Source organism: Streptomyces sp. NBC_00273, from assembly GCF_036178145.1.
GTDB lineage: Bacteria > Actinomycetota > Actinomycetes > Streptomycetales > Streptomycetaceae > Streptomyces.
On the sequence record NZ_CP108067.1, the window covers coordinates 461374 to 922746 of the forward strand.

Annotated in this window: 291 protein-coding genes and 20 pseudogenes (2 of these 311 cut by a window edge); 145 read left to right on the forward strand and 166 right to left on the reverse strand. The window is 71.6% G+C overall.

Translation table 11 applies throughout. The features are described from left to right. From OG386_RS02230 to OG386_RS02245, 4 genes are all read left to right on the forward strand, one after another. On the forward strand, positions 1–2129 hold the 3' portion of the coding sequence (locus tag OG386_RS02230; protein ID WP_328786483.1) for a helix-turn-helix transcriptional regulator. Its footprint begins 832 nt before the window's first position; 2129 of the gene's 2961 nt are visible here — the last part of the coding sequence; its start codon lies beyond the left edge, outside the window; it ends in the stop codon at positions 2127–2129. Beyond that, positions 2110–3033 carry a metallophosphoesterase family protein gene (locus tag OG386_RS02235; RefSeq protein WP_405790439.1) on the forward strand — a complete coding sequence of 308 codons (924 nt, stop codon included), beginning with the start codon at positions 2110–2112 and terminating at the stop codon, positions 3031–3033. Before OG386_RS02230 ends, OG386_RS02235 begins: the two co-directional genes overlap by 20 nt. Further along, on the forward strand, positions 3030–3725 hold the full coding sequence (locus tag OG386_RS02240) for a 4'-phosphopantetheinyl transferase family protein (RefSeq protein WP_327387935.1): 696 nt from the start codon (positions 3030–3032) through the stop codon (positions 3723–3725). The genes OG386_RS02235 and OG386_RS02240 overlap by 4 nt, the downstream gene beginning before the upstream one ends. A 216-nt stretch (positions 3726–3941) precedes the next feature. Beyond that, positions 3942–5603 (forward strand): flavin monoamine oxidase family protein, encoded by a 1662-nt coding sequence (locus OG386_RS02245; RefSeq protein ID WP_328786484.1) that lies wholly within the window; start codon positions 3942–3944, stop codon positions 5601–5603. Positions 5604–5700: 97 nt separating this feature from the next. Here the strand turns inward: OG386_RS02245 and OG386_RS02250 are convergent, their stop codons facing one another. The 3 genes from OG386_RS02250 to OG386_RS02260 all read right to left on the reverse strand — a co-directional run bounded on the left by OG386_RS02250 (position 5701) and on the right by OG386_RS02260 (position 8662). Beyond that, a complete protein-coding gene (locus OG386_RS02250) occupies positions 5701–7113 on the reverse strand; it encodes a class I adenylate-forming enzyme family protein (RefSeq protein WP_327387933.1) in 1413 nt (470 codons plus the stop codon). Positions 7114–7364: 251 nt separating this feature from the next. Next, on the reverse strand, positions 7365–8009 hold the full coding sequence (locus OG386_RS02255) for a thioesterase II family protein (RefSeq protein ID WP_327387932.1): 645 nt from the start codon (positions 8007–8009) through the stop codon (positions 7365–7367). Between the two features lie 80 nt (positions 8010–8089). Beyond that, positions 8090–8662, reverse strand: a complete 573-nt coding sequence (locus OG386_RS02260) for a sugar phosphate nucleotidyltransferase (protein WP_328786485.1) — start codon at positions 8660–8662, stop codon at positions 8090–8092. A 338-nt stretch (positions 8663–9000) separates the two neighbouring features. Between OG386_RS02260 and OG386_RS02265 the strand changes: the two genes are divergently transcribed. From OG386_RS02265 to OG386_RS02275, 3 genes are all read left to right on the forward strand, one after another. Continuing rightward, positions 9001–10032 carry an ABC transporter ATP-binding protein gene (locus OG386_RS02265; RefSeq protein ID WP_328786486.1) on the forward strand — a complete coding sequence of 344 codons (1032 nt, stop codon included), beginning with the start codon at positions 9001–9003 and terminating at the stop codon, positions 10030–10032. Next, positions 10029–10889 (forward strand): ABC transporter permease, encoded by an 861-nt coding sequence (locus OG386_RS02270; RefSeq protein WP_328786487.1) that lies wholly within the window; start codon positions 10029–10031, stop codon positions 10887–10889. The genes OG386_RS02265 and OG386_RS02270 overlap by 4 nt, the downstream gene beginning before the upstream one ends. Positions 10890–11118: 229 nt before the next feature. Beyond that, positions 11119–12078 carry an ACP S-malonyltransferase gene (locus OG386_RS02275; RefSeq protein ID WP_328786488.1) on the forward strand — a complete coding sequence of 320 codons (960 nt, stop codon included), beginning with the start codon at positions 11119–11121 and terminating at the stop codon, positions 12076–12078. Between the two features lie 77 nt (positions 12079–12155). Here the strand turns inward: OG386_RS02275 and OG386_RS02280 are convergent, their stop codons facing one another. The 12 genes and pseudogenes from OG386_RS02280 to OG386_RS02335 form a co-directional block, all read right to left on the reverse strand. Beyond that, complete coding sequence (locus tag OG386_RS02280) at positions 12156–28964, reverse strand: type I polyketide synthase (RefSeq protein WP_328786489.1); 16809 nt, start codon at positions 28962–28964, stop codon at positions 12156–12158. Positions 28965–29031: 67 nt separating this feature from the next. Beyond that, positions 29032–51498: an SDR family NAD(P)-dependent oxidoreductase gene (locus tag OG386_RS02285; RefSeq protein ID WP_328786490.1), complete on the reverse strand. Its 22467-nt coding sequence runs from the start codon at positions 51496–51498 to the stop codon at positions 29032–29034. A gap of 63 nt (positions 51499–51561) precedes the next feature. Continuing rightward, entirely contained in the window at positions 51562–61176 is a 9615-nt protein-coding gene (locus OG386_RS02290; protein ID WP_328786491.1) for a type I polyketide synthase, read from the reverse strand. Positions 61177–61269: 93 nt separating this feature from the next. Then, on the reverse strand, positions 61270–77529 hold the full coding sequence (locus OG386_RS02295) for a type I polyketide synthase (RefSeq protein ID WP_328786492.1): 16260 nt from the start codon (positions 77527–77529) through the stop codon (positions 61270–61272). Positions 77530–77587: 58 nt separating this feature from the next. Further along, positions 77588–93241, reverse strand: coding sequence for a type I polyketide synthase (locus OG386_RS02300; RefSeq protein WP_443053295.1), 15654 nt, complete (start codon positions 93239–93241; stop codon positions 77588–77590). 271 nt (positions 93242–93512) lie between these two features. Then, positions 93513–98480 (reverse strand): annotated as a pseudogene (locus tag OG386_RS02305) (type I polyketide synthase); the annotation flags it as partial. Between the two features lie 188 nt (positions 98481–98668). Next, positions 98669–118705, reverse strand: coding sequence for a type I polyketide synthase (locus OG386_RS02310; protein WP_443053066.1), 20037 nt, complete (start codon positions 118703–118705; stop codon positions 98669–98671). A 24-nt stretch (positions 118706–118729) separates the two neighbouring features. After that, complete coding sequence (locus tag OG386_RS02315) at positions 118730–129043, reverse strand: type I polyketide synthase (protein ID WP_328786494.1); 10314 nt, start codon at positions 129041–129043, stop codon at positions 118730–118732. Between the two features lie 90 nt (positions 129044–129133). After that, entirely contained in the window at positions 129134–163486 is a 34353-nt protein-coding gene (locus tag OG386_RS02320; RefSeq protein ID WP_328786495.1) for a type I polyketide synthase, read from the reverse strand. Between the two features lie 329 nt (positions 163487–163815). Continuing rightward, positions 163816–165366 (reverse strand): PH domain-containing protein, encoded by a 1551-nt coding sequence (locus OG386_RS02325; RefSeq protein ID WP_328786496.1) that lies wholly within the window; start codon positions 165364–165366, stop codon positions 163816–163818. Then, the gene (locus OG386_RS02330) at positions 165363–165863 is read right to left on the reverse strand and encodes a PH domain-containing protein (protein WP_328786497.1); all 501 of its coding nucleotides are present in this window, start codon (positions 165861–165863) and stop codon (positions 165363–165365) included. The genes OG386_RS02325 and OG386_RS02330 overlap by 4 nt, the downstream gene beginning before the upstream one ends. A gap of 53 nt (positions 165864–165916) precedes the next feature. After that, positions 165917–166432, reverse strand: a complete 516-nt coding sequence (locus OG386_RS02335; RefSeq protein WP_328786498.1) for a hypothetical protein — start codon at positions 166430–166432, stop codon at positions 165917–165919. Between the two features lie 167 nt (positions 166433–166599). On the opposite strand from OG386_RS02335, the gene OG386_RS02340 reads away from it, so the two are divergent. Further along, complete coding sequence (locus OG386_RS02340; RefSeq protein WP_328786499.1) at positions 166600–167898, forward strand: sensor histidine kinase; 1299 nt, start codon at positions 166600–166602, stop codon at positions 167896–167898. Then, positions 167891–168523, forward strand: coding sequence for a response regulator transcription factor (locus tag OG386_RS02345; RefSeq protein ID WP_328786500.1), 633 nt, complete (start codon positions 167891–167893; stop codon positions 168521–168523). The genes OG386_RS02340 and OG386_RS02345 overlap by 8 nt, the downstream gene beginning before the upstream one ends. A 52-nt stretch (positions 168524–168575) precedes the next feature. Here OG386_RS02345 and OG386_RS02350 read toward each other — a convergent pair whose 3' ends face one another. The 3 genes from OG386_RS02350 to OG386_RS02360 form a co-directional block, all read right to left on the reverse strand. Next, complete coding sequence (locus OG386_RS02350; RefSeq protein WP_328786501.1) at positions 168576–171479, reverse strand: helix-turn-helix transcriptional regulator; 2904 nt, start codon at positions 171477–171479, stop codon at positions 168576–168578. Between the two features lie 205 nt (positions 171480–171684). Continuing rightward, positions 171685–172449, reverse strand: a complete 765-nt coding sequence (locus OG386_RS02355) for a thioesterase II family protein (RefSeq protein ID WP_328786502.1) — start codon at positions 172447–172449, stop codon at positions 171685–171687. A 149-nt stretch (positions 172450–172598) separates the two neighbouring features. After that, positions 172599–172730, reverse strand: a complete 132-nt coding sequence (locus OG386_RS02360) for a hypothetical protein (RefSeq protein ID WP_328786503.1) — start codon at positions 172728–172730, stop codon at positions 172599–172601. Positions 172731–172910: 180 nt separating this feature from the next. On the opposite strand from OG386_RS02360, the pseudogene OG386_RS46800 reads away from it, so the two are divergent. Further along, positions 172911–173216: pseudogene (locus OG386_RS46800) on the forward strand (helix-turn-helix domain-containing protein); the annotation flags it as partial. Positions 173217–173544: 328 nt separating this feature from the next. Here the strand turns inward: OG386_RS46800 and OG386_RS02365 are convergent. From OG386_RS02365 to OG386_RS02395, 7 genes are all read right to left on the reverse strand, one after another. Next, complete coding sequence (locus tag OG386_RS02365; protein WP_328786504.1) at positions 173545–174333, reverse strand: hypothetical protein; 789 nt, start codon at positions 174331–174333, stop codon at positions 173545–173547. Beyond that, entirely contained in the window at positions 174317–175909 is a 1593-nt protein-coding gene (locus OG386_RS02370; RefSeq protein ID WP_328786505.1) for a VWA domain-containing protein, read from the reverse strand. Before OG386_RS02370 ends, OG386_RS02365 begins: the two co-directional genes overlap by 17 nt. Then, a complete protein-coding gene (locus OG386_RS02375) occupies positions 175906–177162 on the reverse strand; it encodes a hypothetical protein (protein WP_328786506.1) in 1257 nt (418 codons plus the stop codon). Before OG386_RS02375 ends, OG386_RS02370 begins: the two co-directional genes overlap by 4 nt. Positions 177163–177586: 424 nt before the next feature. Continuing rightward, positions 177587–178054 carry a hypothetical protein gene (locus OG386_RS02380; RefSeq protein WP_328786507.1) on the reverse strand — a complete coding sequence of 156 codons (468 nt, stop codon included), beginning with the start codon at positions 178052–178054 and terminating at the stop codon, positions 177587–177589. 193 nt (positions 178055–178247) lie between these two features. Further along, on the reverse strand, positions 178248–178820 hold the full coding sequence (locus tag OG386_RS02385) for a YceI family protein (RefSeq protein ID WP_328786508.1): 573 nt from the start codon (positions 178818–178820) through the stop codon (positions 178248–178250). Positions 178821–178913: 93 nt separating this feature from the next. Continuing rightward, positions 178914–179348 carry a MauE/DoxX family redox-associated membrane protein gene (locus OG386_RS02390; RefSeq protein WP_328786509.1) on the reverse strand — a complete coding sequence of 145 codons (435 nt, stop codon included), beginning with the start codon at positions 179346–179348 and terminating at the stop codon, positions 178914–178916. Positions 179349–179626: 278 nt separating this feature from the next. Then, complete coding sequence (locus tag OG386_RS02395; protein ID WP_328786510.1) at positions 179627–180397, reverse strand: MBL fold metallo-hydrolase; 771 nt, start codon at positions 180395–180397, stop codon at positions 179627–179629. A 518-nt stretch (positions 180398–180915) separates the two neighbouring features. On the opposite strand from OG386_RS02395, the gene OG386_RS02400 reads away from it, so the two are divergent. The 17 genes and pseudogenes from OG386_RS02400 to OG386_RS02475 all read left to right on the forward strand — a co-directional run bounded on the left by OG386_RS02400 (position 180916) and on the right by OG386_RS02475 (position 197273). After that, positions 180916–181119 (forward strand): hypothetical protein, encoded by a 204-nt coding sequence (locus OG386_RS02400; protein WP_328786511.1) that lies wholly within the window; start codon positions 180916–180918, stop codon positions 181117–181119. Further along, positions 181106–183133 (forward strand): hypothetical protein, encoded by a 2028-nt coding sequence (locus OG386_RS02405; RefSeq protein WP_328786512.1) that lies wholly within the window; start codon positions 181106–181108, stop codon positions 183131–183133. The genes OG386_RS02400 and OG386_RS02405 overlap by 14 nt, the downstream gene beginning before the upstream one ends. A gap of 786 nt (positions 183134–183919) precedes the next feature. Beyond that, the gene (locus OG386_RS02410; protein ID WP_443053069.1) at positions 183920–185935 is read left to right on the forward strand and encodes an ABC transporter ATP-binding protein; all 2016 of its coding nucleotides are present in this window, start codon (positions 183920–183922) and stop codon (positions 185933–185935) included. Positions 185936–186069: 134 nt separating this feature from the next. Then, positions 186070–186693, forward strand: a complete 624-nt coding sequence (locus OG386_RS02415; protein ID WP_328786513.1) for a 5'-3' exonuclease H3TH domain-containing protein — start codon at positions 186070–186072, stop codon at positions 186691–186693. After that, complete coding sequence (locus OG386_RS02420; RefSeq protein WP_328786514.1) at positions 186690–188039, forward strand: MFS transporter; 1350 nt, start codon at positions 186690–186692, stop codon at positions 188037–188039. The genes OG386_RS02415 and OG386_RS02420 overlap by 4 nt, the downstream gene beginning before the upstream one ends. A 196-nt stretch (positions 188040–188235) precedes the next feature. Then, positions 188236–189552: an NUDIX domain-containing protein gene (locus OG386_RS02425; RefSeq protein WP_328786515.1), complete on the forward strand. Its 1317-nt coding sequence runs from the start codon at positions 188236–188238 to the stop codon at positions 189550–189552. Between the two features lie 52 nt (positions 189553–189604). Further along, the gene (locus OG386_RS02430) at positions 189605–190540 is read left to right on the forward strand and encodes a protein-L-isoaspartate O-methyltransferase family protein (protein ID WP_328786516.1); all 936 of its coding nucleotides are present in this window, start codon (positions 189605–189607) and stop codon (positions 190538–190540) included. Positions 190541–190553: 13 nt separating this feature from the next. Then, positions 190554–191762, forward strand: a complete 1209-nt coding sequence (locus tag OG386_RS02435) for an IS701 family transposase (RefSeq protein ID WP_328786517.1) — start codon at positions 190554–190556, stop codon at positions 191760–191762. A 161-nt stretch (positions 191763–191923) separates the two neighbouring features. After that, positions 191924–192783 (forward strand): IS5 family transposase gene (locus tag OG386_RS02440; protein WP_328793139.1). Its coding sequence is split into 2 segments (ribosomal slippage): positions 191924–192272 and positions 192272–192783, totalling 861 coding nucleotides; the frame shifts between segments, so codons are not numbered across the junction. A gap of 47 nt (positions 192784–192830) precedes the next feature. After that, entirely contained in the window at positions 192831–193202 is a 372-nt protein-coding gene (locus OG386_RS02445; protein WP_328786518.1) for a hypothetical protein, read from the forward strand. Continuing rightward, complete coding sequence (locus tag OG386_RS02450; protein ID WP_328786519.1) at positions 193199–193606, forward strand: GFA family protein; 408 nt, start codon at positions 193199–193201, stop codon at positions 193604–193606. The genes OG386_RS02445 and OG386_RS02450 overlap by 4 nt, the downstream gene beginning before the upstream one ends. 32 nt (positions 193607–193638) lie before the next feature. Then, positions 193639–194136 (forward strand): class I SAM-dependent methyltransferase, encoded by a 498-nt coding sequence (locus tag OG386_RS02455; protein ID WP_328786520.1) that lies wholly within the window; start codon positions 193639–193641, stop codon positions 194134–194136. 21 nt (positions 194137–194157) lie between these two features. Beyond that, positions 194158–194862, forward strand: a pseudogene (locus OG386_RS02460) (phosphotransferase family protein); the annotation flags it as partial. A gap of 246 nt (positions 194863–195108) precedes the next feature. Further along, entirely contained in the window at positions 195109–195330 is a 222-nt protein-coding gene (locus tag OG386_RS46805) for a GNAT family N-acetyltransferase (protein WP_443053297.1), read from the forward strand. Then, positions 195327–195830, forward strand: coding sequence for an NUDIX hydrolase (locus OG386_RS02465; protein WP_328786521.1), 504 nt, complete (start codon positions 195327–195329; stop codon positions 195828–195830). The genes OG386_RS46805 and OG386_RS02465 overlap by 4 nt, the downstream gene beginning before the upstream one ends. Next, positions 195831–196496: a M15 family metallopeptidase gene (locus OG386_RS02470; protein ID WP_328786522.1), complete on the forward strand. Its 666-nt coding sequence runs from the start codon at positions 195831–195833 to the stop codon at positions 196494–196496. It abuts the gene before it with no gap. Between the two features lie 30 nt (positions 196497–196526). Continuing rightward, on the forward strand, positions 196527–197273 hold the full coding sequence (locus OG386_RS02475; protein WP_328786523.1) for a class I SAM-dependent methyltransferase: 747 nt from the start codon (positions 196527–196529) through the stop codon (positions 197271–197273). Positions 197274–197292: 19 nt separating this feature from the next. Here the strand turns inward: OG386_RS02475 and OG386_RS02480 are convergent, their stop codons facing one another. Continuing rightward, positions 197293–197604 carry a hypothetical protein gene (locus OG386_RS02480; RefSeq protein WP_328786524.1) on the reverse strand — a complete coding sequence of 104 codons (312 nt, stop codon included), beginning with the start codon at positions 197602–197604 and terminating at the stop codon, positions 197293–197295. A gap of 347 nt (positions 197605–197951) precedes the next feature. Here OG386_RS02480 and OG386_RS02485 point away from each other — a divergent pair, with 347 nt between their 5' ends. Next, entirely contained in the window at positions 197952–199163 is a 1212-nt protein-coding gene (locus OG386_RS02485; protein ID WP_328786525.1) for a hypothetical protein, read from the forward strand. Between the two features lie 130 nt (positions 199164–199293). On the opposite strand, the gene OG386_RS02490 is transcribed toward OG386_RS02485, so the two are convergent. After that, positions 199294–200097, reverse strand: a complete 804-nt coding sequence (locus OG386_RS02490; protein ID WP_328786526.1) for a hypothetical protein — start codon at positions 200095–200097, stop codon at positions 199294–199296. A gap of 164 nt (positions 200098–200261) precedes the next feature. Between OG386_RS02490 and fxlM the strand changes: the two genes are divergently transcribed. The 3 genes and pseudogenes from fxlM (at position 200262) to OG386_RS46815 (ending at position 203132) form a co-directional block, all read left to right on the forward strand. After that, complete coding sequence (gene fxlM / locus OG386_RS02495) at positions 200262–201962, forward strand: methyltransferase, FxLD system (protein ID WP_328786527.1); 1701 nt, start codon at positions 200262–200264, stop codon at positions 201960–201962. Between the two features lie 563 nt (positions 201963–202525). Beyond that, a pseudogene (locus OG386_RS46810) lies at positions 202526–202909 on the forward strand (hypothetical protein); the annotation flags it as partial. After that, positions 202881–203132 carry a hypothetical protein gene (locus OG386_RS46815; protein WP_443053298.1) on the forward strand — a complete coding sequence of 84 codons (252 nt, stop codon included), beginning with the start codon at positions 202881–202883 and terminating at the stop codon, positions 203130–203132. The pseudogene OG386_RS46810 and the gene OG386_RS46815, both read left to right, overlap by 29 nt. A 187-nt stretch (positions 203133–203319) precedes the next feature. Here OG386_RS46815 and OG386_RS02505 read toward each other — a convergent pair whose 3' ends face one another. Next, the gene (locus tag OG386_RS02505; RefSeq protein WP_328786529.1) at positions 203320–203853 is read right to left on the reverse strand and encodes a hypothetical protein; all 534 of its coding nucleotides are present in this window, start codon (positions 203851–203853) and stop codon (positions 203320–203322) included. Between the two features lie 910 nt (positions 203854–204763). Between OG386_RS02505 and OG386_RS46820 the strand changes: the two genes are divergently transcribed. Both OG386_RS46820 and OG386_RS46825 read left to right on the forward strand, forming a co-directional pair. Further along, positions 204764–205207, forward strand: coding sequence for a PIG-L deacetylase family protein (locus OG386_RS46820; protein WP_443053072.1), 444 nt, complete (start codon positions 204764–204766; stop codon positions 205205–205207). A gap of 105 nt (positions 205208–205312) precedes the next feature. After that, positions 205313–205525, forward strand: coding sequence for a hypothetical protein (locus OG386_RS46825; protein WP_443053073.1), 213 nt, complete (start codon positions 205313–205315; stop codon positions 205523–205525). Positions 205526–205713: 188 nt separating this feature from the next. Here OG386_RS46825 and OG386_RS02515 read toward each other — a convergent pair whose 3' ends face one another. Beyond that, positions 205714–206859 (reverse strand): hypothetical protein, encoded by a 1146-nt coding sequence (locus tag OG386_RS02515; RefSeq protein WP_328786530.1) that lies wholly within the window; start codon positions 206857–206859, stop codon positions 205714–205716. Positions 206860–207007: 148 nt separating this feature from the next. Between OG386_RS02515 and OG386_RS02520 the strand changes: the two genes are divergently transcribed. Then, entirely contained in the window at positions 207008–207358 is a 351-nt protein-coding gene (locus OG386_RS02520; protein ID WP_328786531.1) for a hypothetical protein, read from the forward strand. 849 nt (positions 207359–208207) lie between these two features. Here the strand turns inward: OG386_RS02520 and OG386_RS02525 are convergent. Further along, a complete protein-coding gene (locus OG386_RS02525; RefSeq protein WP_328786532.1) occupies positions 208208–211225 on the reverse strand; it encodes a tetratricopeptide repeat protein in 3018 nt (1005 codons plus the stop codon). After that, entirely contained in the window at positions 211222–211665 is a 444-nt protein-coding gene (locus tag OG386_RS02530) for a hypothetical protein (RefSeq protein WP_328786533.1), read from the reverse strand. Before OG386_RS02530 ends, OG386_RS02525 begins: the two co-directional genes overlap by 4 nt. 690 nt (positions 211666–212355) lie before the next feature. On the opposite strand from OG386_RS02530, the gene OG386_RS02535 reads away from it, so the two are divergent. The 3 genes from OG386_RS02535 (at position 212356) to OG386_RS02545 (ending at position 214748) form a co-directional block, all read left to right on the forward strand. Beyond that, a complete protein-coding gene (locus OG386_RS02535) occupies positions 212356–213570 on the forward strand; it encodes an IS110 family transposase (RefSeq protein ID WP_328786473.1) in 1215 nt (404 codons plus the stop codon). 98 nt (positions 213571–213668) lie between these two features. Continuing rightward, a complete protein-coding gene (locus tag OG386_RS02540) occupies positions 213669–214016 on the forward strand; it encodes a hypothetical protein (RefSeq protein ID WP_328786534.1) in 348 nt (115 codons plus the stop codon). 174 nt (positions 214017–214190) lie between these two features. Next, on the forward strand, positions 214191–214748 hold the full coding sequence (locus OG386_RS02545; protein WP_328793140.1) for a tetratricopeptide repeat protein: 558 nt from the start codon (positions 214191–214193) through the stop codon (positions 214746–214748). A gap of 918 nt (positions 214749–215666) precedes the next feature. On the opposite strand, the gene OG386_RS02550 is transcribed toward OG386_RS02545, so the two are convergent. From OG386_RS02550 to OG386_RS02565, 4 genes are all read right to left on the reverse strand, one after another. Then, positions 215667–215948 carry a hypothetical protein gene (locus OG386_RS02550; RefSeq protein ID WP_328786535.1) on the reverse strand — a complete coding sequence of 94 codons (282 nt, stop codon included), beginning with the start codon at positions 215946–215948 and terminating at the stop codon, positions 215667–215669. 43 nt (positions 215949–215991) lie between these two features. After that, positions 215992–216663, reverse strand: coding sequence for a trypsin-like serine peptidase (locus tag OG386_RS02555; RefSeq protein WP_328786536.1), 672 nt, complete (start codon positions 216661–216663; stop codon positions 215992–215994). 119 nt (positions 216664–216782) lie between these two features. After that, positions 216783–218111, reverse strand: coding sequence for a hypothetical protein (locus OG386_RS02560; protein ID WP_328786537.1), 1329 nt, complete (start codon positions 218109–218111; stop codon positions 216783–216785). Then, a complete protein-coding gene (locus OG386_RS02565; RefSeq protein ID WP_328786538.1) occupies positions 218108–218677 on the reverse strand; it encodes a hypothetical protein in 570 nt (189 codons plus the stop codon). The genes OG386_RS02560 and OG386_RS02565 overlap by 4 nt, the downstream gene beginning before the upstream one ends. A 1253-nt stretch (positions 218678–219930) precedes the next feature. On the opposite strand from OG386_RS02565, the gene OG386_RS02570 reads away from it, so the two are divergent. The 3 genes from OG386_RS02570 (at position 219931) to OG386_RS02580 (ending at position 223135) form a co-directional block, all read left to right on the forward strand. Further along, on the forward strand, positions 219931–220401 hold the full coding sequence (locus OG386_RS02570; RefSeq protein ID WP_328786539.1) for a hypothetical protein: 471 nt from the start codon (positions 219931–219933) through the stop codon (positions 220399–220401). Positions 220402–220742: 341 nt separating this feature from the next. After that, complete coding sequence (locus tag OG386_RS02575; RefSeq protein WP_328786540.1) at positions 220743–221462, forward strand: hypothetical protein; 720 nt, start codon at positions 220743–220745, stop codon at positions 221460–221462. Between the two features lie 398 nt (positions 221463–221860). Beyond that, the gene (locus tag OG386_RS02580) at positions 221861–223135 is read left to right on the forward strand and encodes a DUF1266 domain-containing protein (protein WP_328786541.1); all 1275 of its coding nucleotides are present in this window, start codon (positions 221861–221863) and stop codon (positions 223133–223135) included. A gap of 592 nt (positions 223136–223727) precedes the next feature. On the opposite strand, the pseudogene OG386_RS02585 reads toward OG386_RS02580, so the two are convergent. Next, positions 223728–223976, reverse strand: a pseudogene (locus tag OG386_RS02585) (DUF6247 family protein); the annotation flags it as partial. Positions 223977–224208: 232 nt separating this feature from the next. On the opposite strand from OG386_RS02585, the gene OG386_RS02590 reads away from it, so the two are divergent. Next, positions 224209–225216, forward strand: a complete 1008-nt coding sequence (locus OG386_RS02590; RefSeq protein WP_328786542.1) for a hypothetical protein — start codon at positions 224209–224211, stop codon at positions 225214–225216. Between the two features lie 877 nt (positions 225217–226093). On the opposite strand, the gene OG386_RS02595 is transcribed toward OG386_RS02590, so the two are convergent. Next, positions 226094–227134 (reverse strand): epoxide hydrolase family protein, encoded by a 1041-nt coding sequence (locus tag OG386_RS02595; RefSeq protein WP_328786543.1) that lies wholly within the window; start codon positions 227132–227134, stop codon positions 226094–226096. A 37-nt stretch (positions 227135–227171) separates the two neighbouring features. Between OG386_RS02595 and OG386_RS02600 the strand changes: the two genes are divergently transcribed. After that, positions 227172–227732, forward strand: coding sequence for a TetR family transcriptional regulator (locus tag OG386_RS02600; RefSeq protein ID WP_328786544.1), 561 nt, complete (start codon positions 227172–227174; stop codon positions 227730–227732). Positions 227733–228270: 538 nt separating this feature from the next. Here OG386_RS02600 and OG386_RS02605 read toward each other — a convergent pair. Continuing rightward, entirely contained in the window at positions 228271–228660 is a 390-nt protein-coding gene (locus OG386_RS02605; protein WP_328786545.1) for a winged helix-turn-helix transcriptional regulator, read from the reverse strand. Between the two features lie 122 nt (positions 228661–228782). On the opposite strand from OG386_RS02605, the gene OG386_RS02610 reads away from it, so the two are divergent. Beyond that, positions 228783–229616: an enoyl-CoA hydratase/isomerase family protein gene (locus OG386_RS02610; RefSeq protein WP_328793141.1), complete on the forward strand. Its 834-nt coding sequence runs from the start codon at positions 228783–228785 to the stop codon at positions 229614–229616. A 534-nt stretch (positions 229617–230150) separates the two neighbouring features. Here the strand turns inward: OG386_RS02610 and OG386_RS02615 are convergent. Beyond that, positions 230151–230846 (reverse strand): hypothetical protein, encoded by a 696-nt coding sequence (locus tag OG386_RS02615; RefSeq protein ID WP_328786546.1) that lies wholly within the window; start codon positions 230844–230846, stop codon positions 230151–230153. A 341-nt stretch (positions 230847–231187) separates the two neighbouring features. Between OG386_RS02615 and OG386_RS02620 the strand changes: the two are divergent. Together OG386_RS02620 and OG386_RS02625 are read left to right on the forward strand one after the other, a co-directional pair. Next, positions 231188–231280: pseudogene (locus tag OG386_RS02620) on the forward strand (DUF6192 family protein); the annotation flags it as partial. A 7-nt stretch (positions 231281–231287) separates the two neighbouring features. After that, positions 231288–231717 (forward strand): annotated as a pseudogene (locus OG386_RS02625) (RacP protein). Between the two features lie 124 nt (positions 231718–231841). Here the strand turns inward: OG386_RS02625 and OG386_RS02630 are convergent. The 3 genes and pseudogenes from OG386_RS02630 to OG386_RS02640 form a co-directional block, all read right to left on the reverse strand. Further along, positions 231842–232201: a hypothetical protein gene (locus tag OG386_RS02630; RefSeq protein WP_328793578.1), complete on the reverse strand. Its 360-nt coding sequence runs from the start codon at positions 232199–232201 to the stop codon at positions 231842–231844. A gap of 107 nt (positions 232202–232308) precedes the next feature. After that, positions 232309–232821 (reverse strand): annotated as a pseudogene (locus OG386_RS02635) (transposase); the annotation flags it as partial. Positions 232822–233199: 378 nt separating this feature from the next. Continuing rightward, positions 233200–234159: an alpha/beta hydrolase family protein gene (locus tag OG386_RS02640; RefSeq protein ID WP_328786548.1), complete on the reverse strand. Its 960-nt coding sequence runs from the start codon at positions 234157–234159 to the stop codon at positions 233200–233202. Between the two features lie 169 nt (positions 234160–234328). Between OG386_RS02640 and OG386_RS02645 the strand changes: the two genes are divergently transcribed. Beyond that, positions 234329–234925 (forward strand): TetR/AcrR family transcriptional regulator, encoded by a 597-nt coding sequence (locus OG386_RS02645; protein ID WP_328786549.1) that lies wholly within the window; start codon positions 234329–234331, stop codon positions 234923–234925. A 650-nt stretch (positions 234926–235575) separates the two neighbouring features. Here OG386_RS02645 and OG386_RS02650 read toward each other — a convergent pair. Beyond that, positions 235576–236547 carry a helix-turn-helix transcriptional regulator gene (locus tag OG386_RS02650; protein ID WP_328786550.1) on the reverse strand — a complete coding sequence of 324 codons (972 nt, stop codon included), beginning with the start codon at positions 236545–236547 and terminating at the stop codon, positions 235576–235578. 97 nt (positions 236548–236644) lie between these two features. Between OG386_RS02650 and OG386_RS02655 the strand changes: the two genes are divergently transcribed. Next, positions 236645–237280: a TIGR03086 family metal-binding protein gene (locus tag OG386_RS02655; protein ID WP_328786551.1), complete on the forward strand. Its 636-nt coding sequence runs from the start codon at positions 236645–236647 to the stop codon at positions 237278–237280. 43 nt (positions 237281–237323) lie between these two features. Here OG386_RS02655 and OG386_RS02660 read toward each other — a convergent pair. After that, positions 237324–238039: pseudogene (locus OG386_RS02660) on the reverse strand (IS5 family transposase). Positions 238040–238647: 608 nt separating this feature from the next. Between OG386_RS02660 and OG386_RS02665 the strand changes: the two are divergent. After that, complete coding sequence (locus OG386_RS02665; protein ID WP_328786552.1) at positions 238648–239667, forward strand: Lrp/AsnC family transcriptional regulator; 1020 nt, start codon at positions 238648–238650, stop codon at positions 239665–239667. Between the two features lie 92 nt (positions 239668–239759). On the opposite strand, the gene OG386_RS02670 is transcribed toward OG386_RS02665, so the two are convergent. Then, positions 239760–241214, reverse strand: a complete 1455-nt coding sequence (locus tag OG386_RS02670) for an MFS transporter (protein ID WP_328786553.1) — start codon at positions 241212–241214, stop codon at positions 239760–239762. Between the two features lie 582 nt (positions 241215–241796). Here OG386_RS02670 and OG386_RS02675 point away from each other — a divergent pair. Both OG386_RS02675 and OG386_RS02680 read left to right on the forward strand, forming a co-directional pair. After that, entirely contained in the window at positions 241797–241919 is a 123-nt protein-coding gene (locus OG386_RS02675) for a hypothetical protein (RefSeq protein ID WP_328786554.1), read from the forward strand. 766 nt (positions 241920–242685) lie between these two features. After that, positions 242686–243135, forward strand: a complete 450-nt coding sequence (locus OG386_RS02680; protein ID WP_328786555.1) for an Lrp/AsnC family transcriptional regulator — start codon at positions 242686–242688, stop codon at positions 243133–243135. Positions 243136–243655: 520 nt separating this feature from the next. On the opposite strand, the gene OG386_RS02685 is transcribed toward OG386_RS02680, so the two are convergent. Together OG386_RS02685 and OG386_RS02690 are read right to left on the reverse strand one after the other, a co-directional pair. After that, on the reverse strand, positions 243656–244744 hold the full coding sequence (locus OG386_RS02685; protein ID WP_328793142.1) for a sugar ABC transporter substrate-binding protein: 1089 nt from the start codon (positions 244742–244744) through the stop codon (positions 243656–243658). Between the two features lie 624 nt (positions 244745–245368). Beyond that, a pseudogene (locus tag OG386_RS02690) lies at positions 245369–245526 on the reverse strand (IS5/IS1182 family transposase); the annotation flags it as partial. Positions 245527–245634: 108 nt separating this feature from the next. Between OG386_RS02690 and OG386_RS02695 the strand changes: the two are divergent. The 4 genes from OG386_RS02695 (at position 245635) to OG386_RS02710 (ending at position 248811) form a co-directional block, all read left to right on the forward strand. Further along, a complete protein-coding gene (locus OG386_RS02695; protein ID WP_328786556.1) occupies positions 245635–246060 on the forward strand; it encodes a hypothetical protein in 426 nt (141 codons plus the stop codon). Between the two features lie 649 nt (positions 246061–246709). Further along, complete coding sequence (locus tag OG386_RS02700) at positions 246710–247342, forward strand: helix-turn-helix domain-containing protein (protein ID WP_328786557.1); 633 nt, start codon at positions 246710–246712, stop codon at positions 247340–247342. A 75-nt stretch (positions 247343–247417) separates the two neighbouring features. Then, positions 247418–247999 (forward strand): toxin-antitoxin system, toxin component, encoded by a 582-nt coding sequence (locus tag OG386_RS02705; protein ID WP_328786558.1) that lies wholly within the window; start codon positions 247418–247420, stop codon positions 247997–247999. After that, positions 247999–248811 (forward strand): hypothetical protein, encoded by an 813-nt coding sequence (locus OG386_RS02710; protein WP_328786559.1) that lies wholly within the window; start codon positions 247999–248001, stop codon positions 248809–248811. Before OG386_RS02705 ends, OG386_RS02710 begins: the two co-directional genes overlap by 1 nt. Here the strand turns inward: OG386_RS02710 and OG386_RS46830 are convergent. Then, positions 248736–249814, reverse strand: a protein-coding gene (locus OG386_RS46830; RefSeq protein WP_443053035.1) for an IS630 family transposase whose coding sequence is annotated in 2 segments (ribosomal slippage) — positions 248736–249313 and positions 249313–249814 — 1080 coding nt in all. Because the reading frame shifts where the segments join, the coding sequence is not laid out codon by codon here. The two genes, OG386_RS02710 and OG386_RS46830, sit on opposite strands and share 76 nt — an antisense overlap. A 65-nt stretch (positions 249815–249879) precedes the next feature. Between OG386_RS46830 and OG386_RS46835 the strand changes: the two genes are divergently transcribed. The 3 genes from OG386_RS46835 (at position 249880) to OG386_RS02730 (ending at position 253097) form a co-directional block, all read left to right on the forward strand. Further along, complete coding sequence (locus OG386_RS46835) at positions 249880–250332, forward strand: DUF6545 domain-containing protein (protein WP_443053299.1); 453 nt, start codon at positions 249880–249882, stop codon at positions 250330–250332. 129 nt (positions 250333–250461) lie between these two features. Next, positions 250462–251670: an MAB_1171c family putative transporter gene (locus OG386_RS02725; protein ID WP_328786560.1), complete on the forward strand. Its 1209-nt coding sequence runs from the start codon at positions 250462–250464 to the stop codon at positions 251668–251670. Next, positions 251667–253097 carry an FAD-dependent monooxygenase gene (locus OG386_RS02730; protein ID WP_328786561.1) on the forward strand — a complete coding sequence of 477 codons (1431 nt, stop codon included), beginning with the start codon at positions 251667–251669 and terminating at the stop codon, positions 253095–253097. The genes OG386_RS02725 and OG386_RS02730 overlap by 4 nt, the downstream gene beginning before the upstream one ends. 19 nt (positions 253098–253116) lie before the next feature. Here OG386_RS02730 and OG386_RS02735 read toward each other — a convergent pair whose 3' ends face one another. The 3 genes from OG386_RS02735 to OG386_RS02745 all read right to left on the reverse strand — a co-directional run bounded on the left by OG386_RS02735 (position 253117) and on the right by OG386_RS02745 (position 255942). Continuing rightward, positions 253117–253401 carry a hypothetical protein gene (locus tag OG386_RS02735; protein WP_328786562.1) on the reverse strand — a complete coding sequence of 95 codons (285 nt, stop codon included), beginning with the start codon at positions 253399–253401 and terminating at the stop codon, positions 253117–253119. Positions 253402–253941: 540 nt separating this feature from the next. Continuing rightward, a complete protein-coding gene (locus OG386_RS02740; RefSeq protein ID WP_328786563.1) occupies positions 253942–254238 on the reverse strand; it encodes a hypothetical protein in 297 nt (98 codons plus the stop codon). An 807-nt stretch (positions 254239–255045) separates the two neighbouring features. Next, positions 255046–255942, reverse strand: coding sequence for a LysR family transcriptional regulator (locus tag OG386_RS02745; protein WP_328786564.1), 897 nt, complete (start codon positions 255940–255942; stop codon positions 255046–255048). A 157-nt stretch (positions 255943–256099) separates the two neighbouring features. Between OG386_RS02745 and OG386_RS02750 the strand changes: the two genes are divergently transcribed. Continuing rightward, a complete protein-coding gene (locus OG386_RS02750; RefSeq protein WP_328786565.1) occupies positions 256100–256888 on the forward strand; it encodes an alpha/beta fold hydrolase in 789 nt (262 codons plus the stop codon). A 102-nt stretch (positions 256889–256990) separates the two neighbouring features. On the opposite strand, the pseudogene OG386_RS46840 reads toward OG386_RS02750, so the two are convergent. After that, positions 256991–257216, reverse strand: a pseudogene (locus OG386_RS46840) (hypothetical protein); the annotation flags it as partial. A 924-nt stretch (positions 257217–258140) separates the two neighbouring features. Between OG386_RS46840 and OG386_RS02755 the strand changes: the two are divergent. Both OG386_RS02755 and OG386_RS02760 read left to right on the forward strand, forming a co-directional pair. After that, complete coding sequence (locus tag OG386_RS02755) at positions 258141–259064, forward strand: aminoglycoside phosphotransferase family protein (RefSeq protein WP_328786566.1); 924 nt, start codon at positions 258141–258143, stop codon at positions 259062–259064. A 157-nt stretch (positions 259065–259221) separates the two neighbouring features. Continuing rightward, a complete protein-coding gene (locus OG386_RS02760) occupies positions 259222–260298 on the forward strand; it encodes a protein kinase family protein (RefSeq protein ID WP_328786567.1) in 1077 nt (358 codons plus the stop codon). A 13-nt stretch (positions 260299–260311) separates the two neighbouring features. Here OG386_RS02760 and OG386_RS02765 read toward each other — a convergent pair whose 3' ends face one another. From OG386_RS02765 to OG386_RS02775, 3 genes are all read right to left on the reverse strand, one after another. Beyond that, positions 260312–260497, reverse strand: coding sequence for a hypothetical protein (locus OG386_RS02765; protein ID WP_328786568.1), 186 nt, complete (start codon positions 260495–260497; stop codon positions 260312–260314). Between the two features lie 237 nt (positions 260498–260734). Continuing rightward, complete coding sequence (locus OG386_RS02770; protein ID WP_328786569.1) at positions 260735–260974, reverse strand: hypothetical protein; 240 nt, start codon at positions 260972–260974, stop codon at positions 260735–260737. 231 nt (positions 260975–261205) lie between these two features. Beyond that, positions 261206–261406: a hypothetical protein gene (locus OG386_RS02775; RefSeq protein WP_328786570.1), complete on the reverse strand. Its 201-nt coding sequence runs from the start codon at positions 261404–261406 to the stop codon at positions 261206–261208. 369 nt (positions 261407–261775) lie between these two features. On the opposite strand from OG386_RS02775, the gene OG386_RS02780 reads away from it, so the two are divergent. After that, positions 261776–262222: a hypothetical protein gene (locus OG386_RS02780; RefSeq protein WP_328786571.1), complete on the forward strand. Its 447-nt coding sequence runs from the start codon at positions 261776–261778 to the stop codon at positions 262220–262222. A gap of 24 nt (positions 262223–262246) precedes the next feature. Here OG386_RS02780 and istB read toward each other — a convergent pair whose 3' ends face one another. The 4 genes from istB to OG386_RS02800 form a co-directional block, all read right to left on the reverse strand. Continuing rightward, positions 262247–263065 (reverse strand): IS21-like element helper ATPase IstB, encoded by an 819-nt coding sequence (istB, locus tag OG386_RS02785; protein ID WP_328786572.1) that lies wholly within the window; start codon positions 263063–263065, stop codon positions 262247–262249. Beyond that, positions 263062–264321, reverse strand: a complete 1260-nt coding sequence (gene istA / locus OG386_RS02790) for an IS21 family transposase (RefSeq protein ID WP_328786574.1) — start codon at positions 264319–264321, stop codon at positions 263062–263064. Before istA ends, istB begins: the two co-directional genes overlap by 4 nt. Positions 264322–264889: 568 nt before the next feature. Further along, positions 264890–265426 carry a hypothetical protein gene (locus tag OG386_RS02795; RefSeq protein ID WP_328786575.1) on the reverse strand — a complete coding sequence of 179 codons (537 nt, stop codon included), beginning with the start codon at positions 265424–265426 and terminating at the stop codon, positions 264890–264892. A 546-nt stretch (positions 265427–265972) separates the two neighbouring features. Then, positions 265973–267184 (reverse strand): cytochrome P450 family protein, encoded by a 1212-nt coding sequence (locus tag OG386_RS02800; RefSeq protein WP_328786576.1) that lies wholly within the window; start codon positions 267182–267184, stop codon positions 265973–265975. Positions 267185–268129: 945 nt separating this feature from the next. On the opposite strand from OG386_RS02800, the gene OG386_RS02805 reads away from it, so the two are divergent. Together OG386_RS02805 and OG386_RS02810 are read left to right on the forward strand one after the other, a co-directional pair. Then, on the forward strand, positions 268130–268354 hold the full coding sequence (locus OG386_RS02805; RefSeq protein WP_328786577.1) for a hypothetical protein: 225 nt from the start codon (positions 268130–268132) through the stop codon (positions 268352–268354). A gap of 10 nt (positions 268355–268364) precedes the next feature. Next, positions 268365–269642, forward strand: a complete 1278-nt coding sequence (locus OG386_RS02810) for a cytochrome P450 family protein (protein ID WP_328793143.1) — start codon at positions 268365–268367, stop codon at positions 269640–269642. 279 nt (positions 269643–269921) lie between these two features. Here the strand turns inward: OG386_RS02810 and OG386_RS02815 are convergent, their stop codons facing one another. From OG386_RS02815 to OG386_RS02825, 3 genes and pseudogenes are all read right to left on the reverse strand, one after another. Next, positions 269922–270230, reverse strand: a complete 309-nt coding sequence (locus OG386_RS02815; protein WP_328786578.1) for a hypothetical protein — start codon at positions 270228–270230, stop codon at positions 269922–269924. 54 nt (positions 270231–270284) lie between these two features. After that, a pseudogene (locus OG386_RS02820) lies at positions 270285–270659 on the reverse strand (IS110 family transposase); the annotation flags it as partial. 42 nt (positions 270660–270701) lie between these two features. Continuing rightward, positions 270702–271005 (reverse strand): annotated as a pseudogene (locus OG386_RS02825) (helix-turn-helix domain-containing protein); the annotation flags it as partial. Here OG386_RS02825 and OG386_RS02830 point away from each other — a divergent pair. Further along, positions 271004–271204 carry a hypothetical protein gene (locus OG386_RS02830; protein WP_328786579.1) on the forward strand — a complete coding sequence of 67 codons (201 nt, stop codon included), beginning with the start codon at positions 271004–271006 and terminating at the stop codon, positions 271202–271204. The pseudogene OG386_RS02825 and the gene OG386_RS02830 overlap by 2 nt on opposite strands. 60 nt (positions 271205–271264) lie before the next feature. Here the strand turns inward: OG386_RS02830 and OG386_RS02835 are convergent, their stop codons facing one another. Beyond that, complete coding sequence (locus tag OG386_RS02835; protein ID WP_328793144.1) at positions 271265–272497, reverse strand: GNAT family N-acetyltransferase; 1233 nt, start codon at positions 272495–272497, stop codon at positions 271265–271267. Between the two features lie 553 nt (positions 272498–273050). Between OG386_RS02835 and OG386_RS02845 the strand changes: the two genes are divergently transcribed. From OG386_RS02845 to OG386_RS02855, 3 genes are all read left to right on the forward strand, one after another. Further along, positions 273051–273329: a hypothetical protein gene (locus tag OG386_RS02845; RefSeq protein WP_328786580.1), complete on the forward strand. Its 279-nt coding sequence runs from the start codon at positions 273051–273053 to the stop codon at positions 273327–273329. A 719-nt stretch (positions 273330–274048) separates the two neighbouring features. After that, positions 274049–274999 (forward strand): SDR family NAD(P)-dependent oxidoreductase, encoded by a 951-nt coding sequence (locus OG386_RS02850; protein ID WP_328793145.1) that lies wholly within the window; start codon positions 274049–274051, stop codon positions 274997–274999. Positions 275000–275360: 361 nt separating this feature from the next. After that, positions 275361–275702 (forward strand): HopJ type III effector protein, encoded by a 342-nt coding sequence (locus OG386_RS02855; protein ID WP_327387848.1) that lies wholly within the window; start codon positions 275361–275363, stop codon positions 275700–275702. 88 nt (positions 275703–275790) lie between these two features. Here the strand turns inward: OG386_RS02855 and OG386_RS02860 are convergent, their stop codons facing one another. After that, positions 275791–275994 (reverse strand): hypothetical protein, encoded by a 204-nt coding sequence (locus OG386_RS02860; RefSeq protein ID WP_328786581.1) that lies wholly within the window; start codon positions 275992–275994, stop codon positions 275791–275793. A 489-nt stretch (positions 275995–276483) separates the two neighbouring features. Between OG386_RS02860 and OG386_RS02865 the strand changes: the two genes are divergently transcribed. Further along, positions 276484–276726, forward strand: coding sequence for a hypothetical protein (locus OG386_RS02865; protein ID WP_328786582.1), 243 nt, complete (start codon positions 276484–276486; stop codon positions 276724–276726). 317 nt (positions 276727–277043) lie between these two features. Here the strand turns inward: OG386_RS02865 and OG386_RS02870 are convergent, their stop codons facing one another. After that, on the reverse strand, positions 277044–277220 hold the full coding sequence (locus OG386_RS02870) for a hypothetical protein (RefSeq protein ID WP_328786583.1): 177 nt from the start codon (positions 277218–277220) through the stop codon (positions 277044–277046). A gap of 712 nt (positions 277221–277932) precedes the next feature. Between OG386_RS02870 and OG386_RS02875 the strand changes: the two genes are divergently transcribed. Next, on the forward strand, positions 277933–278361 hold the full coding sequence (locus tag OG386_RS02875; protein WP_328786584.1) for a DUF5959 family protein: 429 nt from the start codon (positions 277933–277935) through the stop codon (positions 278359–278361). On the opposite strand, the pseudogene OG386_RS02880 reads toward OG386_RS02875, so the two are convergent. Continuing rightward, positions 278353–279085, reverse strand: a pseudogene (locus OG386_RS02880) (IS5 family transposase); the annotation flags it as partial. The gene OG386_RS02875 and the pseudogene OG386_RS02880 overlap by 9 nt on opposite strands. Before the next feature lie 42 nt (positions 279086–279127). Next, entirely contained in the window at positions 279128–279352 is a 225-nt protein-coding gene (locus OG386_RS02885; RefSeq protein ID WP_328786585.1) for a hypothetical protein, read from the reverse strand. Between the two features lie 611 nt (positions 279353–279963). On the opposite strand from OG386_RS02885, the gene OG386_RS02890 reads away from it, so the two are divergent. From OG386_RS02890 to OG386_RS02920, 7 genes and pseudogenes are all read left to right on the forward strand, one after another. Further along, the gene (locus OG386_RS02890; protein WP_328786586.1) at positions 279964–280329 is read left to right on the forward strand and encodes a hypothetical protein; all 366 of its coding nucleotides are present in this window, start codon (positions 279964–279966) and stop codon (positions 280327–280329) included. Beyond that, positions 280326–280988 (forward strand): annotated as a pseudogene (locus tag OG386_RS02895) (DUF6545 domain-containing protein); the annotation flags it as partial. The gene OG386_RS02890 and the pseudogene OG386_RS02895, both read left to right, overlap by 4 nt. 77 nt (positions 280989–281065) lie before the next feature. Beyond that, positions 281066–282244, forward strand: coding sequence for a cytochrome P450 family protein (locus tag OG386_RS02900; protein WP_328786587.1), 1179 nt, complete (start codon positions 281066–281068; stop codon positions 282242–282244). 178 nt (positions 282245–282422) lie between these two features. Further along, on the forward strand, positions 282423–283199 hold the full coding sequence (locus OG386_RS02905) for a hypothetical protein (RefSeq protein ID WP_328786588.1): 777 nt from the start codon (positions 282423–282425) through the stop codon (positions 283197–283199). A gap of 483 nt (positions 283200–283682) precedes the next feature. After that, positions 283683–284114: a hypothetical protein gene (locus OG386_RS02910; RefSeq protein WP_328786589.1), complete on the forward strand. Its 432-nt coding sequence runs from the start codon at positions 283683–283685 to the stop codon at positions 284112–284114. Positions 284115–285163: 1049 nt separating this feature from the next. Further along, complete coding sequence (locus OG386_RS02915; RefSeq protein ID WP_328786590.1) at positions 285164–286102, forward strand: LysR family transcriptional regulator; 939 nt, start codon at positions 285164–285166, stop codon at positions 286100–286102. 433 nt (positions 286103–286535) lie between these two features. Beyond that, positions 286536–286685, forward strand: a complete 150-nt coding sequence (locus OG386_RS02920) for a hypothetical protein (RefSeq protein WP_328786591.1) — start codon at positions 286536–286538, stop codon at positions 286683–286685. A 113-nt stretch (positions 286686–286798) separates the two neighbouring features. On the opposite strand, the gene OG386_RS02925 is transcribed toward OG386_RS02920, so the two are convergent. From OG386_RS02925 to OG386_RS02935, 3 genes are all read right to left on the reverse strand, one after another. Continuing rightward, positions 286799–287395, reverse strand: coding sequence for an alpha/beta fold hydrolase (locus OG386_RS02925; protein ID WP_328786592.1), 597 nt, complete (start codon positions 287393–287395; stop codon positions 286799–286801). A gap of 554 nt (positions 287396–287949) precedes the next feature. After that, entirely contained in the window at positions 287950–288855 is a 906-nt protein-coding gene (locus OG386_RS02930) for an NADP-dependent oxidoreductase (protein WP_328793146.1), read from the reverse strand. A 41-nt stretch (positions 288856–288896) separates the two neighbouring features. Next, positions 288897–289967 (reverse strand): alkene reductase, encoded by a 1071-nt coding sequence (locus OG386_RS02935; RefSeq protein ID WP_328786593.1) that lies wholly within the window; start codon positions 289965–289967, stop codon positions 288897–288899. Between the two features lie 241 nt (positions 289968–290208). Between OG386_RS02935 and OG386_RS02940 the strand changes: the two genes are divergently transcribed. Continuing rightward, the gene (locus tag OG386_RS02940) at positions 290209–290742 is read left to right on the forward strand and encodes a MarR family winged helix-turn-helix transcriptional regulator (protein ID WP_328786594.1); all 534 of its coding nucleotides are present in this window, start codon (positions 290209–290211) and stop codon (positions 290740–290742) included. Here the strand turns inward: OG386_RS02940 and OG386_RS02945 are convergent. From OG386_RS02945 to OG386_RS02960, 4 genes are all read right to left on the reverse strand, one after another. Beyond that, the gene (locus OG386_RS02945; protein WP_328786595.1) at positions 290739–291086 is read right to left on the reverse strand and encodes a hypothetical protein; all 348 of its coding nucleotides are present in this window, start codon (positions 291084–291086) and stop codon (positions 290739–290741) included. The genes OG386_RS02940 and OG386_RS02945 overlap by 4 nt on opposite strands. 372 nt (positions 291087–291458) lie before the next feature. Next, the gene (locus OG386_RS02950) at positions 291459–292619 is read right to left on the reverse strand and encodes a serine hydrolase domain-containing protein (protein WP_328786596.1); all 1161 of its coding nucleotides are present in this window, start codon (positions 292617–292619) and stop codon (positions 291459–291461) included. A 200-nt stretch (positions 292620–292819) separates the two neighbouring features. Further along, positions 292820–293296 (reverse strand): Clp protease N-terminal domain-containing protein, encoded by a 477-nt coding sequence (locus OG386_RS02955; RefSeq protein WP_328786597.1) that lies wholly within the window; start codon positions 293294–293296, stop codon positions 292820–292822. Continuing rightward, positions 293283–293528: a hypothetical protein gene (locus OG386_RS02960; RefSeq protein ID WP_328786598.1), complete on the reverse strand. Its 246-nt coding sequence runs from the start codon at positions 293526–293528 to the stop codon at positions 293283–293285. The genes OG386_RS02955 and OG386_RS02960 overlap by 14 nt, the downstream gene beginning before the upstream one ends. Before the next feature lie 944 nt (positions 293529–294472). Between OG386_RS02960 and OG386_RS02965 the strand changes: the two genes are divergently transcribed. Beyond that, entirely contained in the window at positions 294473–294970 is a 498-nt protein-coding gene (locus OG386_RS02965; protein ID WP_328786599.1) for a hypothetical protein, read from the forward strand. Between the two features lie 686 nt (positions 294971–295656). Then, positions 295657–296223: a CAP domain-containing protein gene (locus OG386_RS02970; RefSeq protein ID WP_328786600.1), complete on the forward strand. Its 567-nt coding sequence runs from the start codon at positions 295657–295659 to the stop codon at positions 296221–296223. Between the two features lie 1830 nt (positions 296224–298053). Here OG386_RS02970 and OG386_RS02975 read toward each other — a convergent pair. From OG386_RS02975 to OG386_RS02990, 4 genes are all read right to left on the reverse strand, one after another. Beyond that, positions 298054–298257: a cold-shock protein gene (locus tag OG386_RS02975; RefSeq protein ID WP_314247744.1), complete on the reverse strand. Its 204-nt coding sequence runs from the start codon at positions 298255–298257 to the stop codon at positions 298054–298056. 569 nt (positions 298258–298826) lie between these two features. Further along, complete coding sequence (locus OG386_RS02980) at positions 298827–298958, reverse strand: hypothetical protein (protein ID WP_328786601.1); 132 nt, start codon at positions 298956–298958, stop codon at positions 298827–298829. Positions 298959–299155: 197 nt separating this feature from the next. Continuing rightward, positions 299156–299836 carry a 2-phosphosulfolactate phosphatase gene (locus OG386_RS02985; protein ID WP_328786602.1) on the reverse strand — a complete coding sequence of 227 codons (681 nt, stop codon included), beginning with the start codon at positions 299834–299836 and terminating at the stop codon, positions 299156–299158. 41 nt (positions 299837–299877) lie between these two features. After that, the gene (locus OG386_RS02990) at positions 299878–300240 is read right to left on the reverse strand and encodes a hypothetical protein (protein ID WP_328786603.1); all 363 of its coding nucleotides are present in this window, start codon (positions 300238–300240) and stop codon (positions 299878–299880) included. Positions 300241–300604: 364 nt separating this feature from the next. Between OG386_RS02990 and OG386_RS02995 the strand changes: the two genes are divergently transcribed. Next, positions 300605–301123, forward strand: a complete 519-nt coding sequence (locus tag OG386_RS02995; protein ID WP_328786604.1) for a hypothetical protein — start codon at positions 300605–300607, stop codon at positions 301121–301123. Positions 301124–302179: 1056 nt separating this feature from the next. Next, on the forward strand, positions 302180–302314 hold the full coding sequence (locus OG386_RS03000) for a hypothetical protein (RefSeq protein ID WP_405790350.1): 135 nt from the start codon (positions 302180–302182) through the stop codon (positions 302312–302314). A gap of 167 nt (positions 302315–302481) precedes the next feature. Here OG386_RS03000 and OG386_RS03005 read toward each other — a convergent pair whose 3' ends face one another. From OG386_RS03005 to OG386_RS03060, 12 genes are all read right to left on the reverse strand, one after another. Then, positions 302482–303369, reverse strand: a complete 888-nt coding sequence (locus OG386_RS03005; RefSeq protein WP_328786605.1) for an SDR family oxidoreductase — start codon at positions 303367–303369, stop codon at positions 302482–302484. Positions 303370–303396: 27 nt separating this feature from the next. After that, positions 303397–303612 (reverse strand): hypothetical protein, encoded by a 216-nt coding sequence (locus tag OG386_RS03010; RefSeq protein WP_328786606.1) that lies wholly within the window; start codon positions 303610–303612, stop codon positions 303397–303399. A 66-nt stretch (positions 303613–303678) separates the two neighbouring features. Beyond that, the gene (locus tag OG386_RS03015) at positions 303679–304263 is read right to left on the reverse strand and encodes an outer membrane protein assembly factor BamB family protein (RefSeq protein ID WP_328793147.1); all 585 of its coding nucleotides are present in this window, start codon (positions 304261–304263) and stop codon (positions 303679–303681) included. Positions 304264–305128: 865 nt separating this feature from the next. Beyond that, positions 305129–305386 carry a hypothetical protein gene (locus tag OG386_RS03020; RefSeq protein WP_328786607.1) on the reverse strand — a complete coding sequence of 86 codons (258 nt, stop codon included), beginning with the start codon at positions 305384–305386 and terminating at the stop codon, positions 305129–305131. Next, positions 305383–305967: a hypothetical protein gene (locus tag OG386_RS03025; protein WP_328786608.1), complete on the reverse strand. Its 585-nt coding sequence runs from the start codon at positions 305965–305967 to the stop codon at positions 305383–305385. The genes OG386_RS03020 and OG386_RS03025 overlap by 4 nt, the downstream gene beginning before the upstream one ends. A gap of 58 nt (positions 305968–306025) precedes the next feature. Beyond that, entirely contained in the window at positions 306026–306898 is an 873-nt protein-coding gene (locus OG386_RS03030) for an IS3 family transposase (protein WP_328786315.1), read from the reverse strand. Beyond that, positions 306895–307203: an IS3 family transposase gene (locus OG386_RS03035; RefSeq protein ID WP_032759650.1), complete on the reverse strand. Its 309-nt coding sequence runs from the start codon at positions 307201–307203 to the stop codon at positions 306895–306897. Before OG386_RS03035 ends, OG386_RS03030 begins: the two co-directional genes overlap by 4 nt. Positions 307204–307257: 54 nt before the next feature. Further along, positions 307258–307923 (reverse strand): hypothetical protein, encoded by a 666-nt coding sequence (locus tag OG386_RS03040; RefSeq protein WP_328786609.1) that lies wholly within the window; start codon positions 307921–307923, stop codon positions 307258–307260. Next, positions 307920–308168, reverse strand: a complete 249-nt coding sequence (locus OG386_RS03045; RefSeq protein WP_328786610.1) for a hypothetical protein — start codon at positions 308166–308168, stop codon at positions 307920–307922. The genes OG386_RS03040 and OG386_RS03045 overlap by 4 nt, the downstream gene beginning before the upstream one ends. A 327-nt stretch (positions 308169–308495) precedes the next feature. After that, positions 308496–309389 carry a helix-turn-helix transcriptional regulator gene (locus tag OG386_RS03050; RefSeq protein ID WP_328786611.1) on the reverse strand — a complete coding sequence of 298 codons (894 nt, stop codon included), beginning with the start codon at positions 309387–309389 and terminating at the stop codon, positions 308496–308498. Between the two features lie 69 nt (positions 309390–309458). Beyond that, positions 309459–310136, reverse strand: coding sequence for an SDR family NAD(P)-dependent oxidoreductase (locus OG386_RS03055; protein ID WP_328793148.1), 678 nt, complete (start codon positions 310134–310136; stop codon positions 309459–309461). A 295-nt stretch (positions 310137–310431) separates the two neighbouring features. Continuing rightward, entirely contained in the window at positions 310432–311355 is a 924-nt protein-coding gene (locus OG386_RS03060) for a quinone oxidoreductase family protein (RefSeq protein ID WP_328786612.1), read from the reverse strand. A gap of 89 nt (positions 311356–311444) precedes the next feature. On the opposite strand from OG386_RS03060, the gene OG386_RS03065 reads away from it, so the two are divergent. Then, on the forward strand, positions 311445–311888 hold the full coding sequence (locus OG386_RS03065; protein WP_328786613.1) for a MarR family winged helix-turn-helix transcriptional regulator: 444 nt from the start codon (positions 311445–311447) through the stop codon (positions 311886–311888). Between the two features lie 288 nt (positions 311889–312176). Here OG386_RS03065 and OG386_RS03070 read toward each other — a convergent pair whose 3' ends face one another. Then, positions 312177–312641 carry a lamin tail domain-containing protein gene (locus tag OG386_RS03070; RefSeq protein WP_328786614.1) on the reverse strand — a complete coding sequence of 155 codons (465 nt, stop codon included), beginning with the start codon at positions 312639–312641 and terminating at the stop codon, positions 312177–312179. 813 nt (positions 312642–313454) lie between these two features. Next, positions 313455–313637, reverse strand: a complete 183-nt coding sequence (locus OG386_RS03075) for a hypothetical protein (RefSeq protein WP_328786615.1) — start codon at positions 313635–313637, stop codon at positions 313455–313457. Positions 313638–313829: 192 nt separating this feature from the next. On the opposite strand from OG386_RS03075, the gene OG386_RS03080 reads away from it, so the two are divergent. Continuing rightward, the gene (locus OG386_RS03080; RefSeq protein WP_328786616.1) at positions 313830–314171 is read left to right on the forward strand and encodes a hypothetical protein; all 342 of its coding nucleotides are present in this window, start codon (positions 313830–313832) and stop codon (positions 314169–314171) included. Beyond that, the gene (locus tag OG386_RS03085) at positions 314138–314473 is read left to right on the forward strand and encodes a hypothetical protein (RefSeq protein ID WP_328786617.1); all 336 of its coding nucleotides are present in this window, start codon (positions 314138–314140) and stop codon (positions 314471–314473) included. Before OG386_RS03080 ends, OG386_RS03085 begins: the two co-directional genes overlap by 34 nt. On the opposite strand, the gene OG386_RS03090 is transcribed toward OG386_RS03085, so the two are convergent. Further along, a complete protein-coding gene (locus OG386_RS03090) occupies positions 314454–315131 on the reverse strand; it encodes a GAP family protein (RefSeq protein WP_328786618.1) in 678 nt (225 codons plus the stop codon). The genes OG386_RS03085 and OG386_RS03090 overlap by 20 nt on opposite strands. Before the next feature lie 456 nt (positions 315132–315587). Between OG386_RS03090 and OG386_RS03095 the strand changes: the two genes are divergently transcribed. Then, a complete protein-coding gene (locus OG386_RS03095) occupies positions 315588–316049 on the forward strand; it encodes an ATP-binding protein (protein ID WP_328793149.1) in 462 nt (153 codons plus the stop codon). 41 nt (positions 316050–316090) lie between these two features. On the opposite strand, the pseudogene OG386_RS03100 reads toward OG386_RS03095, so the two are convergent. The 6 genes and pseudogenes from OG386_RS03100 to OG386_RS03120 form a co-directional block, all read right to left on the reverse strand. After that, positions 316091–316650: pseudogene (locus OG386_RS03100) on the reverse strand (phosphatase PAP2 family protein); the annotation flags it as partial. Positions 316651–317158: 508 nt separating this feature from the next. Continuing rightward, positions 317159–317329: a hypothetical protein gene (locus tag OG386_RS46845; protein ID WP_405790338.1), complete on the reverse strand. Its 171-nt coding sequence runs from the start codon at positions 317327–317329 to the stop codon at positions 317159–317161. Between the two features lie 21 nt (positions 317330–317350). Further along, positions 317351–317503, reverse strand: coding sequence for a hypothetical protein (locus tag OG386_RS46850; RefSeq protein ID WP_405790336.1), 153 nt, complete (start codon positions 317501–317503; stop codon positions 317351–317353). A 199-nt stretch (positions 317504–317702) separates the two neighbouring features. After that, positions 317703–318452: a restriction endonuclease gene (locus tag OG386_RS03110; protein ID WP_328786619.1), complete on the reverse strand. Its 750-nt coding sequence runs from the start codon at positions 318450–318452 to the stop codon at positions 317703–317705. A 4-nt stretch (positions 318453–318456) separates the two neighbouring features. Then, a complete protein-coding gene (locus OG386_RS03115) occupies positions 318457–318651 on the reverse strand; it encodes a hypothetical protein (protein ID WP_328786620.1) in 195 nt (64 codons plus the stop codon). A gap of 371 nt (positions 318652–319022) precedes the next feature. Next, a complete protein-coding gene (locus tag OG386_RS03120; protein ID WP_328786621.1) occupies positions 319023–319154 on the reverse strand; it encodes a hypothetical protein in 132 nt (43 codons plus the stop codon). Positions 319155–319712: 558 nt separating this feature from the next. Between OG386_RS03120 and OG386_RS03125 the strand changes: the two genes are divergently transcribed. Together OG386_RS03125 and OG386_RS03130 are read left to right on the forward strand one after the other, a co-directional pair. Beyond that, positions 319713–320021, forward strand: a complete 309-nt coding sequence (locus tag OG386_RS03125) for an IS3 family transposase (protein WP_032759650.1) — start codon at positions 319713–319715, stop codon at positions 320019–320021. Next, entirely contained in the window at positions 320018–320890 is an 873-nt protein-coding gene (locus tag OG386_RS03130) for an IS3 family transposase (protein WP_328786315.1), read from the forward strand. Before OG386_RS03125 ends, OG386_RS03130 begins: the two co-directional genes overlap by 4 nt. Before the next feature lie 312 nt (positions 320891–321202). On the opposite strand, the gene OG386_RS03135 is transcribed toward OG386_RS03130, so the two are convergent. Further along, positions 321203–322171 carry a HEAT repeat domain-containing protein gene (locus OG386_RS03135; RefSeq protein WP_328786622.1) on the reverse strand — a complete coding sequence of 323 codons (969 nt, stop codon included), beginning with the start codon at positions 322169–322171 and terminating at the stop codon, positions 321203–321205. A 127-nt stretch (positions 322172–322298) separates the two neighbouring features. Between OG386_RS03135 and OG386_RS03140 the strand changes: the two genes are divergently transcribed. Together OG386_RS03140 and OG386_RS03145 are read left to right on the forward strand one after the other, a co-directional pair. Then, on the forward strand, positions 322299–322589 hold the full coding sequence (locus OG386_RS03140) for a hypothetical protein (RefSeq protein WP_328786623.1): 291 nt from the start codon (positions 322299–322301) through the stop codon (positions 322587–322589). Between the two features lie 17 nt (positions 322590–322606). Continuing rightward, positions 322607–323095, forward strand: a complete 489-nt coding sequence (locus OG386_RS03145; protein ID WP_328786624.1) for a hypothetical protein — start codon at positions 322607–322609, stop codon at positions 323093–323095. 361 nt (positions 323096–323456) lie between these two features. Here OG386_RS03145 and OG386_RS03150 read toward each other — a convergent pair whose 3' ends face one another. The 7 genes from OG386_RS03150 to OG386_RS03180 form a co-directional block, all read right to left on the reverse strand. Then, the gene (locus OG386_RS03150) at positions 323457–324182 is read right to left on the reverse strand and encodes a hypothetical protein (RefSeq protein ID WP_328786625.1); all 726 of its coding nucleotides are present in this window, start codon (positions 324180–324182) and stop codon (positions 323457–323459) included. 912 nt (positions 324183–325094) lie between these two features. After that, positions 325095–325499, reverse strand: coding sequence for a transglycosylase SLT domain-containing protein (locus tag OG386_RS03155; RefSeq protein WP_405786054.1), 405 nt, complete (start codon positions 325497–325499; stop codon positions 325095–325097). A 906-nt stretch (positions 325500–326405) separates the two neighbouring features. Continuing rightward, entirely contained in the window at positions 326406–327008 is a 603-nt protein-coding gene (locus OG386_RS03160; RefSeq protein WP_328786627.1) for a PASTA domain-containing protein, read from the reverse strand. 436 nt (positions 327009–327444) lie between these two features. Next, entirely contained in the window at positions 327445–328413 is a 969-nt protein-coding gene (locus OG386_RS03165) for a hypothetical protein (protein WP_328786628.1), read from the reverse strand. Between the two features lie 847 nt (positions 328414–329260). Beyond that, positions 329261–329704 carry a hypothetical protein gene (locus tag OG386_RS03170; protein ID WP_328786629.1) on the reverse strand — a complete coding sequence of 148 codons (444 nt, stop codon included), beginning with the start codon at positions 329702–329704 and terminating at the stop codon, positions 329261–329263. 438 nt (positions 329705–330142) lie between these two features. Next, entirely contained in the window at positions 330143–331042 is a 900-nt protein-coding gene (locus OG386_RS03175) for a hypothetical protein (RefSeq protein WP_328786630.1), read from the reverse strand. After that, on the reverse strand, positions 331039–332052 hold the full coding sequence (locus OG386_RS03180) for an SPFH domain-containing protein (RefSeq protein WP_266608129.1): 1014 nt from the start codon (positions 332050–332052) through the stop codon (positions 331039–331041). The genes OG386_RS03175 and OG386_RS03180 overlap by 4 nt, the downstream gene beginning before the upstream one ends. Positions 332053–333604: 1552 nt before the next feature. On the opposite strand from OG386_RS03180, the gene OG386_RS03185 reads away from it, so the two are divergent. Both OG386_RS03185 and OG386_RS03190 read left to right on the forward strand, forming a co-directional pair. Further along, entirely contained in the window at positions 333605–334192 is a 588-nt protein-coding gene (locus tag OG386_RS03185) for a suppressor of fused domain protein (RefSeq protein WP_328786631.1), read from the forward strand. Between the two features lie 309 nt (positions 334193–334501). Then, entirely contained in the window at positions 334502–335110 is a 609-nt protein-coding gene (locus OG386_RS03190) for a hypothetical protein (protein ID WP_328786632.1), read from the forward strand. 17 nt (positions 335111–335127) lie between these two features. Here OG386_RS03190 and OG386_RS03195 read toward each other — a convergent pair whose 3' ends face one another. Further along, complete coding sequence (locus OG386_RS03195) at positions 335128–335436, reverse strand: ATP-binding protein (protein WP_328793150.1); 309 nt, start codon at positions 335434–335436, stop codon at positions 335128–335130. On the opposite strand from OG386_RS03195, the gene OG386_RS03200 reads away from it, so the two are divergent. Then, entirely contained in the window at positions 335427–336272 is an 846-nt protein-coding gene (locus OG386_RS03200; protein ID WP_328786633.1) for a ferritin-like domain-containing protein, read from the forward strand. The two genes, OG386_RS03195 and OG386_RS03200, sit on opposite strands and share 10 nt — an antisense overlap. Before the next feature lie 84 nt (positions 336273–336356). On the opposite strand, the gene OG386_RS03205 is transcribed toward OG386_RS03200, so the two are convergent. Then, positions 336357–336974 carry an ArsR/SmtB family transcription factor gene (locus OG386_RS03205; RefSeq protein ID WP_328786634.1) on the reverse strand — a complete coding sequence of 206 codons (618 nt, stop codon included), beginning with the start codon at positions 336972–336974 and terminating at the stop codon, positions 336357–336359. Between the two features lie 57 nt (positions 336975–337031). On the opposite strand from OG386_RS03205, the gene OG386_RS03210 reads away from it, so the two are divergent. From OG386_RS03210 to OG386_RS03225, 4 genes are all read left to right on the forward strand, one after another. After that, positions 337032–337943, forward strand: coding sequence for a S41 family peptidase (locus tag OG386_RS03210; RefSeq protein WP_328786635.1), 912 nt, complete (start codon positions 337032–337034; stop codon positions 337941–337943). 567 nt (positions 337944–338510) lie between these two features. After that, positions 338511–338786, forward strand: coding sequence for a hypothetical protein (locus OG386_RS03215; protein WP_328786636.1), 276 nt, complete (start codon positions 338511–338513; stop codon positions 338784–338786). A 124-nt stretch (positions 338787–338910) separates the two neighbouring features. Next, the gene (locus OG386_RS03220; protein WP_328786637.1) at positions 338911–339510 is read left to right on the forward strand and encodes an SMI1/KNR4 family protein; all 600 of its coding nucleotides are present in this window, start codon (positions 338911–338913) and stop codon (positions 339508–339510) included. Between the two features lie 295 nt (positions 339511–339805). Continuing rightward, the gene (locus OG386_RS03225; protein WP_328786638.1) at positions 339806–340858 is read left to right on the forward strand and encodes a serine hydrolase domain-containing protein; all 1053 of its coding nucleotides are present in this window, start codon (positions 339806–339808) and stop codon (positions 340856–340858) included. A gap of 534 nt (positions 340859–341392) precedes the next feature. Here OG386_RS03225 and OG386_RS03230 read toward each other — a convergent pair. After that, positions 341393–341917 (reverse strand): hypothetical protein, encoded by a 525-nt coding sequence (locus OG386_RS03230; RefSeq protein ID WP_328786639.1) that lies wholly within the window; start codon positions 341915–341917, stop codon positions 341393–341395. 276 nt (positions 341918–342193) lie between these two features. Then, positions 342194–343447: a group II intron reverse transcriptase/maturase gene (ltrA, locus tag OG386_RS03235; RefSeq protein ID WP_328786640.1), complete on the reverse strand. Its 1254-nt coding sequence runs from the start codon at positions 343445–343447 to the stop codon at positions 342194–342196. Positions 343448–344110: 663 nt separating this feature from the next. On the opposite strand from ltrA, the gene OG386_RS03240 reads away from it, so the two are divergent. Beyond that, positions 344111–344524, forward strand: coding sequence for a hypothetical protein (locus OG386_RS03240; RefSeq protein WP_328786307.1), 414 nt, complete (start codon positions 344111–344113; stop codon positions 344522–344524). On the opposite strand, the gene OG386_RS03245 is transcribed toward OG386_RS03240, so the two are convergent. The 3 genes from OG386_RS03245 to OG386_RS03255 form a co-directional block, all read right to left on the reverse strand. Further along, the gene (locus OG386_RS03245; protein WP_328786641.1) at positions 344413–346143 is read right to left on the reverse strand and encodes an ISL3 family transposase; all 1731 of its coding nucleotides are present in this window, start codon (positions 346141–346143) and stop codon (positions 344413–344415) included. The two genes, OG386_RS03240 and OG386_RS03245, sit on opposite strands and share 112 nt — an antisense overlap. A 239-nt stretch (positions 346144–346382) precedes the next feature. Further along, positions 346383–346679 carry a barstar family protein gene (locus OG386_RS03250; RefSeq protein ID WP_328786642.1) on the reverse strand — a complete coding sequence of 99 codons (297 nt, stop codon included), beginning with the start codon at positions 346677–346679 and terminating at the stop codon, positions 346383–346385. Positions 346680–347142: 463 nt separating this feature from the next. Beyond that, complete coding sequence (locus OG386_RS03255) at positions 347143–347310, reverse strand: hypothetical protein (RefSeq protein ID WP_328786643.1); 168 nt, start codon at positions 347308–347310, stop codon at positions 347143–347145. Positions 347311–348495: 1185 nt separating this feature from the next. Here OG386_RS03255 and OG386_RS03260 point away from each other — a divergent pair. Next, complete coding sequence (locus OG386_RS03260) at positions 348496–350139, forward strand: sigma-70 family RNA polymerase sigma factor (RefSeq protein WP_328786644.1); 1644 nt, start codon at positions 348496–348498, stop codon at positions 350137–350139. Positions 350140–350641: 502 nt separating this feature from the next. On the opposite strand, the gene OG386_RS03265 is transcribed toward OG386_RS03260, so the two are convergent. From OG386_RS03265 to OG386_RS03300, 8 genes are all read right to left on the reverse strand, one after another. Continuing rightward, positions 350642–351532, reverse strand: coding sequence for an ABC transporter permease (locus tag OG386_RS03265; protein WP_328786645.1), 891 nt, complete (start codon positions 351530–351532; stop codon positions 350642–350644). Further along, positions 351529–352641, reverse strand: coding sequence for an ATP-binding cassette domain-containing protein (locus tag OG386_RS03270; protein WP_328786646.1), 1113 nt, complete (start codon positions 352639–352641; stop codon positions 351529–351531). The genes OG386_RS03265 and OG386_RS03270 overlap by 4 nt, the downstream gene beginning before the upstream one ends. Positions 352642–352749: 108 nt before the next feature. Continuing rightward, positions 352750–352908 (reverse strand): VenA family class IV lanthipeptide, encoded by a 159-nt coding sequence (locus OG386_RS03275; RefSeq protein ID WP_327380823.1) that lies wholly within the window; start codon positions 352906–352908, stop codon positions 352750–352752. 45 nt (positions 352909–352953) lie between these two features. After that, the gene (gene lanL / locus OG386_RS03280) at positions 352954–355632 is read right to left on the reverse strand and encodes a class IV lanthionine synthetase LanL (RefSeq protein WP_328786647.1); all 2679 of its coding nucleotides are present in this window, start codon (positions 355630–355632) and stop codon (positions 352954–352956) included. 511 nt (positions 355633–356143) lie between these two features. Next, positions 356144–356329: a hypothetical protein gene (locus OG386_RS03285; protein WP_328786648.1), complete on the reverse strand. Its 186-nt coding sequence runs from the start codon at positions 356327–356329 to the stop codon at positions 356144–356146. Positions 356330–356598: 269 nt separating this feature from the next. Continuing rightward, positions 356599–357999 carry an MFS transporter gene (locus OG386_RS03290; RefSeq protein ID WP_328786649.1) on the reverse strand — a complete coding sequence of 467 codons (1401 nt, stop codon included), beginning with the start codon at positions 357997–357999 and terminating at the stop codon, positions 356599–356601. A 633-nt stretch (positions 358000–358632) separates the two neighbouring features. After that, positions 358633–359103: a hypothetical protein gene (locus OG386_RS03295; protein ID WP_328786650.1), complete on the reverse strand. Its 471-nt coding sequence runs from the start codon at positions 359101–359103 to the stop codon at positions 358633–358635. Positions 359104–359661: 558 nt separating this feature from the next. Then, entirely contained in the window at positions 359662–360537 is an 876-nt protein-coding gene (locus tag OG386_RS03300) for an alpha/beta fold hydrolase (RefSeq protein WP_328786651.1), read from the reverse strand. Between the two features lie 214 nt (positions 360538–360751). On the opposite strand from OG386_RS03300, the gene OG386_RS03305 reads away from it, so the two are divergent. The 5 genes and pseudogenes from OG386_RS03305 to OG386_RS03325 all read left to right on the forward strand — a co-directional run bounded on the left by OG386_RS03305 (position 360752) and on the right by OG386_RS03325 (position 363498). Further along, on the forward strand, positions 360752–360925 hold the full coding sequence (locus tag OG386_RS03305; RefSeq protein WP_328793579.1) for a hypothetical protein: 174 nt from the start codon (positions 360752–360754) through the stop codon (positions 360923–360925). Between the two features lie 73 nt (positions 360926–360998). After that, positions 360999–361313 (forward strand): annotated as a pseudogene (locus tag OG386_RS03310) (aldo/keto reductase); the annotation flags it as partial. A gap of 90 nt (positions 361314–361403) precedes the next feature. Beyond that, on the forward strand, positions 361404–362147 hold the full coding sequence (locus OG386_RS03315; RefSeq protein ID WP_328786652.1) for a GNAT family N-acetyltransferase: 744 nt from the start codon (positions 361404–361406) through the stop codon (positions 362145–362147). Between the two features lie 227 nt (positions 362148–362374). Then, positions 362375–362542, forward strand: a pseudogene (locus OG386_RS03320) (transposase family protein); the annotation flags it as partial. 293 nt (positions 362543–362835) lie between these two features. Continuing rightward, positions 362836–363498 carry a DUF4241 domain-containing protein gene (locus tag OG386_RS03325; protein WP_328786653.1) on the forward strand — a complete coding sequence of 221 codons (663 nt, stop codon included), beginning with the start codon at positions 362836–362838 and terminating at the stop codon, positions 363496–363498. A gap of 263 nt (positions 363499–363761) precedes the next feature. On the opposite strand, the gene OG386_RS03330 is transcribed toward OG386_RS03325, so the two are convergent. After that, complete coding sequence (locus OG386_RS03330) at positions 363762–364376, reverse strand: hypothetical protein (protein ID WP_328786654.1); 615 nt, start codon at positions 364374–364376, stop codon at positions 363762–363764. Positions 364377–365307: 931 nt separating this feature from the next. Between OG386_RS03330 and OG386_RS03335 the strand changes: the two genes are divergently transcribed. Next, positions 365308–366420, forward strand: a complete 1113-nt coding sequence (locus OG386_RS03335) for a hypothetical protein (RefSeq protein WP_328786655.1) — start codon at positions 365308–365310, stop codon at positions 366418–366420. A gap of 123 nt (positions 366421–366543) precedes the next feature. Here OG386_RS03335 and OG386_RS03340 read toward each other — a convergent pair whose 3' ends face one another. Next, complete coding sequence (locus OG386_RS03340) at positions 366544–366972, reverse strand: DUF4259 domain-containing protein (protein WP_328786656.1); 429 nt, start codon at positions 366970–366972, stop codon at positions 366544–366546. A gap of 150 nt (positions 366973–367122) precedes the next feature. Further along, the gene (locus OG386_RS03345) at positions 367123–367497 is read right to left on the reverse strand and encodes a hypothetical protein (protein WP_328786657.1); all 375 of its coding nucleotides are present in this window, start codon (positions 367495–367497) and stop codon (positions 367123–367125) included. Between the two features lie 208 nt (positions 367498–367705). Here OG386_RS03345 and OG386_RS03350 point away from each other — a divergent pair, with 208 nt between their 5' ends. After that, complete coding sequence (locus OG386_RS03350) at positions 367706–368509, forward strand: nuclear transport factor 2 family protein (protein WP_328793151.1); 804 nt, start codon at positions 367706–367708, stop codon at positions 368507–368509. 55 nt (positions 368510–368564) lie between these two features. Here the strand turns inward: OG386_RS03350 and OG386_RS03355 are convergent, their stop codons facing one another. Then, positions 368565–369944, reverse strand: a complete 1380-nt coding sequence (locus OG386_RS03355) for an AMP-binding protein (protein ID WP_328786658.1) — start codon at positions 369942–369944, stop codon at positions 368565–368567. Between the two features lie 367 nt (positions 369945–370311). Here OG386_RS03355 and OG386_RS03360 point away from each other — a divergent pair, with 367 nt between their 5' ends. After that, entirely contained in the window at positions 370312–370782 is a 471-nt protein-coding gene (locus OG386_RS03360) for an anthrone oxygenase family protein (RefSeq protein WP_328786659.1), read from the forward strand. Positions 370783–372002: 1220 nt separating this feature from the next. Here OG386_RS03360 and gdhA read toward each other — a convergent pair. The 3 genes from gdhA to OG386_RS03375 form a co-directional block, all read right to left on the reverse strand. Beyond that, the gene (gene gdhA, locus OG386_RS03365; RefSeq protein WP_328786660.1) at positions 372003–373358 is read right to left on the reverse strand and encodes an NADP-specific glutamate dehydrogenase; all 1356 of its coding nucleotides are present in this window, start codon (positions 373356–373358) and stop codon (positions 372003–372005) included. Positions 373359–373738: 380 nt separating this feature from the next. Beyond that, on the reverse strand, positions 373739–374254 hold the full coding sequence (locus OG386_RS03370) for a flavodoxin family protein (protein ID WP_328786661.1): 516 nt from the start codon (positions 374252–374254) through the stop codon (positions 373739–373741). A gap of 239 nt (positions 374255–374493) precedes the next feature. Beyond that, a complete protein-coding gene (locus tag OG386_RS03375) occupies positions 374494–374916 on the reverse strand; it encodes a hypothetical protein (protein ID WP_328786662.1) in 423 nt (140 codons plus the stop codon). Positions 374917–375172: 256 nt separating this feature from the next. On the opposite strand from OG386_RS03375, the gene OG386_RS03380 reads away from it, so the two are divergent. Beyond that, a complete protein-coding gene (locus tag OG386_RS03380) occupies positions 375173–375988 on the forward strand; it encodes a hypothetical protein (protein ID WP_328786663.1) in 816 nt (271 codons plus the stop codon). Positions 375989–376082: 94 nt separating this feature from the next. On the opposite strand, the pseudogene OG386_RS03385 reads toward OG386_RS03380, so the two are convergent. Together OG386_RS03385 and OG386_RS03390 are read right to left on the reverse strand one after the other, a co-directional pair. Next, positions 376083–376651 (reverse strand): annotated as a pseudogene (locus OG386_RS03385) (transposase); the annotation flags it as partial. 80 nt (positions 376652–376731) lie between these two features. Next, positions 376732–377862, reverse strand: coding sequence for an FAD-dependent oxidoreductase (locus tag OG386_RS03390; protein ID WP_328786664.1), 1131 nt, complete (start codon positions 377860–377862; stop codon positions 376732–376734). Positions 377863–378390: 528 nt separating this feature from the next. On the opposite strand from OG386_RS03390, the gene OG386_RS03395 reads away from it, so the two are divergent. The 3 genes from OG386_RS03395 (at position 378391) to OG386_RS03405 (ending at position 383263) form a co-directional block, all read left to right on the forward strand. Beyond that, positions 378391–381447 carry a LodA/GoxA family CTQ-dependent oxidase gene (locus tag OG386_RS03395; RefSeq protein WP_328786665.1) on the forward strand — a complete coding sequence of 1019 codons (3057 nt, stop codon included), beginning with the start codon at positions 378391–378393 and terminating at the stop codon, positions 381445–381447. Beyond that, on the forward strand, positions 381444–382589 hold the full coding sequence (locus tag OG386_RS03400; protein ID WP_328786666.1) for a tryptophan 7-halogenase: 1146 nt from the start codon (positions 381444–381446) through the stop codon (positions 382587–382589). Before OG386_RS03395 ends, OG386_RS03400 begins: the two co-directional genes overlap by 4 nt. A gap of 122 nt (positions 382590–382711) precedes the next feature. Continuing rightward, positions 382712–383263, forward strand: a complete 552-nt coding sequence (locus OG386_RS03405; RefSeq protein ID WP_328786667.1) for a 2'-5' RNA ligase family protein — start codon at positions 382712–382714, stop codon at positions 383261–383263. 97 nt (positions 383264–383360) lie between these two features. On the opposite strand, the gene OG386_RS03410 is transcribed toward OG386_RS03405, so the two are convergent. Then, positions 383361–384203, reverse strand: a complete 843-nt coding sequence (locus OG386_RS03410) for a hypothetical protein (protein WP_328786668.1) — start codon at positions 384201–384203, stop codon at positions 383361–383363. A 315-nt stretch (positions 384204–384518) separates the two neighbouring features. Between OG386_RS03410 and zwf the strand changes: the two genes are divergently transcribed. Next, positions 384519–386006 (forward strand): glucose-6-phosphate dehydrogenase, encoded by a 1488-nt coding sequence (gene zwf, locus OG386_RS03415; RefSeq protein ID WP_328786669.1) that lies wholly within the window; start codon positions 384519–384521, stop codon positions 386004–386006. Positions 386007–386091: 85 nt separating this feature from the next. On the opposite strand, the gene OG386_RS03420 is transcribed toward zwf, so the two are convergent. Both OG386_RS03420 and OG386_RS03425 read right to left on the reverse strand, forming a co-directional pair. Then, positions 386092–386475, reverse strand: a complete 384-nt coding sequence (locus tag OG386_RS03420) for a VOC family protein (protein ID WP_327380853.1) — start codon at positions 386473–386475, stop codon at positions 386092–386094. Positions 386476–386620: 145 nt separating this feature from the next. Further along, a complete protein-coding gene (locus OG386_RS03425; protein ID WP_328786670.1) occupies positions 386621–387523 on the reverse strand; it encodes a GNAT family N-acetyltransferase in 903 nt (300 codons plus the stop codon). Between the two features lie 301 nt (positions 387524–387824). Between OG386_RS03425 and OG386_RS03430 the strand changes: the two genes are divergently transcribed. The 4 genes from OG386_RS03430 (at position 387825) to OG386_RS03445 (ending at position 390734) form a co-directional block, all read left to right on the forward strand. After that, entirely contained in the window at positions 387825–388379 is a 555-nt protein-coding gene (locus OG386_RS03430; protein WP_328786671.1) for an SUKH-4 family immunity protein, read from the forward strand. Positions 388380–388568: 189 nt separating this feature from the next. Continuing rightward, complete coding sequence (locus OG386_RS03435; RefSeq protein WP_328786672.1) at positions 388569–389249, forward strand: alpha/beta fold hydrolase; 681 nt, start codon at positions 388569–388571, stop codon at positions 389247–389249. Between the two features lie 58 nt (positions 389250–389307). Beyond that, on the forward strand, positions 389308–390093 hold the full coding sequence (locus OG386_RS03440) for an alpha/beta fold hydrolase (protein ID WP_328786673.1): 786 nt from the start codon (positions 389308–389310) through the stop codon (positions 390091–390093). Positions 390094–390158: 65 nt separating this feature from the next. Then, entirely contained in the window at positions 390159–390734 is a 576-nt protein-coding gene (locus OG386_RS03445) for a hypothetical protein (protein WP_328786674.1), read from the forward strand. A gap of 34 nt (positions 390735–390768) precedes the next feature. Here the strand turns inward: OG386_RS03445 and OG386_RS03450 are convergent, their stop codons facing one another. Continuing rightward, positions 390769–391362: a TetR family transcriptional regulator gene (locus OG386_RS03450; RefSeq protein WP_328786675.1), complete on the reverse strand. Its 594-nt coding sequence runs from the start codon at positions 391360–391362 to the stop codon at positions 390769–390771. 102 nt (positions 391363–391464) lie between these two features. Here OG386_RS03450 and OG386_RS03455 point away from each other — a divergent pair, with 102 nt between their 5' ends. Further along, positions 391465–392448, forward strand: a complete 984-nt coding sequence (locus tag OG386_RS03455; RefSeq protein WP_328786676.1) for an aldo/keto reductase — start codon at positions 391465–391467, stop codon at positions 392446–392448. Positions 392449–392496: 48 nt separating this feature from the next. Here the strand turns inward: OG386_RS03455 and OG386_RS03460 are convergent, their stop codons facing one another. From OG386_RS03460 to OG386_RS03490, 7 genes are all read right to left on the reverse strand, one after another. After that, the gene (locus tag OG386_RS03460; RefSeq protein WP_328786677.1) at positions 392497–393915 is read right to left on the reverse strand and encodes an aminobutyraldehyde dehydrogenase; all 1419 of its coding nucleotides are present in this window, start codon (positions 393913–393915) and stop codon (positions 392497–392499) included. Next, positions 393908–395224 (reverse strand): flavin monoamine oxidase family protein, encoded by a 1317-nt coding sequence (locus tag OG386_RS03465; RefSeq protein ID WP_328786678.1) that lies wholly within the window; start codon positions 395222–395224, stop codon positions 393908–393910. The genes OG386_RS03460 and OG386_RS03465 overlap by 8 nt, the downstream gene beginning before the upstream one ends. Before the next feature lie 66 nt (positions 395225–395290). After that, the gene (locus OG386_RS03470) at positions 395291–396460 is read right to left on the reverse strand and encodes an ABC transporter ATP-binding protein (protein WP_405790314.1); all 1170 of its coding nucleotides are present in this window, start codon (positions 396458–396460) and stop codon (positions 395291–395293) included. 5 nt (positions 396461–396465) lie between these two features. Further along, complete coding sequence (locus OG386_RS03475; RefSeq protein WP_328786680.1) at positions 396466–397302, reverse strand: ABC transporter permease; 837 nt, start codon at positions 397300–397302, stop codon at positions 396466–396468. After that, entirely contained in the window at positions 397299–398270 is a 972-nt protein-coding gene (locus OG386_RS03480) for an ABC transporter permease (RefSeq protein ID WP_328786681.1), read from the reverse strand. Before OG386_RS03480 ends, OG386_RS03475 begins: the two co-directional genes overlap by 4 nt. A 1-nt stretch (position 398271) precedes the next feature. After that, a complete protein-coding gene (locus OG386_RS03485) occupies positions 398272–399402 on the reverse strand; it encodes a polyamine ABC transporter substrate-binding protein (protein ID WP_328786682.1) in 1131 nt (376 codons plus the stop codon). Between the two features lie 186 nt (positions 399403–399588). Further along, positions 399589–400884 (reverse strand): aromatic ring-hydroxylating oxygenase subunit alpha, encoded by a 1296-nt coding sequence (locus OG386_RS03490; RefSeq protein WP_328786683.1) that lies wholly within the window; start codon positions 400882–400884, stop codon positions 399589–399591. A gap of 429 nt (positions 400885–401313) precedes the next feature. Between OG386_RS03490 and OG386_RS03495 the strand changes: the two genes are divergently transcribed. The 8 genes from OG386_RS03495 (at position 401314) to OG386_RS03530 (ending at position 409489) form a co-directional block, all read left to right on the forward strand. Beyond that, a complete protein-coding gene (locus OG386_RS03495) occupies positions 401314–401730 on the forward strand; it encodes a hypothetical protein (protein ID WP_328786684.1) in 417 nt (138 codons plus the stop codon). After that, entirely contained in the window at positions 401727–403031 is a 1305-nt protein-coding gene (locus OG386_RS03500) for an NADH-ubiquinone oxidoreductase-F iron-sulfur binding region domain-containing protein (protein ID WP_328786685.1), read from the forward strand. Before OG386_RS03495 ends, OG386_RS03500 begins: the two co-directional genes overlap by 4 nt. Continuing rightward, positions 403028–403219, forward strand: a complete 192-nt coding sequence (locus tag OG386_RS03505; RefSeq protein WP_301363693.1) for a ferredoxin — start codon at positions 403028–403030, stop codon at positions 403217–403219. The genes OG386_RS03500 and OG386_RS03505 overlap by 4 nt, the downstream gene beginning before the upstream one ends. 1 nt (position 403220) lies before the next feature. Continuing rightward, on the forward strand, positions 403221–405296 hold the full coding sequence (locus OG386_RS03510) for an acetate--CoA ligase family protein (RefSeq protein ID WP_328786686.1): 2076 nt from the start codon (positions 403221–403223) through the stop codon (positions 405294–405296). A gap of 54 nt (positions 405297–405350) precedes the next feature. Then, on the forward strand, positions 405351–406571 hold the full coding sequence (locus OG386_RS03515) for an acyl-CoA dehydrogenase family protein (protein WP_328786687.1): 1221 nt from the start codon (positions 405351–405353) through the stop codon (positions 406569–406571). A 38-nt stretch (positions 406572–406609) separates the two neighbouring features. Next, entirely contained in the window at positions 406610–407782 is a 1173-nt protein-coding gene (locus tag OG386_RS03520; RefSeq protein WP_328786688.1) for an acyl-CoA dehydrogenase family protein, read from the forward strand. A gap of 136 nt (positions 407783–407918) precedes the next feature. Beyond that, the gene (locus tag OG386_RS03525; RefSeq protein WP_328786689.1) at positions 407919–408881 is read left to right on the forward strand and encodes a 3-hydroxybutyryl-CoA dehydrogenase; all 963 of its coding nucleotides are present in this window, start codon (positions 407919–407921) and stop codon (positions 408879–408881) included. Beyond that, positions 408878–409489 (forward strand): TetR/AcrR family transcriptional regulator, encoded by a 612-nt coding sequence (locus OG386_RS03530; RefSeq protein WP_328786690.1) that lies wholly within the window; start codon positions 408878–408880, stop codon positions 409487–409489. Before OG386_RS03525 ends, OG386_RS03530 begins: the two co-directional genes overlap by 4 nt. Before the next feature lie 24 nt (positions 409490–409513). On the opposite strand, the gene OG386_RS03535 is transcribed toward OG386_RS03530, so the two are convergent. The 3 genes from OG386_RS03535 to OG386_RS03545 form a co-directional block, all read right to left on the reverse strand. Beyond that, complete coding sequence (locus OG386_RS03535; protein WP_328786691.1) at positions 409514–409867, reverse strand: hypothetical protein; 354 nt, start codon at positions 409865–409867, stop codon at positions 409514–409516. Positions 409868–410202: 335 nt separating this feature from the next. Beyond that, positions 410203–410997, reverse strand: a complete 795-nt coding sequence (locus OG386_RS03540; protein ID WP_328786692.1) for an N-acyl homoserine lactonase family protein — start codon at positions 410995–410997, stop codon at positions 410203–410205. A gap of 49 nt (positions 410998–411046) precedes the next feature. After that, positions 411047–411676 carry a hypothetical protein gene (locus OG386_RS03545; protein WP_328786693.1) on the reverse strand — a complete coding sequence of 210 codons (630 nt, stop codon included), beginning with the start codon at positions 411674–411676 and terminating at the stop codon, positions 411047–411049. A gap of 201 nt (positions 411677–411877) precedes the next feature. Here OG386_RS03545 and OG386_RS03550 point away from each other — a divergent pair, with 201 nt between their 5' ends. The 6 genes from OG386_RS03550 (at position 411878) to OG386_RS03575 (ending at position 419600) form a co-directional block, all read left to right on the forward strand. Further along, entirely contained in the window at positions 411878–412966 is a 1089-nt protein-coding gene (locus OG386_RS03550; protein ID WP_328786694.1) for a DUF5954 family protein, read from the forward strand. A 130-nt stretch (positions 412967–413096) separates the two neighbouring features. After that, a complete protein-coding gene (locus tag OG386_RS03555; protein ID WP_328786695.1) occupies positions 413097–413528 on the forward strand; it encodes a VOC family protein in 432 nt (143 codons plus the stop codon). Positions 413529–413680: 152 nt separating this feature from the next. Then, positions 413681–415063: an LCP family protein gene (locus tag OG386_RS03560; protein ID WP_328786696.1), complete on the forward strand. Its 1383-nt coding sequence runs from the start codon at positions 413681–413683 to the stop codon at positions 415061–415063. A 151-nt stretch (positions 415064–415214) separates the two neighbouring features. Further along, entirely contained in the window at positions 415215–417302 is a 2088-nt protein-coding gene (locus OG386_RS03565; RefSeq protein WP_328786697.1) for a SpoIIE family protein phosphatase, read from the forward strand. 116 nt (positions 417303–417418) lie between these two features. After that, complete coding sequence (locus OG386_RS03570; RefSeq protein WP_328793152.1) at positions 417419–418777, forward strand: cytochrome P450; 1359 nt, start codon at positions 417419–417421, stop codon at positions 418775–418777. A 64-nt stretch (positions 418778–418841) separates the two neighbouring features. Next, positions 418842–419600, forward strand: coding sequence for a hypothetical protein (locus OG386_RS03575; RefSeq protein WP_328786698.1), 759 nt, complete (start codon positions 418842–418844; stop codon positions 419598–419600). A 9-nt stretch (positions 419601–419609) separates the two neighbouring features. Here OG386_RS03575 and OG386_RS03580 read toward each other — a convergent pair whose 3' ends face one another. From OG386_RS03580 to OG386_RS03590, 3 genes are all read right to left on the reverse strand, one after another. Continuing rightward, on the reverse strand, positions 419610–420989 hold the full coding sequence (locus OG386_RS03580) for a pyridoxal phosphate-dependent decarboxylase family protein (protein ID WP_328786699.1): 1380 nt from the start codon (positions 420987–420989) through the stop codon (positions 419610–419612). Between the two features lie 71 nt (positions 420990–421060). Next, entirely contained in the window at positions 421061–421411 is a 351-nt protein-coding gene (locus OG386_RS03585; protein ID WP_202197609.1) for a hypothetical protein, read from the reverse strand. Between the two features lie 164 nt (positions 421412–421575). Then, complete coding sequence (locus tag OG386_RS03590; RefSeq protein WP_328786700.1) at positions 421576–422232, reverse strand: DUF4232 domain-containing protein; 657 nt, start codon at positions 422230–422232, stop codon at positions 421576–421578. A 161-nt stretch (positions 422233–422393) separates the two neighbouring features. On the opposite strand from OG386_RS03590, the gene OG386_RS03595 reads away from it, so the two are divergent. Next, complete coding sequence (locus OG386_RS03595) at positions 422394–423248, forward strand: hypothetical protein (protein ID WP_328786701.1); 855 nt, start codon at positions 422394–422396, stop codon at positions 423246–423248. A 43-nt stretch (positions 423249–423291) separates the two neighbouring features. On the opposite strand, the gene OG386_RS03600 is transcribed toward OG386_RS03595, so the two are convergent. The 3 genes from OG386_RS03600 to OG386_RS03610 all read right to left on the reverse strand — a co-directional run bounded on the left by OG386_RS03600 (position 423292) and on the right by OG386_RS03610 (position 425231). Then, on the reverse strand, positions 423292–423525 hold the full coding sequence (locus OG386_RS03600) for a hypothetical protein (RefSeq protein ID WP_328786702.1): 234 nt from the start codon (positions 423523–423525) through the stop codon (positions 423292–423294). A gap of 138 nt (positions 423526–423663) precedes the next feature. After that, positions 423664–424164: a hypothetical protein gene (locus OG386_RS03605; protein ID WP_327380889.1), complete on the reverse strand. Its 501-nt coding sequence runs from the start codon at positions 424162–424164 to the stop codon at positions 423664–423666. Between the two features lie 65 nt (positions 424165–424229). Further along, positions 424230–425231: an RNA ligase family protein gene (locus OG386_RS03610; protein ID WP_328786703.1), complete on the reverse strand. Its 1002-nt coding sequence runs from the start codon at positions 425229–425231 to the stop codon at positions 424230–424232. Between the two features lie 128 nt (positions 425232–425359). Between OG386_RS03610 and OG386_RS03615 the strand changes: the two genes are divergently transcribed. Both OG386_RS03615 and OG386_RS03620 read left to right on the forward strand, forming a co-directional pair. Beyond that, a complete protein-coding gene (locus tag OG386_RS03615) occupies positions 425360–425698 on the forward strand; it encodes an antibiotic biosynthesis monooxygenase family protein (protein ID WP_328786704.1) in 339 nt (112 codons plus the stop codon). Between the two features lie 60 nt (positions 425699–425758). After that, entirely contained in the window at positions 425759–426145 is a 387-nt protein-coding gene (locus OG386_RS03620) for a hypothetical protein (RefSeq protein WP_328786705.1), read from the forward strand. Between the two features lie 92 nt (positions 426146–426237). On the opposite strand, the gene OG386_RS03625 is transcribed toward OG386_RS03620, so the two are convergent. The 4 genes from OG386_RS03625 to OG386_RS03640 all read right to left on the reverse strand — a co-directional run bounded on the left by OG386_RS03625 (position 426238) and on the right by OG386_RS03640 (position 434829). Beyond that, entirely contained in the window at positions 426238–428925 is a 2688-nt protein-coding gene (locus OG386_RS03625; RefSeq protein ID WP_405790304.1) for a SpoIIE family protein phosphatase, read from the reverse strand. Between the two features lie 122 nt (positions 428926–429047). Next, on the reverse strand, positions 429048–430964 hold the full coding sequence (locus tag OG386_RS03630; RefSeq protein WP_443053085.1) for a VanW family protein: 1917 nt from the start codon (positions 430962–430964) through the stop codon (positions 429048–429050). Between the two features lie 166 nt (positions 430965–431130). Then, the gene (locus tag OG386_RS03635) at positions 431131–432612 is read right to left on the reverse strand and encodes a lipase/acyltransferase domain-containing protein (RefSeq protein WP_328786708.1); all 1482 of its coding nucleotides are present in this window, start codon (positions 432610–432612) and stop codon (positions 431131–431133) included. A gap of 12 nt (positions 432613–432624) precedes the next feature. After that, the gene (locus OG386_RS03640) at positions 432625–434829 is read right to left on the reverse strand and encodes a CHAT domain-containing protein (RefSeq protein ID WP_328786709.1); all 2205 of its coding nucleotides are present in this window, start codon (positions 434827–434829) and stop codon (positions 432625–432627) included. A 303-nt stretch (positions 434830–435132) separates the two neighbouring features. Between OG386_RS03640 and OG386_RS03645 the strand changes: the two genes are divergently transcribed. Next, positions 435133–437004, forward strand: a complete 1872-nt coding sequence (locus OG386_RS03645; RefSeq protein WP_328793153.1) for a serine/threonine-protein kinase — start codon at positions 435133–435135, stop codon at positions 437002–437004. A gap of 119 nt (positions 437005–437123) precedes the next feature. Here the strand turns inward: OG386_RS03645 and OG386_RS03650 are convergent, their stop codons facing one another. Next, complete coding sequence (locus tag OG386_RS03650; protein WP_328786710.1) at positions 437124–438068, reverse strand: alpha/beta fold hydrolase; 945 nt, start codon at positions 438066–438068, stop codon at positions 437124–437126. An 89-nt stretch (positions 438069–438157) separates the two neighbouring features. Between OG386_RS03650 and OG386_RS03655 the strand changes: the two genes are divergently transcribed. From OG386_RS03655 to OG386_RS03665, 3 genes are all read left to right on the forward strand, one after another. Continuing rightward, positions 438158–438748: a TetR/AcrR family transcriptional regulator gene (locus OG386_RS03655; RefSeq protein WP_328786711.1), complete on the forward strand. Its 591-nt coding sequence runs from the start codon at positions 438158–438160 to the stop codon at positions 438746–438748. A 417-nt stretch (positions 438749–439165) separates the two neighbouring features. Beyond that, a complete protein-coding gene (locus tag OG386_RS03660) occupies positions 439166–439549 on the forward strand; it encodes a VOC family protein (protein WP_328786712.1) in 384 nt (127 codons plus the stop codon). A 132-nt stretch (positions 439550–439681) separates the two neighbouring features. Then, positions 439682–440158 carry a MarR family winged helix-turn-helix transcriptional regulator gene (locus OG386_RS03665; RefSeq protein ID WP_328786713.1) on the forward strand — a complete coding sequence of 159 codons (477 nt, stop codon included), beginning with the start codon at positions 439682–439684 and terminating at the stop codon, positions 440156–440158. A gap of 17 nt (positions 440159–440175) precedes the next feature. Here OG386_RS03665 and OG386_RS03670 read toward each other — a convergent pair whose 3' ends face one another. Further along, positions 440176–440532, reverse strand: coding sequence for a hypothetical protein (locus tag OG386_RS03670; RefSeq protein ID WP_328786714.1), 357 nt, complete (start codon positions 440530–440532; stop codon positions 440176–440178). 115 nt (positions 440533–440647) lie between these two features. Between OG386_RS03670 and OG386_RS03675 the strand changes: the two genes are divergently transcribed. After that, positions 440648–441841 (forward strand): sensor histidine kinase, encoded by a 1194-nt coding sequence (locus OG386_RS03675; protein WP_328786715.1) that lies wholly within the window; start codon positions 440648–440650, stop codon positions 441839–441841. Positions 441842–441893: 52 nt separating this feature from the next. Here the strand turns inward: OG386_RS03675 and OG386_RS03680 are convergent, their stop codons facing one another. Further along, positions 441894–442511: a CGNR zinc finger domain-containing protein gene (locus OG386_RS03680; RefSeq protein ID WP_328786716.1), complete on the reverse strand. Its 618-nt coding sequence runs from the start codon at positions 442509–442511 to the stop codon at positions 441894–441896. 171 nt (positions 442512–442682) lie between these two features. Between OG386_RS03680 and OG386_RS03685 the strand changes: the two genes are divergently transcribed. Both OG386_RS03685 and OG386_RS03690 read left to right on the forward strand, forming a co-directional pair. After that, on the forward strand, positions 442683–443423 hold the full coding sequence (locus tag OG386_RS03685) for a metallophosphoesterase (RefSeq protein WP_328786717.1): 741 nt from the start codon (positions 442683–442685) through the stop codon (positions 443421–443423). Positions 443424–443451: 28 nt separating this feature from the next. Next, positions 443452–444075, forward strand: coding sequence for a LysE family translocator (locus OG386_RS03690; RefSeq protein WP_328786718.1), 624 nt, complete (start codon positions 443452–443454; stop codon positions 444073–444075). A 36-nt stretch (positions 444076–444111) separates the two neighbouring features. On the opposite strand, the gene OG386_RS03695 is transcribed toward OG386_RS03690, so the two are convergent. Continuing rightward, positions 444112–445518, reverse strand: coding sequence for a M1 family metallopeptidase (locus OG386_RS03695; RefSeq protein WP_328786719.1), 1407 nt, complete (start codon positions 445516–445518; stop codon positions 444112–444114). Between the two features lie 106 nt (positions 445519–445624). After that, positions 445625–449545, reverse strand: coding sequence for a Pls/PosA family non-ribosomal peptide synthetase (locus OG386_RS03700; RefSeq protein ID WP_328786720.1), 3921 nt, complete (start codon positions 449543–449545; stop codon positions 445625–445627). 246 nt (positions 449546–449791) lie between these two features. Between OG386_RS03700 and OG386_RS03705 the strand changes: the two genes are divergently transcribed. Next, positions 449792–450103, forward strand: a complete 312-nt coding sequence (locus OG386_RS03705) for a hypothetical protein (RefSeq protein WP_328786721.1) — start codon at positions 449792–449794, stop codon at positions 450101–450103. 10 nt (positions 450104–450113) lie between these two features. Here the strand turns inward: OG386_RS03705 and OG386_RS03710 are convergent, their stop codons facing one another. After that, a complete protein-coding gene (locus OG386_RS03710; RefSeq protein WP_327380911.1) occupies positions 450114–450524 on the reverse strand; it encodes a Fur family transcriptional regulator in 411 nt (136 codons plus the stop codon). 401 nt (positions 450525–450925) lie between these two features. Between OG386_RS03710 and katG the strand changes: the two genes are divergently transcribed. Beyond that, positions 450926–453157 (forward strand): catalase/peroxidase HPI, encoded by a 2232-nt coding sequence (katG, locus tag OG386_RS03715; protein WP_328786722.1) that lies wholly within the window; start codon positions 450926–450928, stop codon positions 453155–453157. 86 nt (positions 453158–453243) lie between these two features. Here katG and OG386_RS03720 read toward each other — a convergent pair whose 3' ends face one another. Continuing rightward, positions 453244–454206, reverse strand: a complete 963-nt coding sequence (locus OG386_RS03720) for an alpha/beta fold hydrolase (RefSeq protein WP_328786723.1) — start codon at positions 454204–454206, stop codon at positions 453244–453246. 136 nt (positions 454207–454342) lie between these two features. Further along, the gene (locus tag OG386_RS03725) at positions 454343–454732 is read right to left on the reverse strand and encodes a hypothetical protein (RefSeq protein ID WP_328786724.1); all 390 of its coding nucleotides are present in this window, start codon (positions 454730–454732) and stop codon (positions 454343–454345) included. Between the two features lie 272 nt (positions 454733–455004). Between OG386_RS03725 and OG386_RS03730 the strand changes: the two are divergent. After that, positions 455005–455771 (forward strand): annotated as a pseudogene (locus tag OG386_RS03730) (IS5 family transposase). Positions 455772–455829: 58 nt separating this feature from the next. On the opposite strand, the gene OG386_RS03735 reads toward OG386_RS03730, so the two are convergent. Continuing rightward, positions 455830–456252 carry a secondary thiamine-phosphate synthase enzyme YjbQ gene (locus tag OG386_RS03735; RefSeq protein ID WP_327380915.1) on the reverse strand — a complete coding sequence of 141 codons (423 nt, stop codon included), beginning with the start codon at positions 456250–456252 and terminating at the stop codon, positions 455830–455832. A 198-nt stretch (positions 456253–456450) separates the two neighbouring features. Here OG386_RS03735 and OG386_RS03740 point away from each other — a divergent pair, with 198 nt between their 5' ends. Continuing rightward, positions 456451–457359, forward strand: coding sequence for a hypothetical protein (locus OG386_RS03740; protein ID WP_328786725.1), 909 nt, complete (start codon positions 456451–456453; stop codon positions 457357–457359). A gap of 49 nt (positions 457360–457408) precedes the next feature. Here OG386_RS03740 and OG386_RS03745 read toward each other — a convergent pair whose 3' ends face one another. Further along, a complete protein-coding gene (locus tag OG386_RS03745) occupies positions 457409–458236 on the reverse strand; it encodes a PaaX family transcriptional regulator (protein WP_328786726.1) in 828 nt (275 codons plus the stop codon). Between the two features lie 107 nt (positions 458237–458343). After that, positions 458344–459690 (reverse strand): phytase, encoded by a 1347-nt coding sequence (locus OG386_RS03750; protein ID WP_405790295.1) that lies wholly within the window; start codon positions 459688–459690, stop codon positions 458344–458346. 321 nt (positions 459691–460011) lie between these two features. Here OG386_RS03750 and OG386_RS03755 point away from each other — a divergent pair, with 321 nt between their 5' ends. Further along, positions 460012–461373: the 5' portion of an MFS transporter gene (locus OG386_RS03755; RefSeq protein WP_328793155.1), read on the forward strand. The gene runs 24 nt beyond the window's last position; only the first 1362 of its 1386 coding nucleotides appear in the window; the start codon lies at positions 460012–460014; its stop codon lies off the right edge, out of view.

A 461373-nucleotide genomic window follows, 5' to 3' on the forward strand; every position in this document is an offset into this window, starting at 1 on the left:
ACCGGTTCGTACGGGACGCGTTGATCTGCATCCACCGGACGGGCGCCGACGGCCTGCGGATCGCACAGGGCATCGCACTGCTCGGCAGCTCGGGTCCGCTGCCGTTACTGGCCCGGCTGGTGGAGGCCGAGGAGCGGACGGTGGAGGACGTGGTGGCCGCTCTCGGTGACGCGGGCATCCTCCAGGGCTCGCGCTTCTGGCACGGCGCGGTACGGACGGCGGTCCTGGAGAGCCTGGACGACGACGCCGTGGCCCGGCTGCGCCGGCGCGCCGCCCGGCTGCTGTACGGGGCCGGGGCGGCGCCGATGGCCGTCGCCGCGCACCTGCTGGGCCTCGGGCCGGGCGTTCCCGACGAGGAGTGGGTGCCAGGGGTGCTGAGCGACGCCGCGCACACGGCGCTGGCCTCGCAGCGCGTCGGATTCGCGGTGCGCTGCCTGCGGCTGGCCGAGGAGTGCTCCTCGGACCAGCGGGAGCGGATCCAGCTCCGGTCGAGCATGGCCAAGTTCATATGGCGGGTCAACCCCTCCGCCTGGGCGCGCGAACTGCGGCCGCTCAACGCGGCGTTGCACGAGGGTTCGCTCCCGGTCACGGAATCCCTGCGGCTGGTCGGCGACTTGCTGTGGAACGGCTGGATCGACGACGCGGCGACGGCGATCCAGCACGCTCTGGAGGGCTGGCCCGGGAACGCCGATCCCGCGATGACCGCCGAGCTGCGCAGCGTACGGCTGGTGCTGGCCTCCACGTACCCCACGCTGCTGGACCAGCTGGACGGCGCGCTCGGCCCCGCCTGGGACGGCGCGCTCGGCCCGGTCCGGGACGGGGCGGCGCATCCCGCGGGCGTCGCCGAGGACGGCATCCTGGCCGCGATGGAGGCGTTGCACGGCGTCCTGAGCGCGGCCACCGGCGCCCCGGCGGCCCCCGGCGGCACGGCCCCGGGCGTACGGGACCGGGCCGCGGCGGACGAACGGCTCACCGAGAACGCCGAGCGGATCCTTTCCGGGACCCGCCTCACGGAGGAGACGCACGTCACCGTGCGGGCGTGCCTGCTGGCCCTGATGTACGCGGAGCGGCTGGGCGCGGCGACCCTGTGGACGGACCGGCTGCTGGAGGAGGCCGCCGAGCGCGGCGCGCCCGGGTGGACCGCGGTCATGCAGGCGATGCGCGCGCACATGGCGCTGCGCCGCGGCGAGCCGGCACAGGCGCGCCGGCTGGCGGAGGAGGCCCTGGAGCAGCTCCCGCCGCACGGCTGGGGCGTGGGCATCGGCATGCCGCTGTCCGCGCTCATCGAGGCGCGGACAGCGATGGGCGACCACGAGGCGGCGGCGGCGCTGGTGGACCACCCGGTGCCCGAGCAGATGCTGCTGACCCGCTACGGCCTGCACTTCGTCTACGCGCGTGGTAGACACCAGCTCGCCACCGGACGGCACCACGCGGCGCTCACGGACTTCATGACCTGCGGGCGGCTGATGCGCGAGTGGAACATGGACCGGGCGGGCCTGGCGCCCTGGCGGGTCGGGGTCGCGGAGGCCTCGCTGGCCCTCGGCAACCGCGACCAGGCGGAGCGGTTCGCGCGGGAGCAGCTCGCCGAGGACCCCGGACCGCGGGTGCGCGGCCTGGCCCTGCGCGTCCTGGCGGGTACTCGGCCGCTGCCGGAACGGCCCGCCCTGCTGGACCGGGCCGTGGCCCTGCTCCAGGAGGAGGGGGACTCGTACGAGCTGGCCCGGGCGCTGACCGACCTCGGAACCGCCTACGAGCGGCTCGGTGACACGGCGCAGGGCAGGACCTACACCCGGCGGGCGGGGCGGATCGCCGAGGCGGGCGGGGCCCGGGACCTGTCCCAGCTCCACGCCGAGCAGCCCTCGCAGAGCGCGCCGCCGTGGCCCGCGGCCGCTCCGGCGCCGGGCCCCGTGCGGGCGCAGCCGGCCGCGGCGTCCATCCTGACGGACGCCGAGCGCCGGGTGGCGGCGCTCGCCGCGCACGGGTACACCAACCGGGAGATCGGCGCCAAGCTGTTCATCACGGTCAGCACCGTGGAGCAACATCTGACGCGGGTATACAGGAAGATCAATATCACTCGTCGTCAAGACCTCCCGGTCAGTTGGGACATCGATGTCGCGCATACTGCCTGATTCCGCCGCCCAGCCCGCGCCCGCCACCGCCGGAGCCGCGCCCGCCACCGCCGCGGCCGGTCCCCGGTTGCTCGCGGTGAGCGATCTGCACATCGGGATGGCCGACAACCGGCCCATCACCGAATCCCTCAAGCCCACCCACCCGGAGGACTGGCTGCTCGTCGCCGGCGACGTCGGCGAGCTGACCGAGGACATCGAGTGGGCGCTGCGCCTGCTGGCCGGGCGCTTCGCCAAGGTGGTGTGGGCTCCGGGCAACCACGAGCTGTGGTCCCCGCGCGAGGACGCGGTCCAGGCCCGCGGCGAGGAGCGCTACCGGCACCTGGTGGAGCTGTGCCGCGGGCTGGGCGTGGTCACGCCCGAGGACCCGTGGCCGGTGTGGCGGGGACCCGGCGGCCCGGTCGCCGTCGCCCCGCTGTTCCTGCTGTACGACTACACGTTCCGGGTGGCGGGCACCACGACCAAGGAGGAGTCGCTGGCCCGGGCGCACGAGGCCGGCGTCGTCTGCACGGACGAGTACCTCCTGCACCCCGACCCGTACCCGAGCCGGGACGCCTGGTGCCGGGCCCGGGTCGAGCTCACCCTGCGCCGGCTGGAGGCGCACGACCCGGCGGTGCCGCTGGTCCTGGTCAACCACTTCCCGCTGGTCCGCCAGCCCACCGACGTGCTGTGGCACCCGGAATTCGCCCAGTGGTGCGGCACCGTGCTCACCGCCGACTGGCACCGCAGGTTCCGTACGGCCGCCGTGGTCTACGGCCACCTGCACATCCCCCGGACCACCTGGTACGACGGGGTGCGGTTCGAGGAGGTGTCGATCGGCTACCCCCGCGAGTGGCGCAAGCGCGGCCACCCCAAGGGCCTGCTGCGGCAGATCCTGCCCTACACCGAGGAAGAGCCCCGCACGTGATAGAGACCCTGCTGCCCGAAGAGGTGCGCGCGAGCGAGGCCTTCGGGCCGGACGGCTCCGCGGTGCTCCACCCCGAGGAGGCCGTTCTGGTCGCCGCGGCGACGGAGGAGCGGCGCGAGGAGTTCACCACCGTACGCGGCTGCGCCCGCCGCGCGCTGGCGGCGCTCGGGCTGCCGCCGACGCCCGTCCTGCCGGGGAAGCGCAACGTGCCGCAGTGGCCCGCGGGCGTGGTGGGCAGCATGACCCACTGCGCCGGCTACCGGGCCGCCGTCCTCGCCCGGGACACCGATCTGGTGGCGGTCGGCATCGACGCCGAGCCCGACCTGCCGCTGCCCCGGGGAGTCCTGGAGTCGATCGCCCTCCCCCAGGAGCTCGTCTGGGCCCGCACCCCGGTGACCGGTGCGGCCCGGCTGTGCCGGGACCGGCTGCTGTTCAGCGCCAAGGAGGCCGTGTACAAGACCTGGTACCCCCTGGTGGGCACCGAGCTGGACTTCGACGACGCGGCCCTGTCCTTCCGTACGGACGAGCACCTCCCGGCCGGGGGTCCGCGGCGCGGCACGTTCCGGGCCCGCGTCCTGCGTCCGGGGACCGCTCCCGACGGGCGGCCGGTGACGGAGTTCACCGGCCGCTGGCTCGCGGAACGCGGCCTGGTCGTCACCGCGATCGCGGTGCCCGCCCGCCGGGCCGCGTAGGGCGCGGGGCGGGGTGGGTCACCCGGGTCGGTAGGGGTTGTCCGGTTCCGACGCCGCTGCGTAGCGTGCGAGGACCGGACCGACTGTGCACGGCGTACCAGGGCGCGTGGCTCTCCCCGCCCTCCGGGCCCGCTGCGTCGCCGCGTCGCCGGCCGCGCCCGGCTCGTCTCCGGTTCCCCTGGAAGCGATGTCGAACCGGCCCGAGAGGTACTCCAGATGACATCAGCAAGCCCGGCCCCGACCACCATGCTCGTGCCGGACTTCCCGTTCTCCTACGACGGCTGGCTGCGCCACCCGGCGGGCCTGGGCTCCCTGCCGCCCGGGCGCGCCGGGACGCCCGTGGCCGTGGTGGGCGGCGGGATGGCCGGACTGACCGCCGCCCACGAGCTGATGCGGCTGGGCCTGCGCCCGGTCGTGTACGAGGCGGACCAGCTGGGCGGCCGGATGCGCTCGGTACCGTTCCCGGGGCAGCCCGGCTGTGTGGCGGAGATGGGCGCGATGCGCTTCCCGGTGTCGGCCCGCGCGCTGTTCCACTACATCGACCTGCTGGGGCTTCGTACCGGCCCCTTCCCCAACCCGCTGGCGAAGCACACCCCGAGCACCGTCATCGACCTGGGCGGCGTACGCCACACCGCCCGCGCCGCGGATCAGCTGCCCGACATCTACCAGGAGGTGGCCGCGGCCTGGGAGAAGGCGCTCCAGGAGCGGGCGGAGCTGTCCACGATGCGCGACGCCGTCCGGCGGCGTGACGTGGAGACGCTCAAGCACGTCTGGAACCGGCTGGTCCGGGAGTTCGACGACCAGTCCTTCTACGGGTTCCTCGCCACCAGTGCGGCGTTCCGGTCCTTCCGGCACCGGGAGATCTTCGGGCAGGTGGGTTTCGGCACCGGCGGCTGGGACACCGATTTCCCCAACTCCCTGCTGGAGATCCTGCGCGTCGTCTACACCGAGGCCGACGACCACCAGGTCGCCATCCTCGGCGGCTCCCAGCAGGTGCCGCGCGGCCTGTGGGAACACCGGCCGGGGGACTGCGCGCACTGGCCGGCGGGTACCTCGCTGGCCTCCCTGCACGGCGGGGCCGCCCGGTCCGGGGTCCGCTCCGTGCGGCGCGACGGGGCGGAGTTCACCGTCACCGATGCCGACGGGCGGCGGGACCGGTTCGCCGCCGTGGTCTACACGCCGCACGTGTGGACGCTGCTGAACCGCGTGGAGACCGATCCGGAGCTGCTGAGCGCGCCGCTGTGGACGGCGGTGGAGCGGACCCACTACATGGGCGCGTCCAAGCTGTTCGTGCTGACGGACCGGCCGTTCTGGCGCGACGTCGATCCGGACACCGGGCTGCCGGTGATGAGCATGACGCTCACCGACCGGATGCCGCGCGGCGTCTACCTGTTCGACGACGGCCCGGACCGCCCGGGCGTGATGTGCCTGTCGTACACGTGGAACGACGACTCCCTGAAGATGGCGACGCTCAGCGCGCGGGAGCGGCTGGACGTCCTGCTGGGGAAGCTCGCGGACATCTATCCGGGGCTGGACATCCGCTCGCACGTGATCGGTGAGCCGCTGACCATCACCTGGGAGACCGAGCCGCACTTCATGGGCGCGTTCAAGTCGAACCTGCCGGGCCAGTACCGCTACCAGCGCAGGCTGTTCACACAGTTCATGCAGCGCGGGCTGCCGCAGGCACAGCGGGGCTTCTTCCTGTGCGGCGACGACGTGTCGTGGACCGCCGGTTTCGCGGAGGGCGCCGTCACGACGGCCCTGAACGCGGTGTGGGGCGTACTGGACCACCTGGGCGGGGCGACCCACCCGGACAACCCCGGCCCCGGTGACCAATTCGAGGAGCTGGCACCCGTCGAACTGCCCTACGACGACTGACCGTCGCTACTGGCACGGCGCGCACAACGCGCATGACGTGCGAAGGCGCCCCCGCCGCAGGGCGGGGGCGCCTTCACCGTGCCGTCGGGACGGCCGGTCAGGCCTGGTCGGCGGCGAGCGCCGTCAGCGCCTTCTTGTCGGGCTTGCCGTTGCGGTTGAGCGGGAACTGCTCCAGCACCACGACCTTGTTGGGCTGTTCGAAGGCGGGCAGCAGGGCGCACAGCCGCTCCCGCCAGTGCGCGGAGTCCCTCATCTCCTCGTCCTCGACGAAGAAGACCAGCTGTGAGCCGCGCAGTTCGTCGGGCAGGGGCACGATCCGGGTGGGGCAGCCCTGGGCGGCCACCTTCCGCTCGATGAGCTCGGGGTAGAGCGTGTAGCCCATGCGGTGCACGGCGAACTTCCGCCCCAGGACGTGCAGGTTGCCGTCGGCGTCGAGGTGGCCGAGGTCGCCGGTGGCCTGCCAGCCGGTGGCGTGGGCCGGCACGATGGCGCCGTCGTCGGACACCTGCCCTTCGAGGGCGTCGGGGGTGTCGACCTGGATCTCGCCCGTCTCCCCCGCAGGCAGCTCGCGGCCGTCCTCGTCGACGATGCGCAGCCGGATGCCCTCCATGGCGCGGCCGCAGGCGACCGGGTTGTCGAGGGTGGCGAAGGAGACGTTGCCGAGCTCCGTGGAGCCGTAGCTGTCGAGCAGCGGCAGCCCGAACTCGGCCACGTACTGCTCCACCAGCGGCGCGTCCAGGGGCGCGGCACCGACGCAGAACATGCGGGTGTCGGTGAGGTGGGCGCGCAGCGCGGCCTTGCGGGTGACCAGGCTGAGGATGCTGCGGTAGCTGGACGGGGTCGCGTCGATGACCGTGACCCCGGCGTCGCGGGCCATGCGCAGGGCGCGGTCGAGACGGCGGTAGGGGGCGATCACCAGGGAGCAGCGGGTGAGCCAGGCGATGAGCACCATCGACAGGCCGTACTGGTGGGCGAACGGCAGCAGCGGCATCAGGACGTCGTCGGCCCGGTGCCCGACCTGGTCGGCGTTGCGCTGGAGGTTGCGCAGGAACGAGGCACCGGACTTCACCACGCCCTTGGGGGATCCGGTGGAGCCGGAGGTCCACATGATGAGGCCGTCGGGAAGCTCGCCCCAGGCGTCGAAGGACAGGGCCGCTGCGGCGGGCTCGTGGTCCGCGACGGCGACCATGAGCTCGTAGAGGTGGATGGGGTCGGCGTCGGGGTAGATGGGGGTTTCGTCGTCGACGAAGGTGACCTTGACGCCGGTGCGCAGGGCGATCCGGCGGGTCTCCTCCGCGTGTTCCTGCTGGTCGACGAGGACGATCGAGGCTCCGACGTGCATGAGCGCGTACAGGACGCACACGTAGCTCGCCGAGTTGCCGGCCTTGAGCATGACCCGGTCGCCGAGGCCGACGCCGCGTTCGCGGATCGCCTCGGCCACCCGGAGGGCGTCCTGTTCGAACTGGTCGACGGGCCGTACCGAGTCGGCTGAAAATATCTTCGCGGTCATCGGTCGCACAATGTCCTTCCTCTGGGCCGTGACACGGCCGGGCGGCGTGCGGTGCGCCGGGTCGGCGGTGGTTCGGGGCCCGTTCAGGGGGGTGGATCGCGGGAATCGCGAGCTTCACAAGGGATGGGGATTCGGCCGGTGCCGCCCCGTTGGGTTCGTGCGGTGGGGCCGCCTCGGACACGGGTCTCCACCCCCGCACGCTAGGCAGCGGTCCGGAGGGCGGGTACCCCTGAACGACCCCTGGGGGCCCCTCAGTCGGGGTCCGGTTCACCGAGCGAGATCAGCTGGTCGTGGACGATGTTGACCACCTCCCGGCGGTGCGACTTCAGATACCCCTGGGCGCCGGGGAACACCTCCAGGTCGAAGCTGCCTGACGTGCACCGCCGCCAGCCGCGGACGCCCGCCAGCGCGGCGCGCTGGTCGTGCTGGGCGGTCAGCGCGACGACCCGGCAGCTGAGGGCGGGCGGGCCGAGGCTGCCGCGGTGTCCGGGTGCCGTTCGCCCGGAGACGAACAGGGTCAGCGGGGCGCCGTACGTCTCCCGCTCCAGCCTGCATCCCACCGCGTAAGCCAGTTCGGCGCCCATGCGGTGCCCGAAGAGGGCGAACGGGCGGTCGGTCCAGCCCCGTACCGCCTCGAAGACCTTGTCGGCCAGCAACTCGCATGCGGCCGGGTCGAGTTCCTCCTCCGCCGACAGGGAGGGGTACTGCACGATGAGCAGTTCCACGGTGGGCAGCAACAGCTCGGCCATGGCGAGGTAGCAGAGCGGGGAGTTGCGTGAGCTCGGGAAGCAGATCATGCGGTAGCTGCTCGGGAGCGCGGGCTGCCGGATCTGGATCAGGCCGACCTCGTCGGGGGTGGTCTCCCCGGCGGGGGGCCGGCCGTACGCATGGGTCATGCTCCCTGGAACTCCGCCTCGGGTGGCGCCTCTGACTCGTGGGTCGGGCGTGCGGCCGGCTCCTCCTGCGTGGAGGGCCTTCATGAACGGAACTGCGCCTCGTCGTGGCCGCCGGCGGTGCCGGAGACGACCTCCAGGCCCTGGCCGGCCAGCCACCGCAGGACGTCGGTGATCTCCAACTCGCCGCGGGCGGAGGCCTGGACGGCCTCGACGGCCCGGTGCACGGCGTCCGTGAAGAAGTACACCCCGGCCCGGCCGGGCACGGCCTGCGCCGCCGGGCGGCGGCTGCGGAACTCCTCCAGCTGCTCGCCGATCCCGCCGGGGACGAGGGTGTCGCCCGGGTACGTCACGAAGTCGTCGTCACCGAGCCAGTGACGCGCGGTGCGCAGAGCGTGGGCCAGGCCCGGCGGCCGGTGTTGGGGGAGGTAGGTGATGCTCACGCCGAAGCGCGCGCCGTCGCCGACGGCCGCGCGGACCTCGTCTGCGGTGTCACCGAGGACGATGCCGACATCGGTGATGCCCGCGTCGGCGACGCCCTCGATGGCGTGGAGGAGGGCGGGCTTGTCCGCCGAGTGGTGGAACCGCTCGGCGGAAGGGGCGGGCGGGGGGCGCAGACGGGTGCCGGATCCCCCCGACAGGACGAGTGCTTTCACGGGGTCTCCTCGCGAAATGGTGAGGCGAGCGGAGCTGATCCGGCGCGATCACCCGACGATGCTATGAGAATATTCGCCGGGACCGCAGTGCGTGATCACCCCTATTCCCCCCTCAAGCCCTTCCGCCTCCCCCTAGGTCCAGGGTCCGGCGGACCCCGGTGCAGTCCGGTGTGTTAGACATGGCGCAAGCACATCATTTCCGCGTCCCATTCAGTCGGCGCCCGACGCGCGGCCGGTCACGCGATATTCCCCCCGCGGACCCGCCGGACCGCCGTTGCCGCGTCCCACTTGATTCGCAGGCATAAATGAAATCTGAAAGACTCGTGGATTCCGCTGTCGTGGTCGATGGACTGGTCAAGAAGTACCGGGACCGTGACCGTCCGGCGGTGGACGGCTTGAGTTTCTCGGTCCGACGGGGTGAGGTGTTCGGCTTCCTGGGGCCCAACGGAGCCGGCAAGACGACAACCATCGGCATCCTCACCACCCGCGTGGCCCCCACCGCGGGGCGCGCCTTCGTGCAGGGCGTCGACGTCGTGGCCCACCCCGCGCAGGCCCGCCGGGCCTTCGCCGTCGTCCCCCAGCGCAACAACCTCGACCAGTCGCTCACGCTGCGGCAGAACCTGACCTTCCATGCCGGCTACCACGGCATGGGCCGTACCGAACGCCGCCGGCTCGCCGACGAGTGCCTGGAGTGGGTGGGGCTCGGCGACCGCGGCAAGGACCGCGGCGACCAGCTCTCCGGCGGCCAGGCCCAGCGCGTGATGATCGCCCGGGCCCTGATGCACCGGCCCGACGTGCTCTTCCTGGACGAGCCGGCCAACGGACTCGACCCCCAGGCACGCCTGTTCATCCACGAGCGGGTGGCCGAGCTGAGCGGGCGCGGTGTGACCACCGTGCTCACCACCCACGACATGGACGAGGCGGCCCGGCTCTGCGACCGCGTCGGGATCGTGGACCACGGGCGGCTGCTCGCCCTGGACACCCCGCAGGCGCTCATGCAGAGCCTGAGCGGCACCGCCCTGACCCTCACCGTGCGGCCGGCGGAATCCGGCGCCGTGGAGGTCATCCGCCTGCTGGAGAAGATCGAGGCGGTGACGCGGGTCGAACGGATCGAGCCCGGGCGCCCGGAAGGCCCGGGCGACTCGAGCGACTCGGGCGACTCCGCAGACGGCACGGCGCCGGACGCCGGGGACCCGGCCGCGGACGCGCCCGTACGGCTGCGCCTCTACAGCGACGCGCCGTCCGGTGCGGTGCTTCCGTCCGCCATCACCACCCTGACGGCGGCGAACTGCGACATCAAGGACATCAAAGTGGGCACCGCGACACTGGAGGACGTCTTCATCGCGCTGACCGGCCGGGAGCTGAGATGAGCACCGCCACCGCACCCGCCGTCGCACCCGACCCGGTCGCCGACTTCCCGCAGGAGCTGAAGCCCGCTCCGGCCGGCGTCCGCTCGGTGACCCGTACGTTCTTCTTCATCCTGTGGCGGGACATCTTCGTCACCGGCCGCGAACTGGGCACCTTCCTCGCCCAGATCCTCGTGGAACCGTTCTTCATCCTGTTCGTCTTCGGCAAGGTCCTCGGTGAACTCGGCTTCACCGGCGGCAGCTTCCAGGCGGTCCTGCTGCCCGGCGTGGTGGCGCTCAACGCCTTCCTGGTGAGCCTGCAGAACACGGCTCTGCCGCTGATCATCGACTTCTCCTGGAGCAAGGAGATCGAGGACCGGCTGCTGGCCCCGATCCCCACCACCCTGGTGGCGGTCGAGAAGCTGGTCTTCGGCATGCTGCGCGGCATCGTCGCGTCGCTGCTCATGATCCCGATGGGCTTCCTGGTCCTGGACAACGTGTCCTGGCCGATGGACCGGTTCCCGGCCACCTTGGGCGTGCTGCTGATGGGCGCGCTGGCCGGCAGCACGGTGGGCCTGACCATCGGCACCCTGGCCCCGGCGCGGCACATCAGCATCGTCTTCGCGGTGACGCTGACCCCGCTGATGTTCACGGGCTGCACCCAGTTCCCGTGGCACGGGCTGGCGGACATCCGCTGGTTCCAGGTGCTGTGCGCCTTCAACCCGCTGACCTACGTCAGCGAGGGGATCCGCGCCCTGCTGCTGCCGCCCGGCGGTCCCGGCTCGATCCCGCTGTGGGTGGACCTGATGGCGCTCACCGCGGCGATCCTGATCTTCGGCGCGATCGGCATCAAGGGCTTCCACCGCAGGGCCCAGGACTGACCCTGTTCCTCCGCTTCTCCTCCGGCCTCGTGCCCGGACCGGCGCACCCGCGCCCGGCCGGGTGCGGGGCCTTTTCTCGTCATCACCACCTCACGCACCCTTCACAGCATCTCCACCATCCCGTAAGCAAAGGTATTCACGGACCATGACTCATTCTGATGCGATTGTCGCGGCTCCTGCGGCAGACTCCTCCGATTCCCGGACCGGGACCGCGATCGTATTCCCCGGCATGGGCCCCGCGTCGTTTTCCGAAGTCGGCAAGTTCCTGATGCTGGACCCGTATGCGCGAGTCCGGCTGGCGGAGGCCGACGAGGTGCTCGGATATTCGGTGTTCGACCGTTTCCGTGATGCCGAGGAAGACTATTCCGTCGACTTCCAGATCGCCTTCCTGGTGAACTCCATGGCGCTGGCGGACCGGGCCGTGGACGTCCTCGGCGTCTCCCCCAGCGTCTGCGCGGGGCCGAGCTTCGGCCAGAAGGCGACCGCCGCCTTCAGCGGGTCGCTCTCCTTCCCCGACGTCGTCCGGCTGACCGCCGAACTGGCCCGCTGCGAGGAGGAGTACTTCTCCGGGGCGTACGAGGACGTGGTCACCCACTGCTTCGTACGCACCCCGCAGGAGCGCCTGGACGAGATCCTCGCGGAGTTCGACGACCGGGGCGCCTGGTACGACCTCTCGGGCCGCCTCGACGCCGGCTTCCACATGCTCTCCGTACGGGAGAAGGAGCTCGACGCCCTGAACGCCGGCATCAGCGCGGCGGGCGGCTACTCCATGTACTCGATGCGGCCGCCCGTGCACGCGGCGGCGTTCTCGGCGCTGCGGCGCAAGGCGGAGGAGGAGGTCTTCGGCGCGTACGAACTGGCCGACCCCGCCCTTCCGGTGGTCGTCGACCACGACGGCACGGTCGTGCGGGACGCCGCCGGGATGCGCGAGATGATGCTGGACACCTTCGACCGGCCGATCCACTGGCCCGCCATGGTGGAGTCCCTCAAGGGGCTCGGCGTCGGCACGCTGTACGTGACCGGCCCCGACAACCTGTTCCACCGGCTGGACGTCACGAAGCAGAACTTCGAGGTCGTCCCGGTGGGCCTGCCGAAGAAGCGGGCCCGCGAACGCGAGCGGGAGCAGGCGCTGGAACGGTCCCGGGCGACCCGGGCCCGGCGCGCCGCCCCGGGGCCCGTGACCGCCTGAGGAAGCGGACGCGGGCCGGGCCCCACCCCCTGAGGGGGTGGGGCCCGGCCCTTTTCACGTCACCGGACCGGCCGGCCTCACACCGTGGCGTCCAGCCACTCCTCGACGGCTCCCGCGGTCGTCGTGGCGTGCTGCTCCATCATGGTGAAGTGGTTGCCCGCCACGTCCACGGCCGTGTGCTCCAGGTCCCAGTACGAACGCCAGTCGCCGGTCGCCGACCGCTTCCAGTCGAAGAACTGCTCCTCCGCCCGGACCAGCAGCGTCGGCGCCTTCACGGCCTCCGGCTTCCAGCCGCCGAACAGCCGGAAGTACGCGCCCATCGCGAGCAGTCGGCTGTCGTCGACCGGGACGTAGCTGCCCTGCCGCTCGTCCACCCCTTCCGACAGCCCCGGCTGGATGCCGATGATGGCGTCGTCGTCGTGCGAGTAGATGTCGACGAGGACCACGGCCTCCGGGAAGACCCCGGCGCTCTCCAGCCGGCCGGCCACCGCGTGGGCGAGCATGCCGCCCGAGGAGTGCCCGAGCAGGACGAACGGCTCTCCCTCCGCGTGCCGCAGGACGGCCTCGGCCTGGGCCTCGATCACCGCTTCGGCGGTCGAGGGCAGCTGCTCCCCGCGCAGGAAGCCCGGCGCGGCCATCGCGTGGACGTCCCGCCGGCCGCGGAACGCGGAGGCGAACCGGGCGTACTGGTGCGGGCCCGAGATCGACAGGATCGAGGAGAAGCACACCAGTGCGGGCCGCGTCCCGCCGCGCGAGAGCCGCACCAGGCTCGGCGCCTTGCGCAGCTCGGCCGCCGAGGCGAACGACGGCCGGAACCGCGACGCCTGCATGAGCAGTTCCATGAACTGACCGGACGCACCCTGCGTCCCCGCCTCCTGGAGCATGGCTCCGAAGACTCCGGCGCCCTCCTCACCGTCCTGCCCCGCCGCGCCGTCGGGCCCGGCCGGGCCGCCCGGCGCCCCGGCGAGCTCGGCGCGCAGCCGGGCGGCGACGAGGAGCGGGGTCGGGTGGTCGAAGAGCAGGGTGGCCGGCAGTCGCAGGCCCGTCGCCGCGTTCAGCTGGTTGCGCAGCTCGACGGCGGTCAGCGAGTCCAGGCCGAGCTCCAGGAACTCCTGCGACTCCCCCACCGCGTCGGGCGAGGGATAGGCGAGCACCGCGGCGGCCGTGGCACGCACCACCTCCAGCAGCACCCGCTCCTGCTCCTCCTCCGGCAGTGCCGACAGGCCCGCGAGCCGTCGCGCCGCGGCGGACGCCGCCGAGTCGGCGACGCCGTGGGCGGCGGCCCTGCGCAGGCCCCCGCGCACCAGTCCCCGGAAGAGCGGCGGGAGGCCCCCGGCGTCCGCCTGGGCCCGCAGGGGTGCGGTATCCAGCCGCATGGCCACGAAGACGGTGCCGGTCCCGGTGCCGGTGCCGGTGCCGGTCAGATCGCTCGCCGTGTCGAAGAGGGCCAGGCCCTCCTCGGAGGAGAGCGGGGCCAGTCCGGCGCGCGCCATCCGCTGGACGTCGGCGTCCGTGAGGTCGCCGGTCATCTCGCTGCGCTGCTCCCACAGCCCCCAGGCCAGCGACACCGCGGGCAGTCCCGCCGCGCGCCGGCGCTGGGCCAGGGCGTCGAGGAACGCGTTCGCCGCCGCGTAGTTGGCCTGCCCGGGGCTGCCGAGCGTACCGGCCGCCGAGGAGAACAGGACGAATGCGGAGAGGTCCAGGTCCCGGGTCAGTTCGTGCAGGTGGAGGGCCGCGTCGACCTTGGGCCGCAGCACCGCGTCGATGCGCTCCGGGGTCAGGGACGGTACGAGCCCGTCGTCGAGGTGGCCCGCCGTGTGGACGACGGCGGTCAGCGGGTGCTCGGCCGGGATGCCGGCCAGCAGCGCGGCCAGCGCCTCCCGGTCGGAGGCGTCGCAGGCGACGACGGCCGCCTCGGCGCCCAGTGCGGCGAGTTCCGCGACGAGCTCCGCGGCGCCGGCGGCGGCGGGACCGCGCCGGCTGGTCAGCAGCAGGTGCCGGACACCGCGTTCGGTCACGAGGTGCCGGGCCAGCAGGCTGCCGAGCACTCCGGTGCCGCCGGTGATCAGGACGGTGCCGTCCGCGTCGAACGCGGTGGCGACCGGAGCCTGGGCCGCGGCGTCCGTCTCCGGGCGGGTCGCGGGGACCCGCGCCAGCCTGGCGGCGTGCAGGGTTCCGGCCCGGACGGCGAGCTGGGGTTCCCCGCTGGTCAGGGCGGCCGTGAGCAGCGGGGCGAGCTCCGCCGTGCCGTCGTCGTCGAGGTCGAGCAGCAGGAACCGGCCGGGGTTCTCCGACTGCGCGGACCGCAGCAGGCCCCACACCGACGCGTGGACCAGATCCGCCACGCCCTCGCCCGGCCGTGCCTCGACCGCGCCGCGGGTGACCACCGCCAGGCGGGCCCCGGCGAGGGTCTCGTCGGCCAGCCAGCTCTGGACGAGGCCCAGGGCGTCGTGGGCGGCCTGCCGGGTGGCTGCGGCGATGCCGGCCGCGGTGTCCGCCGTACGGTCCGTGTCGGTCGCGGCGTACGAGACGAGCACGGTGTCCGGCAGCGGCTTGCCGGCCGCCACCACGGCCGCGAGGACGTCCAGGTCCGTGTAGACGTCGACGGTGATGCCCGCACCCCGCAGCGTCGCTTCCAGCCCCGGGGTGTCGGTACCGACCACGGCCCAGCGCCCGCCCGCGGCGGCGGGGGTCACGGTCAGTGCGGGCCACTCCAGCCGGAAGAGCGACTCGTGGAAGCTCGGCAGGGCCGAACGCAGCCGGGTCGGGTCGAGCTCCCGCAACAGCAGGGACTCCACCGACACGACCGGCTCGCCCTGCTCGTCGAAGGCCGCGAGGGACACGGCTCCGGATCCCGCGGGGGCCAGACGCACGCGCAGCGCGCCCGCCCCGACCGCGTGCAGGCCGACGCCGGTGAAGGAGAACGGCAGCCGGATCCGGTCGCCGTCGCCCGGCGCGTCGTCCCCGGTGGCGAGGAAGGAGCCGAGCGCGAGGCCGTGCAGCCCCGCGTCGAGCAGCGCGGGGTGCACACCGAAGTGCTCGGCATCGGCCTGCGGGCCCTCGGACAGCGCGAGTTCGGCGAACAGTTCGTCGCCGCTGCGCCAAGCGGCCCGCAGGTTGCGGAAGGCCGGGCCGTACGCGTACCCGATGGCGGCGAACTGCTCGTACAGGTCGGCCACCTCGAGCGGTTCGGCTCCTGCGGGAGGCCAGACCTCGGGACCCGATACCCGAGGCGCGGCCAGCGCGTCCGCCGCGCCGAGCACACCGCCGGCGTGCCGCGTCCACGGCACCTCCTGGCGCCGCGCGACGTCGTCGTCGCCGGTCTCCGGTCGCGAGTGGACGTGCAGCGCGCGCCGCCCCGCCTCGTCGGGCGCGGCCACCGACAGGCGGAGCTGGAGCGCGCCCTGCTCGGGCAGCACCAGCGGAGCCTCCAGGGTCAGCTCTTCGACGTAGTCGGTGCCGGCCCGCCGGGCGGCGTGCAGCGCGAGCTCCACGAAGGCGGTACCGGGCAGCATGACGGTGTCCGCCGCCCGGTGGTCGGCCAGCCAGGGGTGGCTCTGGAGCGACAGGCGCCCCGTGAACAGGAAACCGTCCGAGTCGGGCAGTTCCACGGCCGCACCGAGCAGCGGGTGCCCGGCCGACCCGAGCCCGGCCGAGGCCACGTCGCCGACCTGGCCGGCCGGTACGTCGATCCAGTAGCGGTCGCGCTGGAAGGCGTAGGTGGGGAGGTCGACGCGCTGGGCGCCGGTACCGGCGAAGACGGCGTCCCAGTCGACGGTCACGCCGCGGACGTAGGCCTCGCCGAGGGAGAGCCAGAAGCGTTCCAGGCCGCCCTCGTTGCGGCGCAGGGAACCGAGCACGGCGGCCTCGCGGCCGGCGTCCTCGGCCGTCTCCTGCATGCCGACGGTCAGCACCGGGTGCGGGCTCGACTCGACGAACACGCCGAAGCCCTGGTCGAGGAGGGTGCGGGTGGCCTGCTCCAGCTCCACCGTCTGGCGCAGGTTGCGGAACCAGTAGCCGGCGTCCAGCTCCGGCCCCTCGACCCACCCACCGGTGACGGTCGACAGGAACGGAACTTCGGCGGTGCGCGGGGCGATCGGGGCGAGGAGCTCGGCCAGCTCGTCCCGCAGCAGTTCCACCTGCGCGGAGTGCGAGGCGTAGTCCACGGCGATCCGCTTGGCACGGATCCCGTCGGCCTCGCACGCGGCGAGCAGCTCGTCCAGCGCCTGGACCTCACCGGACACGACCACCGAGGAGGGGCCGTTGGCCGCGGCGACCGAGATCCGCTGCTCGCCCCAGGGGGCGATGCGGTCACGGACCGCGGCGGCCGGCAGGGGCACGGAGACCATGCCGCCCAGCCCCGCCAGCACACGGCCGATGGCCTGACTCCGCAGGGCCACGACCCGGGCCGCGTCCTCGAGGGAGAGGATCCCGGCGACGCAAGCGGCCGCGATCTCGCCCTGCGAGTGCCCGATCACCGCGGCCGGCCGCACGCCCGCCGCACGCCACACCTCGGCGAGGGACACCATCACCGCGAACAGCGCCGGCTGGACCACGTCCACCCGGTCGAGGGTGGGCGCGCCCTCGACGCCGCGCAGGACGTCGATCAGCGACCAGTCGGTGAACGGCTCCAGCGCCTTCGCGCACGCGTCGATCCGCGAGGCGAACGCCGGGGACGACTCCAGCAGGCCCACCGCCATGCCGAGCCACTGCGAGCCCTGACCGGGGAAGACGAACGCCGTCTTCCCGGTGCTCACGGCGCCGCGCGTCACTCCGGCGGCCGCGGCCCCGTCCTCCAGCGCGGTCAGACCGCGCAGCAGCTCCTGCCGGTCACCGGCCACGACCACCGCGCGGTGGTCGAAGACGGCCCGCGTCGTGGCCAGGGAGAGCGCCACATCGGCGGACCTGAGCCCGGCCGCGCCCTCCAGGTGCCGGCGCAGGCGGGCCGCCTGGCCGCGCACGGCATCCGCCGACTTCGCGGACAGCACGTACGGCAGCACCGGCACCGTACCGGTCTCGGCCTCGGTCACCACGGCCTCGTCCGGGGCCTGCTCGATGATCGTGTGCGCGTTGGTCCCGCCGATGCCGAACGACGACACGGCCGCGCGGCGCGGGCGCCCGGTCTCCGGCCAGGGGGTGGTCGATTCCAGGAGCGAGACCGCTCCCGCCGACCAGTCGACGTGCGGGGTGGGCTCGTCGACGTGCAGGGACTTCGGCAGGACGCCGTGGCGTATCGCCTGGACCATCTTGATGACGCCCGCGACACCGGCGGCGGCCTGGGTGTGGCCCACGTTGGACTTGATCGAGCCGAGCCACAGCGGCTGCTCGTCCGTGTGCTCCTGGCCGTAGGTGGCCAGCAGCGCCTGCGCCTCGATGGGGTCGCCGAGCGTGGTACCGGTGCCGTGGGCCTCGACGGCGTCCACCTCTGCGGCGGACAGACCGGCGTTGGCCAGGGCCTGGCGGATGACGCGCTGCTGGGAGGGGCCGTTCGGGGCCGTGAGGCCGTTGGAGGCGCCGTCCTGGTTGACCGCCGAGCCGCGGACCACGGCGAGGACCGGGTGGCCCTTGGCGCGGGCGTCCGAGAGCCGTTCCACGAGCAGCATGCCGACGCCCTCGCCCCACGCGGTGCCGTCGGCGGCGGCCGCGAACGGCTTGCAACGCCCGTCGGACGCCAGTCCCCGCTGGATGCTGAAGGCGATGAAGGTGCCGGGCGTGGCCATCACGGTCACGCCGCCGGCGAGCGCCATGTCGCATTCGCCGTTGCGCAGCGCCTGGACGGCGAGGTGGAGGGTGACGAGCGAGGAGGAGCAGGCCGTGTCGACCGTCACCGCCGGGCCCTCAAGGCCGAACGTGTACGAGACGCGGCCCGAGGCCACACTGCCCGAGCTGGACGTCCCCATGTAGCCCTCCAGGCCCTCCGGGGCCCGGTGGAGCAGCGTGCCGTAGTCGTTGTACATCACGCCCGCGAACACGCCGGTCCGGCTCCCGCGCATGGACGCCGGGTCGATGCCGGCCCGCTCGAAGGCCTCCCAGGAGGTCTCCAGCAGCAGTCGCTGCTGCGGGTCGGTGGCCAGGGCCTCGCGCGGCGAGATCCCGAAGAACGTCGGATCGAAGTGGTGCGCGTCGTGCAGGAACCCGCCGGTCGGGCTGTAGTCGGCGCCCGGCTGGCCGGGGTCGAGGATTCCGGCGAGGTCCCAGCCGCGGTCGTCCGGCATGGCGGAGATGGCGTCCCGGCCGTCCGCGACGAGCCGCCACAGGTCCTCGGGCGAGCGGACGTCACCGGGGAAGCGGCAGGCCATCGAAACGATGGCGATCGGCTCGTCGTCGTGCACGGAGGCCGCGACCGTGGCCACGTCCGCTCCCTGGCCGCCGAGCAGTTCGGCGTGCAGGTACTCCGCCAGGACCGCCGGATTCGGGTAGTCGAAGACGAGGGTGGCCGGCAGGCGCACGCCCGTCGCCGCCGCGAGGCGGTTGCGCAGCTCCACCGCGGTCAGCGAGTCGAAGCCGACCTCGCTGAACGACCGCGCCGGGTCCACCGCCTCCGGCCCCGCGAAGCCGAGTACCGCGGCCACCTGGCCCCGGACCAGCTCCAACAGGGCTCCCGGCCGATGGTCCTGCGGCAGGGCGGCGAGCTTGCGTGCAAAGGCACCGCCGGCGGCCGTGCTGCCCCGGGCCGCACGGCGCGAGGGCATGCGGACGAGACCGGAGAGCAGGGGCGGGAGCAGTCCACCGCGTGCGGCGGCGCGCAGCGCGGCCAGGTCCAGCCTGACCGGCACCAGCAGGGCCTGCCCGGAGGCGCACGCGCTGTCGAACAGAGCCACGCCTTCGGCGGCGGTCAGGGCGACCACGCCACTGCGGCCCATACGCGAGACGTCGCCGGCGTCCAGGGTGTCCCCCATGCCGCCCACCTCGTCCCACAGGCCCCAGGCGAGGGACGTGGCGGTCAGGCCCTGGGCCCGGCGGTGGGCCGCGAGGGCGTCCAGGAAGGTGTTGGCGGCGGCGTAGTTGGCCTGACCGGCACCACCGAAGACACCGGCGGCGGACGAGAACAGGACGAACGCGGCCAGGTCGAGGCCGGCCGTCAGCTCGTGCAGGTTCCACGCGGCGTCCACCTTCGGACGCAATACGGCCGACAGCCGTTCGGCGGTCAGGGAGCCGACGACACCGTCATCCAGGACACCGGCCGTGTGCACGACCGCCGTCAGCGGGTGCTCGGCGGGGATTGCGGCCAGGACGGCGGTCAGCGCGTCACGGTCGGCCACGTCACAAGCGGCCCACGACGCCTCGGCACCCAGCTCGGCGAGCTCCGCCGACAGGTCGGCGGCACCCTCGGCAGCGTCGCCACGCCGGCTGACCAGCAGCAGGCGCCGTACACCGTGCTCGATCACCAGGTGCCGGGCGAAGAGTCCGCCCAGCGAACCGCTCGCACCCGTCACCAGCACCGTGCCCCCGGCAGCCCACTCCGGATCGGAGCCGGCGACCGACGCGCGCGCCAGCCGCGGCACCAGCAGCATGCCCCCGCGCACCGCCACCTCGGACTCGCCCGAAGCCAGGGCCGCCGAGAGCGCGTGCTCCACGTCGCCGTCGGCGTCGACGTCCACCAGGACGATCCGGCCCGGGTTCTCCGACTGCGCCGAACGCACCAGGCCCCACACCGAGGCGTGCACCAGGTCCGCCGGACCGTCACCCGGGGCGACGGTCACGGCGCCGCGGGTCAGGAACGCCAGACGCGCATCGGCGAAGCGGTCGTCGGACAGCCACCTCTGGAGCAGCGTCAGCACCCGGCCCGCCTCGGCGTGCACCGCGTCGGCCACGTCCGTGCCGGCGGGCGCCCGGCACGACAGCACCAGCGCACCCGGAACCGCTTCGAGATCGTCGAGGACCTGCGCGTCGGCCTCGTCCCGCATGACCCAGTCGCCGAACAGCGCGTCCGACGGCATCAGTTCGCGCCACTCGACGCGGAACAGAGCGTCGCCGAGGCCACCGACCTGCCGGCCGAGCTGCTCGGGCGAGAAGGCGCGCAGGGCGAGGCTGTCCACCGAGGCGACGGGGACGCCCGCGGCATCGGCGATCTCCAGACGCACCGCTTCCCTGCCGGCCCGGGAGAGCCGTACGCGCAGGGTGTCCGCTCCCGTGGAGTGGACCGCGACCCCGGACCAGGAGAACGGCAGCCGCGGCTGGCCGGTGTCCTCCACGAGGGAGCCGAGCCCGATGGCGTGCAGAACGGAGTCGAGGAGCGCCGGGTGGATCGTGAACTGTTCGGCGTCCGGGCCCTGCTCGTCGCCGAGGCCGACCTCGGCGAACACCTCGTGGCCCTTCCGCCAGGCGGCCCGCAGGCCCTGGAACACCGGCCCGTAACCGAAGCCGGACTCCGCGAAGCCCTCGTACAGCTCCTCGACGTCGACGGGCTCCGCGCCGGCCGGCGGCCAGGCCGCGAGGTCGAACGCCGGGGGCTCCTGCGCACCCATCGCGAGGGTCGCGGTGGCGTTCCGGAGCCAGAGGGCGTTGTCCGCCGCCAGGCCGTCGCGCGAGTGGAAGGCGAGGGGCCGGCGGCCCGACTCGTCGAGCGCCCCGACGGCGATCTGGAGCTCGACGGCGCCGTCCTCGGAGAGGACGAGGGGGGCGGCCAGGGTCAACTCTTCCACCAGGTCGCAGCCGACCTGCTCGCCGGCGCGCAGCGCCAGCTCGACGAACGCCGTACCGGGCAGCGTCACCGCGCCCATGACGACGTGGTCCGCGAGCCACGGGTGGGTGGCGACGGACAGCCGCCCGGTCAGGAGCAGGCCGTCGGCGTCCGCCAGCATCACCGAGGCACCGAGCAGGGGGTGGTCGGCGGGCCGCAGGCCCGCGGCAGTCGCGTCGGCGGAGGACCCGACGGGGAGGTCGATCCAGTACCGCTCGTGCTGGAAGGCGTAGGTCGGCAGGTCGATGCTCCGGGCACCGGTGCCCGCGAAGTACGACTCCCAGTCGACGGGGGCCCCGTGGGCGTGGGCCTCGGCCACGGCTGCCGTGAGGGCGGCCGTCTCGGGACGCTCCTTGCGCAGGGCGGGGGCGAACGCCGCACCACGCGTGTCGTCGGTCAGGCAGGCCTGCGCCATGGCGCAGAGGACGCCGTCGGGCCCCAGTTCGAGGTACGTGGTCACCCCGGCCGCTTCGAGGGCGCGGACGCCGTCGAGGAAGCGGACCGCCTCGCGGGCGTGCCGGACCCAGAAGTCCGGCGAGCCCATCTCGTCGGTGACGAGGGCGCCGGTCAGGTTCGAGACGACCGGGATCCGCGGAGCGGCGAAGGTCAGCCCCTCCACGACCTCGCGGAAGGCGTCGAGCATGGCGTCCATGTGCGGCGAGTGGAACGCGTGGCTCACGGAGAGGCGCTTGGACTTGCGGTCCGGGAAGGCTTCCAGGACGGCGGTCGCCGCGTGCTCGTCACCGGCGACCACGACCGAGCGCGGACCGTTGATCGCGGCGATGCTCACCCGGTCGGTCAGCAGCGGCAGGACCTCGTCCTCGGAAGCTTCGAGTGCGATCATCACGCCGCCGCCCGGCAGCGCCTGCATCAGCCGGCCGCGGGCGGCCACCAGCGCGCACGCGTCGTCCAGGGTCAGCACCCCGGCGACGTGCGCGGCCGCGATCTCACCGATCGAGTGCCCGGACAGGAAGTCCGGCCGCACACCCCACGACTCCAGCAGCCGGAACAGCGCCACCTCCAGCGCGAACAGCGCCGGCTGCGTGAACTCCGTCCGGTCCAGCAGCTCCGCGTCCGTACCGAAGAGGGCCTTGCCGAGGGGCAGTTGGATGCGTTCGCACACCGCGTCCAGCGCGGCGGCGAACACCGGGTGGGCCTCGTACAGCTCACGCCCCATCCCGAGGCGCTGGCTGCCCTGGCCGGTGAACAGGAAGGCCAGCTTCCCGGCTCCGGCGGCGCCCACGGTGCCGCTCGTGATCCCGGCGGCGGACACGTCGCCGTCCGCCAGCGCGGCCAGCGCGCCGAGCAGCTCCTCCCGGGCCCCGGCGACGACCACCGCCCGGTGGGCGAAGGCCGCGCGACGGGTGGCCAACGAGTAGGCCATGTCGGCCGCTCCGGCCTCCGGCGTGTCCTCCAGGTGGGTCCGCAGCCGGGCCGCCTGGGCGCTCAGCGCGTCCGCCGACTTCGCCGACAGCACGTACGGCAGCACCGGCTCCGTACCCGTCTCGGCCGCGGCCACCGCGGCCTCGTCGGGGGCCTGCTCGATGATCGTGTGCGCGTTCGTGCCGCTGATGCCGAACGACGAGATGGCCGCTCGGCGCGGACGTCCGGTCTCCGGCCAGGCCACCGACTCCGTCAGCAGCTCGACGGCGCCCTCGGACCAGTCGACGTGCGGGGACGGCTCGTCCACGTGCAGCGTCTTCGGCACCGTCCCGTGCCGCATGGCCTGCACCATCTTGATGATGCCCGCAACACCGGCGGCGGCCTGCGTGTGACCCATGTTCGACTTGATGGAGCCGAGCAGGAGCGGCCGGTCCTCCGGCCGGTCCTGCCCGTACGTGGCCAGCAGCGCCTGGGCTTCGATCGGGTCGCCGAGGGTCGTGCCCGTGCCGTGCGCCTCGACCACGTCGACATCGGCCGAGGCCAGGCCCGCGTTGGCCAGGGCCTGGCGGATGACGCGCTGCTGCGAGGGGCCGTTCGGGGCGGTCAGCCCGTTGGAGGCGCCGTCCTGGTTGATCGCCGAGCCGCGGACCACGGCGAGCACCGGGTGCCCGTTGCGCCGCGCGTCCGAGAGCCGTTCCACGAGCAGCATGCCGACGCCCTCGCCCCACGCGGTGCCGTCGGCGGCGGCCGCGAACGGCTTGCAACGCCCGTCCGTCGCGAGGCCGCGCTGGCGGCTGAAGGCGATGAAGGTGCCGGGCGTGGCCATGACGGTCACGCCGCCGGCGAGCGCGAGGTCGCATTCGCCGTTGCGCAGCGCCTGGACGGCGAGGTGGAGGGTGACGAGCGAGGAGGAGCAGGCCGTGTCGACCGTCACCGCCGGGCCCTCAAGGCCGAACGTGTACGAGACGCGGCCCGAGGCCACACTGCCCGAGCTGGACGTCCCCATGTAGCCCTCCAGGCCCTCCGGGGCCCGGTGCAGGAGCGTGCCGTAGTCGTTGTACATCACGCCGGCGAACACGCCCGTGCGGCTGCCCCGCATGGACGCCGGGTCGATGCGGGCCCGCTCGAAGGCCTCCCAGGAGGTCTCCAGCAGCAACCGCTGCTGCGGGTCGGTGGCCAGGGCCTCGCGCGGCGAGATCCCGAAGAACGTCGGATCGAAGTGGTGCGCGTCGTGCAGGAACCCGCCGGCCGTGCTGTAGCTGGTGCCCTGCCGGTCCGGGTCGGCGTCGAAGAGTCCTTCGAGGTCCCAGCCCCGGTCGGCGGGCATGTCCGAGATCGCGTCCCGCCCGTCGCGGACGAGCCGCCACAGGTCCTCGGGCGAGCGGACGTCACCGGGGAAGCGGCAGGCCATCGAAACGATGGCGATCGGCTCGTCGTCGTGCACGGCGACGGCGGTCGGGGCCGCGTCCGCTTCCTGGCTGCCGAGCAGTTCGGCGTGCAGGTACTCCGCCAGGACGGTGGGCGTCGGGTAGTCGAAGACGAGGGTGGCGGGCAGCCGGACGCCGGTGGCGGCGCCGAGGCGGTTGCGCAGTTCCACGGCGGTCAGCGAGTCGAAGCCGACCTCGCTGAACGACCGCGCCGGGTCCACCGCCTCCGGCCCCGCGAAGCCGAGCACGGCCGCGACCTGGCCGCGGACCAGCCCGAGGACGGCGCCGGCCTGCTGGTCCTGCGGCAGCGCGGCGAGCTGCCGGGCGAACGCGCCGCCGGCTCCCCGGGCTGCCCGGCGGGCCGGCATCCGGACGAGGCCGGACAGCAGGGGCGGGAGCATGCCGCCGCTCGCCGCGGCGCGCAGGGCTGCCAGGTCCAGCTTCACCGGCACGAGCAGCGGCTGCTCGGCGGCGCAGGCCGCGTCGAACAGGGCGAGGCCGGCCTCCGGCGCGAGGGCGCCCACGCCGCCGCGGTTCATGCGGTCGCGGTCGCCGTCGGCCAGGTCACCGCCCATGCCGCCGATCTCGGCCCACAGGCCCCAGGCGAGGGACGTGGCGGTCAGGCCCTGGGCCCGGCGGTGCGCGGCCAGGGCGTCCAGGAAGGTGTTGCCGGCGGCGTAGTTGGCCTGACCGGCACCACCGAACACACCGGCGGCGGACGAGAACAGCACGAACGCGGAGAGGTCCAGGTCCCGGGTGAGTTCGTGGAGGTTCCAGGCCGCGTCCACCTTCGGCCGGAGCACGGCCGACAGACGCTCGGCGGTCAGCGAACCGACCACACCGTCGTCCAGGACACCGGCCGTGTGCACGACCGCCGTCAGCGGGTGCTCCGCGGGGATGTCAGCCAGTACGGCCGCCAGCGCCTCCCGGTCGGCCACATCACACGCCGCCCACGACACCTCGGCACCCAGACCCGCAAGCTCGGCGGACAGCTCAGCCGCCTCGCCACGGCGGCTCACCAGCAGCAGGCGCCGTACACCGTGCTCGGTGACCAGGTGACGGGCGAACAGCCCGCCGAGCGAGCCACTCGCACCGGTGACGAGCACCGTGCCCTCAGTGGCCCATCCCGCGGCCGCGGCCTCGGCGAGCGCCGCACGCGCCAGCTTCGGCGCCAGCAGCGCGCCGCCCCGTACCGCCAGCTCGGACTCGCCCGAGGCCAGCGCGGCCGACAGTCCGGCCTCGACGTCACCCTCGGCGTCGACGTCGACCAGGACGAACCGGCCCGGGTTCTCCGACTGCGCCGAACGCACCAGACCCCACACCGCGGCGTGCACCAGGTCCGACACACCCTCGCCCGGTACGGCCTCCACCGCGCCCCGCGTCAGGAACACCAGACGCGACCGCGCGAAACGCCTGTCGGACAGGCACTCCTTGAGCAGCGTCAGCACCTGGCCCGTCTGCGCGTGCACCGCGCCCACCAGGTCCTCGGCGGCCGCCTCCACGCACGGCACGACCAGCGCCGCCGGAATCTCACCGCCCTCGGCCACGGCCACGGCCAGCCCGGCGAGATCCGCGAACACCTGCGGACCCTCGCCCAGCATCAGCCAGTCAGCGGACGACTCGCCGGACGCCACCTCCGACCAGGCCACGTGGTACAGGGAGTCCCCGTGACCGCCGGCCTGCCGGCCGAGCTGCTCCGGCGAGAACGCGCGCAGCGCCAGACTGTCCACCGACGCGACGGGCACACCCTCCGCGTCGGCGATCTCCAGCCGCACCGCGTCCCGCCCGGCCCGCGAGAGCCGCACCCGCACGCTGTCCGCACCGACGGAGTGCACCGCCACACCGGACCACGAGAACGGCAGCCGGCCCTGACCGGTGTCCTCCACCAGCGCACCCAGCCCGATGCCGTGCAGAACCGCGTCCAGCAGCGCCGGGTGGATCGTGAACGACTCCGCACCCGGCTCGGTCTCACCGTCGAGGCTGACCTCGGCGAACACGTCCTCACCACGGCGCCAGGCGGCCCGCAGCCCCTGGAAGGCCGGCCCGTACCCGAAACCGGAGTCGGAGAGGCCCTCGTACAGGCCCTCCACGGGGACGGCTTCCGCCCCGGCCGGCGGCCACTCCGTGAGGTCGAAGCCGGGGGTGCCGCCCGCCCCTTCGGCCAGGAGCGCGGTCGCGTTCCGGATCCACGGCTCGTCGTAGGCCGCGCGGTCGTCGCGGGAGTGGAAGACGACCGACCGCCGGCCGGACGCGTCAGGTGCCGCGACGGAGATCTGGAGCTCGACGCCGCCCTCCTCGGGCAGCACCAGCGGAGCGGCGAGCGTGAGGTCGTCGACCAGGTCGCAGCCGACCTGCTCACCCGCCCGCAGGGCCAGCTCGACGAATGCGGTGCCCGGCAGCAGGACGGAGCCCATGACCCGGTGGTCGCCGAGCCAGGGGTGCGTCGTCAGCGACAGGCGCCCGGTGAGCAGCAGCCCGTCGGCGTCCGCCAGGGAGACCGAGGCGCCCAGCAGCGGGTGGTCGGCGGACCTGAGGCCCACGGTGGTCACGTCCCCGCCGAGGGATCCGGCATCGAGCCAGTAGTGCTCGCGCTGGAAGGCGTACGTGGGCAGGTCCACCTGCTCGGCGCCGGTGTCGGAGTGGAAGGCGTGCCAGTCGACGGCGGTGCCGCGTACGTGGACCTCGGCGAGGGCCGTGGTGATGGTCGCCGCCTCGGAGCGGCCCTTGCGCAGGGCCGGGACGAAGGCGACCGGGCCGGTGCCGTCGGTCAGGCAGGACTGCGCCATCGCGGACAGCACACCGGCGGGGCCGAGTTCGACGTACGTCGTGACTCCGGCGGCTTCCAGGGCGCGGACCCCGTCGAGGAAGCGGACCGCCTCGCGGACGTGGCGGACCCAGAACTCCGCCGAACCCATCTCGTCCGAGACGAGCGCACCGGTGAGGTTCGAGACGACCGGGATGCGCGGGGCCTCGAAGGTCAGCCCGGCGACCACCTGGCGGAAGGCGTCGAGCATGCCGTCCATGTGGGGCGAGTGGAACGCGTGGCTGACCGTCAGCCGCTTGGCCTTGCGGTCGGGGAGCGACTCCGCGACGGCGACCGCGGCGTCCTCGTCACCGGCGATGACCACCGAGCGCGGGCCGTTGACCGCCGCAATGCTCACCCGCTCGGTGAGCAGCGGCAGGACCTCGTCCTCCGAGGCCTGCACGGCGATCATCACGCCACCGGCGGGGAGGCCCTGCATCAGCCGACCGCGGGCCGCGACCAGCATGCACGCGTCCTCCAGCGAGAGGACGCCCGCGACGTGCGCGGCCGCGATCTCACCGATGGAGTGACCGGAGAGGAAGTCGGGCTTCACACCCCAGGACTCGACGAGGCGGAACAGTGCCACCTCTACGGCGAACAGCGCCGGCTGGGTGAACCGCGTCTCGTCCAGCAGCGCCGCGTCATCCCCGAACAGGACGTCCTTCAGCGGCAGTTCGAGGTGCGGGTCCAGCTGGGCGCACACCGCGTCCAGCGCGTCCGCGAACACCGGATAGGCCTCGTGCAGCTCGCGCCCCATCCCGAGGCGCTGGCTGCCCTGCCCCGTGAAGAGGAACGCCGTCTTGCCGCGCGCCCCGGCCACACCGCGTACGACCTGGGCCGTGGCGGTGTCGCCGGACGCGAGCGCGGCGAGGTGGGCGAGGGCCTGCTCCCGGTCGCCGGCCACGAGGACGGCGCGGTGTTCGAGCGCGGCGCGGCCGGTGGCCAGGGTGTGGCTGACGTCCTGCGCCCGCTGGTCGGGGTGGGCGCGCAGGTGGGTGAGCAGGCGCTCGGCCTGTGCCCGCAGGGCCTCTTCGGTACGGGCCGAGACGAGCCACGGCACGACGGGCGGCACGACGGTGCGGCGCCGCGCCGCCTGGCCCCCGGGCTCCTCGGTGGCGGTGTCAGTGGTGGTGTCGGTGGTGGTGTCGGTGGCGGAATCGGCGGGCTCGGTCGAATCGGCGGGCTCAGCGGACTCGGCGGGCGCCGCGACCGGGGCCTGCTCGATGATCGTGTGCGCGTTGGTGCCGCTGATGCCGAACGACGACACGGCGGCGCGGCGCGGGCGGCCGGTCTCCGGCCACTCCACGGTCCGGTCCAGCAGCGACACGGCGCCCGCGGACCAGTCGACCTTGGTCGACGGCGCGTCCACGTGCAGCGTCTTCGGGATCCGGCCGTTCCGGATCGCCATGACCATCTTGATGACGCCGGCGACGCCGGCGGCCGCCTGGGTGTGCCCGATGTTGGACTTGACCGAGCCGAGCCACAGCGGCCGGTCCTCGGTGTGCTCCCGGCCGTACGTCGCCAGCAGCGCCTGCGCCTCGATCGGGTCGCCCAGGGTCGTACCCGTGCCGTGCGCCTCGACGACGTCGATGTCGGCGGCGGTGAGCCGCGCGTCGGCCAGGGCCTGGCGGATGACGCGCTGCTGCGAGGGACCGTTCGGGGCGGTCAGACCGTTCGAGGCACCGTCCTGGTTGACGGCCGAACCACGGACGACGGCCAGTACGCGGTGACCGTTGCGCTCGGCGTCGGACAGCCGCTCCACGAGCAGCATGCCCGCGCCCTCGCCCCACCCGGTGCCGTCGGCGGCGTCCGCGAAGGACTTGCAGCGGCCGTCGAAGGACAGGCCTCGCTGCTTGCTGAACTCGGTGAAGGTGCCGGGGGTCGGCATGACGGTGACGCCACCCGCGAGGGCGAGCGAGCACTCGCCCTTGCGGAGGGCCTGCATGGCCAGGTGCAGCGTGACGAGGGAGGAGGAACAGGCCGTGTCGACGGTGAGCGCCGGACCTTCGAGACCGAAGGTGTACGAGACGCGGCCGGACGCGATGCTGCTGGAGCCGCCGGTGCCGAGGTAGCCCTCGACCTCCGGGGGTACGGCGCGCAGACGCGACGCGTAGTCGTGGTACATGACGCCCGTGAACACGCCGGTCCGGCTGCCGCGCACGGAGGTCGGGTCGATGCCGGCCCGCTCGAAGGCCTCCCAGGAGGTCTCCAGCAGCAGGCGCTGCTGCGGGTCCATCGCCACGGCCTCACGCGGCGAGATCCCGAAGAACTCCGGCTCGAACCGGTTGGCCGAGTGCAGGAAGCCGCCTTCCTGCACGTAGCTGGTGCCCCGCCCGTCCGGGTCCGCGTCGAAGAGCTGCCCCGTGTCCCAGCCCCGGTCCGTCGGGAACGGGGAGATCGCGTCGGTCTCCTCGGACACCAGCCGCCACAGGTCCTCGGGGGACTCGACGTCCCCCGGGTAGCGGCAGCTCATCCCGATGATCGCGATCGGCTCCTGCTCCTCCGACTCGACCTCCTGGAGCCGACGGCGCGTCTCGTGGAGATCGGCCGTCACCCGCTTCAGGAAATACCGGAGCTTTTCCTCGTTCATGCGTGCATCCCTTGTACAGAAGCCAGAAAGTCAGAGTCGTTGGAGGGGGCGGGGCAAAGTCGCCTCGTCATGAGATGCCGAACTCCTTGCCGATGAAGTCGAAGAGGTCGTCGTCAGTCGCGCTCTCCAGCGCCTCGGCCACGTCGGCGCCGTCGGAGTCCGAGGCGACCGCGGCCTGTTCACCGGCTTCGCTCCAGGCGGCCAGCAGCGCTTGCAGCCGCTCGGTGATGCGGTCGCGGCCGGCATCGTCGGGCGTCGAGGTGACGAGCGACCTCTGCAGTCGGTCCAGTTCGGCGAGCAGCGGAGGTACGGCCGCCGCGCCGTCCTGCCAGAGTTCGTCCTTCAGGAACTCCACCAGCGCCGTGGGCGTCGGGTAGTCGAAGACGAGGGTGGCGGGCAGCCGGACGCCGGTGGCGGCGCCGAGGCGGTTGCGCAGTTCCACGGCGGTCAGCGAGTCGAAGCCGACCTCGTTGAACGACCGTGCCGGGTCGACCGCTTCGGGTCCGGCGAAGCCGAGGACCCCGGCGACGTACGTGCAGACCAGCTCCAGCAGCGCCTCGTCCCGCGCGGCCGGAGAGAGCCCGGTGAGGCGCTCGCGCAGCTCGGCTCCACCGTCCGTACCGGGGGTGGTGGCGCCGGCGGTGCGGCGTGCGGGCGTACGGACCAGGCCCGACAGCAGCGGCGGGAGCATGCCGCTGCCCGCCTGGGCCCGCAGGGCGGCCAGGTCCAGCTTCACCGGCACGAGCAGCGGCTGCCCGGTGGCGGTGGCGGCGTCGAACAGCGCCACGCCCTCGGCGGCGGTGAGGGCGTTGACGCCACCACGGCCGAGCCGGGACACGTCCTCGGCATCCAGGGCACCACCCATACCGCCGGCCTCGGCCCACAGCCCCCAAGCCAGGGACGTCGCCACCAGACCCCGCGCCCGACGCTCGGCGGCCAGGGCATCCAGGAACACATTGCCGGCCGCGTAGTTGGCCTGCCCGGCACCACCGAACACACCGGCCGCCGACGAGAACAGCACGAACGCGGAGAGATCCAGATCCTGGGTGAGCTCGTGGAGGTTCCACGCCGCGTCGGCCTTCGGCCGCAGGACGGCCGACAGCCGCTCGGCGGTCAGCGAACCGACGACACCGTCGTCCAGGACACCGGCCGTGTGCACGACCGCCGTCAGCGGGTGCTCCGCGGGGATTGCGGCCAGTACCGCCGCCAGCGCTTCACGGTCGGCCACATCACACGCCGCCCACGACACCTCGGCACCCAGACCAGCCAACTCGGCCGACAACTCCGCAGCCTCGCCACGACGGCTCACCAGCAACAGGCGCCGCACACCGTGCTCGGTCACCAGGTGACGGGCGAACAGACCGCCCAGCGAACCACTCGCACCCGTCACCAGCACCGTGCCATCGGCATCCCACTCGACACCCGCGACAGCGGCGACCGCCGTACGAGCAAGCCTCGGCACCAGGACCGAACCGCCCCGCACCGCGACCTCGGACTCACCCGAGGCCACTACCGCAGGTAGCGCACGGAAGGAGGCGTCGCTGCCGTCGGTGTCGGCCAGGACGATCCGACCCGGATTCTCCGACTGCGCCGAACGCACCAGACCCCACACCGCAGCGTGCACCAGATCCGACACTCCCTCACCGGGTACGGCCTCCACCGCACCCTGGGTCAGGAACACCAAACGCGAATCCTCGAACCGCTCATCGGCCAGCCACTCCTGCACCAGCTCCAACACCCGACCCGTCTCCGCGTGCACCGCACCCGCCACGTCCTGCGGACCTGTGACCGGGGACAGCGGGACGCACACCAACGCCGGATCCGAGAGCATCGCGAGCCCACCGCTGTGCACCTCGTAGCGCACGCCCACCGCGTCCAGACCGGAGTGACCGTCCCCGAGCAGCGCCCAGGGGCGCTGCTCCGACGCGGACACCGGGGTGAGCGGCACGGCCGTCCACTCGACCTGGAACAGGGACTCCAGGCGACCACCACGTGCCGCCCCGATCTGCTCGGGCGAGACCGCCCGCAGCACGAGCGACTCGACCGAGGCGACCGGCGCACCCGCCGTGTCGGCGAGTTCCAGCGCGACGGCGTCGCGGCCGGCCGGGGTCAGGCGGACCCGTACCGACGAGGCGCCGGCCGCGTGCAGCCGTACGCCGCTCCAGGCGAACGGGAGCCGTCCCTGGCCGGTGTTCTCGACGAGCTCGCCGAGACCGGCCGCGTGGAGGGTGGCGTCCAGGAGTGCCGGGTGGAGACCGAACCAGTCGGCTGCCTCCGCGGTCTCCTCGTCCAGGCTCACCTCGGCGTACACGGCGTCGCCGTGGAGCCAGGCCGAGCGCAGGCCCTGGAAGGCGGGGCCGTAGTCGAATCCGGCCGCGGCGAGTCCTTCGTAGAGGCCGTCGATGTCCACCGGTTCGGCTCCGGCCGGCGGCCACGCCGTGAGGTCGGCCGCGGGGGCCGGGGCGTCGGCGGTGGTGAGGACGCCGGTGGCGTGCCGCGTCCACGGCTCGTCGGCGGGGCTGTCCTCGTCACGGGAGTACAGCGACAGGGAGCGTCGGCCGGACTCGTCGGCTCCGGCGACGGACAGCCGCAGCTGGACTCCGCCACGCTCGGGGAGGACGAGCGGGGCCTCCAGGGTCAGCTCTTCCAGGAGGTCACAGCCGACCTGGTCGCCGGCGCGTACCGCCAGTTCCACGAAGGCCGTGCCCGGCAGGAGGACCGAGCCGAGGACGGCGTGGTCAGCGAGCCACGGCTGGGTGGCCGACGAGAGCCGGCCGGTGAAGAGGTACCCGTCCGAGTCGGGCAGTTCGACGGCCGCGCCCAGCAGCGGGTGGTCCGTCGTGCCGAGGCCGAAGCCGGCAGCGTCGCCCGGGGTGTTCCGTGCGGTGGGTGCCGAGTCGAGCCAGTACCAGTCGCGCTGGAAGGCGTACGTGGGCAGCTCGACCTGGCGCGCGGCGCTCGGGGCGAAGTACGCCTCCCAGTCCACCGCCGCGCCGTGGGTGTGGGCGAGGGCGAGGGCGTTGCTCAGGGTTTCGGGCTCGGGGCGGCCGGTGCGCAGGGCGGGCGCGAACCGGGCCCCGTCCTCGGTCAGGCAGTCCTGGGCCATCGCGGAGAGCACGCCGTCCGGGCCGAGTTCGAGGTACGTCGTGACGCCCGCGGCTTCCAGGGCGCGGACGCCGTCGAGGAAGCGGACCGCCTCGCGGACGTGGCGGACCCAGAAGTCCGCCGAGCCCATCTCGTCGGTGACGAGGGCGCCGGTCAGGTTGGAGACGACCGGGATGCGCGGAGCGCCGTACGACAGTTCCTCGGCGACCTTGCGGAAGTCGGCGAGCATGCCGTCCATGTGGGGCGAGTGGAATGCGTGGCTGACGGTGAGGCGCTTGCTCTTGCGGTCCGGGAAGGCCTCGGCGACAGCGACCGCCGCGTCCTCGTCACCGGCGATGACCACCGAGCGCGGACCGTTGACGGCAGCGATGCTCACCCGGTCGGTCAGCAGCGGCAGGACCTCGTCCTCCGACGCCTGCACCGCGATCATCACGCCACCGGACGGCAGCGCCTGCATCAACCGGCCCCGGGCCGCGACCAGCCTGCAAGCGTCCTCCAGCGAGAACACCCCGGCCACGTGCGCGGCCGCGATCTCACCGATCGAGTGCCCGGACAGGAAGTCCGGCCGCAGACCCCAGCTCTCGACGAGGCGGAACAGCGCCACCTCGACCGCGAACAGCGCCGGCTGGGTGTACTCCGTACAGTCCAGGACAGCGGCGTCGTCGCCGAACAGGACGTCCTTCAGCGGCAGTTCCATCCGCTCGCACACCGCGTCCAGCGCGGCCGCGAACACCGGGAAGGCCGCGTACAGCTCACGCCCCATCCCGAGGCGCTGGCTCCCCTGCCCCGTGAACAGGAAGGCCAGCTTCCCGGCCCCGGCAGCGCTCACGGTGCCCCGTGCGACCCCGGCCGTGGCCAGGTCGTCGCTCTCCACGGCACCCAGACCGCGCAGCAGCTCCTCCCGGTCCGCCGCCACGACCACCGCACGGTGGTCGAAGGCGGCACGCCGGGTCGCCAGCGAGTACGCCACGTCCGTGGCCCTCAGCGCGGCCGAGTCCTCCAGGCGCGCCCGCAGACGGGCCGCCTGGCCGCGCAGCGCGTCCGCCGACCTCGCGGACAGCACGTACGGCAGCACCGGCACGCCATCACCCTCGGCGGCGGTCACGGCCGCCTCGTCCGGAGCCTGCTCGATGATCGTGTGCGCGTTGGTGCCACTGATGCCGAACGACGACACACCGGCCCGGCGCGGGCGGCCCGTCTCCGGCCACGGCATGTTCTCGGTGAGCAGCGTGACGGCGCCGTCCTCCCAATCCACGTGCGGGGTCGGCTCGTCGACGTGCAGCGTCTTGGGCAGGACCCCGTGCCGCATCGCCATGATCATCTTGATGATGCCCGCGACACCGGCGGCGGCCTGCGTGTGGCCCATGTTGGACTTGATCGAGCCGAGCCACAGCGGCTCGTCCGCCGCGCGCTCCCGGCCGTACGTCGCCAGCAACGCCTGCGCCTCGATCGGGTCGCCGAGGGTCGTACCGGTGCCGTGCGCCTCGACCACGTCGATCTGCTCGCTGGTCAGCCCGCCGGAGGCCAGCGCCTGGCGGATGACGCGCTGCTGGGAGGGGCCGTTCGGAGCGGTCAGGCCGTTCGAGGCGCCGTCCTGGTTGATCGCGGAGCCACGGACCACGGCGAGCACCGGGTGCCCGTTGCGGCGGGCGTCCGACAGGCGCTCGACGAGCAGCATGCCCGCGCCCTCGGCCCAGCTGGTGCCGTCGGCGGCCGCGGCGAAGGACTTGATGCGGCCGTCGGCGGCGAGCCCGCGCTGGCGGCTGAACTCGGTGAAGGTGCCCGGCGTCGACATGACGGTGACACCGCCGGCCAGGGCCATGGTGCACTCGCCGCCGCGCAGCGCCTGGATCGCCCAGTGCAGCGCGACGAGGGAGGAGGAGCAGGCCGTGTCGACCGTGACCGCCGGGCCCTCCAGGCCGAAGGCGTACGAAACGCGGCCCGAGGCGATGCTGCCGGAATTGCCGGTGCCGAGGTACCCCTCGACGCCGTCGGGCACGGAGGTGATCCGGGTGGCGTAGTCGTGGTACATCACGCCGGCGAAGACGCCGGTGCGGCTGCCGCGCAGGGTGGCCGGGTCGATGCCGGCCCGCTCGAAGGCCTCCCACGAGGTCTCCAGCAGCAGGCGCTGCTGCGGGTCCATCGCCACGGCCTCGCGCGGCGAGATCCCGAAGAACGCCGGGTCGAACCGGCCCGCGTCGTGGAGGAAGCCGCCGGAGCGGGTGTAGCTGGTGCCCTTGCCGTCCGGGTCCGGGTCGTACAGGGACTCCAGGTCCCAGCCGCGGCCCTGCGGGAACTCCGAGATGGCGTCGATGCCGCCCACCACCAGGCGCCACAGGTCCTCGGGGGTTTCGACCCCGCCGGGGTAGCGGCAGCTCATGCCGACGATCGCGATGGGGTCGTCGTGGAGCGCGGCGCCGAAGGACGCGGGAGCGGCGCCGGCCGCGGTGGCCGTCTCCTCGTCCGAGGTCAGGGACAGGCCCAGGACCTCGGTCCTCAGGTACGCGGCGAGCGCGCTCGGCGTGGGGTAGTCGAAGACGAGCGTCGCGGGCAGCCGTTCGCCGATGGCGGCGCCGAGGCGGTTGCGCAGTTCCACGGAGGTCAGGGAGTCGAAGCCGAGCTCCTTGAACGCCCGGTCGGCCGGCACCTCGTCGGTCGAGGCGTGGCCGAGTACGGCGGCCACCTCGGCCCGGACCGTCTCCAGCAGGGCCGCTTCCCGCTCCTCGGCGGGCAGCGCGGACAGCCGTGTGCGGAGCGCGGACCCGTCGGCCGTGGCCCCCTGGCCCGCCGCCCGGCGTGCCGGTACGCGGACCAGGCCGCGCAGCAGGTCGGGAACCAGGCCGGTGCGCGCCTGGGCGCGGAGGGCGGCCAGGTCGAGCGGGAGGGGCACGAGCAGCGGGTCGTCCGTGCGGCGGGCCGCGTCGAAGAGGGCGAGGCCGGTCTCCGGCGCGATGACGCCGATGCCGCCGCGGTTGATGCGCTCGCGGTCGCCGTCGGCCAGGTCACCGCCCATGCCGCCGACGCCGGTCCACAGGCCCCAGGCGAGGGAGGTGGCGGCCAGTCCCTGCGCCCTGCGGTGGGCGGCGAGGGCGTCCAGGAACGTGTTGGCGGCCGCGTAGTTGGCCTGGCCCGCGCCACCGAACACACCGGCGGCCGACGAGAACAACACGAACGCGTCGAGGTCCAGATCCTGGGTGAGCTCGTGCAGGTTCCACGCCGCGTCCACCTTCGGCCGCAATACGGCCGACAGACGCTCGGCGGTCAGCGAGCCGACGACACCGTCGTCCAGAACACCGGCCGTGTGCACGACCGCCGTCAGCGGGTGCTCGGCAGGAATGCCTGCCAGTACGGCCGCCAGCGCGTCACGGTCGGCCACATCACACGCGGCCCACGACACCTCGGCGCCCAGGGCGGCGAGCTCGGCCGACAACTCCGTGGCCTCGCCACGCCGGCTGACCAGCAGCAGACGCCGTACACCGTGCTCGGTCACCAGGTGACGGGCGAACAGACCGCCCAGCGAACCACTCGCACCCGTCACCAGCACCGTGCCATCGGCATCCCACTCGACACCCGCGACAGCGGCGACCGCCGTACGAGCAAGCCTCGGCACCAGGACCGAACCGCCCCGCACCGCGACCTCGGACTCACCCGAACCCAGCGCGGCCGACAGCCCGTCCGCCAGGTCGCTCGCGGCGTCGATGTCGACCAGGACGAGCCTGCCGGGGTTCTCCGACTGCGCCGAGCGCACCAGGCCCCACACCGGAGCGTGCGCCAGATCGGACACGCCCTCGCCCGGTACGGCGGCCACGGCGCCCCGCGTCAGGAACACCAGACGCGAGTCCGCCGACCGCTCGTCGGCCAGCCAGTCCTTCAGGAGCGCCAGTACCCGGGCGGTCTCCGCGTGCACCGTGCCGGTCACATCGCCGGCGGCCGGCTCCACGCACGGCACCACCAGCGCCGCGGGAGTGCCCTCCGCCTCGCCCAGCATCATCCAGTCGTCGAAGGATCCGCCCCCGGCCGCCGGCGCCCACTCCACGCGGAACAGGGCGTCACGCGTCAGGTCCGGAGCGGTGTCGAGCTGGTCGCGGCTGACGGACCGCAGGGCCAGGCCGGCGACCGAGGCTACGGGCGCCCCGGTGGCGTCGGCGATCGTGAGGGACACCTCGCCGTTGCGGACGGTGGTCAGGCGCACCCGGAGTGCGCGGGCGCCGACCGCGTGCAGGCTGACACCGGACCAGGAGAACGGGAGCCGTCCTTCGGTGCCGGCGGCGTCCTCGGTGCGCAGTCCGAGCGCGTGCAGGGCCGCGTCGAGGAGCGCGGGGTGCAGACCGAACCGTGCGGCGTCGTCCTCGGCTCCCTCGGGGAGCGCGACCTCGACGTAGTGGGCGTCGCCTTGGCGCCAGGCGGCCCGCAGGCCCTGGAACACCGGCCCGTACCCGAACCCGGAATCCGCGAGGCCCTCGTACAAGCCTTCGACGGGGACGGCCACCGCCCCGGCCGGCGGCCACTCGGTGAGGCCCTGCGGGGCCGCATCGGCCCCGGTGGCCAGCACACCGACGGCGTGCCGCGTCCACGGCGCGTCCGGGTCCACGCCCTCGTGGCGGGAGTGGAGGGTGAGGCCGCGGCGCCGGCCCGACGGGTCGACCGCCGTGACGGAGAGCCGCAGTTGCACGCCGCCGTGCTCGGGCAGCACGAGGGGCGCTTCCAGGGTGAGTTCGTCGACGAGATCGCATCCGACGTGCTCGCCGGCCCGGAGCGCGAGCTCGACGAAGGCCGTGCCGGGCAGGAGGGCGGAGCCCATGACCCGGTGGTCGCCGAGCCAGGGGTGGGTGGTCAGCGACAGCCGCCCGGTGAAGAGGTGGCCGTCGGAGTCGGGCAGTTGGACCTCGGCGCCGAGCAGCGGATGGTCGGCGGTGCCGAGTCCGGCCGCCGTGACGTCGCCGTCCGCGCGGCCGGCGTCGAGCCAGTAGACGCTGCGCTGGAAAGCGTACGTCGGCAGGTCGACGCGCCGGCCCCCGAGCGGGGCGTAGAACGCGGGCCAGTCGACGGCGGTCCCGCGCACGTACGCGGTGGACAGCGCCGAGAGCAGGGTCTCGGCCTCGGCGCGTCCAGCGCGCAGGGCGGGGGCGAAGGCCGCGGAGCCGGTGTCGTCGGTCAGGCAGGCCTGTGCCATCGCGGAGAGCACGCCGTCGGGGCCGAGCTCGACGTACGTCGTCACGCCGGCGGCTTCCAGGGCGCGGATGCCGTCGAGGAAACGGACGGCGTCGCGGACGTGCCGGACCCAGAACTCGGCCGAGGCCATCTCGTCGGTGACGAGGGCGCCGGTCAGGTTCGAGACGACCGGGATGCGCGGGGCCTCGAAGGACAGCCCCGCCACGACCTGGCGGAAGGCGTCGAGCATGCCGTCCATGTGCGGCGAGTGGAACGCGTGGCTCACGGTCAGGCGCTTGGACTTCCGGTCGGCGAACGACACCGCGACGGCGACCGCCGCGTCCTCGTCACCGGCGATGACCACCGAGCGCGGACCGTTGACCGCCGCGATGCTCACCCGCTCGGTCAGCAGCGGCACGACCTCGTCCTCCGAGGCCTCCAGCGCGATCATGACCCCGCCCGCGGGCAGTTCCTGCATCAGGCGGCCGCGGGCCGCCACCAGCGTGCACGCGTCCTCCAGCGAGAGGACGCCCGCGACGTGCGCGGCCGCGATCTCACCGATGGAGTGACCGGACACGAAGTCCGGCCGCAGACCCCAGGACTCGACGAGGCGGAACAGTGCCACCTCTACGGCGAACAGCGCCGGCTGGGTGTGTTCCGTACGGTCCAGGACGGCGGCGTCGTCCCCGAACAGGACGTCCTTCAGCGGCAGTTGCAGCCGCTCGCACACCGCGTCCAGCGCCGCCGCGAACACCGGGTGGGTCTCGTAGAGCTCACGGCCCATGCCGAGGCGCTGGCTGCCCTGTCCCGTGAACAGGAAGGCGACCTTCCCGGCCGTGGTCGAGCCCTGGACCAGGCCCGTCGCCGAGCGGCCCGCGGCGAGGGCGGCCAGGCCGGTACGGAAGCCGTCGAGGTCAGCGGCGACCACGGTCGCGCGGTGCTCGAACACGGCCCGGCCGGTCGCCAGCGAGTGGCCGATGTCGGCCAGCGGCGTGTGCGGGCGTGCCTCCAGGTGGGACAGGAGCCGCTCGCCCTGGGCCCGCAGGGCCTCGGGGGTGCGGGCGCTCAGGTGCCACGGAAGCGCCGCCGGGGCGACGGGGACGGCCGGGGCGGCCGCGGTGACGGGGCTCTCGGGGAGCTCGACGATGGCGTGCGCGTTCGTACCGCTCATGCCGAAGGAGGAGATGCCGGCGCGGCGCGGGCGGCCGGTCTCGGGCCACGGGCGCTGCTCGGTGAGCAGCGAGACCGCGCCCGCCGACCAGTCGACGTGCGGGGACGGCTCGTCCACGTGCAGGGTCTCGGGCAGGATGCCGTGGCGCATCGCCTGGACCATCTTGATGATGCCGGCGACGCCCGCCGCGGCCTGCGTGTGGCCGAAGTTGGACTTCACGGAGCCCAGCCACAGCGGCCGGTCCTCGGGGCGGTCCTGGCCGTAGGTGGCGAGCAGGGCCTGCGCCTCGATGGGGTCACCGAGCCGGGTGCCGGTGCCGTGGGCCTCGACGGCGTCGACGTCGGCGGAGGCCAGGCCGGCGTTGGCGAGGGCCTGGCGGATGACGCGCTGCTGGGACGGCCCGTTGGGCGCGGTCAGGCCGTTGCTCGCGCCGTCCTGGTTGACGGCGGTGCCGCGGACGACCGCCAGGACCTGGTGGCCGTTGCGGCGGGCGTCGGAGAGCCGCTCGACGAGCAGCATGCCGACGCCCTCGCCCCACGCGGTGCCGTCGGCGGCGGCCGCGAAGGGCTTGCAGCGGCCGTCGGCGGCGAGGCCGCGCTGGCGGCTGAACTCGGTGAACACGTCGGGGGTGGTGATGATGGTGACGCCGCCCGCCAGGGCGAGGGAGCACTCGCCGGCCCGCAGGGCCTGCGCCGCGAGGTGCAGGGCGACCAGCGAGGAGGAGCACGCGGTGTCGACGGTGACGGCCGGGCCCTCGAAGCCGAGGGTGTAGGAGACGCGGCCGGAGGCGATGCTGCTGGAGCCGCCGGTGCCGAGGTAGCCCTCGACGCCTTCGGGGACGGTGTTCAGGCGGGACACGTAGTCGTTGTGCATCTGGCCGACGAACACGCCGACCTGTGCGCCGCGCAGGCCCGTGGGGTCGATCCCGGCGCGCTCGAAGGCCTCCCAGGAGGTCTCCAGCAGCAGGCGCTGCTGCGGGTCCATGGCGAGGGCCTCGCGCGGGTTGATCCCGAAGAACGCCGGGTCGAAGTGGTGGGCGTCGTAGAAGAAGCCGCCTTCGCGGGCGTACGAGGTGCCGGGGTTGTCCGGGTCGGGGTCGTAGAGCGCCTCGGTGTCCCAGCCCCGGTCCGCGGGGAGGTGGGCGATGCCGTCGCGGCCTTCGGCGAGCAGCTCCCACAGGTCCTCGGGGCTGCGGACGCCGCCGGGGAAGCGGCAGCTCATGGCGACGATGGCGATGGGGTCGTCAGCCTCGGCGGCGGCCGACCGGACGGTGAGGGCGGCGGCAGCGGGCTCGGAGCCAAGGAGTTCGTCCTTGAGGTAGCCGGCGAGGACCGTGGGGGTGGGGTAGTCGAAGACGAGGGTGGCGGGCAGCCGGACCCCGGCGGTGGCGCCGAGGCGGTTGCGGAACTCGACGGCGGTCAGCGAGTCGAAGCCGAGGTCCTTGAAGGCGCGGCCGGGTTCGACGGCGTCGGGGGTGGCGTGGCCGAGGACGGCGGCCACCTGGTCGCGTACGAGGTCGAGCAGGAGCGCGTCGCGCTCGTTCTCGGGCAGGCGTACGAGCTGCTCCACCAGCGGGGTTCCGGTCCCGCCGGCGGCGGTCTGGGCGGCCCGGCGGGCGGGGGCGCGGACGAGGCCGCGCAGCAGCGCGGGCACCATGCTGGCGTCGGCCTGGCGCAGCGGCGCGAGGTCGAGCTGCATGGGGACGAGGTGGGCGTCGCCGGTGTGGTGGGCGGTGTCGAGGAGGGCGAGGCCCTCCTCGGAGGAGAGGCCGAGGACGCCGGAGCGCGTCATGCGGTCCTTGTCGGCGGTGTCGAGCTCGCCGGTCATGCCGCTCGCCTCGGCCCACAGGCCCCAGCCGAGGGAGGTGCCGGGCAGGCCGTGGGCCTGGCGGTGGCGGGCGAGGGCGTCGAGGAAGACGTTCGCGGCCGCGTAGTTGGCCTGGCCGGCGCCGCCGAAGGTGCCGGCGGCGGAGGAGAAGAGGACGAAGTCGGCCAGGTCGTGGTGGCGGGTCAGCTCGTGCAGGTGGAGGGCCGCGTCGGCCTTGGGCCGCAGGACGTGGTCGATCCGCTGCGGGGTGAGGGCCTCGGCGATGCCGTCGTCGAGGACGCCGGCGGTGTGGACGACGGCGGTCAGCGGGTGTTCGGCCGGTACGGAGGCCAGCAGCGCGGCGAGGGCCTCGCGGTCGGCGGCGTCGCAGGCGGCGACGGTGACGTCGGCGCCGAGGGCGCGCAGCTCCGCGGCGAGTTCGGCGGCGCCGGCGGCGGCCTCGCCGCGGCGGCTGGTCAGGATCAGGCGGCGGGCGCCGCGGACGGTGACGGCGTGGCGGGCGACGAGCGCGCCGAGGGTACCGGTGCCGCCTGTGATGAGGACGGTGCCGTCCGGGTTCCAGTCGGCGGGCACGGTGAGCACGATCTTGCCGACGTGGCGTGCCTGGCTGAGGTAGCGGAAGGCCTCGGGGGCCTGGCGCAGGTCCCAGGCGGAGACGGGCAGCGGGTGCAGGGAGCCGGACCGGAAGAGGCCGAGGAGCTCGGTGAGCATCTCCTGGATGCGGTCGAGGCCGGCCTCGGTGAGGTCGAACGCCTGGTAGCTGACGCCGGGGTGGGCGGCGGCGACGTCGCGGGGGTCGCGCACGTCGGTCTTGCCCATCTCGACGAAGCGTCCGCCGCGCGGCAGGAGCCGCAGGGAGGCGTCGACGAATTCGCGGGCGAGGGAGTCGAGGACGACGTCGACGCCGCGTCCGGCAGTGGCGGTGCGGAAGGTCTCCTCGAAGTCGAGGGTGCGGGAGGAGGCGATCCGGTCGTCGGTCAGGCCGAGTCCGCGCAGGGTGTCCCACTTGGCGGGGCTGGCGGTGGCGTAGACGTCGGCGCCCCAGTGGCGGGCCAGCTGGACGGCGGCCATGCCGACGCCGCCGGCGGCGGCGTGGACGAGGAGGGTTTCGCCCTCGCGCAGGCCGCCGAGGTCGCTGAGCGCGTAGTACGCCGTCATGAAGACGATCGGTACGGCGGCGGCCTCGGCGAACGCCCAGCCCTCGGGCATCGGGGCGATCATGCGGCGGTCGACGACGGCCAGCGGGCCGAAGGCGCCGGGGAGCATGCCCATGACGCGGTCGCCGGGGGCGAGGTCGGTGACGCCGGGGCCGGTCTCGACGACGGTGCCGGCGCCTTCGCTGCCCATGAGGCCGGGGTCGCCGGGGTACATGCCGAGGGCGTTGAGCACGTCGCGGAAGTTGAGGCCGGCGGCGCGTACGGCGACGCGGACCTGGCCGGGTTCCAGGGGTGCCTCGGACTCGGGGCTGGGCACCAGGGTGAGGTGGTCGAGGGTGCCCTTGTCCTCGATGTCCATGCGCCAGGCGGTGCCGTCCGCGGGCGGGGTCAGCGGCGTGGTGGCGGGGACCCGGGCGAGGCGGGGCGCGTGGACGGTGCCGCGGCGGATCGCGACCTGCGGTTCGCCGGTGGCGAGGGCGGCGGCGAGGATCTCGGCCGGGGTGTCGCCGTCGAGGTCGGCCAGGACGAACCGGTCGGGGTTCTCCGACTGCGCGGAGCGGACCAGGCCCCAGACGGGGGCGTGGACCGGGTCGGCGAGGTCCCAGTCGCTCTGGGTGGCGACGGCGCCGCGGGTGACGAACACCAGGCGGGAGCCGGCGAACCGGTCGTCGGCGAGCCAGCCCTGGACGAGGGCGAGGGCCCGGTGCGTGGCGGCGCGGACGGCGTCCGGGGTGAGCGCCTGCGCCGGGGCGGACGGGCAGGGGGCGAGGACGTACGCGGGGGCGGGGGCGCCCGCGTCGAGGGCCTCGCCGAGGGCGGCGAGGTCGGCGTGGACCGGGCCCGGCAGCGCGGCGGCGCCGGAGCCGGGGACGGGTCCCGTGCCGGAGGCCGGGCCGGCGTCGATGACGGCCCATGGGGTCGCGGGGGCGTCGGCGGCGCCGGGCGGGAGCGGGACGGTCGCCCATTCGATCCGGAACAGCGACTCGTGGTAAGCGGCGCGGGAGGCGCCGGCGAGCCGGTCGGCGGAGACGGGCCGGACGATCAGGTGGTCGACGGTGGCGACGGGCGCGCCGGTCGTGTCGGCCAGCTGGAGGCGGAGGGTGTCGTCGCCGTCCGCGGTGAGGCGGACGCGCAGCGCGGACGCGCCGACGGCGTGCAGGGACACGCCGCGCCAGGAGAAGGGCAGTCCGGCCTGCCGGTCGCCGTCGGCGGAGACGAACGTGGCGTGCAGGGCGGCGTCGAGGAGCGCCGGGTGCAGGCCGAAGCGGGCGGCCTCGGCGTGGCGGTCGTCGGGCAGGGCCACCTCGGCGTAGACGTCCCCGCCGAGGGTCCAGGCGGCCCGCAGGCCCTGGAAGACGGGCCCGTAGGCGAAGCCGCCCTGGCCGAGGTGCTCGTACAGGCCGTCGACGGCGACGGCCTCGGCGCCGGGCGGGGGCCAGGCGGTGAGGTCGAAGGCGGGGCGCGGCGCGCCGGAGGCGAGGACGCCCGCGGCGTGCCGGGTCCAGGGCTCGTCGTCGGCGGCGTCGGGGTCGCCGGAGTACAGGTCGAGGGTGCGCCGGCCGTCCTGGTCGGGGGCGCTGACCACGATCTGGAGGCGTACCGCGGAGTGCGGGGTGAGGACCAGCGGGGCTTCGAGGGTGAGTTCCTCCAGGACGTCGCAGCCGGCCTGGTCGCCGGCGCGGACGGCGAGTTCGACGAAGGCGGTGCCGGGCAGCAGGACCGTGCCCATGACGGCGTGGTCGGCGAGCCAGGGGTGGGTGTCGAGGGAGAGCCGGCCGGTGAACAGGAAGCCCTCGCCGTCGGCGAGCGGGACCGCGGCGCCGAGCAGCGGGTGGTGGGCGGCGCCCAGACCGGCCGATTCGACGTCCCCGATGTATCCGGCGGGGGCTTCGAGCCAGAACCGGCGGCGCTGGAAGGCGTACGTGGGCAGGTCGACGCGGCGGGCGCCGGTCGCGGCGAAGTACGCGGACCAGTCGAGGGGGACGGCGCGGGTGTGGAGGGCGGCCACGGCGGCGGCGATCGCCTCGGCCTCGCCGCGGTCGCGGCGCAGGGCCGGCACGAACACGGCGTCGGTGTCGCCGCTGCTGCCGCTGCCGCTCTCGCCGTCGGTCTCGGTGAGGCAGTCGCGGCCGAGGCCGGACAGTACGCCCTGCGGGCCGAGTTCGAGGTACGTGGTGACGTGCTCGGCGTCCAGGGTGCGGATGCCGTCGAGGAAGCGGACGGCCTCGCGGACGTGGGAGACCCAGTGCTCGGGGTCGCGCAGTTCGTCGCCCGCCACGGCGCCGGTGAGGTGGGTGACGACGGGGATGGCGGGGGCGTGGTAGGTGAGGGAGGCGGCGACGTCGCGGAAGGCGTCGAGCATGCCGTCCATCAGCGGGGAGTGGAAGGCGTGGCTGACGGTGAGCCGCTTGGTCCGGCGGCCGCGCCGCTCGAACTCGGCGGCGATCTCCAGCGCGAGGGTCTCGTCGCCGGAGATGACGACGGCGGAGGCGGAGTTGACGGCGGCGATGCCGATCCGGTCCTCGTGGCCGGCGAGCAGCGGCCGGACCTCGTCCTCGGTGGCGGTCAGCGCGATCATCGCGCCGCCCTGGGGCAGTTCCTCCATGAGGCGGCCGCGGGCGGCGACGAGGGCGGCCGCGTCGGGCAGCGAGAGGACGCCCGCGACGTGCGCGGCGGTGATCTCGCCGATGGAGTGGCCGGCGACGAAGTCGGGGCGCACGCCCCAGGTCTCGACGAGGCGGTAGAGCGCGGTCTCCAGCGCGAACAGGGCGGGCTGGGTGTGGCCGGTCCGGTTCAGGAGGGTGTCGTCCTCGTCGAACAGGACGTCCTTGAGGGGCTGTCCGAGGTGCGGATCCAGTGCGGCGCACACCTCGTCGAGGGCGGCGGCGAACGCGGGGTACGCGGCGTACAGTTCGCGTCCCATGCCGGGGCGCTGGCTGCCCTGTCCGGTGAAGAGGACGGCGAGGCGGCCGTCAGCGGCGTCGTGGCGGACGAGCCCGGCGCCGTCGCGGCCCTCGGCGAGGGCGGTGAGCGCGGTGAGCAGCCCGTCGCGGTCGGCGGCGACCACCGCGGCCCTGCGGTCCAGGGCGGTACGGGTGGTGGCCAGGGAGAGCGCCACGTCGGCCGGGGCCGCTCCGGGGCGCTGCGCGAGGTGTTCGGCGAGCCTTGCGGCCTGGGCGCGCAGCGCGTCGGGGGTGCGGCCGGAGAGGAGGAACGGCAGCGTGATGCCCTCGGGGACGCCGGCGGCGTCCGCCGGACCGGCGTCGGTGTGCGCGTCCGCGTCCTGATCGGCGGCCGGCGCTTCGATGATGACGTGCGCGTTGGTGCCGCTGACGCCGAAGGAGGAGATGCCCGCGCGGCGGGGGCGGCCCGTCTCGGGCCAGACGGCGGGCTCCGTCAGGAGTTCGACGGCGCCGGCGCTCCAGTCGATGTGCGGGGACGGCTCGCCGATGTGCAGCGACGCGGGCAGGACGCCGTGCTGCATGGCCTGGACCATCTTGATGATGCCGGCGGCGCCCGCGGCGGCCTGGGTGTGGCCGATGTTGGACTTGATGGAGCCCAGGCGCAGCGGCCGGTCCGCGGGCCGGTTCTGGCCGTAGGTGGCGAGCAGGGCCTGTGCCTCGATGGGGTCGCCGAGGGTGGTGCCGGTGCCGTGCGCCTCGACGGCGTCGACGTCGGCGGTGGTCAGGCCGGCGTGGGCGAGGGCCTCGCGGATGACGCGCTGCTGGGAGGGCCCGTTGGGGGCGGTGAGGCCGTTGGAGGCGCCGTCCTGGTTGACGGCGGTGCCGCGGACGACGGCCAGGACCGGGTGGCCGTTGCGGCGGGCGTCGGAGAGCCGCTCGACGAGGATCATGCCGGCGCCCTCGGCCCAGCCGGTGCCGTCGGCGTCGGCGGAGAAGGACTTGCAGCGGCCGTCGGTGGACAGGCCGCGCTGGCGGCTGAAGTCGATGAAGGTGTCCGGGGTGGACATGACGGTGACGCCGCCGGCGAGCGCCATGTCGCACTCGCCGCTGCGCAGGGCCTGCGCGGCGAGGTGCAGGGCGACGAGGGAGGAGGAGCAGGCCGTGTCGATGGTGACGGCCGGACCCTCGAGGCCGAAGGTGTAGGAGATGCGGCCGGAGGCGACGCTTCCGGCGGTGCCGGTGCCGAGGTAGCCCTCCAGGCCCTCGGGGACGGCCGGGAGCCGGGTCAGGTAGTCGTGGTACATGACACCGGCGAAGACGCCGGTGCGGCTGCCGCGCATCGCGGCGGGGTCGATGCCGGCGCGTTCGAAGGCCTCCCAGGAGGTCTCCAGCAGGAGCCGCTGGTGCGGGTCCATGGCGAGGGCCTCGCGCGGGTTGATGCCGAAGACGTCCGGGTCGAAGTCGGCGGCGTCGTGCAGGAAGCCGCCCTCGCGGGTGTACGAGGTGCCGGCGCGGCCGGGGTCGGAGTCGTAGAGCGCGTCGAGGTTCCAGCCGCGGTCGGTGGGGAACGGGGAGATCGCGTCGGCGGAGCCGGCGACGAGCTGCCACAGCTCCTCGGGGGTGCTGACGCCGCCGGGGTAGCGGCAGCTCATGGCGACGATGGCGATGGGCTCGTCGGCGACGGCCCGGGCGGTGGCGGCGGTGGTGGCGGCCGGGGCCTGGGCGGCCTGGTCGCCGAGGAGTTCGGTGCGCAGGAACGCGGCGAGCGCGTTCGGGGTGGGGTAGTCGAAGACGAGGGTGGCGGGCAGCCGGACGCCGGTGGCGGAGCCGAGGCGGTTGCGCAGTTCGACGGCCGTGAGCGAGTCGAAGCCGAGTTCCTTGAAGGCGCGGCCGGGGTCGACGGCGTCGGGGCCGGGGAAGCCGAGGACGGCGGCGACCTGGACGCGGACGGTGGCCAGCAGCAGCCGGTCGCGTTCGGCGGCGGTCAGCGGCAGCAGGCGCTCGGTGAGGCCGTCGGCGGGGGCTGCGCCCCGGGCGGCGGCGGCCCGGCGCGCGGCGGGCCGGACCAGGCCGCGCAGCAGCGGCGGGACCATGCTCGCGTCGGCCTGGCGCAGGGCGGCCAGGTCGAGGTGCATCGGGACGGCGGTGGCGTCGCCGGTGGCGCGGGCGGTGTCCATGAGGGCGAGGCCCTCGGCGGAGGACAGCGCGGCGACTCCGGCGCGGGAGATCCGCTCCAGGTCGGTGTCGGCGAGGTCGCCGGTCATGCCGCTGCGCTCGGCCCACAGGCCCCAGGCGAGCGCGGTGGCGGGCAGGCCTTCGGCTCGGCGGCGGTGGGCGAGGGCGTCGAGGAAGGTGTTGGCGGCGGCGTAGTTGGCCTGTCCGGCGGCGCCGAGGGTGCCTGCGGCGGCGGAGAACAGGACGAACGCCGCGAGGTCGGCGTCGCGGGTGAGTTCGTGCAGGTGGACGGCCGCGTCCACCTTGGCGGGCAGGACGTGGTCGAGCCGCTCGGGGGTGAGCGCTTCGAGGATGCCGTCGTCGAGGACGCCGGCGGTGTGGACGACGGCGGTCAGCGGGTGCTCGGCCGGTATGCCGTCCAGCAGCGCGGCGAGCGCCTCGCGGTCGGCGGCGTCGCAGGCGGCGAGGGTCACCTCGGCGCCCAGGGCGCGCAGTTGCGCGAGGAGTTCACCGGCTCCGGCGGCGGCCTCGCCGCGGCGGCTGGTCAGCAGCAGGCGGCTGACGCCGTGCTCGGTGACCAGATGGCGGGCGACGAGCCCGCCGAGGGTGCCGGTGGCGCCGGTGACGAGGGCGGTGCCGTCCGTGTCGAGCGGGCGGGTCTGCTGTCCCTCGGCGGCGGGGAGGGCGGGGACGCGGCCGAGCCGGGGGACGACGGCACGGCCCTCGCGCAGGGCGAGCTGCGGTTCGGCGGTGGCGAGCGCGGCGGGCAGGGCGCGCAGGGACTCCTCGCGGTCGTCCAGGTCGAGCAGGACGAACCGGTCGGGGTGCTCGGACTGCGCCGAGCGCAGCAGGCCCCACAGCGGGGCGTGCGCCAGGTCGGCCACGTCGGAGCCGGTGGCGGTGGCGACGGCGCCCTCGGTGACGAACACCAGCCGGGAGCCGTCGAAGCGGGCGTCGGCGAGCCAGGCTTGGGCCAGGTCCAGGGCGCGGTGCAGTGCGTTTTGGACGGCGCCGGACAGCGCGGCGTCGACGGTGGCCCGCGCGGGCCCGGCCGCGGCGGGGACGGGGACGACGACGGCCTGCGGTACGGGGCCGCCGGCCTCGATGGCGGCGGCGAGTGCGGCGAGGTCGCCGTGCGCGGCGGCGGTGGGCAGCACGGTGGTGAACCGGGGGCCGGCCCCGGCCTCGCCGAGCAGGGCCCACTGGCCGGGGGCGACGGTGGTGGCGGCCGGCAGGGCCAGCGGGCTCCACTCGACGCGGAACAGCGAGTCGTGGAAGGCGGTGCGGGCCGCCCGTACCTGGTCGGGGGTGACGGGGCGCAGCAGCAGGGATTCGACGGTGGCGACGGGCGCGCCGGACTCGTCGGCGAGGTCGACGCGGACGGTGTCCTGGCCGGCGGGCGCGAGGCGCACGCGCAGGGCGCGGGCGCCGACGGCGCGGAGGGTGACGCCGCTCCAGGAGAACGGCAGTCTGCCGTGCTCGGTGTCCTCCAGCAGGGAGCCCATGCCGACGGCGTGCAGGGCGGCGTCGAGCAGGGCGGGGTGCAGGCCGAACAGGGCGGCCTCGGCGTGCGCCTGCTCGGGCAGGCGGACTTCGGCGAAGACCTCGTCGGCGCGCTGCCAGGCGGCGGTGAGGCCCTGGAATACGGGTCCGTAGGCGAAGCCGGAGGCGGTGAGGTGCTCGTAGAGGCCCTCGACGGGGACGGCGGTGGCGCCCTGCGGCGGCCAGGTGGCGAGGTCGGAGCCGGGGTGCGGGGCGGGGCGTGCGGTGGCGGGGGTGAGGAAGCCGGTGGCGTGCCGGGTCCAGGCGCCTTCGCCCCAGGTGTCGTCGGCGGCGTCCTCGGGCCGGGAGTGCAGGGTCAGGGCGCGCCGTCCGTCGGGGTCGGGGGCGCCCACGGCGAGCTGGATCTGGACGCCACCGTGCGGGGGCAGGGCCAGGGGGGCCTGGAGGGTGAGCTCCTCGAGGAGTTCGCAACCGGTGTGCTCGCCGGCCTGGAGGGCGAGTTCGACGAAGGCGGTGCCGGGCAGCAGCACGGTGTCCATGACCGTGTGGTCGGCGAGCCAGGGGTGGGTGGCCAGGGAGAGCCGGCCGGTGAAGAGGTAGCCGTCGCCGTCGGCCAGGGCGATGGCGGCGCCGAGGAGGGGGTGGTCGGCGGAGCCGATGCCGGCGGCGGTGACGTCGCCGGTCCAGGCGGTGGACTGTTCGGGCCAGTAGTGGCCCCGCTGGAAGGCGTACGTGGGCAGGTCGACGCGGGTGGCGCCGCGCCCGGCGAAGACGGCGGACCAGTCGGCCCGGACGCCGTGCGCGTGGGCCTGGGCGACGGCGGCGGCGAACGCGGCCGGTTCGGGACGGTCGGCGCGCAGGGCGGGGACGAAGACGGCGTCGTCGCGGTCGTCCTCGCCGGCGAGGCAGTCCTGTGCGAGGGCGGTGAGGACCCCGCCGGGGCCGACCTCGACGAAGGTGGTGACGCCGAGCGCGGCCAGGCCGCGCACCCCGTCGTGGAAACGGACGGCCTCGCGGACGTGGCGGACCCAGTAGTCGGCGGTGCAGATCTCCTCGGCGGTGACGGAGGCGCCGGTGAGGTTGGAGACGATCGGGATGACGGGCGGCGCGTAGGAGACGGCCTCGGCGGCCTCCCGGAACGCGTCGAGCATGCCGTCCATGAGCGGCGAGTGGAAGGCGTGGCTGACGGTGAGCCGCTTGGTGCGGCGGCCGCGGGCGCGCAGGGCCTCGGCGACCTGTTCGGCGGCGTCCGCGTCGCCGGAGACGACCACCGAGCGGGGGCCGTTGACGGCGGCGATGGACACCCGGTCGGTGAGGAGCGGGGTGACCTCGTCCTCGGTGGCCTCGACGGCGATCATCGCGCCGCCGGCGGGCAGGGCCTGCATGAGGCGACCGCGGGCGGCCACGAGGGCGGCCGCGTCGGGGAGGGTGAGGACGCCGGAAACGTGGGCGGCGGCGAGTTCGCCGATGGAGTGGCCGATGAGGAAGTCGGCGGTGACGCCCCACTGTTCGAGCTGGCGGTAGAGGGCGACCTCGACGGCGAACAGGGCGGCCTGGGTGTAGGCGGTGGCGTCGAGGAGCGCCGCCTCGGGGGTGCCCTCGGCGGCGAACAACACCTCGTACAGGGGGCGTTCGAGGTGCCGGTCGAGTTCGTCGCGGACCGCGTCGAGGGCGCGGGCGAAGCCGGGGTGGGTGGCGTACAGCTCACGGCCCATGCCGGGGCGCTGGCTGCCCTGGCCGGTGAAGAGGAAGGCGGTGTTGCCGTTGCCGGGGGCGCCGAGGACGGCGGTCGCGGGCTGCTCGCCCGCGGCGAGCGCGTCGAGGTCGGCGAGCAGCTGCTCGCGGTCGGCGGCGAACAGGACGGCGCGGCGGTCGAGGGCGGAGCGGCTGGTGGCGAGGGAGAAACCGAGATCGGTCAGGGACGCGGGGTCCGCCGCGAGTGCGGGGTCGGCCCGCAGGTGGGCGGCGAGGCGGGCGGCCTGGGCGCGCAGGGCGTCGTCGCCCTTGCCGGAGACCGGCAGCGGTACGGGCCCGGTAGCGCCTTCCGCGGCGGCTTCGGCGTCGTTGCCGCTGCCGCTGCCGCTGCCGCTGGCCGTGGTGCCCGTGCCGTCGGTCTTCGCGTCCGCGCCGGGTACCTCGGCGGGCGGGGCCTGCTCGATGACGGTGTGGGCGTTGGTGCCGCTGACGCCGAAGGAGGAGATGCCGGCGCGGCGCGGCTGGCCGGTCTCGGGCCATGGCACGGCCCGCGTGAGCAGTTCGACGTCGCCGGTGCTCCAGTCGACGGCGCTGGAGGGCTGGTCGATGTGGAGCGACTCGGGCAGCACGCCGTGCCGCATCGCCTCGACCATCTTGATGATGCCCGCGACACCGGCGGCGGCCTGGGTGTGTCCGATGTTGGACTTGATGGAGCCCAGCCACAGCGGCCGGCCCTCGGGCCGGTTCTGGCCGTACGTGGCCAGGATGGCCTGCGCCTCGATGGGGTCGCCGAGGGTGGTGCCGGTGCCGTGCGCCTCGATGACGTCGACCTGCGCCGGGGTGAGCCCGGCGTTGGTCAGCGCCTGGCGGATGACGCGCTGCTGCGCGGGGCCGTTGGGCGCCGTCAGACCGTTGCTCGCGCCGTCCTGGTTGATCGCGGAGCCGCGGACCACGGCGAGTACGGGGTGCCCGAGGCGGCGGGCGTCGGAGAGCTTCTCGACGAGGAGCATGCCGACGCCCTCGCCCCAGCCGGTGCCGTCGGCGCCGTCGGCGAACGGCTTGCACCGGCCGTCGGGGGCGAGTCCGCGCTGCCGGCTGAACTGTACGAAGGCGCGCGGGCTGGACATGACCGTGACACCGCCCGCCAGCGCGAGGGAGCACTCCCCGCCCCGCAGCGCCTGCACCGCGAGGTGGAGGGCGACGAGCGAGGCCGAGCAGGCGGTGTCGACGGTGACGGCGGGGCCTTCGAGGCCGAAGGTGTAGGAGAGGCGGCCGGAGACGACGCTGGCCGCGTTCCCGGTGAGGAGGTACTGCTCGACGCCCTGGGGGACGCCGTCGCGGAGCAGGTCGGGGTAGTCCTGGCCGTTGGTGCCGATGAACACGCCGGCCTTGCTGCCGCGCAGCGTCGCCGGGTCGATCCCGGCGCGCTCGAAGGTCTCCCAGGACGTTTCGAGCAGCAGGCGCTGCTGCGGGTCCATGCCGAGGGTCTCGCGCGGGCTGATCCCGAAGAACGCGGCGTCGAACTCGCCGACCCCGTTCAGGAAACCGCCCTCACGGGTGTACGAGGTGCCCCGCTGGTCGGGGTCGGCGTCGTACAGGGACTCGATGTCCCAGCCGCGGTCGGTGGGGAAGTCGGTGATGGCGTCCCGGCCACCCGCGACCAGGTCCCACAGGTCCTCCGGCGACTGGATGCCGCCGGGGAACCTGCAGGCCATGCCGACGATGGCGATCGGCTCCGGCTCTTGGGCCTCGACCTCGCGCAGGCGCTGCCGTGTCTGGTGCAGATCGGCCGTCACCCGCTTCAAGTAGCCGATGATCTTGTCCTGATCCGCTACCTGATCCGCCATTGGAACCTCACCCATGTTCGTCACAAACCCTTGCGCTGCTACTGCCTGCTGTCCGCTGTGCTGCTAGATACCGAGCTCGTTCTCGATGAAGTCGAAGAGCTCGTCGGTCGTGGCTTCCTGGAGCTTCTCGGCCACGGCCCCGCTGCTCGAAGGGGCTTGCGGTTCACCCCATTTCGCGAGGAGGGCCTGCAGGCGCGAGGCGATGTCGGCCCGCGTCTCCCCGTCCGGTTCGAGGACGGACAGCGTGGATTCGAGCTTTTCCAGTTCCGCGATGCCGGGCGCGGCCGCGGTGCTGCCGTCCTGGACGATCTCGGCGCGCAGGAACTCGGCCAGGACCGCGGGGGTCGGGTGGTCGAAGACCAGCGTCGCCGGGAGCTTCAGCCCGGTGGCCGCGTTCAGGCGGTTGCGGAGCTCCAGCGCGATCAGGGAGTCGAAGCCGAGCTCCTTGAACGCGCGGCCCGCGCCCACCTCGTCGGTGGTGGGGTGCCCGAGCGCGGTCGCCGCGTGCGAGCGAACCAGTTCCAGTACGGCCAGGGCCTGTTCGGCCTGCGGCATCACCGACAGCCGTCGGCGCAGCGCCTCGGCCGGGGAACCCTCGCCGCCCGCCTCACCGGCGGCCGGGGCGGCCTGCGCGAGCCGCCGCACCTCGGGCAGGTCCGCGAGGAACGGGCTGGGCCGTACCGCGGTGTAGCCCGGCGTGAACCGCTCCCACTGGATGTCGGCGACGGCTACGGCCGGCTCGGCGTGGTCGAGGGCCTGCTGGAGCGCCCGGATCGCGGCGCGCGGCGCCATGGCCGGCACGCCGCCGCGGTCGAGCCGCTCCCCGATGGCGCCGCCCGCGGCCAGTCCGCTGTCACCCCACCGGCCCCAGGCCACCGAGGTCGCGGGCAGGCCGTCGGCGTGCCGCTGTTCGGCGAGGGCGTCCAGGTAGGAGTTGGCGGCCGCGTAGTTGCCCTGCCCGGCGTCGCCGAGGGTGCCGGCGACTCCGGAGAAGAGCACGAACGCGGACAGGTCGAGGTCGCGGGTCAGTTCGTGGAGGGTGAGCGCCGCGTCCGCCTTGGGGGCGAGCACGGTCGCGAACCGCTCGGGGGTCAGCCCGTCGATGACCCCGTCGTCGAGGACACCGGCGGTGTGCACGACGGCGGTCAGCGGCCGGTCGGCGGGGACGGAGGCCAGGAGGGCCGCTACCGCGTCCCGGTCGGCCATGTCGCAGGCGGCGAGCGTGACCTGGGCGCCAAGGGCCGTCAGTTCGTCGCGCAGCCCGTCCGCGCCGGGCGCGTCGGCCCCGCGGCGGCTGGTCAGGATCAGGTGCTCGGCACCGCTCGAAGCGAGCCAGCGGGCCACGTGCGCGCCGAGCGCGCCCGTGCCGCCGGTCACCAACGTGGTCCCGGCCGGACGCCACTCGGGCGCGGCCGGCGCGTCGGCGAGCGGGGCGTGCACCAGCCGCCGGCCGAACAGACCGGAGGCGCGGAGCGCCACCTGGTCCTCGGAGCCGTCACCGGCCAGTACGCCCACGAGCCGTTCGAGGGTCCGGTCGTCGGCCTGCGCGGGCAGGTCGAGCAGACCCCCCCAGCGGTCGGGGAATTCCAGCGCGGCGGTGCGGCCGAAGCCCCACAGGAGGGCCTGCGCCGGATCCTGGAGCCGCTCGGAGCGGGAGACGGACACGGCGCCGCGGGTGACGCACCACAAGGGCGCGGCGACGTCGGCGTCCCCGAGGGCCTGGACGAGCGCGGCGGTGCCGAGGAGCCCGCCGTGCGTGCGCAGCGCGGCCCCTTGGTCGCCGAGGGCGAGGAGGGACAGCACCCCGGCGGGGGCGGTCGCCCCGTCCGTGGCGGCCTTCAGGGCGGCGGTCAGCGCGTCCCGGCCGGCCGCGTCGGCGGCCACGGTGACGGTACGGACCTCCGCGCCGCGGCCGGCGAGCGTACGAAGGACAGCGGCGGCCGTGTCACCGGCCGGGCCGGAGACCGCCTCGGGCGCGACGACCAGCCAGGTGCCGGAGAGCCGGGTGCTGGCGGCTTCGGCGAGGGCCTTCCAGGTGACCCGGTAGCGCCAGCCGTCGACCGTGGACTGCTCGCGGCTCTGCCTCCGCCACGAGGAGAGCGCGGGGAGCAGGGCGGTCAGGGGCTGGTCGCCCTCGATCCGCAGTTCGGCGGTGAGCGCGGCGAGGTCCTCGCGTTCGACGGCGTCCCAGAAGCGGGCGTCGATCACGCTCTCGCCGGTCAGCTCACCGGCTTCGACCGGCGCGGCCTCGGGCCAGAACCGCTGCGCCTGGAAAGCGTAGGTGGGGAGGTCCACGCGCTGAGCGCCGGTGCCCGCGAAGACGGCGTCCCAGTCCACGGCCACGCCACGGACGTAGGCCTCGCCGAGGGAGAGCCAGAAACGCTCCAGGCCGCCTTCATTGCGGCGCAGGGAGCCCAGGATCGCGGCTTCGCGGCCGGCGTCCTCGACGGTCTCCTGCATGCCGACCGTCAACACCGGATGCGGACTCGACTCGATAAACACACCGAAGCCCTGCTCGAGGAGGGTGCGGGTGGCCTGCTCCAGCTCGACGGTCTGACGCAGGTTGCGGAACCAGTAACCGGCATCCAGCTCGGTACCACTAACCCACTCCCCGGTGACCGTGGAGAGGAACGGAACCTCCGCGGCCTGGGGGACGATCGGGGCGAGGAGAGTGTCGAGCTCCTCGCGGAGGAGCTCCACCTGGGCGGAGTGGGAGGCGTAGTCCACGGCAATCCGCTTGGCACGAACACCATCCGCCTCACAAGAGGCCAGAAGCTCCTCCAGGGCCTGGACCTCACCCGACACCACGACCGAGGAGGGACCGTTGACGGCCGCGACGGAGATCCGCTCCTCACCCCACGGTGCGATCCGCTCACGCACCTCCTTCGCCGGCAGCGGAACGGACACCATGCCGCCCAGACCCGCCAGCACACGGCCGATCGCCTGACTCCGCAGAGCCACCACACGCGCCGCATCCTCCAGGGACAGGATCCCGGCCACACACGCCGCCGCGATCTCACCCTGCGAATGCCCGATCACCGCACCTGGACGCACACCCGCCGCACGCCACACCTCGGCGAGGGACACCATCACCGCGAACAGCGCGGGCTGTACGACATCCACCCGGTCGAGCGAGGGCGCGCCATCGGCGCCCCGGAGCACATCCACCAACGACCAGTCGGTAAAGGGCTCCAGCGCCTTCGCACACTCATCCACCCGGGCAGCAAACACGGGTGAAGCGTCCAACAGCGCCACCGCCATGCCCACCCATTGCGACCCCTGTCCGGGGAACACGAACGCGGTCTTGCCCCCGATGACCGACCCCTGGACGAGCTGGGGTGCGGTGCCTCCGGCGGCCAGGGCGGCCAGGCCCACGAGGTGTTCCTCGGGTTCCCGGCCGATCAGTACCGCGCGCCGGTCGTGCGCCGTACGGGTGGTGGCCAGCGAGTGGCCGACATCGACGCTTCGCAGGTCGGGGCGGGTGGAGAGGTGGTTCAGCAGGCGTTCCGCCTGGCCGCGCAGCGCCTTCTCGGTCTTGGCCGTCAGCGGCCATGGCAGCGGGGTCCGCCGGTCGGAACCGGGGTCCTGCGGGGTCGTCGCGGTCAGTAGGGGGTGGGGGGTCGACGACGCAGGGGTCCCCGGCTCGTCGGACCCCTGTTCCGCGGGGGCCTGCTCGATGATGGCATGGGCGTTGGTCCCGCTGAACCCGAACGACGACACTCCCGCGCGCCAGGGCCGGCCACCGGTCTCGGGCCAGGCCCGTTGTTCGGTCAGCAGGGCGACCTCGCCCGCGCTCCAGTCCACGTGCGGGGTCGGCTCGGCGATGTGGATGCTCTGCGGCAGCACGCCGTGCTGCATGGCCAGCACCATCTTCATCACACCGGCGACACCGGCGGCAGCCTGGGCGTGGCCGATGTTGGACTTGACGGAGCCGAGCAGCAGCGGCCGGTCCGCCGGGCGGTCCTGGCCGTAGGTCGCCAGCAGCGCCTGCGCCTCGATCGGGTCGCCCAGGGTCGTACCCGTGCCGTGCGCCTCCACGACGTCCACCTCGGCCGTCGTCAGACGGGCGTTGGCCAGGGCCTGGCGGATCACGCGCTGCTGGGAGGGGCCGTTCGGCGCGGTCAGGCCGTTGCTCGCACCGTCTTGGTTGATCGCCGTACCCCGGACCACGGCCAGCACCGGGTGGCCGTTGCGCCGCGCGTCCGACAGCCGCTCCACGAGCAGCATGCCGACGCCCTCGGCCGGGCTGAAGCCGTCCGCGTCGGCGGAGAACGCCTTGCAGCGGCCGTCGGTGGACAGTCCGCGCTGGCGACTGAACTCGATGAAGGTGCCAGGCGTGGACATGACCGTCACACCGCCGGCCAGGGCCATGGAGCACTCGCCGCTGCGCAGCGCCTGCACCGCGAGGTGCAGGGCGACCAGCGAGGCCGAGCAAGCCGTGTCGACGGTGACCGCCGGGCCCTCCAGGCCGAAGGTGTACGAGAGCCGGCCGGAGACGACACTGCCGGCGCTGCCGGTGGCCAGGTGGCCTTCGAGGCCGTCAGCGGCGCCCCGTACGAGGTGGGAGTAGTCGGAGCCGTTGGTTCCGACGAACACGCCGGACTGGCTGCCGCGGAGGGTCTGCGGGTCGATCCCGGCCCGCTCGAAGACCTCCCACGTGGTCTCCAGCAGCAGCCGCTGCTGCGGGTCCATGGCGAGCGCCTCGCGCGGGGAGATCCCGAAGAACGCCGGGTCGAACGCGGCCGCGTCGGAGAGGAACCCGCCCTCGCGGGTGTAGGACGTGCCCTGCGCGTTGGGGTCGGGGTCGTACAGCGCCTCGACGTCCCAGCCGCGGTCGGCGGGGAACTGCGAAAGGGCGTCACCGCCGGAGGCGAGCAGCTGCCACAGCTCCTCGGGGCTTCGGACGCCGCCGGGGAAGCGGCAGCTCATCGCGACGACGGCGATCGGCTCGGCGTCGGACACGGAGGCGGAGGCCGCCGGTACGGGCGTGGCGCCGGCCGCGCCCTGCCCGGCGAGCTCGGCCCGCAGGTGGCGGGCGAGGACGGTGGGCGTCGGGTAGTCGAAGACGAGGGTGGGCGGCAGCTTGAGGCCGGCGGCGGCGTTCAGGCGGTTGCGCAGCTCGACGGAGGTGAGGGAGTCGAAGCCCAGCTCCTTGAACGCCCGGCCGGCCTCGACGGCGTCGGGCCCGGCGTAGCCGAGGACGGCGGCGACGGCCGTACGGACCAGCTCCAGCAGCAGCCGTTCCTGCTCGGCCTCGGGCTGCCCGGCGAGCTGCCGGGTGAGCACGGCGGCGCTGCCGCTGTCCTCGGACGCGTCGGTACGGGCGTGCTCCATGGCCTGTAGCGCCTCGGGCAGGTCGTGCAGCAGCGGCCGGGCGCGGCCTGAGGTGAAGGCCAGGACGAACCGCTTCCACTCCATGTCCGCGACGGTCAGGGTGGTCTCGTCGCGGTCCAGGGCGTGCTGGAGCGCGCTGACGGCCCGCTCGGGGGCCATCTCGATGACGCCGTGGCGGCGCATCCGGTCGCCGACGGCGCCTTCGGCCATGCCTCCGTCACCCCACGGGCCCCAGGCGAGGGAGGTGGCGGGCAGCCCGGCGGCGCGCCGGTACTCGGCGAAGGCGTCGAGGAACGCGTTGCCCGGCGCGTAGTTGCCCTGGCCGGGGGCGCCGAACGTGGCGGCGAAGGAGGAGAAGAGGACGAACGCGGACAGGTCGAGGTCGCGGGTCAGCTCGTGCAGGTGCAGCGTGGCATCGACCTTGACCCGCAGGACCCGCTCGACCTGCTCGGGCGTGAGCGCCTCGATGACGCCGTCGTCGAGGACGGCGGCCGTGTGCACGACGGCGGTGAGCGGCTGGTCGGCGGGGACGGAGGCGAGGAGGTCGGCGAGGGCGTCGCGGTCGCTGACGTCGCAGGCGGCGAGCGTGACCCGGGCGCCGAGGGCCGTCAGTTCGTCGCGCAGCCCGTCTGCGCCGGGCGCGTCGGCCCCGCGGCGGCTGGTCAGGATCAGGTGCTCGGCGCCGTTCGAAGCGAGCCAGCGGGCCACGTGCGCGCCGAGCGCGCCCGTACCGCCGGTCACCAGCGTCGTCCCGGCCGGACGCCACTCGCGCACCGCCGGGGTCTCGGCGAGCCCGGCTCGCACGAGACGTCGTACGAACAGGCCCGACGACCGGACAGCCACCTGGTCCTCGGCGGCGTCCCCGGCCAGCACGCCGACGAGTCGTCCGAGCGCGCGGGCGTCGGCCTGCGCGGGCAGGTCGACGAGACCGCCCCAGCGCTCGCCGTGCTCCAGGGCCGTGACGCGGCCGAGTCCCCAGATCGGGGCCTGCGCGGGATCGGCCTGCTGCTCGGAACGGCCCACGGAGACCGCCCCACGGGTGACGCACCAGAGCGGGGCGGCGACGTCGGCGTCACCGAGGGCCTGGACGAGGGAGAGGGTGGCGATGACCCCGGCGGGCGCGGCCGAGCCGATCGGCTCCGCTTCGTCCCCGGCGGGGGTCAGGAGGGACAGCACACCCGATGCGGCGGGTCCGTCGGCGAGCGCCTCACGGATCCGCTCGACCAGTTCGGCACGTGCGTCGTGGGTACGGGGAACCGCGATCCGCCGTACGTCGGCGCCGTGTTCGGCGAGCGCGCGCACGACGGCGTCGGCCCCCTCACCGGCCTCGGGGACCGCGACGAGCCAGGTGCCGGTGAGACGGGTGGCGGCGGGCTCGGGAGCCGGCTTCCAGGTGATCCGGTAGCGCCAGCCGTCGACCGTGGAGCGCTCCTGCCGCCGGCGCCGCCAGGAGGACAGCGCGGGCAGGAGGGCGGTGAGCGTCTCGTCCCCTGAGATGGCCAGCTCGGCGGTGAGGGCGGCCACGTCCTGGCGCTCCACGGCTTCCCAGAAGTGGGCGTCGGCGGCGTCGGACGAGGACATGGCGGGCCCGGCGTCCGGGGCGGTACCGGACTCCAGCCAGAAGTGCTCCTGTTGGAAGGCGTAGGTGGGGAGGTCGAGGCGCTGAGCGCCGGTGTCGGCGAAGACGGCGTCCCAGTCCACGGCCACACCACGGACATACGCCTCCCCCAGGGAGAGCCAGAAACGCTCCAGGCCACCTTCGTTACGCCGCAGGGAACCCAGGATCGCGGCCTCACGGCCCGCGTCCTCGACAGTCTCCTGCATGCCGACCGTCAACACCGGATGCGGACTCGACTCGATAAACACACCGAAGCCCTGCTCGAGGAGGGTGCGGGTGGCCTGCTCCAGCTCGACGGTCTGACGCAGGTTGCGGAACCAGTAACCGGCATCCAGCTCGGTACCGCTGACCCACTCCCCCGTCACCGTCGACAAGAACGGAACCTCAGCCGCCCGCGGGACGATCGGGGCGAGGAGAGTGTCGAGCTCCTCACGGAGCAGCTCCACCTGAGCGGAGTGCGAGGCATAGTCCACGGCAATCCGCTTGGCACGAACACCATCCGCCTCACAGGAAGCAAGCAGCTCGTCCAGGGCCTGGACCTCACCCGACACCACGACCGAGGAGGGACCGTTGACGGCCGCGACGGAGATCCGCTCCTCACCCCACGACGCGATCCGCTCACGCACCTCCTTCGCCGGCAGCGGCACCGACACCATGCCGCCCAGACCCGCCAGCACACGGCCGATCACCTGACTCCGCAGAGCCACCACACGCGCCGCATCCTCCAGAGACAGGATCCCGGCCACACACGCCGCCGCGATCTCACCCTGCGAATGCCCGATCACCGCACCCGGACGCACACCCGCCGCACGCCACACCTCCGCCAACGACACCATCACCGCGAACAGCGCCGGCTGCACCACATCCACCCGATCAAGGGAAGGCGCACCCTCGACACCACGCAGAACGTCGGTCAACGACCAGTCGGTGAAAGGCTCCAGCGCCTTCGCACACTCCCCCACCCGGGCAGCAAACACCGGCGACGACTCCAGCAGGCCCACCGCCATGCCCAGCCACTGCGAGCCCTGACCCGGGAACACGAACGCCGTCTTGCCACCGACGACCGACCCCGACACCACACCAGCCGCCATCGAACCCGACGCCACCGCCGCCACACCAGCCGCGTGATCACCCAGCACCACCGCCCGGTGATCCAACCCCGCACGCGTCGACGCCAACGACCAACCCACATCCACCGGATCCACACCCGGCACACCCGCCAGCCAACCAACGAGCCGCTCCGCCTGCCCCCGCAATGCCCCCGCACTCTTACCCGACAGCACCCACGGCACCACCGGCATCCCATGGCGAACGTCGGCCTCAGCCGCATCCGCGACCGCCTCCGGCGCCTGCTCCACGATCACATGCGCGTTCGTCCCGCTGAACCCGAACGACGACACACCCGCACGACGCGGGGCACCGGTTCGCGGCCAGGGCAGGTTCTCGCCGATCAGGGAGACGGCGCCCGCCTCCCAGTCCACGTGCGGGGTCGGCTCGTCGAGGTGGAGGGTCTTCGGTACGACGCCGTGCCGCATCGCCTCGACCATCTTGATGATGCTCGCGACACCGGCGGCGGCTTGCGTGTGGCCGATGTTGGACTTGATGGAGCCGAGCAGCAGCGGCCGGTCCGCCGGCCGGTCCTGCCCGTAGGTGGCCAGGAGCGCCTGCGCCTCGATCGGGTCGCCCAGGGTCGTACCCGTGCCGTGCGCCTCCACGACGTCCACCTCGGCCGTCGTCAGACGGGCGTTGGTGAGCGCCTGGTGGATGACGCGCTGCTGGGACGGCCCGTTGGGTGCGGTCAGGCCGTTGCTCGCGCCGTCCTGGTTGATCGCGGACCCGCGGATCACTGCCAGCACCGGGTGCCCGTTGCGCTGGGCGTCCGACAGCCGCTCCACCAGGAGCATGCCGACGCCCTCGCCCCAGCCGGTGCCGTCGGCGGCTGCGGCGAAGGGCTTGCAGCGGCCGTCGGCGGCGAGCCCGCGCTGGCGGCTGAACTCGGTGAAGGTGGCCGGGGTCGCCATCACGGTGACACCGCCGGCGAGGGCCATGGTGCACTCCCCCGCCCGCAGGGCCTGCACGGCCAGGTGCAGGGTGACCAGGGAGGAGGAGCAGGCGGTGTCGACGGTGACGGCCGGGCCTTCGAGGCCGAAGGTGTACGCGACGCGGCCGGAGGCGATGCTGCCGGAGCTGCCGGTGCCGAGGAAGCCCTCGACGCCCTCGGGGACCGAGTCCAGGCGGGCGGTGTAGTCGTGGTACATCACGCCGGCGAAGACGGCGGTCCGGCTGCCGCGCAGGGACGTCGGGTCGATGCCGGCCCGCTCGAACGCCTCCCAGGAGGTCTCCAGCAGGAGCCGCTGGTGCGGGTCCATGGCCAGGGCCTCGCGCGGGGAGATCCCGAAGGGGGCGGGGTCGAAGCGGGCGGCGTCGTAGAGGAATCCGCCCTCGCTGACGTAGCTGGATCCGGCGCTGTCGGGGTCGGCGTCGTAGAGCGACTCCACGTCCCAGCCGCGGTCGACGGGGAACCCGGAGATGGCGTCGTCGCCGTCGGCGACGAGCCGCCACAGGTCCTCGGGGGTGCGGACGCCGCCGGGGTAGCGGCAGCTCATCGCGACGATCGCGACGGGTTCCTGGTTCTGCTCCTCTACCTCGCGCAACCGCCTGCGGGCCTGGCGCAGATCGGCGGTCGCCCGCTTGAGGTAGTCGCGAAGCTTGTCCTCGTTCACCATGTGCGTGGGCTCCATGCCAGAGAGGCGGTCGTACGGGTCTGTCCGTGGGGTGTTCGGGTTGCCGGGCGGGGCGGGGTGCCCCGCCCGGCGTGCTCAGGCGCCGAGTTCGTCGTCGAGCAGGTCGAAGAGCTCGTCGTCGGTCACCGCGTCGAGGTCGTCGTCGGTGTCCTCGTCGGCGCCGGTGTGCCGTCCGGTGTCCTGGCCGGCGTTCCACTTGGCCATGAGGGCCTGGAGTCGCATCGTGATCCGCGAGCGGGTGACGGTGTCCGCCTCCGTCGCGTCCACCGCGCCCAGGGCGGTCTCCAGCCGGTCGAGTTCGCCGAAGACGGTGGGTCCGTCGGCGCCGAGGGGCAGGGCGGAGCGCAGGTATCCGCTGAGCTGCTCGGGGGTCGGGTAGTCGAAGATGAGCGTGGCCGGGAGCCGGAGTCCGGTGGCCGCGCCGAGCCGGTTGCGCAGTTCGACCGCGGTGAGCGAGTCGAAGCCCAGCTCCTTGAACGCGCTGCCCGGTTCGATGGCGGCCGCGCCGTTGTGGCCCAGTACCTGGGCGACGTGGGTGCAGACCGTGTCGAGCAGCACCCGGTCCCGTTCGGCGGGCGGGAGTTGGGCCAGCCGCTCCGCGAGCGTCCCCGGGGCGTCCGCCGGGGCGCCGCCGCTCGTCCTGCGCCGTACGGGCGTACGGAGCAGGCCGCGCAGCAGCGGGGCGACGGTGTCGCCCACCTGGGCCTGGAGGGCGGCCAGGTCGATCCGGGCGGGCACGAGCAGGCTCGCGGCCCCCGGTTCCCCGGCATCGGCGGCGGCGGCCGTCCCCGCCCGCACGGCGGCGTCGAAGAGGGCCAGCCCGTCGCCCGCCGACAGCGCGTTCATGCTGCCGCGGTCGAGGCGCCGCCGGTCCTGCTCGTCGAGGGTGGCGGCCATGCCGGCCTCGTCGTCCCACAGGCCCCAGGCGAGCGAGAGGCCCGCCAGGCCCTGTGCCCGGCGGTGCTGGGCGAGCGCGTCGAGGAAGGTGTTGCCGGCCGCGTAGTTGGCCTGGCCGGCGTTGCCGAACACGCCGGCCGCCGAGGAGAACAGGACGAACGCCGCCAGGTCGAGGTCCCGGGTCAGCTCGTGCAGGTTCCATGCCGCGTCGGCCTTGGGCCGCAGCACCTTCGCGATCCGCTCGGGCGTCAGCGAGGTGACGGTGCCGTCGTCGAGCACACCCGCGGTGTGCACGACGGCCGTCAGCGGGTGCTGCGCCGGGATGGCCTTGAGTACGGCGGCCAGCGCGTCCCGGTCGGCCGCGTCACAGGCCGCCCAGGTGACCTGGGCGCCCGACGCGGTCAGCTCGTCGGCGAGTTCGGGGGCACCGTCGGCCGCCGCGCCGCGACGGCTGGTGAGCAGCAGGTGCCGTACGCCGTGCTCGGCGACGAGGTGCCGGGCGAGCAGGCCGCCCAGGCTGCCGGTGGCCCCGGTGATCAGGACCGTGCCGCCGGGACCGACGGTGCGGGTGGCGTCCTCGGACGGGGCCGCGGACGCGGTGAGGGCGGCGCGGGCCAGGCGGGGCGCGCGTACGGTTCCCCCGCGCAGGGCGAGCTGGGTCTCGTCGGTGGCGAGCGCGGCGGGCAGGGCCCCGTAGGAGGGGTCCTCGCCGTCGAGGTCGACCAGGACGAACCGACCGGGGTGCTCGGCCTGCGCGGAGCGCACCAGGCCCCACACCGCGGCGTGCGCGAGGTCGGTAACGTCCTCGTCGGGGTCGGCGGCGATGGCGCCGCGGGTGACGACCACGAGCCGGGACGCCGCGAACCGCTCGTCCGCCAGCCACCCCTGGACGAGGTCCAGGGCGTGCGCGGTCGCGGCGTGTGCGGCCGGGGCGGGGGCCGGCGCGGTGAGGTCGGACGCCAGGGAGAGGAGGACCGTCTCCGGTGCCGGCTCCCCCAGCGCCTCGGCCATGTCGAAGGCCTCGCCCAGGGCGTTCAGGTCCGGGTACGCCGATCCGTGCGGGTCTTCGAGGAATCCGGCCCGTTCCAGACCGGCGCCGGTCCCCAGCGGGTCCGCGCCGAGCAGTGCCACCCGGTCGTCGCCGGAGCCCGGCGGCAGCTCGGGCAGCGCCAGCGCCGTCCAGTCGACCTGGAACAGCGCCTCGCGGACGGGGCCGGTGCCGGAACCGGCGGCGGCGATGCCGTCGGCGGCGAAGGGGCGCAGCACGAGCGAGTCGACGGTCAGGACCGGGGCTCCGGTCCCGTCCCACAGGGTCAGCTTCACCGCGTCCCGGCCGGCCGGTGCCATCCGTACGCGCAGCGCGGCGGCGCCGGCGGCGTGCAGCCGTACGCCGTCCCAGGAGAACGGCAGCCGGGCGCCCTGCGGGCCCTCGGGGAAGAACTCCCCGAGCCCGACGGCGTGCAGGGCGGCGTCGAGCAGCGCCGGGTGGAGTCCGTACGGGGCGGCTTCCGGGAGGCGGTCCTCGTCGAGGGCGACCTCGGCGAACACCTCGTCGCCGAGCCGGTGGGCCCGGCGCAGGTTCCGGAAGGCGGGGCCGTAGCCGAGTCCGATGGCGTCGAAGCCCGGGTACAGGTCGTCGACGGGGCAGGCGACGGCTCCGGCCGGCGGCCACTCCCCCAGGGCCTGGACGCCGGTGTACCGGGGGTCCGTGGCGTCGGGGTCGTCCGGGGCGTCGGGGGCCAGGACGCCCTCGGCGTGACGGGTCCACGGCTCGTCGGGGGTGATCTGCTCGGGGCGCGAGTAGACCTGGAAGGCCCGGCGGCCCCGCGCGTCCGGCTCGGCCACGGCGAGCCGCAGCTGCGTCCCGCCCGTCTCCGTCAGCACCAGCGGCGCCTCCAGCGTGAGCTCGTCCAGGCGGCCGCACCCGGCGTGGTCGCCCGCGCGGACGGCCAGTTCGACCAGCGCGGCGCCCGGCAGCAGGACGGTGCCCGCGACGCGGTGGTCGGCCAGCCAGGGGTGGGTGCGCAGGGAGAGGCGCCCGGTGAAGAGGAAACCGTCCGAGTCGGGCAGGTCGACCGCCGCCCCGAGGAGCGGGTGCGCGGTCGGGCCGAGCCCGGCGGAGGCGACGTCGCCCGTGAGGGCGTGGGCGGGCGCCTCCAGCCAGTAGCGCTGCCGCTGGAAGGCGTAGGTGGGCAGGTCCGCCCTGCGGGCGCCGGTGCCCGTGTAGTACGCGTCCCAGTCGACGGCGATGCCCCGCAGGTGCGCCTGGGCGAGGGCCGCACCGAGGGTGGCTTCCTCGGGACGGTCCGCGCGCAGGACGGGGAGGAAGGCCGCGCCGTCGCGCGTGAGGCAGTCCTGAGCGAGTGCGGAGAGTACGCCTTCGGGGCCGAGTTCGACGTACGTCGTCGCCCCGGCGGCTTCCAGTGCCCGGATGCCGTCGAGGAAGCGGACCGCCTCGCGGACGTGCCGGACCCAGAACTCGGCGGAGGCCATCTCGTCGGTGACGAGGGCACCGGTCAGGTTGGAGACGACCGGGATGCGCGGGGCGCCGTACGTCAGCCCTTCCACGACCTGGCGGAAGGCGTCGAGCATGCCGTCCATGTGCGGCGAGTGGAACGCGTGGCTGACGGCGAGCCGCTTCGTCTTGCGGTCGGGGAACGCCTCGGCGATCGCCGCCGCGGCGTCCTCGTCACCCGCGACGACCACCGACTGAGGGCCGTTAACCGCCGCGATGCTCACCCGGTCCGTCAGCAGCGGCAGGACCTCGTCCTCCGACGCCTGGACCGCGATCATCACACCGCCGGCCGGCAGCGCCTGCATCAACCGCCCGCGAGCCGCGACCAGCACGCACGCGTCGTCCAGGGAGAGCACCCCGGCGACGTGCGCGGCGGCGATTTCACCGATCGAGTGACCTGACAGGAAGTCCGGCCGCAGACCCCACGACTCCAGCAGCCGGAACAGCGCCACCTCGACCGCGAACAGCGCGGGCTGGGTGTACTCCGTACGGTCCAGCAGCGCCGCGTCCGTCCCGAACAGGACGTCCTTCAAAGGCAGTTCGAGATCCAGCCGCTCGTCCACCGCGTCCAGCGCGGCCGCGAACACCGGGTGGGCCGCGTACAGCTCACGGCCCGTTCCCAGGCGCTGGCTGCCTTGCCCGGTGAACAGGAAGGCCAGCTTCCCGGCGGTCGGCGAGCCTTCCAGCAGGCCGGCCGTCCAGTCGCCGTCGGCGAGCGCGGCGAGACCGGCGAGGAAGCCCTCACGGTCCTCCGCGACCACCGCGGCCCGCCGGTCGAGGGCGGTCCTGCTCGTGGCCAGGGCGTAACCGACGTCCACGGGGGACAGCCCGGGGTGCTCGGCCACGTGCGCGGCCAGGCGCGCGGCCTGCTCGCGCAGGGCCTGCGGGTCCTTCGCCGAGAGGAGCCACGGCAGGCTGCCGGGCACGCGGGCCGGCTCGGGCCGCGCCTCGGGCTCCGCCGGCCCGGGGGCCTGCTCGATGACGGCGTGGGCGTTGGTGCCGCTGAAGCCGAAGGAGGAGACGGCGGCCCGGCGCGGGCGACCCGTCTCCGGCCAGTCCGTGGCCGACTCGAGGAGGGTCACCGCTCCCGCCGCCCAGTCGACGTGCGGGGTCGGCTGGTCCACGTACAGGGTCTTGGGCAGCATTCCGTGCCGCATCGCCATGACCATCTTGATGATCCCGGCGACACCGGCGGCTGCCTGCGTGTGGCCCATGTTGGACTTGATGGAGCCGAGCAGCAGCGGCCGGTCCGCCGGCCGGTCCTGGCCGTACGTGGCCAAGAGCGCCTGCGCCTCGATCGGGTCACCCAGGGTCGTACCCGTGCCGTGCGCCTCCACGGCGTCCACCTCGGCGGCGGACAGACCGGCGTTGGAGAGCGCCTGGCGGATGACGCGCTGCTGGGAGGGCCCGTTGGGCGCGGTCAGGCCGTTGCTCGCACCGTCCTGGTTGATCGCCGTACCCCGGACCACGGCCAGCACCGGGTGCCCGTTGCGGCGGGCGTCGGAGAGCCGCTCCACCAGGAGCACACCGGCGCCCTCGGACCAGCCCGTCCCGTCGGCGTCGGCGGAGAACGCCTTGCAGCGGCCGTCGGCCGCCAGGCCCCGCTGCCTGCTGAACTCCACGAAGGCCGCGGGTGTCGCCATCACGGTCACGCCGCCCGCCAGGGCGAGCGAGCACTCCCCGCTGCGCAGGGCCTGCACCGCGAGGTGCAGGGCCACCAGGGAGGAGGAGCAGGCGGTGTCGACGGTGACCGCCGGGCCTTCCAGGCCGAAGGTGTACGAGAGGCGGCCGGAGATGACGCTGGCCGCGTTGCCCGTGCCGAGGAAGCCCTCGACCCCCTCGGGCAGCGCCGCGAGGCGGGAGGCGTAGTCGTGGTACATGACGCCCGCGAACACGCCGGTCCGGCTGCCGCGCAGGGTCCGCGGGTCGATGCCGGCCCGCTCGAAGGCCTCCCAGGAGGTCTCCAGCAGCAGGCGCTGCTGCGGATCCATCGCCACGGCCTCGCGCGGCGAGATCCCGAAGAACGCCGGGTCGAAGGCGGAGGCGTCGGAGAGGAAGCCGCCCTCGCGGGCATAGCTCGTACCCTCGCGGCCGGCGTCGGTGTCGAAGAGGCCGTCGACGTCCCAGCCGCGGTCGTCGGGGAAGCCGGAGATGACGTCCCGGCCTTCCAGGACGAGCCGCCACAGCGCTTCCGGGCTCTCGACGCCTCCGGGGTACCGACAGCCCAGACCCACGATCGCGATCGGCTCGTCGTCGCGGACGGCGACGGCGACCGGTGCGGACGGCGCGGCGGGTACCGCTCCGAGCAGCTCGGCCCGCAGGTGGTCGGCCAGGACCGTGGAGGTCGGGTAGTCGAAGACGAGGGTGGCGGGCAGGCGCAGCCCGGTGGCGGCGCCGATCAGGTTGCGCAGCTCGACGGCGGTCAGGGAGTCGAAGCCGAGCTCGCGGAAGGAACGGTCGGCCTCGACCGCCTCGGGCCCGGCGTAGCCGAGCACCGCGGCGACCTGGGTGCGTACCAAGTCCAGTACGAGGAGCTGCTGTTCGGCGTCCGTCCGGCCGATGAGGCGTGCCGCCGGTCCGGATGCGTCGGGGGTGGTGGCGCCGGCGGCGCGGCGTGCGGGCGTACGGACCAGGCCCGATAGCAGCGGCGGGAGCATGCCGCTGCCCGCCTGGGCCCGCAGGGCGGCCAGGTCCAGCTTCACCGGCACGAGCAGCGGCTGCCCGGTGGCGGTGGCGGCGTCGAACAGCGCCACGCCCTCGGCGGCGGTGAGGGCGTTGACGCCACCACGGCCGAGCCGGGACACGTCCTCGGCATCCAGGGCACCACCCATGCCGCCGGCCTCGGCCCACAGCCCCCAAGCCAGGGACGTCGCCACCAGACCCCGCGCCCGACGCTCGGCGGCCAGGGCATCCAGGAACACATTGCCGGCCGCGTAGTTGGCCTGCCCGGCACCACCGAACACACCGGCCGCCGACGAGAACAACACGAACGCGGAAAGGCCCAGATCCTGGGTGAGCTCGTGCAGGTTCCACGCCGCGTCGACCTTCGGCCGCAGCACCGCCGACAGCCGCTCGGCGGTCAGCGAACCGACCACACCGTCATCCAGAACACCGGCCGTGTGGACGACCGCCGTCAGCGGGTGCTCCGCGGGAACGGCCTTGATCACGGTGGCGAGCGCTTCACGGTCGGCCACATCACACGCGGCCCACGACACCTCGGCACCCAGAGCGGCGAGCTCGGCAGACAACTCCGCAGCCTCGCCACGGCGGCTGACGAGCAGCAGACGCCGTACACCGTGCTCGGTCACCAGGTGGCGGGCGAACAGACCGCCGAGCGAACCACTCGCACCCGTCACCAGCACCGTGCCATCGGCATCCCACTCGACCGTCGACTCACCGGTCACAAGGGCGCGCGCCAGCCTCGGCACGAACACAGCACCGTCGCGCACCGCGACCTCGGACTCACCCGAAGCCAGTACGCCGGGCAGCGCACGGTAGGACGCGTCCGTGCCGTCCGTGTCGGCCAGGACGATCCGCCCCGGATTCTCCGACTGCGCCGAACGCACCAGACCCCACACCGCAGCGTGCACCAGATCCGACACACCCTCGCCCGGTACGGCCTCCACCGCACCCCGCGTCAGGAACACCAGACGCACATCAGCGAACCGCTCATCAGCCAGCCACTCCTGCACCAGCGCCAGCACCCGACCCGTCGCCGCATGCACCGCACCCGACACATCCCCCGCATCAGCCACCAGGGGCAGTGGGACACACACCAACGCCGGGTCCGAGAGCGCCGCGAGACCGCCCTCATGGGCCACATACCGCACACCCACCGCGTCCAGACCGGAGTGCCCCTCCCCGAGCAGCACCCAAGGACGCTGCCCGGCTGCCGGCACCGGGGCGAGCGGCACGGCCGTCCACTCGACCTCGAACAGCGACTCCAGACGACCACCGCGCGCCGCCCCGATCTGCTCGGGCGAGACCGCCCGCAAGGCCAGCGAGTCCACCGAGGCGATCGGCTGACCGGCGGAGTCGGCGAGCTCCAGTGACACCGCGCCGTGTCCGGCCGGAGCCAGACGGACGCGCGCCGCCGAGGCACCGGCCGCGTGCAGCCGTACGCCGTTCCACGCGAAGGGCAGTCGGGCGCCTTCGGCGGTGTCGGCCTCCGGGCCTGCCGTCAGGGCGCCGTCGAGCGCCAGGGTGTGCAGCGCGGAGTCGAGCAGGGCGGGGTGGAGCCCGAACGCGTCGGCGTCCGCCTGGGCGCGCCCGGTCAGGTCGATTTCGGCGAACAGCGCGCCGTCGTGCCGCCAGGCCGCCCGCAGGCCCCGGAACAGGGGCCCGTAGCGGAGTCCGGAGGCGTCGAGCAGCTCGTACACGTCGTCCACGGGGACGGGAACCGCTCCCGTGGGCGGCCAGACGCCGAGGTCGGTGGTGGCGGCACGGACGTCCTCCACCAGCAGTCCGGAGGCGTGCCGGCGCCACGGTTCGTCGTCGACGTCCGAGTCGGCGTCGGTGTCGGCCGCGCGGGAGTACACGGCTACCGCACGGCGGCCCGAGGCGTCCGGTGCTCCGACCGTGACCTGTACCTGGACGGCGTCGCCCGCGTCCGACAGGACCAGCGGTGCCTGGAGCGTCAGCTCGTCGAGGGCCGGGGCGCCGACCCGTTCGCCCGCGTGCAGGGCCAGCTCGACGAAGGCCGTCCCCGGGACGAGGACGGAGCCCATGACGGCGTGGTCCGCCAGCCAGGGGTGGGTGCGCAGCGAGAGCCGACCCGTGAGGACGCACCCGTCGGCGTCCGCGAGGGACACCGCCGCGCCCAGCAGCGGGTGGCCGGCTGCCGCGAGGCCGAGGCCGGTGGCGTCGCCGGGCAGCGGGGTGCCGGTCTCCGGCCAGAAGCGCTCGCGCTGGAAGGGATAGGTGGGGAGGTCGACGCGTCGCGCGCCCGTCCCGGCGAACCAGGCGTGCCAGTCGGCTTCGACGCCGCGCACGTGTGCCCGGGCGAAGGCGGTGGCGACGGTCTCCGCTTCGGAGCGGTCCGCGCGCAGCGTCGGGGCGAAGTCGGCGCCGGTCGCGTCGGTGGCGCAGTCCTGGGCAAGGGCGGACAGGGTGCCGTCGGGGCCGAGCTCGACGTAGGTCGTCACCCCGGCGGCTTCCAGGGCGCGTATGCCATCGAGGAACCGGACGGCCTCGCGGACGTGCCGCACCCAGAACTCGGCGGAGCCCATCTCGTCGGTGACGAGGGCGCCGGTCAGGTTGGACACGATCGGAATGTGGGGGGCCTCGAAGGACAGCCCCGCCACGACCTGGCGGAAGGCGTCGAGCATGCCGTCCATGTGCGGCGAGTGGAACGCGTGGCTCACCGTCAGGCGCTTCGTCTTGCGGTCGGCGAACGCCTCCACAACGGCCGTCGCGGCGTCTTCATCACCGGCGATGACCACCGAGCGCGGCCCGTTGACGGCCGCGATGCTCACCCGGTCCGTCAGCAGCGGCAGGACCTCGTCCTCCGACGCCTGCACCGCGATCATCACACCGCCCGACGGCAGCGCCTGCATCAGCCGGCCCCGGGCCGCCACCAGCGTGCAGGCGTCCTCCAGCGAGAACACCCCGGCCACGTGCGCGGCGGCGATCTCACCGATGGAGTGACCGGACAGGAAGTCCGGCCGCACACCCCACGACTCGAGGAGGCGGAACAGTGCCACCTCGACCGCGAACAGCGCCGGCTGGGTGAACCGCGTCTCGTCCAGCAGCGCCGCGTCGTCCCCGAACAGGACGTCCTTCAGCGGCAGTTCCAGCTTCGCGCACACCGCGTCCAGCGCGGCCGCGAACACCGGGAAGGCCTCGTACAGCTCACGCCCCATCCCGAGGCGCTGGCTCCCCTGCCCCGTGAACAGGAACGCGGTGCGGCCGCCCTTGGCGACCGTGCCCCGGACCAGACCGGGCACCGTCCGCCCGTCGGCGAGTGCGGCCAGGGCGGTGACGGCCTCGGTGCGGTCCCGGGCCACGACCACGGCGCGGTGGTCGAACCCGGCGCGGGTCGTGGCCAGGGAGTACGCGAGGTCCGTGAGCGCGAGCTCCGGGTGGGTCTCCAGGTGGGCGCCCAGGGTACGGGCCTGCGCGGACACGGCGTCCGCGCTGCGGCCCGAAAGGCGCAGCGCGAGCACGGTGGGCGTGCTGACGCCCTCCGTTTCGGCCGGGGCGGCCTCGGCCGGCGGCTGCTCGACGATCGTGTGGGCGTTGGTGCCGCTGATGCCGAAGGACGACACACCGGCCCGGCGCGGCCGGCCCGTCTCCGGCCACGGAACCGGCGCCGTCAGCAGGCTGACGGCTCCTTCCGTCCAGTCCACGTGCGGCGACGGTTGCTCCGCGTGCAGGGTGCGGGGCAGTACGCCGTGCTGCATGGCGAGCACCATCTTGATGACGCCCGCGACACCGGCCGCGGCCTGGGTGTGACCGAGGTTGGACTTGATGGAGCCCAGCAGCAACGGCTGGTCGGCCGGGCGGTGCTGGCCGTAGGTGGCCAGCAGGGCCTGCGCCTCGATGGGGTCACCGAGGGTCGTGCCCGTGCCGTGCGCCTCGACCGCGTCGACCTCGGCGGCCGACAGCCCGGCGCTCGCGAGGGCGGCCCGGATCACCCGCTGCTGGGAGGGGCCGTTGGGCGCGGTCAGGCCGTTGCTCGCACCGTCCTGGTTGACGGCGGAGCCACGCACCAGGGCCAGCACCGGATGACCGTTGCGCTGCGCGTCCGACAGCCGCTCCACGAGCAGCATGCCGACGCCCTCACCCCAACCCGTACCGTCCGCGTCGGCCGAGAAGGCGCGGCAGCGGCCGTCTGCGGAGAGGCCGCGCTGGCGGCTGAAGCCGACGAACGTGCCCGGGGTGGCCATGACGGTGACACCGCCGGCGAGGGCCAGGTCGCACTCGCGGGTGCGCAGGGCCTGGATCGCCATGTGCAGGGCGACCAGCGAGGAGGAGCACGCGGTGTCGATGGTGACGGCGGGGCCTTCGAGCCCGAAGGTGTACGAGACGCGTCCCGAGGCGATGCTGCCCGTGCTGCCGGAGCCGAGCGAGCCGTCCGCGCCGTCGGCCGAACGCTCCAGCAGGGCGGCGTAGTCGTGGTACATCACGCCGGCGAAGACGCCGGTGCGGCTGCCGCGCACGTCGGCCGGGTCGATGCCGGCGCGTTCGAAGGCCTCCCAGGTGGTCTCCAGCAGCAGCCGCTGCTGCGGGTCGGTGCCGACCGCCTCGCGCGGGCTGATCCCGAAGAACGTCGGGTCGAATCCGGCGGCGTCGTGCAGGAAGCCGCCGTGGCGGGTGTAGGAGGTGCCCGGGTGGTCGGGGTCGGGGTGGTACAGCGACTCGACGTCCCAGCCGCGGTCGGCCGGGAAGCCGGTGATGGCGTCGCCGCCGCTCTCCAGCAGCCGCCACAGCTCCTCCGGGGTGGTCACTCCACCCGGGTAGCGGCAGCTCATCGCCACGATCGCGATCGGATCGTCGTCAGCGCCGGTGACGCCGGAGCCGGGCCCGGCGGCCGCGTCCTGGCCCGCGGGGCGGTCCCCGCCGAGTTCGGCGGAGAGGTGACGGGCCAGGGTGAGCGAGGTCGGGTAGTCGAAGACCAGGGTGGCGGGCAGCCGACGGCCGACGGCCGCGCCGAGCCGGTTGCGCAGTTCGACGGCCGTGAGGGAGTCGAAGCCCAGCTCGTTGAAGGCGTGTCCGGGTTCGATGGCGTCCGGGGTGCCGTGGCCGAGCACGTCGGCGACGTGGCCGCGGACGAGGTCGAGCAGCAGCCGCTCCCGTCCGGGGGCGTCGAGGCCGAGGAGGCTCCGTTCCAGGGCGGACTGCTGCGTCCCGGCCCGCCCGCCGCCGGTCCCGGTCGCGGCGGTGCGCCGTACGGGGGTGCGGACCAGCCCGCGCAGCAGCGGAGCCACGCCCGCCCCGGCGGAGGGCAGCGTGAGCCGCATCGGCACGAGCAGGGCCTGACCGGCACCGTCCGAGCCGGCCTCGGAGCCGGCCGCGGAGCCCGCCGCGGCCAGGGCGTCGGCCAGGTCGAGGAGGGCCAGGCCGTCGGCCGCGGTGAGGCCGTGCACGCCGCCGCGCTTCATCCGGTCGAGGTCGGCCTGGTCCAGCGCGCCGGCCATCCCGTCGGCGTCCTCCCACAGGCCCCAGGCCAGGGAGACGGCCGGAAGGCCCCGGGCCCGGCGGTGCTGGGCGAGGGCGTCCAGGAAGGAGTTGGCGGCGGCGTAGTTGCCCTGGCCGGGGGCGCCGAACACACCGGCGGCCGAGGAGAACAGGACGAACGCAGACAGGCCGAGGTCGCGGGTCAGGTCGTGGAGGTGGAGGGCGGCGTCGGCCTTGGGCCGCAGGACGGCGTCGAGGCGTTCGGGCGTGAGCGAGTCGATGACGCCGTCGTCGAGGACACCGGCGGTGTGGACGACCGCGCGCAGCGGACGCGCGGCGGGTATCGCCGCCAGGGCGGCGCCGAGCGCCTCCCGGTCCGCCGCGTCACACGCGGTCCAGGTCACGTCGGCGCCGAGCTCGTTGAGCTCGCGCGTCAGCTCGGCCGCGCCGGGCGCCGTGTCGCCACGTCGACTCAGCAGCAGCAGGTGGCGTACGCCGCGTTCGGCGACGAGGTGCCGTGCGACGAGCCGGCCGAGGGTGCCGGCGGCCCCGGTGACGAGGACGGTGCCTTCGGGGTCGTACGAGGGGGCCTCGGTCGGAGTGCCGGAGGCGACCCTGGCCAGCCGGGGAGCGTACGCGGCGCCCTCGCGCAGGGCGAGCTGCAGCTCCTGCGCGGCGAGGACGGCGTCGAGCTCGGCCCCGGATACCTCGGCGGGCGGTACGTCGGTGTCGACGAGGACGAAGCGGCCCGGGTGCTCGGACTGCGCGGAGCGCACCAGGCCCCAGACGGCCGCGTGAACGGGGTCGGGTACTCGGTCGCCGGTGCGGACGGCGACCGAGCCCCGGGTCAGGAGGACGAGCCGGCTGTCGGTGAGCCGGTCGTCGGCGAGCCAGCGCCGCAGCAGGCGGAGCGTGCCGTGCGTGGCCGTGTGGACGGCTTCGGGGGTGAGTTCCGGCGCGGCGGGCAGGCGTACGAGGACGGTGCCCGGGACGGGCGCCCCGGTGTCGAGGGCCGCATCCAGCGCGTCGGCGGCGGACGGCCCGTCAAGGACCAGCCGCTGCTCGTCGGCCCTGCCCGGGGCATCGGCGGGGGCGGGGAGGGGCAGCGGGACCCACTCCACCTGGAACAGGGAGTCGTGGGGGCCGCCCACCCCGGTGTCGAGCTGTCCGGCCGACACGGTGCGCAGCGTGAGCGCATCGATGTCCGCGACGGGCGCTCCGGTGCCGTCGGCGAGCGCGAGCGACACCGTGTCCGGTCCGGCCTTGGACAGCCGGACGCGCAGCGTGGAGGCGCCGACGGCGTGCAGGGACACCCCGGTCCAGGAGAACGGCAGCCGGCCGCGGCCGGTGTCCTCGACGAGTCCGGCGATGCCGATGGTGTGCAGGGCGGCGTCGAGGAGGGCGGGGTGCAGCCCGAACAGGGAGGCGTCGGCGCGCTGTTCGTCCGAGATGTCGATCTCCACATAGGCCGCTTCCCCGGTCACCCAGGCGGCGCGGACGCCCTGGAAGGCGGGGCCGTAGTGGAGTCCGGCCTCCGCGAGCCCGGAGTAGAGCTCCTCGACGGGCAGCGGCGTGGCGCCGGCCGGGGGCCAGGTCTCGGGGGCGAACGACGGCTGCGGGGCGCCGACGGCGAGGACACCGTCGGCGTGCCGGGTCCACGGCCGTTCGGCCGCGTCGTCGTCGGCTGCGGGCGCGTCACCCGACGGCTCAAGGCGGGAGTGCACGCCGAGGGGGCGGCGGCCCGTGGCGTCGGGCGCGCCGACCCACAGCTGGAGCTGGACGCCGCCGTCCTGGGGCAGGACGAGCGGGGCGTGCAGGGTGAGTTCCTCCAGGAGGTCGCAGCCGACCTGGTCGCCGGCCCGGATGGCCAGCTCCACGAAGGCGCTGCCGGGCAGCACGACCGAACCCATGACGGTGTGGTCCGCGAGCCAGGCGTGGGTGTCCAGCGAGAGCCGGCCGGTGTAGAGGAAGCCGTCGAGGTCCGCGAGGGCGACGGCGGCGCCGAGCAGCGGATGGCCGGCGGTTCCCAGACCGGCCGCGGAGACGTCCCCAGGGGGGCGTCCGGCGTCGAGCCAGAAGGGCTCGCGCTGGAAGGCGTACGTGGGCAGGTCGACGCGCTCCACGCCGGTTCCGGCGTAGTAGGCGGCCCAGTCGACGGCGGTGCCGCGGACGTGCAGGCGGGCGAGGGCGCCGGTCAGGGTACCGCTCTCGGGGCGGCCGGAACGCAGTACGGGTACGAAGACGGCCGTGTCGGCGTCGTCGGCCAGGCAGTCCTGGGCGAGGGCCGAGAGGACGGCGTCGGGGCCGATCTCGACGAAGTGGACGACGTTGCGGGCGGCGAGCGCGCGGATGCCGTCGAGGAAGCGGACGGCGTCGCGGACGTGCCGGACCCAGAAGTCGGCGGAGCCCATCTCGTCGGTGACGAGGGCGCCGGTCAGGTTGGAGACGATCGGAATGCGGGGGGCCTCGAAGGACAACCCCGCCACGACCTGGCGGAAGGCGTCGAGCATGCCGTCCATGTGCGGCGAGTGGAACGCGTGGCTGACCGTCAGGCGCTTGGTCTTGCGGTCGGGGAACGCCTCGGCGATCGCCGTCGCGGCGTCCTCGTCACCGGCGATGACCACCGAGCGCGGGCCGTTGACCGCCGCGATGCTCACCCGCTCGGTGAGCATCGGCAGGACCTCGTCCTCCGCCGCCTCCAGCGCGATCATGACCCCGCCCGCGGGCAGTTCCTGCATCAGGCGGCCACGGGCCGCGACCAACGTGCACGCATCGTCCAGGGACAGCACCCCGGCGACGTGCGCGGCCGCGATCTCACCGATCGAGTGACCGGACAGGAAGTCCGGCCGCACACCCCACGACTCCAGCAGCCGGAACAGCGCCACCTCGACCGCGAACAGCGCCGGCTGCGCGTACTCCGTCCGGTCCAGCACAGCCGCGTCGTCCCCGAACAGGACGTCCTTCAACGGCAGTTCGAGATCCAGCCGCTCGTCCACCGCGTCCAGCGCGGCCGCGAACACCGGGAAGGCCGCATACAGCTCACGCCCCATGCCCAGGCGCTGGCTGCCCTGCCCGGTGAACAGGAAGGCAGCCTTCCCGCCGACCGGGCGGCCGAGGGTGACGCCCGGGGCCGATCCGTCCGGGTCGAGGGCGGCGAGGGATTCCAGTGCGCGGACGAGACCGGGCTCGTCGGCGGCGGTGAGGACCGCACGGTGCTCGAAGTCGGTGCGCCCGCTCGCGAGCGAGTGCGCGACGTCCCCGGCGCGCAGGCCGGGGTGGGTGGTCAGGTGCGCGTGCAGCTTCGCGGCCTGGGCGCGCAGGGCGGCCGGTGACTTGGCGGAGAGGTTCCACAGTGGCGGTACGGGGGCCACGGCGGCGGGCGGCTCGGGCGCGACCGCCTGCTCAGGCGCGGGGGCCGGCTCGGGGGCCTGCTCGACGACGGTGTGGGCGTTGGTGCCGCTGATGCCGAACGAGGAGACGCCCGCGCGGCGGGGCGCGCCGGTCTCGGGCCACGGTACGGACTCGGTGAGCAGCCGGACGGCGCCCTCCGACCAGTCGACGTTCGGTGTGGGCTCGTCGACGTGCAGGGTCTTGGGCAGCACGCCGTGCCGCATCGCCATGACCATCTTGATGATCCCGGCGACGCCGGCGGCGGCCTGGGTGTGCCCGATGTTGGACTTGATCGAGCCGAGCAGCAGCGGCCGGTCGTCCGGCCGGTCCTGCCCGTACGTGGCCAGGAGCGCCTGCGCCTCGATCGGGTCGCCGAGGGTCGTGCCGGTGCCGTGGGCTTCCACGGCGTCGATCTGGGCGGGCGAGAGCCGGGCACCGGCGAGCGCCTCGCGGATGACCCGCTGCTGGGAGGGCCCGTTGGGGGCGGTCAGGCCGCTGCTGGCGCCGTCCTGGTTGACGGCTGTCCCGCGGATCACGGCGAGGACGGGGTGGCCGTTCTCGCGGGCGACGGAGAGCCGTTCGAGGACGAGCATGCCGGCGCCCTCGCCCCAGCCGGTGCCGTCGGCGGCGGCGGCGAAGGACTTGCAGCGGCCGTCGCCGGCCAGTCCGCGGTGGCGGCTGAACTCGGTGAAGGTGCCGGGCGTCGACATGACGGTGACGCCGCCCGCGAGGGCGAGGGTGCACTCGCCACTGCGCAGGGCCTGGGCGGCGAGGTGGACGGCGACGAGCGAGGAGGAGCACGCGGTGTCGACGGTGACGGCCGGGCCCTCCAGGCCGAGCGTGTAGGCGATGCGGCCGGAGGCGATGCTGCCGGAGCTGCCGTTGCCGAGGAAGCCCTCGATCTCCTCGGGGACGCTGAACAGCCGGGCGGCGTAGTCGTGGTACATCAGGCCCGCGAAGACGCCGGTACGGCTGCCGCGCAGCGTGGCCGGGTCGATGCCGGCGCGTTCGAAGGCCTCCCAGGAGGTCTCCAGCAGGAGCCGCTGCTGCGGGTCCATGGCGAGGGCCTCGCGCGGGGAGATCCCGAAGAACGCCGGGTCGAAGTGGTGGGCGTCGTGGAGGAATCCGCCGACCTGCTCGTAGGCCTCGATGCCGCTGTCGGGGTCGGGGTCGAAGAGGACCTCGGCGGGCCATCCCCGGTCGGCGGGGTACGGCGAGACGGCGTCGGCGCCGTCGGCGACGAGCTCCCACAGCCGTTCGGGGGTGTCGATGCCTCCGGGGTAGCGGCAGCTCATCGCGACGACCGCGATCGGCTCCTGGTCCCGCTCCTCCACCTCGCGCAGCTTGCGTCGCGCCTCGCGGAGGTCGGCCGTCGCCCGCTTGAGGTAATCGAGGTACTTCTCCTCGTTCACCATTGTTTACGCCATCCCCGTCGTCGAAGTGGTCAAGGTCGTCTCGGTCGTCCGGGTCATCTCAGGAGAGACCGAGTTCGTCATCGAGGAGGTCGAAGAGCTCGTCGGCCGTGGCGGCCTGGATGTCCCGCTTTTCGGCGGCGTTGTCCTGTGCACCGTGCGTGTCGTTCCACTTCGCCAGTAGGTCTCGCAGCCGGGCGGTGATGCCCGCGCGTTCGGCGTCGTCGGGGGCGACCGCCGAGAGGATCGATTCGAGCTTGTCGAGTTCCGCGTGGACGGGCTTGCGGGCGGTGTCGTCCCGGCCCAGCTTCTCCCCGATGTACGTGGCGAGCGCCGCGGGTGACGGGTAGTCGAAGATCAGCGTGACGGGCAGCCGCAGCCCGGAGGCGGCGGTGAGCCGGTTGCGCAGGTCGACGGCGGTCAGCGAGTCGAAGCCCAGGTCGAGGAAGCCGCGGGCGGCGTCGACGTCGTCGGCCGTGCCGTGGCCGAGTACGGCGGCCACCTGGGTACGGACCAGGTCCCGCAGTGCCTGGTCCCGTTCGGCGGGCGACAGGCCCGTCAGCCGCTCCTGGAGGGTGCCCGCCGGTTCGGCGGCGGAGCGGGAGCCGGAGGCGGTCCGGGGCGCGGGGGCGGCGGCCCGGCGCGCGGGGGTGCGTACGAGTCCGCGCAGGAGCGGCGGCAGGGTGCCGTCGGCGGCCTGGGCGCGCAGTACGGCCGGTTCGATCCGCATGGGGACGAGGACGGCGTCGTCCAGGGTCCGGGAGGTGTCGAACAGGGCCAACCCCTCCTCGGGGAGGAGCGCGCCGACGCCCGAGCGGGCCATCCGGGTCAGGTCGGCCTCGTCGAGGGCGCCCGCCATGCCGTCCGCGGCCGCCCACAGGCCCCAGGCCAGCGAGCTCGCGGCCAGGCCGCGGGCCGCGCGGTGCTGGGCGAGGGCGTCCAGAAAGGCGTTCGCCGCGGCGTAGTTGGCCTGCCCGGCGGCGCCGAAGCAGCCGGCGACGGAGGAGAAGAGCACGAACGCGGAGAGCTGGTGGCCCTCGGTGAGCTCGTGCAGGTTCCAGGCCGCGTCGACCTTGGGGCGCAGGACGGTGTCGAGGCGTTCGGGCGTGAGGGAGTCGATGATCCCGTCGTCCAGGACGCCGGCCGTGTGGACGACCGCGGTCAGCGGCCGGTCGGCGGGGACCGCGGACAGTACGGCGGCCAGCGCGTCCCGGTCGGCCGCGTCGCAGGCCGCCCAGGTGACAGTCGCGCCCAGCTCGGTCAGCTCGCTCGTCAGGTCCGCCGCGCCGGGCGCCGCGTCGCCGCGCCGGCTGAGCAGCAGCAGGTTCCGTACGCCGTGGGCGTCGGCGAGGTGGCGGGCGAAGAGCCTGCCGAGGGTGCCGCTGGCGCCGGTGACGAGGACGGTGCCGGCGGTGTCGATCTCCAGCGGGCCGGTCTCCAGCAGGCCGGCCTCGGCGGCGGTCCGGGCGATGCGGCTCAGCCGGAAGGCGTACGCCTCGCCCGCCCGCAGGGCGAGCTGCGGTTCGTCGCCCGCCAGCGCGGCGGCCAGCGCCCCGAGGGAGGCGTCGGAGCCGTCGGTGTCGGCGAGGACGAACCGGCCGGGGTTCTCCGACTGCGCCGACCGCACCAGGCCCCACACCGGGGCGTGGGCGAGGTCGGTGACGTGTTCGCCCGGTACGGCGGCCACCGCGCCCGAGGTGAGCAGTACCAGCCGGGAGCCGTCGAGGCGTTCCTCGGCCAGCCACTCCTTGACGAGGGCGAGCGCGTGGTGCGCGGCGTCGCGGGCGGCGGGCGCCCGGCCGGCGGAGTCCGCGGCGGACAGCGGGACGACCACCACGTCGGGTGTCGGGGCGCCGGAGGCGAGTGCCTGGCGCAGCGCGGTGAGGCCGGGGTGCCGCTCGAGCGGTTCGCCGCCGACGCGGAAGTCGGCGCGCTCCTCGCCCAGTACGGCCCACCGTTCCCCGGCGGGGACCGTGCCGGCGGTGAGGGGCAGCTTGGCCCACTCCACGCCGAACAGGGACTCGTGGTGCGCTGCGCGGTCGCCGCCGAGCTGGGCGGCGGACACCGGGCGCAGGATCAGGGAGTCGACCGAGGCCACCGGGGCGCCGGTGGAGTCGGCGGCGTCCAGGGTCACGCCACCGGAGGCTCCGGCGGTGATCCGGACCCGGAGTGCGGCCGCGCCGGTCGCGTAGAGGCGTGCGCCGGTCCAGGCGAAGGGCAGTCGGGCGCCTTCGGCGGAGTCGTCGGAGGCGGAGCCGGGCACCCCGAGGCCGATGGCCTGCAGGGCGGCGTCGAGGAGCGCGGGGTGCACGCCGTAGGCGTCCGCGTCACTCTCGTACGCCTCGTCGAGCGCGACCTCGGCGAACAGTTCGCCGTCGCGGCGCCAGGCGGCGCGCAGCCCCTGGAACACGGGCCCGTATCCGAGGCCGGCCGCCGCCGCTGCCGGGTAGAAGCCGTCGGTGGGGACGGGTTCGGCGCCGGCCGGCGGCCACTGGGCCAGGTCGAAGGCGCGGGCCGGTGCGGCCGGGGCGAGTACGCCCGTGACGTGGCGCGTCCACGGCTCCCCCGCCGGGGCGTCGGCCGGGCGGGAGTGCAGCGTCAGGGTGCGCCGGCCCTCCTCGTCGGCCGCGTCCACGGCCAGCTGGAGCTGTACGGCGCCCTGGTCGCCGAGGGTGAGCGGGGCCTCGATGGCCAGCTCCTCGACGGTGTCGCAGCCGGTCTCCGCGCCGGCCCGCAGGGCCAGTTCGACGAAGGCGGTGCCGGGCAGCAGGACGGTGTCCATGACCGTGTGGTCGCTCAGCCAGGGGTGGGTGGAGAGGGCGAGGCGGCCGGTGAGGACCAGCCCGTCGGAGGCGGGCAGCGGGAGGGTGGCGCCGAGCAGTGGGTGTCCGGCGGTGTCGAGGCCGGCCGCGAGGACGTCCTCGACGGAGACGCCGACGTCGAGCCAGTAGCGCTTGCGCTGGAAGGCGTACGTGGGCAGCTCCACGCGGCGGGCGCCGGTGCCGGCGAAGTAGGCCGTCCAGTCGACGGTGACGCCGTGCGTGTGGGCTTGGGCGAGGGCGGCGGCGAGGGCCTCGACCTCGGGGCGGCCCTTGCGCAGCACGGGCAGGCAGACGGCGGCCGCGGCGGGCTCGGGAGCCTCGGCGGTGTCGGTCAGGCAGTCCTGGACGAGCGCCGACAGGGTCCCGTCGGGGCCGAGTTCGACGTACGTCGTCACCCCGGCCGCGGCCAGGGCGCGGACGCCGTCGAGGAAGCGGACGCCCTCGCGGACGTGCCGGACCCAGAACTCCGCCGAGGCCATCTCGTCGGTGACGAGGGCGCCGGTCAGGTTGGAGACGACCGGGATGCGGGGGGCGCCGTACACCAGGCCCTCGGCGACCTTGCGGAAGTCGGCGAGCATGGCGTCCATGTGCGGCGAGTGGAAGGCGTGGCTGACGGTGAGCCGCTTGGTCTTGCGGCCCATGGCCTCGAAGACGTCGGCGACATCGGTGGCCGCGTCCTCGTCACCGGCCACGACGACGGCCTGCGGGCCGTTGACCGCGGCGATGCTCACGCCGTCGGTCAGGAACGGCAGGACCTCGTCCTCCGCCGCCCGGACGGCGATCATCACGCCGCCGGCGGGCAGCTCCTGCATCAACCGGCCCCGGGCGGCGACCAGTTCGGCCGCGTCCTGGAGGGAGAGCACACCCGCGACATGTGCGGCGGCGATCTCGCCGATGGAGTGGCCCGACAGCACGTCGGGCCGCACTCCCCACGCGTCCAGCAGCCGGAACAGCGCCACTTCGACCGCGAAGAGGGCGGGCTGGGTGTACGCGGTCCGGTCCAGGAGGGCCGCGTCCGATCCGAACAGCACGTTCTTCAGGGGCAGTTCGAGGTGCCGGTCGAGTTCGGCGCAGATTTCGTCCAGCGCGGCCGCGAAGACGGGGTACGCGTCGTGGAGTTCGCGTCCCATGCCGAGGCGCTGGCTGCCCTGTCCGGTGAACAGGAACGCCACCTGGCCCTCCCGCGCAGCTCCCCGTACGAGTGCGGCCGCGCTCTCGCCGCGGGCCAGCGCGTCCAGGCCGCGCAGCAGCTCCGCGCGGTCCGCCGTGACGAGGGCGGCGCGCTGCTCCAGGGCCGAGCGGGTGGTTGCCAGGGACAGGGCGAGGTCGGCGGGCCGCAGGCCCTCGTCGCCGTGGACGCGGGTGTGGAGCCGGCGGGCCTGGGCGCGCAGCGCGTCCTCGCCGCGGGCCGACAGCACCACGGGCACGAACGGCGTACGGGTCGCCTCCGGCTCCGGCGCGGCCCCGGGGGCCGGCTGGGGTGCGGGATCCGGCTGCGGGGCCTGCTCGATGATGGCGTGCGCGTTCGTCCCGCTGATGCCGAAGGAGGAGACGCCCGCGCGGCGCGGGCGGCCGGTGTCGGGCCAGGCCACCTGGTCGGTGAGGAGGGACACCGCGCCCGCCGTCCAGTCCACGTGCGGGGTCGGCTCGTCCACGTGGAGGGTCTTGGGCAGGACGCCGTGGCGCATCGCCATGACCATCTTGATGACGCCGGCGACACCGGCGGCGGCCTGCGTGTGCCCGAGGTTCGACTTCACCGAGCCGAGCAGCAGCGGCTGTTCGTCGGTGTGCTCGCGGCCGTAGGTGGCCAGCAGGGCCTGCGCCTCGATCGGGTCGCCGAGGGTCGTACCGGTGCCGTGCGCCTCGACGGCGTCGACCTCGGCGGCGCTCAGGCGGGCGCTGGCGAGGGCCTGGCGGATGACCCGCTGCTGCGAGGGGCCGTTGGGGGCGGTGAGCCCGTTGCTGGCGCCGTCCTGGTTGACGGCGGAGCCGCGGACCAGCGCGAGGACCTGGTGGCCGTTGCGGCGGGCGTCGGAGAGCCGCTCCAGCAGGAGCATGCCCGCGCCCTCGCCCCAGCCGGTGCCGTCGGCGGCGGCCGCGAAGGACTTGCAGCGGCCGTCGGCGGCGAGCCCGCGCTGGCGGCTGAACTCGATGAAGGTGCCCGGCGTGAACATCACGGTGACACCGCCCGCCAGGGCGAGGGAGCACTCGCCGTTGCGCAGTGCCTGCGCGGCGAGGTGCAGGGCGACCAGCGAGGAGGAGCAGGCCGTGTCGACGGTGACCGCCGGGCCCTCCAGGCCGAACGTGTAGGCGACGCGGCCCGAGACGATGCTGCTGGAGCTGCCCGTGCCGAGGTAGCCCTCGACGCCGTCGGGCACGGCGTGCAGGCGCGCCCCGTAGTCGTGGTACATGACGCCCGCGAAGACGCCCGTACGGCTGCCGCGCACCGAGGACGGGGCGATCCCGGCCCGTTCGAAGGCCTCCCAGGTGGTCTCCAGGAGCAGGCGCTGCTGGGGGTCCATGGCGAGGGCCTCGCGCGGCGAGATCCCGAAGAAGGAGGCGTCGAACTCCGCGGCGTCGTGCAGGAATCCGCCCTCGCGGGCGTACGAGGTGCCCGGGTGCTCGGGGTCGGGGTGGTAGAGGGCCTCGGTGTCCCAGCCGCGGTTCTCGGGGAGGCGGGTGACGCCGTCCTCGCCGGCCGTCAGGAGCTGCCAGAGGTCCTCGGGGGTGCGGACGTCACCGGGGTAGCGGCAGCTCATGGCGACGATGGCGATGGGCTCGTCGTCGGCCGCCGCGGTGGCCGCGGGCGTCGCGGACCCGGCGGCGAGGGCCTCGGCGGTGTCCAGGTCCGTGTCGTCGATCAGCTCGCTGCGCAGGTGGCGGGCCAGGACGGTCGGGTCCGGGTAGTCGAAGACGAGGGTGGCGGGCAGGCGCAGGGCGGTGGCCTGGTTCAGCCGGTTGCGGAGCTCCACCGCGGTGAGCGAGTCGAAGCCCAGCTCCTTGAAGGCCCGCCCGGACTCGACGGCGGCGGGGCCGGCGTGTCCGAGTACGGCCGCGACCTGTGTACGGACCAGGTCCAGCAGCGCGCGGTCCTGTTCGGCGGCGGACAGCCCGGCCAGGCGGGCCCGCAGCTCCGGCTCGGAACCGGCGGCCGCGGAGGCCACCGACCGGCGGGCGACGCCCCGTACCAGGCCGCGCAGCAGCGGCGCGAGGGTGCCGGCGGCCGCGAGCGGACGCAGCGCGTCTGTGTCCACGCGCATCAGGGCCACGGCGGCGTCGTCGAGGCGGACGGCGGTGTCGAACAGCCCGAGGCCGTCGGCGGTCGTCAGCGGCGGCAGTCCGGCGCGGCGCATGCGGTTGACGTCGGCGGCGTCCAGGGCGCCGGCCATGCCGTCGGCCACGGACCACAGGCCCCAGGCCAGCGCGGACGCCGGGAGGCCCTGGGCGCGGCGGTGCCGGGCGAGGGCGTCCAGGAAGGAGTTGGCGGCGGCGTAGTTGCCCTGGCCGGGGCCGCCGAACACGCCGGAGGTGGAGGAGAAGAGCACGAACGCGGAGAGCTTCAGGTCCCGGGTCAGCTCGTGCAGGTTCCAGGCCGCGTCCACCTTGGGGCGCAGCACCGCCGACAGCCGGTCGGGGGTCAGCGAGGTGAGGATCCCGTCGTCGAGGACGCCGGCGGTATGGACGACCGCGGTGAGCGGGTGGTCGGCGGGGATCTCCGCGAGCAGCGCGGCGAGGGCGTCCCGGTCGGCCACGTCGCAGGCCGCCCAGGTGGCGGTGGCACCCGACTCGGCGAGTTCCCGGGCGAGCTCGGCCGCGCCCGGCGCGTCGGCGCCGCGCCGGCCCACGAGGAGCAGGCGGCGCACCCCGTGCGCGGTGGCCAGGTGCCGGGCGACGAGGCCGCCCAGCGCGCCGGTGGCGCCGGTGATCAGTACCGTGCCGTCGGGGCCGAAGGCCGGGGTGCGGCCGCCGTCCTCCCCGCCGGTCTCGACGCGGGCGAGGCGGGGGACGAGCACGGCGTCCGCGCGCAGGGCGAAGCGCTCCTCGTCGGAGGCGAGCGCGGCGCGCAGGGCGCCGTGGCCTCCGTCCGCGGCGGTTTCCGCGGCGGTGTCTGCAGCGGCGTCTGCGGCGGCGTCGACGAGCGCGAACCTGCCGGGGTTCTCCGTCTGCGCGGACCGCAGCAGGCCCCACACGGTGGCGGCGGCCAGGTCGGTCACGTCCTCGTCCGGGGTCGCGGCCACCGCGCCGCGGGTGACGAACACCAGCCGGGCGGCGGCGAACCGGTCGTCCGCGAGCCAGGCCTGGGCGAGGGCCAGCGCGGCGTGCGCGGCGTCGTGCACGGCGGGCGCGGACGGGGCGGCGGGCGCCGGGGCGAGGTGGACGACCACCTCGTCCGGGGCGGCCGCTCCCGCGTCGACGGCGGCGGCCAGCGCCGCCAGATCGGCGTAGTGGGCGGCGTAGCGGTCCGGGTCCTGCGGGGTCCCCGCCGCCGCGGCGCCGAGCAGGGCGTACCGGACCGTGGCGGCCGCGTCCGGGGCGGCGGGGCCGCCGAGTTCGGTCCACTGCTGGCGGAACACCGACTCGTGGTACGAGGTGCGCGCGGCGTGCAGCTGGCCGGCGGTCACCGGCCGCAGCCCGAGCGAGCCGACGGCCGCGACGGGGGCGCCGGACGCGTCGGCGATCTCCAGCCGGACGCCCTCGGCTCCGGCCGGGGTGAGGCGGACGCGCAGTGCGCTCGCCCCTCCGGCGTACAGCGACACCCCGGACCAGGCGAAGGGCAGCCGGCCCTGGCCGTCGTCGGCTCCGATGCCGTCCAGCCCGATGGCGTGCAGCGCGGCGTCGAGCAGCGCGGGGTGCAGGCCGAAGCGGCCCGCCTGGTCCTCGGCGCCCTCGGGCAGCGCGACCTCGGCGTACACCGCGCCGTCGAGCTGCCATGCCGTGCGCAGGCCGCGGAAGGTGGGGCCGTAGGCGAAGCCGATGGTGTCGAGCGCGTCGTAGCGGCCGTCGAGCGGCAGCTCCGTGGCACCGGCCGGGGGCCAGGCCGTCAGGTCGAAGTCGGCGGCGGGGCGGGCCTCTTCGGCCAGGACACCGGCGGCGTGCCGCGTCCAGGGTTCCTCGGCCGCCAGGCCCTCGGCACGGGAGTGCAGGGCGAACGGCCTGCGGCCCGCCTCGTCGGCGGCGCCGACCCAGACGCGCAGCCGGACGCCGCCGCGCTCGGGCAGCACGAGGGGCGCTTCGAGGGTGAGCTCTTCGAGGTGGTCGCAGCCGAGCTGGTCACCGGCGCGGGTCGCGAGCTCCACGAAGGCCGTTCCGGGCAGCAGGACGCTGCCCAGGATGGCGTGGTCGGCCAGCCAGGGGTGGGTGGACAGGGCGAGGCGCCCGGCGAACACCATGCCGTCCGACTCGGGCAGGGCGACGCCGGCGCTCAGGAGCGGGTGGGCCGTGTCGTCGAGGCCGATCGCCTCGACGTCCCCGAGGTAGAGGGAGGAGATGGCCGGCCAGTAGCGCTGCCGCTGGAAGGGGTAGGTGGGCAGGTCGACGCGCCGGGCGCCGGTGCCCGCGAAGTACGCCGTCCAGTCGACGGTGACGCCGTGGGCGTGGGCCTGCGCGAGGGCCGTGGTGACGGCCTCGGCCTCGGCGCGGCCCTTGCGGAGGGCGGGGACGAAGACGGCGTCCTGCGTGACGCAGTCCTGGGCGAGGGCGGACAGCACCCCGTCGGGCCCGAGCTCGACGTACGTCGTGACTCCGGCGGCCTCCAGCGCACGGATGCCGTCGAGGAAACGGACCGCCTCACGGACGTGCCGCACCCAGAACTCGGCGGAGGCCATCTCGTCGGTGACGAGGGCACCGGTCAGGTTGGACACGACCGGGATGCGGGGCTCACCGAACGACAACCCTTCCACCACCTGGCGGAAGGCGTCGAGCATGCCGTCCATGTGGGGCGAGTGGAACGCGTGGCTGACGGCGAGGCGCTTGCTCTTCCGGTCGGGGAAGGCGGCCACGACGGCCGTGGCGGCGTCCTCGTCACCGGCGATGACCACCGACTGAGGGCCGTTGATGGCCGCGATGCTCACGCGATCGGTCAGCAGCGGCAGGACCTCGTCCTCCGACGCCTGCACCGCGATCATCACGCCACCACCCGGCAGCGCCTGCATCAGACGACCACGGGCGGCGACCATTGCGCAGGCGTCGTCCAGGGACAGCACCCCGGCGACGTGCGCGGCAGCGATCTCACCGATCGAGTGACCGGAGAGGAAGTCCGGCCGCAGGCCCCACGACTCCAGCAGCCGGAACAGCGCCACCTCGACCGCGAACAGCGCGGGCTGGGTGAACCGCGTCTCGTCCAGCAGCGCCGCGTCCGCCCCGAACAGCACGTCCCTCAACGGGAGTTCGAGGTCGATCCGGGCGCAGACCTCGTCCAGGGCATCCGCGAACACCGGTTGGGTCCCGTACAGTTCACGCCCCATCCCGATCCGCTGGCTGCCCTGTCCCGTGAACAGGAACGCGAGCTTGCCCGCGGCGGGTGAGCCCGTCACGAGCCCGGCGGCGTGGTCTCCCCCGGCCAGCGTCTCCAGTCCCGAGAGCAGCGCGGCGCGGTCCGTGGCCACCACGGCGGCGCGGTGCTCGAACGCGGACCGGCCGAGGGCCAGGGAGAGTCCGAGGTCGGCGGGGCGCAGGTCGGGGTGGCTCGTGGCGTGGGCGTGCAGGCGGCGGGCCTGGTCGCGCAGGGCGTCCTGGCTCTTGCCGGAGAGGATCCAGGGCAGCGGGGCGTCGGCCGGGAGCGGCACCGGAGTCTGCGGCGCGGAGTCGGCTGCCTCCGGGGCCTGTTCGATGATCGTGTGGGCGTTGGTGCCGCTGATGCCGAACGAGGAGACACCCGCACGGCGCGGGCGCCCGGTCTCGGGCCACTGCCTCGGTTCGGTCAGCAGGGCGACGTCACCCGCCGTCCAGTCGACGTGCGGGGTGGGCTCGTCCACGTGCAGGGTCGGGGGCAGCACGCCGTGCCGCATGGCGAGGACCATCTTCATCACACCGGCGACACCTGCGGCTGCCTGGGTGTGTCCGAGGTTGGACTTGATGGAGCCGAGCAGCAGCGGCCGGCCCTCGGGGCGGTCCTGCCCGTACGTGGCCAGCAGGGCCTGCGCCTCGATCGGGTCGCCGAGCCGGGTGCCCGTGCCGTGCGCCTCGACCGCGTCCACGTCGGTGGCCGCCAGGCCCGCGCTGGCGAGGGCCTGGCGGATGACGCGCTGCTGCGAGGGGCCGTTGGGGGCGGTGAGCCCGTTGCTGGCGCCGTCCTGGTTGACGGCCGAGCCGCGGACCAGGGCCAGCACCGGGTGGCCGTTGCGGCGGGCGTCGGAGAGCCGCTCGACGAGCAGCATGCCGAGGCCCTCGCCCCAGCCGGTGCCGTCGGCGGCGGCGGCGAAGGCCTTGATGCGGCCGTCGGCGGCGAGGCCGCGCTGGCGGCTGAAGTCGATGAAGGAGGCGGGCGTCGACATGACGGTCACGCCGCCCGCGAGCGCCATGGTGCACTCGTCCTGCCGCAGTGCCTGGATCGCCCAGTGCAGGGCGACCAGCGACGACGAGCACGCCGTGTCGACGGTGACGGCCGGGCCTTCCAGGCCGAGGACGTAGCTGACGCGGCCGGAGACGACGCTCGCCGCGTTGCCGGTGCCGAGGAATCCCTCGCTGCCGTCGGGGGCGGCGAGGATGACGTCGAGGTAGTCCTGCCCGTTGGTGCCGGTGAAGACGCCGATCCGCTCGCCGCGCACGGTGGCGGGGTCGATGCCGGCCCGTTCGAAGGCCTCCCAGGAGGTCTCCAGGAGCAGGCGCTGCTGCGGGTCCATGGCGAGGGCCTCGCGCGGCGAGATCCCGAAGAAACCGGGGTCGAACTCGGTGGCGTCTGCGAGGAACCCGCCGTCGCGGACGTAGGTGGTGTTCTCGGTGACGGACTCCGGGTCGTACAGCCCGTCGAGGTCCCAGCCGCGGTCCGTCGGGAAGCCTGCGATCGCGTCGCGGCCGGTCACGAGCAGCTGCCAGAGCTCCTCGGGGGTGCTCACCCCGCCGGGGAAGCGGCAGCTCATGGCGACGATCGCGATGGGGTCGTCGTCGGTGGCGCCACGGGAGCCCGGGCCGGCGCCCGTACCCGTGTCCGGGGCCCGGCCGGCGGAGGGCTGTGCGCCGAGGAGTTCGCCCTGGAGGAACACGGCCAGGGAGAGGGAGTTGGGGTAGTCGAAGATCAGGGTCGCGGGCAGGCGCAGCCCGGTCCGGGAGGCGAGGAGGTTGCGGATCTCCACGGCGGTCAGGGAGTCGAAGCCGAGGTCCCGGAACGCGATGGCCGGGTCCACGGATCCGGGGCCCGGGTAGCCGAGTACGGCGGCGACCTGGGTACGGACGAACTCCAGGGCGAGCGCGTCGCGCTCGGCCGGCGGGGCTTGGGCGAGCTGCCGGGCGAACGTGTCGGCCCTCTCGGCGCCCGCGTCGGGCGTATCGGCGGTGGCGAGGGCGTGCGCCGCCTCGGGGAGGTCGGCGATCAGCGGGCAGGGGCGTACGGCGGTGAGGCCGGGCGCCAGGCGGTCCCAGTCGATGTCCGCGACGAGCGAGGCGGTCTCGTCCAGGGTGAGCGCCATGTGCATGGCCGACAGGGCCAGTTCGGGGTCGAGGCCCGGGAGTCCGGCGAGGCGCAGGCGCTCGGCGACGAGCTCGTCGGTGGCCATGCCCGCCTCGGCCCAGGCGCCCCAGGAGATCACGGTGGCGGGCAGGCCGTCGGCGCGGCGCTGCTCGGCGAGGGCGTCGAGGGGGGCGTTCGCGGCGGCGTAGTTGGCCTGTCCGGCGGCGCCGAAGGCGGCGGCGAGGGAGGAGAAGAGGACGAACGCGTCGAGGTCCAGGCCGCGGGTCAGCTCGTGCAGGACCTGCGCCGCGTGGGCCTTGGGGCGCATGACGTCCGCCAGGCGCCTCGGCGTCTGCGCGTCGAGGACACCGTCGTCGAGCACGCCGGCGGCGTGGACGACGGTGGTCAGGGGGAAGGCCGCCGGGACGGTGGCGAGGAGCTCGGCCACGGCGTTGCGGTCGGCCACGTCGCAGGCCGCGAGGGTGACCTGGGTGCCCAGTTCGCGCAGTTCCGCGGCGAGTTCCGGCGCGCCGTCGGCGTCGGGGCCGCGCCGGCTCACCAGCAGCAGGTGCTCGGCGCCGCTACGGGCGAGCCAGCGGGCCACGTGGCGGCCGAGCGCACCGGTGCCGCCGGTGACGAGAGCGGTCCCGGAGGTGGACCACTCGGTGGCGGGGGCCTGCTCCTGGGGGGCCCGGGTCAGCCTGCGGACGAACACGCCGGTGGACCGTACGGCGAGGTGGTCCTCGGTGCCGAGGCCGCCCAGGACGTCGGCGAGCCGGCCCGCGGCGCGCTCGTCGGGGGTCGCGGGCAGGTCGACCAAGCCGCCCCAGCGAGCGGGCAGTTCGAGGGAGGCGGTACGGCCGAGGCCCCAGAGCGGTGCCTGGGCGAGGCCGGTGAGCCGGTCGGAACGGCCCGTGGACACCGCGCCGCGGGTGGCGGCCCACAGGGGGGCGTCCACGTCCGCGTCGCCCAGTGCCTGGACGAGGGCGAGGGTGGCGGCGAGCCCGGCGGGCAGCGCCGCGTCCTCGGGGTGCGGCCGCTCGTCGAAGGCGAGCAGCGACAGCACGCCGGCGGGGGCACCGGCTTCCGCGGCGCCGGTGACGGCCTCGGTGATCCTGCGGGCGAGGGCGGCCCGATCGTCGGCCGTCGCGTCGACGGTCACGCTGCTGACGGTGACACCGCGTGCGGCCAGGATCTGGGCGGCGGCGACGGCCCACGGGTCGTCGGTGTGACCGGCGGGCACCACGAGGAGCCAGTGCCCGGCCGGCGGGGCGGGCGCGGTGTCGGTGAGCGGCTTCCAGGTGACGCGGTAGCGCCAGCCGCCCACGGTGTCGCGGTCGCGGTTGCGGCGGTGCCAGGCGGAGAGCGCGGGCAGCACGCCGCTGAGCGGTTCGTCGCCGTCGACGCCGAGGGTCTCGGCGAGGGCGGCCAGGTCCTCGCTGTCGACGACCTCCCAGAACTTGGCGTCGGTGAGGCCGAGTTCGCGGCCGTCGGCGGGCTCGCTCAGGTCGGTGAAGGGGTCGCGGGGCCAGTAGAGGTCGCGCTGGAAGGCGTACGTCGGCAGCTCGGCGCGGCGCGCGCCGGTCCCGGCGAAGCGGGTGGCCCAGTCCGGGGAGAGCCCGCGGACGTGGGCGCCGGCGACGGCGGCGGTCAGGGAGCGCGCTTCGGGGCGTCCGGTGCGCAGCGCGGGCAGGAAGGCGGCGGTGCGGGGGCCGGTCGCGGTCTGGCAGTCCTGGCCGAGGGCGGACAGGACGCCGCCGGGGCCGATCTCGACGTAGGCGGTGACCCCGCGGCTCTCCAGCCAGCGGATGCCGTCGAGGAAGCGGACGGCCTCGCGGACGTGCCGGACCCAGAACTCGGCGGAACCCATCTCGTCGGTGACGAGGGCACCGGTCAGGTTGGACACGATCGGAATGCGCGGGGCGCCGTACGTCAGCCCCTCCACGACCTTGCGGAAGGCGTCGAGCATGCCGTCCATGTGCGGCGAGTGGAACGCGTGGCTCACCGTCAGCCGCTTGGTCTTCCGGTCGGGGAACGCCTCGGCGATCGCCATCGCGGCGCCCACGTCACCCGCGACGACCACCGAGCGCGGGCCGTTGACCGCCGCGATGCTCACCCGGTCGGTCAGCAGCGGCAGGACCTCGTCCTCCGACGCCTCCAGCGCGATCATCACACCGCCCGCGGGCAGTTCCTGCATCAACCGCCCGCGAGCCGCGACCAGCGCACACGCGTCGTCCAGCGAGAACACCCCGGCGACGTGCGCGGCAGCGATCTCACCGATCGAGTGACCGGACAGGAAGTCCGGCTTCAGACCCCAGCTCTCGACGAGCCGGAACAGCGCCACCTCGACGGCGAACAGCGCCGGCTGCGTGTACTCCGTCCGATCCAGGACAGCGGCGTCGTCCCCGAACAGGACGTCCTTCAGGGGCAGTTCGAGCTGCATGTCGAAGCGCGCGCACACGGCGTCCAGGGCCTGCGCGAACACCGGGTGGGTCTCGTACAGTTCGCGCCCCATGCCGAGGCGCTGGCTGCCCTGTCCCGTGAACAAGAACGCCAGCTTGCCCTCGGTGGCGCTCCCCTCGACCACGTCGGCGGACTGGCGGCCCTCGGCGAGCGCCGCGAGCCCGGCCAGCAGTTCGTCCCGGTCCTGGGCGACGACCGCCGCACGGCGGTCCAGGGCGGCCCGGGTGAGCGCCTGCCCGCAGGCGACGTCCTCGACACGGAGGCCGGGCCGGGTCGTGAGGTGGGCGTGCAGTGCGGCCGCCTGCGCCCGCAGCGCGGGCTCGGTCTTGCCGGACAGGACGACGGGCAGGACGGGCGGCAGGGCGGCCGGAAGGCCGGCCGGCTCGGTGCCGGGGAGGACGCCGTCGGCGGCGTCGGCGTCGGCGTCGGCCAGCCGGTCTTCAGCGGCTTCGGCGGGTTCCTCGGCGCCCTCCAGGATGATGTGCGCGTTGGTGCCGCTCATGCCGAACGACGAGACGCCGATCCGGCGCGGCCCGCCGTGCTGCGGCCAGGGGCGCGCCTCGGTGAGCAGCGACACCTCGCCCGACGACCAGTCGACGTGCGGGGTCGGCTCGCTCACGTGCAGGGTGCGCGGCAGTACGCCGCTGCGCATCGCCATGACGCTCTTGATGACTCCGGCGACGCCTGCGGCGGCCTGCGCGTGGCCGATGTTGGTCTTGAGGGAGCCCAGCCACAGCGGCCGGCCCTCGGGGCGGTCCTGGCCGTACGTGGCGATGATGGCCTGCGCCTCGATGGGGTCTCCGAGGCCGGTTCCGGTGCCGTGTGCCTCGACGGCGTCCACGTCGGCGGGCGTGAGCCGGGCATTGGAGAGCGCCTGGAGGATGACGCGCTGCTGCGAGGGGCCGTTGGGCGCGGTCAGGCCGTTGCTGGCGCCGTCCTGGTTGACGGCCGAGCCGCGAATGACGGCCAGGACGTGGTGGCCCTTGCGGCGGGCGTCGGAGAGCCGCTCCACGAGCAGGACGCCGACGCCTTCGGCGAGGCTGAAGCCGTCGGCGTCCGGCGAGAACGCCTTGCAGCGGCCGTCGGTGGCCAGGCCGCGCTGCTTGCTGTAGTCGATGAACGTGCCGGGCGCGGACATCAGGGTGGCGCCGCCAGCGAGGGCGAGCGAGCACTCGCCGTTGCGCAGCGCCTGCACCGCGAGGTGCAGGGCGACGAGCGAGGAGGAGCAGGCGGTGTCGACGGTGACGGCCGGGCCTTCGAGGCCGAAGGTGTACGAGAGCCGGCCCGAGGCGACGCTCGCCGCGTTGCCGGTTCCCAGGTAGCCCTCGACGTTCTCGGAGGAGCTCAGCAGGGCCGTCAGGTAGTCGTGGTTGCTCGTGCCGACGAACACGCCGACCTGCTTGCCGCGCATCGAGGTCGGGTCGATGCCCGCGCGCTCGAAGGCCTCCCACGAGGTTTCCAGGAGGAGCCGCTGCTGCGGGTCCATGGCGAGGGCCTCGCGCGGCGAGATCCCGAAGAGCGAGGGGTCGAACCGGGCGAAGTCCTGGACGAAGCCGCCCTGGTTGGCGTAACTGGTGCCCGGGTGCTCAGGGTCGGGGTGGTAGACGGTCTCCATGTCCCAGCCGCGCTCGACGGGGAAGCCGGTGATGGCGTCGACGCCGTCGACGACCAGCTGCCACAGCTCCTCCGGCGAGGTCGCGCCTCCGGGATAGCGGCAGCCCATGCCGACGATGGCGATGGGGTCCTGGTTCCGGGCCTCGATCTCGCGCAGCCGCTGACGCGTCTGCTGAAGATCCGCTGTCGCCAGCTTCAGGTAGTCCCGCAGCGTCTCTTCATTCGCCATTTAACGCAACCACCCATTTGCAGCAGACGGCATCAGAAAACTGAGTGCAGAGCCGAGAATGACATCGGAAATGCGGCCGCTTCACTTTGTCGAGGGAAGCGACTGCTCGGTGGCAGGCTATTTCCGGTTCAATCTCCCCTACAACCCCTAACTGCCCCCTACGCACCCCTGGGTGGAGGAGTACATAGGGGGCAGTTAACCCCCGGTCAATTAATCAGGGGACGGGCCATCTTCACCAATAATCGGCAAGCCGTCAATAACGTCCGAGGCCCTCGTTGATGAACGCGAAAAGCTCCTCGTCGCTGGCGTCCTGGAGCTGCTCCGCCTCGTCGCGGGCGGCGTCCGGTGCGCCGGCCGCGCCGTCGGAGCCGATGCCGGTTGCGGGGCCGTCCGCGGCGGTCGTGCCGGAGAGCCGCCCGGCCGGGTCGTCACTGTCGTTCCACTTGGCCAGCAGCGATTGGAGCCGCATCGTCACCCGGGCCCGTACGACGTTGTCGGCGGTGCCGCGTTCGAGTACGGCCTCCAGCTTGTCGAGCTCCAACAGCAGCGGGGCCCCTCCCGCCACGGCGTCGGGCACGATCCCGGCGCGCAGGAATGCGGCGACGGCGGCGGGGGTGGGGTGGTCGAAGACCAGGCTGGCCGGCAGCTTCAGGCCGCTCACCGCGCCCAGGCGGTTGCGCAGCTCGACGGAGGTGAGGGAGTCGAAGCCCAGCTCCTTGAAGGCCCGGCCGGCCTCGACGGCCGTGAGGTCGGCGTGCCCGAGGACGGCTGCCACGGCCGTACGGACCAGGTCGAGCAGCAGGCGCTCCTGCTCGACGTCGGGCAGCCCGGCGAGCTGCGTGCTGAGCGGCACTCCCCCGGCCAGGTCCTCTGTGGACTCCCGTTCCGCGCTCTCGATGACCAGCCGGGCCTCGGGGAGCTCCAGGAGCAGCGGCCGCGGCCGGTCGGCGGTGAAGGCGAGCGTGAACCGCTTCCAGTCCATGTCGACCAGGGTCAGCGTGGTCTCGTCGCGGTCCAGGGCGTGCCGCAGCGATGCCAGCGTCCGCTCGGGCGCCATCGAGATGATGCCGTGGCGGCGCATCCGATCGCCCGCCGCGCTGTCGTCCCCGGCCGCGCTGCCCCAGGGGCCCCAGGCGAGGGAGGTGGCGGGCAGCCCGGCGGCGCGCCGGTACTCGGCGAAGGCGTCGAGGAACGCGTTGCCGGGTGCCTGGTTGCCCTGGCCGGGGGCGCCGAAGGTGGCGGCGAAGGAGGAGAAGAGGACGAACGCGGACAGGTCGAGGTCGCGGGTCAGCTCGTGCAGGTGCCGCGTCGCGTCCACCTTGACCCGCAGCACGGCGGCCACCTGCTCGGGCTCGAGCGTCTCGATGACCCCGTCGTCGACGACCGCCGCGGCGTGGATCACCGCGGTGAGCGGCTGGTCGGCGGGGACGGAGGCGAGGAGGTCGGCGAGGGCGTCGCGGTCGCTGACGTCGCAGGCGGCGAGCGTGACCCGGGCGCCGAGGGCCGTCAGTTCGTCGCGCAGCCCGTCCGCGCCGGGCGCGTCGGCCCCGCGACGGCTGGCGAGCAGCAGGTGCTCGGCGCCGTTCTCGGCCAGCCAGCGCGCCACCTGCGCGCCGACGACGCCCGTACCACCTGTGACCAGCGTCGTCCCGGCCGGACGCCACTCACGCACCGCCGGGGTCTCGGCCAGCCGGGCCCGCACGAGACGTCGTACGAGGAGCCCCGAGGCCCGCAGGGCCACCTGGTCCTCGGCGGCATCCCCGGCGAGGACGCCGGCCAGCCGGTCGAGGGTCCGGTCGTCCACGTCGTGTTCGGTGCCGGGCAGGTCGATCAGGCCGCCCCAACGGCCCCCCTGCTCCATGGAGGCGACGCGGCCGAGGCCCCAGATGAGCGCCTGGTCCGGGTCCGCGATCCGGTCGGTCCGCCCGGCGGCGACCGCGCCCCGGGTGACGCACCACAGCGGCGCGGCCACCTCGGCGTCGCCGAGGGCCTGGGAGAGCGCGAGCCCGGCGGCAAAGGCGCCGTCGTCGCCGAGGGCGAGGAGGGACAGCACCCCGGCGGGGGCGGGAACCCCGTCCGTGACGGCCTTCAGGGCAGCGGTCAGCGCGTCCCGGCCGGCCGCATCGGCGGCCACGGTGACGGTACGGACCTCCGCGCCACGGTCGGCGAGCGTACGAAGGACAGCGGCGGCCGTGTCACCCGCCCCGGCCTCGGGCACGACCACGAGCCAGGACCCCGAGAGCGGGGGCTTGGACGCGACATCGGCCTGCGGCTTCCACGTGACCCGGTAGCGCCAGCCGTCGACCGTGGACTGCTCACGGCTCTGCCTCCGCCAGGAGGACAGGCCGGGCAGGACCGTGCCCAGCGAATGGATGGCGTCGGGGGTGTCGAAAGCCAGGGCCTCGGCCAGGGCCGTGACGTCCTCACGTTCGACGGCGTCCCAGAAGCGGGCGTCGATCACGCTCCCGCCGGTCAGCTCACCGGCTTCGACCGGTGCCGCCTCGGGCCAGAACCGCTGCGCCTGGAAAGCGTAGGTGGGGAGGTCCACGCGCTGAGCGCCGGTGCCCGCGAAGACGGCGTCCCAGTCCACGGCCACGCCACGGACATAGGCCTCGCCGAGGGAGAGCCAGAAACGCTCCAGGCCGCCTTCGTTGCGCCGCAGGGAGCCCAGGATCGCAGCTTCGCGGCCGGCGTCCTCGACAGTCTCCTGCATGCCGACCGTCAACACCGGATGCGGACTCGACTCGATAAACACACCGAAACCCTGCTCGAGGAGGGTGCGGGTGGCCTGCTCCAGCTCGACGGTCTGACGCAGGTTGCGGAACCAGTAACCGGCATCCAGCTCGGTACCGCTGACCCACTCCCCGGTGACCGTGGAGAGGAACGGAACCTCCGCGGCCTGCGGGACGATCGGGGCGAGGAGAGTGTCGAGCTCCTCGCGGAGGAGCTCCACCTGGGCGGAGTGGGAGGCGTAGTCCACGGCGATCCGCTTGGCACGAACACCATCCGCCTCACAAGAGGCCAGAAGCTCGTCCAGGGCCTGGACCTCACCGGAAACCACGACCGAGGAGGGGCCGTTGACGGCAGCGACGGAGATCCGCTCCTCACCCCACGGCGCGATCCGCTCACGCACCTCCTTCGCCGGCAGCGGAACGGACACCATGCCGCCCAGACCCGCCAGCACACGGCCGATCGCCTGACTCCGCAGAGCCACCACACGCGCCGCATCCTCCAGAGACAGGATCCCGGCCACACACGCCGCCGCGATCTCACCCTGCGAATGCCCGATCACCGCACCCGGACGCACACCCGCCGCACGCCACACCTCCGCCAACGACACCATCACCGCGAACAGCGCCGGCTGCACCACATCCACCCGATCAAGGGAAGGCGCACCCTCGACACCACGCAGAACGTCGGTCAACGACCAGTCGGTGAAAGGCTCCAGCGCCTTCGCACACTCCCCCACCCGCGCGGCGAACACGGGTGAGGCATCAAGCAACCCCGCCGCCATGCCCAGCCACTGCGAGCCCTGTCCGGGGAACACGAACGCCGTCTTGCCACCGACCACCGACCCCGACACCACACCAGCCGCCAGCGAACCCGACGCCACCGCCGCCACACCAGCCGCGTGATCACCCAGCACCACCGCCCGGTGATCCAACCCCGCACGCGTCGACGCCAACGACCAACCCACATCCACCGGATCCACACCCGGCACACCCGCCAGCCAACCAGCGAGCCGCTCCGCCTGCCCCCGCAACGCCCCCGCACTCTTACCCGACAGCACCCACGGCACCACCGGCATCCCAGAGCCCGCAACCGGCCCAGCCGCATCCGCGACCGCCTCCGGCGCCTGCTCCACGATCACATGCGCGTTCGTCCCACTGAACCCGAACGACGACACACCCGCACGACGCGGGTGCGTCGTCTCGGGCCATGCCGTCTGCTCCGTGAGCAGCGCGACCGTGCCGGACTCCCAGTCCACGTGGGGCGACGGCTCGTCGATGTGGAGGCTCTGCGGGAGCACCCCGTGCCGCATGGCCAGCACCATCTTGATCACACCGGCCACGCCGGCCGCAGCCTGCGTGTGACCGATGTTCGACTTCACCGACCCCAGCAGCAGCGGCTGCTCCGCCGGGCGGTCCTGCCCGTAGGTGGCCAGCAGCGCCTGCGCCTCGATCGGGTCGCCCAGCGACGTGCCCGTGCCGTGGGCCTCCACCACGTCCACCTGATCGGCGGACAGCCGGGCGTTGGCCAGGGCCTGGCGGATCACGCGCTGCTGGGAGGGGCCGTTCGGCGCGGTCAGGCCGTTGCTCGCACCGTCCTGGTTGATCGCGGAGCCCCGGACCACGGCCAGCACCGGACGCCCGTTCTTGCGCGCGTCGGAGAGCCGCTCCAGCAGCAGGACGCCCACGCCCTCGGCCGGGCCGAAGCCGTCGGCTCCCGCCGCGAACGCCTTGCAGCGGCCGTCCGAGGACAGTCCGCGCTGCTTGCTGAACTCCACGAAGAGCCCGGGGGTGGACATCACGTGCACGCCGCCCGCGACGGCCAGCGAGCATTCCCCGGCCCGCAGCGCCTGCACCGCGAGGTGGAGGGCGACGAGCGAGGCCGAGCAGGCGGTGTCGACGGTGACGGCGGGGCCTTCGAGGCCGAAGGTGTAGGAGAGCCGCCCGGACAGCACGCTGGAGGCGTTGCCGGTGCCGAGGTGGCCGGCGTAGTCCTCGGCCGCCTCCAGGAGCGGGGTGAGGTAGTCCGAGCCGTTCATGCCGACGAACACGCCGCACTGGCTGCCGCGCAACAGGTTCGGGTCGATGCCGGCCCGCTCGAACGCCTCCCAGGAGGTCTCCAGCAGCAGCCGCTGCTGCGGGTCCATAGCCATGGCCTCGCGCGGGGAGATCCCGAAGAAGTGGGCGTCGAACGCGGAGGCGGCGCTGAGGAACCCGCCCTCGCGGGTGGTCGAGGTGCCCTGGTCGTCGGGGTCGTCGGAGAAGAGGTGGTCCAGGTCCCAGCCGCGGTCCGTGGGGAATTCGGTGAGGGCGTCGCCGCCGGTGGCCAGCAGGTCCCACAGTTCTTCGGGGGAGCTCACGCCTCCGGGGAAACGGCAACTCATGGCCGTGATGGCGATGGGCTCGTGTGCCTGGCTCTCGATGTCCCGAAGACGTCCGTACGCCTCATCGAGATCCGTCGTGACCTTCTTGAGGTATTCGCGGAGCTTTGCTTCGTTCGCCACTGGCGCTTCACCTATTCGCGTGATCGAGACCGTGGAGGACTCAAGAGAATTCAGGGGAGTTCAGGGGAGTTCAGGGGAGTCAGGGGAACCCGAGGATATTTGAGGAAATTCGGGAAGCCGGTGGCCGTACCGCCGGAACAGGGGTTCCGGCGGTACGGCCTGGGGGTGGCTGGGGTTCAGCCCTGGCCGAACTTCTTGTCGATGAGGGCGAACAGTTCGTCGTCGCTCGCGTCCTCGATCGCGTCGGCCCCGCTGTCGCCTTCCGTCCGGCGGGCGTCGTTCCACTGCGCCAGCAGCGTCTGCAGGCGCACCGCGACGCGTGCGTGGGCCGCGTCGTCGCCGGCCGCGTCGGACAGTTCCGTCGGGTCGAGCGAGGCGAAGGTGCTCTCCAGGCGGTCGAGTTCCTCCAGTACGGAGAGCTTGCGCCCGCCCGTGCCCTCGGGGGCGACCTCGCTCAGCAACTGCCGGGCGAGGGCGGCCGGGTTCGGGTAGTCGTAGACGAGGGTGGCCGGCAGTCGGAGCCCGGCGGCCGCGCCGAGTCGGTTGCGCAGTTCGACCGCGGTCAGCGAGTCGAAGCCCAGCTCCTTGAACGCCTGCTCCTCGCCGACGTGTTCCGCCGACTTGTACCCGAGGACGGCGGCCACCTGGCCCCGTACCAGGTTCAGTACGGTCCGCTCCCGTTCGGCGGCCGACAGCTCGGCCAGCCGCTGCGCCAGTGTCAGCTCGCCCGCCCCGGTGGCCGCGGCGGCCTCCTCGGCACGGTGCGCGCCGGGTGCCGTGGCCGCCGCCCGCCGCTGCCGCACCGGGGTCCGGACCAGACCGCGGAACATCGGCAGGATGCCGCCGTCCGCGGCCCGGGCCCGCAGGGTCGGCAGGTCGATCCCGACCGGCAGCAGGACCGGCTCGTCGTCCGCCGCGAGGGCCAGGTCGAAGAGCGCCAGGCCCTCCCGCGCCGACAGCGGTGCGACACCGCCGCGCGCGGCGCGTGCCCGCTCCGCCTCGGTGAGCCGGCCCGCCATGCCGCGTTCCTCGGCCCACATGCCCCACACCAGGGACAGCGCGGTGAGGCCGTGGGCCCGCCGGTGCCGGGCGAGGGCGTCGAGGAAGACGTTCGCCGCCGCGTAGTTGGCCTGACCCGCGCCGCCGAGGGTACCGGCGGCGGCGGAGAAGAGGACGAACGCCGACAGGTCGAGGTGCCGCGTCAGCTCGTGCAGGTGGAGCGCTCCGTCGACCTTGGGCCGCAGGACCCGGTCCACCCGCTCGGGGGTGAGCAGGTCCACGACGCCGTCGTCCAGGACGGCCGCGGTGTGCACGACCGCCGTCAGCGGACGCTCGGCCGGTACGGAGGCCAGCAGCGCGGCCAGCGCGTCCCGGTCGGCGACGTCGCACGCCGCCCACGTGACCTGGGCACCCAGCGCGCCGAGCTGCGCGGTGAGTTCGGCGGCGGTGTCGGTGTCGGCGCCCCTGCGGCCCGTGAGCAGCAGGTGCCGTACCCCGTGTTCGGCGACCAGGTGGCGGGCGAGGAGACCGGCGAGTCCGCCGCCCGCCCCGGTGACCAGGACGGTACCGCGCGTGTCGATACGGGACACGGCGTCGCCGTCGGCCGGCGCCTGGGCGCCGACCCGGGCGAGACGGGGTGCGTACAGCGCCCCGCCCCGTACGGCCAGTTCGGGTTCGTCGGACGCGAGGGCGCCCGCGAGGGCCCGGCCGGAGACGTCCGCGTCATCGAGGTCGACGAGGACGAACCGGTCGGGGTGCTCGGTCTGCGCGGCTCGCAGCAGGCCCCACACCGGGGCGTGGGCGAGGTCGCCGGCCTCGGTGTCGGTGTGGGCGGCCACGGCGCCCCTGGTGACGAAGGCCAGGCGCGCGCCGGCGAACCGGCCGTTGTCCAGCCAGCCCTGCACGGTCGCGAGCGCCCGGTGCGTCACGTCGCGCACCTCCTGCGCGAGGAGGGCGCCGGCCTGCTCGGCCGTGGTGCCGGTGGCCGTCATGAACGGCACGACCACGGTGTCGGGCACCGACTGCCGGCCGGCCGTGACGGCCTCGTCGAGCGCGGCGAGGTCCTCGTACGTCGCGACGGGAACGCCCGCGCCCCCGAGGGCGGCGGCGAGGAGCGACTTGCCGGCGGCGGCGCCACCGTCGGCGTCGCCGATGACCACCAGGGTCGCGGCGGCCGGCCGGCCCGGCACCGGCGTACGGACCCAGTCCAGCCGGAACAGCGCGTCGTGCGCGCCTTCCGGAGCGACCGTGAACCGCTCGACGTCGATGTCCCGGGTCACCAGGGCCTCGACCGACGCGACGGGCGCGCCCTGCTCGTCGGCCAGCTCGACGGACACGGTGTCCGTGCCGTCGGGGGTGATCCGCAGGCGCAGCGCGTCCGCTCCGGCCGCGTGCAGCCGTACTCCGTGCCAGGCCAGCGGCTCGCGGCCGGCGGCGCCCGCCGCCGCCAGCGCCTGCACGGCGGTGTCGAGCAGCGCCGGGTGAAGGGCGAACCCGCCCGCCGGGGCGTGCGGTTCACCGGACAGCCGTGCCTGCGCGAAGACCTCCTCGCCCCGCACCCAGACCCGGGTCAGGGTCTTCAGAGCGGGCCCGTGGTGGAGCCCGGACGCCGTGAGCCGGTCGTAGACCGCCTCGGCGGAGACCTCCTCGGCGCCGGTGGGCGGCCACGGCCCGGTGGCGTCGGCGGCGGCCGTTTCACCGGTCGCCGTGAGGAACCCGGTGGCGTGCCGTGACCAGGCCGCGCCGCCCGGGCCGTCGCCGTCGGTCGCCTCCGGACGGCTGTGCACCTGCACGGAGCGGCGTCCGTCGTCGTCCGCGCCGCCCACGGTGAGCCGGAGCTGTACGGCCCCGTCCTCGGGGAGCACGAGCGGCGCCTCCAGGGCCAGCTCCCGCACCTGCCCGCATCCGGCCTCGTCCCCGGCCCGCAGGGCCAGTTCGACGAAGGCCGCGCCGGGCACGACCACCGAGTCGGCCACGACGTGATCGGCCAGCCACGGGTGCGTACGGCGGGAGAGCCGGCCGGTGAACAGGAACCCGCCCGTGTCCGGCAGCTCGACCGCCGCGCCGAGTAGGGGGTGCCCGGCCGACTCGACACCGAGCGAAAGGGCGTCCTCCGGCGCGACGAACGAGTCGACCCAGTAGCGCTCGTGCTGGAAGGCGTACGTGGGCAGGTCGACGCGCCGGGCGCCGGAACCGGAGTAGAAGGCCGGCCAGTCGACGCTGACGCCGTGGACGTGGGCCCGCCCGAGGGCGGTGACGAGCGTCTCGGCTTCGGCCCGGCCCTTGCGGAGCAGGGGTACGAACGTGGCGTCCGCCGTCACGCAGTCCTGGGCGAGGGCGGAGAGCACCCCGTCGGGGCCGATCTCGACGTACGTCGTGACCCCGGCGGCTTCGAGGGCGCGGATGCCGTCGAGGAAGCGGACCGCGTCGCGGACGTGGCGGACCCAGAAGTCGGCGGAGGCCATCTCGTCGGTGACGAGGGCGCCGGTCAGGTTGGAGACGACCGGGATGCGGGGGCTGTCGTACGTGATCCCCTCGGCCACCTTGCGGAAGTCGGCCAGCATGCCGTCCATGTGCGGCGAGTGGAACGCGTGGCTCACGGTGAGCCGCTTGGACTTGCGGTCGGGGAAGGCGGCCGCGACCGCGGTCGCCGCATCCTCGTCACCGGCCACCACGACCGACTGCGGACCGTTGACCGCCGCGATGCTCACCCGGTCCGTCAGCAGCGGCAGGACCTCGTCCTCCGAGGCCTGGACGGCGATCATCACGCCGCCACCCGGCAGTTCCTGCATCAGACGGCCCCGGGCCGCGACCAGCGTGCAGGCGTCCTCCAGCGAGAACACCCCGGCGACGTGCGCGGCGGCGATCTCACCGATCGAGTGCCCGGACAGGAAGTCCGGCCGCAGACCCCAGCTCTCCACGAGCCGGAACAGCGCCACCTCGACCGCGAACAGGGCCGGCTGGGTGTACTCCGTCCGGTCCAGCAGCTCCGCTTCCGCGTCGAACAGCGCGTGCTTCAGCGGCAGTTCGAGGTGCGCGTCCATGTGGGCGCAGATCGCGTCCAGCACGTCCGCGAACACCGGGTAGGCGTCGTGCAGTTCGCGGCCCATCCCGAGCCGCTGGCTGCCCTGCCCGGTGAACAGGAACGCCACCTGCTGTTCGGCGCTCGCCACGCCACGGGTGAGTGCGGCGGCGGAGTCGCCCGCAGCCAGCGCGGTCAGCGCCTCGCGGTACTCCTCCCACTCCCCCGCCACGAGCACGGCCCGGTGGTCGAACAGCGCCCGGCCGGTCGCGAGCGAGTGGCCGACGTCCACCGGACGCGGCTCGCCGTCCCCGGCGAGGCGGGCCAGGAGTCGGGCCGCCTGGTCACGCAGGGCGGCTCCGGTCCTGCCCGACAGGGTCCACGGCCATGTGCCGGGGCTCGCGGCCTCCACCGTCTCGGGGACCTCCGGCGCCTGCTCCAGGATCGTGTGCGCGTTCGTACCGCTCACGCCGAAGGAGGAGATGCCGGCCCGGCGCGGACGGCCGGTCTCGGGCCATGCGCGCTGCTCGGTCAGGAGGGCGACATCGCCCGCCGTCCAGTCGACGTGCGGGGTGGGCCCGTCCACGTGCAGGGTCTGCGGGAGCACCCCGTGCTGCATCGCGAGCACCATCTTGATGACGCCCGCCACACCGGCGGCGGCCTGCGTGTGACCGATGTTGGACTTGATGGAGCCGAGCAGGAGCGGCTGGTCGTCCGGCCGGTCCTGGCCGTACGTTGCCAGCAATGCCTGGGCCTCGATCGGGTCGCCGAGACGGGTACCCGTCCCGTGTGCCTCCACCGCGTCGACCTCGGCGGCCGACAGACCCGCGCTCGCGAGCGCCTGGCGGATGACGCGCTGCTGGGAGGGGCCGTTGGGGGCGGTCAGGCCGTTGCTCGCACCGTCCTGGTTGACGGCGGAGCCACGGACCACGGCCAGGACCGGGTGCCCGTTGCGCCGGGCGTCCGACAGCCGCTCCACGAGCAGCATGCCGACACCTTCACCCCAGCCCGTACCGTCCGCCGCCGCCGCGAATGCCTTGATACGGCCGTCGGCGGCGAGCCCGCCCTGCCGGCTGAACTCGACGAACGCGCCCGGCGTGGACATCACGGTGACACCGCCGGCGAGAGCGATCGAGCACTCGCCGCTCCGGAGCGCCTGCACCGCGAGGTGCAGGGCCACGAGCGACGCCGAGCACGCGGTGTCGACAGTGACGGCCGGGCCTTCGAGACCGAACACGTAGGAGAGCCGCCCGGAGACGACGCTCGCGGAGTTGCCGGTGCTCATGAACCCGTCGCCGCCGTCGGCTGAGTTGAGCACGAGCGACAGGTAGTCCTGGCCGTTCGTCCCGACGAACACGCCGGCCTGCGCACCGCGCATCGACGACGGGTCGATGCCCGCCCGCTCGAAGGCCTCCCAGGAGGTCTCCAGGAGGAGCCGCTGCTGCGGGTCCATGGCAAGGGCCTCGCGCGGCGAGATCCCGAAGAAACCGGGGTCGAACTGCGCGACGTCGTAGAGGAAGCCACCCTCACGGGCGTACGAGGTGTCCTGCTCGGACCGCGGCCCGAACAGTGACTCGGCGTCCCAGCCGCGGTCGGCCGGGAACTCGCCGATGGCGTCGCCGCCGGTGGCCAGCAGCTGCCAGAGGTCCTCGGGGGTGCGGACACCGCCGGGGAAGCGGCAGCTCATCGCGACGATCGCGATTGGGTCGTCGTCCACGGCCATCGCCACCGGGGCGAGGCCGGCCACCTCGGCCTCCGTGCCGAGCAGTTCGCCGAGCAGGTGCTCCGCCAGGTCGGCGGAGGTCGGGTAGTCGTAGATCAGCGTGGCCGGGAGCCGGAGCCCGGTGGCCGCACCCAGGCGGTTGCGCAGCTCGACAGCCGTTAGGGAGTCGAAACCGAGCTCCTTGAACGCCCGTCCCGCGCCGACGCTCTCCGCGCCGGCGTGGCCGAGGACCGCGGCGACCTCCTTGCGCACGAGATCGAGCAGCGCCCGGTCCCGCTCGGCGGCGGAGAGGCCCGCCAGCCGCTGTACGAGGGAGTGGCGGCCATCGGGCGTCCTGTCGCCGGTCCGGCCTTCGTCGCCGTCGCCCGCGCGCGGGGCGAGGGCGTTGCGGGCCTCGGGCAGCTCGGCAAGGAGCCTGCTGGGGCGCACGGCGGTGAAGCCGGGGGCGAATCGGCCCCAGTCCACGTCCACGACGGTGACGACGGTGTCGTTCGCGCCGAGTGCCCGGTGAAGGGCCTCGATGGCCGACTCGGCGTTCATGGGCGGCACGCCACCCCGCCGCATCCGGGCGTCCAGCGCACCGTCGGCGGCCATACCGCCTTCGGCCCAAGGACCCCAGGCGATCGAGGTAGCGGCCAGCCCTGCAGCACGACGCTGCTCAGCGAGGGCGTCGAGGTAGGCGTTCGCGGCGGCGTAGTTGGCCTGGCCGGCGGTACCGATGGTGCCGGTCATGGAGGAGAACAGCACGAATGCAGAGAGCTCGATACCGAGCTCGACGGTCAACTCGTGCAGATTGAGCGCCGACGTCGCCTTCGCCCGCAGCACACTCTCGAAACGCTCGGGGGTGAGGGCGTCGAGGACTCCGTCATCGAGGATCCCGGCCGTGTGCACGACCGCGGTCAGCGTGTCGGCCTCGGCCTCAAGGAGCGCGCGCAGGGCGTCACGGTCGGAGGCGTCACACGCCACGACCGACACCTCAACACCCAACTCCGCCACCAGTTCGGCGGCACCCGGAGCGTCAAGGCCCCGACGGCTGGTCAGCACCAGACGTTCGGCACCCGCACCGGCCAGCCAACGCGCGACCCGGCCACCCAGAGCACCCGTACCGCCCGTGACCAGAACGGTCCCGGAAGGCGTCCAGGAGTCCGTGTTGCCGCTCGCGGCGCGGACCAGACGACGCCCGAACACACCGGAAGACCGCACCGCGACCTGGTCCTCACCAGCACCGCCCAGCACGCCCACCAGACGGGACATGGCCCGCTCGTCACACACCTCAGGCAGGTCAACCAGACCACCCCAACGCCCCGGAATCTCCAGAGCGGCCACACGCCCGAGACCCCACACCTGAGCCTGGACGGCCGACACCAGCCGATCCGAACGACCCACACTGACCGCACCACGGGTCAGGCACCACAGCGGCGCCTCCACCCCGGCATCACCCAACGCCTGCACCAAACCAGCAGACGCGACGACCCCGGCCGACTCGTCCAGCGCGAGCAGCGACACCACACCAGCAACAGAACCCGCACCGGACAACAGCCCAGCCAAAGCAGCACGATCGGCGTCAGCCTCAACGACAACCCGGCGGACCTCAGCCCCAGCGCCGGCCAACGCATCCACCACACCAGCGGCCAAGGACTCGTCCTCGCGCGCAACGACGAGCCACTCGCCGCCCAGCGTCCCGCCCGACACGGTCAGCGGCTTCCACGACACCCGGTAACGCCAGCCGTCGATGTCCGACCGAGTGCTCACGTCACCGCGTCGCACGAGAGCCGTCTCCGGCCAGTACCGCCGGCGCTGGAAGGCGTACGTCGGCAGGTCGACCCGGACGGCGCCCGTTCCGTAGACCGCCTGCCAGTCGACGGGGACCCCACGGACATGGCTCTGAGCCAGAGCGGCCATCGCCGTCTCGGTCTCAGGACGGCCCTTCCGTACGACGGGAGCGAACGCCGCCCCGCCGACGCTGAGGCACTCCTGGCCGAGAGCCGAGAGAACACCGTCGGGGCCGAGCTCAACATACGTCGTCACGCCCGCGCCCTCCAGGGCGCGGATGCCGTCGAGGAAGCGGACCGCCTCGCGGACGTGCCGGACCCAGAACTCCGCCGATGCCATCTCGCCGGTGACCAGTGCACCAGTCAGGTTGGAGACGACCGGGATGCGGGGGGCACCGAAGGACAGCCCTTCGACGACCTCGCGGAAGGCGTCGAGCATGCCGTCCATGTGGGGCGAGTGGAACGCGTGGCTGACGGTCAGCCGCTTGGACTTGCGGTCGGCGAACGACTCCGCGATCGCGACCGCCGCGTCCTCATCACCTGCGATCACAACGGCCCGCGGGCCGTTGACCGCCGCGATGCTCACCCGGTCGGTGAGCAGCGGCAGGACCTCGTCCTCCGATGCCTGGAGGGCGATCATCGCCCCACCAGCGGGCAGTGCCTGCATCAGGCGGCCACGGGCCGCCACCAGCGTGCACGCGTCGTCCAGAGAGAAGACACCCGCGACGTGCGCGGCCGCGATCTCGCCGATCGAGTGGCCGGACAGGAAGTCCGGCTTCAGGCCCCAGCTCTCCACGAGCCGGAACAACGCCACCTCGATGGCGAACAGCGCGGGCTGCGTGTACTGCGTACGGTCCAGCACAGCCGCGTCGTCCCCGAACAGGACGTCCTTCAGGGGCAGTTCGAGGTCGAACCGCGCACACACCGCGTCCAGCGCGGCCGCGAAGGCCGGGTGGGCGTCGTACAGCTCACGCCCCATCCCGAGGCGCTGGCTGCCCTGCCCCGTGAACAGGAAGGCGACCTTCCCACCGGCCGGCGAGCCCTTCACCACGCCCGCCGGCGTGTCGCCCGCCGCCAGCGCCGCGAGGCCGGCCAGCAGACCCTCACGGTCCGCGGCCACCACCGCCGCGCGCTCGCCGAACGCCGAACGTCCGGTCGCCAGCGTCCTGCCGACGTCAGCCGGACGGAAAGCGGGGTCCGCGAGCAGCCACTCGCGCAGGCTGTCGGCCTGGGCCCGGAGTCCTGCGTCGCTCTTCGCCGAGATCACCAGCGGCAGGGGCCGGACGCCCGGATCCACCGACCCGGCGTCCTCGGGCTCTTCCTCCGTCTGCGGCAGCGGCGCCTGCTCGATGATCGTGTGGGCGTTGGTGCCGCTGAAGCCGAACGACGAGACACCGGCCCGGCGCGGACGCCCGGTCTCGGGCCACGCGCGCTGCTCGGTGAGCAGGGCGATGTCGCCCGCCTCCCAATCCACCTGCGGCGACGGCTCGTCGATGTGGAGGCTCTGCGGCAGCACCCCGTGCTGCATGGCCAACACCATCTTGATGACACCCGCGACACCGGCCGCGGCCTGGGTGTGCCCGATGTTGGACTTGATGGAGCCCAGCAGCAGCGGCTGGTCGGCCGGGCGGTCCTGGCCGTACGTGGCCAGCAGGGCCTGCGCCTCGATGGGGTCACCGAGGGTCGTGCCAGTGCCGTGCGCCTCGACCGCGTCGACCTCGGCGGCCGACAGACCCGCGCTCGCGAGGGCCTGTCGGATGACGCGCTGCTGGGAGGGGCCGTTGGGGGCGGTCAGGCCGTTGCTCGCACCGTCCTGGTTGATCGCCGAACCCCGGACCACCGCGAGCACCGGGTGCCCGTTGCGGCGCGCGTCCGACAGCCGCTCCACGAGCAGCATGCCGACACCCTCACCCCAGCCCGTACCGTCCGCCGCCGCCGCGAACGCCTTGATACGACCGTCTGCGGCCAGACCGCGCTGGCGGCTGAACTCGATGAACGTGCCGGGCGTCGACATGACGGTGACGCCACCGGCCAGGGCCAGCGAGCACTCGCCGTTGCGCAGGGCCTGGATCGCCCAGTGAAGGGAAACCAGCGACGACGAACACGCCGTGTCTATCGTCACCGCCGGGCCTTCGAGCCCGAACACGTACGACAGTCGGCCGGACACGACACTCGCGGCGTTGCCCGTGCCCAAGTGCCCTTCAAGGCCCTCCGGTTCCTCCAGGAGGACGGAGAGGTAGTCCTGGCCGTTGGTGCCGACGAAAACGCCGGCCTGGCTGCCGCGCAGCGTCTCGGGGTCGATCCCGGCCCGCTCGAAGGCCTCCCAGGAGGTCTCCAGGAGGAGCCGCTGCTGCGGGTCCATGGCGAGGGCCTCGCGCGGCGAGATCCCGAAGAAGTCGGCGTCGAAGTCGGCGGCGTCGTAGAGGAAGCCGCCTTGACGGGCGTACGAGGTGCCCTGCGCGCCCGGGTCGGCGTCGTACAGGGCGTCGAGGTCCCAACCGCGGTCGAGGGGAAGGTCGGAGATCGCGTCGGAGCCAGATGCCAGCAGCTGCCAGAGGTCTTCGGGGTTGCGCACCCCGCCGGGGAAACGGCAGCTCATCGCGACGATCGCGATGGGGTCGTCGTCGGTCGCCGTGGCCACCGGGCCGGTCGCCTCGACCTGTGTGCCGAGGAGTTCGGAGAGCAGGTTGGCGGCGAGTGCGGCCGGGGTCGGGTAGTCGTAGACGAGCGTGGCCGACAGCCGCAGCTCGGTGGCCGCGCCGAGGCGGTTGCGGAGTTCGACGGCGGTGAGCGAGTCGAATCCGATCTCTCGGAAGGCCCGTCCCGGCTCGACGTCGTGGGCACCGGAGTGCCCGAGGACCTCGGCGACCTGCGTGCGCACGAGGTCGAGGAGGAACGGCTCGCGGTCGCCGTCCGACATGCTCTGGAGGTGCGCGGCGAGCGACGAACCCGAACGCTCGGTGCGGGCGCCCGTGGGCTCGGAAGCGCGGATGACGGCTTCGGCCTCCGGTAGATCGGTGAGCAGCCTGCCGGCGCGTACCGCCGTGAACCCGGGCACGAACTTCGCCCAGTCGAAGTCGACGATCGTCAGCGCCGCATCCTCGGAGCCGACGGCCTGCCGGAGCGCGGTGATCGCAAGATCGGCGTTCATGGGCGGGACACCGCCCCGGCGCATCCGGGCCTCAAGGGCCTCGTCGGCGGCCATACCGCTGTCGGCCCAGGGACCCCAGGCGAGCGAGGTAGCGGCCAGCCCGGCCGCACGACGCTGCTCGGCGAGGGCGTCCAGGTAGGCGTTCGCGGCAGCGTAGTTCGCCTGACCGGCCGCGCCGATCGTGCCGCTCATCGAGGAGAACAGCACGAACGCGGAGAGCTCGATACCGAGCTCGACGGTCAGCTCGTGCAGATTGAGCGCCGAGGTCGCCTTCGCCCGCAGCACACTCTCGAAACGCTCGGGGGTGAGGGCGTCGAGGACACCGTCATCCAGCACACCAGCCGTGTGCACGACCGCCGTCAGCGTGTCGGCCTCGGCCTCCAGCAGCGCACGCAGAGCATCCCGGTCCGAAGCGTCACACGCCACGACCGACACCTCAACACCCAGCCCGGACAGCTCAGCCGCCAACTCAGCAGCACCCGGAGCCTCAAGACCACGACGGCTGGTCAGCACCAGACGCTCGACACCCGCACCGGCCAGCCAACGCGCAACCCGGCCACCCAGAGCACCCGTACCACCAGTCACCAGAACAGTCTCGGAAGGCGCCCAGGAGTCCGCGCCACCGCTCGCGGCACGAACCAGCCGACGCCCGAAGACCCCGGACGACCGCACCGCGACCTGGTCCTCACCAGCACCGCCCAGCACACCCACCAAGCGGGACATGGCCCGCTCGTCCCACACCTCAGGCAGGTCAACCAGACCGCCCCAGCGCCCGGGAACCTCAAGGGCAGCCACACGGCCCAGACCCCAGACCTGAGCCTGAACCGCCGATACCAGACGATCCGACCTGCCAACGCTGACCGCACCACGAGTCAGGCACCACAGCGGCGCCTCCACCCCAGCATCACCCAACGCCTGCACCAAACCAGCAGACGTCACAACGCCCGCAGCCTCATCCAGAGCCAGCAGCGACACCACACCGGCGACGGCACCCACATCGGACAGCAGCCCGGCCAGACCAGCACGATCGGCGTCAGCCTCAACGACAACCCGGCGGACCTCAGCACCGCGCCCGGCCAGCGCACCCACCACAGCCGCGTCATCCACGCCATCGGAAGGAACCACCACCAGCCACAGCCCGGACAGTCGCGCACCAGCGCCCACGGCATCCGTCAGCGGCTTCCACGACACCCGGTAACGCCAGCCATCGATCTCGGACTGCTCCTGGCCCTGCCGACGCCATGCCGACAGCGCGGGAACGAGGTCGCTGAAGCGTGCGTCGCCGTCCACCTCCAGTTCGGACGCCAGCGAGGTGAGATCGCCGCGCTCCACGGCGTCCCAGAACCTGCTGTCCACCGCGTCCACGGCAGGCGCGGCGGCCACGACGGCACCGGACAGGATCGTTTCCGGCCAGTAGCGCTGCCGCTGGAAGGCGTACGTCGGGAGGTTCACGCGCTCCGCGCCCGTACCGGCGAAGAAGGCGGACCAGTCTACCTCCACGCCCCGCACATGAGCCTGCGCCACGCCGGTGACCACCGTCTCCGCCTCGCCACGCCCTGCGCGCAGGACCGGGACGAAGGCGACGTCCGCGTCACCGGTCAGGCAGTCCTGGGCGAGCGCGGACAGCACGCCGTCCGGGCCCAGCTCCACGAACGTCGTCACGCCGGCCGCTTCCAAAACCCGGACACCATCGAGGAAGCGGACCGCCTCACGGACGTGCCTGATCCAGAACTCGGCGGAGCCCATCTCATCCGAGACAAGGGCACCAGTCAGGTTGGACACGACCTGAATACGCGGGGCCTCGAACGACAACCCCTCCACCACCCGGCGGAAGTCCTCCAACATGCCGTCCATGTGCGGCGAGTGGAACGCATGACTGACCGTCAGCCGCTTGGACTTGCGGCCCTGCGCCTCGAACGCCTCCGCGATCGCGACCGCCACGTCCTCATCACCCGCGACCACAACGGCCTGCGGGCCGTTGACCGCCGCGATGCTCACCCGGTCGCTCAGCAGCGGCAGGACCTCGTCCTCCGACGCTTGGACCGCGATCATCACACCGCCGGCCGGCAGCGCCTGCATCAGACGACCACGCGCCGCCACCAACACACACGCGTCCTCCAACGAGAACACCCCGGCCACATGCGCGGCAGCGATCTCACCGATCGAATGCCCGGACAGGAAGTCCGGCCGCAGACCCCACGACTCAACGAGCCGGAACAACGCCACCTCGACCGCAAACAGCGCCGGCTGCGCGTACTCCGTACGATCCAGCACAGCCGCGTCGCCACCGAACAGGACTTCCTTCAGAGGCAGTTCAAGCTGCGCGTCGAACCGCTCGCACACCTCGTCCAGCGCCGCCGCGAACACCGGGAAGGCGTCGTACAGCTCACGCCCCATCCCGAGGCGCTGGCTCCCCTGCCCCGTGAACAGGAAGGCCAGTCCCCCACCCGACACCGCGCCCCGAACCAGCCCCGGCACCTGCTCGCCGGCGGCCAAGGCCGCCAGGCGCCCGAGGAGGCTCTCGCCGTCCGACGGTGCGCCGATGAGGACCGCGCGGTGTTCCAGCGCGGCGCGGTGCGTGGCGAGCGAGAGGCCGAGGTCGAGTGCGCCCCGGGCGCCGGACTCCGCCAGTGCGTCGGCCGCGGCCGGGTGCAGGCGTTCCGCCTGGGCCCGCAGGGCGGACGCGGTGCGGCCGGAGACGAGCCACGGCAGCACCGGGAGTCCCGGCCCGGCCGGGGTCTCGGGCGCCGGTTCGCCCGTGTGCTGCGGTGCCTGCTCGATGACGGCGTGGGCGTTGGTGCCGCTGTAGCCGAAGGACGAGATGCCCGCCCGGCGCGGGCGCCCGGTCTCGGGCCACGCGCGCTGCGCGGTGAGGAGCTCGATGTCTCCGGCCGACCAGTCCACGTAGGGGGTCGGCTCGTCAATGTGGAGCGTCTGCGGGAGTATGCCGTTCCGCATCGCCATGACCATCTTGATCACACCGGCGACACCGGCCACGGCCTGCGTGTGCCCGATGTTCGACTTCACGGAGCCGAGCAGCAGCGGCCGGTCCGCCGGCCGGTCCTGCCCGTACGTGGCCAGCAGCGCCTGCGCCTCGATCGGGTCGCCGAGCCGGGTACCCGTGCCGTGCGCCTCGACGGCGTCCACGTCCCCGGCGGTCAGACCGGCGTCGGCGAGGGCTTCGCGGATGACGCGCTGCTGCGAGGGGCCGTTGGGGGCGGTGAGTCCGTTGCTGGCGCCGTCCTGGTTGACCGCCGTACCGCGGACGACCGCGAGGACGGGGTGGCCGTTGCGGCGGGCGTCCGAGAGCCGCTCCAGGAGCAGGAGGCCGACGCCCTCGGACCAGATCGTGCCGTCGGCGGCCGCGGCGAACGCCTTGATGCGGCCGTCCGAGGCGAGCCCGCGCTGGCGGCTGAACTCGGTGAACGCGCCCGGCGTGGACATGATGGTGACGGCGCCCGCGAGGGCCATCGCGCACTCGCCCCTGCGAAGCGACTGGGCCGCGAGGTGCAGGGTGACGAGCGAGGAGGAGCAGGCCGTGTCGAGGGTGACCGCCGGGCCCTCCAGGCCGAAGGAGTAGGAGATGCGGCCGGAGACGACGCTGGCCGCGTTGCCGGTGCCGAGGTGGCCTTCGAGGCCGTCGCCGTCGTTCAGCCAGAGCTGGAGGTAGTCCTGGGCGTTCGAGCCGATGAACACGCCCGTGCGGCTGCCGCGCAGGCCGGTGGGGTCGATGCCGGCGCGCTCGAAGGTCTCCCAGGTGGTCTCCAGGAGGAGCCGCTGCTGCGGGTCCATGGCGAGGGCCTCGCGCGGGGAGATCCCGAAGAAGGCGGCGTCGAAGTCGGCGGCCTCGTGGAGGAAGCCGCCCTCGCGGACGTAGCTGGTGCCCTCGCGGTCGGGGTCGTCGCTGTAGAGGGTGTCGAGGTCCCAGCCGCGGTCGGCGGGGAAGGCGGTGATGCCGTCGCGGCCTTCGGCGAGCAGGCGCCACAGGTCCTCGGGGGAGGTGATGCCCCCGGGGAAGCGGCAGCTCATCGCGACGACGGCGATCGGGTCGTCGTCGTCCGCGGCGCGCGCGGTCGCGGCGGCAGGGCGGCGGGCCGGGAGGCCGCCCCGGCCGGCGTCGGCGCCCGCGTCGGCCGCGAGGTCGCCGATCAGCTCCTCGCGGAGGTACTGCGCGAGGGCGGTCGCCGTCGGGTAGTCGAAGACGAGGGTGGCGGGCAGCCGGCGGCCGGTGGCCTCGCCGAGCAGGTTGCGCAGTTCGACGGCGGTGAGCGAGTCGAAGCCCAGCTCCTTGAAGGACCGGCCCGGCTCGACGGCGGCGGCGCCCGGGTAGCCCAGGGCCGCGGCGACCTGCTTGCGTACCAGGTCGAGCAGCGTACGGTCCTGCTCGGCAGCGGGAAGCCCCGCCAGGCGCTGCCGCAGACCGGACGCGCCGGCCACGGCGGACGCGCCGCCCGCGTGCCGGCGGGTGGGCACCCGTACGAGTCCGCGCAGCAGCGGGGAAAGGGTGCCGGCCTGGGCCTGCGGGCGCAGCCCGGCGAGGTCGACGCGCATCAGGACGGGGGCGGCCTCGTCGAGCCGGTGCGCGAGGTCGAAGAGGTCGAGGCCCTCTGCAGAGGTGAGCGGGGGCAGTCCGCCGCGGGTCATACGGCTGATGTCGGCGTCGGTGAGGCTGCCGGCCATGCCCGCGCCGTCGGCCCACAGGGCCCAGGCCAGGGAGGTGGCGGGGAGCCCCAGGGACCGGCGGTGCTGGGCGAGCGCGTCGAGGAACACGTTGGCGGCCGCGTAGTTGCCCTGACCGGCGCCGCCGAAGACGCCGCCGATGGACGAGAACAGCACGAAGGCGGAGAGGTCGAGGTCGCGGGTCAGTTCGTGGAGGTTGACGGCCGCGTCGGCCTTGGGCCGCAGGACGGCCGACAGGCGCTCGGGGGTGAGGGAGGTGATCACGCCGTCGTCGAGCACACCGGCGGTGTGGATGACGGCGCCGAGCGGGTGCTCGGCGGGTATCGCCGCCAGTACGGCCGCCAGCGCGTCCCGGTCCGCGACGTCGCAGGCGGCCCAGGTCACCGAAGCGCCCTCCGCGGCGAGTTCGGCGCCGAGCCGCTGTGCCTCGGGAGTGGATCCGCCGCGGCGGCCGACGAGGAGCAGGTGCCGTACGCCGTGCTCGGCGACGAGCCGGTGGGCGATCAGGCCGCCGAGGAGGCCGCCGGCGCCGGTGATCAGCACGGTCGACTCCGGCGCGTACGCCGGGCCGGAGCCGGCCGCGCTCGGCTGGTCGGGGGTCTCCCGGGCCACGCGGGCGAGGCGAAGCGCGTGGAGGGTGCCGGCGCGTACGGCGAGCTGCGGCTCGCCCGCGGCGAGGGCGGCGGGCAGGGCGCGTACGGAGTCCTCCGCGCCGTCGGTGTCGATCACCAGCAGCCGGTCGGGGTGCTCGGACTGCGCGGAGCGCAGCAGGCCCCGGACGGCCGCGTGGACCGGGTCGCAGACCCTTCCGGCGTCGGCGCCGGCCGCGACGGCGCCCCGGGTGAGGACGACGAGGCGGGTACCGGCGAACCGGTCGCCGGTGAAGGGCTCGTCACCGAGCCAGGTGCGGGCGAGGGCGAGGGCCTGGTGCGTGGCCCGGTGCACGGCCTCGGCGGAGAGTTCCGGGGTGGCCGGGCCGTCGGCGTCCGCGTCGGCGGCGGCGCCCTGGCCGAAGCCGACGAACACGGCCTCCGGTACGGGCGCTCCGGCCTCGACGGCCGCCGCCAGCTCGGCCAGGTCGGCGTAGCCGGGGATCGCGTCGGCAGTGGGGAGGAGGCCGGCCGGGAGGAGGGCGGCGGGGGCCGTGGGGCCCAGAGCGGCCCACCGGCCGTCGGCCGGCGTACCGGGGACGTCCGCGGCGGCGGGCAGTGCCGTCCACTCGGCGCAAAACACCGACTCGTGGTAGGAGGTGCGCGCCGCCTGGACCTGCTCGGCCGACACGGCCCGCAGGACGAGCGAGTCGACGGTCGCGACGGGCCCGCCCGTGGAGTCCGCGATCTCCAGGCGGACGCCGTCGGTCCCCCGGGGCGTGAGGCGCACGCGCAGGGCGTCGGCCCCGGTGGCGTGGAGGGTCACGCCGCTCCACGCGAACGGGAGCCGGCCCTCGCCCTCGGTGCCGCCCAGGACGCCGAGGCCCAGCGTGTGGAGCGCGGCGTCCAGCAGGGCGGGGTGGAGGCCGAAGTTCCGTGCCGCGGAGGCGGTTTCCTCGGGCAGGGTGACTTCGGCGTAGACGCTGTCGCCCTGCCGCCAGGCCGCGGTGAGGCCGCGGAACGCCGGGCCGTAGCCCATCCCGACCTCGGCGAGGTCGGCGTAGAGGCCGTCCGTGGCGAGGGGCTCGGCGCCGGCCGGGGGCCACTGGCCGGGCGCGAAGCGCGGCGGGGCCGAGGCGGGCGCGTGGGCCAGTACGCCGCCGGCGTGGCGCGTCCAGGGCTCGTCGGCCGCGCTGTCCTTCGGGCGGGAGGAGAGGCCGAAGGCGCGTCGGCCCGTGCCGTCGGCGTCGGGCGCGCTCACGTACATCTGGAGCTGGACGCCGCCGCGTTCGGGCAGGATCAGCGGCGCTTCGAGGGTCAGCTCCTCGACGACGTCGCAGCCGACCTGGTCCCCGGCCCAGATCGCCAGGTCGACGAAGGCCGTGCCGGGCAGCAGGACGCTGCCCATGACCTGGTGGTCCACCAGCCAGGGGTGGGTGGTGGGCGAGAGCAGGGCGGTGAAGACGAAGCCCTCGGAGTCGGCGAGCGCGACGGTCGCGCCGAGCAGCGGGTGCGCGGCCTCGTCGAGCCCGGCCGCGCCCACGTCACCGGCCCGGGTGCCCGGCTCGATCCAGTAGCGCTGCCGCTGGAAGGCGTAGGTGGGCAGGTCGTCGACGCGCTGGGCGTCGGCGGCGGAGAAGAAGGCCTGCCAGTCGACCCGGGTCCCGTGGGCGTGGGCCCGGGCGAGTGCGGTGACGAGGCTCTCCGCCTCGGGGCGGCCCTTGCGGAGCGCGGGGACGAAGACGGCGTCCTGCGTGACGCAGTCCTGGGCGAGGGCAGACAGCACGCCGTCGGGCCCGAGTTCGACGTACGTCGTGACTCCGGCGGCCTCCAGCGCACGGATGCCGTCGAGGAATCGGACCGCCTCGCGGACGTGCCGCACCCAGAACTCGGCGGAACCCATCTCGTCGGTGACGAGGGCGCCGGTCAGATTCGAGACGACCGGGATGCGGGGGGCCTCGAAGGACAACCCCGCCACGACCTGACGGAACGCGTCGAGCATGCCGTCCATGTGGGGCGAGTGGAACGCGTGGCTGACGGTGAGGCGCTTGCTCTTCCGGTCGGGGAAGGCGGCCACGACGGCCGTGGCGGCGTCCTCGTCACCGGCGATGACCACCGACTGAGGGCCGTTGATGGCCGCGATGCTGACGCGGTCCGTCAGCAGCGGCAGGACCTCGTCCTCCGACGCCTGCACCGCGATCATCACGCCACCACCCGGCAGCGCCTGCATCAGACGACCGCGGGCGGCGACCATTGCGCAGGCGTCGTCCAGGGAGAGCACCCCGGCGACGTGCACGGCAGCGATCTCACCGATCGAGTGACCGGACAGGAAGTCCGGCTTCACCCCCCACGACTCCAGCAGCCGGAACAGCGCCACCTCGACCGCGAACAGGGCCGGCTGCGCGTACTCCGTCCGGTCCAGCAGCGCCGCGTCGTCCCCGAACAGGACGTCCTTCAGCGGCAGTCCCATCCGCTCGCACACCGCGTCGAGGGCCGCCGCGAAGGCCGGGTGGGCCTCGTACAGCTCACGCCCCATGCTCAGGCGCTGGCTGCCCTGCCCGGTGAACAGGTAGGCGGCCTTCCCGCCGCCCGGCGAGGCCTTCACCACGCCCGCCGGAGCCTCGCCCGCCGCCAGCGCCGCGAGGCCGGCCAGCAGACCCTCACGGTCCGCGGCCACGACCGCCGCGCGGTCCTCGAAGGCGGTCCTGCCGACCGCCAGCGACCGGCCGACGTCGACCGGGCTCAGCCCGGGGTGCTCCCCGGCGTGGGCCAGCAGGCGCTCCGCCTGCTCGCGCAGGGCGTCCTGGCCCTTGGCCGACAGGAGCCAGGGCACGACCTTCGGCTCCGGTCCCGCGTCGCCGTCGGTCCGCTCCGGGGCCCGGTCGGCCTCCGACGCCTGCTCGATGATCGTGTGCACGTTGGTGCCGCTGACGCCGAACGCGGAGACGCCGGCCCGGTACGGGCGGCCGGTCTGCGGCCACGCCCGCTGCTCGGTGAGCAGCGAGACCGCGCCCGCCGACCAGTCGACGTGCGAGGTCGGCCGGTCCACGTGCAGGGTCTTGGGCAGCACGCCGTGCCGCATCGCCATGACCATCTTGATGATGCCCGCGATGCCGGCGGTGTTCTGGGTGTGTCCGAGGTTCGACTTCAGGGAGCCCAGCCACAGCGGCCGGTCGGCCGGGCGGTCCTGGCCGTACGTGGCCAGCAGCGCCTGCGCCTCGATCGGGTCGCCCAGCGTCGTTCCGGTGCCGTGCGCCTCGACGGCGTCGACGTCGGCGGGGGTCAGTCGGGCGCTTTCGAGGGCTTGGCGGATGACGCGCTGCTGGGCGGGGCCGTTGGGCGCGGTCAGTCCGTTGGAGGCGCCGTCCTGGTTGACGGCCGAACCCCGTACGACGGCCAGGACGCGGTGTCCGTTGCGGCGGGCGTCGGAGAGGCGCTCCACCAGCAGGACGCCGACCCCCTCCGACCAGCCGGTGCCGTCGGCCGCCTCGGCGAAGGACTTGCAGCGGCCGTCGGCCGACAGTCCGCGCTGGCGGCTGAACTCGACGAAGACCTCCGGGCCGGCGAGGACGGTGACGCCGGCGGCGAGGGCCAGCGAGCACTCCCCCTGACGCAGGGCCTGGACGGCCATGTGCAGGGCGACGGAAGAGGACGAGCAGGCCGTGTCGACGGTGGCGGCGGGACCCTCCAGACCGAAGACGTAGGCGAGCCGGCCGGAGACGACGCTGGAGGCGGTACCGGTGAGGAGGTGCCCCTCGACCCCGTCGGGCAGCTCGTCCGAGCCGGCGCCGTAGGCGTTGGCGGACGCGCCGACGAAGACGCCGGCGCGGCTGCCGCGCAGGGTCGCCGGGTCGATGCCGGCCCGTTCGAAGACCTCCCAGGTGGTCTCCAGCAGCAGGCGCTGCTGGGGGTCCATGGCGAGGGCCTCGCGCGGGGAGATCCCGAAGAAGGAGGCGTCGAACTCGGGGGCCTCGTACAGGAATCCGCCGTGGCGGGCGTAGGTCGTGCCGGGGTGATCGGGGTCCGGATCGTACAGCGACTCGACGTCCCAGCCGCGGTCGGCGGGGAAGCCCGATATGGCGTCACCGCCGCTCTCGACGAGCTTCCACAGGTCCTCGGGCGAGCTGATTCCGCCGGGGAACCGGCAGCTCATGCCGACGATGGCGATCGGTTCGCGGGAGGCGTCGGTGAGCTCCTGGTTCCGGCGGCGCAGCCGCTCGGTTTCCTTGAGGGAGGCCCGCAGCGCTTCAACGACTTTTTCGTTCGGGGTGGTCATCACTTACTCCGCACTTCGGGCACGTCAGAAGTTGCTGTTGCTGGTGGTGTTGCCGGGGGTGTCCTCGTCGAGGCCGCCACCGCCGTCGAGGGCGAGGTCGAGGAGGTCCTGGAGGTCCATCTCGTCGATGGACCCGCCCGGGTCGGCGGCGGCGCCCGCACCGGTGTCGGTGCCGGGGGCGTCGGGTCCGGCGAGCCGCAGGAGGGTGTCGAGGAGTCCCGCTTCGCGGATCCGGCCCATCGGAATGGTGGCCAGGGTCCGGCGCAGTTCCACGTCCTGCGGGTCGGTGTCGATTTCCATGCCGGCTGCGCCGGCCGTACCGCCGCCGCCCTCGGGGAAGAGTGTGCGCAGCAGGTGGCGGGTCAGGGCCTCGGGGTTGGGGTAGTCGAAGACGAGGCTGGACGGCAGCCGCAGGCCGCACGCGGCGCCCAGGCGGTTGCGCAGCTCGACCGCCGTGAGGGAGTCGAAGCCGAGGTCCTTGAAGGCCCGGTCGGCTGCGACGGCGTCCGCGGACGGGTGGCCGAGTGCTGCCGCCGCGTGCTCGCGCACGAGGTCGAGGAGCGCCGCGCCGCGGTCGTCCCCGGACAGTTCGGTGAGCTCGCGGAGTACGGCCGCCGACGGGTCGGCGGTCGCGGACGTGGCCGCGCCGGGGGCCTGCTCGCGCAGGGCGGCGCGTACCTCGGGCAGGTCGCCGACGAGCGGGCGGGGCCGTGCGGCGGCGAACACCGGGGCGAACCGCTCCCAGTCGACGGAGGCCACGGTCACCGCCGCGTCCCGGCCGGCGAGGGCGCGTTCCAGGGCCAGCAGGTTCGTCCGCGGGTCCACGGGCGGCAGTCCGCGGCGGCTGAGCTGCTCCTCCGCGTCGCCTTCGGTGGCCATGCCCGCCTCGGCCCACGGTCCCCAGGCGATCGCCGTGGCGGCGAGCCCGCGGGCCGCGCGGCGTTCGGCGAGCGCGTCGAGGAAGGTGTTGGCGGCCGCGTACGCCCCTTGGCCGCCGCTGCCCCAGACGCCGGCGATGGAGGAGAACAGGACGAACGCGTCGAGGGAGTCCGGTGCGTCGAACAGCGCGTCGAGGTGGACGGCGCCGGCGGTCTTGGCGGTGACGACCCGGGCGAACCCGGGCAGGTCGGTGCCCGTGCCGGGCGGCTGGGAGACACCTGCGGCGTGCACGACCGCGCGGACGGGGGTGCCGTCGGCCGCCAGGCCCGCGACGAGTGCTTCGAGCGCGTCCCGGTCGGTGACGTCACAGGCCGCCAGGGTCACGGCCGCGCCGAGCGCTTCGAGTTCCGCGCGGGTCTCGCCCGCGCCGGGGGCGTCGGCGCCGCCGCGGCTGACGAGGACGAGCCGCTGCGCGCCGCGTTCGGCGAGGCGGCGTGCCACGTGCCGGCCGAGCGCGCCGGTGCCGCCGGTGATGAGCACGGTGCCGGCCGGGGTCCACCGCGGCGCGGGGCCGACGCCGGTCGACGGGGCGTGGGCGAGGCGTCGTACGAACGGGCCCGCGGCGCGGAGGGCGAGCTGGTCCTCGTCGCCCGCACCGGTGAGTACGGCCGAGAGCCGGGACAGGGCGCGCTCGTCGCTCGCCTCGGGCAGGTCCACGAGTCCGCCCCAGCGGTCGGGGTGCTCCAGTGCGACGACCCGGCCCAGGCCCCAGACCTGGGACTGGGCGGCGCCGCCGAGCGTGTCGCCGGGGACGGCGGCGACGGCGTCACGGGTGACGCACCACAGGGGCGCGTCAGCGCAGCTGGCCGGCCCGTCGGGGCCGGTGAGTACCGAGACGAGGGCGGCCGTGACGGCCAGGCCGACGGGGACCGCCGGGTGCTCGGGGTGCGGGCGCTCGTCCAGTGCCAGCAGCGACAGGACGCCGGTGACGGGTCCGCCGGCGGCGGCCGCCGCGTCGCGCAGCGCCTCGTCCAGGTGCGTGCGCAGCACCGCCGGGTCGCTGTCTGCGACGTCGAGCGGGAGCGGCAGGATCCGGGCCCCGTCGCCGCTGATGCGGTCGGTCAGCGCGCGGACCCACGGGTCCGCGGCCTGCGCGGCGGGTACGGGGAGCAGCCAGGTGCCGTCGACGGTCGCGGGGGTGCCCCGGTCCGCGCCGGACCACGGCTGCCAGGTGACGCGGTACAGGAGGGAGTCGGCCCGCTCCTGCGCCCGCTGCTCGCGCCGCCAAGCGGAGAGGGCGGGCAGTACGGCGCTGAGCGGCTGGTCGCCGTCGATGGCGAGCTCGTCGGCGAGGGCGGTCAGGTCGGCCCGCTCGACGACGTCCCAGAACCGGGCGTCGGTCTCGCTCCCGGCGGAGCCGTCCTGGGCGGGGCCGGTGCGCGCGGTGGCGGGCTCGGGCCAGTGGCGGCGGGACTGGAAGGGGTAGGTGGGCAGGTCGACGCGCCGGGCTCCGGCCGCGGTGGCGGCGAAGTACGCGCGCCAGTCGAGGGGGATGCCCCGGGTGTACGCGTGGGCGAGGGCGGTGGTGGCGGTCTCGGCTTCGGCGTCGGGGCGCGCGGCGCGCAGGACCGGCACGAACGTGGCGTCCTGCGTGACGCAGTCCTGGGCGAGGGCGGAGAGCACGCCGTCGGGTCCGAGTTCGAGGTACGTGGTGACTCCGGCGGCCTCGAGGGCGCGGATGCCGTCGAGGAAGCGGACGGCGTCGCGGACGTGCCGCACCCAGAAGTCGGCGGAGGCCATCTCGTCGGTGACGAGGGCGCCGGTCAGGTTCGATACGACCGGGATGCGGGGGCTGCCGTATGTGATCTCCTCGGCCACCTTGCGGAAGTCGGCCAGCATGCCGTCCATGTGCGGCGAGTGGAACGCATGGCTGACGGTGAGCCGCTTGGACTTGCGGTCGGGGAACGCGGCCGCGATCGCGGTCGCCGCATCCTCGTCACCAGCCACCACGACCGACAGCGGACCGTTGATCGCCGCGATACTCACCCGGTCGGTCAGCAGCGGCAGCACCTCGGCCTCCGACGCCTGCACCGCGATCATCACACCGCCCGACGGCAGCGCCTGCATCAGACGCCCACGGGCGGCGACCAGCCCGCACGCGTCCTCCAGAGACAGCACGCCCGCCACATGGGCAGCGGTGATCTCACCGATGGAGTGACCGGAGAGGAAGTCCGGCCGCAGACCCCACGATTCGAGGAGCCGGAACAGCGCCACCTCGACCGCGAACAGGGCCGGCTGGGCGTACTCCGTACGGTCCAGCACAGCGGCGTCCGACCCGAACAAAACGTCCTTCAGCGACAGTTCCAGCTTGTCGCACACCGCTTCCAGCGCGGCGGCGAACACCGGGTGGGTCTCGTACAGTTCACGGCCCATGCCGACCCGCTGGCTGCCCTGTCCGGTGAACAGGAACGCCAGCCCGCCCCCGGAGAGCGTCCCGCGGGTCAGCCCCGGCGTCTGCTCGTCGGCCGCGAGGGCTGCGAGGGCGCGCAGCAGGCCCGTACGGTCGCCCGCGGCGAACGCCGCCCGGTGTTCGAGGCCCGCGCGGCCGGTGGCCAGGGAGAAGGCCAGGTCCGGGAGGCCGGAGCCGTCCTCGGCAACGGCCTCCTCGGCGACGGTCAGCAGCCGGGCCGCCTGGGCGCGGAGCGCCTGCGGGCTCCTGGCCGACAGGACGTACGGAACCGGTCCGGCGGCCGAAGTCGGCGCCGTCGGGCGGTCCGTGGGCTCGGGGGCCTGCTCGATGATCGTGTGGGCGTTGGTGCCGCTGATGCCGAACGAGGACACCGCCGCCCGCCGCGGCCGACGGGTCTCGGGCCACGCCGTGGTCTGCGTCAGCAGGGCGATGTCACCGGCCGTCCAGTCGACGTGCGGGGTGGGCTCGTCCACGTGGAGGGTCTGTGGGAGCACCCCGTGGCGCATGGCCAGCACCATCTTGATCACGCCCGCCACGCCTGCGGCGGCCTGCGTGTGACCGATGTTCGACTTGATGGAGCCCAGCAGAAGCGGCTGGTCGGCCGGGCGGTCCTGGCCGTACGTGGCCAGCAGCGCCTGCGCCTCGATCGGGTCACCGAGCCGGGTACCCGTACCGTGCGCCTCGACCGCGTCCACGTCGGCGGCCGACAGACCCGCGCTCGCGAGCGCGGCGCGGATCACCCGCTGCTGCGACGGACCGTTCGGGGCCGTCAGACCGTTGCTGGCGCCGTCCTGGTTGACGGCCGAGCCGCGCACGACGGCCAGTACCGGGTGGCCGTGGCGCTGGGCGTCCGACAGCCGCTCCACGAGCAGCATGCCGACGCCCTCGCCCCAGCCCGTACCGTCGGCCGCCGCCGCGAACGCCTTGCAGCGGCCGTCGGGGGCGAGCCCGCCCTGGTGGCTGAACTCGCTGAACGTTCCGGGCGTCGACATCACCGTCACCCCGCCCGCGAGCGCGAGGGTGCATTCACCGCCCCGCAGTGCCTGGATCGCCCAGTGCAGGGCGACCAGCGACGAGGAGCAGGCGGTGTCGACGGTGACGGCGGGGCCCTCCAGGCCGAGGGCGTAGGAGACGCGGCCGGACATGACGCTGCCCGCGTTGCCGGTCATCACGTGGCCGAGGACGCCGTCCGGGTCGTCGGAGCGCTCCAGCTGGGCGTCGTAGCCGCCGTACGAGGCGCCGACGAACACGCCGGCCCGGGTCCCGCGCAGCGACGACGGGTCGATGCCCGCCCGCTCGATGGCCTCCCAGGAGGTTTCGAGGAGCAGGCGCTGCTGCGGGTCCATGGCGAGGGCCTCGCGCGGCGAGATGCCGAAGAAGTCCGCGTCGAAGGAGTCCGCGTCGTGGACGAATCCGCCCGCGAAGGTGTGGCGGTCGTCCTGTCCGGCGTACAGCTCGGCGGTGTCCCAGCCCCGGTTGCCGGGGAGTCCGGCGATCGCGTCGCCGCCGGTCTCGACGAGGTGCCACAGCTCCTCGGGGCTGCGGACGCCCCCGGGGTAGCGGCAGCTCATGGCGACGATCGCGATGGGGTCGTCGGCGAGGGCCGCGGCAGCGCCGGGCGTGGCGTCCGCGTCTGCGTCCAGGTCTGCGTCGTCGGTGTCTCCGAGGAGTTCGGCGCGCAGCTGGCGGGCGAGGGCGGTGGGCGTGGGGTGGTCGAAGACGAGCGTGGTGGCCAGGCGCAGTCCGGTGGCCGCGCCGAGACGGTTGCGCAGTTCGACGGCGGTCAGCGAGTCGAAGCCGAGGTCCTTGAACGCCTTGGCGGGCTCGACCTGTTCGGCCGAGGCGTGGCCGAGTACGGAGGCGACCTGCGCCCTCACCAGGTCCAGCAGGGCGCGGTCCTGTTCGGGGCGGGTGAGGCCGGTCAGCCGTTCGGCGAGCGGGGTGCCCGCGTCGGTACGGGTGCGCGCGGTACGGCGCCCGGCCGCGCCGAGGAGTTCGCGGAACACGGGGGCGACGGGGCCGGGTGCGGCGGCGTCGCGCAGTGCGGCGGGGTTGAGGCGGGCGGGGACGAGGACGGGCCGGCCGCAGGCCAGCGCCGCGTCCAGCAGGGCCATGCCGTCGGCGGCGGTCAGGGCGCCCATGCCGTGCTGCTCCATGCGTCGCAGCTGCGTCTCGTCGAGGCCGGCGGTCATGCCGCTGGCGTCGGCCCACAGGCCCCAGGCGAGGGCGGTGGCCGACAGGCCCTGGTGGTGGCGGTGCTGGGCGAGGGCGTCCAGGAAAACGTTGGCGCAGGCGTAGTTGGCCTGGCCCGCGCTGCCGAGGGTGCCGGCGATGGCGGAGTAGAGGACGAACGCCGTCACCGGCAGGTCGCGCGTGAGTTCGTGCAGGTGGAGGGCGGCGACGGCCTTCGGCCGCAGGACGGTGTCCAGGCGCTCGGGGGTGAGGGATCCGAGCACGCCGTCGTCGAGGACGCCCGCCGTGTGGATCACGGTGGTGAGCGGGTGCTCGGCGGGGATGCCGGCCAGGACGGCGGCGAGGGCGTCTCGGTCGGCGGCGTCGCACGCCGCCCAGGTGACCTCGGCGCCCAGCGCGGCCAGTTCCGCGGTGCGTGCGGCGGCGCCGGGCGCGTCGGCGCCGCGGCGGCTGAGCAGCAGCAGGTGGCGTACGCCGTGGGCGGTGACGAGGTGCCGGGCGACGATCCCGGCGAGGGTGCCGGAGCCGCCGGTTATCAGGGCGGTGCCGTCCGGGTCGATGACGACGGCGTCGGCCGCCGGGGCGGCGGCGGGCGGGGTGCGGCGCAGCCTCGGTACGTGGACGGCCCCGTCGCGCAGCAGCAGCTCGGGCTCGCCGGAGGCGAGGGCCGCGGCGAGGAGTGCGCTCTCGTCCGGGTCGGCGGGGCCGGCCAGGTCGCGGACGTCGGCGAGGAGGAAGCGGCCGGGGTTCTCGGTCTCCGCCGAACGCAGCAGCCCCCGGACGGCGGCGTGCGGGAGGTCCTCGCCGCCTTCGCCGGGCCCGGCGACCGCGCCGCCGGTCACGACGACCAGGCGGGACGCCTCGAACCGGGTGTCGGCGGACCAGGCGCGCACGAGGGCGAGCGCCCGGTGCGCGGCCTCGCGCAGGGTGTCCTCCGCGAGGGGGCCGCTCTGGCGGGGGAAGGGTGCCAGGACGTACGCCGGTACGGGCAGGCCCGCGTCGACCGCCGCGCCCAGCTCGGCCAGGTCGGCGTAGCGGGTGGCCCGGCCGAAGCCGGTGGGGCCGAGGACGGCCCAGCCGCCGGCGGGCTCGGCCGCGACGACGTCCGGCCGGAGCGGCAGCGGCGCCCAGTCGAGCTGGAACAGCGCCTCGCGCAGGACGGCCGGTACCTGCAGCGGGGCGCCGGTCGTCCCGGTGGTCCCGTCCGTGAACGGCCGCGGGGCCAGTCGGCCGATGGTCGCGACCGGGTCGCCGAGGTCGTCGGCGAGGTCCAGGGCGAACGCGCCGTCGGCGGCCGGCCGGATACGGACGCGCAGGGCTCCCGCGCCCTGCGCGTGCAGGGTCACGTCCGACCAGGCACTGCCCGGCCCGACGCCCGGGCCCGGGCGGTCGGCGTACGGGAGTGCCAGGGCGAGCGCGGTGTGCGCGGCGGCGTCCAGCAGCGCCGGGTGCAGGCCGAAGTCGGCCGCGTGCGGGCGCACCTGCGGGTCGCTCTCGGGCAGGCGCACCTGGGCGAAGTACGCGCCGTCGAGGTGCCAGGCCGCCTCGACGGTGGCGTGGAGGTCGTCGGTGGCGACAGCTTCCGCGCCGGCGGGAGGCCACGCGGCCAGGTCGAAGGCCGTGGCCCGCGCGGCGGGCGCGAGGGCGCCGTGGGCGTGGCGCGTCCACCTGGTGTCGGCGGTGGCGTCGTCCTCCGGCCGGGCGGACACGGTGAAGGTACGGCGGCCCTGCTCGTCGGGGCTCTCGACGAGCACCTGGACGCGGACGCCGCCGTCGGCGGGCAGCGCGAGCGGCGCGTCGAGCACCAGCTCCTCGACGTGCCCGCAGCCGGCCTGGTCGCCCGCGCGTACGGCGAGTTCGACGAACGCGGCGCCGGACAGGACGGCCGTGCCGGCCACGGTGTGGCCGGCGAGCCACGGCTGGGTGCGGAGCGAGAGCCGGCCGGTGCACAGCACCTGCTCGGAGCCGGCCAGGGTGACGGCCGCGCCGAGCAGCGGGTGCGCGGCCGGGTCGAGTCCGGCGACGCTGACGTCGCCGGCGGGCGCGGCACCGGGCTCCAGCCAGTAGCGCTCGTGCTGGAAGGCGTAGGTGGGCAGGTCGATGCGCTGGGCGCCGGTGCCTGCGAAGTACGCCTGCCAGTCGACGGTGGCGCCGTGGGCGTGGGCGCGGGCGAGGGCGGCGAGGGCCGTCTCGGGTTCGGGCCGGCCGGCGCGCAGTGCGGGGACGAAGGCCGCGTTCTCGCCGGTGACGCAGTCCTGGGCGAGCGCGGACAGCACGCCGTCGGGGCCGAGTTCGACGTACGTGGTGACTCCGGCGGCCTCCAGGGCGCGGACGCCGTCGAGGAAGCGGACGCCCTCGCGGACGTGACGGACCCAGAACTCGGCGGAGGCCATCTCGTCGGTGACGAGGGCGCCGGTCAGGTTGGAGACGACCGGGATGCGGGGGCTTTCGTACGTCAGCCCCGCCACGACCTGGCGGAAGGCGTCGAGCATGCCGTCCATGTGCGGCGAGTGGAACGCGTGGCTGACGGCGAGCCGCTTCGTCTTCCGGTCGGGGAACTCCTCGGCGATCGCCGCCGCGGCGCCCTCGTCACCAGCGACGACCACCGACTGAGGGCCGTTGACCGCCGCGATGCCCACCCGGTCGGTGAGCAGCGGCAGGACCTCGTCCTCGGAGGCCTGGACGGCGATCATGGCGCCGCCGGCGGGCAGCGCCTGCATGAGGCGTCCCCGCGCGGCGACCAGGGTGCACGCGTCGTCCAGGGAGAACACGCCGGCGACGTGCGCGGCGGCGATCTCGCCGATGGAGTGGCCGGAGACGAAGTCCGGCCGCAGACCCCAGGATTCGAGGAGCCGGAACAGCGCCACCTCGACGGCGAACAGCGCGGGCTGGGCGCACCCCGTACGGTCCAGCACGGCGGCGTCGGACCCGAACAGGACGTCCTTCAGCGGGAGTTCCAGCCGTGCGCACACCGCGTCGAGGGCGTCCGCGAACACCGGGTGGGTCTCGTACAGTTCGCGGCCCATGCCGGGGCGCTGGCTGCCCTGGCCCGTGAACAGGAACGCGGTGCGGCCCTCGGTGACGCTGTCCGTGACCAGGCCCGCGGCCTCCTGGCCGGCGGCGAGCGCGGCGAGGGCGGCGGCGAGGTCCTCGTCCGTACGGCCGAGGAGCACCGCGCGGTGTTCGAGGGCGCCGCGCGTGGTGGCGAGGGAGTAGCCGAGGTCGAGGGCCGGGGTAGCGCCGTCCTGGGCGCGGGCGGCGATCAGGCGGGCGGCCTGGGCGCGCAGGGCTGCGGCGCTGCGGGCCGACAGCGTCCAGGGGAGCACGGCGGGCCCGGCGGCGGTCGGGACGGGGGCCCGGGAGGGCGTCTCACCCTCCGGGGCCTCACCCTCCGGTCGCTCCTCCTGCGGGGCCTGCTCGATGATGGTGTGCGCGTTGGTGCCGCTCACACCGAAGGCGGAGACGGCCGCCCTGCGCGGGGCCCCGGTCTCGGGCCACGCCATGGACTCGGTCAGCAGCGACACCGCTCCGCTCGACCAGTCGACGTCGGGGGTCGGCTCGTCGACGTGCAGGGTCCGCGGCAGCACCCCGTGGCGGATCGCCATGACCGTCTTGATGATGCCGGCGACACCGGCGGCGGCCTGCGTGTGGCCGATGTTGGACTTGAGGGAGCCCAGGCGCAGCGGCCGGCCCTGCGGGCGGTCCTGGCCGTATGTGGCCAGCAGGGCCTGCGCCTCGATGGGGTCCCCGAGCCGGGTGCCCGTGCCGTGGGCCTCGACGGCGTCGACCTCGGCGGCCGACAGCCGGGCGTTCTCCAGGGCCTGGCGGATGACGCGCTGCTGGGAGGGGCCGTTGGGGGCGGTCAGGCCGTTGCTGGCGCCGTCCTGGTTGACGGCTGAGCCACGGACCACGGCGAGCACGGGGTGCCCGTTGCGGCGGGCATCGGAGAGGCGCTCCACCAGGAGGACGCCGACGCCCTCGGACCAGCCGGTGCCGTCGGCGGCCGCCGCGAACGACTTGCAGCGCCCGTCGGCGGCGAGGCCGCGCTGACGGCTGAACTCGACGAACACGTCGGGGGTGGGCATCACGCAGACGCCGCCGACCAGGGCGAGCGTGCACTCGCGCTGGCGCAGGGCCTGCCCGGCCAGGTGCAGGGCCACGAGGGAGGAGGAGCAGGCCGTGTCGATGGTCGCGGCGGGCCCCTCCAGGCCGAGGACGTAGCTGACCCGGCCCGACAGCACGCTCGTCGCGCCACCCGTCAGGAGCAGCCCTTCTAGCCCCTCCGGGACCTCCCGCAGGTCGGCCCCGTACCCCATGGCGCCCGCGCCGATGTAGACGCCGGTACGGCTGCCGCGCACGGACGCCGGATCGATTCCGGCCCGCTCGAACACCTCCCAGGAGGCTTCCAGGATCTGGCGCTGCTGCGGGTCCATGGCGAGGGCCTCGCGCGGCGATATGCCGAAGAATCCGGGGTCGAACACGGTGGCGTCGGTGAGGAATCCGCCGCCGGTGTTGTAGAAGGTGCCCTTGCGGTCGGGGTCGGGGTCGGCGAGGGAGGCGATGTCCCAGCCGCGGTCCCCGGGAAATCCGGTGATGGCGTCACCGCCCTCGGCGACCAGCCGCCACAGGTCCTCCGGGGAGCCCACTCCGCCCGGGAAGCGGCAGCTCATCGCGACGATGGCGAGGGGCTCGTGGGCGTCCTGCTCGACCTCCTGGAGACGGCGGCGGGCCCGCCGCAGCTCCGTGGTCATCCACTTCAGGTTTTCGAGAAGCTTTTCTTCGTTCGCGCCGGCCACTGGAACGTCACCTCCTGGAGAAATGCGGAATGCATACGGGATTCGGAATCGGCTGGGAAAGCCGATCGGGCATCGGATCGGGCATCAGGTTCAGGCTTTTCCGAATTCGTTGTTGATGATGTCGAAGAGGTCCTCGGCGGACGCCGAATCGATGGCGTCCTCCTCGTCCTCCAGGGCGTGGGCCGCGGCCCGGTCCGTCCCGTTCCAGTTCGCCAGGAGCGCTTCGAGGCGCGCCGTCACGCGGGCGCGTTCGGCGGCGTCGTCCTCGGGGACCGACGTCAGGAGGAACTCCAGCTTGTCGATCTCCGCGAGCGCCGGGAGCGCGGGCGCCGTGTCCCCGCCGAGGAGTTCCGCGCGCAGGTGCGCGGCCAGGGCGGCGGGCGTCGGGTGGTCGAAGACGAGGCTGGCGGGCAGCCGCAGTCCGGTGGCGGAGCCGAGGCGGGTGCGCAGTTCGACCGCGGTGAGCGAGTCGAAGCCGAGCTCCTTGAAGGCGCGGCCCGCTTCGACCGAAGCGGCCCCGTCGTGCCCGAGGACCGCGGCGACGTGCGTACGGACGAGGCCGAGCAGGCTCCGTTCGGCCTCGTCGGCGCCCATGCCCCGCATCTCGGCCACCAACCGGGCCGGTTCACCGGCGCCGTCGCCCGCGGCATCGGCGCCGAGGCCGGTGCCGACGGCGTGCTGCTCCGCCGCGAGTACGCGGCGTACCTCGGGGAGGCCGGCGATGAGCGGGCGCGGCCGGGCCGCCGTGAAGGCCGGGACGAACAGCTCCCAGTCGACGTCGGCGACGGTCACGGTCGTGTCGTCCGCGTCCAGCGCCTGCTGGAGGGCGGCGATCGACAGCTCCGGGGCCATCACCGGCAGGCCGCGGCGCCGCAGTTGCAGGGCGGCCTCGTCGTCGGCGACCAGCCCGCCCTCGCCCCACGGACCCCAGGCCACGGCGGTGGCCGTCAGCCCGCGGTCCCGGCGCCGCTGCGCCAGGGCATCGAGGTGGGCGTTGGCGGCCGCGTAGGCGGCCTGACCACCGCTGCCCCAGACGCCGGCGATGGAGGAGAACAGGACGAAGGCGTCCAGCTCCGTGTCTCCGAGCAGCTCGTCGAGGTGCTCGGCCCCACCGACCTTCGCGGAGAAGACGGCCGCGACATCGCCCGCGCCGGTCTCGGCGAGCGGCGTGAACTGGCCGACGCCCGCCGTGTGGAAGACGGCCGTCAGGCCGGGGCCGGAGGTGTCGTCGCGGAGGGCGGCGAGCAGCTCTGCGACGGACTCCCGGTCGGCCACGTCGCACGCGACGGCCGTGGCCCGCGCACCGAGCGCGGAGACCTCCGCGACCAGGGCCTCGACCCCGGGCGCGTCGGCCCCGCGGCGGCCGGCCAACACCAGGTGCTCCGCGCCGTGCGCGGCGAGCCAGCGAGCCACGTGTGCGCCGAGGGCGCCCGTACCGCCGGTGACCAGGACGGTGCCGCGGGGCCGCCAGGGCGCCCGCTCCACCGCTCCGCCGCCACTGCCGACGGCCGCCGGGGCGGCGTGCCCGATGCGGCGTGCGAGGAGACCCGCGGACCGTACGGCGAGCTGGTCCTCGTACGCGTCCTTCCCGCCGGCGAGTACGGCGAGCAGCCGGTCCAGCGCCCGCGCGTCCGGGCTGCCGGGCAGGTCCACCAGACCGCCCCAGCGCTCGGGGTGCTCCAGGGCGACCACCCGGCCGAAGCCCCAGGTCTGCGCCTGCGTGGCGCTCCGGACCCGGTCCGACGGGCCGGTCGCAACGGCCCCGGTGGTCACGCACCACAGCGGGGCGTCGACCTCGGCGTCACCGAGGGCCTGTACGAGCGCCCCGGCCAGCAGCAGCCCGGCCGGCGCTGCCGGATGGGCCGGGTGCGGGGCCTCGGCGAGCGCCAACAGGGACAGCACCCCGTCGGCACGGTTCCCTGCGAGAGCCGTACGCAGCCGGTCGGCCACGGCGGCCCGGTCGGTGGTGGCCACGTCCAGCGCGACCTCCCGTACGTCCGCGCCGCGCGCCCGGAGGGCGTCCGCGATCCCGGGGAGCGCGGGACCGGCGCCGGTCGCCGCGGTGACGACCAGCCAGGTGCCGGCGGGGCGAGCGGTGGCATCCGGATCGCCGAGCGGCTTCCAGGTGACCCCGTAGCGCCAGCCGTCGACGAGCGACCGCTCCGCGCTCTGGCGCCGCCAGGCGGACAGCGCCGGCAGCAGCGCGCTCAGCGGCTGGTCGGCATCGATCTCAAGGGTGGCCGTGAGGGCGGCGAGGTCCGCGTTGTCGACGGCCTCCCAGAACGCGGCGTCCACCGCACCACCGGCCGTCCCGGCACCGGACTCGACCGCCGCGGGGCGGGGAGCCTCCTCCAGCCAGTAGCGCTTGCGCTGGAAGGGGTAGGTGGGCAGATCGACGCGGCGGGCGCCGGCCGCGGTGGCGGCGAAGTACGCCCGCCAGTCGACGGTGACGCCGTGGGCGTGGGCCTGCGCGAGGGCCGTGGTGACGGCCTCGGCCTCGGCGCGGCCCTTGCGGAGCGCGGGGACGAAGACGGCGTCCTGCGTGACGCAGTCCTGGGCGAGGGCGGAGAGCACCCCGTCGGGCCCGAGTTCGAGGTACGTGGTGACTCCGGCGGCCTCGAGGGCGCGGATGCCGTCGAGGAAGCGGACGGCGTCGCGGACGTGCCGCACCCAGAAGTCGGCGGAGGCCATCTCGTCGGTGACGAGGGCGCCGGTCAGGTTCGATACGACCGGGATGCGGGGGCTGCCGTATGTGATCTCCTCGGCCACCTTGCGGAAGTCGGCCAGCATGCCGTCCATGTGCGGCGAGTGGAACGCATGGCTGACGGTGAGCCGCTTGGACTTGCGGTCGGGGAACGCGGCCGCGATCGCGGTCGCCGCATCCTCGTCACCAGCCACCACGACCGACAGCGGACCGTTGATCGCCGCGATACTCACCCGGTCCGTCAGCAGCGGCAGGACCTCGGCCTCCGAGGCCTGCATCGCGATCATCACACCGCCGGACGGCAGCGCCTGCATCAGGCGACCGCGGGCCGCGACCAGCGCGCACGCATCGTCGAGCGAGAGGACACCGGCGACGTGCGCGGCGGTGATCTCACCGATGGAGTGCCCGGAGAGGAAGTCCGGCCGCAGACCCCACGATTCGAGAAGCCGGAACAGCGCCACCTCGACCGCGAACAGGGCCGGCTGGGTATACGCGGTCTCATCCAGAACGACGGAGTCCGACCCGAACAGGACGTCCCTCAACGGCAGTTCGAGGTGGGCGTCCATGCGGGCGCAGATCGCGTCCAGGGCGTCCGCGAAGGCCGGGTGGGTGTCGTAGAGCTCTCGGCCCATGCCCAGTCGCTGGCTGCCCTGGCCGGTGAACAGGAAGGCCGTGTTACCGGGGGCGGCCGCCGTTCCGCGCACTAGGCCGGCTGCCTGCTCGCCGGCGGTCAGGGCGCGCAGCGCGGCGAGGAACTCTTCCCGCTCCTCCGCTACGACGACGGCCCGGCGCTCGAGGGCCGACCTCGATGTCGCCAACGCGTAGGCCACATCGGCGGATTCGAGCAGCTCATCCGACGCGAGCAGCGCCTCAAGGCGCTCGGCCTGGACCCGCAGGGCCGCCTCACTCTTTGCAGACAGCACCCACGGAACGGAGCCGGGACGCTGCTGCGCGTCGGCGTGCGCCGACTGCTCGACGTCCGGTGCCTGCTCGATGATCGTGTGGGCGTTGGTGCCGCTGAAGCCGAAGGAGGAGATGCCGGCCCGGCGCGGACGCCCGGTGTCCGGCCACGCGCGCTGCTCGGTGAGCAGGGCGATGTCGCCCGCCGTCCAGTCGACGTGCGGGGTGGGCTCGTCCACGTGCAGGGTCTGCGGGAGCACACCGTGCTGCATCGCGAGCACCATCTTGATGACACCCGCCACGCCGGCGGCGGCCTGCGTGTGACCGATGTTCGACTTGATGGAGCCCAGCAGAAGCGGCTGGTCGCCCGGGCGGTCCTGGCCGTAGGTGGCCAGCAGCGCCTGCGCCTCGATCGGGTCACCGAGCCGCGTACCCGTACCGTGCGCCTCCACCGCGTCCACCTCGGCGGCCGACAGACCGGCGCTGGCCAGGGCCTGACGGATCACTCGCTGCTGCGACGGACCGTTCGGGGCCGTCAGGCCGTTGCTCGCACCGTCCTGGTTGATCGCCGAACCCCGCACCACCGCGAGAACCGGGTGCCCGTTGCGCTGCGCGTCCGACAGCCGCTCCACGAGCAGCATGCCGACACCCTCGCCCCAGCCCGTACCGTCCGCGTCAGCGGCGAACGCCTTGATGCGGCCGTCCTCCGCCAGGCCCCGCTGACGGCTGAAGTCGATGTAGGCGCCCGGCGAGGACATGACGGTCACACCACCGGCCAGCGCCAGCGAGCACTCACCGCTGCGCAGCGCCTGGATCGCCCAGTGCAGGGCCACCAGAGAAGCCGAGCACGCCGTATCCACCGTGACCGCCGGGCCCTCCAGACCGAAGGCGTACGAGAGGCGACCGGAGACGACGCTCGCCGCGTTACCTGTACCGAGGAAACCCTCGATGCCGTCCGGAACGGTGTTCAACGTCGTTCCGTAGTCCTGCCCGTTGGTCCCGATGAACACGCCGGCCTGGCTGCCGCGCACCGAGGACGGAGCGATACCGGCCCGTTCGAAGGTCTCCCAGGTGGTCTCCAGCAGCAGCCGCTGCTGGGGGTCCATGGCGAGGGCCTCGCGCGGCGAGATCCCGAAGAAGTCGGCGTCGAAGTCGGCCACGTCGTAGAGGAAACCGCCCTCACGGGCATAGAACGTGCCCTGCTGGTCCGCATCGGGGCTGTAGAGGCGATCCAGGTCCCAGCCACGGTCGGCCGGGAACTCGCCGATGGCATCGCCACCGGTCGACAGCAGCTGCCAGAGGTCCTCGGGGGTGCGGACACCGCCCGGGAAGCGGCAGCTCATCGCGACGATCGCGATCGGATCGTCGTCCACGGCCTTGACCGTCGGTGTCACCGGACCACTGATCCGTGCCTCGGTCCCCAGGAGTTCGTCCCGGAGGAATCCCATGAGGGCGGAGGCAGTCGGGTAGTCGAAGATCAGCGTGGCCGGCAGGCTCACACCCGTGGCCGCCCCGAGGCGGTTGCGCAGCTCGACCGCGGTGAGCGAGTCGAAGCCGAGCTCCTTGAAGGCGCGTTCGGCGCCGACGGCGTCAACGCCGTCGTGCCCCAGGACCGCCGCGACGTGCGTACGGACCAGACCGAGCAGCTCCCGCTCCAGCTCCGCCGCGCCCAGACCGGCGAGCCGGTCGACCGGCGATGCGGTGTCGCCTGCGGCACGAGCGGTGGGCCCGGCCGGCCGGATATCGGACAGCTCGGCGAAGAGGGAGCTGGGACGCACGACGCTGAAGGCGGGTGCGAAGCGCTCCCAGTCCACGTCCGCGACCAGCAAGGCCGCGTCGGCGGATGAGGCAACGCTTTGTCGCAGCACGGCCATCGCCGTATCCGGGGCCATCGGCGGCAGACCCTCACGCCGCATCCGCGCATCCATGGACTCATCAGCTGCCATACCACCCTCGGCCCACGGACCCCACGCGAGCGAGGTCGCGGCCAGCCCGGCCGCACGACGCTGCTCAGCGAGAGCATCCAGGTAGGCATTGGCGGCAGCGTAGTTCGCCTGACCAGCAGCACCGGTCACGCCGCTCATAGAAGAGAACAAGACGAACGCGGAGAGCTCGATACCGAGCTCAACGGTCAGCTCGTGCAGATTGAGCGCCGAGGTCGCCTTCGCCCGCAACACACTCTCAATGCGGTCGGGGGTAAGGGCGTCAAGGACACCGTCATCGAGAATCCCGGCGGTGTGCACGACCGCCGTCAGCGTGTCGGCCTCGGCCTCCAGGAGCGCACGCAGAGCGTCACGGTCGGAGGCGTCACACGCCACGACCGACACCTCAACACCCAGCCCGGACAGCTCCGCCGCCAACTCGGCAGCACCCGGGGCATCAGCACCACGGCGGCTGGTCAGCACCAGACGCTCCGCGCCGGCCCCGGCCATCCAACGAGCCAGCCGGCCGCCCAGAGCGCCCGTACCACCCGTCACTAGAACGGTGCCGGACGGCGTCCATGACGTGGACGCAGCACCACCGGTCGCCCGAACGAGCCGGCGCCCGAAGACCCCGGACGAACGCACCGCAACCTGGTCCTCACCAGCAGAAGCCAGCACACCCACCAGACGGGACATCGCCCGCTCATCCCACACCTCAGGCAGGTCAACCAGACCACCCCAACGCCCGGGAACCTCCAGAGCAGCCACACGCCCCAGACCCCACACCTGAGCCTGAACCGCCGACACCAGACGATCCGAACGGCCAATACTGACCGCACCACGGGTCAGGCACCACAGCGGCGCCTCCACCCCCACATCACCCAACGCCTGCACCAAACCAGCAGACGCAACAACCCCAGCAGCCTCATCCAGAGCCAGAAGCGACACCACACCAGCAACAGAACCCGCGCCGGACAACAGCCCAGCCAAACCGGCACGATCCGTACCCGGCTCGACAACAACCCGCCGGACCTCGACACCACGCGCGGCCAGCGCATCCACCACAGCCGCGTCATCCACGCCCGCAGCAGCAACGACCAGCCACAGCCCCGACAACGGCGCACCGGTCCCGGCATCCGTCAACGGCTTCCACGACACCCGGTAACGCCAGCGGTCCACTTCGGACTGGGCCCGCAGGCCACGTCGCCAGGCCGAGAGGGTCGGCAGAGCCGGCAGGACCTTGTCCCAGGCGTTCTCGCCATCCATGTCCAGCGTGGCGGCGAGCGACTCCAGGTCCTCGCGCTCCACGGCGTCCCAGAAGCGGGAGTCCACCTCGTCGGCAGCGCCGCTCCGCACCGTCCCCGCCATCGGCAGCCAGTAGCGCTGCCGCTGGAAGGCGTACGTCGGCAGATCAACGTACCGGGCACCCGAACCGGTGAAGAGCGCCTGCCAGTTCACCTCAAGGCCCCGAGTATGTGCCTGCGCCACTGCCGCGACCGTCGTCTCGGTCTCGGGACGTCCTGCGCGCAGGACCGGCACGAAGGCAGCACCCTCGCCGGCTACGCACTCCTGGCCCATGGCCGAGAGCACACCACCCGGACCGAGTTCGAGGTACGTCGTGACCCCCGCTTCCTCCAGTACGCGGATGCCGTCGAGGAAGCGGACCGCCTCGCGGACGTGCCGCACCCAGAACTCCACCGAGCCCATCTCGTCGGTGACGAGGGCGCCGGTCAGGTTGGACACGACCGGGATGCGGGGGGCCTCGAAGGACAGCCCCGCCACGACATGGCGGAAGGCATCGAGCATGCCGTCCATGTGCGGCGAGTGGAACGCGTGGCTGACCGTCAACCGCTTCGTCTTGCGGTCGGCGAACGACTCCGCGACGGCGACCGCCGCGTCCTCGTCACCGGCGACGACCACCGACTGCGGGCCGTTGACGGCCGCGATGCTCACCCGGTCCGTCAGCAGCGGCAGGACCTCGTCCTCCGACGCCTGCACCGCGATCATCACACCACCACCCGGCAGCGCCTGCATCAGACGACCGCGGGCGGCGACCAGCGTGCACGCGTCGTCCAGCGAGAACACGCCGGCGACGTGCGCGGCGGCGATCTCGCCGATGGAGTGACCGGACAGGAAGTCCGGCTTCACCCCCCAGGACTCGACGAGGCGGAACAGGGCCACCTCGACGGCGAACAGGGCCGGCTGGGTGTACTCGGTCCGGTCCAGCAGCGCCGCGTCGTCCCCGAACAGGACGTCCTTCAGCGGCAGTTCCAGCCGCTCGCACACCGCGTCCAGCGCCGCCGCGAACACCGGGTGGGTCTCGTAGAGCTCACGCCCCATGCCGAGGCGCTGGCTGCCCTGCCCGGTGAACAGGAAGGCGACCTTCCCGCCGACCGGCGAACCGTTCACCACGGCTGCGGTCGGGCGGCCCTCGGCCAGCGCCTCCAGTGCGGCCAGCAGGCCCTCACGGTCCGCGGCCACCACCGCCGCGCGGTCCTCGAACGAGGCCCTGTTGGCCGCCAGCGACCACGCGACGTCGACCGGGCGCACATCCGGCGCGGCCAGTACGTGGGCCTGGAGCTGACGCGCCTGCGCCCGAAGGGCGTTTTCACCCTTCGCCGAGAGCACCCAGGGCACGACCGGCAGCGGCGTGGCGTCGGCAGGTGCCTCCGCCGGCTCCGTGGCGGCCGGGGGCTGTTCGATGATGGTGTGGGCGTTGGTACCGCTGATACCGAAGGACGAGATGCCCGCGCGGCGCGGCCGACCGGTCTCGGGCCAGTCCGTCGCGTCGGTCAGCAGGCTGACGTCACCGTCCTCCCAGTCCACCTGGGGCGACGGCGCGTCCACGTGCAGCGTCTGCGGGAGCACGCCGTGCCGCATCGCCATGACCATCTTGATCACGCCGGCGACACCGGCGGCGGCCTGGGTGTGACCGATGTTGGACTTGATCGAGCCCAGCAGCAGCGGCCGCCCCTCGGGGCGGTCCTGACCGTACGTGGCCAGCAGCGCCTGCGCCTCGATCGGGTCACCGAGACGGGTACCCGTACCGTGCGCCTCGACCGCGTCCACGTCGGCGGCGGACAGACCCGCGCTGGCGAGGGCCTCGCGGATCACTCGCTGCTGCGACGGACCGTTCGGGGCCGTCAGGCCGTTGCTCGCACCGTCCTGGTTGATCGCGGAGCCACGCACCACGGCCAGGATCGGGTGCCCGTTGCGGAGGGCGTCCGACTGCCGCTCGACGAGCAGCATGCCCGCACCCTCGGCCCATCCCGTACCGTCCGCGGCCGCGGCGAAGGACTTGCAGCGGCCATCGGCCGACAGACCGCGCTGACGGCTGAAGTCGACGAAGGTCTCCGGAGTCGCCATGATCGCCACGCCACCCGCGAGAGCCATGTCGCACTCGCCCTGCCGCAGCGCCTGGATCGCCCAGTGCAGGGCCACCAGCGACGACGAACACGCCGTGTCCACCGTCACCGCCGGGCCCTCGAGACCGAACGCGTACGAGACGCGGCCCGAGGCGATGCTGCCCGAGTTTCCGGTACCGAGGTAGCCCTCGACGCCCTCCGGCAGCTCCTCGCCGTTTCCGTAACCCGTCGCGTAGTCGTGGTACATGACGCCGGCGAAGACGCCCGTACGGCTGCCACGCAGGGTGGCCGGGTCGATGCCGGCCCGCTCGAAGGCCTCCCACGAGGTTTCCAGGAGGAGCCGCTGCTGGGGGTCCATGGCGAGGGCCTCGCGCGGCGAGATCCCGAAGAACGCCGGGTCGAACTCGGCCGCGTCGTGCAGGAAGCCGCCTTCGCGGGTGTACGAGGTGCCCACGTGGTCGGGATCGGGGTGGTAGAGCGCCTCCACGTCCCAGCCGCGATCGGACGGGAACGCGGTGATGCCGTCGCCACCCGTGGCGACGAGCTGCCACAGCTCCTCGGGGGTCCGCACGCCGCCGGGGAAACGGCAGCCCATGCCGACGATCACGATCGGGTCGTCGGTCAGGCCCACAGCGGCCCGAACGGGCGTCGACAGCCCGCGTACTCCGGCTGCCTCAGCGGAACCATCGGTCACCGCGAGCTCGGAGAGCAGGTGCCGGGCCAGCGCGGCGGGCGTCGGGTAGTCGAAGATCAGCGTCGGAGGCAGCCGCAGTCCGGTCTCCGTCTTGAGTACGTTGCGCAGTTCCACGGCTGTGAGGGAGTCGAAGCCGAGGTCCCGGAAGGCCCGTTCGGCGTCGACCGCCTCGGCACCGGTGTGGCCCAGGACTGCGGCCACACGCCCGCAGACCAGGTCCAGCAGCACGCCCTCGTGCTCCGCGACCGGCAACGCCAGCAGACGGGCCACCAGGGGCGAACCGGTCTCCGAGTCGCCGCCTCGCCGCTCCACGGTGCGCCGCACGGGCACTCGTACCAGGGCACGGAGCAGGGCCGGCGTCGAACCCGCCGAGACGGCCTGCGCCCGCAGCACCGCGAGATCGAGGCGGATCGGCAGGAGCACCGCCGAATCCACCGCCATCGCCGTGTCGAAGAGGGCGAGCCCCTCGTCGGCAGCCAGTCCGTCTACGCCGTCGCGGGCGATGCGGCGCAGGTTGGCGTCGTCAAGGCTCGCCGCCATGCCACCGCCACTGCCCGCCTGCGGGGCCCACAGACCCCAGGCCAGCGCGGTGGCCGCCAGGCCCTCAGACCGTCGCTGCTCGGCCAGGGCCTCCAGGAACGCGTTCGCCGCAGCGTAATTCGCCTGCCCCGCCGCACCGAACACGGCCGCCGCACCCGAGAAGAGAACAAACGCAGACAGGTCCAGATCCCGCGTCAACTCATGCAGGTTCCAGGCCGCGTCCACCTTCGGCCGCAGCACAGTCGCGACCCGCTCCGGCGTCAGCGCCGACACAACACCGTCATCCAGAACACCCGCGGTGTGCACTACGGCCGTCAGCGGGTGCTCAGCCGGAACCGACGCCAGCAGCGCGGCCACCGCATCCCGATCCGCGAGATCACAGGCAGCAAGCTCCGCCCGAGCACCCAACTCCGCCAGCTCCGCGACCAGTTCCTCGGCACCCTCGGCAGCAGAACCCCGCCGACTAACCAGCAGCAGACGCCGCGCCCCGTGCGCGCTCACCAGGTGCCGGGCGAACAGCCGCCCGAGACCACCCGTGGCACCGGTCACGAGAACCGTCCCGGACGGGTCACCGAGCACCACCGGCGCCTCGGCCACACTGTCCGCCGACGGCACGCGCACCAGACGGGGCACACTCACCACACCCGCGCGGACCGCCAACTCCGGCTCACCAGCCGCCAGCGCGGCGGGAATCGCCGCCACCGACGCCGAGTCCGGCTCCACGTCCAGGTCGAGCATCACGAGCTGACCGGGGTTCTCCGACTGCGCCGAGCGCAGCAGACCACGCACCGCGCTGCCCGGCAGATCCCGGACACCCGAACCGGCCCCAACAGCCACCGCACCCGACGTCACCCACACCAGCCGAGAACCCGCGAACCGGTCATCCGCCAGCCACTCCTGCACGGACGCCAGCGCGCCATTCACCGCGCCGTGCACCGACCCGACGGTGTCCCCGTCCACGTCGACCGCGGACGGCAGGACGAACACCGCATCCGGAGCGGGCTCACCCGCCGCCAGCGCCGAACCGAACGCCGCCACATCGGCGTACTCGGTCACCTGAGCACCCGTGCCGGCCAGACCGATCTCGTCCCGGCCCAGCACCACCCACCGCAGACCAGCGGACGTCACCGAACCGATCGCGGCCGGCTCCCACTCCACGCGGAACAACGACTCCAGATGGCCGGCGCCCGCCCCGTTGACCTGGTCAGCGGAGGCCGGGCGAAGCGTCAGCGACTCCACAGCCGCCACCGGCCGCCCCGTCTCATCCGCGATCAACAGGCCCAGCGTGTGCCGGTCGTCCGGCGAGTGCGGGGTCAGGCGCATGCGCAGCGAGGACGCGCCCACGGCGTACAGCGAGACACCGACCCAAGAGAAGGGCAGCATCGCGCCGGCGCCTTCCGCGACGGGGTCGCCGTGGCCGATGGCGTGCAGACCCGCGTCGAGCAGCGCCGGGTGCAGCCCGAACCGCGCCGCGTCCCCGCGCCCGTCCTCCGGCAGCACCACCTCGGTGAACAGCTCGCCACCACGCCGCCAGGCTGCCTTCAGCCCCTGGAACAGCGGCCCGTAGGCCATTCCGTCTCCGAGCAGTTCCGCGTACAGCCCGTCGACGTCCACGGGCTGGGCGCCCGACGGCGGCCACACCGCCAGTTCACCGAACTCCTGCGCGGCCTCCGGACGGGCACCAGACGCCAGCACACCCGACCCGTGACGCGTCCACGGTTCCTCCGCCAGTGCGTCCTGACGTCGGGAGTACACGCTGAACGCCCGACGCCCAGGCGCCATGGGCGCCTCGATCACGAGCTGAAGCTGCACGCCGCCCCGCTCGGGCAGGACGAGCGGCGCCTCCAGCGTCAGCTCCTCCACCACATCGCAGCCGACCTGGTCACCGGCACGGATCGCCAGGTCGACGAACGCCGTGCCCGGCAGCAGGACGCCGCCGTGGATCGTGTGATCGGCGAGCCAGGGGTGGGTGTCGAGAGACAGCCGACCAGCAAGGAGCACTCCCTCGGAATCGGCGAGCGTCACCGCCGCACCCAGCAGCGGGTGCCCGGCGTCACCGAGACCGATCGCCTCCGGGTCCCCGGCCGCGAACACGGCCGCGCTGGGCCAGAACCGCTGACGCTGGAACGCGTACGTCGGCAGATCAACCCGCCGCGCACCCGTACCGGCGAAATACGCCGCCCAGTCGACGGTGACGCCGTGGGCGTGGGCCTGGGCGAGGGCCGTGGTGACGGCCTCGGCCTCGGGGCGGCCCTTGCGGAGGGCGGGGACGAAGACGGCGTCCTGCGTGAAGCAGTCCTGGGCGAGTGCGGAGAGCACACCGTCGGGCCCGAGCTCGACGTACGTCGTGACTCCGGCGGCCTCGAGGGCGCGGATGCCGTCGAGGAATCGGACCGCCTCACGGACGTGCCGCACCCAGAACTCCGCCGAGCCCATCTCGTCCGAGACGACCGAGCCGGTCAGGTTCGAGACGACCGGGATGCGGGGGGCCTCGAAGGACAACCCCGCCACGACCTGACGGAACGCGTCGAGCATGCCGTCCATGTGGGGCGAGTGGAACGCGTGACTGACGGTGAGGCGCTTGCTCTTCCGGTCGGGGAAGGCGGCCACGACGGCCGTCGCTGCGTCCTCGTCACCGGCGATGACCACCGACTGCGGTCCGTTGACGGCCGCGATGCTCACCCGGTCGGTCAGCAGCGGCAGGACCTCGTCCTCCGACGCCTGCACCGCGATCATCACGCCACCACCCGGCAGCGCCTGCATCAGACGACCACGCGCCGCGACCAGCGCGCACGCGTCCTCCAACGAGAACACCCCGGCCACATGCGCGGCAGCGATCTCGCCGATCGAGTGCCCGGACAGGAAGTCCGGCTTCACACCCCAGGACTCGACGAGCCGGAACAGCGCCACCTCGACCGCAAACAGGGCCGGCTGCGTGTACTCCGTACGGTCCAGCACAGCCGCGGCGTCCCCGAACAGGACGTCCTTCAGCGGCAGTTCGAGGTGGGCGTCCATGCGGGCGCAGATCGCGTCCAGGGCGTCCGCGAAGACCGGGTGGGTGTCGTAGAGCTCGTGGCCCATGCCCACTCGCTGGCTGCCCTGGCCGGTGAACAGGAACGCCGTGTTACCGAGGGCGGCTGCCGTTCCGCGCACCAGGCCGGCTGCCTGCTCGCCTGCGGCGAGGGCGCGCAGCGCGGCGAGGAACTCTTCCCGCTCCTCCGCGACGACGACGGCCCGGCGCTCGAGGGCCGACCTCGATGTCGCCAACGCGTAGGCCACATCGGCGGATTCGAGCAGCTCATCCGACGCGAGCAGCGCCTCAAGGCGCTCGGCCTGGACCCGCAGGGCCGCCTCACTCTTTGCAGACAGCACCCACGGCATGACGCCACCGGGCCGCTCCTGCGGCTGCGCGGACACCTCGGCGTCGGGCGCGTCCGGTGCCTGCTCGATGATCGTGTGGGCGTTGGTGCCGCTGAAGCCGAAGGAGGAGATGCCGGCCCGGCGCGGACGCCCGGTCTCCGGCCACGCGCGCTGCTCGGTGAGCAGGGCGATGTCGCCCGCCGTCCAGTCGACGTGCGGGGTGGGCTCGTTGACGTGCAGGGTCTGCGGGAGTACCCCGTGCTGCATGGCGAGCACCATCTTGATGACACCCGCCACGCCGGCGGCGGCCTGCGTGTGACCGATGTTCGACTTGATGGAGCCCAGCAGAAGCGGCTGGTCGCCCGGGCGGTCCTGGCCGTAGGTGGCCAGCAGCGCCTGCGCCTCGATCGGGTCACCGAGCCGCGTACCCGTACCGTGCGCCTCAACCGCGTCCACCTCGGCGGCCGACAGCCCGGCGCTCGCGAGAGCGGCGCGGATCACGCGCTGCTGCGACGGACCGTTCGGGGCCGTCAGGCCGTTGCTCGCACCGTCCTGGTTGATCGCCGAACCCCGCACCACCGCCAGGACCGGGTGACCGTTCCGGCGCGCGTCCGACAGCCGCTCCACGAGCAGCATGCCGACACCCTCACCCCAACCCGTACCGTCCGCGTCAGCGGCGAACGCCTTGATGCGGCCGTCCGCCGCCAGGCCACGCTGACGGCTGAAGTCGATGTAGGCGCCCGGCGAGGACATGACGGTCACACCACCGGCCAGCGCCAGCGAGCACTCACCGCTGCGCAGCGCCTGGATCGCCCAGTGCAGGGCCACCAGAGAAGCCGAGCACGCCGTATCCACCGTGACCGCCGGGCCCTCGAGACCGAAGGCGTATGAGAGGCGACCGGAGACGACGCTCGCCGCGTTACCCGTACCGAGGAAACCCTCGATGCCCTCAGGAATGGAACGGAACGTCCCGTCGTAGTCCTGGCCGTTGGTTCCGATGAACACGCCGGCCTGGCTGCCGCGTACGGCGGCGGGATCGATGCCCGCCCGTTCGAAGGTCTCCCAGGTGGCCTCCAGCAGCAGCCGCTGCTGGGGGTCCATGGCGAGGGCCTCGCGCGGCGAGATCCCGAAGAAGTCGGCGTCGAAGTCGGCCACGTCGTAGAGGAAGCCGCCCTCACGGGCGTAGAACGTGCCCTGCTGGTCCGGGTCCGGGCTGTAGAGGCGGTCCAGGTCCCAGCCACGGTCGACCGGGAACTCGCCGATGGCATCGCCGCCGGTGGCCAGCAGCTGCCAAAGGTCCTCGGGGGTACGGACACCGCCCGGGAAGCGGCAGCTCATCGCGACGATCGCGATCGGATCGTCGTCCACCACCGTGGCGGCCGGACCGGTGATCAGAGCCTGAGTGCCCAGCAGTTCATCGCGAAGGTACGCCATGAGGGCGGAGGCGGTCGGGTAGTCGAAGATCAGCGTGGCCGGCAGGCTCACACCCGTGGCCGCACCGAGCCGGTTGCGCAGCTCGACCGCCGTGAGCGAGTCGAAGCCCAGCTCCTTGAAGGCGCGCTCCGCACCCACCGCGTCCGCACCGTCGTGCCCGAGGACGGCCGCGACGTGCGTCCGGACCAGACCGAGCAGCTCCCGCTCCAGCTCCACCGCGCCCAGACCGGCAAGCCGGTCGACCGGCGATTCGGAGTCACGTGAGGCGGGGGCGGCGGAGCGAGTCTCCGCCAGCTCCGCGAAGAGCGTGCTGGGGCGTGACACGGCAAATGCGGGCCCGAAGCGCTTCCAGTCCACGTCCGCGACCAGCAGGGCCGCATCCCCAGAGACAGCGCTCTGTCGCAGCACGGCCATCGCCGTATCCGGAGCCATCGGCGGCAGACCCTCACGCCGCATCCGCGCGTCCATGGCCTCATCAGCTGCCATACCGCCCTCGGCCCACGGACCCCACGCGAGGGAGGTAGCGGCCAGCCCGGCCGCACGACGCTGCTCAGCGAGAGCGTCCAGGTAGGCGTTCGCGGCAGCGTAGTTCGCCTGACCAGCAGCACCGATCGTGCCGCTCATCGAGGAGAACAGCACGAATGCGGAGAGCTCGATACCGAGCTCGACGGTCAGCTCGTGCAGATTGAGCGCCGACGTCGCCTTCGCCCGCAGCACACTCTCGAAACGCTCGGGGGTGAGGGCGTCGAGGACACCGTCATCGAGAATCCCGGCGGTGTGCACGACCGCGGTCAGCGTGTCGGCCTCGGCCTCCAGCAGCGCACGCAGAGCGTCACGGTCGGAGGCGTCACACGCCACGACCGACACCTCAACACCCAGCCCGGACAGCTCCGCCACCAGCTCAGCAGCACCCGGGGCATCAGCACCACGGCGGCTGGTCAGCACCAGACGTTCGGCACCCGCACCGGCCAGCCAACGAGCAACCCGACCGCCCAGAGCACCCGTACCACCCGTGACCAGGACAGTCCCGGAAGGCGTCCAGGAGTCCGTGCTGCCGCTCGCGGCACGGACCAGCCGACGCCCGAAGACTCCGGACGACCGCACCGCGACCTGGTCCTCACCAGCACCGCCCAGCACACCCACCAGACGGGACATCGCCCGCTCATCCCACACCTCAGGCAGGTCAACCAGACCACCCCAACGCCCGGGAACCTCCAGAGCGGCTACACGCCCGAGACCCCAGACCTGAGCCTGAACCGCCGATACCAGACGATCCGACCTGCCAACGCTGACCGCACCGCGAGTCAGGCACCACAGCGGCGCCTCCACCCCGGCATCACCCAACGCCTGCACCAAACCAGCCGTCGCGATGACCCCGGCCGACTCGTCCAGCGCGAGCAGCGACACCACACCGACGACAGAACCCGCGCCGGACAGCAGCTCAGCCAAAGCGGCACGATCGGCATCAGCCTCGACAACAACCCGGCGGACCTCAGCCCCAGCGCCGGCCAACGCATCCACCACACCAGCGGCCAAGGACTCGTCCTCGCCCGCGACGACGAGCCACTCGCCGCCCAGCGTCCCGCCCGACACAGTCAGTGGCTTCCACGACACCCGGTAACGCCAGCCATCCACCTCCGACTGCGTCCGCAGGCCACGACGCCAGGCCGACAGGGCCGGCAGGACCGTGCCCCAGGCGTTCTCGTCGTCCATGTCCAGCGTGCCGGCGAGCGACGCGAGATCCTCGCGCTCCACCGCGTCCCAGAAACGGGAGTCCACGTCGTAGCCGGAGGCGTTCCGCGCCGCGCCCGTGACCTGCAGCCAGTAGCGCTGTCGCTGGAAGGCGTACGTCGGGAGCTCCGCCCGCCTGGCACCCGTACCGGCGAAGAAGGCGGACCAGTCCACCTCCACACCCCGCACATGAGCCTGCGCCACGCCGGTGACAGCCGTCTCCGCCTCGCCACGCCCTGCGCGCAGGACCGGGACGAAGGCGACGTCAGCGTCGCCGGTCAGGCAGTCCTGGGCGAGCGCGGACAACACGCCGTCCGGGCCGATCTCGACGTACGTCGTCACGCCCGCGCCCTCCAGTGCGCGGATGCCGTCGAGGAAGCGGACCGCCTCACGGACGTGCCTGATCCAGAACTCGGCGGAGCCCATCTCGTCCGAGACAAGCGCGCCGGTGAGGTTCGAGACGACCTGGATACGCGGGGCCTCGAACGACAGTCCCTCCACCACCAGGCGGAAGTCCTCCAACATGCCGTCCATGTGCGGCGAGTGGAACGCATGACTGACCGTCAGTCGCTTGGACTTGCGGCCCTGTGCCTCGAACGCCTCCGCGATCGCGACGGCCATGTCCTCATCACCCGCGACCACAACGGCCTGCGGGCCGTTGACCGCCGCGATGCTCACCCGGTCGCTCAGCAGCGGCAGGACCTCGTCCTCCGACGCCTGCACCGCGATCATCACACCACCGGACGGCAGCGCCTGCATCAGACGACCACGCGCCGCCACCAACACACACGCGTCCTCCAACGAGAACACCCCGGCCACATGCGCGGCAGCGATCTCACCGATCGAATGCCCGGACAGGAAGTCCGGCCGCAGACCCCACGACTCAACGAGCCGGAACAACGCCACCTCTACCGCGAACAGCGCGGGCTGCGTGAACTCCGTACGATCCAGCACAGCCGCGTCATAGCCGAACAGGACGTCCTTCAGAGGCAGTTCGAGCTGGGAGTCGAAGCGCGCGCACACCTCGTCCAGCGCGTCCGCGAACACCGGGAAGGCGTCGTACAGCTCACGCCCCATCCCCAGCCGCTGGCTCCCCTGCCCCGTGAACAGGAAGGCGAGCTTCCCGGGGACGGGCGAGCCCTCGATCAGCGCGGCCGTCGAGCGGCCCTCGGCCAGCGCCTCCAGTGCGGCCAGCAGGCCCTCACGGTCCGCGGCCACCACCGCCGCGCGGTCCTCGAACGACGCCTTGCCGACCGCCAGCGACCACGCAACGTCGACCGGGCGCACATCCGGCACGGCCAGGACGTGGGACCGGAGCTCACGCGCCTGCGCCCGAACCGCGTCCTCGCCCTTCGCCGAGAGCACCCAGGGCACCGCCGGAAGCAGCACGGCCGCTTCAGGTTCCGCCGGCTCCGTTGCGGCCGGGGGCTGTTCGATGATGGTGTGGGCGTTGGTACCGCTGATACCGAAGGACGAGATGCCCGCGCGGCGCGGACGGCCGGTCTCCGGCCACTCCACCGCCTCCGTCAGCAGGCTGACGTCACCGTCCTCCCAGTCCACCTGGGCCGACGGCGCGTCCACGTGCAGCGTCTCCGGGAGCACGCCGTGCCGCATCGCCATGACCATCTTGATGACACCGGCGACACCGGCCGCAGCCTGGGTGTGACCGATGTTGGACTTGATCGAGCCCAGCAGCAGCGGCCGGCCCTCGGGGCGGTCCTGGCCGTACGTCGCCAGCAGCGCCTGCGCCTCGATCGGGTCACCGAGCCGCGTACCCGTACCGTGCGCCTCCACCGCATCCACATCCGCGGCCGACAGACCCGCACTCGCCAGAGCCTCGCGGATCACCCGCTGCTGCGACGGACCGTTCGGCGCCGTCAGGCCATTGCTCGCACCGTCCTGGTTCACCGCCGAACCGCGCACCACGGCCAGGATCGGGTGCCCGTTGCGCACCGCATCCGACTGCCGCTCGACGAGCAGCATGCCCGCACCCTCGGCCCAGCCCGTACCGTCCGCGGCCGCAGCAAAGGACTTGCAGCGGCCATCGGCCGCCAGCCCCCGCTGACGGCTGAAGTCGATGAAGGTCTCCGGAGTCGCCATGATCGCCACGCCACCGGCCAGTGCCATGTCGCACTCGCCGTTACGGAGCGCCTGGATCGCCCAGTGCAGGGCCACCAGCGACGACGAACACGCCGTGTCGACCGTCACCGCCGGGCCTTCGAGACCGAAGGTGTAAGCAATCCGGCCGGAGGCGATGCTGCCGGCGTTGCCGGTGCCGAGGTAGCCCTCGACGCCCTCCGGCAGCTCGTCCCCGCTACCGGCACCGTCCCCGATGCCGACGCCCGTGACGTAGTCGTGGTACATGACGCCGGCGAAGACGCCGGTACGGCTGCCGTGCACGGACGCGGGGTCGATTCCGGCTCGCTCGAAGGCCTCCCAGGAGGTCTCCAGGAGCAGGCGCTGCTGGGGGTCCATGGCGAGGGCCTCGCGCGGCGAGATCCCGAAGAACGCCGGGTCGAACTCGGCCGCGTCGTGCAGGAAGCCGCCCTCACGCGTGTACGACGTACCGGCGTGGTCCGGGTCGGGGTGGTAGAGCGCCTCCACGTTCCAGCCGCGGTCGGACGGGAAGGCGGTGATGCCGTCGCCGCCCGTGGCGACGAGCTGCCACAGCTCGTCGGGGGTCCGCACGCCGCCGGGGAAACGGCAGCCCATGCCGACGATCACGATCGGGTCGTCCGTGACGTCCGGGGCGGACCGTACGGGCGTCAGCCGCCCGCGCACACCGCCCTGCTCGGCGGACTCGGCGGTCACCGCGAGCTCCGCCAGCAGGTGCCGGGCCAGTGCCACCGGTGTCGGGTAGTCGAACACCAGCGTCGGCGACAGTCGAAGACCGGTCTCGGCCTTCAGTACGTTGCGCAGTTCCACGGCTGTGAGGGAGTCGAAGCCGAGGTCCCGGAAGGCCCGTTCTGCGTCGACCGCCTCGGCGCCCGTATGGCCCAGGACCGCGGCCACACGCCCGCAGACCAGGTCCAGCAGCACGCCCTCGTGCTCCGCGACCGGCAACGCCAGCAGACGGGCCACCAGGGGCGAACCGGCGTCCGCGCGGCCGTCCCGGCGCTCCACGGTGCGCCGCACGGGCACTCGCACCAGGGCACGGAGCAGGGCCGGCGTCGAACCCGCCGAGACCGCCTGCGCCCGCAGCACCGCGAGATCGAGGCGGATCGGCAGGAGCACCGCCGAATCCACCGCCATCGCCGTGTCGAAGAGGGCGAGCCCCTCGTCGGCAGCCAGCGCGCCGACGCCGTCGCGGGCGATGCGGCGCAGGTTGGCGTCATCAAGACCCGCCGCCATGCCACCGTCACTGCCACCGCCGCTACCCGTCTGCGGGGCCCACAGACCCCAGGCCAGCGCGGTGGCCGCCAGGCCCTCGGCCCGTCGCTGCTCGGCCAGGGCCTCCAGGAACGCGTTCGCCGCAGCATAGTTCGCCTGCCCCGCCGCACCGAACGCAGCCGCCGCACCCGAGAACAGAACGAACGCAGACAGGTCCAGATCCCGCGTCAACTCATGCAGGTTCCAGGCCGCGTCCACCTTCGGCCGCAACACAGTCGCGACCCGCTCCGACGTCAGCGCCGACACAACACCGTCATCCAGAACACCCGCGGTGTGCACCACGGCCGTCAGCGGGTGCTCAGCCGGAACCGACGCCAGCAGCGCGGCCACCGCATCCCGATCCGCGAGATCACAGGCAGCAAGCTCCGCCCGAGCACCCAACTCCGCCAGCTCCGCGACCAGTTCCTCGGCACCCTCGGCAGCAGAACCCCGCCGACTCACCAGCAGCAGACGCTCAACACCATACGAAGTCACCAGGTGCCGGGCGAACAGCCGCCCGAGGCTGCCGGTGGCGCCCGTGACCAGCACCGTGCCCGACGGGTCACCCACCACGACAGGTGACTCGGCGGCACCATCCGAAGAGGGCACGCGCACCAGACGCGGCACACTCACCACACCCGCGCGGACCGCCAACTCCGGCTCACCAGCCGCCAGCGCGGCAGGAATCGCCGCCACCGACGCCGAGTCCGGCTCCACGTCCAGGTCGAGCATCACGAGCTGACCGGGGTTCTCCGACTGCGCCGAGCGCAGCAGACCACGCACCGCGCTGCCCGGCAGATTCCGGACACCCGAACCGGCCCCAACAGCCACCGCACCCGACGTCACCCACACCAGCCGCGTACCCGCGAACCGGTCATCCGACAGCCACTCCTGAACGGACGCCAGCGCGCCATTCACCGCCGTGTGAACGGAGCCCGCGGCGTCGTCGGCACCCAGCACGTCAGCGGACGGCAGGACGAACACCGCATCCGGAGCGGGCTCACCCGCCGCCAGCGCCGAACCGAACGCCGCCACATCGGCGTACTCGGTCACCTGAGCACCCGTGCCGGCCAGACCGATCTCGTCCCGGCCCAGCACCACCCACCGCAGACCAGCAGGAGCGGCAGGCGTGAGCGTCGCGGACACCCATTCCACGCGGAACAGCGACTCCAGATGACCGGCGCCCGCCGCGTGCACCTGATCCGCAGAAGCCGGGCGAAGCGTCAGCGACTCCACGGCCGCCACCGGCCGCCCCGTCTCATCCGCGATCAACAGGCCCAGCGTGTGAGGATCGTTCGCGGAGTGCGGGGTCAGGCGCATGCGCAGCGAGGACGCGCCCACGGCGTACAGCGAGACACCTGCCCAGGCGAACGGCAACAGCGCACCGGAAGCGGCATGCTCGCCGGACTCGCCGTGGCCGATGGCGTGCAGACCCGCGTCGAGCAGCGCCGGGTGCAGCCCGAACCGCGCCGCGTCCCTCTGGTCGCCCTGCGGCAGGGCCACCTCGGTGAACAGCTCCGCACCGCGTCGCCAGGCTGCCTTCAGGCCCTGGAACAGCGGCCCGTAGGAGACACCCTCCCGAGCCAGGTCCGCGTACAGCCCGTCGACGTCCACGGGCTGGGCGCCCGACGGCGGCCACACCGCCAGATCACCGAACTCCTGCGCGGCCTCCGGACGGGCACCAGCCGCAAGCACACCCGACCCGTGACGCGTCCAGGACTCCTCGGCGAGGGCGTCACGGCGACGCGAGTACACGCCGAACGGACGACGGCCGGGCTCGATGGGCGCCTCGACGACCAGCTGAAGCTGCACGCCGCCCCGCTCGGGCAGAACGAGCGGCGCCTCCAGCGTCAGCTCCTCCACCACATCGCAGCCGACCTCGTCGCCGGCACGGATCGCCAGCTCCACGAAGGCCGTGCCCGGAAGCAGCACACTGCCCAGAATCGTGTGGTCCACGAGCCACGGGTGGGTTTCCACCGACAGCCGACCGGCGAGGAGGACGCCTTCCGAATCGGCGAGCGTCACCGCCGCACCCAGCAGCGGGTGCCCGGCGTCACCGAGACCGATCGCCTCCGGGTCCCCGGCCGCGAACACGGCCGCGCTGGGCCAGAACCGCTGGCGCTGGAACGCGTACGTCGGCAGATCAACGCGTCGGGCGCCGGTGCCCGCGAAGGAAGCGGTCCAGTCGACGGTGACGCCGTGAACGTGAGCCTGCGCGAGGGCGGTGACGAGGGTCTCGGCCTCGGGACGGCCGCTCCGGAGGACCGGGACGAAGACGGCGTGACCGGTCTCGGCCAGGCAGTCCTGGGCGAGGGCGGACAGCACACCGTCGGGGCCGAGCTCGACATACGTTGTAACCCCGTCGGCCTCCAGTGCGCGGATGCCGTCGAGGAAGCGGACCGCCTCACGGACGTGCCGCACCCAGAACTCCGCCGAGCCCATCTCGTCCGAGACGACCGAGCCGGTCAGGTTCGAGACGACCTGGATACGCGGGGCCTCGAACGACAGCCCCTCCACCACCCGGCGGAAGTCCTCCAGCATGCCGTCCATGTGCGGCGAGTGGAACGCGTGGCTCACCGTCAGCCGCTTGGACTTGCGGTCAGGGAAGGCGGTCACGACGGCCGTGGCGGCGTCCTCGTCACCGGCGATGACCACCGACCGAGGGCCGTTGACCGCCGCGATGCTCACGCGATCGGTCAGCAGCGGCAGGACCTCGTCCTCCGACGCCTGCACAGCGATCATCACGCCACCACCCGGCAGCGCCTGCATCAGACGACCACGCGCCGCCACCAGCGCGCACGCGTCCTCCAACGAGAACACCCCGGCCACATGCGCGGCAGCGATCTCACCGATCGAATGCCCGGACAGGAGGTCGGGCTTCACACCCCACGACTCGACGAGCCGGAACAGCGCCACCTCGACCGCGAACAGAGCGGGCTGCGTGTACTCCGTACGGTCCAGCACAGCCGCGTCGCCACCGAACAGGACGTCCTTCAGCGGCCTGTCGAGCACCGCGTCCATCTGTGCGCAGACGGCGTCCAGCGCGTCCGCGAACACCGGGAAGACGTCGTACAGCTCACGCCCCATCCCCAGCCGCTGGCTCCCCTGCCCCGTGAACAGGAAAGCGGTACGGCCGTCGCCGGCCGTTCCCGTGGTGATCCGGGGCGCGGACTCGCCGGTGGCGAGTCGTCCGAGTGCGTCCCGCAGGTCCTGGGCGTGTTCGGCGGGCAGGACGAAGGCGGCGCGCTGGTCGAGGTGCGCGCGGCTCGCGGCGAGGGAGTACGCCAGGTCCACCGCGTCCACGCCGTTGTCCTCAGCGGCGTCCAGGTACGCGGTGAGAACCGCCGCCTGCGCCCGGAGGGCGTCCTTGGTCTTGCCGGAGAGGAGGTACGGCAGGACACGGCCCGGTCGTACGGTCGGCTGCGCGTCGGCGCGCGCCGGCTCCTCGGCGTCGGGCGCCTGCTCGATGATGGTGTGGGCGTTGGTGCCGCTGATGCCGAAGGAGGAGATGCCGGCCCGGCGCGGACGCCCGGTCTCGGGCCATGCGCGCTGCTCGGTCAGGAGCTCTATGTCGCCCGCCGTCCAGTCGACGTGCGGGGTGGGCGCGTCCACGTGCAGGGTCTGCGGGAGCACACCGTGCTGCATCGCGAGCACCATCTTGATGATGCCCGCGACACCAGCGGCGGCCTGCGTGTGACCGATGTTCGACTTGATGGAGCCCAGCAGAAGCGGCCGTCCGTCGGCACGCTCCTGGCCGTACGTGGAAAGGAGGGCCTGCGCCTCGATCGGGTCGCCAAGACGGGTACCCGTGCCATGCGCCTCAACCGCGTCCACGTCGGCGGCCGACAGACCCGCGCTCGCGAGGGCTTGGCGGATGACCCGCTGCTGGGAGGGGCCGTTGGGCGCGGTCAGGCCGTTGCTCGCACCGTCCTGGTTGATCGCCGAGCCACGCACCACCGCCAGGACCGGGTGACCGTTGCGCTGCGCGTCCGACAACCGCTCCACGAGCAGCATGCCGACACCCTCACCCCAGCCCGTGCCATCGGCGGCCGCGGCGAACGCCTTGATCCGGCCGTCCGCCGCCAGCCCCCGCTGACGGCTGAAGTCGATGAAGTTCTCGGGCGTCGACATGACGGTGACGCCACCGGCCAGCGCCAGCGAGCACTCACCGCTGCGCAGCGCCTGGATCGCCCAGTGCAGGGCGACCAGCGACGACGAACACGCCGTGTCGACCGTCACCGCCGGGCCTTCGAGTCCGAACACGTACGAGACGCGGCCGGACATGACGCTGCCCGCATTGCCCGTGCCGACGTGGCCCTCCAGGCCGTCCTGTTCGCGGGCGACGAGCGAGAGGTAGTCCTGGCCGTTGGTGCCGACGAACACACCGGCGCGGCTGCCGCGCAGCGACGACGGGTCGATGCCCGCGCGCTCGAAGGCCTCCCACGAGGTCTCCAGCAGCAGGCGCTGCTGCGGGTCCATGGCGAGGGCCTCGCGCGGCGAAATCCCGAAGAAGCCGGCGTCGAACTCCGCCGCTCCAGCGACGAAACCACCCTCGCGGGTGTACGAGGTCCCCGGCTGGTCCGGGTCGGCGCTGTAGAGGCGGTCGAGGTTCCAGCCGCGGTCCGCCGGGAACTCGGCGACCGCATCCGTACCGTGCGCGAGCAGCTCCCACAGGTCCTCGGGGGACGCGATGCCACCGGGGAACCGGCAGCTCATGGCCACGATCGCGATCGGGTCGCCGTCGACGGCCGCGGCGACGGGCAGCAGGGCGCCGGAGACGGGGACGCTGCCGACGAGTTCGTCACGGAGGTGGTCGGCCAGCGCGGCGGACGTCGGGTAGTCGTAGATGAGCGTGACCGGCAGCCGCAGCTCGGTGGCCGCGCCGAGGCGGTTGCGCAGCTCGACAGCGGTCAGGGAGTCGAACCCGAGCTCCTTGAAGGCGCGGTCGGCGACGACGGCGTCCGCACCGCCGTGTCCGAGGACCGCCGCCACGTGCGTACGGACGAGGTCGAGCAGCTCCCGCACCTGCTCGGCGGGGGCGAGCGCGGCGAGTCGCCCGGAGAGGGTGCCCGGCCCGTCCGCGTGAGCGGTCGCCTGAGCACGTGCCTCGGTGCCCGCGCGAGCGGCGCGTACCTCGCTCAGCTCGCTGAACAGTTCACTGCGGCGTACGGCCGTGTGGCCGGAGAGATACCGCTCCCACTCGACGTCGGCCACCGTGATCGAGGCGTCCTCGGCAGCAACTGCCTGCCGGAGCACACGGATCGCCGACTGAGCGTTCATGGGGGGCACGCCGTCCCGGCGCATCCGGGCCTCAAGGGCCTCGTCGGCGGCCATGCCGCTGTCGGCCCAGGGACCCCAGGCGATCGAGGTAGCGGCCAACCCGGCCGCACGACGCTGCTCGGCGAGGGCGTCGAGGTAGGCATTGGCGGCGGCGTAGTTCGCCTGACCGGCGGTACCGATGGTGCCGGTCATGGACGAGAACAGCACGAACGCGGAGAGCTCGATACCGAGCTCGACGGTCAGCTCGTGCAGATTGAGCGCCGAGGTCGCCTTGGCGCGCAGTACGCTCTCGAAACGCTCGGGGGTGAGGGCGTCGAGGACACCGTCATCCAGCACACCAGCCGTGTGCACGACCGCCGTGAGCGTGTCGGCCTCAGCCTCAAGCAGCGCGCGCAGGGCGTCACGGTCGGAGGCGTCACACGCCACGACCGACACCTCAACACCCAACTCCGACAGCTCAGCCACCAACTCGGCAGCACCCGGAGCCTCAAGGCCCCGACGGCTGGTCAGCACCAGACGCTCGGCACCCGCACCGGCCAGCCAACGCGCAACCCGGCCACCCAGAGCACCCGTACCACCCGTGACCAGAACGGTCCCGGAAGGCGTCCAGGAGTCCGTGCTGCCGCTCGCGGCACGGACCAGCCGACGCCCGAACACACCGGAAGACCGCACCGCAACCTGGTCCTCACCAGCACCGCCCAGCACACCCACCAGACGGGACATCGCCCGCTCATCCCACACCTCAGGCAGGTCAACCAGACCACCCCAACGCCCCGGAATCTCCAGAGCGGCCACACGCCCGAGACCCCAGACCTGAGCCTGAACCGCCGACACCAGCCGATCCGAACGACCCACGCTCACCGCACCGCGAGTCAGGCACCACAGCGGCGCCTCCACCCCAGCATCACCCAACGCCTGCACCAAACCAGCCGTCGCGATGACCCCGGCCGACTCGTCCAGCGCGAGCAGCGACACCACACCAGCAACAGAACCCGCACCGGACAACAGCCCAGCCAAAGCAGCACGATCGGCATCAGCCTCAACGACAACCCGGCGGACCTCAGCCCCAGCGCCGGCCAACGCATCCACCACACCAGCGGCCAAGGACTCGTCCTCGCGCGCAACGACGAGCCACTCGCCGCCCAGCGTCCCGCCCGACACAGTCAGCGGCTTCCACGACACCCGATAACGCCAGCCATCCACCTGCGCCTGCTCCTGGTGCTGCCGGCGCCATGCCGACAGGGCAGGGACGAGTTCGCTGAGGCTCGTATCGTCGTTCACCTCCAGTTCCGCCAGCAGAGAGGGGAGATCGCCCCGCTCCACCGCGTCCCAGAACCGGGCATCCACCGCGTCGGTAGCCGGCTCGGAGGCTACGGCGCCGGACAGAATCGTCTCCGGCCAGTAGCGCTGCCGCTGGAAGGCGTACGTCGGGAGGTCCACGCGCTCCGCACCCGTACCGGCGAAGAAGGCGGACCAGTCCACCTCCACACCCCGCACATGAGCCTGCGCCACGCCGGTGACCACCGTCTCCGGCTCACCACGCCCCGAACGCAGCACCGGGACGAAAGCGACGTCCGCGTCACCGTTCAGGCAGTCCTGGGCCAGGGCGGACAGCACACCATCGGGACCGATCTCGACGTACGTCGTCACGCCCGCGCCCTCCAGGGCGCGGATGCCGTCGAGGAAGCGGACCGCCTCACGGACGTGCCGCACCCAGAACTCCACCGAGCCCATCTCATCCGAGACAAGCGCGCCGGTCAGGTTCGACACGACCTGAATACGCGGGGCCTCGAACGACACCCCCTCCACCACCCGGCGGAAGTCCTCCAACATGCCGTCCATGTGCGGCGAGTGGAACGCGTGGCTCACCGTCAGGCGCTTGGTCTTGCGGTCAGGGAAGGCGGCCACGACGGCCGTGGCGGCGTCCTCGTCACCGGCGATGACCACCGAGCGCGGGCCGTTGACCGCCGCGATGCTCACCCGGTCGCTCAGCAGCGGCAGGACCTCGTCCTCCGACGCCTGCACCGCGATCATCACGCCACCACCCGGCAGCGCCTGCATCAGACGACCACGCGCCGCCACCAACACACACGCGTCCTCCAACGAGAACACCCCGGCCACGTGCGCGGCAGCGATCTCACCGATCGAATGCCCGGACAGGAAGTCCGGCCGCAGACCCCACGACTCAACGAGCCGGAACAACGCCACCTCGACCGCAAACAGCGCCGGCTGCGCGTACTCCGTACGGTCCAGCAGCGCCCCGTCGCCACCGAACAGGACTTCCTTCAAGGGGAGTTCAAGCTGCGAGTCGAAGCGCGCGCACACCTCGTCCAGCGCGTCCGCGAACACCGGGAAGGCGTCGTACAGCTCACGCCCCATCCCCAGCCGCTGGCTCCCCTGCCCGGTGAACAGGAACGCCAGTCCGCCACCCGACACCGTGCCCTGCACCAGCCCCGGCACCTGCTCGCCGGCGGCCAATGCCGCCAGGCCCGCCGCCAGGGATTCACGGCTCGCGGCGTCCGCGACCAGGACCGCGCGCGACTCGAACGTGGAGCGTCCGGCCGCGAGCGAGTACGCGATGTCGACGGTAGCGGCCTGCGGGTTCTCGGCCAGCCACGACGCGAGCTGCTGCGCCTGGGCGCGCAGCCCGGCGGGGTTCTTGCCCGTGACGGCGAACGGCAGCACCGGGAGGGCCGAGCCGGCACCGGCACCCGTGCCGTGACCGGGAGCGGCCGCTTCCTCCTCCGCCGTCGGCGCCTCTTCGATGATCGTGTGCGCGTTCGTACCGCTCAGGCCGAAGGACGAGACGCCGGCCCGGCGCGGGCGCCCGGTCTCGGGCCATTCCACCTGCTCGGTCAGGAGCGCGACCTCGCCCGCCGTCCAGTCGACGTGCGGGGTGGGCTCGTCCACGTGCAGGGTCTGCGGGAGCACGCCGTGCCGCATGGCCAGCACCATCTTGATGATGCCCGCGACACCCGCCGCGGCCTGCGTGTGCCCGATGTTCGACTTCACCGAACCCAGCAGCAGCGGCCGTCCATCGGCACGCTCCTGACCGTACGTCGCCAGCAGCGCCTGCGCCTCGATCGGGTCACCGAGCCGCGTACCCGTACCGTGCGCCTCCACCGCGTCCACGTCGGCGGCCGACAGACCCGCGCTGGCCAGGGCCTGACGGATCACCCGCTGCTGCGAGGGGCCGTTCGGGGCCGTAAGACCGTTGCTCGCACCGTCCTGGTTGATCGCGGAACCCCGCACCACCGCCAGGACCGGGTGACCGTTGCGCCGCGCGTCCGACAGCCGCTCCACGAGCAGCATGCCGACACCCTCACCCCAGCCCGTGCCATCGGCGGCCGCAGCGAACGCCTTGATGCGGCCGTCCTCCGCCAGCCCCCGCTGACGACTGAAGTCGACGAAGGCATCAGGGGTGGACATCACGGTCACACCACCGGCGAGCGCCATGGTGCACTCGCCCTGCCGCAGGGCCTGAACGGCCAGGTGCAGGGCGACGAGCGACGACGAGCAGGCCGTGTCGACCGTGATCGCGGGGCCTTCGAGGCCGAACACGTACGAGAGGCGGCCAGATACGACACTCGCCGCGTTGCCCGTGCCGACGTGGCCCTCCAGGCCGTCGGCTTCGCCCGCGACCAGGGAGAGATAGTCCTGGCCGTTGGTCCCGACGAACACGCCGGCCCGGCTGCCCTTCAGTACGGCGGGGTCGATGCCGGCCCGCTCGAAGGCCTCCCACGAGGTCTCCAGCAGCAGGCGCTGCTGCGGGTCCATGGCGAGGGCCTCGCGCGGCGAGATCCCGAAGAAGTCGGCGTCGAACTCGGCGGCGTCGTAGAGGAAGCCGCCTTCGCGCGTGTACGAGGTCCCCGGCTGGTCCGGGTCCGCGTCGTAGAGGCGGTCCAGATCCCAGCCACGGTCAGCCGGGAAGTCGGCGACCGCGTCCGTGCCCTGGGCGAGAAGCCGCCACAGGTCTTCCGGAGTCCGTACCCCGCCGGGGAAACGGCAGCTCATCGCCACGATCGCGATCGGATCGTCGTCGGCCGCCACGGAGACGCCCTGGGGGGCGTCGGCCTTCGGCGCGCTGCCCACCAGCTCCCCGCGCAGGTACTCCGCGAGGGCCGCGGAGGTCGGGTAGTCGTACACGAGGGTGGTGGGGAGCCGCAGCGCGGTGGCCGCGCCCAGCCGGTTGCGCAGGTCTACGGCGGTCAGGGAGTCGAACCCGAGCTCCTTGAAGGCGCGTTCGGCCCCGACGGCGTCCGAGCCGTCGTGCCCGAGGACGGCGGCGACGTGGATACGGACCAGGCTGAGCAGCTCCCGCTCCTGCTCGGCGCGAGGCAGCTCGGCCAGCTTCGCGAACGCGGCACCGGCGACGTCGGCACCTGTGACGACGGTCCCCTGTCCGGTGGCGGCGGTGGTGCCTTCCGGGCCGCCGGTGACGAAGTCGCCGACCAGCGGGTTGGGGCGGACTCCCGCCACGATCGCGGAGAAACGGTCCCAGGCGATGTCCGCGACGGTCAGGGCGGCCTCGTCGGCACCAACGGCCTGAGCCAGCGCGGCGATCGCGGCTTCGGGGGCCATCGGCGGCAGACCCTCACGCCGCATCCGCGCGTCCATGGCCTCATCAGCGGCCATACCACCCTCGGCCCACGGACCCCACGCGATCGAGGTAGCGGCCAGCCCGGCCGCCCGCCGCTGCTCAGCGAGAGCGTCCAGATAGGCATTGGCGGCAGCGTAGTTCGCCTGACCAGCAGCACCGATGGTGCCGCTCATCGAGGAGAACAGCACGAACGCGGAGAGCTCAATGCCAAGCTCAACGGTCAACTCGTGCAGATTGAGCGCCGCGGTCGCCTTCGCCCGCAGCACACTCTCGAAACGCTCGGGGGTGAGGGCGTCGAGGACACCGTCATCCAGCACACCAGCCGTGTGCACGACCGCCGTTAGCGTGTCGGCCTCGGCCTCCAGGAGCACACGCAGAGCGTCACGGTCGGAGGCGTCACACGCCACGACCGACACCTCAACACCCAACTCCGACAGCTCCGCCACCAACTCGGCAGCACCCGGAGCCTCAAGACCACGACGGCTCGTCAGCACCAGACGCTCGGCACCCGCACCGGCCAGCCAACGAGCCAGCCGGCCACCCAGAGCACCCGTACCACCAGTCACCAGAACAGTCCCGGAAGGCGTCCAGGAGTCCGTGTTGCCGCTCGCGGCACGGACAAGACGACGCCCGAAGACCCCAGAGGACCGCACCGCGACCTGGTCCTCACCAGCAGAAGCCAGCACACCCACCAGGCGGGACATGGCCCGCTCATCCCACACCTCGGGCAGGTCAACCAGACCGCCCCAACGCCCGGGAACCTCAAGGGCAGCTACACGGCCCAGGCCCCACACCTGAGCCTGAACCGCCGACATCAGACGATCCGAACGGCCCACACTGACCGCACCACGAGTCAGGCACCACAGCGGCGCCTCCACCCCCACATCACCCAACGCCTGCACCAAACCAGCAGACGCAACAACCCCAGCAGCCTCATCCAGAGCCAGAAGCGACACCACACCAGCAACAGAACCCACACCCGCACCAGACAGCAGCTCAGCCAAAGCGGCACGATCCGTACCCGGCTCGACAACAACCCGCCGGACCTCAGCCCCACCCCCGGCCAGCGCATCCACCACACCAGCGGCCAAGGACTCGTCCTCGCGCGCGACAACGATCCACTCGCCGCCCAACACTGCCCCGCCCGACACGGTCAGCGGCTTCCACGACACCCGGTAACGCCAGCCATCCACCTCCGACTGCGTCCGCACCCGCCGGCGCCATGCCGACAGGGCCGGGACGACCTCGCTCAGCGGCTGTTCACCGTCCGCGTCCAGTTCGAGCGCGGCGGCGAGCGCAGCCACGTCCTCGTGCTCGACCGCGTCCCAGAAGGCGCTGTCAGCCGGGTCGGCCCGATGCGCGGGCGCCGTCTCCGACTCGGCGGCGGGGGTGCGGGCGTTCATCCAGTAGCGCTGCCGCTGGAACGCGTACGTCGGCAGGTCCACGCGCTCCGCGCCCGTACCGGCGAAGCAGGCGGCCCAGTCGACCTCCGCGCCCCGGACGAACATGCGGGCGACCGCGTCGAGCAGGGTGGCGTTCTCGGGGCGGCCGACGCGCAGCGCGGCGGCGAAGGCGGGGTTGGCGGTGTCCTGCGGGTCGGTGACCAGGCAGTCCTGGGCCATGGCGGTGAGGACGGGGTCGGGTCCGAGTTCCAGGAAGGAGTCGGCGCCGCGCGCCTTGAGGGTACGTACGCCGTCGAGGAAGCGGACGGCGTCGCGGACGTGCCGGACCCAGTGTTCGGGGTTGGCCAGTTCGGCGGCGGTGGCGGTGGTCCCAGTGAGGAGGGAGACGACGGGCAGGGTGGGCGTGCCGTAGGCCAGGACCTGCGCCACCCGGCGGAACTCGTCGAGCATGCCGTCCATGTGCGGCGAGTGGAACGCGTGGCTGACCGTCAGGCGCTTGGTCTTGCGGCCCTGTGCCTCGAACGCCTCCGCGATCGCGACCGCCACGTCCTCGTCACCCGCGACCACAACGGCCTGCGGGCCGTTGACCGCCGCGATGCTCACCCGGTCGCTCAGCAGCGGCAGGACCTCGTCCTCCGACGCCTGCACCGCGATCATCACACCACCGGACGGCAGCGCCTGCATCAGACGACCACGCGCCGCCACCAACACACACGCGTCCTCCAGCGAGAACACCCCGGCCACATGCGCGGCAGCGATCTCACCCACCGAGTGACCGGCAACGAACGCCGGCTTCACACCCCACGACTCCACCAGCCGGAACAGCGCCACCTCGACCGCGAACAGCGCCGGCTGCGTGTAGGCGGTCTGATGGAGAAGGGCGGCCTCGGGGGTGTCCTCCTCGGCGAACAGGACGTCGAGGAGCGGGTGTTCGAGCTGTTCGTCGAGGTACCAGGCGGCGTCGTCGAGGGCGTCGGCGAACACCGGGTGGGTCTCGTACAGTTCGCGGCCCATGGCCAGTCGCTGGCTGCCCTGGCCGGTGAACAGGACGGCGAGGCGTCCCGCGGCGGGCGCTCCCTGGACGACGGAGGGGGCGTCGGATCCGTCGGCGAGGGTGTGCAGGCCGCGCTGGAGGGCGGTGCGGTCGTCGCCGAGGACGACGGCACGGTGTTCGAAGCGGCCGCGGGTGGCGGCGAGGGAGTGACCGATGTCGAGGGGTGTGGCGTCCGGGTGGGCGTCGAGCCAGTCGCCGAGGCGCCGGGCCGTGTGGCGCAGGGCTTCGGGGGTCTTGGCGGACAGTGCCCAGGGCAGCGGGCCGGACAGCGAGCCGGACAGCGGGCCGGCCGCGTCCTGTGCGTCGTCCTCCGTACCGTCCTCGGACGGCGGCTCCTCGATGATGGCGTGGGCGTTGGTGCCGCTCATACCGAAAGAGGAGACGCCCGCGCGGCGCGGGGCGTCGGATGTCGGCCAGTCGACGGCCTCGGTGAGGAGGGAGACGGCTCCGGCCTGCCAGTCGACGTGCGGGGTCGGTGCGTCGACGTGCAGGGTCTTGGGCAGGACGCCGTGGCGCATCGCCATGACCATCTTGATGACGCCGGCGACGCCGGCGGCGGCCTGGGTGTGGCCGATGTTCGACTTCAGGGAGCCGAGCCACAGCGGCCGGTCGGCCGGGCGGTCCTGGCCGTACGTGGCCAGCAGCGCCTGCGCCTCGATCGGGTCACCGAGCCGCGTACCCGTACCGTGCGCCTCGACCACGTGCACGTCGGCGGACGTCAGGCGGGCGTTGGCCAGGGCCTGGCGGATGACGCGCTGTTGGGCGGGGCCGCTGGGCGCAGTCAGGCCGTTGCTGGCGCCGTCCTGGTTGATGGCGGTGCCGCGGACGACGGCGAGGACGTGGTGGCCGTTGGCGCGCGCGTCGGAGAGGCGTTCCACGAGCAGCATGCCGGCGCCCTCGCCCCACGCCGTTCCGTCGGCGCCCGCCGCGAAGGGCTTGCAGCGGCCGTCGGGGGCGAGGCCGCGCTGGCGGCTGAAGGAGACGAACGAGCCGGGGCTGGCCATGATCGCGACGCCGCCGGCGAGCGCGAGCGAGCACTCGCCGCTGCGCAGGGCCTGGACGGCGAGGTGCAGGGCGGCGAGCGAGGAGGAGCAGGCGGTGTCGACGGTGACGGTGGGACCTTCGAAGCCGAAGGTGTAGGCGATGCGGCCGGAGGCGACGCTCGCGGCGTTGCCGGTGACGAGGTAGCCCTCGAATCCGTCGGCGGCGTCTTCGAGCCGGGGGCCGTACTCCTGGGTCTCCGCGCCGACGAACACGCCGACCTGGCCGCCGCGGAGTCCGGCGGGGTCGAGGCCGGCGCGGTCGAACGCCTCCCAGGAGGTTTCGAGGAGCAGGCGCTGCTGGGGGTCCATGGCGAGCGCTTCGCGCGGGGATATCCCGAAGAACGAGGCGTCGAATTCGTCGGCGTCGTGGAGGAATCCGCCTTCGCGGGCGTACGTGGTGCCAGCCCGGTCGGGGTCCGGGTCGTAGAGCGAATCGAGGTTCCAGCCGCGCCCGGTGGGGAATTCGGAAATGGCGTCGGTGCCGGTGGCGACGAGTTCCCAGAGCGCTTCGGGGGAATGTACGTCGCCGGGGAAGCGGCAGCCGATACCGACGATGGCGATCGGTTCGTCGCTGCTGACGGCGGCGGTGACGGGTGCCTCGGCGGGGGTGGTCAGGCCCAGGAGCAGGGCGTGGATCCGGCGGGCGAGGTGGGCGGGGGTGGGGTGGTCGAAGGCCAGGGTGACGGGCAGGCGCAGGCCCGTGCCGGCGACGAGGCGGGCGTGCAGGTCGACGGCGGCGAGCGAGTCGAAGCCGAGGTCGAGGAAGGAGCGGTGCGGGTCGAGGGTGGCGGGTGCGGTGTCCCGCAGGGAGGCGGTGACCAGGGAGGACACCCAGTCGAGCAGCGCGGTGTGCTGTTCGTCCCCGGTGAGCCCGGCGAGGCGCTCGCGCCACTGGTCGCCGTTGGCCGAGGCGTTGGCCGAGGTGTCGCCCGCGATGCCGTCCGCAGCACTGTCGGCGCTGCCGGATTCGGATTCGCCCTGGGTTTCGCCGGCCTCGGAGGCGCCGCCGATTTCGGCAGCGAAATCCTGGGAATCGTTCAACATCGCGCGCTCCATCACTCCGTGCAGAGAAACCTAAGACCAGAGTTGACCTTGGCACGGGAGAGCTTCCGCAGAAACCCCTAACGCTCCCCTAGAGACCCCTATGAGGTGGCCCTGTGGAAGGCGTCGTCATTCTGCGAGCGCGATCAATCATAATGCCCTCGACATACGGGCAATTGCAAGGATTCTGTTGTCGTTTGAATCCGGCAGGGCGTCACCCGGCCGGGCGGGCCACACGTACCAGGACGGACCCTGCATACGAAGACGGAGGGGCGGTCGTCAGGACCGCCCCTCCGCCTCCTGGGGGGAGGCGCGCCAGTTGGTTCTTGGGGTCAGTGGCCGGCGGGCACCCGTTCGATGAACGGGGCGAGCAGGCCGGGCACCGTCTCCTCGGCGAAGGCGAGGCCGTCACCGACGCGTACGTCGCGGACCTTGTAGACGCCGTTGCCGACGGCGGTGGCGGCTCCCAGGGTGAGCAGGCCGGCGCGGCGCTGGAAGACCGAGCGCGTGATGGACCAGCCGATGATCCCGTCCCGCTGGACGGCGACGGTGCGGCGGGTGAAGGTGCCCGCCCGGGTGACCAGGTAGGGGCCGTGGACGGCGTGGCCGAGGTTTCGGTAGGCGTCGAAGGCGAAGGCCACTCCGGCGGCGAACAGCACGACCGCGGTGATCCAGCCGGTGTGCACGAGGACCGGGGTGAGCCACAGGCCGAGGCCGACGAAGGGCGCGGCGAGCAGGACGGACCAGATCAGGGCGCGGTTGATCCTGCGCCGCAGGGCGGCGCGGGGGTGCGGCGCGAGCTGCGCCGCCGTCGTCGGGGAGACGCTCTCGCCGAGGACGTCGGCGGCGATCCGGCGGGCCAGGGCCAGGGGTACGGGCGGGGTGAGCCGGCTGCGGCTGCTGTTCTCGTCCTCGTCGCCGAGGCCGCTGGCGACGGCCTTCAGGCGGGCTCCTCCGGCCCAGCGCAGCAGCAGGGGTTCGGCCACTTCGGCGCCGCGCAGCCGCTGTTCCTCGATGCTGACGGAGCGGGTGATGAGCAGGCCGCGGCGGACGCGGAGCAGGCCGGTCTCCGGGCGGTCGAGGCGGTAGCCGCCCCAGCCCTCTATGAAGGTGGCGGTCGATCCGGCGACGCCGATCACGACGATGACGAGGAGGGTCACGAGGATTCCGTACCAGAGCGGTACGGAGCCGAAGCGGTCCTCGATGTCCTTGACGATGCCGAGTTCCAGGGGGTCGATCTTCATCTCGTGCAGCGTGCGGTAGACGCTTCCGACGGCGATGAAGACACCGCCGACGCCCCAGAGGGTCAGCGGCGCGTACCGCAGCCACGCCCAGTCGAGTTCGGCGAGGGTGGCGTCGGTGTCGGGGTCGGCGGTCGCCAGGCCCTGGCGGGCGTGGCGCAGTTCGCTCAGCTGCCTGCGCAGCGCTTCGGCGTCGCGGGTGCTGAGGCCGTCCAGGGACAGGCCGCCGCCGGAGGAGGCCTGGTCACCGGTGGTGACCTTCAGGGAGGTGAGGCCGAAGAGCCGGTGGAGGGGGTTGGCGGTCAGGTCGACGCTGCGGATGCGGTCGACGGGGATCGAGCGCTCGCTGCGGAAGAACCATCCCTTGTGGAGCTCCACCCGGTCGTCGGTGACGCGGTACCGGGTGGTGAGGAGGCGCATCGTGCTGATGCCGGAGATGACGAGGCAGGTGATGAGGAACGAGGCGAAGGTGATCAGGACCTGGAGGTTGATCTCGCCGCCGGTGATGACGGTGGTGGCGCCGAAGGTGGCCAGCGGTGTGGCCACCACGCTCAGGTTGACGAGGAACAGGCGCGGGTTGAGCCGTCCCCACACGTCGTGGTCGGCGTGGTCCTGGTGTCGGACCGTGGTGTCCGGTGTCACGTGGCGTCTCCCGGTACGGCCTGGGTGGACCGGGTCAGCTGCTCCACGAGTTCGGTGGCGGTCCGGTGGTCCAGTCCCTTGATCTTCACGGCGCCGGCGGAGGACGCGCTGGTGACGGTGATCCCGGAGAGGCTGAACAGCTGCTGGAGCGGGCCGCGGAGCATGTCGACGGTCTGGACGCGGGACAGGGGGACGACCCGCCACCGCTGCCAGAGCCATCCCGAAGCGGCGTAGACGGCCTCGTCGGTCATCTCCCAGCGGTGCACCCGGTAGCGCCAGATGGGCATGACGCCCATGTAGAGGAGTCCGGGGACGAGCGCGACGAGGAAGAGGGGGCCAAAGACGAAGCGCGCCGGCGAGATGGTGAGCCAGAGCACGCCGAACACGAGCGGGAGCGGCAGGGCGAAGAGGGACGACTGGAGGGTCCACCAGCCGATGGCGCGGCTTTCGACGCGGTGGCGAGGCGGACGGAGCCTCAGTTCTTGGTTGTCTAGCACTGCTTCACCCTGGTTCCTGAAGGATCTTGAATCGTCGCGGAGTCATCGTGGGGTCATCGTGTGATCGTCGCGGTCCGTACGGCACGCAGCCGGGACAGGAGGACGGCTACCCGGGCCGTCACCATGGACAGGGACATCAGGGCGAGCGAGCTCACGAGGACCTCGCCGCCGCTGAGTTGGTAGTCGGTGGTGAAGCGGTTGATGCGCGCGCCGAACCAGTGCTCGCAGCCGTAGGCGAAGAGGATCTGGGCCCCGAAGAGGAAGACCCAGACCGCCGCCTGGCCGAACCCGCCGGTGGTGCGGATGTCGCCCGCGGGGTCCCGGTGGGCGGTGAGCGGGGAGCTCGCGACGAGTCCGCAGATGACCCCTACACCTATGGCGGCGAGGTGCAGCGACGTGTCGTTGCCCGCCGTCGGAAAGGAGTGTACGCACGCGCCGGTGACGATGACGGCCACCAGTGTGGGGCCGGCGATCCTCACGGCGGTGATGCGCCGGTTGCCGAAGTCGGTCGCGAGGATGACGGCCAGGATCGTCCCGCAGGTGATGAGTGCCGTCGTGAACTGCCCCACGTGACCGAACCCGCCCTTTCCGCACTGCCTCGAAATCCGTTGTCGCGGTTCTCCTTCCGCTGGTTCCAACGTAGGCGGGGCGGGCCCGGCCGGGGGACGACCGATCGGTGGGACCGGCTGTCAACCGATCGACGGACACCGGCTGCGCTCGTGGTAGGACTGGTTCCGTGCACATAGAAACTCAGCCGGAGGTCCCGCGGACGGCCGCGAACTACGGTCCCGACTCGGGAAGCCGCTGGTTCGGTCTGTGGGACGGCTATTTCGCCGTCTCCTACCTCGTCACCGTCATTCTGCTGTTCACCTCGGTGGAGAGCCAGACCCACCGGGCCCTCGCCGTCGGTGCGCTGACGCTGATCGTGCCCTGGTACGCGGGGCTCGGCCGGAGGCTGATGGTCCACCGGACGTCGGGCCGGCGGAACATCGTCTTCTCCGCCGGGCTCCTGCTGTTGTTCGCCTCGTCCACCATGCTCGATCTCGCGGGTTCCTTCGCGCTGTTCGCGGTGGTCCCCATGCTCATGATGAGCCTGTCGGTGCCGCCCGCGATCGTGCTGGTCGTGCTGGCCAATCTGTGGCCGATGACGGTGGTCTGGCTACGGGGCGGGGAGTTCGATCCGCACATCCTGTCGGTGCTGCCCATATCGCTGCTCGGCATCGGTGTGTCGGTCCTGCTCGGCCTGTGGATCACCCGGGTGGTGCGGCAGAGCGCCGACCGGGGCGAGCTGATCAACGAGTTGCGGCGCAGCCGGGAGCGGGAGGCCCGGCTGTCGCACCAGGCCGGCATCTCGGCCGAGCGGGAGCGGCTGGCCCGGGAGATCCACGACACCCTGGCGCAGAGCCTGACCAGCATCATCAGCCTGGTGCAGGCGGCCGAGTCGGAGGTGGTGGACAACCCCGAGCGGGCGCGGTCCCGGCTCGGGCTGGCCGGCCGGGTCGCGCAGGACAGCCTGGCCGAGGCCCGCGGTTTCGTCTCCGCGCTGACCCCGCCGTCGCTGCGGGAGAGCTCGCTGGTGCAGGCCGTACGCCGGCAGGCCGACCTGCTGATGGAGGAGACGGGGCTGGCGGTGCGGTGCACGGCCCGCGGCGAAGAGCAGGCGCTGCCGATGGCGGTCAGCGTGGTGTTGCTGCGCTCGGCGCAGGAGGCGTTCGCCAACGTGCGCAAGCACGCGACGGACGCCCGTAGGGTGGACGTCCTGGTGGCGTACGCGCCGGAGGCGGTGCGGCTCGTGGTACGTGACGACGGCGCGGGCTTCCGGACCGACGACGGGCCGCGGGACGAGGAGCCGGCGGACGGCGCGCCGGAGCGCGTGCCGGACGGCGGGCGGAACGGTTTCGGGCTGCGCGGGATGCGCGCCCGGGTGGAGGAGATCGGCGGAATGGCACAGTTCAGCAGCAGCCCGGGGGCGGGCACGGTCATCGAGGTGACGGTGCCGCTCGCCCCGGTGGAGCGGGGGTCGGCCGATGAGTGAGCGCGAACCGATCGGGGTGCTGCTCGCCGATGACCACCCGGTGGTCCGGGAGGGCCTGAGCGCCATGCTGGAGCTGGACGAGGGCATCCGGGTGGTGGGACAGGCCGGTTCCGGTGAGGAGGCGGTGCTGCAGGCCGCACGGCTGAAGCCGGACATCGTCCTGCTCGACCTGCGGATGGGCGCGATGGACGGGGTGGCCGCGACCGGGCACATCCTGCGGGAGTCGCCGCGCAGCCGGGTGGTCATCGTGACCACGTACGAGGACGACGCGGACATCCTGCGCGCGGTGGAGGCGGGCGCCGCGGGCTACCTGCTCAAGGGCAGCTCCCGCGAGGAGCTGGTGCAGGCGGTGAAGGCGGCGGCGCGCGGTGAGACGGTGCTGACGCCGTCGCTGGCGCCGAAGCTGTTCCGGGCCCGGGTGGTGGAGGCGCCGGTGCTGTCCGAGCGGGAGCGCGAAGTGCTCCAGTTGGTCAGGCAGGGCATGACCAACGCGGACATCGGGCGCCGGCTGTTCATCAGCGAGGCAACGGTCAAGACGCACCTGCTGCGGTCGTTCAAGAAGCTGTCGGTGTCGGACCGCACGGCGGCGGTGATGGCGGCCCTGGAACGGGGCCTGCTGTCCTGAGGGGTGGGCCGCCCCCGGCCGCCCCCGGGCCTGCCCGGGGGCGGCCCACCCCTCAGGCGATGCCGGGCAGGCTCAGGTCCCACAGCCGGGCGGGCAGGTCCCGACGCCGCTTGACCTTCAACTTGCGGTAGATCCGGGTCAGGTGCTGCTCGACCGTCGAGACGGTCACGTACAGCTTGGTGGCGATCTCCCGGTTGGTGTGGCCGCGCGCCGCGAGCAGCGCCACCCGTGCCTCGGCCTCCGAGAGCGACTCGGACAGGGTCTCGGCTTCCCGGGCGGGTTCGGCCTCGCGTCCGGCCGGCGCGGCGACCGCCTCGCCGTCGCCCTGCCCGGGGGTGAACTCCTGGCACAGCGGCTGCGCCCCGCAGGACTTGGCGACGTGCCAGGCCTTGCGTACGAGCATCCGGGCCCGGTTGAAGTCCCCGGCGGCGCGGTAGCCGCTGCTCAGCTCCCCCAGTGCCCTGGCGAGCTGGAGCCGGTCCTCGCCCTGCTCCAGGGCCTCCACGGCCTCGGTGAGGCGCTTGAGACGGTACGTGAGGTCGCCGCTGGTACGGGCGAGCGCGTACAGCAGGGCGCCGCGCGGCCGGCTGCCGGCCGGGCCCGCTTCGCGCTGGCGCTGCTGCTCCACGTACTCGCGGGCACGCGGCATGTTGCCGATGGCCAGCCACGCCTCGGCGGCGTCCAGGCGCCAGGGCGCCAGTTCCACGGCGTCCATGCCCCAGGCCTTCATCAGTTCCCCGCAGGTGAGGAAGTCGCGCAGGGCGGCGTGGTAGCGGCCGGTGGCGAGGTGGCAGCGGCCGCGTGCCCGCAGGTAGTGGAGGCCGAACTGGGTCTCCAGCATCATCTCGGGCACCGGCTGTTCGAGCAGGCTCATCGCCTCGTCGAGGTTGCCCATCTGGGTCTCGGCGTCGATGAGGACGGCCAGCGGCAGCGCGATGCCGACGCCCCAGCACTGCACGGATATCAGGGACATGGCCTGGCGGGCCTGGGCGGCCGCGCCCGGCAGGTCGCCCTGGCGCAGGGCGACCTCGGCCCGGACCACGCCGAGCGCCGCCTGCCAGGTCGGCGTGTTGCGGGCGGAGCACTCGCCGAGGAGCCGGTCGGTCCAGGTGAGCGCGAGGTCGAGGCGGCCGGCATAGACGAGGGTCAGCGCGGCGATGACGAGGGGCGTGAGGGTGCGGTCGCTGAGGTGGTAGCGCTGGAGCACCCGGGTGGCCTCGGCGACGGCCGCCTCGCCCTGGCCGCCGCGCAGCGCGGTGCGCATGGCCTCGACGGCCGGGACGTGGGCGTCGTCGGGCATGTCGTAGGAGGCCGCGCCCGGCGCCGTGGCGGTGGCGGGCGCACCCGGGTCACCGGGCCGGGAGGGGTGCGCGGGCCCGGCGGTCGCGAACACCTCGCGGACCGGGGGGCTGACGAGCGAGAGCCAGCTCTGCGCGGCGGCGAGGGTGTCCGGCTCGTACGCGAAGGGCTGCCCGGCGTCCAGGGCCTTCTGGGCGGCGCTCTGCAGGCGGCGGACGGCTTCGCCCGCCTGCCGGGCCTCGCCCATCCACGCCAGGCAGGTCACGGCGTGGAGGAGGTCGCGGTCGGTGAGCCGGCCGGCGAGGAACTCCCGGGACAGCTGGCGCAGGTGGCCTTCGGCGGCGACGGGGCTGCTGCGCCAGACGATGCTGACCAGGCGGGATTTCAGAGCGGTGCGGCTGGGGCCCTCGGGACTGGAGTCGACGGCCAGTTCCCCGCAGCGCAGTGCGAGTTCGGGGTCGTCCTCGACGAGGGCGTATTCGGCAGCCTCCTGGAGGACGGGGATCGCCCACTCCTCCACCTGCTTGCGGGCGGCGAGCAGGTGGCGGGCGACGTCGAGGGCGGCGGCCCCCTCCTGGTGGAGCAGTCGCGCGGCGCGCTGATGGAGCACGGACAGCGCCCCGGGCGGGGTCGCGGCCAGCACCGCGGCACGGGTCGCGCTCTCACGGAAGGCGTCGCCGCGCAGGATTCCGCAACGGCCCAGGTCCTGGACGGCCAGTTCGGCGGTCTTGACGTGGACGTCGGTGATGCGGCTGAGCAAGGGGGGCGGGCAGGCGTCGCCGAGGACGGCGATGCCGCGGGCGACGGCCAGCATCTCGGGGTCGCCCCGGTGGAGGCAGTCCAGCACGGCGCGCTCGAAGGTCTCGGCGGGGACGAGCGGCTGGAAGGGCTCGCTGTCGCCCAGGGCCGCGACGCCGTCCTCCAGCAGTGCCTTGATGAGTAACGGGTTTCCGCCGGTGGTCTCCTGGCAGTCGGCGGTGACCCGCTGGGCGGCGGCAGTGGAGAAGTGGCCGGCCAGCATGCGTCCGGTTCCGTCCGCGCTGAGCAGGGGCAGCCGGATGCTGGTGCAGTTGGGCTGGCGCTGGAGTTCGGCGTGGAAGGCAAGCTGGGCGGGCAGCAGCCGTACGGCCTCGGTGAGGACGATGAGGACGCCGGCCTGCCGGACCCTTCGGGCGAGGCACAGCAGGAACGCGCGGGAGAGTTCGTCGCCGTGGTGGACGTCGTCGACGGCGATGACGACGGTGCGGTCGCGGGCGATCCGCAGGAGCGAAGCGCAGACGTACGGGAGGATCCGCATCCCGGTCTCGACGCCGCCGGCGGTTCCGGCTGCCAGGTCCTGGGTGTCCGTCGCCGAGGCGCCGAGGCTGTCGAGCAGGGCGGTGGACTCGGCGTGGACGCCGGGCTCCAGGGGGGCGATGCTGTCGAGGATGCGGGTCAGGATACCGAAGGGGAGGTAGCGCTCCGCGCGGGAGCCGGCGGCCTCCAGGACCAAAGCACCGTCCGCGATGGCCTGTTCGGTGAAGTGTTCCAGCAAGGTCGTCTTGCCGGCGGCGATGGGCCCGCTGATGACGGCGACGCGTCCGCGGCCCCGCCGGGCGCTGGCGAGCAGGTCGTTCAGTGTCTCCCACTGCTTCTCGCGCTCGGCGAGCCTTGCCACCACTGCGTTCCCTTCCCCCGAGGTGTCTGAACTTGCCCTGCACTGCACTGCGTCGCGCCTCCTTGGGCCCCCGCCTCTCGGGCGGGGATGGGTCCGGGGCGGGGTCGGCTCCTCCAGTGCGGGGAGGGCTCTTCGACCCTGCCTCGGGCCCCTCTCGTGCGTTCGCTACCGGGTCGACCGCCGGTCGTGCGGCGTCCCGGCGGGCTCAGCCCTTTCGGGTGGCCGCTGCGAGCTCCTTAGAAACGATCTTCAGGATCTGCGCCTGATGCTGGGCGAGGAAGAAGTGGCCTCCGGAGAAACGGTGGATGTCGAATCCGCCGAGGGTATGCCCTTCCCAGGCTTCCGCTTCCTCTCCGCTGGTGCGGGGGTCGGACTCGCCGGTCAGCACGGTGATCGGGGTCTTCACCGTGTCCTGCGGTGTGGCGCGGTAGTTCTCGATCGCGGTGTAGTCGCTGCGAATGGCGGGGAGCACCATGCGCAGGATCTCTTCGCTGCCGAGAATCGCGGCCTCGGTTCCGCTGAGTTCCCGCATTTCGGCCACGATGCCGTCGTCATCGCGCAGATGCACGGTTTCGGGGCGGAAACTCGACGGTGAACGGCGGCCGGAGGCGAAGACACGGACGGGGGTGATGCCGTGGTCGCGTTCCAACCTGCGCGTCACCTCGAAGGCGAGGACGGCGCCCATGCTGTGGCCGAAAAGGGCCAGCGGGCGGTCCACCCAGGGAAGAAGTGCGCTGGTCAGGGCGTCGGCGTAGACGCCGATGTCGGTGATCCCCGGCTCGTGCCGGCGGTCCTGGCGTCCGGGGTACTGGACGGAGAGGACGTCCACCGCCGGGGCCAGCGCCTGGGACATGGGGAAATAGAAAGAGGCGGATCCGCCGGCGTGCGGCAGGCAGACCAGTCGGATCGGGCTTTCGTTCGCGGCATGGTAGCGACGGATCCAGCCATCGGCATTCTGCTTGTCGATCAAGGGGATGAAGACTCCCTGTTCCGGTGCGGAAGTGGCGTGCGGGTTCGAGGGCCCGAACTCTTTCGCTACTTCCGTACGCGCGTGTTCCGTTGTCCCCATGTCTAGCAGAGCGTCAATGCCGCCAGAACCCCTACCTTCAACCCCTAGCCTTACCGTTTCACGTGGGCGGCCCGGCAGCGGGCGACCAGCGCGTGTCCCCGGCCGGTGGCGTGGGCGGTGAACACTCCGGTCACGTTCGTCCCGGCCTGGAACGACCCCGACGCCCCGGTGCATCGCGGCATCAGCCCGCTCCTGGTCCTCTTGGACCGATCCGGCATCGGCATCCCTCCGACCCGCGACCGCACCGGCGATGACGACAACGATCGGTCGCAACTCAAGCCTTGCTCGGAGGGGCCGTGTTGAACGTCTCGCGGTACACGCGCGGCGGTACTCCGACATGGGCTTTGAACGCGGTCCGGAAGTTGGCCGGCGTGCCCAGGCCGCAGCGTCGTGCGACCGCCTCGACCCGCGCGAAGGATCTGCGGGTGAGCGTGCGGTCGGTGGAACGCTGGCGCCAGGCCTGGCGCGAGGGCGGCGTGGAGGCCTTGCGCTCCGCGGGCCCGGCGAACTACCCGGCCATCACCGATGCCGAGTTCGCCGCGCTGGAGGAAGAACTCGGCAAGGGCCCCTCAGCGCAGGGCTTCGACGATGAGCGGTGGACGCTTGCCCGGGTCCGGACGGTGATCCGCCGTCGGCTGCAAGTGAGTCTGTCGGCGCCGACGGTGTGGCTGGTAGCCGACGCCGACGCCAACGCCAACGCCAACGCCGACAAGGCCATTCCACCGGCCCTCCAGCGCTACTTCTACCAGCCGGCACGTGCCCGCCAGGTCGTCGAGGCACGGGGTGCGTCCCACGCCGCCGTGATCAGCCACCCGCGCGCCACGGCCCGCAGCATCGAGCAGGCCGCCCACGCCACCGGCCGACCTCTCCCCCACCGCCCCGACTCGCACCCTGACGAGCCGGGGCGGAGCCCCCTGCAAGGGGCATGGAGCCCTACGGCGAGGGGGCCGGCCAGGAGGGCCGAGGCCACGAACCGACACGGCCCGGCACCCCCGCTCAGCGGAAGATCGCCATGGCCTGCACCTCCAGCACCGCCTCCTCCGCGTTCCAGTCCTGTACCTTGCCCAGACAGCGCGCGGAGAAGGGGCCCCTCGGCACCTCGTTGCGCAACCCCTCCGTGGCACAGGTGACCCGTACCCGAGGCCCGCGAGCGGGGTCCTCGGGGTCTCCGTACGGGGCGAGGAAGACCGTGCCCTCCGGGGTGTCGCCGATCTTGCGGAACCGGCCCCGGATGAGCACGAAGTCCTCGATGTCCCGCAGCCGTATGTCCCGGTGCGCCGGGCCGGGACGTGCGGGCCGGACCTCGGGCGCGGCGGCGAGCGCCTTCGTCAGGGCCTTGTTGCGCAGGACCGTCTGGTTGACGAGATCGACGTGGACGATCACGTCCTTCTCCTCCAGCACGTCCATGACCAGGCCGATCACCGATATGGGCTCGGCGACTTCCAGGTACCTGCTGACGACCTCGCGGTTCTCCCGCCGGCCCGCGTCCGCCCCGACCCCGAAGACCTTGGTCCGGATCGTCCCGTCCTTGCTGTCGCTGGTCCGCTGCTCGACCTCCCGGCGCAGCGCGGCCGCGTATCCGCGCATCTGGTAGTGGTCCATGACGGACTTCTCGTGCAGGTAGAAGCAGATGCTGTACGTGAGGTTCTGCCCGGCGGAGCGGCCTACGCCGGTGAACCAGGACGCGGCGAGCACCACGAGCGTGAGCACGCCTCCCGCCGTCAGCAGCCACACGAGCATCCAGGGCCACCAGACGCCCCACCACTCCTCACTCAGTACAGCCACGGGTCTCCTTGAAGGCGTTCAGCAGTGACTGGGCGGTGGCGTCGACCATCCGTCCTCCAGTGGCTCGCGCCGCGCGGTCGAGTTCCCGGGGATGGGCGTCGCCGTAGCGAACGGTGTACGTGTGGACGGCCCGTGCTGCCGGTGGCAGCGCACGGTACCGGTCGAGGAAGGCGTCGAGCCCGGTCCCGGCGTTGTTCTCGCCGTCCGTCATGAGGACGATCGAGGCGCTCTGCCCGGGGAAGTCCCGTACCAAATCGGCCGCTCGGCTGTAGGCGTGGTCGAGTGCGGACCACACCGCGGTGTCCTCTGCGAAGTCGTCGGAGGCGACGGCCTGCCGCAGTAGATCCAGATCGGCCTGCGTGCGGTAGGTGATGGTGCGTTCGTCCAGTACCCGGCCGGCGAAGCGGATCACCGTGAACGACTCGCCCCGGTGGAACCTGAGGAACTTGCCCGATCGGGAGTCGTCCGCGCCGCTGAGCCCGGCGAACGTGGCGCGGAGCGCGGCGATGCGCTCGCCCGCCATCGACGTGGAGAAGTCGAGGACGAAGAACACCCGCGCGGGCGGCGCGCCCTCGGCCTTTCCGTAGTCGGCGAGCAGCCGGTCGAGCACTTCCTGCCGGTCGGGGAAGTACAGGGCGTTGCCGATGGGCGGGCGAAGGGACTCGATGCGGGGGACGGCGGGGTCGACGGGCCGACGCAGCGTCCGTTCCATGATCTTCTTCTGGACCGGTCCGCTCTTCAGCCAGGCCACGAGCCGGTCGTACGCGGCTCGCTTCGCCGGGTCGAGGAGCAGCAGGGGGTAGTCGGCGAGCACCATGCCGTCCTCGGGGTGGACGATCTCCAGCGGCTCGTGCAGCCGCCCGCCGGCGTTGAGCGCCAGGAGCTCGGACTCGTAGGTGACGAGTGCGTCCAGCTCGCCCTGGCGCCGTACGAACCCGTCCGCGAGGGCGGCCGGGGAGTTCTCGGTGAGGAGGCGCCCGGTGAAGAATCCCCGGAGCCGTTCACAGGAGACGTCCTCGGGTCGCAGGGCGGATCCCGTCCCCGCGGCGGCCGTCGCGACGCCGACGAGCGCGGCCAGGCCGCTGTCGGTGTGCCGGGGGTCGGCCATCCCGAAGGTCAAGGAGCCGTCGGCGGAGGCGTCGGCCACGTCGGCCCAGGAGATCCGGCCGTCGGGTGTGCGCAGCCGCAGCCGGTCCGCGGCGGCCCGCTTGAGGCCGATCGCCACCGGGGACCGCATGATGCTGGTGGCGAGCGGGCTCTCGGTGTGGACTCCGGCGGCCTTCAGCCTCAGTTGGAGGGGACGGTCGGAGGAGAGCCAGGCGAGGTCGTGCTCGTGGTGAGTGCCGGCGAGCGCACGGGCCACGTCGTCCGTGCCCCGGTGGTCCATCTCGAGCGTGATCCCGGTATCGCGCCGTAGCTCGTCCAACAGGGGCTTCATGTCCTGGAGTTCCGAATCGGCCAGCACTCGCAAGGTGACGGGCCGGTCCCCGCGCGCCGTGCAGGCCGTGCCGGCGAACAGCCAGAGGAGGCAAAGGCACAGCGCGAGCAGTCCGGTCGTTCGGCTGCGGCCGCTCACGCGGGCGGCCCACCCGCCACGTCGGCGGCCGGGCAGTCGCCGATCCGGGAGATCATCCGCTCCAGGTAGCGCATGCGGGGCATCGGGGAGCGGGTGTCGTTGCCGGCCACCGAGGGCACGGGGATGTGGCGGTCCTCCAGGAACCGGGTGAGCTGGTCGCCCGCCACCTTGCCCGCCGGGTCGAGGATCCGGAAGCCCAGCTCCATCGCGCGGCGCCGCAGCCCGGGGTCGTGGGTGAGCAGTTCACCGAGCCGGTCGCCGTCCCGGTTCAGCGCGATGAACTCCGGCTGGGTGACGAACTGGGTAGAGGGGTAGAGCAGCACCCGTTGCGTGTCCAGCCGCTTCGACTCGGCCCGGACCTGCGCCTGGTAGGTGAGGTACTGGTGCTCGTACGCCACGACGAGCGGGGCGATCCCCTTGCCCTCCGGGGAGATGTACGTACGGAACACGTCGGACGCCGGCAGCCCCTGCTGCATGAGGGGCGCGATGGCGTCGGCGCGGGCGTCGGCCTCCTGGTCGGTCGAGGGGACCTCGCCGCCGTTGCCGCGCCAGGTGTAGGAGACCAGCGCGAGGTAGGTGCCGGCGGAGTTGGACTCGCAGACGTCCGGGGACTGGACCACGATCCGGTTGGCGTTCGCGATCCCGTGTCCCTGGATGCCCAGGTCGTTCCAGCGCTTCCCCTCGTTGATGCCGGAGAGGAACTTGTCCATGTCCAGGACGTAGTAGAGCGGTTGGTCCGGGTCGCCGCCGGCAGTGGCGCCTGGCTGCGGGGTGGCGATCCCGGCGTCGCGCAGCGTCTCGGCGTACTCCCGGTAGGTGGCGAGCACGATCGGGCTGACGAAGGGGCGGTGCACCTTGGCGTACTTGTTCTCCGCGGCGAGCCGGGTCGTGATCAGGTCGCCTGCGGGCTGGCCGGAGGGGAAGACGAAGTCGTACCCGGACAGGTCACGGACGGCGACCTCCCGCGATCCGGCGCTGGTGATGTGCAGCCGTATGTGGTGCCGCAGGAGGATGCGCTGGACTTCGGGGTCCTCGAAGTAGTCCCGCTTGGAGGCCATCCTGCCCTCCAGGGTGACGATGCGCTCGGCCGGCAGGGCCGCGTTCCCCGACTCGGCCAGCAGCGCGCCACCGATGAGCACGACCGCCAGTGCGGGTGCCAGGACGGTCGCGAGCCGGCGTCTGGGCCAGCGTGAGGACACCGGCCGCCCGACGACCAGACGCGGTTCCTCAACGACCCGTAACTCCCCACCCACCGGTACGCTCCCCCCTCGGCGCTTCTCCGCCGCACCGCCGGGAGCGTACCCGCGCGTTCGGGTGTCCGATGCGCAGTTCACCGAGAATTCGCTTGAACGATCGACGGGCCGCCTCGGATCGCTCCGAAGAGGGCCCTTCGGCGCGTGGCCGCGACCGGAGGACCCGATGTCAGTCCGCGAGGCGGGCCGTGCAGTCGCCCGCGCCGTCCACCGCGGCGACGAGAGTCGCACCGCCGGCGTGCGCACCCTCGTCCAAGCGGAAGGTACTGCGTCCGTCCGGTGCGCGTGTCCCTGGTGGCCGTGCGGACTCCGGGGAGATCCTTCGGGTTCGTCGTCGATGAGCAAGGCCGCTGCTGGTGCAGTGCATGCCTTCGATGAAGAGCCCCACCGACTGGCCGGTGTCGGCTAGAGCCTGTCCCTTTGGTTATCGGAGGGCTCGGGGGAGGTCGGTGGGCGAGGTGGAGCGCGACGTGGTGGGCGATGGCGGGCTTGTCGCGGCTCCTGCGTCGCCGTACGGCCCTGGCGGTGATCTGGGATCCGCCTGCTGGGCCAGTTCCTGCCTGGCGGCCGCCTCGCCGACGAGCATGGCCACCACAGCTGGGGTGTCGTCGGAGTGAGCGGGCCGGGGCGGCGCCTGGCGCGCCGTGACCTCCTCGAACTCCTCCGCCGGCACGACATCGCACCTGCCGTAGCGTTCCAGCACCAGCTGCGCGGCTCGGCGCGCATCGGCCGGATCGCCCAGATCCACCGGGATGTCGCCCGTGCGGTCGAGTATGACCACGGTGTGATCGACCGCGAGCCGCGCGGCGATCGCACCGCCCTTCGCACCAGCGCCGCCGGTCACGACCGCGACCCGCCGGCGCCCAACGGTCTCAGAAGACGCGGTGGACACTACTCAGCGCTCCTCTCCCTGCCGAACCCATCGGCAAGCGGGGCTGCCAGACTCGGCAACCAGCCACGACAGAGAACCCGTGCGCTTGAACAAGGCCAGCCTCTTCGCGCACCGTCGTCCAAGACCGGCCACCGGCTTCGGCGATAGCCGCCCGCTATCCAGCTGTTCGGCTCACAGCCCGGGCTGGTCGTGCTCAGGCGGCCGGTTCGCTGGGTTCGAGGACGGCCTCGACGTCAACCGTGACATCGACCATGGGGCTGACGACCACTCCCCCGCGGTCGACCACGTCGTTCCAACTCACGCCGAATTCATGCCGGTTGATACGAGTCGTGGCAGTGAATCCGATGCGGCGCCTGGGACCGAGGTCCCGCCCTTCCTCCCACCAGGGAGTGTCCCACTGCCCCAGGTAAGTGACGTCGAAGGTTACGGGGCGCGTTACGCCACGTACCGTGAGATCTCCGGTGACCTCGAACTCGGTTCCGCTCGCCTGGTGAATGCGCGAACCGACGAACGTCCAGGTCGGGTGGTGCTCGACGTCGAAGAAGTCGGCGCTGCGGAGGTGTGCGTCGCGCTGGGGCTGACCGGTGTACACCTGGGTCGCGTCGACCGTCGCCTCGACGTGCGCCTTCTCCGGCTCGTCGGGATCGACCTCCAGAAGGCCGTGCACGTTCTTGAGCTGCCCCCGGACGTAGGTGACCATCATGTGCCTGGCGCGGAACTCCGCCGCGGTATGGCCGGGCTCGAAGAACCATTTGGTCATGGCCATGTGCACCCCTGACCTACTCCGTGTACCGGGACGGGTCCAATGGCGGTGGCGGGCGCGTACGGCAGCCGTGGGGGCCGATCTGCTCGTGGTGCGTCACCGGTGTTCGTTCAGGCCCTCGGCGATGAGGGAGATGCCGATGCCGAGCGTCCAGACGTCCTTCGCCAGCACGATTCCCTGCTCGGTCGGGCGCAGGCTGCCTTCCTGCCGCATCCCCGGTGTACGCAGGTAGAGCCCGATCGTGCCGACGGAGAACGCGGTGAGCGCAACCCCGGCGACAGCGGCTGGAACGACCGGCAGGAGCAGCGTGGCGGCAATCGCGAGCTCCCCGGCAGAGAGCAGCCGCACGAACTTCTGGGCGTCGTGCTTGCCCAGGAACGGGTAGGTCGTGGCGGCGAACTGCTGCAGCCCCTCGGCGGTGGCCTCGTCCGCGTCGAGTTTCGAGAGCCCGGAGTTCAGGAAGAACGCGCCAACCGTCAGCCTGAGCGGAAGTTGACGTGCTGCGGAACATCGTGCCCAACCGGATGCCATGCCGAGCCTCCCAACATTGGCCCCGAGTACCACCCTGCCATCCGCTCGAGCCATGTCAAACGGGGGCCGATTCTCCCCACCCGCCGGCCCCGGGCTCCGGACCAGGTCGGTGCAGGTGAAGCTGCCAATCCTGCCCCGGATCGTGTCCTGCCGTGGTGTAAGGGATCAAGGCGGCGAGCCTGGGCCGGTGTGCCCTGAAAAAGCAACGGCCATCGTCCAATGCCCCGGGCTCCGCGACCCGGGCTCCGCGACCTCATCAAAGAGCCATCAGACATGCCCTAGCCGATCGAGAAGGTGACGCCGGGCGCGGCATGGTCGACGGGACCGTTGAACCGGGCCGAGGCGCGTGCCACCGCCTCGTGCGGGGTGAGGAAACGGCCGACGTGGGTGACGATCAACCGGCCTGTCCGGGCCGCGCTGGCCGTGTCGCCGGCGTCTTCGGGCGTGTGGTGAACCTGGTCGCCCTCGGCCGGCGCGTGGGTGCTCTCGGCCTCGCACAGCAGTACATCGCACCCGTGGGCCAACTGCGTGAGGTTCGCGCACGGTGCGGTGTCCCCGGAGTAGACCAGCGATTGGCCCTCGGCCTCGATGCGCACCGCGAAGGCCGGGATGCCGTGCTCTACTGCACAGCTGGTCAAAGTGAGGGCGCCGACGCGCGCTTGGTGCCCGTCATGCAGCTCATGGACGGCAAAGGCGGATTCGACCGGGCTGCGCGTCGAGCTGTTGGTCAGGAAGTGGGCCAGCCGGTCAGCGATGCCCGGCGGCCCGTACAGGGGGATGGGCGCGGCAAGCTGAATGTCAGCGAAGAGCGCCGCGTAATAGGCAGTGAGCAGGTCCGCGCTGTGATCGGCATGCAGGTGCGAGATCCAGATCGCGTCCACCTCGTCAAGGCGCACGTGCCGCTGCAGCTGCGCCAACGTCCCGCTGCCCGCGTCCACCCAGACCCGAGTCTCGCCGCTGGACACCAGATAGCCGGAGCACGGGTTGTCCACGTCCGCATAGGGCGTCGCACACCCCAGGACGGTGAGGCGGAGAAGATCGCTGGTCATCCGGCGAGCGTATAACGCGTGATCCACAGGTTTTGGCAGTTTCTCGGAGCATCGAGGTACTTCTGCCCGCTCTCCCGGCTCTGGGCGTGGAGGTCAGCGCCTTCGATGATCAGGCCTCTCAGATCCCGGGCGCATCGGTCGAAGTCCTTCACAAGTGTCAGCACTGACTGGGGGCCGGAACCGCCGGCTCGTACCGCGCGGCGTAGCAGGCTGCGTACCCAGCGCATGCCCGGTGCCCCCGCTCCTCTCCGGTTAGCGCGCGTCTCTTTGATGGGTTGGTCAGTTGATCGGATGTGTCGGCCCGATTAGTGATCACTGTTGCGATGTGGGGCCGGTTCGAGCCGCTGATGTCGCCGATCCGGTCCGTGGCCGGCCGATCACCGTAGAACTCTCAAGGATTGCCTGGCCTTCCACCCTGCATCCGTGGTCTTCTTGATCCGTTGAGGATCAAGAAGATGAGCCCTGGTGGCGCGGTGAGAAGGTTCCGCTGACCTGCCTGGTCTGCACGACACCGGTGAATGCTGCTGCGGCAGTTCAGCCAGAAGGCGTCGTTCGTCTCCTTGGCGGCAGCATTGACTTCTGGCAGGACTCCCATTCTGCAGTCCACCGGCTTGCCGACCACGACTGCTTCCGTTCTCCGGGCCGAGCTGTGCCTCGTGCGCGAGACGGAGCGGATTTCGAGCGACAGGACGGCGGATTTCCTGGACGATGACGGCCGGTGATGAGCAGGCCGGCGTGCTGGCGGACGGGATGGCGATGGTGGGAATGTCCCTGGAAGCGCTGGACGCAGTGGTGTGGGACGGGCTAGGTACGTCTCACTCGAGCCAGCCGGTCGAGGACGTGCCGCGTGCGCTGCGTCGGATCGCTCTTGCGGGCCCGGCCGCGACAGAGGACGACTGCGATCCGCTCTACTCCCTCATCACGAGGCAGGGGTGTGAGACACCGTCCGCAGCGGCTGTTGCCTTGCCGTTCGTCGTCGCGCTCGCCGCCGACCCAGACATCGGGGCACGGGTCACCCTCACCGGGCTGCTGGCGGCCATGCATGCACCGGCCCTGACAGACGAGGACTGGACGGGAGCATGGGCCCTGCTCACGGACCCGGACCCGGCGGTACGGCGGGCAGCGATTTGGCTCGCACGCGGCTGCGCCGGGCTGCTGGAGCGATGGCGGATCGAGACGGATCAGGCGGTGCAGCTGCCGATCCTGATCGCTCTCGGCGATGCCGCAGCCGACCCAGATGTGGACCAGGACGCCGCCGGCATGGCCCGGGCGGTGCTGGATCAGGTCTTGGGCGGTGACGATCCGGTGCTGTGGGTCGCGGCCGTGTACGCCTCGGCCAACCTGGACCGGGACCTGCCGGTGCGTCAGCTGGACCGACTGGTGGACGTGTTCTCCGACCTCGCGGTGCGGCCACGGTTCGAGGAGGCGTGGTACCAAACAGACTTCGAGTTTCCCTCCAGCCGCGAGGACGTGCTCTGGTGGATCTCCAGGCGGCTGGAGCACAACTGCGAGGCGCAACTGTCCTTCGCCGTCCGGCTGATCGAGGCGGCCGGCCGGACCGGGGACACCCCGCTGTGCCGGGGGGCCCTGGACCTGGCGTGGCACCAGCTGGTCCGACGGCGTTCCGTGGCAACCGCGCTGCTGGCGCTGGCGGGTGCTCTGCTGGACGCCCCGGACGGACCGATCCGGCTGCGAGCGGCGAACATCCTCGCGGCGATCGGTCCGACGGCAGCTCCGTACGCCGACCGGCTCGCCGAACTGCTCGACGACGCCGAGGCCGACGAGGGCCTGGACGGAACGGTGGGCGAGATCGCCCGCTGGGCCCTGGCCCGGACCGGCGACCCGCGCGCCCTGCCGGGCCTGATCGAGCAACTCCGCGCACAGGAGGAGGAAAGCCGCGGCTACAACCTCGAGGAACCGAGACGGCCGGACATCGCCCACGTGCTGATCCCGCTACGGGCGAACGCGCACGTCCTGCTTCCCGCGATGCGCCGGGCGATCCGCGACGGCGGCCCCCCATGCGGTGCGACCCACGGCTTCCTCGCAGTGCTGGAGGCATGGGGCGAGGATGCCTTGCCCGCCCTGCCCGATCTCCTGCCGCTGCTCGCCGACACCCGGACCTCTGTCGACGTACTCGGGGTGCTGCGAGCGATGGGGCCGGCCGCCGCCTCGGCCGAACCAGCCCTGAGTACCTGCCAGCTGCTCGACCACTTGGGCAACCACTGGTCGGTGACCTGGACCGCAGCGTGCATCCGGGGGGACCGTGCCGCGGCGCTGCGACTGGTCGGCGACGCGGTCATGACGGCAGAGGTACCAGAGCACGGGCCGTTCTCCTCCCTGGCCGAGTTCGGTCGCGACGCCGCGCCGTACGCCGAGCGGGTCCGGTCCATCCACGAGAACAGCACGCGGTGGTGGGCCCGGCTCACCACAGCCGTCACACTGTGGTCGATCACCGGCCAAGCGGATCCGGCCGTGCAGGTCCTGGAGGAGTACGTCCTACCGGTCGCCGACGGCGACGACGGCTTCGGCTCCTTCCGCGAGGCGCTCAAGGGCCTGATCCGGATCGGCGAAATCAGCCCCGTGATCCGGGACGCACTGCTGACCGTGCGGGAGTCGGAGCGCCGTCTGTCCCAGCGCGACGGCTACGAGGCGATCCTCCAGGACGAGGAGCTGCGCCGGCTGATCGAGCAGGTACTCGCGTGCACCCATGCCTCACCGAGCGAGACGTGCCGGTGAGGTACTTGGCCGTCGATGGATGAGTGGAGGACACCCTCCGGGTCACCAGGTGCGCCTGTGTCAGGATCCTGCCTGCCGGTGAGCGCGCGGCCACCTACGACTCGGCGTGCGGATCAGGTGCAACAGCTGGTTGCAGGGGCTGCCGTCGGCGACGCCGGACGCGACACCGTCACGCGCTACGCGTCAGCCCGCGGGCAGTCCCCCCTGGCGCCATGGCGTGCGGCCGCACAGCTCCAGGCCGCCCGGCAGCGCCTGCGCGGTGAGCCGACCGAGACCTGTGGTCGTCCGAGGCTGACGATCAGGCGCGGGGCCGGGTCGAACTCGAGTCGCCAGTACAGCTCGATGCCCGCCTCGGCGTAGAGCATGGGCTTGAACTTGCAGCGACACACCCCGCCGCTGCCCTCCCCGTCATGCCCGCAGGTGCCCGAGCCCGGCGCCCGTGCCGAGGCCCGCAATCCCCCGACGGAGTGACAGGAACCTGTTCGAGTGAGTTTCAAGGCCACCACGCCAGGCCCGCCAAGCCCACCAGGCCAGCCCAGAACATCAGTTCACCATTCGCACCCGATTCAGCCGTGACGCACTCGATCGGGAGCCGTTCTTAGAGCACCAGTACCAGACATGCGCCCATCCGGAGGACCCCGTGCATCCCGTGCCGAACCGCCTCGACACCCCCGACACAATCGAACATCCCCGACCTGTGCCGTGTCCGAGCCCGGTCTGCGGGCGCCGCGTTGACGCCTCGTCCTCCCATGGCCGCGCCTCGCGACCGGATACCAGGAGGGTCGCGTGAGCAAGAACTCGACGACCGGCTCCGGCACCACGGGGGTGTCGGAGTCCGAGCGGCTCCTCTTCGGTGGTGAGCTCGCCTACGACATCGGCTGGGACCGGCACGAGGGTGCCTGGCTCAAGCTCGGGCTGTGGACGATGGCGCGGGAACTGCCACGCCTGGTGGGTACCGGGCTGCGGCTCGCTCGCCTGGCTGACGCCGGGGCCCTGCGTGTGGTCCTTGCTTCCGAGGCCGGTCGTGGCATCGCCCAGGCGGTCGGCCTGGTCGCGGTGAACAGCGTGCTTGGGCACATCCTCACGGGCGGCAGCACGAACGAGCGCCTCGTCCAGGCGGTCCCCGCGCTCACGGTCGTGGCGGTCACGGCGTTCCTCAGCTCGCTGCTGCGTTCGGCTTCAACGGCGGCCACAGGGGCGCTGGAGCCGAAGGTGCAGCGGGTGGCCACCGAGCAGTACCTGGGGCTCGTGCACCGCACCGAGCTCGCGGCGATCGAGGACGACGAGTTCCACCGGCTCCTCGACGCGGCCCGGTACGGGGCGGACTCGGCCCGGCGCATGATCCGCTACTGCACCAACACCCTGAACGCGGGAGTGTCCTTAGTCGCCGCGGCCGGCGTGCTGACGGTCCTGCACCCGGTGCTGCTGCCGCTGCTGACCCTGATGACCCTGCCGAGCGCGTGGAGCTCGCTGATGATCTCCCGGCAGAAGTACGTCTCCTTCCACGCCTTCGTCCAGCACGCCCGGGCCGGACACCTCCTCGGCCAGTTGTTGACCCAGAAGGAAGCGGCGGCGGAGGTCCGCGTCCACGAGGTCGGGCCGTTCCTGCTCGGGCACTTCCGGACCATGGCCGAGACCAGCGAGCGGGAGCAGACCCGGCTGGCTCGCCGGGCCGCGCGGATCGGGCTCGTCGCCGATGGCGCCGGCGGCATCGCCACCCTCCTGACCTATGGCGCGCTGGGCGCGCTGCTGTGGGGCGGGGCCATGGATCTGGCAGTCGCGGGCACAGCCGTGCTGGCCATCCGTACCGGCGCCGCGAGCCTGGACACCCTCGTACTGCAGATCACCGAGTTGCACCAGGAGTCGCTGTTCGTGGCCGACTTCGAGCGGCTGTGCCGGGAGGCGAAGGAACGGGCGATCCCCGTGGGCGGAGACCCGCTGCCCGAGCGGCTACGGGAGGTCCGATTCGAGAAGGTCACCTTCACGTACCCCGCCAGCGGCAGCACTGGCGTAGAGCCGGAGCCGACCCTGCGCGAGGTGAGCCTGTCGTTCCCGGCCGGGAAGATCATCGCGCTGGTCGGTGAGAACGGCTCCGGCAAGACCACGCTCGTCAGGCTGCTGGCCGGCCTGTACCTGCCGGACGAGGGCGGCGGCACGGTCTGGTGGGACGACGTCGATGCCCGCACCGCCGACCGCGACCAGGTCTTCAGTCGCGTCGCGCTGATGTCGCAGGACTTCTACCACTGGCCGTTCACCTTCCGGGTGAACGTCGGCATCGGCCGGCCCGGCCGGGACATCGACGATCGGGCGGTCGAAGAGGCCGCCGGCTTCTCCGGAGCCGACAGGGTTCTCGACGACCTGCCGAGCGGGCTCGGCACGCTGCTGGCCCGCGGCTACCGCGGTGGCCACCAGATCTCCGGCGGGCAGTGGCAGCGCGTCGGCATCGCACGCGCCAAGTACAGGCGGGCCGAGATCCTCATCGTCGACGAACCCACCAGCGCCCTCGACGCCGTCGCGGAACAGCGGGTCTTCGACCAGATCCGGGCCCTGGCCGCGACCACCGGCCAGACGATCGTGCTCATCACCCACCGTCTCCACTCCGTACGCCACGCGGACCTCATCCACGTCCTCAAGGACGGCCGGGTCGCCGAGTCGGGCACCTTCGAGGAACTGATGGACACGGCCACGGGCACCGGGGACTTCCGCGACGCCTACCTCGTCCAGGCCGCCGCCTTCGATGCCACGATCCCCACCCAATCCGGCGGCGACCACGACACCCTGCGTGCCGAGGACCGCTCATGACCGTGGCTTCCGCATCCGGAGCTGCCGGGGTGAACGACCGCGTGCCAGCGGGTTTCAATGGAACGCGATCGCCCGCCGACCAGCAGGCCGGCCCGCCACCAGGGTCCGCCGAGTCCGGGGCTCCGTTGATGCTCGTGGATGGTCGTCTTCTCCTCTACCGGGCCCCTTTCGGCTTTCCCCGGCGGGTGACCGCGGCTGGCGGGGAGGACCTGACGGGCCTGTTCGGGTTCGTCGCGCTGCTGTGCAAGGCCCACCGGGAGCACTGTCCGGAGCATGAGGTGTTCGTGGTCTTCGACGCCGACGACGGCTTTGCGGGCCGTGCCGAGAGCGTGCCCGGCTACGAGGCGGCCCGGTCCGGCGCCGACCACAGCCCTGTCGTCCACCTGCCCGCCGTCAACCAAGCCTTGGCCGCGGCCGTGGTCGACCGCTTCGGTGTCCGCCCGGTGCGATGGCCGGACTTCCGGGCGCTGACCGGGGACGCATCAGACGGCGTCCGCGGGGTCGCCGGCGTGGGCCCGGTGACCGCCGGGCAACTCCTCGTCCGCGGACGCCGCCTGGAGAACCTGCCCGAGTCCGCTTCCGGGCGTGCCGGGACGGGGCCGGCCCGAGCCCGCGCGCAGTGGCAGGAGGTATGGGCCTGGCGGGAAGCGATCCGTCTGAATGCACACGTCCCGATCCCTGATGAACTGCTCACCAACCGAGCCACCCCAGAGCTGCTGCCCGCAGGCCGACTGCTGACGGAGGCGGGCCTGTGGTGACGCTGCCCCGCCCCCGCCCCCGGCCCTCCGCCGGCGAGAAGGTGCCGAGACTCGGTCCGGGCTTCCGGTGGTACCTGAGCGGGGAGTCCGCCGGGTTGGTGGGGACATCGGTGCACCTCGTGGCGCTGCCCACGCTGGCCGTCCTCGAACTGGACGCGACGGCCGGGCAGGCCGCGCTGCTCGCCTCCCTGGCCCATCTGCCCACGTTCCTGCTGGCCCTCCCGGCCGGCGGCATCGTCGACCGGTACGCCAAGCGGGCTCTACTGGTGGGAACGGACCTGGCGGGCACCGCCGTCGTCATGGTGGTTCCCGTGGCGGCGCTGGCCGGGATGCTGTCGATGCCCGTGCTGTATGCGGTTGCGCTGGTCTTGGGCGCAGTCACCGTGCTGCACCAAGCGGCGGCGATCGCGATCGTGCCGCAGCTGGTCGAACCCGCCCTGCTGCACCGGGCCAACGCCCGGGTGGGTGCCGCGTTCGGGGCCGCGGACACAGCCGGCACGTACCTGGGCACCGCGGTCGTCGCAGTCGTCGGCGCGTCGAGGGCCTTCTGGCTGGACGCCCTGTCGTACCTGGTGTCCGCCTGCTGCGCCACCAGGCTTCCGGAGCCGGGTCGTCCGGTACGGGGCAAGGGAAGGTCCGGGCGGCGACTGGCCGGGGAGATCGGGGAGGGGCTCGCCTACACGGCGCGGACTCCGCTGGTGCGGGACCTCGTCCTCGCGCTGACCCTGACCGGTGTGGGAGTCGGTGTGACCGGCGCGCTGTTCGCGTACTACGTGTTGACCGCGCTGGAGGCGGGCCCGACCGGACTGGGCATCGTCATGGGCGTCTCCGGCGTGGGCGCGCTCGTCGGCGCCCTGGCAGCGCCGCGAATCGTGGCCCGCTTCGGCCCCGGCCCCACCCTGCTCGCCGGATTCGCCACCTGCCCGGTGGCGGGCGTGCCCCTGCTGGTCGCCGGGCCCGGTCCCGTCTGGCTGGTCGTCCTGGCCGCAGCGGGTGGACTCCAGCTCGCCGCTGCGGCGGTGGCGGGCACCACCCAAAGGTCAGTGCGCCAGCAGATCTGCCCGCCCGGGTTGCAGGCGCGGGCGCAGCAGACCTCGACCTGGCTGGTCTCCGGGAGCAAGCCGTTCGCTGCCCTGGCCGGCGGTGCTGTGGCCACCGCGTACGGAGCGCGTGCCGCGCTGGCCGTCGGGACGTTGGTGCTGGTCTTGCCGGTGGTCGTGCTCTGGCGTTCACCAGTCAGCCGCCTGACCGCGATGCCCGTGCCCGCGCCTCCCGCTGACGGCTCCGTTCTCGTCGGGCCTGACCGTCCGCCGGCCGACACGGACGGAGCAGACCCGCACCCGTGAGCGTCGCCGGACATCTTCCTTTCGCCCTTCTCGCCGAACTGTGAGGCCCCTCTTGCCGCCCACCCGCTCACACATCCGCGATCTCGTCACCGCATATCTGGAACGGAACCCAGCTGAAGCGCCGCTGCTGGCACCCCTGTTGCAAGTGCTGACCGACGGTGACGAGCCCACGAGCCGCTCCACCCTGCCCGGACACGTGACGTGCAGCGCAGTCGTCGTCGACCGGCACCGCCGCGTCCTGCACGTCCGCCACAACGCCACCGGCCTGCTGCTCGCGCCCGGCGGGCACGTCGAGGCCCTTGACCGTTCCCTTCTCGAAGCTGCGCTGCGCGAGGTCCACGAGGAAGCCGGCATCCCACCCAGCGCGCTGTGCGCCACCGCCGCCTACGGTCGTCTGCCCTTCGACATCGACGTCCACGACATCGACGCCAACCCGGCCAAGGGCGAAGGCGCGCACCAGCACTGGGACTTCCGCTTCGTCCTCCAGCTCGTGCACGGGCACGTCGAAGTCTCGGTGCAGCCGGAGGAGGTCTCCGCCGCCGCGTGGCTCGCCTTCGACGAGGTCACGTCCCCGACCCTGCGGGCGAAGCTCTGCGCCTCCGGCCTCGATGGCCGCATCGAGCCGGTCAACGCCTCGGCCTTGATCCACGACGGGCAGGGCCGCTACCTGCTCCACCTGCGCGACAACGTGCCCGGCATCTGGGAACCGGGAGCCTGGTCCCTGCTCGGCGGAAGCCGCGAGCCGGACGACACCTCGATCGAAGACACCCTCCGCCGTGAGCTGCGAGAGGAAGCCGGACTCGAGCCAGACGCTCTGGAGCCGTTCGCCGTCGAGCACGCCACCGGCACCGACGGCCTCACCGTCCCCATCCAGATCTTCACCACCCAGTGGACCGGCGACCCCGCCAGCCTTCCGCTCACCGAGGGCGTGATGCTCGCCTGGATTCACCCCGAGACCATGCCCCGCCTGCGGCTGAGCCCCTCCACCCTGGACCTCGTACACCGGCACGCCGAGCACTGCGCCCGCGACCAGGCGGCGGCCCGGCCTGAAGCCGCGGGCCCGAAGGCAGGCGGCACCAGCGTTCCGCACATCGTCGGCGTCCACCTCTATCTGGAACGCGACGGCAAGGTGCTGCTCGGGCTGCGGCACCCCGGCTCCGTGTACGCCGGCGGGGCCCATCACTTCCTCGCCGGGCACTGCGAGCAGGAATCCGCCGTGGCCTGCCTGGTGCGGGAAGCGAGAGAGGAAGCCGGCCTGCTCATCGACCCGCAGGACGTCGAGCTGGCACACGTGGTGCACATGGTGGACAAGCCCGGCGCGCAGCCCCGCATCGGGTTCGTCTTCCGCGCGCGGCACTGGACGGGGACGCCCGAGGTCTTGGAGCCGGACCGGTGCGTCTCCTGGGACTGGTGGCCCGCCGACGCCCTCCCCGAGCCGATCGTCCCCTACACCCGCGCCGCGATCGAAGGCATCCGTGCCGGCCGCCCCTACACCGAACTCGGCTGGACCTGACCACCCCGCCGACCACCCCGCCGTCCCGAACCCCGGCCCAAGGAGTTCGTACGTGCTCGATCCCGTCGTACCGCCCACCCACACCGAAGCCTCCCCCGACGCGGGAACGAACGCCGCGCGAGCCGAGTTGGTCGCCGGGCTGGAGGCCGCCGGCCACCTCCGGCCAGGCCCGGTCCGGGATGCCTTCCTGGCGGTGCGGCGGGAGGTTCTGATGCCGCAGGCGTACGTGCGGCGCACCGAGCCGGACGAAACCCCGCCGCGCTGGGACATGCTCGATTGGGGCGTGCCCGCAGACCGGGAGGAACTGCTCGGGCTGCTCTACGGCGGGGAAAGCGTCCTGATCCAGCACGAAGGCGAGCCGATTCTGGCCCGGCTGCCGGGCCCTCGATCGGGCGGGTCGATGACGGCGATGTCCAGCACGGTCGGCATGACCGCCGCCCTCCTCCAACGCCTCGACCTGCGCCCGGGCCAGCGGGTGCTCGATATCGGGACCGGGGCGGCGGTGACCGCGGCCGTCGCTTGCCGAATCGCGGGAGATGCCGGGGTGGTCACCGTGGACCTGGACGAGCACATCACCGCCGCCGCCCGCGCGCGGCTCGCTGAGCTCGGCCACCGGCCGACGGTCGTGACCGGGGACGGTGAGGACGGCTGGCCCGCGGGGGCCGGCTACGACCGGATCTTCGCGTCCTACGGCGCCACCCGGGTGCCGGAGGCCTGGCCGCAGCAGCTCGCGGCCGGTGGGCTCGCGCTGGCGACCCTGTCGACGTCCTCACCGTCCTGGCCGGGCCTGGCCGTCATCACCAAGACCGCCACCGGGCACACCCGCGCCCGCTTGGAGGCATTGGAGCTCGGGCACCGTGCTGGCCGCGGCTGGAAGCAGATCTTTCTCAACGCCCGCTTCCGGGAACGGATCGCTGTCGTGGACGGCGGCAGCACCCGCACTAGTAGTGCTTTGTTAGCTGGTCTTGTCACGTTGGGTGTCTGGTAGTTCGCTGGTTGGTATGAGGGTTGGGGAGCTTGCTGCGGTTCGGGTCCGGTTGGAGGAGTTCGTCTCCGAGGTGTTTGCGCCGCTGGTGCGGCGGGACCAGCGTGAGAAGGGCTTGCTGTATGTGCGGGGGCTGTTGCTGGACGGCCGGCGGAAGTCGATGCAGCCGATGGCCGAACGCCTCGGTATCGATCACCAGCGGTTGCAGCAGTTCATGACGTCCTCGAGCTGGCCGGTCGAGGACGTGAGAGCCCGGCTCGAATGGCGGGCCGTGGCCGCGGTGCAGCCCGAGGTCTGGGTCGTGGACGACACCGGGTTCCCCAAGGACGGCACCGCCTCGCCCGGGGTGGCCCGCCAGTACTCGGGCACCCTGGGCAAGGTCGGCAACTGTCAGATCGGCGTCAGTGTCCACGCCGCCACGGACACGGCCTCCTGCCCGCTGTCCTGGCGCCTGTTCCTACCTGCGAGCTGGGACAGCCCGGAAGCCGAGGCCCGCAGGCGAGCCTGCAAGATTCCCGATACCGAGCACCACCGCCCCAAGTGGCAGCTCGCGCTGGACATGCTCGATGAACTCGACGGCATCGGTCTGCGGCCCGCCGCACTGGTTGCGGACTCCGGCTACGGCGCGAACGCGGACTTCCGCCACGGCCTCGAAGACCGGGGACTGGCCTACGTCCTGCAGGTGAAAGCGGAGATGACCGCCCACGGCGAGGAGGCCGAACCACACCAGCCCGCATACGGCGGGCTGGGGCCCAGGCCGCTGCCCCGCTACCGCACCCGGCCCCTCTCCTTACGCGACCACGTGCTGGCCGCCGGCCGACGGGCGGGACGCACGCTGACCTGGCGCAAGGGATCGAAAGCGGCAATGAGCTCGCACTTCGTGCTCCTGCGAGTCCGCCTCGCGGGCCGTCGGCCCAAACCCGCCGCCGACGGAACGATCCCCCTCGCCTGGTTGATCGCCCAGTGGCCCGACGGCGAAGCGGAGCCGGTGAAGTACTGGATCTCGAACCTGCCCGCCGACATCCCGGCCAAGGACCTTGTCCGCCTGGCGAAGTCACGCTGGCGGATCGAGCACGACTACCGCGAGCTCAAGACCGCTCTGGGCCTGGACCACTTCGAGGGCCGCTCGTTCACCGGCTGGCACCACCACGTCACCCTCGTCACCGCCGCCCACCTGTTCCTCACCGAACAGCGGACCTGCCCAAAAGCCCCTGCCAGGGCCTGACCCTCTACCAGGCCCTGGACCTCCTCCAACACCTCATCGCCACCTGGACCGGCACATGCCCCACCTGCCGACAACCCACCCCATGGCAGCCCTACGACACCACCTAACAAAGCCCTACTAGGCCGTGTCTTCAAATGGTTCTGATGGGGGATCATGTCGGCATGGTGCGTCGTCATGAGCTGACGGATGTGGAGTGGGAAGCGCTGTCCGGGCTGTTGCCGCGGTCGTCCTCGGGGCGGCCGCGGTTGGACGACCGGCGGGTCCTGAACGGGATCGTGTGGAAGCTGCGGACGGGGTCGGCGTGGCGTGATGTGCCGGCACGGTACGGGCCCTGGAGGACTCTGTACACGCGTTTTCGCAGGTGGGCGCTGGACGGGACGTTCACGCGGATGCTGGCCGCGGTCCAGGCGGAGAAGGACGCGACCGGTGACATCGATTGGCTGGTGTCGGTCGACTCCACGGTCACGCGGGCCCATCAGCATGCTGCGGGCGCCCGCAAAAAGGGGCAGGGGAGGGGGACGAAATATGTGATCACGCCCTCGGACGATCCCGAGGCGGACTGACCACGAAAATCCACCTGGCCTGCGACGGCCGCGGCCGGCCGCTCGGCTTCGTCCTCACCGGCGGCAACGCCGCCGACTGCACCCGCTTCGAAGAGGTCATGGACACCATCAAGGTCCGCCGGGCCGGGCCCGGGCGGCCCCGAACCCGCCCGGACCACGTCCTGGGCGACAAGGGCTACAGCTCCCGCAAGATACGCGCCTACCTGTGTAAACGCGGGATCGGCCACACCATCCCCGAACGCCGGGACCAGCGGGCCAACCGATCCCGCCGCGGCCGCGACGGAGGCAGACCACCTGCCTTCGACAAACAGCTCTACAAGAAACGCAACGTCGTCGAACGCTGCTTCAACCGCCTCAAGCAGTACCGCGCGATCGCCACTCGCTATGACAAAACCCGCGAGTCCTACCAGGCAGCCGTCACCATCGCGTCCCTGTTCCTCTGGCTCAGACCCCTTTGAAGACACCGCCTAGCCGCACGGGGCCGCCGTCCGACGAGGCGCGGGGGATGTGGCTAGCGCTGGACCACCTGTATCCCGGCCTCGTGCGGAACTGGGCCGCCGACCACCTGGTCATCGGGGCACCCGACTGCGGCTCCTGGGTCACCGCGCGCCCGAACGACACCGGCCAGTGGGCGGTCACGGTCTGCGGGCCCCGCGACATCTGGACGGAGATCCAGGACACCGCCACCCGCTGGCAGGACGCCGGATCCCCCGCCTCCTACCGGCTGCACCTCGAACCGGACGGAACCCAGTGGGTCAATGCCGGAACCGGACCGACCGAGCTGTCCTGGCCCCTGCCCGCCGCCCCGAACCCGGAGACGACCGTGCCGCCGCAAGCCCCCGAACCCTGCCTGTCACCGAAGGAGAAGAGCCGATGACCTCGCCGACCCCTACTGCCACCACGCCTCGGTCCGGCAGCTGCCAGTGCGGCACGATCCAGTTCACGGTCGCCGGAGAGCCCGACTACCCCCACACCTGTAGTTGCCGGGACTGCCAAAGCCTTTCGGGGGCACCGATGATGTCGTGGGTCTCCTTCCCCCTCGACGGGCTGGTGTGGTCCGGCAACGAGCCGTCGTGGCACTACACGTGGCCCGACTCCAAGCGCGGCTTCTGCCCGAACTGCGGCAGCCAGGTCTGCGCCCTCGACGACGACGCCGCCGGCATCGCGGTCACCCTCCCCGCGCTCGGCAACCCGCCCGACCTGGTCCCGGTCAATCAGAGCTTCCGCGAGACCGCCGTGCCCTGGCTGCCCCAGGTCCCCGACACCCGCGCCCGCAGCTGACCACCACACCTGCACCATCCGATGGGAGACCCATGTCCCCGTTCGACTCGGTCGACCACCACTACGCCCGCTACCGCCCCCGACTGCCCGACCAGGTGGTCCGGCTCCTGGCTCATGAGACGGCCGGGGCAGAGGCGCCCCGGCTGCTGGACCTCGGCGCCGGCACCGGCCAGGTCGCCCTGTCCGTGCTCCCCGTCGTACTTCCTACCGCCCGCCTGGACCTCGTGGACCAGGACCAGGACATGCTCCGCACCGCGCTCGACGAGCTCCGCCCCCACCTGGGCGAACGCACTGCCACCGTGCACGCCGTCGAGTACGGCCCGGACGATGTCGACCGCGCCCGGCTCCTGGCCGGGCCACCCGTCGGCGAGGTGGAGCTGCCGTACCGGCTGCGGGTGTTCGCCGAGCGGGCCATCGGCCGGATCGCGCAGGCATCGGAGGTGTCCTGGGTCCGGACCGGCAGCCGGGTATGGAAGCTCACCGGGCCCGGCGGCGGCGAGGGTAGTGGCATCGGATATCAGTGGCCCTAGCAGGAGGGCGCGAGCACCTGGTACCTGAAGCGGCACCGCGGGGCGAAGTTCCACAGCCGGGAGATGGCCGCGTACCAGTCGTGGGTGCCGGAGCTGGGGCCGCGGGCTCCCCGCCTCGTCGCAGCCGACACCGAGGCTCGGGCTGTCGTCGTCACCGCGCTGTCCGGGCGCCCGCTGCACGGTATGGTCCTCGACCCGGCCGCCGAGGCGCGCATCCAGCACGGCCTGGGCCGTCGCGCCAGCGCCCTGCACCGCAGCGCACCCGAGCGCCCCGCCGACTCCGCGACGGCTGCCGGCAAGATCAAGCGCCACGTGCAGGGCGCCCGCCCGTACCGGTCGGACGGGGACGAGGACCTGGTGCTCGCCCTCGCCGGCACCTATGCAAGGCTGCCGCTGCCTTCGTTCGTTCCCACGCACGGGGACCTGCAGTACCGCAACGTCCTGCTCGACGACGATGGCGAACCGCTGCTGTTCGACTTCGAGCGCTCCGAGTACAACACCCCAACGCGGGACATGGTGCGGCTGAGCGATACCTGGACCGGCCACCCGAACCTGCGCGGCGCATTCCTCGACGGCTACGGCCGGCCCCTCACTTCCGACGAGGAACTCCGTCTGGACTGCGAATCCGCCTTCGACGCCGTCTACGGCACCGGCCACGGCGACCCCGAGGTCACCGAACGCAGCCACCGCACCCTGCGCCGCCTTCACACCATCCGCCACCCCTGAACCCGGCCACCACCAGTCTCACCGTCCCTCTTCGAGGAAGGAACCCCGTGCCCGAACCTCAGCGAACCCCTCGACGAAACCTGGCTCGCCACGTGCGCCGACGAGCTCGCCTTACGCCTCCGAGACGGCGGCGACGCCCGCGCGTACGTCGTCGACTCCCCCGCCGGCGGGCTCGCCACCTGCGCCCTGGGCCTGGTCCACGCCGTTCTGCCGGCCCCGAAGTACCCCAAGGGACTGGCCGTACGGATCCACGCCGTCGCCACCGACCCCGCCCACCGGCGCAACGGCTACGCCAAGGCCGCGCTCACCGCGCTCCTCAACCACCTGGAAGGCGACGGCGTCACCCTCTACGAGCTGTACGCCAGCGAAGGGTCCGCGCCGCTGTGCGAGCAGCTCGGCTTTGCCGCCGCCCCGGCGCTGATGCGCATGACCCGCTTCCCTGCCCCGGACGGCGGGAGCGGATCGTGAGCAAGAAGTGGCTCCCTCCCGAGGCGTTCGCCGCCACGCTGCCGCACGCCACGGTCTTCGGGGATGCGTTCTTCACCGACGAGGACGACCGGCCCGTCCAGCTGCGCGCCACATACTCCAGCGCCCACCCGTGGCAGTGGCCGGGCGGCCTCGCCGAGCCAGGCGAGCGCCCTTGGGAGACCGCTGTGCGTGAATGCCGGGAGGAGACCGGAATCCACCTGGCGGGACCGACGAAGCTCCTGACCACGGTGTTCGGGCTGCCGGGCAAGGGCTGGCCACTGGCCACGGTCGGCCTCGTTTTCGGCGAAGGACGGCTCGCTCCCGGGCAGCTGACCGGGAGCGTGCTGGACCCGGACGAGCACGACCAAGTCCGTGCCCTGACCGTCCCCGAGTGGCAGGGGTTGATGCCGGGACGGGACCACACCCGGCTCGAGGCCGTGATGGCCGCCCGCCACGCCGGGGTCCCCGCTCACTTCGACACCTGGGAGGGGGAGGCCTGAATGAGCGTCGTCCTGATGTCCGACCCGCGGATTGCCGCGATCCCGGTCGTGGAGAACGGCGAGCCCCTGGCCGATGCCCGCGCCGGCGGCCACCTCCTCCTCGATGACCGCCGCTCCGATCCCGCGTGCGCCTTCGCGCACCTCCGCTCTGGTGTCCTCCACAGGCTTCTGCACGCCGAGTCCCTGCTGCCCGACGGCCTGCGCCTCCTCGTCGTCGAAGGTTTCCGACCTCCCACGCTGCAGCAGCGGTACTTCGAGGAGTACGCGGCCGAACTGCGTGCCGCCCGTGCCGACTGGTCCACGGAGGAGCTGCGGGCGAAGACGAGCCGGTACGTGTCACCGCCAGAGATCGCCCCGCACAGCGCCGGTGCGGCCGTCGACCTGACCCTCGTCACCGTGGACGGCACCGAACTGGACATGGGCACCCGCGTCAACGCCAGCCCGGAAGAGAGCGCGGGCGCCTGCTACACCCTGGCCGATGGTCTCTCCCATCAGGCCCGGCTGCACCGCGCCACCCTCAGCCGCGCACTCTCGGCCGCGGGCTTCGCGAACTACCCGACCGAGTGGTGGCACTGGTCGTTCGGCGACCGCTACTGGGCCCTGATGACCGGCGAACCCGCAGCCCTGTACGGACCCGCCTCCCAGCACCCGACCGACCGTTCCTGAGTCACTCGCCCCAGAAGGAGCACGCACGGCATGAGCGCCACTCACACCGCACAGGACTGGCACGCCCACTACGAGGCCGGCCGCGACTTCCGCCCGATGACCGATATCGAGAAGAGCATCCTCGCCGAGCACCTGGCTCTGCCGGAGGGCACTCAGGGGGCCCGGGCCTTGGAGGTGGCCTGCGGGACCGGGGAGCTCGCCCGGTTCCTCGCCGCGGCCGGGTACCGTGTCGATGCCGTGGACTGGGCCCCGTCCGCCGTCGCACGAGCCTCCGAGTCCTCGACCGACGGGGTCGTCTATCACCAGCTCGACATCACCGACGGGGACCTTTCCACCCTCGTCCCGGCCGGGACCGGCGGCTACCGACTGATCACCATGCGCCGGGCTCTGGCCCACCTGCCCGACCGCACCCGCACGGTCGCCGAACTCGCCGACCTCCTCGACGAGGGCGGCACCCTGTGCGTGATCACCCCGCACGCCGACCGGCACCCAGAAGAGCTGCGCGGGATCTGCCTGGACGACGCCGAGATCGACCTCCTGGCCGACGGCTGGCAGCACACCGAGCGCGTCGAGGCCGGCGACGCCACCGCCCTGCTGCTGCGTGGGCCCAAGACCGGCCCCGTCATCTACAGCGAGAAGCGGACCCCGAAGCCTGCCGCCATGGCCGGTGTCGCCGTCGTCGTCACCAACGAGCACGGGCAGGTCCTCCTCGGCTGGAACCCCTCCCGCGCCGTGTGGGAGCCAACTGGAGTACGAGCGGGTTCCTACGAGGGCTGAAGTGGCACTTCGTTGCATCTCAGCTGATAGGGGGCCTGGGTTCCCCGCGCCCTATCGATTGTTGGAGCACCACGCTGCCTTGCTCCGCGAGCGGTTCCGGTGCGATCTGGAACGACTCAAACCGCTGGTCAACGAAGTACAGGCCGAGCACCGCCTGAGCCCCACCTGGCGCGTCAGTGCCAGGAACGCCTTGATTCTTGCACTGGCGGCCCGCGACGCCGCAGGCCAGGACCTGGTCGACGCCGCCATCCTTGATGCACTGCCTCACCAGCTCGTCGGAGTCACTACGATCCTGAACAAGGCCGGGTTGCTGGCCCGTGACCTCGACCACGGGGTGGCGGTGCTGCCGCACGGCCAGCGGGCCCGCCCCCAACCTCAGCCACGAAGCTGCGATCACTGCCTTTCGTGGGGCCGAAACCAGTGGTGCCGCGCATGCAGGCACTGGCGTCGCAAATACGCTGATCAGCAGGGATGCTGCGGACGGTGTGGCGCCGGGCCGCTTCCCCTGCAGAACGGTCGATGCCGCGACTGCAACAGCCTTCGCCGACGGCTGGGACCGACACCGAGGCCAGCACTTGGCGACAGCTACGGTTCGCCGGACCGTCCCTCCCGGCGGCCGTCAGCGCAGGCTGCCCAGAACTCCACCGAGCAGATCGACTGGTACTCGGCCCACCGGTCATGCAACACGCGGGCCAGTTGGCGATCTTCGAGGCGGATCGGGATTGGCGCCCGCTGCTCAGCGCAGTGCTGCCTTCCCCGCCGCCGTCGGTGACGGCCATCCTGGAGGATTTCGCCCAATATGCCACCGAGCACCGTTGGAGCCACCAGTCCCAGGAGGCCAGCGCTCGGGTTCTACGGATGGCCGCCACCTGGCTGGGCGCCGACACCACCTTCCATGAGAAGGATTTGCGGGCGCTGAACCGCGCGTGCGCCAGCGGTGGCCGCATCGGCGGTCTGGTCGCCTTCCTGAAACAACGCGAACAGCTCCTGTCCTCGCCCCCGCGCCGCAACCGCAACGAGGCATTCGTCCAGCGCACCATCGCCGCCTTTCCACCCCGAATCGGCGACGAACTCGAGACCTGGGTAGGGGTCCTTCGCGGATCCACCCGCTCCCACCACCTCGCCACCGACTACAGCACCATCCGCCGCTACCTCGTCTACCTGGCCACGGCACTGGCCGGCTGGACCAGCTGCTACACCACCTTGCGTCAAGTGACCACGACCGACGTCACCACGGCTGTCACCGCGGTCAAAGGCCCGCGCTCCCAAGAGCGGGCGGTGGCCCTGCGCTCGCTCTTCCGCGCCCTGAAGCACGCCAAGCTCGTCTTCGCCGACCCCACCCGCGGCCTGCATGTCACCCGCCAGGAACTGTTGCCCACGGCTCTGGCCCCCGACCGGCTGGCCGGACTCCTGGAGACCAGCACCAACCCTGCTACCCGCCTGGTCCTGGCCCTGGTCGCCCTTCACGCAACCAGCGGCACCGCCCTGCCTGACATCACCCTCTCCGATGTTCTGCTCACCCGCCGGCAGCTCCTGATCCGTCGGCCTCACGGCCGCCACATCGTCCACATCGACGACACCACAGCCGCCCTGCTGCACACCTGGCTCCGCTACCGCCACCGACGCTGGCCCCGCACCGCCAACCCCCACCTCCTCGTCACCCAGCAGACGGCCAGCACCACCGACCCCGTCTGCACGGACTACATCTACCAGCGCTTTGACCCCGCGGGTGTGACCCTGCGTGCTGTTCGCGCCGACAGAATCCTGGACGAAGCCCGCGAGACCGAAGACCCCGTCCACCTCGTTCGTGTCTTCGGAATCTCCGTCACCACGGCCATGAAGTACATCCACGCGGCCCATCCCCACGGCGCAGGCCCGCCCCCTCGCTGACAGCAGAGGACCTGGGGCGGAAGTCGGCGAGGGACATCACAGCAATGACCGACTACTCGCCCGGACCCGTCGTGACGGGGACCTTCGGAAGCGGCTCTGCCCAGATCTCCGCGAGATCGCAGGAAGACTTCTAGGTCTGCAACGTAGGGCTGCCGGCCTTCGGGTCGCCGACGGGATGCTCGAAGAACTCGTCGAGCAATCTGAACAGTCCACCCACAGCGTGCTGGTCGTCCTCGTGCGACCACGGCTCCGCGGGGCGGCCCTCAGGAAAGACCAGTTCTGCGACCAAAGCCCACCACACTAGGTTCCAGCCGGATACCAGTCTGGCAGCGAGCCACTCCCGAAACCCATTCAGCAGGGCTCCTTCAGCGGCGACATCGTAGCCAGTGAGGAACCCGGTCACCGTCTCAAAGCTCACACGGACGACGAACATGCCCGGACGCTTCTTGAAGTTCTCCCAGAATTCCTGGCACGACCACACTGGCTTTCCCCGGCCACGTCCCCAGGCAGCAGGTACATGAGACAGATCGGTGCCGGCCCCCCAAGTGGAGTACGAAACCGCCTCCGGCCCTACTTCGAGAGCCGCGAGGAGACCGCCCAGGCGCCTGGCCGGATCGACCGGCCCACCCTTCCGGGTCCAGACATGCGTTCCCGGAGCATCGCCCTCGTGGTGGGTTACGACGAAATCCGTTCCATCCAGCACGAAGAACGCCGCCCGGACAGTGCCGTGTCCGTCCCATGAGGTCTCGAGGGTCAGCCTCAGCCGCCGAGCCACCGCGTCCAAATCCACCGAGAGCAAGGCCAGCGAACTCAGCGGCCAGGCTGCACTTTGGAACATCGAGGCCTGCCAGGCCGGATTGCGCCCGCCTTCCTGGGGTTCTGTCGCAGGCTCCCAGTCGCCCTCGGCATCCGGTACGTAGATCAGTTCAGTCACAGCGGACAGTCAACCAGTACAGCTCGACCTCGATGCGGCTGGCTGCCTCGCAGCACGCCCGACCAGCTGTTGACGAAACTCTCGCCAGAGCCAGATTCAGATGTCTCCATCAGCCAGGAACCCGCCATAGTCAAAGCGTCGATGACGCACCCACGCGCGGGTTCGTGCGACTCCCGGTCCAGAAATCAGCGAACCCGCCCGCTTCCCCCGCCGGCAAGGTCGAGCCGGGCGAGGCCTTCGAGGCCACCGCAGTCCGCGAACTTGCCGAGGAGGCAGGCCTGCGCTCCCTCCCAGAGTCGGTGCTCCTCGTGGGCACGTTGTGCGACTCCACGCACGGATTCACCCGGGTCACCGAGATCGCCCGCCTCACCGATTACACGGGCGAGCCGACCGTCCGGGAACCGGAATTGATCACCCGGTGGGAGTGGCATACTCCTTCCGCCCTCCGATGCCTGCCCCAGCCGCTGTTCACGGCGTCCGCTCAGGCACTGAACACGGTCTGGCCCGGGCTCCTGCCCGACGTCCCGCCCGCACACCACACGCCCCGGCCCGCCGGCGACGTGGCGCTGACCTTCACCGAGTCGGCCACGACAGTGCGGCTACGCGAGCAGTTGGTCCGCCACCTCACAGAAACCGGATGGACCGACACCCCGGAACTGCAAAGGGCGTTCAATGCCGTGCCCCGGCACGCCTTCCTGCCCGAGCAGCCGCACGCTCGCACGTACGCCAACGAGGCGGTGGCCACCGTCTTCGACGAGACCACCGGGCGGTCGATGAGCTCGGTGTCCCAGCCCGAGATGCAGGCGATCATGCTGAGCCGAGCAGGCCTCCGGCCGGGCGACAACGTCCTGGAGATCGGAGGCGGCTACAACGCGTCCCTGATCGCCGAACTCGTCGGCGAATCCGGTTCGGTGGTGTGCGTGGAGATCGACCCCTACGTCCACGCCCGTACCGAACGCTTCCTGGCCGAGACCGGGTACGCGGACCGGGTCCGGGCAGTCCTCGGCGACGGCACCCACGGCGCCCCCGGGCACCTGATCCCGGAGAAGGGCTTCGACGCCATCATCGTGACGGTCGCCGCAAACGACGTGCCCCAGAGGTGGACCGGCCAGCTCGCGGAGGGCGGGCACTTGGTGGTGCCGCTGCGGATCGGCGGGTTCACCCGTGCCGTCAGGCTACGCAGGGAGGGCTCGGTGCTGGTGTCCACGGCGATCAGCGCGTGCGGTTTCGTCCCCATGCAGGGTGCCGGCCGGTGGGACGAGAGCCCGATCCTGATCGGGGACACCGGCTACGGCATCCGCTGGGAGGACACCTCGCCCGTCCCGCTCGACGGCCTCGACAGCGCCCTGGCCGCAGGCGGGGTAGCACTGTGGACCGGGGTGACGGTGCGCAGCGGAGAGACGTTCGAAGACCTTCAGCTGTGGCTGGCCACGTCCCTGAGCCAGTTCTGCCGGATGGAAGGTGATCCTGACCGCCCGGGCCCGGTACGGCTGCCAAAGCGGTCGAGCGCCGAGGCCATCGTCCTCGGTCGCTCGCTGGCTTGTCTGATGACGGAGCGGCGTGAACACGACGAGGCGGAGAGCACGTCCTTGTGGGAGTTTGGGGTCCAGGGCTTCGGGCCGGACGGCAAGGCTGCCGCCGACACCCTGGCCGCCGCCGTCCGCGCCTGGGACCGGGAACTGCGGAACCGGGCCACGCCCCGGCTGACGGTGATGCCCGCGGGCACCCCCGACTCCGCGCTCCCCGCCGGGCACGTCGTGGAGAAGCCCGACCGCCGCATCGTGGTCAGCTGGCCCGGCCGTGACGAGGCCGCCGGCCTCGCCGTTGGACGGAACACGACACAAGAGGGGTTGGACGAGCAGTGATCATCTGGGTCAACGGGGCCTTCATAGCGGGAAGAGCACCCTGGCGGCTGGCCTTCACCAGCAACTGCCCGGTTCGGTGGTCGCCGACCCGGAGAACATCGGCGACCTGCTGCGCCGCACCCTCAGTAAGCACCCCGGTAAGCTCCGTAACTACCAGGACTACCCAGCCTGGCGGCACCTGACCGCGGCCTATATCGGCGAGATCGCTGCCCAGACGGGCGGCCACGTCATCGTGTCCGTGACCGTACTCAATCCCGCCTACGCCGCCGAGATGTTTGCACCCCTGCGCGCCTCGACCGGCCTCATCCATCTCGTTCTCCACGCCGATCCGAAGGAGCTGGGCGCCCGGATCGGCTCGAGTGAGAAGTTCCCCTGTGACGAGGCCGGCAGCGAGGCCGTCCGCGTGTACCGGCGGCGCCGGGCACCCGACTACGCGGCTGCTGCCGCTGCGTGGATGCACGCCGACGGCCACGCCATCGACACCAACGCCCCGCCGGCCTTGGCGGTCCTGCAGGCCGCGATTGCCCACCTCACCACCGTCGACGGAGCACGACCCGACCCTGATGACCAGCGCCACGACCCTCACCAGCCTCCGGCTGGGAACCCGGCCCAGCCCCATGGCCATGGAACAGACCGGCCGCTTCGCCGACGCCTTCCGGACCCGGTACCCGCAGGCGGTCCTCGACATCGTCGAGATCGTCTCCGAGGGCGACCGGCACCACGGTCCGCTCTCGGCCATCGGCGGCAAAGGGGCCTTCACCCCCAACGCCGACCGGTACCTCCTGGACGGACGCGTCCAGGCCACCATCGCCTGCGCCAAGGACGTACCCGGCCCGCACGACCGCGTCCCCGGCATCACCGTCGGAGCGGTCTTGCCTCGGGAGGACATCCGCGACGCCCTCGTCCTCCCCACCAGCCATCCACCGGCCACCCTCGCCGAACTGCAGCCCGGCATCCGGGTGGGGGACCAGCGCACCCCGCCGTGCGGCCCTCCTCCAAGCCCTCCACCCGACGCTCGTACCAGTACCGATCCGCGGCAACGCCGACAGCTGGCTCCGCGCCCTCGACGAGGGAACGCTCGGCGCGGACGTCATGATCGCCGCCCTGGCCGGCCTGCGCCGCCTCGGCCTGGAGCACCCGGCCGCCGAGATCCTCGACCCCGCCGTCTAGCTGCCCGCGGCGAGCGCGGGCACCTTGATCATCGAGCACCCTGCCGACGACCCCGACACCGGGGAACTGCTCGCCCCGCTCGCACACGCCCCCACCCGCATCCTGCTCGACGACGAAGGGGCCGCACTCGCCTTCCCTGTCAAGTCAGCCCGTCGAGACCTGGCTGGCCCCTGTGGCGGGACGGTTGTTACGTCTGGACGCGCCGGCGGCGGTAGTAGGAGATTGCGACCGCTGCCACCAACGGGCCCCAGGCCAACAGCGGTGCGTAGCAGACAACCAGCAACCAGTCCTTGGCTGGCGAGCCCATGGAGGGGTTGGAGCCGAAGATGGCAACGAGTCCGCCGTAGGTCGTGATTGCGATCAAGGCTGCCGCACCGAGCAGCGCCGGTATGACAGCTGCCAATGGGGCGACCCGCCGTCCGCCCAGCAGCGGGATCCAGCGGGGCACGGTCTCGCCCCACGGCTGGATGAGACCGAGCGTCAGCAGCGCGATGCCTTCAGAGACTAGGGTCAGCGAGGTGATGTACACCGGTTCCCACCAGAGAAGGGGGCCGTTGCTGTCCACCGGGAGCCCCGCGACCAGAGCGACCCGCCACAGCCCGGAAGGCAGCGTGATGAGGGGCACAAGATGGGCCGAAATTCGCGCCCACCGCGGCACATTCGGCAGCGTCCTGGTAGGCACTCGTTTCCGCTCCCGGATTTCGGAGCCCTGCTTCGGCATGCGACGTCCTTCGCCTTCCCGGGAATTGCGCTGTCATCCAGGGACAACGACTCCCAACAAGCCCGCACTGCCACCGATGGTCGGAGCAGTCCTGTACTGGGACACAAGTTCATATTGCCTGAAGCCTCGTGACGCAGAGTCATCAATGGGAACTATGCGGGTCCACCTCAGGGGTGACGTTCCGTGGTCCAAGTCGTCCAGCTTCAGGCAGTCGGCGGCATCGCCCGCAATGGCAGTTTGCTGCGTCGGCAGGCACGTTCTTCTCCTGCCGACCCTCCAGACAGGCGGACCCGTCCCGCGGACCGAGGCGGAACTGCCGGACACGTGGTGGAGCGACCTGCTGGCCGCGCTGAAAACCACCGCCGCCGTACCGACCGGCAGGCAGGCCGTGCGGCAGCAGTGGATCGACCGCAACTTCACCCGCTTCTTCGGCATCCCATGCCCCGGGGCCGTCGCGTGGACCACCGGCCACGGCGATCTGCACTGGAGCAACCTGATGGCAGCGCCCCTGGTGATGCTCGACTGGGAGGGCTGGGGTCTGGTCCCCACGGGATTCGCCGTAGGCCTCCTCCATGCCTGCTCACTCCACGCACCCGCCACGGCCGCCAGGATCCGACACACGTTCCGCCATCTCCTCGGCACTCCGGAAGGCAGGGTCGGGGAGCTCGTCGCCCTCGCCCAACTCCCTCCAGGTCACCGCCCGCGGCGGACACCCCGACCTCGCACCCCACCTCACCCGGCACGCCTAGCACCTCACCGGCAGAACCGTCCCGCACCACACACCCCAGCCGGACGACACGAAGCACGGAGGGTGAAGTCCTCGCCGGCACCCTGCACAGCCCCGCTCCCCCAACCCGATCGGGGCCACAGCGCCGCAGCACCGGCCCCGTACTCACAGAACGGAGTCCCCGTGTCCGCTCCCAGCATCCTCGCGGTCTACGCCCACCCCGACGACGAGTCCCTCGTCGCCGGGGGCGTCCTCGCCAAGCACGCGGCGGCCGGTGCCCGGACCGCCGTCGTCACGGCCACCTGGGCCACCGACAGCCACCGCGCGGCCGAACTCGCCGACGCCCTGACGCACCTCGGCGCGGGAAAGCCCCGCATGCTCGGATACGCCGACCTCCGCGTCCCCGAATCCGCCCCCGGGCGGCCCCCGTTCCGAGACACCCCACTGGACGAGACCGTGGAGAGCCTGGTGGCCCACGTGCGCGAGTTCCGGCCGGACCTGGTCGTCACCCACGACGCCCACGGTTCCTCCGGGCACCCCGACCACATCCACACCCACCGTGTCACCCTGCTCGCCGCGCACGCGGCTGGCGTCCCCGGCGCCTTCCCCGAGGCCGGGCCCGCGTGACAGCCCACCGCTCTGTACCTCTCGGCACACCCGAAGTCCGCCAGCTCCGGCCTGGCCGATCTGGTCTCTAGGGTCGGCAAGCGCCTGCACATGGTGCCGGACGCGATGGTCACCGCAGCAGTGGACGTCCGTCCCTGGGTGGACCTCAAGTGGGCCGCCATCCGCGCACACCGCTCGGAGACAGCCCGATCCCGCTCGCTCCCGGCCCTGCTGAGCGGGCTATCGGCACAGGATCGGGAAGAGATCCTCGGCACCGAGTACTTCATCCGCCACGACCTCGTCTCGACACACCCCTGCGTCCGCGAACTATCGGCCTGAAGGGCTCGGTGACGTCTACGACCGTGCCCCGCGGACTTTCCACGCAGCTCGGAGGGATCCCCGGGGAGGCAGGGAAGGCGCATTCACCGCTGAGCCGTGTCCAGGCGCCAACGCGCAGCAGACCAGTCACAATGATCGAACTCATGTGACTGGCCTGCTGGAAGGCGTGTGGGAGATGGTTCTTAGGACTACTCCACCAGCTCTGCGCTGATCCGGTCCCAGCTCGGTCGGGGGCCGTCGATCGGGCGTACGGCTGTGAGCAGGCGCCCATCCAGGAACGTATCGAGCCGATCTCCTCTCAAGGTGGCCAGTCGCTCGCGTTGAGCACGGCGATCCACCTCGACCCGCTCGCCGAGAACTCCAAGAAGTACCTCGTGACGCGCATCCCCGAGCGCGTCGCCGCGGATCCACCGTCCTCGGACCGGTACGCCGGCGAGCGTGCCGAGTTGATGCTCCTCGCGGCTGAAGGCCCTGTCCATCGCTTCCTCGGCCGCCGGCCCCACTCGGCGGATTGCCGCCCGGGTGGCAGCCTGACCGCTGACGTCAGGGACCTGAACGGCTCGAAGCAGCGGAGAGTCGCCTTCTGGGGCTGGCTCGCTCACGCGTTGTCGGTCGGGCCGGGGGACGCGGAAGTACCAGGGGGCGGGGTCACCGGGTGCGTCGATCCATCCGGTCTTGAGGCTCGTCAGGGCGTCGGATCCGTCGGGCAGGAAGATGTCGACGTAGACGCCGCCTGGGCCGAGCCAGACCCAGCTCATGAAGTAGGCGTGATCGCCGTGGTCTACAGACCACTGTGCGAGTTTCTCCAGGCGCTTCCTCTGTTCCGGGGTGCCCTTGCCCGCTGGGAACATCTGCTTGGCCCGTCGTCGTCGGCCCCGCGCTTCTCCGGCGACCGGCCCCGCAGCCAGGTTGTACAGAAGATCTGGCCTCACTCCCGTGTTCGCGTACACCCCTCGGAGTTTCCCTGGCAGTACGTCGAAGCTGCTGAGACCGCCGTTGCCGGAGGTCCAGTCGAACAGGGCCTCGCTGACGGCGGTCATCACGCCGAGCCCGGTGCACTCGCTGACGAACCGCTGGATGTGGCCGGCGCTGGAGTCGAGGGCGGAGCACTCGACTCCGAGCGGTCCCTTGCCCTGGTCGCCGATGACGTAACTGAGCAGCAGGCTGATCTCGTGATCGCGCACGCGCTGGTCGATCGTCTTGCGCAGGTCGCAGGCGAGGGCGTTGACATTCACCATGGCGGCCAAGGAGACCGGTAGCGGGCCCTGGCCTATCTCGACGGCCTGGATGGCCTCTGCGCCGGCCTTCCCCTTCTCGATCGTGAAGCGCCACACCCGGGCGCGTACTGTGCTCATAGGAGAAGCCTAGGGTCCTCCTTCCGTAGCAACTCGCGCGTTAGAGCAGAGGGCCCGGGCCGGGATCCAGATCGCCGTCCAGGAGGGCCTGGATGATTCTTTGGGTGCGGTCCCGTATCTCGGGTCCGTGGCCGGCAAGATTGTCGTCGACTTCGTGCTGCGGCATGTCGAGCACCCGCTTCATCTCGCCGGCCAATGCGGGCCATTGCGCCAGAGATTCAGTCAGGTCCTCCACGTTGCTGCTCTGCCAGGTCGAGTGCGACTTCTACGCCGCCTCACCACTCGCCTTCAAGGGAACACGCTGGCCAAGGAGGATCACCGGACCCGGCTCGGACGGGCGCCGGCCGAACGCCCTGGTTCGGATCGTGGCGCGGCCAGCCACACCGTCCGAGCCCGGCCAGCCGTCCTCGGCATCGGCATCGGCATCGGCATCGGCATCGGGCAACGGGCAACGGGCAACGGCATCGGGCAACGGTGACGCCGGCAGCGCGCCGGCACTGTTCCTGGACCTCTTCACCCCGCCGAGCAGCCTTCTGGCGATCACGCCCGAGGACGCGTTGCTCGCCAGGGTCAGATCAACCCCCCACCGTGCGGTCGTAGGACCCCTTTGAACGCCTAGCTGGGCGTTCTCGCGTGCGGTTCAGCGGACGTTCAGAGGGGTTGTCAGTGCGCCGGTGCCAGCGGGCAGCATTCGAGTGAGGGGGCCATTTGGGGTCCTGGCTGGAAGAAGAGGCCGCGAGCCGGAAGGCTCGACTGAAGCAGAACCCTGGAACGGCATAGTCCGGTGCCACTATCGAGCAGCTCCGTAGCCGGACAGCGGTACCCAGGAGGTGCTCGGCGCTGTCGGCACCGCTGGCATGAACGTAAGCCGACCGACGACACCGGAAGGCGAGGTGCCTTGGCCTTCGCGTATCCACCGATCATGCCCGTACCGGGCGGTGCGGTGCGGGCGTACGGGTCGGCCGCTCCGGCGAGCGGGTGGGCTGCTCCGTATCGTGGGTGGGAAAGTCGCGTCCGGCAAGTGAGGATCAACCGACCAGGCGCAGTGCGATGCCCATTGGCGCGGACATGGGACGTGCTTCAAGGACCCGGGCGGCGATGCAATCTCGGCGTGCCGCCGCGGAACGTGCCCTGCTGATCCGCCTGCATCCCGGAAGAGTTGCAGCCGACCCGGCTTGAGGTCCTGGTGAGGTTGACGCCTCGGCCACACTACGGCGATCCGTGCAGCGGGCAGGCCGGACTCCTGGGCCAGGTCCTCACGGTCATGGCGCAGGGCAGGCCACTCGTCAGCGGCCCGGCGCACCTGGTCGGAAGTGCCTCCCTGGTGTCAGAGCTGGTGGACGGGGCCCTCGGGTACGGGGTGCCGGGCCAGCCAGTCGCGGACGGTCGCCGCGTCATCGGGCCGGTCGAGGGCGTCCAGTACGTCCGCCTGCAGGCTGAGTGCTCCGTGCAGTTGGGGGAACAGGGCCGGGTTCTCCTGGATGTGGCGCCGGTAGACGGCGACCGCTTCGCCTGTCGCTTCGAGCGCGTTGTCCAGGGAGCCGAGCTGCGCGCTGACCACGGCCGCGATGGAGAGGGTGTTGGCGAGTACGGGCTCGTACACGGTGGGGTTCCCGGACTTGGGATCGGCCAGGCGGCGGTGGATCTGCTCGGCCCTGATCAGGACCCACACGGCCTCCCTGAGCCGGCCGGTGCCCGACAGGTAGATCCCGAGATTGGAGAGCGAGCTCGCGAGGCCGGGTTCGTGCGCGGCGGGGTTTCCGGTGCCGGGGTCGGCCAGTCGGAGCCTGATCCGGAGGGCTTCGTTCTCCACGTCCAGGGCTTCCTCCCTGCGGCCCGCCGGCCACAGTTGGTTGGCCAGGGCGGAGAGGGCCCCGGCGAAGTCGGGTTCGTGGGCGACGGGATCCCCGGCGTCGGGGTCAGCCAGCTGACGGAAGATCTCCACCGCCTCGGAGGCGGCCGCCAACGCCGCCACCCGCTGGCCGACCGCCGAGGAGTGGAGGCCGAGGTTGGCGAGGGAGCCGGCGAGGCCGGGTTCGAAGGCTGCTGGATTTCCGGTGTCGGGATCGGCCAGCCGTCGGAAGAGGTCGACGGCCCGGGTGGTGCTGTGCAGGGCGGCCGCCAACTGCCCGGCCTCCCAGAGCCGGGTGCCGAGGTTGACGAGCGAGATGGCCAGGTCAGGATCGTGGGTGGCCGGGCTCCCCGTGCCGGGGCTGGCCAGCCGTAGACGGATGGCCGTTGCGGTGCGCTCCGCTGCCAGGGCCTCCTCCTTTCGGCCTGCCGCAGAGAGCTGCAGGCCAAGGTTGGAGAGGGCTGACGCGTAGTCGGATTCGTGAGCGACGGGATCCCCGGCGTAGGGGTCAGCCAGCTGACGGAAGATCTCCACCGCCTCGGACAAGGTCTCCAGGGCCTCGCCCGGCCGGCCGACCTCGACGAGGAAGGTGCCGATGTTGGCGAGGGCGGAGGCGATGGCGGGTCGGTAGGCGGCCGGATCTCCGGTGTCGGGATCGGCCAGTCGCCGGTACACGTCGAGAGCCTCGGCCGCGGCGGCCAGGGCCTCCTCCCAGCGGCCGGCTTCTCCAAGGTAGGCGCTGACGTTGGCCAGCGAGCCCGCGAGGTTGGGCTCAAGCAGGGGCGTGCCATCCTCGACGACGCTCCGCCAGAGCGCACCGGCGTTGCGCGCGGCGACGAGGGCCGGCTCCCGCATGCCCGCGCGGTGCAGGCGCAGGGCGAGCCGGTCGTAGGTGTTGGCGTGAACGACCGGATCCGGTGTGGTCAGGAGACGGACGGACAGGGCGACCGCGACGGCGGCCATGCCGGTGTCGAGATCGGTGTGCCGCTCTTCGGGGAAATGGGCTTCGACCGCCTCCAGGACGTCGAGCTCGAGACCCTCGAGGGTGACCAGCGCTGCGAGTGCGCTTCCGCCTGCCTGAAGGGCGAGGTGGGGGTGCTGCCGGAGCAGGGGAAACAGCTGGCCAGTCGCGATGTGCGGCCAGCGTTGCGCGGTCTCGATCAGTACGGCCAGGACGTTGCGGGTCCAGGGCAGGGGGAGGTCGCCGTCGTCGGCGGCGACCAGGAGGCGCTGGACGAGGTGCCCCGCCGCGTCGTCGGACACGGCCTCGGGCGCCGGGTGTGCGGCGCCCTCCGCGGCCGGGGTGCTCAGGGCAATGAAGTCCTCGCCCAAGCGGTCGGGGTGCAGCGGTTCCAGGACGGTGTCGGAACGGGCCGGGGGGTAGCAGAACTGATGGTCGTTCAGGAGGGTCTCCGTCGCCGCCGCTGCGTCGGCCGGTCTCGCCCGGCGCAGGGCATCACGCCCGTGCGGGCCACGGGGCAGCGGGCCCGTGAAGGTCGCGGTGAGCACCGCCTGCCCCATCGTCCTGGCCTCGGTGGTCAGGACCCCACGTCGGTGCAGCTCGCCCCAGTGCTGGCGTTCGCGGCTGAGCAGGTACGCGGTGGCGCGGGCCGGAGAGTCCGGTGCGACGGCGTCGCGGAGCGCGGAGTCGACGGCCGCCAGTGCGGCGATATGGAGCGTCAGGACCTGGGCGTACTCGTCCTGTTCCAGACCGGGGGGCGGAGCGATTCGGTCGGCTCGGTCCGGGGGCAGGCCGAGGTGGCCGGCGAAGCTGTCCCTGGCCCGGACGAACAGCTCGGTGCGGGCCGAGGCGCTTGCTGCCAACGGCGGCAACGGATGGGCCTCCGCGAGCGCACCGAGCTGGTCGCCGCACCAGGTGGCCAGGCCGTCCCACCAGTACCCGCTCGGCCGGGCCAGCAGCAGGACCCGGACGGGAGCCGTCCCGCGGCGCAGCAGCGGATCCCGGAGCAGCCGCCGCAGGTCGAGGACCGGCCAGCGTTCGGCGTAGTCGACCACCAGCAGCGTGCCGGGCCCGCCGTCCGGGGCCACGGGAACGGGGCTCGGACCGTACTCGGCCTGATCGCTGACGCCCTGCCACATCGTCCACCCGGCCGCGTGGCTGAGTTCGGCGAAACGGGTGGCCAGCCGGGTCTTGCCCTGGCCACCGGGGCCGTGGAGGAGCCGGACGGCCAGCGGGGCGGCCGGAGCGTCGCGCCAGCGCGTCAGCGCGTCGAGGTCTCCCTCACGACCGGTGAAGGGCACCACCCCGTACCAGGCCCGCAGCAGCCGTGACGGCTGGGCGGCCGCTGCCCAGCCCGGGATCACCGTCGGTGCGGCCGGGAGCTCCTCGATTCGGTAAGGAGGTTGAGAGTCGGAAGTGAAGTGGACATGCTGCTCGCCGCCGATCTGGAAGGCGGCGGGGCCGTTGAACGTGTTGCCGGACACTTCGGTGCCGCGCCCGGCGGCTCCGCTCCCGTCCACGGGGCCGGTCACGGCTCGCGGTGGAAGTGAACGTTCTGAGTCCCGCTGACCTGGAAGGCGGTGGGGCCGTTGAACGTATTGCCGGACACTTCGGTGCCGCCGGCGTCCGCGGGGCCGGGCTGCGGGCGGGCCTGGGCCAGGAGTTCGCTGAGCTCCGCCACCGCCTGGTCACGCTCGAGCCCGTCCAGGTCCTCCAGTAGGGTCTCGATCCGGCTCTGCCAGACGGCCTCCTGCCGCACCCGGAGCCGCTCCACCTCGTCCTGGCCGGCCGCCGACAGCTCGGATGCACTGCGGTCCAACCGCTCCAGCTCACGGCTCTCCCGCACCGCGTCCCCGCGCCCGAACCACTCGGCGACCCGGCCCCGAAAACCGTCCCACAGGTCAGTCCCCGCGGCCTGGACCACTGCGGATCCGCCCGTCGCCGCTGCCGCCAATGCCAACTCGTCCAGCACCCTGCCCCCTCCAACTGCCCTGCCTCTTCAGGCATTACGACCCTAGCGCGCGAAGGGCGCCCGCGGAGGGAACTCGCACCTGGTCGGTGCCCGGCAGGTCGACGCCCTCGATGGCGTGAGCCGCTCCGACTGCGTCGACCGTCGAAGACCCTGCTCTCCCCCACCCGGCGGGGCCGTTGAACGACGGGCTCAGACCGCCGGGTAGGTGATCGAGCCGAGCAGCGGGCAGGACAGCACGGCGTGCGAGACGTCGGGCCGCTCGACGAAGGCGCGGAGTTCGCCCGCCTGGAGACGGTGGGACTCGAGGCCGTCGGCGTACCGGGCGTCGCGCCGGGCCCGGCCGTAGTCCCAGGAGGCGTCGCTCGGGCACCTTCCCCTCGCCCTGGAACAGGCCGCCGCCTACATCTCCCGGAACTCCCTGCTCCCCCCCGTTATGTTTTTCGCGGTCCTGCAATGGGGCTGCTGGCCTCCGGGCCCGGTATGACTGTGTCCCCTCTGTCGAACGGATGACCTGGGGGGTGGTGTCGCCGGGCTCGTGGGGTGCCGTCGGAGACGCTGATGAGAGGTCCGGCCACCGCCCGGTCCGGCGTAATGCCGGGCAGTTCGCGGGCGGCAGGTCTGCATAACGTGGATGCGCGAGCACGGTGCCACTGCCGAGGCCGGCACGTTCAACGAGCTGGAGAGGGTGCGATGTTCGACACCGAAGGCATAGGCGTCTTCCTCGGGTTGGACGTCGGCAAGACCGCCCACCACGGCCACGGGCTCACCCCGGCCGGGAAGAAGGTCTTCGACAAGCCGATGCCCAACAGCGAACCGAAGCTGCGGGCCGTCTTCGATAAACTCAAGGCCAAGTTCGGCACTGTCCTGGTGATCGTGGACCAGCCCGCCTCGATCGGCGCCCTGCCCCTGACCGTCGCCCGCGATGCGGGCTGCGAGGTCGCCTACCTGCCCGGACTGGCCATGCGACGGATCGCCGACCTCTATCCGGGAGAGGCGAAAACCGACGCGAAGGACGCGGCGGTGATCGCGGACGCGGCCCGGACGATGCCTCACACTCTGCGGTCGCTGGAGCTGACCGACGAGATCACCGCCGAGCTCACGGTGCTGACTGGCTTCGACCAGGACCTCGCGGCCGAGGCCACCCGCACCTCCAACCGGATCCGCGGGCTGCTGACCCAGTTCCACCCCAGTCTCGAGCGGGTGCTGGGCCCGCGCCTGGACCACGCCGCCGTCACCTGGCTCCTCGAGCGCTACGGATCCCCGGCCGCACTACGGAAGGCCGGCCGTCGCAGACTCGTCGAGGTGATCCGGCCCAAGGCCCCGCGCATGGCCGCCCGGCTGATCGACGACGTCTTCGACGCCCTCGACGAGCAGACCGTAGTGGTCCCGGGAACCGGCACCCTCGACGTGGTTATCCCGTCGCTGGCCCGCTCGCTGGCCGCGGTCCACGACCAGCGCCGGGCCCTGGAAGCCCAGATCAACAGCCTGCTGGAGGCCCACCCTCTTCACCAGGTCCTGACTTCGATGCCGGGAGTCGGAGTCAGGACCGCCGCCGTCCTGCTGGTCACCGTCGGCGACGGCACTGGCTTCGCCAGTGCCGCCCACCTCGCCTCCTACGCCGGCCTCGCCCCCACGACCAGGTCGTCGGGAACCTCGATTCATGGTGAGCACGCACCACGAGGCGGAAATCGGCAGCTCAAACGCGCAATGTTCCTCTCCGCCTTCGCCTGCATGAACGCCGACCCGGCATCCCGCGCCTACTACGACCGGCAAAGAGCCCGCGGCAAAACCCACACCCAGGCCCTCCTCCGACTCGCCCGCCAACGCATCAGCGTCCTGTTCGCCATGCTCCGCGACGGCACCTTCTACGAATCCCGGACCCCCGACGTCACTCTCGCCGCATGACCACCCCAAACACCCGCATACCAGGCACCACGTCCTTGACGAAGGACATAGAGACACCCCCCCCGACTCCCTCCGCCTCCTGGCCGAATACCCGGCCGATGTTCGAGGACGGCGGCGCCGAAGTCACCGTCCCCGATGCCACGATCGCTCGCGTCTGGCGCGGGACCCTGAACTGCAGCGCCGAACAGCAGCCCCTGTCCACCCAGCTCCTGCGCGTCCTCGCCTGGTACGCCTCGGACCACATCCCCGCCACGTTCCTCGACGGCGCGGGCTCCCTACCCGCGATCCACCGCGCGGTCGGCCTGCTCACCACTTACAGCCCGGTCACCGCCGTCCCGTTGACCGGCACCGTGTCCGTTCACCGCCTCGTCCAGGCCCTCGCCCGCACCCCCGACACCTCCCGCCCGGACCCGGCCGGCCGTCACGGACCAGACCCCCCACCGTGAGCCCCGCCTGATCGACCAGGCTCGAGACGATGCGACGGCCCTCTTGAGAGCAGCCGTGCCCTCCAGGGGGAGGATCCCGCGGACTGGCCCGCGTGGGGTGCCCTGCTCCCCCACGCTGACGCCCTCGCCAGTGGCATACTTCCCGCCCACGACACGGCCAACGCCATCGGCACCCTGAACCGGACTGGGCTGTTCTTACGCGGACAAAGCCTCGGCGCGCGTGCCATCCAGCACTTCAGCCGCGTGGCGGACAGCGGCCGGCGGGTATTCGGCGACGAGCACCCCGACACCCTGGCCTTTCGCAACAACCTCGCATGCGCCTACCGGGACGTGGGGGATCTGGGGCGGGCGATCCCGCTGTGCCAACAGAACCTCGCCGACTCCGTGCAGATACTAGGCGGCGACCATCCCGAGACCCTGATCTCCCGCAACAGCCTCGCGCTCGCATTCGTTCGTGCCGGGGATCCGAGGCAGGCGATCGCCCTGTACGACTATCCGGTTCTCGCGCAGCTCTTGGGGAATGTCGCGAAGTGTTACTGGAGAAGGATCATCTTGCTGTGGGAGCCCGGTGGCCCGGGTGCGCCAAAGTGGTCGGAAGCGCCGCTGGACCCTGCCCTTGATGATCGCCGTCGGCGCTGCCTTCGGAGCCGGCGCCCGCAGCCGTCGCAGCCTCTGCGCCTGTCGCGGCGGCCCCCGAGCAGGAGAAGCCGCCGGCACGCCCCCGGCAGGTGACGCGGCCGGTGCAGCAGGACGACCGCCCGGAAGCCCGGCTGCGAGTCGAACGGAAGAGAACATCGTCGGCGAAGCCCAAGCGACCGCGGTTGACGGTTGGCGTTCCGCAGGCCAAACCGAGGGCGATGAAGGTGCGGCCGTCGGCGCCATCGGCTCCTCAGTGGTCGCAGCCAGGCCGGGTGCCCGGGAAGTTGGACATGGCCGAACTCTGCCGGGCCTCTCAGGGCGTCACGAGCCACGCGATCACGCAGCTCTGCAGGTCATCGCTCGGGTAGCAGAACCTCTCGCCGTCACGGCGGATCAGTGCAGGTCGTGCAGCAGCTCCTCATCTCATGGCCGATGTGCGACCGGGTCCGTTCGTGGGACTGCGCAACTCAGCGACTCAGCGCGGCTCCGCAGCCCGCCGTGGAAAGGCAAATGAGCCCGCCGAACCTCCGTCGCTTTTGATCGGTGTCAGCGGCCAGCGCGGAATACCCACGTACGGCCAGTTGTGATGTCACTCTTTGCTACGGCCCGGGCTCGACCTCTGATGCGACCAACCGTGTGCGGATGGACGCGACCGGCTGTCGGTCCACATCGGTGCCGGGCGCGGGAAGCTCAGTATGATCGCCGCGCATGGGTGGTGCCTCAACCCGGCGTCCTGCAGAAGGACATCCATGTCGGGCGACTCCAGCGCGCCCGCCGTGCAGAGCGGCACGAGCATGTCGGGGGCCCTGGCGTACTTCTGGCGCCAGGCCGCGCCGGCATCCCCCAGCGTCTCGGTGAATGCCACGGTGTCGCTGCTCCTCCTCGTGCACCCACGGTGGCGAAGACCACGGTCGGCGGCCGGTCGCGTTCTGGCCAGGGTGGAGAGGCCGAGCCCACGGGGCCGGCTTCTCCACTCGTGGCTTTCCCGTGCTCCCGTGGCGCTCCCCTGACTCAGGGATCCATCGGCATGTCCGGAACACCGCTCTCGATGACGCAGTCCCGGTGCGGATCCGCGGAATGGGTCTGACTGTCCCCGGGGGAACCGGTACCCGGTTGCCTGGCGGTCGGGCTGCCGGGCGGTGCGGAGCCGGAAGAGGAGGGCGGGCAGGACCTCTTGGGGCGGGTGCTGTCACCGGGAGTGGCCGGCGCATCGCCGCCGCCCGCGCACGCGACGAGCGCGCACAGCAGCACTGCGGTGACGACACCGAGCGTGCCGTGTGCGTAGCGAGTCATGGGGTGTCCGCCTTCCGGAACTGGCCTCGGCCACGTGCCAACGTCAGTATGTCGAGTACTTGTTGAAGGCGTCGCCCACCCACGTCGCGAAGTACGGCGACCGCATCTCCGTCGGGTTGTTCTTGTCGTTGACGTTGCTGTTCACGCCGTTGACCCAACCGCTGTAGTAGACGCCGTCGTCCTTGCCGTAGATCCAGGGACCACCGCTCGATCCGCCGGTCATGTTGCACGGCATCTTGATCTGGTCGGTGGTGAAGATGCTGCGCTGGGAGGTGGTGGCGGCGCAGTAGTACTGCCACTGCCCGTCGAAGGGCGGGGCCTGCGGGTAACCCATGGCCGTCATGTAGCGGTCCTTGGGGTAGTTCCACTGGATGCCCAAGCCGCCCACGGCGTTGACCAGCTCACCGCCGGAGCTCGGGGAGGTGATGACGATGCCCAGGTCGTACCCCAAGTTTGCGCTGCCGGTCCAGCCGTTGAAGGCGACGAGCGTCTCGGCCCACCAGGTTCCGTAGGGGCGGCTGCCGTGGTTGTAGTACGGCACGAACTGCCAGTTCGAAGACCACGACTTGCCGGGGCCGCCGTGGACGCAGTGGCCTGCGGTGAACACCATGTTCTTGTTGGTGCTGTTGACGGCCGCGCCGGAGCAGACGTAGTCGACGCCGTCCGATCCGGTGTAGAAGACCTTGCCCACGACCTGGGTAGCGGTGACCGCCACCGGCACCCGACGAACCTGCAGGTCGCGCGGCCCCAACAACCAGCCGCTACACCCCAACGGCGGCCATCCCCGCACACCACGCCACGCCGCGGTCGTGCGTACCGGTTCGGGCAGGTGGGTCAGGTGCGCTGCACCAGGTGGTCGACCGAGAAGAGGAGGTGGTCCTCGCCGTAGTGGAAACGGCTGGCGAGGGCCTCGTAGCGGGTGTACTGCTCCTCGGTGAGCGGTAGCTGGAGGACCTCCACTGTGCGCAGGAGCAGACGGAACCCGAGGTCGGGGTCGACCTGGGTGGCGATCTGTTCCAGGGCTTCCATGACCGTGGTGCCTTCAAGGGGGTGGAAGTCGGGGCTGACCGCCGTGCTCGCGGCGAGGGGGGACATGCCGCGGATCTCGCGCAGGACCTCGTCGCCGGCACCGGTGGCCGGCGGCGGGGCCGCCGGGACGTAGCCGGGTGCGACCTCGGTCAGGCGCTCCTCGCACACTTCGGCGACCTGCTCCAGCCACTCCCGGCCGCTGACGCCGAACCGGTCGATGCTGTAGCCACGGTTGGTTGCCGCCAGCCACAACACGGTGATCGCGTCATCGGACAGGCCGGTGTCGAGCACCCGGCGTGTGTCCTCCAGGAGTACGGCTGCCTCCGAGCCCGGAGGGCGCTCGTAGCCGTCGGCCTTCACGGCAGCCGCGACTGCCTCGCGGGGCGTGCGGTAGTGCCAGCCCGCCGTGAACTGCCTGGCGAGTCGGGAGAGCCCGAAGTCCCCGTTGACGCCCTCCCGCGAGGCGGTGCTGACCGGCGGCCAGATGATCGCGAGGTCGTCGTGAACGGCGCCCGGGGGGAAGCCGAACTTCCAGCCGAGGGCCACCAGGCGGCGGTACTGCCCGTACGGGACGGGCACGGAGTGCGCCTTGAGCGCGCGGAGAAACAGGCGCATGCCGAGATCGGCGTCGGCGCCGGTCACCACTTGCTCCAGGCAGTCGACGAGCTTCGGCAGCGGAGAAGCGTCCACCAGGGCCGGGGCCGTGACGCGGAGTTCCGCCACGACCGCCTGGCACAGCTGCGCGTCCCGTACCGGCCGCACCGGCGGCGGCGTGCAGGACGCCTTGTTCTGCCGGAGCCGTGCCGTGGACACCTCCGAGATCCGCTCCAGCCAGTCACGGCAGGTCATGCCGTGGCCGGTCGGGTCGAAGGCGTTCCCGGTGGAGGCCAGCCACACCGTGTGAAGGACCCGTTCCGGGAGCTCGGACGCCAGCAGGCGGCGGGCGTCCTCCCCCAGCTCGACGGCCTCCTCGCCCTCTGACCGGTCGGCCAGCTCCTCCGCGAACCCAAGCGCGGCGGCCGGGCCGGGGGCGGGGCCGGGACGGCTGAGGCGTTCGGTCAGGGCGGTCAGGGCGGTCAGACCGAAGTCCTCGCCGTAGCCGAGTTCGTAGTACGCAGGACGTTCCCGGGTCATGGAGCCACCCCTGTGGGGACTGCGGTCATGATGGCGTAGATGCGGCGGCCTTCGGCGAGCAGTGCGCGTGCGGTGGGGTGGTCGCCGCGGGGGGCGGCTGTGTGGGCCTTGCCGAGGAGGGCGTTCAGCAGGCCGAAGGAGGGTCTGTTGTTGCTGAGGGCGATGGACGTCTTCGCGTACGGGGTCATCAGCCGGGTGCCGTACGTCGCCAGCTTCGCCTCCCACGCCTCCGTTGTGGGGCCGCCGGTCAGGTGTGCGGCGAATCCTGCGGTGAAGAGGTCGGAGGCCACCAGCGAGGGCATGACGGCGCCGGCCGCGTCGTTGAGGAACTCACGTCGCTCCACTTGCCCCTTCAACACGGCCATGGGCACGTCCAAAACCGCGGACAGGCACCGCAGGTAGTAGGCGCCCGGCGTCACCGCGCGGCGTTCCCGCCGGGAGATGTACTCGCGTGTCAGGGCTGTGCCGTACCGCGTGTTGATCCGGTCGGACAGCCTGCCTCGCGACCGTCCTCGCGGGGTGGGCAGGTCTCTGATCAAGTCCCCCAGGTCGGTCCATCGCCCCATTTTGCCCCTACCACTGCCCCTGGTGAGGGGACATCAGATCACCGACGGTATCAGTGCGGGGAATGGCGGCGGCCAGGGCAGCGGGTGCACGTGACGCCCCGGCCCGAACCCGCCCCCGCCCCCGAACCCGCCCCCAGGCCGTCCGCAGTGCGCGGGCGCAGCGGTACGGCGTGCCGTGTGTCGGCAGGTGGGGGTCTTGTCCGGGGTATCGGACCGCAACGTGGTCGTCCGCCGCCACCCCCACGCCTGACCGGGGGCAGCAGACGATTGACCAGACGGACATCGGGGGGTCGCGTCCAAGACGTGTCCGGCAGGTCGGGATCCTGCGGGACATCGACCCCTCGTGGGAAGACCCTTCCGACCCGCCCGGCGGCCACCGCCGGCAGGTGGTGGCGTTCATCTCGCCGGAGCGTGGCGGGTCTGAGTGGCACGCCGACCCCACCACCGTCACCCGAATGTTGGAGCCGGCTCGCGCCGGCCTTCGCGGGGCGGAGTCGGGACACGAACCGATCGGCGGCCGGTGATGTTCGGGGGGCGGCGCGGTAGTACTGCCGCCGCCAGAGCGCTCTGGGCACCGGGTCTCACCCACGCACGCCGAATCGGCGCGGGCCCGGGCACGACCCTAAGCGCCACCCACACCAGTCGAAACGCAGCCCAGAGAACTGGTACTGACACCTGACGCTGCCACCACCACGAACGGCGACACCCTCCCCCCGACGACAGCAACAAGAAACGGAAGACGTCAGGCCCCGGGCCCCGGGCCCCACCCCGGGCAGGCCGAGGAGAACCGCAGGGCGTGCCCGGGACAGCGTGCGACCCAGGACCTTCAACGACCCGCCACCGGTTCCGCCCGGCTGCCAGGTCGTTAACCTCGCGGTTCTCCGTGGCGAGGACGGGTCAGGACACGCTCCTGTGTGCTCAGCGTGTCGTACGGCGGCTGACGATGCGGCCGATGCCGTCGGGGTTCGGGCGGATGCGGTAGCCGAATGTCAGTCAGGACAGCTGCGAGCGCGATGTTCATGGCCTCGCAGACCGCCTCGAAACGGGTGGCGGCGCCGCCTACGACCCTGGCCCCAACCGGCGTTGGGGCTTCGGCACGTCCTCACACAGCCTCGCCGACCATGTGAGACCAAGCACTTTCCAGGGGACTCCGGGACCTACCCGTGCTTCTCCACGTCTGGATCACGAAGAGGCAAGAACGCAGGGGGCGGTCGGTCATCGGACCGAGGCACCCGTTGGAAGAAGGGGTCTCAGTGACCAAGCTGCCACGAAGGTTCTACTGGTACTTGATTGCCGCCGCCGGGCTGGCTATCGCAGCAGCACTGATCGGATTCCTCTGGATTCTGACCAAGGACCAGAGACCTCCGCTCACTCCCACCGACGTCCAGGGAACCTGGACGGCTTGGTCGTCCGCCGGCGGCGACGGACGCCTGACCGTCCGGCCGGACGGCACCGCAGACCTGCAGCAGGTGAAACCGGAACCTGGCTGCGGAATGCCCTCCGAGCCCGTTCCCTCCGGCACCTACAGCGGCCCGGCAACCTGGGTGTTCGACACCTTCCCGGACGAGTGGCCGGGCATCAGGTTCGACTACACGTCCCCGCTCAACGGGAAGACATGCAAGATCTACCTCCCCATCATGATCTCCGAGCAACACGGCCCCCTGGGATTCTTCATCCACGATTCCCGCTCCCAGTACAAGCGCGACACCGCACACCCGAGCTGACACCGAGCCAACCCTGGACGCACGATCCGGGGCCGCGCAACAGCCAGGTCCCCGATGGCCGGGTGTGGCCAAGCCAGAGACACCCTGGGTCATCTTCGGGCCTCGCGAGGCGGTTGAGTTCAAAGAGCAGGCGGCAGCTCTGAGTACGAGTGGCCGGGTATTCGAAGAGCATGGTCGCGTTCCGATGGATGAGGCCGGTGTACTTGACGCCTTTGCCCGGGCGGTCGGAGTCCCTGGCTAGCGGCGTCCTGCGGGGCGTTCACGACCCGCATCGCCAGCGGTCCCACCCACTCTGGGGCTGCCACCCGGGTGCCCCGTACGCTCTTTCCGACCCGCCCCCGATGAAGAGAGTCTTCGTGCACACCGCTCACCGTCTGATCGGCGCCGCCGCCCTCACTGGTACCGCGGCCTTCGGGCTCACCGGATGCCTGCCGTCCGAACCGTTCCCCGGCCAGTCGGGCTCCCGCGTGCTCAACGACTCCGTGACCGCGCTGCGCGGCGCGTCCACGTTCACCGTCAGCGGGACAGCGTCCAGCCAGGGCGTATCCACGCAGGTGAACCTGTCGATCAGCGGGACCGGCGAATGCAAGGGCACCCTCTCGGCCCAGAGCGGCGGCAACATCGAAGTGGTCCGCACCCGGGATCACACCTTCCTCCGGGGCGACGAGGCCTTCGTCCTCGCCCGGACGCAGGGCATGCCGGAGGATCAAGCGGTCCAGGCCCGCGCGGAGATGTCGGGCCGCTGGATGCGCATGGAGGCCTCGGACCCCTCCATGAAGGGCCTGACCAGCCTGTGCGACCGCGACGGCCTGCTCAGGGAGATGTACAGCGTCCCGGGTGCGGAGAAGGGCGCTCTGACCAAGATCGACGGCAAGGAGGCGGTCGCGGTCAACACGACTCAAGGGGTCTTCCTCGTGGCCGCCAAGGGCGAACCGTTTCTGCTCAAGGCGACCACCAGCGGCTCGAACGCGGTCGACCTCGCCTTCACCGGCATCAACAACCCCGTGCAGGTGGACGTCCCGGCCGACAAGGACGTCTACGACCCGGACGACAACGGCTGACGCCCCGTCGGGCACCGCCCGGTGTCGGAGTCCGGGTCGATGTCGACGAACCGTACTGCCATCACAGTCTCCTGCATCGCTCAGCTCGCGGGATGTTGCGTCATCCAGGCGGAGCAGGAAGCGGGTGCCGGCGGCCAGAAGACAGCGGATCGCCTTCCGCGATCGACGTTCCGCGCAGTCTCGCAGTCCCGGCCGACGGCCCGTCAGCCGGGACTGTGAGACTGCCCTCGTGACGGCGGACGTGCCGCTTCGCGCAGCGCGTCGCCCGGACCGGTCGGCTATGGGACGTGCAGTCTGTCGGCGGCGGTGATCCGGCGCCTCGACGACCTCGCCCCGGTCGACCCCGCCCGGCGGGACCGGCACGCCGACCGCACTGGACCAGCCCTTAGGGTTTACCCATGAGCTTGACAGCAGGTCACGAGGAAGGAGCCCCGCCCGGTCCGACGGCATCGGCGCGGGGCTGGCAGGCGCCGAGCGCGGTCGAGCGGGGGCTGTACGAGGCGAAGGCGCGCGGCGACTGGCCCGCGTACTACGACCTCGTCGCACGGGCCGACCTGTACATGATGCAGTCGCGGGCGTACGTCGACGCGACCGCGGGCAACACCCGCTTCCACCCCTACTGGAACCCGCAGACCCGGACCATGTGCCTGGCCGTCTACACCGGCGGCATGCTGCCGCCGCCCGTCGCCGACCCGGTCTACAACTGCTACGACCTGGGCTGGTTCGCGGAAGTCTGGAACCAGGACGACCCGCCCTACCTCGTCGTCAACCCCGGCAGCCCCTGCGAGGGCGTCCTGCCGGCCGGGCCGGAGGGCCGCGCCCTGTGGCAGCGTCACTCCGCCCCGGTCGAACGGCCCGGGCTGGCCCAGGACGTCGTCCACACGCTGGAGGTAGGCGGCCCCCGCACCGGCCCCGTCGCCTTCGGTCTCGCGGTCGGCGCGCACATCAACGTGCGCAACGGGCGCTACTGGAACTCGATGGCCTACCACGGCTGTGGCTACCGCAACGAGAAGCGCACGCTGGAACGCTGGTGGGGCGTCACCACCCGGAGGGACTGGCAGGACTCGCAGGAACAGCTGCTGCGCGCCGGAATGGTCAGCGGGGTCTGGGAGTCCGTCCTGCAGCTTCGCCGTGCCATGGCCCTGGACTTCGCGGGCCCCGTCGACGTCGACCACTGGCGCCAGGCCGCGGGGAACGTGGTGCGCCGGCGCGCCGAGGCCGCCGCCGGCCCCCGTCTGACCGCGGAAGGCGTCACCCCGGGCCGCGCCGTCACCGATGCGGAGCTGGAGGGCCAAGTGACCGGCGTTCAGCGGCTGATCGGCCGCATCGCCCGCTACGAGGCGCGGTTCCGCGCCGACGGCCTGCTGCCCGAGGGGGGCTTCGTCCGGAGCGTCGAAGCCTGGGACTACGGCCGGGCCTCCGGCATGGCCCGGTGGGGACTCGCCGCCCGCTTGTGCTCCCTGCAGGAGGCGGAGGCGGCCGTGGTCCGGGCTGGCCGTCTCGTTCAGCTCAACTATCGCTCGTGGGAGGACTTCTCGGCCGCGTACGTCCTGGGCCGGTGCCTCCACTTCGACGAGGAGGAGTTCGGCGAGTGGTACGAGACGGTCCTCGCGACCCACCGTGCCCTGACCGCGGACCCGGCCAGCCCGTGGCGCACGCTTCAATGGGCCTGAGGCGCCTGCCGGTGCGCGGCCGGTGTGGAGCGGGGCCGGGCGGCTACTTCTGGTTGGTGGCCTTCAGCGGCCAGGAGACCGTCGCCAGGTCCACTTCCATCATTGCGCCGTCGTAGGACTTGGGTCCGCTCGTCTTCCGTTCCTTGCCGTGCGGGGGGGGACTGCGGTCGCCGCCACGATCACCTGGGTGGAGAACCAACGGCCCGGTCCGTACCGACGCCCAAGTGGATCTTCTCCTCCGGGAGGAACCCGCGGCCCTTGACCGTCCATGTCCGGGAGCAGGTGACGCGGGCGTGCTGCGCATCCTCCTTGGCGTTGATGAAGCTGCCAGGTTCTAGCCGAGCCAGACGATGTCCAAGACGGACAAGTGCCGCGGCGGCCGGTTGGCGAAGTAGATGACCGACAGGCGGCCGGCGGACGCGATCCGGACGCCTTCGCCTTCGGGGTCCGTCCGGGTCCCACTGCTGGAAGCCCCACGGGTCGGCCGCGGCCGCGTCGAGCAGGTCCCAGGCCGTCTCTTCGGCGTGCTCGGGGAGTGCGGCGAGGACCTTCGCGGCCGGTGTCGAGAGGCGGACCGCGTACGGGGGCAGGCTCACCGGCGCCGCCGGCCGCGGAGCTCGGCCATGTCCACGAACCCGGTCTCGTCGAACCCCGAGGCGACGAACGCGTCGACCGCGGGGGCGGAGCCGAGTCGGGCCTGCCAGACGTGGACGACCTCGTACAGGGTGGTCAGCGAGAACGACCGGCGCGACTCCTCCAACGCCTGCGCCCACTCCTCCCCGAACGCAGGCACCCACCGCTCCGCACGGTGATCGGTGCGCAGCTGGGCGAGGAGTTCGGCCGGCGCGCCGGGTGCGGGCGCGTACGCGGCGGCGAGTGCTGGTGTGTGGTCGGGTTGGCGTCACTGTCGTGGCAACCATCAGGTCGCTGAACCTGCGCTACTGACACTCCGATGACGGTGTTCGGCTGACGCTCCCCCGCGGACCGTCAGCTGGGCGGCCACTGTCAGTGAGGGGTGCGATGCTGTCGTCGATGGGCGGCATCAGGCCGCCGGAACCGGGAGGGGCAGGAACGTGGCGGGGCGGGAAGACCATCTGGCCTACCCGGAGATCGTTCTGGCGGCGTTGGACGGTGACTGGCAGGAGTACCAGGGAGGGCCCTTCGACGTACGCGCTGTGATGGCGTCCCTGCCTCAACGGGCCAAGGACGCCTACGCGTATGACCAGGTTCCCTGGGAGCGGTTCTCGTCCGGCCCCGTGGTCAGGGCGGACCTGGAGCAGCTGCGGAACGATGACGCCGAGACAGCTCGCCACGCACTCCGCGGGCTGTGGGGAGTGCTGGCCAACAGCTCACGGTCGGCATGCGCGTTGACGGTCCCGTTCCTGCTGCGCATCGGGGCTGACGCACGCGCCCATTTCAGGGTCGACGTTCTGGGCATGGCGGCGAAGATCGCCCGCCAGACGACGGGCCCCGGCCTGTGTACTCGGGCGGAGCTGCTACGTGTGGCCTACGCTGACAATGAATGGATCTTCGAACCGAGCGGGTACCCGGGGCACTGGTCGATCCAGGCCGCCCGCGACGCGATCACGGCGGATGCCGACCTCGTCATCGCACTGCTCGCCGACCCGGATCCGAACGTGCGCGTTGCAGCCGCCTACACGCTGGTCTCCGCGTCGGGGCGCGCGGACGACATCAGGGGTGCCCTGCATGCGCGCCTGAGCGTCGAGGAGGACCCGGCGGCGCGCGCCGGCCTGGTCCTCGCCATCGCGCAGGTGGCCCGCGAACACGGCGACACCGACGGTGAGAGGTGGACCCGGATGCTGTGGTCCGATATCGAAGCGCCGCCCGAGATGCGGGTGAGTGCCGGGCTGGGGTGGCTCTGCCTGACCGATGCCGCCGTGCCGAGCGAATTGCGTGCCGTCGTGGACGAGTGCGCCAGCGCCGCCACGGCACAGCTGATGGGGCCGCTGCCCTGGATGCGCGCGGTCGAGTACGAAGGTGACGCAGGTCTGCAACGCTGCATCCGAACCCTGATTCACCTCCAACCTGACGCTCCTGATCGGGATGGCCCTCCGTGCTGACCTGGCTTCTCGGCGTGCCCCAAGAGGTTGAGCCGCAGTACGTCGCAGTACGTCCGTGGAGCACGTCAACAGCTCGCTGCCCAACGGAATCTCCCTGGTCTTCCCTGGCTCGGGGTTTGAGCCGCCGTGGATGCCGGGCTGGCGTAGCCCGGGCGTTCTGCACCGCGTCCGTAACCGGGGACCAGGGCCTGTCCCGCACACTCCGTTCCGGCACGGGCACGATGGAGCCCAGCCCGTCGCGGAGCCGCGGTTCACAGAATTTCCCCACGACGTCGGGCGTGAGCGTCGAGGTGCTAGGCGCTGGCAGACGGGTTGGATGCTGCCGACCGGGGCGGTGCCGGCGACGTGTGACGGCTGCCGGTCCTGCCCGCGGTCGACAGCGCCACGGGGCTGGGAGCAGCACGTCCGAGGGTGGCTCCGCAGTGGTCGCCATTGCACCCTTGGCCGCGTGAGGCCAGGTGTTGCCGCGCGGGGTGAGGGGTGAGCCCCACCCGGACAGAGTCCTCTCCCCGGCCGATGGGGCTTCGCTCCACAGCCGAGGAGCCGCGGCGCCCTCGCGGCGAGGGCAGGCCGGATCTGCTCGCACAGCGCGTCGATGCCCGTGTGATGGCCGTGTGATGGCCGTGGGGCGCAGTCTTGGCGCTCATGGCCTCATGGCCTCATGATCCCCGCCCCCGCCGACAGCAGGAGCGGGCCGCTGTCTCGCTCGTACCGAGCGCGGTTGCGACCGCGGCCGGATGGTGTGGCGCGGCCTCGCCCGCCGATGATGACGCGCTCGAGCGAGGCGGCGTCTCACCCGGGCAGAGTGCTCTCCCCGGGTGTGGCGCTGCCGGGTGCGGCTCACGGAAGCGTTCAGAAGGCATCCGCAAGCTCCGTTTCAGCCGCCCAGCTTGACCGCACGGTGTACGTCGTCGGCGTAGGCCTCGGGCTGTTCCCAGGCTGCGAAGTGGCCGCCGACCCGGTGTTCCACATAGTCGCAAACGTTCAGGAACGCCTCGGCGTAGCTTCGCGGCTCCGGTTTGATGTCGCGCGGGAACACGGAGAGCACGGTCGGCGTGTCGATCCGGTCAGGGAGGGTGGCCGGTTCGACATAGGTGGTGAACGAGGTACCGATCGTACCGGTGACCCAGTAGGCAGTGACCCAGGTGAGAAGCTCGTCCGGAGTGAACGCCGACTCGTCGGACCAGGACTCCAGTTTCTCGATGATCCACGCCGCGAGGCCGGCGGGTGAGTCGCCGAGGGCGACGGCGAGCGTATTCGGCCGCGTCGACTGCTCCGCGATGTACCCGCCCTCGGTCCGGAACCACTGCGCTGACCGGTCGAGGTAGGCCACCGCATCGGGCGCGAGCTTCGCCGGGTCCGCCGTGAGTGCATGCTGCGGGGCAAGGTTCGTGAGGTGCAGGGCAGCCACCCGGTCCGGGTATTGGGCCGCAAGGAGTTCCGCGACGGTGCCACCCACGTCTCCGCCGGACACCGTGTACCGCGCGTAGCCGAGCTCATCCAGGGCGTCCGCCACGATCCCGGCGATCCGGTTGACCGACATGCCGGGAGCGGTGAGCGGGGCCGCGAACGGGAAGCCCGGCAGCGCGGGAACCACCACGTGCATGTCCGCGAGCAAAGGCAGGACGCGCTCGAACCGCAACACCGAGTCCGGCCAGCCATGGAGCAGCACCACAACCGGAGCACCGGGGTCCGCGGACCGCTGGTGGATCAGACGCAGGTCGGTGTCGCCTGCTCGGACCGTCGCCCAAGGGAACGCGTCGATGCGGCGCACGTGCACTCCCCAGTCGTATCTGTTCGCCCAGTGTTCGAGCAGTTCGTCGAGGTGGGTACCGCTGATGCCGCGCGCCCCGTCATCACTCCACGGGGTCGTGACACGCCGCGTCCGCCGGAGTCGTTCCCGCATCTCATCGCTCATGTGTATGACCGTACACATGATGTGTATGCTCGTACACATGAATTCGCGCGATGCGGCCGCTACGAGGCGGCGGATCCTGGAACACGCCCAACGCCAGTTCGCCCAGCACGGGTACGCGGCGGTGACGGTCAAGGGCGTGGCCGACGCGGCCAGCGTGTCGCCCAACCTCATCACGCGCTACTTCGGCGGCAAGGACGGTCTTTTCCTGGCGGCAACCCAGGTGAACATCCCGGTCTCGAACTCGTTCGACGGCGACCGTTCCGCACTGGGTTCGCGCCTCGCGGCGCACATCGTCCAGCGCTGGTTCGGTGCTCCCGGAGAGGATCCGCTGCTCGTACTGCAACGCGCCTCCGGCGAACGCCCGCAGGCGGCGGAGGCGCTGGCCGCCTTCCTCGACACGAACTCGCTGGAGCCGCTGCACCGCTACCTGTGCGACAGCGGACTGGACGACGCGGACGCCCGCAGCCGAGCCGCAGCGATCGACGCCTTCGTGCTCGGCGTCTCGACCCGCCGCCGGATCCTGCGTTCCGAACTCGGCGACCCGGCTGAGCTCCAGGCCTGGCTAAGTGCCACCATCCAACGCCTCGCCGACGGGTGATGCACGACAGCAAGAAGCACTGAACCTCCGCTTCCGGTCGGCAACTGCGGTCCAGCCAGCGACATCTGCCCGACCATCGCGATCACGACACTGGCGGAACGGCGTCCGGCAGTCCCGCGGCTGCTACAGCGCGGGCGACGAGCTTGCGGATGCTCCACCGAGTGAACGGCCGCCCAGCGCTTCGGGGCGGGCCCTGGCCGTCGTGACAATGAGCTGCTCGTCGTCGCTACTGATCTGACCCAGAGCAAGTCCTACAGCCGGTAGCCGCCGGAGGTCTCCGCGTCCGAAGGGGTGGCGCACGACCTCGAAGCAGATCGTGGCCTTTCCGGGACCTCGACCAGCACTTTGGAACTTGGCGCGCCGCGGTCCCCGACCGCCGAAGGGTCAGCTCTGCCTCGTACCGTCCGGGCCGAGGTGCCCACTGCTCGGCAACGAACACCATGAGGGCTGCTGGGGTCTATCCGAGGCCGGACTCGGAGCCGGAAGCGGTGCCCGGAGCAAGTCAGCTCAGGACGACGGCGTTCTCAGACACACCTCCTCAGTTGTGACCGCGTTGGTCGTAGGCCATTTGGTGCGCCCGGATCTCGTCCGCGTTGGCGACCGTCCAGTCGTACAACTGGCCGAACGGCTCCCGCAGGGATTCACCGAGAGGGGTGAGGGAGTACTCGACCCCGACCGGCGAGGTTGGCAGCACGCGGCGCACGATCATCCCGTTGCGCTCCAGGCGGCGCAGGGTCTGGGTCAAGACCCGTTGGGTCACGCCTTCGAGGCGGCGCTTGATTTCGTTGAACCGAGTGGGCTTGTCGAGGACAGCCATCACCATCATCGACCACTTGTCAGCGATCTGGTCGAGGATCGGGCGGCTGGGGCAGTCGGACCGGTAGACGGTGTCGATGCCAGCGCCGACGCCGGTTTCAGAGGTGGTCATCTCGGTATCCTTCGCGATCCTTGCGATGCCGGAAGTGCGTTATTGACGGCCGTCGCCCATGATCGCACGCTAGGTATGCATCAGGAACTTAGATGCGTACCAGGTACCGATGGGAGATCGCCATGAACTACGACGTCTACACGACCTTGCAGGTGAGTTGCGAGGACGGCACCGCCCGCGTCACGCTCGACAACCCGCCCGTCAACGTCCTGGACGTCGCCCTGATGGCCGACCTCCGGCACTTGCTGACCGCGCTGAAGGACGACGACTCGGTTCGCGTGATCGTGTTCGACAGCGCCAACCCGGAATTCTTCATAGCCCACGTCGACATGTCGCTCGTCGACGCGCCAGACGCCTTCGACAAACTCGCGGCCGACCTTCCGGACGGCGTCAACGTCTTCCAGGCCCTGGGAGAGCTACTTCGGCACCAGCCCCAGGTGACCATCGTCAAGCTTGCCGGGGTGGCGCGCGGAGGAGGGGCGGAGTTCGTCACGGCAGCGGACATGGCGTTCGCGGCGATCGATCGCGCCGGGATCGGACAGGTCGAAGCCCTCATGGGCATCGTCCCCGGTGGAGGTGGCACTCAGTACCTCGCCAACCGGATCGGCCGCAATCGCGCACTGGAGGCGGTGCTGGGTGCCGACCTGTACGACGCCGAAACCGCAGAGCGCTACGGCTGGGTGAACCGGGCCGTCCCGGCTGACGAACTCGACGACATCGTCGACCGCCTCGCCCGCAACATCGCAGCCCTGCCCGAGGGTGTGATCGCGGCGGCCAAACGCGCGATCGCCCCGGAGGACCTGGCCGAGGGTCTCCTGCGGGAGCACGACGCCTGGGCGGGCCAGATCGTTCGCCCGGCGGCCGAGCGTCTGATCCGCGGCGGACTGGCCCACGGCGCCCAGACCCACGACGGCGAGCGTGATCTCGAGGACCTGCTCCGGGGGCTGGCCGGATAGAACCCGGACCGGGGCCCCACCGCCGCGATGGTCACGCCGGATCGCGGCGCACGGCCAGGTCGCGAAGGGCACTCACCACGCTGCCGGTCGTCGAGGAACTCGGCGCCATCAACGATGCCCCGCGCGGCCCAGCGTCTCGGCGTTTCAACCGGGCTACCGTCACCGGACCAAGGTGCCGTGTTCCTTCCGTGAGCTCTGCGAGGTCCCGCCCGAACGCGCGACCAGCGTGGTCGAGCGGCGGCCGGTGAAGCCGGCCAGTGACGCGGTGCCGGCCTGCGGGACCGAAGTCGCCTTCGCCCGTGGCCCACGCGATGCACTTCGCACCCGGAACACCCCAGACCGCTTCTTGACCCACGCCTCGACTGGGCATCGGCATCTGCTCGCGCCGCGTGACCGGCTGGTGCATCGCCGAACGCATGCAGACGGGGCTCGTCACCGCGCCGTCCCGTCGAGCCCGAATGGGCAAGCAGCGTCCTGCGCCCGGGAGAGTCCTCTCCCGGGCAGGCGGTGCCCGTACGGGGCCCGCTCTGAGTATCAATGGGAGGTGCCGCGGCGGCGCCGGAACAGGACATAGGCGCCCACACCTGCGACGGACAGAGCGGCGGCCAGAGCAGCGGCGGTACCGACGGGCCAGGCCGCCCTTCCCGCGGGCTGACCGCCCGCCGGCTTGGCTTCCTGGTCCCGACACGCCTGGCGGGCCACCTCGTCGATCGGCGCTACGCGGTAGCGGGCCCAGACCTCGTCCCTACCCGCCCAGCGGACCTCGAACAGGCCGGGCTGGGCGTCACAGCGGACCACCGCCGTCGCCCTCAGGACGGCCTTGGCCCCGCTCATGACGGCCTCCTCGGTGAAGCCCGCCGAGGTGAGGGTGTCGCCGTACCCCAGGTCCGCGTCCGAGCCCGTGGGCGTCACCTTCTCGCCCGGCCGGAAAGTCCGTACGTCCCAAGGCGACTGCGGCCAGGAGTCACCCGCGGGCCAACGTTCCTCCGACTGCTCCGGGGGAAGGGCCGCCACCTTCCCGGGGCACGCCGTGCGTTCGCTCTCGCCGATGTCCGCGACCTTTACGGTCACCCAAATATCGCCCTTGGCACCCTTGGCGGGCCCGCCCGGTCCCGTCCGCTCGACCGAGTAGACCCCTGGCTGGGTGTCACATGCCACGGTGGCCACGGCACTGATGACCGGATCGTTCATCCTCAGCGTCCCGTGCTCAATGAAGATCTCAGAACTCACCCAGTTTCCGTTCATCCCCGGCAGGTACGAGCCCACCGTGAACGTGAGCCTCTCACCGGGGCGGGCCGACAACTGCGCTCCCACGGGCGGTGAAGGAGCCGGCGGATCCGCGGTGTGCACTGCTAAGGCAACTCCCACGGGCGACATCAACATCAACATCAACGCCAACGCGGTAGCCCCACCGATCCACATCCCCATTGCACGCATTTGCCCTCCCCTCATATCCGTTGAAGATCTTCCGCACCCTACAAAGGGTGCCCTTCATCGAACCGGCGCGCCATTACCGCTCTTCATTCCGAATTCTCAACTCGCCCAGGAAGTGCTCCGGGAGAACTGCGCGACGCGTGCGGGCGACGCTCGACTGGATCGAGACAGCCGTGGACACCGGGAAGGTCGACGTCGACGGCGAACCGGCCCGCCTGCTGCAGGGCGAGCAGTGGGATGCCGCGCGGGTCACAGCACCGGTCCCCCGCGGCCCAGCGGCATGCCGACACCGTCCGGTTCGCGCACTTCGAGGCACGGCCCGCCGGCCTGGCCTTCAAGCAGCTGGTCCGGTCCAGCGAACTCTCACCCCATCAAGCCCGTGCGGGCCTGGCCTGCCGGTGCGGCACCATCGCCGAACGGGAATGGCCGCCCCTGATCTGGACGAAGGCGGACGGCTACAGGTTCTGCTCCGACCCCACCGAGCACCAGGCCTACGAGGTCGCGGTCATCCGCGAGGAGCCCACCGAGATCCGCCGGTTTCATCACCGGCGTCGCCGCCCCGCACCCAGCCCTACAACCCAATAGCCGGTGGATCCGACACCTGAACACCCAGCTCAACTCCGCCGAATCCCCCCTCGATGTGATCGCCGACCACATCGACGCATGATCCCGGCGAGGGAGGGGGCGTCGCCCGGCCTTCGGCCGGTCCGGCGGGCCCGCGGCAGGAGGGACGGGTCAGGATCCACCCGGCAACTGTCCTGGGCGATGGTGGCCGACCCTCCGGCGCTGCATCACGGAAGGGACGAAGACAAGCCCGGACGGCCCCCGTATCCACCGACGCATCCGTGGCCCTGGATCTCCTTCCAGAGGGTCCATGCATTCGTGCAGCCCTCGGCCCACCGCTCGTGCAAGTACGCCTTGAAGTCGTCGAGTTTCGTCCTGCGGTTCTGCCACTGTCCTTGAAAGAGGTCTTCCGGTATTGCTGCGTCGTCCAGGCGCTGCACGGTTCGGGAGGTCATCTGGAGTTCGCGGGCGACCGCCCGACGGCTGTGGCCTTGGCTGAGCACTTCGTGGACGATGGCGTGCTTCTCGCGGGTTCGGTCGGCGAACCGGTGACCAGTCGGCCAGGGCGACGCGCCGACGTCGGCCATCTGTGGCGCAGTGAGGCTCCCGGAGCCAGGCACGCGAATGGCACTCGCAGACAAGACCTATGCCGCGACATACACCGTTCGGCGGCCTCACCGAGGTCACGCCAGAGCTGGAAGCGGTCTGCGACCTGCACCGCGGTGGGTGCTCCGGTGCCTGCGCCTTCGGCGAAGAAGGGGGCACGGTCGCGGCAGACCACCTCACCCCCGGGATGCTCGGCAAGCCAGGCGGCGACGGTGGCCGCCTCACGAGAGGGAAGCAGATCCACGGGCTTGCGGGTTTCGATGTCGACCAGCACAGTCCCGTAGACACGGCCCTTGCACATCGTGCACTCGTCAACGCCTACCACCCTCGGTGACGACGGTTGAGGGTCAGGCATTGCGTCGACCAGCCGAAGTACCGTGCTGCGGCTTACGGAGATGCCGAACACGCCCGCAAGACGGGCGCCGGCTCGGCCGGCCAAAGCGAGACCCACCTCGGCCAAGGCCGATCGCAGTCGCTCGGTTCGCTGAGCATGACGGCGGGTCAGTCCGGGGATCTGTTCAACGACGGTACGCCGTCCGCAGGAGGTGTCCGTGCAGCTGAACCGGCGGACTTGCAGGCGCAGCACCACACGTCTTCCCACGCCGGGAAGGTCAGCGGGGACGCATATAGGACCCGTCAATGCGGCTCGGCCGCCCTCCGCCGCCCGGACACTCAGCGCCGGTCGACTTACGCGTGACGCCGATCCGGATCGCCTCGCCGTCGTCCTCCGCCGATACCATCGCCGCCTCAGGGTCCGATAGGAACAGGAGCCCTTCCAGTCGGAGCAGCACTTCGTCCACGGCTCCGGATGCGCCCCTTCCGAGGCGCGGCAGAGGGTCCTTGCCGCGCCTCCAGGCTTCTTGCGTCTCTCCGGGCCCTGGGTTTCAGCGCGTTCGTCGCCGCGCGGGGACGGCGATCGCTCGGCGGCGAGCCCAGCGACGACGGCCGGGCCGTCCGAGGCGGGACGTGGCTGTGGGGGCTACTTGGATTCGACTTGTCCTATCGGGTCGAGTCCGGCCGTCAGTGCCTCGCAGGCGATCTGCCAGGTAGCGGCGCCGGGGTGGAGCTGGGCGTGGAGGTAGGCCGCGGCGAGCTGGGCAAGGGTGGCGACCCGCTCGGGGTTCTCGTCGGTGGTCTCGGCGGCGTCGTATCCGGCGATCCCGCCGAGCCCGTGCTCCGCGCCGAACAGAGTGAGCAGGGCCTTGGGGCCGGGGGCGAGGGTGTAGGGGTCGGCGTGCCAGTCCGGCCCCATGTCCGTGAAGTGCCGGGGGTCGTCCTTGTCGCCGGCGACGACCAGCGCGGGTGCGGTCATGGTGGAGAAGTCGACGGCCCCGATGATCGGCCACTGCTCGGCCATGGGCCCGTTGAGGACGTCGCCACCCCTGCCGGGCGCGGCGAGCAGTACGCCCGCCTTGATCCGGGGCTCGACGAGGTGCACCACGTCCCCGGTTTCGGGGTCGGTGAGCCCCGCGCCCAGCAGGAGGGCGGCGGTGAAGCCTCCGAGCGAGTGTCCCGCGAGGGCGATCTTGGTGTGGTCGATCCGTCCGGCGAGCTGCGGCACGGCGTTCTCGATGACGTCGAGCCGGTCGAGGATGTGGGTCATGTCCTCGGCGCGGGAGCGCCAGAAGTCGGGTGCGCCGGGGGCGTCGGCGACCAGGTGGGTCAGTGTGCGGGAGGTGAGGTGGGTGGGTTGGACGACGACGAATCCGTGTGCCGCCCAGAAGTCGGCGAGCGGCGCGTAGCCGTTGAGTGAGGAGAGGTTGTTCGATGGGCCGTGGCCGTGGGAGAAGAGGATGACGGGGAGGCTGGTTCCGGTCGCGGGAGCCGAGACGCGCACGTGGAGGTCCACGGGACGTCCGGGCACGGACAGGACCACGGGGCTGAAGGACAGGACCGGGACGGCCGTGCCCAAGGCGTCGGCGGTGGTGGCTGTGCTCACGGTGCGTATTCCCTTTCGGTGGCGCCTGTCGCCCGCCGGCCTCTTGCAGCCGGCGGGCGGACATGGCGGTCAGGCGCGGCCCGTTTCGGCTAGACTGAAACGGAACGCTGCTCCATTTAGTATCCGGAGCGCCGCTCCGTTTTGTCAATCGGTGTCGAAGGAGAATGTGATGGCCACCGAGGGTCCTGCAGGGGATTCGCCGTCCCGAAGCAAGCGGGCCGACGCTCAGCGCAACCGGGAGACGGTGCTCACGGCCGCAGCCGAGGTGTTCGTCACCTCCGGCGTCGACGCACCGATCCGCCAGATCGCGGCCCGGGCGGGCGTCGGGATGGCCACGATCTACCGTCACTTCCCGACCCGGGCGGACCTCGTCACCGCCGTGTACCAGCACCAGATCGAGGCATGCGCCGAAGCCGGCCCGAACCTGCTGGCCATTGCCGCCTCCCCGCTCGACGCACTGCGCCAATGGATCGACCTCTTCGTCGACTTCCTCGTCACCAAACACGGCCTCGCCGACGCCCTGCAGTCAGACAACGACCGCTTTGCCGCGCTGCACGCCTACTTCCTCGACCGCCTACTGCCGGTCTGCGCGCAACTGCTCGACGCCGCGGTCGAGGCCGACGAAATCAGGCCCGGCACACAGCCGTACGAGCTGATGCGCGGCATCGGCAACCTCTGCATCGGACGCGACAACGACCCCCGCTACGACCCCCGACGCCTGATCGCCCTCCTCCTCCAGGGACTCCAGCAACCACAGAAGTCCTGATGCCGACGAGCAACATCGCGACCAGGCTCTCCCCGACTTCCACACGATCGGAACGACCATCGGCCAATAGCCGGAGACACCGGCAAGCAACAGCGTCCTGAGCCGGTGCTGCCACTTCTCATGAACGTCGAACACGGCATCGTCAGGACTCATCGCGCACCAGGCCCTCCGGCATCGCCGTCTCCAGGAGGCCGGCCCACCGGTCGGTTGCCCTCCGCCTTGATCCGCGCCGCGTTCGCAGTGAAGGCCTGATGGACCCCGGCGGGTCATCCGGCCCACCTACGACAGGAACACCCTCAGGTCGACACCGGCCTGCTGCAACCCGACGAGCTGCCTCGCCCTGGCCGTCCAGCACCACCATCCCGGCCAGCAGCAGACTCAGGAACAGGCCGACGGTCTCGTGCCCGGACCTGTCAACCCGCCAGCCGCACGCGGCCAGCACCATTCCCGCCAGCACGCCCGCGCCGGTACAGCGCTGCCCGCATCGCGGTCACACCCCCCGTCCAGTTGATACGGCCACCCCCGGCCGGGCCCTGAGTCCGGGTTCCGTGACCCGTGACCCGCGACCCGCGACCGGACACATCGGGCACGGCCGGCGCCTGCAGCCCGGCAAGGGACAAGATCACACCCCGAGACCGGTTCGCCCTCGACTACTGGCCGTGGGGTGCCTGCGGTTCCTCCCCCGCGTACATCCCGGTGAGTTCGGCGGCGATCCGGGCCAGCCACTGTCGTACCTCCGGCGGCTCCAGTACCTCGACCCGTGCTCCCAGCCCGGCCAGATGTCCTGCCAGGGCCTTGGCGGCCGGGCCATCGACCCACACCTCGGTCCAGCCGTCGGGCAGCGGACCGCCGACGCGCACGCGGCCGCCGAGGAACCGTTGCAGCAGGGCCAGCGCGTCGGGGTGGACGCGGGCCCGGGCGGTCACCGCGTACATGCCGTCCTGGAAGGCGCCGGACAGCGTCCGCCAAGCCGTGGCGAGGTCGAAGTCGCGGGGCCGGGTCACCGGTTCGCCGGTCGGCTCGACGGAGGTGACCCGGCTGAGCCGGAAGGTACGCAGGCCCTTGTCCGTACCGGCGACCAGGTAGTCCACCCCTGCCTTGGCCACGAGCCCGAGGGGGTCGACGGTGCGTTCACCGATTGGTTTGCCGATGCCCGCGTACCCGAGGCGGACACGGATCCCGTCCACGACGGCGCTCTGGAGCGCGGAGCGGTGGGTGGCATCGGCGGTGACGGCGTTGCGGGACCAGTCCGTGGCGTCTACGACCCCCGCGCGGGTCGCGGCTTGGGCTTGCGCGCGCATGGTCGGCGGCAAGGCCCGGACCAGCTTGCGCAGCGCGGTGCGCAGTTCGGGGGTGGCAGACAGGGGACCGGTCACGAGGAAGAGCGCCCGGGTTTCGTCGGCGGTCAGTCCGGTGAGGTTGGTACGGGCCCCGCCGACGAGGGACCAGCCGCCGCCGCGGCCGCGCTGCGAGTAGACGGGGATGCCGGCTGCGGCCAAGGCCTCCAGGTCTCGGCGCGAGGTGCGCTCGGACACCTCCAGTTCGGCGGCCACTTCGGGGACGGTGACGCGGCCGCGTTCTTGGAGGAAGAGCAGGGTCGCCACCAGCCGGTCGGCTCTCATGTGCCCTTTTCCTCCTTCGTGGGTGCCGCGTCGTCTCCTTTCATTCTCTTCGGAAAACAGGCCAGAAGGTGGCCACTTTTGCTTACAGGATGAACCCATGAACAAGACCGAGCAGCTCATCGAGATCCCGTCCGACTCCACCGGCACCGTCGCCGACCCGCTCTCCTTCGATCCGCGGACCGACCTCGCCGCGGCCGTCGAGCTGGCCGGACGTACGCTGGCCGCCGTCCGGCCCGAGCAGTTTGACGCCCCGACCCCCTGCGAGGAGTTCGATGTACGGCGACTGTCGAGCCACCTCGTCGCCGTCGTCCGCCGGATCTCTGTGATCGGGCGCGGCGAGGACCCGTTCAGCGTCCCGTCCTTCGCCGACGAGATCGCCGACGGCGCATGGGCGGCGGCCTGGGTGCCGGGCGCCCGCGAGGTCGCGGAGGTGTGGGCGGATCCGGGCATCCTCGGCCGGCAGCTGCGCCTGCCGATGGGCGTCCTGCCGGGCGCGGCCGCCGCGGCCGTCTACACCCACGAACTCACGGTGCACACGTGGGACCTGGCCAGGGCTACCGGACAGGACCCGGACTGGGACCCGGCTCTCATCGAGCGTGTGATCGGCGTCGTACGTCGCGCGCTGCCGGCCGAAACCCGCGGCGGGCGGATCCCCTTCGGAGAAGTGGTGGCCTTGGACCCCGAGGCCCCGGCCATCGACCGGCTCGTGGCCTGGGCCGGACGCCGGCCCTGAGAGCCCCGGCGCGGGGCACAGCCTCCTAGGCAGTTCCTTCGGATCACCTCGTCGACCAGATGAAGACGGCGGCGAGGTGGAGTCCGGCCAGGTGGATGGTGGCGGTCTTGTCGTAGCGAGTGGCCAGGCCGCGCCGTTGCTTGAGCTTGTTGATGCACCGCTCGATGGTGTTCCGCTGCTTGTAGGCCTCGAGGTCGAAGGCAGGCGGGCAGCCACCACGCGTGATTCTGGGCCGGCCGATCCGTCGGGGCACCCGAAAGCGGGTCACGACCTGCCCGAATGGGGGTGCGTCACCCGGCCTGGCCGGGCGTGATGACGAACGCAAGCCGTCTACAGCAACTGTCGGCGGCGAGGCGGATCTTGGTGGTCAGTCCGCCGCGGGAACGTCTACGGGCATGGTCGGCAGGCTCGCCGGCCGGGGCCCCTTCTGGCGGGCCCCGGCCGCGTGCTGATGGGCTCGCACGATCGTGGAATCGACCGCGACGCCCCGGTCCAGGTCGCCTGCGGCGTCGGCCTGCGCGAGCAGAGCGGTGAAGACCTCTCCCAAGTGCCGTCCGCGCCCCACCTCCGCAGTCGGTTGTGGGCGCCCTTCCACGACCCGAAGTGCTCGGGCAGGTCCATCCACGGAGTCCCGGTGCGGTACTTGAACGCGATCGCGTCGATCACCTGTCGGTGATCACTCCACCGTCCACCCCGCTTCGGCGTCGGATCCGGCAGCAACGGCTCGATGCGGGCCCACTGGACGTCAGTCGACGACACACCAGACCAACCATCCGATGATCTGAAGGAAACGGCATAAGGGTGTGGCAGCAAACCTACGCCGAACTCGCGCAGGCCTTCGTCACGAGACGTGGGGATGTTTGGTGACTGCCCTGCCCGAGGCGGGGTACGGCGACAAGCTCCCATCCGAAGAGACCAAGGCGCAGGCGAAGGTCTGACACCTCGGAGTCACAGAAGGGGCCCGTCCGTGAAGATGGGCCCCTTCCTCGTACCTACCCAGGCCGGGCATCAGGAGTGCATCATCCCCCGGGCCGGGGGACGGTGGGACATCCGGGTAACGATCTGCAACATGGTGCGTTCCTCGGACATCTGCTGCGGCAAGCGGATCCCGGAACAGCGCATCCGGACGGTCACTTTCCCATTGCCGCAACCATACGACGAACAGTTCGGCCTGCCCGCCCCCTATCGAGGACGTCTTAGATTCAGCCACCAATCCCCAAGTCGAGTTGAGATCTGCACGCAAGGACGAACTCGCGCCGGCGTGCGTCGACGCCTGAAGACGCCCGCCATAAAGGCTGGACTGTTTCCCTGGTGGACGGGACTTGAAAGCCATTCCACGGAGCGGGCCCCTACTGAAGGATGAGTGCATGCTCGACACCCTGGACCGTGCCCTGATCCACGCGCTGCACATAGACGGCCGCGCACCGTTCAGCAGGATCGCCACCGCCCTCGACGTCTCCCCCCAGACCATCGCCCGCCGCTATCGACGACTGCGTGACGAGGCGTCGTTACGGGTCGTCGGGCTCGCCGATCCCCACCGAGCCGGCCAGACCCAGTGGCTCGTCAGACTCACCGCCGCAGCGAGCTCCGCACAGGACCTCGCCCACGCCCTGGCCCGGCGGCCGGACACGTCGTGGGTCAAACTCGCCTCCGGCGGCACCGAGATCGTGGCGGTCATCCACACGCCCACCGACGCCGCCGGCGGCAACTCCCTGCTGCTGCGCGACATCCCGCGCACGAACTACATCACCGCCGTGTCAGCCCACTGTCTGCTGCACATGTACCTCGGGGGCCCCACCACCTGGCGCCGGAGTGCCGACACCCTGACCGAGGAACAGCAGCGCATCGTCCGCTCGCACGATGCCACCGGCACGGCGTACGTAGCTGTGCCCCGTCAGCTGAGCGACTCGGACGCGGACCTGCTGGTCGCCCTGCAGAAGGACGGGCGCGCCAGTCACGCGGAACTCGCCCAGGCGACCGGCTGGTCCCCCGTCACCGTTGCGCGCCGCCTGGCCGACCTCCAGGCGGGCGGAGCCGTCTTCTTCGACGTGGAGGTCGACACCGGGCCGCTCGGCGCCAACACCCGGGCACTGCTCTGGATGTCGGTGCGCCCCGCAGAACAGGAGAACGTGGCGACGACCCTGGCGGGCCACGACGAACTCGCCTTCGTCGCTGCGACCACAGGCCCCACCAACCTGGTAGCCCAGGCGCTGTGCAAGGACCCGGCCGACCTGCACCGCTACCTCGCCCATCGGCTCGGCTCCCTCGACGCGATCCACACCCTCGAGACCAGCCCTGTACTGCAGAACGTCAAGGCGGCGAGCCCGATGATGACGGACCTCGCCCGCAGCCGGCGGTCCGCCCCGACCCCGCGCGCGCGGTCATGACGTCCGTCGTCCCGTTACGGGCCGACGCGGCCGGACATGCCGATGCGGCGGCCGTGAGGCCGCCGCATGGACCGCTCGGGCCGGTGGCCCGGTCAGCGCTGCGCCCCGGTGCTGTCCGGAGCTTCCTTCTCGACCATCAGCCGGCTGCTGACGAAGCCGACCACCACCAGCGCCACGGCAACCCCGAACGCGACCTCGATCGCGTGCAGCGAGGCCGAGGGGCCACCGGACGCCGCGCTGCTGAGGTAGATGCTGCCCAGGACGGCGACACCCAGCGTGGCGCCCAACTGCTGCACCGCGTTCAGCAGCCCGGCGGCCGTCCCGATCTCCTGAGGCTTCAACGGGTGCAGGGAGATGCTGAAGAAGGCGGGGCTGAAGAGGCCGGCGCCGGCGCCGATGACGCCCAGCGCGACCAGCAGCAGCGAAGGGTACGCCGCGGGGTCGGCCGAGTGGTACACCGCGATGGCGGCCAGCGCCCCGGCCAGGAACACGGCGAGACCGAGGTACATCGTGCGGTGGCCGAGGCGCGGGATCATACGGGCGCCGGCCACCCACGAGGCGACGGCCAGACCGAGCGACCACGGCGCGAGCGTGAGACCCGCGTCGAGCACGTCGATGCCGAGCCCCAGCTGAAGCTGCAGCACGATGACCATCATCAGACCGTTCGTCACCGCGAAGAAGGCGGTCGAGGTCACCAGGGCGGCCGGGAAGCTGCGGCGCGTGAACAGGCTAGGCTCCACCAGCGGGCTACGGCCACTCGCGGCCACCCGACGCTGGTGCAGCGCGAACACGACCATCACGACCAGACCGACCACGATGGCCGTCCAAACCCATCCTGAGAGCGGGGCGATATCGCCGGCGATGAGCGGGTAGACGACGAGCCCGATACCGAGCACGGCCAGGAACGTGCCGGTCAGGTCGAGGGTGGGGCGGTTCGGCGCACGGTCCTCCAGCATCTTGGGGGCGATGGCCAGGACGACCACGGAGAGGGGGACGTTGACCAAGAAGACCGCGCGCCACGACGAGCCGAACAGGTCGGCATGGGTCAGAACGCCGCCGAGCACCGGGCCGCAGACGGCGGCCAAGCCCATCGCGGGGCCGATGCTGCCCAGGGCCTTGGCCATCTCGCCGCCGGAGAACATGGTCTTGATCAGGCCGATGGTCTGAGGAATGATCACGGCCGCCGCGGCGCCCTGCACCACGCGGAAGGCGATCAGCAGGCCCACCGTCGGTGCCAGGGCGCATGCGGCGGAGGCCAGCATGAATCCGGTGATTCCGACGACGAACATGCGCCGCCGGCCGGCGATGTCACCCAGCCGGCCACCGGTGATCAGCAGGACCGCGAACGGGAGGGTGTAGGCCGTCGTGAACCACTGGACATCGGACACCGACCCTCCCAGGTCAGTGTGAATCGCGGGCGCAGCAACCTGAACGATGGTCGCGTCCAGCAGGTTCATGGCCTCACCGAGCAACAAGGCGGTGAGCGCCAGCCATCGCCATCGGTACGCCGCCGTGGGAGTCGGTGCGAGCACACGCTCGGCAGTCATCGGAGTCCTCTCCATCATCGCCGGTACATCGACCCGACTCCCGCGGGGACAGGGCTTCGAGTTCGACCACGAGCCACAGTGGAGGCGCGGATCCGGCGACTCCAGTCAGAGCGTGGAGATGGAGGATTCCTTCCATCGAAGGAATGCGTGGTGGTGAAATCCAACGCGCCGATCACGGTGCTTGCCCGCGCTCGTCGATGCCGCACTGTCGGTGATGAGACCGACGTACGGTGTGCGCTTCCTTCAGGCAGCCGCCTGGGATGGAGAAGTGCTCCAGTTCGACGCTTCCTGCCCAACGACCTGGAGCGGGACGCCGCGATCCGGATCGAGCCCTCGCCGGTCACATCGACGACGCGGTGGCGGACGTCGCCCCGGTCGAGACCTTCGAGGACGAGGCCGTGATCGAGGGGTCTACTGATGGCGGAGCCCGCACCGATCTCCTGCAGCTCGACGCCCTGGGAGCGCAGGGCGCGTACAGGGCCCGCAACCGCATGACCGTGTACGACGTCGCGGGCGGGGAGGTCACCGAACTGAGCCTGGCGCCCCCGCTGTTCGCCGAGCGCACGATGAAGCCCCTGCACCGTGCCTCCGGTCCCGCACTGGATGACCGGATCGGGCATGATCGGCCGTGCCGCCGAGCTCTTCTCAACCGCCCGCCTGGACGGCCAGTCGGTCGAGGAGTACGAGTACCGGGTGACCGGCTGAGGAAGGTCCACTACAGCGTGGAGCACGCCAGGCCGGCCGAATCGGTGACGCGGCGGGACGACCCGCTGGCCCGCACGGGCCGTGCGGTGTGGGCCCGGCCCGAGCCCTTCACCCCGCACCGACTGATCACGGCACTGCGCGACGCCGGTTTCAGCTACGACCACGTGGTGCTGCTGCCGACCGCGCCGCCGCGGAGGCCGTGCTGCGCGGCGCCGATCTGGGCATGGTCTACGGAGGCGAGGACGTGGTACGCAGGTACGTCACGGACGCCTCGATCCTCCCCCAGGGCCCGAGCCGCTCGAAGATCCTGCTGACCGCGGAGGTGGACTGGCGGAACCACCTCGACACCATCGTCGACTGCGCAAGCGGGCATGGCGGCACCGGTTGCGTCAGCACCACCGCCCTGTTCGTGGAGGGCGACCCGGCCCCGCTCTGCGAGGCGCTGGCCGAACGTCTCTCCCCGGTGCCCGGTCTGCCGCACGAGGATCCCGGGGCGGTTTACCCCGTGCAGCCCGCTCGCCAAGGCATGGCTGGGCGGCGACGGCAGCGCCGTCCTCCGGCCCGCGGTCCATCAGCTCGCCCGACCCGATGCGTCGCAGGCCTCCGTCGAGCTCCCACCCGGCGTCGGGCTCACTGCCGTCTCCGTGCATCAGCTGCTGCACGCCTACATCGGTTGGCGCACTCCGTGGAGCATGAGCGCCAACGCCCTACCCCTCGCCCTCGCCCCGCGACAGCCACGCCTACTGAGAGGCACGAGGCCCATGGGATGCGTCGACTCCCCGTCACCGGACGAGACGGCCACACCAACGTCGGTGACCTCGCGTCCACCACGGGCTGGTCGCCGGCGACGGTGTCGCTCCGGCTGGACGGCCTCCGCGAATGGGGAGCAATCTTCTTCGACGTGGAGCTCGACCCCGCCTTTCTGGAGGGCAGCGCCAAGGTCCTGCTGCGGATGGCGGTCGCTCCGGCGCATCTCGAAGAGGCGGCCACGACATCGACCCGCCATGACGAACCCGCCTTCGTGGCCCGTACGACCGGCCCCACCAACCTCGTGGCTCACGTCCTGTGCAAGGACACCGCGGCTTTGTACCGCTACCTCACCCACGGCCTGGCCTCGGTGACGGCAATCCGCACCCTGGAGACGGCCCTGTCCTGCGGCCCCTCAAGGCGGTGGGAACGGTCGCGTCCGGGCCGTCGTCATACCGCCACGGTTTAGAAGGCGCCGAGGCGCTGGCAATGCCCGGGCGCTGATGGTGCGCGGGGCCCCGGTCGCCGTCCTGCGCGGCATCTCCTACGAGGCCGGCGATGCTCCATCACCTCGGCGTACGTCGCGTGGCTGCACGCCACCTGGCACGCCGCGGACCCCGTCCACGCGTGGGCGGTCACGGCTCCGGCGACCGGCAGCAGTAGCCAGGGGCCTCCTGAGCCTGCACCCCTGCTCCAGGGAGGAGCCCGCCGTCGCAGCCGGCCCCTCCCCCGAACCGCGGCACATCTCCCACGCCACGCGCGACCGCTTGAACCCGAGCGGGCGCCGGAAGATCCCGCCCCGGTCCGCCGCGTGGTCCGCACGCGCCCCCGCCACCCTCTGCGGGCAGCACGTCCAGGACGTCGTGGCGGCGGTCGTCCTCGCCGAGAATGACCAGCATGTCCGCCGGCCGGCCCGCGGGATCGGCGGCCTTCTCCGGAGACGCGCCCGCCTGCCGCCCTCCCTATTCCCTATTCCAGGCCGATATTCCCTATTCCAGGCCGATCCCCTCGCACGCGGCCTTGAGGGCCTCGGTGCAGATCTCCTCGACGGTGTAGACGTTGTCGACGACCAGGGTGCTCCTGATGTTGTCGCGGGTCACGGACACGCCGAGGATGAGGACGGCGGGGACTCGCTTGGTGGTGGGGCTGCTGACCACCTGGTTGATGATCCCGTCGATCTTCTCGCCCTGGGCGAGGAGGACGGCGAGTTCGGCTGCGGACTCGGCCTCGCGGGAGTATGGCTTGTACACGCTCATGAACTGCTCGCCCGCCACTATTCGCTGCACGGCGGGGAGTTCGGTGTCCTGACCGGTGACCGGTGGCAGGGGCGAGACTCCGGCGGCCTTGAGGGCGGAGATGATGCCGCCGGCCATGCCGTCGTTGGCGGAGTAGACGCCAACGATCTTGTCCTTGCCGAGTGCGGACATCGCCGCCGTCATGTTGGCGCTCGCGTTCTCCCGCTTCCATTCGGCGGTGTCGTACTCCTTGCCGATGTTCACCTTGCCGTCGAGGACGGTGCGGGCGCCGGCCTTGTAGCGGGCGGCGTTGGGGTCGGTGAGGGCGCCGTGCATCATGACTATCTTCCCGTTCCTGGCTCGGTCGCCCAGGGAATCCAGCAGGGTCTTGCCCTGGAGGCGGCCGATGTCCTCGTTGTCGAAGGAGACGTACGCGTCGACCGGGCCCTCGGCCAGGCGGTCGTAGGCGACGACCGGGATGCCCGCCGCCTTGGCCTTCGTCACTGCGCCCGCGATCGCCTTGGAGTCCACCGCGTCGACGACCAGGACATCGACTTTGCTCTCGATCATCGCGTCGGCCTGGGCGTTCTGCTTGGCCGCGTCCCCCGTCGCGTTGGCGTAGACCACCTTGCCCTTGCCGAGGGTCAGCAGGGCGACCTTCTTCTCCATCAGCGGCTTGTCGAACTTTTCGTACCGCGCGGTCTCGTTCTCGGGGAGCAGCAGGCCGATCCTGACGCTGTTGCTACCGCTCGACTTGCCCTCCTCGGTGGTGCCGCAGGCGGCGAGGGTGGCGGTGAGCGCCAGCGCGGTCAAAGCAGTGGGGGTGCGCAGATACGGGTTCATGCGGTGGAACCTCCCTGACATGGCCGAAATCGTACGGCCGAGGTGGCGCGGAATACCCTGCCTTTTCCGCTGCGCCGGAGGGTACCCCCTGCGGGGGCGTAGACGGCGCGGCGTCCACGCAGGCCGCCGAGGCCTTCATCGATGTGGGTCAGACGCGACGCGGCTTCGCGGAGAGCGTCCAGTCGCCGAAGCCGTGGTGGGCGAGGAGAACCTGCTGGTGGAGGAGTTCGTGATCTTGGTGAGCGGCCCAGAGCGCGCTGGCGTAGCGAGCGGCGGGCGGACAGCTGGTAGGCAACGTCGGCGACGGCCGAGACCACCTCCTGGACGACCAGCTCGGCCCAGGGGTAGCGCTAGGCCCTGTCGTGACCGGAAAGGTGTGCCGGGTTGTGGCGTCCGGTGCGGTGCATCGGAAGGCGGCGGACCGCGGCCCGCACCGGACGTACGTGCGTGGTCCGACAACGCGGCGAGGTGCCGGGCCGGGCATCGCGGCCCGGTGAACCTCGTCGGTCACAGCACTGGGCGGCGCCTTTCGGACCACCTCGCCGACCTGATGAAGAGACGGCAAGGTGGAGTCCGGCGCGGGAGAGGGCGACGGTCACGCCGTAGCGGGTGGCCCGGCCGCGCACGGCCGCCGGGCAGACCGAGCCGCTTGCGGTCGACGGCCTGGGCTGCAGGCTGCGGGATCACCGCACGGATCCTGCACCGACGCAGGTGGTGCAGGATCGCCCGGGACGAGTACGCCCTGTCGGCCGGACCCCATCCGGCGTGCCCCTGGGACGGCCGATCCTGGGCAGCGCCACCGCCACCGCACGTGCCCGGACATCCAACGCGGACGACGCCGCAGCCATGACATCCTCGCGGACACTCGCCTTCCTCGGCTCGGTGGCTCGGTGGCGCGCGCCGCAGAGTCGCTGCGCACCCGGTTTCCCTGCGTGGGCCACTCGATCGGCACGGAGCTGACCATCTTCGTGTCCGGCCTGGTGCCGGGAAGGGACTACGCGGAGCGCGGTCAGGCGCTGGGGTGCCCGGAGTCGGCCGGCTACCAGGAGCTGCTGAACGCCTTCTCGGGCCGGGCGGTCGGGACGGTCCGGCCGCTGTTCCACGGGCCGGTCACCTACGGCTCCGGCGGCTGGGAGCAGATCGACCGGCACGGCTTCAGCGTCGTCGGCGCCAACCTGTACCGCAACGGCGACAACATGACCAGTTGCACCCGCGCGCTGCGCGCCCTGCAGCGTCACGGCAAACCGGTCGTCATCACCGAGTTCGGCTACTGCACCTTCACGGGGCCGGGGAGCGGGGCGGTTGGGGCTGCATAGGAAGGTGACCTTCCGGACGCCCCCGGGCTGCTTCTACGTACGCCGACGCTGTGCTCACGTATCCCCCCTGTGTGCCGACGCCTGCGGCACCAGGAAAGATCTGACGAGGACCACCCTGTTGTGCGACATGCCCATGCCCCTACTGCCGACCTCTTCAGCTATCCCTCCCCACCCGGGCGGCGAGACAGCTCTCCTACATAGCCATCGGCCTCCGCCAGCGACTGCCGCTGGCGCCGCGGACGCAACGCAGTGAGCCCGCCTCGGATCTCGACCACGCTCCAGCCACGAACGCGGCTGTGCTGCGGCTTCATCACGAACGTATGGATGCAACGATCGATTCGCAGTGTCCCAACGATCGTTTCACTGGCTGGACGGGGTGCGATCGTTCGCCCCCGAACGAGCGAGCACGCCGAACCGGGGAAGCAGGCCCCAGAACAGGCCCCAGAGCAGGCCCAGAAAAGGATGCTGTCGGTACGTCACATCTTGCACGCCGCGGTTCCACCGGTCGGCTGGAGCAGCAGGGCTCCAACGATCGCAGCGGTTGTGGAAACGATCGTTGATCTGGTTCAGTATCCATGCACGCTAGGCACCAGCCTCCAGCAATCGCAATCAGACCTACCAGACCGAAATCCGACTGCCGGGAGCGTTCGTGACCGACGAGGCCAGCCCTCATCTGAAGAGTCTGGCGCGCCTTCAAGACCTCATCGTGAAGGCCGACCTCGACTGGGCCGTAGTCCTCGACCCAGGACCCCTGGCATTGAGCACCGGGCTTCCGCTATCGGTGGTCACGATGGGGCTGCACGGTCGAGAGATGCCGCCGATGGACCTGCACAAGCAGGTCCATCAGCGCCTCGCGTTCCTTCGAAGTCACCGGCCCCGTCCGGACGGCAAGCCCTACTCTCAGAAGGAGATCGGGGCCGGGGCCGGACTGACGTCTCAGTGGAGCGGCCAGCTCCTGAACGGCGGAAAGAAGCCCAGCCTCGAGCATGCGGCCAGGATCGAAGACTTCTTCGGGGTGCCCCGGGGATTCCTGACGGCGACCCCTTCCCAAGCGCTCGACCGCGCCCTCGGCGAGAAGCTGGCCGAGTTGCAGGACGCACAGGTGGCCGCGCTTCAGCACGCCAATGAGAGATTGAAGGCGGAGCGGGACCGGCAGGAAGCGCTGCTCCAGCAGGGCGAGCGGAACCGGGTGAAGTCCGTCTCCTTTCGCGGTTCTTCGTCGCAAGTGAAGCGCGAGGTCCTAGAGGAGCTGCTCGCCTCCATCGTTGACGAAGAGGCGTGATGGTGGCGGTTGCCACCATCACATCGCCAGTACGTCTGACATCGCGCCGAACTGCGCGGAGGCAAGGAGGCACGGGTGGGGAACGTTAGGAGCCGGCGCGAACAGCAGCGTCTGCAAGACGAAATGGCCGCGCTGTGCGCGGAGTTGGCCAACGGCCTGGGCGATCCGGCACCTTCGAACACGGATCAGTTGTTCGATCGGATCGCCGCGCACCTCACGGTACGGCGGGGACGACCGGTGCGGATCGTACGTAGGGACTTACCGCGCGAGTTCGGCACCGTGTCGGGCCTGTGGCTGGATCGTGAGACGGATGACGTCATCGTCGTCGTCAGGAACACGAGCCCGCTGCACTCTCTGGTCATCCTGGGGCACGAAATATGGCACATGATGCGGGGGCACTGCGGCAGTCATGTGCTGGGTGTACAGGTGACCACCCGACTGCTGCGCGACGAGCTCAGCTCTGCTGACCTTAGCCAGGCCGTCCTCAGCGTTGCCGCTCGGACTCACTCTGTGCCTGGTGACGAGGCAGAGGCGGAGGATTTTGGTCGTCGGCTCGGTAGTTCGCTTCGCCGCTACGTTGAGCACGACCCGAGCGCCCGCGTCCTCAAGGGGACTGCCAGACGCATACAGTCGTCCCTCGGTGCGTCGGAGGGTTGATGGAGGGGTCTGACTACTACATACCGGCAGCGATCCTCATAGGCGCGTTCTTGCTCAAGGGCCCTGTTCTGGTCCGCCGGTGGCGCGATCCCATGGTCCGGGCCGTGTCAGGTTTGCTGTTCCTTGGAGGGGCTGGGTTCGCTCTTGCCGCGCCACCGACCATCCTTGTGGTCAACAAGGCTGCTGGAGTGCCCAACCTCTCAGCTCCGCTGGTCTATGCCACCTTGTCCGGCTTCAGTACCTGGTGCCTCGTGCTGCTGGCCTACTGGAGGGAGGGCCCCGGTGCTGCGGCACAGCGCCAGGTCCGGTGGTGGTCGTGGGTCTGTGCGGCCGTGGTGACCGCGATCGGCGCATGCTTCGCTCTTGGCGATGCGCCTGTCGAGCGGTTGCAGGATCTGGATACGTACTACGCATCCACGCCGTACATCCGCGAGATGATCACCGTGTACCTCGCGTGGCACTTCGTGGCGGCTGCCGTCATGGCGGTGACTTGCCTGAGATGGAGCAAGGATGTCGACGGGTGGCTGCGCGCCGGCCTTCGCACGCTGGTAGGAGCCTTCGCGCTCGACGCTCTTTTCGCTGTCTTGAAAGGCACTGCCGTGGGTACCCGGTGGGCTGGGGGCAATCTCGACGGCTGGAGTACCGACCTCGCGCCGGGCGTGGCGGGCGCAGGTGCCCTCTTGACTGCCATCGGCTTTCTGCTACCCCAGGGGGAGCGGATACTGACCTCGGCTCATCAGGGTGAGGCCGGGTTGTCGAGGGTGAGGCCGGTGCCGGCTATGAAGCCGTCGAGGGTGTGGGGCCGGTATTGAAGGCGTTTGAGGCGGTTGCGGACAAGGGCTTCGAGGCGGTCGAGGGCCATGACGGCGAGGTTGGCGAGGCTTCGTTTGACGTGTGCCCATACCCACTCGACCGGGTTGAGATCGGGTGAGTAGGCGGGCAGCAGGAACACGGTCAGCCACTCCCGCTCGGCGACGAAGCCCTGCATCCTGCGGGAAACGTGGGTGTTGAGGCGGTCCCAGACCAGCACGATCGGGGCCTTGACCAGCTGGTGGACTCCGTCGAGGAGTGCGATGAAGTCCTGCTCGCCCATGCTGCGACGTGCACCCTTGGCTGCCGGGTGGGTCCGCAAGCGGTGACACAGCCGGGTCCTCGAGCCTGGTCGCATCGCGATCAGGCCGGCCACCGAGAGCCGGCCCGAGCGTCGTCCGCTGACCGTCACGACCGGGGTGATCCCTCGCCGGCCCCAGGTCCGTCCCCGGGGCGGCCTGCGGGTGAAGCCGGCCTCGTCCTCGAAGCAGACATAGCCCCCGCAGGCCGCCCTCGCCCTTTTACCTCCGCCCAGGTCGCCTCCTTCCACACGGCGACGGCCTGCTCGTCGCGTTCGGCAACCCGCCGGGCGGGGACCTGCGGACTGAAGCCCAGCCGGTGCATCAAGCGCGTGGCCCCCGAGACGCTGTAGGTGATGTGGAACTTCCGGCCGATCAGCGTGGCCACCCTCGAGGCAGTCCACACCTGGTCCTCCACCCAACCGTGCGCGGCCGGCCCTTCCTCCAGATACGCGGCCAGCTTCTCCAGAGACCGCGGAGACAGACGGCAACGCGACCCGCTCGGACCACGAGAGGCCAGGGCCTGGACACCACCATCCCGCCACAGCTGGTGCCACTGGTAGGCCGACTTCACACTCACCCGCAGCCGCCCCGCAACCTCCGACGGCTTGATCTGCTGTTCAAACAGTTCCGCCGCCTGCATCCGTACTGACTCCCGACGCCGGCGCCCCGTCGAAGTCAGCCCGCCCCCATCCGCATATCTCACACACCCACGGATACAGCCACCCGCCCACACCCGTCAGCGACTTCACACAGATTCACCCCGACGAGCTGAAGTCAGTAAGCGCTCTCTGGTCTGTCTGGCGAACCTACCGCTTGCTGGGCCCACTGTGGCGCCGCCTTCGTGCAGTGGCTCAACCAGAGAGCGTGCTGGGCACCCCTCAATGGTGGAGAGCTGCAGATGAGGCTCTTGTCCACAGGGAAACCGACCTGCAGGACTGGCTCCACGGGTTGGCCCCCTACTGCACGCGGACCATCATGACGGACACGATCGAACGGGCCTCTCGAACCGGGATGTCTACGCAGCATGCTTGGGCCCTCGGCGCCGCTACCATGATTCATCACGCTATCGAGTCAGCTCGGAAAGCGCAGCACAGCCACCCCACCACAACGCTGGGCACCGGCATCGAAGCCCTGGCCCCGATCCTCGGGGCCGGCTCGCACGGCATGGCTCGTGTCGCACATCAATACAGCGTCCTCGCCCGCCACTCCACGGCCGCGTGATCAGGAAGAAGCCGACATGAATACCCTCCGGCCCTTTCACGGCCGAACGCGCCGCCGCGTCGCGACTATCACTGGCCAGTCTCAGCAGCTGCTCTCCGGCCTGCTCCGTCCTTCGGCTGGTGAGCAGCAGTGACCACTCCTAGCGGTCTCAACTTCTACATACCAGGGGCTCTCCTCTTCCTGGTGGCATGCGCAAAGCTGCCTGCCCTTCTCCGAAACCCGCGCGACGAACTCCTTCGTTCCGTGTGGGTGTTGCTCGTGGTCTCCACCGCGGTCTTCTGGTGCTGCGCCGTACCGTCCATCGCTGCCTTCAACCGCCTGACAGGCGTCCCCAATGCGGCAGCACCGTTGGTCTACACCCTCCTCACGGTGTTCTCCGGCTCCAACATCAGCCTCATCATCCGATGGAGCAGCGGACCGGAGGATGCCCAGAGGGCTGACCGGTGGTCCAAACGCTGTTACATCGCCACGGCCGTGGTCATCATTGCGATCAATGTGCTCTTCCTCCTCGGCGATGCAAGCGTTGAGAGATTGCGGGACCTGGATACGTACTACGCCTCCACTCCGTTCATCCGCGAAATGATCTTGCTCTATCTCGCCGCGCACACCATCGCAGCCGTCACCATGACGATCCTGTGCTGGCGGTGGGCACGAGAGGTGCATGGAGAGCTCCGGGTCGGACTGTTGCTGATCGTCGGCGGATACCTGCTCAACTTGGCATACGACGCATTGAAGTTCGCGGCCATTGGCGCCCACTGGACGGGTCGGAACTGGGACGTTCTAAGCGTTACGTACGCCGCTTCGCTCGCCTCGTTCTCGGCGCTTCTCATTGGGGCCGGCTTCATCCTGCCGCTGTTGTCCCAGCGTTTCATGCACTTCTGGACCCCGTGGCGCCGCTACTACCAGTTGCGCCCACTGTGGCGTGAGCTGCGCGAAGCATCCCAGCATTCCATGGGCATCGGATCCTCGGTCCGAACGCCCATAGAGATCCGACTGGTTCGGGTCGAGGCCGACATTCACGACGGCATCCTCACCGTGAGTCCGCACATCGACGCACGTATCCGTTCACAGGCTCTGCACGCCGCATCAAAGTCCTCCCGTTCCGACGACGAGGCGGCCGCCACCGCAGACGCAGCAGCGCTTGCGCACGCCGTGTCCGCGTGGAGGCAGCACCAGGCGGCTGCGACCGACCCGGAGGAACGCGTAAACGATCACAATGAAACGCTCGGCTCCGCTCATACCCCCATTGGTCTCGTTCGAATGTCCATTGCGTTGTCGTCCGACGTCGTCCAGCGATTTCGCCACCAGGCCGCCGTCGCAGAGAGCAGTACCCAATGACTCACCCCCTCTCGTCAAGTGCCACTCGTGCCGTCGTGCTCGGCGGTGGTCTGTCCGGCACGCTTGCAGCCGCCGCCCTGGCTTCCCATGTGGACGAGGTATTGATCCTTGACCACGATGTACTGCCCGACGAGCCGAAGGCGCGGCGGAGGCTTCCTCACGGCGACCACGCCCACATGCTGTGGGCAGGTGGGGCCGATGCAATGGATCAGCTGCTTCCGGGCGTAATCCAGGAGTGTCTGGACGCGGGAGCACATCGCATTCCTGTCCCCACGGGGATGGTCAGCTACGCGCCGGCCGGCTGGTTCCGTCGGAGCTGGGAGCCCACGCACTATCTCATTGGCGCCTTGCGTCAGGAGCTCGACCTGGTCGTGCGCAGGCGTGTTCTTGCTCTGCCAACAGTGTCCGTACGTTCCGGGGTCAAGGCCATCGGCCTGGTGGGCAATGCAGCGAAGGTCCGCGGGGTGCGCGTACGTAATGAGGATCAGGAGCCGGAGACGATTTCGGCGGACCTTGTTGTAGATGCGACGGGGAGGGGGTCGAAGTCTCCGATCTGGCTTGAGGAGATAGGCGGTCCTCGCATTCGCGAGATCACGGTCGATGCCGGGGTCCGCTATGCGAGCCGTCTCTACAAAGCGCCAGCAGGAGCCGATAAGGACTGGCCCGTGATCCACATCCAGGCCGACCCGAGAGATGGCACGCCCGGCCGAGTAGCTTCGATCATTTCCGTTGGCGGCGGCCGATGGCACGTGAGCCTGTCCGGAACCCGTGGAGGTGAGCCCACAGCCCAAGAGGATCAGTTCGAGCTCTTCGCACGAAATGCACGCCACCCCCTAGTGGCCGATGTACTCGCTCGGGCGGAGCCCATCAGCAGCGTCGCCGTCTACGGCCGGACTGCCAATCGGCGTCGTTTCTACGATCGGGCACGGCTGCCAGCCGGGTTCGTGGTCCTTGGTGATGCCGCAACCAGCCTCAACCCTGTCTACGGACACGGCATGTCAGCCTCAGCCCTGGGTGCTCTCGCCCTGCGGGCAGTTGCTGATTCGACGTCCGTTCTCTCTCCCAAGTTTGGGCTGAACGCCCAGCGCCGGATCGCCCGCCCGGCGGCAGACGCATGGTTGCTGGCAGTCGGTCAGGATCGCTTCTATCCCGGCTCCATAGGCGCAAAGCCGAGCATCGTCGACCGAATTGCGGCCCGATACATTGGGCGTCTCACGTACACGGCAACTGACAGTGCCGTCGTGGTCAAGAGCCTGACGGACGTGATGACGATGCAGAAGCGCGCTGGGGTGCTCTTCGGGTTGCGCGTTCTGGTGGCAGCCGCCCGGGGCCCGCGCCGGCCTGTTCTCGACGCGCCGCCGCTGACGCCCTTCGAGCTGGAAATCCTGAAGCGGGCGCCTGCCGAACGGCCAGCAGCCAAGCACTGATTCCGTAGTCGGCCCTTTCCTACAAGGGTGGTGTCGTTGACGTGGTGGATCTCGTCGCGGCCGTGGGCTTGCTTCTCCTCCACCAGGAAGCGGGCATGGTCAGTTTGTGAGTGCAGGGCGTCAAGGTGACCACGACGTCGGTCAGGTCGAGTGGGGCGAGCATCGGCCGGAAGACGGCGATCCCGTTGGTCTTGCCGCCCACCTCGTGCTGGGCGGTGACCCGTCCGGTGCCGGTCATCGCGGCGAGCAGGTGGACCTGGGTGCCGTCAGCACGACGGGCGCCGCGCACGGTCTTGCCGTCCACGGCCAGAGAGTGACGGGGTTGCCCGGCTCGGTCCTGCCACGGCCGCGGGTGGCCGGGGCGCGGGTGACCGTGGGCGCGGGTGACCGTGGGCGCGGGGCAGCGAGCCAGGTGCCGATCGCCGTCTCCAGGCGTCGCCGTCCATGCGCTGCAGGAGCCGGCGCACGGTGGCCTCGACTGGAGGGTGGGCCCGGATGGTTCGCGACCCGGGCAGCCGAGAGCGGCGAGTACGGCGGGTGATAAGTCAGCGGCCCACCCGTGACCGCGGCGAGGGATTTCGCACCGGCCAACACCGCGCCCGCGGCAAGCGCAGGGATGAAGGCGAGGGGATGACGCCGCCCCTCCGCCCGTCAGGTATTCGGCACCGCTGCACTCGTGTGTGTGGGCGCGACTCTTCCGCGGCCAGAAGCCGGTGCACCTCGTCCGCAGACAACGTCAGGGCCGGCACGTCGATAAGCCAGCGGCTCAAGGGGAAGTCGCGTTCCTGGCGGATGTCGAGGAGGCGGACGTGTTTAGCCGTGCTGTCGCGGCTCGACGGTTGAATCAGCCGTTCAAGGCGTTGGACAGCAATCCTGCGACAACCAGGAAGACGACGGCCGCTGCGAGACCGACCCCTAGCATGGCTGCCACCTTGCCGGCAGTCGGCAGCTGCGTTTTGGCAATCTTCACGTTGGCGACCATGCCCAGAGCGCCCAGCCCGCCGCCGATCGCACCGCCTATGAAGAGCAGCCCCAGCGGGAGCAAGGAGAGGACCACCTGCCACGGGGCGAGTCCGTCAAAGAGCTTCTTCTTGTTCTTGGTGAGCGGCGTAAGGGGGTCGGCCTGCGGCGACTTTGACATGGCTGGTCCTTCCGATGCGCCAAACGTGCGCGGTCGATTCAAAGTGGGCGGGCGCGAGATGGTGCGCCCGAGCAGAGGGTGCCCGTATGGCGTATCGCACGGGTGCTCGTGATCCTATCGACCTGATGCCGTGGGGGTATGCGTCGCGCCGGCATCCATTCGGGCACGATCTGCGCACCCCCGGCCGATCTGGTGCTTGAACCGCCATCAATCCGGACGCAACCGTTGAACGACGTCGCTCGGGCATTGCCCGCTCCAGCTTCTACTACTGGTACGTGACGACTGCGGGCCGCGGCTGCCCGCCAGGCCCCCAGGCCGCCGACGCCCGGCTCGCCACCCGGATACGGGCCGTACACCAGGAACCGGACGGACGGTACCTACGGGGCCCGCTACCACTACCACGCCGCGCTCGCCCCGGTGCATCTGGAGGCCACCGAGCGCCACGTCATCCGTTCCCGCCGGTGCAGGCGCGCGCCGTGGATCGAGGACATCGAACTCAGCCACGACGCGCACCGCTTCGAGCTGTCCTGCCGGTGGCAGGAAGCAAGGTGGACAAGGCCGTCACGGTGGTGGAAGCCTCGATGCTCGTGCGGGAGTTCGTCGGCCAGGCGCTCGCAACTGCGCAGCCGAACGCCGTGGTGCCGGCCCCACGCACAGCATCAGATACGCCCTCCCCTGCGTGACCGCGGGAAACCGAGCGAGCCCAGGCTGAGGTCGACGGCCCCGTCCGTCGTCGGGCGGATCAGCGGCGCCACGTTCACGTCAATGGCCGACGCTGAACATCCTGGGCAAGCGGCGAGCCAGGCCCTACGCCCGGGCTCCCTCGTCTGCCTCGTAGCACGCTTCGATGAGGGCACGCAGCGCGGTCCGGGGCGGACCGCTCCGCACCGCAAGGTAGGTCTGCATGACAGGCGCCGGGTCGCTCAGGGGGCGGAACACCACGCCGGAAACGTGGAGCTGATCGGCATGCGCGGCGTAGAAGACCGTCCAGGACGGTTTGCCGTAGCCGATGGCGGCGAGGGTGTCCTGGTCGTTGGTGAAGTCCGGACCCAGGAGGGGTGTGTAGCCGGCGGCCCGGCAGGAGCGCATCACCAGGTCGTGAAGTGCTGGGTTACGAGAGCGGGGGCAGAGCCGTAGCGGTAGTTCCGCGAGCCTGGCCAGTGCTACGGTCTCGCGCGCGGCAAGCTCGTGGCCCGCGGGTAGCGCCGCCATCAGCGCGTCCCGCCACAGCGGCAGGAACTCCAGCCCAGGGTAGGTCCGTTCACCGTGCAGCAGGGCCGCATCCAGGTCACCGGCCCGCACTTGCGCCAGACGTTCCTCGGTACTGCCGGTGACGAGTTCCAACTGGTCCTGTGCAGTACGTCGGGTGAACGCGGTGAGGACGGCGTCCAGCCAGGCACCCAGCCCGGAGCTGGTGCCGAGGCGCACCGTCGCAGCCTGCTCGGCGCGCAGTTCGTCGATGGCTTCCCGGGCGCGTACCTGGAGGGCGAGCATCTCCCTTGCGTACGGGAGGAGCCGGTTGCCGGCCTCGGTGAGTCGGACAACGCGGGTGGAGCGGGCGAACAGCTCGGTACCCAGCTCGCGTTCAAGCCGGCGGAGCTGCTGGCTGACCGCGGACTGCACGATGTGCAACCTCTCGGCGGCACGTCCGAAGTGCAGTTCTTCCGCCACGGTGAGGAAGTAGTGCAGCTGACGCAGCTCCATGGGCCTCCGGTCTCTCTGTCCACCGTGACCAGCATTGATCACTGTTCGCGATCAGTGTAGGCGCGGATCGCTCATTGGCCGGCGACGGTGATCGCGGTTCGCTGGGGGGCATCACGAACCGCTCGGCCCGCAAGGACCCACGAGGCAGAGGAGAAACATGCCCGGCTTGGACATCAACGACACCACGCTCCACTACGAGGACGAGGGGGCCGGTCCGGCGCTGCTGTTCCTGCACGGCTGGGGCACCAGCGGCCGGACCTGGGGCGCCCAGCTGCCCCATTTCACCCGGGACCACCGGGTCGTCACGGTCGACTGGCGGGGCTGCGGGCGGTCGGCTCGCCCTGTCCGGGGCAACACCACCGCCGGGGTGGTCAGCGACCTGGTGGCGCTGATCGGCGCGCTGCGGCTGGACCGGCCGGTGGTCATTGGCTCGTCGATCGGCGGATCCTTCGCCACTGAACTGGCTTGTCAGCGACCCGAGTTGATTGCAGGCGTGGTCCCGGTGGGTGCGCCGGGGTACTGGCCGTCGGCGAAGGCTCAGGCAGAGCTCGTGGCCGCTCTGCGCCGCGACCGGGCCGGTACGGTCGCCGGCTGGGTGCCGGGGTGGTACGCGCCGGGCACCGCGCCCGCGCTCATCGACTGGACGGTCCGCCAGATCCTGGACTCCGGCGTCTACGTCGACGAGCACCAGGCCACCGCCAGCGGCTACGACCCCCGCCCGACACTGCCGGGGCTGCAGGTGCCGATCCACTACATCCACGGCGAGCTGGACACCGCGATCCCCCTTGAGGTGGCCCGGACCTGCGCCGCCCTCACCCCCGGAGCCGAGGTGAGCGTGATCGCCGCCGCCGCTCACATGCCACACCAGGAGCTTCCCGACCGGTTCAACACCGCGCTGCGCGCCGCGCTCGCCCGGATGGCCCAGGCCGGCCGCGCCACCGCATGACCCGCCCCGACGAGCCCATCGAGACCGTCCCGGTCAGGACACGTGACTGCGACCGGATGCGGCACCACGGCGCCACCGGCGGCGCCCTCGGCGACATACTCGCTACGCCGCCGATGGTTGGGATTGAGGGGTCAGGCTGCTCGACCAGAAGTCATCCATCCGGAAGAGTTGCACGTGCTGGCCAACTGCAGTCCTCACTTCCTCGAGGGAGCCGGCGCGGCGGCCGACCGCCGTCCTGGAAGTAGACCTCGTTGAGGGCCTCGGCGGCGAGCTGGCGCAGGGTGTCGTCGCTGGCTTCCTGCTGCTGGGCGTCGACCCGCTGCGCTGCAACGGTCCGGACCGATGTTGAGCGGAACGGTGGCAGTCATGGAGGTGGCCGGCGGGCCGCCGGCGGGCCGTCGCTGCTCACCGTACCGTCGCTCGGGGCTGCCGCAGATGGGGCCGCCATGCCTCACGGTGCGGCAGCTCGTGCTGGGGACGTTCACCAGCGACTCACCGGGGGAACGTGCACGGCGCACCACCCTGTACGCCGCTCTCGTCGGAGCACCGTGGACGCCCTTTCACTTGCCAGTGCGGTCGTCAGCACTGGACTCGACCACAGGTACCCGGTGCTCGCCATCTTGGGAGCTGCGGTACCCATCGTGCTCACATGGGTCGGCTTCGGCTTCCTGTACGGCTACTTCTTCCCCCTGCTGCGCGGGAGAACGGGGCTGGAGAAGGGGCTGCGGATGTACGGCGTGATGGTTGTCCCGGCGGCCGTCCAGGTACTCGCCTCACGCGGGGCGGCCCACTGGTTCTCGTGGGACAGGGCCGTCGGTCTACGACGCCCTGCAGGTGCTCTCCTTCGCCACGCCACTCGGACCGCTGGCGGACGCTGCCGTGCTTTCCCGTCCACCGCATGCGCCCGGGTCGCCTCACCGACATCCACAATCTCGGCTCCGTCACAGCCTGGTGGTCACCCGCTGCCGTCGCCATCGCGTCGGGGGTGGTGATGGTGGTGATCGCCGGTGCGCAGCCCTTTCTCCGCGGCGTCCTCCCGAAGCCCCAGACCGCGCGGCGGCCCACAGCCGAGCCGAACAGCATCCCCGGCCCATGGGCAAACCCCTGACAGTCCTCCCCTAAATGATCAGGATCGTCTCCGTTCCCGGCCGGCGCCAGCGGGGGGCAATGCTGGGGGGAAATGGTGGGGGCGGCCAGGATCGCGGCCTACCTTTGGTCGCGACGGCCAACTCACTCCCCGAAAGGACACCCGATGGGTTTACCAGAGGGCATCAAGGTTCCTGACGCCCTGCTCGCGTCGTACACGAGGAACGGCATTGAAGAGGAACGGGCCTGGATCGCTCGGCTGCCCGTACTGGTGGTGGAGCTGCTCGACCGATGGGGGCTGGAGCGCGACGGCGGCATCGCTTCCGGCGAGGCCTCGCTGGTGGTGCCGGTGCGCCGCACCGACGGCACGCCCGCCGCGCTCAAACTCCAGATGCCCCGCGAGGAGACGACGGCCGCACTGATCGGGCTGCGGGCGTGGAACGGCGACGGCATCGTACGGCTACTCGACCACGACCCGGAGAGCGGCGCGATGCTGCTGGAGCGCCTGGACCCCTCACGTACCTTGGCTTCCGTCGAGGACGACGACCTGGCCATGGCCACCTTGGGCGCAATCATGGGCCGGTTGCACTCCGTCCCTGCGCCCGAGGGCCTGCGCTGCCTCGGCGACGTCGCGAGCGACATGCTGGCGGCCGTGCCGGCAGCTGCCGCCGCACTGACGGACCCCGTCGACCGGCGTCGGCTGCGCAACTGGGCCTCGGCCGTCACCGAGCTGGTCGGCGAGCCCGGCGACCGGATGCTGCACTGGGACCTGCACTTCGGCAACGTACTCGCCGCCGAGCGCGAGCCGTGGCTGGCCATCGACCCCGAACCCCTCGTCGGCGACCCGGGCTTCGACCTGTGGCCGGCGCTGGACACCGGTTGGAAGAAGCTCCACGCCGCGGGTAACGCCCCCCGGGTGCTGCGACGCCGCTTCGACCTGTTGACCGAGGCACTCGGGCTGGACCGGCTGCGCGCGGCCGGCTGGACCCTGGCCCGGCTACTGCAGAACACACTGTGGGACATCGAGGACGGACGGACCACCATCGGCGTCTCCCAGACCATCGTGGCCGAGGCGCTACCCCGCCACTGAACACTTCGCCGACGAACGCGGCACATGCCCAGCCTCACCAGACCTCTCCAGATCCCCTGAACGATCCATAAGGAGAGCCGCGTTGACCTCGGCGGATAGAGTCGATCACGTTCCTGTGATCGCTGACGCCCTCGTTCTGGGCACCGAGGAGCCGTCGATGCGCCAACCCGACTCCGCCCACGCGGCGCGTCTCGTTGCCTACGGGACCGTGGCCACCGGTCTCTCCCTGCTGAGCGACAGGCGGCTCGGCGATGTCGTGGCGTCCGCTTCCGTGCTCGGGGCCGGCATCGGCGGCAGGTCCGCCGAACTGGACATCGACGGGACACGGGTCTTCGTCAAGAAGGTGCCGCTGACGGACGTAGAGGCCCGGCCAGAGAACGTCCGGTCCACGGCGAACCTCTTCGGGCTGCCCCTGTTCTACCAGTACGGAGTGGGCTCGGCCGGGTTCGGCGCTTGGCGGGAACTGGCCGTGCACGCCATGACCACCAACTGGGTCCTGGGGAGGGAGCACGAGAGCTTTCCCCTGATGTACCACTGGCGTGTCCTGCCCGATTCCCCTCCCGAGGGCTTCATGGACGAGTTCGGGGGTATCGACGGAGCAGTCGCCCATTGGGAAGGCTCTCAGGCCGTACGCGAGCGACTGGAGGCCATCGGCCGGTCCTCCCGCAGCCTGGTGCTCTTCCTTGAGCATGTGCCCCAGACACTCGGGTCGTGGTTGTACGAGCACCGGGAGAGCACGGCGCCGGCCGGCGCCGGTTCCCCCTACTTGTGGGTGGAGGACGCCTTGGCGCGGGGAGCGGCGTTCATGAGCTCTCGCGGACTCGTGCACTTCGACGCCCATTTCAACAACGTCCTGACCGACGGCCGGCTGGTCTACTTCGCGGACTTCGGACTGGCCATGAGCTCAGGCTTCGAGCTCTCAGCGGCCGAGGCGCAGTTCCTGTCGGACCATCTTGCGTACGACCTCCACTACACCGCGAGCCATCTGCTGCACCACCACCTCGTCGACCGCCTTCGGGGCGAAAAGGGGACAGACGTGTTCCTGCAGGAGTGGATTGCGGGCCGAAAGCCCGACGGTGTTCCGCCGGACGTCGCGGCGATCATCGAACGGCATGCCCGGACCGCCGTCGTCCTCGGCGACTTCCACCGCCAGTTGCTGACGGAGAGCAAGCAGACTCGCTTTCCGTCCGTGGCCCTCAACCGCGTCGCAGCCGCTGAGGCTCCACACCGTTGAGGAACGCGGCTGCCTACCTCTCCTCGTTCTCCGGGCCGAGCTTGGTGAAGCCGACATCGAAGTGCGGCTCGTACGCCTCCGGCGACAGGTCGAGCTCGTGAGTGCAGTACCCGCCGAACCGCGTGATCTTCTCGGCCCCGTGTGGTCCATCGCACTCGACATCGACTCGGAAGACCCAGTGGACTCGATCACGCTCCACATCCGCGGCTCCGGCGACGACGCGCTGACGCCCGTCCTCCGGCTTGCCGAAGCCCCGCGGTGCAAGGCACTCGACTGCGGCGAAGGAAGCCTGATCAGTCCGGGGCAGATGTCGGGCTGGCAGGCCTTCCAGGAGTTCCGCGATCGAGTCGTCGGTACCTCGCCGTCAGTGGCCGTGCGAGGTCCTGGGAGTCCTCAGGGGGTGTCTAGGAGTGGCGGCGCTGAACTGCTGCCTTCGTCAGGGAAGGACCGTTCCGTCCGGTCCGATCCGCAGCGGTCCACCGGGCCGGCCGCGTTCCCCGTTTCGGAAGGCGTCCGCCAGCTCCTCGGGCGACATGAATCCGGGGGCGCCGGCTGGGGCCTGCTGGTGTTCGACGACCGGCGGCGGTGACCCGGCGGTGCCGGTCAGCGAGACGATGCCGGCCACGGCCAGCCCGACAGCCGCCGCCAGCGCTCGTGCGGGTTTCGTGAGGGCCATCAACGTCTCCGGGTTCAGGCGGGGATGCGTGGGGGCCGCCGGCACAGCACCCCCGACACGGCCCGGTCAGCGTACGGCCTTGTAGACCGCCACAGAACAGCCGGTTGTCCAGCCATCTTCCGCTGCTGTCGGTGTACCGGTGGCTGTTCACGCCGACTATCTGCGCGCTTCCGGTGAAGTTTTGATCATTGGGCCGCCCGAAGCCCCGCCACCCATGTCACAGCTCACGCATCAACGGTGGCACCGGTGCAGTAGCCGCATCATGTCGTCCGCGAAGTCCGAGTCGGGCCGGTTGTAGCGGTTGGCCGGGTAGCCAAGAGAGAAGACGGAATCGTTCTCCGGGGAGTTGCTCCGGAACTCGTAGCCGTAGTCGCCCACGACGTCCTGGATCCTGGCGCCGTTGGCGGCCGGCTTCAGGGTGATCGCCGGCATGTCGGAGTAGCGGAAGTCGGTGTCCTTGATCCATGCCGTGGGGACGTAGGAAGCCGCCTTCTCCTAGATGCCGTACGGGGTGTTCGCGCCGTCGAAGCTGGGCACCAGGACCGCGTTCTTGTGGTAGCCGTTGCCCGTTTTGCCTGTGTGGAGGCAGTGTGCCGCAGTCCAGATCGGGACGGGGTCCGGAACTCGGTCGCCTCGCCCGTCCTGGACTTGGAGTGTTCCACCGGGACGGTGTCAACGGTCTCTGAAAATTGACCCCGTGTGGATCTCCGAAAATTGACCCCATTGTGGTCGGCGACTCGGGTCTGCTGACCTTGCTCTGGACGAGCCGGGCTGTCGGCCATGGATGCGAGACTCGTCGCCATGACGTTGTGCGATTACTTCTCTGCTGCTGACGACCAAGCAGCGTTGGCGGTGGCCGAGCAGGCCGGAGGACCGGCCGAGGCCGCGCTCGACGTGGTCTTCCTCAAGAACATCGATCCGGTCGTCGCCATCGCCCAGCTCGAAGCCATCCTCACGGACGGCACCTACGAGGAAGCCAGCCGACGCCCGCGGGCCGGGCAGCTGCTGTCCTCTCCGGAGGACGAAGGCCGCCTCATCATCAGCGTGTCAGACACCCTGGCCGAGGCCCTCGCCGAGGCGACACGAGCCGATCTGGAACGCGTCGCCGAGCCGTGGTCGATGACCGCCGAACTGCAGCAGAGCAAGGTCGACACCTCCAACGCGCTCGATGTCCTTGAGGCCCTGGCGGGGCTCGCCCAGCGTGCCCGGTCATCCGACATGCACCTGTATTGCTGGTGGTCGCTCTGAACCGGACCGGCTGTCCGCGGCGGCTCAGTCGCGGCCGGCGCGGTTCTCCTTCGCAAGAAGTTCGCGCCGCTGGCGGGTGCGGTAGGAGTCACCGGTGAGCGTGAGGACCTCGGCGTGGTGGACCAGACGGTCGATCATCGCGGCGGCCACCACGTCGTCGGAGAAGGTCTCTCCCCACCGCCCGAAAGGCAGGTTCGAGGTGACCATCACCGAGCCCTGTTCGTAGCGGGACGCGATGAGCTGGAAGAACAGGTTCGCGGCATCCTGGTCGAAGGGGATGTAGCCCACCTCGTCAATAATGATCAACTTGTAGCGGCGGATCTTCTTCAACTCGGCGTCTAGACGCCCGGCCTGGTGAGCCGCCTGGAGCCGGGCGATCCAGTTGCTGGCGGTGTCGAACAGCACCGAATAGCCGGCATGGGCGGCCTTCACCCCGAGCCCGATCGCCAGGTGGGTCTTGCCGATCCCGGGCGGGCCGAGCAGGATCACGTTCTCCGCCTTCGCGACGAACGTGCCGGTCGCCAGGTGCGCGAGGACGTCGCGCCGCAGCGACGGCAGGTGGTCGAGGTTGAAGTCCTCCAGCGTCTTGACCTGCGGGAAGTGGGCGGTGCGGATCCGCATCACGGTGCCCTTGGACTCCCGGTCGGCGACCTGCCGCTGCAGCAGAGCTGCCAGGTACTCCTCGTGGGACCAGTTCTCGTCCCGTGCCTGCTCGGCGAGCTCCTCCCAGAACGCTCCGATCGTCGGGGTCTTCAGGACCCGGGTCAGGTAGGCGAGCATGGACGGAAGCCCGTCCTTCGCCGCCGTGCCAGTACCGGCCTTCGCCTTGGTGGCAGTGGTCATTCGTTGCTCGCTCTCGTGCTCGCAGGGTCGAAGTCGACGCCGAACAGGGCGTCGTAGTCGGGCAAGGCCCGCAGCGCGACGGCATGTCCGTCGGCGTGGTGCCTGGTCGAGGCCTGGCGCTTCTGCCGGTCCAGAGCCAAAGCCTGGCGCATCCGCTGGGCGGTCGCGGCATGGACGGGGTCGGTGACCACGATCTGCTTCGCCCAGGACCGCTGGTGCTGAGCGACGACCTGGCCGTCGCAGAACACCTTCACCTCCTGCAGGGAGGCAGTGATGTCGACGAACCTGCCGATGGCCTGCGGGTCCACCGAGTAGTCGACGGTGTCGACGCGGACGTAGTAGTCCCGGCCGAGCCGGACCCGCTGGTTGAGTCCCATCGGCGGGTTGAGGGGCGGCAGCGGGATCATCGACAGGTAGTCGGTCTCCAGCAGGTCGACCGGCCGGCCCTGGATCGAGCGGACGGTGCGGGCGTTGGCCCGGTCCAGCCACTCGGCCAACTGCAGGTTGAAGTCCGCCGGGGAGGCGAACGTCCGACCCGGCAGGAACGATGTCTCCAGGTACTGGTTGTTCCGCTCGACCATGCCCTTGTATTCGGGGTCGCGGGGCGGTGCGAGCTTGATCCTGGTGGCCAGGGTCCCGGCGAACGCCGCCGTTGGCGCGGTCACCCGCCCGGTTCCGCCGATTGCTGCCTCGCGGTCCCAGACCAGCGTCTTGGTGACCCGGCCGATGCCGCTGATCAGGTCCCACATTCCCGACAGGATGTCGCCGCCCTGCCGTGAGGGAATCATCACCGCGGTCATGAACCGGGAGAAGCCGAGCGTCATCACCAGCACCTGCAGCACCCGCTCCTGCCCTGGTGCGACCGGCACCTTCGGTTCCGGGAACCACAGGTCGCACTGGGCGATCTCGCCTGGCTCGTAGGTGACCCGGTCGACCGGGTCGATGCCCACGTACTCGGGCCGGATCTGCGCCAGCTTCCGCTTCAGCGGCGACAGCGAATGCGGCCAGCCGATCCGCTCGGCGACCACCGGCGCCGGCATCGTGGGCCACTCGTTCAGCAGAAACCGGATCTGCGGCTCGAAGGCATCCGCCACCGACCCGCGTGGCGCCCGCTCGTACTTCGGCGGCCGGTCCGAGTTCAACGCGGCCCTCACCGTGTTCCGGGCCACCCCCAGCCGCCGCGAGATCTCCTTGATGGGCACGCCCTCCGCTCGATGCAGCCGACGTATCTCTGCCCAGTCCTCCACTTTCAGCACCCTCCAAGACTCAGGAGGGGTCAATATTCGGAGACCGCCTGGGGGTCAGTTTTCAAGAAGCGGCGACAGACGGCCGGGAGGGCCCTGGTGGAGGGTGCCGGAACGGAGGCTTGCGCCGCACCGCAGGCCACGAACGCCGCGAGTGTCGCCAAGGAGAACGTGACTGCCGCAGCCACCTTGATCCGAACGGAAACTCGCATACCGGCAGGGGATCACTCCTGTCCGCCTGCTCACCCCCTCGCCCTCTGCGCGGCATGTCTGATTCCGCCCGGCTTCTTGTCGCACAGGGCGCTGGGGTTGGACGCGGCCGACACCGCTGCCGACCGCATCGGACGGTTTCACATGCGGGACTCCCGTCAGGCCGCCCGCGCCGAAGCAGCACCGCACGGCCACAGTCGCTCGACGTCGCGGGCGGCTCACCCGGCCAGAACGGTGGGACCGTCCCTGCGATCGGTGCCCCGCGGGCGGGTGGGTCCCGCACCGGCGACAGCAGGTGCAGCGCCTTCAGGGCTGCCACAACTCGTCCGGATTCCCGACGGATACTCAGCCGGCGTCCCAAGGACGCAGCTCAGTCGTCCTCGTCGTCCTCGTCGTCTACCGGTTCGGGTTCGCGGACGTACCAGAGGTCGAGGGTGTACTGCTCAGGTTGCGGATTGTCGTCCCACAACTGCCGGATCCGTGCAGCGCTCCAGTCACCTTCGATCTGGCGGAGCGTGTGCTCGTAGTATTCGGCGGCGGCGACCCGGCCGGCCCATGAAACGTTTCCCTCATAGACACCCGGCCTCGGAAGCGACATCTCCGCCGCAGGCCCGAACGTGAACTGACCGATCACCAGGAGCCCGGTCTCCGACTCGAGGCTGACGGCCATAGAACCCTCTACCTCGGCAGGTGGAGGCTGCGGTCCGTCCCACACCCGAACTATGACTTCCACCTTCAGGTCGGACTGCAGGCTGCGCATGTAGAGGTGGTAGCCGTTGCCGCCGACGACGTTGCGTTGCGCGGCGGCGATGGCCGTCTCGTCGGTGAGGCAGGCGTCCGAGTCGTAGACCTCGACCAGGCGATAGGACGGACGGGCGAGGGTCGTGCTTTGGGTGAGTAGCGTCATGATTCAGTGCCTGCCATTCAAGGGGTGATCCTGACATGGAACGCATCGTTTCGACTCGGCGGGATGCATCGCAGGAGAATCCCGGAATCCAGACGCCGAACCAGAGCTCATCTCTGATCCGTTGCCTTTCACCCTTCCGCTTCAGGTAGGCGGAACGGAGGGCGCATCTGTCGAAGCGATTCGTGATCCAGTCCTTCGGAGTGTTCGCGTCTACGCCGCTGGCGCACTCGGTACGCAAGTCACCTTCATTCAGGGCGACATCGGCATTCCGTAAAAATTTACGCACTCGCTTCACGGAGTCGGCAACCAGTTCGATAGATGCTCTGACCGAAACCGCCCGCCCATCGCGAGGACGGCCCTCGAAGTCGAGTTCACCGGCATCGACTACATCGGCGCCTCCTCCTGAAGAGCACGATCACAACAGCCCGGCTCGGAGAACCCGGTGGGGGCGGCCCTACAGGGCCGCCCCCACACACGTCCCGTCGGCCCGACGGTCAGGTGCCTCGCTCCGTACGCCCGAGGCCCCGCTGCCTCACCGTGCCGTTCTCACGGGAGCGGACGTGCGGCGCGTACGGCGTGTACGGCCGCCTTGTACTCCACGGGAAGCGCCACAAGGCCGCGGGCCCGCAGAGAGGTTCGCCACTGGGGTTCGGTCTCGGTCAGGGCCAGGCTGCTGAAGCGCTCGAGGAGTGCGGCGAGTGCGATCTCGGTCTCGGCGCGGGCCAGTGGGGCGCCCAGGCAGTAGTGGATGCCGTGGCCCAGTGCAAGGTGTCCGGAGGTGTCACGGTCGACGTCGAGCTGCTCGGGGTGGGGGAAGCGGGCGGGATCGCGGTTGGCCGCGGACAGCGACAACAGGACGGTTTCTCCTGCAGGAATGGTTACTTCGCCGATGGTCACGTCCTGAATGGGGAAGCGGCGGATCGCCAGCAGCGCGGGGCCTTCGTACCGTGCCAGTTCCTCGACTGCATCAGGGAGCTTCGACGGGTCCAGGCGAAGGCGTGCCAGGAGCTCGGGATGGGTCAGGAGGGCATGGACGGCGTTGCCGATGAGCTGGACGGTGTTCTCGTAGCCGGCGCCGAGGATCAGGAAGGCGAGCGAGGTCAGTTCGTCTTCGCTGAGGCGGTCGCCGTCGGTGTCGCGGACCGTGATCAGGTCGGAGAGCAGGTCGTTGGCGGGGTGCTGGCGCTTGTGCGCGATGAGCTCGGTGAAGAAGGCGAGCATGGCGCCGATCGCCTGCTTGGCCGCCTGGGGGCGGCTGGGGTCCGGCGCGATCAGCTCGTTGGTCCAGCCGCGGAAGTCCGTGCGATGACCGTCCGGGACTCCGAGGAGGTCGCAGATGACGGTGATCGGCAGGGGCGCCGCGTATGCCGCGATCAGGTCGGTCCTACCGTGCGTGCCGAGGGCGTCAAGCAAGTCGTCCGCGGTGCGTCGGATCGGGGTCCGGAGCTCTTCCACGCGGCGAGGCGTGAACGCGCGGCCTACGAGCTTGCGCAGGCGGGTGTGGTCGGGGGGATCCATGTTCAAGAGGTTGGCGTCCAGGGCCGGCGGTAGCGACAGGCCGCGGTACGCGCCCTCCGCTGCATTGGTCTTGTCCAGGGACAGCCGTGGATCCGCGAGGGCTGAGCGGACGTCGTCGTACCGCGTGACGAGCCATGCGGGCTCGCCGCTGGGCCCGACGATGCGCTGAACTGGCGCAGTGTCGCGTAAGCGCTGGTACGCGGTGTAGGGGTGGGTGACGAGCTCGCCTTGAAGATCCATGAGCACACCCTAATTCGTCGCCACGGCCGGACATCGGGCCCGTCGCAGGAAGGGCGATCCGGCCCGGCCGTGTCCGCGGCCCGCCGTCTGAGCACCGTTCGGCATGCACGGTCCACCACCGCTTCGTACCGATCCCGGTGCGGACCCCAGCTGTGCGGGGTCTGACCCGCCCTGCGATGCCCGCGCGAGCAGTTCGCCGTGTACGACCGGTGCTGCGAGGCCCCTTCGATTCATGTGGCGGCCACCGGTGCACCGTCGCCGGGAGGCCGGCCCGCGTCCATCCGCACAAGACCGGCCCGCAGCCCGACCGGACCTCGGCCAGACGTGCCCGCGCCTGCCGACGCCACGCCGTCTCCGGCTCCTCGCTCGCGGTGGCGGTGGCGGTGGCGGGCTCCAGATGCGGGCCGCCGGGACCATGCCACTCAGTCTCCTGGCAATGGCCATGTTTGGGCGTACCGGTCTCGAGGCGACATGCCATGGAGGTTGGGCTCCGCTGCGCCCCGGTCAGCAGCGCTACAGCCCAGCGGCTCACGCGGCGGCACCGCGCCCGGCCAGCTGCATCCTCTCCCGGAACTGCCGCTTGGGCGGCCGAGACCATCGCTCAGGCTCGGCGAGCACTCATCGCCTCCGGAGGGCGGCCAGGACCGGCTCGGTCCGCCGCCGCTCCGCGGACGGCAACCGTGCGGGCACATCGACGGCTTGGCCGGAGGCGCGGGCGCCGTACCGCTCTGCTCACGATGCCGAGATGGCACGCCAGCGCGTCACGCTGTACGGCACGGGCATCGAGCCGCTGGCCAACTCCTGAGTCCCCTATCCGCCCCGGCCCGTCGACATCGACGGGGTCGTGCTGCCCGCCCGTCAACCGATCGTCATCTCCATGACCGCGTGCAGCAACGACCCCGCGCTCGGCGGGACGGGCGGCTCCGGAAACCGGGCCCACCTGTCGTGGAGCACCGGCCCGCACGCCTGCCCCGCACCCCGGCCCCGCACCCCGGCCCCGTACGCTCGCACGCCTCTCGCATCGCCGAGACGACCGTCACCCACCTGCTCGATGCACTGTCCGAGATGGGCCTCGCCTGCCCGCCCGATGCCCTAGCGTGGCGCCCGGGCCCGTTCCACCGCGCCCTGGCCCACCTTCCGGTCCTCTTCCCCGCCCCCATCGCAGCCTGAAGGAGTCATGATGGCACCGCAGTCCACCGCTCCGATCGTCCTCGACCCCACCGGCGCCGACCACCACGGCGAGCACGAGCAACTGCGCGGCCACGGATCCGCTGTCCGCGTCGACGTCCTCGGCGTGTCCGCCTGGTCCGTCACTGACCCGGCCCTGCTGAAGAACCTGCTGACCAGCCCCGACGTGTCCAAGGACGCCCGTGCCCACTGGCCGGCGTTCGGCGAGGTCATACAGACATGGCCGCTTGCCCTGTGGGTCGGCGTGAGCAACATGTTCACCGCGTACGGCTCCGACCACCGGCGGCTGCGCCGGATGATCGCCCCGGCCTTCTCCGCACGCCGCATCGCCGGCCTCACCGGCGTCGTCGAGACCGTCGTCACGGCCATCCTCGACGGCCTCGACGCCCTGCCCGCAGGGAAGACCGCCGAGCTGCGCGAACACCTCGCCTACCCGCTCCCGATCGCCGTCATCGGCCACCTCATGGGCGTGCCCGCAGACCAGCGCACCGTCTTCCGCACCCTCGTCGACGGCGTCTTCGACACCACGTTGAACTCGGACGAACAGGCCGCCAACACCGCCCGCCTCTACGACGCCCTGGACGGGCTCATCGCCGCCAAGCGCGCCGAGCCCGGCGACGACATGACCTCGCTCCTCATCGCCGCCCGCGATGACGACGGGGAGGGGGGCGGGGACGGGCGCGGCCTGTCCGACGCGGAACTCCGCGACACCCTCCTGTTGATGATCAGCGCCGGATACGAGACCACCGCCAACGTCATCGACCAGGCCATCAGCCTGCTGCTGACCCACCCCGAGCAACTCGGCCGCATCCGCGCCGGCCACGCCGACTGGAACGACGTCGTCGAGGAGACCCTGCGCCTGGAGCCCGCCGTCAAGCACCTCCCGATGCGCTTCGCCGTCACCGACATCGCGTTGCCCGACGGACAGACCATCGCCCGGGGAGAGGCGATCCTCGCCTCGTACGGCGCCGCCAACCGCCATCCGGACTGGCACGGCGAGACCGCCGACACCTTCGACATCAACCGCGTCAGCAAGGACCACCTGGCGTTCGGGCACGGTGTCCACTTCTGCCTCGGTGCGCCGCTCGCCCGCCTGGAGGTCGCCGTGAGCCTGCGGCTGCTCTTCGGCCGCTTCCCGCACCTCGAACTCGCGGTCCCCGCCGATCAGCTCCGGCCGCTGGGCTCACTGATCAGCAACGGCCACCAGGTCCTACCCGTCCGACTCCGGCCGGCCACGGCCCGGACGACACCTGCCGATCAGGAATCCTGATGGCCAACAGCACCGCGATCACCCCCGAGCCGGCACCCTCCGGATCCATCTGGAGCCGTGCCACCCTTCTCGAGACGCAGACGTCTGGCACCAACCGGTCGCCCGACGGGCGGGGCGGGGGTGGAGTCGCGGTCAGGGGGTCAGACGAGCGAGAACGTAGGGCGCGGGCTTCGGTGGCCTCTCGTCCTGGCCTCCAGCCGGGTGGTGAGCCGCTTCTCTTCTCCACGGCTACTGCGTGGAGGAGGCACCTCATACAGTTGACGGTCAAGTTGGCCTTGGTCAGCCTGCTGCAAAGGCGGCCAGCAGGGTGTCCGCTCGAACTTCCAGTTCGGGCGTCAGAGCCCCCTTCACAGCCAGCCTGACCTCATCGCCGCCGATCGCGCGTGCCAGCCGAATCTCGACCTGTCGATGCTCGCCGACCAAGGGGTACGAGTACCAGCCGTCGGCTCGCTCGTCGTCGGTCGCCTCGAGCGCCAGTGCCACCGCCTCCCAGTCCGTGGCATCGAAGCAGTAGCCCACGTAGTGCGCCAGCAACTCCAGGAACGACCGCAGGTTGCGTTCCCAGATCCATCCACCGACCTCTGCCATGGCTCCCCCTCAGTGCGCAGGAGGACAGCCTGTCATGAGCCGACACCTCAGTGATCAGCCAGCTGCGGCGGGAGGAGGGAAGTCGGTGGACACGTCGAAGGTCACCCGGTTCTGGAGGCACTGGTGGAGCTGTCCAAGCATGCGGTTGAACGGGTCACAGGGCTTGGGCATGCCAGTCTCCGGCCTCGCGCCTGCGCCTGTAGCGGGCGTTGGCGCCAGGTGGGTGGCTGAGCGTGGCCAAGGCTCGCGGGCAGCCGGCGTAGTTGAGCCGGTTGTTCTTCACGAACCGGCGGCCGACGCGGTGGCGAAGCGGATGCGGTCGTCACCGATCTCGACCAGGAGTCCGGCGCCGGCTCCGGGCCCGACGCCGGGAAAGCTCAGCATGATCGGGGCAGCGGGATGGGTGCGGAAGCGGTCCTGCCCCGCCTGGTCACCAAACCCGGCAGACGTCCTGCTGCTGGACGAACCCCGGCCGTGGCGGACCAGGATGCGGTGCACGGTCGAGGCGTACAGGCCCAGGACCGGTCCGATGCGGGCCGGCCCGAGTTCGCGGCCGGTCCGTAGGCGGGATACCTCGGCCTCGACCGTTGCGGATGTGCGAGGCGGGGCGCGGGGTGGGGTGCGGACGGGGCGGCTGGACCGGTCGTGCCGTCCCGCGTCGCCCTCGGTCCGAAACCGGCGGACCCGCTCGTGGGCAGTGGGAAACGGTATGCCCATCTCCGCCGCCACGTGAGAGACCGGCCGGCCGACCAGCCAGGGCACGTCCGACCAGGATGCGCCTGCCGGAACGGTCAGCCGGGCACTACACCCGCGGTTCCATCTGCGATCTGCACTTCACGCCGACCGAGCCCGCCCAGAAGGAGCTCAAGCCTGGAGGCCACTGCTCGGTCCAGGAACTCGAACGCGACATCCGAGCCCGGCTCGCCCGACTGGAACGAGCACCCACGGCGCTCCGTCTGGACGAAGACAACTGACGGGATCCTCGACGAAGTCGTCGCCGCCGCCTACTGCCACCGAACCTCTGACTCAGGTCACTAGTACGGGAGGTAGTAGCTGAGTACGTCGGCAGTGAGTGGCGGGAAGAGCACCTGGAACAGCTCCTCGTCCGCGGAGTAGACGTCGGGGCGGATCCGGGTCAGCCCCTCGATTCCGTGCGGGCCGAACAGCAGGGCGGCCAGATGGTCGGGCGCCACACCGGCGCCTTTCACGGCTCCCGGCGACTGTATCGGTCCGCCGGTGACGACCTCGCCGAGCCCGTTGGCGAGAACCGGAATCCGGTAGTGGGCGCCGAAGGTCGAGATGACGATGTCTCGGCCGGTGCGGTCGATCCCGGCCGCGGTGAGGCGCTGCCAGAGCAGCGGACGCAGCCTGTCGAGCAGTGCCGCGGCATCCGGGATGCGGATGTAGTACTGCTCTGCGTTCCCGCGCGGTTCGTGGTCGATGAACTCCTGCCACGCGTTGCCCGTCACGGTGCCTGCCCGATGGACGATCCGTAGTGGGTCGTCGCCGGATGCCAGAGCGGCGACGCCGCTCAGGAGGTCGCGTGCCGCCGCCTCGTCGCGTGCCGCGGCCTCGGCCAGGAGCATCTCCTCACCGGGAGGCGTGGTGCGCGCGGTGGCAATGACCGTGTCAGCTTGCTCGAGAACCCAGAGGTTGCTCGACTCGTGGTCCAGGAGCCATCGCCAGCACGCCTCCGAGTGCGGCATGGTCACATCGAACCCGCTCTGGGCCGAGGCTTGCAGGGCAGCCATGGAGGGGATGTCGGAGGGCCGGGCGGCACGGAGCGTGGCCGTTCCATCGCCGGGCGGCACGGCGTTCACGTTAAGCACCTGCGGTATGTCGATGGCGTACTCATAGCCGAACAGCCGGTAGAAGTACGGGATGCCGATCATCGCCTGGACGAGGTGGCCACGGGCAGCAGAGCGCTCGTGAGCCCAGTGCATGAGCGCCCTTACGAGCCCGCGCCCCTCGTATTCGCTCTCGGTGGCGACCAGTTCCACCTGGCCGGCGGGCAGGCGGACGCCTCCGATGCACACCTCCTCGTCGAGGAGCGTCGCGGTGGACACGACCCGTTCGCCATCGACGACCACGGCACAGGCGGACAAGCCCGCGTCGGGGTCGGTGACCACCAGCCGGTGGTCGATCGCGTCGTCCGGCTCACCGCGCTCGGACAGGAGCGCGCCGATCTGGTCAAGATCCGAGGGCCTCGCCTCTCGCAGGGCGAGGCCGTCGGGCAACGAAACAGGTACGGAATAACCGCTGGTCATGGTCACAGCCAGACTGTGGCATCGCCCAGCCATCCCGGCCAACCGGTTTTCGCGGCTCTCTGTCAGCGCCGCCGTGCACGGGGTGGTCAACCACGCCGGCTCACGTCTGCTCGCGGATCCGGCCGACGCCACCACGCTGAGCAGCGCTTTCAGTAGCGCTCTGCACCGACTGCGGTCGCCCCGACCGCCTGGCGAGTACTGGCCGACATCGACACCGTAGCCCTGAACGCACTGCGGGCAGCCAGGGCCGGGACCCGCAAGGTCACGCCTGGGGGAAACCGGTCGAGCCGAGCCGAACAGACTCACACCCGCCCGTGTACTGCGAAGGTTCAGGAACCTGTGCACGAACACCGGCTCCCCAGCCGGTGAACCAAAACCATCCCGGGCTAGGGCAACCGCCAGGGTCAAAGAACCGCTGCCCGGCCGCCCCGTCTCGACGCGGGACGCGTTGTCGCCACCGGCCAGGCATATAACCGTCGCACCCATCACAGAGTCGGCACCAAGCCCCGCAGAGCAGGCTGACAAACCACGTGCGGGTCAGCACACTGGGCGCATGCGATATGAGGAAAGGACGAAGTTGACCGTCGTGAGGGCCCTGGTCCCGGTGGCCATCCTCATCTCCTCACCGGTACTTCTGCTCGCTGGGACACCGATCCTCCACAAATACCTCCGCTACGTCTACCGGGATGAGGCCCCACAGATCCTGGACAAAGAGGGGGGCCGGGTCAGCGTCCACTACTTCGTGATCACCAGCCGCCTCCTCGAATGGCCCTGCTGGCCCACAAAGTCACTTGCCCGGCTCACCGCACGCCGGAGTCACGAGCCCAGTTGAGGGTCTGTTCCCGATCTCGGACCCAGTGAGAGGCGGGGCTCACCTGGTGTTTGAGGTGCGGGCATGGCCGTCCCCGCGACATCGCGATCCAGCGTTCCAACTCACCTTTGACAGTGCGGTCTTCGGCCTCATCACGGAGTGCCATGCCGAGGATGAGGACGGCGAGTACGACACCTGACAGACGAGCGGTCAGCTGAGTCGGGAGGTCAGGGGCTTTGTCACCAAAGTGACGGCTGCCCCGGTGATGAGGGTTACGCCGTGCTGGACGAGTCACTCGTAGTGTCGCGGGCGTGGTGGCGTCCGTGCATGAGCCATCCCCGTGTGCGTACGGCGCCCCATCTGCGGGACAGGACGAGAACCCAGAGGCGCTCTCGGGCCGACTGACGGTCTTGATCGTAAGCCGAAGGTTCTCGCCCGGTGTCACGGGTGGGAGGACGGGAGGACAAAAGGGCAGGTGGGCAGGAGGGCGGGCTCTCCGCTTGTTCTGTGGCGTCGGGTAGCCGAGTGTCCCAGTGGCCTTCGAGTGCTCCGGGCGGACGACGCAACGCTCACCCGTACAGCGCAGCGACGGGCCGGCACCCTGTGGGCGGGATGTCGGCCGCCTGGCGGGCTTGTCGGTGCTCCATGGGCGATGTGTCGGTGGCCGATGGAACCGTCGGTATCGAGTTGCCGACGGAACGGTCGCAGCCGCCCTCACCCGCAAGGGAGCCCCCGTGGCCATGTCGTCCGACTTCTCCACCCCGCCTTGGAATGTCCAACGGCTGCCGCGTGCCGATGGCAGCGTCTTCCTGGTCACCGGCGGCAACGCCGGCATCGGGTACTTCGCCGCGGAGCAGCTGTCGGCAACCGGAGCCACCGTCGTACTCGGCAGCCGGAATCCCGCCAGGGCCGAAGCCGCCACGGACTCGATCCGTGCACGCGTCCCCGGCGCACGGGTGCGGACCGTACGGCTGGACCTCGCCGACCTTTCGTCGCTCGAAACAACGGTGGAATCAGTAGGGGTGGAACGCCTCGACGCGGTAGTGCACAACGCCGGAGTCGCGCTCGACGACCCGCCGCGCAGGGAGACCGAGGACGGCCACGAGCTCATGTTCGGCACGAACCACCTCGGGCACTTCGCCTTGACCCGGTGGCTGATGCCGCTGCTGTTGGCTGCGCCGGCGGCCCGCGTCGTGACCACGGGCAGCTTCGCGGCGAAGTCCGAGCGGCTCGACCTGGACGACCTGCAGTCCCTGAAGGCCTACCAGCCCAAGCGCTCCTACGGACGCTCCAAATTGGCGCAGATGTACTTCGGCGTCGAACTCGACCGACGGCTGCGCGCTGCCGGCAGCACGGTGACGAGCGTGGTGGTCCATCCCGGCGGCGCGCTGGACTCGCTCACCCCGTCACGGCCGCCGGTTCATGTGCGAACCACCGGCGCCCGGCTGAGGGCGGCACCTGCGGCCGTCCTCGTGCAAGGCAAGCATGCCGGCGCGTGGCCCGCGGTCCGGGCGGTGCTCGACCCGGCTGTGCGTGGAGGCCAGCTGTGGGGACCGCGCGTCTTCGGCCTGCGGGGTGAGCCGCGACGCGAACGGGTGTGGGACCACCTTGCCGACTCCTCCTTCGCGGCGCGGCTATGGGACACGAGCTGCGACCTGACCGGTGTAGACCCCACTGCCATCTCTGGATAGCCGGGCCCAGGCGAGCCGCCCCACCGAGCACGGCCGGGTACGGCCGGGTACGGCCGGGTACGGCCGGGTACGGCCGGGTACGGCCGGGTACGGCCGGGTACGGCCGGGTACGGCCACCGCAGCTCCGTCGCCGAGGACCGTCCAGAGGTATCACCACGCGTACGACGATCAGCACCGCCCTCGAAACCGATCGCCCGGACCGAAACCGCCTCTCGGCGGGGCACACGGACGCACGTCGTGACCTGCGGCGACACCAATCGTTCCGGCATGTGGCCCGATTCCTACCGGATGGCCTGAAGGGGCTATTGTCCCCCGGTCACGGACGGCAACCGGCTCGTCCGTTCAACCCAGGGGAACCAACATGACTACTCTGAACTCGCTGCGGGCAAGCCTTGCGTCAGGTGAGCACGAGTTCGCCGACACCTTGGCCTTCATCACCGCGCACTACGAGTACGAGCCGCAGGCGTTCCGCAACGGGGAACTGGAGAATGCCGCAGGTGAGAACGAGGGCTCCTGCAAGACGCTGGGACTGGCCCTGTTGGAAGGGCTGAGCGACCAAGAGGCGCTGCTTGCATTCGGTGAGCACTATCGCAGTGTGCTGGCGACGCCGAACGACACTGACCACGGCAACATTCGCAACCTCATGGCCCATGGCCTGGAAGGGGTGAGCTTCGCCGGGCAACCGTTGGCCCGAAAGAGCTGAACCGCGAAGTCCGGGCGAGCACCAACGGTCACGACCACCAACCCGCCTTGAAGGCCTCGCCTCGTGCTCCGGTCGCCGGCAGCACTGCCTACAACGGCAGCGCCGGTTCGGGCCGGGGCTTGCCGAGGCCGGCGCCGCGCACGGCCAGCACGTGCTCGCAGCGCCCTGCCCGCGGGGTGAAGGCGGCGTCGGTGCACGTCTTCATGGAGCTGAAGAACCGCTTCCCGTCGTGTGACTGAGGGGTGGTTCCCCAGGTGGAGGTCTCGTAGGCGCGCATCGCCCACAGTGTCATGTGGGCTGCGTAGCCTTGCCTTCCCGGAGGTCGGTGACGCGGATCTTGGCGATGAGCCCCTACTCGCAGAAGGAGCAAGTCGCCCAGGTCAGCTGTGCGATGAACCAGAGCGGAGAAAGGCCTCGCACTGACCGACTCCCGAGCGGTAGCCGACCGGACCGGCATCGGCATGACCCAGTGAGAACCTGGCGCACCGTGAGCCGGGTGACCTGACGGGGGCGCCGGTCGGAGGAGCGCCCTTGAGGGACCGGCACGACGCGGAAGTCCACCCCATGACCGAATCCAGCGCCGCGCCCGGGAACGCACACGATGCCCTGTCGGCAGGGCGCGGCTGGCTGCGGGACGCCCTCGCCCCGGCGGCGACCGGCGGCGTCGATGCCTGGACCGGCCCGCCCCGGGAGCCCTCCCCGCCAGCCTGCGCGAGCGCGCGGCCGAACTGGGCGGCCGTGTCCCCCGGCCGTCGCCGGCCCCCGCCCCGACGACGAGCGGATGTTCCTGGAGAAGGCCGCCGCGCTGCGCGCCGAGGCCGACCTGCTGGAGCAGAACGTGAAGGTTGCAGCCGCAGTGGCCGACGGGCCCGAGGCGCTGCAGAAGCGGATCGATCGGGCCGTCGCCTTCATCGGCACCCGCCTGGGCGAGAACGACGCCGTCCCCGGTTCCGCCGCTCCCTCGGCTGAGCCCTGGGCTACGCCGAAGCCTGCCCAGACCATGGCCAACTCAACGGCGTTGTAGAGCAGTTGCCCTGCATCTGCTCCGAGGCCGAGGCACGGCAAGCACCCCGGCTACTTCAAGGAGGCGGACACTTCGACACGGAGCCGCCCAAGGGGTTAGGCGCGCGGCGAACGCGCCCGTGATCCCGTCCTCCGTCGCCAGCAGCCGGCGGCCCGCCGGTACAGCGGTCACCAACGGGCGCAGCGCCACCATCGCGGCCGCCTGGACCGGTACGAGCCACAGGAACCGTGAGCGTCTCGCGTCCGTGCCGCTTCGCGTAGTCATGGCACCCTGCCGCACTAGTCCCCAAACCTGACCAGAACCTTTGGGGCTGGAGGCTAGTGAACGAACACTGCCACGGCTGTCACAGCCGCAATGGGTGTGATCACCACCAGCCATCCGCTCGGGCGAACGCCGTCGCCCGCGAAGGCCGCGACGAGCAGCAACAGGGCCACGGGGATGAACAGGAACATCCCGACGGCGGCGCCGATCACGGCCCAGGCCAGCAAACCCATCCCGACCACGAGGCAAGCGCCGGCAAACACCTTCGGCCGATGGACTGCCGCGCGCGTTGATGGGGGTCGCGATCTGCCGCCGACTCCGAGCCCCTTCCCCCGACAGAGCCTCCCGCCGCCGAGGCGGGCAGCGCGGCGGTTGCCGGGCTCGCGGCCGTGGAGCGGTGAGCGCCCTGGCGGTGGAGGCCGCCTGCGCGCGCCGCGCCTGCCCCGTGCCGTACTGGTCCAAGAGAGGGGAATAGGGATTTCCAGATGGGAAGGGGTCGACGCTGGTGAGCGCCGTCCTTTCCATGACCGCTTCACGGGTTGTGGCGCCAACTGCTTGTGGACACCGGCCCGTGAATGCCACTAATGCGGGACCATTCGCGCCCGCGTGCGGCAGTGTCCCCCGTGCGCCCCGTGGAGGCATCGTTCCGCGACGCCTTGACTCCCGCGCCCGGTTTGAGGGGCACAGCCACGCCCCGCCCGCGCCGCCGGGCCCGCCGTTCGACAAGGCCGCCTGACCGGGCGCAGCAACGGTGGTGGAGGTGGGCCGGGAACGAGCCGCGACCTGGGAGACCAAACAGCCGGTACGCGGGCGCGGGCGGCACCGACGGCGGTGTTGCCGGAGAGCGGAAGGTCGCCCCCTCCTATAACCCCTAACGAAATGGGATGGCGGATGTGCCCCGGCCAGGGCGAGGATCTCTCGGTACTCGCCGATGAAGGAGCAGCTGTGAACGACATTGTTCCGAGAGAGCTCATCTCTCTCGCAGATGACGAGGGGAACAGCGTCACCGTCAACGTTCTGGGGCGTGATCCCAGGTGGTCCGCCGGGCTGGAAGCCGAGATCGTGGTCGAGACGCCTTTCGTGTCCGGCCGTGTTGACTTGGCGCTGTACACCTTGCGACTGGAGAGCTGGGCGGATGCGCTGAACCGGCTCGATGCTGGCGAGGATGTCGCCTGGATGGAGATGAGCCGTGGCCCGTCGATCTTCATCCAACTCACCGGCGAGCGTGATTGCCCCGAGGTGATCGTGGAGGACGAGTCGGGGTCCATGGTCACCGTTCGAGTGCCGCTCGTGCCGCCGGACGGGTGGATTGCTGACCACAAGGAGCGCCTGCAGCAGGTGATGAAGTACTGGGTTCCGCTGTTGTCAGTCTAGAGAGACAAGCCTCCGCCAGCAGATGAGCGCGCATCCAAGGGTAAGGGAGGCTTCATGGACGTCGTCGCGAATCTCCCAGCGGATCCGCAGGCGACGGAACCAGTGCAGGTGGGCGAATGCGCGCTCCACGACCCAGCGGCGGGTGCCGAACCCGGAACCGTGCTCGGTCCCGCGGCGGGCGATCACCGGTTTCACCCCAAGCTCCCACACGAGACGGTGGTACTTGTCGTGGTCGTACCCGCGGTCCCCGAGCACGACGTCCGGGCGACGCCGGGGCCGGCCGCGCCGCGTTTGCCCCGCACTGACGGAACGGCTTCGAGCAGCGGAACGATCTGGGTCACGTCATTGCGGTTGCCGCCGGTCAAGGTCACAGCGAGCGGGATGCCGGTGGCCTCGGTGATCAAGTGGTGCTTGCTGCCCGTTCTAGCCCGGTCAACAGGCCTTCGTCCGGTCTTGGAGCCCGCTTTGACGCCCGGATGTGAGAGCCGTCGACGGCTGCCCAGGAGAAGTCCAGCGCGTTCACGCTGCGGAGCTCGGCGAGGAGGACCGCGTGCAGCCTGGGCCGCACACCGGCCTCCGTCCACTCGGCCAGGCGGCGCCAACGCGTCATGCCCGAGCCGAAGCCGAGTTCCTGCGGCAGGTGTTCCCAGGCAATTGCGGTATGCAGCACGAACAGGACGCCCTGGAACACCAGCCGGTCAGTATGCCGCTTGCGCCCCGGATGACTGCTTTCCGAGAGGACCAAGCGGACGCCGGCCCGGCGGCGTCAGCTGTCGCCGGTCCACACCTCGGGGCCGCCACCCTCCCACCGGACCGGCCCGTCCTCGGACAGATCCACATCCTCCAGCCCGACCCGCCGCAGGAACTCCGACACATCCGCGGGCGTGAACGCCCGGCCGAGGTCCGCGTCCACGCCGAGCGCGTGGACGGTGACCTTGCGCCCGCCCTGCGGCGACACGGGATGGATCACGATCTCCGTCTGGTCCGCCATACATCCACAGTGCGGCGGGCCGGCCCACACGGCATCCGGAGTCCACCCCCGTCGCGGCGTTCGCGGGTCGCGAGGGCACAACAGACCTTGACGTCCCCTCAGAACTTTTGGAGGGACAGCGTTTGAAGGAAGGCAGCCGGGACAGACGCGTGGACCCCGGCGCCGGCGCTCAGACCGCCGCCCCCGGGCAACGGACCCGACGGCAGCGACCCGCATGATCAACATCGATGAGTTCGGCGGTCACAGGCCGCGACCACGACTACCTGCCAGTGCCCGCCAGGTGGCCCAGGGCAGGTGGTCAGCGCAACGGACCCGCCTCCAGGGTGCTGCTCCATCGCGGGTGCGGCACTCCCGTGCTCCGGCACTGGGCCACCGGGGCGATACCCCGTAATCGTGCCGCCTGCACCCGCATCCTCCCCGGGGCCGGCGTACGTAATCCCGTCCTCAACCCGGGCGAGGCGGTGCCGCGCAGTCGGGCGGGCCTGACCACCGACACCCTCAGCGGCCCGTCCGGGACGGGCCACGAGCGGCTCGATCACCGCAAACGGTGTGCCGAACCGGGCCCGCGTCTGCGGTACCGGGGACCAGCGGGACGCGGGATAATCAGGTACATGACCATGTCCCCCTCCCGCAACGCGGCGCAGTCGGCAGCCAAGGTGCTCGACGCCCGGTACACGAGCCGGCTTCCCGCTTCACCGGAGAAGCTCGCAGGTCTGCGGCATGAAGTGGTCGAGCTGCCCCTGCACGTGGCCCGGCCCGGGCTGCGAGCCTACGAACTCGACCCGCCCCGCCTGCGCATGGGCCTGTACCGGACCATCCTGGCCGAGGGGCAACACGAGGACCTTGTGACCCTGCGGAACTGCGACCTCCCCTTGGCCGAGTGGCCCGTTCTGCGCACTCCGGTCAGCAGACACGTGCAACAGGTCCGGGAGGAAGCCTTCCCCGACCTCGCGGGCGCGGGGTCTGTCGCCGCGTGAAACTGAGCGACCTGCACCGCCGGCTCCTGGCCGCTGTCATCGACATCGGTACGCCGTATCCCCTCGTGATCGCTGGCGGATACGTGATCCAGGCCCACGGACTCGTCGAGCGTTTCCATCAGGACCTCGACGTCGCCACGGCGAACCCGGCACCCATGTCGGCCGACGTCGCCGCTGCCGCCTTCTCCGTTGAATTCCCGGTGCCCGCATGGGGTGTCGGCGTCAGCAGGGTCCGGGAGTTCGTCGCGGACTACCGTGCCTACCGGCAGCTCCATCCACTGTGGCGGGACATGACCCAGGCGTTCCCGGAGAGGGTGTTCCTCCCGACCGACCCCCGGCAGGCTCGTTGGTCAATGCGCACTCTGCCTCGTCTCGTCGGCCGCCAAGTGGCCGAGATCCGCGACGGGCAGCTGGCGCGCCGGCAGTACTACAACGGCAAAGCGGCAGAGACCGCGCACTCGCTCGGCGAGGGACCGGGGCTCACCAGAGACGACCTGGAGGCAGTGATCGAACCATCCCAGCTCGCCGCCGCCCTCCGTACTCGCGCTACCGGAGCCGGATCCGGCACCGGCACCGACCAGGGGATTCCACAGCCGCTACTCCCCCACGACCCAGCGGCCGGCGCCATCATGTGCGAAGCCGACTGGCTCACCCGCGTGGCGGAGGCGTACGGCACGTCACAGGTGGCGGCCGCGCCCCTCTCGGACACTCGGCTCGCCGACGACGCGGTGATCGCGTGACCATCCCCATCTTCGACGACGCTCTGATGACCGACCCGCATGGCCGATACGCGCAGCTGCGCGGCGCCGGGCCGATCCACGAGACGACGACGCCCGACGGGGAAGCCGTCTGGGTCATCACCAGCTATGCCGAAGCCCGCGCAGCTCTGGCCGACCCTCGGCTGTCCCTCAACAAAGCGAACGCTCGTACCCGCAACTCCTACCAGTCCTCCATGCCGCCGGAGCTCGACGCCCACCTGCTCAACATGGATCCACCCGACCACACACGTCTGCGGCGACTGGTGTCCAAGGCATTCACCCCCCGCCGCATGGCCGACCTTCGCCCGCGCATCGAAACCCTGGCCGACGAACTCCTCGACGCGGCCCCGGCAGGCCCGAACATCGACCTGATGGACGTACTCGCGAACCCGCTCCCGATGAACGTCATCTGCGAGCTGCTCGGCATTCCGGCCGACACACGGCGCGACTTCCGTGAGTGGACCAACACCCTGCTCTCGCCCGCCCCAGGAGCCGCCACGGACTCTCGGACGGCCATGCGCAGCATGTACCGCTACCTCGTCGAGATCATCCATGCCAAGCGGGAGGAGCCCACGGACGACCTTCTCTCCGCCATGATCCAAGCGCGCGACGAACACGACAGCCTGACCGAGTCCGAGCTCGTCTCCATCACTTTCCTCATCCTCTTCGCCGGCTACGACAACGCCGTCCACCTCATCGGCAACACCATCACGGCCCTGCTTCTCCACCCCGAGCAGCTCGATGCCGTCCGCCATGGCACGCTCGCGATCCGCGACGTCATCGAAGAGACGCTACGCGCGAATCCGCCGTTCCCCTTGGGCGTCCGCCGGTTCGCGCTCGAGGACCTCACCATCGCCGGGACTGTCGTCCCGGCAGGCGGGCGAATCTGGATTTCCATCATCTCTGCCAACAGCGACGAGGCCCAGTTCCCGTCCCCCCGCACATTCGACCCGACGCGTACGCCCACCCACCTGGCCTTCGGACACGGCATTCACTACTGCCTCGGCGCCCCGCTAGCCCGCCTTGAAGCAGAAATCGCCGTTGAGACCCTGCTGCGGCGTAGCCCCGAGCTCAGGATGACAGTGGCCTGCGAGGACGTTCAATGGTGGCCCTCGTTTCACAAGCGCGGGCTCCGGTCCCTCCCCGTATCGAGGTGACCCTGCCGCCGCTGCATGCTCCGTGAGCAGCAGGCCCCTGAGGCACTGGCCCCGCCTCGCGCGGAGGGGTCGCCCAAGGCCGGCTGACTGCTGCCGGTGCCTGCCCGCCTGTCTGCCTGTCTGCCTGCCTGTCTGTCTGCCTCGACCGGCTCAAGTGCTCCAGTAGGCTGCGCTGGTCATGGACACGCCCGCCACACCCGAACTGCCCCAGCACGAAGCGATCGCTTGTGGTCCGCCGATCCGGCAGCTCTTCCGAAACGTCATCGCCGACCGCTTGCCGAACGGCATGCCCCTCCAAGCAGCGATGCTGTTCGACTCAGAGACCGATCCCGCCTGGGACGACCGGACCTTCCTCTCCGAGTTCTACAACGAGATCCTCCACCAGGACACCTGTCAGCCCTCCACCGCCGACGGCCTCGCCCTCCTCGCGGCCCTGGCCGTCGACGACCGGATTCCCGCCCGCCACCGGTTCCAAGCCGTCCACCTGCTGTTCAGCGCCGCCACCGTCGCTGAGCGCCACCTCGCCGAGACCTGGCCGGCCACCCCGCAACATGCCGATCCCGACAGCGAGGCCCGGGCCTGCAACGCAGTCCAGTTGCACACCCCGAATCTACTGGCCCGCTGGCAAGGCGAATGCCCCGCAGTTCGGCTTGCACTCGCCGGCCTCGCCGTCGTCTTCCCCACGGACCGCACCCTGCCCGCCCTGACAGCGCGCCTGAACAGCGTCATGAACCAGCACCCCCAGGGCACCGACATCGGTGACTACGTGCGGTTCGTCCTCGTGCTGGCCGCCCAAGACGACAGCCAGACCCTCGCGGTGACCGAGAACCTCACCGAGGCCTACTGGACGGGCACAGCGCGCGGAGTGCCGGCACGGGCACGAGCGCTTCACCTCCTCGGCCAAATGCTGACCAAGGTCGGAGCTGGACTCACCCGGCCACGCGCCGGGCAGTGACGCCCGGCGAGCGCTGCCATTTTCCGGGTTCTGGCACAGGTTCTGCGGTTTGGCCACGTCGAGTGGCTACGGGGCCAGCGGGAGGGATCTGGGAGGTTGCCCGAACATGACTGTCCGTTCAGATGGTTGGACCGACAGTTCGATGCGGTGGAGACCTTCTTCACAGCGCAGCGTTGCAGCTCAACTCCTACCGCGTAGTCCAGATGAGCAGGCCGTTTGTACGCCCGGCCATGTGGTTCGCGTAGTCGTCGCCGCCTTCGCCATGGTGTCGTTTCAAGATCAAAAGGATGACCGGGAGGCCCCCGTTGCGGGGGCGGGCTGGCTGCCTGTGGAGGCTCGGCCCAACCGGACGGGTCAGCCCCGGATGCAGGAGTGACGCCAGGCACGTCCGCCACGATGAGCCAGCCGTCCTCCCCGTCAATCGATGGGTTCGAGGCCCAGGGGCCTGTGCTGTCTGTGGAGGCAGGGCAGTATCCCCACTCGGTGCAGATCGTGGACGCCCTGCTCAGACCCGACGCACCCCAGTCCCCGGCACCGCAGGGCCTGACGCACATCCAGCTCCTCCTGAAGGTCACCGGCGCTCCAGGGCGCCCCATCAAAAAGCCCCGCACCCCCAGGCTTACGAGGGTGGTCCAGTACGACGGCTGCAAGGCGGCCCAGAGGACCGAGACCAAGATCAGCTGCAGCAGCATGGCCGACGGGGGTGAGTACTTCACCGCGGAGCAGATGCGCGCCCAGGACTACAGCACCGGCGTATACAAGCAGATCGGCGACGTGAAGGCTGACACTCCGTACTGGATCGGCGCCTGGCAGCCGGTACCGGAGAAGGCCGGCCTGTCTTGGGGCCCAGCTGTGCCAGGGAGTGCGCAACGGGGCCCCGGGCGCCCGCATTCCGCTCGGGGCCGTACGCCATGACGGCGCGGCGAGCCCTGCAGCCGAGTGAACCGGAGTCGGTCGGGCTGCGACACCCCAGGGCACCCCGCGGAGACGAGCACGTAGCCGTGTACCCGCCTGAGCACATTCGGGTGTACGCCGACACCCTCCACGTCACGGCGGCCGTTGGCGCGTCCGCTGGTTCGATTGTGAGGGCCGAGTTGGTCGGGAGTCGGTCAGGGATGCCGACGGGCGGCAGTGGCGGCCGGGGTGCGGATTCCGATGAAATGACCGAAGTCTCGTATCTGCTCGTCAGCAACATCGCCCTGGGGAATCACCGTGCACCAGCACCGCCGTCCCGCCCACTCCTTACGTGCGGAAGCGGCTTTCCGTGCCCGCCTTGCCGAAGCCGGCGCGCAGCTCCTCGAACCGGCCTGGCTCGGCAACTCCACCCCTCACCGTGTCCGCTGCCCAGCCGGTCACCTGTGTACCCCACGCCCGTCCAACATCCAGCAGGGTCAGGGCCTGTGCCGAACCTGCGCGCGCAAGGACCCGGCCGCCTCGTCGGCCGCCTTCCTGGAACGCCTATCGAACGCCGGCGCGGTCCTCCTCGAGCCCGGCTGGCTCGGTGTCCACGCCCCGCACCTCATTCGCTGCGCCACGGGACACGTCAGCCTCCGACGGCCGTCGGCCCTGCGACGCAGCGGGCGGGTCTGCCGACTGTGCCCCGAAAGCTGACTCCGCACGCCCGGGAATCGACCCATCTGTCGGCTTTGGGGGCAGTGGGAGTCGGTGAACTGACAGACGCGGATCTCTACCCCGGCCGAAGAAGCACGTGGCCTAGAGACGGCATGGCACGGGATCGGTGTTCAGGGCGTGCAGGATCCGGACCGGGCGCTGGGTGACTCCGGGTTCCTCCGCAGCCGCGCGGGGCGTCTTGAGCTGCATCTTCTGCATCTTCTGCAACTGCGCCGGACTGATCGCCCTCCACCGGGCCCGAGCCGCAGCCCGGCAAGCCGGGGCCTCCTGCGAAAGCAGGCCGCCTGATCATTAACAACAAGTGCACGCCCGTCACTTGTAGAGTTACTCCCATGCAACTGGATTTGAACCTGCTCACTGCCCTGGACGCCCTGCTGGAAGAGGGCAGCGTCGGCGGCGCCGCAGCCCGACTCCACGTCACCGCGCCGGCGATGAGCCGCTCCCTGGGCCGTATCCGCAAGGCCACCGGTGACCAGATCCTCGTCCGCACCGGCCGCAGCATGGTCCCCACCACCCGCGCGCTGGCCATGCGCGCCCAGGTCCACGCCCTCGTGCAGCAGGCCCACCAACTCCTTTCCGCGCAGCAGGAACTCGACCTGGCGGCTCTGGAGCGGGTGTTCACCGTGCGCTGGCACGACGCCCTGACCGCCGCTTGCGGCACCGCCCTGTTCACCGCCGTCCATCGTCAGGCCCCAGGCGTCCAACTACGCCTGTCCCCCGAACCAGGCACGGACACCCCCGAGTTGCGCCGCGGCGAGGTCGACCTCGAATCGAGCTCAAGTCCGCCGACGCTCCCCGACATCCGCCACCGCCTCATCGGCAGGGACCGCTTGGTCGTCGCCGTCCGACCCGGCCACCCCCTCGCCGACGGCCCGCCGAGCCTCGAGCGCTACGCGGCCGCCGGACACCTCACCGTCTCGCGGCGCGGACGCCTGCTCGACCAGATCGACGACGCCCTGACCACACGGGGCCTCGAACGACGCGTCGTCGCCGCCGGACCCACCACCGCGTTCGCACTGCAACTCGCCCTCGACACCGACCTGGTCGTCACCCTCCCCGACGCGGTCACCCGCGCGGCCCGGGACCAACTCGGCCTGGTCACACTGCAGCCGCCGCTCCCGCTGCCCGACGTCCCCCTGTACCTGCTGTGGCACCAGCGCTACGACGACGACCGCGCCCACGCCTGGCTGCGAGACGTTGCCACCGAAACCGTCCAGGCGCTATTCGCACCTCCGCCCACCTCTCAACAGCCCCTCACCCACCGGAAGTGACGGGCACGCCCGTGGGAAGGCCTGCCGCAGCTGACTCCAGAACTCGGCGACCAGACTTCTGAGTGCCACCCCGGGGGTCCCGCACGATCCGCATGTTCCGCACGCGGTCATCGGAATCACCTCCTCGCCCGTTTCCCGCACTCGCTCCGGGCCGGACAGGATCGCTGGGCGACGTCCCGCATCACGCCGGTACCCCTGGCGGTGGATCACCGTACGCGGCCACCCGGGTCGCGGCAGCCGAGACGCCCTGGGCCCTCCGTTGGCCCGACCGATCAGGCGCTCGCGGGGAGGGGTTGGCGGTGGTGAACCGGGGCTCAAGGCGTTGGGAGCCGCGTACGAAGGGTCGGTAGGAGGTGCTGCTCGCCGACGGCAGCGAGCCCGGCCCGGTCCGCATCGACGTGGTCAGCGGTCCGAGCATGCCGCCGTCGCGCAAGTGGCACGCCTACGACGGCCGGAGACCACGCTGGTGGCCTACCTGTTCGGCCTCGCCCCTGACGGCTCCGCCCGCATCATCACGCACGAGCCCTGCACCCTCACCGGCCCCACGGCCGGCCGGCCTGTCGAGGTGTCCTGGGGCCCCTAACTCGCCCCTGGCCACCCTGCACCCGAGCTCCACCGCCGGCACCGAGGTGCCCGGACTCGCTGCGGCCGGTAGTCGGGGAGCACGCAGGCGTTGCCCGGGGCTCGGCGGGTTGTTCAAGCGCCGTGCTGGGCGAGGAAGGTCGTGATGAGCTTCTGCCATTCCTCGGGGCGTTCCACCATGGGCAGGTGGCCGGTGCGGATCTCCACGAGCTGGGCGCCGGGGATGGTGTCGGCGAGTTGGCGGTGCAGGCGGGTGGAGGTGAACCGGTCCTGGGTGGTGGAGATGACCAGGGTGGGTGCCTTGATGTGCGGCAGGTCGTCGCGGACGTCGGCCCGGGGGGCCAGCTCGGCGTGCTCGGGGGTGCCGGCGGCGACGCTGGCGGCGGTGAACCCGATCGCCTGCTGGAGCTGCTCGGCCGGCATCGCCTCCAGTGCGTCGGCGCCCAGGGCCATCATCGTCAGGTACTCGGCCAGCACTTCGCGCTCGCCCGATTCGGCCAGCTTGCGCCAGATCGGCAGGGCGAGAGCGAGGTGGTTGTCCCGGTAGGGGAAGGTCGCGGTCAGCACGAGGGCGGTGACGCGCTCGGGGTGGCGGGCGGCCGCGCGGATGGCGACGGGGCCGCCGAGGGAGTAGCCGGACAGTGCGAAGGTGTCCAGGCCTTCGGTGACGGCGGCGGCGACGAGCTGGTCGGCCAGGTCGTCCAGCGACAACGGCGTGGTGGAGCGGGGGGGTGTCCCCGCTGCCGGGGTAGTCGACGCCGACGACGGTGTGGCGGGCGGCCAAGCCCTCCAGGATCGGTCCGTAGGTGCCGGCCACGCTGCTGCCGGCACCGTGGGCGAGCGCGAGACCGGGGCCGGAGCCGAGAACGGTTCGGGCGAAGGTGGACTCAGGCAGGGTGCGTATGGACATGGGCATTCCAATCTGCGGATGTGGGGATCGGGTCGTACGGTGCTCGGGCCGCCGGCGAAGCGGCTCCGGTGGCGGCGGCAGGGCCCGGCCGTCGGGGTTGAGCGCGTAGGTGTCGGGGCCGGTCGGGAGCCGGTCGTGGGTCAAGCCGGGCATCGGGCGGTCCGCGCTGCCGGTCGGCGAGGGTTGTGGTGCTGATGCGGGCTACGGCGGTGCGCCGTTCGGCGAAGCGAATGGATCGGCCCGGGGATCACCGACGGCGGCCCTGGCGCCGCGCCCCGGGCCGCGCCCCGCGCCGCGGGCCTCGCTCCGGGGCCGCCTCGCCCGCGCGAACAGCACGAGGCGGCCGCGTCGGGGTTCAGGGCAGCAGGACGGCCTTGCCCCGGTTGCGGTGGGCTTCCAGGTCGGCGTGCGCAGCGGCGGCCTGCTCGAGCGGGTAGGTCCGCCAGATGGGCAGGGTGAGCATGCCGTTGGCGGCCAGCTCGACCAGCTGCGGAAGGGCATCCTCGGCCTGATCGGTGCTGCCTGCGCTGAAGCGGACGCCGTGCTGCGCGGCGGCCATGTCGGCGATGGTGATGACGCGTGCGCTGTCGCCGGCCAGGGCGACGGAGTCGGCGAGGACACCGGCGCCGGAGGCGTCGAGGACGAAGTCGACTCCCTGGGGCGCCGCGGTCCTCACCCGCTCCACCCAGCCGTCGCCGTAGCGGACGGCGGTGGCTCCGAGGGCAGTGACCCGCTCGATGTCGTGCTCGCCAACCGTCGTGATGACGGTGATGCCGCGGGTGACGGCCAGCTGCGCCGCGATGACGCCCACGCTGCCGCCGGCACCGTGGACGAGCAGGGTCTGCCCCTTGCGCACGCCCAGCTGGGCGAGGACACGGAACGCGGTCCGGCCGACGGTCACCAGCGATGCTGCGACCTCCCAGGACAGTGCTGCGGGCTTGGCGACCGGCTGCTCCACCAGCGCGTACTCGCTGTAGCTGCCGCCCGCGGTGGCGCCGAGGACCTCGTCGCCCACGGCCGCGTCGGCCCCCTCGCCGACCGCGTCGACGACACCGGCTGCGTCCAGTCCGGGGACTACGGGAAAGTGCGCCGGGATGGCCCCGGCCATCAGGCCGGAGCGGATCTTCATGTCGAGTGGGTTCACGGAGGCGGCCCGCACTCGGATCCGGACCTGGCCCGGACCGGGCTCCGGCGCGGTGACCTCCGACAGTCGCAGCACCTCGGGCGTGCCGTACTCGGAGAAGGTGATCGCTTTGGACATCAGGAACTCCCAGGTAAGGGCCCCGCTGACGGAGCCGTCGCTCAAGCGGTGAGGGTGGGGTAGTCGGTGTAGCCGCGGTGGTCGCCGCCGTAGAAGGTGGCCTGGTCCGGGGCATTGAACGGACCCCGGGCAGCGAGGCGCCGGGGCAGGTCGGGGTTGGCGAGGAACAGCGCCCCGTAGGACACCATGTCCGCGCTCCCGTCCTCGATCAGCTCGAGCGCGTCGAGGCCGGTGACGTCGGGGTGGGTGAACGGGTTGAGGACGAACGTGCCGGGCCATTCCTTGCGCAGCTGCGAGGTCAGTGCAGAGTCGGGGCCCTCCATCAGGTGCAGATAGGCGAGATCGAGACCCGCGAGCCGGTCCAGCAGGGCCCCGTAGACCTCCCCCGGGTTGTCCTCAACGATGTCGTTGTAGCGGTTTCCGGGCGAGATCCGCAGACCGACCCGCCGACCGCCGATCGCCTCGGCCACGGCCGTGACGACCTCGACGGCGAAGCGGATGCGGCCCTCGGCCGATCCTCCCCAGGCGTCGGTGCGGTGGTTGGTGTTGTCCGCGAGGAACTGATGGATCAAGTAGCCGTTGGCGCCGAGGATCTCCACACCGTCGAATCCGGCCTCGACGGCGTGGTGCGCCGCGGTCGCGAAGTCGGCGACGGTCTGCCGGATCTCTGCCTCGCTCAGCTCCTTCGGCGTCACGAAGTCCTGCGGCCCCTGGCGGGTGTAGACCCGCCCCTGGGCGGCGACCGCCGAGGGCCCCACCGGCGTCAGCCCGTCGGGCAGCAGGCTGGGGTGGCCGATCCGCCCGGTGTGCATCAGCTGCGCGAAGATCACCCCTCCCTCGCGGTGCACGGCGCTGGTCACCGTCCGCCACGCCCGCACCTGGCCCGGCGTGTGCAGGCCGGGGGTGTCGGGGTAGCCCTGGCCTACGGGCGAGGGCTGGATGCCCTCGGTGACGATCAGCCCGGCGCCGGCCCGCTGCGCGTAGTAGGTCGCCATCAGCTCGGTCGGCTCCGCGCCCGGACCGTGGGCGCGGCTGCGTGTCATCGGCGCCATCACGACTCGGTTAGCGAGGCGTGTGCCGCCCAGGACGATCGGATCGAAAGCAGTGGTCATGGTCGCTCCCTTGGGATGAGTGGCGCTCTGCGGTGCGGGCGTGCCGTGGCCCACATCTGCCGTTTACTGTCCGAACAAGTAATTTACCTGTCTGAACAGTAAACCTGCTTCCTGCGACCTGGCAAGCCAGGCGGAAAGCGCCATCGACCTGTCCTTATGCGTCGCTCGACGGGCAGAACAACTACTGATGAACGTGGATGGAGGTAGAGTTCTCCTGTCCAAACAGGAGAGTGGGGAAGAGATGGCCGAGTCCGCATCCGAGGTCGGGCAGGATTCAGGAGCGACGGAACGGAAAGCCACCGTGCCGGTCCCCGGTGCGGCCGCCGGCGGACCGATCAGTCATGCGATCTTCCGGCTGGCACGGCTGCACCGCATGTTCGCGGGTCAGCTACTGCGCCGCATCGGCCTGCACCCGGGCCAGGAGCTGGTCATGATGCACCTCTGGGAACTCGGTCCCCAGCGCCAGATCGACCTGGTACGCCTGATGGACTCCGACGCCGCAACGATGACCCGCACGGTCCGCCGCCTGGAACAGGCCGGCTTCGTCCGCCGCCGCCCCTCGCCCACCGACAAGCGCGCCTCGCTCATCGAACCGACAGCGGCCAGCCACGCCCTGCGCCGGGAGGTGGAGCGGGTCTGGAGCCAACTCGAGGACATCTCGGCCACGGGCCTCTCGGACGACGAGCGCGCCGACGCCCTCGCCACCCTGGAACGTCTGGAACAGAACCTCGTACGCGCCGACGCCCAGCCCCCGGAACCGAACACGGAACACTAGGAGCCGCGGGGTACAGCGCCGCTGAAGGTCCCGGGCGCCGGTGCCTGCGCACGCTTCGGCCGGCGCGCGGCCTGGACAGACGCCGACAAGTATGCCGGCCACCAGGCGCCGGGGCCGGCGGCGCCGCAGGCGCGGGCGGCGGGCGTGCACTGCAACGCCTCGAACGACAACCCGCCCGCCTCAGTGTCCCGGACGACCAGTTCGCCATCGAGGACCAGGCCGGGCGGGCACTGCACCTCGCGGAACAGCGCCTCGCAGCGGGTCTCCACCGGAACCGTGCCGCCCGGGCTGGCCGCGGTGAAGACGAGCGCCCGGTGACCGTCCAGCTTCTGCTCGTACGCCACCCCCGGCCCGCAGCGCCGCCGGCCCGGCACGGGAACCCCGACGCGTCTGCGGGCGGCGTGAACGCGCTGCCGAGGTCCGCTTCCACGCCGAGCGCGTGCGCAGCAACCCTCGACGCCCTCGACGCCTCCTCAGACCTAGGACCAGCTCGGCGCGCTCGGCCTGCTCCTCAAAGCCGCCGCTCTGTGGACGACTCGCCATCTGGACGCCGTCGTCGCGGAGTTGCGGGCGCTGCCGGCCGAGGAGCCCGAACACTACGCCGCGGACGGGGACTGCGCCCGCCGCGCGACTCGGGGCATGCCGGAGCTGGACGAGAACGACAACGGGCAGGAATGAGCATCAGGAGCCGGCCGGGCCCGACCCGTGAGCGGTGTTCAGGTATCGCGCCGGCGACGGAACTTCGCCTCGAGTAGATCGGTGAAGATCCCGATGGGGTCGTCCCAACCGCCATTGCTCCAGTCACCGTTGACGTTGGTGGTGACCATCTGTTCGCCATCACGAGCGCCGTAGGCGTAGGACCACGATCCGAAGAGCGCACCCCCCATGCCCCAGACCGTTTCCCCGCAGGGCAGTGTCACTGAGGAAACGCCGAGGCCGTAGGCGGCGTTGGGAATCCAGTCGCGGGTGGGCACGGTGGTGAACATGTCGCCTTGTTGGTCCGGTGGCAGTATCCGGCCCCCCAGCAGGGCGGCGAAGAACCGGTTGAGGTCCCCGGCGGTGGAGATCATGCCGCCGGCTGCCCAGAACATGGATGGATCAAGCTCGGTCGCGTCGTGGACCGGCGCACCGGGGTCGGTCTGGAACAGCTTCGTGTAGTGCCGGGAGTGCGGTCCGTGGATCGTCGGGTCGCTGCCGTGCGGCAGGTACGTACCGGCCAGGCCGAGGGGGCGCGAGATCCTCCCCGTGATCTCCTCGGCAAGCGCGCGGCCGGTGGCCCGTTCGACGATCACGCCTGCAAGGACGTAGTTGGTGTTGGAATACGCCCAGCCCGAACCCGGTGTGAAGGTGGGCGGATGGGACATGGCGATCTGCACCAGCGACTCGGGCGGGTGTGTCTCGTACCGGTTCAGCGCTTCCTGGTCATCGATGTAGTTGAAGATCCCGCTGGTGTGGTTGAGCAGCATCCTGATGTTCACCCTGGCACCGTCGTGGTGATGGCCATGGACCACGCCGGGCAACCACTGTTCCACGGTGTCGTCCAGGCTCAGCCTGCCTTCCGCCACCAGCTGCAGCACGACGGTGGCGACGAACGTCTTGCTGATGCTGCCGATGCGGAACCGGTCCTGCGGTGAACGCTTGCGGCCGCTTCGGGTGTCGGCCACTCCTGCGGTCCCGAACCACTGCCGGTCGCCGTCGCGAACCTCAACGAGCATGCCTGGAAGGCCGCCTTGAATCACGGCTTGCTGAAGTAAGCGCTCGACCGCCTCGTAGCCCTCGCCCCCTGAGGCAGGCGCGGACTGAGGGGCCGCGCCCCCTCCTCCGACCGGTTCGACGCCCGATCGGCCGTTGTCTGCATGAGCGGTGTGTTGGTGCATGTGGTCCTCCTCGTCGCGTGTGACGCATAGATGACCGCCTGGCCCGTGTCCACAGCGTGATTCACTGGCCCACCCGCCCTCACCAGCGACTTTGCACCCGGCGGAGCGTGCGATCCATCGTGCACGCCTACAGGACCCAGTGCACATCACGGCAGGGGCACTGCCGCGGGTGAACTGGCAGTGTCGGCTGCTTCCAGCGGTCACTGATCCTGGCTGGTGAGCGTCTGCCGAACGCGGTCCGCCAGCTCGGCCTGATCGACACCGGCCAAGGCGAGAGCACGTGGCACGGTGCCGATTTGAGCCTGCAGGATCCCGAGCAGCAGATGCGCCGACCGTAGGTCCTTCTTCCGGGCGGAGGCGAAGCTCCGCTCCAGGGCGAGTCTGGCGGACGCACCCAGCTTGGGCTGCCGGGAAACGGGGCTCGGCCTGGGGAGGTCATGGGTGGCCGGAGACACTCCAACCATGCTCAGGCTGTGCTCGAACTCTCGATCCAGTGCGTCGCGGACAGCAGCGCGATCGAGCCCGACCGAAGCCAGGGCCTGCTGTGCGGTAGCCCCCTGATCGGCGGCGAGCGACAACAGGAGATGGTGCGCGTCGATCGTCGCCGACCCGTCTTCCTGGGCTTCGTGCATCGCCCGCACGATGACCGCGTGCAGGTACTTGTCAAACGCGCTCATCGCCGCGCCTCCTCAGCTTGACTCCGGCGGCGATGAGCCGCTTGGCGTGCTTCTTGTGGACGGCTTGGCGGGTGACACCGAGCGCCTCGGAGACCTGCGGCCAGCTCCAGCCCGCCCGCATGGCCTGCTCGACGGCGGCGTCCTCCAGTTGATCGGCAAGACGCCGCAACGCCACGACGGCCGCCAGGGCGTCAGCGGGCTCATCAGGAAGGGGACTCTCACCAACGGACATGTAAGCAACTGTAGTTGACTAACGAAGATAGTCAACCCGAGTTGCTAGTGGCTGGGACAGGTTTCGGTGATCCGTCGGAGGCTCGTGATCACGGCAGCGGACCGGGCAGAGGGATGGCCCAACGCAGACCTACGATGCTTCCCCTCTATGGGGTTCCGGGTCTGGGGTGGTAGAGGCACCCGGCAGGTACAACGAGAGCGGGGTTCGGGCCCGCGGCCAGCACGTGTCCGCTGGGCCGGTGGCGGTCCGACCAGCGCCGCGCCTACCACGACCGGCGAGCGCGCGGCCGAGTTCGGGGAGCTGGGGATCGGGTGGGACACCACCGACGCCGCGTTCGAGCAGAACCCTGCCGCCGCGCGTGCGTACTTCGAGCTCCACGGGGCCCTCGCCGCCCGGCAGGCGCATCCGTCCTCGACATCGCGATCGCGTCGTCGGACGGTGGCTCGCCACCCAACGACGGAACCGGGACCGGCTGGGCGAGGAGGAGCAGCAGCGCCGGCTCGGCGAACTCGGCGTGAGGCTCGGAGTACGGCTCAGCAAGACCAGGAGCAGGCGGGACAGGTCAAAGAAGGGGCTCGGGAAGATGCTCCTCGGCTCCATCGAACCGTTCCAGTTCCCAAACAACTCTGTTGCCCCACCGACGCCGCTGGTGTGAAGATCTGCCAGCGATTCGAAGGAGTACCTGTCATGGCCTACGAGGCCCTCACCGTATGTCTGTCTCCAACGGACGTACAGCAAGTCCGTGATGCGGTCAGGCGGGCCATGGCCCCGTTCGACAGGATGTCGGAAGACGTGCCGTGGGAACAGGCGGAATGGGATCTGTGGTCCCTCGGTACCGGCCGGGCTTCCTTCGCGGTGCGGCCGGGGGCGGAGTCCGACTCCCAGCTGATGCGGATCGTGGAGCCCCCGAGCCATTCGGCGCGGGTGCCCCTGCCCCCGTCGCGGTGCGACGGGGTCCGCGCCGGCTCCTGGACCTCGACACCAAGCGGGACGCGGTCGCCCGTCAGGCACACGCGGAATGGCGGGCGTGGAACGACTTCGCGCGGGCCTTCCCGCCGGGCCGTCCCATGCACGAACTCCGATGGGAGTACAACTCGGTCCACGGGCTGGGGCCGGATGATCGGTTCCGTGGAACGTACGAGCAGCAGGACGTCATTCGGGCCATTTCCGCGAATCCCGAAGTGGCTGCTCTCGTTGTCGACAAGGGCGACCCGATCCGCTGGTTCGCCGAGCCGGAGGACGTCTACGTCCGACGACTGAGCGCGGAGGTGAACCCGTCGGACGCGCTCCTCACGTTGGACGGCCGTTGGCTCGACATATCCTCGGATGTGTTCGACGAGGAGACGAAGACGGACGGAAGCTCATACTTCGAGTACGCCGACGACTACCTGCGCCGCGTGCCCGACGACTGCTACCTAGTGAGGGTGCGGTTCCACAACTAGCCTCGACCCGCCCTTGGTGACGGTCCATCGGTTCTCCGGCGGTCGGCCGTTTCGGCTCGTACGCCTGCGGGGTGTCGGAGGGCGGGGTGACGGTCGGATCGGGTTGAGGTCATCCGTGTCGTGGTTCGGCGTTCCGGGAGGGAACCACAGGGTCATGGCGGTCTCCGATGCAGTCCTGGTGGAGGAGGCAGCCGTACTCGTACCCGCAGGTGGCCCCGACCGCCTCGAACGCTGCCGACGCCAGCACGACGGCAGTACGTAGAACGCGCTGCCAGACGGCCGTGGGAGCGCGGGCAAGGCCCAGGGAATGCCCGCTCAGTGGGGGACCGTGGCCGAGGTGCTCCCGAGGCCCTCTCCTGCTCCGAGCCCGCAGGCCGCGGGCCCGGGGCCGCAACGCAACGAAACGAAACGAAACGAGCGTACGCGAATCCAGCAGGGACGACGGTTTCCGCCGCGGCCCTTCGGGCATGTCGGCAAGCGCGCCTGTACCTCTGCCCGGAGCCTGGATGGCGGGTCGGCGCGTCGACTGGCAGCCTGGAGGAGAAGCCGTAGCGGCGGGCCGTGCCACGTGCCGCCACTTGCGCGACGTGGTGCCTCCGCTGCGGGAAACCACTGTTCGTGTTCGCGGGAGGTGGACCTCCTTGAACAGGCACGCTTCTTTCGTCAGAACCGCACGGAGTCTCGCCGTGGCCGGAGTCCTATCGGCCGCACTGGTACCCGTATCGGCCGCACCGGCGACGGCCGCCGCGTGCGACGCGGCGGCCGCTGCCCGAGCCCCGAACAGCAGCAACGACAGCGCCGTACGGAACGCGCTGGTATGCCTCATCAACAATCAGCGCACGCAGAGGGGTCTGCCCGCCCTCACTACGAACCAGGCGCTGACAACTGCCGCGCAGCAGCACTCCGCCGCCGCCGTGCAGCTGAAGTGGTGGGGACCGGGTAAGGATTCGCACAGCAACCCGCAGACCGGTTCGACACCGCAGAGCCGGATCAAAGCCGCGGGCTATTGCCCGAACCCCAGGTCATGGGCCGTCGCCGAGATCACGTACACCGGCTGGGGCGGCTCGGGGACGCCGAATGCCGCAGTCAACTGGTGGATGAACGTGAGCACGTGGGGCCACCGCCAGATCATCCTCGATCCGTCGATGCGAGAGATCGGCGCCTGGGCCCAGCCGGGTTCGGCTGACCCGGCCGGGGCCGGCGCGAGCCAGGCCGGAACGTACGTCGTGACGTTCGGGCGCTGCCAGCAGTGAACCGGTGGGGTTCTAGAGCCACGGATCGTACTGCGCCCTGGCCCGGCGGGGGGGGCGTCTTTGGGAGCAGGGCATAGCAGGACTCCTCGGGGCCACTCGCCGGCAGGAATGGGGCAGTTGCGGCCGCCCGGCTCTGCCGGAACGGCGTGCAGCAGCAGGCCGGAACGGTGGTCCGGCAGGCATAGCACCAAGCTGATGCGCAGCTCGGACGGTGAACGCGCATTGTGTCGTGCCGCCCACCCGGCTGGGGGTGCGCAGTGATCATCGGCGGACTTTCGTCGAGGTGGTCGAGACGGCCCGAGTGACGTCGATCGTGATGCCCCTGCCAGGCAGAACTGCGCCGTCCCCAGCCCACCGCCTGACACTGCCGCGGGGCTGCCCAGGGGCTGCGCGAGGTGGGCCGCCCCACCCGCACGGGAGTGCTGCACGAGCCTGCCTTCTGCAACACCCTCCGGGTCCGTCGACCACTTCTACTTCGCGGCGCACGGGGCCGTGTCGACGGCGCTCTCGACGCGCCTCGTGGTCGCCACGCCGGTGGGGGCAGCCGGCGGCGTGAGGTTCACCGCCGAGCGGCGCAGTGTCCGGCTCCGCCGGAGCGGTCTGTGGAAGGTGCGGGCCCCCGAGCGCCACGCACCCGCCAGCGCCACCGTCCCGGCCACCAGGCTCAGGGACAGGCCGCCTCTCGTACCCGGACTGGTCGACCCACTAGCGGCACGCCGGCGCCGGTACGGCGCCGCCTGCCCGTCATCACCACTGCTCCCCTGTCCAGCGCCTACCGGCCTCGCCCCGCGCCCTGGCGGGCACGGCCAGTTGCCGTTGAGCGAGGACGGCGGCTTCGGCCGAAGCCGGGCCGCCGCGGGGGCCGCGGCAGTGGGGGTGGTAGAGCGGGGGTGGCGGCCGGAGCGGGCGCGGGAGCGGGACTCGGCGGGGAGGCACGGCCTACGGTTCAGCGGGCGCGGACGCGGCAACGGCAGTCGCGGGGGCCTTGGCGGCGGCCTTGGCAACGGCGGCGACGGCGACGGCCTGGTCCACGCCGACCCGGCTTGGTGGGCGCCGGTGAGGATCCTGGCGACGTCAATACCGGCGACGCCATGGCGGACCACCCCGCCCGCCGGTCCTGACCCGGCAGTCCGCCATAGGCCGGCCAGGCCAGGCCAGCGCCAGGCGCAACCTCCCGACCCCGACCGGAACCGGTCGACCACCCGTACCTCGCCCAGCACGGCGAACGACGGTGCGCCGGGCGCGGCCAGCGCCTCGATGGTGAGGCAATGTGCCCGCGGACAGGGCAGCGGGTACGTCGGCGTCGTCGGTGGACCAACCGGACGCGCAACCCTCGGTATCAGCGCCGTCAGCAAGGAGCAGGTGCGGGTCCGGGCGTGACCCAGCACGGTGAGCACGTCGGACTGTGGCTCGCCACCCAACGCCGGGACTTGGGCAAGCTGAGCGCCGCACAGCAGCCAGAACGGCCGTGGCGGGCGGGGCCGCGCGGGCGGTATGGCCATACAGCGGTACGGCCATACAGAAGGGCCTCCAAGCCTTCACGCAGTACACCGCGCGGGAAGGCGGGACGCCGGGGCGGGCCGTCGTCGAACGGTTCCCCGGCGGCACCGAACACCGCACCGACATCTGGATCAGCAACCAGAAGACCCACCGCGACACGCTCCGCGCCCGCCCAACTCTCCGCGCTCGCCGCACTCGGGGTCGACTGGGCGCGGCCGTGCCCGCCGGCACACCCTGAACTCCGCAACTGGCCGTAGGACGCAGAGGCCGGGCCGGGGCCGGGGTCGGAGTCGGGGTCGGGTTCCCCTGCAGCGGTCCATCAAGAAGGGATCAGATGGGCCGGACTTGCTGCGCCTGGGGACCCTTGGGGCCCTGGCCAGTGGTGAACTCGACCCGCTGGTTCTCCTCAAGCGACCGGAACCCGGACGCATCGATCTCGGAGAAATGCACGAACACGTCCGGAGTACCGTCATCCGGCGCAATGAACCCGAACCCCTTCTCCGCGTTGAACCACTTCACAGTCCCCTGAGCCATAACACGCCTTCCCGATCCACCCCAGCCCGCGAACACCGCGGCCGGTAGCAACCCGTTACTCCCCCACCCCCCACAGGCGAAACACCACCCAGGAGTGAACGAGACGAGACCGAGCACGACAACTCCCCCGCCACCCAGCCACACGAGCGCGGGGGCAACTTTCTGAGCTGGTGTTTTGTCGACCCAGGTGGTGATCTCGTGCCGTTGCTTCGGGGCCTTGGAGTAGATGGTGCCGAGGCGGCGGCCGGCCTTTCGGCGGGCAGGCTGTCGTCGCTCAGCGCGCCGGCGATCTCCCGGGCCCCGTATTCGGCGATCCGCCAGCACACCAACAGCGCACGGCGCGGCCAGCGGCTCATCCCTAGCCGTGCCGGTCAGCTGCCCGGCCATCGCGGCCAGGAGCGCGGCCAGCGACACGGCGGCCTCACGAACGACGGACAGGTGCGCGGTCCAATCCGCGAGCGGTCCCGACCGGTCGACGTCCGCTTCGTAGATCCGTGCCGCGAGCTCGCCAGCCCCTCAGCCTGCAGCCGTAGCCTTCCCCACTCCGAAGCCCGGCACATCGTCGACAGTCACGTCCAGGCGTGGGCGTGTGTAGCGCAGCGGGTGGCGAAGACGCCGCCTCGGTCGACGGCGGTGTCGGCGCTGATCTCCGCGACAGGGTCGGGGCAGACCAGGGTCGCCGCGTCGCCAACGCGGGGCACAGCTCCCGGAGCTCCCAGGACCAGGAACACGCCGAGGTGCGGCGCTGGATCTCACCTTCGCGCAGGACCGGTCCAGTACTCCTGGGGGTGCCAAAAGTGGAGACGCCTGAACTGACCCGGGATCGACAGCGCCACCCCACCGCGATCACATAGTCCGGCAACCCGATCCACGGACGGACCGGAGGTGACGTCGTCGCTCAGCTGGATTCGCCCTGCGGACGTAGGACCATGAGCGAACCTTCCAAGGTCGCCACCATGGCAAAGGGGAACCGGTCGACCTCAAGACAGAGCGCAACATCGTCAGGATGGACTCCTCGACGCACCCTCTCCGCCAGTTCGGCGGCGGCGCGTGACTCGGCAGCGCGGCGGAGGAACTCAGCTGCATCCGTCTCCGCCTCGGTGGCTCTCCGGGCGATGTACTGAGCACACGCCAGATCCTCCTCGGCCTGCCCAGCTTCACCGGTGACCACGAACGTGACACTGTCGCTCCTGCGCGTCCGCAAGAGCCGAGCCGTTGCCTCCGCCACCACGAAGCCGGCGCACAGCACCAGCGACGCCTCCTTGACCGCAAGGGCGCCGACCGTTCCTGCCGTGGTCTTCTGCACGACGGTCCGTCCGCCGAGGTCGACGGACCGCAGCATGCCCGGCGAGTTGACCAAGTCGAACCCTGGCGCGGGCGGACCGTCTTTGAGCGCCACCCAATCCGGATGGCGGGCCTTGAGCGCCAGGGCTTCGTCCAGCGACTCAGCAAGAACGATCTTTTCTGCCCCCTGGGCAAAGGCCCAGGCTGCCACGGTGAAGGCACGCATGACGTCGACCACGACCGCCACGGACGGGGCTTCCAACAGATCAGCTATACCAAGGAATCGAGTGTCCATTCGGTCATGATTCCGCATGCCGGCCCCGGCCGTCAGGTGGTTCAGGTGCGCGTCGAGGGCCGCGGGGCCGTCGCTCTCGCCGATGTTCTGCAAACGGGCGGCCAGCAGATGCTCCCGGCGTTCACGGTGACGGCCCGATGGACTCCGGCAGTCATCCGGACCATCTGCGGGAGGATCACTCCCAGGTCGACACCGTCCTGCTCCGACCCAACGAGCCGCCGGGCCGTCTGCGGCCAGTCCGCGCCCTGCATCAGTACGGCCAGGGCGTCGTCGCCGAGGTGACCGCGCAGCTGGCCGGCCGACCAGCCCGGCGCCGTCTTCTCCACGTCCTCGCCGGGCTCCTCCTCCCGGCCGGTGGGGCGTTCTCGGGGGGTGACGCGGCGGACCGCGTCTGAGATCGTCATCACCAGGCGGTAGGCCATCGCCGCGGTCTGCGCCGCCTCCCCCAGCGCCTCCCCCAGCGCCTCGGCGACGGGGCGGCGGGCCCCGGTGCGGTGTACGTGCCACCAGGCCGATACGGGACTTCGCGCCCGGCACCGCGACAGCAGCCCGACCCTTTGACCAGCACGACAGCCCCCTGCCGGGTGAACAGGCCACTGACACCAACCGCACTGACACGAAGCCGAGAGAGCGCACCCGGCGGCCAGGTGGCAGCCGGCGCAGCCCTCTGCGACCGTGTTGAGGGGGGGCTCCACCCATAATCCGCTCCTGCGGTAGGCAAACGCCGAGTGGGGCCCGGCCTGCCGCACGGGAATTACGGAGGCCCGTATGACCATACGGACGCAGAACCCCACCCGTTTCGCGGTCGCCGCCGCGGCAATCCCCCTGGTGATCGCTCTGGCAGGCGGGCCGGTTCAGGCCAACGCCGCCGCACCCTGGCTGACCTGCGCCAAGGGGAACAGCCTTGTCTACGGGTCACCCGCGACGGTCACCCTGACCAACGGCGAGTTCCGGTTCCAGGCGTGCAGGACACCAAGCGGCTCCCTGGAGAGGGTCAAGCTCTCCTACGTCAAGAAGCAGGGGCCGCCTGTCGAGGTCGCCCTCGCCTGGGCATGGTCGACCCGCGACGGGAAGGAGAGCTTCATCCCACCGGAGCCCAACGGCGGGGACCATTTCCCCGTGACGCTTTCCGCCGGGCAAACCCACACGAACGACTTCTCGTTCGCCCCGGCAGGCGCCGACGGCAGCCGCCCCGCTCCCCGCTTCGCCTGCATCGAGGGCATCCTCCAAATCGGCCCTCCCGACACACCGGCGAAGACCCACCAGACAGCGAAGGGCTGCTTCTGAGGTTCGGGCCCGGGCAGCCTGGGCACCACGACCGCTGCGCACGCTCCGGAGACCCCACCGCAGCCGTCGGTGATGTCGGCCACCACGTAGCGGGCCAAGCCGCCGGAGGCTCGATGAGGCGCACGGTCTCCAGGTCGGTCGCGAACCAAGGCAACCGGTGGCGGGCCTGACCGAGGCACGACCTGAATCCTGCGTACTGGCGTCCTGTTCCAAGCCAGCGGGGAGTGGGCGAACCGTCCGGGTCCAGTCCGCGTCGGCGGCCTGCCGGTCGATGGCTTCGGCCCCTTGCGGTCTTCTGAGTTCTCCAGAATCCGCTCCGGGTCGGCCGCGCCGTTGGTGCGGGTTTCCACGGCCTGGTGGTGGAGGTAGTGGGCCCACCGTGTGCGGTGCCTGGATTTGGCAGCCATGGCGAGGCTATTGAGGTCGTCCGGGTGGGTGTGGGCGGTGCGCCAGAAGGAGCCGAGCGGGCACAGGTGCTTGCGGGCGGTGCGGCCGTGCTGTTCGAGGTAGTCGGCGAGGCGGAACACCGGTCCCGTCGCCGGGCCGGACGTCGGAGCGGGCACCGGCCCGCCTGGGGGACGGCGCGTAGGGCGAGCGGTGATGCGACTCAGGAGGGCCTGATTGCCGTGGACGGGGCGGGCAAGGTCGGCGAAGGCGACCTCGGTCCAGTCTTCGGTGAGGTGGTCGCGAACGCAGCACGCTGGCAGGACACCATCCGCGAGAACCGGCCCCGGACCAGCAGACTGGACCCCCTACAAGCCCTACCTGGAGCGGCGATTCGCCGAGGGATGCAGCAGCGTCACCCGACTGCACAGAGAGCTGGTTGCCGAGCAAGCTCCCGTCACCTTCGGCATGGTCCGCGCGCACATCGCCACATTGCGCGGGGCTCTGTCCGCCGCACCGCCGCGGCCGCCGACGGTGCGACAGGTGACCGGCTGACTCACCCGGCACCCGGCGCCCCCTGGCCGACGAAGACTGGGCTGGCCTGAAGGAGGTCCTGGCCCGCTGCCCGGCCTCAGCGGCTTCGCACTGCACCTGCTGCGGGACCTCGACGCCGTGACAGCCTGGCTCACTCTCGACTGGAGCTCCGGCAGCATCGAGGGCGCCGTCAACCGCACCAAGAAGATCAAGAGGCAGCTCTACGGCCGCGCCGGATTCGAACTACTCCACAAGATGATCCTGCTCCAGTGACACCCCACAACGACTCCCTCAGATCTGTGCCAGAACCAGATGGCCCGCCGCCTCACCGGCGAAGCCACCATCTCGTGGCGCGACGCGGTATAGCCAGATGAAATACCAATTACGGGATGAGACATTGGAAGGAAGCGACCTCTGAGAGTGCTTGCCCCTGCCATCGCTCAAATGAAGTCGGAGGCGTGACCGTGCGCCCAGGAGCGGAAGGTGCGAGCTGGAGTTCCCGTTATCTGGTCGAGTGTGAGGTAGGCATCGTCCTCCGGGGCCCTCGTGTCATGGGGTTCGTCTCTGATGCCTTCGATGCCGTCGTAGCTTTGGAACCCGAACAGGAAGTCTGCGTTCGCGGCCGCGAAGCCCCCTTGGGCTCGGTAGAAGTCGCGGGCTTGTTCGGCGGAGACCTGATCGAGCGTGATCTGTTCTCCGATCGCTTCTGCGATCACTGCAACCTGGTCGCGTTTGGTGAGACTTTCCGGTCCAATGATCGTGTCGATCCGTCCGAGGCGGTGTGGGTCGAGCAGGTTGGCCAGGACGACGTCTGCAACGTCGGCCTCATGGACGGGATGCACGATCTGGTCAGGAAAGGGCTCCACAGCTCGGCGACTTGCCTTGATCGCTGGTCCCCATATGAGGAGTGAGTTTGTCGCGAACTCACCGGGACGCACGATGCTCCAATCCAGTCCTGAGTCCATGACGGCCTGCTCGACGACGGCGTTGTACGTCGTGTCGTAGCCGGCCGTTACGGCGGCGGAGGAGACCACAACCACGTGCTCGACGCCCGCCTGTTTTGCGCGAGAGACGACCGCTTCAACGGTCTCAGGGACCGCGATCAGGACGAGTTGCGCGGCACCGTCGAATGCGTGCCTCAATGTGGACGGGTCGTCCAGGTCGCCGAAGACCACGTCCGCACCATCCGGGAGTGAGGCACGTTGCGGGTGTCGCGAGATTCCGCGCACCGCGTGACCGGCATCAAGCAGCCCTGCAACGACCGGGTGGCCGATCGTGCCAGTGGCTCCGGTGACAACAATGGGAGGGGGCTTCCTTAAGTGAGACATAGTTTCTCACTATAAGACGTCGACGTATCATGATGCATCCGAGAAACGGCCGCAGTCCGGACATGCAGAGCCGGTCGCGCGGCCTCTCGCCACCACATCGACCGTGCCGAACGCGGCGGTAACCGCTTCGACATCCACCTCGTCGATACCGGCGAATACAAGTGAGTCCCAGAACAGTGCATCGGTCTGCATGACCAGCACCATCACCGTCCACAACCGACCGCAGCAGCGGCCGAGGAACACCTGACGGAGCGTCCATTCTAATCGTCGGACGACAAGGCGTACGCGGTCTCACACGAACCCGACTCCTCACACTCGAACATCGGGGTAGCGCTCCGCGACGACTCCCCAAGATCTGTCGTCCGTGTCACAGGAGAAGGTGCGCTCGTCCACCGTGTCGCCCGTCGCGGAGTCGTAGACGTACAGCTCGTCGTGGTTCTTCCTGGAGCGGGTCAGGACGGTCACACGGCCTCCTCCCGCGTGCAGAGCCGTGATGCTGCGCCCGGTGCCGAGCGAGTCCGAGCTCCACACCTCGTCCCCGGTCGCCAGGTCGAAGGCGACGACGACGCCTGACGCGACGAGGAGCTTCCCGTCGGCGACGGCGGCATCGTCACCGATGACGTCGATCTGCCCCTGCCGGCGGCCGTCCTGCCCGAAGGCGAGGTAGGCGTGCACGCCGTGCCCCATCGGCTCCTGGACCTTCAGTACCGTCGGTTCGGCAGACAGGAAGCATACGAACGCATCCGCGGCGACGGGTCGCCGGCCGCCCAGCGGAACGGTCCACCGCTCCTTGCCGTCGGTCGGGTCCAATGCGGCGACCTTTGCTTCGGTGCCGCAGGCGCGAGGAAGGCCAGGACCTGATTCGACGCGACGGCGGCCCGGCGGGGGAAGCAGCCCTTCGGCACGGCGGCGTTCCGGCGCGGGGCGCCAGTTCGAAGGTCAAAGGCGCGCAGCGCTTCATCACCGCGGGGGGGGAGGGCCCCGCGCGCCCATATTCGGTTCTGCGTCCCCTTCGTCACGAAGCACTGCAAGTCCGGCCCCGGTAGCGACCGCGTCGGCGGTGTCAGCCGGCTCACCGGAGCCCGAGCCGCGGCCGGTACGCCACAGCTCGCGGCCGTCCCTCAGGTCGATCGCGGCGACGGTGGCGCAGCCTTTGAAAAGGTTGAAGCCCCGCCAGGGCAGAGGGCGTGTGATCATCCGCGCCGCTCGGTTTGCGGGGCCGAGCGAGGGCCAGATCCGGCCCGCACATGTCCTGGGCGACATGGGCCGCAGCTCGAAGGCGATCCGCACCTGGCCGCGGTGCCGCGGAATCGCTCAGCCCCTTGCCGAGCGGGCCGACCAGGTCCGGTAACCGGGTCAAGTGCGGCTGCCGTGGCGGCCGGCCCGCGACGGCGAAGCGCGGATGCGTGGGCATGGGTCAGCTCGTGCCACCGAACACGGCTCATGTCTTTGAGGATCGTCCAAGCCTCCCACCCTGCTTCCGCTGCTCGCCCCCGAGAGAGACCAGTCCGACGCGCTGGCGGTGTTCCCAGATGACCCCGACGTCTGGGGCACCCACAGTGAGCCAGTGCTCTTCCCCCTCGGCTACGAACGTTGTCCGCTCTCGCCTACGTAGCCATGGGCCCCGACCTCCGCCTCACGGTTGCCCACGTGTCCGGGGGCAGCGGCGCGCAGATGTCGCCGAGCGCGAACGCGCCTTCCGCTGTGGTGCGCTGGTGTGCGTCGCGACGATCACACGGCCGTCGCCGTGGGCAGCGATTCACGCCGCTTCGAGGTCCAGCCGGACGCTGTTCGGCACGCGGCCCACCGCAACGAGCAATGTGTCCGCCTCGACCGTCGATCCGTCGTCCAGGGTCAGCGGTAGCCGCCCGGCCGACCTCCGACCTCCGACCGCCGTGACCTCCTGGCCGAGCCGGAGGTCGCAGCGGGAGCGGACCGGGTCGGTGAACCGCTCCCGCACCGTCTCCTCCTGCGGGCCGAGCAGGTGCTCGCCCGGCGCGCCCACCTCGATTCTCACCCAGGGGGCGGTTCCGCTGCGCAGGACAGCTCGATCAACTGTCGTACGACCGTCGTCGGGATCGCCGGGTTTGCGGCCGCGGCCTCGGCGGTGTGTGCGTCGCGGAGCAGGCGGACCAGGGCCGGGATAGGGAGCTGAGGATTCCCGAGGGCTGCTCGACGTGTCTGCGGGGTGGAGTCGAGCAGGCGCAGGACCGTGGCGGGCGAGAGCCTCGGGTCGGCTGCGGCACGTACCCGCACCCGCTCGTCCGGGTCGTCGACGAAACGTTCGGCGAGGCCGGGGGTGGACTCGGGGGATTCGAGGGCCAGCCGGCGCCGCAGCGGATCCGGGTCGTCGGCGAAGCGCAGGAGCGGGTGGCGGGGGAAGTTCGGATGGTTCAGAGCGAGGAAGCGGGCAGTGCGCCGCAGCGCGACCTCCAGCAGTAGCTCGGCGGGAGCCTCCTCGCAGCAGGAGGCAAGGTTGTACGACACGTGGGTGTCCGGATCGCGGGAGAGACGGTCCACGACGTCCGGGGGCAGGTGGCGGGCTCGCGCGACGGTGCGCCGGATTCCGATGCTCGCGGACCGGGCCAGTCGGCGCATCGCTTCGGGATCGTCGAGTGAGCTTGCTCCGCTTTGACGGACACCATTGGTGTGGTGGTCAGGCCGCGAGTACGGTCTCGTATTCGGCGGGACTTCGGTAGCCGAGGCTGCTGTGTAGCCGCTGCAAGTTGTACCAGCTCTCGATCCACTCGAAGATCGCAGTGCGGGCGAGAGCCCTGCTGGGCCAGGGTTTCGTGCCGAGCAGTTCCCGTTTGATCGTCGCGAAGAAGGACTCGGCGAGGGCGTTGTCCCAGCACTGTCCGGTGCGGCCGACCGATAGCTGGACGTCGAACTCACCTGCCAGGGACGCGAATTGCTGGCTGGTGTACTGGCATCCGCGGTCCGAGTGGAAGATCACCGGCCGGGCGGGGCGGCGCCGCCGGCAGGCGGTCGTAAGGGCTTCGGCGACCAGGTCGGTCCGCAGATGATCGGCGGTTGCCCAGCCGACGACACGGCGGGAGGCGATGTCGATGACGGTGGCCAGGTAGAGCCAGCCCTGATCGGTCGGGATATACGTGATGTCGCCGCACCAGCGGACGTCGAGTGCGGCCGGGTCGGGTGCGAAGTCGCGCCCGATGAGGTCGGGCCTCGCGGCGGCCCGCGGGTCGGGGGCGGTGGTCACGTGTCGCCGCCTGCGGTGCCGGCCTTCGAGTCCGGCGTCCCGCATCAGTCTGGCCACGCGGCGCCGTCCGCATCTTTCGCCCTCGCGTTGCAGAACGGCGTGGAGGCGTGGGGCCCCGTAGGTGCCACGGGAGTGCTCGTGGGCCTCGGTGATCTTCACGGTCAGCTCCAGGTCGCGGACCGCGCGGGGGCCGGGAGTTCCGTTGCGGCGGGCATAGAAGGCGGTGCGGGAGACCTTGAGCAGTTCACACGCGCGTTTGACGTTGTGGTTGCTCTGCTTCTCCGCCTCGATGAACGGGTGCACCGTCACCGGGTCTCCTTCGCGAAGAAAGCCGTGGCCCGCTTGAGGATGTCGACGTCCTCGCGCAGGCGGCGGTTCTCCCGCCGCAGCGCGGCCAGCTCCTCACGCTCGCTGCTGGTCAGCCCGTCTCGCTCGCCCGCGTCGACCTCGGCCTGCTTGACCCAGTCCCGCACCGCGGTCTCGGTCAGATCGAAGTCCTTGGCTATCTGACCGACCGAGCGGTCACCGCGCCGGCACAGCTCGACGATCTCGGCCTTGAACTCCGACGTGAACGAACGGCGAGGGCGAGGCTTCTTCTTCCCCATGCTCTCCATGATGGACATCCTCCCGGGGACGAACCCCTGATCTCGAATGTCCGTCAAAGCGGATCAAGCCCAGTGGAGCTCCTCGACCCAGTCCACTCCCCAGTAGGGGGTGTCCGGGGGCAGCCCCGCGCTGATCGAGGCGCGCAGCTCCTCGGTGACGTCGGCTCGGACGGCAACCGAGGCGCGCACCTGGGGGTCCTCCTCGTGGGCCAGCTCGGTGATCAGGTTGGCGTCCAGGCGTTCATTGCCGACCAGATTCATCCGCAGTCCGCGCTCCGCGTGGCGGACCAGGTGCTCGGCGAGGTCGCGCCCGAGTAGCTGGACAGGTGTGACGCGCCACTGCTCCATCGTGGTCAGGGCGTCGAACTCGTTCCGTGACATCGGCCGGTCGTAGCCTGCTCGTCGGCGGGCGACTTCTTGGACCTGGGGCGAGGGGTCGTCGATCAGGGCGGACCGTCGGCCCGTGTCCAGGTGCGGCCAGGCGTATTCGCAGGCTTCCCCGCGTACCTCCGGATCAGGGTCGGCGGCCAGGGCCAGGGCCAGTCGCTGTGGAAGACCCCGGAACCACAGGGCCTGCAGGCGGGTTCCCGGATCCGGGTCGTGGGCCCAGCGTTCGAACTGGGCCTCGGTCACCTTCGGGCAGTGCCAGGTGGCCAGCCATTGGAGGCGACCGCGTCGGGCGCCATTGGTCTCACTGGCGATCAGTCTCACCCACTGATCAATGCTCATGTCCGACGGAACTCCGCGAGTCGCGCGCGGATCCTTCGGTCGGGAGGCGCGATGGCGGCATCGATGGCCTCGGCCTGCAGGTCCAGGACCGCTGAAGGGCCCACCACGTCCAGCAACCGCACCAGCAAGTCCGCCGGCGCAATGTGGCTCAGCCCGCGCAGCCACGCCTGCCGCATCGAGGGCAGTGCTGCCAGGGCTTCGATCCCCACGAACAGCCCCGCCCAGGCACCCTCGGTATCCCCCACGCCCCGCATCGGCATTCGACCAGGATGGATGGGTGCCCACGCATCCTCTTCAACCGCTTGCACTCGGTGGCGGTCGGGGCTGTCGAGCAGGCCGGGGCAACGGGCCTGGTGGGCGGGCCGATCGGGAGAGGTGGATCACGCCACCCCGTCGTCTGCAGCACCCGCCTCGGCGGGCAGGGTTCGCCGTGCAACACGGATCGATGCGCGGATATCCGTCGGAACCGAGCCTGCCGGTCGGCGGTGCTCCGTTCGTCGACGTACTCGTCGGGCATTGACCGATGGCGTTGCTGATGTAGCTTCAGGTTCTCTGAGGTAAGGGCGCCTTGACTACCCGAAAGGTGAGCGCGCGCGGTCGTCGGCCGGCATCGGGGAGGGGGCCTCAGCGGCCCAGGCCAGCAGCATCCGCAGAGCGTCGTGCGAGGGGCTGCCCGGCTCAGCGGCATATGTGATCAAGGCCTGATCGGGGTCGTCCGTTGCGCGCAGGGTTTCGTAGGCCAGTTCCAGATCGCCTACCACGGGATGGTGGAATCGCTTGGTTCCCGAGGTCTTGTCCTGCACCGGGTGTTCAGCCCACCAGCGACGGAAGTCCGCGCTCTTCATGGACAGTTCGCCGATCAGGCTCGCCAACTGGGGGTCCTCGGGGTGCCGTCCCGCGTCCAGGTGGAGGTAGGCCACGTTCCCGCGGGCGCAGGAGGTCCAGTCCGCATACAGTTCTCGGGACGTCTCGTCGAGGAAGGTGATCCGGGCGATGTTGCGCTCCGCCGGGTCCAGGGCCGCGTAGTCGTCGAAGAGGGCGACCGCTGCCGCATTCCAGGCCAGTACGTCCATGCGCCGGCCCATCACCATCGCCGGTATGTCCACCAGATCGTCCAGCAACCTCTGGAGCATGGGGCGCACGCGTTGCGGTTGGGCTTGGCGCCGGGGCGCGGTCCGGGCGGAGGACTGCGGTCGGGCGAGGCGGTGCAGGTGCCGTGTGGCATCCCCGTCCAGCCGCAGTGCGCGGGCGAGGGCGTCGAGGACCGCGTCCGAGGGGTTGGGCACGCGGCCCTGTTCCATCCGTGTGTAGTAGTCGACGCTCACTCCGGCGAGCTGCGCGATCTCCTCGCGGCGCAGGCCCGCGACCCGGCGCCGGCCTCCGAAGTCCGGCAGGGCGACGTCTTCAGGGTGCAGGAGGGCGCGGCGGGTTCGGAGGAATTCGCCCATGTTGATCGCTGTGCTCATACGACGATTGTGGCCGGTCGTGACGGGTGGTTGCCTGGCCCTGTCAGGGCCAGGCAACCACGCCTGCCGTCAGGAGGCGGGGATCGCGTGCACCAGGCCCCCGTCGACGGCGATGTCCTGGGCGGTGATGTACGACGACCGCGGGGAGAGGAGGAAGGCGACGGTCTCGGCGATGTCCTGGGCCTGGCCGAGCCGCCGCAGCGGCACCTGGGAGCGGATGGCATCGTGCGAGGCAGGGTCCGGGTTGGCGGCATCGAACATTTCGGTGACGATGTAGCCCGGGCTGATCGAGTTCACCCGGATGCCGCGCACGGCGAGATCGCTGCCCAGCGTGCGGGCCAGGTTGTGGACGGCGGCCTTGGTGGCCGCGTACACCGGTGCGACGGCCAGGCCCCGGTGCAGTGTCCACGAGGCGTTGATCACGATGGAACCGCCACCCGCCGCGTCGAGCAGCGGCAGAACCTTCTGGACCGTGAAGAACACCCCCTTGAAGTTGACGTCGACGCTGAGATCGAAGTCCTGCTCAGTGACCTCGCCGCTGCGCTGGAAGACCCCGACCCCGGCGTTGGCGAACACCCCGTCCAGACGTCCGTGGCGTTCACGGATCAGGGCGGCCAAGCGGTCGAGATCGGCAAGGCTGGCGGAGTCGGCCCGGACCGTGAACAGCCGCGCACCCTGATCGGAGACCTCGGCCAGTTGTTCGGCTGCGCGGTCGAGTCGGGCGTCGTCGCGGCCGGTGATGACGATGTGGGCGCCGGCTCCAGGAGCAGACGCGCGGTGGCCAGGCCCATCCCGCTGGTTCCGCCGGTGATCAGGACGACACGGTTCTGGAAGCCGGTCACATCAGTGTTGTTGTCGGTCATGACCACAGCCTCGCCACCAGCCTCCGGGCCAACCAGGCCCAGGTCAACCTGGGTCTCCCAGGCCCCCTTTCCGTAGGCGGGCGAGACCGCCTACGCCCCACCGCCTTGGACGTCCAACGATGCGACACGCACCGCCCGGCCCCGGAATCAACCCCCCGAAGGGCTTCCGAAGCCGGCCGCTAAGGGACAAGGACGACCTTGCCGAGGTTACGGCGCTGCTCGATGAGGGTGTGGGCTCGGGCTGCTTCGCCGAGGGGGATCTCCTCGTGTACGGCGGTGCGCAGGGTGCCCGCGTCGCGCATCTGCCAGAGCTCGCGCAGCCAGCGGTCGTAGAGTTCGGGCTTGCCAGCGGCTATGGCCCGCATCTGGAAGCCGATCATCGAGGCGCCTCGAACCAGTAGTTCGTACGCCTCCACCGTGCCGCCGCCGGAGCTGAAGGCCACCAGTCGTCCGCCCGTCGCCAGGGCCCGTACAGCGGGGCCGAGAAGGTCACCGCCGACGCCGTCGAGAATCACGTCGTACGGGGCGCCCCAGTCGGCGTCCTCGTAGAGCACGACCTCGTCGGCGCCCAGCCCTCGGACGAAGTCGGCCTTGTCGGCGCTGCTGACGGCGGCGACGACGCGTGCTGCCCCACCGGCCTTGGCGTACTGGAGGGCGAGCGTGCCCACTGCGCTGGCCGCCGCCGTGACCAGGACCGACTCGCCGGGCTCCGTACGCGCGGCCTCGTAGGCACCGCGCGCGACCAGCCCGCTGCGGACCAGCGCGACCGCCTCTACGGCGGTCGCGCCGTCGGGGATCGAGGACGTCATGGCGGTGTTCAGAACCGCGAATTCGGCGTAGGCGTTGGCGAAGCACAGCCCGGTGACGCGGTCTCCGACGGCGAAGTCGGTGACTCCCGCTCCTAGGGCGACGACCTCTCCGGCGACCTCGCCGCCGAACGAGATCGGCTCGCTGCCCTCCCGCACTTTGCGCACCGTGGGCAGGGTCACCCCGACCGCCTCGACCCGTATCAACGCCTCCCCGGCTCCTGCCTCGGGTCGATCGACCTCCTCGGCGAACAGCACTTCGGGTCCACCGTTGACCTCATGGCGAATGCGCAGCACAGGACCTCCCCGATCCGGACTCATTGGATGTCCCAACGATAAGGCGAATGTCGTTGGGAAGTCCAATGACTTTTGGATAGACTGAGCACATGACCTCGGACCTCCAGCGCATCCAGTCCCTACCGACGTGGCTCGTCGGCCGTGTTGCGGCGCGCGGCCGGGGCATGGTCGCCGACGCGATCGCCGCGGAGGGGTTGAAGCTCATGCACCACGCGGTACTGGCCGCGACGGCCGAGTACGGGCCCGTCACCCAGGCCGACCTGGCCCGTCGGCTGGCCGTCGACCCCAAGGACATGGTCGGCATCCTCAACCACCTCCAGAAGGAGGGCCTCGTCCTGCGCGCCCCCCACCCCTCGGACCGCCGCAAGAACGCCGTCACCGCCACCCCGGAGGGCACAGCCGTCCTCGCCCGCTGCGGAGCCCTGGCCGAAGCCGCCAATGCCGCACTGCTGGCACCACTCACTCCGGATGAGCAGAAGCAGCTGATGGCCCTGCTGACCCGGCTCCACGAGGCAGCGCCGCCCTCGGCCTGATCACACATGATCGACCGGACAGCTCCGATCCCGTCCAGCCGAACGTCTTCGAGGGCGCAGTCCCGCGTCGGACACCTGGAGTCTGCAGATCCCGGAACCGGTCGACAAGCGGTGTCCCTGGAGACCGACGAAGCCGGTCAGGGGGCCTTCCGTTGAGGGCAGCAGTGCGGGCCGTCGCCCGGTGGGGCGACGGCCCGTGTGCGCGTGCCGGTCAGTGGCTGGTTGCCGTGCGGTCCGGCTGCGGGTGGGTCATGTCACGCAGGCTCTGCGGCCTGCGGGTGGTGGGGGTTAGCGCCGGCCCCAGGTTTCGGTGTCGACGGTGCGGCCGCGGTCGTCACGCAGGGTGGCGGTGTCGGCGCGGTTGCCCCAGATGTACTCGCGGCGGTCCTGGAAGAGGTCGGTGCGGGTGTCGCGGCCGTTGCCGGTGTGGATGCGGATCGTGGCCCGGCTACCGATGCGGACGTTGTCGAAGCGGTAGCGGTTGCCGTCGCTGTCACGCAACGTCCAACCGCGCAGGTTGATGGCGTCGCGGGTGGTGTTGGTGATCTCCACCCACTCCGCGTTCAGGGACCGGTTCGAGTGGTCGTCGCGCCCGGGGCTGTCGGCCTGGACCCGGCTGATCTCCACCCGCGGCCGCTGGTGGAGACGGTCACCATCCGCGGCGGCCGCCGGCAGCGCGACCGCAGAGACGACCGCGCCGGCAGCCACGACGGTAGCGGCGATACGACGAACGGAGGAAGAAGCAGAAGACATGGGTGACGCTCCCTCAAGAACAGTGCCCCACCAGCCGAAACAGCGAGGAGAGGCAGTTGCGGGATGGCTCGGAGTGAGCCGTTGGCCACACTCTCGACCCGACACGGACCCCACCGCAGCCCCCACCGACGCCGGTTACCAGACACGGACATATCCGTCACACTCGCCTGCACACTGCACGCATTCCCCCCGAACGCGCCCCTGACATTCACTGACCGCTACACCCACCCGCTCTGGGAACCGCACCTACGGCGCGGCGTGCTCCGGCGCACCACCGGGCGCACTCTTCCCCCGCCTCACCCGCCCGGAGTAGTTGATCGAGTAACAACCGTTCTGCAGAATTCTTCGTACTAGCGTTTGCAGTTCGTGCGTATGTCTAGCTTTGCGACAGGCCGGCGACGTGCGGGGCGGAGGGTGCCTTCGGCCGTCTGCAGTTCGGCGAGGAAGTGGCTGGCGCCGCTGTCGCCGCGGATGCCGCCTGCGCCGGCGTTCGGGTCTTCAGAACGGCGGTCACGTGGCGACCCGGTACGAGAGGCGCATACATGTCTTCCTCGCACCCTCAGGGCCGCAGCCCTGGTGATCTCTGGCTGCGGCCCGCACGGGCGGCCGAGACGGCCAGGGACGTCTCGGCCTGGGCCCTGGGGGGCGCGGCATCGTGGCGACGGTAGGTCAGAAGCCGAGGAGTCGGGTCTCAGGGAGTTCAGGGGTGAGTGCGGTGGCCGTTCTTGGCGCTGGCTGGTGGCGGCTGGGGTGACGATGGCGGCGTTCGCGGTGCCGCGGCGGTGTGCGGGTATGGGGGCTGGCGTCGCTGATTCAGGACGCGGGCGCGCGCTGGGCGGCCGCGTCCGCGCTCGGCGCGGCGGTGGCCGCACTCGCCGTCCTGTGGGGCCAGGGCTTCGCCGCCTCCGCCGCCACCCCGCCCCCACCCCCACTGGCGGCGGTCACCGCGTCCGGCACGCGGGCGGTCGCGGTGCAAGGCAGCGTGAAGGGGAACATCACAACAGGCGATCGGGGCGTGCCTGCCGCACCCCCTCGGCCGGGGCGCTTCCCGCCCCGCAGGGCAACCCGATGCCCGCGCCGCCGTTGGTGCCGGGATCAGTGACGGCCCCCGGTGAACGAGCCGTCGTCCTCGGAGACGGTACTGAGGGCGACATCGACACCGGTGACCAGCCCGGTGGAACCCAGGCCATGACGGGAAGGCGGCGGAGGAAGACCTACCCCCTGCAGAGCGCGGAAGCCACCGAGTTGCCACCGCACGCAACCGTCGCCTCAGGAGACCGGTCGATCGCGATCGATACCTGGGGCAGGCCCTTCAACGGAATCGCGAACACCGGAGACGACGCGGCGTTCGTGGGGCGCGCTCAGGAGCTGACGTTGCTGGACACCGCGCCGGGGGGAACGGGCACCACGGTGGTGCACGGCCTCGGATGTGCCGGCAAGAGCGCCCTGGCCGCGCACTGGGCAGCCACCCGCTCCCACACGGACAACCCGACCTGGTGGATCAACGCCAAAACGGCTCCGCCGAGGTGAACGCGGACCTGGCCAGCGCCCTACAGACGACCCTCGATCGACTACTGCCCCAGAAGCTCACCGGACGCGCCACTCTGTGGCTCGTCACCCACACCGGCTGGCTCCTGATCCTCGACGACGTCGACAACCCCGACCGCATCGCCCTGCTGCTCGCCCACGCTGCCAACGGCCGGAGCCTCATGGCCAGCCGCCGCTCCCCCGGCTGGCCCGTCAGCGCCGTCACGGTCGCCCTCGGCCGTCCTCACCTAGCAAGAGTCCCTCGCCCTCCTCAGGGGGAAGGGCTCAGCGGCCAAGTCCGGTGAGTCCGTCGCCCAGGATGCTGGCACCCAGAAGGAGGAGCACGATCGCAGTGATCACGGCACTGTTGGTGATCATGAATTGCCTGACGCTGTCCAGGAACGACGCCGCGTGCTGTCCGCCGAGGAGATGGATGACGACGGCGCCGAGAACGGTGCAGGATCCGACGAGAACGAAGACGGCGACGGCCACGACGAGATCGCCGTGGTGAGCCCCGACTTCGACGATCGACGTGGCTGCCGAGGCCGTCAGGACGAGGTTCTTCGGGTTGGCGCCCGACAGCAGCAGGCCCAGGAGCAGCGCCCGCGAGGCCGAGAGGTCATCGAGTGACGCCATCCAGCGTGGTGTCCCGGTCTCGTCACCGGCACGCGGCCGCTGCCACCATGTACGCGCCCCCAGCACGATGAGGGCCGCTCCGGCGAGCACCCGTCCCCAGTCCGCGATCGCGGACGAAGGGCTTTCTGGGTCGTCGGCTCCGCCGAACACGAGCACGACGAGCGTTGCCGCGATCCCGAGCCCGGCGATCCACCCGGCCGTGAACAGCAGGCCGTTACGTCGGCCGTGCCGGCCGGCCAGGATCAGCACGATCCCGATCAGGGGGAACGGACTGAGGGCGACCGCCAGTGCCGCCGGCAGCACCGCTCCAACTGCCTGGATCAGCAACGTCTCTCCCCTTCCACACCCCGCAACCGGAGCACTACGGCACGCCCCTCCCGGGACAGTACCGAGCGCACCCGTCCGGCAACCTCTTGCACCGCCGCCCGAATGACTGGCAACCCGGCGTGCACGCCCTGGTGCAGCGCAAGGACGGGAAGCGGGCTGTCACGGTCGAGTCGCCCTCCAGGAGCACGCGTGCGTTCCGATGGAGCCCGACGGCACGAACCGGGGGTTTCGGAGGCCTCATAGCGGCCACACGCGCAGGAGGAACGGACTACGAGGGACGGAGCACTCCTATGACGACGATGGTCCTGCTGATCGCGCCGATGGTGTTGGCCCTGCTGCTCGTCCACCGCAGGGGTGGGCACCATGCCCGGCACCGGGCGCGTCGGTTCTGACGAGCGTCCCGACCCCTCCGGTCCGGCGCCACACGAGAGCGCAAGCGAGGTGAATGCGGTGTCCATGCGTGCCAAGGGGTGGGCCACGTCCTTCCCCGTACATCGAGGGGTGCGCGAGGCCCGCCGGTGGACGGCGGAACGCCTCGACTCCCTGCATTGGACGACGGACGCCCCCGACACGGCGCACTCCGTCTTGCTGACGGTGTCGGAGCTCGTCACCAACGCGCACGTCCACGCCCACAGCGGAGCCGGGCTGGTGCTCACCTGGGACGGCCGGTGCCTGCACGTCAGTGTCGCCGACGGCGACCCGTGTCTGCCGGCCCCGCGCGATCCCTCACGCGAGGCGACTTCCGGACGGGGACTCGCCATCGTCGACGCCCTCGCCGATGCCTGGGATGCCCATTCCTTCCACGGCGGCAAGACGATCACCGCCTGTTTCCATACCGGGGTGACCGGGGTGACACCCGCCCCGCACACGGCGAGGAGTCGTTCGGGTCCGCACGCCGGAGGATCCACTGACGCATAACGGCCCGTTCTCGCGCGGTGGCGTGCGTTCCGGACGCTCGGTCATGCGGTCGGTCCGTCCGTGGGCCCGGGCCGACCGGACGTCCCGATGGGCGGCTCGGGTTCGGTCCCGGAGCCCTCGGGCTCCAGTCCCTCCCCGACGGTGGTGCGACGGCGTCCGATGTCCGCCCGCCAGGCTTCGGAGGCGAAGGTCGTGGCCGTGACCGCGAGGAGCCCGAGGAGCCAGCCTCCGACGACGTCGCTGACCCCGTGCACGCCGAGCGCGACACGGGTGTAGCCGACTCCGAGCACGCTCGTTACCGCAAGCGCCCAGAGCAGGGGTCGCCAGACGGGCGGCACCAGCGGGAGCAGGACCAGGAGGAACACCGCACAGGACACCATGGCGGTCATGGCGTGCCCGGAGGGAAAGGAGAACCCGGGCACGTGGGCGACGGGGTCGGGCGTGGGCGCGCGCGTTCCACCACGTTCTTCGTGAGGAACCCGATGAGGGTGCCGGCCGTCTCGGTGACAGCAACCCAGGCCGCCAGGCGCCACGCGCGATGCCTCAGGAGCCACACCTCTTGCGAAGGCCGCACCAGCGGCCCGGTAAAGGGTCGCCAGAGCGGCAAGTCCGGTCGAGGACATTCGAACCTACTCCGCCTGCGCGAAGCCCAGGTGCCCCGCCAGGCCGCCGCCTACATATCGGCGACGAGCAGTACGCCCTCCACCCCGATCCGGCCCCTGCCCGTCAACACCCGTCGGCCCGTCCTCACCTGATCCCGCATGCCCGAACAACCCGTCCACAGCGTCCGCTTCCAGCGCAGGGAGCAGCCACGTCCGGCTGACCGGGCGCAGCAACGGTAGGTGCCGTCGTCGGCCGCACCAGGGAACAGAGCAAGGCCGACCCCGAGTTCCACCGGGGCAAGCACCTCGGCGACGCCGCGTACCGGGAGGAGCTGGGCACCTACTACGGCACCGGGGCGCCCTTCGGCGGTCGCCCCGCCTGATCGCGTTCCTGTCGTCGGGCGGCGTGTCCGCGTAGAGGACCACTCCCTGGCCGCGCTACGGATCGAACGCGAGGCCCCGATCGCGCCCCGCAAGCGTGGGCCGCGAGGGCAGGTCGGGAACCGGTCAGGCGCGCTGGACGCCGAACGGCATGCCGGAGAGGTAGTGCGTGCCCAGGGCCTCGCGATGGTCGGCGTTCCCGAGGTGCGCGTCCCGACGGCACTCGGGGGCCGCCTCGATCTGGTCCTTCGTACGGTCCACGTAGACCTGCTCCGCCGTCTGGTCGATGCGGACCACCGGACCGGCCGGCAGCAGGACCTATCCGGCGAGGATCCACACGCAGGTGTCGACGACCAGATAGGCGTCGGTGACCTTGCCGATGCTGTCGTCGAGCGCCTCGACCCCGTAGCCGGTGGGGCCGGCGGCGAGGTAGCCGACGCCGACGCGGTGACCCCAGACGTTCTCCGTCATTCGCAACAACGCACCGATTCCTCCGATCGGAGCCGTGGGCCTCCGAGGCGGAGTACGCTCCGACCGTTCGGGGCGACGGAGGCCGGCTGTCAGCCTGGTCACGGGAGTCCGGGACGGTGAGCGGCGCGGGGCCGGGAGCCGGACCCGTACCACGGCACGACAGGCCGCACCCGGCCCCGTACGGCGATCGGACTTTCCCTCAGCGGCCGGCCCTGACGCCGTCGGTGGAGCCGTCGGAGTGGCAAGCGTCCGATTCCCAGGGCGGCGGCCCTACGCCCGGCTCGGTCCAGGCCGCCAGGGCCTCGCCGTCGACACAGACGATTGAGCACGCGGCGGCGTACTCAAGGGCAGGCGCGGTGAAGTAGCCGGTGGTCACGATGATCGCGACGTCGGCGTCGTGGACGGCGAAGCACGTCCCGCCGAAACGCTGCAGGTCCTGCGAGCCGACCCGGTTGTCCTCGGCGTAGTGCTTGCACTGCACGATGACGCGCAGCCCGTCCGGGGTCGTGGCGATCACGTCGGCGCCCAGGTCGCCCGCGCCGCCCACCACTTCCACCGAGGTGCAGCCGTCGCGTACGCACAGAGCGGCGATGGTGTGCTCGAAGCCGTCGGCATCGACCGCGGCGTGGTCCAGGGCGGCGGCTCCCACCTCCGGCATGTCCGTCGCGGGACCCACGCCCGTCGCGGAGCGCACGCCCGGGTCGGGCGGTGCCGCCGGGCGACCCCTGACGGGGGACATGCTCCATGCGGCGAACGCCACGCCGAGCAGTAGCAGCGCCGCCGAGGCCACCGGCAGGACCGGCATCCGCGTCCCGGCCGCCGAGGTGGCCTTGACGAAGACGGCCGGTCCGCCTACGGCCGTAGCGGCAAGCCCCACGGCGAGCACCAGATCGCGTCCGAGCGTCGCGCCGCGCCGCGGGACCCCGCTCCTGCTCTTCCTCGACGCCATGAGGTCAGCTCCTACGGCCGCGGCCTCGGCCCCGTCCGCCGGCCACCCAGCCGTGGCCTATGCCGGCGACGTGGAGCGCGAGCGCGGCGAGACCGATCAGCATGAAGTTGGTGGAGCTGAACACTTCGTTGGTGCTGATGGTGGCGGCGCTGATCAGGAACGCGATGAAGAACAGCACTGCGGCGGCGATGCCGAGCATGTCCATGCCCCTTTCGTTCGGTGACGGCCGTGTTCCCCGTGCGGGCCGGATCATGAGTGGCTGCTTCAGCAGGATTTCGCTGTGCCGCTGGAGAGCCGAAGGGGAACCAGGCATAGCTCCCTCCCAGCAGGCAGGGGCTTGCCATCGTCGTATCCCCTTCGCGTCCAACACCGCCCCACACCGGGGGCCGAGGAAGGAGAGCCGGTGGAAGTACCGCTTGACCACGGTCACACGGTCAGACATCGGAACCGCCTTCCCCACGGACAGCGCGATCCCGTTCAGCGGACAGATCTGCTCACATGGTTCGGTTGCCGTTGGGGCGTGCAGGCGGTGCAAGCTGGCTCATGCGGGTCTTTGGCGGACCGGCGTCCTTAGCCGAGGAAGTGGCTGATGCCGCCCTGGCCGTCTTCGCCATTCCACAGCACGGCCACGAGCCAGAACGGTGCCCAGCCCACGGCCTCGCCCACCTTTCCCGGCAGGAAAGCGGCGGCAAGCAGCCACACAACGGGGAGAACGGCAGGTAGCAGGCAGCAGCACCAGCCGCGCTTCCCCCCGGTGTGCTGTGATGGTGTCGAGTCTGTGGGCACCCTCCGAAGATAGGCAACACCAACCACCCCTCACATGAGTACCAGTACCTATGAGCCTGCCCCTGACCACGTCGGCATCCTGGTCATCAGCCTCTGATCCACCGCGAGCAGAGCGTGACGTTCGAGAATCAAGGTGAGAGAGCTCGTCGGCGCCGGCCACCACCTGAATGGATCAGCCGACGGATTGTCAGCTGACGGAATCGAGGAGCCCCTGCACGCGTCCCTCGCCGACCCCGACGGCAGCAGCCCGCCACATGATCGGACACGCCGCCGGGGTGCCACTCGACGTGCTTCATGACCTGCCGTGACACGCCGAGCAGGTCGTCGGCAGCGGCCTGAAGGAGGTGCCGAAGAACCGGCGCGAACTGTTCGGAACAGCGACCGCCAGACTGCCGGCAGTCACACAACCTCTGGGCTTGATCCGCTTTGACGGACATTCGAGATCAGGGGTTCGTCCCCGGGAGGATGTCCATCATGGAGAGCATGGGGAAGAAGAAGCCTCGCCCTCGCCGTTCGTTCACGTCGGAGTTCAAGGCCGAGATCGTCGAGCTGTGCCGGCGCGGTGACCGCTCGGTCGGTCAGATAGCCAAGGACTTCGATCTGACCGAGACCGCGGTGCGGGACTGGGTCAAGCAGGCCGAGGTCGACGCGGGCGAGCGAGACGGGCTGACCAGCAGCGAGCGTGAGGAGCTGGCCGCGCTGCGGCGGGAGAACCGCCGCCTGCGCGAGGACGTCGACATCCTCAAGCGGGCCACGGCTTTCTTCGCGAAGGAGACCCGGTGACGGTGCACCCGTTCATCGAGGCGGAGAAGCAGAGCAACCACAACGTCAAACGCGCGTGTGAACTGCTCAAGGTCTCCCGCACCGCCTTCTATGCCCGCCGCAACGGAACTCCCGGCCCCCGCGCGGTCCGCGACCTGGAGCTGACCGTGAAGATCACCGAGGCCCACGAGCACTCCCGTGGCACCTACGGGGCCCCACGCCTCCACGCCGTTCTGCAACGCGAGGGCGAAAGATGCGGACGGCGCCGCGTGGCCAGACTGATGCGGGACGCCGGACTCGAAGGCCGGCACCGCAGGCGGCGACACGTGACCACCGCCCCCGACCCGCGGGCCGCCGCGAGGCCCGACCTCATCGGGCGCGACTTCGCACCCGACCCGGCCGCACTCGACGTCCGCTGGTGCGGCGACATCACGTATATCCCGACCGATCAGGGCTGGCTCTACCTGGCCACCGTCATCGACATCGCCTCCCGCCGTGTCGTCGGCTGGGCAACCGCCGATCATCTGCGGACCGACCTGGTCGCCGAAGCCCTTACGACCGCCTGCCGGCGGCGCCGCCCCGCCCGGCCGGTGATCTTCCACTCGGACCGCGGATGCCAGTACACCAGCCAGCAATTCGCGTCCCTGGCAGGTGAGTTCGACGTCCAGCTATCGGTCGGCCGCACCGGACAGTGCTGGGACAACGCCCTCGCCGAGTCCTTCTTCGCGACGATCAAACGGGAACTGCTCGGCACGAAACCCTGGCCCAGCAGGGCTCTCGCCCGCACTGCGATCTTCGAGTGGATCGAGAGCTGGTACAACTTGCAGCGGCTACACAGCAGCCTCGGCTACCGAAGTCCCGCCGAATACGAGACCGTACTCGCGGCCTGACCACCACACCAATGGTGTCCGTCAAAGCGGAGCAAGCTCACTCACCATGCCCGCGACGGAGGAGTGGGGCCACGCCACCACCGGCGTCTTCCTGAAGGCGGGCCGCGCGAAGGGGGCGCGCCGATCATGGCCAGAGCACGGCGCCGCCTCGACGTCTCGTGGACCCTCATCCGCGACCAACGCCGATGGACGGCCCGGCCACCGCAACCGGGCCTGACCGGCGCCACATGAAGCGCACGTCTTCCTCACGGCGCTACGGATCCCGATTCTTCCCAAGGCCGCTCGTCGTGCCCCAGGCGGCTGCTGTGATCGTTAGCTACGGAGGGACTTGCGCTGACGGGCCTCGGCTACCTGGTCACGAACGTACGGGTCGGTGTCTGTTGCCAGCCTGTCGAGCACGGCCGAGGTCGCGAGGTCTGCGGGTTCTGGAGCGGAAAAATGGCCCAAGGCGATTGCGACCCAGGCACGGACACGAGGGCTGTCGTCGTTCGCGAGCAAGCGGATCTTCCGAAGGGTTCTGGGCCGCTGGAAGAAGCGGAGGGAGCCTATGGAGCTGAGGGAGCTGAGGGCGGAGATTCGCACCTGCGGGGAAGGGTCGTCCAGCAGGTGCAACAGAAGGTCGATGGCCGCCGGCTCTGTCCCGTGACTGCCGAGCGCACCCACGACCGCGCTGCGGATTCCTTCGTTCGAATCCTGCGCGGCGTGGGCCAGCAGGCCGAGGTCAGCGGGTTCGGGAACGAAGCCGAGCAGCCAGATTGCCGCCCCGCGAAGGTCCGCATCGTCGCCCACGGCGCACGGCAGGAGGATCTCACGCGCGGCGGCCGGGTGCTCCTGTACAAGTACATGGAGCGTCGTCGAGAGAGAGTCCTGGTCGTCACCGAGATCGCGGGAGTAGGCCCGCAAGAGGGCTGCCAGGGACGTGTGGCCGGCAGTCTCGGCCAGAATCCGGGCGAGCACATGACGCGCGTACCAGTTGCCCGCTTGCACGGCTGCCTCGAGGTGCCGTTCCACGTACGGAATCAGCTCCCGCCGCCGGGCGGTTACGAGCTCCTCTTCGATTTCTGCAAGGTCGTCGAGGTCACCGTCCGGATCCATGAGTCCGGCCGCCAGTTCATCAAGGCGCAGGGTCTGACCATCCGCTGCCCGGTGGTTGCCCAATCCGTCCTCCTCGTGATCCTTCAGACCGCACCGAGCCTGTCCCTGCGGGTCTCCCTGCTGCGATGCAGCCTCGCGGAACGGATTGTCCAACACACCTCTGACAACGGCGTTCGGGTCAGTCACCTCATTCAGCCTCCGGATGTCGAGTCGGCCGACGGCGCCCGACAGGTCAGGGGGCTGCGGGGTCTGGGCAGGGGGGAGGACTACCCGGACGTCGCCGTACGCGAGGCGAAGGCCAGCACCACGGCCGGTGCTTGTGCCGGATCGTCCAGGGTGGCTTCCAGGCGGGCGGCGAGCGGCCGTACGGCGGGGCCGAGGAAGACCGTCGTACATCAAGTGGCGGGCCGATCAACGTGCGCTGATCGACGCCGGCAAGTGGGACCTGGCGATGAAGGTGGGCGTCGACGAGATCCGAGAGCTGTACGGCTACACGTACGACACGCACGTCGCGGACATGGTGGAGAGCCTCGAGGTGAACAAGGAGTTCCAAATGATGCTGAAGATGCAGGAGTGGACAATAGACCACGAAGTGCTCAAGTAGACAATCGGAGAAGCGACATGGATCTGCTCCTGGCACCGCCGACCGCCGCCGGGCCCGTCCACCTCGGAAGTCCGTACGAGGAGGCTCTGGCCGCGGTCCGGCCCTGGGGCGAGCCACGGGTGGTCGGTCCCACCGCCCGGCGGACGCGTCGGATCATGGGCGACTTCGACGGGGTCGGCTACACGGTCTTCCTCGATGCAGAGGACCACGCGACGGCCGTGGAACTGTGGTGGCCCGGCGAGGGCCGGCAAAGCACCACGCGTGTCCTCCTGGACGGACACGACGTCTTCACGACGCCGGCCGACACCGTCCTTGCGGAGCTGCGCGAGCGCGGGTGGACCGTGGACGCCGAGGACCCGGAGAACGTCGTCGTGCCGGGCGTCTCGCTGGGCTTCACCCGCCAGACCTCCCAGGAAGTACCGCGCGACGGGCAGGGCCTGCCCGTCTCCTTCACCTCGGTCCTCGTTGCGGGCACGAGCTACTACAACTTCCGCTCCGCGCGGTAGAGATGGCAGGCGCCCGCTGCGTGACCGGGGAACTCCACCCAGATGGCGGGGCCTGACCCGAGCGGTGCGGTGAGGCGGCGCATGGCCACGTCCCAGGAATCGTGCACTGGAGCTTGGCGGTCGCCGTAGGACTGGATCTCCCTCAAGTTCCCGCGCTCCAGGCGGATCAAGCGCTCCAGCCGGATCAACCGGATCAAGGCACTTCCGACGCACATCATGACCTCGGTGTGCCGGCCGGTGAAGGCGTCACGAACGACAAGAGGGAGCCGCCCAGCGGGCGGCTCCCTCTCTCACCCGCAGGTCAACTACCCGTCGGCCGGACGAAGCGTGATCGCCGGGCCCGGGCCGAGCGCAGGAGGTGTCAGTAGGCCCGGATGTAGTACTTGGTGGTCGTTGCGCTGATCGAGCAGTCGTTGGTGCTCTGCGCGGAGATGTACGTGTACCCCGGGGGAACCGTGCACGCCCACATGTTCGACTCCGGGGTGCGCAGGTAGTACTTGGTACGGATCCCGCCGGTCGAGCAGGTCTGTGTGCCCTGCACGGAGATGTACGTGAAACCTGCAGGCAGGGTGCATGCCCAGAGGTTGGTCTCCGGGGTGCGCAGGTAGTACTTGGTACCGGTCCCGGGCCCACAGTCGAGGGTGTTCTGCACGGAGATGTACGTGAAATCGGCAGGCGCGGTGCATGCCCACAGGTTGGTCACCGGGGTGCGCAGATAGTATTTGATGCTGCTGCCGCCTGGCCCGCAGTCCGAGACGTTCTGCACGGAGATGTAGGTGAAGCCGGCGGGGAGCGTGCATGCCCACAGGTTGTCCGCGGCCGGCTGGACGAAGTACCGCGTGCTGCTGCTTCCGCAAGTGGAGGTGTTGGAAGTCGTGGTGTAGGTGTAGCCGGGCGGAACGGTGCAGGACCAGAACCCGGCGGCGGGACCGACGGCCGTGCCGGCCGCCGCACCTCGGGCGTCCGCGGCGACCGGACCCGAGGGCGGGGCCGCGGCGGACGCGTTGACAGGGAAGAGGACGGCGGCCAGCATGACGGCCGCGCTGCCGGCACCGAGCAAGAGCGTCCGCAGTTTCGATCGGACCATGAGGAATGCACTCCTGGCTGTCTGTTCGTTCACGGGACGGAACCATGACATGTGGAGTGCCGAAGCCGATCCGCCCCGGCCTCCCGAGGATGCGCGGTGGAATGTTTCCACGCGCATCGGGCCCGGACAAGTACTCGATCGGGCAAGTTGGTTCGCATCAGGTCGCATGCACGCGGCCCCGACCTGGACCGTCCTCCGGCCCACCACTCGGCGGACCCACCACCTCGGCCGGAAAGCACCCCGGCAGCGCCAGCAGGCTGGCACGGCTGCAAACCTCGCCCTACCTCACCACCGTCCGGCCCGGTGTCGAGCCGGGCCTGGTTTGCCTGTCGGACACCGTCCGGCCCGAAACCCCCGGCCGGTGAGCCGCCGCCGAACACGGCCGTGTTCGGGCTCGTGGGCCTGGACCGGACGATCGTCCGGCAGAACGACCCCGAAATACGCCAGCTCCTGTGCCCTCGCGGCCCGCTTCGGCGCGGTCCGGGTCACAACAGCCGTCCCCTGAGGCGACACGAGCCGCGCCGCACGCTGCCGATGGACCCCTTCCAGAAGGCCGTCGACGAGCTCGCCGGGGCTGGCGCCGCGTACGCGACGTTCCCATTCTTCAACGGGTCCGCTCGAATGTCTCCGCGCTGACGGCCGCCAAGATCGCCGATCTGAAGCGGACCGGGGTGCTCGAGCACCTCATCGTGAACATCCCGTCCGTCGATGAGGACGAGTTCACCGAGCTCACCGGCTCGCACGGTTACCAGCACACCGTCGGCAACACCGAGGCGGCGCAGCGCGCCGGGCTGCCGGTGCGGTGCGGTGCGGGTGCCGAAGTCGTGGTCAGCTGGTGGCCGCGGACGCGAGAACGCCCGGCCGGGAAGTCCGGGCCGGGCGTTCTCGTCGGTTTGGTCGTCCGCTGGTGGCTTAGTACCAGTGGTTGGCGGACCAGAAGTTCCAGGCGCCGACCGGGCTGCCGTAGCGGTCGTTCATGTAGTCCAGGCCCCACTTGATCTGGGTGGCCGGGTTCGTCTTCCAGTCCGCACCCGCGGAGGCCATCTTCGAGGCCGGCAGGGCCTGGGCCAGGCCGTACGCGCCGGAAGAGGCGTTGGTCGCGGTGTAGTCCCAGCCACTCTCGTGGGAGATGATCTTGTCGAACGCGGCGAACTGGGCCGGGTCCTTGATCATCTGCTGCGCGATCGCCTTGGCACTCATCGGGGCCGCCTGAGCGGGAACCGTGGCCAGCATGGAACCGGCGACGCCCAGGGCGACGACGGTGCCCGCGAGGGCCTTCTTCGAGACGGCGATGCGGCGGATGATGGCGTTGGACACGGATGTACCTTCCACAGGGAACAAGGGCGGTCGCAGGCATGTCGAAGACATGCGTGAGCCACTCACGCGGTGGAGAGGGGTTCGTCGGCGGCGGGTGAAGCACCCGTGCCGCCTGGCGACTCATCCAGTTCTACAGACGGCCCGACCCCCTGGCAACGACCCCTCTTACTAACGTCCCTCGCAGTCAGCGACCACCAGCGGCACAACGGTCCCGGAAGAATCCGCACAGGTGGGGGCCCATATCAAGGGTCGACAAGGAGCCCTTCGGGGCTACTATCCCGGTTCGTTTGTGACGTGGGCCCTATGGGGCGGGTCACCCCCGAAGCACTCGGATCTCACCGACCGTGATCGACCGTGCCCCCTTCGAGACAGCCGGCCGGAAACCGCCTCCTTCCAGGACGAGCCAGACACGACCGCAACACACGCCGGCCGAACCATGCCGAGGGCCGAACCAAGCCGGGCGGGCCGGGCGGGCCAGGCGGGCCGCGCCACGGGGACGACGGCAGCATCCACGCCGGATCGCCCGCATCCCGGACGATCCGTGCTCCGGTCACGGCCGCGGAGCGCACGACGGCCGGGTCCTCCCGTTCCGTCCCCCAGCGCCCGGCACGCCGCAGAGGACGGATCGGTCCGCCACTCGCCCACGTCATGCCCTCCCACCGCCCGGTCCGATCGGAGTCGATCACGCCCGAGCGAGTCGGCATCGGTGCCCACGCGCTGCGTTCACACCGCAGGACGGCCCGCGCACCCGTACCGGGGCCCGGGTCGGCCCGTTCCTCCAGCCCAGCTGTCGCGCGTCAGCCCCGCACGGTGGCAGGAATGACGCAGATTTCCGTGTCCCGGCACGACGGATCAGCAGCCCATGGTGGGCGCACACCCACGCGGTTTCGCCCTTGAGTGCAGAACCTATGGGCAGGACTCCTCCGCTTTGGCGACGGTGAACGCGACCGGCTGTCCGGTCAGCGCGGTACCCGGCTTCGGGTCTTGCGAGCAGACCTTCCAGTTCGACTCCTGAAGGACCATGCGGCCCTGCAGCGCGTCCTTCACCGTGATGCTCGCGTTGGAGGGCAGCGCACCGCGGACCGCCTTCATGCCCTGCCCGACGAAGTCCGGCATGGTGCTGCCGACCGGCTTCGGAGGGGACGCGTCGGCGGCCGGGCAGGACTCCTCCAGCTTCACAGCGCCGAAGTCCACGGTGGTGCTCGTGTCGACCTTCGCACCGGCGGCAGGGGTCTGGCTGCAGACCTTCCAGTTCCGGTCGAGGGCTTGGAGTCGGTCGCGGCCGAGGGCGTCGTGGGACTTGAGGATGGCGAACCCGGCCGCCTGCGCTTCGTCCTGGGCGGTTTGGAGACCCTTGCCGACGAAGCTGGGAAGGGTGGCGGTCTTCGCGGCGGGAGCGGAGCCGGCCGGTGCCGGGGCGGCGGGAGCGGGCGTGCTGGGCACGGCAGGCTTGCTGGTGTCGGTGGTCTGCGGGTTGCAGGCAGTGAGGGCGAGCAGTGCGGCAGCCATGACGGCGAGGGTAACGCTGTGGAGTGGACGCATCACGCCATGGTGGCTGATGCGCAAAGGGTGTGAGGCGGCCGTGACGTTCCTGTGACGCACGAAAGCCCCGCGCCGTGGCGGGCTTCGCAACCCGGCCGCCCGCTTGTTCCGTCGATCGCGTCCGGAGTCAGATGGTGACGGCTGCGGCAGGGGCAGTCGCCGTAGGCCCAGTCGGCCGGGATGCTGTCCGGCGTCTTGCGGGGCCTGCCCGGCCCGTAGTCCTGGACGCGAATCTTCTCGAGGACGGACTGGGCCTGGGCTGGGTGGAGTCCGCACGCCGGCCTGGTGTCACGATCCCACGTCCCGTCACCGGAGAGTCGCGTCCACGAGGCGGCCCACCAGGGCAGCACCAGAGCCCTTCGCTCAGGTCACCCGGGTGTCCACCGTCGGGAATCAGCAGCGGTCAGGAACCAGCGGGGCGCCGAAGAACGGCCGGCTCCACGCCGAGCGCCACCAGCAGCCGGACACTGCGGTTTCCCGGCTCGCTGAGCAACCGGTCCAGCAGGTCGGAGGTGCCGCCGGCCATCGTGTCCTTGAGGAGCTCGCGCGGCGGCACCGTGTCCTGGCCGAGGTCTGCACTCTCCATCGCCACACGTACCCGTTCGTGGTCCACTCCGGTCTCGACCAGGACCCGACCTCCGTCGTAGTCGCCCTTCGCCCCTCTCGTCAGGTGTGGGTAGGCCTGCGCGACCGCGTGTGTCCGCAGCATGCCCAGGAGAACATCGTCGGTGCGGACCTTCCCACGGTGCTGACCGGCGAGTTCCCCGGCCTCCAGGCGCGCCCACAGCACCGGGTGCGCCGCGGCGTTCACCGGCAGTACCTTCACCAGCAGAGTCGTCCAGAACTGCCCCAGCTCACGCGGCTTGTAGCGGCGGCGGCCCACCAGGGCGTCGCGGGTGGAGCGCAGTTCCGGCGGGAGAGCGTCCTCCACGTCCGGGACCCGTCCCGACCGCACGGCCTGTTGCAGCGCAACGACGTCCACGCCGCATCCGTTCAGGTAGCTCACCGCACCGCAGGACGGGTCGTCCAGGATGGCTACCAGCAGATCGACTGGCGAACGTTCGACGCGCTGACCGGTCATGGACGGTTGCTCCTTGCACCGGGCGAGCGCCGCTGCCCCGACGGTACTGAGCGTGAGCGAACGGCCCTCCTGCTCGGCCAACGCAACCTCGACCTTTCCGGGTTCCTCGTCCATCCCCCCAACGCCCCGGCGGATCACGTGTGACGTGAGGAGGTACGGGGCGAGGAAATCCTGGACCCGGGCGTCCTTGCTGATACAGGCCAGCAGGATGTGCGTGCTGACGTGGCGCCTTGCGTAGACCGGGCCGAGCACAGTCAGCAGGGCTTGGTCGGCGCGGAAGTCTGAGGTCATGCGGAAGATCTTGGCCGAGGCGCAGGAGCGTTGCATCAGCCCACGGACGGAAACCGGTGCGAAGAATGTCGGAAACCGGCGCGACGAAAGTCGAAAGCCCGCACGACGAAAGAGGGAATCACGACGAAGGCTTCGCCCAGCACTTCGCGGCTGCGCGGGCTTCGTAGGTCGGACACGGCACGCTCACCGCGATCGCCCCCGACGGGAAACCGCGCGATCGTGGGTGGCAGGTGGCAGGTGGCAGGTGGACCGGCGGCGGCAGCACTATCTCTACCTGGAGCGGGCCAGCATGTCCGGTGCGCCGCTGGCCGAGACCGCGCCGGGAGTGACCAGGCACAGGGACGGCCGCCGCCCGGCCCAGTCCGGAGCCGCGCCGCGGGGTCGAAGTCGTCCCTGCGGACCGCAGAGCCGGCCGCTGCCCTCACGGTTCTCGTCCTCGCCTCCCCCGCCGAGGCCGTCCAGGCCACCGTCCTGGACGGGATCACTCCGCTGCCGATCACCGGAGAGGTCCGCGACGGCTACCAGCGGGAGTCGTACCCGCGCTGGAAGGACGTCGACAGCAACGGCTGCGGCGCTCGGATTATTGGCACGGTCGGATCAAACTGACCACGTATGTACCTTGGTGCAGAAGCACTTCAGCGATTTGGCTGCTGCAGCCCTCGGCCCGCGGAGCTGGTTCCGACACCGGCTGCACGGCTGCCGTGCTCTCCTCCCACACCTCCAGGTCGCTAGCCACGATCGCCCCATGCACCCGGTTGTTACTGACGATCAACAGCTCTCGCACGAGCGGCGCGAGGTCGGCCCGATATCGGAGCAGTTCTGGTGCATCCAAGAGGGGTTCAGGCTGTCATCGGAGCACGGAGGCTGCATCGTCGCTCTGGGCCAGGTAGACGGTCACGATCGAGGCCACAGCATCGACTTCGAGCGGTCCAGTGATCCTCAGCCAGACCAGTTCGGACAGGTCCTCAGAGCGCTCGAGTCGGCCAACCGCCTCGGCGGGCCAAGGCAACAGCAGCTTCGGCAGGTGGACGAGGGAGATCCCGTCGATGAAGGAGGTGCCCAGTCCGGGTTCCCACGGGCGGACCGAGTGGAGATTGGACAGCGAGATCACCACATCGGGCTTCCACGGCCCCGCGCGCAGCCACACGTCCAGCGTGTTGTCCTTGCGGTCCTCGTTGGACTCGTCCAAGGAGATGCGGTCGATGGAATAGTTGATGCAGGATTCCAGCGTCAGCGCCGCGTTCGTGCATCGGTTCTTGAAGGCGTCCGGTGCCTCATATTCGTCGGCCACGGCACGAGGCTACGGTGAGCGGAACGATCCACGGAAGCGCTTTTCGGACACCTGACCGATGGCGTCACCGCCGCGGCTGACCGCACCCCTGGCACCCCTGGCAGCCCAGCCCGAACTGTGCGATACGGCCCGTTCCATGCGCAACATCCTCATGCGACTCCTGCGCCTCACGCTCTCATCGCGACCTGTGAGGCACAGCAGACAAGGGCACTTATGACGTACGTGGCTCAGCCCTTCAGCGGCATTGCAGATACCCCGCAACGACGATCTTGATCGGGCAACCATCGACGCGCCGACGTGCCGCCCGTGGAACGTGGTCGCGGTCCACTCCGACGCGTAGCGGCACCCGATACGTGCACCGGGCACAGGCGGCGCAGGAACCATGGCACGCCGCCCTCCTGTGAGCCTGCCATGGTGACAGCCGGTCAGGCGCGGCGCTCACGTCACTAGGCGCAGCGACGTTTCGGCAATGCCCAGCCGCACGCTCTGGCCCCAGGTCAGCTCCAGGGCGTCGCTCTCCATCCCGTCGCCGAAGACGACGATCCGGTCCGACTCCACGGTCAGCTGCAGCCCCTGCCCCCGCCCCAGCTCACCGGCGACCTTCGTCGTTCCGGTCGTGGGCGAGGGCCAGGCCTCGCGCACGAACCACAGGAGCCGCCGGTCGCAGGGCGCGGGCAGCCCCGCGGGACTGCCTCGTTCCAGCCACAGGGAACGAAGCCAGCCGGTGGCGCCCGTGCCGGTGCCCACCAGCACCCCGGAGGATGCCTGGGCCTCGCCCGGGCCCTTGTCTCCGTCGGACCCCAGGCGGTAGCGGGCCGTCTGGTGGCCGGGCGAGCCCAGGTAGATCTCGTTCAGTGCGAGAAGGCGCTGGGTGTCGTCGGCGACGGCCTCGACCATGGTCAGTTCCTCCGCCAGGCTCCCGGCGGCGGTCGCCGCACGCAGTAGCGCGCCCGCGTCGGCGCAGCGGTGTCGGACCAGGACCCCCGGATTGCGCCCCGGGTCGGCGTCGATGCCCACCACCGGCTGTCCGCGCAGATACTTCGCGGTGTTGGCGACCAGGCCGTCCTGGCCGACCACGACCACCACGTCCTCCGGGGCGAACAGGAAGCGGTCCAGGTCCGCCCGCTCCACCCGGGAGTTGCGCCAGGTGAGCGGCACCGCCGCGGCCACCTCCCGAAGCGCCTGGCGCGTGCGCTCGTGCCGGCGGACCACCTCGTCGATCGACCGGCCCCGGCTGGACAGGAAGAACGCGGCCTGTCCGTGCGTCCCGTGCCGGGCGAGCAGCTCCTCGTACTCGGTCCTGCGGTGCACGAGCACCGCCCGCGGGGCCAGGCTCACTCGCCCGTGCCACCTTCCGGGCGTCCGAGCCTGGTGAGGAGCCCGGTGAGGACGTCAGGAGAGACCGTGATGCTCTCGATCCGCGGCAGGTTCTCCGCCAGCCGGGTCGCGGCCAGGGCGTGCAGCGTGCCCGGGCCTGCTTCGTCGTGCACGCGCAGCCAGGCAGCCTGAGCCTCGGCGCGCGCCGCGCCCGTCTCACGCGCCGCCTCGGCGTCCGCGCGGGCCAGGCGGACCTTGCGGGCCGCTTCGGTCTCGGTGCGTATGCCGTCCGCCGCCGCCTTCTCCTCGGCCTCGCGGCGGGCGTTGGTGCCGCGCTGGTCGATCAACTGCTCCTCGCGCCTGGCCAGTTCGATCTGACTGGCCAGCTCGTTCTCGGCGATGGCACGCTCACGCTCGACGGCGACGGCCCGCCGTTCGTAGGTGGCCCGGTCCGCCTCCTGCTGGATCTGCTCGCGTGCCGGGGTGCGCAGGGCGCGCTCCACCTCGGCCTCGGGGCGGATCGCCACGACCCGCACGGCCACCACATCGATGCCGGTGGCCGGGAGCCTGGGCTCGGCGGCGAGACCGGCGGCGACCCTTTCCCGCACGGAGGCGACGCCGTCCACCAAGGCGACGGCCAGCGGAGTCCGGGCCAGTACGTCCAGCGTGTGCTGCTGCGCGGTCTCGGTGAGGAGGGTGGCGATCTGCTCCAAGGGAGCACCGCGCCAGCTCCCGGTGTCCGGGTCCACGGAGAAGTCGAGTCGGTCCGCGGCCTCGGCCGGGTCACTGATCCGGTAGGTGACGGTGGCCTGCACGGCGACGTCCTGGAAGTCGGACGTACGGGCGTGGAACGCCATGGCCAGCTCCCGGTCGTCGACCGGCACTTCGGAAAGCGCCGCCGAAAGCGACCGGTACCAGAAGCTGAGCCCCCGCCCGTCGTGGACGAGTCGGCCGCGCTTGTGGTGGCGGATGTGGGCAGTGGGCGCGGAGCGCAGATGACGCCAGCCGAAGCGCCGGGTGATGTCGGCCATTGCGGACCCCCTTCATTTCGTCAGTGCGACGATAACGAGACCTGCCTATATCGTCAAGGGGACGAAAAGAAGGCTTCCGGGGCGCTGGCCCTGCTCGCAGAGGAAGCCCGCTTCGGGGGCAGCCGCTCTGGGGGGCGACCGCTCCACCCTCGGCCGGAGCGCACGGACCCACTGGGCCCTCGCTGCGCCGTTCGACCTCACCGTCAACGAGACGGAGCAGGAACAGGAGTAGGAGGCGACGGAAGCCGTCCGGACCGTCGAGTGCATCGTCCGCACCGCGGTCCGTTCCGCTTCCGTCTGACCGCACCCGCGGGGCCTCGGCCCGGCGATGAGTACCACCGGGGCGCGGCGCTACGTCTACGGTCCGACGACTCCCCTCCCTGCAGGCCGGTTTGGGTGTGGCGGCGACCCGCACCGCCCCTGTTCCCGCAGGGTGCCGCCTGTCCCGAGGACCGAAGACTCCCCTACGAGGCACTGACCCGCCGCACTCCCCCGTGACCCGCCTGCCCCGGCCGGCTCCACGAGCAGGCCGGGGTCCGGAAGCGACCCGCCGCGGGTGTGATGTCCGGCCAGGCCGGGGACGCGAGGACCGCGCCCAGGACCCGGCCCTGCGGCATCGCGCGGCGCAGAGGATCGACCCACCGGCCGGTGCCCTCGGCCCCGATGTTCGCTGTGTTGGCGGTGACGGCCTCATGGGCTGCGGCGGCCGTCCGGCCGCTCTGCGGCAGGACGGCCCCGAGGTCGACTCCGGCTTGACGGAGGCCGCCGAGCCGGCGGGTAGGTCTGGCCCGCAGGTAGGGCCGGCGGACCGAGCGCCTGCGCTCGACTTTGGCCGCGATCGGTCTCGCCCTCGCGGGGCGGGCCGGTGCCCGCTTGGCCGACATCGTCGGTGCACGGGTCGGCCGCAGCACCGAAGTGCGGCCGCGGGGAGCGACCGCGCCCGTGACGCCGTCATCGCCGGGCCCGGCTCTTCCCTGGAACCACTCCTGCGAAAGCGAGTCCCTGCTCGCCTGATGTCGTCCCTGAACTGAGTCATCCCATCCACACCAGGACCGCTGCCCTCCCGGTCAGATTGCGGGGCGACGCAGCACGTCAGTGGGCTCCCAATCGCGCCTCCAGAAGGCCTCAGGCCCGCGCTCGTTGATGAACTGCCGCTCCACCTCGCGGATGGGATACATACCCTGGATGTCTTCCGAGGACCATCGGCGCGAACACGCAGAATGCCGTCATCTCCGGCTCGGGCACGATGCGCTCGCGGAAGTCGATGGTGCTGCCGTAGCTGAAGGGACAGGTGCCACAGAGCTGCAAGCCGTAGGTGAGCGTCGTGAGATCACCCACGCGCGGACGCCACCGGGGCGCCACCGCAACGCTCTGCAACGAGTCCACAGGAGGTGAGCCATAACCCGCGTTCGGGAGGCACGCACCGCTCGTCCCGGGTGTGAGACCGGTAGGTCCGCATGCTGAGGTGCCGCGCATGCGCGGCTGGTGCGCACGAGCCATGGTGCCGGGCAAGGAGTCGGGCCGGTTGATCGAGGTCTGACATGATCGCGCGGTGAGTGATGCGAGGCTGCTGGCCGCTGAGGCCGTTGAGGCCGTTGAGACACATGTCCGGGCGTTCTTCGAGGGGCATTCCATCGAGGTCGTCGCGTGCGACCTCGGGCCGGACCGGCGCGACGTCGTGCCCGACCTACGGGTCCTCGTGGTGAGTCCCGGCCCGCGCGGCGACAGCTGGGCCTACGTAACCGCAGGGTGCTGGGCCGCGATGGAGAAGGACGGGCACGGGCTCGAGTTCGTCATGACCGCCCACGTCCGCGACCAGCGGTTCATCGACCTCATGTCCATGATCGCCTACTACCACTGCGGAGGGCACCAGCTCGACCTGGAGCACAGCATGCCGATCGGTGAACCATGGGTGCCGGGCTCGACCTGCGACCACCTGTTGATCAGCCTGCCCTACCTCCACGGTCCCGACCTCGAGCACTGTCCGCTGCCCGAGGGGCACGCCCGCATCCTGTGGACCCTGCCCGTGACGGCTGCCGAAATCGAGTTCCGCAGGGACCAGGGTCATGAGGCCTTGGAGCAGCTCTTCGACGAGGCGGGCATCATTCCCACTGATCCCTTCCGGGCATCGGTGGTGTGAGGCGTCTGCCGACGTTCTCTTGGCGGTCACCGCGTGCGGTTTCGGCGGGGTGACCGAGAGCCACTCCGATGGAGTGAGGTGTCTGTGGGACTGTGGGTGGGAGTGTGTGCGGTAGCGGCGGGATACGGGCCAGTACTTTGGTGGCCCGGACCCTTCCGGTCCGAGTCCCTGACAGGCACGGTGCGGACGGCGCCGCCCCTTTGAACTCGAGCTGGCTCCGCGGGGACTGCTTCAAGCGCTGTCAGCGCTGGATGGGATGATCCCCGAGGCGGGCCTGAGCCCGTCGGTATCTCGATCGGGGTGGCTCGGATGGACACGTGGCAGGACCTCACAGCGCTGCTGGAAGAGCGCCTGGAGGCCGCGTCGTCCAGTGAGCGGGGCGTTTTCGCCGTAGGTGTTGCTGAGCGCCTGATGACCTGGCACGAGGATCTGCCCGAGGAAGAGCAGGCAGCCTTCACTCTGGGGCTGCGTCCGCTCCTGAATGCGGCATGGGAGGGCGTACTCGGCGATCCGGCAGCGTATACCGCCGTCAACCGCGGCCTGGCCGAGTACATGCTCAGCGACTACTGCAACAACGACCGCCTGGTGGGACCTGAGGATGCGCACGAACCCGCCGCTGCCGCCACCCTCAATGCCGCGCATGCGTATCTCTTCGGGTGCACCGACTTCGCCGTCTGGGCCAGCCGCCGGGCCATCGATGACCAGCACCTCGAGCACCTCGCCGGCGCCGGGCTCGAAGACGGAGACTTCCTCGACACCGACAAGGCACTGATCGACGAGCTCAAGCGCCAGCTGCACGACCTCGACCTCATCGCCGCGCGGTCGACGGAACTGCGTCACGCCTTCTTCGGACTACCCGTCCTCACGTCCGTCCGGCTCCACGTGGAACTGCGCACTCCGCTGTCCCGCCGTAGCTGACCAGGAGAACTCCCCCGTCACCCGCGTCGTTCCGCTTCGGTGATGCGGAAGCGATAGGACTCGGTACCGGTCGGGATGAGGGTCCAGCGGAAGGTGGTCCGGTCGGCGACGGCCGCGCAGAGCCGCGGGTCGCCGAAGGTCTTGCCCCACTCGGCGAACGGGAAGTTCCTGGCCACGGCGGTCGCCTTGCGTTCCGCACGCTCCGTAGACCACGACCCGCTAGAAACGGGACGGGAACGGCACCACCCCCGGCCGCGTCCTCGTGGTCGAGGAGATCCCGCCCCGGCCGGCGGGGCGGGGTACGGAGGAGAGCGGCATGGGGGCATCGGGATTCGCGGAATGGACACGTCACTTCGAGTCCGAACGGGACCGTCGCGCAGCCGGGCCCGACCCTCAGTGGGAGTCGGGTGCTTCACTGCCCCCGGCGGTGCGGGCGAGCATCCAGCGATTCCAAGCCGGCGAGGACGGCGACAGCTCGGCCCTGTTCGCCAAGGCTGACGCGGCGGGCGACCCGGCGTACTCGGCAGCGGTGCGGTTGTTCGTCGCCGAGGAGCAGAACCACGCGCGGCTCCTCGCTCTGCTGCTCGAGGCGGGCGGGGCGACGACGCAAGCCGGGCACTGGAGTGACACGGCATTCGCGCGACTGCGTCGCCTGCCGGGGCTGCGGACGGAGTTGCTGCTGCTGATGGTCGCGGAAGTGGTGGCCCTGCGCTACTACCGGGCGCTGCGTGATGGGACGGACGATCCGCTGACGTCGGAGGTCGCCGGCCGCATCCTGGCAGACGAGGAGCGGCACGTCCCGTTCCACTGCGAGCGCCTGCGCGCGTCGGTCGCGGAGCTGCCGCGCGCGGCCCGGCGGCCGGTGCTGGCGGGGTGGCGGGTGATGCTCCTCGGCGCGGGTCTGGTCGTAGCCGCCGACCACGGACGGGCGCTGCGCAGGCTCGGGGTCGGGCGAGGACGTTTCGTGGCGGAAGTGATGGGGGCGGGCGGTCCGGTGGTCTCGGCGATCCTCGGGACCGCCCCGCTGCGGGTGCCCGCCGTCTCGGCGGAGCCTGCCGCCGCCGGCGTTCTGCCGCACGCACGAGGGTCGATCACCGGCTCCGAGCAAGCATCGCCCGGTCCAGCCCGCCCTGTGCTCGCGCAGCTGCCTAGGCTCACTTGACCGGCTGGCCGGAACGTACGGGGATTCCCGTGCTTGCCTCGGCCGAGACCTGGACCACCCGTCCACACCCCCGGGACAGCACGCCTAGGGGGTGGGCCGGTCGGGGTCGTGGGCGGTGTACAGCGAGACGAGGACGCCGTGCACCGGTTCGCCCTCCGGAGCCTGTTCGGCCTCGTCGACCAAGCGGGCGAGGGTTTCGCCGAGTTCGCGGGCCGCGGCCGGGGTCAGCCGCAAGTGGCGCAGGCGCAGCAGGTGGTCGGCCGGGGAGCGGTCGATCTCCTGGGCGAAGGCGCTGAACAGGGCGGCGGTGCCGATCGCCTGCGGCTCGGCGACGAGCAGCTTGCGGGCCGTCCGCCCGTAGTACCGCTCGGTGCCGCCGCGTACCGTGCGGGTGCCGGCGATACCGATCAGTCCGGCGTCGCTCAGCACCTTGAGGTGATGGGCGAGGTTGCCCTTCTTCGCGTCGAGGAGCACCGCGAGCTGGCTGACCGTGGCCGTCCGCTGGGTCAGGGCGAACAGCAGTCGCTGGCGCAGTGGGTGGGCCAGAGCCGCGTACTGCTCGGGCGCGCCGATGTGCTGGACGTCCTCCGGGGGCTCCCAGGCCGCCTCGTGCCGGCCGGTGTCCACGCTGGTATCCACGCCGGTGGCCAAGCCTGTGCCCGCGTCGGTGTCCCCGCCGGTGTCCGCGTCGTTGTGCGTCATGACGTAAGTGTCTAACGCTCTTGACTCTTTCGCAAGGCCGGTGATCTACTCCTCGCCATGCCGACTCTGACATCCATTCAGCCCGCCCCCGTCGTCGAGGAACTGGCCCAGCTGCTCGCCGCGCACTACGTCTTCCCCGAACTCGGCCAAGAGCTCGCCGGCCTGGTCCGGGACCGTCTGGCCGCCGGCGCCTACGACGTCGCCACCCCCGAAGAGCTGGGCCGGGTGGTCACCGCCGACCTCCAGTCCCGCAACGGCGACCGGCACCTGCGGCTGAAGTACCACGCCGACCGGGTGCCCGAGGAGCAGGGCGCGGCGGTGCTCGCGGAGATGCGGCGCGACTTCGAGGCGTCGCTGGGCGGCGTAACGCGCCTGGAGATGCTGGACGGCGGGGTGGCCGTCCTCGAGCTCACGCCGAACCTCTTCCCGCTGGAGTGGGCCGCCGAGCCGCTCGGGGCCGCGCTGGCGGTGGCCTCCCGGGCCCGGGCGCTGATCCTGGACCTGCGCCGCAACCTCGGCGGCTCGCCCGACACGGTCGCCTTCGTGTGCGGCCACCTGCTGGACGAGCGCACCCTGCTGAACACCATGCACTGGCGCGAGGGTGACCGCCGCGAGCAGTCCTGGTCGCCGGCATACGTCCCCGGCCCGCGCTTCGGAGGTGAGAAGCCGGTGTACGTGCTGACCAGCCCGCGCACCTTCTCCGCCGCCGAGGAGCTCGCGTACGACCTCCAGCAGCTCGGCCGGGCGGTCGTGGTGGGAGAGACCACGGGGGGCGGGGCCCACCCGCGGGAGGGCTGGACCCTGCATCCACACCTCGAGGCGTCCATCCCGGTGGGCCGGTCGGTCAATCCGGTCTCGGGGACCAACTGGGAAGGCACCGGGGTCGTTCCGGACCTCCCGTGCCCGACCGCCGACGCCCTGGCCCGCGCCCATGAGCAGGCTCTGGCCCGCCTGGCACGATCGGCCTGACACTCCAGTCGGAGCCTGCTGCCTGACCTGCGGGTTTCGCTGGGCGGCGAGGAGGTCGGGGCCTTCGTCTTCACGGATCTGCTGTATGCAGGTCGCCAGGAACGGTCACTGGCGGGCCCGACGAGCAGGCCCGGCTGGTCAGGGAGGACGTCCCTGACCGCCGTCACGATCATGGCCTGCGCGAGCCGGTCCACGCCCAGCCGCTCCGGCGCCTTCGCTCGGCCCTCGAGGTCGAGGTGCGCGGCACCCCTGGCGCAGGCCCCCGGTCAGCGGGCCGCAGGAGCGCTTCATGTCCGCGTCCGCGCCCGTGTTCGCGTTCGCGTTCGCGTGCGGCGCCCACGGATCGGCTGTCTCCCCCGCCGGCAGCCCGGCGCGGGCGCGGGGCCGCGCGCGCCGGCCGGCCCTGCGGCGGGAGCGGGCGCCGGGACGTCAGGCGCGGCAGGGGCGGGGTGTTGGCGGCGGCCGCGGTGCCCGGCCAGGCCGGGGGACGCAAGGACCACGTCACGGACCGAACCTGCGGGCATCGTCGTCTTCAAGAGGTCGCCCCAGCAGTCCAGTGAGGGCCTGGTGAACGCCCGCGGTCATGCGACCCGGCTGCGGCAGGAACACCACCGCGTCGACACCGGCCTGCTGAAGGCCGACGAGCTGGCAGGCCGTCTACGGCCGGTACTCGCCCCGCATCAACACGGCCAGGACTTCGCCGCCGAAGTGGCTGGGGAGCTGGCCGGCCGACCGGCCCGGCGCCGCCTCCTCCCCGTCCTTCCCGTCCTCGCCGAGTTCCGCCACGGCGCCGGTGAGGCGTTTCCGGGTGGCGCGGCGGACCGCGTCCGTGGGTGTTCTTGAACGTGGTCCCGGACTCCTCGATCGACCACGTCGTCGACCCCACGGCTGGATGTCCTCCAGAGGCTCGGAGGCGTCTCGCTCAGGAGCCAGTAGAGTGACGGCGGACAAGAGAAGAGCTCCTCCGATGGACTCCCGCATATCGCGCATGCGCTCCAAGTTGGCGAGAGCGCCCTACCAGGCACGGCGCAGCCACTCGATGGGTGCCGAGCGCCACCAGTTTCGCGTTGGCCCGCGGGTCAGTTCCGCGCAGGCGGACGCCTTCGAGCGTGAACACCACATCTCTTTGCCGGCGGCCTACCGAGAGTTCCTCGTCGGGCTCGGAGGCAGCGGTGCCGGCCCCTTCTACGGCCTGCTCCCGCTGGAGGACTGCAGGCTGTTCACCATGGACCGACAACCCCCGGACGGCACCCCGCGGGGGTTCCATCACGTGGACCACCCGGACGCGCTGCAAGGAGATCGGTTCCTCCACATCATTGAGATGGGCTGTACCGACCTGTGCCTCATCGGCGTGACCGGGCCGCTCACCGGCCGCATGGTCACGGGCAACGCGGACGGCTTCTGGCACGCGAACGTCTCCTCGGCCCAGGACTTCCTGAGCTGGTACGAACGCTGGCTCAACCACATGCGGGACGGAAGGGACAACCCCGCGCTGGGCCTCACCTCTCCGTCGACCGCGGCAAGCGCCCCTTGGGGCCCCCGGGCCACGGCCCGGAGAACTCGGTGACCGTACGCCGCAGAGGGCTTGCCCAGGTCCTGAGCCCATGCCGATCTCCGGACCCCTGGGGTGCGGTGAGCCATGTGCGGCGTTCCGCCCAGCTGTTGGCAGGACGGTGCGGGGTGCAGGTGCGGGTGAACAAAGCGGTGAGGCCCCCGCGCGCGCTTGTAGCGTTCGCCCCCGGCAGGGGTGTGGCAGAGCCCGGCCACCGCCTCGCCGTACTGCTCAAGTCGCAGGGCCGACGGCAGGAAATCATCATCAGGGCGCACCTGCCGCACGGGGGGATGCCGCCATGATGTCCGTCATGGCACAAGAACTCGCAACGCTCGCCCAACAGACCGCGGACCGCCTGGCTGAACAGCACGTCGGCGTGGTGGTGGCCGCGGTGGTGGACGACGTCGCGGAGATGCGCGGTGCCGGAACCACCAGTGCGAACCACAGCCGTGTCCCCGGCCCCGACACCCTGTTCGAGATCGGCTCGGTGACCAAGGTGTTCACCGCCCTGGCCCTGGCCCGCCTGGCATCCGCCGGCACGGTGGGCCTGGACGAGCCGCTCGGTGATCTCCTGCCCGCCGGGACGGCCGTTCCGTCACGGGACGGCCAGCCGATCTCCCTGCAGCATCTGGCCACTCACACCTCCGGTCTGCCGCGACTCCCGAAAGGCATGCTGCTCCCAGCCCTGCTGCGCCCGTCGAAGCCGGATCCGTACGCCGACTGCACGGCCGACGTCCTGCTCGCCGGGCTGGCCGGGACCCGTCTGGGGGCCACTCCGGGGAAGCGATTCCGCTACTCGAACCTCGGAGCCGGGCTGCTGGGGCTGGCCCTCTCCCGCCGAGCGGGCACGGAGTACGAGGCCCTCATCACCCGCGAGATCTGCGTCCCCTTGGGCATGACCGACACCGTGGTGACGGTGGACGGCACCCGCTCGGAACGCTCCGCGCAGGGCCACGTGCGCCGCGGGCGGCCCGCCGCACCGTGGCACCTCGCCGACCTGGCGGGAGCGGGAGGCCTGCATTCGACCGCGACCGACCTGGTGGCCTTCGTACGGGCACAGTTGGACGGTGGCCCCGCAGGGCTCGCCGAGGCGATCCGCCTGAGCCGTGCGGTCGAGTACCGCAGGAGCCCCTTCGCCCGGGTGCACCTCGGCTGGATGGCACACCGCCTGCACCCCCGGCAGGGCGGCCACCTCCAGATCTGGCACAACGGAGGAACAGGGGGCTTCTCTTCCTTCGTGGGGTTCGACCCGGAGAAGCGGATCGCCGTCATCGCCCTCGGCAACACCCGGCGCTCGGTGGACGGCCCGGCCTTCGACCTCCTGCGCACCCTGCAAGCAGAACGTGCGGCGGAGGCGAACTGACCACGGCTCGGGGCGGATCCGGCCGAAAGCGTTGCCTCATGGGGCAAGGGAGACCGCGAGGGCACCGACATGTCCTTCGCCGAGCGCGTTCCCGATACCACGGACGACCATGTCTCGCTGAACCCGCTGAGGCAATGACGGTGATCACTCCCGCCGAAAGAGGAGAAGCCTCAGGGCAGAGAGGACCGGCCGCCGCGTACCGGCGCAGGTCTGCCAGTGACGCCGGTACGCGACGGGCCGCCCGTTGGGCATCGTCCTGACTGAACGGTGCTGCACCCTCGCAGCGGAGCATCCCGAGAGCCCCCACACGCCGCGCCTGTCCTGGAGGAGCAGACGCAGCGCGGGGTCAGGCACAGGCGATCTGTCAGTGCCCGCACCCACGACGACAGTTGAGGTCAATCGCATCAAGAAGATCAAGCTGCAGCTCTACGGGCGCGCCGGATTCGAGCTCCTCCGCAAGATGATCCTGCTCCAGTGACCCTCCGCGATCGCGACCCCTGACGTTGGGCCAGAACCGCCTTCCTACCCCACTCGTCAGAAGCGCGGCCCGACAGTGGGATGCGAGGCCACGGCACAGGCGGCAATCTGCAGTTGCGCTTCCCATGCCACCCTGTCGAGCCCGAGCGTGAACTCGATGCAGCATGCGCAGGGCGGGAGTAGCGCCACGAATGCTTGCTCCTCAGCGCTCTCGACCTCTGTCTCCGACCACTCGTCCGATGCCAACCCGGCGAGATCCACTTCCCCGGTGGCGAATCGCGTGGCCAGCCTGCGCAGCGCGTATCGTCGGGCCAGGTGGTGATCGGGCGGAGTGATCCCCAATTCTTCGAGAGCCTGCTCGAATGTGTCGCGGATGTCCCTGGGGTCCGCATGACACGACAGACCGGCGAGCTCGCACAGAGCCGGCGTGTCCAATCCCATGGCGAGTGCCTGGGCAGCGGTCATCGGCAGGTCTTCCGGACACACCTGGTCCGCCTGGTACAGCCACGCTGCCTCCACCAAAGGCGGATAAGCACTGAGGACAGGGCTGTCGGGTTCGGATGTGTCGTCTATCGCTGCCATGGTTCACACCATGCCAGCACGGCTCGCGAGAGTGCCCAGAAATTTCGACTGTCGCGGTGAACCGTCCTACGGGCTGACCCAACTCATGATGACGTCCCCGTGACACTCCGCGACGAATCCCCGAGATCTGCGCCAGAACCGGGTTGCGAAGTCAATTGTTCACGGGTTTGGGAGGCGCCCGGATCTGATGGTCGGGTCGCCCGGGGGAATCGCACCCCCGGGCTCCCACAGAACCGTGCGTAACAGTCTCCCGTTACACGGCTCTTGTCCTCCTGATCACCGGAACTCTGGTGTCCATGCCCACTGGGCGAAGAGCCTCGGATACTGGCGTGTTACTCGGTTCCAGCATGCGTGGGCCTTCTTGAACGTCCGGAGCCGTCGATACTTCTTGCGGACCCATCGCATCAGGTAGGTGTTGATGCGATGAAGGAGGGGATGCAGCTCGGAGCGGTAGAACGCTCCGTAGTAGTTCATCCATCCCCGCACGATCGGGTTTATGCGCCGCGCAAGGTCGAAGAAGGTGAGGTGGATCTGCCGGTGGAGCCGCCAGGAGCGGATCTCCGTGCTGATCTTCTTCTGGGCGTCCTTGCTGATCGCGGGCAGGAAGCCGGTGAAGTTCGTCCCGTTCCTGTTCCGCGCCCCGCGGGCTCGGAAGGTGAACCCGAGGAAGGTGAACGACGTGTGCTCGAAGGAGCCGCGCCGCTTGCCGTCCTTGCAGTACACGATCCGGGTCTTGTCGGGATGCAGACGCAGCCCGACATCGTCCATCCTGTTCGCGAGTGCGGCCAAGACCTCTCGGGCCTGGCGCTCGCTGACGCAGTGCACAACCGCGTCGTCTGCATACCGCTCGAACTCGACCTCCGGATACATCCGGGTGAGCCACATGTCGAACGCGTAGTGCATGAACAGGTTCGCCAGCACGGGCGAGACCGCCGACCCCTGTGGGGTGCCTCGGTCCCGCTTCTGCAAGGTGCCGTCGGGTAGCTGGAGCGGTGCGCGAAGCCACCGATCAACATACAACTTCACCCAAACGGCGTCGGTGTGAGCTTCCACGGCCTTGACGATGAGGTCCCAACGAACGCTGTCGAAGAACTTCTGGATGTCGAGATCGATCACCCAATCTTTTCCCCAACACCGCTGCCGGCATCGGTCAACCGCGTCTAGCGCAGACCGCCTCGGCCGGTATCCATAGGAATTCTCGTGGAACACGGGCTCCACCCTGATCCCCAGATGCCTGGCCACTACGGTCTGTGCCACGCGATCGGCGACTGTGGGAATGCCAAGCATTCTCGTGCCGCCGCCATGCTGCTTTGGAATCTCCACCGCACGCACCGGAGGAGGAAAGTAAGTCCCCGAGGACATTCGGTTCCAGAGCTTGTAGAGGTTTCCCTTCAAGTCAGCCTCGAAATCCTCGATGGACTGCCCGTCGACCCCTGGCGCCCCTTGATTCCTCTTGACCTCCCGATACGCCTCCAGCACTTCCCACTTGTAGATTTCGAACGGCTTGTTCGGTGACTTCAGCTTGTCCATCGGCTCCTCCCGGAGAACGTCCGGTTGACCAGACACACACAGCCACGGATGACCCGGCCCCTTCGCTCCACCCCCGTTACAGGGGCTTCGGCACTACTACGGGCCGGTCCGCCAGCACGCTCCGCATCGGTACTCAACCCCTCGCGGTTCATCCGCTCAGGGCGCTCCCTCTCGCCGCCCTCTCGGGCAGCAGTGTCGAAGCGTGCCTTCCCACGTTCCGTGCAAGACCAGCAGACCAGGCTCACGCCACCTCTGTGCCGGACACCGCCTGACCAATAGACGGGCTCCCGTCAGGCTTATCCCGGGCTCAATCACGTGCTCCCGGTTCTGATGTCACTTCGATTCCAATAACGACACTTCGGCAGTGGTTCACTTGCGTTCGTCTTCCTGATCCCCACCTGACGCCTCTTAGGCGCCTTCTCCACATCGCTCACCACGATCGCGTCACCGCTCTCGCAGCATGTGGTGGTTTGAAGCCTCCCCCCGCAGGGCGGCTCCGAAGGGCCAAGTCCTTCATGACTTGCACAGCATTGCTTCCAGAACTGTTCCTACATACGGTTCCTTTCGCATTCGTGGCACACGCGACCCTTGAAAACGGCTCTGACCGCGATTGCGTGATGGTCGAGAGGAGGAGGTAAAAGGGGGTGTGCCAGAGTGAGAACCATGACGGGTTCCGAGTTTGATGCCGACCTGACCCCATTCCTTCAGGGGTCCGCTTCGGCGTCGTGGTCCGTGAGAGCAGCCTCAGGCCGGAGTCTGGCAGCCGTCGCGGAGGTTCCCGAAGCAGCCGAGGTCCTGCGCCGGCTGTTGCTGGATGGCAGCGACACCTTCGTGACCCAAGAGACCGCGGAGGCTCTGCTCGAACGCTGGGACGTTCTTGGTCTGCGCATGGTGCTGGCCGCGCTGGCCAGCGCGGATGACGACACTGGCGATCACCTTGATGCTGCGATCCTCAATGTCTGCCGTCAGTCGAAGGAGGACGAGGGACGGCTCGCGGAACTGTGCTCAGCGTTGACATCGGATGTGGACAGCGACGTGAGCAGAGAAGCTCGCCGGACTCTCGAACCGCTGCGGTGACCTGACCACTGCTCATCCTGGATGAGGATGCGGGTCCGGAGGAGGGTGAAGGACGCGCGCCCATACATGGCCCTCTTGAGTGTTTTCACGCGGTTGACGTGGCCTTCGACGACTCCTGAGCTCCAGTGGAGAGTCAGTCCCGCGGTGACGGCGGCGAGGTCGCCGCGGAGGAAGCCGGCGAATCCACTGATGGGCTTCGGTGCGTCCTGCTCAGCCTGGCGGATCCACTCGGTCAACAGGAAGCCCCGCCGGTGCCGGAGGAGTTCGGCGAAAGCACGGGCCAGGTCACAGGCTCGGGCGATGTCCGGGCAAGCGATCCGCACGTCCAGCAGACGGCGGACGAGGTCGGGCGGGAGGGTGTCCTGCGGCCGCATGATCCATCCGGTGATCTTGCGAGGGCTGGGGATGTCCGCGCGGACGGGTTCGGCGGCGCCGGCGCGGAGTGCGGCGAGGTGCTTGCGGACGACCTGGCGGCTGCCGCGATAGCCGCGTTCGCGGAGCTCCAGGAACAGCCGGCTGCCGCTGACCTGGCCGAGGCTCTCGGTGAAGCGGCTGTTCAAGTACGGCTTGAACGGCTCCAGCACTCCCACCGGACGGCGTTCGTAAGCGGAGGCCAGGAGCTGGTCAAGATCGGTGTCGCGGAACCGCCGGACGGTCTTGCGGTCGAGGTGGAGCCGACGGGCGATTGCGCTGACGGTCCAGCCGGCCGCGACCAGTTTGTGCACGTCGGCGTAACGGTGGCGGGTCCGTTCGATGATCTGCGTTCGCGGCAGCTCGTGCAGCGGAAGCTGCATCAGCGGGGGTGCCTCGGGTATGCGGGCTGTCTCTTCGTCGGCTCGTTTGCGCAGGCAGGAACGATGCTGGTGACAGGTCTTCTCTACCGCGGCCGCGAGGTTCTGCAGCAGGTGCCAGCGGTCGGCGACTTCCACCGCGTCGGGGGTGGCTTCCTTGATCGCCCGGGTGTAGGCAGTGGCTCGGTCCCGGCAGATGATCTCGGCACCGGGGTGCTCGCGCAGCCAGGCGGCAAAGGTCTCCGAAGTGCGATCGGGCAGAACGTCCACGACGCGGCCGGCCTCGACGTCGACCAGGAGGGTTCCGTAGGTGCGGCCCTTTCGAAAGGCGAACTCGTCGACGCCCAGCACCCGCGGGGACCGTTCGGGCGCGGTGGGAGGGTCCAAGAGTTCAAGCAGCCGCGTGCGACCCGCGACGAGATGCATCCGGCGGCACAACCGTTCGCCGGCCCGCCCGCCAAGCTCGACCGCGACCTGGCGCAACCAGACCTTCAGCCCGAGGCTGGAGCGGCGATACCGCTCGCTCAGCCCGCTGACCTGCTCGACGAACGTCCGTCGCCGACATGACTGCCGTTCGCAGAAGAACCGCCGGACCCTCAGCCTGAGCAGCAGCTTCTTCCCAGCCAGGGGCCGCTCGGCCAGGCTTCGGACATAGGAAGGAGTGGACCTTCCGGGCCCGGGCACGGCACCCCGGGCACCTGGGTGGCGGACCGCACGCGGCCGCCACCACGACCAGGACCTCCGCCGTGAACTCCACGGCCTCCAAGCGAACATCGACGTCCGGGAACAACACATCATCCAGCGAGCAGACCCCCACCAGCCAGACATGCCCTGGCGGAACGTTCCCGCACGCGAGCCCTGACCTTGGAAATCACAAAACTCCGGTCAGAGCCTTGAAAACGACCAGGGAGGCTCTTCGCCTCACTTTGTTGGCTACTCAACGGTGTGGGGAACGTGGGGAGTGGGCGAGCATGCGTGTGCCCCGCCGACCCTCGGGTCGGTGGGCCGGTGATCGTGAACGTCGGCCGGACGCAATTGATCAGCCCCACCTTGACTGCGAAGTGGCGTCAGGCCCTCGCGTGGACAATGAGTCGGTTCTGCTGACCATCAAAGATGTCGGCCAATACCTGGGCCTCCCGGCGGCTCCCTCCGAACAGTCCACTCTGGTCGACGTGCACGACCAGGACGTCGTGGCTGTCTATGACCTCCGAGATGCCGCGCGTCTCGATCGTGTCCGACCACGCGTCAAGGTTCCGACCGAACCACTTCGGCAGCCCACACGGCTCGATAACCGCGTCCCAGAAATCGTCGAGCGTCTCTATCTGCCGACCGCGTAGGTCGACTATCAGCTTGCTGTCCATCATCGCAGCAGAGTAGCGCCCAGCTCCACGGCTCACCGGCCGGTCAGCGCGTCGCCACCTTGCGGTCGGCAGCCGGGACTTTCAGCTGACGACCAGTCGATGGTCCTTTCACGGAGCCTTGCGGAGTGGGACGACATCGGGAAGGCCGGTGGGCACTGAGGGAAGGGCGGCTTCCGTGTCGCCAGGAGAGCGACGACGGCGACGGGCTGCTGGCAGTGCGGGCAGTTGCAGGTTGCGGTCGGCTCCGGTGGGTCTCGCTCCGGGGCGCTCCGGTGTGTGGGGCGTGTCGTCGGTTTGGGTGCTGGCGGCAGGTCGGCCCGAGGAGTCGGCCAAGGCCAGCGGATCTCTGCGCTCCCTGCGTCGACGGCCCGCCGCCCTCCGGGGACGGGCCATCCCCATGCGACTGCTCTCCATCCCATCGAGGCATTCACTCACCGAACCCAGTCGTTCCGCCCAACAGGCTCACTCAACCCACCGTCCGTGAGGTGGCCGCTTCGATGCCTGCTGCCCTCAACTTGCGGGCCAGGAGCTCCATCTCGGGCAGGGTCCCTGAGTACTGCCCAGTCAGGACCTGCTCCAACGCTGCCCGGAGGCCGTCCAGACCGATGCCGAGTTCCGCCCGCAGCACCCGCATGATGGCGGCGTTCCTCGCCGGCGGGGTTACCTGCAACTGTGCCCGCCCGTGCTCGGAGAGCAGTCGCCCACGCATTTCATCCGGCAGGTCACCGCCACAAACAGCCAGCGCAAACCCACAGGTCGGACACGTGGACTCAACATCCCACCGCAGTTCCTCGCCCACCAGCGCCTGAACTCCGCACCACTCTGCCTCGGCACCACACCCCTGGCACACAGCGGAGTACCTGATGGACTCGACCAAGATTGACTTCTCCACAACCCCACCCCTCAAGACGAGAGGTTAGACGGGAGGCGCCAAACGCCCCTTCCAGCGCGCCAACCTTCTCCCCCGGCATCCGGGCCAGCGGTCCGGGCAGCGCTGGCGCCTCACCCGATCCAGCCCGCGCGGGACCACGCGGGCCACGCAGCGTCTGGACTTCCCGCGGCAACGGAGGCGCCATGAACAAGCCCTCGACCCGACCGGACGCTTCTCCCCTGCTACCAGGCTGCCTTGGCGCGCAAACCCTGCGGCTCGCGGACGCCGAAGCCCTCCGAACATTGCATGCTCGGAATGACGCCCCGTACGCCATCGACCAGGACAGGCCCTCCTCGTTGACCGCAGTCACCGCGAAGGCCAACCGGGTCGGTGCCGGCAAGGAACCGGCCGAATGGCTGCCCCCGGCCCCCACCTACCGCTGCCTCTACGAGACCGTCCCGGTCGACACCAAGTAGGCGCACCCCATCTACAGGGGGCGGGCCGGCCGAGGCCCTGTTCGACAGCGCATCTCACCAGCAGCCCGGCGGACCTCCTCGGGCGTGCGTCATCGTCCACCAACCCATGGAGGACCATCAAGGCCCTCGCCTCGCCCTCACTGACCAGCTTCAGGCGCGGCTCGGGGAGCCCGTCGACTCGCACATCCAGCGTGTCGTTAGTGTCCGCAGCGACGCCGGACCACGCCACGCGTTACACGCATGGTAGGGGACGCACTCGGGCGCCCCGGCAACGCGGCCGGGTGCGGTGCCGGGCGCCGTGGGCCCGGCAAGATCCGAACGAGACGGCCTAGCTCTCCTACCTGCCGTTTGCTTGCAGCTCTGCAAGGGTGCACACTTGCGCGAACTCCAGTCGGGCGCAGCGTCGCACCCTCATGACCGATGTGCCCGGAACCGTGGCCCGGGTCATCAGCAAGCCACACGGGAGCACGTGTTGAGTACATCAGGTACGGCCCGCCAGCAGCATCTCCGAAGCCTCAGCGACGGGGAACTCTGTGCCCTGCTTCGCGGGCACACCTCGGAATCTGACGCGGCCGTCAGCGACGTGATGGACGAGGTGTTCGCCCGTCACCATCCCTCGGTGCTGGCCTACGCCCGCACGTGCTGCCGAGATTTGTCCACCGCCCAGGACCTCGCCGCCGAGGCCTTCGCCCGTACCTATCGAGCCATTGCCTGGGGTGCCGGACCCGAGTACGCCTGGCGGCCGTACCTGCTGGCCTGCGTGCGCCGGCTGGCGGCCACATGGGCGCAGAACGCCGCCCGTACGCGGTTGTCCGACGATTTCGAGGAATGGGCCGCCCAGCTCTCGGACGGCCAGGACACCGAGGACGCCGTCTTCTCGGCGGAAGAGGGATCGCTGGTCCTGCGTGCCTACCGGTCGCTGCCGGAGCGCTGGCAGGCCGTGCTGTGGCACTCCGTCGTCGAACACGAGCCTGCCGCCGAGACCGCAGCACGCCTGGGGATATCGGCCGGAGGCGTCGGCTCGCTGGTCGCGCGTGCACGGGAAGGCTTGCGGGAGGCGTACTTGCTCGCCCACCTGAGCCAAGCCGCGAGTGACGAGTGTCGGCACTACGGCAGGCAGATCGCCGCCAAGCTGCGCCGACCGGGCAAGCGCCTCACCCGGGACCTGGGCCGCCACCTCCAGGGGTGCAACGGCTGCGCACGGGCCGAGCGCGACCTGCGCGATGTCAACGGCCGTCTGGGCGTCCTGCTGCTGGGGGGAATCCTGCTGTGGAACCCCGCCTCCTTCCTATCGGCCCTGGGCGGGGGCGGCACTCAGCTCGCCTCAAGCACGCTGAACGGGACGCAGCTCGCCGGAGCCAAGGTCGGCGTCGTGAAATGGGCCGCTGCGGCAGCCGTGGCGGGAACGGCGGTCACCGCGGTCGCCCTGCTGCCGGCCGACTCCGAGAACGACAGGTCCGTCCGGGCAGCAGCTCCTGTCAAGACGTCCGCGGCGGCCCCGGGCGGCCCGTTCCCGGAGGCCGCACCGATCACGGCCATCGGCCCGGCGGCTTTCGCCACCGCTCCTGCCACGCCCTTCCCTTCCGCCTCCCCGTCCGCCTCGACCTCAGCCTCGCCGTCGGCCTCCGCCATGCCGACTTCCGCGTCGCCCTCGACCGGTCAGACCGGCGCCGCCCTGGTCAACGTGGCTTCGGGGCTGTGCGTCGGCCTGGGTGGCTCCGGCTCCGGCGGCCCGTTGCAGCTCGAGAAGTGCACCGGACAGGCCGGCCAGGGCTGGCAGCGGCTGCCTGCCGCTCAGAACACGTACCAACTCCGCAATGCGGGCACCGGCACCTGCCTCGACGGCACCGCCGGCGGCGGGAATCTCGTCGCGGTCACCCTTCGCGCGTGCCGGACCGGCGCGGACCGCGCGACGCAACTCTGGCGGTTCGAGCCGGACGCACGGACCGGCGCTTACCGCGTCTGGTTCGTACCGAAGGTCCGGCACAGCGACTACGCCGACCATCTGCTGGGCCCGCGGAACTGGCCGAAGGCCGACCCGCCGCGTCCGGGATCAGAGATGGTGCACCTGCCCAACTACTACAACTCGGTCAACCTGCTCTTCGCCCTGGGGTGAGCGCCCGCACTGGACGTCTTGCCCCTGCCCGACCACGAGCGCGCCGAGCGTCTTGGCGCTGCGGTCAGCAGCCCGGGCCCGCCCCCCAGCCAGTCCGCGTGGTCCTGGTTGCGCCGGCCGCTGGGGCGTGTCTCCACCGGGGAGGAGCGAACGGCCGGTGCCGGAAGCCGCATCCGTACGTCTCGCCGGGCATCACCTCGCCGTCCTCTCCATCTGGTCGGCGAGGTGATGCGAAGGGCAGTGTCCGAGCAACGGCCCATACGACGGTGCAGATGCCCCAGGCCGACGCCCTGATACTGACGTCGGCGGTGTTCTTCACGCCGACTGACCAGCCCCCGCCCGTTGGGAAGGAGTCGGTCATGAAGGTGAGCGTGCTGGTGGTCTGGCCGCCTCCCCACTCCCAGCCGGCTTCGCCGTGCTCATCGCGGCGTGCGACCGCCCCTGGAACCTCGGCAAGGCCGCTCGGAGTTCCTGGGGGCCTTGCTCAGTTGCCCGTCCGGGGTCATTCGGGGCGGCTGAAGCGGTGGGCGGCCCAGAGCAGGGCTGCGACGCCGCCGGCCAGTAGCAGGGCGCCTTCCAGGAGCAGGGGAGGTTGCCAGCCGGACCACTCGATGCCCGCGGTGGCCGCCTGGTCCGGTACCCGTAGCGTGATGCAGCGGCGGAGCAGGTCCACTCCGTAGGCCAGCGGATTGGCGGCGGCCAGTGCGTGGGCCCAACCCGGCAGGTTCTGGATCGGGAAGAAGCCACCGGACAGGAACAGCAGCGGCATCATCACCAGGCCGAGCAGCATGTGGAAGACCTCGGGCCGGTTGAGGCTGACCGCGAGGGCGAGGGACAGGGCCGTGATGGTGAAGGAGGTCACGATCATGCCGCCGAGGAGCAGCACCAGGAGGAGCGGATCGTAGGGCAGGCCGACGGCGCCGGCCAGGCCGAGCAGGACGGCGCCCTGCACCGTGGAGACGATGGTGCCGCCGGCGCAGCATCCGAGGAGCAGGGTGGAGCGGCGGACCGGGGCCATCAGGAGTTCGCGCAGGTAGCCGCTCTGCCGGTCGGTGATCAGACGGATGCCGACCATGATGGCCGGCGTCTGTACCGTCATCATCAGCATGCCCGGGAAGAGGTAGGTCTGGTAGCCGACGCCCAGTGAGGAGTTCGGGATCAGGGCGGCCAGACCGCCCCCCAGGACGAAGAGGTAGAGCACCGGCTGGAGCAGCATCAGGGCGGTGTGGGTGGGCTGGGCGGACAGGCGCAGCAGATCGCGGTGGACCAGGCCGTGAATGGCGCGCAGTTCGTGGCGCAGGCGGGGCCCCGGCTCGCGGACGCTGCCGTCGCGGGCGCCGGGTTCGTCCGGGGTGCGGGAGGCGTCCGGGGCCGGGAGGGCGGGTGCGGTCATGGGGCCTCCTCGGGCGCTGCCGTGGTGCCACCCGGGGCCGGGGCGGCCGGTGTGTGGTGGGGCCGGGGGGTGTGGATGCTGCGGCCGGTGTGGTGGAAGAAGACGTCGTCGAGCGTCGGTGCGGTGGCGGACGCGGCGTGCACGGCGATGCCGTGGGCTTCCAGTGCCGCGCACAGGCGGGGAATCCAGGCACTGCCGTTGGGCAGCCGCAGGGACACCCCGTCGCTGTCCAGGGTGATGGCGAGGTCCGACGGCACGGTCCGCTCCACGACCTGTCGTGCTGCCGCGTCGTCGCTGGTGCGCAGCGCCACCCGGTCGTCCCCGATCGCGGTCTTCAGCGCGAGGGGCGTGCCCTGGGCCACGAGTCGGCCGTGGTCGATGATGCCGAGGCGGTCGCAGTTCTCCGCCTCCTCCAGGTAGTGGGTGGTGACGAAGAGCGTGCTGCCGTGCTGGTCGCGCAAGTCGCGCAGGTGCTCCCAGACCTGGGCTCGGGCGTGCGGGTCGAGTCCGGTGGTCGGCTCGTCGAGGAACAGGATCCGGGGTGCGTGCAGCAGGCCGCGGGCGAGCTCCAGTCGGCGGCGCATGCCTCCGGACAGGGTGCGCACGAGGGATCGTCGCCGGTCGGTCAGGCCGACCACTTCGAGCATCTCGGCGGTGCGCAGACGGGCGTCGCGGCGGCGCAGTCCGTAGAGGCGCGCGTGGATGTGCAGGTTCTGCTCGGCCGTCAGGTCCGGGTCCAGGGCGCTGTGCTGGAAGAGCATCCCGACCAGTCTTCGTACCTGGTCCGGCCGGCTGAGTACGTCGACGCCCGCCACCGTGGCCTGTCCGGCGGTGGGGCGGGCCAGGGCGCACAGCAGGGCGAGGGTGGTGGACTTTCCTGCTCCGTTGGGGCCGAGGAAGGCGAAGGTCTCTCCCTGGAGCACGTCGAGGTCGAGGCCGCGCACGGCATGGGTGGTGGTGCCGTCCGGCCGCGGGTAGCTCTTGACCAGGCCGCGCGTGCTGATGGCGAGGACCGGCTGGGCAGCGGACCGCGTGGCATCCGTATGCGTCGGTACGGTGGTCAGGAGGCTGGCCCGGGGGCGAGTGTCGTCACCGGCATGTGGCTGCATGGTCAGGTCCTCGTCGACGGTGTGTCCTTGCGCGGGCCTGCCGGCCGCACCGGTCGTGGCTCCGGCCGGTGGCTGCCCGGGGGACAGCCACCGGCCGGAGGGGCTTGGTTAGCCGGCGCAGCTGATGCCGATACAGACGGTGTTGAGCAGCGTCAGCAGGCCGACGCACTCACACGTCGCGGCGAAGGCCGCTCCGTCGACGCCGACCGGGTCGGTCTCCGGAAGGGCGTGCAGGTGAGCCAGCAGTTCGAGGTCGCGGTTCTCCATGACTTTCTCCTTCTCTTCGAGGTTGCGACAGGGGGTTCCCGTCGCTCAGCCCGGCTGCTGGATCATCCAGTGCCGGGAGTCTGTGTGGTGGGTCCGCAGGAGGAACGCCAGGATTCCTGCGGACCCGTCGCTCCAGCTCGTCGAGACGTCCCCGTACTCGTTGGGGAAGACGACGTGGCCGGCGCGGTGGGCCCGTTCGGAGACGAGGAGGCGGGCCAGGTCCTCGGCCATCGCACGGTAGGCGGGGTCCCCGGTGGCGTCGGCCATGTCGAGGAGGAAGTCACCGTTCCCCGCCAGCCCGTGGCACTGGGCGAGAGCGGCACGGGACGCACGCTCGACGACGGCGTGGGTCGCGCCGCGGGCGAGATCGCCGAACCGTTTGTCCCCGGTCCGCTGCCAGAGGCGGACGAGGAAGGAGCCGATGCCCGCCGAGCCGTGGCACCAGTACGGGGCCGTGGGTACGTTCGAGGCCTGGGCGGGCCACTGGGCGGCTGGGCCGACCATGACGGCGTGGGCCACCAGGAGCTCCCCCGCCGCGACGGCCAGCTCCAAGTGCTCGGAACGGTTGGAGATGGCGGCGGCGGCGAGGAGGAAGCAGCCGATGCCGGATGTTCCGTGCGCGAAGCCCAGATAGCGTTTGCCGGCCTCTTCGGAAACGGCTTCGGCCGGGACGGGCCAACTCACGCCGGACGGCTCGAGTTGTGCGGCGGCAGCCAGCCGGTCGGCTGCGTCGACGACCAGTTCGGCCAGGCGCGGGTCGCCGGTACGGTGCCACAGGTGGGCGGCGGCGAGGCCGCTGCCCGCGGAGCCGTGGGTGATGTCGTGGCTGGGTGTCGACTCGAGCGGGGCCAGCGCCAGGTCCAGCGCATGGCCGGTGAGCACGCTGTCGTCGATGGCGCGTCCGGCTTCGTACAGCGCCCAGGCGGTTCCGCGGCCTCCGAAGTGCAGCCCCGGGCGTATGGAGCGGGTGTCGGTACGGGCGGCTATCCAGTGGCCCGCCGTGGAGATCACCTCAGGCAGCCGTGGGTCGCCGGTGAGCTCGAAGTACCGTGTCAGGACTGCCAGAACGCCTGCCGCACCTTGCTGCACGGTGCAGGGGTCGGTCTCTCCGGCCAGGGTGGACACGGGCCACAGCCATTGGTCGTCGGTCGGGGTCATCGAATCGACGAGGTGGTTCACCATCCCGGTGACCGCGGCCTGCGTCGCGGGGTGCGGGTCGGCCGTCGGCTCCGGCCCAGCGGCAGGACGCGCCGGCCGCGTCGGCTCCGTCTCGCGGAGTGCCTCGCGGGCCCTGGCGGGGTCCCAGCGCTCGCCGGGATCGTCCTTCATCAGCCCGCGGATCATCTCCGGCAGGCCGTCCGGCAACCGCAGTGTTCCGGCGCAGGCGCTCAGCCACTCGGCGAACCGCTGCTCCGCGGGCCGGGTGGCAGGCTCCTCGGGCAGCAGGTTCGGTACCTTTCCGGCGAGGACGAAGCACACGGTGGCGCCGAGGCTGTAGTAGTCCGCGGTCGGGGAGACGGGAGCGCCCACCAGGCGTTCGGGGGCGCTGAAGCCGGGGGTCCCCACTTGGGTCGGGAGCGGGACGTCGTCCTGGAGGACGGCGAGCTCCAGGTCGATGAGGCGCAGTTCACCGTCGGGGCGGACCATGACGTTGCCGGGGGTGAAGTCCCGCAGTACGCAGCCGTGGGCGTGGGCCGCGGCGACCAGCTCCACCAGACGTCCGACCTGGGCCAGCGCGTCCGCTCGGTAGCGTTCGGCTCCGACGTCGCGGAGGCGTTCGGCGACCCAGGTGCGCAGGGGCACGCCCGGCACTTCCTCTTGGGCGAGGAACAGGTGCCCGCCCGTTTCGAACATCCCGAGCGGTTCCGGTGCCAGTCCCGTGCCCTTGAGCTTCTCCAGCGTCCTGGCTTCGGCCCGCAGCCAGTCGCGGACGTCGGATCCGGATGCGTCGCCCTCGACGTGCGGCCGGGCCTCCTTGATCACCACGGGGGCGTCGGTGGTGACGTCCGTGCCCCGGTACACGCCGCCCTTGTTGGTGTGGCGGATCGCTTCCCGTACGGAGAACCGGCCGCTGAGCAGCACGGGGCCACTCGCCTTCTTCTCCTGTTGCGGCGGGAGCGGTACCGAGGCGGGGAAGGGGCTGACCGCCCAGGAGGGCGGAGAGTACTGACCGGTGCGCTTGTCTTCCACGGGATTGCCGTCGGGGTCCTCGATGCACCACACCAGCAGGCCCTGCTCCGACAGCTGCCGCCGGCCGACGAAGGCGCCGTAGCGATAGTGCACGAGGCTGTGCGCGGCGTACGGCTGGTCGGACAGGATCCGGGGACCGGCCAGTCCGGCGGTGGCCCTGTGCAGCTCGAGTGCTATTCGGGCCGCGTCGTCGTCGGAGGCCGGGTAGACGGTGATGAACTTGCCCGAGCTTCCCCGAGGCGTGGCACGGGAGTTGAGCGCGCTCACCTGCTCGAGGAAGCGGACGAACTTGAATCCCGACTCCTCGCGCAGCAGCACGCCGAGAGCCTTCGCGAGGACTTCCGGTGCGGAGGCGGCCGTCGCGGACACGTGCAACTTCCAGCCCTGCCGGCGTCGTGTACCCGACTCCGACTCGCGTACTAGGCGGCACCACATATCGTCCGCGTCGATCGTCCAACGCGTGTCCGTGCCCGTGTCCTGTAGCGCCTGGCGGAGCAGAATTTCGAGGTCGACTTCGGTCGATTGACTCGTCATGCGCGTCCCTCTCAACGGCGAGAACCGCTGGTCAAAATATGCCTTCGGCACGAAGAAACGTACACCCTGAACTCGACGGAAGTTGCTTGGTTCCACGAGCGCACAGTGTTGTTGCGATGAAAATTAGTGCAGTCCGGCGCAATGTGAGGCGCACAGATATCAACAGGCCAGAAATGCTCTACACGTTCGATGAAATGGCTGGTTTCGCCAGGGGGATAGTTGTTTCGTTCCGAATCCCACAGGGCCTTCCACATCGATTCAGGTCAACTGCAGGAAACACTGACCCCAACTCCCCCAGCAGCCCCTTCACGTACGGCGACAGAGGGATCTGCTCTCACCTCAGTCACGACTGACCCCCTGGTTTAGATCGAACGATCAATTGAACATGAGCCACTTCCGCGACCACGGCGAAAGCTATCGGCCCGAACTCCCGCCGTACAGCCTCCCCCTCGCCCACGCCGCGGAGAAGAGTTCGATTCCGCCATTGCTCCAACCTGTGAAGGGGTGCGATTCAAGGCATCAACACCTCCGCGATCAGCAACGTGAGCTGCATCAACTCGCGATATTTAACGTTCAATGATCTTTCAGGGGTCGCCGGATAATGACTCAATTGGCGAATAGATGTTTTCCGGCTTCGATGATGCATCAGGCGACCTCTGATGTGGCCGATGCGGGCGAGGCGCGCGGTGCCGCGCATGTCGGCCCGGGTCGAGCGCGGTGGGGCACCGGCGCACAACGGCGAACGTACGCCCGGTGGCGTGCGCCTGCGCAGCGGTGGGAGCGCAGCCGCCCGGGCCGGATCCGCGCACCGACGGATCCGCGCACCACCGGGGCGGGGAGACCGGGCGGGGGCATCGGGGCGGGGCATCGGGGCGGGGCGAGACCACGCCGGTCCCATCGAGCGGAGGACACGGGCCGGGCACGAGGGTCCTCTCCCGAGGAAAGGAGCGGCGCCCGCCCGCCGCGTCAGACCCTGACGCGGCGCACGAGCACCGCCAGTGCGGCCGCCCCGAGCAACGAGAGCAGGGCCGCGGCACGCAGGACCAACTCGATGGCGGGGCCGTCGGAGGCCGCACTGCTTGCGGAGCCGCTGATCACTTCCAGCACGGTGGAGGCCACGGCCACCGCCATGGCTCCGAGCAACACCAGCGAGGTCAGGACGAGTCCGGAAGCGGCGGCGAGCCGGTTCGCGGGCACATAGGACTGGGTGGCCACATTGGTCAGTGCCCAGCCGAGGCCCACGCCGAGGCCGACCACGGCGAAGATCGCAGTGTAGAGGGCGAGCGAGGTGGCCCAGGTGAGGGCGAACAGGCTGACACCGCAGAGCAGCATCCCGGCGGCCATCAGCGATTCGGGGCGCGTGTGTTGTGCGAGGTGGCCCGCCCCGTAGCTGGCGGCTCCGGCCCCGACGGACAGGGACAGGAAGACCAGTCCGGAGTCGAGCGGGGAGAGCCCGCGGGCCTGCTGGAGGTAGAGCGCGGACAGCACCGCGACCAGGCAGTAGACGATGTTGGACAGCGAGCCGGCCAGCGTGATGACGACGAACGGGCGGTTGCGCAGCAGCGCGAGGTCGAGGAGGGGTTCGGCGGTCCGCCGCTCCAGTCGTACGAACACGGCCAGGAGCGCGGCCCCGCCGACGAAGCAGGCCAGGGTGGCGGGTGAGCTCCAGCCCCAGCGCTGGCCCTGGTCCACCCCGATCATGACCGCGCTCAGCCCGGCCGCGAGTGTGATGACCCCGGGGAGGTCCAGGCCCCCGGCGGCCTCCTCGTCCCGGGTCTCGGGGACGTAGCGCAGCATGAGTACGGTGGCGGCGACGCAGAAGGGCACGTTCAGCAGGAACACGGCACGCCAGCTGACGTGTTCGGCGAAGGCGCCGCCGATGAAGGGGCCCAGGGCGGTGCCGATGGCGCTGAAGGCGAGGACGGTGGCGACGGCCCGGCCCTGGCGGGCGTCGCGGAAGTAGGCCGTCACCACCGCGACGGAGACGGGGAAGATCAGGGCGGCCGTGCATCCCTGGACGACTCGGCCCGCAGAGAGCCACGCGGTGTTCTGGGCGGCGGCGCACACGACGGAAACCACGCCGAAGCCGAGCAGCCCGGTGATGAGGACGCGCCGCCGGCCGAGCAGGTCGGCAGCCCGACCGCCCGTGATCATGAGGGCGCCGAGAGCGAGCATGTAGCCGCTGACCAGCCACTGGAGGTCGGTGGTGGGGGTGCCGAAATCGCGGGCAATGACGGGGAGCATGAGGTTGAGGGCGAACCAGTCCATCTGCACGAGCAGCATGGAGATGGCCGCGGCCGCGATCACCGCCCGGTCGCGCCGGGAGAAGAGCCCCCGGCCCGGATCCGCCTGTGCGGATGTGCTCATGCCACCGCCCGCCTTCGATCTCTCTGGCCATCGTGGCACCGCCCGGCGCGCCCGGCGCGCTCGCAGGCCCGGCGGCTCGTGCAGTACCCACGATCGGCGGTCCCGGCGGGCCGGCCGTTGGCGGCGTTCGTTCACCTGGGCTTGTCGTCGGGGTGGCCCGGTTGTGGCTCTCCATCCGGAGACGCCCCCAAGACTCCGTGCCGCGGCGTGTACGTATCCGGCAGCACGGGCGGTGAGGTACGGGCGAGCACCAGCAGGGGCGGTTCGCCGCCCGTTTCGGCTTCGGCGGCCTCCACCTCCTCCGCCAATCGGGGCATCCCCTACACCTGGAGCGCGGCCTCGACAGCGGCGGCGTCAGGAAAGCGCTGACCCCCGTTCGCTCCTTCGTGTCGGGGGCGAAAGGCAGCGGGCGGGGGCCCGTTCCGGCCGTGTCGGCGAGGAAGGCATCGCGTAGAGCAACGCGCCGTCCACGTGCCGCAGCCGGTGTACCTCAGCTGGCCGACTCCTGACGTCTGGGAGCCAGCCGCGGCGCCGAGTTCGCCGTCGCCGACAACTCCACCGCCACGAGCTCCAGCCGTAGGGCGTACGGGACCGGCACGACCGGATGGCCATGACGCTGACAGTAGCCCCCGGTCAACGGTTGTTGGGGCTCAGCAGCGTGGCGGCCGCGGCGATGAAGGTGACGGATGCTTCCTTGGCTGCATGCCGCCGGGCGTCCAGCTCGGTCCGGTCGACGGCCTTGCGTAGCCCATACGTGGCATCTGCGGCCTGCTGGGCGGGGCCGGCCAGTTCGGGGACCAGGACCTGAAGGCGGATATGGGGCGCGGTGATGGCCGCCCGGGTGTCGTGGGACCTCGTCTGGGCCTCCAGCTGGTGCTCGGTGCCCGCATCGGTCAGGGCAAGACGCTCCCGATGGAACATCGCCGAGCGGTGCGCGTCCAGGGCGGCCGCGAAGTCGGTGACGGCGCCGAGCTGGTCCTGACGGTGGCTGTCCGCGCGCGACTCGGCGCGTGCGGTGCGTGCCGAACGGTGCTGGAGGAGTCCGGCGGTCAGGGCACCGGCGAGGGTACCGAGCACGGCAACGATCGAAGTCCATATGGACATCAAGTGTTGGGTCCTTTCGGGTAGTCGGTTTCGGCGGCGAGATCGGCGGATGGCCGGCGGCGAGGTACGCGACGCCTTCGGTGGCGGGGTTGCGTCTGCCCGCTCCGGACCTACCCTGGCAGCCGGTTTCCGGTGCGCCCCCCGGAACTCACCCACATGTTGCCCGCCGCTGACGGAGCGTTTCCAGCGGTGACCGACGAACGTTGCTGACTCGCGGCGGCGAAACCAGCGGAAGCAGCATGAGGGGGGAGAAAGACGAGCAGGCCGGGGCGCCGCGCACGGAGCCCGTTGAAGGGCCGCACCGACGAGGGGAGCCGGAGCGCGTGGGCGAGTACCGCCCCGGCCAGAAGATCATTCTGCTGTTTGCGGCTCAAGCAGGTCGTCGAGGGCCGGTTCGCCCGCGACGCCCGCACCAGGGACCACCAGCTCCAAGAGGCACGCCGCCTCTCCATCTCCCGAAGACCGCCGCCGCCGGAGCTCGAGCCCGAGCCCGAGCCCGAGCCCGCGGCAGCTTCAACCGGCGCCGGGCCGGTTCCGACGAGGAGGCGTGCCTCCTGCTCAGCGGCAGAGTCGGGCCGCCTGCTCCAGTTCGTCCGCCAGCAGCGCCGGGTCGCGGGGGCCGATGTGCGGGGCGGCCAAGGACCGTACGCGGAACCGGTTGTTCGGGGTCGTCTCGTCAGCGTCCCGGATCATCAGGTCCTGGAGTGCCAGTGGGAGCGTACGGTCCTCGGTGAACCGCACGAACGTGCGCGGGATCCTGCCCCACTTGTGCGCCAGACCGCGACCGTCGGAGGCCCCGATCGCGGCCGACTCGTCCGGTTCGAGGATGTTGAGCATGGCCCTCACCTCGGCGTCGGAGTAGTCGGCCGCCATCGCCTCCTTGGCGATCTGGAGGAAGGCCGGATCGTTGCTCCGCCAGTTGACCCGGGTGACCCCGAGCTCCGGCGGGGTGGGGACGGGGGTCATCCTGAAGATGTAGCTCGTGGCCGCTTCCGGGGTCTCCATCAACTCCCTCACCGAGGCCCGCTTCGACGGGCACAGGGCGGAGACGTACACCAGGTGCGAGATGAGCTCGGGCACCAGGTCGGCCGCCGCGTTCACGGTGACACCCCCCAGGCTCTGGCCGGCCAGGACCACCGGGCCGTTGCGGTGTGCCCGCCGCACCACCGCGGCCACATGTGCGGCACAGTCGGCCAGGGTCGTTCCGGCGATCGGCGAGGGCTCCGTGCGCAGCCGCTCCAGGTCCTGCGGCGCCTGGTACGAGAGCGGGAGGTAGGCGCCGGGGCCGTGGCCGGGCAAGTCGACCGCGACCACGCGGTGCCCGCGCAGGCCCAGTTCGGCCGCTACGGGAGACCAGCCGTAGGCGTTGCTGCCCGACCCATGGACCAGGACGAAAGTGACCGACGGATCGGCCGCATCCACTAAGTTACTCATGAGTACATGCTATGTCCACGACTGCTGTGAGGTCGATACCCGTCCGCCACGCCTGACGGGACCATCCCGCATCGGGACCGACCCGAGGCCGGCGCGGAACCAAACCGGAGCCGAAACCCATCACTGGACATGTTCAGTGATGGTCTCTTGGGGTTCCCTGTCCACGCAGAACAGGCAGTGCACGAGGGGCCAGTGGCAGACCACTTGGTACAACATGGACTTCCAGGCCTCGCGAACAGAGGCGGAAGCGTGGCTGCGCGCCGCGTATCCCGACGCGTGGGTCTCACATGACTGCGTCAACGCCGATCTGTGCTCGTGGCGGGTCGGCATCCGCTTCGAGGAGCGCGACTCCGCACACGTGCACGTCTCCGGGGGTACGTCGAACTGACCGCATCCTGGCGGAGCGTGAAGGGAAAGCGGTCCCGGCCGCTGCGCAAAGCGCATGCTCTTCATCTCTCCCCGCCGCCCAAAGCTCCCTCGAGCTCCTGGGTACGGAGCCCATCGGCCTGTACCAGCTGCACAAACCCGACCCTGACGTGCCCTGGGCAGAACCGGTCGGTGCGCTGCGCGAACTCCTCGACGGCGGCACCGTCCGCGCCGCCGGCATCTTGCGCAGCTCCCTGGACGGCCCGTCCGGCCCGACCTCCGTCGGCACCGCCTTCCACCGCGTCGCGGCCGAGCGCGGCGTCAGTCCGCAGCAGATCGCACTGGCTTGGCTCCCGGCCCGTTCCCCAAACGTCATCCCGGTACCGGGGGCCAGCCGCCCGGCTTCGATACCGGGCTACGTCCAATAGGAGCCCGGTCGTTGGGCGGCTCCGGTAGGAATTTCGGTCGCGCCCCGGGTGCTGAGACGCCAGGATGCGGCCATGGCTGACGAGCTCTTACTCATGCGTACCCGCGAGCTTTGGGCGGAGCTGGCGGGCGTACCAGTCGAGTTCGGTCCTTCAGGAGGGGCAAAGGTTGTGGTCGCGCCCGGGTCGCTGCGGTGTCCGCCATCGTGGACCGGGATCGTGCGGATCGGTGACGCCGCCCTCGTCACTGCGCCGAGCGTGCAGGCCGCCAGGATGGTGGACGACGCCACGCAGAAGATGACCCACGAGGAGGTCGTTGACATCGCTCGTCTGCGTGCGCTGCTGCCCGTTCTCGATGTTCTCGGGCCAGCTTCGCTCTTCTATCTCGGCCGGGACGGACTTCTTCCTGCGCATGGAGGAACCGAGGTCGAGCAGTTGCCCATCGGTGATCGCGGCCTGGCCGCGCTGCTGGCCCTGGCCGGGGAGGAGGAGGCCGGAGAGAGCGGTCTGGAGGACATCTCCTCCCCCGCGTTCTGTCTTCGCCGGGGCCATGAAGTGGTAGCCGCAGCCGGGTACCGGTCCCGGCCGCAGTCGGTCGCTCACCTGAGCGTGCTGGTGAGCCCGCACTGTCGGGGCCGGCGCCTGGCCCGGGCCGTGGCGTCCGCAGCAGTGGCCCATGCCCTCGGCGCTGGGTTGTTGCCGCAGTGGAGGGCGCGGCCCCATCCATCACAGCGTGTGGCGGTAGCTCTGGGGTTCCACGAATTGGGCGCCCAGCTCAGCGTTCGGCTCGGCGACGTCCCCCTCGACCAGGGCCGGTAGGGATGGAGCCTCTTCCGCGACTGCCATGTCGGTTGAGATCGGCGAGCCCGCGATTCTCAAACGGCATGGCGACGACGCAGGTCAGTACCGTGGCTCCCGCCGCTTGCTCAAAGCTGAGATTCCGCAGGCTTTACGGGTAGTGGCGGCCGGGGCGGGGTCGGGCAGTGGGTCGGTGATGCGGATCGTCTCAGGGCTCGAACGAGTCCTTCGTACTGGGCAGCGGAGAGGAGGACCGGGTGCCGTTCGTGTCGGCCTACTGGCGCACGCATCTGACGATGCGCCACCTCGCACCGCCCTTCGACATCTCGAAGTCCGCGGCCGACCGGATCATCGATCACCTCGGTCCCGCGCGTGTCCTGCGGCCCCGCAGGCGGTTCAGCAAGGACACCGTGCTCACTCATCGTGGTGATCGGGCGGCTCCTTCCCGGTAACCGCCACGTCTGCAAGGCATCGGCGGATTCCGGCGCATGGCCGTGTGCGGTGAAGAGCTTCTGCGCGGCCATCGTCGACCGTCTCACCTTCTGGGCAGGGCATATTGCCTGCCCGTCCGACGGGGGCCTGGCCCCGATGTCCGAGCGCGGGTCTATCGTCGTGAGTTCAGGTCGGGTCGTGGTGGGGACGCAGGGTGGCATACGTAGGAGACGGTCGACTGGTTGCGGCGCCGGAGGTTCGCGCCCATCTCGATGCGGTGTTCACACCGGGCAGCCTCCTCGGGGCGCGAAGTGACGACCCGCGGCAGCTCGTTGAGGTGGTGGAGGTGGCTCGGGTCTCGTCGATCCGCGTACCGAGCGGCCGGCTCGTGGTGGACACCCCATGGCTGCAGGACGAAGACGAGGAGCCGCGGGAGCTCGTGGTTCGCATCCCTCCCGGTGTGTACGGGGTGGATGCGGCATGGACGGAGGCACCGTACGAGTTCATGGGGAAGTACTTCTCCGGCCGCGAGGTAGCCGCGACGCGTCTGTGCGTGCGGGAGGGCACGGTGGCGGTCTGGGAAATGGGTCTCGCCGTGGGCGACGACATCGAACGTCTTCGTCAGGGCGACGAAGTCGGGTTCAACACGGACACCTCCACCGGAAGCTTCGGCGACGCGGCAGCCTGGCCTGCGCTGACAGCGCCGTTCCGCACCTTCTGGGAGCAGCGCAGGACAGCACCGGGCACGCTCGTGTCCCGTGCCACCGAGAGCTTGGGCGACGGCGAGTTCGAGATGGTCCGCGATGAAGCCCAAGGCGCAGACCTGATCACCTTCTCCGCCACTGAAGGACTCTCCGTTGCCTGGCTCGGCCGGACGGAGGACGGCGAGCTCAGCGCCATCGTCGTCATGGGCCACATGGGGATGGAAGCGTTGGCCTGAGGAGCAGGCAGCACAGCTCCCTGGCGCTGGCGGCCGCCAGCGAACAGGCTGGTTCGACGACGCTCCGGCTGGCCGCCACAGACCTGCACGGGCAGGTTCAGAATCGGGGACTACAGCCGTACGTCGTTCGTCAGCCCTGTCCGTGGAGATGGGCGGATGCCGGTCCACGGTGGGGTCGAGCGGCGTAGCGTGGTGCGGTACGAGCGGGGTTAGGGGCGCCAAGGGAGCGACCAGGAGCAAGGACGCCCGCCGCCCGGGCCCTCTCAGGCCAGGACGTTCACGGCCCTGGCGACGACGAGTCCCAGGATCATGAGCGAAAGGACGGACTGGAGGGTCATCACGCTCTTGGCCCAGGGGGCGAGCGGCATGACGTCGGTGGGGCTCAGCGCAGTGGAATTGGTGAACCCGAGGTAGAGGTAGTCGATGTAGTGGGGACGCCAGTGCGGAGCGTTGAGTTCGGGGCTGAGCTGTTGGGGAAAGGCGAGCGCCGGAGTGGGGGGCATGTGGTGGGCCCGGGCGGCCGGCCCGCCGCTGTCGAGTTCGAAGTACAGCAGGGAGAAGGCGAGGACGGTGGAGGACCAGACGCTGCCGCCGGCCAGCAGGAGGGCGTTGGCGGAGTTGGTCTCGTGCCCGCCGTGGATGAGATCGTCGATCAGCTGGACGGTCGACCAGATGGCGCTGCCCACGAGCACGACGACCAGGGCGATCGCGACTGAGCGCAAGACGGCGGAACGGCGGCTGATCCGACCGGGGTCTCCCGAGATCAGTGCCACCAGTAGGAGGCCTTCGGCGAGGGGAACCGCCCATCGGGGCCCAAGACGCAGGTCGTCGGGCAGGAGCAGGGTGAGCACCGCCGAAGCGAGGACCGCTGCGGCCATCGGCCAGCGGCTCTCCGTGCGGACGGCAGATCGCGGACGCGGCTCGCTCGTGCTCCTACGGTTCGTATCGGACGTGTCCTGTCCCGTCACGGCCGATCGTCTCCCGGGCCCGGTGGCAGCTCAGATCGCATGTGCCGTCAGGGTCGTACGGCGTCGGGTGTCGCCGATCGTGCCGGTCGCCCTTGATTTCGGGTTCATGTGCCGTTCCTCGCAGGTGAAGACGTACGGGGCCGCTGCTTTGACGACCTCGACGACCGCGCCCGGGACGCACGCTCGGGATGACGCGGCGCTGGACCGTGGATCCACCGTAGACCGGGGTGAATGTGGCCCGCGGCCGACACGCTCCGCATTCACACGCCTGCTGAAGCGGGCAACCCGGCAGGCTCAATGCCGTGAATCAAGCAGGGTCAGTCGGACTGATCGTGCTTGTGCAGCGCGACGCTCGCTCGGAATCGGAGGCGGCCGCACCGGTCCTTCTCGTCGGGTGACGCGTCTTCCGGGCAGCAACAGTGGCGCGCCAGCCACCGAAGGTCCTCTGCTGTGAGCCAGAGAGCGATGCGCCCTTGCGCGGCTTCTTCCTGCGAATTCGTGGGGATGACATCGGCCATGTGCGCCGCCCTATGGAGGGCTGACGTGTTCACGACGGGCCCCTGGCGGCGGAGGGCAGGCAACTTCGACGTCGATGCCGAGCTGGGTGCCCCGGTCGATGCTGTGGTGCGGTAGCCGGTGTCGGCTCAGGCCTTTCCCCTCGGGTGGCCCTTCGCTGTCTGCGAGAGCACTTGGATTCCGCCTGCGTTGTCGGAGACGCTGGCCGCGGCACTCCGGGGCCGCCAGGAGGGTTGTTCACGAGTACTGCTGACCAGACGCTTTGCGAGCCGTCGGAGATCGCTTCCCAGCTTTGAGGTGATCGCTTCCCCAATAGACTCGAGGAATGTCGCTGGGACGTTCGGACATGGTCGATGTGAGCGTGGCGCTCGACCTCGCGGGCAAGAAGGTCCACGCGTCTACCGTGGGAGGAGCCACGGTCGCCGTCGGGACGATGGCGACCGTGATCATCGCGCATGCCGTGGACGATCCGGCTGCCAGCGGCGTGTGGAACGACCAGGAGTTCCGCCTGCACGGTCCCACGCCTGCCCTGGCCGCATCGAGGCTCACCGAGCCAGGTACGTTCACCACGACCGAGCCGGAGCATGACCACCCGGTGCAGCTGTTCGTCCGAATCGACGAGCTCTGCACCTACCTCGGACGCGTTCGCCACTCGCAGAGCAAGTGGACCGGCGGCGAGCTCTACAGCTGCCACCTGCGCATCGATCCACCGTTGAGTCGTGAGCTGTTGGACAAGGTCCGGCCCCCGGGCACCCCGCCCGCCCTGCCGGGCCTCGGCTGGCTCGACCATGTGGAGACCGAACCCGGCAGGGCCCTGGAGCTCTTCGTTACCAGCTGGTATCCCACCGAAGCCGAACCACGTCCCGCCGCCGCGATACCTGGCTCCGTTCCGCCGGCACTGGCCGACTTCTACCGTCTTGCCGAGAAACACCCGGCGATCCTCGGAGGGCAGAACTCTCTCGCACCGCCGGCAGAACTCACGACCGACGAACGCGCAGAGCGCCTGGTCTTCGGCACGGAGAACCAGGGCGGATGGGAGTGGTCGATCCCCTGGGATCTCGACGCCGCTGACACCGACCCAGAAGTCTGGCTCACCGAGGAGGTCGAGCCGGTCCCCGAACAGGAGCCGCTGAGCCGGTTCCTCCTGCAGTTCTCGCTGTACGAGGCCTCGATGACCGCCCCGTACAAGGCGTTCTCCCGCGCCCTCTCCCGGCAGCTGCTGCCCCGTCTGGAGAGCTGCTTGTACCGCCTGCCGCTACGGCCGTTCCTGTCCCCCATCTCCCCGAATGACTTCCTCGTCGGGCCCGGCGTGATCGCCCACGTGTCACCGGGCTGGCAGAACGAGGACGAGGTCGACATCTGGATCGGCGCCTGCCACCGCAGCGCACTGCGCCCGCTTCGCGAGGTCGGCATTCCCTGGTCTCGGTTCGACGGCTGACCGTCATCTCCTCGACTCCCACGGGCGTGCATGAATCGGGCTGCCCCACCGCACCCGGGGCCGTTGACGGCCGCTTGCTGTCTGCGTGATGACCGAGTGGCAACCATGGTGATCACGGAGCGGTCAGATCAGGCGGAGCTGCTCCCCCGGGAGGCTGGGCAGGAGCACGTTCTGCAGGCGGCAGATGTTCGCACGCCAGGGGGCGCCATCCGATCCCGCCCACAGTTCCATCAGTTCGGACGGCTCGGTCATGACCCGGTCGAGGGCCTGGAGGGCGAGATCGCGCAGGCCGGTGAGGTCGGGAAGGGACTCTTCCGGCCCATAAACGGGATGGGCCGGCTCACCCCCAGGGCATTGCGCGGCAACGAGGGCGGCCGCGGCTACGGCCTGATCGGATTCGGGTGCTTCGAGGTAGCCGCTCGCGGTGTCGATCACACGAGTGAGAGCGCCTCGGACGATTCCCTCGCGTTCGCCTACGGCCGCCTCATCGAGGTCGCCGCAGAAGTCTGCCGCGGTGTCGTTGTCGAAGGGCCCGGCGTCCCACGTCCCCATGTGTCTCTCCCCCTCGTGATCTGCCTGTGGGCATCTTGGCAGAGCGCACTGACAGCGGCCGCGCCGTCCGGGGCGGACGCTCGTGTTGCCACCAAGCATCCTTGTGAGGACGAACGCTCCTTTACTAGTCGTTTCAGAATGGGGCGCCGACTACTCACGGTGGAGTCGCTGAAGGATTTGCGTGAAGTCTCCGGTGTCGAGCAGGCCGACGAGCACCTGGGTGATGTTGTCGATGCCGGGCTCCCGGACGATCAGTCCGTCAGGGCACCAGAAGAAACTGCCGCCCAACTCCTCGCCGGTTTGGGACCACCTCTCCATCAGGCGCTCGACCTCGGCGAGCGTGAACACGGTCGCGCTCCAGCGGGAGCCGTCCGCCGTCAGCCGTACCTCCAGGTCGATGTTGCAGACGGCATCCAGATCTTCGCCGACGTCGGGTAGGAAAGACGCCTGGAAATGGGCTGTGCGGACGCGATACCAGGGTCCGTCCCACCCCTGGTCAGTGACCTTGCCCCCGGTGTTGATCATCCCGAGAGTATGTCGATCTGGGTCGGCGTGCTCAATCAGTTTTCCTGGCGAGCTGCAAGCTCGTGAACGTGAACCTCGTCCCCGACGATCTCTGGGACCGACCGGGTCGGATTGGTTGGGCATCGTTTACGTCCTACGCAAGGGCGGGGCCCGGCGCGACCGGCCCGAGCGAACTCGTCGGCCGCTCCGGAGTGCCGTCTGGCGCCGTCTGCGGGATGGGGACCGAGGCTGGAACTGGAACGGTGTCAGCAGCTCGGGGCACAGGGCGGGCCCCGTCGAGACATCCGGCGATCCGCACGAGGCCGTGGCGCAGGCCGACCTCGTGATTCTGGCCTCGTTCGACGGTCCGGCCTGCCGGCAGGTCCTCGAGGACGTCCGTGGCTCGCTGCGAGCAGACACGATCGTGCTGAACACCAGCACCATCGCTCCTGCCGAGGCGTCGGAACCGGCCCGGCAAATCGGCGGGTCCTACGTGCACGCGCCCGTGCTCGGCTCCGTACGTGCTGCCTCCGGCGGCACCCTGCTGATCCTCACCGCCGCTTCGCTCGCGCTGATCGCCCACAACAACCTCGTCGGCGCCGTCGTGGCGCTACGCGACTCGCTGCAGCAGTCCGATGCCCTCGGGCCTTCCCTGGCCCAGGCACTGGACGTCCTCGAACTCGGCCAGCTCGGCGGTCTCCTATCCGACCAACGCCCTTTTTCCGTAGGCGGGTCGGGTGCGGTCACCGCTGAACTCACCACCGGTGCGCTGGCCTATGACATGGCCCTTCTGGCTGCCGCGTCGAACACCCCCTGCGCAGCGCAGCCGTGCTGGCCGACACCCCCTGGCCGGCCGGCCCCCGACGAACCGACCCGGTCTCGCCGCATCGACACCATCGATGTCCACGGCACCGTCGCGACTGCCGCCGTGTCGCTCTCGCACGGCGCGGACACGTTCACCGACATCTTCTTGTTGGTCCGGGTCGACGTCGTCTGGCGCATCGCCAACGAGGCGTGCCACCGGCATTCCTGAGAGGGAGGCGGGGACACACCGGCCGGGACGCAGCCGTGCGCGCCCGGTGCGCACCTCACGGCCGGTCCCGCTGCTCCCCCTCCAGCAGGAGCCGTTTCTGCGGCTTCCCCATGGCGTTGCGCGGCACCGCCTCGATGAAACGGACCTCACGCGGTCGCTTGTGGACCGACAGGCGCTCCGCGACGAAATCGGTGAGCTCAGTGCCGGTGACGCCCTCAGCCACGACGAACGCCACGATCCTCTGGCCCAGATCGGTATCCGGGACACCCACCACCGCCGCCTCTCGCACCCGGGGGTGGTCCAGGAGCGCGTTCTCCACCTCGCCCGCCCCGATCCGGTACCCCCCGGACTTGATCATGTCGGTGGAGGCACGCCCCACGATCCGGTGCACACCCTCCCCGTCAACGGCCGCAATGTCACCCGTACGGAACCATCCGTCCTCCGTGTACGCGGCCGCCGTCGCCTCCGGCCGGCCAAGATAGCCCGAGAACAGCGTCGGCCCCTTCACCTGGAGCTCACCGATGTCCGCCCCCGGCTCGGCCACGACCCGCGTGGCGACACCCTCCAGCGCGGTTCCGACGCTTCCGGGAGCCACCTCACCCCCTGCGCGCCCGCTGACCGTGATCAGCGTTTCCGTCATCCCGTACCGCTCCACGACCCGGTGTCCCGTCAGCCGCTCCAGGTCGTGGAAGACCGGCGTCGGCAGCGCCGCGCTACCGGACACCAGCAGCCGGGCCCCCGATAGTGCCGCGGCTGCCCCGGGCACCGCCGCGATCCGCGACCACACGGTCGGCACACCGAAGTACAGGCTCCCGCCCGCCGCTGCAGCCGCCGCGTACGCCTCCGGCGTCGGCCGGCCCGTATGCAGGAGTCGGCTCCCCGTCCGTAGGGCCCCGAGCACGCCCAGCACCAGCCCATGGACATGGAACAACGGCAGCCCGTGCACCAGAACGTCCTGCGCACTCCATTCCCATGCCCCGGCCAGCGCGTCCAGGTCCGCGACGATCGCCCCCCTGCTCAGCACCACGCCCTTGGGCACACCGGTCGTCCCCGACGTGTACAGGATCAACGCCGGATCCCCCAACCCCGTCGCACCCACCGACGGTAGGGCGCCGGGCGACGGCGCACGACGGGCGAAATCCACCTCCAGCAGCCGGGCACCCGAATCCCGCAGGATGTGGCCACGCTCCACCGGCCCCGCGTCGGGCGGCACCGGTACACAGGGCACCCCGGCCAACAGACCGCCCACCACCGCGGCCACCGTCTCCAACGAAGCAGTCGCGGTCACCGCGAACGCCGGAACGAGCCCCCACCCGGCGAGTTCCGCGGCCACCGCGCCCGCCGCACCCAGAACGTCCTCATACGACGCGGCACGACCCGCGACCGAGACGGCATCCGCACGGTCCCCGAAAACTCCGGTAAGAGCAGTCAGCACGACAACACCCCCAAGAACAACAACAGGAAGAAACAACCTCACCACACCACAGGGCCACGCACACCACTCCGCCCTTATGATCAGCCAAACCCCATACCACCGCACGGCACGACCCGGCACACCCCGCCCGGCACAACCGCCAGGCCCGGCACCGCACGGCCCTGCGCGGTCGCGACGGGCGCCGGACCCGACCCGGCACCACCCCTGGCCCGGTCCTGGCGCGGACAACCCGCCGACCCCGGCACGACACGGCACCGCACGGCCGCCGCCCACCCCTGCACGGCCCGCACGGCCAGCACGGCCCGCAGGCACCTACCGGAACAGCACGGAAAGGATCCACGTGGAAACCGCACGAACCTTAATCCTGATGGCCTCAACCATCACCGCCGGACTCATCAGCGGCCTCTTCTACGCATTCACCGTCGCCGTCATGCCCGGCCTCGCCCGCAGCACGGACGGAACCACCGTCGAAACCATGCAGAACATCAACAAGGCCATCCTCAATGGCTGGTTCATGCTCGCGTACCTCGGCGCACCCCTCTTCATCACCACCGCGCTCGTCCTCCACGCCACCGACCCCGACACGCGAAACGCCGTCCCCCCACTCGCGGCCGCACTCGCCACCTGCCTCGCAGCCATGGTCATCACCGCCCGCATCAACATCCCCCTCAACAACGCCCTCGAAGAAGCCGGGCCCCCCGAACAGCACACCGACCCCACCACCACCCACACCACCCGCACCACCTACGAAACTCCCTGGAACAACGCCAACACCTGGCGCACCGTCCTCACCACCCTCACCCTCGCCCTCCTCGCCTACACCCTCACCCTCCACTAAGCCGTTTCCCGCGGATCACCTCGTCGCCCAGATGAGGATGGCTGCGAGGCAGAGGCGGGTGAGGGAGATGGTGGCGGCCTTTGACACAAGAGGAGTAAGCCCTCTCCACGATCAACGTCTCGGGACGGATGCGGGGCGGCCGAGCTACCGGAGAAGCCGTGCGGCAGCCATCATCCCCTCGAATGCGGGAACATCACCCGATTGCCCGCGCGTGAGGCGGAACGTCACGGCCGGCAGAGGCCGTCTGCCGCGCGGTGGATGAGGGCATGGTGCTGCGGCTCGTTCTCGAGAGCCCCTGCTGTCGACTCCGGCTGTGTGCTGGTGGGCGTGGACGGTCTCTCCCAAGTGCCGTTGGCGGAAGCCGACCAGCGCCAGATGCCGTTCGGAGCGGCGTTGGTCGTCGCCGCGAAGGCGTGCACGACTCCCCAATGCTTCTCGTCCCTGGCGTGGTTCATGAGGGTGCGGACGGAGCCCTTGCCCAACCCTTGCCCTGGGAAACTGAGGCAGAACCACCCCGCCGATCTCGGAAGCCGGTCCGTCATCGGTGGTGTGGGACCAGAGGGGGATCGTCCTGGTCCTGCGCGATGCGGAGAACGGAGCTGGCCGAGCCTGCCACCGGATCGGGTCAGCAGCCTCGGGCTGCCCGTCCGATTGGAGCCGGCGGACGGCTGCGAGAAGGTTCCGGTAGGAGGCTCGGGCTCGGTTCCAGCCGCCGGACACGTCGAAGCCGGCCGCGTGCCGAAACTCGTCACCGCGCCCTGCTGTCCTTTGCGGGCAGCAGGGCGAATTGCCGCAGGCCGGGACGCGTGCCGTAGACATCCCGCCGAGCCCCGTCCCGGGGAAGCCGGACGCCCCCGCTACGGGCTGGGGCTGACGCCGTGCTGCCGGCGGAGGGCGCTAGCCGTTCTCGTGATCCAAGGCGCCGAGGATGGCCGACGGGCTGGTCGAGGAACGTCTGGGGCCCGTCCCGTTCGACGGTCCTGGCGCCTTGATGCCGGGAATCGGCGTCAGGACCGGAGATCTCGGCTGCCTGCGGCTGGTCCCGCCAGCCGTCGAGCACAGCCTCGGACAGGATGCCGTACTGCCCGTTCATAGCTCTCGAGTGAGCCGGCCGGGCCTGCACCACGGCGGCGGGTCGGGTGAGCCCCTCTGCGTCCTCGCGAACCTCCGCGAGCGCAGCAGGCCCGCCCGACCCGGCCGAGCGCAGCGTGATCGTCGGATCAGATGACGCCCTGCGCCAGCATCGCGTCCGCGACCCGCTCGAAGCCGGCGATGTTCGCACCGGTGACGTAGTCGCCCGGGGCGCCGTACCGCTCCGCGGTCTCGTGCGCGACGGCGTGGATCGAGCGCATGATGGCGGCGAGTTCGTCCTCCACCCGCTGCGCGCTCCAGGCCACCCGGCCGGCGTTCTGGCTCATCTCGAGGGCGCTGACCGCTACCCCGCCCGCGTTGGCGGCCTTGCCGGGCCCGAACGCGACCCCGGCCTCCTGCAGGATCCGTACGGCCTCGGGCGTGGTCGGCATGTTGGCGCCCTCGGAGACCGCCTTGACCCCGCCCGCGACGAGCGTACGGGCGGCCTGCGCGTCCAGTTCGTTCTGCGTGGCGGAGGGGAAGGCGATGTCCGCCGGCACCTCCCAGACACTGCCACCAGGGACGAACCGCGCCGAGGATCCGCGTCGCGCCGCGTACTCGCTCACGCGTCCGCGCTCGACCTCCTTGACCTGCTTGAGCAGTGCGAGATCGATGCCCTTGTCGTCGACGACGTATCCCCGGGAGTCCGAGCAGGTCGTCGGGTTCGCACCGAGCTGCTGGAGCTTCTCGATCGTGTACAGCGCGACGTTGCCGGAGCCGGAGACCACCGCTGCCAGTCCGTCCAGCGACTCGCCCCGGACCTTCAGCATCTCGGCGGCGAACAGCACGCTGCCGTAGCCGGTCGCCTGCGGCCGGATCGCGGAGCCGCCCCAACCCTGCCCCTTGCCGGTCAGGACGCCGGCCTCCCAGCGGTTGGTGATGCGCCGGTACTGGCCGAAGAGGTAGCCGATCTCGCGGCCACCGACACCGATGTCGCCGGCGGGCACGTCGGTGTGTTCTCCGATGTGCCGGTGGAGCTCGGTCATGAAGGACTGGCAGAACCGCATGACCTCGGCGTCCGACCGGCCGTGCGGGTCGAAGTCGCTGCCGCCCTTGCCGCCGCCGATTCCGAGGCCGGTCAGGGCGTTCTTGAAGATCTGCTCGAAGCCGAGGAACTTCACCACGCCGATGTCCACCGACGGGTGGAAGCGCAAGCCCCCCTTGTACGGGCCGAGCGCACTGTTGAACTCGACGCGGTATCCGCGGTTGACGTGGACCCGGCCCCGGTCGTCCTGCCACGGGACACGGAAGACGATCTGCCGCTCGGGCTCGGTGAGCCGCTCCACCAGGGCCACGGCCGGGTCGGCGTACTCGGGCCGGGCGGTGAAGACGGGGGCCAGGGTCTCGAGGACCTCCCGTACCGCCTGGTGGAACTCGGGCTGCGCGGGATTGCGACGCTCGATCTCGGCCCGCAGTGCTTCCAGCCTGTCCTTCGAGTCCTTCACGTGTGTCCCTCCAGGGAGTGCGCGGTGCGCAGACGACGGCAGGTCCATGGTGTCCGCGGGGTCGCGGATACCGGTTGATTTCGGGCTCGACGCGCTCCGAACACTCGCTTTCGGAAAAGCTTTTCCGGAGCGCGCCCCTCTTGCGGAGGCTACCGCGCACGATGCTGCTCTGGGGAAGGCTTCTGTCCCGCGGACAAAAACCTGCCGCAGGCCGGTGTGTGCCGACTGCCCTGAGCAGCAGACATTTCTGCGAATCCCACGCACCACCGGGCTCGGCTGCCCCTACCAGTGGCAACCTTGACAATTCGATCGCCCGCGCGCCTCCGCACGCGTCCCGGTGGTAAACCGGTGACGGCGGCCGGGCGGGCCACGGTGGACGGTCAGGTTGCGGTTGCGGTTGCGGTTGCCGAGTCCTTCCCGAGTCGTCGAGCGAACGCCCGGGCGGCGACCAAGTCGTCCTCGTCGGGACGCTGTTTGTTGATGCCCCCGATCAGCCGGAACGGCATCCACGTGTCGAGCGCGCGGCAGGTGAAGGTGTCCACCACCTCGAAGCCCCTGCCTTCGAGCAGGCGCACCAGCGGACGGGTGAACGGTGCGAACGCCAGCTCCGGCAGGCCGCTCGTGGCGAAGACGAAAGCCCTCCGTGTCGACGCCGTCGACCTGGACCCCGGCCCCGGCCTCGGCCGTGGCACGGACCGGGCGAACCCGAGCAGGTCCCGGTGCAGCCGCTGCGAGAAGACACCGGAACCGAAGCCCACGAGGTCGTAGCCCGGCAGGTCCGAAACCTCCACTTCAACGGGCGCGACCACCCGCGCATCGAGCACTTCGGCCATCGCTCGCGCCACCCGCCGGGTGTTGCCGTGGGATACCGACGTGCATACGAGCAGAGTCTTCATCAGCGTTCCCCTCGTCCGTCGCCTCCTAGCAGAGACCGAAGAGTCATGCCGGATGTGACAGCCCCGGCGCGTCACGGTCCCCGCTCCGCCCCGGCCGTACGGCGCCCCGGGCCCGCGGTGCCGTACGACCTGCGCGTGTTCCTCACTCCGGGAACGTTGTCACCGGCACGCCGGAACGCCAAAGCCAAAGCGACATGGGTTCGCTGACCGGATCCGAGGAGATCGGCCAGCGCGGAGCGCTAGCGTGCATCGCTGGTAGGCGTACGCAACTCTGCGAGAAGCCGATGCGCGTACTCGTCCTCAGGTCCCAGGTTCTCAACCGCTCGACGGGCTTCCTGTGGCCGACCTGCCCCGTACAGCCACCTCACAAGGTGATACAGGGCTCCGCGGTCGCCGTCACCTGCACGGTTGCGCAGCTCCGTCTCCATGCCACGCTCGTAAAGCGCCCTGTTGAGTCTCCGACATGCGTGGACATCTGTGACCGCGAGTTCGGTGAGTTGATCAAACCGCTCCGCACGGACGAGCAGATCCATGTGCCACAGGTGATTGCCGTGCGCGTTGTAGTCGGCGGAGTAGCACTCGGCACGAGCGCTCACCAGCGAGATAGCGGTATCCCAGTTGCCCGTCTCTTCTGCTGCCTGTGCCTGCTCGTACCACTCCACAGGTCGAGTATCGCTCAACGCTTCCCACGACAACGCTGAGGAACCGTCGCCAGCGAGCTGGTGCCCGCCTGCGGGATGGGGCGGTGACGCCCTGGGCGCCGGGGGCGCGTCGGACGACTTCGAGGTCGATGCCGAGGCGGGCGGCGCGGTCGACGACGAGCGGCCCCCCTTCCTCACGAACCGTCATCAGAATTGACAGGAACGGGCCCAACAAATCCGATGGCTCCGACGGTCTTCCGGCGACAAGACTGCACCGGTGAACACCCTGCCACCGCCGCCCGACCCGCCCTCCCTGCCGGTACGGGACCCGCGCGCCCGTGACCTCGTTCTCGACTATGCGGACATGCACGCCCTGGTCGCCGACCTGCTCCTGCCCGGCGAAGCGTCGATGTACGTCATGAGCGCGCTGGAAACCTCCCGCGAGCTCATCCGGCACTCCTACTACCGGTACGAGTTCGCCACCGTCGCCGTCACGCATTCCCTGTTCGCCCTGGAGCACGTCCTCGCCGAGCGTCTGGCCATGAAGGAACCGCTCCACGTCCTCATCGAGCGGGCCGCTGACGCCGGGCTCGTCACGGCCGGACTCGCCGCCGAACTCGACCGCAGCCGACTGCTGCGCGACAAGCTCGCGCAGGGCGCCGAGTCAAGTGCCGCCCTCCACCCGCTCCGGGCCGTTGCGATGGTGCGTGCCGTCTTCTACGCCGTCTCCCTGTTCCTTCGTCCACCGTCCACGGCAGGGGCGACAGCCGCCGACGTGGGCGGAGCACAGCCCGACGGCAGCCTCGCCCGGCTGTGGGAGGACCACCTGCACGCGCCGTTCCCCGACGGCTTCCGCGGCGCGGACTTCGACGGCGTAGACCTGGTCCTCCTGGACGCCGACGTCGCCGGCCTCGTGCAGAGGGAGCTGAAGGACGGACTCGACGACAGCGGCATCGCCTACCTCTGGGGCTGCATCGCCGACCTCGACAAGATCGTTCCCCTGATCAACGAGGAGTACTGCGCCTCCTACTTCACGAGACTTCGAACCGTGGCCCAGGTCGCAGCAGCGCCCTACGTACCCGCCGCGACCTGACCACCCGGGTTGAAACGGACTCGGGGTCTCCCGCGACCTCGTCAGGGTCTGGCTCTGTCGCGTTCGTTGATGGTCTCGGGTCGTCTGACGGCTTTGCCCACGGCGTAGCGGGTGGCGGATCACCACCGCCGGGCAGGAGGTCGGCTTCCAGGCTGATCAGGGTGCCCTCGGTCAGGGAAGCTCGCCGTCGTGGTCGATCCAGGCCGAGCGAGTGGTCGGGCGGGAACGGATCCGGTCCCCAGGTCTCCGGCTCGGTGAAGCGGAACTCCTTTCCGTGCTTCGGGGACGCCCGACCTGGGGCGGATGCTCGGATCTCTCCCGCACCACTGACCGCCGGCAAGGTCTTCGGCCACGCGGCGGACCTGGACGACCGTGACCTCGGTGACGTCGTCCTCGGGCCCGAGCCGCTTCCGGCCGTGGCCAGTTGCTCATTCCCACCGCCAGGACGAGCCGGTGGTCAGCGTCCTCCGGCTGCGGCAGCGCGGCCAGCGTCCGCCGCAGCCGGTCCGTGTCGATGCGGCCCTCGTTCAACGCCGCCTACAGGGCGCCGTGCCCGCGCCGGTGCTCAGCCACGAGCGTCAGATCCACGGGCGTGGTCACCGGCCCGTCCGCTCACGACACCGCGTCCGCGACCTCGAACAAGCCATCGCGGCGCCTGGTCAGCCATGCGTAGGCGTCGTCCCGGACCTGACCAGTACGAAGGCCGTGGAGGAACGAGCAGCCGCGTGATCTCGGCTAGCGGTTCACTTGCCCTTCTCGGTGATCATGTCGATCAGGCCGTGGGTCGTGTTGTCGCCCGAGAAGATTTCGGAGAGCTCGACGCCTTCGAAGGTGGGGGGCTGCGCGCTGCGGAGGAACATGGCCTCCTCGTACGCGGTGAGTGCGGTCTCGATGTCGTCGGGGTGCGCGGCAATGGCTTGGCCGAGTTCGGCGCCGTCGAGGAGGGCCAGGTTGGCGCCTTCGCCGTTCGGGGGCGCGAGGTGGGCGGCGTCGCCGAGCAGGGTGACCCCCGGCACCCGGTCCCACCGGTGCCCGGTCGGCAGGGTGTAGTGGGGGCGGAGGACCGGCGCCGTGTCGCCGTCGGTGATCAGGGCGGTGAGTTCCGGTGCCCAGCCGTCGAACTCCCGCGCGATCCGCGCGGTGGCCGCGGCGGCATCGGTGAAATCGATCGCGTCGAACCAGTCCTGCGGCTCGGCCAGCGCCACGTAGGTGTGCAGGGTGTCGCCGCTTTCCCGGTGAGCGAAGATCTCCCTGCCCGGCGCGGGCGCGATCAGCATCCCGCCGCCGACCGCCTTCGCGGCGGCGGGGTGGCGGGTGTCGGCGTCGAACAGGTACGTCTCGACGAACGACGTGCCGGCGTACTCGGGTGTGGCGGTGGAGAGCAGCGGCCGGACCCGTGACCACGCGCCGTCCGCACCGACCAGCAGGCTGGTGGAGACGGTGCCGCCGTCGGCGAACGTCACCTCGTGGCGGCCCTCGCCGAGGGTCCGGGTACTGCTGACCTTGCGCCCCCACCGGACGGTGCCGGCAGGGAGCGAGTCGAGCAGGATCCGGCGCAGTTCACTGCGCTGCACCTCGGGGCGTCCACCCGTGCCGTCGTCGGCCTTGTCGAGCAGGACGGTCCCGTCCCGGTCGAGGACCCGCATCGCCTGGCGGCCCTCGAGGACTATGGCGTGGAACTCGTCCATCAGGCCGGCCGCCTCGAGCGCGAGCTGCCCGTTGTAGTCGTGGATGTCGAGCATCCCGCCCTGCGCGCGCGCCGACGGGGAGGACTCCGCCTCGTAGATCGTGACCGGGATGCCACGGACGTGAAGGACGCGGGCCAGCGTGAGTCCGCCGAGTCCCGCGCCGATGATCGTGACGGGCGTGTGCATGATGGCTCCTTCGGGATCGGGCCGCCCGGTGAGCTCCGGGTGGCCGTCTCACAAAAGGTGCCGGGCCCCGCCGACGAGCCGCCGACATCGCACCGACAGCCTCCGACAACCCCCGACAGATGCCTGACACCGCCTCCGCCGCCCGATCACCGGGATCAAAGCCCGGTCCGACAGGAGGACGCCTGCCGCACGATCTGACGCGTGTGTTCCACGGGCCCCCGAGTGGGCCGAAGGGCGGCGCGAACGGTGGCCGTGGTCCGCAGCACACCGCTCCGGAATCACCGCCCTCAAGGGTCCGCCGGTGACCACGGTGGCGGGCGGGAGGCCGACTCGGAACAGAGACCCGGTCTTGCCACTGCCAGGGGTTCACGAGCAGGCACTCGGCTGAGGCGTCACGGGTTCGCCGCGTCGGTACGACGCGACTGCGCAGACCATCCCTTATCTTGCCTTTTGTCGGGCAGGCTGGTGCGCGCCAGGAGCGTCAGCGCGCCGTCGGCTCGGCCGGCCCTCGACAGGCAGGAGAAAGTCATGGCGGAGAGCCCCGAGGTGTCCGACAGCCCCGCGCAGCCACCTCCGCGCGACTGCGTCAACGAGCCGGTCGCCGGGATCGTGGCCGAGTTCGTGGGCGAGCGGATGGGGGACCGCGTCGCCCAGGGGCAGGACCCCCTCCTGCGCCCGGTCTTCGCCAAGTTCCACGGTGCGGCCCGCGGCGTGCTGACGGTCGCCCCCGATCTGCCGCCCGAGCTCCGCACCGGTTTCCTCGAAGCCGCGGCGCACCAGGGCGGGCTGACCGCCTGGGTGCGCATCTCCAGCGACACCCAACCGGAGCGGCCGGATCTGCGCAGGACCGTCGGGTGGGGCATCAAGCTGTTCGGCGTGCCGGGGCCGAAGCTGCTGCAGGACGACGCCCGGGCCGACACCCAGGATCTCGTGCTGCAGAACCACGACGTCTTCTTCGTCGACACGGCCCGGGACATGTGCGAGTTCCAGCTGGACCCGGCGGCGTACCAGCAGCAACACCCCCTCACCCGGCAGATCCTCACGGACATGCGCAAGCCCGTCGAGAGCACGCTCACGTCGACGTACTGGGGCGTGTTGCCGTACTCGTTCGGGCCGGACCGGCACGTGAAGTACAAGCTCGTCCCGGCCGGCTGCGCGGACGGTGACCCCGGGGCGACGCCGCCGGACGAGGACCCCTCCTTCCTGCGCGGGGACCTGCGCCACCGCCTGGCCGCCGGCCCGGCCGCCTTCGACCTGCTGCTCCAGTTCCGAACGCACCCGGACCGGATGCCGCTGGACCGGGCCACCGTGCGCTGGGAGGAGGGCGAGAGCACGCCCGTGAAGGTGGCGAGGCTGACTCTGCACCAGCAGGACACGACCGCGCGGGGGCAGGAGGAGTACGGGGACAACCTCGCCTTCAACCCCTGGCACAGCCTGTCCGAGCACCGGCCCGTCGGCAGCATCGCGGAGGCCCGCGGGGTCGTCTACCACGCGGCGGCGGCCCGGCGGCGCGACGCCAACGGCATTCCGGCCGCGGAACCCGGTCCCGCGCGGCCGGCGGCCACCGAACCGCACGGACGCGACACCCGGATCGTACGGGCCGCCGTGCACCCGGCGATCGGGGTGGCCCGGGTCGGCGACAGCGCGGAGGGGTTCTTCCTCGCGCCGGAGCTCGACGGCGCTCCCCCACCGGCCACCGGCACGTACAAGGACGCGAGCGGTGCGCTCAAGCGGCAGGCCGTCCGGTTCCGGGTGTACGGCTACAACGCCGCCGGTGAGGCGGTGGCCGAGCTGACGGCGGACAACGCCGACCTGCGCTGGACCGTGGAGGTGGCCAACAAGAAGGCCGCCTGGTACCAGTTCCAGCTGGCCCTGGACATCCCCGAGGCGGCACAGGCCCCCGCGACCACGCTGCGCAACCTCACCACGGTGCCCGCCGGGGAGCGCCACCGGCTGGCCATCACCCCCGGGCGCCGCTCGATCCGGGGCCGCGACCGTGCGGGGAAGCCCGAGTACGCCTTCGACTCGGGCACCTTCCTGGGGCATCCCGTCTACCTGGGCGAGCTGCGCACCGATGGCGCCGGCCGCCTGCTCTTCCTCGGCGGACGCGGGGTGTCCGCCTCGTACCCGGCCGCCCAGGCGACACACTTCGCCAACAACGACGGCTGGCACGACGACACCTGCGACGGCCCGGTCACCGCGCAGGTCCGCATCGACGGCAGGGACGTCCCGGTCGATCCGGCCTGGGTGGTGGTCGCTCCCCCGAACTTCGCGCCGGAGCTGAAGTCGGTGCGCACGATGTACGACCTGATGTGCGACACCTTCGTGGCCGCGGGCATGCTGGTACCCCCGGAGCGGGTCTCGTTCACCCACGACGTGCTGCCGGTGCTGCGCCGCCTGTGCGAGCTGCAGTGGGTCAACCGCGGCATCGCGGCCCTCTTCGGTCATGGTGGGCGCGAGCACTTCCTGGCCCCCGAGCGACTGGCGGAGCTGGCCGGCCACGGCACCCGGCGCGACGAACTGCGCCGGCAGATCTGGGCGATGATGCGGGATCCCGACCGCGACGGGCTCTCCCCCGTGCCCTGGCCACCGATCTACGGCGACTCGATGAGCGTACGACCGGTCTCCGCGCGGCAGCACCTGGCGCTCTCCCCGCTGCAGTACGACATGCTGGCCCGCTGGGCCGCCGGGGACTTCGACGCCGACTACGATCCCGGGGCCACGCCGCCCACGTTGCTCGACGGCCTACCGCTCGCCCAGCGCCCGGCGGCCCTCGACCGGGCCGCCCTGTCGTACTGCCTGGCCGACGCCTTCCACCCCGGCTGTGAGCTCACCTGGCCGATGCGTCACGCCACCTTGTACTCCGCGCCCTTCCGCGTGCGCCACCGCGACCCCTCCCGGCCCGAAACCGACTACGGCTCCACGCTCACCCCGCAGACGGCGCTCGCCGTCGACGGTCCGGTGTACGCCCAGGAGCCGGGCGGTCTGACCCGCTGGATGGCCGTCCCCTGGCAGACCGACACCGCCCGCTGCCGCTCCGGGTACTACCTGGGCTTCGGGCCGCGGTACGACCCGTACCTGCCCACCTTCTGGCCGGCACGGGTGCCCAACCACGTGTTGACGGAGGAGAACTACCGGACCGCCATCGACCCCGCCGCCGCCCCCGAGGACCGTCGCACCGCCTTCGAGGACAGGGCGGTGTGGGACAGGTGGCTGCCGTCCGACCGCATCGCCCAGATGAACGCCATGGTCAAGGACTTCGGCAAGCTCGGCATCGTCGCGCGGCGGGCGAACCCCGCCACCGGTAGCGGCTCCGGTGACGGCTCCGGTGCAGACTCCAACTCCCCCTCCAGTGACGTGGTGAGCCTCCCGGCAACCATGCTGGTGGAGTCCGAAGTGAGCTTCCATCCCGAACACGCTCCGCCCCCGTTGCGGAACCTGGTGTGCCTGCACGTGCCCGAGGCCGCCGATCCCGCGGTGCGGGAGGAAGCGGTGGCCGCCGCGATCGCCGCGGCCGGCCGACCCGACGGGGAGGTGCTGGCGGGGTACTTCGAGAAGGTCGCCCGCTTCCCGGAGACGCCGTGACCGCTCGGACCGGCCCGGTTCCCCTCGCCGGGCGATTCGAGGCCGTCGTGGCGGGGGGCGGCCCGGCCGGGGCCGTCGCCGCTCTGGTCCTGGCCCGGGCCGGCCGACACGTCCTGCTGGTGGACGGGGGCCCGCCGGGCGCGGCCTCCGCCGCCTTCACGATCGGAGAGACCCTGCCGCCCGCGGCCCGGCCCCTCCTGCACGACCTGGGGCTCTCGGCCGCCTTCGCCTCCGACGCGCACCTGGGCTGCCCGGGTACCGACGCGTCCTGGGGATCGGCGCAGTTGCACGGCCACAGCCACCTGTTCGACCCGCACGGCCACGGCTGGCACCTCGACCGTGCCCGTTTCGATGCCTTCCTGCGCGAGGCCGCGGTGGCCGCGGGCGCGCTGATCCGGCGTGCCGTCGTGATCGGCCACCGCAGCGCGGCCGGGGAGCAGCACCTGCTGGTGCGGGAGCGGGACGGCACCGTACGGGAGGTGTGCTCCGACTGGGTCGTGGACGCGACCGGCCGCCGTGCCCTCATCGGCCGCCGTCTGGCCGTGCGCCGCCGGCAGGATCGTCTCGTGGCCGCGTTCACGCTGCTCGGCGCGCGCGGGGCGGACGGCCACCCCGGGGACCTGGAGCTGCGCACCCTCGTCGAGGCGGTGCCCGACGGCTGGTGGTACACCGCGAGGGTCCCCGCCGGGCGGGTGGTTGCCCACCTCACCGACGCCGACCTCGCCCCTGCCCGGCTGCGCACCGCGGACGGATTCCGGTACGCGGCGGCGCGCACCCGTCACGTACGGGACCGGCTGAGCGGCTACGACCCGGCCGGCTCCCCCGCGCCGCACTGGACGGCCGCCCACGGACTGCGGCTGTCCCCGCCGGCCGGCCCCGGATGGGTCGCCGCCGGGGACGCCGCGATCGCCTTCGACCCCCTGTCCTCCCAGGGCATCCTCACGGCCCTGCACACCGGGGGCCGCGCCGGCCGGACCGTCGACCGGTGCCTGGCCGGCGACTCGGGCGCCCTCGCGTCCTACGCCTCGTTCCTGGACGGCATCGCGGACGCCTACCACCACCATCACGCACGGTCCTACGCCGAGGAGCGACGGTGGCCGGCACACCCGTTCTGGCGCCGCCGGAACGGGCGGCCGCACTGACCCGGAGAGCCAGCGGCCGCGCCTCGGCCGTCCGGCGAATCGACCTGCTGCGCAGATCGACGTGATCGTTCAGCGGAAACGGAGCCCTGCTGTCTGCGGCAGGGATGACACCATGCGGTGTCATGGCAGATGACAGCACCAGTGCGTTTCAGGCGGGCCAGACCGGGCTCATCGTCCGGATCCCGGAGGCGGAGCCTTCCGTCCGCAGGTGGCGTGAACGGCTCGACCCCTCGGCCCGGGCCGGGGTTCCAGCCCACGTCACCGTGCTCTTCCCGTTCCTCGACGAGAGCCGCACGGACGTGCTCGTCCACTCCGCCCTTGCGGACGTGCTGGGCCGGCAACCCGCCTTTGACCTGCGGTTCGAGAGGTGTGGGCGGCTTCCGGAAGTGCTGTACCTCGTCCCCGAGCCGGACACGCCGTTGCGTCGGCTCACGGAGGCGATCGTCGAGCGTTGGCCCGAGGCTCCTCCGTATGGCGGCCGATTCGCCGAGGTCGTGCCGCACCTGACCATCGCTCAAGGCCAGGAAGACATCCTCCTGGAGGAGATCTTGACCGACCTCGCAGACGGGCTCCCGTTCACCTCGCACGTCTCCTCGGTCGAACTCATGGTGCACGACGGGACGAAGTGGCAGGAACGGGCGTCGTTCGCGCTGGGAGAACGACGCCGGCCATGACGCCGGCCATGAGGCCCGGTGGAGCCGCCTGAGATCCGGTCCTCGCGCGGAGGCGGTGTCGGACGGCGGGGCGAGCGCCCGGCACGGCCGAAACCGCCTACGGCCGCTCGAAGAGCTGTAGCACCCCGCCGAACGAGAAGCACAGCGCACCGGTCAGCGTCCCCCAGTTGGCGATGTCGACGTTGACCAGGCTTCCGGTCGCGGGGCGGGTGAAGGCCGCCAGCGCCGAGACCATGAAGAGGACCGAACCGAGCTGGTTCACCGCCACGACCCACCACCCGAGACTGCGGGAGCGGATGCACGGCCAGGGCCGATGGCAGATCTCGGCGAAGGCGAGGTGCCCCGAGACGAGGAACAGCACGCACCCGATGACGTCAGGAGTCCAGATCAGCCGATTGACCTGCCGGACGGTGAGACCTTCCAGGAAGGAGTCCAGCAGGTTGACGCCGAACACGAGCGTTCCGGTGAACAGGACGAACGTACTCAGCCAGTCCAGCCGCATCGGCTCGTAGCCCCACCACCGCCAGCCGGCGGTGACCTGGAAACCGCCACCCGGGGCGTGCCGGGGCGCGTTCAGTACCTGCAGGATCGAGACGTAGCCCCCGGTGTTGAAGAACAGGCCCCCGACGAGGTACACCCACGCGCTGACCAGCGGATCGCCGGAACCGAACTGCGAAACCGCGGCGCCGACGGCGAACAACGCCCCGCCGATGACGAACGCGCCGGAAGCCACGACGTTGAGCCTGCGCAGACGGCGCAACGCCCCGGGATCGGCGGTCGAGACACGGCCGGCCGTGTCTCCCGGGCCCCGGACCGACAGCGTGCCGCGCTTGCGCGCCAGCCGCGAATCCCAGACCACCGTGTCCCCCTCGGGACGCCGCCAGGTACGCCGGGTGATGAACGGTCCTGCGCCTTCGACGCTCTCCAGAGGCTGTCCCACGATCTGAGATTAATGCGGAGGGCGACACCCGACCGTCAGCGAAACGAACCCGCATCGATCGCCCGGCCGGACGAGAACCGTGCGTCCCGTCCCCGTGCCGTGACCCGGTTGGCGGAGTCCCGGGAGCCGGATCCGTGGTGGACGCGCACAGTGGGTGCTCAGGGCGATGCGACCGACCGGAACGGAAGTGCGGCGAATGGCCTCGGGCACACACGTACATCTCGTACGAGTCGGACTCGGGCGGATGGACACCGGTCCCGTACGTCGTGCCAGTGCCATGGAGCGCTCCGGCGCCGACGCGTGAGGATGCCCGCCATGACCCAGCCCGCCCAGCCCACGCAGTCCGCGCAGCCCACGCAGTCCGCGCACTCCCCCGAGTCGAGCCCGGCCGACCACGTCATCGTCCTCTTCGGTGCTACGGGAGACCTGGCCCGGCGCAAGCTGCTGCCCGGCCTGTTCCATCTCGCCAAGGCGGGGCTGATGCCGCGGCACTACCGCATCGTCGGCTCGGCCCCGGCGGCCGTGGCCCTGAGCGACCAGGATTTCCGTGCCCACGCACGGCAGGCCGTGGCGGAGTTCGGACGCTCGCGCCCCGAGGGTCCCGTATGGCAGGAGTTCGAGTCCGCCCTGTCCTTCGGGGCGGCCGACCCGCAGGCCCCGGAGCCGTTGGTGGCGGCGGTGCGCGCGGCCGAGCAGGCCGTCGGCGGCACACCGCGACGCCTCTTCCACCTGGCCGTCCCGCCCGTCGCGTTCACCTCGATGGTCGAACTCCTCGGCGCCACGGGCCTCGCCCAGGACGCCCGCGTCATCGTCGAGAAGCCCTTCGGGACCGACCTCGCGTCCGCCCGCGCGCTCAACGGGGCGATCCACGCCGTGTTCGACGAGTCCCGCGTGTTCCGCATCGACCACTTCCTCGGCAAGGAGGCGGTGGACAACATCCTCGCCCTCCGGTTCGCCAACGGCCTCTTCGAACCCCTCTGGAACCGCGAGCACATCAGCCACGTGCAGATCGACGTGCCCGAACAGATCGACATCCAGGGCCGTGCGCACTTCTTCGAGGGCACCGGAACCTTCCGCGACATGATCGTCACCCATCTCTTCCAGCTGCTCGGGTTCGTCGCGATGGAACCACCGGTCGTACTCGACGCACAGTCGCTCCGGGACGAACAGGTCAAGGTCTTCCGCAGCCTGCGGCCGCTGGATCCCGCGCACGTCGTCCGCGGACAGTACACGGGCTACCGCGCCGAGCCCGGGGTCGATCCGGCCTCTGACACGGAGACCTTCGCCGCCCTGCGCGTCGAGATCGACAACTGGCGCTGGGCCGGTGTCCCCTTCCTCCTGCGCTCGGGCAAGGCACTCGCCGAGGGCCGGCACGTCGTCACCCTCGGGCTGCGCGAGCCCGTCCTCGGCATGTTCCCCCTGAACGCGCGTGCGGCCGTCGACGGCCGGGGCAACGAAATCGTCATCGACTTCGCCGATCCCGGCTCCATCAGCGCCCGGTTCCTCGTCAAGGAGCCCGGCCCCGCCATGCGGTTGGCGGAGGCGGACATGGTCTTCGGCTACCGGAGCTCCTTCACCGCCGACAACTCCCTGGAGGGCTACGAGCACCTCCTCCTGGAGGCCATGCTCGGCGACCAGTCCTTCTTCACCCGCTCCGACGGCATCGAACGCCTGTGGGAGGTCTCCGCCCCGCTGCTGGATGCGCCCCCACCGGTTCAGCCGTACGCCCCCGGAACCTGGGGGCCCGACAGCATCGACGCGCTCGTGGCCCCGCACCGCTGGCACCTTCCCGACCGACGCTGATGCGAGGGTTCCGGGCGAGGAAGCGGTGCATCCGCAGCCGGCCGCGCACCGAGGCGTACGCCGTGCGGGACGAACCGGCCCGTGGTCAGAGGGGCGGGAGCCGCCTGTGGAGGAGGCAGAACTCGTTGCCCTCCGGGTCGGCGAGGACGTACCAGTTCTCGGTGCCGGTCTGGCCGACGTCGGCGGGCCTGGCGCCGAGGGCGAGGAGCCGCTCGAGCTCGGTGTCCTGGTCGCGGTCGGTGGGGTTGACGTCGATGTGCAGTCGGAGCTTCCCGGTCCGCGGGGCGCTGCTGGGGCTGAGGACGAGGGTGGGCTGCGGGCCGCCGAAGCCGGCGCCGGGCGGCCCGATCTCGATGCTTCCGTCGTCCTCCCGGCCGAGTTCGACGTAGCCGAGGACCTCGCTCCAGAAGGCGGCGAGTCGGTCGGGGTCGGCGGCGTCGATGACCAGCTCACTGATGCGGCATGCCATGCCCGTCAGTGTACGGAGCGAACCCGGGAGCCGGCCGTGGGCCGCGCCCTCGGCTGCGTGGGCTCCGGGCGAGGAGTTGCCGGGCGTCCTCGCCCCGCAGCCGGAACATCACGGCGCGGGGCGAGGATCGGGATCGGGACCGCTCCTACGAAGCGGACGGGGCGGCGGGGTGGAAGTTGACGCGCTCGCGGACCACGGGGAAGCCGGCCTTGGCGAAGTTGGCCGCCATGGGGAAGTTGCCCCGGTCCGTGGCTCCGGTCACGGCCTCGGCGCCGTGCTCCACCAGGAAGTGGGTGCACTCCGCGAGGAGGTCGTAGGCGTAGCCGCGGCCGCGGTGTTCCGGGAGGACGCCGATGAAGCCGATGGTCGGCCCGGAGGGGTTGTGTGCCGGGATGTGGATGCCGGCCAGGTCGCCGTCAGGCGTGCGGGCGACCTGCCACCACTCCCGCGGGGACGGGCACCAGTGGAAGAAGTCGAGCTCCTCCTGCGCAGCCTGGTCGAGGCCGCCCTCCGCAATGGCCTTCAGCGCGTGGGCGTCCAGGGTGGCCGCGTGGATGCGGCGCAGCGCGTCGAAGAAGACCGCGTCGTCGGGTTCGGCGCCGAAGACGAGGCGGCCGGGCCGTTCGGGGAGTCCGCGCTCCGGGGTCCAGCGGTAGAGGAAGCGTTCCACCAGGAGCTCGTAGCCGGCGGCCCGGGCCGCGGCGAAGCGCGTCTCGGTGGCGGCGGTCAGGTCGGGGTGGTCGCGCCAGTCGCCGGGGAGGTTGATTTCGAGCTCGACCTGCCAGGGGGCGGAGCGCAGGAGTTCGGCTCCCGCCTCCACCTCGCCCTCGGCGACGTCGAACCAGTTGACGTTGACGGGTTCCGTGTCATCGGCGCCGCCCCACCAGGCGCCACGGGCGACGACCGTACCGTCGCGCAGGGCCACCCGCTTCCAGTCGGGGCGGTGCGTGGTGCGCTCGTGGGCGGCGCGGGCGTTCAGTGGATCGGGGTGTGCGTCGAACAGCTGGGCGTCGCTCTCGTCGAGCGCGCGGATGACCAGATCGGTCATGGATTCCTCCGGGACGTGTACTGCGTGGTGCGCTCCCGGCCTCGGATCAGACGAACCACATCGGGGTAACGAGGAGGGAGCGCTGGATGGTTGAGAACTGCACGGCACTCGCCTCCTTCCGTTCGTCTCGCGCGACGTGGTCCGAACTCGGACGATACTTGATCACCGAGGGTGCGTCCACGCACTATTTTGAGCCAGCCCGAGAGGCTCCCCGGGCGGAGCGGGCAGAGGGCGGCAGAGCACCGCTCAGCGGCACCGCTCCTCCGTGCATCCCCCTGAGAAACGACCGATGAGGTGGGCAGTGGATTTCACCGTTACGCCAGAGGATCTGGTCGATGCGTACGGCCTGCACCGCATCACCTACTTTCCTCATCAGTGCACCGCAGCTGTCGACACCCGTACCGCCGACTTCCTCGCCTCGGTCGGGCTTCCCCTGTCGGACGTGTTCACCTGCCGTACGGACGTCGAGGACGCCTCCGGTCCGGAGGTCGACGCGATCACCCTCGGTCGCCGATTCGACCACTACGGTCTCGCGTGCCCCGCGGAGAGCCGGTCGTGGTGGAGCCTCGGGTACCTGTTCACGTCCCTGCTCGCCCTGGACCCGGTATCAGGAACGGTGTACGCGTTCCCGGAAGGCGCCATGGGCTACGTCGCGCTGCATCGGGACGTCGAGTCCCTCGTGTTCGCTCTGATCGAGCTGCGCAAGGTGGAAAACGAGCGTGGCAACGGCGTGGCGCCGGAGGAACGTGCCGCCCGCTTCCGGGAGGTCGTCGGGGCGTTCGACCCGACAGCGTTCACCGACGAGGAGTCCCAGTGGAACCTCGCCCTGGAAGAGTTCGAACACGGGATCTGGTGAAGTGTCGGTGGGTGTGGCTTTCGGGCGACGCCGCACGGGGATCGTGCAGCCCTGCACCTGCGCGGCGGTCCGCGGCGGTCCGCGGCGGAGGATCCATCACCATCCCGACCGCGCCCCGACGGACTTCCGCGGAACGGTCGCGCGCCGTGTGAGGATCACGGGGTTGATGCCGACCGTGAGGAGGGGCGCATGGCCGCTGTGGTGCTCGTTCACGGCCTGTATCACCGTCCTGAGCACTTTGCCGAAGTGGCAGAGCGTTTGCGGGCTTCCGGAACCGAGGTTGCGGTTCCCGAGCTCCACCGGGGTTCGTTGCTCGCCGATACCGCCGCTGTGCAGGCCGCCGTCGACGCGCTGCGGGAGCCCGCGATCCTGCTCGGCCACTCCTACGGCGGTTCGGTGATCACCGGGGTGAGCGGAGCAGGGCACCTGGTGTACCTCGCGGCCTTCGTGCCGGATGCCGGTGAGAGCGCGGCCGGTCTGGGTGGGGCGTCCTCGCTGCTCCAGGAGGCGATCCGGCCCGGGCCCGACGGCTCGACCCGTCTGTGCCCCGATCTGGCTGCCGCCGCCCTCTACGGCGACTGTCCCCCACCGCTCGCCGCCCGGGCGGTCGACCTCCTGCGGACCCAAGCCCCCGGCTGCGGGCGAGGGGTTCCGGAGCGCCAGGGCTGGAAGGACACCCCCTCCACCTACGTGGTCTGCGCACGGGACCGGGCCGTCGACCCGGGCCTCCAGCGGAGGATGGCCTCGCGCTGCACCGACGTGCGCGAGTGGCGGACCGGCCACTCGCCGTTCGTGGGACGGCCCCGGCTCGTCGTCGGACTCCTCCAGGAGCTGCTCGCATCCGCTTTCTGGCGCGGTGAGCGCATTTGAGACCGCGGTGCCGTGAATTCGGATGGCTGACGCGGCGCTGACCTGCAACTATCTGCGGATGCTTATCCTTGCCGACGATCTCGGCCACCTTTCCTACACCGTCACCGGCGACGGTCCGCCCGTGGTGCTCGTGCACGCCGGCGTCGCCGACCACACCATGTGGGACGCGGTCGTGCCCGCCCTCGCGGAGCGGAACACCGTCATCCGGTATGACCTGCGCGGCTTCGGTGAGTCCGCGCCCCCGACCGGGCCGTTCACTGAGACCGATGACCTGTGCCGGCTCCTGGACCACCTCGGCCACGAGAGCGTCCGGCTCGTCGGCGCGTCCTGGGGCGGGCGGGTGGCCGTGAACTTCGCCCTCGCCCACCCCGGCCGGGTCCGGTCGCTGACGCTGCTCGCCCCGCCGTGGCCCGGCTACGACTGGTCGGCGGACATGGTGGCCTACGACGAGGCCGAGACGGCGGCCCTGGCTTCGGGCGACCTGGACGCCGCGGTCCGCGTGAACCTGGACATGTGGCTGCGCGGGCCCGGCCGCGGCTGGGAGGACGTCGCTCCGGGGCTGGCCGAACGGCTCCGCACCCCCGTACGGACGTCGCTGGTGAACCAGGACACGGTCGGTGAACACTCCCGGGGCGGCGCGGCGGGCGACGTCGCGACGATCGCCGTTCCCACACTGGTCGGGATCGGCCTGCTCGACGTCCCCGACTTCCAGGACATCGCCCGCCGGTACGCCGCCGAGATCCCCGGCGCCGCACTGGTCGAGTTCCCCGGTGCGGCCCACCTCATCGCACTCGACGCCCCCGCCGAACTCGTCACGGCGCTCCGGTCGTTCCTCGCCCGCTGACGCGGGGACGCGGACCGGCCGAAATCCAAGTGCCCCCGCGCCCCGGGACGGTGCAGGATCCGACCATGCGCAACAAAGACATCGAGGACAGCAAGGTCGTGGGACGGCTCGCCGAGGCGCTGTCGTCAGGTGCTCTGGTCCGCGTCCACCGGTCGGCGATCCCGGGCGCGGATCGGCTCGACGGTTTCGTCGTGGGCACGAGCGCGGCGTGGACGCTGATCGCCCTGTGCAGTGACGTCCAGCTCGACGGCTGGGCGGCGGTGCGTACCGCGGACGTCACCAAGGTCGGGTGGCGGGGCGGTACGGACTGCCTGACCGTCCGGGCGCTGCGGCGCCGTGGGCGCTGGCCGGCCCGGGCGCCCGAGCCGGGACTCGTCCTGGACGGGTTGGCGGACCTGGCGGAGGGCGCCTCCCGGGCGTTCGGGCTGGTGTCCCTGCACGTCGAGCGGGACGCGCCGGATGCCTGCTGGATCGGCGAGGTGGCCGCCGTACGGCCGAAGTCGTTGCGGCTTCGGGAGGTCGACACCGAGGCGCGGTGGTACCCCCAGCTGTCGAAGTTCCCGTTCGAGGACGTAACCCGGGTGGGCTTCGGCGGGCGGTACGAGCGGACGCTGCTGGAGTTCGCCGGGCCGTACCGCTGACCGCGGGCACCCTCGCGCGCGCCCTCGGTCGCCCTCAGACGCCCTCGGGCCGGCGTGCGGGTGCGGTGATCCGGCGGACGGATTCCACCACCGCCGCACGGTGCTCGGCGAGCCGCTCGGCGGCCCAGCCGGTGCCCGCCGCGTTCGCCGCCGGACCGCCCACCGCGCCGAACCAGGCCTGCGACAGGCCCATGACCAGCGTCAGCACGTCCGCCGCGGGCACCGCGGCATCGATGCGGCCCGCTTCCTGCGCGCGCCGAACCGCCTCGATCTTGCCGTCGTAGGAAGCGGATTCCGCATCCGTGGATCCCGGGCGCTCCAGTTGCTTCCACAGCACGAGGCGCATCAGCGCCGGCCGCTCGACGAGGTGGTCGAAGACCGCCCCCGCGTAGCCGGGCAGGTCCTCCACGTCGAAGGGAACGGACTCCGATCCCGTCGCGAGGGCCCGCTGGAGCACGGCGTCGAAGAGCTGCTCCTTGTTGCCGTAGTAGACGTAGATGAGCCGCTTGTTCGCCTGCGCCGTCTCGGCGATCCGGTCGACGCGCGCACCCGCGATGCCGTACGTCGCGAACTCGGTGAAGGCGGCGTCGAGCAGGCGCGCCTTCGTCGCATTGGAATCCCGTGCCATGGGCCACAGCCTAGCAAGTAACTATCTGGTTATTGACAAGCAGGGCCGCCGCGTCGCAGACTCGAACTATCCAGTTAGTTACTTTCTTGTGAGGAGCACACCATGGAGATCCGCGCACTGGGCGGCCAGGGCCTGGAGGTCGGCGCCGAGGGCCTCGGCCTGATGGGCATGAGCGCCCACTACGGCGCCACCGACGAGACCGAGTCCCTCGCCACCATCGACCGCGCCCTGGAGCTGGGCGTCACCCTCCTCGACACCGCCGAGGGCTACGGCCCCTTCCGCAACGAGCAGCTGCTCGGCAAGGCCCTGGCCGGGCGCCGCGAGGCGGCCGTCGTGGCCACGAAGACCGGGGTCGAGTTCAGCGACGAAGGCGCCTTCCTCGGCCACAACGGGAGCCCCGAGTACATCCACCGCTCGGCCGACCGCTCCCTGCGCCACCTGGGCACCGACCACATCGACCTCTACTACCTGCACCGCGTCGACCCCAACGTGCCGATCGAGGAGAGCGTCGGCGCCCTGGCCGAGCTGGTCGAGGCCGGCAAGGTCCGTCACATCGGGCTGTGCGAGGTCTCCCCCGCCACGATCGCCCGCGCCCACGCGGTGCACCCGCTGACCGCCGTACAGACCGAGTACAGCCTCTTCGAGCGCGGCATCGAACACGACGGCGTACGGGACACCCTCCGCGAACTCGGCATCGGACTCGTCGCCTACTCCCCGCTCGGACGCGGATTCCTCTCCGGCGCCCTCACCAGCCCGGACGACTTCGCCGCCGACGACTTCCGGCGCACCGACCCGCGGTTCCAGGGGGAGAACTTCCACCGCAACCTGGCCGTCGTGGACCAGGTGCGCCGCCTCGCCGCCGAGAAGGGCGTCACCCCCTCGCAGCTCGCCCTGGCCTGGACCCTGCACCAGGGCGCCGTCCCCATCCCGGGCACCAAGCGGCGCCGCTACCTGGAGGAGAACGTCGCCGCCACCGCCGTGACGGTCACCCCGGCGGAGATCGCCGCCATCGACGCCGTGGCGCCGCACGGCGTGGCCTCGGGCGACCGCTACGCACCCGAGCTGATGGCCTCACTGAACGGCTGACCCCGGGCGGGGACCCGGGCGAGGACCCGGGCGGGGACCCCGGCGGGCTCACAGCATGACGTGCTTGACCTGGGTGTAGTCCAGGAGGCCCGCCATCGAGAGGTCGCTGCCGTAGCCCGAGTGCTTGACCCCGCCGTGGGGCATCTCGGAGACGGTGGTGCCGTGGGTGTTCACCCAGACGATGCCGGTGTGCAAGGCCCGGGTCGCCCGCATGGCGCGGTCGTGGTCCCTCGTCCACACGCTGGCCGCGAGGCCGTGGCGGACGTCGTTGGCCAGGTGCAGGGCCTCCGCCTCGTCCGCGAAGGGCTGCACGGTCACGACGGGGCCGAAGACCTCCTCCTGCACGATCTCGTCGCCTTGGCGCACGCCGGCGACGACGGTGGGTTCGTGGAAGAAGCCGGGCCGTGGGAGGCGGGCGCCGCCGGTGACGATCTCGGCGTGCCGCGGCAGCCGGTCGAGCAGGAACCTTACCGAAGCCAGCTGCGCCGCGTTGTTCAGCGGGCCGAAGTCCGCGTCCGGCTCGTCCGGGGCACCCGGGCGCAGCTTGGCCGTCTCCGCCGCGAAGGCCGCGAGGAACGCGTCGTGCACCCGGTGGTGGACCAGCAGCCGGGTGGGCGCGGTGCAGTCCTGTCCCGCGTTGTAGTAGGCGACCGCGGCGAGGGCGGCGGCGGTCGCCTCGACGTCCGCGTCGTCGTGGACGAGCACCGGGGCGTTGCCGCCCAGCTCCAGGTGGACCCGTTTGAGGTCGGCGGCCGCGGCGGCGGCGATCTGTCGGCCGGCGCGCACGCTGCCGGTGACCGCGATGAGGGCCACGTCGGGGTGGGCGGTGAGCGCGCGGCCGGTGTCGCGGTCGCCGCAGACCACGTTGAGCACGCCCGGCGGCAGGTGCTCCGCCGCGACGCGGGCCAGCAGCGCGGACGACGCGGGGGTGGTGTCGGCGGGCTTGAGCACGGTCGTGTTGCCCGCGGCGACGGCCGGGGCGATCTTCCACACCGCCATCATCAGCGGGTAGTTCCACGGGGTGATCTGGGCGCAGACCCCGACCGGTTCGCGCCGCAGTACGGAAGTACGGCCTTCGGTGTACTCGGCGGCCGCGAGCCCCGGCAGGTTGCGCGCGGCTCCGGCGAAGAAGCGCAGGGTGTCGACGATCGCGGGCAGTTCCTCGGTCCTGAACTGCCGGGTCGGCTTGCCGGTGTCGCCGGTTTCGGCGGCCACGAAGGCCTCCGCGTGTTCCTCGATCGCGTCGGCGATGCCGAGCAGGGCCCGCTGGCGTACCGCCGGGGTGGTCGCGGACCAGTGCCCGTACGCGGCTACGGCGGCCGCGCAGGCGGCGTCCGTGTCGGCCCTGCCGGAGCGCGGGGCGTGGCCGTGCACCCGGCCGGTGGCGGGGTCGACGAGCTCCATCGTCCCGCCCGAGGCGGCGGGCCGGTCCACGCCCGCCACGTGGTTGAGCACGGGGTCAGCCACGGCGCAGCGCCTCCCTGGCGGCGTCGCGTCCGGTGCGTACGGCGCCTTCCATGTAGCCGGCCACCCACTGGTCGGATCCGCAGACGTAGAAGGGGGGTTCGTGGGTGCCGTGGCGGGGGCCGACGGCCATGACGTCGCCGGGGGTCCACTGGGTGACGTACCCCTGGGTCCACGGGTCGGTGCCCCACGTCCGGACGTAGGTGGCGAGCGGCCGGTGGGCCTCGTCGCCGTAGAGGCGGGCGATGTCGTCGAGGAGTTCGCGGGTGCGCAGCGCGGCGGGTGTGCCGAGCAGGACGCCCAGCCTCTCGGGTGGCACGAGGGCGGAGAGGATGCCGTCGCTCTGCGGCCAGGTGCTGCCGAGGACCCCTTCGCATTCGGAGAGGCCGCTCCGGCCGAGGTCGCGCCAGAACGGCCGGTCGTACGCGGCGACGAACTTCGCTGCGAGGGCCTGGCGTTGGCGGTGCAGGGAGGCGAGCCGCTCGTCGCCCACGCCGGTGACGGCGATCTGGCGCAGCGGGCCGACGGGCAGGGCGCTGACGACGGCGCCGGCGGTGAGGGTCTCGCCCCCGGCCAGCCGTACGGAGCAGTGGCCGGTCGGGCGGACCGTGACGGCCCGGGCGGGCGCGCCGGTGCGGATGCGTCCGCCGAGGTCGGCTGCCATCCGCAGGGCCACCGTGGCGGAGCCCTCGGCGACCCGAAGGCCCTCCCACGCCGCGTAGTCGTAGGCGCCGGGGCCGGGGACCGCGGCGTGCTTGCGCAGGGCGGCGAGCAGGGACGTACGCTCGTACGAGCCGTCGGCGAGGGCGAGTTGGCCGATCTCCCAGAGGCGGACGACGGCCGGGGTGGCTCCCTCGGCGCGCAGCCAGTCGCCGACGGACGTCCGGTCGAGGGCCGTCGCGTCGGGGTGGGACCAGGGGTCGGCCGGGTCGACGGTCCGGGCGAGTGTGCGGAAGGCGGCGGTGACCTTCTGGTGGCAGGCGTCGTCGCCGGGGCCGAACCAGTGGGGCGGATCCCCCGCGGAGACCCCTTCGGGCGTGGCGCGGGTGAGGGCACCGGGCTCGGCGACATAGCTGGGGACCAGGGTGAGGCCGAGTTCCGCGGCGAGGTCCAGGTAGGCGGTGTGGGCGCGGCCGACGACCTCTCCGCCGAGCTGGACCAGCCGGCCGTCGGGGAGTCGGGTCTGTTCGACGCGTCCGCCGACCCGGTCCCGGGCCTCGACGACGAGGACGTCGGCCCCGCCGGCGGCGAGGTCGCGCGCCGCGGCGAGGCCGGCCAGGCCGGCGCCGAGCACGATGACGTCGTGGTTCATGGGGGTGTTCCTTCGGTCGGACGGAGTCAGGACGGAGCCGGGGGCGGAGCCGGGGCGGCTTCGGCTTCAGTCCAGGACGAGGCAGTGTTCGGGCTTCCAGCCGATCTCGACGCGCTCGCCGCCGCTCCAGCGGTCCTCCCTACGGGATCGGACGGTGTTCTGCTCCAGTACGGACACCGTGACGCCGGGGGCCAGTTCGATCAGGTACGTGGTGGTCGGGCCGCAGTAGACGGTCTCGCGGACGACCCCGGTGGCACGGGCCATGTCCGGCTCCAGGTCGGACAGCCAGATCTTCTCGGGGCGGATCGACAGGTTCACCCTGCTTCCTTCGGGGACGGACGGCCGCTGGCCCACGGGCAGTTCGGGGCCGTCGTCGAGGACGACCCGGCCGGAGCGGTAGGTGCCGGGCACGAGGTTGGAAGTGCCCATGAAGGAGGCGGTGAAGCTGCTGGTGGGGCGCTCGTACACGTCCTCGGGCGTTCCGCACTGCTCGACCCGGCCCTCGTTCATGACGGCGAGGCGGTCCGACATGGTCAGGGCCTCGTCCTGGTCGTGGGTGACGAAGACGAAGGTGATGCCGACCTCGCGCTGGATCTGCTTGAGCTCGACCTGCATGTGGCGGCGCAGTTTGAGGTCGAGGGCGGCCAGCGGCTCGTCGAGGAGCAGGACCTGGGGCCGGTTGACGAGGGCGCGGGCGAGGGCGACGCGTTGTTTCTGGCCACCGGAGAGGGTGGCCGGCTTGCGGTTCGCGAGGTGCCCGAGCTGGACGAGGTCGAGCATGCCCGAGACCCGTTCGCGGATCTCGGCGCGGCCGACGCCCTTGCGCTTGAGGCCGAAGGCCACGTTGTCGGCGAGCGAGAGGTGGTCGAAGAGGGCGTAGCTCTGGAAGACGGTGTTGACGTTGCGCTTGTTGGGCGGCAGGTCGGTGACGTCCTGGCCGTCGAGGAGGACGCTGCCCGCGGTGGGGGCGGAGAAGCCGCCGATCATCCGCAGGAGGGTGGTCTTGCCGCAGCCGGAGGGGCCGAGGAGGGAGAAGAACTCGCCCGGTGCGATGTCGAGTTCGACGTCGCGTACGGCGTGGGCGCCGCCCGCGGCGGGGTACTGCTTGCTGACGCGGTCGAGTCGGACGGCGGGGCTCGGATGGATGGGCGTCGGGGTCAGCACGGGCGCCTCGGTCGGGGTGGTGGTCGTGGGGGTCGGGTGCTCGGGCGTCGGGTACTCGGGTGTCGCGCGCATGGGTGTCACTTCCCGGAGAGCAGGTCGAGGCCGCCTTTGCGCCCGAACAGGCGCGGGATGGCGAGGGCGAGGACGATGAGGCCGATGGAGCCGGCCAGCATCAGGGTGCCGACGGCGTTGATGGTGGGTTGCACGCCGAACCTGATCGCCGAGTAGATGCGCACGGACAGCGGTTGCGGGTCGACGCCGGTGGTGAAGTAGGCGAGGACGAAGTCGTCGAAGACGAGGGCGAAGATCAGCACCGCGGACGCGAGGATGCTGGGCAGCAGCGCGGGCAGGGTCACCAGGCGCAGTGCCTGCCCGCGGGTGGCGCCGAGGTCCATGGCGGCTTCTTCGACCTCCGGGTTGAGGGCGGCGATGCGGGAGCGGAGGATGACCGTCACGTAGGAAATGGAGAAGGTGATCTCGGCGAGCATCACGGTGGTGGTGGAGAGGGTGATGCCGAGCCCCTTGAAGAGGAGCATCGCCGCGACGCCCGTGACGATCTCCGGGGTGATCAGCGGGACGAGCATGATCAGGCCGGCGAACGAGCCGAGGCGGCTGCGGCTGCGTACGAGGCCCAGGGCCAGGGCCACCCCGAGGACGAGCGAGCCGGCCATGGCGGCCAGGGACACCCGCAGGCTCATGCCGAGCGAGTCGAGGAGCACCTCGTCGTGGAGGAGGGCCGTGTACCAGCGGAGGCTGACGCCGTCGAGGACGGTGAGGGACTTCTGGGCGTTGAAGGAGAACAGGACGACGACGCCGACGGGGAGGTAGAGGAGCGCGAAGAAGAGGGCGGTGACGGCGAGGGCGAACCGGGGGCGGCGCTCGGCTCCGCGCCGGCGGCGCTGCGGGGTGCTCATCGGGCCGCCTCCGCCTCGTCCTTGCGGGTGCGTCGCAGGTAGCCGAGCATCCCGAGGAACAGGACGGCCATCAGCAGCATGGTGAGGGCCGAGCCGAGGGGCCAGTTCTGGCCCTGGAAGAACTTGTCCTGGATCAGGTTGCCGATCATGATCTGGTCGGGGCCTCCCATGAGCTGGGCGCTGACGAAGTCGCCCATGGCGGGCAGGAAGACGAGGACGCAGCCGGCGGCCGCTCCCTGCCGGGTGGCGGGGACGGTGACGAAGAGGAAGGTGCGCAGGGGGCCTCCGTAGAGGTCGCGGCCGGCCTCTATGAGGGAGGTGTCCATGCGCTCCATCGCCGCGTACAGCGGGATGATCATGAAGACGACGAAGCCGTAGACGAGTCCGGCGATCACTCCGACACCGGTCTGGAGGATCTTGGTGCCTTCGTCGGCGAGACCGATCGCGCGCAGGGCTTTCAGCAGCGGGCCGTCGTCGGAGAGGACCACGGACCAGCCGTACATCCGGACCAGGTAGTTGGCGAAGAACGGGACGACGATCGCGGCGATCAGCAGGTTCTTGAAGCGGCCGCCGCGCAGGGCGATGGCGTAGGCCACCGGGTAGGCCACGGCCAGGCTGATCAGGCAGGTGATCAGCGCGTAGCCGAGGGAGCGCAGCAGGACGGTGCGGTAGGCGGGGTCGGCCAGTGCGGTGAGGTTGGCGAAGTTGAGTCCGAAGCGCGGGTTGCCGAGGGGGTCGGTGGTGCCGAGCGCCAGGGTGGCCACGAGGAGGAGGGAGACGACGAGGAAGCCGGTCATCCAGAGGGTGCCGGGGAGCAGGAGCCAGGTCCACAGGCGCGGCTGCCGGGTCCGGGTGCGGGCGCGCGGGGTGGCCTCGGGCCGGGTCCGGTCCGGGGGCGGCGCTATCGGCCCGGCCGGGTCCTGGGGCGGCCGGACCGCGGTCCCGGTGCGGTTGTTGCGTGTCGCCATGTCAGCCGGCCTTCACGTCGGTCCAGGCGGCGTCACGGGCCCGTTCGGTCCCCGCGTCGCCGTTGCGGAAGAAGAGGTCGGCCGCCAGGTCGTCGGCGGTCACCACGCACTGGGGGAACGGCTCGACGAGCGCGGCGTAGGTGTCCTCGGTGCCGCTGACCGGCATCGGGTAGCCGATGTACTCGATGTTCTTCTTCACGTTCTCCGGGCGGAGCATGTAGTCGATGAAGAGCATCGCGGTGCCGGGGTGCTGCGCGTTGGCGGGTATGGCGTAGCAGTCGGAGTTGACGGGGGCGCCCTCGCGGGCGACCTCGAAGCCGAAGACGGCCGGGTCCTCGGCCTGGTCGAGCATGGCGGCCATGTCTCCGCTCCACGCCTGGGTCATGTCGGCGTTGCCGTTGAGGAGGTTGTTGTAGCTGTCGCTGGAGAAGCCGCGCAGGCGGGGGCGGAGCGAGCGCAGGGCGTCGGTGACGCGCGCGAGGTCGCCGTGGTCGCCGGTGGTGAGGTCGAGGCCGAGCTTGAGCGCGCCGAGGCCCAGCACCTCGTCGCGGTCGTCGAGGACGAAGACCTTGCCCTTCGCCTGGTCGTTCCACAGGTCGTCCCAGGAGCCGGTCAGGTCGCCGAGCCGGTCCCTGCGCCAGCCGATGCCCGTCTTGTACATGGTGAACGGGACGGTGTGCGCGGAGCGGGGGTCGTACCAGGGGTCGGCGAAGTAGCCGTAGCCGCCGAACACCGCCTCGGCGCCCCGCAGCCGGGAGTGGTCGATCGTACGGAGGCGACCGCCGGCGGCGAGGCGCTCGGCCCATTTCGCGGTGGGGAAGATGATGTCGTAGCGGTTGCCGGCGTTGAGTTTGGCGGCCATGCCCTCCATCGAGTCGTAGTTCGACTGGACGACCTTGACGCCGTACTCCTTCTGGAAGCCTTCGAAGACGCTGGGCTCGACGAAGTCCGCCCAGTTGAAGTAGACGAGGTCGCCGTCGACCTTGACGTCGATGGGCGCTTGCGCGGTCGCCCTGCCGGCCGGGTCGTCGGCGGTGGCGAAGCCGCATCCGGAGGCGGCGAGGGCGAGGGCGGCGGCAGTGCCGGCGCGGAGGAACGAACGTCTGGTCGGGGGGAGTGCCTCGGGGGACATGGGGTCCTCTCCGTAGGGGCCGCAGGGGGACGGCGGGAACGAGCGGTACGTGGGGGCTCGGTCGTGCGGCGGGCGCGGCGCGGGGGTGGGGCGGGGGCGCTGCGCTGCGGTGAAGCGGTCGTGCGGTCGTGCGGTCGTGCGGTCGTGCCGTGGTTGGCGCGGCGGATGGGGCGGATGGGGCGGGCCTCAGTCGCCCGGGTCCTCCAGATCGGCCCGGATGCGGCCGGCGAACCAGCCGACCGCCGACTCGCGGCGCGACAGCGGTCCGGGCTCGAACCCGGGGGTGGAGAGCCCCTTCTGCACGCGGGCGACCAGCTCGGCGTCCTCGTCGTTGGTGATCCAGCCGATGTGGATGTTCAGGCGGCGGGCGAGGCGGGTGCGCAGGCTGGTGCCGCGGCGGGTGTAGAACGCGCCGGGTACGGCCACGCGGTCCACCGCCGTGGGGATCGCGGTCCAGGCCAGCACGTGGTCGGGGTAGAAGTCGATGAGGGTGTTCGGGTAGATCACCGCGTACCGCCAGATCCGGCGGTCGGCCTCGCCGAGGCCCGGCATCGGGGCGGCGATGCGCTGGTAGAGGCGCTCGGCCCAGTTCGAGGACGGCTTGTCGCGCAGCGGTGAGGCGAAGAGCGCGTAGGACTCCTCGATCTCGCAGGTGTAGCCGTGGTAGTCGAGCAGCCGCATCAGGCCGGGGTGGGCGACCGGGACGTGGTAGCCCTCCAGGTAGTTGTCGACCGCCACCTTCCAGTTGGCCTGCTGCACCTCGGCGGCGGCCAGGTCGTGGATGCGGGCGCGGCCGATGGGCACCAGGTCGGCTCCGGCGTAGTGGCCGACCGCCTCCGCGAGGCCCGCGCAGCTCGTGGCCAGCGGTTCGGCGTCGGGATCGAGGTTGACGAAGACGAAGCCGAGGAAGGACTCGACGCGGGCCGGGAAGAGGCCGAGCTTCGGCTTGTCGAGGCAGGGGATCTGGCGGGCCTCCGGGGCGCCGACCAGGCTCCCGTCGAGCCGGTACGTCCAGCCGTGGTAGGGGCAGCGGATCGCCTTGCCGGTCGGTTCGGGAGTGGTGACCAGGCGGGTTCCGCGGTGGCGGCAGACGTTGAGGTGGGCGGCGAGGCCGCCGTCCTCGGTGCGCACCACCAGGACCTCGCGGTCGGCGACCGTGGCGGCGAGCCGCGCTCCCGGGTTCGGCAGGTCGGACTCGTGGCAGACGAGCTGCCACGCCCGGCCGAAGACGTGCCGGGTCTCCGCGGCGGCGGTCCCGGGGTCGGTGTAGTAGCGGGCCGGGAGGGCCGGCCCGGGGGCGTCGGTGGCAGGGGCCTCGCGGGCGGTGGGCCCGGGGGCCGGCGGTTCGGGAACGAGGGCCTCGGGGGCAGGGGCGTGGCCCGGCGGCCCGGTCCGGTCGGATCGGGCGGTGGCGTCGGATCGAACCGTGGCGTCGGATCCGACGGTGCGGCCCGTCGGGGTTTCGGGAGCTCTTGAGTGCATCGGTGACTCCTCCGTGCCGGCGTGCGGCGATCGGTGTCGGCGTTCGATGACGAGGCAAAAAGAGGCAAGGCGGGGCGGGGCGAGGCAAGGCGATCCAGCGGCGGGCAGGCGGTCGGGGCGGGAAGGCCGGAACCAGGCTGACCGATTGGACAGCCAGATTGCTGGCTCATTTCCACCGGGTCAAGACTTGTTCACTGACCGATCGGTCAGCTAGCGTAATTCTTGCCTGACCGATCGGTCAGCAAACGTGCTTTCCTGTCGCCGCACCGGCCCTGCTCCGCATTCCTCCTGCTCACCAGGGCGGGCGCAGCCGGGCGGCCCGCCCGGCCCGCCCGGGCCCGCACCCCCGATCCCCTCCGATCCCCCGCCCGCCCACGGCTCCCGCCGGGCGCCGGGCCGGCGGCGGTATCCCACCTCCCGGAGGCACGCATGAGCGGTCGTCGGCGTCTGGACTGGCTCGGGCTCACCCCCGAACCGGAGCGAGAACTCCCCACCGCGGTCGCCGCACTGCGCGCCTCGCCACACGGTGCGTCCGCGGGGCCACCCCCGCACGACCTCGCGGTCGCGGAGCGGCGCCGCGTGGAGCGCCTGATCCTGCGCGGCAGCCGGCACAGCTGGCTCCGCTACCTCGCCGAGGTCACCGACCTGGTGACCGGCGTCGCCGCCGGGTCCCGGTCGGGCGACCGGGCCGCCGCCCTGCTCGCCGGCGAGGTCGTCCTCGACCACCACCGCATGCTCATCGGCCTCCCGGGACCGGGATACGGCCGCACCGCCCAGGACCGCACCGCGCTGGAGCGCGCCGTACGGACCCTGCGCACCCACCCCACGACAGGAGCCGGCCGATGACCACGATCCGACTCCCGACGGCGCAGCCGCCGGGCACCGTTCTCGGAGCGGTGCCGCAGGTCACCGAGAGCGCCGACGCCTACCGCGCCACCGGCGGCTACGACGCGGCCACGGGTCCGGAGGAACTGCTCGCCCACCTCGCCGCCTCCGGGCTGCGCGGTCGCGGCGGGGCGGGATTCCCGGCCGCCGTCAAACTGCGCTCCGTACGCGACCGCGGCGGCTCCCCCGTCGTCGTGGCCAACGGCGAGGAGGGGGAACCGGGCTCGGCCAAGGACCGCTGGCTCCTGCGGGCCCGACCGCACCTGGTCCTCGACGGCCTCGCCCGCGCCGCCGCGGCAACCGGCGCCGTACGCGGCTTCGTGTACCTCTCGGACCCGGCGGCGGGCGAGAGCGTGCGCCGCGCCCTCGCCGAACACCCGCCGCCGCTGCCCGTGGAGGTCGTCGAGGTCGGTCACACCTACGTGGCCGGCGAGGAGACGGCAGTGGTCCGCCGGATCGACGGCGGCCCGGCGCTGCCCACCGCCAAGCCGCCCCGTCCCTTCGAGCAGGGGGTCGGCGGTGCGCCGACCCTGGTGTCCAACGTCGAGACGCTCGCCCGGATCGCCCTCACCGCCACCCGGCCCGACCTGCGGCGCACCATCGCCCGCAGCACCCTGGTGACCCTGTCCGGCGGCCCGGCCGCACCGGTGCTCACCGAGGTCCCCTACGGAACCCCGCTGCGCACGCTGGCCGCGCGGTACGGGACCCCGGACGCGGCCGGAGCCCTGATGGGCGGGTTGTTCGGCGGACTCGTCGACGCCCGCGCCCTGGATGACCTCCCCCTCGAACCCGGCGCGCTCACCGCCGCCGGCACCGCCCTGGGGTGCGGAGCCATCCGCTTCCTCACCCCCGCCGGTTGCCCCGTGACCACCGCCGCCGACGCGGCCGCCCACCTCGCGGCCGAGAGCGCCCGGCAGTGCGGGGTCTGCGTCTCCGGGACCGCCGCCGTCGGCAAGGCCCTGTACGGCCTCGCCGCCGGGACCGCCGGCCCGGACACCACGGACGGCCTGCTCCGCTGGTCGCAGGGCCTGACCGGGCGCGGCGCCTGCGGACTCCTCGACGCGGCGGCGGGGATCGCGGGCAGCCTGCTCCGCTCCTTCCCCGGGCTCGTCCGCTCCCATCTCGCCGCGCCGTGCCCGGTGTGCGCGGACGCGACGCCCGGGGACGGCCGCCGCCGTCTCACCGTGGCCGTACCGGAGGTCGCCTCCCGGTTCGCCCACACCCCCGACACCGCTGTGCCCGCGCTGAAAGGAACGCCGTGAAACTCCTACTGGACTCCACCCGCTGCCAGGGCTACGGACTGTGCCAGGAACCCGCACCCGACCTGGTCGAACTCGACGAATGGGGCTACGCGAACGTCATCGCCGTCCTCGTCCCGGCCGGCACCGAGGACGCCGCCCGCGCCTGCGTCGAAAGCTGCCCCAACTCCGCCCTCCGCGTGGAGGGATGACATGGGACGCGACCTGACCGCCCTCTTCGACCCCCGCTCGGTCGCCGTCGTCGGCGCCAGCGACGACCCCGCGAAGTACGGCCACGCGGTGGCCGCCCAGGCCCTGCGCGCCCCCGACCGGCGGCCCGTGCACCTGGTCAACCGGCGCGGCGGCAGCGTACTGGGCCGCACCGCGGCCACCTCCCTGACCGCCGTCGGCGAACCGGTCGACCTGGTGGTGATCTCCGTACCCGGCGCCGGCTTCGAAGCCGCCGTCGACGAGGCCCTGGCCTGCGGGGCGAAGGCGATCGTCGCCATCACCGCGGGCTTCGCCGAGGCCGGTCCCGCGGGCCTGGCCCGGCAGCGGTCGGTCGCCGCCCGGGTACGGGCCGCCGGAGCCGTCCTCGTCGGCCCCAACTGCCTGGGCATCGCCGACAACACCACCGAGCTGTACCTCGCCTCGGACCGCTTCGCCCCCGGCGGCGTCGCCCTGCTCAGCCAGAGCGGCAACCTCGCCCTCGAACTCCAGCTCCGCGGTGAACCGCACGGCCTGGGCTTTTCCCGGTTCGTCTCCCTCGGCAACCAGGCCGACATCACCCTCGTCGACCTCGTCGAGGACTGCGCCCGCCACGAGGCCACCTCGGCGATCGCCGTGTACGCCGAGGACTTCGGCGACGGCCGGGCCTTCGCGGCGGCCGCCGCCGCGGCGGGCAAGCCGGTGGTGCTGCTCACGGCCGGCCGGGGCTCCGCCTCCGCACGCAGCGCCCGGTCGCACACCGGGGCCCTCACCACCTCGGCCGACGTGGTGGCCGCCGCCTGCCGCGACGCGGGGGCCGAACTCGTCCGCACGCCGAGGGAGATGACGGTCGTACTGGCCGCGCTGGCCGCCGGAGTGCGGACGGGCGGCCGGCGCACCGCAGTCTTCACCGACGGCGGCGGCCACGGCGCGGTCGCCGCCGACGCGGCCGAGGACGCCGGGCTCCACGTACCGGAGCTCGGCGGGCCGACGCAGGACGTGCTGCGGACCGTGCTGTGGGAGCAGTCCTCGGTCGGCAACCCCGTCGACCTGGCGGGGATGGGTGAACAGCGGCCCCTCTCCTACGCGGACACGGTCGGGGCGCTGCTCGCCGCCGACGAGGTCGACGCCGTCCTGATGACCGGGTACTTCGGCGGGTACGCCGCTTCCGAGGGCGGACTGGGCGGCGGACCGGCAGGGGGCTCAGTACTGGCCGAGGGCGAGGCCCGGGCGGCCAAGGAGATCGTCGCTCACCTCGCCGCCGCGCCGAAGCCGCTGGTCGTGCAGTCGATGTACCCCCGGTCACCGAGCTGCCGGGTGCTGGCCGAGGCCGGGGTGCCGGTTTTCGCCGCCACCGAGGACGCCGCCCGCGCGCTGGCGGCCATGACCGGACGGGGGACGGCTGACGCCGAAGGCACCGGCGTGCCCCCGCTACCGCCCGCCGCCGCACCGTTGGCGGACCCGGGCTACCACGGGGTGCGGGCGCTGCTCGACGCCGCCGGCGTGCCGTTCCCGGCGGCGCGCGAGATCACGGACGAGGCCGGACTGCTCGCCGCGGCCGCGGAGTTCGACGGCCCGTACGTGCTCAAGGCCCTGCACGTCCTGCACAAGTCCGACGCCGGAGGTGTGGCGCTGCGCCTGGCCGACCGGGACGCGCTCCTCGCCGCGTACCGGGAGATGCGCGCACGGCTCGGAGCGCCCGCCTACTCGGTCGAGGCGATGGCCGACCTCACGGACGGCGTCGAGCTGATCGTGGGCGTGAACCAGGACCCTCGGTTCGGGCCGATCGCCCTGGTCGGACTCGGCGGCGTCCTCACCGAGTCGCTCCGCGACGTCGCCTTCGCGCTGGCGCCCGTACCGGCCCGGCGGGCCGAGGCCCTGCTGCGCGGTCTGCGCAGTGCGGCCCTCCTGGACGGCGTGCGCGGTCGGCCGGCCGTCGACGTGGCCGCGGCGGCGGCCGTCATCGAGCGCATCACCACCGTCGCCGCGGCGCACCCGGAGATCGCCGAACTGGAGGTCAACCCGCTGCTGGTGCGCCCGGACGGCGCCCTCGCCCTGGACGCACGGGCCGTCCTGCACTGACCTCCCCACCCCCACTCCCGCCCCACCCCCTGTGCTCTGGAGGACTGACGACCCATGGACTTCCGCTACACGCCCGAGCAGGCCGACCTCAAAGCCCGAGCCGCCGCCTACGCCCGGCTCCTGATGACCTACGAGGACCGGTCCGAGGAGGCCGGCGGCCCGCTGCCCGTCGACACCGTCCGCGAGCTGACCCGTGCCGCCGTCGACGCCGGCGTCTACGCGATCAACATGCCCGCCGAGTGGGGCGGCGCCGGGCTGTCCCTGCTGGACCAGGTCATCGTCGAGGAGGAGTTCGGCAAGGTCACCAACTGCCTGTGGGACATCCCCTGGCGGCCCGCGAACGTCCTCGCGTACGGGACCGAGGCGCAGCGGGAGAAGTACCTGCTGCCGGTCATCCGGGGCGAGCGGTTCGACGCGTTCGCGGTGACCGAGCCGGGTGCGGGCTCCGATCCCGGCTCGGGCACGAGCACGGCGACCCGTACCGACGGCGGTTGGCTGCTGAACGGCGAGAAGTGGTTCGTGACCTGCGGGGACATCGCGGACTTCCTGCTGGTGCAGGCGGATGCGGGGCCCGAGCGGGCGGCGACCCTGTTCTTCGTGGACAAGCAGGCGCCCGGGGTCGAGATGACCCGGGTCCCCCGCTTCATGCACTCCGCGGTCAACGGGCACCCCGAGTTCACCTTCACCGACGTCTTCGTCCCGGACGAGGACGTGCTGGGCGGTGTCGGCAACGGTTACGAGCTGACCAAGGAGTGGTTCACCGACGAGCGGCTGATGATCGCGGCCCGGACCGTCGGCGCCGCCGAGCGGGCTCTCGAGCTCGCCCGGGACTGGGCGGTCGAGCGCCGCCAGTTCGGCTCCCCCATCGCCGACTTCCAGCTGATCCAGGGGATGCTCGCCGACTGCGCCGTCGACATCGCCGTCAACCGCGCCTACACCCACCAGGTGGCCTGGGAGGCCGACCGGCCGGAGACCGACCGCAAGACGCTGCACGCCAAGGCCTCGACGGCGAAGCTCGCGGCGAGCGAGGCGGCCGGGCGCGTCATCGACCGGTGCGTGCAGATCTTCGGCGGGCGCGGCTACGACCGTACGTACCCGGTCGAGCGCATGTACCGCGAACTGCGCGTCGACCGGATCTGGGAGGGCACCTCCGAGATCCAGCGCCTGATCATCGCCAACGAGCTGATCAAGCGCGGCACCCGGGCCCTCGCCCTTCCCGTCACCTCTCCCACCACCTCTCCCGCCACCCCTCCTGCCGCACTTCCCGCCTCCTGACGACCGCTCCCCCACCACGACCCAGAGGACAGACAGACATGGACTTCCGCCTCACCGCCCGTCAGGAAGAGCTCCGGAGCACGGCGCGCGCGCTCACCGACTTCATCACGAAGTACGAACTCGACTGCGAGGAGAACAACGGGCTGCCCCCGCAGGCCCACGCCGAGATCCGCGACGCCGTCCTCGACAGCGGGCTGCAGGCCGTCAACATGCCCGTGGAGTGGGGCGGCGCGGGCCTCACCATCCTGGAGCAGGTCACCGTCCAGGCGGAGCTCGGCCGGCTCACCGGAGCGCTGTGGGACATGGTGTGGCGGCCGGCCAACGCCCTGTCCTTCTGCACGCCCGAGCAGCGCGAGCGCTACCTCGTCCCGGTGATCCGCGGGCAGCGCCGGGACTGTTACGCGGTGACCGAGCCCGAGGCCGGCTCCGACCCGCAGAACCTGCGGACCACGGCGACGCGGACCGCCGGCGGCTGGGTGCTGAACGGCGAGAAGTGGTTCGTGACCGTCGGCGACCACGCCGACTTCATGATCGTGCTGGCCGCGGCCGGGGAGGAGCGCGCACCGACCCTCTTCCTCGTCGACAAGGACACGACGGGCATCGAGATGACCCGGGTGCCGCGCTGGATGCACACCTTCGTCTACGAGCACCCCGAGTTCACCTTCACCGAGGTGTTCGTCCCCGACGACGCGGTGCTCGGCGAGGTGGGCCAGGGCTACGACATCACGCGCTCGTGGTTCACCGAGGAGCGGCTGATGATCGCCGCCCGGACGATCGGGGCGGCGGAGCGGGCCCTGGAGCTCGCCCGGGACTGGGCGGTCGAGCGGCGTCAGTTCGGCTCGCGCATCGCCGACTTCCAGCTGATCCAGGGGATGCTCGCCGACAGTGCCGTCGACATCGCCGTCAACCGCGCCTACACCCACCAGGTGGCCTGGGAGGTGGACGAGGGCGTCATCGACCGCAAGACGCTGCACGCGAAGGCGGCCATCGCCAAGCTGGCGGCGAGCGAGGCATCGGGCCGCGTCGTCGACCGGTGCCTGCAGATCTTCGGCGGGCGCGGCTACGACCGCTCCTACCCGGTCGAGCGGCTCTACCGCGAACTGCGCGTCGACCGGATCTGGGAGGGCACCTCCGAGATCCAGCGCCTGATCGTCGCGGGCGAACTGGTCAAGCGCGGTACGGGCGTTCTGCAGATGCCTTCCCCGCAGTGACGGGCGGGGAGTGACGGGTGGGGGTGGGCAGGGCCGGCGGTCCGGGCCGCCCCCGCCCCGTGGAGTGCAGGAGCAGCAAGTACCCCGGGAGCACCAAGCAGCAAGCACCAAGCACCAGAGGAGGGAGGACCGATCGATGACCGATGTCGAACGGGTCGGGATCGTGGGCTGCGGACTGATGGGGTCCGGCATCGCCGAGGTCTGCGCCCGGGCCGGGCGGGACGTCGTGGTGGTGGAGACGACCCGTACGGCCGCGGCCGCCGGCCTGGAGCGGATCACCCGTTCCCTGGCACGCGCCGCGGCGTCCGGCAAGCTGACGGCCGCCGAACGGGACGCCGCCGTCGGCCGGATCGTGGTGACCACGGACGTGGCGCGGCTGGCGGACCGGGACCTCGTCGTCGAGGCGGTGGCGGAGGACGAGCGGGCGAAGCTGGAGGTCTTCGCCCTGCTCGACCGGGTGGTGGAGCGCCGGGACGCGGTCCTCGCGACGAACACCTCCTCCATCCCCGTCATCAGGCTGGCCGCGGCCGTCTCGCGGCCGGAGCAGGTCGTCGGCCTGCACTTCTTCAATCCGGTGCCGGTGCTCGCGCTGGTCGAGCTGGTTCCGTCCCTGCTCACCGGCGACGAGACCGTCCGGCGGGCACACGTCTTCGCCTCCGAGGTGCTGGGCAAGGAGGTCGTGCGCGCCCGGGACCGGGCCGGGTTCGTCGTGAACGCGCTCCTCGTGCCGTACCTACTGGCCGCCGTGCGCATGGCCGAGCACGGCGCCGCGTCGGCCGAGGACATCGACCGGGGCATGACCCTGGGCTGCGCGCACCCGCTGGGACCGCTCGCCCTGGCCGATCTGATCGGCCTGGACACGGTGCAGGCCATCGCCCGGTCGATGTACGCGGAGTACCGGGAGCCGCTGTACGCCCCGCCGCCACTGCTGGCCCGGATGGTCGACGCGGGCCGGCTGGGCCGCAAGACGGGCCGGGGCTTCCACACCTACGGCAACCGCGGGGGCGGCGCGATGCGCGAGGATGGTGGTGTGGTGGCCACGGCAACCGGGCCCACCCGCCCGGTCCACGGGCGCCGACACGGGGAGCAGCCAACGTGACCAAGGCCGAGCGCGCACTCGAGACGCGTGAGCGAATCCTCACGGCCGCGTGCGAAGTCATCGCCGACATCGGATTCGAGAACGTCAGCATGCGCAAGGTCGCCGAGCACGCCGGTGTGTCGAAGGCCCTGCTGCACTACCACTTCGACACGCGGGAGAAGCTCTTCGCCGAGGCGATGACGCACTCCTTCGCCCAGACCGGTACGGACACCGAAGGAGTCCCCGACTCGGTGCCCTCCTCGGTCGTCCTGGCCCGCATCCTGCGGAGCATGCTGCCGACCGACGCGGAGCTGCGCCAGGACTGGAAGCTCTGGCAGGAGTTGTGGGTGCGGGCCCAGCGCGACGCGGCGGCCCGGCACTTGGCCGTCGACCTCTACGACCAACTGCACGCGTGGGTCGGCGGGGCCGTGGAACGGGGCATCCGTTCGGGGGAGTTCGCCGACTGCGACGTCTCCGCGCTCGGCACCCTGGTACTGGCCCTGTGCGACGGCCTCGGCATCCGGCTGATGCTCGACGATCCCCGGGTGGACCTCGCGGCGGCCCGGTCGACGATCTGGCGGGCCATCGCCCCCACGCTGGGCATCGCTGCGGAGTTCCCGGACGTGTGACCGGACCGGTGCGGCCGGGGCGGGTCAGCGCGGACCGTGCACGGTCTGGACGCGGCCGGTCGGGTCGACGGTGAGGGCGACGCGCTCCGTCTTGTTCCCCAGGGCCAGCACGATCCACACGACGCCCCAGAGCAGGCAGGTGAAGATGGTCAGGATCGCGTGCAGGAGGTGGTTGACGTTGCCGCCGCGCACCAGCACCGCCTGGGTCGGGGAGCGCGATTCGACGCGCCATCCGAGGGCGACGTACTGGTTCACCGTCCAGTCGAGGACCGCGGTGCGCCGTGCGTCGTCGAGCTGCTCGCCCGGGGGAACGTTGAACAGTTCCGGGGGCGGGTCCGGAAGCGGCCCCCAGCCCTTCGGTTCGTCGGACTTGGCCATGGGTTCTGCCTCCCCACGCGTCGGGGCCGCCGGAGGGCGGCACCGGGGGCGGGACGGTTTCGGTACGGTCCCGCACCTCCCAGGGTGCGCCGGACGGGCGGGTCCAGCATTCCGAGCCCGCCGGACCAGTCCACCCATCGGATGTGCGTTCGAGTTCGAGCCCGGCCTTCCGGGCATTGTCAGTGGCGCGTCCTACAGTCGGAGCATTCCCATTCAAGGGTTGAGGCGGGCTGCCTCGCTGCACGATCCCGCCCCACCGGACCCCCTCGGGGGACAGCGCCCGGTGGGGTGGCGCGCGGCCCTGCCGAGGGCTCGACCGCGGCCCTGCCCGGGGTTCAGTCCCAGAACTCGCCGTCGTGCGGCAGGGCGGCGAAGTGCTCCGGGTCGTGGGAGAGGAAGACCCGGATGCCGGACCGGGACAGGGCGCGCAGGCGCCCGTAGGTCAGCATCTTCTCCTGGGTGTTCCAGTCGCTGAGCATCGGCACGTCGTGTTCCAGCCCCTGTTGCAGGTGGGCCGCGTCGCCCATGAGCGCGATCCGCCCGTGGTGGTCGAGGTCGAGGATGACCCCCTGGTGGCCGGGGGTGTGGCCGGCGGTGCGCACGAGGGTGAGCGTGCCGTCCCGGAACAGGTCGGTGTCACCGCTCAGTTCGAGGAAGTCGTAGTTCCGGCCGCCCGCGTAGTCCTCGAAGGCGTAGCCCCGGGCCGTCCAGCGGTCCGGCCACCACGCGTGGCGCAGCTCGTCGTGCTGGGCCACGTGGACGGCGTGCGGGAAGTAGGTCATCCCTCCGGCGTGGTCGAGGTGCAGGTGGGAGTAGAGGACGTACCTGATGTCGGCGAGCCGGTAGCCGAGCCGCTCCAGTTGCGCGTCGACGGCGTGTGCCCGGGTGAACCCCTCGGCGCCGTACGCCGCCCGCAGGCCCGGACCCCAGTGGGCCTCGGCCGCCTCCGGATCCGCGACGCGGTGGTTGACGCCCGTGTCGAAGAGGATCGGTCCGTGGGTGGCGTGCTCGATGACGGCGACCGTCGAGGGCACGGTGACCGTGCCGCTCGCCCCGTACAGGAGGTCGCTCTTCGGCAGGGTGAAGGGCCCCGCGTCCAGTGTGGTCACGCGCAGTCTCGGGGTCACCACGGGGACCTCCCTCCCGACGTGCCGGCGGGCGGATCTCCCCCCGTCCAGGCTAGCTCCGGTGTGGCGGGACCACGCGTCGGAGGGCCTCCGCGAGGGCGTGCGGCGAGTCCACCGAGACGTACACGGTCGACGCCGCTACCGGCCCGGCCGGGCCCAGGTCGAGGAGTACGGGCGGGTCCAGGTGCACGGCCACGTTCAGTGCGCTCTCCACCGAGCAGGCCACCGCGTCCGGTTCGCCGGGCACCGGCCTCGGGCCGCGGCCGGGAACGGTGCGTACCACCGGGGAGGTGGAGCGGACCGCCGGGCGGGGCAGGGTCACGTCGCCGAGGAAGCCGGTCCGCAGGACCACCCGCTCCTCGTCCACCTCGTGCGGGTGCCGGACCAGCGCCGCCACCAGGCCCAGGCCGCCCAGCACCAGCAGCACCTCCAGTGCCGCGTGCACCGGCCGGACCGCGGGCGGCAGCATCGAGGAGGCCAGGAAGGCCGCGACGATCTCCGTCGCGACCAGGACCAGCACCACCTGCCGCGGCCCGGCCGAGTGCCGCGGCCCCTGCGCCGCCGGACGCCGCAGCACCACCGCCGTCAGAGACCGGGCCCATATCCTGGCGATCCCCGCCCGGGTCGGCCGCGGTGTCACCTCCCCCGTCGTCGGTCCGGTCGTCGGTCCCGGCACCGTCATGGCCGCACCCCACCCCTCGTCGCTCCGCTTTCTTCCCCTCCTCCAGGCTCGCGCGCGCGCCGCGGGACGGGCAGTGACGAATGTCAGGGATGTGCCGGGGACATGCCAGGGGTGCGCGGACGGTACCGCCCGCGGGCCCCCCGGGGCTGGGGAATCGGCGAATCAGGGGCGGCGCCCGACACCGGTCGGCAGGATGGGGCCATGGACCGTGGGGACATGAGGCCGCGCGGGTCGCGGCCGGTGGTGGTGCGGGTGCCGGTGGAACCGGTGGAAGCCGCAATGGAAGCCGACGCGCTCGACGCCGCGGCGCGGGCGGGTGATGTGGTGGTGCGCGGCCCGCTGTTCGGGGTGGTGGCGCAGTCCGCCGAGGACGGGCCGCGGTGGCGGGTGGTGCTCGAAGTGACGGCCGGCTGCCCGCAGCAGGCGCGCGACGGGCTGAACTCGCGGCTGTGGTTCCAGGCGAAGGACGAGGCGCAGGACCGGGCGGAGCGGCGCGAGCTGCTGGCGGCGGTGGCCCGGCTGGAGAGCGAGCGCGTCGACGAACTCCTCGTGTCCGGGACCCGGTACCGGGTGGTGCGGGCCGAGGAGTACGCGGCCTCGGGCCCGGGCGGTATCGAGACGCCGCGCCCGACGGATCCGGAGCCCCTCGTCCCGGACTGGGACCGGACCGTCCGGGAGCCCGGGATCGATGACGCCCTGGTCGTGGATCCGGACGCGCCGGTCACCCCGACCCAGGCGTTCGAGCAGCTGGCGCTGCGCGGCCTGTGCTACACGGGCGCGCGGTTCCCCGAAGAGGTGCGCGCCGATTCGCGGCGGGCCCTGGACACCCACCCGGACGTTCTGCTGATGCCGCCGACCTTCAGCGTCGTGGAGCGGACCACGTACGGCTGGCGGCCGATCAGCGGCCCGCACGCGACTCCGCACGCCGCCCGCAAGTCGCTGGACTTCGCCCTGACCTGGATGTGGCCGCGGATGCGCGGTCACATCCCCGAGGACGCCGACCCGCGCACGGACGCCCGTACGTGGAGTACCGCGGGCGGCGGGGAGAGCGCCGACCTGCGGGCCGCGAAGCTGGCGGCGTACGCCGGGGCCGCCGACACGCTCCGGGGCGGGCGCGTCGACCGGCTGGAGTTCCAGGGCACCCTGTACCAGATCGTCCGTACCCGCCGCCTGCTGCGCTGGGGGCCCGACGGGCCGGAGGGCCCGCGTCCGTCCGACGTCAACAGCCAGGACCCCGCGCGCATCCACCTCACGCTCGACGAGGACGGCCGCGTCCTCCCCGACGACTGACCCGCGGCACGGGTCCGCCCGTGCCAGAAGTCGGCGCCCGCTGGGCGTTTCGACGTGCGCCACCGGACCTCCATGGGAAACGGTGGACCCGCCCCGCTGTGCGACCCGCTGATGCCCCGAGGGAGACACCATGAACTGGACGCTCGAAGTCGTCCCCGTCCCTGTCACCGACATGGATCGCGCCAAGAGCTTCTACGCCGACCAGGTCGGCTTCGGCGTCGACCTCGACGACGAGGTCTCCCCCGGCGTGCGCATCATCCAGATGACCCCGCCCGGTTCCCGGTGCTCCATCGCCATGCTCCAGGGGATGCCCGGGGCACCCGGCGGCCAGGTCATGGCGCCCGGCACCCTGCACGGCCTCCAGCTGTGCGTCACGGACATCGAGGCGGCCCGCGAGGAGCTGGTGGCCCGGGGCGTGGACGTGTCGCCCGTCCGGAACCTCGGCGCATCGGGCTGGCAGGAGGGCAAGGGCGGCACCTGGAACTCCTTCATGACCTTCGCCGACCCCGACGGCAACAGCTGGGTCGTCCAGGAGGCCCCGTCGGAGCTGTCCGAGCGCTGACCCGGCCGGCGCCGGCTCCGACGCTGCGGCGGGCAGATGTACCAAGCCCGCCCCCTGCGCGGAGGAATCCCGGCGCGTACAGCCCGGCCGCTCGCACAGCGGACCAGTACATTCCCCATTTCAGCCGGTTCGTTCTATTTTGGGGATGTGCCTTGCGTCGTACCGCTGTTGCTCTGACCCTGCTGACCGCCCTCTCCTGCGGTTCCTTCGCGGGAACCCAGGCCGTCTCGGCCGCGAGTGCGTCGGCAGGCGGCGGTGGTGGCGGCGGCCGGGGCACCAACATCCTGGTCGTCGGCATCGACAGTCGCGCCGGACTCTCCGCGGCCGAGAAGCGACGGCTCCACGTGGGCGGCAAGGGCTGCAACTGCACCGACGTGATGATGCTCGTCCACCTGTCGCAGAACCGGCGGCGCGCGAGCATCGTCTCCATCCCGCGCGACTCCTACGTCGAGTACGCGGCCACCAGCGCCACGGCCACCGCCCCGGCCCGCAGCGGCAAGATCAACGGCGCCTTCGCGCTCGGCGGTGGCCCGCTCACCGTGGCCACCGTCGAGAAGGCCACCGGTCTGCACATCGACCACTACCTGGAGACCGGTTTCACGGGCTTCGAGCAGACGGTCGACAACCTCGGCGGCGCCACCGTGTGCACGGACAAGCCGCTCAAGGACGAGAACTCCGGGCTCGACATCGGCGCCGGCCGCCACCTCGCCGACGGGAACCGGGCCCTTCGCTACGTCCGGGCCCGGCACGTCAACCTCCGGCCCGGCGACCTGGGCCGGGTCCGCCGCCAGCAGCGCGTGGTCAACGACCTGCTGGCCCGGCTCACCGCGGAGGGCGCCCTGGCCGGTCCCCTCAGCACGGCGCGGACCGTGCGCACCCTGCTGAAGACCGTACGCACCGACGCACGGACGGGCCTGGACGACCTGGTGCGCATCGGTTGGGCGCTCGGTCGCCTCCGGCCGGGCCGGACGGAGTTCGCGACCGTCCCCATCCGGCTCTTCGACCACCGCGTACCCGGTGTGGGTTCCACCCTGGTGTGGGACGAGGCCCGTTCCGCCGCGCTCTGGGCCGCGCTCGGCGCGGACCGCCCGATCACGGGCGACCCCCGGATCCAGCCCGTCGCGGAGAACCCGGCCCCGACCGATCCGGCCCGGATCGCCGTCCGGGTGGACGACGCCGAGGTCGCCGCCGCCCTGCGCGGCAACGGCTTCGTCGTCACCGACACCTCCGCGACCGCACCGCCCGAACGCCCGGCGGGCCCGCCGCTCATCCGGTACGCCACCGGCCAGGAGGACGACGCGGCGACCGTGGCGGCCGCCCTGCCCGGCTCCCGCCCGCAAGTGGACCCGGAGCTCGACGCGGTTGTCGAGGTCACCGTCGGCGCACGGCCCGTCCGGGTCAAGAGCGTCACGTTCGACCGCAACGTGGCCGACGGCGCCCCCGTGACCGCGGACCGCCTCCGCTGCGCCGAAGCCCCGGCCGCGGCCGGGGCCGCCCGGCCGGGGAGCGCCGTGGAGCCATCCGGGCGACGATGAGAGATGTGGACCACGCACAGTCGCATGCCGCACCAGGTGAGTGGCCGCAGGGGCGGACCGTGGCGCGGCCGCGGCGCCGGGCCGACGGTGGCGCACGCCGCCCCGGTGGGGCCGCGGCGGCGCGGGGCCGCCCCGGAGGAGCGGGTGCAGGATGCATGAGGAGATGCCGCTCGACGATCTGATCAGCAGCGCCGCCCAGGACGCCGGAGGATGGCTGGGCGCCCTGCCGGTCGCACTCGTGGCCACCAGCAACGACGGGATGATCGTGCGCTGGAACCACGGCGCCCAGCAGCTCCTCGGCTACGCCCCGCCGGAGGTGCTGGGGCGGCACATCTCCGATCTCCTCCATCCGGGAGCCGATCGCAGCCTGGGCCGGTCCCTGTGGGAGACGGCCGCCACCGGGCGCGGGGTCATGGGTACGGTCACCGCCTGGCACCGCAAGGGTCACCCGCTGGAACTGGAGATCTGGGCCTGCCCCGTCCCGGACCGCCGCCACGGCGCCTCGGCCGTGCTGGTCTTCGCCGCGGACGCGCACGCGGCCCGCCGTATCCGCGGCTCCTCGGCCGTCTGGGACGGACTGTTCGCCCGCTCGCCGGTCGGGATCGGGGTCCTCGACACGCAGCTGCGGTTCCTCCAGGTCAACCCGGCCCTCGAAGCGATGAACGGCCTGGCGGAGTCCGCCCATGTGGGGCGGCGGCTGGCCGAGTTGCTGCCCGAGGTGAACGCCGACGAGATGGAGGGGGCGATGCGCCAGGTCCTGGACACCGGAGAGCCGGTCCTCGACCGGCGCCGAACCGGCCGGACCCCGGCCGACCCGGACCACGACCACGTGTGGTCGTGCTCGTACGTGCGCGTGGAGGATCCCGGGGGCCGGCCGATCGGCGTGATCGCCTCGCTCCTCGACATCACCGTGCAGCAGCGTGACCACACCGAGGCCGAGGCGGGCCGCCGCCGCCTCGCCCTGCTCAGCGAGGCGAGCTCCCGGATCGGCGCCAGCCTCGACCTGGAGCGCACGGCGCAGGAGCTCGCCGACCTCGCCGTCCCGCACCTCGCGAGCGCCGTCACGGTCGACGTGCTGGATTCCCTCGCCCGCGGTATCGAGCCCGGCACGGGACTGGCCGGGGGCGTCGCCCTGCGCCGTCTGGGCAAGGCGCCGCTGACCGGTTCCGCCGTCACGCAGGCCCTGGCGCCCCTGGGGCGGACCCTCATCTTCCCCACGACCGCCCCCTACACCCAGGCCCTCGCGGCCCGTCAGCCGTTCCTGATCGCCCAGCTCGACGACCGGGCCGTCGCCCCCGCGGCCCGGCACTCCCCCAAGCCGGCCCAACTCCTGGAGCTGGGCGTGCACTCGTTCATGATGACCCCGCTCATCGCCCGCGACATGGTCCTCGGCGTCGCCACCTTCTACCGCACCGGACACACCGGCCCCTTCGGGTCCGACGACGTCACCCTCGCCAGTGAGCTGACGGCCCGTGCCGCCATCAGCATCGACAACGCGCGCCTCTACCACCACGAGCACGAGACCGCGGTCGTCCTCCAGCGCAGCATGCTCCCCCAGCACGTCACCCCGCCGCCCGGCATCGAGATCGCGCACCGCTACCTGCCGGCCAGCGACGTCAACGAGGTGGGCGGTGACTGGTACGACGTCCTGCCCCTCAGCGGAGGCCGGGCCGCGCTCCTCATCGGCGACGTCATGGGCCACGGCATCGCGGCCGCCGCCGTGATGGGACGGCTCTCCGCGACCGTCCGCGCCCTCGGCCGCCTCGACATGCCTCCCACGGCCCTGCTGCACCAGCTCGAAGCCACCCTGGCCGACCTCTCCGACCCGATGCTCGCGACCTTCCTCTACGTGGTCTGCGACCCCGCCACCGGCCACTGCACGGTCACGCGCGCCGGACACCCGCCGCCGGCCGTGGTCCAGCCCGACGGCACCGTCTACCTCGTCAAGACCCCGCCGGGCGTCCCGCTGGGCGTCGGCGGCATCTCCTTCACCACCACCGACATCGCCCTTCCGCCCGGCAGCACCCTGGTCCTCTTCACCGACGGCCTCATCGAGGCGCGCCGCCGTGACATCGACGAACGCCTGGCCGAGCTCACCGGCCTGCTCGCCGCGCCCCAGCAATCGCTCGACCACCTCTGCGACTCCCTCATCGCCCACCTGGTGCCCGCCTCCGCCGACGACGACATCGCCCTCCTCGCGGCCCGCATCGGCGGGCCCGCCCCCCAACCACCCGGGTGAATCGGGCCATCGGCCCTCCGCCGCTGTCACCGCACACGCACCTCCCCGTACAGTCCGTGATGCCGACGCACCCTCGGGCGCCGTCCCGACAGCCGGACAGGAGAAGAGCCGTGGCCATCGACGCCAGCAGTGGGCCGCCCGCCGCGCAGCGGTCCGGGGCGGGGCGACCGCTCCCCGAGGCCGACGCCGACTGGGTGGAGCAGTGGCGCACCCAATCGGGTCAACTGGTCGACCTGCTGGGGCTGGTACGGGAACGGCTCGGCGGCGTCGCCGCGTTCCGCCTCGGGCCGCAGCCCACCGTCCTGGTCACCGGGCCCGAGGCCGTGCAGCACGTCCTCGCCCTGCACCCCGAGCAGTACGTGAAGCGCTCCCACCGCGCCCGCCTGCTGATCGGCGACGGGGTGCTCGCCGCGACCGGCGAGGCCTGGAAGCGCCAACGGAAGCTGCTGCAATCGCAGTTCACCGGAAAGGGGATGCGCCGCTACGAGGAGCGGATCGCCGGAGCGGCCCGGACCACGGCCGGACGGTGGGCCGACCACGCGCGCACCGGGCGGACCTTCGACCTCGGCGAGGAGATGCGCCGCTTCGCCCTGGACACCATCTGGCGGGCGCTCACCGGGCACCCGCTCGACGACACCACGGCGCACGAACTGACCGCCGTGGCCACCGTGGTGGCCGCGCTGCCGAGCCTGCCCGCCGACCAGGTGGACGCCCGGGACGCCGTCGCCGACGACCTGGCCAGCATCGACGAGGTCGCGCGGCGGGCGGTGGCCGCGGCCCGGGACGGCGCCCCGGGGCCGGACGGGCCGGGGTTGCTCCAGGTGCTGGTCGACGCATCGGCCGAGCGCCCCGAGTACACCGACCGGCTGGTGCGGGACGAGCTCGTCACGCTGCTGGTGGCCGGCCACGAGACCACCGCGACCACGCTGACCTGGCTGTACCTGCTCCTCGATCGTCACCCCGCGGCACGCGAGTGGGCCCTCGCAGCCGGCCGTGAGGGCTCGGCGGAGCGGCGCGAGGCGATCCAGGCACTGGTCAGCGAGACGCTCCGGCTCTACCCGTCCGCGTGGATCCTGCCCCGGCACGCCGCCGAGGACGACGTGCTGGCGGGTTACCGCGTCGAGGCGGGCACGGATCTGCTGGTCTGCCCCTACCTCACCCATCGCGATCCCGAACTGTGGCCGGATCCCGAGCACTTCGACCCCCGGCGCTTCACCGTTCCCGGCGGCCGTCCCACCCGGCCCGGCGCCTACGTGCCGTTCGGCATCGGCCCCCGTGCCTGCCTCGGCCAGCAGTTCGCCCTCCGGGAGTCGGTCGCCCTGCTCGAACTCCTGCTGCCCGCCCACGTCCCGGACTTCCGGACCGTCCCCACGGGGGCGGCGTACAGCATCACCGTCCGCCCCGACGGCCCGACGCCCGTCACCCTCAGCGATGGTGGGACCGAACGGCGCGTCGACCAAGATCCGCAACGATAGGGTGAGGGGGTTCGTGCCGTTGCCGGCAGGGCATTTGGGACGTGCCGGGAAGCGGGGATCAGGAATGGCTGGACTTCCCGGCAGTTGGCTCGTGGACCCGTCCCGCACCACGCTCGACGAGCGCCTGCCCTCTCCGTTCACACCGCACGGGCGACCTCCGACGGGCGCGGCCTGGTACACCACCCCGGCCCTCGCCTACGCGGTGGAACTGGGCTTCGCGGTCCACCCCTTGGCGGCGTACGTCCGTACCAGGAGCGCCCCGTACCTCGACGCCTGGTACGAGCGGCTGCGGGACGGCTACGTGGCCACCATGGCCGACCTCGGCATGGGCCCCGGCCTCACCGACAAGGAGTTCCTGGACGCCATGGCCCGCCGGCACCGGACCGATCCCGGGGCGGCGGCCGTGCTCGGCGCGATCGAGGCGACCGCCGGGGACGGTCTGGCACTGCTCGGCGAGCATCCGTGGCCGGTCCCGCAGCGCCCGACCTGGCGACCCGACATCCGGGCCGCCGTCACCGCGAGGGCCCGGGTCGACATGCACCGCAAGATGCTCGCGTCGGCGCGCAGGACCGGTCTGTATCCGCTGGCGGTCTTCGACGACTGCGTCGTGTACGCGTCGAACGGCCCGTCGCTCCTGGCCCTCCTCCCCCGCACGCCGGAGGGCGAACCGCTCCTCGGAGGCTTCCGGCTGGGCGTGTCGCCGGGGATGGTCACGTACGCGGGTGCCCGCACCACGAGGTGGTGCGAGGACATGCGCGCGGAGCACGGCCCGGACTTCAACGTCGCACGCGACATCGCGGCCGTCGGGGGCGAGGGGCCTTGACCCGTGTCCTCACGTGCCGTCGGACGCGCGGCGGATCGCGTCGAGGGTGTGTGCGACGTCCTCGTCGGTCGTCGACCAGTTGCTCACCGAGATGCGCATGACGCGGCGGCCGTGCCAGGTGGAGCCGCTGATCCAGGCCGCGCCCTCATCGAGGAGTCGGGCCAGCACCCGGTCGGTGCGTTCGTCGTCGCCGAACACGGCGCAGACCTGGGTGAAGACCACGTCGTTGAGGACGGTCGCGCCCTCGATCTCGGAGATGCCGGCGGCGAAGGCGCGGGCGTACCGGCACAACCGGTCGACGAGGTCGGCCACGCCCTGGCGGCCGAGGGACCTGAGGGCGGCCCACACGGTGAAGGCGCGTCCGCGGCGGGAGAGTTCGGGAACCTTGTCGACGGGGTCTCCGTGTTCGTGCTGGATGAGGTAATCGCCCCGCTCGCCCATCGCCGACCGCAGGGCGGCGGCGTCACGGACGATGGCGAGGCCGCAGTCGTAGGGGACGTTCAGCGTCTTGTGGGCGTCCGTGGCCCAGGAGTCCGCCCCCGCGCAGCCGTCGGTGAGGTGTGCAAGGGCCGGGGAAGCGGCCGCCCACAGCCCGAAGGCGCCGTCCACGTGCACCCACGCGTCGGCCTCGCGTGCGGCACGGACCGTCTCGGCGAAGGGGTCGAAGGCGCCGGAGTGGATGTCACCGGCTTGGAGGATCACGATGGTGGGACCTGGGCCGGAACCGGGACCGCGGGCCGCCAGGGCGCGGCGCAGGGCCCCGGGGTCGATGCGTCCTTGCTCGTCCGCATCGACGAGCTCGGGCCGGCCGAGCCCGAGGTAGCGCAGGGCCATGTCGATGGACATGTGGCGGTCCCGTCCCGCGACCACGCGTACGGGCGGCCCGCCGACGAGCCCGTCGTGGGCCACGTTCCAACCGGCGCGGCGCAGCACCGTGTCGCGCCCGGCGGCGAGGCAGGTGAAGTTCGCCATGGTGGCGCCCGTGGTGAAGCCGACGGCGCTGTCGGGTGGGAGACCGAGCAGGTCGAGCAGCCAGGCGCCGGCGATCTCCTCCGCCGCCGTGTACGCGGGCGAGACCGCGCGCATCACGCAGTTCTGGTCCCAGGCGCTGACCAGCCAGTCCGCCGCGAGTGCGGCCGGCTCGGTGCCGCCGATCACGAACCCGTAGAAGCGGCCGCTGGGGAAGGCGGTGAGCCCCGGCTCACAGGCCGTGGCCAGCAGGTCGACGACGTCGGCGGGCGTGCTGGGGGCGTCGGGCAGGTCGGCGCCGAGCGCGCGCACGATCTCGTCGACCGAGGCGCGGGCGGGAACCGGGCGGTCGGACAGGCTGGCCAGCCAACGGACGGCGTGGCCGTGCGCCTGTCGGAGCGCCGCCTCGCGCTCGTCCATACCTCGGACTATGGAACAGAGCCCGCCCGCCCGCAAGCGGCGGGCCGGCGGGCGGGCAGAAAGGGCGCGGGTCAGTGGATGACGCTGAAACTGCGCCAGGGCAGGCTCACGGGGGCCGTGACGTTCGAGAGGGTGGTGGCCACGTAGATCCCGTCGGCCTTGTCGGTCTTCTGGCAGTCCGGCGTCCGGTACAGGACGATGTCGACGAGGGTGTTGTTCTCGACGTGCGTGGCCCCCTTCGGGATGCCGATCTTGTGGCAGCCGACGACCAGCGTGTTGGAGTAGCTCAGCTCGACCGGCGAGTCGTGTCCGCGGAAGGTCAGCATGCCGACGGTGCTCCGGCCCAGGCCCGAGCAGGCGCTGGCCGTCAGCAGCAGTGCTGCGACGCCCACGATGGTGCTGATACGTCGGCTGTGGGACATGGGCTCGGGTCCTCGTCTGTGCGGTGGTGACGGTCCTTGTCCACAGCGTGACCCGGCGGGACACGGCCGGCCTGCGTTGGTCGGCCGACCGGATGAACGCGGACGTGCAGGGACGTGCCGGGGACCGTCACCCCGGGCCGGTGGGCCGGCCTACAGGCGCCGGCCTACAGGCTCAGCGCGTCCTCCGCATTGTTCATCCAGGCGGTCACGGAGTTCTTGTCGGGCGAGACGTACAGGCCGGGGGTGGACGCCTTCAGCGGCGTCTGCTTCAGGTCGGACTCGGTGTTCATGGTCAGCGCGATGGAGTTGACGGTCTTGCCCTTGCCGTCGTTGGTGCCGCCCATGAGCCCGGCGTAGGCCGACTGGCCCGGTTCCAGCCGGAGCGCGTCCTCGATGCCGGGGGCCGCGCCCCGTTCCGTGGCCTGGCCGTCCAGGTCGCCGAAGGTGACGATCGGGTGCCCGAGCGCCCTGCACGCCTTGGTCCCCTTGTTGGTGATCTTCAGCAGGTAGCTGCTGGTCGTGGGCTCGGCCAGGGTCGCGGTGAACGTCACGTCGTACGTGCTGCACGGGAAGACGTCGAAGTCGGGGTCGGTCGAGCCCGGCTTCGACGGCTTCGACGGCGTCGCGGTCTTCTTCGGCGCCGCGGACTTCGACGGACTCGCGCTCGGGACGGCGGTCGCGCTCCCGCCGGGGCTGGCGGTCGGGCTCGCGCTCGGCGTCCCGGACCCGCCCGCCGCGCCGTCCTCGGTGGGACCACAGGCCGTCAGGGCGAGTGCGGATACGGCGGCGAGGGCGATGGCGGCCTTGCGTACGGTACTCATGATGGTGGTCCCCCCTGGGGAATGCGCGGAACGCGCCGGGCCGGGCCGGTCTGGCTGAGCACCAGCGTCCCGTAGAAGCTTCACAGCTTGGTGACGGTGTGTCGTCGGATCGACCACGGTTGCGGGCGGGGCCGGTCAGACACCCCCTAGCATCTGGATCCATGGGGACAACGCAGGAGGACGGCCGGTCCAGCGCGTGGCGGGTCACGGTGCGGGCACGGGGGCGCAAGTCCGGGCTGCCGCCGGACGGTCCGTCCCGTGCCGCGGGCCGGCCGCTGGCCCGGCGACGGGATCTGCGGATCCACGGCACCGCCGGGAAGATCAGCTGTATCGACGACTCGGGCCGCACCCGCTGGACCGCGCTCTGTTCCGGCATCCCCAACGCCGCCCACGTCTCCGGCGGCCGGGTCCTGGTCACGACCGACTCCCTTGCGTACACGGCCTGGGGCAACCTCGGCCCGGCCGTGCTGCTCGACCTCGCGGACGGCAGCCGGATCGCCGAACTGCGCGGCGCACGCGGCGCGGCCCTGGGCGGCGGCCGGTTCGTACTCGGCCTGGAGGGCTACGACGCCTTCGACACCTGGGCGTACGACCGCGACGGCACCCTGTACGACTCCTGGCGCAGCTACGGGCACTACGTCATCGGGACCGGCATCCGCGTCGTCGAGACCGACCGCACCATCCCCACCAGCAGCCGGGTGGTCCGGCTGCTGCCCGGTGGCGCCGTGGAACGCGGGCCGTCGCTCTCCGACCCGCAGACCCCGGAGCCGCTCGTCCTGACGGACGGCACCATCCTGGTCCTCGACGCCGGAGTGCTGCGCGCCGTCGGCCGCCGACTCGAGGACACGGTCCTCGCCGAGCTGCTGGCCATCGACCCCGGGGAAGCGTGGCGCTATCACGGCGCGCTCCACCGCGCCGGCGACGACATCACGGCGACCATCACCGAACAACATCCCGACCGGCCCGGCAAGTACGGCTACCGGACCTGGACGCTCACCCTCCACCAGGGCGGATGAGCCCGCGCGCACCCGAGTACCGCGGGGCCGGTCGGGTGGGCCGTCAGTTCGCCACGACGGTCAGTACGGCCGAGACGACCGTGACCGCGGACGCGGCGACCATCCAGTTCCGGGCCCGGCCCGACAGCACCGGGATCCCGTCAGGGTCGGCGTCGGCGTCGGCCTCCTCCGATTCCTCTCCCGACCTCCGCAGGCGCGGACACGACCGGCAGGCCGGATCGTGGACCAGTGTGTCGAGCCAGACGACACCGTCGAGCGGCGCCCGAGCGAACAGCATCCCGTCAGATTCCATAACCGGACAACGCCATGATCCGCATCAGGCCACTGCCGGCGGCCGGACCGAGGCCCAACCGTTGCCGACCAGCCGATCACACAATGGGCTGAGCGCACCGGAGGGCCCCGGTGCGTGCCCGGGTCAGCTGCCCCGGCGGTGGTCGTAGATGGTGAGGCAGAGCGCTTTCATGGCGGTCTCCGCCCGCCCCGGGTCCGCGCCGTGGTCGATGGCTTCGAGGGCGGCCGCCGCCGAGGTCTGCACCGGGTACGGCAGGCCCTCGTAGGCGGAGATGCGGTAGGCCATCGTGCGGCGGGCCTCCCGCTCGGCCTCGCTCACCCCGTCGGGGGTGAGCGGAAAGACGGCGGCCTGGTAGGTCGCGATGCAGACGAGCGCGGCGTCGGCGAGGCCCTCGGCGTAGCCGTCGGCCGGGACGGCCCGGTGCTCGGGCTGGAAGAGGGCGAGGACCTGCCGGCGGGAGAAGAACGATCCCAGCCCGGCGCCGAGACCGGCCACGGCCGCGAAGACCACGGCCATCAGCCGGCCGTACAGGAGCAGGCCGAGGCAGGCTCCGGCGACCGCGCCGCACGTCACCAGCACGAAGGTGATCATCAGGTGGATGCGCGCGCCGAGCGGGGACTTCATGGCAGCAGTATGCACAGTGCCGTCGGCGCCGGAGGAATCCGGCGGCCGTCCCCGCGCCGGTGGTGTCAGGCGCGGCGGTCGGCGGCGTCGAAGCGGGCCAGGGTCAGGGCACCCGCGTGCAGGGATTCCTCCAGTGCGCGGTACGTCGTCCCGTCCAGGCCGCCGAGCGCCTGCGCCACCTCCTCGGTGGCGTCCCGGGCGATCTCGGCGGCCAGGTCGCCCGGCGGGGTGCGCGGTCCCAACTTGCTCACGGCGGACGCGGCCCGGGCCGGGGTGAGCAGGCCGGTGCCGTGGGCGAGCAGCCAGCCGGGCACTCCTGCCGCGCCTTCGGCGGGTGCCTGGTAGGGGCGCGAGCCGTCGAACCTCTCGTCCTCGGCGAAGGCGGGCTGCTTGAACTTGGCCATGGGCCGCCCGGGTTCGCGGGATCCGTCGGCGGGTTTGACGACGAGGCCCTCGGCGAGGTTGTCGGGCAGCGCGGGCAGGCCGAGCAGTGCGGGCAGCCGGGTGGGGAAGACCGCCGGCAGCTCCTGGAGGCGCCCGAGCGGGCCTTCGGCGAGCAGCGGGACGCAGAGCAGACCCGCCTCGGCGGCCGCCGCGCGCAGCGTCCGGTCCCCGACCCAGCACGGGCCGTCGTCGTCGGTGACGGTGGCGTCGAAGGGGAGCCAGAGGAGTCCGGGTGCGTACCAGACGCCGGTCTGGACGGGCTCCGCCCCTGGCGTGGCGGGTACCCCGGGGTGGGGGTAACGGCCGCCGGCGAGTTCGCCGTAGACGGTGACGACCGCGGAGTCCGGGGCGCCGGTGTCCTCGCGCAGGCGCTGCGCGCAGCGGGTCGCGGCGACCGCCAGCGCGGGCCAGATCCGACCGACGCCGAAGAAGTCGTCCAGCCCGCCGTCCGCGAGGAGTTCGCGCCGTTTGGCGGGGTGCGCGCCCGCCGCGTCGCACACGACGGCGAAGTTGGCGCCGTGGATCTTCTCGTGGGCCACCCAGTTCCGCCCGCGGGCCTCTCCCAGCCGGGTGTTCGCGGGGATCTTCGGATACGGGGTCCAGGGGCGGGGTTCGGGGTGCACCAGGCGATGGTAGCGAGCGCGTCCGCTGAGGTCCCCGGGTTTGTCGTGCGCCTGCTCGGCGGGGTCTGCGGGACTGCCTTTAAGGTGGCCGGGGAAGATCCACATCCTGATTCGGGGGGTATCCAGGCGTGTTCGCCGTGATCTACCGGTGGCGGCTCCGGCCGGGCACGGAGCAGCAGTTCACCGACGGCTGGCACCGGGTGACCGCGGCCATCCACGCGCAGTGCGGCAGTTACGGGTCCCGACTGCACCGGGCGGACGACGGTACCTGGGTGGCGTATGCCCGCTGGCCCGACGAGGAGGCGCGCGAACGCTGTTCGGCGCCCGATCCGCAGGGGGTCGCGATGATGGTGGAGGCGATCGCGGAGCGCCTGCCGGAAACCCGGATGCAGATCGTCGACGACATGCTCGCGGAACCCGGCGCCGCCCCGGGCACGGCGCTCCGACCGGGTGCCGGCCGAGGTTGACCGGGCCGTCTCGCGGCGGGTGCCTACGAGGGCTGGAACGGCCCGGCGCCCTGCGGGGCGGTGACGGCCGACCTCCAGCAGGTCTGCCCGGACCAGTGCCTGCGCCTGCGCCTGCGCCTGCTGTGGACAGATGAGCCTCAGTCGGCGGACCCGGTGGACCAGGACGGCGGGGAGGCCGCGTTCCTCGCCCTGCGCATGGCGAGGCCGCCGGGGGTGCGGACGCGAACGGCGCGGCCATGCAGCTGGTCGCGCACGGCTCCGCCGCCGGTCGGTGCCACGACGCGGGGCGGCGCCCATCCGACGGCCCGGCACGCGGTCGCCGAGCACCTGCTCGTGACGGTGCCGGCGGCGCGGACGATCGACACCGTCCCGGGCGGCAACGGGGAGGGCGTGGGGTCGTGCCCGACGTCCCCGTCCCGGTGGAGCAGGCGCTCGACGCGGCACTGAAGGCCCTTCACCCGGGCATCCCACCCACGGGGCCGCAGGGGCGCAGCGGCACGGGCACACAGGCGCACAGGCGCACAGGGCCACGGGTCCCGTCAGATCGGGTCCACGTCCAGGAAGGCCGCGAGGGCTGCCTCCGTGCCGCCCGCGGCACCCGGCAGGGCCAGCTCCGCCCAGATGACCTTGCCCTCGGGCGTGTACCGCGTGCCCCAGTGTTCGCTGAGCTGCGCGACCAGGAACAGGCCGCGTCCGCCCTCGTCCGTGGTGGCGGCGTAGCGCAGGTGGGGGGCGGTACTGCTGCCGTCCCACACCTCGCAGGTCAGGTTGTGGTCGTGGAGCAGGCGTACCCGTACGGGCGCGCTGCCGTGCCGCAGGGCGTTGGTGATCAGCTCGCTGAGGATCAGTTCCGTGGCGAAGCCGAGGTCCGTGAGGCCCCACTCGTCGAGCTTCTTCGCCGCGGCGTTGCGCATGGCACCCACCGCGCTCGGCTGGAACGGTACCTCCCACTGGGCGACCCGGTCCGGGCCGAGCGTCCGGGTCCGGGCGATGAGCAGGGCCACGTCGTCGGTGGGCCGGGGCGGCAGCAGCATGTCGAGCACGGCCCGGCAGCTCTCGTGCGGGTCCCGGTCGGGGTGGCTGAGGGCCGCGCGCAGCAGTTCCAGCCCCTCGCTGATGTCCCGGGTCCGCTCCTCGATCAGCCCGTCCGTGTAGAGGACGAGCTGGCTGCCTTCCGCGAGGTCCAGCTCCGCGGTCTCGAAGGGCATGCCGCCCAGCCCCAGCGGGGGTCCGGCCGGCAGCTCCACGATCTCCGTCGTGCCGTCGGGGGCGACCACCAGGGGTGGCAGGTGGCCGGCCCGCGCCATCGTGCAGCGCTGGGACACGGGGTCGTAGACGGCGTACAGGCAGGTCGCGCCCAGTACGCCGCCGTTCACGTCGGCGCCCTCCCCGTCGTGGTCGATGCGCTGTACGAGGTCGTCCAGGCGGGCCAGGATCTCGTCGGGCGGCAGGTCGAGGGAGGAGAAGTTGTGCACGGCCGTGCGCAGGCGCCCCATGGTGGCGGCGGCGTGCAGGCCGTGCCCGACGACGTCTCCGACGACCAGCGCGACGCGGCAGCCCGCCAGCGGGATCACGTCGAACCAGTCGCCGCCGACCCCGGACTGTGCGGGCAGGTAGAAGTGCGCCACGTCCATGGCGCTCTGCTCGGGCAGGGCGCGCGGCAGCAGACTGCGCTGGAGGGTCACGGCGAGGGCGTGTTCCCGGGTGTAGCGGCGGGCGTTGTCCATGCTGACCGCCGCGCGGGCGACGAGTTCCTCGGCCAGGGACAGCTCGTCCTCGTCGAAGGGCTCCTGCTTCTCCGACCGCCAGAAGTTGACCACGCCGAGTACGGCGCCCCGGGCCATGAGCGGGGCCGCGATGAGGGAGTGGATGCCGTAGTCCACGATGGCCTGGGCGCGCGGCGGGTCCTGGGCCTGCCAGCCCGGTGCGTCGGCGAGGTGGGGCACCAGCTCGGCCCGGCCGGTTCCGTAGCCGCGTGCCTGGGGGGTGGAGGGCAGGAAGTCGATCAGTCGGCCGACCGGGTAGAGGGGATGGTCCGAGCGGATGCCGCTGACCGCGGTGCGCCGCATGTCGGAGCCGGCGCGGGGCTCCTCGCCGTCGATGACCTGGTCCGCCAGGTCGACGGTGACGAAGTCCGCGAAGCGGGGGACGGCCACGGCGGCGAGCTCCTCGGCCGTGCGCACCACGTCGAGGCTGGTGCCGATGTCGCCGCCCGCGTCGTACAGCAGCTTGAGGCGTCTGCGGGCCGTCTCCGCGCGGCTGGTCAGGACCTGCATCTCGGTGGAGTCGCGGATGGTGATGGCGGCGCCTTCCGGCCGGCCGCGGGGGTGGGTGGGCCGCTGGTTGACGACGAGCAGCCGGTCCCCGCTCTCCAGCACCTCGTCGGTGGCCTCGCGGCCGGAGAGCAGCAGGTCCGCCATCCTGCGGTCCAGGCCCGGTACGTCGGCGATGTGGCGTCCGTCGGCGTCCTCCGGGAGCCCGAGCAGGCGTTTGGCCTCGTCGTTCGCGAGCAGGAGCCGGCCTTCGCCGTCGGTGATCAGGACGCCTTCGCGGACGGCGTGGAGCACCGCGTCGTGGTGCTCGTACATGCGGGTCATCTCCTGCGTGCCGAGCCCGTGGGTCTGGCGGCGCAGGCGTCTGCTGATGAGCGCGGTTCCCACGGTGGCCAGGGCCAGGCCGGTGGCGATGGCCAGGAGGATGACCGGGAGCTGGCGGTCGACGACGCCGGTGACGTTCTTGACGGTGAGGCCCGCCGAGACGAGCGCGTTGACCTTGCCGTCGGGCCCGGTGACCGGCACGATCGCCTGGATCTCCTTGCCGAGCGGGCCGTCGACGCTCTCGGTGTGGACCTGGCCCTTCAGCGAGGGCTCGATGGTGCCGACGAATCGTTTCCCGATGCGGTCCGGCTGGGGGTGGCTGTACCGGATGCCGTTGGTGTCCATGACCACGATGAAGTCCACCCCGGCGGCCTTGCGCGTGGTCTCGGCGAGGGGTTGGAGCGTCTTGGACGGGTCGGACGTCTTCAGGGTGTCCTGGAGGCCCAGGGAGTGGGCGAAGGTCTGGGCTACGGACACCGACCGGTTGCGTGCCTCGCGTTCGGTGTCGTGCCGCGACTGGAGGACCAGGGCCAGCAGGGCCCCGGCCGCGAGCAACACCACGATCGCCACCTGGAGGACGAATACCTGTCCGGCGACGCTCTTCTTCCGGTTGCCTAGAGGTGACCGCACCGACGTGCCCGGCACGGGTGGCGAGGAATGGTCACGAACCCAGTTGTAGCACTTCCGGGCGCCTGCGGCCCCCGACATGCACAGCGAGCGCCCGGATTGTCACACCTGGTCCCCCGGTGACGTCAGTCGGCGTGGCGCTCGGCCGCGCTCCGGACGCCGTTCGCGGCGGCGGAGGACGGGGCCTGCGAGGGCTCCGGGGCCTGCGCAGTGGCACCCGGGGTGGCGCCCGGGGTGGCGCCCGGGGTGGCGCCCGGGGTGGCGCCCGGGGTGGCGCCCGGGGTGGCGCCCGGGGTGGCGCCGGGCGAGGCCTCCGGCGCGCCCTCCGGGGTGCAGGTGACCTCGTCGCGCGGCGTGTAGTGGGTCTTGTAGTCCTCGTGCTTGACTTCCTTGCCGCCCTGGACGAAGGTCCGGCCGACGGTGACGTCGAAGCCTTCCAGGGGCGTCTGCACCTCGCAGGTCTCGCCGCTGCCGGTCCGCTTCCCGGGCGGCGTGATGTTGGTGCGCGGGCCCTTGGTCGCACGTATCTCGTCGTACTTCTTCGTACCGAGGAAGGAGATCGTCAGCGAGGTGTCGGTGGACCGGGCCTGGATGTACAGCGGGTGGCCGGAGTCGTTGATCCAGCGCAGGTCGAGGGTGCCCCAGGCGACGGTGGCCTCCCGGCCCTCGGGGTAGCGCTCGATGTAGAAGGAGTGCGCGCCGTGCTCGACGGGCTTGACGCCCGCGAAGAACGCGGCGTTGTACATGGTGGTGGCGACCGCCGAGACACCGCCGCCGGGCGATTTCACGAACTGGCCGTCGTTGATCATGATCCCGTCGACGAAGCCGTTCTCGGGGGTGCGCTCACCGACCGTGCGGTTGAAGCTCCACTCCTGCCCGGGCATGACGACGGAACCGTTGATGAGCTCCACGGCGCGGCCGATGTTGGTCGTGCGGTACGGGGCGGCCGGGAACTCCACGGTGAAGGAGGAGACCTTCTCCTTGATGCCGAGCCGCCGCGCTTCGTCGGCGCTGAGCTCCGGCTGGACCGCCACGGTGGCAACCTCGCCGCTACGGGCCGGGCCGGTACGGGTCAGCAGCGGCAGCACGGCCCGGCCGAGCGCTTCCTGCGTGACCTTTCGTCCGGCACGACCCTGGTCGGCGATCACGACGCGGCCGTCCGCGGCGAGGCCGGGTACGGCGTTGCGCGGCGTACGGGTGACCTCGTCGATCGTGGGCGCCACGGCGGGATCCGCGAGCAGGCTCTTGGAGTCGAGGGCGGGCACGAGGCGGCCCTGTCCGTCGGCCCGCATCTTCAGGTGCTCGCCGAGGACGGCGGGGGTTATGGACATGCGGCGGCCGGCGACGGTGAGCGTGACGGGCCCGGACATCGCGGGCTCGGCGAACTGCCGCATGGCCCGTCCGGTCTCCGCGGCGCCGACGCGCGGCTCGGTGCGGGTGACCGGGAGCACGACGGGGCCCGTGTGCGGCCGCAGGTAGGCCTCGCGGAGGGTGCCGAGGGCCTCCTCCTCGACGAGGGAGACGCCGGGGAGCGGGGCGACGGCCTTCGCCGTGCCCGCCTCGAACGCGATCGCCCCGTCGCGGACGTGCTGCTCGGTGGTCAACCCTAGGCGGTCCACGGCGGCGCGGGCGGTCTGCTCGTTCATGCGGATCACCGGCGCCACGTCGTGGCTGCCCGAAGCGAAGAGGCTGCCGATGACGGTGCTCGGACCGTAGCCGGTCCGTACGGCGCTGTCGACGGTCGCGTCGGTGTCGAGGGAGAGCCCGAGCGCGGCGGGATCGGCCTTCTCCACCCGGTCGCCGATCTTCACCGTGATCGGCGCCGCGGCGGCGGGCCCGAGCTCCCGGGTCAGCGCCTGGCGCGCCTCGGCCCGACTCATGCCGCCGAGGTCCACCCCCAGGACCCGGGTGCCCTGGTCGATGTCACCGCCGACCGCGAGGGCGGTCCCGTAGAGGCCGCCCAGCGCGAGGACGACGGCTCCTCCCGCTACCACCGGCAGAGCGATCCGTCGGTTGACCGTCCAGCTGCGCACGCGTCCCATATCTCTCCCGTGGCGCCCACCGGTCCCTCAGGTGGCGCGGGCCGCAATGGCAGCCATATACGACAATTACGGGAAATAATGATCCCTGCTGGATGCTCGATTTGGGGCTGAATGTAATCGTTGTCACGATTCTTTCCCGGTGGAGGCCGACGCCGGGCAGGGGCTCTCAGACCTCCGTCACGTGGGTGCCGCCCATGGCATCCACCGCATCCGTGGCGTCCGTGGCGTCCGTGCCGTCCGTGCCGTCCGGTCCGGCGACGACGAAGACGTCGGACAGCGGGGCCGTGTCGGCGCCGGCGCTGATCAGCAGGTCGTACGTGCCGGCGGGCAGTACGCCGATGTCGACCCGCTGCCTCCGTCGCGCCACCGTGAGGTCGCGGGCGACCACCGCCCGGCCGGTGGTCCGGGCGGTCACGGACAGTCGCGCCGGCACCTCGGGCAGCTCGTCCTCGCTGAGCGCGCTGATGGCCCCGACCTCGCAGGTCACGGGTTCGTCGGCGAGGTAGAGGTCGTCACCGAGGTAGCTGAACCACGAGGTCACGGCGGCGCGCAGGTCGTCGATGCGCACGTCGTGCAGGGACTGGAGGATGCCTCCGAGGTGGTCGAGCATCGCCTCCTGGTTCTGCAGGCTCCCGTGCTTCTGGGGGACGAAGGTGCGGGCGTCCTCGGTGCCGGAGAGGGCGGCGGAGAGCTTGGGCACGGTGCCGTCGCCCCCCTCGTCCGCATCCCCGCGGAGCATGAGGGTCTCGACCTTGTGGTCGGTCAGCCGCGCAGACTGCCGGGTGGGCTGGTCCATGCCGACGATGGGGTGGTAGACCACCTGGTTGGACTCCCAGGCGGACTCCTCCCGGTTCTTGGTGGCCGCCTTCTCCATTTCGCCGAAGAAGTCGGTGAGGTGGCTGCTCCACTGCGGTTGCCAGCCGGGCAGCCCGGCCTTGGCCGGGGTGGCCGCCTCGCCGTCCGGCCCGTACACGCACTTGTAGACCGGTACGAGCTGGTGGAGGGCGGGGAAGGAGCGCAGGAGACGTGTGAGGTCCTTCTCGAACGGGCCGATCCGCTTGTGGAAGCCGTTGCACAGGAACTCGACGGCGTTGAGCGAGCCGTAGTAGGGGGTTCCGAAGGTGACGATGGCCCGGGTGTCCTTCCAGCCGCCCAGCACCTCGACGAAGTAGCGGGAGACGAGCCCGCCCATCGAGTGTCCGATCAGGACGAGCTGGGCCGCGGAGTTGCCGCTCGTCCCGCGCCAGTCCCGCAGCCAGGTGGCGCTCTGCTCGGCGAGCCTGCGGGCGGCGGCCCGGTTGTCGCGCCGCCAGTCGTACGGGAACGGGAAGTAGTTCCGGCCCTTCTGCAGGTCGAACCGTGCCAGCAGGAACTTCTCGATCGCCGTGTATCCGTCGATCTTCCACAGTCCGGGCAGGGTGTGCAGATCGGGAACCAGACGGTCGGCGGCGACTCCGTCGCCGAGATCGTCCACGAGCCAGTCGTCCGCACCGAGCTCCAGGGACTCCAGCGAGCCGCCCAGGCTCGCCAGCGCGCCCAGTACCGCCGAGGCGGAGGGCGCCCACACGTCCTTGCCGTTCCTCTTCAGCACGCTCCCTCCGATCCCCGGGAGCAGTACGACGACATCGGCCATCGGGATCTTGGCCATGAGAGACACCTCTCAGCTTCCCCCTGGTCGGACGAACGGGTCGGCCGCGTCCCCGTAGTGCTGGTAGGCGGCCCAGGAACTCCAGCGCTGCCCGCTCGGCGTGACGTCCTGGCCCTCCGGACGGTTCGGACCGCCCTGGCCGTTCGGACCGCCCTGGGGGTTCGGCCCCTGCTCCGGCTGCCCGCCGGCGCGCAGCCCGTAGAGGCGCCTGCGCGCCGCGCGGACGGCGCCGCCCACCGTCGGGGTCGCCTCACCGGACCCGCCCTGGAACAGGTGCGTGTAGAACTGGTCGGCGAAGGAGATCCCCTGGTCGTCGGGGATCCGCCAGGCCGCCCCGATGTAGTGGCCCACCCCCATGCGCAGGAACTCGTCGGCGAGACTCGGCACCAGCGCGGCCTGCGGGTTCCCCCAGGGGCTGCGGCCGGCGAGGCCGGGCGCTCCGGCCGGGGCGCCGGTGCCGGCGGCGTCGCCGAGGCGGGCCGTGTAACAGGCATTGGCGACGACGATCAGCGGCGGGCGTTCGAGCAGGGCGAGTTCCTGGGCGGTCAGCAGGCCGTCCGCGAAGACCCAGCCCGAACGCCTGCCCGTACCGGAGAGGTCGAAGTCGCTGTGTCCGCAGTAGTGCACGATGTGGTTGCCCCCGCACAGCAGGACCCGTAGCACGTCCAGGCGCCGCGCGGGGTCGACGCCCGGCTGGCGCAGCGCGTTCGCCGCGCCGACGAAGAGGCTGACCTTGGCCCCGAGCTCCTTGAGCCGGGAGGCCACCGCGAGGGCCTCCTGGCGGGCTCCCGGCAGGTGGAAGCCCTTCTCCGGGTCTCCCGGGTCGCCGATCACCAGAGCGCGCAGCGGTCCGTCCGCCAGACCCTCGGTCATCACCCGTGAGTAGGTCGTGCGCAGTTGCCTGGACAGCTGGGTGCGGATCGCCAGGGGATCGCGCTTGTCCACGCCGGCCTGCTGGATCTCGGCCAGGAACTCCCAGGGGACGGAGGCCGTGTCCCGGTCCAGTTCCAGCAGCACCGTGGAGTCGTCGGTGAGCAGCCGCTGGAAGTCCGGCGGCACCACGAACCGGGACAGTAGGTCGGGCAGTTCGCTCGCGTCCTTGACGCTCGGTTCCGTCAGCCGGTCCACGAGTTCCCGCAGCAGGTCCATGTCCACCGGTACGAGCCGCTCCGGTACGGTGGCCCGCCCGGTCAGCGCCGCCCAGCGCAGGCCGCCGACTCCCGACTGGACGGACATCCGGACGGGCACCGCGTCGTCCTGCGCCTCCGCCGGCCTGCGGACAGTCAGGGACAGCTCGGTGCGTTCCACCGCGGCCAGGTCGGCCAGCTGCTCGCGGATCTTCCCCTGGATGTTGGCGTCGAAGCCGGCGAGCACGGTGTGCAGGACGTCCTCCCCGGCCGGCGGGCCGGGGCCGCCCGGGGTGCCGTCACGGGCGGCCCCGCCCGTCGGCCCGGCGAGCCCGGTCAGCGCCGACAGGGCGTACACCGCGGCGGAGGGCCCGAACAGCTCGCCGCCGCTCTCTTCGCGCAGCCCGGGGACGATCCGTACCTGCGGGAGCTTGACCGCGGAGTCCGTGAGTGCGAGGTGGAGCTGCTCCGCGCGCAGCCGGTCGACCTCCATGAGGAGTACGTCGGTGAGCCGGGGCGGCGGCGCGGGCGGGCCCAGCGGTGCCAGGGCGTCGGCGAATCCCCGGACGAGGGCGCGGGCCGCCTGTTTGACGGTCAGATTGCCCGTGCCCGAGCCGATGAGCACGGTGGCCATCGTGCCGACGTGGCCGAGCCCGAGCGCCTCGCCGAGCAGGGAGGCGTACAGCTGGATGGCGCGGCGTTCCGTCAGGGTGCCCATCGGTCCCATGCCGACGACGGCCGCGCAGCGTACGGGGCCGTCCTTGCAGGGGAAGTACGTGACCTCGCCCAACTGGGCTTCGATCCAGCCGAGCTTGGTGTGCTCCGTGATGGTGCGGCGGGGTTCGACGGAGATGGCCCGGTCGAGTGCGAGTTCCGCGGCCGCGGGCACTACCGACTGGTAGTGACCCGTGACGTGCAGATCGGCCGTGATCTGCGCGATGTCGCCCCAGATCACGGTGATGTTGAGCGTTGGACCATCGGCGCGCGGCGGTCGGTCGGGGGCCGGAGCGGGAAACCGAGCGGGCGGGTTCGAGGCCGTCGGTACGTCCTCCAGCAGGTCAGCGATGCGAGCGGCGGCGGGGGTGCTCACCACGCTCCTCCCTTCGAGTCGCCCGAGCTTCTCGATCCGAGTGCGTCACATCCATCTCCCCAACCGGATTATCCCACCGACAGGGCCCGGTCGTCGCGTGGTGCGCCGGTCCCGGTCCGGGGACCACCGGGGCGCACGGGATCCGAAGGCGCCTTGCGGGGGAGGCTGCTCGGGGCCCAGGGCAGGGGTAGGGGCAGGGGTAGGGGCAAGGGCAACTCGGCTTTTGGCAGCCTGCGTTGCCCTCTCAGGATCATCAGGGATAGATTCCTGGAAACTTCTCCAATTTGAGTGGGGCTGGCTGACGTGTTGGAGCTGACGGGGAGCGGGGCCGAGCCGCTGGAGGCGGGGGATCCGCGCCGCATCGGGTCGATCTCGCTGGCGGGCCGGCTCGGGGCCGGCGGCATGGGGCGCGTCTACCTCGGCATCCGAGGGGGTCGGTACGTCGCCGTCAAGCAACTGCTGTCCTCCGTCGTCGGCGAGGACCAGGACTTCCTGCGTCGCTTCGGGCACGAGTTGGACAACCTCGCCCGACTCCCCGCGGACGCCACCGCGCCGCTGCTCGACAGCGACCGCACCGCGACTCCCCCGTGGTTCGCCACCGCTTACATCCCCGGGCTCACCCTGAGGGAGGCCGTCGCGCTGCACGGCGGCCCGCTGCCCGCGCGGGCGCTGTGGCTGCTGCTGCGGGAAGCCGCGGCGGGGCTGGCGGCGGTGCACGCGCTGGACATGGTGCACCGGGACCTCAAGCCGTCCAACGTCATGCTGACCCTCGACGGCCTCACCCTCATCGACTTCGGAGTGGCCCGGGCCGCCGAGCAGAGCCAGCTGACCCGGACCGGCATGGTCGTGGGTACGCCCGCCTACATGGCGCCCGAACAGGCCTCCGGCCGACGGCGGTTGAGCGGCGCCACCGATGTGTTCGCGCTGGGCTCCGTACTCGCCTACGCGGCGTGCGGTCAGCCGCCGTTCGGCGACGAGTCGGGGCACGGGGTGCTGTACCGCATCGTCCACGAGGAGCCCGATCTGGAGCCGCTGCGGGAGCTGGAGCCGGACCTCGCCGAGCTCGTCGCGGCCTGCCTCGACAAGGACCCCGAGGGACGTCCCACCGCCGTCGAACTCCTCGAAAGCGCCCGCCGGCACGGCCCGTTCACCGCCCCGCTGTGGCCGGAGGCCGTCACCGAGCGCCTGACCGAGCGGGCCGCCTTCGCCGCGAACGTACCGGAGTCCGACGTACCGACGGTCCCGCTCACCGGGGAGCCGCCGGAACCGGAGCCCGAGCCGGAGCCGGAGTCCGAGAAGGGCCCGGCTCCGGCGGCCCCCGCTCCCCCGGTCACGGCCCGGCCGGAACGGGCCGCGCCCCGCCGCCGCACCCGCGTCCTCCTCGCCGTCGTGCCGGTCGTCGTGGTCGCGGGCGGTACGACCCTCGCCGTCCAGCACCTGCCGTACGCCTCCGCGCCGCAGGCCGGAGCCGGGAGCTCCCCGTCCGCCCCGGTCACGGCGGCGGCCGACCCGACGGCACCAGCAGCCGCAGCGGGCGCAACCGGTACGGCAGGTACGGCGGGCGACAGCCCGTCGGGGACGGCGTCGCCTGCACAGCCGCCCGCCCAGGACCCGGGAGCGGCCGCGGCCGCCGGGGGCGCGGGCGGCACCGGCCCCGGACCCGGCGCCCTCCCCGGCGGCGGTCCCCAGCCCGGCTCGGGCAGCGCCGGGAACTCCGGCAACCCGGCGAACGCGGCCGGCTCGGGCAGTACGCGCCCCGCCGGCGGCGGGACGTCCACGGCACCCACGACCCCGCCACCCCCGGCGCCTCCCGCTTCCGGCACCTACCGCTTCCGCAACGGCAACAACAGCAAGTGCATCACGCAGGTCTTCGGGGCTTCGGACTACGGCGACTGTGCGCAAGCGAGCGCCCGGTGGACCGTTCAGAGCCGGCCGGACGGCAGCTTCAAGCTCGTCAACCAGCAGGGCGGGGGCTGCCTGTACGCCAACATGCTCGGCCAGGCGGTCTTCGTCGGCGACTGCTCCCAGGACACCGCCCGGCTGTGGCGCACGGGGTCGGGCGGCAGCCTCCGCAACGACTTCAGCGGGGGCTGCCTCGACCTGGGCATGAGCAGCGGTCTGGTGACGAAGACGTGCGGCGGGGAGGCGTCCCAGCGCTGGACGAAACAGGGCTAGCCTCGCCGTCTCGGTTGACGTGAGGCCGGTTGGTGACCGGGAACGCGAAAGTGCCTTCTGAGCTGCGACGATGAACCTTGGCCAGCAGCGGCGCCCCGGCGTGACCCACCAGTCGCGAACTACTCGACACGCCCGTGATCGATGAACGCGGTCAACACGTCCACAGTTGCGTCGGGCTGCTCGTCGGGAATGAAGTGTCCGGCTTGTGGGATGACGACGCCGGTCGCGTTCTCCGCCCACGGACTGACGGAGGCGGCCATGTCGGGGATCGAGCCGTCGGAGCTGGAGATTCCCAGGACCGGGACGGTCAAGTGCCCCCGCTCGAGAGCGTCATGATTCTTACGCGCCGATTCCGCGGCGTCGCGGTAGTAGGCGAGAGACGCTGAAAGCCCTCCCTCGGCCGCGATGGCGGCGGCGTAATGGTCGATCTCGGCGCCGTCGAAGGTGTTCGGGGACAGGGCTTTGACCTTCAAGAACCAGCCGACGTAGTCACGCTCGCGGCCGGTGAGCAGAGTCTCGGGCAGTTCGGGCACCAAGTGGAAGGCGAAGTGCCAGGTCTTCCAGGCCCGGTCGGGGTCCGTCGGGATGGAGTCCGGGAGCGTGATTCCGGGAATGCCGGCGTCAAGGAGAGCGACACCATGCAGGCGCTCTTCGTACTTCAGGGCCAGCGAGAAGGCGACCCAGGCCCCGATGTCGTGGGCGACGAGCCAGTACTTCGGCACGTCGAGCGCGGTCAGCGCGGCCTGGACACGAGAAGCGATGGTGTGCGTGTCGTAGCCCCCTTGAGGGCGGTCGGAGTGGCCCTGCCCCGGCAAGTCGATCGCGATCACGTGGAATCGCTCGGCAAGACCCGGCATCACCTTTCGCCAAGCCCACCAGGTCTGCGGGAATCCGGCGAGCAGGACGACGGTAGGACCGGCTGGCCGGCCGCCTTCCACGGCGTGAAGTCGGATTCCTTCCGCGTCGACCCAGCGGTGGGTGAAACCCGCGAGGTCGTACAGCGGCAACCCGGGGACCGGGTTCTGGTCGCAGGAGCGCGTCGGGGCCATGGCGTCGTCGGTCATGGTTCGAACCTACCGCATCTTGAACTGATCAGTTCAAGATAGGATGGGTAGGGCCACAACGGCTGGTAAGAGAACGAGGTGCATGCGTGATGGCCGGGAAGAAGCAGTTCGACGTGGGCATCGCGCTCGACGCGGCGATGGTCCAGTTCTGGCGGGCCGGATACGCCGACACGTCTCTCGACGACCTCTCCAGGACGACCGGATTGAACCGCAGTTCCATCTACTCCTCGTTCGGCGACAAGGACTCGCTCTACCTGCGCTGCCTGGACCGCTACGCCGCGCGGTACGGAAACAGGTACGACCAGGCGCTTTCATGTGCGTCCGAGGAACCGCTGCAGGCGGTGCGGGCGTTCTTCGAGGTCACCCTGCAGCGCATCGCCGACCCCGACGTACCTGATGGATGCCTGATCGCCCAGACCGCGATGGCGGCACCGACGCTCAGCCCCGCCATCGCCGCACGCGCGATCGAAGCGCTGGACCTTCAGCATGCGCGGCTGCGGACCGCCTTGACCGCCGCGCAGTTGACCGAAGGCGACGCCGACGACTTCGCGGTTCACATCACGGCGGTCAACCAGTCGCTGGCCGTGATGAGCAAGGCCAGGGCAGGCCAGAAGCAGCTCCGCACGGTCATCGACATCAGCATGAGTGCGCTCTCGCACGCCTTGCGCGCCCGGAGCTAACCCCGCCGTTTCGCCTGGGTACGACGGCTGTTGGGGCGGGAACGCGAAAGTACCTTCCCGGCTTGGGACGATGGACCTTGCTGACGGGTTCTTCCTCGCTCACGTCCGTGACCGTGCCCGACCGCCTCTGGCATCCCGCCCTGGACCAAGCCGGGACACTGCGTGACGACGCCGAAGTCGTCGAGCTGACCGGCACGGTCGATCTGGGCGGCTACCCAGCCGGCACCCGCGTCATCGTGCGCCGCGGGCGTGCCACGTCGAGGACCACATCCGATGCGGCAAGAGCACCGGAACGGCGTCGGCCCTTCAGCGGCTGTCCCTCAGCGGCGCCTCATCGCCCCGCGCGAAACAGCGAGGCTAGGCGGCTGAGGCCGAATTGGGTAGCGGACGGGGCGGTGCTCGGGCAGGCTGAGCCGCATGGTCTCAGTGGTGCAGAACGTGGCGATCGACTGTTCGGACGCGTATGAGCTGGCTCGGTTCTGGAGCGAGGTGACGGGTTGTCCGCTGCATCCGCAGGCCGAACGAGGCGACCAGGAGACCGTGGTGATGCTTGCGGAGGGCCCGCTGCTGTACTTCAACCAGGTGCCGGAACCGAAGACGGTCAAGAACCGGATCCACCTGTGCCTACGTCCGACGACCTCGCGCGAGGAGGAGGTCGAGCGGCTGTTGAAGCTCGGAGCCACCCTGGTCATTGACCGCCGGCAGCCCGACGGTACGGGTTGGGCGGTACTCGCCGATCCCGAAGGCAATGAGTTCTGCATCCTGCGCAGCGAGTCCGATCACGCCGCGATGCCCTCCTGAGGCCCGGACGCTCCGACCGCGAGCACCACGGCAGGCCCGCCCTTGCCCGCAACCGCACTTGAGGTCCTACGGTCGCCGCATGACCTGCACCGCGTGCAGGTTCCGCGCCGAAGTACCGAAAAGGGGCATGGCATGACCACCCAGCAGATGTCCGACGTCGAACTCGCCGGCCAGCCCGCCGCCTACTGGACCGGTATCGCCTACGAGGCGCTCATCGCGTACACCCGGGCCCGGACGGCCGAAAAGGGCTACACCCAGCCACAGTTCTGGCTGCTGCGCAATCTGTCGGCGAACGACATCTCGCCCGACGGCAGGGGAATGACCCTGCCCGAGCTGCGGCAGGCCATGGCCTCCTACATCCGGCACGAGGACGACCTGGCGGCGGAGGCCGAGGTCCTCCTGGAGCGCGGCTGGCTGACCCGGGACCCGGAGGACCGGCTGTGGCTCACCGAGGAGGGCGAGCGGGCCCGCGTCGATCTCGCGCGCAACGCCCCCGCGATCCGTGCCGCCCTCCACGAGGGCATCGACGACGCGGACTACGTCACCACGCTGAAGGTGCTCCGGCAACTGATCCACAACGCGGGCGGGCCGAGCACGCACTCGCGGTAGCCGATCCGCCGGCAGGGTCATCGCTCGTCCGTGCCCAGCCACTCCGCGAGGGTGGCGTGCAGCCGCTCGACCTGGGCTCGATCGAGGATCACGGTCGCCTGACCGGGTCGGCCGTCCGGGCAGGTCCCGGCGGACTGGGCGAGGGACACGCGCAGGTACTCCACCGGCAGGCCCTCCGCCGCCACGAGGGCGCCTGCGGCGGGCATCTCCTGGTTCCGGACCCCGGGATGACAGTGGTTCGGTACCGCGGCGATCTCCAGCCGACCCGCACGCGGGTGGTCGTCCGCAGGGTTGACGTGCGACCCCTGGTAGACCAGCGGTGCGGCCTCGTCGCCGTCCTCGGCGAGCAACAGCCAGGTAGCAAAGATCGACATCTGTCTCCCCCCAGCAGGGTCTCGATTCGCGACCGTCGCAGGCTACGTCAATCCCCAGCCATCGGACTCGTGGGTAGGGAGGGACCGGGCGGGCGGATGATCTAATCTGCGCGCTATGTGGTCTCCTCTCCTCCGCTTCCTCGCCGTTCCCGGCAGGGCAGCGGTCCTGCTGCGGTCCCTCGCAGCCTGTGTGCTCGCGGCCGCGGCCTGGGCTGACGTACGCGCCGGGACGTTCACCGGACCGGCGTCGCAGGGCCGGCTCGCGCTGTCGGCCACCGCCGTGGGCGCCGTCCTCGTCGCCCTCCCCCTGCTCAAGGAGGCCTGGTCGTACGCCTACGCCGGGGGCGCCGCCGCCACCGCCTCCCTGCTCTGCTCCGCGGCCGTCCACGTGAGCCACGCCGCCGTCGGCGCCTCGTCCGCCTACGGGGCGTTCGAGCCGGTCGCCCTCCTGGTGGTGCTGGCCTTCGTCGCGCGGCGCGGCCCGGCGGCCTCCACCGCACCGATCGCGCTGCTGCTGGCCGCGGCCGTCGTCCTGCGACCCCTGTCCATCGGCGTGCAGGAGGGGAGCCTGACCGTCGCGTTCGGCCTCACCCTGGTCACCGTCCTCGTGGCGGGGGCGAGTGTGACCGCGCGGATGGTAGAAGCGGACCGGCGGCAGCGCGCACACCGCATCCGGCTCGAACAGCGGATCGATCTGGCCAGGGACCTGCACGACCACCTCGCCCACCACGTGGCGGGCATCGTGGTGCAGGCACAGGGCGCCCGGGCGGTCGCCGCCAGGCGGCCCGACATGGTCCTGCCCGCTCTGCAGCGCATCGAGGAGACCGGGGCGGAGGCGCTCGCGTCCGTGCGGCAGATGGTCGCCGGGCTCAGGGCCGGCGAGGGCGACGCACCGCCGGCCGCACCCGCCGGCATGGACGACCTGCGGGCCCTGGTGCGGGGGTTCGCCCTGAACGGCGTACCCGCGTACCTCACCGAGGAAGGACCGACGGACACCGTTCCGCCCGAAGTGGCCGCCACCCTGCACCGGGTGACGGTGGAGTCCCTCACCAACATCCGCAAGCACGCCCGCCACTGCCGCCACGTCAGCGTCCACGTGCGCGTCCGTCCCCACGAGGCCGCCGTACGGATAACCAACGACGGGACGGCCCGCCCGACCTCCCGCCCGGGCTACGGGCTGAAGGACCTGCGCGAACGCGTCACCCTGGGCGGCGGCACCTTCCGTGCCGAACCCACCGCCGAGGGCGACTGGCAGGTACGGGCGCGGCTGCCGCTCACCACCACCGGAGGGCGCTCGGCCCCTTCTTAGAAGTCGGGGAGTCGGAGAGGGGCGACGGCACGGCACGGGGGTCCCTGAGCGGTCAGGACGGCGCAGAACCGCCATCCACTGCCGTGCGCTGACGCCTGTAGTGGCGAGCTGCCCGGGCGCGGTTTCCGCAGGACGGCTTGCACCACTCCTGTCGCCCGTGGCTCTTGACGAAGTAGCGCACGCAGCGGGGCGCGGTGCAGGACCGCAACTGCGTGCACTGCGGGCCGCTGAGGAAGTCGACGGCGGCTCGGGCCAGGGCCGCGACGATCCGGACGTACGGATCGTTCTCCGCCGACAGCAGTCGGGTGGTGGGGACTCCTTCAACGGGCCAGTCGAGCTGCGGGGCGACCGGCTCGCGCGCGGCAGCCGCGTTGAGGCGGGCCATTGCCTGGTCGGCCGTCAGCAGGCGATGGGCGTCCGCCGGGCTGGGGGGAGCGGGACTGACCGCTCGGGCGAACAGGGCCCGGACCGCCTGCCGAAGCTCGATGATCCCGAGCCTGAGGTCTTCGTCCGCTGCGAGGCCTCCAGCCGGAACGTGTCCGGCCAGCAGCTCCCCCTGCTCTTGGATCCAGTGCGTCGTTCCCCGGACCGTGGCGAGGTCATCGGCGACGCCGCCCTCTCCGTCGTGGCGAATCGTGCTCGCCAGTTCCAAGGCCAGCCAGCGCTCCACGAGGCATCCCCTTCCCTCTCGGTGCCCGTTCGTCAGCCACTTGATCACATCCCTGCGCACACCCTAAAGTCCCTAACGGGAAACGAGAAACTTCCGTTAGAGACGGAGTGGGTGGAGACACTGCTCCGGCACAGGACGGCGGCCGAGCCCGCCATGGGAGGCGACTGCGGAATGACCCTGCTTGCACAGATCAGCGACCTGCACCTGGACGGCAGCGAGAGGGCGACCCGACGTGCCACCCGCGTCATGGACTACTTGCGGGCCCTGCCCCGCCCGGTCGACGCGCTCCTGGTCACCGGGGACATCGCCGATCACGGCGAGGAGGCCGAGTACGAGGAAGCAGCTCGAATCCTGGCCGCCCCGTTCCCCGTGCTCACCTGCCCCGGAAACCACGACGCGCGACCGGCCTACCGCAAGGCCCTGCTCGGAGAGGCACCGGACGACGGCCCCATCAATCGGGCCCACCACATCGCCGGCACCACCATCCTGATGTGCGACTCCACCATCCCCGGCCGCGACGAGGGACGCCTCGACGCCCGAACACTGGCCTGGATCGACACCACCCTCACCGCGCTGCCGCAGGACACCGCGGCACTGATCGCCTTCCACCAGCCGCCGATCGAACTCCATCACCCCCTGCCCGACTCCGGCATGCTCGAAGAGCCGGGCCGACTGGCCGACTTGCTCGACGCGCACCCGCAGGTCGCCGCCGTCCTCACGGGCCACGCCCACACCGCGGCCGCCTCGACCTTCGCCGCGCGTCCGCTGATCGTCGGACCGGCCGTCACCTGGACCTTGCGCATGCCCTGGGAGGGTGACGAGGCCGCGGACCGCGACCAGCCGCCCGGCCTCGCCTTCCACGTCCTGTCCGACGACCGGCGCCTGACCACCCATTACCGCGTCGTGCTCTGATCCCCCGCTCGCACGATCCGGAGGCATCGTGGTCCATCCCTACGCCGTCGCCGGGTTCCTGCTGGCGGTCCTTCCCCTGATCGCCACTCCCGGAGCCAGCCTGACCCTGCTGATCCAACACGTCACGGACAGCGGCCGCCGTCGGGCTCTCCCCGTCGTCCTCGGCACGGTCACCGGCCTGTACGTCCACGCCACCCTCGCCATGGCCGGCCTGTCGGCCCTGGTCATGCACTCCAGCCTGGCCTTCACCGCCGTCAAGCTCATCGGTGCCGTCTACCTCATCGGCCTGGGCCTATGGACATGGCGTTCCGCCGCCCCGAACGCGGCACCCGTCCCCTCCGGCCAACGCCTGCCGAAGGGGTCGGACTCCGTCTTCGCCCAAGCGTTGCTCGCCAACGTCCTCAACCCGAAGGCGGCAGCCATCTACTTGACCCTGGTCCCCCAGTTCATCGCACCCCACCAACCCTTCGGCGGCCAGATCCTCACGTTGGCCACCGCCCACGCGCTACTGATCGCACTCTGGCTCGCCACCTGGACCTTCCTCATCCTGCGCGCCTCACACGTCCTGAACGGACCCCGCTTCAGGCGCACTGCCGCCAAGGCCACGTCAGCGGTCCTCATCACCCTCGGCATCCGGAGCGCCGTGACGTAGGCGGACGGGGCGCTCCGTAACGGGCGTTGCAGGAGGCTAGGCCGAGGCCTTGCCCCGGCCGCCCTTGGAACCGCCGTTCGTCGGCGGGTACTCGGGCCTCGCCGGTATCGGGGGCCGGGGCGGCGCCGGCAGGGGCGGGAGGGCCGGTTCGTGGATCCAGGCGGTGAACAGGTCGTCCAGCGGCTCGGCCGCGTAGCGGGCCACGTGGTGGGTGAGGGCCACCGTGGACACCACCCCGTGGCGGTGCACCGTGGCCCAGTCCCGCAGCATGCGGAAGAACGCGCTGTCGCCCAGCGCGCAGCGGATCGCGTGCAGGGTGAGGCCACCGCGCTGGTACAGGCGGTCGTCGAACATCAGCTTGCGGCCGGGGTCGGCGAGGCGCAGGTCCCGTGGCTGCGAGGCCAGCAGCCGGTGTGCGGCGGTCGCCAGCTCGTGCGCGGTGCGGCCGCCGGAGCGCTCCGACCAGAGCCATTCGGCGTACTTCGCGAATCCCTCGTTCAGCCAGATGTGCCGCCAGTCGGCGATGGTCACGCTGTTGCCGAACCACTGGTGCGAGAGTTCATGGGCGATGAGGCGTTCCGAGCCGCGGACGCCGTCCACGTGGTTGGCGCCGAAGGTGGACAAGCCCTGCGCCTCTACGGGAACGTCCAGTTCCTCGTCGGCGACGACCACTACGTACTCGCCGAAGGGGTAGGGCCCGAAGAGTTCCTCGAACAAGCGCATCATGGCGGGTTGCCGGGCGAAGTCGCGGGAGAACCGCGGCAACAGGTGCGCCGGCACGTGGGCGCTCTGCGGTACGCCGCCGAGTCCGGGGTCGCCGAGGAGCACCGTCTGGTACATGCCGATGGACAGGCTGACCAGGTAGCTGGAGGTCGGCGCCGACTGCTCGTAGACCCAGGTGGTCGTGCTGGCCTTCGTCGTGCGCGTGAGCAGCCGGCCGCCGGCCACGACCGTGTAGGGGGACGGCGTGTTGACCGAGATGTGGTACGAGGCCTTGTCGGCGGGCCGGTCGTTGCACGGGTACCAGGAGGGCGCGCCGACGGGCTGGCTGGCCACCAGGGCGCCGTCGGTCAGTTCCTCCCAGCCGATGCCGCCCCAGGGGCTGCGCACCGGCTTGGGGTTGCCGGCCCAGTGCACCTCCACGGTGAAGGCGGAGCCGGCGGGCAGGGGCTTGGCCGGGCGGATGCGGAGTTTGCCGCCGCGGTGGGTGTAGTGCGGCGCCCGGCCGTTCACCAGGACGCGGCCTATTCTGAATTCGGCCAGGTTCAGGTGGAACTCGGTGAGCGGCGCCCGCCCGGCGATCGCGCTCAGCCGGGCCGTGCCGGCGAGCCGGTTGGGACCGGGACGGTACTCCAGAGCGAGTTCGTACCGGTGCACTCGGTAACGGGAGTCGCCGTTGGCCGGGAAGTACGGGTCCGATGGCTCTGTTCTCTGGCCGCTCACTGCCGCTTCCGCTCCCTGCGCTGTGCTCGTACGACGTGCTGGTGTGCCGGCGTACCGGTGGTGTGCCGGTGCCGCCCTGCTGCCTGCCGCGGCACGGACAGCCCGGTCAGGACCGCCACGCCTCGATCGGGTTGCCCAGCCAGCGGGTGTCGGCGGGGACCGATTCCCCGGCCATCACGAGGGATGCGGGGCCCAGTGTGCTGCGGGCCCCCACCGTGCTCCCGGGCAGGACGATTCCGCCCGGGCCCAGGGTGGCGCCCTCACGGAGCACCACAGTATCCGTCCTCAAGATCCGGTCGTGGAAGAGGTGCGTCTGCAACACACAGCCGCGGTTCACGCTGACCCCGTCGCCCAGCACGACCAGGTCCGTCTCGGGCAGCCAGTAGCTCTCGCACCACACGCCCCGGCCGATCCGGCCGCCGAGCGCGCGCAGCCACAGGGCCAGCACCGGCGTGCCGGGCACCGATCCGGCCAGCCACGGCACGGCCAGTACCTCCACGAAGGTGTCGGCGAGCTCGTTGCGCCACACGAAGCCGCTCCACAGCGGGTGCTCCCCCGTGCGGTGCCGGCCCACCAACAGCCATTTGGCCGTCACCGCGACCGCGCAGGCGGCCCCTCCGGCGGTGAGCAGGACCGCCCCGGAGAGCAAGGCGGCTCCCCCGACGTCGAGGCCGCTCCGCGTGATCAGCGCGCACAGCGCCGCCGCGGTCAGCACGGCCAGGGCGACCGAGCAGAACACCGGAACGAGTCGGCACAGCTCCACCAGGCCGCGCGCCCACAGCAACCGCGCGGGCGGCTCGTACGTCCGGCTCTGGTCGGCGTCCGCGGTGGACCGGGGCAGCCGGACCGGCGGCAGCCCCAGGTAGGAGCTGCCCTTCTTGGCCTTCTTCGGGGTGGCGGACAGGACGCCGACCAGCCCGTCGTCCGGCACGCTGCGGCCCGGGGCGGTCATGCCGGAGTTCCCGAGGAAGGCGCGGCGGCCGATCTCGGAGTGTCCGATGCGCATCCAGCCGCCGCCGAGCTCGTAGGGGGCGGTGAGGGTGTCGTCGGCGAGGAAGGCGCCTTCGCCCACGGTGGTGAGGCTGGGCAGGGCGAGCACGGTGGACACCTCGGCACCCCGGCCGATCTTCATGCCGAGCAGCCGCAGCCAGACCGGTGTGATCAGCCCTGCGTACAGCGGGAAGAGCGTCTCGCGGGACAGGTCCATCAGCTGGGTGACCGTCCAGGCCTGCCAGCCGACCCTGCTGTGCGTGGGGTGGGTTCCGGTCCGCAGGCCGAGGCTGAGCAGGCGTACGGAGACCAGCAGCAGGGCCGCGTAGGCGAACCCGAAGGCGAGCGCCCCGGGCACCACGGCGAGCAGCGCTCCGCGCAGTGCTTCGGTGAGCCCGGCGCCGGCGGGCACGAAGCGGCCGGCCACGAGCAGGGCGGGCAGGGCGGCGAGCACGGGCAGGGCCGTGAGGCCGAAGCCGGCCGCCCCGTAGGCGGCCCGCCAGGGGAGTCCGCGCGGCGGGCGTTCCCCCGGCCAGTTGTGCTTGGCCTTGCCGAGCTTTCCGGCGGGTGCTCCGGCCCAGCGCTGGCCGGTCGGGACCTGTCCGACGACGGCGGAGCCGGGGGCCACCTCGGCGCGCTTTCCCACCCGCGCGCCGGGGAAGAGGATGCTGCGGGTGCCGACCACGGCGCCCGCGCCGACCTTGATCGCGCCGATCTCCAGGTGGTCCCCGTCCAGCCAGTGGCCGCAGAGGTCCACCTCGGACTCCACGGCGCAGCCGCGGCCGAGTTTGAGCATGCCCGTGACCGGGGGCAGGGAGTGCAGGTCGACCTCGGGGCCGATCTTGGCGCCGAGGGCCCGGCCGTAGCGTTCCAGCCAGGAACCGGTGAGGGAGGTGGCGCCGGCGCATTCGGCCAACCGCTCGGCCGTCCACAGCCGCAGGTGCACGCTGCCGCCGCGCGGGTGGCGTCCGGCCTGCACGCCGCGCAGCAGGAGGCGGGCGCCGCCGGCTGCGATCGCGAGCCGGCCCGGCGGGCTGAAGAGCAGCAGCGCACCGGCGGCGACGAGCCACCACGAGGCGGTCGGCGCCCAAGGGAAGGTCCCGATGCCGTGCAGGACGTTGCCCAGGGTCAGCAGGACGACCGTCCAGCGCAGGCCGACCAGGGTGAACAGCGGGAGCAGCAGGAGCGACTGCGCCACCTGGGAGCGCAGCGGGACCGGTGCGACGGTGCGGGCCGCTCCGTCGTCCTGGGCGGACTTCTCCAGGTGCCGGGCGAGCTTGCGCAGGGTGGGCTGCTGGTAGATGTCGAGGACGGCGGCGCTCGGGTAGCGGGTGCGCAGCCGGGTGGTGAGCTGGGCTGCGGCGAGGCTGCCGCCGCCGATCGCGAAGAAGTCGTCGGAGGCGCTGGTGACAGTGACCCCGAGGGTCTCGCTCCACTGTTCGGCGAGCCAGGCCTCGGTCCCGTAGAGCTGCTCGGTGGGGCCGGCGGTCTCCAGGTCGGGCAGCGGCCAGGGCAGCGCGTCGCGGTCGACCTTGCCGGAGGTGCGGGTGGGCAGCTCGGCCACGGGTGCGAGCAGCGGTACGAGGGCGGCGGGCAGCTCGGCGCGCAGTCGGGTGATCGCTGCCGCGTGGTCCCAGCCGTCCTGGGTGACGAGGTAGCCGACGAGCAGCTGGTTGCCGCTGCGCGCGGTGCGGACGGCGGCGGCGGCGCCGGCGACGCCGGGCAGGGCCTGGAGCGCGGCGTCCACCTCGCCCAGCTCGATCCGGCGGCCGCCGAGCTTGATCTGCTCGTCGGCGCGCCCGAGGAAGACCAGGCCCTCCGGTTCGGCACGTACGAGGTCGCCGCTGCGGTAGGCGCGCTGCCAGCCGAGGGATTCGAGCGGGGCGTACTTCTCGGCGTCCTTGTCGGGGTCGAGGTAGCGGGCGAGGCCCACGCCGCCGATCACGAGCTGGCCGCTGCCGCCCATGGGTACCGGTTCTCCGGACTCGTCGACGACGGCCAGTTCCCAGCCGTTCAGCGGGAGGCCGATCCGGATCGGTTCCTCGCCGGTCAGGAGGGCGGCGCAGGTGACGACGGTGGCCTCGGTGGGTCCGTAGGTGTTCCAGACCTCGCGTCCTTCGGTGACCAGGCGCTGGGTGAGCTCGGGCGGGCAGGCCTCGCCGCCGAAGATCAGCAGCCGGACCTCGCCCAGGTCCTCGGGGTCCCACAGCGCGGCCAGGGTCGGCACCGTGGAGACCACGGTGATCTCCTGGTCCACGAGCCAGGGGCCGAGGTCGGCGCCGCTGCGCACCTGGGAGCGGGGTACGGGCACGAGGCAGGCGCCGTAGCGCCAGGCCAGCCACATCTCCTCGCAGGAGGCGTCGAAGGCGACGGACAGTCCGGCCATGACGCGGTCGCCGGGGCCGATCGGCTCGTCGGCGAGGAAGAGCGCGGCTTCGGCGTCGACGAAGGCGGCGGCGCTGCGGTGGCTGACGGCGACGCCCTTGGGCTTGCCGGTGGAGCCGGAGGTGAAGATGATCCACGCGTCGTGCTCGGGGCCGGGCCGGGAGGCGGCGGCGCGGACACCGGGCTCCGCGGGCCGGCCGGAATGGATGCGCTGTCCGCCGCCGAGCACCGCCCGGACCCCGGCCTCGCCGAAGACCAGGTCGGCGCGCTCGTCCGGGTCCTCGGCGTCGACGGGTACGTAGGCGGCGCCGGCGGCGAGGACGGCGAGGACGGCCACGTACAGCTCGTTGGTCCCGGACGGTACGCGGACGCCGACCCGGTCGCCGAGTCCCACTCCGGCGGCCGCGAGGGCCCGGCGCCGGCGCTCGACCTCGATGGCGAGCGCCCGGTAGGTCAATCGGGTGGTTCCGTCGTCGAGGGCGAGCTCGTCGGGGTACGTCCGCACGGTGGCCTCGAAGATGTCGACGAGGGTGCGGGTGGGGGCGGCGGGCCCGGCGGTGAAGCGGGCGGACTTGCCGGACCCCTCCAGCGTCTCCCCGTCGTCGAGGTCGTCGAGCAGAGTGAGTTCACCGTGCTCAGGTGTGACTGCCATCGGCCCTCGCGTCTCGATCCCGGCAGCATCCGGGTCGCCGGCGGAGCCCGGGTCTGCCCAGGTTGTTCCGGCCCAGCGCCAAACAACCCACCAGTCTAGTGCGGTATCAAGGATTTTCTTGTTGAAGCCTTGTGCGTGGCTGGGAAAAGACGGTATTGCGGCTGCGGAATGCGGGCCGCCCGTGCCTTCCGGGGCCGCGCGGCGGGCGAACAGAGGATCGAATGCCGTCGGCCGATATGACCGATCGTGTACCGCCCCCACGGCGTTTCCTCGTACTCCAGGAGACGGGACGACGGGACGACCACACCGGACGGGCCGGACGAACTGCGGGCCAAGCGCCAGGCCCGGCGCGGCCGGGGCGGCCGGGGCGGCTTCGGGGCGCTCGCCGATCGAACGGCCTACCTGACGGAGTTCGGGGCCGACGGCCGCACGTTCGACCCCGAGCTGGTGGACATGGAGATCAGCGAGGCCGAGTTCGAGACGGCCCGGCTCGGTGCCCGACCGGCGGAACGGCCCCGGGACGAGGGAGGAACCGGGGGCGAGGGGGAAGGGTGCTGACGCCCGCGCCCTACGTGCAGTCCGGGCAGAGGCCGCGGTAGGTGACCTCGACCCCGGACACCGTGAAGCCGAAGCGCTCGTCCGCCGGCAGGCCGGCCAAGGGGTCGTCCGTCGGGTGGACGTCGCGGATGAGGCCGCAGGCGGAACACACCAGGTGCTGGTGCGGGTGGTGCGCGTTGGGGTCGTAGCGCTTCGCCCGGCCGTCGGTGGCGACCTCCACGACCTCGCCGAGGGCGACCAGCTCGCCCAGGGCGTTGTAGACCGTCGCCCGGGAGATCTCCGGCAACCGCTGGGCCGCACGTGCGTGCACCTCGTCCGCCGTGAGGTGCACGTGGTCGCCGTCGAGGACCTCCGCGACCACGCGCCGCTGGGACGTCATTCGCCAGCCACGCCCGCGCAAACGCTCCAGCAGGTCACTCATATCGGCCCACCTATTCAGGTTCGACGGGGTGCCCCGAAGTTTATCGGCGGACATCCGGGATCCGGTCGAATGTGGACCTGGTGTCCTTCTTGACTTGGATTCCGTCCATCGTAGGATCGGTTTCGTAGATAGCCAAGAGACAGGAAGACTCCAGAGCGGCAGGTGACAAAGACGTGACGGATCACCGCCGAGGAGCTACCCGGTGCCGACACGCGTGCACCGGCCGCCGGCGTCCCGCTGCGCGCAACCGTCCGGGACGGCGACCCCTCGGCGTCGGGGCGATCGACGAGGCCCAGCCCTTTTGACGGGGCCCTGCGCCCCGCCTGTTCCATCGCGTTCATTCGCATTCATGCGCATTCAGTTCCTGAACACCGTGATCCGCCTGGTACGGAAGGATTCCCATGTCTGAGAACCATGATGCAATCGTCACAGATGCCACGTCGGAGGGTGGGGACGGCTGTCCGGTGGCCCACGGGCGAGCCGCACACCCGACCCAAGGCGGCGGGAACCGCCAGTGGTGGCCCGAACGGCTCAACCTGAAGATCCTCGCCAAGAACCCCGCCGTCGCGAACCCCCTCGGCGAGGAGTTCGACTACGCCGCGGCGTTCAAGACCCTCGATCTTCCCGCCGTCAAGCGGGACATCGCGGACGTGCTGACCACCTCCCAGGACTGGTGGCCCGCCGACTTCGGCCACTACGGCCCGTTCATGATCCGCATGGCCTGGCACAGCGCGGGCACCTACCGGATCAGCGACGGCCGTGGCGGCGCCGGGGCCGGCCAGCAGCGTTTCGCCCCCCTCAACAGCTGGCCGGACAACGGCAACCTCGACAAGGCCCGCCGTCTGCTGTGGCCGGTCAAGCAGAAGTACGGCCGGAGCCTCTCGTGGGCCGACCTCATGATCCTCACCGGCAACGTGGCCCTGGAGTCGATGGGCTTCGAGACCTTCGGCTTCGGCGGCGGCCGCCCGGACGTCTGGGAGCCCGACGAGGACGTCTACTGGGGCCCCGAGACGACCTGGCTCGACGACGAGCGCTACACCGGCGACCGCGAGCTGGAGAACCCCCTCGGCGCGGTCCAGATGGGCCTCATCTACGTCAACCCGGAGGGCCCGAACGGCAACCCCGACCCGATCGCCGCGGCGCGCGACATCCGTGAGACCTTCCGCCGGATGGCGATGAACGACGAGGAGACGGTGGCCCTGATCGCGGGCGGCCACACCTTCGGCAAGACCCACGGCGCCGGCCCCGCGGAGAGCGTCGGCGCCGACCCCGAGGCCGCCCCGATGGAGGCGCAGGGGCTGGGCTGGAGCAACTCCTTCGGCACCGGCAAGGGCGGCGACGCGATCACCAGCGGTCTCGAGGGCATCTGGACCAACACCCCGATCACCTGGGACAACACCTTCTTCGAGATCCTGTTCGGCTACGACTGGGAACTGTTCAAGAGCCCCGCCGGGGCGCACCAGTGGCGGCCGAAGGACGGCGCCGGGGCGGGTACCGTGCCCGATGCCCACGACCCGACCAAGACCCACGCCCCGACGATGCTGACGACCGACCTGTCGCTGCGGGTCGACCCGGCCTACGAGCAGATCTCGCGGCGCTTCCTCGCGAACCCCGCCGAGTTCGCCGACGCGTTCGCGCGCGCCTGGTTCAAGCTGACCCACCGCGACATGGGCCCGGTCGTGCGCTACCTCGGCCCGGAGGTCCCGACAGAGACGCTGTTGTGGCAGGACCCGCTCCCCCCGGTGACGCACGAGCTCGTCGACGCCGCCGATGTCGCCGCGCTCAAGCAGCAGGTCCTCGGCTCGGACCTGACGGTCTCCCAGCTCGTCTCGGTCGCGTGGGCCTCGGCCTCGTCCTTCCGCGGCAGCGACAAGCGCGGCGGCGCCAACGGCGGTCGGATCCGCCTCCAGCCGCAGAGCGGGTGGGAGGTCAACGACCCGGACCAGCTGGCCGGGGTGCTGCGTACCCTGACCGGGATCCAGGAGTCCTTCAACTCCGCACAGAGCGGCGGCAAGCGGATCTCGCTCGCGGACCTGATCGTGCTGGCCGGCGCGGCCGCCGTGGAACAGGCCGCCAAGGACGGCGGGTTCACCGTGCAGGTGCCCTTCACCCCGGGCCGCACGGACGCGGCGCAGGAGCAGACGGACGTGGAGGCGTTCGCCGCACTGGAGCCGGCCGCCGACGGGTTCCGCAACTACCTCGGGAAGGGCAACCGGCTGCCGGCCGAGTACCTGCTGCTCGACCGGGCGAACCTGCTGACCCTCAGCGCCCCCGAGATGACGGTCCTGGTCGGCGGCCTGCGCGTGCTGGGCGCGAACCACCGGCAGGCGCCGCACGGCGTCCTCACCACGACCCCCGGGACCCTCACCAACGACTTCTTCGTCAACCTGCTCGACCTGGGCACGACGTGGTCGGCGACGTCCGAGGACGGGAGCGCGTTCGAGGGCCGCGACCTGGCCACGGGCCGGGTGAAGTGGACCGGCACCCGCGCCGACCTCGTCTTCGGGTCCAACTCGGAGCTGCGCGCCCTCGCGGAGGTCTACGCGAGCGACGACGCGAAGGAGAAGTTCGTGAAGGACTTCGTCGCGGCGTGGGACAAGGTGATGAACCTCGACCGGTTCGACCTCGCCTGATCGTGCCGTCCGGGCCGACCCCACCGGCCGGCCCGGACGTCCGGCACCCCGTGGACGGGCCCCGTGGCCGGCGCCCGGATGCCGGACTACGGCTCCGCGTGGACGCGGCCCACGACGAGCCGGACGGCGCTGATCGTCAGGTCGGGATCGTGCACCTGTACGTAGTGATCGCTCCCGGTGGCCAGGAACTGCGGTGTCTGCGACCCCAGCTCCACCAGCTCCTGCTGGACCCGGGGCCAGACCCGCTCGAGGGTGTCCAGGAGGTCCTTCGGGGACCCGGGCGGGGCGGCGAAGGGTTCCGTCTTGCTGAGGACTGCCATGGGGACCGCGGGCAGCGGGTGCGCGGCAGTGACGGAATCGATCGAGCCGTCGATGTCCACCCTCTCGAAGGCGGGTTGCGCGTCGAAGGGCGTGCCGGGTCGGTCGAGCAGCGTGCGGTACGCGGCCCACCGCACGCCGAAGAGCGCGCGGACGTCCGTGCCGAAGGCGTCGACGAAGACCAGGCCTGCCGTCTTCTCGGGGTGTCGCTGGGCGTACAGCCGGGTGATCATCCCTCCGAAGGAGTGGCCGACCAGCACGTAGGGGCCCGGCAGGCGGGCGGACGTCAGCAGCTCGTCGAGATCGTCGGCCATCGCGCTGAGGGAGCGGGTGCCGTTGACCGGCGTGCTGCGGGTGGTGAGCGCCAACGGGTCGGCGTACCGGACGGTTCCGGGCCGGTCGTAGATGCAGACCCGGGTGAACGCCGCGACGCCGGGGAACACCGCCGGGGACTTCGGTACGGGCGGCCGGGTGTCGGTGAACGTCCAGGTGTCGGAGGAATCGTGCAGCCCGGATTCCAGCAGGACGAGGGGGCTGCCGCTGCCCTTGCAGCTCAGATAGATCTTCCGGCCGCCGCCCACGTCGACCTGGCCGGAGAAGTCGCCGGTGGCCGGGGCGGAGGAGGGCCCGGGCGGTGAGCCGCGCAGCACCGAGGGGCTGCCGCACCCCGCAACGGCGGCCAGTACCGCCGCGGCCGCCATGACGGTCAGGAGCAGGATTCGGTGTCGCATCGGCTCTCCGGGTCCCTCGTCGGTGTCCCTCTCCGGTTTCTCCCCGTCGCCCTCGTCTCCCTCGATCATCCGGCACGAGGGGCCGCGCGCCCGGCATTGCCGGACGGGGAGTCGCGGCCCCTCGGTCGCCGGGTCGCTACGCGCCGGCGCCGGCGGCCACTTGGGCCATCTCCCGATCCACGGCGCCGAGTTCTTCCTTCCGGTCCATGAGCACCAACTGCTCCCGGTAGCGCTCCAGCGCCTTGATGAGCAGGAGGTCCCGGCTCGGCTCCATGGTGTACATGCGGCGCGCGACGGCGACGGCCTCGGCCCGCAGGGCCAGCGCGGTGTCGGGCAGATGTGCGAAGTCCTGGCGGCTGTACTCGTACAACGCCTCGGCGAGCAGCGGCAGATACGCCAGCGGACTCACCTGGACGAGCACGCGGTAGGCGGCGACCTCTTGCCGGGCCGGCAGGGTCTGTGATCCGAGGAGGGCGACACGAGCTCGGAGTACCGCGTCGTGATGGGCGTGCGCTGAGTAAGTCATGACGGCGATTCTGAAAGCCGCACAGGGGTCCGAACAAGGGCAATTCACTGTGCCCTTGGTCCTACGAAAACGGCCTCTGACCTGTCATGATTGATACGTCTTCACCCCTGTGACCCACGGAGCGGGACAGCAGCCGAAGAAGGACGGGCGGATGCGGGGCGCTAGGGTCTGTCGTCAAAGTGATCTTGGATTGTGGATCATGGTTCGTGATACGTCGCCATGAACTGTCCGATGCCGAGTGGGAACTCGTGCAGCCGTTGCTGCCCCGGCCCGTGTTGGGGCGGCCGCGGCTGGATGACCGGACGGTCCTCAACGGGATCGTGTGGAAGTTCCGCACCGGGGTGGCATGGCGGGACGTGCCCGGGAGATACGGCCCGTGGGCCAGTCTTCACACCCGTTTCCGCCGGTGGGCAGCGGACGGAACCTTCGAGCGCATGCTCCAGGCCGCGCAAGCGAACGCCGATTCGGCGGGCGGAATCGAGTGGCTGGTGTCCGTCGATTCCAGCATCGTCCGCGCCCACCAGCACGCGGCCGGAGCCCGAAGAAGGGGCTCCGAAACCCAGCCCTCGGCCGGTCCCGCGGTGGGCTGACCAGCAAGATTCACCTGGCCTGCGATGGATCGGGCCGACCGCTCGCCTTCATCCTGACCGGCGGGAACACCAACGACTGCACGCAGTTCACCGCCGTGATGGAGGCAATACGGGTGCCCCGAATCGGGCCGGGCCGGCCACGCGTGCGGCCCGACCACGTCATCGGCGACAAGGGTTACAGCTCGAAGGCGATCCGCACCTGGCTGCGTCGCCGGGGCATCACCCACACCATCCCGGAGCGGTCCGACCAGGTCCGTAACCGAGCACGGCGCGGCAGCCGAGGTGGCCGCCCACCGGCCTTCGACAAGCAGGTCTACAAACGCCGCAACGTGGTGGAACGGTGCTTCAACCGCCTGAAGCAGTGGCGTGGCATCGCCACCAGGTACGACAAGACCGCCCAGGCCTACCAAGCAGCCGTCACCCTCGCATCGCTCCTGATGTGGGCGTGACACTTTGACGACAACTCCTAGCAAGGTTCCCGTGGTGACGGCGCGTCCCGCACGAGAGCTATCCGAGGAACGACAGCCGCACCTGACGCTCCGGGTTGTCCTTGTTCGTGTCCACGAGGGTGACGGACTGCCAGGTTCCGAGCTCCAGCACTCCGTCGATCACGGGCAGCGTCGCGTGGGGCGGGACGATCGCGGGCAGTACGTGGTCCCGGCCGTGGCCGGGGGAACCGTGCCGGTGTCGCCAGCGGGCATCGGTCGGCAGCAGGGACGCCAGGGCCTGCAGGAGGTCCTCGTCACTGCCCGCTCCCGTCTCGATGACGGCGAGTCCGGCGGTCGCGTGCGGCGTGAAGATGTTGAGCAGTCCGCTCCGGCCCCGCGCCACCTCCCCGAGGAACGAGGTGCAGGCTTCGGTCAGGTCATGGACGGTCTCCCGGTCACCGGTCGTCACGTCGATGGTGCGTGAGGCAAAGATGTCGGCCATGACCGCATCCTTGCGCCCGGCCGCCCCACCGGCGCGCAACCTCGGCCGGTGTCGGCCGAACCGCCCGCCCGGCCGGCCGGCCGGCCGCCTACGATGATCACAGGGGGCTCGATCCGTCCCCGCTCGCGCTCCGGGGGGAATCGTGACCGAGGTGACCGACCGGCCCGTACGCCGTTCCCTGCTCGTCGAGGACGAGGAATGACGGAGGGGGACGTCAAGGCCCTGGCGCAGGAACTCGTCGCACTCGATGTGGCAGCCGGGGCGCGGTGGGCGGTGGGGCCGGCACTGGGGGCCGTACGTGCGGTCGGCCGCAGCCGGCCGGAGCCCCGGGACGGCGTCGCGGAGCGGGCCGCGCGTGCCGAGTTGTACCAGGTCGCCGCCTGGATCGCCTTCGACGCCGAACGGCACGGCGTCTCGCGGCGGCTCCACCTACGGGCCTTGGAGCTGGCGCGGAGCGACCCGGCGGAAGGACCGGACGCCGCCGTGGAGCCGCTGATCCTCGCGGTGCTGGCGATGCAGGAGGAACACCTGGGGCGGCCCGCGCAGTCCTTGCGGATCGCCTCGTCCGTGCTGGCCCGCAGGGCGCTTCCCGGCCGGGTCGCAGCGATCTTCCACGTACGGGCGGGGCGCGCGCTGGCCCGCATGGGGAACGGGCCGCTCGCCGGGCGGGCCCTGGGGACCGCCGCCGAGCTGCTGGCCGACCGGCCCACGGACCGGGACCCCGCCTGGGCCTGGTGGTTCGACCGGCACGAACTGGACGGTCACCACGGCCTGGCGCGGGCCGCGCTCGGGGACCTGGGGGCGGCGGCCGCCCTCCTCCACGACGCCGCGCACGCCGGCGGTGACGGCGGCGGCCCCGCCTACCGGGTGCTGTTCGCCGCGGAACTCGCCCTGGTGCAGGCCCGGGCGGGTGACTGGCGCGAGGTCGACGCGGCCATGGCCACCCTGATGGACGGGGTGTCCTCCGTCGGGTCCGTGCGCGCGCTGCGGGTCATGGGCCGGGCCGCCCGGCTCGTCGAGGACGGCCGTCGCGTCCCGCGCCGAACCCGTGACACGGCCCGCCACCTCGCCCTGGCCCTGCACGACACCGGTACCGGCGCCGGATGAGCGGGGCAGCGCAGGACACCCGGCGGACGTCGGCGGCGTGGTGGTCCCCTCAGGCCTCGGCCAGGCCGGTGACCTCCTGCACGTGGCGCAGGCTGGGCGGGGCGAGCACCTCGTTCAGCTGCTGGAAGATCTGCCGCGCGGCGACCGCGTTCCAGTCCGCGGGGAGCAGTTCGGCGGGCAGTCCGGGGTCGAGGTAGGGCAGGCGGCGCCACTGGGTGAGCATCGGGACGTAGTGGCGGAAGGCCTCGGCGCCGTCGATGGCGGGCCGCTCGGTCAGTCCCGCGGCGACGGGCCCGTAGGCCTCGGTGAATCCGGCGTACTGCTCCTCGATCGCCGGGAAGTCCCACCACGAGCTGACCGTCCCGGGCAGGTCGCTGAAGGCCGCGTATTCGGCGGCGAACAGGTGCACGTACTCGCTGAGCCCGAGCCGGACGAGCATGTCGCGGGCGTCGCCGAGGAGGCGGCCGGGCGCCAACCACACGCCCGGGGCGATGTTCCCGAAGCCCAGCCAGGTCAGCCGTGTGCGCAGCTGGTAGCGGTAGGAGCGCTCGGACTCCGGTACGGAGAAGACGGCCATGGCCCAGCCGTCGCTCAGCTCGGCCGGTTCCAGGCTGCCGAAGATGCGCCGGTCGCCCTCGTCGAAGACGGGCTGCGCGCCCGGGCTGAGTCGGTACCCGGTGGCGCCGCGGCGTTCCGGTTCGAGGACGCCCTTCTTCTTGAGCCGGGAGATCGCCGAGCGCGCCGCCGGACCGTCCACGTCCAGCTCGGCCATCAGGGTGACCAGGTCGGCGACGGAGATCCAGCCGCCGAGGCGTCGCAGGAACGCCCCGTAGACCGTGTTGATCAACGAGCTGGGCCTGAGGGGACTGTCCGCCATGATCACCTTCCGTCGTGTGCGGTGGTGATCCTATCGACCCGGGCGAACGCGACGTCGCCCAGGTCACGGCCCCGGCGGCGGGGTCAGGGTCCCGGTCAGGGGCGGGGTCAGAGGCGGGCGGCCCGCTTGAGCCGGCCCAGGTCCACGAACTTGAAGTCGGTGTCGGTGCGGGCCTGGCCGTCGGCTCCAGTGGTCCGGGGGGTGTTGTGGCCGTCCTGGACGACCAGTAGGCCGCCCGGGAACCGCTTGCCCAGCGGTGCGCTCGTGACGGCGGCGCCGTCGCACTCCTGCGAACCGTCCGGCGAGCCGGGCGTCGCACCGTCACCGATGCGGAAGCCGCGGACGTACGCGTTGCCGTGCTCTCGGTCGAAGACGGCGAAGGTGTCGTCGCCCTGGCTGGACGCGAGCAGGTAACCACCGTGGCCGGGGTGCTTCGGGTCGCGCCAGATGGTCAGACCCTCCACGTCGGCGGAGACGTGCCGGCCGCCGAAGCCCGGGTCCGCGCCCGCGTCGCACTCCTCCGTCCCGGGGTTCCAGGTGCCGGGCACGCCGAAGGTGCGGACCTTCTCGATGAGGCGGGCGGGCGAGCGCAGGTCGGCGTCGAGCTTCCAGATGCCGACGTCCTCCTGACCGGCGTAGAGGTCACCGGTGTCGGGATCGACGACCATGCCCTCGACCTGGGGCCGCTCCCCCGGTTCGCCGCACGGCGCCCAGCTCTTCCCGTTCGGCAGGGTGAAGGAGGCGGGCAGCGAGGTGGTGCGGACGGTGCGGTAGCCGACCTTGCCCTGGGCGTTCGGCAGCAGTTCGGCGAGAGCGAGGTCGGTGGCGTGGCGCCGGCTGGTGACCGCGTACGAGCGACCGTTGCGGCGGTCGGTGTAGGCGGCCAGGCCGTAGGCGGTCCGCTGGTCGTTGACCTCGTCCTGGCCGCTGGAGAAGACCTGCGGGGCGGCGGTCTCGTCGGTGACGTCGACCAGCGGGGCGGCGGGGCGCTTCGGGTCGATCCGGTAGACGCGCAACTGGTCGCGGCCGCGGTCGGAGACGACGGCCACGTCGTGGCGACCGTCCGGGAAGCGGAGTCCGGTGATCAGGTCGACGTTGTTGAAGCGCCCGGGCTTGTCGCCGTCCCTCGGCGGCGCGGGCGCGGGCAGCGCCTGCACCTGGCGCCCGTCCAGGTCGTAGACGCGCAGGCCGCCCTCCTTGGCGGTGGCGATGACCAGACTGGCGTCGGGGTCCTTGGCGTTGCGCCAGATCGCCGGGTCGTCGGCGTTCGCGTTGCCGCCGGCCTCGTCGTCGAAGAGGGAGGGCGTCTCGACGGAGGCCGCCACCCGGGGCAGCGACGGTGCCGTGCCGCCGTGGGCCGCCTCGGCGTGCGCCGGTACGGCGATCACGCCCAGGGCCACTACGGCCGCTGCGGCCACGGCCGGGGTCCGCCTGCTCGGGATCACGCGCATCATGCCTCCTATTGGGGGGGTACGGGGGGCCGGCCGCCTGCTGGCCGGGGTGTCCGGCGGTCCGTGACGGGCCGCACCCACCGTGGGCCACGTCCGGGTGACGACCATGGAGCGGGCATGACGTGCGCATGACTGAATGGTGAAATCCGGCGGCCCCGGGGCTTTCCCGGGAGCTTCCTTAGCGGAACGTTAGATCTGCGTGGCGGACCTTGTCCGGGTACGACGGCCGCCGCATGCTCTGGACACTCCCCCAGCGCCGGGGGCGTTCTGCCGTCCCTCATCAGGGAACATTCCTCTGGAGCCGCCATGTCCCCGTCCGTCGTCATGCCCGCGTCGCCGCCCGGGGACGAGCGCAGGAAGCGCCGTCTCGCCCTGGTCGGCGGTTCGCTCGGCAATCTCGTCGAGTGGTACGACTGGTTCGTCTACGCCAGCTTCGCGATCTACTTCGCCGATTCCTTCTTCCCCGGCGACAACCCGACCACCCAGCTGATGAACACGGCCGGGATCTTCGCCGTCGGCTTCCTGATGCGTCCCGTCGGCGGGTGGATCCTGGGCCGTGCCGCCGACCGACACGGGCGCAAGAGCGCCCTCACCCTCACCGTCACCATGATGTCGGTGGCCGCCCTGCTGATCGCCGTCGCCCCGACCTACGGCCAGGCCGGGTACTTCGGCGCCCTGGTGCTCCTGCTCGCCCGGCTGCTCCAGGGGATGAGCATCGGCGGCGAGTACGCGGCCAGCGCCACCTACCTGACCGAGGCGTCGGCCCGGAACCGGCGCGGGCTGGGCTCGTCCTTCCAGTACGTGTCGATGACCTGCGGCCAGCTGCTCGGACTGGGCATTCTGATCACCCTCCAGCACACCCTGACCACCGCCCAGCTGCAGAGCTGGGGCTGGCGGCTCCCGTTCCTCCTCGGGGCGCTGTTCGCGGTGGTCGTCTTCTGGCTGCGGCGTCGGCTGCAGGAGACCGACGCGTTCAAGGAGGAGTCGTCGGCGTCGGCGGAGACGGGCGGGGACGCCCACGACGACAGCACGCGCGGCACGCTGAAGGCCCTGTGGCAGTACCGGCGGCAGGCGGGACTGGTCATGGCGCTCACCCTCGGCGGAACCGTGGCCTACTACACCTACACCACCTACCTCACCAAGTACCTGGTCGGCAGCGCGGGCATGGAGAAGACCACCGCCACGCTCGTCAGCTTCACCGCGCTGACCCTCTTCGCCGTGCTGCAGCCCTTCGCCGGCATGCTGTCCGACCGGATCGGCCGCCGGCCCCTGCTGATCACCTTCGCGGTGGGCTGCACCGTCGGCACGTACCCGATCATGACCGCGCTCGGATCGGCGTCCTCGTACTGGTCCGCGCTCGGGCTGTCCCTGCTGGCCCTGGTCATCATCACCGGCTACACGTCCATCAACGCGGCGGTCAAGGCCGAGCTGTTCCCGACCCGGGTGCGCGCGCTGGGCGTGGCGCTGCCGTACGCGATCGCCAACGCGCTGTTCGGCGGCACGGCGGAGTACGTGGCCCTGTGGTTCAAGAACAGCGGGCACGAGAAGATGTTCTTCTGGTACGTCTCCGGGTGCGCGCTGATCTCCCTCGTCACCTACGTGCTCATGCCGGACACCCGCAATGCCGCGCTGAGCCGCGCCGAGGCCGAGGCCGACGGCGACCCCGCGCTCGAGCGGCCGGCGGCC

What these genes read in the sequence shown, in the direction of transcription:
- OG386_RS02235 (WP_405790439.1), top strand. Translation starts at nt 2,110, where the DNA reads ATGTCGCGCATACTGCCTGATTCCGCCGCCCAGCCCGCGCCCGCCACC.
- OG386_RS02245 (WP_328786484.1), top strand. Translation starts at nt 3,942, where the DNA reads ATGACATCAGCAAGCCCGGCCCCGACCACCATGCTCGTGCCGGACTTC.
- OG386_RS02250 (WP_327387933.1), bottom strand. Translation starts at nt 7,113, where the DNA reads ATGACCGCGAAGATATTTTCAGCCGACTCGGTACGGCCCGTCGACCAG.
- OG386_RS02255 (WP_327387932.1), bottom strand. Translation starts at nt 8,009, where the DNA reads ATGACCCATGCGTACGGCCGGCCCCCCGCCGGGGAGACCACCCCCGAC.
- OG386_RS02270 (WP_328786487.1), top strand. Translation starts at nt 10,029, where the DNA reads ATGAGCACCGCCACCGCACCCGCCGTCGCACCCGACCCGGTCGCCGAC.
- OG386_RS02275 (WP_328786488.1), top strand. Translation starts at nt 11,119, where the DNA reads ATGGGCCCCGCGTCGTTTTCCGAAGTCGGCAAGTTCCTGATGCTGGAC.
- OG386_RS02280 (WP_328786489.1), bottom strand. Translation starts at nt 28,964, where the DNA reads ATGAACGAGGAAAAGCTCCGGTATTTCCTGAAGCGGGTGACGGCCGAT.
- OG386_RS02285 (WP_328786490.1), bottom strand. Translation starts at nt 51,498, where the DNA reads ATGGCGGATCAGGTAGCGGATCAGGACAAGATCATCGGCTACTTGAAG.
- OG386_RS02290 (WP_328786491.1), bottom strand. Translation starts at nt 61,176, where the DNA reads ATGGTGAACGAGGACAAGCTTCGCGACTACCTCAAGCGGGCGACCGCC.
- OG386_RS02295 (WP_328786492.1), bottom strand. Translation starts at nt 77,529, where the DNA reads ATGGTGAACGAGGAGAAGTACCTCGATTACCTCAAGCGGGCGACGGCC.
- OG386_RS02310 (WP_443053066.1), bottom strand. Translation starts at nt 118,705, where the DNA reads ATGACCACCCCGAACGAAAAAGTCGTTGAAGCGCTGCGGGCCTCCCTC.
- OG386_RS02320 (WP_328786495.1), bottom strand. Translation starts at nt 163,486, where the DNA reads ATGTTGAACGATTCCCAGGATTTCGCTGCCGAAATCGGCGGCGCCTCC.
- OG386_RS02345 (WP_328786500.1), top strand. Translation starts at nt 167,891, where the DNA reads ATGAGTGAGCGCGAACCGATCGGGGTGCTGCTCGCCGATGACCACCCG.
- OG386_RS02360 (WP_328786503.1), bottom strand. Translation starts at nt 172,730, where the DNA reads ATGCCGCGATGCACCGGGGCGTCGGGGTCGTTCCAGGCCGGGACGAAC.
- OG386_RS02385 (WP_328786508.1), bottom strand. Translation starts at nt 178,820, where the DNA reads ATGGCCATGACCAAATGGTTCTTCGAGCCCGGCCATACCGCGGCGGAG.
- OG386_RS02390 (WP_328786509.1), bottom strand. Translation starts at nt 179,348, where the DNA reads ATGGCATCCGGTTGGGCACGATGTTCCGCAGCACGTCAACTTCCGCTC.
- OG386_RS02395 (WP_328786510.1), bottom strand. Translation starts at nt 180,397, where the DNA reads ATGACCAGCGATCTTCTCCGCCTCACCGTCCTGGGGTGTGCGACGCCC.
- OG386_RS02400 (WP_328786511.1), top strand. Translation starts at nt 180,916, where the DNA reads ATGCTGCTGCGGCAGTTCAGCCAGAAGGCGTCGTTCGTCTCCTTGGCG.
- OG386_RS02405 (WP_328786512.1), top strand. Translation starts at nt 181,106, where the DNA reads ATGACGGCCGGTGATGAGCAGGCCGGCGTGCTGGCGGACGGGATGGCG.
- OG386_RS02435 (WP_328786517.1), top strand. Translation starts at nt 190,554, where the DNA reads ATGAGGGTTGGGGAGCTTGCTGCGGTTCGGGTCCGGTTGGAGGAGTTC.
- OG386_RS02445 (WP_328786518.1), top strand. Translation starts at nt 192,831, where the DNA reads ATGTGGCTAGCGCTGGACCACCTGTATCCCGGCCTCGTGCGGAACTGG.
- OG386_RS02450 (WP_328786519.1), top strand. Translation starts at nt 193,199, where the DNA reads ATGACCTCGCCGACCCCTACTGCCACCACGCCTCGGTCCGGCAGCTGC.
- OG386_RS02455 (WP_328786520.1), top strand. Translation starts at nt 193,639, where the DNA reads ATGTCCCCGTTCGACTCGGTCGACCACCACTACGCCCGCTACCGCCCC.
- OG386_RS02470 (WP_328786522.1), top strand. Translation starts at nt 195,831, where the DNA reads ATGAGCGTCGTCCTGATGTCCGACCCGCGGATTGCCGCGATCCCGGTC.
- OG386_RS02475 (WP_328786523.1), top strand. Translation starts at nt 196,527, where the DNA reads ATGAGCGCCACTCACACCGCACAGGACTGGCACGCCCACTACGAGGCC.
- OG386_RS02485 (WP_328786525.1), top strand. Translation starts at nt 197,952, where the DNA reads ATGCAACACGCGGGCCAGTTGGCGATCTTCGAGGCGGATCGGGATTGG.
- OG386_RS02505 (WP_328786529.1), bottom strand. Translation starts at nt 203,853, where the DNA reads ATGCCGAAGCAGGGCTCCGAAATCCGGGAGCGGAAACGAGTGCCTACC.
- OG386_RS46825 (WP_443053073.1), top strand. Translation starts at nt 205,313, where the DNA reads ATGGTCACCGCAGCAGTGGACGTCCGTCCCTGGGTGGACCTCAAGTGG.
- OG386_RS02535 (WP_328786473.1), top strand. Translation starts at nt 212,356, where the DNA reads ATGTTCGACACCGAAGGCATAGGCGTCTTCCTCGGGTTGGACGTCGGC.
- OG386_RS02540 (WP_328786534.1), top strand. Translation starts at nt 213,669, where the DNA reads ATGTTCGAGGACGGCGGCGCCGAAGTCACCGTCCCCGATGCCACGATC.
- OG386_RS02550 (WP_328786535.1), bottom strand. Translation starts at nt 215,948, where the DNA reads ATGACTCGCTACGCACACGGCACGCTCGGTGTCGTCACCGCAGTGCTG.
- OG386_RS02560 (WP_328786537.1), bottom strand. Translation starts at nt 218,111, where the DNA reads ATGACCCGGGAACGTCCTGCGTACTACGAACTCGGCTACGGCGAGGAC.
- OG386_RS02565 (WP_328786538.1), bottom strand. Translation starts at nt 218,677, where the DNA reads ATGGGGCGATGGACCGACCTGGGGGACTTGATCAGAGACCTGCCCACC.
- OG386_RS02575 (WP_328786540.1), top strand. Translation starts at nt 220,743, where the DNA reads ATGAAGAGAGTCTTCGTGCACACCGCTCACCGTCTGATCGGCGCCGCC.
- OG386_RS02580 (WP_328786541.1), top strand. Translation starts at nt 221,861, where the DNA reads ATGAGCTTGACAGCAGGTCACGAGGAAGGAGCCCCGCCCGGTCCGACG.
- OG386_RS02595 (WP_328786543.1), bottom strand. Translation starts at nt 227,134, where the DNA reads ATGAGCGATGAGATGCGGGAACGACTCCGGCGGACGCGGCGTGTCACG.
- OG386_RS02600 (WP_328786544.1), top strand. Translation starts at nt 227,172, where the DNA reads ATGAATTCGCGCGATGCGGCCGCTACGAGGCGGCGGATCCTGGAACAC.
- OG386_RS02605 (WP_328786545.1), bottom strand. Translation starts at nt 228,660, where the DNA reads ATGACCACCTCTGAAACCGGCGTCGGCGCTGGCATCGACACCGTCTAC.
- OG386_RS02610 (WP_328793141.1), top strand. Translation starts at nt 228,783, where the DNA reads ATGAACTACGACGTCTACACGACCTTGCAGGTGAGTTGCGAGGACGGC.
- OG386_RS02630 (WP_328793578.1), bottom strand. Translation starts at nt 232,201, where the DNA reads ATGGCCGACGTCGGCGCGTCGCCCTGGCCGACTGGTCACCGGTTCGCC.
- OG386_RS02645 (WP_328786549.1), top strand. Translation starts at nt 234,329, where the DNA reads ATGGCCACCGAGGGTCCTGCAGGGGATTCGCCGTCCCGAAGCAAGCGG.
- OG386_RS02650 (WP_328786550.1), bottom strand. Translation starts at nt 236,547, where the DNA reads ATGAGAGCCGACCGGCTGGTGGCGACCCTGCTCTTCCTCCAAGAACGC.
- OG386_RS02655 (WP_328786551.1), top strand. Translation starts at nt 236,645, where the DNA reads ATGAACAAGACCGAGCAGCTCATCGAGATCCCGTCCGACTCCACCGGC.
- OG386_RS02665 (WP_328786552.1), top strand. Translation starts at nt 238,648, where the DNA reads ATGCTCGACACCCTGGACCGTGCCCTGATCCACGCGCTGCACATAGAC.
- OG386_RS02670 (WP_328786553.1), bottom strand. Translation starts at nt 241,214, where the DNA reads ATGACTGCCGAGCGTGTGCTCGCACCGACTCCCACGGCGGCGTACCGA.
- OG386_RS02680 (WP_328786555.1), top strand. Translation starts at nt 242,686, where the DNA reads ATGCGTCGACTCCCCGTCACCGGACGAGACGGCCACACCAACGTCGGT.
- OG386_RS02685 (WP_328793142.1), bottom strand. Translation starts at nt 244,744, where the DNA reads ATGAACCCGTATCTGCGCACCCCCACTGCTTTGACCGCGCTGGCGCTC.
- OG386_RS02710 (WP_328786559.1), top strand. Translation starts at nt 247,999, where the DNA reads ATGGAGGGGTCTGACTACTACATACCGGCAGCGATCCTCATAGGCGCG.
- OG386_RS02730 (WP_328786561.1), top strand. Translation starts at nt 251,667, where the DNA reads ATGACTCACCCCCTCTCGTCAAGTGCCACTCGTGCCGTCGTGCTCGGC.
- OG386_RS02740 (WP_328786563.1), bottom strand. Translation starts at nt 254,238, where the DNA reads ATGTCAAAGTCGCCGCAGGCCGACCCCCTTACGCCGCTCACCAAGAAC.
- OG386_RS02745 (WP_328786564.1), bottom strand. Translation starts at nt 255,942, where the DNA reads ATGGAGCTGCGTCAGCTGCACTACTTCCTCACCGTGGCGGAAGAACTG.
- OG386_RS02750 (WP_328786565.1), top strand. Translation starts at nt 256,100, where the DNA reads ATGCCCGGCTTGGACATCAACGACACCACGCTCCACTACGAGGACGAG.
- OG386_RS02755 (WP_328786566.1), top strand. Translation starts at nt 258,141, where the DNA reads ATGGGTTTACCAGAGGGCATCAAGGTTCCTGACGCCCTGCTCGCGTCG.
- OG386_RS02760 (WP_328786567.1), top strand. Translation starts at nt 259,222, where the DNA reads ATGCGCCAACCCGACTCCGCCCACGCGGCGCGTCTCGTTGCCTACGGG.
- OG386_RS02770 (WP_328786569.1), bottom strand. Translation starts at nt 260,974, where the DNA reads ATGGCCCTCACGAAACCCGCACGAGCGCTGGCGGCGGCTGTCGGGCTG.
- OG386_RS02775 (WP_328786570.1), bottom strand. Translation starts at nt 261,406, where the DNA reads ATGCCGGCGATCACCCTGAAGCCGGCCGCCAACGGCGCCAGGATCCAG.
- OG386_RS02780 (WP_328786571.1), top strand. Translation starts at nt 261,776, where the DNA reads ATGACGTTGTGCGATTACTTCTCTGCTGCTGACGACCAAGCAGCGTTG.
- istB (WP_328786572.1), bottom strand. Translation starts at nt 263,065, where the DNA reads ATGACCACTGCCACCAAGGCGAAGGCCGGTACTGGCACGGCGGCGAAG.
- OG386_RS02795 (WP_328786575.1), bottom strand. Translation starts at nt 265,426, where the DNA reads ATGACGCTACTCACCCAAAGCACGACCCTCGCCCGTCCGTCCTATCGC.
- OG386_RS02800 (WP_328786576.1), bottom strand. Translation starts at nt 267,184, where the DNA reads ATGGATCTTCAAGGCGAGCTCGTCACCCACCCCTACACCGCGTACCAG.
- OG386_RS02810 (WP_328793143.1), top strand. Translation starts at nt 268,365, where the DNA reads ATGGCACCGCAGTCCACCGCTCCGATCGTCCTCGACCCCACCGGCGCC.
- OG386_RS02815 (WP_328786578.1), bottom strand. Translation starts at nt 270,230, where the DNA reads ATGGCAGAGGTCGGTGGATGGATCTGGGAACGCAACCTGCGGTCGTTC.
- OG386_RS02830 (WP_328786579.1), top strand. Translation starts at nt 271,004, where the DNA reads ATGCGCCTGCCGGAACGGTCAGCCGGGCACTACACCCGCGGTTCCATC.
- OG386_RS02835 (WP_328793144.1), bottom strand. Translation starts at nt 272,497, where the DNA reads ATGACCAGCGGTTATTCCGTACCTGTTTCGTTGCCCGACGGCCTCGCC.
- OG386_RS02845 (WP_328786580.1), top strand. Translation starts at nt 273,051, where the DNA reads ATGCGATATGAGGAAAGGACGAAGTTGACCGTCGTGAGGGCCCTGGTC.
- OG386_RS02850 (WP_328793145.1), top strand. Translation starts at nt 274,049, where the DNA reads ATGTCGTCCGACTTCTCCACCCCGCCTTGGAATGTCCAACGGCTGCCG.
- OG386_RS02855 (WP_327387848.1), top strand. Translation starts at nt 275,361, where the DNA reads ATGACTACTCTGAACTCGCTGCGGGCAAGCCTTGCGTCAGGTGAGCAC.
- OG386_RS02860 (WP_328786581.1), bottom strand. Translation starts at nt 275,994, where the DNA reads ATGACACTGTGGGCGATGCGCGCCTACGAGACCTCCACCTGGGGAACC.
- OG386_RS02865 (WP_328786582.1), top strand. Translation starts at nt 276,484, where the DNA reads ATGTTCCTGGAGAAGGCCGCCGCGCTGCGCGCCGAGGCCGACCTGCTG.
- OG386_RS02870 (WP_328786583.1), bottom strand. Translation starts at nt 277,220, where the DNA reads ATGGGTTTGCTGGCCTGGGCCGTGATCGGCGCCGCCGTCGGGATGTTC.
- OG386_RS02885 (WP_328786585.1), bottom strand. Translation starts at nt 279,352, where the DNA reads ATGGCGGACCAGACGGAGATCGTGATCCATCCCGTGTCGCCGCAGGGC.
- OG386_RS02890 (WP_328786586.1), top strand. Translation starts at nt 279,964, where the DNA reads ATGACCATGTCCCCCTCCCGCAACGCGGCGCAGTCGGCAGCCAAGGTG.
- OG386_RS02905 (WP_328786588.1), top strand. Translation starts at nt 282,423, where the DNA reads ATGGACACGCCCGCCACACCCGAACTGCCCCAGCACGAAGCGATCGCT.
- OG386_RS02915 (WP_328786590.1), top strand. Translation starts at nt 285,164, where the DNA reads ATGCAACTGGATTTGAACCTGCTCACTGCCCTGGACGCCCTGCTGGAA.
- OG386_RS02930 (WP_328793146.1), bottom strand. Translation starts at nt 288,855, where the DNA reads ATGTCCAAAGCGATCACCTTCTCCGAGTACGGCACGCCCGAGGTGCTG.
- OG386_RS02935 (WP_328786593.1), bottom strand. Translation starts at nt 289,967, where the DNA reads ATGACCACTGCTTTCGATCCGATCGTCCTGGGCGGCACACGCCTCGCT.
- OG386_RS02940 (WP_328786594.1), top strand. Translation starts at nt 290,209, where the DNA reads ATGGCCGAGTCCGCATCCGAGGTCGGGCAGGATTCAGGAGCGACGGAA.
- OG386_RS02950 (WP_328786596.1), bottom strand. Translation starts at nt 292,619, where the DNA reads ATGCACCAACACACCGCTCATGCAGACAACGGCCGATCGGGCGTCGAA.
- OG386_RS02955 (WP_328786597.1), bottom strand. Translation starts at nt 293,296, where the DNA reads ATGAGCGCGTTTGACAAGTACCTGCACGCGGTCATCGTGCGGGCGATG.
- OG386_RS02960 (WP_328786598.1), bottom strand. Translation starts at nt 293,528, where the DNA reads ATGTCCGTTGGTGAGAGTCCCCTTCCTGATGAGCCCGCTGACGCCCTG.
- OG386_RS02975 (WP_314247744.1), bottom strand. Translation starts at nt 298,257, where the DNA reads ATGGCTCAGGGGACTGTGAAGTGGTTCAACGCGGAGAAGGGGTTCGGG.
- OG386_RS02985 (WP_328786602.1), bottom strand. Translation starts at nt 299,836, where the DNA reads ATGGACACTCGATTCCTTGGTATAGCTGATCTGTTGGAAGCCCCGTCC.
- OG386_RS02990 (WP_328786603.1), bottom strand. Translation starts at nt 300,240, where the DNA reads ATGACGATCTCAGACGCGGTCCGCCGCGTCACCCCCCGAGAACGCCCC.
- OG386_RS02995 (WP_328786604.1), top strand. Translation starts at nt 300,605, where the DNA reads ATGACCATACGGACGCAGAACCCCACCCGTTTCGCGGTCGCCGCCGCG.
- OG386_RS03005 (WP_328786605.1), bottom strand. Translation starts at nt 303,369, where the DNA reads ATGTCTCACTTAAGGAAGCCCCCTCCCATTGTTGTCACCGGAGCCACT.
- OG386_RS03025 (WP_328786608.1), bottom strand. Translation starts at nt 305,967, where the DNA reads ATGCGCCGACTGGCCCGGTCCGCGAGCATCGGAATCCGGCGCACCGTC.
- OG386_RS03035 (WP_032759650.1), bottom strand. Translation starts at nt 307,203, where the DNA reads ATGGAGAGCATGGGGAAGAAGAAGCCTCGCCCTCGCCGTTCGTTCACG.
- OG386_RS03040 (WP_328786609.1), bottom strand. Translation starts at nt 307,923, where the DNA reads ATGAGCATTGATCAGTGGGTGAGACTGATCGCCAGTGAGACCAATGGC.
- OG386_RS03050 (WP_328786611.1), bottom strand. Translation starts at nt 309,389, where the DNA reads ATGAGCACAGCGATCAACATGGGCGAATTCCTCCGAACCCGCCGCGCC.
- OG386_RS03065 (WP_328786613.1), top strand. Translation starts at nt 311,445, where the DNA reads ATGACCTCGGACCTCCAGCGCATCCAGTCCCTACCGACGTGGCTCGTC.
- OG386_RS03070 (WP_328786614.1), bottom strand. Translation starts at nt 312,641, where the DNA reads ATGTCTTCTGCTTCTTCCTCCGTTCGTCGTATCGCCGCTACCGTCGTG.
- OG386_RS03075 (WP_328786615.1), bottom strand. Translation starts at nt 313,637, where the DNA reads ATGTTCCCCTTCACGCTGCCTTGCACCGCGACCGCCCGCGTGCCGGAC.
- OG386_RS03080 (WP_328786616.1), top strand. Translation starts at nt 313,830, where the DNA reads ATGACGGGAAGGCGGCGGAGGAAGACCTACCCCCTGCAGAGCGCGGAA.
- OG386_RS03095 (WP_328793149.1), top strand. Translation starts at nt 315,588, where the DNA reads ATGCGTGCCAAGGGGTGGGCCACGTCCTTCCCCGTACATCGAGGGGTG.
- OG386_RS46850 (WP_405790336.1), bottom strand. Translation starts at nt 317,503, where the DNA reads ATGACGGAGAACGTCTGGGGTCACCGCGTCGGCGTCGGCTACCTCGCC.
- OG386_RS03110 (WP_328786619.1), bottom strand. Translation starts at nt 318,452, where the DNA reads ATGGCGTCGAGGAAGAGCAGGAGCGGGGTCCCGCGGCGCGGCGCGACG.
- OG386_RS03115 (WP_328786620.1), bottom strand. Translation starts at nt 318,651, where the DNA reads ATGCTCGGCATCGCCGCCGCAGTGCTGTTCTTCATCGCGTTCCTGATC.
- OG386_RS03125 (WP_032759650.1), top strand. Translation starts at nt 319,713, where the DNA reads ATGGAGAGCATGGGGAAGAAGAAGCCTCGCCCTCGCCGTTCGTTCACG.
- OG386_RS03145 (WP_328786624.1), top strand. Translation starts at nt 322,607, where the DNA reads ATGGATCTGCTCCTGGCACCGCCGACCGCCGCCGGGCCCGTCCACCTC.
- OG386_RS03150 (WP_328786625.1), bottom strand. Translation starts at nt 324,182, where the DNA reads ATGGTCCGATCGAAACTGCGGACGCTCTTGCTCGGTGCCGGCAGCGCG.
- OG386_RS03160 (WP_328786627.1), bottom strand. Translation starts at nt 327,008, where the DNA reads ATGGCTGCCGCACTGCTCGCCCTCACTGCCTGCAACCCGCAGACCACC.
- OG386_RS03165 (WP_328786628.1), bottom strand. Translation starts at nt 328,413, where the DNA reads ATGACCTCAGACTTCCGCGCCGACCAAGCCCTGCTGACTGTGCTCGGC.
- OG386_RS03180 (WP_266608129.1), bottom strand. Translation starts at nt 332,052, where the DNA reads ATGGCCGACATCACCCGGCGCTTCGGCTGGCGTCATCTGCGCTCCGCG.
- OG386_RS03190 (WP_328786632.1), top strand. Translation starts at nt 334,502, where the DNA reads ATGGACACGTGGCAGGACCTCACAGCGCTGCTGGAAGAGCGCCTGGAG.
- OG386_RS03200 (WP_328786633.1), top strand. Translation starts at nt 335,427, where the DNA reads ATGGGGGCATCGGGATTCGCGGAATGGACACGTCACTTCGAGTCCGAA.
- OG386_RS03195 (WP_328793150.1), bottom strand. Translation starts at nt 335,436, where the DNA reads ATGCCCCCATGCCGCTCTCCTCCGTACCCCGCCCCGCCGGCCGGGGCG.
- OG386_RS03205 (WP_328786634.1), bottom strand. Translation starts at nt 336,974, where the DNA reads ATGACGCACAACGACGCGGACACCGGCGGGGACACCGACGCGGGCACA.
- OG386_RS03210 (WP_328786635.1), top strand. Translation starts at nt 337,032, where the DNA reads ATGCCGACTCTGACATCCATTCAGCCCGCCCCCGTCGTCGAGGAACTG.
- OG386_RS03220 (WP_328786637.1), top strand. Translation starts at nt 338,911, where the DNA reads ATGGACTCCCGCATATCGCGCATGCGCTCCAAGTTGGCGAGAGCGCCC.
- OG386_RS03225 (WP_328786638.1), top strand. Translation starts at nt 339,806, where the DNA reads ATGGCACAAGAACTCGCAACGCTCGCCCAACAGACCGCGGACCGCCTG.
- OG386_RS03230 (WP_328786639.1), bottom strand. Translation starts at nt 341,917, where the DNA reads ATGGCAGCGATAGACGACACATCCGAACCCGACAGCCCTGTCCTCAGT.
- ltrA (WP_328786640.1), bottom strand. Translation starts at nt 343,447, where the DNA reads ATGGACAAGCTGAAGTCACCGAACAAGCCGTTCGAAATCTACAAGTGG.
- OG386_RS03240 (WP_328786307.1), top strand. Translation starts at nt 344,111, where the DNA reads ATGACGGGTTCCGAGTTTGATGCCGACCTGACCCCATTCCTTCAGGGG.
- OG386_RS03245 (WP_328786641.1), bottom strand. Translation starts at nt 346,143, where the DNA reads ATGTCTGGCTGGTGGGGGTCTGCTCGCTGGATGATGTGTTGTTCCCGG.
- OG386_RS03250 (WP_328786642.1), bottom strand. Translation starts at nt 346,679, where the DNA reads ATGATGGACAGCAAGCTGATAGTCGACCTACGCGGTCGGCAGATAGAG.
- OG386_RS03255 (WP_328786643.1), bottom strand. Translation starts at nt 347,310, where the DNA reads ATGCGGGTGCTGCGGGCGGAACTCGGCATCGGTCTGGACGGCCTCCGG.
- OG386_RS03265 (WP_328786645.1), bottom strand. Translation starts at nt 351,532, where the DNA reads ATGACCGCACCCGCCCTCCCGGCCCCGGACGCCTCCCGCACCCCGGAC.
- OG386_RS03270 (WP_328786646.1), bottom strand. Translation starts at nt 352,641, where the DNA reads ATGCAGCCACATGCCGGTGACGACACTCGCCCCCGGGCCAGCCTCCTG.
- OG386_RS03275 (WP_327380823.1), bottom strand. Translation starts at nt 352,908, where the DNA reads ATGGAGAACCGCGACCTCGAACTGCTGGCTCACCTGCACGCCCTTCCG.
- lanL (WP_328786647.1), bottom strand. Translation starts at nt 355,632, where the DNA reads ATGACGAGTCAATCGACCGAAGTCGACCTCGAAATTCTGCTCCGCCAG.
- OG386_RS03285 (WP_328786648.1), bottom strand. Translation starts at nt 356,329, where the DNA reads ATGCGCGGCACCGCGCGCCTCGCCCGCATCGGCCACATCAGAGGTCGC.
- OG386_RS03290 (WP_328786649.1), bottom strand. Translation starts at nt 357,999, where the DNA reads ATGAGCACATCCGCACAGGCGGATCCGGGCCGGGGGCTCTTCTCCCGG.
- OG386_RS03295 (WP_328786650.1), bottom strand. Translation starts at nt 359,103, where the DNA reads ATGTCCATATGGACTTCGATCGTTGCCGTGCTCGGTACCCTCGCCGGT.
- OG386_RS03300 (WP_328786651.1), bottom strand. Translation starts at nt 360,537, where the DNA reads ATGAGTAACTTAGTGGATGCGGCCGATCCGTCGGTCACTTTCGTCCTG.
- OG386_RS03305 (WP_328793579.1), top strand. Translation starts at nt 360,752, where the DNA reads ATGGACTTCCAGGCCTCGCGAACAGAGGCGGAAGCGTGGCTGCGCGCC.
- OG386_RS03315 (WP_328786652.1), top strand. Translation starts at nt 361,404, where the DNA reads ATGGCTGACGAGCTCTTACTCATGCGTACCCGCGAGCTTTGGGCGGAG.
- OG386_RS03330 (WP_328786654.1), bottom strand. Translation starts at nt 364,376, where the DNA reads ATGGCCGCAGCGGTCCTCGCTTCGGCGGTGCTCACCCTGCTCCTGCCC.
- OG386_RS03335 (WP_328786655.1), top strand. Translation starts at nt 365,308, where the DNA reads ATGTCGCTGGGACGTTCGGACATGGTCGATGTGAGCGTGGCGCTCGAC.
- OG386_RS03340 (WP_328786656.1), bottom strand. Translation starts at nt 366,972, where the DNA reads ATGGGGACGTGGGACGCCGGGCCCTTCGACAACGACACCGCGGCAGAC.
- OG386_RS03345 (WP_328786657.1), bottom strand. Translation starts at nt 367,497, where the DNA reads ATGATCAACACCGGGGGCAAGGTCACTGACCAGGGGTGGGACGGACCC.
- OG386_RS03360 (WP_328786659.1), top strand. Translation starts at nt 370,312, where the DNA reads ATGGCCTCAACCATCACCGCCGGACTCATCAGCGGCCTCTTCTACGCA.
- OG386_RS03370 (WP_328786661.1), bottom strand. Translation starts at nt 374,254, where the DNA reads ATGAAGACTCTGCTCGTATGCACGTCGGTATCCCACGGCAACACCCGG.
- OG386_RS03390 (WP_328786664.1), bottom strand. Translation starts at nt 377,862, where the DNA reads ATGCACACGCCCGTCACGATCATCGGCGCGGGACTCGGCGGACTCACG.
- OG386_RS03395 (WP_328786665.1), top strand. Translation starts at nt 378,391, where the DNA reads ATGGCGGAGAGCCCCGAGGTGTCCGACAGCCCCGCGCAGCCACCTCCG.
- OG386_RS03405 (WP_328786667.1), top strand. Translation starts at nt 382,712, where the DNA reads ATGGCAGATGACAGCACCAGTGCGTTTCAGGCGGGCCAGACCGGGCTC.
- zwf (WP_328786669.1), top strand. Translation starts at nt 384,519, where the DNA reads ATGACCCAGCCCGCCCAGCCCACGCAGTCCGCGCAGCCCACGCAGTCC.
- OG386_RS03420 (WP_327380853.1), bottom strand. Translation starts at nt 386,475, where the DNA reads ATGGCATGCCGCATCAGTGAGCTGGTCATCGACGCCGCCGACCCCGAC.
- OG386_RS03425 (WP_328786670.1), bottom strand. Translation starts at nt 387,523, where the DNA reads ATGACCGATCTGGTCATCCGCGCGCTCGACGAGAGCGACGCCCAGCTG.
- OG386_RS03435 (WP_328786672.1), top strand. Translation starts at nt 388,569, where the DNA reads ATGGCCGCTGTGGTGCTCGTTCACGGCCTGTATCACCGTCCTGAGCAC.
- OG386_RS03440 (WP_328786673.1), top strand. Translation starts at nt 389,308, where the DNA reads ATGCTTATCCTTGCCGACGATCTCGGCCACCTTTCCTACACCGTCACC.
- OG386_RS03445 (WP_328786674.1), top strand. Translation starts at nt 390,159, where the DNA reads ATGCGCAACAAAGACATCGAGGACAGCAAGGTCGTGGGACGGCTCGCC.
- OG386_RS03450 (WP_328786675.1), bottom strand. Translation starts at nt 391,362, where the DNA reads ATGGCACGGGATTCCAATGCGACGAAGGCGCGCCTGCTCGACGCCGCC.
- OG386_RS03455 (WP_328786676.1), top strand. Translation starts at nt 391,465, where the DNA reads ATGGAGATCCGCGCACTGGGCGGCCAGGGCCTGGAGGTCGGCGCCGAG.
- OG386_RS03465 (WP_328786678.1), bottom strand. Translation starts at nt 395,224, where the DNA reads ATGAACCACGACGTCATCGTGCTCGGCGCCGGCCTGGCCGGCCTCGCC.
- OG386_RS03470 (WP_405790314.1), bottom strand. Translation starts at nt 396,460, where the DNA reads ATGCGCGCGACACCCGAGTACCCGACGCCCGAGCACCCGACCCCCACG.
- OG386_RS03475 (WP_328786680.1), bottom strand. Translation starts at nt 397,302, where the DNA reads ATGAGCACCCCGCAGCGCCGCCGGCGCGGAGCCGAGCGCCGCCCCCGG.
- OG386_RS03480 (WP_328786681.1), bottom strand. Translation starts at nt 398,270, where the DNA reads ATGGCGACACGCAACAACCGCACCGGGACCGCGGTCCGGCCGCCCCAG.
- OG386_RS03485 (WP_328786682.1), bottom strand. Translation starts at nt 399,402, where the DNA reads ATGTCCCCCGAGGCACTCCCCCCGACCAGACGTTCGTTCCTCCGCGCC.
- OG386_RS03490 (WP_328786683.1), bottom strand. Translation starts at nt 400,884, where the DNA reads ATGCACTCAAGAGCTCCCGAAACCCCGACGGGCCGCACCGTCGGATCC.
- OG386_RS03495 (WP_328786684.1), top strand. Translation starts at nt 401,314, where the DNA reads ATGAGCGGTCGTCGGCGTCTGGACTGGCTCGGGCTCACCCCCGAACCG.
- OG386_RS03500 (WP_328786685.1), top strand. Translation starts at nt 401,727, where the DNA reads ATGACCACGATCCGACTCCCGACGGCGCAGCCGCCGGGCACCGTTCTC.
- OG386_RS03510 (WP_328786686.1), top strand. Translation starts at nt 403,221, where the DNA reads ATGGGACGCGACCTGACCGCCCTCTTCGACCCCCGCTCGGTCGCCGTC.
- OG386_RS03515 (WP_328786687.1), top strand. Translation starts at nt 405,351, where the DNA reads ATGGACTTCCGCTACACGCCCGAGCAGGCCGACCTCAAAGCCCGAGCC.
- OG386_RS03520 (WP_328786688.1), top strand. Translation starts at nt 406,610, where the DNA reads ATGGACTTCCGCCTCACCGCCCGTCAGGAAGAGCTCCGGAGCACGGCG.
- OG386_RS03525 (WP_328786689.1), top strand. Translation starts at nt 407,919, where the DNA reads ATGACCGATGTCGAACGGGTCGGGATCGTGGGCTGCGGACTGATGGGG.
- OG386_RS03535 (WP_328786691.1), bottom strand. Translation starts at nt 409,867, where the DNA reads ATGGCCAAGTCCGACGAACCGAAGGGCTGGGGGCCGCTTCCGGACCCG.
- OG386_RS03545 (WP_328786693.1), bottom strand. Translation starts at nt 411,676, where the DNA reads ATGACGGTGCCGGGACCGACGACCGGACCGACGACGGGGGAGGTGACA.
- OG386_RS03550 (WP_328786694.1), top strand. Translation starts at nt 411,878, where the DNA reads ATGGACCGTGGGGACATGAGGCCGCGCGGGTCGCGGCCGGTGGTGGTG.
- OG386_RS03555 (WP_328786695.1), top strand. Translation starts at nt 413,097, where the DNA reads ATGAACTGGACGCTCGAAGTCGTCCCCGTCCCTGTCACCGACATGGAT.
- OG386_RS03565 (WP_328786697.1), top strand. Translation starts at nt 415,215, where the DNA reads ATGCATGAGGAGATGCCGCTCGACGATCTGATCAGCAGCGCCGCCCAG.
- OG386_RS03575 (WP_328786698.1), top strand. Translation starts at nt 418,842, where the DNA reads ATGGCTGGACTTCCCGGCAGTTGGCTCGTGGACCCGTCCCGCACCACG.
- OG386_RS03580 (WP_328786699.1), bottom strand. Translation starts at nt 420,989, where the DNA reads ATGGACGAGCGCGAGGCGGCGCTCCGACAGGCGCACGGCCACGCCGTC.
- OG386_RS03585 (WP_202197609.1), bottom strand. Translation starts at nt 421,411, where the DNA reads ATGTCCCACAGCCGACGTATCAGCACCATCGTGGGCGTCGCAGCACTG.
- OG386_RS03590 (WP_328786700.1), bottom strand. Translation starts at nt 422,232, where the DNA reads ATGAGTACCGTACGCAAGGCCGCCATCGCCCTCGCCGCCGTATCCGCA.
- OG386_RS03595 (WP_328786701.1), top strand. Translation starts at nt 422,394, where the DNA reads ATGGGGACAACGCAGGAGGACGGCCGGTCCAGCGCGTGGCGGGTCACG.
- OG386_RS03600 (WP_328786702.1), bottom strand. Translation starts at nt 423,525, where the DNA reads ATGCTGTTCGCTCGGGCGCCGCTCGACGGTGTCGTCTGGCTCGACACA.
- OG386_RS03605 (WP_327380889.1), bottom strand. Translation starts at nt 424,164, where the DNA reads ATGAAGTCCCCGCTCGGCGCGCGCATCCACCTGATGATCACCTTCGTG.
- OG386_RS03630 (WP_443053085.1), bottom strand. Translation starts at nt 430,964, where the DNA reads ATGGGACGCGTGCGCAGCTGGACGGTCAACCGACGGATCGCTCTGCCG.
- OG386_RS03635 (WP_328786708.1), bottom strand. Translation starts at nt 432,612, where the DNA reads ATGGCCAAGATCCCGATGGCCGATGTCGTCGTACTGCTCCCGGGGATC.
- OG386_RS03650 (WP_328786710.1), bottom strand. Translation starts at nt 438,068, where the DNA reads ATGACCGACGACGCCATGGCCCCGACGCGCTCCTGCGACCAGAACCCG.
- OG386_RS03655 (WP_328786711.1), top strand. Translation starts at nt 438,158, where the DNA reads ATGGCCGGGAAGAAGCAGTTCGACGTGGGCATCGCGCTCGACGCGGCG.
- OG386_RS03660 (WP_328786712.1), top strand. Translation starts at nt 439,166, where the DNA reads ATGGTCTCAGTGGTGCAGAACGTGGCGATCGACTGTTCGGACGCGTAT.
- OG386_RS03665 (WP_328786713.1), top strand. Translation starts at nt 439,682, where the DNA reads ATGACCACCCAGCAGATGTCCGACGTCGAACTCGCCGGCCAGCCCGCC.
- OG386_RS03670 (WP_328786714.1), bottom strand. Translation starts at nt 440,532, where the DNA reads ATGTCGATCTTTGCTACCTGGCTGTTGCTCGCCGAGGACGGCGACGAG.
- OG386_RS03675 (WP_328786715.1), top strand. Translation starts at nt 440,648, where the DNA reads ATGTGGTCTCCTCTCCTCCGCTTCCTCGCCGTTCCCGGCAGGGCAGCG.
- OG386_RS03685 (WP_328786717.1), top strand. Translation starts at nt 442,683, where the DNA reads ATGACCCTGCTTGCACAGATCAGCGACCTGCACCTGGACGGCAGCGAG.
- OG386_RS03700 (WP_328786720.1), bottom strand. Translation starts at nt 449,545, where the DNA reads ATGGCAGTCACACCTGAGCACGGTGAACTCACTCTGCTCGACGACCTC.
- OG386_RS03710 (WP_327380911.1), bottom strand. Translation starts at nt 450,524, where the DNA reads ATGAGTGACCTGCTGGAGCGTTTGCGCGGGCGTGGCTGGCGAATGACG.
- katG (WP_328786722.1), top strand. Translation starts at nt 450,926, where the DNA reads ATGTCTGAGAACCATGATGCAATCGTCACAGATGCCACGTCGGAGGGT.
- OG386_RS03720 (WP_328786723.1), bottom strand. Translation starts at nt 454,206, where the DNA reads ATGCGACACCGAATCCTGCTCCTGACCGTCATGGCGGCCGCGGCGGTA.
- OG386_RS03725 (WP_328786724.1), bottom strand. Translation starts at nt 454,732, where the DNA reads ATGACTTACTCAGCGCACGCCCATCACGACGCGGTACTCCGAGCTCGT.
- OG386_RS03735 (WP_327380915.1), bottom strand. Translation starts at nt 456,252, where the DNA reads ATGGCCGACATCTTTGCCTCACGCACCATCGACGTGACGACCGGTGAC.
- OG386_RS03740 (WP_328786725.1), top strand. Translation starts at nt 456,451, where the DNA reads ATGACGGAGGGGGACGTCAAGGCCCTGGCGCAGGAACTCGTCGCACTC.
- OG386_RS03745 (WP_328786726.1), bottom strand. Translation starts at nt 458,236, where the DNA reads ATGGCGGACAGTCCCCTCAGGCCCAGCTCGTTGATCAACACGGTCTAC.
- OG386_RS03750 (WP_405790295.1), bottom strand. Translation starts at nt 459,690, where the DNA reads ATGATGCGCGTGATCCCGAGCAGGCGGACCCCGGCCGTGGCCGCAGCG.